We start from the raw sequence: 461,373 nt of genomic DNA, 5'->3' as shown, positions 1-461,373 counted from the left end.
ATTTAATCCCTAATTTTTCCTCTGCCATAGTAAGTCCTCTGTAAGCTGAATCATTGAATGACTTATCTCCTAATCCACCTGTAGATAAAACGATTCCAACATTAAGAGATTTTTCTGCCTTAACGTCTTTTGTTTCCTCTGTTTTCCCTCCACATGCAGTTAAAAGTATAGTAAAAACTACCGTAAGTAATATAAATATTTTTTTCATTTTTCCTCCTGTTAAATATTATTCTGAGATTTATAGTATCATATTTTTTTAGCCTCTTCAATAATTAAAATAAAACATATTCACAAATTTTAATATTAAAAGTCTTTCAATCTATAATAAAACAATTTAACAGACCCTATCTAAATAATCAGGTTATTTTTTTAAATTATTTTTAACAATGAAACTATCCATTATTTATTCGATATATTTTTGAGGATTTAACTATAAAATTTAAACAAAAAAAAACCTAGGAAAGCTCCTAGGTTTTAAAAAATTATTTTAATTTGATTGAACCATCAATTATACCTTGCTTAATTTCTTCTAATTTTTGTATATTTTTCTCACCGATAATATCTTTAGTATACTCAAGTTTAGATATTCCTACACCATTGTTAGCTACACCAAATCTATTTACTCCAGTTTTAAAAGTTCCTTCTTTAACATCTTTTACTGTTGCAAAAACTGCTTGGTCTACATTTTTAATCATAGAAGTAAGTACTGTTCCTGGTGCTACGTAGTCTTGATCTGAGTCTACACCGATTGCATAGATTCCCATTGCTTTAGCTCCTTCAATTACTCCAGTTCCTGTTCCACCAGCTGCATGGAAAATTACGTCTGCACCTTGGTTATATTCTGCAATTGCATTTTCTTTTCCTCTAACTGGATCGTTAAAAGGATTTGGTCCAGATGTATATAAAGTAGTTACTTTGATATCAGGATTTATATATTTTGCCCCTTGAACATATCCACTTTCAAATTTTTGAATTAAAGGTACTTCCATTCCACCAACAAATCCAACTGTATCTGTCTTTGTCATCATAGCTGCTAAAGCTCCTACTAAGAATGATCCTTCATCTTCTGCAAATACTAATGAAGTTACATTAGGTGCGTCAATTACTTCGTCTATAATAGCAAACTTAACATTTGGATGTTCTTTTGCTACCGTTTCTACTGAATCTTTCATTAAGAATCCTACACCTACTACTAAATCGTAGTTATTTTCAGCAAATTCTCTTAAAAATTGCATATCTTCCGATGGAGAAGCTGGTTCTACATATTTAAATTTAATCCCTAATTCTTCCTCTGCCATAGTAAGTCCTCTGTAAGCCGAGTCATTGAATGACTTGTCTCCTAATCCACCTGTAGATAAAACGATTCCAACATTAAGAGGTGTTTCAGCCTTAACTTCTTTTGTTTCCTCTGTTTTCCCTCCACATGCAGTTAAAAGCATAGCAAAAACCACTGTGAGTAATATAAATATTTTTTTCATCTCTTCCTCCCGTTAAATATGATTCTAATTTATAATAACACATTTTTTTGCCGTATTCAACAATAAAATGAAAAAACGTGTTCATAAATTTCACTATTCAAACTCTTTCGATTCACAATAGAATGATTACAATTTTATAGTTTTAATATTAATGTTGTCACCTTATCCCCTTTTTAAATGACCTTCAGACAATATAGGAGATCTAATCTAAATAATTTTTCCCCCTTTTAAAGGTTATATAATATTTTATACTCTAGAAATTTATAGTTTTGATTTTTTCTCCATATGGATGTATAATAACACCCCTGCTCTACTTAAAAAACAGTTTTTTCGAAAAAAAAAGGAGTTAATTTATAAAATTAACTCCTAAAAATATTTATTTTAATTTAGACATCTCTGCTGCTACATCAATTTTACCTGATATGATATCTGCTTTTATCTCTTCTATTCTTTTTAATTTATCTTCACTAATTTGATCTTTAGTGTATTGAAGATCTGTTATTCCTACACCATCATTAGCTAGATTAAAGTCCTTTTGACCTGCTGTAAATCCTTTTTCCTTTGTCTCTTTGATTATAGCGAATACTGCTTTATCAACTTTTTTAAGCATAGAAGTAAGTACAGTTCCTGGTACTACTCCATCTTGATTAGAGTCTACACCTACTCCGTATACACCTCTTTCTTTAGCTGCTTCAAATACTCCCATTCCTGATCCTGCTGCTGCATGGTATACAACATCTGCTTTACTATCGATCATAGATAAAGCCATTTCTTTTCCACGAGCTGGGTCGTTAAATGGACTGTTTCCACCAACATATGCTTCAAATGTAGTTATTTCAGGATTGATGTATTTTGCTCCTGCCATAAATCCATCTCCAAATCTTTTGATAAGTGGTACTTCCATTCCACCTATAAATCCTATTGTATCTGTTTTTGTCATCATTCCTGCTAATGCTCCTGCAACAAATGATCCTTCTGGTTCGTTAAATGTAGCTGATATTACATTAGGCATATCGATAGGTTCATCTACCATTAAGAAATGTACTGCTGGATATTCCTCTGCTACTTTAACTATAGAATCTCTCATTTGGAATCCTATACCAACTATTAAATCGTAATCTGCTTCTGCAAACTGTCTTAAAAACGTATCAAATTCAGATACATTTGCTGGTTCTACATATTTTATTTTTACTCCTAATTTTTCTTCTGCTTCTTTAAGACCTGCATAAGCTGAGTCATTAAATGATTTATCTCCTAATCCACCTGTAGATAATACTAATCCTACTTTTAAAGCCCCGTTATCCTCTACTTTTTCTTCCTTTGGTCCGCCACATGCTGTTAACAATAATGCCATAATAACCATTATAAGTGTTATCATTTTTTTCATCTCTTCACCACTCCTTTTATAAACTTTCAGTATTATACACTAATATCAAACCAATAAACAGGACCTATGTCCCTATATCACTTTTTATTAAATGATAAAAAAAAAGGATTAGCTATATACTAATCCTTAACTCTCGCCTATCTAACTTTATCTACTATGATAATCTCTTTTCCCATAGCATTTAATAGATTTTGCACAAATTTTAATCTAGGATCAATAGCTCCTATTTCAAATCTACCTACTGCTGAAGTATGTTTTCCTAACTTTTCTCCTAACTCTCTTTGTGTAACTCCATTTTCCCTACGGTATGTTCTACATTCTTCAATCAATCTATCTCTTAAGTTCATTATATTCCTCCCAATCATTTCACTAAGATCTTTTAAAGTGATTATAATCTCCCTTTTAATTAAAAATTTCATTAATTTTGGAGGTCACTAAAAAAATGCATTAGCTTCACTCATAATAACATATAAGTCAAGAAAAATCAATGGTTTTCCTATTTTTTTCATAAAAAAATTAAGTAGCACTTAATTTTTAATTCATTTCTCCATCTTCCTCCACCTGTTTTTCTGGATAAAGATAATAAAAAACAAAGGAAATTCCAAAGGAAATTGCTGAAAATATAGTGGTTGCATACACTCCACTTCTCTCTACTCCCTGTGGTTTTGAGGTCATAGCATCTATTAAACTTCCAGATCCAGCCACTAATAAGATTGGCAGGGTAGCTATAGATACTAAAAATGCCATCTTAAGGAAAAAACCTTGAATACCAAAACATATCCCTTCGACCTGGGTTCCGCTCTCCTTGGTTATACGTGTTCCTATCTCACTGAGCATTGCCGGCGGATAGATAAACGCTGCACCTGCAACTGGTATTCCAATCAATCCAAATAATGCAAACCCATATTTAACTGGTACTCCCCGACCAAGATAGTTCAATAATAGTGATGTAATTATCAGAATAAGTAATGAGATCAGCATAGGTTTTTTATATCCTATTTTTTTGCACAGCCTGTTTGTCGGGTAGAAAAATAATGCTGACATTCCAAATAATACAGCTGAAGCCACAGTTATAGCTTCCTTTCCTAATCCCATAACATCCTCTACAAAGTAGTTCATAGTTCCACGAAGTGTATTAAATCCTACAAAGAAAAATAGCAGTCCAAGCAGATAGTAGATAAAAGATCTATCCTCAAATATTATCTTAATTGAATTTTTTAAAGATTCTGTAGATTTTCTTCCATGGGATAATTTCTTCTCTGGCACACCAAATATAGTTATGAGAGCCGGCAGGACAGAAAATAAAGCTAACACAATAACCATTCCTCTGACACCTTTCTGGGTATCTCCTCCACCGATTACTTTTATCAAAACTCCCGGTAAGATCATTGCCAGTGCAGTATATAAAAGTCTGAATACAGATTGCCAGGTAGATAAATTAAGTCTCTCTTCCTTGGTGTTTCCGATCTCTGGAATCATGGCGTTATATGGAGCTCCTACTATGGTATAGAATACAAAGAACACAGACCCTGTGCACATCAAATATATAAACGTTATCCAATCATTCCCCAATATTGGATAGAAAAACGCTATGGTAGATAGTGCCAAGGGTACTGCCCCTGCTGCTATAAACGGTATCCTTCTACCCCATTTGGTATCTACTCTGTCTGACCAAAATCCCACCAAGGGATCTGAGATCATATCTACAGATCTCGATACAATTAATGCTAAAGATATCAAGATTGGTGCCATTATCGGTGTCAACCCTGAATTTTCAGGGGGCAGATAATAATACAGCACCCACTGGGCAAATATCTGGTCAACTATGGCATAGCTGACTCCGATCCCATAAAATATCTGGTATTTTAAACTTAATTTTGTCTGTTCCAATTTTTTCCTCCTCATCATGTTTCTAAGAAACCTTACAGGCAATTAATGATCACCCGTGCATAATAAATCTTTTAAATTTCATCCCTTAATCATTTTTAATAATTATAGGAAACTTCCTCTCCTCATAGGGATTGATTATTCCATATATCCTGTCACATTTTATCTCAAAATTCAGGAGTTCCCTCTCCCTTTCATCTAAGATCAGACTGACATTTTTTAATCCCGATAGGGGCTTTATCCTCAATGTCTCTTTTTTTTCCTTGAGATATCTGCTCCCTTTTTCTGAAAATCCCAATATTTTCACATATGTAATTCCAGCCTTGGTTTCATCTATTAATTTTTTATCTATCTTCAGAAGAATATGAGTCAGTACCCTCTGGATCCTTCCATTGGTATATCTTTTGGTCATCAGGTTTTTATAAAAATCATGAAAATCTGCATATTTTACTGCCATTTCAAAAATCCGATTATCTAAACCTATCTCCATATCTGCAATAAACTTAAGCTCATCGTAGTTATTTAAAATTTCATACCTCAACAGGGGATAAAAATTCTCTAAATACGTAGGATCGCCTAAAAGCTCGAAACTTTCTGCCGGCATCACTCTTTTTATCTCGCTTGCCCTGCCCTCCTTCACCATCTCCCTTATGGAAGTAGCACTGGTAATCTCATCTATTATTTCTTTGTCATGATATCCTACAGCCTTTCTCTCTATGAGTCTGGCTTCCATGGATGAATCTAATTTTCTAATGGCTTTGATATATTCCACTCCCAATATATCATTGGGTTTCAAGATCCCTTTTTCTCCTAGAAGTTCCTCTATAACAGAGTTTATAGCATTGGGATAGGATATTCCCTCCTCCATCTTTCCCTTTATCTTTTCATCTACAAGTTCTTTTTCATCTATCTGCAGATAAGCAATTTTTTTTAATTTTTCTAGATCTGAAGATTCAGAGCCAAAAACTAAATTTTCTACCCCTAATTTATCCAAAATATCTACAGCTCCATGGGAAAATATCTCCGCTGCCTGATTAGAATAAAATATAGGTAGTTCTACTACCAAATCTACCCCATTTTTAAGAGCCATATGAGCTCTAGTCCATTTATCATATATGGCAGGTTCCCCCCTCTGTAAAAAATTCCCACTCATAACTGCTATAACCAGATCGCCATTTTTTTTAGCTTCCATTAAATGGAGTTTATGTCCATTATGAAATGGATTATACTCCACTACTATTCCTGTTGCTCTCATCCTTCTCTCCTTTTTTGCCTAGATAACCGCAAAACTATCCTTATATAAATCCAATTTATATTATTTAAACTTTTACTTTATAATCTCAATTTTTTTGACTTTAATTTCTTATCCATTACCACTATTATACATAATTTTTTTATATTCTTATATATATTTTAAAAGTATTGAAGATATTTGTTATCTATATTATAATAACTTGGTTACCTAATAATATTTTTTAGGTGCAAAATAAATTTTATTTTAAGAGGGGTTGAGTTGTATGGACGATTGTATACGCAGGATGGATGTGATGAAAAAAATGTAAATCAAAAGGAGGAGTATATGTGAAAAATGTACTATTAGAGTTAATAAGAGAAAAAAAGTTTAACAAACTTAAGGAAGAATTGATCAAATTAAACCCAGTTACCATTAGTGAGATCATTAGTGAGGTACCTACTAGAGAACAAATCATAATCTATAGGCTGCTACCAAAGGAACTGGCAGTAAGATCGTTTTCCTATTTAGAATCCGAGGAGCAGTTAACACTGATAACTTCATTTTCTAAAGGAGAAACAACAGAATTAATAGATGAATTATTCTTTGATGACTTGATAGACTTAATCGAAGAGATGCCAGCCAATATTGTAACCAAGATATTACAGGTATCTACCGTTGAAGACAGAAAAAAGATAAACCAGTTTTTAAGTTACCCAGAAGAATCAGCTGGTAGCCTCATGACCACTGAATACCTTTCTTTAAAAGAAGATATGAGTATCAGTGAAGCACTAAAACATATTAGAAGTGTCGGAAAAAATTCAGAGAGTATCTATACTGCTTATATTACCGATAAATCTAAAAAACTCTTAGGAGTTTTATCCCTGAGATCGATTATCTTATCTGATCCAGATCAAAAAATATCAGATATATATAAATCCGATGATATAGTTACTGTAAATACTCTAGATGACCAAGAGATCATCGCGGATAAATTTAAAAAATACGATCTTATCTCCATTCCAGTTGTAGACTTAGAGGGAAGTTTAACCGGTATAATCACCATAGATGATATTGTGGAAGTTATCGAGGAAGAAAATACCGAAGATATGCAGAAAATGGCTGCTATCAACCCCCTTACAGATAAATATATGGATGTAAATTCCCTTGATATGGCAAAGAAAAGGATCCCATGGCTCCTTATCCTTATGATTTCCGCATCTTTTACCTCTGGAGTAATCGGGAAATATGAGCATACTTTAGCTCTCCTCCCTATACTAAATGGATTCATCCCTTTATTGATGGATACAGCAGGGAATTCCGGTGCTCAGACATCTACCCTTGTGATCAGAGAACTCTCTCTAGGGAACATCAGTTTAGGAGACTGGTTTAAGATAATGGTAAAAGAATTTAAAGTCAGTTTTATTGTAGCTTTTATTCTATCTATTATTAATTTTTTAAGATTATATTATTTAGAGATTACTCTTTTTGGAAGGGCAAATAAGTTAGAGATTGCATTTGTAGTTTCAGCAACTCTATTTTTTACCGTTGTCTTAGCAAAATTAGTAGGAGCTATTCTTCCCCTTGGGGCACAAAAATTAAAATTCGACCCTGCTCTTATGGCCGGGCCATTAATTACAACAATTGTAGACGTACTAGCATTGGTTGTTTATTTTCACCTAATTACCACTTTTATGCCTGTATAAGAAGGAGGATATAATGTTAATAGCATTTGATATCGGAAACACACACATTGTCACTGGAGTCCTAGATGACAAAGGAAATTTAATCACTAGTTTTAGGATTGCTACAAAGGATAATATCACAGAAGATGAACTTTTTTCATACTTAAAAAACATTACTGATTTCAACGAGATCAAATTAACTAATGTATGTGGAGTTATCGTGTCTTCTGTAGTCCCTGGACTTATCAGAATCTGTGATTATCTGGCAAAAAAATATTTTAACCTGTCTCCATTAATTATAAATTTAGATCTTCAACTGCCTTTTAGTTTCGCAGAAGGATTAAACAACTCCGGATTCGGAGCTGACAGAATAATAGATATAGTACAGGGATTAAAGTTACATCCAAACAAAGATCTTGTTGTCTTTGATTTTGGAACTGCTACTACCTATGAGATCCTCATAGATAATGTTTATGTAGGAGGAGGAATCCTACCGGGAATAAATATGTCTATAAATTCCCTCTTTGGAAACACAGCTCAGCTGCCCAAGGTAAAATTTGAGAATCCCCATACTATAGCTGGAAAAAATACAGTTGAACAGATTCAAGCTGGAATTTTTTATGGATATACAGGACAGATCAAAGAGATTATCAGAAAGATAAAGGAGATCTACCCAGATACCTATGTTATTGCCACTGGTGGTTTAGGACAGATCATCAGTAAGGAAGTTGACTCCATAGATGAGTATCTTCCAAATCTAAGCATTGAAGGAATGTATTCCATCTGGCTGGAAAATAAATAGAAAACTTAAAACTCCCTCTCCTAAATTAGGAGAGGGAGTTTTTTTTACAAACTAATATTACTTTTTTTCTCTCCTAATTTAGGAGAGAAAAATAAGAAAAAAGTGAGGTTATTAAATTTCAAAAACTTTTCCTGTATTAAATTCCTCGATCTGGCTTCCCAATATTTCTTTTAATACACTAAATCCTTTTTTCCCTGTACAATGTCCTGTATAAATATGAGGTATTTTTCTCAACTTTTCTCCTATATTTATAACTCTTTCTCTCGGTTCAGCCAATTTTTTGGTTATATTATTCTGGAGATGAAACCCTCCTACCAATCCCTCTATCTTCTTATATGGATATCTCTCTTCCACACTCTTTACCATATTTAATATTCCACCATGGGAACATCCTGTAAATACTATCAATTTATCTTTTTTTTCCTCTACCCTCATGATCAACTCATGGGAAAAATCATCTAAAGTATAGCTTCCTCCACTCTTTTTATAGAGGTGGGTGTTCCCTTTGAGAGGAGCTCCCTCATGATGGGTATTCATCATAAAACTTATATTTTCATCTAATTTAAATTCTTTCTCTATAAAAATAAACCTGTCTATATTTTCTTGTAAAAGTTCTTTTTTTATCCCTATATACTTATAAAATCCCAACCTTTTTGAATAGACCTCTCCTTTGGCTCCCCTGCTGACTATTATCTTAGCAGTTTTATTAATTTCTAAAAAAATTTCTAATCCCCCTATATGATCGTAATGGGCATGGGACAACACCAAATAATCAACCTCACTTATGTCTACCCCTATGATCTCGGCATTTCTATAAAATAAATCATCCTTTCCAGTATCAAACAGTATCTTTTTATCCAACACCTCTATATAGAGACTTAATCCATGTTGTGATTCCAAATTCTTATATAGTTCTTTTTGACCACTGCATATATTATTTTCAACCAATGTAGTTATTTTCATATCTGCCTCCTTTTTTTATATAATTTTAACAAGGAAATATTATTTTTTAAAGGTATAATATTAAAAAGATGGATCCAATTAAAAAAATTCAATATAATTATACATTCAACAAGAGGTTCCGAGGAGGGGAGATTTTATGTCCGATAAAAGAATTATAGATAGCGAGGAGTTACTTCGATTAATTAAGAATAACTCTAGAAAAAATGAAAATGAGGAAGGCGACTTAGATTACGATATATTTGTCGGCTTTGACGACGGCACCTACGAAGGAATCGAAGTTGATACCAGTTATCATATTCTCGTTAGGAATGAATTTTTATTTGTTTCTCAGGTAAAAGAATTTTTAGAAATATGGGATGGAGGAAATCTAGAAAAAGAGGGAGAAAATGCTACTTGGTTTATCTCTGATTATTTCTCTGATGGAAATATATATGAATTAGAAGATATCGAGAGGGTCTTTAAAGAATATATTGTAGAAGGAGATCAATTTATTGTGGTGAAAAATCACTATGAGCTTTTCAAAAACATGATTAAAAATCCAGGAAAAAGTCTTGTGGTAGAATGGAGCAGATAACTTAAATTATTTATCCCAAATAGAACCGTAATGCTGTATCCAATTAATCACAATTAAAAAATTTATATCTTTTAATTTTTAAATTAATTTATAACTAAAAAAAGTAGTCCTAGGACTACTTTTTTCTTATAAATTAATTATCCTGCTGCGATAGCTTCTACTGGACATGATCCTGCACATGCTGAACAATCGATACAAGCATCTGAGATTTCATATTTTCCATCTGTGTCAGCTGAAATTGCTGCTACTGGACAAGTTCCTTCACATGCTCCACATCCGATACAAGCGTCTTTATCAATAATATACATAAGTGTTACCTCCTAAAAATTTAATCTAACTTACCCATAATATACTCTATATGTTTCTATATGTCAATAATTTTTTTCTTCTCTAACCCTTGTTTTTACTACGTTTATTTGGTTATCAAACTATATATAAACCTTTTGTTTCCCTATTGAAATTTAATTTGCGGATAACATATTTTTTTTATTTGTCAATTCAAAAAAATAAGGACAGCTTAAGTATAAAATTATACTCAAGCTGTCCTTGTTTTTAGACATATTTTTATTTTATTTTACACTTAGTTTTACAAGTTTTAGCACTAGCACATCCACCACATTTGGATTCGCCTTTAAACGATTTAAGTAAACTTCTCAAAGAGTAATATGAGATACCTATTAATATTAAACTTAAAAATATAGTTTTCATAAGTTCACGCTCCTTTCTAACTCTCTCTGATTCTCTCTCTTTCTATAAAGAGAGAGACAATTTTATTAACCCTCGCTTTAATCACATTTTAAATTAGATTTAATTTATATCTAGTTTAAATATTCGTGAATCGAGAGGAAAGGGAGAGTTCTAAATAAATAATCTTCCTATTTGATAGATCAATGTAGAGGCAACATATGGTACTAATACCAAGAATCCTGTTACGAACCACATAAATTTATTCCCAAATTCTTGCTTTATAGCTGCTAATGTTACTACACAAGGTACTACCAATAAGATAAATACCATAAATGAGTATGCTTTTAATGGTCCTTCTTTGTCTCCGGCCCATAAATTTGCTACTGCTCCTACAACTCCGACTCCTTCTTCCTCTACAGTCTCTGCATCTGGTGCTTCAAATAATCCACCTACAGCACTTATATTTACTACTCCTAAGAATGAGTCCTTTAATGCAAATCCTAAACCTTTTACCTGTTCTACTACATCTTCTGTAAAAGTAGTAACTTCTTCAGTTTCTTCTTCAGTTTCTTTTAGAGGTAACACTTGAGCCATAAATCCTACTACAACTTCCTTAGCTGCTATACTTGGTACAACTGCTGCTACCGCTTCCCATCTGTCTCCAAAACCTGTCGGCTTCATAATCGGTGCCACTGTCTTTCCAAACTTTGCCATATATGAGTTTTCTGTATCTCCATGATTTGGGAAATAAGTTAATGCCCATAAGATTATTAACACACCCATAATTACTGTTGTAGCTTTCTTTAAATACGATCCGGTTCTTGTGAACGCTGATCTAGTTATCATCTTAATACTCGGTACTCTGTATGGTGGCAATTCTATCAATAATGCTCTGTCATCTGTTTTAAAATATTCATGTTTTCTAAAAGTTAATCCCACTATCATAGCTACAAAAATCCCTAAGAAATATAAACTCATTACTATCATCCCAGCAGTCTTACCAAAGAAAGCTGCAGTAAATAATCCATATACCGGTAATCTTGCTCCACAAGACATAAATGGTGCCATTAGAGCAGTTAACCTTCTGGATTTTTCATCTTCTAAAGTTCTAGTAGCGTAGATGGCAGGTACTGTACACCCAAACCCTAATACCATTGGTACAAATGCTTTTCCATTTAATCCCATAGTTCTCATGATCTTATCCATTAAAAATGCTACTCTAGACATATATCCACTTTCCTCTAATATAGCCAGGAAGAAATATAAAAATAACATCAATGGAACAAATACTAATACTCCTCCAACTCCTGCAATTAATCCATCCAATACAAATGAATTTAACCAATCAGGTGTTCCCTCTACTAAAATTCCTGCATATTTCCCAATAAATCCATTTATAAACCCATCTAACCAGTCCTGTAATGGAGCTGCACCGTTAAATACCACTCCCATAAGACCTGCAATTAATATTAAAAATATAGGCAATCCCAAAATTTTATTAAGTAAGATCTTGTCTACTTTATCTGTAAAATCTAATCTTGATTTTAATGATGTCTTCAATGTATGGAGAAGAATCCCCTTTACAGCTCCATATCTACTCTCTGCAAATATAGTTTCTACGTCTTCATCAAATTTATCTTCTATCCTTTTTTTAGATTCCTCTACTAGATCTAGTCTATTTATTCCATATCCTTTTAACTTTCCTAAGAAATGGTTGTCACCTTCTAATAATTTTATAGTTATAAAATCCATAGAATATTTTTTCATTACAGGGATAAATTCATCACTAGTTCTGACAAACTCTTCTACTTTTTTCATCTCTGTTTCTAAAAATTTATCAATTCTTAATTCATATTTAGAATGTGCCTGCTCCTTATGTTCCTCTGCTACTTTTAGAGATTTTTCTAATAATTCTTTTATTCCTCTATTTTTTAATGCACTTGTTGGAACAGCTTCCATTCCTATGTGTTCTTCAAAATGCTTTAAATCTAATTTATAGTTTAGTTTCTCAAATTCATCTATAAAGTTCAATGCCATGATCATAGGTTTCCCTAATTCTTTTAACAGCATAGTCAGATATAAATTTCTGTCTAAATTTGTTGAATCTACTACGTTTATTACTACATCTGGATTCTCGTCTATGATATAATCACGAGTAATTTTTTCCTCCAAAGTATAAGGACTAAGAGAATAAACTCCCGGCAGATCTACTAATTTAATAGTTTGCCCCTTATATTCAAACTGTGCTTCTTTTTTTTCTACTGTAACTCCCGGCCAGTTCCCTACCTTTAAAGACGAACCTGCTATTTCATTTATTAATGCTGATTTTCCTACATTTGGATTTCCTGCAAACGCAATTTTTATCATTTCTTATCTCCCCTATTATGGCCTTTAGCCGAATTGTAATTTATTTAATTTCTACAACATTTTTTATTTCTATATGATCTGCATCTTCTTTTCTGATCGCTATTCCTGTACCTTTTATTAAAAACTGCTGTGGGTCTCCTAATGGAGCATTTCTTTCTAACTTAATAACTTCACCAGATGTTATTCCCATATCTGTTAACCTTTTTTTTAATTCTCCTAATTTTCCTATCTTTACAATTATGGCTTTTTCCCCTCTGTTCAATTCTGTTAACTTCATCATGCCCTCCAGTTATATTACTTATTTAAACCTATTGTCTTATATTATATTTTGATTATCAAACCAATTTGTCAAAAAAATACGCAGACTATATCTCGTCTACGATAATTTTACTCGCTAACCCGAATCCTACTGCATATTTTGAAGTTTTTGTTTTAAGGATTATATTCCCTCTACAACTTCCTTCAGAGACACAAAGACACTCTCCTATACAAAGTCCTCTGTCTAATAGTTTTCCCTTTGCCCTATCTCCACCTAATATTTCAACAATTTTTAATGTTCTATCTGATGCAGCAAATGTTATTGGACAAGCCATGAGATCCCTCCTAGTAGTCATTCTAAAATTAATGATTTACTTCTATAATAGAGTCTACCAACTTATCAAACATTTGTCAAGAATAAACTTTGACAATAAAAGTATTTTTATTTCTATATAATTTTTTTAAATTTTTTGATTTTTTATCATAGATATATGATAGGATAACCTTGAGGTTATACTAAAAAATTATAACTAATCAAAAGTTATACAAATTTACACAAACAAAATAATATAGTCATTATAAATAATATTTTTGTTGAAAAACCGGTGTTGATTTGTAAAAAAAGTAGGAGGGGCATTATGTTTAGTAAAGAAACTTATATTGAAAGAAGAAAAAAATTAAAGAAAGAGATGAAATCAGGTCTTATTCTAATTGCTGGAAATAGTGAAGCTAGTATGGACTATTTGGATAATACATACGAGTTCAAACAAGACAGTAGTTTTAGGTATTATTTTGGCATCGATCGGGCTGATATGTTTGGTATTATAGATTTAGATAGCGATAAAGATTATATCTTCGGATATGACTATACCATTTCTGACATAATCTGGATGGGATCTCAAGATTCTTTAAAAAATGAAGCTCTTAATTTTGGAGTAGAAAATACAGGATCATATGAAGACCTAAAGGTATTTTTAGAAAATAACAGAAATCTAAAAGTACATTATCACCCTCAATACAGAGGTGAAAATCTTATAACTTTAGGAGGCCTTTTAAATAAAACTCCAGAAGAGATCAAAAATGAAAGTTCTGAAGAACTCTGTTATGCTATAGCTAACCAGAGAAATTATAAATCTCCCGAGGAGATTGAAAAGATAGAAGCAGCAGTTAATGTTACCCGTGCTATGCACTTGAAGGCTATGCAGACTGCAAAGGCTGGGATGAAGGAATACGAAGTTACAGCTAATATTCAAGAAATAATGTTAGGCAATCACTGCACCAATAGTTTTCCTACTATATGCTCAACTAACGGACAAACTCTCCATAACCACTATCATGGAAACACCCTAGAGAATGGAAGGATGCTCCTCATCGACTGCGGAGCAAAATCAGCTTCAGGTTATTGCGGAGATATGACTACTACTTTTCCTGTAGACGAAAAGTTTACTCCTAAACAAGCTGTAATCTACAACATATTGATAGATGCATATGATCATGCCGAATCTATATTAAAAGCAGGAATTACATATAAGGAAGTTCATTTAGCTACTTGTTTTAAAATTGCAGAAGGACTAAAATCTCTAGGACTTATTACAGGAGATCTGAATGAAGTAGTTAAAAATGGTGTCCATGCACTGTTTATGCCTCATGGATTGGGTCATATGATGGGAATGGATGTACATGATATGGAAAATTTTGGAGAAGTTATTGTAGGATATAATGGAGAAGCAAAATCAACTCAATTTGGATTGTCTTCACTTAGAATGGGAAGAGTCTTAGAAGATGGATTTGTTTTCACAGTAGAACCAGGAATATACTTTATCCCTGAACTTATCAAAAAATGGAAAGATGAAGGTATTAATTCTGAATTTTTAAATTTTGATAAAATTGATGAGTATTTAAACTTTGGTGGTATGAGATATGAAGGTGACTATGTTATTGAAAATGGTAAATCTCGTAGATTAGGATTAAAGATGCCTAAAACTATTGAGGAAGTAGAAGCCGAAAGAGCAAAAGCTTATTCAAATAAATAAATCAAAAAAAATCAACCCCGACTATAGTTGGGGTTGAACTTTTTTTAATTAATCATTGATAGTTAATTAAAAATTCTTTTATTTGAATCAAATATCTCTACAGCCACTGTTCTTCCTAAGCTATCATATTTTATTAATTTTTCTTTTTTATTATTTTTATCGTGGTAAAAATCACGCCATCTTCTGACAGAACCATCTGATTTATAGTCGGTTCTTCTTAGAATTTTTACGCCACCCTTACTCTCATCGGTGTATTTACTTTCACTTTTTAATTTACCATCTAAATCTACCTCTATTCTAGATACCAAATTCCCCGAAGAGTTATAGATATATCTCCCCTCTCCTACTATCTTATCACCTTTATAAACCAATTCCTTTAAAGGCTTATCATCTTGATTATATTCCACTACTTTTGTTCCCTTTGACACCTTATCTTCCCCGCTAAAGTGAGGTATTCCTTTTTTAACATTTTCAGAGTATTCAAACTTAGAGATCATCTTCCCCTTATCGTGAGTTATTATATAGTATTTATTCACACGATCATCTGAGGTAAACCACTTTTTATCGGCCCCAATTCCATTTACTCTCATTATAATATATTTATTTTCATCTACAATATGTTTAGCATCATACCCTATGAATTTATTTACACCATTTATTGTTAAAAAATACCTAGATGAAACTTCTGAATCTTTTATATAAATCTTGTTTGTCAAGGGCAGTGCAGAAGCTCCTGCCACGATATCCATACTATCTTCAGGCCCTTTAAAAGCAAAAGACAATGCAACTACTGCTATTGCTACAACTCCTATAATTTTCTTATTCATATTGCCTCCTTTATTTACTAAGTTAATCATTAATGCATACAGTTTAGTCGTTTGTTATTATTTTGTCAACATCATCTCTAAAGTTTAAGCAAAGCTTATCTAACGAACAATTATCTTAATTATTTTCTAATAAACCCATTCAACTAATAATAAAAAATAAAACCAAAAGCGAACCAGATTTATTCTGATCCGCTGGGATTTCTGCTATTTTATTTTTTAAAATAAGATTATTTTTATTTTAATACAGATAAATTATTTATTTTCAATTTAATTTTATCTACCTCTTTTACTTCCATCTTACCATAGGTTACATACCTTGATTTAGATGGATAATATCTCTCCCTGCCTCTGCCAAGTTTATCTCGATCAACTATGAGATCTGTGGTATAGGAGGTTAGTCTCTTACCTAAAGTATCTATAAATATAATCTCTACATTGAGTTTCTCGATCACTCCTCCACTGCTATTATATACCCTGTATCTGATATCCAAAGTATTTTCCCTTTCTTTATAGGATACTACCTCTACCTTGATACCTTTTTTTATAGCTCTAGGTTTAAAGTTTTTTTCATTTTTAAGAGGTACAGCAAATATTATGGCAGCCATCAATAAAAAAATTAATTTTTTCATAAATCCCTCCCTAAAATATAATCTGATCTAATTCTTCCGAACCTATAAAATCATATGGAAAGACCATAAATCCCCCATCACTGTCTAAGTCCAAATCATACCCAAGTTCTTTAGCAGTGATATAATATATATACCACACATACTTAGAGCAATAAAAACTATTGGTATTTTTTCTTCCGCTTATAAAGTATCCTTTATCGGTATGTTTTTTCAAATTTTCCTCAAACAACTCTTTGAACTTTTCATCAAAATGTTTATACCTGAGTACCATAACCTCCCTTTCTTCATATAACCATGAATATGTATCGATCTCATAATATCCCACTCCTAATTTTGGGTAATCACCTATGGTATCTTTTTTCACCACCATAGCCGCATGTCCATACCACCCAAGAGGGTCCTTTGCCATCTTACTCTTTACTATAATATCTCCTACCTGTAATTTTTCCGTTCTATACCTTACCCTTTTTATATCCTGCCATTCCCTTTCCACAGGTATACTGGCACAAGATGTAAAAACAAGTAAAAAACAAAATAAAATAAAGGTTTTAATAAATTTATTTTTTCTTAAAGTATATGAATGCTCCATTTCTGCCACTTAGATCCCCGTCCCTTCTGTAAGAATGAAATTCATCCCTATAAGTACAACTATTAGAAATTATTATATTTTCTTCTCTTATTCCCAGTCTCAACAATATCTGTTTATTAAATTCTATATTATCGTAATAGTATCTATCTGATTTTATGGCAAATACCAACCTTGTCATCTCCTTGCCATATCGCCTGTAATAAGCCTCAAAGAACTCATCACCCACTGGGTAGCTATCAACAGATATTCCTATTCCCAGTCCGATTATAATATCTTCTGCCAAAGATCCATATTCAGAGTTCATCTTTTCTATCATATTTTTTTGTATCCCGTCAAAGGCTCCCTTCCATCCTGCATGGCAGAGTCCTATCACCTGATTTTTCTTGTCATAGGCATATATGGGCAGACAGTCTGCATACTGGGTAAATAAAACCAACTCTTTATTTTTAGTTATAAATCCATCAGTATCCAGATAGATATCTTTTGCCTTATCTCCTACTACTGCTATATTTACAGAGTGGGTCTGCCCTGCAAAAACTATAGTTTTATCCTCTATATCCAAAAGTTTTTTTATCCTATTTTTAGATACCGGATCCTGCTTTATTATCCTGCTATCCATTAAATCTTTAGTGGTATAGATTGCTCCTATTCCTAAATTGTCAAATTCCTCTATCTCATAGTATTTATCTTTTTTTATAAACATAAGTCTCTCCTCTGACCTCACCGGTCCTGTCGGACACCCTCCCCTAAATTATGGGAGGGAAATCTTTATTTACTAAGAAAGAGATCCCATAGGAATCTCTTTCTTTTAATTTTTTATTAAAGTATTCTTCTCCACTTCTCCTCTCCTAGTCTAGGAGAGGAGTCAGAGGTGAGGTCTACATTCTATCTACTGTTTTCATTCCTAATAATCCTAATCCCTCTTTTAGAGTTTTAGCTGTTCTATCTGCAATCAATAATCTAGAGTATAAAATCTTATCCTCTTGATTTAATATTGGACAAGCATTATAGAACGTATTAAATTTCTTAGCTAGATCAAATAAATAATCTGTGATTAAGTTTGGCTTATATGTTGTAGAAGCTTTTAATACCGCTGCTGGGAATTGATTCATATGCAGTGTCAATGCTTTTTCTGCTTTTTCTATGAATTTAACTTCAGCATTTTCATCTAAGTTTTTAGAAGCTTCTGCTCCTTTTCTAAGGATAGACTGAATTCTTGCATATGTATATTGTAAATAAGGTCCTGTGTTTCCTTCAAAACTTAAGATTTTATCCCATTCAAATATTATTGCACTCTGTCTATTTTGAGAAAGGTCAGCATATTTAACTGCTCCAGTTCCAACTACTTCTGCAATTATTTCTTTTTCTTCTGTAGACAGTGTAGGATTTTTTTCCTCTACAACTTCTAATGCTCTTCTTTTAGCTTCATCTAAAAGTTCTTCTAATTTGATTACATTTCCCTTTCTAGAAGAGAATATACCGTCAGCAAATCTCATTATTCCAAACCAGATATGCTTCTTTTCAATATCCCAATCCATCATCTCAGTTATTGCGAAGAATTGCTTAAAGTGATCCTGTTGTCTTTCATCAGTTACATAAACCAATTTATTTACATCATAGTTTTCTTTTCTGAATTTAACTGTAGCTATATCTGAAGTTGCATATAAGTATGCCCCGTCTCCTTTTTGTACTAAACATGGATTTAATTTTGTTTCCTCAGGGAAAAATACAACTTGGGCTCCTTCAGATTCCACAGCTATCTTCTTTTCCTTTAATTCCTCTATAACTCCTGGCATTATGTCATGGTAGTGAGATTCTCCGAAATATGTATCAAATTCAATATCCAACCTCTTGTATACCTTATTGTATTCATCTAACGATACCTTTATAAACTCCTTCCAAAGTTTATAATTTTCTTCGTCACCTTCATGTAATTTTTTTAACTCCAATCTTGCCTGATCATCTAATTCCTTGTTATGCTCTGACTCCACAGCAAACTTTACATATACCCTCTCTAATTCATCAATAGGAGCTGCCTTATACGCATCCTGATCCAGCCAGTTTCTATATCCAATGATTAATTTTCCAAACTGAGTTCCCCAGTCACCGATATGGTTATCTGCTACTGTGTTATATCCTAAGTGGTTATATATTCTCTTGATAGAATCACCTATGATAGTAGATCTAAGATGACCTATGTGCATTCTTTTGGCAATATTAGGAGAAGAGTAATCTATAATTACATCTCCATGGGTATCTAAAAATGAAAAATCATATTTTTCAGTAGTCATACTATTTATTCTTTTTCCTAAATATTCTTCCTTTAAATATATGTTAATGAATCCAGGTCCTGCGATCTCTAACTTTTCAATGATCTCATTTTCAAAGAATCCCTCTAATAATTTAGTAGCTATGGCTCTTGGATTATTTCCTATTATTTTAGAATTCGTCATAGCAAAATTTGTTTGGAAATCTCCAAATTTATCATTTGTAGCTGGCTGGATATCAACTTCCCTTAGCCCTTCTACCCCTTCAAATGAATTTTCTACCATCTGATTAAATATACCTGCTATCTCTTTTTCAATAAGTAACATATTTTCAACTCCTATTTCTTCCAATTTTATAATTTATTTACTTTATATTTTAACATATTTAATTAGAATTTTGGATTTTTTTTAGTCATATATTTTTTGCCATGGATTTTTAAAATTTATTATCCTATCTACTTTTTATAAAAAAAATTAACTGCTAAAACATAGAACGCAGATTAAATCTAATTAAGAGCTATAATTTTCGCAGATCAAAAATTTCCTTTTTTCTTTTTTGCCACCAATCTACACAAATTAAATCGTTTTACTGTTAAAGCACAGAAGTTTTAAAGACCTTATTTTTGACACAGGGGTTCACTGAGGGGTTATACGAGCATTAAAAACATTTATAACTAGGAAAAATTTAAAATTTATTATTAGAGATTTACCGAGATTTCTCAGTATACTCCATTTTTCTCTGAATATCTCTGGGTCCAAGTTTTTTTATATTCTTTTTCTAGATGTTACCCTACTTCGCAGTAGATATTCTACTAAGTCGTACAACAGAATAAGTTTTCTCAAGATTCTTAGATTATGTAATAATCTCTAGAAGTCTTGGGGATGCCCCTTGCGAGTACGCAGTGTAACGAGGACTGTAGCTATAAAAAGACGTACATTACCTCTGACTTACTAATATAACATCATTTAGAAAAAGTCTGCTTTTCTTTCCTCTATTTCGATTCACGAATATTAAATTTGTTTATACTCAATAAAAAAATTTAAATGTGACACATAAAAAGCAAATAGAGCCGTATCAAAGACGGAAACTTTGGAACCTTGTTTACCCTCTCTCGCCTTCGGCACTCTCCCCCTCCATAGTGGGAAAGAAATAAAATATATTCATAATATATAACTTTTAACCGTAGCTTATAGTCGTTCCAATCCCACTGTAATAATCAAAAAAGAATATAGAGGATAGATTTTAATCTATCCTCTATATTCTTTTTTCTATCCTTTACGCCATCTCTTCTGAAACCTTAAACTCTTCCACTGCATGCACTCTGTTATATTTCTTATAGAAAACTACTATAAGCATAAGTGAAGCAATTATATATATCGTTCCTGTAACATAATAAGCCATTGCATATCCTCCTGGTCTAGAGAATAAAAATTTCATTCCCAATCCACCAGCTATAAATTGAGCCGACCCTTGAATTATAAATATTATTGAACTATAAGCTGGTCTCATCTCTTTAGATACAAACTCCATAGGTAAACTTTGTTGTACCGGTTGAGAAGCATTCATAAATCCTGATCTTAAAAATAATGCCATTCCAATAGCTATTACCTTATAGGCTCCAAACATAGCACCATTTGCTATTACCAGCATAAATGGTATTGATACAAGGGCTAAACCTCCTAAAGCTCCTACCCTTCCAATTCTCTTTACTATCCAAGGTGATACTGCTACAAATATTACCATTGCAAAGTACTGGTATGAAATAAGTGAAGAAGTTGTAGCTCTATCTATTCCCATTCTACTTAAATAAATTGGGAAATATGGTGTTACTAGAGCCGCTCCTAATCTGATCAAGAATCCAAAGGCCAAGAAGAAGATAACATATTTATTAGCAAAATCTTTCCAGTTTGTTTTTACTTTTGTTTTCCCTACATCTGCTGTTACTTTTGTATAATCCTTTTTTTCTTCCTTTAAGATAAAGATAGGAATCATACTAATCAGTGCTACTCCTATAAAGATTAGGAGTACATCACTATGAGCTCCTATATATTGAGTCAATTGCTCAGGACTAAAATTCTTAATATCCTCTGTAAGTTTACTCCCCTCTTCATATGAAAGACCTAATCTAGAAGAAAATCTAGTTGCAATTAATCTTCCACCAACCCAGGTTCCTATTACCATACCTAAAATGTTTGTCCAGATTGTTGTAGAAAAAACCTTTTGTCTCTCTTCATCTGTAGTATAGCAACTTAAAAATGGAGGAAGTATAGCGTCAAACATACATACTCCTATCATCACAAGTCCTGCACATATAAATACAATAGAAACATTATGTATCTTAGTTATCATAAGTATTCCTGCACTTATAATAATTGGTCCTGTAAGAAGGATTTTTTTATATCCAACTTTAGGTATAAAAAATAACAATCCTGCTCCTCCAACAAACCCAATACCCATTATTATAGACATACTAGCCGCTACAGCTTTAGTGCTTTCCGACGCATCTAAAAAAGTTACCATAGTATCCAGTGCTACTCCTGCTAAGATCCCCATAAAAGCGTAAATAACAATAAATAACCACGTGTTCAGTTTTTTTCTCTTTCTCTCCTCCATTTTCTTCCCCCTTGTTAAATTTATTAAAAGTAATTACTTTTTTCACTTATTGACCTAAAAAAAACAAACTTGTACTCTTTCGAATTACTTTATCCGTCTTTATAACAGTATTATATAACATTTTGATAAAATGTCAACAACAAATTAAGTTTTTTTTAAGATTTTTAAGAAAAATACTATATTACCTTTCTCAACGTCAATAGTACCAATAAAAACTATGATAACAATAAATACCAAAAAAAAGTACAAAAATAGATTTTCTCTATTTTTTGTACTTTTTTTAAAATATTTTTGTCACATATTCCTTAGAGTCTTTAAAGTTAACAGGTATAAGGATTATATCTGATAAGAACTCTGATTTCCACTGATAATATACAAATATTAATTTTTATCATACTTAAAGATAAAAATTAAATGTATAACCCTAACCCTTACACGAAGCTCACTAAGAATTCTTTTTTTGAGCCTGACTTTAATCTGACTAAGCCATGACTTCTTTTGCCACTGATCTACACTACTCTTTAAACATCTTACTGTCATAGCACAGAAGTTTTCTTATTTTTGTCACAGGTTACACAGAGGTTATATGATGGGTATATGTGTGTACCAAGATTTAGATCTGTGATTACTAGAGTTTCTTTCGTGTATGTAGATATTCGCGTTCCTATTTGACCCTCTCTCGTCTATCGCCACTCTCTCCCTCATAGGGAGAAAGAAGAAAATCTCTAATTTTCATAAATTTTATTCCCTCTTGGTTTTAACTAAAAATAAATATCCGTGGTTATCAAAGTTTACTCTGTGTATGTGATAACATCAGTGTTCCAATTCTTTAAAATTAGCATTCATTGGCGTCATTCGTGGTTAATTTCTTTTTTACACAGAGATTTTTCTTCGTGTAATTCGTGACTGGCTCTTCAAAAAAAAAGAGTATAGATAATCTATACTCTTTTACTTTATTTATTATACATCTCCTCATAGTATTTGGCATAGTCACCACTGACTACATCATTTACCCATTCTTGATTATCTAAATACCACTTGATAGTTTTTTCTATTCCTACAACAAATGGAGTCTCTGGATAAAAACCTAATTCCTTTACAGTCTTAGTGGGATCGATAGCGTATCTGGCATCATGCCCCAATCTGTCCTGTACATAAGTTATCAGATCATAATTAATATTACTAATATCCGTTTTTACTATATTTTTATATTCATCTTTAATTTTTCTGCTGTCACCTGTCACTTCATCACTAGTCACTAGTCTTTTTATCGTATCAATGGTCATCTTCACAATATTAATATTAGTTTCTTCATTGAATCCACCGATGTTATATGCCTCACCAAGTTTCCCGCCATCTATTACCATATCTATGCCCTTACAGTGGTCCTCTACGTAGAGCCAGTCTCTGACCTGTTTCCCATCTCCATATACCGGAAGTTTTTTCCCTTCCAATATATTTTTAATTATAAGTGGAATTAATTTTTCAGGGAAATGGTAAGGGCCGTAGTTGTTAGAACACCTTGTTACATTTACTGGAAAGTGATAAGTTTCATCATAAGCTCTTACCAGCATATCGGCACCTGTTTTAGAAGTAGCATAGGGTGATCTAGGATCTAGAGGAGTACTTTCAGTAAAGAACTTACTCCCAAAAACTTTAGGCATAGCTTCTCTGCCTTTAAGAACTTCTTTTATCCCATCACTGGTTACATCTAATTGTTGACCTTCCGGGAATTCTCTTTCCAAACTTCCATAAACTTCATCAGTACTTACCTGCAAGAATTTTTTTCCATCCTTATAGATCGGATATCCAAATTCATCCTTTCCGACAGTCCAGTGTTGTTTGGCTATATCCATCAAAGTCTGGGTTCCCAGGATATTCGTTTTTAAAAATATCCCAGGATCTTCGATAGACCTGTCTACATGAGATTCTGCTGCAAAATTTACTACAAAGTCAATATCATTATTCATGAAAATATTTTCAACTAACTCTTTGTTGCAGATATCTCCTTTAACAAAGGTTACCCTTTTATCCTTTATCTCTTCACTGATAGTTCCTAGGTTTCCTGCATAGGTTAAAGCATCTAAAACTATATATTTATTACTATCATTTTGCTTTAATTTGTATTTTAAAAAATTGGCACCTATAAATCCAGCGGCACCTGTTATTAAATATGTTTTCATGGTTAAGTTCTCCTTTTTATAAAAATATGTTTATAATTTCTATCTCTATATTATACCATAAAAAAAAAAGGTGAATACCTTCCTTAAATAAAACTTATCGCACATGGATAAAACTTGATAACAACTAGGATTATCACTAACATTATAGGAATATTAATTTTTTCTATACCTAATAAAAAAATTAAATGTATAAAACCTAAACCTTTACACTAAGCTCACTAAGATTTTTTTCTTTTGCTACTAATTAAACTTTTTTTGTCGCATAACTGAAACTTAGAATTATGAATATAACTCTGTAGTTGAAGCATGAGGGTGCTATGAAATTACAGTGTGTATTCCTGTAGGGAGTATCCAAAAAAGTTTCTAAATAAAATATTGGTTAGAGATTCTTAATGAGCTTAAAAATCCAGGGGTTAAGGATATCCTGATAATGTGCGCAGATAGACTATCTAGAATAAAAGAAAGCATCTCAGTGACATTTTCAGAAATAGAGTATCAAAGATGTATTGTTCATCAAGTTTAAATATGTATCGTATAAAGATAGAAAAGAATATGCGAAAGATCTCAAAGCAATATATACCACTCCTTCTAAAGAAAGAGTTATAAATTAATGGTTGCAATTACAGATAAATGAAATAAATCTTACACTAATTCTATGAAAAGCTGGAATAGAGAACTTAAACACTACTTATAAGCGCCTAAATCATCAAAGAAGTATTTTCTCTTCAGATACTACTCTACTTAAAGCATTGCGCCTGGTAACTCAAATAGCTACTAAAAAATGGGCTTCTCCTCTTAGAAATTGGGGAAAGTTTGTGGTCAATTATTAATAATATATGCTGATACAACCCCAGAATAAAGTAAAAAATATGCCAAGAAACCATTTTTTAAAGGCTTGCTTGACATACTAAAATTTTAAACTTGTACTTGAATTAATGAAAACTCATAAATTTTTATGGTATTAAGAAATTATCATAGGAAGTATTTCTCTATTTGCAGACTTTTCTGGACCTCCTCCACAAAACAGTAATTTTCACTTTAATTTTCCTAATATTTCTATTTTTTTTCGCCTATTATTGTGACACGGTTGCCAATTACTATTCGGTATCATATAATTTTTACCATAACACTCTTTTAGATGTTCATCTGAATTTCTAGGGATTAAAACGTCTAAACCTTTAAATTTAATTTTTTCTAAAGAAAATTTTGTTAGTTTAAGTTCATTCGTTATTAATCCTCCTTTTTGCTTTATTGTTTCATTAAAACTCATATTTTTTTCTGCTTCAAATACATACCCTATAAAGTTTTCTTCTGATTCTAAGAAATAAAATATATCTAAAAAAACTCCATTTAAACTGTATGTTTCTTCCATTACCTTATCCTTTAAAGCTATCCTCCTAACTCTTTTAAACCCATTCGCTAATAATTTTTCACCAATTTTTTCTATCTTATTAGCTTCATATTTCATTCCAAAATCCAAATCATAATCATGCTTTATGAAGTCATTTTCTCTTACTGCCCCTAATAATGTCCCATACTCAAACCAAAGTTGAAAGTTACTTTCTTTCATAATTTCATATATTTTTTTTAAGACATCTTCAGAATTTTTATGAAATCTTGCTGATTTATATTTTAATAAAGGCTTTCTAAATATTTTTTTTATTAAATTAAATAACCCCAATTTACTTATAATATCCTTTATATACTCCATATTATTCTCCTCTTATCCCTTATAATTCATATTGAGAATTTTTAGGGAAAATTTTATCTAGCTCTTCTGTAATGTTCTTTTTTATTAAGTCATATTCTTTAAGGTTAGGATCATCATTTATACATACAAATCTATATTTTTTCAACCCCTCTATGCATTGATCCGCTACTTCTTTTGAAGATACATTATAAGTTTTAAAATCCTTTTCATAATGTGGATTAAATTCTCCCTTTACAAGGTGCCAATATCTATAAATATATTGTGTCAAATCTGTTTTACTTCTAAACTTTTGAGAACTTGTTAGCAATATCTCACCTTTGTATTCTTTAAAAACTTCCTCCAATGTTCTTTTTAAATATGGCTGAGGATGGTGATAGTGTTCAAAGTGATAATATTTTGAAACTATATTAGAGATTTTGTTTTTTAGTATATTTTTAAAGCCATACTCTTTAAAAACATACTTTTCTTTGTTCTGTTCCACTTGTTCTTTCTTATTAAAAAACTTATTGATTAGATCTATATTATTATTAATTGCATCAACCCATAAAGAATTTGAAATAAATTTTTTATAGAGCTTCCCTCTTCTAGGAACCCCTTGGAGTAGAAAGTCTACTGGTAAATTATTTTTAAAAAACCTTTCTTGAGAAGTTTTCTTTAAAATTAACATATCATCATTAAAATATATAAACTTGTCAGCAAGATCTTTAATTCCTAGAAAGTTTAATTCAATAGCACTTGAATTAAACACTGGTAGGTGTTTCTTCTCATAAAACATTTCTTTATGTGTTACAAAATTAATTTGGGGATGATTTACATTTAACCACTCTGGTTTATGACCTGAAGTAACAAAATGTATCTTCCTTACCCATGGAATACATTTATCGATCCCTCTAAAAACATACTTCAAGGTTCCAAAATCTCTAAATCTTGATTTACTATTTGAGGTATCTATTTTTTGAGGGCTATATTTTAAAAATTCTCTATACCACTTAGGGTCATTCCCATCAACCCATATTATTATCACATCAATTTCTTCATTCATTTGTTCCCTCCAAACTTTTACTTTATTATAAATTCATTTATTTTAATATTATTATTAAATACCATTATTATATTGTAATAACATTTTTTTATCCAACTCTCTAAAATACTTTCCCGCATCATGTATAATGTCAATGAAAATAAAATTATTGATACTAATAAATAAAAAATCATATATTCATATTTACATTTAGTTTTTTTATTCTCTATTAAATACTCATCAACCATGACTAAAACAGTTAATATTCTTGGTAGAAACGAAAATCTAAAAAATAAATTATTAACCACGTGAAATATACTTCCAAATACCCATAACCCCTTTGCATATGGTCTTAGTTTAGATTTTCCTTTAAATAAAAATAAATATAATAAATTAAAATATCCTACTAAATTATATGTATAACTATAAATCTTTGCATTTATTGCCTTCTCATATCCTATTCCATAGCTACCTAATGTATACGTATAGATCGATCGATCAAATTTTGAAGGAATAGGTAAAAATTGTAGTAAAGTATATAATAGTTTAGGAGTTAATAAATAAAATAAAGGTGAGATACAGAATAACACATCGATCATTTTTTTTATTTTTTTATTTCCTAAAAATGAGCATAAAAAAACATATACTATTGATGAATAATGAGTCGTAAAAGCAAAAATAGAAATTATTATAGCTTTATTTTTTTTATTTTCATACACTCTTATATAGATAGAATATAAAATAATTCCTAACGACAATGGCATTCGAACTTTTGTTATTATATCTCTTGGTATCAAATTCGTAAAGAGTAATAAAAATAAAAACAGAAACTCAATTATTTTAATTTTAGATTTAGATTTAACTTCAACTAATTTATTAAATATTTTAAAACTACTTCCATAAATTACTATTAATGCTAAAAACGGCATTAATTCTTTACTAAACCAAAATCGATTTTTTAAATAGATTGTTAGAGGTAGAAAAAAATCTTTTCTATTAAAAATGTCTACCCATTGATCTATTATTAGAGTTTCATACTCAATATAAATTCTACTTAAATCGTCAAATGTTGTAGGAATATACAGATATGCTAAAATTCCTAATGAAAATATGAATTTTTTTTTTATTTCTTTATTCACTAAGCTTTCTAAAAATATTAATGGGAAAAATAACAGTGGACATAAAATAGTCCCTAGGATTAAAATAACTTCTTCTATTTTTATTCTCATTTATACACCTTCATTTTATATTTAATTTAATTTTTCCTATTTTTTTATTTAATGTCTTTCTATTTTGTTTTTTAGCTTCATAATTATCATCAGGTTTTATATATCCTGAACCATAATGTTCCTCTAAGTGTTGCTCTGCATTTGAGGGAATATAACATTGGACCCCTTTAAAGTTAATTTTTTCCAATTCGAACAAGGAAAATGTTAACTCTCTGACAATTAATCCTCCTAATTTTTTTTCTGTCTCGTCCCAAGTTAAATTATCTTTTCTTGTAAAACCGTGTGTCAAATATTTACCTTCATGCTCTCTATAAAAAAATATATCAAAATCGACACCTTTATATCTATATGTTTCTTCTGCCCCATACTTTCCATTGTCTATTTCTAGATCAGCAACTTTTTTAAATCCTTGATTTTCTAAAGCTATTTGTAACTCTTCCCCTTTATTAGATAATAAAGTAGAAACATCGATATCTAAATCATGGGAAATAAAGTCTTTTTCTCTTACATAACCCAGTAACGTTCCATAATCTAACCAACATTTTAATCCCACTTCATCAAATGCATTGTATAATTTTCTAAGGATTTCTTCACCATTTTTTTTGAAATTTTTATTTAAATTATTTTCAAAACATTTAGAAAATAATACTAAATATATTTTTTTCCCTAAATTTGATATTCCTAATTTAAAACATATTTTTTTAAATTTACTTTTTAATTCAATTAGCATATTATCTCCTTTTAAATTTTCTATTAATTATCTTTATTATTTCTAAAAACGATTTATCTTTTGCCATTAATAATCCTATAGTATATATCACTATACAAACTATAATCGAAAAAATTATTGTTAATATATATTGAAATGAAAATTGTTTTATAAAGTAAATAGTTGGTATAAAAGCAAAACTTATAACTACATATGTTCTTATTGCTTTATATCTATTTAAACTTATTTTTAGCTTTTTAATTATATAAGAATAATATAAAGATATACAAAATATTTCAGCTATTATTGTTGTTAAAATAGCCGTTGAAGAATTTAAATTTTCAAACCTTATTAAACTGAATTTTAAAATTACATTTAATATCCCTGAGATTACCAAAAACTTAAATATTATTTTTTCTTTTTTATGCAAAAATAATATTTGACCATTTAGTATTCCTGCCGCTCCTGCAACTACAAGCCTAAATCCAAAATATTTAATTGACAAATCCGCTTCCAAATATTGAGTTCCTCCAAAGAATAATATTATTTCCTTGCTCAATCCTATTATACCTATAGACATCGGTATTACTAATAATGATAAAAATTCAATTAATTTATTTAGTAACTTATAATATTTTTCTTTTTCATTTGCTAAATAATATGAAAGCCTAGGCACACTTACTGATACCATTGTCATTACTATTGTATAGCTTATCCCCATAACTTTTTGTCCTATTGAATAATATGCAACTTCATTTTTAGTAGAATAAAACCCTAACATTATTTTATCAAATTGTGTATACAATACATTTGCATTAATCATTAAAACTATTACTAGCAATAATTTAAAGTGATACTTTAAATTAGAGATTTTCACATCTTTAACTCTATAAGAAATATTATTTTTAAATATATATATATAACTAACTATATAATTTAACATTTCATTGATAACTATTAAACTTAAATATAATTGCTTAGAATTTTTATCTTTTATTAATAAAACTATAAGAATTATGTAGATTAATCTTATTATGATAGTTTTTATAGCTATAAATTTAAAGTTTTCATATGCTCTATTCACCCATTCTATATTGAATAAATTAGAAATTATTAATCCACCTAAAATTAAAAATAACCCATAGGTTTCTTTCTCTCTAAATTGTATATATACATATACATAATAGGTTGCTGTGCATAATAATGTCATTAGTATTTTAATAGAATAAATCTCTGAAAATACTAAATTACTTTGTTTTTTATTATCTTTCACTTTACTTAATTCTCTTAACCCATAAGTTAATGTTCCAAATGTTGCTATTATTAAAAAATATTTTGCTAATGAATAAGTAAATTCTACTTCTCCTATACTTTCAGGACCTAATTTTTTAAAAATAAATGGAGTTATTAAAATAGGAACTACCAAGTTCATTATATTTAACAACATGCTATATATAAAATTTTTTGTAATACTCTTTTTCATAATTTGTCCTTTTGCTTATTTTTTATGATTTTAATTATTAAAAATTCATCTCTATTTTGACAGCTTTAAAATCTTTTAATAAAATTTTCTTTTTTATAAAATGATACTTTTTTATAAAAAACACCCCTATAGTCAGAGCCATATAAATATATTAAAATTTTGTCTGTAGTCGGACCTAATACTTCTACATTGTAAAATTTATATTTTTTCAGAGGAAAAATATTAGTTTATTTAAAGATATGCTTTTCTTGATATCTTTCAAAGTATCTTATGTCATCTTCTTCACACCATGTTTCTAAATGTAAAGTTTTTTTAACCTAATTATATTTCTAATATTTCATACAAATTTGTAGCACAGTAAACGAGAGTATTTTCTCTCAAAAATGAATATTTGTAATTTGAACTTTTTGGATCAGAAGAGTACTTCTTCTGATCCTTATTACATTTTGAATTCTTATAATTTTATAAATAGATATCTCAAAATACTATAGATTTTTAAAATCTCTGCCATTAAACCAAGTTTTCTAAATAATTTTATTACAATTTTCTCCATATTTTTCATTTAGATACTTAATTAACTCTTCTTTTGTTTTAATACCTGAATTTTGTGGATACAATCCCTCTTTATTATTGGGATTTATCTTATTGTTAATTAAATATTCTTTTCCCATATTATCTTGTGCCCAATTAACAACATTATTTATGTTTAGACTATCTACACACCTTAAAATTCTACTATAATTCTAAACATAATATTCTTCATTATAATCTGCGATATCTATATATACTCCTTTTTTCTCTATTAAAGCTTTCTTATATATCAGTTTAGCTACAGCTATATCATCTATTGCCATTCCTATATTATAAGCAATTATTTTTTCTGCATCGCTTTCTCTCCCTTTTTTATATCCTGCTACTACTTCTCCTAGTTCTGCAGTCAAGTTTGGAATAAAATGTTTTGTATGTCCATAATCGTCTGTATAAACTTTATCAAAATAAGGATCACATTCTTGCCATCCTCTTGCATGAATAGGAATAGCTAACACTCCATCTTGTAGCCATTCCTTTTTCACAAAGGGTTTACCTGCATAAGTAACACTAGTTATTACTACCTTACTAGCTTTTATAACAGACTCTAAATCTTCGTAAACATTAAATTCAAAATCATAGCCTTCAAATCTCTTCATAAATCTATTGTGAGCATCTTTATATGCTAGGATATTAATTTTCTTTAAATCAGGAAAAATTTCTTTTATACAAATTAAAGAAGCCATAGCTGTATTTCCTAATCCAATTATAGATATAGAATCAAAGCCTTTTTGGGCTAATTTCTCCATAGTTATAGCTGCTATAGCACCTGTTCTTATTGAAGTCAACCATGTCGCATCCATAATTGAAAGTAGCTTCCCTGTCTTCTCATCATTTAGTAATAGTGTACCAAATATTCCTGGAGTATTTTCACTTTTATCAAATCTTTCTATTAACTTTAACCCTAAATATTCATCTTTTATTCCACCTGGCATAGCTGTATAAAATTGTCCTTCTCGAGGTCTTAAAGTGATTTTAGGCTCTAAATAAACCTCATTATTTGCATGCTTTACTACTGTGCTTTTAATCTCATCTATTATATTTTTTATAGACAATTTCATTTCTTTTATATCACTATAACTTAAAACTAAAGATTTATTTTTATCTTTCACTTTTAAATTCAACCCCTTTTAGTTTTTCTAAAAGATAATCATTATCACTTTTATCCCTTACAGCTAACCTGATATATTTTTCCCCTTCAATTCCTATCTTTCCCGTTAAATCTTTTATATATAGATCGTCATCATTCAATAATTTAGTTGCAAGTTGCGTTGCTGTAAAATCATTAGTTAATTCACACAAGAAATAATTAGCTTTTGATGGAACTACATTTAAAAAACTTATATTTTGTAATTCGCCATAAAATCTATCTCTCTCATTCGCAATTTGGTGACAAGCCTTTAAATATACTTTTGAATACTTCCCAAATATTTGCAAAAAATACTCTCCAAATGAGTTAATATTCCAAATAGATACTTCTTTTTTTACCTTATCCATTATATTTTTATTAGCTGTTGCCAGTATTCCCAGCCTTGATCCAGGTACTCCATAGCTTTTACTGATACTTTTAATAACTATTAAATTTTTATACCTATTCATTAATTCATTATCAATAGCTGAGTACATCTCCTCTTTCCCTGCAAAATCTACAAATGATTCATCTAGAATTAAGTATTGACCTGTTTCTTCAAAAGAGTCTAAGATTTTAATGATATCTTCTTTTCTTAAAAAGTGTCCACTTGGATTATCTGGATTTATAAGGATTAATGCTTTTATTGTTTTAGAAAACTCGATTAATTCATCAGAAGAATATTTAAATTCATTATTTTTAGGTATAAACTGTTCCACTCTATCGTAGCCTATCCTTTCAGGATATTCATTAAATGTAGGGAATATAACTCCAAATTTCCCTTCGATCTCATTAGTTATTATTTTTATCAATTCTGCGGCTCCATTTCCTACAATTATATTTTTAGGATTACAAGCAAACATCTTTCCTGCTAATAAATTTTGAACCCCTTGACCAGAAGGATACTCAGATAATAATGTATCAAAGTTATATTTAAATTCATCTAACATCTCTTTGTTAGGAAAATAAGGATTTACTAAATAACAAAAATCTTTTACTCTTGGAAATCTCCAGTAACCTCCATATCTTTTTTGAAATTTCTCTAATTTTTCTTCTCCCTTGGCAAATATAGCACCAGCTATATCTAAATCTTGAGCATCATCAATCTCGTACCATTTTTCTTCAGTTAATATGTGTGCTTTAAAATCTACTTCTGTCAACTGGGATATTACTCTTAAAACTTGCTCATAATATTCATTATTTCCTAAGGTTTTTATATATGCTTCCAAAAATGGAACATACGTATTTTCAGAAAACTCTTTGGAAAACTTATAAATATTTACAGTTTTATAATACTCTTTTGTTGCTGCCCAATCAAAGTTTACTCCTGGAATAAAACTTACAATTTCTCGCTTTTTATTTAACACTGTTACAGTTCCGTCCATCCATCTTTCAAATTTTGATACAACAGCACTATTTTTGTCGTTACTTTCAATTAAATCCCTTAATATTTTCTCGTCGAATATTAAATCACTTTCAATTAATATTGTGTCATCTTCAATTAGCTTATCTTTTGCAAGCCACAATGAATAGATATTATTTGTTTTATTATAGACATCATTTTCAACATATTCTATTTCCATTTCTTTATAGTTTGACCCCAGGTACTTCTTTACATTCTCACCTTTATATCCTATAACCATAATTGTTTTTCTAACGCCGCAGTTATATAATTTTTCTAAAGCTAGATCTATTAATCTATTTCCATTAACTTCTACCATACACTTAGTGTTATCGTTAGTATATTCACCCAGTCTATTTCCCATTCCTGCTGCTAATATCAGTCCTTGCATTATTCTTCACCCTCTTTGTATTTATGAATTATTATTCCTGATGCTATTTTAGGTTCAAACCATGTAGATTTTGGAGGCATTATCTTATTTTGGTCAGCTATTTGAAAAAACTCTTCTTTTCCTGTAGGGTAAAGAAAAAATGCAACTCCATTTTCTTTATCTGCTTCTTTCACTAATTTCTCTTTGTGCCCTAAACCACCAAAAAACTTTATTCTTTTATCTCTTGTTGGATTTTTTATATCAAATATTGGATCTAATACATAATTTTGAAGTATTGATACATCTAATTTCTCTTCTACTTCTTTTAAGCTTTCTCTTATACCTTTTCTTAAGTTAAATAAATTCCAAGTTTTATTCACATATATTACAAAATCATTCTTAGATCTACATAAAATTTCTGATTTTGATGTTTTTATCAACTCAAAATCCTTTTCAATCTCTTCAAAAATATCGTCTAAGTTTCTCCCATTAAAATCGACTACTAATCTATTATAATCCAATACTTCTATTTGATCTTCTGAAAAAACTACTGCCAGAAAATTACTATCTACACTATATTTGCTTTTCGAATAAGATCTATGATGTCCGTCAGCTATATAAAATGTCTCTATTTTTTTAAATTCTTTTTGAATTTGCTCTATTTCCTCTTTTTTAGAGATTTTCCATATTTTTTTCTCTATATTCCCCATTATCACTGTATGAATTAAGTTAGAATCCTTTGAATATCTGAATAATAGTTCATCTATTTTACCTTGTTTCTTAAATGTTAAAAATACAGGTGCTGTTTCACTATTAAAGTTTTTCAAATTTTTTACCATATCTGTAATTTTTTCATCTCTTGTTAATTCATGGGTTTTTATATTACCATTTAAATAGTCTCTGACAAGAACCTTCCCAAGAATCCCTCTATATTCTTTTTTAGTTATTAAATCTCCATACGAATATATATAGTAACTATCTTCAAGATCTTTGACTAAAAAATCATTATAATAAATATCTTTTTCTCTATCTAAAAGTTCTATATGATCTGACATTTTTCCATTTACAGTTCCTAATCTAACTAATTTCTCTTTTTCTAATATTTTCAGTTTATTCAAAGAACTATGATTTAAATGAACTAACTTATTAAGATTCTCATTTTTTAATCTATACCCCTTAAATGGTTTAAGCTTTGGCATACTCCACCTCAATTTTTTATTTGATTTTAATATATTATTATTTACTTTTCGTTATATCCTAATACATTTACCTCAATAACTCTAAATAAATTATTTTCCTTATTCTATTTGGAACTATTTTCCCTAAATTCCTTATTATTATATTTCTAATATACTCACTTAGATTAATTAAATTTATTTTAAAAAATTCTTTTTGTAAACTACACTCAGCTCTTACATATTTCCAACCACCACGTCTTTCATACGTTTCTATTGATGATCTAAAATATAATAACACATCTCCTAAATTTTCTATTTTACTATTATTCATATACATTCTAGCCCATAAATAATAGTCTTCAAATAAATTTATTTCTTTATAACTCCCTACAGCTAAAACTTCTGATTTTCTAAATACTACAGTTGGATGATTTATCGGATTCCTAAATTTTATATATTTATCTATATTTTTAATTGGTGCTTTTTTTTCTGCCAATATATTATCTTTAGTTCCTTCAAATTCCAATAAAGAGCTTCCGAGCACTCCCAATTCTTTATTTTTGCTTATATAAGGGATTTGCTTTTCAAACCTTTCAGGAAAAGCTATATCATCAGTATCCATTCTAGCCACTATCTCATATGAGCATTTTTTTAAACCTATATTTAATGCATTTCCTAACCCCATATTTTTTTTTAAAGATACAATTTTTAAAATCCCTTTATATTTTTCTTTATATTTATTTATTAATTCGTAAAGTTCCTTTGTAAGAGGGCCGTCTTGAACTAATACTATCTCATTTGGTTTTAATATTTGTTCTGTATAGATGCTTTCCAAAGCTAACTTCATATATTCAGCTTTTTCATTTTTATATACCGACATCAAAACTGAAAATTTTTCCATATTTCCTCCATTCTTTTATACATTTTTTGTACGTCTTGTGAAGGCAGACTACCTTCCTCTTCCAAACAACACCGTCTTCACCGTTTTAAAAAATATCCCTAAATCTAGAACAAAGTTTTGATATTTTATATAGTAAAGATCAAACTCCAGCTTTCTCAGCGAATCTTCTACAGTAGCCCCATAGGGATACATTACCTGTGCCCATCCTGTTAATCCAGGTTGTACACTATGTCTCAAATTATAAAACGGGATTGTTTTTTCCAGCTCCTCCACATAAACTACACTTTCTGGTCTTGGTCCTACAAAAGACATATCTCCTCGAAATACATTTAACAACTGTGGTAACTCATCTAATCTAGTTTTCCTTAAAAAATTACCTAATTTCGTAACCCTAGGATCTCCTATAGTTGTCCAACTTTCCTTTTCCGGATCAAAACCTACCGCTGCCCAGTGTTCCTTAGTTATCATACTTCGAAGCTTATACATCTTAAAAGGTTCGTTCCCTAATCCTACCCTCATCTGACAAAATAATAGGGGCCCAGACTCTTTTTTATCTATTAGCCCTATTATCTTTAACAAGATAGCAGTTATCACCATTATTGGAAAAGCTGGGATAGCTATTAAAGTTGCTACTACTATATCAAATAATCTTTTAACCCTTCTTTGAAGACTGTTATGAAGGATGTTAAAACCAACACTATAAATCAACCATTTTTCATCGATCTTAGTAACATCAATTTTCCCCTCGGTTTCTTCATTAAACTGCCAGTAGGTCTGTATCTTTATCCCTTTTAATTTAAGATCCAACAGTAAATTTTGGTAATCTCTTAGAATAGATTTTTCTGTTATTATTATCATATCTATTTTTTTTTCAAAGACAATTTCTTTTAAATTCTCTATATTTTCACTACAGCACTTTCCTACATAAACATACCTATCAGATTTAACAATACTTTTTTTTATTTTATTAGTTAGTTTATTTTCTCCCGTCAAAAGAACATTTATTCTACTTTTATTTAAACTCGCCAATAAACATTTAACTAAATTCGCTACTATTATCATCACAATAAATACAGTGAATTCTTTTTTACTTCCTGTAAAAACATAGTTTATTCCACCTAAAATAAAATTTATTGCTACTGAATATACTATATCTTTTTTTGTGATCTTCCCATTACTAAAATCTAAGTAACCTACAAGATAATAGGATAACCCCATAATTAAAAACATAATATAAAAAGCTAAATTATCTGATCTATGAAATACTCTGAATAACTTATAATAAGTTAGATATATAATTGTAAAAAATATAATTCTTGTAAGTGTGTTTTTATTATGTCTCATTTCTCTCCTTTTTACTATCTTTTCTAATCTACCCAAGTAGATCTTTATCTCAACACTTCATTAAAAAGTGAAATATTTCCTATATATTTTACCATATTTTTACCACATTTAATAGCAAACAGGAATCTTCGCTCCTCACAGACATCCGTGATTATTGTAGTTCTTTCCGTGTATGCGGAGTATCCGTGTTCTATTCCCTTTGAATTCAAAGATACATTGATAAAACCTGATTAATAGCTAGGACCTTTACTGATTAAAACTTAAAATCCAAACTTTCGTCACAAATTACACGAATAATATACAAGTAGTAAATTATCCTATCGCTATTCCACAGAAGTCTTTTTCTTTTTGACACAGAGTTTCTCTGAGATAACACGAGAGGTTCACAGAGATTTTTTTCGTATTAATTTGTGTCATTCGTGACTATTTCTTTCTCTGTGTTCTCTTTTTTTCCCTCACTGTATCTCCGTGTCCAAGATTTATTTTTTCTTGGTTATAATCCGCATTTCTCTGCGTAATCTGCGACAAAAAAGTATCTCTCTTTAGTTCTTCAAATCTATATTTGCAAAGAACTCCTTCATAAAGGCTAAAAAGATCCCTAAGAACAACCCCAATATAAGCCCTATAGCTACTATCATCTTAGCTTTACTTTTCTCTTCTATTTTATAGATAGATGATATTTTCTCAACCTGTTGATCTAAGTTCTTATTTTCTTTTACCCCTTTTATTCCTATAGCTTGCTCATAATACTTACTATATAATTCCTTATTACTATTCATTTCTTGGATCAAGGTCGGATTGGTAATTGTCAAAATAGACATCACATTCTGGTTTTCCAATATTGAAACCGATTGATTCTTTATTATCTCTGCTATCTTCTTTTCATCACCTTTAACTCTTTCACCATATAGATCTCTTTTCTGTAAAACTAAAGACTCTTCCTCTGCTATTGCATCTTTTATAAGTGTTACTTTTTTTAGATTTATAATACTTAGGTACAACCCGACCATTTTTTTACTGAGCACCTCATCTTTTATTGTTGTATTCAATGTATAGTATTTAATTTTTTTATTTTCTGTTATTCCCTTCAATTCAATGGAATCATTTAAAAATTTTCTTCTCTCATCTGAAGTAGTTTTTTCATTTTTCATTTTCTCCAAATAATATTCATTAAAATCCTCATTAGCATAAAATTTATCTACCATACCATCATCTAACAACATCTCTTCCACATTAAAACTTTTTATTTTTAACTGTGCTTTCTTTCCATAGTAACTATCAGCTAAAGTTTTCAATATAAAATTCTGTCCAAATCTATTTATCTTATTAGATCTAATATACAGAGCACCTCCTATACTAAAAGCTGTAATTATTATAGTCGTTAATAATATTAATCCCTTATTTTTTATCAATATCTTCAGCAGATCTACTAAGTTTATCTCATCCTCATAACCTCTTCCTTCCTGCTTTAAAATTTCTTTACTCATCTCTCTCCTCCAATCAATCTTTTCCTTCCATTATATCATAATTTCAATAGATTCTATCTTATATTTTACCTTTTATAAACAAAAAATCAAAGTTTAATATTATACGGTTTAATCGTATAACCATACTATCATAAAACACTGCTTTTTTTAAGTTATTTTTAAGTTATATGTGTTTTATCCCCTCCAATAGATCTATAGGTGCACAGATTACAAACCCAATCTCATCACTAAGATCACAAAGGGTAGGTCAGAAAGCACACTAAGAAATCTTTTTTTCTTGGTTTTAACCAAAAACAATAAAATCCTGTTTATTCATAGCTTCTATCCGTGTATGTAATAACATCCGCGTGCTATCTTTTTCTCTTTTTTTAGGAACACAGAGTTTCTCTGAGATAAGATGAGAGTTTCACAGAGATTTTTTTCGTATCAATTTGTGTCATTCGCGACCATTTCTTTTTCCGTGCTCTCTTTTCCCTCTGTATATCTCCGTGTCCAAGGTTAGGTCTTTGATCACTGTGTATGAATTTATAGATTTTACCCTTTGAACGCCTAATCTCTATCGAGATACACTAAAAATTTCTAATTTACACAGGTCTTAAAGCTTCTATTTCTTGGTTAGAACCTGCTGCCTTTACCACTGACTAGGTTCTGACTTTGAAATCTTGAGTACATTCCTTTTTCTAGATGTGATCCTACTTCTCAAAATATCTCTTGCGAGTTTCGTCGAACCCTCCATGCCCGTCAGGCACCCCACTAAGAAATGGGTATCCATGGTCTCACTTATTAACATTATTTAGAAAAAGTGAGCTTTTTCTCAAAATTCTTAGATTATGTAATAATCTCTAGATATTTTGGTGATGACCCTTGCGGTTACTTTCTCGTTTCAATTCATGAGTATTAAATTTGTTTATACTCAATAAAGAAATAAATTTAAATGTGACTCACGAAAAGAAACATAGCCGTATCAAAGGCGGAAACTTTGGATTTTTCTTTTTATCGTAGATTACAGAGATTATATTTTTTCTGTTTAATTCCCAACTAAAACATATCTATAATTATTTTTCTAAAAAAAAGAACCCTTTCGGGTTCTTTTTAAATTTTATAAAATAAAATTAGTTTTTCTTTGATTCTTCAAACTTAGCCCAGATTCCAGCTTTAGTTAATAAAGATTTAACAGTTCTCGTAGGTTGAGCTCCGTTTCCTAATAATCTTAAGATTTCTTCCTCTTTTAATACTACTTTAGAATCTTCTAATGGATAGTAGTTACCTAAGTAAGCTATTGCCTTTCCATCTCTTTTTTGTAATGCTTCCATTGCTACTACTCTGTAAACAGGTCTCTTCTTGCTTCCTAATCTAGTTAATCTAATCTTTAACATAATTATTTCTCCTTTTCTCATTTTAATTTATTTAATAATTTATTATAATTTGTGTTTTAAAACGGTAATTTGAACCCTTTACCCATCTTAGGCATTCCAGGCATCCCTTTACCACCGCTGAACATCTTCATCATACCCTTCATTTGTTCAAATTGCTTTAACATCTTATTTATGTCATGAACTTGGGTAGCAGATCCTCTAGCTATTCTTTTCTTTCTACTGGCATTTATAACTTTTGGTTTTCTTCTTTCTTCTACAGTCATAGACTGAATAATTGCTTCTGTTTTTTTCATCTCTTTTTCAGCTGGTGCTAGATCTCCTAGATCTCCTACTCCTGGTAACATCTTCAAGATATTTCCAATAGGTCCCATTTTCTTTATATTTTGTAATTGCTTTAGAAAATCTTCTAAATCAAATTCTTGCTTTCTTAATTTTTCTTCTAGTAACTTAGCTTCATCTTCATCTATGGCACCTTGAGCTCTTTCAACCAAGGAAACCACATCTCCCATTCCTAGGATTCTAGATACTAATCTTTCAGGATGAAATAATTCGATATCCTCTAGCTTTTCTCCTACACCAATAAATTTAATCGGCTTTCCAACTACTGCTTTGATTGATAGCGCAGATCCACCTCTGGTGTCTCCATCTAACTTTGTTAATACTACACCATCTATACTTAAAGTTTCGTTGAAACTGCTTGCTAAATTAACTGCATCTTGACCAATCATTGCATCTACTACTAATAGTATTTCTTGAGGTCTGACTTTTTTTCTTATCTGATTTAACTCTTCCATAAGACCTTCATCTATATGGAGTCTTCCTGCTGTATCCAGGATTATATAAGTTGCTTCTTCGGCTCTGGCTTTTTTTACACCAGCTTGACAAATACCTACAGCGTCTTTACTTCCTTCTTCGTAATATACAGGTACACCAATCTGGTCTCCTAAAACTTGAAGTTGTTTCATAGCTGCCGGTCTATATACGTCTGCCCCTACTAAAAACGGTTTCTCTCCATTTTTTTTCAAATATTTTGCTAACTTAGCTGCAAAGGTAGTTTTACCTGCTCCCTGCAATCCAGCTAACATGATTATTGTCGGACCTCTGTGAGCCTTAGTTAATCTCGCATTTGTCCCACCTAATAGTTCTGTTAATTCATCATTTACGATTTTTATAAATTGCTGTCCAGGATTGATACCACTAAGTGTATTTTCTCCTACAGCTTTTTCCTTTATTTTATTTACAAAGTCCTTTACTACACGGTAGTTAACATCAGCTTCTAATAATGACAACCTTACTTCTTTTAAGGCAGCCTTTATATTATCCTCTGTTAATTTTCCATGTCCCCTTACCTTTTTAAATATTCCTTGGAATTTATTTCCTAAATTATCTAACATAGAACACCTCTTATATATCAAAACTTGCTATTAAGCTGTCTAACTTTGCTTCACTATAATTTGCCTTTAGTTCTTTCAAACTCTGTCTTATTTCTTTTTCTCTCTTTAGGAACCCTATTTTTTCTTCATACCCTTTCAGAATTTTAATTCCCCTCTTGATGTTATCATAGACTGCTTGTCTGCTGATACCGTGAGATTTTGCAATCTCAGAAAGAGAATAATCATCTTCAAAGTGCTCTTCCATATAGGTTCTCTGTTTATCACTTAAAAGGTTCCCGTAGTAACCTAAAAGTATCGAAATTTCTAAAAATTCATTTAATTCCATAATTTACCCCTGTATTATAATATATCTCCACCATTATGTCAAGTGTTTTTTCTTTACATTAAAAGTATTATATCAAATTTTCACTTCCATCTCAACTTTTAATTTTTTGATAAAACTAGATTATCACTTTTTTGCCACCAATTTACACAAATCTATAGAACTTTACTGCCACAACATAGGAGCCTTGGTAAATAATATCTTTGACACAGACTAAAATCTGACTTTGAATTTGACTCCTAATCCATAGAACGCGAATCTCTATCGAAATACACAGAAAACTCTCTAATTTTCACAGATTGAGAAAGCCCCTCAACACAGAGACGCAGAGAACACTGAGATTCCCAGAGTTTTTTGTCGCAGATTTGAAAAATTTTACTGCCATAACAAAGAAGTTTTATTTTTTGACACAGATTTCTATGGATTAAAAACCTAAGATATACGACTATAAAAATTAAATGTATCACAGATAAAAGCTTTTTTGGGGTTAGAACCAGAGGTTATTGCTTCGTCTTTCATGTTTAGTCAACATTTATAAATTAATATTCAATAAGTTTAATTTTAATACTCGTTGAAAACACACTAACGAGGAAGCTTAAGAATCTTTTGACTTTAAATCGAAGTTTATAGTCGTTGCGCTTCAGCCCGCTGTTTCTACAATGACGATCGTGTCTTACAATGCAAAGACCATTATAAACCTTCTTGAACTTTTTCGTTAATTTTTCTTTCAAGAGAAAAAGTAACTCGTATCAAAGACGGAAACTTTGGAACTTTTTTTGTCACAGATTTTATTTTTTTAAGTTTATCTGTGACCAAAAGTTTTTTCTTAGCTTTAACCAAAACTAAAAGAGGATTTGAAAAAATTTCAAATCCTCTTTTAATCTATTTCAATTTATGCTTCCTTCAATACCGATTCTTTTGCCGATTCCTCTATTATCATCTTTTCCACGATTATAGCACAAGAAGCATCTCCTAATACATTTGTAGAAGTTCTCATCATATCAAACAATCTATCTACCCCAAAGATAAGTGGTAGTGCTGTTACTGGAATTCCTGCTGCTACCAATACTGCTACTACCAATAATGCAGGTCCTGGAACCCCTGCTGTTCCAATTGCTCCCAATACAGAAGTTAAAATTATTGCCGTATACTGAGCCATTCCCAATTCTACCCCAAACATTTGAGCAAAGAATACCGCTGTCAACGCATATAACATAGCATTTCCATTCATATTAATTGTAGCTCCTAACGGTAATACAAATGACGTCACCTCTTGCTTTACACCCAATTCTTCGCATTCCTGTTTATTTATAGGCAACGTAGCCATTGAAGAAGCTGAAGCAAATGCTAATATCTGAGTTTCCTTCATTCCTTTTAAGAAAGTCAGTGGGTTCATCCCGCCTAACACTTTTACCAACATAGGGATCACGATAAAATGAATTATTCCCAATGTTCCACTGAAAACAGCTAATAATTTAAGAACTAATACCATTATATCCATACCGAATAACGCAATTGAATTAGTCATCAATCCAAAAACTCCTAATGGTGCAATGACCAATACTTTTTTTATCATCCATATCATCCCATCATTTACAGTATCCAAAATATCCGTTACTGGTTTTTGCTTTTTCTCATCCATTGTAGATAGCGCTATTCCGAAGAATAGTGCAAAGAATAATATCTGCAAGATATTTCCACTCACCAATGATTCAAATGGGTTTCCAGGGATAATTCCTTGGATTGTATCCCAAAACCCGGCTACATTGGAATTTTCTGCATATGTAGTAGCATCTGTCATCAGTGAAGCCGGAACCTTTACACCTAAACCTGGCTTAAAGATATTCCCTGCCAATAACCCTAATACAACAGATATTGCTGATGTACCTAAATAATAAACTATTGTAAATACTCCAACTTTCCCTGCTGATTTAGTTTTCCCCAATGCCGCTGCCCCAGAAATAATACTAAAAAATACCAAAGGTATAACCAGCATCTTGATCAAGCTAATAAAAATATTTCCTAATGGTGCAAAGATCACACCTTTTTCTCCTAAAAATGCTCCTGCTAGGATACCTAGAACCATCGCTATCAATATCATTGTACTGTTACTTATTTTTTTCATCTTTTCATCCCCTTTAATCAATAAAACATTTATTCTTATGCGATATACTTTAATCCAGTTAAAAATTATAATATGATTATACTAATTTTTCACAATTATTTAAAATATCTAAATAATATTGTATTTATATGAAAAACAAATAAATGAATTGAAGAGAGTTAGTGAGAAATTATTTTTTGCCACCAATTTACACTAATTTCAAAAACTCTCACTACTACAGCACATAAGCCTTCTTTACCATTAATTAAATAGAACACGAACCTCTACGAGGTACACAGAAAATCGATAATCTCCACAGATCACCCTATTTTTTCTTAATTTTAACTAAAAATTAAAATCCTGCTTTTTCATAGCTTCTATCCGTGGACGCAAAGTTCTATGTTTTCGCTAGAAAACTAATAGCTACTTTGGTGATGCCCATATCGGGTAGTGTATTTATACATTCGCGTTCTATGCTTTTTCGTGTTAATTCGTGACTAAGTCTTTCTCCGTGTTCTCTTTTTTTCCTCAGTGTATCTCCGTGTCAAATTTTTTAAATGTTTATTTGTATCCTTGGCATTATTCGCGGTTAGATTCTTGTTTATTTTTTTCTTTTCCTCTTGGTGAACTCTGTGTCAAATTCTTTTATTTTCCTCTATATTCAAAAGGTCTCAATATGATATAATAAAAAGGCAATATGACGTTACATTTAAATTAAATTCAACTATAAAAAACATGTTAAATTGGGGGGTCAAAATGACATTAAATAAAATACTTAAAATAGCTTCCTATGCAGGAAAAATGATCTTAGAAAACGGAGGGGAGACTTATAGAGCCGAGGATGCAGTAACTCGAATCTCTGAACTCCATAATGCTACAGCCGATTGTTTTGCTACCTTGAGTGGTATTATAGTATCGGTTACAAAAGATGATGTAACTCTCTCAAATGTTATCCGTATAAGATCCAGAACAGTTAACTTGGAGAAGGTGCATCAAATAAACGATCTTGCTAGAGATGCAGATAGCTACAACTGTAATGAATTCATGGAAAAATTAAAGGCAGTAGATAAGATTCCCAGATATTCTATGCTCCTTAATTTTATCTTTTACTGCACAACCGCTGCTTCTTTCGCTTTAATTTTTGGAGGGAATGCTCAAGATTTTCTGGGAACACTTCCTATCGGAGGAGCTATATACCTACTTTCTTACTCTTTTAGTAAGTATGAATTAAATGGAATATTTGTAAACACATTAGGAGGAGCCCTCAGCGCTTTTATGGCTCACTACCTCCATATAATCCATATAATTGATAACACTGACAAAGCCGTCATAGGTTCCCTGATGCTATTAGTTCCAGGACTTGCATTGACCAACGGGATCAGAGATATTATCGCAGGAGATTATATGACAGGAATGGCTCGTGGAGCAGAAGCTCTCCTCGTAGCCACTTCTTTAGCTGTAGGAACAGGTGTTGCTATAAGTTATCTTATGACAGGAGGTACTTTTTAGATGTTTATACAAAGTTTAGTAGCTATTTTAGCAACTTTGGGATTCGGTATTATCTTTAATATTCGGGGGAAAAATTTATTTTTTTCTGCCCTAGTAGGAGGTGTAAGTTGGTTCACTTACTTACTTTGTGTTAAACACAACACCTCTTTGATGTTTTCTTACTTTGCACCATCTGTTGTTTTAACTCTATGCTCGGAAATCCTAGCCAGATTTTTAAAAACTCCGGTTACATCGATTCTAATCAGTGGATTGATACCGTTAGTTCCTGGAAGTGGTATATATTACACTATGTTTTACATGCTAGAAAAAGATATGGAAAAGGCTGTTTTTAAAGGTGTCGAAACTATGTTTGCAGCAGGAGCTCTTTCTTTTGGGATAGTAGTTGTTTCATCCCTTGTAAGAATTCTTAAGACCGGACAAAAAAATAGACATTCAAGAAACATGTCTTAAATTAAAGTTAAGAGGAGCTTTTTTATGAAGCTCCTTTTTTCAAATATGCAAAGTTAGAAACTATTTTGCCACTAACTATCAATTGTTTTTATCATTCGTTTAATTAGCGTCATTCGCGGTTAAATTCTTATTTAGATTTTACCTCTTTTTAAGTTCATAGGTACACAGATCAAGTCTGATAACAACTAGGATCTTCACTGATTTAAAAGCTTCTTTTTGCCACCGATCAGCACTAATCTACAGAATATACTGCCACAGCACAGGAGTCTTTCTTTTCTTTTCTTGGTTTTTAAATCTAAAGTGAAGTTTATAGTCGTTCCGCTTCAACCCACTGTTCCTACAATGACGATCGTGACTTACTTAACCAAGACAATTAGAAACTTCTTGAACTTTTACGTCTCATTTTCTTTCACAGAGAAAAGAGACCCGTATTAAAGATGGAATCTTTAGATCCTTCTTTTTTTGACACTGATTTTTAAAACCTAATTCCTTACACGAAGCTCACCAAGGATAAGCCAGAGAGCTCACTAAGAAATCATTTTTTTCTTCGTGTAACTTTCTTTTCATTCGGGTTAATTAGTGTAATTCGTGACTAGATTTTTATCTTTTCATTTTCAATTTTCAATTGTACATTTTTTATCATCAATTGTTTTTCTCATTCGTCTAATTAGCGTCATTCGCGGTTAATTTCTTTTTGACACAGATTTCTATGGATTAAAAATCAAAGATATACGATTATCAAAATTAAATGTACTCTAAAATTTAATTTTAAATGTATCACAGATTAAATTCTTGCAACGCAGAGTCACGGAGCGCACTGAGGTTCACAGAGTTTTCTCAGTGTAACTCCGTGATCTCTTTTCTTAGTGATAAAATTTATTTTCTTAATTTTTTTCACTTAGCTTTTTTACTGGATTTATTATATACTAGAATTCAAGACAACAATCTAATTTTAAACAACATGACGTTGCGTCCAGACATAAAAATTAGAAATAATATAACAACAAATCAAAGTTTAGAAGGAGATATAGATGTTACAAGTTACTATGGATAAAATAACTAAGTACTATGGTTCGAATTTAATATTAGACGATATATCACTTAGAATAATAGAAGGTGAAAAAATTGGTTTGATCGGCAAAAATGGAAGCGGTAAATCAACTATCTTTAAAATAATCTCTAAAATAGAAGATTACAGCAGTGGGAACCTGACCTTACAAAAAAATCTTAAAATCGGGTATTTAGTACAAGATTTCACCAGTTTTTTAAATAGTGATGTCAATGAAGTTCTATACAGTGGATTCGACAACCTTTTGACTTTAGAAAGAAAAATTAACAATTCTTTAAAACTGATCGAAGACCACACTTCTCCTACCTATAATGAGGATCTCATAAATTATGGTAAATTACAGGAGGAATTTGAATCTCAAGGCGGTTACGAGATAGATGAAAAAATTAAAAAAATTAAATTAGGGTTAAAAATTCCTGACAAATTTTTGAAAAAAAAGATTAGTGAACTTAGTGGTGGGGAAAAAAATAGAGTTTTTCTTGCTAAAGCTTTGGTAGATGAACCAGATCTATTGCTATTGGACGAACCCACAAACCATCTGGACCTCAGTTCTATAAAATGGTTGGAAGAATTTGTTAAAGGATATAAAAAAAGTATTTTCTTAATCTCCCATGACAGGTATTTTTTAGATAATACTATCGATAAAATTTACGAATTAAATCATAAAGGTGCTGAGATATTCAACGGGAACTATAGTTACTACGTTGTAGAAAAAGAAAGGAGATATCTCAAAGAATTAGAAATATTCTTAGCTCAGGAGAAAAAAATCAAACAGATGGAAGATGCTATTAGAAGATTTAGACACTGGGGTAGTAATGGTGATAACGAATCTATGTTTATCAAAGCTGAAAACATGAGAAAACGTATAGAAAAAATGGAAAAAATAGATAAACCAAAAATAGAAAAAAACATTTCATTTGATTTTGACAGCCAGGGGAGAAGTGGTAAAAGAGTTATTAAAATAGAAAAAATTTCTAAGAGAATAAATGACAAATTACTATTTAAAAATATCTCTTTAGATTTGTATCTAGGTGAAAAATTGGGTATCATAGGTTCTAACGGCAGCGGTAAATCTACACTTTTAAAGATGATCCTAGATGAAGCCGATGGTATTACTCTCGGAACCAACCTAAAGGTTGCTTATCTCGACCAAAACCTCACATTTACAGACTACCAAGCTACTCTAATCGATGTTTTTAGAAATGAAAGTATTGTCAAAGAATCTGAACTTCATAGATGTTTAGCAAAATTCCACTTCTATAATGAAGATTTAAATAAAAAAATAGAATCCCTCAGTGGAGGAGAAAAAGCCAGGTTAAAATTAGCTATCATGATAAACAATGGATTCAATCTTCTTATCCTAGACGAACCCACTAATCATTTGGATCTGCATTTTAAAGAAATTTTAGAAGAAACACTGGCTTCATTTAACGGAACTCTTCTATTTATTTCCCACGATAGATACTTTTTAAATAAAATCGCAAATAGGATTGTGGAATTAAAGGATCAAACTTTGTATGATTATCCTGGTAATTTTAATTATTACTTAGATCAGACTTCAGAAGCAATCGTAGAAGTTATAAAAAAAGTTAAAGTAGATACCAGAGTCAGGGATAATCAAAAACAAAAAAATGATGAGCGTAGACTGAAAAAATTAAAAGACCTTGAAACAAAACTTTTAAAAACCCTGGATAATTTAGAGACCGATATCTCTTTAAATCAAGATGATTATACAAAATTAGGTAATTTAATCGAAGAAAAAGAAAAAAATGAGATAGATTATGAAAATTTACTGGAAGAAATGTTTGAATTAGAAGAGCTTTTATCTTAAAAGCTCTTCTTTTTTTAATATCTAAAGTCAAAAACTTTTTTTGTATTTCATAGGTACACGGATCAGGTCTGATAATAGCTAGGATTTTCACTGATTTATAACCTTTTCTTTTTTGTCACGAATTACAACATCCTACTGCTACAACACAGGAGCTATTTTTTGTCACGAATTACACAGATAAAAAACCTAAACCCTTACACGAAGTTCACAAGGAAAGGCTAAATAATTCACTAAGAAATCTTTTTCTTGGTTTTAAGCTATTTTTTTTGACTTTATTCCTTTTTCTGGATGTTACCATACTTCTCAGCAGATATCTTGCGAGTTTCGTCGTGCCCATTATGCCCATCAGGCACCTCACTAAGAAACGGGGATCCATGGTCTCACTTTATAACATTATTTAGAAAAAGTCTGCTTTTCTTTCCTCTATTTCTTTTTCAGATAAAAAGAACATAGAGCCGTATCAAAGGCGGAAACTTTGGACCTTTCCTTTTTGTCACGAAGGTATACGATGGATATATGAGTATTAATTTTGTTCATACTAATGAAAAAAATTAAATATATAAGTTTCTTTATCAGTCAATAAAGAAATTTAAATGTATCACGAATTTTTTTAACCTAATTCCTTACTCGAAGCTCACAAAGAATAACTGGAGAGGTCACTAAGAAATCTTTTTCTCTTGGTTAAATAATCCTCCACTTTCTGCGTAATCTGCGACTAAATTTTTTTCGTATCCATATGTGCAATTCGTGACTAGTTTTTTTATATAAAAAAAAGCGATAGAATAAATCTATCGCTTAACTTTCAAATAAAGAAATTATACAGTTTCGATGTTTGAAGCTTGAGGACCTTTAGCACCTTCAGTGATTTCGAAAGTTACTTCTTCCCCTTCTTTTAAAGTTTTGAATCCTTCTTTGTTGATTTGAGAGAAATGTGCGAAGTAGTCGTTTCCATCTTCAGCTTGGATAAATCCAAATCCTTTATCGTCATTAAACCATTTAACTGTTCCTTTTAACATGTGTGTTACCTCCGTAAAATTTTAATACAGTAAAGCTTTCTCAAAATCCATTTAACTTCAATCCCAGAAGGGCTTCTTACTCAATGAAACTTTTGTTAACTTCCTGTTACTTCTTATATAATACTACGACCTTTAGATTTTGTCAAGTATTTTTACTTTTTATACTAAAAATAAATTATATTTATTGATATCGTGTCCGTTTAAATAGGCCCTTACATGGAGTCCATCATCTAAATATTTATGCTCTACAACCTTGGTATTCTCCAATATATAGTTGGCCATAGATCCTCTTTCAAATGGAATAATCAAGTTTACAACTCTATAATCCTTCATGATTTTTTCCTCAATTCCAGAGATCAACTGATCTAGTCCATCACCATTTAAAGCAGATATCGGTATTGTTGTTTCTAGGGGATCAATAATTTCTAAAAGTTTTTCCGGATCTAATCGATCTTTTTTATTTTGAACTATTATATATGGAATTTCTTGTGCTCCTAACTCCTTTACTACGTTTTTAGTAACTTTTAATTGGTGTTCATACTCCTCATTGGATACATCTACCACATATAAAAGTAGATCTGCATCTTTTACCTCTTCTAATGTTGACATAAAAGCATCCACCAGAGTATGGGGTAATTTACTCACAAACCCAACTGTATCCGTCAATATAAACTCTAGATTATCTTTTAATTTTACTTTTCTGTGAAATGGATCCAATGTAGCAAATAACATGTCTGCAACTGGTGATTCATGTTTACTCTTGAGTGGGTTATTCACCCTTAAGAAAGTATTCATCAAAGTTGATTTCCCTGCATTTGTATATCCAATTAGAGCAACTGTCTGGAGATGACTCTTTCTTCTTTTATTTTTTTGTACTTCCCTTTGTTTTTTTAAACCCTCTATCGATCTTTCTACATCCCTTATCCTCTTATCGATAGTTCTCCTATCTAACTCTAACTTCTTTTCTCCCAGTCCTCTAGATCCTATTCCTCCGGCTTGTTTTGATAGCTGGCTACTCCCTCCTACAATCCTAGGTTTTTCATATCTCAATCTGGCTAATTCAACCTGTAGTTTACCTTCCTTACTCTTAGCTCTGTTAGCGAATATATCCAGGATCAAACTGGTTCTATCTATTATCTCCATATCCAATATGCTCTCTAGATTTCTTATCTGTATCCCCGAAAGTTCATCGTCTACAAGGAGGATATCAGCACCATACCTAGCCGCCAAAGCCCTTATTTCCTCTATTTTTCCACTTCCTAAATAAGTCCCAGACTCTATTCTATTCTTTCTCTGGCTTATTGTATAAACAGTTTCTATTCCTGCAGCATGAGATAATTCCTTTAACTCTGATAATGAATCCTCTAAAGATACATTACTTTTTCTAGCAAAAACCTCTATTCCTACAACTATAGCCTTTCCAATCACACTATCTATAAAACCTTTTACTTTTCCTGGTCTTCCCATAAATCTCTCCTTTATCTAATCTTCTATTATTTTTTTTAATTCTTCGTACTCTTCCTTGGTTATCTCTCCTTTAACTAATCTCATCTTCAATCTTTCTAAAGGTGTTTCTGATTTTTCAAGAAATTCTCCTTTTTTTCCCTTCATAAACCTATAGACTAAGTATAACAATATTAGAGGGAAAATAAAACCCGCAACTCCTCGAAATAACATAAAGACCCAATAAATCCCCCCCGATAATCCATTCATCGTCTCATGATTCATCATATGACTCCCCACGTTTATACCTCCTTGGATACTTTTTTCAGTGTAAACCAAAATTTTACACCATTTTTTATATTTTCTACACCAAATTCTGATCCATGCCTTTCTAAGATCCCATTAACTATAGTGAGCCCAAGACCTGTCCCGCCATACTTTTTATTCCTAGATTTCTCCACTCTGTAGAACGCCTTCCAAATATTTTCTAACTTATCTTCCGGGATAGAAGATCCTGTATTTATTACCTCTACCCTTGCTTTATCTTCTATAGTTTCTAAATTAACTCTGAGTTCACCGCCATTTTCTACATAGGACACTCCATTACTCAAAAGATTATTTACAACCTGTCTTATCTTAAAATTGTCCCCCAAAGCTATCATATCTTCCTCTAAATTTAATATTAAACTTACATTTTTCTCTACGAGATCTATCTTATATTTAGAACTCTCTTCCCTTAACAGGTCGAATAAATCTAGTTTATCTATCTCTATATCCACTATTTTTTCCTCTAACTTTATAAGTTTTATTAATTCATTCAAAAGGGTGCTTATATTGTCTCCCTCAGACATAATAGTCTTCAGATATTCCTTTCCTTCCTCCTTATTTTCAACCAAATCATAGAGAAGCATCTCAGCATGGGTATTTATTACCGTTACAGGAGTCTTTATCTCATGGGTTACACTGGCAATAAACTCCTTTCTGAGTTCATCTATCTTCCTTCTCTTTTCTACTTCATCTTTAAGTTTCATGTTGGATAGTTTTAGCTGCCCTATATTTTTTTCCAGTTCAGAGGAGAGAAAGTTTATATTATCTCCTAATTCTTCCAGTTCATCCCCGCTTTTTATATTGGCCCTATAGGAAAAATCCATATTCACCATCCTTCTTATGATAGAATTTAAAGCTATTATAGGCCGTGTAATATGAAGGGAAAATATATATACAAAAAAAAGTGACCCTATCAATATGGCTATTCCTTCATAGATATAAAATTCATTTACTATTCCTACTGTACTCTGTATAGAATCCATGGATATCCTTAGAATTATAAACTGTCCTGTCGGAAGTAATTTATAATATTCTAAATGATCCATTCCCCTGTGTTTGCTTAGCCTGTTCCCCTCATTGTTTTCATCTAATTGATATCTCGCTATACGCCTGGGGCTTACCCTATCCATCATATTTATTGTAATATTATATTTTTGTGCATAGGTGTCGAGCTCTTCCTCTGTAGGGACTCCCTCAGAGATCAGTTCACGTACTTTTTTTATCTGAGCTATCCTCCTATTAGAGTAAAAATCTTCCAAATAGTTATTATTTATGTAGATCCCACCAACTATCACTAAAGATACAAGGGCTAAAGAAAATATAAACACCTTATGAGTCAGTTTTAATTTCATCTTTTATCCACCTCAAATTTATAACCTACCCCTCTTACAGTAGTTATATGTTCAGCACCAATTTTTTTTCTCAAGGTTTTTATATGGGTATCTACAGTTCTATAATCTCCATCGTAAGCAAAATCCCATACATCAGATAATATTTTTTCCCTATTCAAGGCTATTCCACTATTTAATATTAAATAATTCAAGAGCTCAAATTCCTTAGGAGATATATTCGTGTTCTTCCCTTTTATATACACCTTATGATTGTTTAAGTCGATATCTAAGACACCATACCTTTTCCTTCCACCTATTAAGTTAAGTAGTTTTTTTACCCTTGTGATTAATATTTTCAAACTAAACGGTTTCTTTAGATAATCGTTTGCTCCTACTTCTAGCCCTTCTACTTCATCGTCCTCTTGAGATTTTGCTGTAAGCATTAGGATTGGAAGACTAGATTCTTCCCTGATCATCTTCAGTACTTCAATACCGCTTATTTTCGGCAGCATCCAGTCCAATACAATTAAATCTACTTTCTCTCTGTAGAATATATCCATAGCTTCTGCTCCATCGCTAGCTTCTAAAACCTCAAATTCATTTATTTCCAAGATTTTCTTTATTACTTTTCTTATATTCTCCTCATCCTCTACAACAAGTATTTTCATAATTTCCTCCTAAAAATCCATTTGTTTTTATTATCCTCTATTATTATGAAATTAATGTGAAGACTATCTTTACACCTGCCTCCCCTGCCGTCCAAAGAGATTCTATATTCTTTATCAAAAATCTATAAAAATGAGGATCTGTATAGGAAGCAACCCCTAAAAATAAAAATAAAAAAGATCCTGTAGGTCTTATTAATTTGCCTTCTTTTCTCCGATTTAATCCAAGTAATAAAAGTCCTAAAATTAAAAATAAGATCGTTTCTTCTATGGAGCTGCTAAGTCTTATTCCTACCATAAGTGAGATCAAAGTAAATAAAACAAAGAGGACTATACTCCCCCATTTTTTTATCTTTCTATTTAAGATTGGAACGTGCAAAAGTGCACTCCCTTTCCACCCTTTAGGAAATAGGTCATAGAGAAAATGTATTCCCATTCCTATGGAAAACCCCATTATAAAATACCTAAATCCAATCTCTTGCTCTCCTCCAAAACCTAAAAATCCACCCTGTTTTTTCATATATATATATACAAAAAAAGCTATAATTAATGGGCTGTGAGTCAATATGGATCTGTGTTTTAATTTTAATTTAAAATCCCAGTCAGGATATTTTATTCCTATGAATACGGAGAATAACCCCAATACTAAACCTATTGTATCTATCGTTGTAAAATCTAAATTCTGCATCTTTCCTACCTTTTATTCTTTTATTTTTGACACAGTGCTTTACAGAGATCAAAGAAAAACATCCAGAGAAAAGCTCTCTATGAAGTTCCTATTCTAATTCTATTCAACTCTATGCCTAAGTTTTAATTTTTCGTTATTCATTTCAAATTATAATTTATTAGCTACTAATTGTATTCTATAATTTTTTCATAGACTCTGTATCTTTCCTCCCCTAATATCTCCATCATCTCAATATTAGAATAGATCACATCATTTTTTTCTATATAAGTTTCTATTTTTTTTATTTCTTTTTTAGTAAACCCATAATATTTTAATACCTTAGTAGAAGCTGAATTTATCTTTAATTTATTTAAAGTTCCCCCATCTCTTACCTCTATATTTTTAGATAACTTTTCTACAGTTTTATCCCCTATACCGGCTATCCTTGAGAGATCTTTTAATTTATCTACCCTTCCTATTATTTCTTTATATTCAAATATTTTTTTAGCAATACTAAGACTTATTCCTACTTTTAAATAATCTTCTAATTCAGCATGATTTATATTTAATTTTCCCATTTCATCACTACTGCTAAAAATCATCTCTTTTTTTAATTTTATACTCTTTTTTTCAGGTCTTGTCTTGTTGTAAATAAAACTCGTCATCAATATTACTGTAATTATAATGATTAACTTAATATTCTGATTCATCCTACCCACCTCTCACATATAAAATAAAACCTTTTCTTCTACTATGAATTACACTATTTTTTTAGACACCAATTTTATCTTCCTAATGGCATTATAAAAATATTGTTAAAGTTAGTATGAATAAAAGATTTTAAAAAATACTCGACTGTCTGAGTATCACGAGTTTCGATTTTTTCAATCTTTTAAAATACAAAATAAATATTTTTATTAGCCACTGATTTTCTTTGGATCTTTTTCTTGGATCAAGCCAAGAAATGATCTCGTATCAAAGACGAAAACTTTGGATCTTTTTTACTTCGTCTGAACCCATAAAGTAATCAAAATCTTCTATTTAAATAACTCCAATTTTTTAGGTAACCTTTCCTTCATTTGCCTCACATAGGCGATAGGCTCTTTGGGACTTACGATTCTTTTTATCTTATCTACTGTAAGGCTTTCAGCTACTACAGATTTAGTAATTGCTCCTCCTCCTAATCCAAGGGTCGATTGATTCTCCTCTATCATCTCAATATTAAATATCGATTCTGTTCCCTCTATAGCAAACCCCATATTTTCTCCCCACTCAAGGCTATTTTTCTGCCTGTACATATAGTAAGGTTTCATATTTTTACTTTCTGTAACCTCATATAATTTTTTCTCTATTTTCTCATAGTCAAGAGGTATAGACGTCTGAACATCTTTAAACAAAACAGAAGCTTTTTTTAATGCAAGCACATGAGTTGTCAAATTTTCAGCAGGGTATTTTTTCAATTCCTCCAGAGTATATAAAATATCCTCTGTAGTCTCTCCTGGAAGTCCCAATATCAAATCCATATTAATTATAAGACCTATTTTTTTAGCATAATTAAACATCTCATCAAATTTGTCCCTATCCAAAGGACGATTTAACTTTTCTAAAGTTCCCAGATTAAACGTCTGAGGATTCAAACTAATTCTCTCCACTCCGTAAGATTTCATTATATCTAATTTTTTAAAGGTAAGTGTATCGACCCTTCCAGCTTCTAGGGTGAATTCCTTTAAATCAGTTAAGTTTATATTACCTTTTATCGCTTTCAATACCCTTTCCATATCAATCTCTGTTAATATACTAGGTGTTCCTCCTCCAATATAGAGAGATTCAATTTTATTAGAAGTTCCCTTTAAAAATTCCCCTGTAAGACTTATTTCCTCTAAAAGAGTATCTACAAATTCATCATAGTATTTACCTATTTTTCCCTTCATTTCATAGGAAGCAAAGGAGCAGTATCTGCACTTTGTGGGACAATAAGGAATTCCGATATACATATTTATATGATCTCTATTGAGAAACTCCATCTCTTTTTTAACTACATCTATGAGTAATTTTACTTTTTTAGGAGTCACTAGATATAGCTCGCACAAGAGTTTTTCAATCTCCTCATAGGTGTATGAAAGGTTGAAAAATCTTCTCACTAATTTTGTAGGTCTTACACCGATAAGACCACCCCATGGATATTTTTTATCCATCAATTTTAAAAGCCCTACCTTAGACATGACTATCCTCTGGTCCTCAAACCTATCTAGATGATTTTCATACGAAAATACAACTTTCTTGCCTGCTGCCTCTAATTCTAATTCTAAGAATTCATCACATTTTTTTTCCATAATAGTTATTTTTTCATCTACCAATTCTGGTATAAGAACACGAATAAATTCCTTCAAATTATTTTTTTTTATCTCAAAATTTAATTTAATATTTTCCATTTTTTTACTTTCCTCTCCTAAATATCATACTCTTTTATAATATTCTATTATTATATTCTTCTCTGGTTATGATCCCTTTATCGAATAGTTCTTCCAAAGATTTTTCCATTGTTACCATCCCAAATCTAGCTCCTGTTTGTAGGGCAGACGGTATCTGATGAATTTTTCCTTCCCTTATAAGGTTTCCTACAGCTGGTGTCCCAACCAATATCTCTAAAGCTACTCTTCGACCAGTTCCATCTTTTAGTGGAACCAACTGCTGAGCTATTACTCCCCTTAAAGAAGTGGAAAGCTGAGATCTGATCTGTCCCTGTCTCTCTTTCGGGAACACATCTATTATTCTATCTATTGTTTTAGCCGCACTATTTGTATGAAGAGTTCCAAAAACTAGATGACCTGTCTCAGCTGCCGTTATTGCAGCCTCTACAGTTTCTAAATCTCTCATCTCTCCTACAAGAATTACATCTGGATCTTGTCTGAGGATATATTTTAATGCTGTTTTAAATGAAGCCGTATCCGACCTGATCTCCCTCTGTTCTACCACACTTTTCTTGTGGGGATGCAGGTATTCTATAGGATCTTCTATCGTAATTATGTGATGTGCTTTTTCACCATTAATCTTATCTATCATAGCTGCCAAAGTAGTTGATTTACCACTACCTGTAGGTCCTGTTACCAACACTAATCCATTTTTATACTCTGTAAATTGTTTTAGGGTTCCTGGTAATTTTAACTGTTCGAAGGAAGGAATTTCCGTATTCAAAACTCTGACAGTTATCCCGATTGTTCCCCTCTGCATATGGATATTTACTCTGTACCTTCCAAGACCTGATACTCCAAAAGCAAAATCATATTCATGGTGTTCTTTAAACTCTATATATTGATCTTCTGACAGAATCGTTTTAGCTAGATCCTCTAAATTTCGAGGAACCATCTTATCAAAATCACCTGTGTCTAACAGTTCTCCGTTTATTCTTATCATAGGTGGTCTACCTACTACAAAATGAACATCTGACCCTCCAACTTCTTTAGCTTTCTCTAAAACTTTTCTTAATTCCATAAAATCTCCCCTGTTTTATTTGATTATATATTGTTCGTAAAATTCAGCGTTATCCTCTGCCAAGCCTATAAAAACAGCATTATTTTTTAAAATTATTTTTCTTGATCCCTCATTGTCAGAAGCACAGGAAACTCTTATCTCTCTTAGCCCTAGTTCTTTAGCTTTTTCTATTCCCAGGTATAATATATTAGTTCCATATCCTAAAAATCTTTTTTTAGGAGGTATATCATAACCTACATTTCCATGAACAGGTATAATCTCATGCCTTATCTTTATCATCCCTCTAATTTCTTTCTCTTTTTCATCTACAAGCCAATATTCAGTCGTAGCAACATCGCCTTCAGGCAGATTTCTTCCGTTTCTTATTTCCTCTAACCTTTTTAAATAACCGTCAAAATTATTCATTGCATCCATATATGAATAATACAGAAGTTCATCTTCTTTCTGATAATCAAGTATTATCTCTTTAAATTGTTTTTCAAGTTTTTTTACAGGTAATATTAATTTTATACCTATCACCCCCTAAATTTTATTTTAATCCTTTTAAAACCACTAATATTATAAATCAAACAACTTAGCCACCAATCAACACTAATACTCACTAATTAGAGAAAATCCTCTATACTCTAAGTAGTGCATTCATCTGCGTAATTTGCGGTTCAATTTTTTAAATTGATGAATATTGGTATCTAAATAAATATCTATTATTAACTGTAATTAAAAACAAGGAACAAAATTCCTTGTTTTCATCATTAAAACACTATTCTTTTTATTCTATAGTTCTTCAAAATATCCTTTAAATTTATAGGTATGGATTTTCTTTAGCCAAATGATTTTGAACGTAATCCTTTACTCCCTCTTCTAAAGTATGGAATTTTTCTGTATAACCAACTGACTTTAATTTTTTCATCTCTGCACAAGTATAATATTGGTATCTTCCTCTAAGGTCTTCCGGCATAGGTACATAGTCTATAACTTTAGATTCCTCCAATGAATAGTCATCTGCACCTGCTCTTATTGCATTTAACGCAAGATCTTTAAAGCTTCTGGCGATTCCAGTTCCTATATTATAGATTCCTGATTTATCCTCACTCTCTATAAAGAACTTTAATACCTTTACTACATCTTTTATATAAACGAAGTCCCTTAACTGACCTCCATCTTCATATTCAGCCTTATGAGATTTAAATAATTTTACAAGTCCATCTTTTTTATATTGGTTGAATGCGTGAAATACCATAGATGCCATTCTGTCTTTATGGTATTCCTGAGGTCCATATACATTAAAAAACTTTATTCCAACCCATTGTTTAGGAGTTTCCTCCTGCTTAAATGCCCAGTCATCAAAGAATTTTTTAGAGTATCCATATTTATTCAATGGTTTTAATTTTTTTAATTCCTCTGGAGTTACATCATCATCATAACCTAACTCTCCTAACCCATAAGTAGCAGCAGAAGAAGCATAGATATAATTAATATCTCTTTTTGTACAAAATTTCCATAATTTTTTTGTATATTCATAGTTATTATCCATCAAAAAATCCATATCTGCTTCAGTAGTTGCAGAACATGCACCCATATGGACTACCGCTGTTATTTTTGCTGCATTTTCCTGAACAGCCAGCCAGTCAAATAGATCGTTTTTGTGGACCCAGTCATAATAATCTCTATCCCTTATATTTAACCACTTATCTTCTTTTTCTAATTCTCCAGATAAGATAATATCATTTCTCCCGCCTTCATTTAATTCCCAAGTTAGTGCACTGGCAATAAACCCGCATGCTCCTGTTATTAATATCATATTCCTAAACCTCCAATTATTTTAGTTTTAGATTTTTTTATAACCTAATTTTAACATAATTATATGTGGATGAGCAAGAAAACTCCTTTATTTTCAACCTAATTTTAAAAAATATAATTTTTTAAAAAAGCACCATTTAATCTTTCTTTATCCTCTGTACAATTGTAGAAAAAGTGATCATTAATAGAAAAGACATTAGAAGTATTGAATGTTTGACACAGTATATTTAATATGCTAGTATTACTTAAAGATGTTTATAATCAACATAATTTAGGAGGGGTTTTAATGAGTAAAGTTATATATACCGATGAAACTAGTTTCGATACAGTTATCCAAGATGGGATTGTTTTAGTTGATTTTTATGCTGACTGGTGTGGTCCTTGCAAGATGTTAGCTCCAATTTTAGATGAATTATCTGAAGAAGTTAGTGCTAAGATCGTTAAAGTGAATGTAGATGATAACCCAGGATTATCTCAAAAATATGGTGTTAGAAGTATACCTACTATGATAGCTTTTAAAAATGGAGAAGCTGTCGATCAAATAATCGGATTAGTTCAAAAAAGTGCTTTAAGTGAAAAATTAAATTCATATTAAGAGTGAGGGTCTTCGGACCCTTTTTTTTATCCTAAAAAATCAGTCCAAGCTAATTTTATTAAGGATTTAAAAGATTATAGACTTTTAAATTGAAATTTAGTTTCTTACATTTGAAATTGTAAAAAACTATGCTATAATTTAATAATTATAATAGGAAAATTTTGCTTGAAACTAGGGGAGACATGATGATATGAAAAATTCAAACTCAAAAACCCTTGCTATCCTCCTATTTTGTGTTGTTCAAATATCCTTTGGTGCAAAAGAACCGGGATTTGGAAATGACCTAAATAAGGCGGCCTCAGCAGGGCTTTTTTCAACTGTAAACGATATAAGTAAAGTTAATTCCTCCAGTGATGGAGCTGCGATCTCTAGCGAAAGCTTAGTTATCGATACAAAGAACGATACCTTAACAGCTGATGGTGGGGTAAAATTTAAGTACCAAGGCTTAAAACTACAAGCCTTTGGTTTCAAAAGAGATAAGGACTCAAATATAGTTACGGCTACTGGAGATGTCAGAATAGAGATGGGAGATGGTTCTAATCAGGCCAGAATTGATTCCCAAAAAACTCTCCTTTCATTGGACAGTAGTACCTTAAAATACTATGACAGCATTTCCTATATGGAAGTAGGTGCTGTAACAGGTGCCGAAGCTCCTAACGATAGGATATACTTTGGTGGAGAAGTAGGAGAATATAATGAAGAAGCATTCACCCTGAAAAATGCCTGGTTTACTACTGATTTTAGCATCTTAGAAACTGGGGATTATAAAAAGGGCGGATATTATCTTGAGACTAAAAAATTAAAGATAGTCCCAGATAATAAGGCTGAATTTCAAGATATAGACCTATATATAAGTGGTCATAAGGTAGGCTGGTTCCCTTGGTATGCAGTCAATATAAGACAAGGTTCCAAAGTACCTCTTTTCCCTGTCTGGGGAGATAAAACCGATTATGGATTTCACATATCCAGTGGTGTAAACTACGGAGATAATAACAGTAAATACTTTAAAGGTGGTATAGCTCCTAAGTTCGCTGATCAATTAGGGTTACTAGTTGGAAGATTTGAAAACTGGTATGATCTAGGAGATTATGGAAAAGGTCTAGTTACTGCTGATGACCTATTGGTAGTAAAAAAAGACAGTTCTGTCGATGACAGGTGGGATCTAGCTGCCAATCATGAATATAAAAATGATAACGGTTATTTAAAATTAGGACTTCAAAGTACAACTGTAAATAAGATAAGTGCTTTAGAAGATTATAGAGACGATTTAGAAAGAGATGGTTACTATGATGACAAAGAAAGAAACGATGGGGAATCCATTAATTTTATCACCTTGGATTCTGAATTTAAAAATATAGGTGAAAGAAATGATATTACCCTTCACTCTAAAGTTAAGATGTTAGCTGGAGGAGAAGATGCATACAGACAATTAGTTGATGACCGAATGGATGACGCCTCTTTTGGTTCTCAGCTAGACCATAAACTATATACTGATCTTGGTTTTACTAAAGATAACGACGATTATATGATTTCTGCCTACTATGACTACCTAAAAGATTTGGATCCTGGTTCTACATCTAAGGAAGACGATAATCAGTCTAGACGTGAAAATTTTGGATTTGCATTCAACCTAAAGGAAGCTAAGATAGATTTTGCCTACGACCATGAAAGCGGGGATAAACTGAGAAAACTCAGATCCTGGGAGCGTAGTCCTGACTTAGAGGACATCACAAAACTTCAGGGTGGAAGTATAAACTATGTTCCTTGGTCTGTATATGAATACGATAAAGATGACAGCGATAAGATCAAATTACACCTTGGAGAATACGATCTCGGCAGCAGCGGAGCAACCTATAAGGTGAAGTTTGACAGTCTCAGGTCTGAAAAGGAATTAAATTTAGACAATGATCCCTTCAGAGAAGCAAGTGGTTCAAATAATCCTGATTTCAACAAAAGAGATCAGCAATATAACAAGGAAGAGAATATTATCTACAGTAAAAGTAGTGAAGATAAGGTTGCTACTGAATTTTTCTATGAACAATATAGGTTAGAACTTACCTTCGGAAAGACCAAAGACGAGTTTTGGGACAGAGAAGGAATATATAATTATAATGAGGTAGCAGAAAATGATGCCTATAATATCTATATCAATGAATCGGATTTTGCTCAAATCGAGCTGGAAGACAAAAGACTTAACTTAGGTTACCTAGGTGAAGTGGGATTGAAGTATAATCTAAGATATGATAGTTATACCAAAGGGTATGATTCCTATACTGGTGATAACAGCGGGGGAGACTCATCTCTACGGCATCAGATGGATTTCAATCATAAAGTTACCATCTTAGATAATACCAACAACCATTTTAGAGATATAGACCTCAAATTAAACAACGAATTCCATTATTTTGGTCAGCTTTACTCCTACGATAATGGAAGCCGTAATGGTGACTCTACATATAATGGACAAGTTAGGTTGAAAAATAAGGATAGCGTAAATGAATTCAAAGATAAGGTTACATTAGATCTTGGAAATACTACAACTATCTATACTGCTGGTTATAAACAGAGTAATGACGGCTTTGACAGAGGTGTAAAAAGAGGAGACCTCTTTACCAACAACATAGACTTTTTAGTCAATGATGAGAAAAAGTTAAATTTATACTATGATTTGGACAAAAGATACACCCGTGGAGAACTTACGCCTAGTGGCTATGCCTTTGATGATGAATATAATGACCTTACCAGCAATAAATTTGGTGGTAGTTACTATATAAATGAAAATTATAGGTTCTATTATGGTCATGAAAAAATTGATTATACCCTAATGGAATCTCAAAATATTCCTAGTACCGATCCAAATTATAATTATGACGCAAATGAAAAGGTATCGGAAAGTACATATGGAATTGAGATCAAAGATGACCTGGATGTGTACAACCTTACCTATACCCATGCCTCCGATGAAAGAATAGACAATAACTCAGAAACTTTTAATGTTAAAAACGACATCATCGGTGCCAGTTATCTAAATGGAGGAGAGGTGGAACACTTCTATCGTGCTACCTATGGTATCTATAAGTATGGGCCGTCAAAAGATTTAAAGAATTTTTCTTCAGATCAGGTTTCATTCAGATATGAATACAGGGATAAAAGGTTTACCGATGAGGAGCTTAGAAGTTATGCTGCAGCTGAGTATAACAAAGAAAAATTAGAGATCACTCCTGCCGAGATAAGTCGGGTAAAACAAATTTTAAATGAGAGAAATGATAACCAATTGGACTTTAGCCTTAATTCTATAATGTTTGAGGAGATGAATCGTCCAGAATATAAAAAATACTTCACCCTTTCCCTTATGGCAAAGGTACACCGTGAAGCCTACAGCCAAAGTAATGACTTCTTCGGAAGTTTAAAGGAATTAGAGGGAGATGTTTACGGTTCCTATAAAAGATTTGGTCTGGGATATACATATCGTGAAGAAGCTAATTTTAACAACAACTACGATAGAAACCTTACCAAACAGGAACACGAATTCAGAATGCGAGCCGGTATAGGAAAACCCAGCCAGGGATGGAACATAAAATTATCCTATAAAACTGAACTTAACGATGAAGATGAATATGGTGTTTATCTTGGGAAAGAAATGGGATACTATGAATGGTCTGTGGGATACACCAAAGATTACGACAGAAATACAGGATCATATGATGATCGTTTAGCTGTTCAATTTACTCTCCTTACATTCCCAACAAATCCTCTCTTCGGAATCGGATACAAGGATAAAGATGGAAGTATGACTCCTAACTTATGGCTTGGTAGTGGAGTAGAAGTAGATGAACCAAAGAAATAATACACCTTTTGACATATTGAACAAAATATGTTAGAATTTCCAGATAATAATAATATTTCAGTAGGAGCTTAGACTATGAGATTACTTACCACCACAACGGATACTTTTATTTAGGATTTGTAAATATACAGATCTTATTTCCTTTGTAAAAATATAAGTTTTGTATCTGTCTGGAATGAAAAAATATTTAACCCATCTAGATATGATCTAGGTGGGTTCTTTTTTTAGAAAAAAATTAAATTATATAAAAAAATTGAGGAGTGATGTAAAGATGATTAAGATAACTTTACCAAGCGGGGATATCAAAGAATTTGATGCTCCAGTAAACATGTTTCAAATTGCCAAAAGTATAAGTAACTCACTAGCTAAAAATGCTGTAGCAGCAAAGGTCGATGGAAAATTAGTAGATATGACTACAATGGCTTCAGAAGACGCTGCTGTAGAACTTATCATGCCTAACAGTGAAGAGGGAATAGAGATAATTAGACATTCCACTGCACATCTTATGGCTCAAGCTGTAATCAGACTTTTCCCTGAAACTAAAGTAGCTATAGGGCCGTCTATAGAATACGGATTCTACTACGACTTCGACCCTAAAGAACAATTTACAGAGGAAGACTTAGCTAAAATTGAAGCTGAGATGAAAAAACTAGTTAAGGAAGACATTAAGATAACTAAAGAAAATATCTCTAAAGAAGATGCAATAGCAAAGTTTAAAGAAGCAGGAGAGGACTACAAAGTAGAGATCATTACTGATATTGCAGTAGGAGCTCTTACTCTATATTCTCAAGGTGAATTTACAGACCTATGTCTTGGACCTCATGTACCTTCTACTAGATATTTAAAATCATTTAAACTTATGTCAGTAGCTGGAGCTTACTGGAGAGGAGATTCTTCTAACAAGATGTTACAAAGAATCTATGGTATAGCTTTTGATTCAGATAAAGCATTAAAACTACACCTAAAATTCTTAGAAGAAGCTGAAAAAAGAGATCATAGAAAATTAGGTAAAGAGTTAGACCTATTCTTCATGAGTGAATATGGTCCAGGATTCCCATTCTGGTTACCAAAAGGAATGGAATTAAGAAATGTATTAGAAGACCTTTGGAAATCAGAGCATAGAAATGCCGGATATCAAGAAGTTAGAACTCCTATCATGCTTAATAAAGAGTTATGGGAAACTTCTGGCCACTGGTTTAACTATAAAGAAAACATGTATCTTTCTGAGATAGATAAACATGAATTTGCTATAAAACCTATGAACTGTCCTGGAAGTGTTTTAGTATACAAACACGGATTACATTCTTATAAGGATTTCCCTATTAGAATGGGTGAATTAGGTATCGTACATAGACATGAATTCTCTGGTGCATTACACGGATTATTCAGAGTTAGAAACTTCACACAGGACGACGCTCATATCTTTATGACTCCAGACCAAATTGAAGAAGAGATCATAGGAGTTATCAACTTGATCGACAAATTCTACAATAAATTATTTGGATTCGAATACCATATCGAACTATCTACTAAACCTGAAAAGGCTATTGGATCCGACGATATATGGGATAAAGCTGAATCAGCACTAGAAGGAGCTATGAAAAAAATTGGATTAGATTATAAATTAAATCCAGGAGATGGAGCATTTTATGGTCCTAAGTTAGACTTCAAAATCAAAGATTGTTTAGGTAGAGAATGGCAATGTGGAACTATCCAACTTGACTTTAATCTTCCAGAAAGATTTGATATGAACTATATTGGAGAAGATGGAGAAAAGCATAGACCAGTTATGGTCCATAGAGTAGTTTATGGTTCAGTTGAAAGATTTATCGGAATCTTAATCGAACATTTTGCAGGTGCATTCCCATTATGGTTAGCTCCTACACAAATAAAATTACTTACTCTAAATGATGAAGTAGTTCCATATGCTAAGGAAGTTATGGCTGAATTAGCTAAAGTTGGGATCAGATGTGAGTTAGATGACAGAGCAGAAAAAATAGGATATAAGATCAGAGAAGCTAATGGTAAATTCAAGATTCCTGTTCAATTAATCTTAGGAAAATCTGAAGCTGAAGCTAATGAAGTAAATGTAAGAAGATTTGGTTCAAAAGATCAAGAAACTATGAAATTAAACGACTTTATTTCTATGATCGTAGAGGAAGCTAAAGTAAAATTTGATAACTAATATATAATATAAAAGCTAGAAAATCTATGATTTTCTAGCTTTTTTTATTATCTAAATTTCATAAAACTTTTTTTATCTAACTCATAAACTTTTATTTTCTGTAAACTTTTCAAAGTTTTTATTGATATTTCTTCAATTTTTGTATGTTTCATATTGTTATTTATCATTACTCTTCCTGAATTTGGATTTTCAACTATGTGCCTGGCACTTAGTTTTTCAAACCCTACCTCATTAAAAAGGTAATCCATCATTAGATTTAAAGCATTTGTCATTATTTTTTTATCCCAAAATTTTGATCCTAAACAATACCCTATTTCTCCTACTTTCTCATCTAAATCCTGCTTTACTAAATCAATACTTCCCACTACTTCATCGTCTATCTCTATTGCCCATCTGTATCCTGTATCACTATATTCAGTTATCCACGATGTCAGAAGTTCTTTTGTTAATTTAATATCTTTATGGGGATCCCATGTTATATATTCTGTTACTTTTTCATCATTACAATAATTTTTAAACATACCATATTCATCACCTAACTTAAATTTCCTTAAAATAAAATTTTCATGTATTAAAGTTTTAGTTCCTAAATTTTTCATTTCCCCTCCCCCTTTTCTTTTTCAAGAGTATATAACATTTTATAAAAAAAAGCTAATTCCTATTATAGAAATTAGCTTTTTTTTATTATCTATTTTTCCCATTCAGCTGTCATTTTTAATCTTTTTATCCCTTTTTTTATGGATCTGGCTTTAAACATACTGATTCCTCTTATCTCCATCAATTCCTCTTCTGTCAATTCCAATATTTTAGATAAGATTTCATATTTACCAATTATTTTCTCAGTATCTTTTTTTGTGATTCTTGTTATCTTATTTAAGATTCTGTACCCTTTGGTATCTAATTCCATATCAAAGGTAGCCGCTGACCTACCGTATCCTAGTGCCCCTGCTATATTTTCTGATTCTAGAAGTTCCAGATCTCCTAGCCCAAGCAGTCTTTCCTTTACTTCTGCTGCTCCAAATTCATCATCCCCTGGATTTATATAATCTCTGATGAAGTTTTCTTCCTCTTTTAGAACTCCCTTAAATAGTTCCTCCAATTGAATCTCTAAAAATTTTCCCTCTGACCCTAATTCTATTATCGAATGTTCCACTTCTACCCTTATTCTTACCAGCATCTCAAACCTTTGAAGAACGGTCACAACCTCTGAAAGTGTTACCATCCCGTCAAATTCTAAAAGAGTTATATTTTGCAATGCTCTATCAAGCACATGTTTATACCTCTCAAAAGTTTTCATTGCCTGACTGGCCTCAATCATTATATCAGCCAGGTTTTTTACCTTATATCTAAAATCTCCCTTATAGAGGGTAATCCGATTTCTTCTTTCTGAGATGGCTATAACTAAATTATCTGTCTGCCTGGCTACCCTTTGAGCAGTTCTATGTCTAGTCCCACTCTCATTGGTTTTAAATGATTTATCCGGCTGTAAATGTACGTTGGCATATTTAATCTTCCCAGCACTACCGTCTAAAATAATGGCTCCATCCATCTTGGATAACTCATGAAGTCTTTGAGGGGTAAATCTGCAGTTTAATTCAAATCCACCATCTATCAGATCGCCTAAAGTATCATTGGCATCCAAAACTACTAAAGCACCGGTTCCGGCATCTAAAATATTGTCTAACCCTTCTCTAAATACTGTTCCAGGGGTTACCTGAGAAAATACTTTCTTTAAATTCTGCTCCATAATCACCTCATCCTCTCTGCAAGTTCTGCTAAATTTTTTAAATATATCATCTTTAAATTATAACTATTATGTTCAATTTCTTTCTTATTAGAATGAGGCAGATACACACCTGAAAAACCAAGTTTTTCCAACTCTTTCAGCCTCTTATCTACAAAGGATACCTTTCTTATTTCTCCACGCAAACCAAGTTCTCCCAGAGCTGCTATTTTTTGACTAACCTCTATCCCTTTAGTTATAGAGATCATTGCCATTACTACTCCTAAATCTGCTGCCCCATCATAGATCTTTATTCCCCCTGGAATATTTACAAAAACATCCTTGGAGGATAAGTTTAACCCTATTTTTTTTTCCATAACAGCGTTGAGTATTTGTATTCTATTTCTGTCAAACCCCTGTACTACCCTCTTTGGAATTCCAAAGGGTGATTCATTCACTAAAGTCTGAACCTCCAATAAAAATATCTTAGTCCCTTCTAATACTGGCACCACTATACTTCCAACATTTTTTTCATCTCGTTCACTGAGAAAAAATTCCGAAGGATTTTTTACTTCTACCATTCCTTTTTCTTCCATATTAAATATTCCAAGTTCATTGGTCGATCCAAATCTATTTTTTAGACTTCGTAAAATCCTATAAAATAGTCCCTCTTCTCCCTCAAACTGCAATACTGAATCTACCATATGCTCCAATAGTTTAGGTCCTGCTACCTTTCCATCTTTGGTGATATGTCCTACTAAAAAGAAAGATATATCATGGGTTTTTGCCAGTTCCACTATCTTTAAGGTACATTCTCTTATCTGAGTTGTAGTTCCTGGGATAGAATCAAAGTTTGAGCTGTATAAAGTCTGAATGGAATCTACCACTACCACCTTAGGTTTCTTCCTAATAACATAATCATAGATAGATTCCATCTCTGTCTCCGACATGATAGATATATTGTTTCCAGATAAACCCAACCTGTCTCCCCTATGTTTTACCTGAGATGGTGATTCCTCACCAGATATATATAGTACCTCTCCATACTGTGAATACTGATCTACCGCTTGCAGAAGCAGGGTCGATTTTCCTATTCCTGGGTTACCTGTCAAAAGAACTACAGCTCCCTTTACAAGACCTCCCCCCAGTACCCTGTCAAACTCATTAAATTTTGTAGTATATCTATAGTTTTTTTCCACTTCTACATCTTTAAAATTAACAACCTTGGTATTTTTAATTTTCTTTTTTACACTGCTTTTAGTAGAAGCACTACTCACTTCTTCCTCTAATGTTCCCCAACTATCACATTCTGGGCATTTCCCCAGCCATTTAGAAGATTCATAGCCACAGTCTGAGCAGATATATATAGTTTTTAATTTAGCCATGAACCCACCCCCTTTATTCTTAATATTTTATAATTATCAAAATCAAGTATAAACCTCTAAAAAATCACTCTACTGAGATCCATCTTTTATCTTTTTTGCTCTTTCTTTTACATCAGCTACTATCTCCGGCGAAATAAATTCATCTATCTTTCCGCCATGGAGTGCTACTTCCCTTACCAGGCTGGCACTGAGGTATAAACTTTCCCTTGATCCAGGTAAGAATATTGTTTCCACCTGATTATCTGAAAGAGATTTATTTGTAAGAGCCAGTTGGAGTTCATATTCATAATCCGAAACTGCCCGTAACCCTCTCACTACAATATTAGCCTTATTTTGTAAAACAAAATCTACCAACAATCCATCAAAAGTCTTTACTTCTATATTATCAAATTCCGATAAACATTTTTCAACCAATGCTTTTCTTTCCTCTAAATTGAACCAATATTTTTTATTGTGGCTGTTCAAAATTCCCACTATCAATTTATTTGAAAACTTACTGGCACGCTTTATAATATCCAAATGTCCCTTAGTTATAGGGTCAAAACTTCCTGCACATACTGCTACTATTTTTTTCATCTTACATCTCCATTACTATCTCATAGTCATTATTGTTTTTTTCTTCATTTTTCTTATTTTTTTTCAGGATAAATTCCTTTTTACGTAATTTTAAATAGCCTTTTATAAATTCAATATAAGCCTCACAAATGAAGTTGTATAACTCCACACTTGTTGTCAGTTTTATCAATTTAATATCGCTATCTTCTGCTATTTCCCTTATCTCTCTCATTATATCTAGGATTATACTCTCTTTCGATTTCACTGTTCCTGTTCCGTCACAGCATGGACAAGGTTTTTGGTAGTACTTAGCCAGGGGGCTCCCCTGTCTTTTTCTTGTCATCTCTACTAAACCAAGGTCTGTAAAATGAATGATATTATTTTTTATCCTATCCTTTTTCAAACTTTCTTCCAGTACTTCCACTACTTTCAGCTTGTCCTTCTCAACCTTCATATCTATAAAATCTATGATAATAATACCACTCAAATTTCTCAGTCTCAGCTGTATTGCAATCTCTCTTGCCGCTTCGATATTAGTTTCCACTACAGTATCTTCTAGGTTCATTACCCCTGTATTTCTACCTGTATTTACATCTATACTTATGAGAGCTTCTGTCTTTTGGATGATCAAGTATCCCCCGCAATCCAGCCATACCTTTTCATTTAAAGCAGTCTCCAATCCCCTAGTTACATTGTAGTGATCAAATATATGAAGGGAACTTTGAAATAATTTTACCTTGGTTTTAAATGTATTGTCCGAAAAGGCCTTAACATAGTCTACTATCTCCCAGTACTTCTCCTCATCATCTATTATTAATTCGTCTATCTGATTGGAAAAGACATCCCTTACAGTTCTTGTGACCATATCATTATCCTGGTATAGAACCTCTCCTACCTTACTTTTTTTAAACCTATTTTCTATATTTTTCCATTTTTTTACTAAATATTCAACCTCTTTTTCAAAATGAAGATTATTTTTATCTTTAGCTGCAGTCCTTATAATAACACCCATCTCTTTGGGTTTTATATTATCTATAAGGGTTTCTAACCTCTCTCTCTCTTGGGTATCCTTTATCTTTTGAGAGATAGCAATATGACTATCATTTGGCATCAATACTAGATATTTCCCCGGTATAGTGTAATGAGTAGTTACACGGGCACCCTTGTCACCTCTAGGTTCCTTCACTATCTGAACTATTATTTCATCTCCTACACTCAAGATGTCTTCTATAGGTCTATTGCTGTTTTCTACACCATTCAGGTATTTTTCCTCAAATTCACGCAGATCCCGGACATGCAAAAAAGCATTTTTTTCTAAGCCAATATCCAAAAATGCTGATTCCATTCCAGGTAATACATTAGCTACTCTAGCCTTATATATATTCCCATTTATTCGATTTTGTTCGTTCCTTTGTATAAAAAATTCTGTAAGTTTTTCCCCTTCTACAAGAGCTGCTCTCTCCTCAAAATCACTTATACTTATTATTATTTGATTCATAATATACCACTCTCTAAAATTTTATTTAAGATTTCTTCCCTAGTATATTCTATCCTATTTACTACTACTTTTTCCAGCGATAAACTATTATCAATCTTTATAGTCATCTTCTTTCCAAAAAACAACTTATTCTTTTTTTTCATCCCCACTATTTTAGAGATATTTTTTTCATGGGTAACTATATCCAAAGTTTCTGTATTTAAAGACCTTAAAAATCTCCCATAGATCTCTGTTTCAATAGTTTCTTTAAAAGCTGGGTGAAAAGGTCCTGCTTTAATTACTCCCTCTTCACATAGATCATCAGAAGGTTGTAATCCCACTCTGATTATATTTATATTATTCAGTTCAAATAAAATCATGATCGGTAACACTCTGACAATAGATTCTTCTAGCTCCATAGGGCTATATTCCTTATCATAATACATTTTTTCCAACTTCGTATTATTTATAACCAATGTCGGATATATCCTAACCATATCTGGTTTTATCTTCACTACCTTTTTTGCTGTATCGAGATCTATCTCATTAGTAGATCCAGGCAATCCAGGCATTACTTGTATTCCTAATTTAAAACCATAATTTTTTATTAAAGTAGATGCCGCTTCTACTATATCAGATTTATAACCTCTTTCTGACTTAGCCAAGACCTCATCATCTAGAGACTGGACTCCTAATTCTATAGTTGTAACACCATATTTCAAAAGGAGGTCCAATATCTTTTCATTAATATAATCAGGTCTTGTAGATAATCTAATCCCATCTACAAGGCCTCTATCGATATATGGTTTAACTGTAGCTAAATAGCCTTCCTGTATCCTCTTGTCAATTCCTGTAAAGGTTCCACCAAAAAAAGCTACTTCTTTTTCTGAATCTTTTGGTAGAATCTCTAAATATTCTTCTATTATTTCCTCAATATCAGAACATGTGACATCAGTTTCCCTGCCATTTATTTTTACTTGATTACAAAATACACAGGTATGGGGACATCCAAAATGACTAATAAATATCGGAATATTATAATGTTTCAATGTATTTTATTCCCAAACTGTCACAGGCATGTTTCGCGGCTTTCTGCTCTGCTGTTTTTTTATTTCTTCCCTCTCCTGAACCCACTAATTTTTTATTCATAAATACACCTATCTTAAAAAATTTAGCATGATCTGGCCCATCTTCACCTATAAGTTCATAGGTAGGTACTTCCTTATATTTTCTTTGGCTGTATTCTTGTAGTGCTGTTTTAAAATCTATCAACTCATCATTTTCATAGATATGCTCTATCTCATAAACTAGGTGAGATAACCCGTATTTTCTAGCTGTCTCTAAATCTGAATCTAGATAGATAGCTCCTAATACCGACTCAAATACATCTCCTAAAATTGAAGATCTATCTCTTCCACCAGTAACTTCCTCTCCCTTGCTTAGGAATAGGTATTTACCTAATTTTAATTTTCTTGATATTTTTGCCAATACCGGTTCACTTACTACCATTGATTTTAATTTAGCTAAGTCACCCTCTGAGGATTCTTTAAAATTTTTATATAAATATTCAGTAACGACAAGATCTAGAACTGCGTCTCCTAACAGTTCTAGTCTCTCGTTGCTTATTTTTTTATATTCCTTATTTTCATTTCCATAAGATCTATGAAGTAAGGCATGTTTTAAAAGTTTTTCATCCTTAAAAGTGTGACCTAGAATTTTTTCTAATTCCAAGTATTTTTTCATTTTCCCACCCTTAGTATATTATTTTTAGTTCTCGTATTTTTTCATAACTATTACTGCGTTATGTCCACCAAATCCTAATGATGTAGACATTCCTACTCTTATTTCCTTGTTTCTAGCTTCGTTTGGAACGTAATCTAAATCACATTCTTCATCTGGATTCTCATAGTTGATAGTTGGAGGCATTATTCCTTCATCTATTCCTAATGCTAATATTACACCTTCAATTCCACCTGCTGCTCCAAGTGCATGACCTGTAGACCCCTTAGTAGATGATACTGCTAATTCTTTAGCATGATCTCCAAAAACAGTCTTTATAGCTGCTGTTTCCAATCTGTCATTAGCTGGTGTAGAAGTTCCATGTGCGTTGATGTAGTCAACTGTATTCTTATCTATATTTCCTTGCTTTAAAGCCATCTCAATAGCTCTTGCTGCTCCCTCTCCACCTGGTCCAGGGGAAGTGATATGATGTGCGTCACAAGTTTCTCCATATCCTACCATCTCGGCATATATCTTTGCTCCACGGGCTTTAGCCTGCTCTAATTCTTCTAAGATTAAGATTCCTGACCCCTCTCCCATTACAAATCCATCTCTATCCACGTTAAATGGTCTAGATGCTTTTAAAGGTTCATCGTTTCTAGTAGATAATGCTTTCATGTTAGCAAAACCTGTGATTGCAAATTCTGTGATACAAGCTTCAGTTCCACCAGCTATCATAGTATCCACTTTTCCATATTTTATCATCTCAAAAGCGTCTCCGATTGAGTGAGTTCCAGCAGCACATGCTGTTACTATAGTTTTATTCGGTCCCTTAGCACCAGTATATATCCCTACATTTCCAGAAGCCATATTAGCTATCATTGCAGGTATTGTAAATGGTGATACTCTTCTAGCACCTTTGTTTAATAAAGTTTTATGTTGGTTTTCAAAAACTTCCATTCCACCAATTCCAGAACTAACAATAGTTCCTACAGAAGTTGCATTTTCTTCAGTTATCTCAAACTTCGCATCTTCTAAAGCCATCTTAGCTGCTGCTATGGCAAATTGTGTATTTCTAGCTAATTTCTTAACTTCTTTTTTTTCGATCCCAAAATCTGTAGGATTGAAGTCAGTTACTTCTCCTGCTATCTTTACCGATGTATTTTCAGTATCAAAACTCTCTATTCTCTTTATTCCGCACTCTCCAGCTTTTATTTTAGCCCAAGATTTTTCTACCCCTGTTCCTAGTGCAGTTATCATTCCTACCCCAGTAATTACAACTCTTCTCATTTCTTCACCTCATAATATTTAAGTTTTTTAAATAACTACCTCTAAATTGTAGCTTCCTACCAATTGTTGATTTTCTATTATCACATCTAATCTACAGACAGTTTTTTAAATAAAGAGCAACATAATGCTGCCTCTAGTTAACTATAAATTTTAATTTTATAACTTCTTAAAAATAAAAAATAATAGGGGATATAACTCCCCTATCTATAATCTTTTATTTAGTCGCTTCTACGAAGTTAACTACGTCTTGAACAGTTTTGATCTTTTCAGCATCTGCATCAGGAATTTCGATATCGAATTCTTCTTCGAATGCCATGATTAATTCAACTGTATCTAATGAATCTGCTCCTAAATCGTCGATGAAGTTCGCCTCTAAAGTTACTTGATCCGCGTCTACACCTAATTGATCTACTATTACTTCTTTAATTTTATCTAACATAATTTTTCCTCCTTGAATTTTAAGTTTACTATATATAATAATAACAAATTTTATACATTTTTTCAACCTTTAAAAGGTTTTATTGCATTATCATTCCACCGTTTACACTTAGGGTTTGACCTGTTATGTATGATGATAAATCCGATGCTAAAAATAACACTGCGTTAGCTACATCTGCTGGAGTTCCCATTGTTTCTAAAGGAACATTTCTCATCATCATTTCTTTAGCTTCCGGGCTTAAAACATCAGTCATTTCTGATTGAATATATCCTGGAGCTATAGCGTTTACTCTTACACTTCTTTTCGCAGCTTCTCTCGCTAAAGATTTAGTCATTCCAATTAATCCTGCTTTTGAAGCCGAGTAGTTCACTTGACCTGCGTTACCCATAAGTCCTACTACTGAAGCCATGTTGATTATGCTTCCTGTTCTTTGTTTAGTCATTGTTCTATAAAATGCTTGAGTCGTGTTGAAAGCACCCTTTAAGTTGATATCAATAACTAGATCAAAATCAATTTCCTTCATTCTCATGAATAATCCATCTCTTGTGATTCCGGCATTGTTTACCAATACATCCACTCTTCCAAATTTTTCCATTGTAGCTTTAGCTAATGCTACACAACTTTCAGAATTTGTAACATTACTTTCAACAAATAATGTTTCTACATTGTATTTTTCAGCTATTTCTTTAGCTGTAGCTTCTCCTGCTTCCACTAATATATCTGTAATTACGATATTGGCTCCTGCTTCTGCTAATTTTTCAGCAACAGATTTACCTATCCCTCTACTTGATCCAGTAATTACCGCAACTTTACCTTTTAAATTAATCATTCTACAAATACCTCCTCAATTGTTTTTCTAACTAATCTTTTCAATACTTTCTAGAAACAACTCTAGTACCCCTTAATTATAAAGGTTTTATATTGATTCGACATTCACCACTTCTAAAGTTTTATCTATCTTTCTAACTAATCCTTTCAATACTTTTCCAGGACCAATCTCGTAGAATTTAGTTACTCCAGTGTCTCTTAATTTTTCAATTATTTCAACCCATCTTACAGGACCAAAAGTTTGGTGGTATAATTCTTCCTTTATTTTTTCAGCATCTTTTAAAAACTCTACTCCTGTATTAGATAATACTTCAATATTTCCTTCTTTAAAGTTAAATTTATCAAAGTCAGCTTTTAATTTATCTCCTGCAGGTTTCATGAGTGATGAATGGAATGGTCCAGATACAGCTAATACCATAGCTCTTCTAGCACCTGCTTCCTTTAATTCTTCACACGCTGTATCAATAGCATCTTTTGATCCTGCTATTACAGTCTGCTTAGGCTCATTGTAGTTTACAGCTTCTACTATTCCATCTATATTTTTACAGATTTCCTCAATCTTAGCTGATTCCAGTCCTATGATAGCTGCCATAGTTCCATCTACTTCTCCTGAAACTTCATTCATAATCTCCCCTCTAAGGGCAGTTAATCTTACTGTATCAAAAGTAGATAATACGTTAGCAGCTCCTAAGGCTGAATATTCACCCAATGAATGTCCTGCCACGTAGTCTGCTTCTATTCCACTGTCCTTTAATAACTTAGTCAATACCAATGACATAGTTACTATGGCAGGTTGTGTATATTTTGTTTGTTTTAATTTCTCCTCAGGTCCATTAAACATAGTTTCTTTTAGATCTAATTCTAAGCTCTCAAAAATTTCATCGAAATATTTTTTAGCCATCTCATTTGTTTCGTATAATTCTTTACCCATTCCAACATATTGTGTTCCTTGTCCTGGATATATAAACGCTATTTTCGACATAATCCCTCCTCTATTCATAACACCTGTAATTTATATCATATAACACCTGTTATGTCAAATTTTGTATGATTAATAAGCCCATTTCATAACACATGATGCATACGTTAATCCAGCTCCAAAGCCTACTAATGCTATATTATCACCTTTTTTAATCATTCCTTTTTCCACTGCTTCTCCCAATGCTAAACCAACAGAAGCCGCTGAAGTATTTCCGTATTTATCTAAATTAATCACAAACTTTTCCGCTGGAAACCCTAACCTTTTTGCTGCTGAATTTATAATTCTCATATTAGCTTGATGAGGTACAATCAATTCTAATTCATCTATATTTATACCTGTGTTTGCCAATACTTTTTCCACTGCCCCAGGCATTGCTTTTACAGCAAATTTAAAAACTTCCGGCCCTTTCATCTTAAGGTAGTGAGATCTATTATCTACTGTTTCATGAGTTGAAGGAGTTCTAGATCCACCTGCTGGGATAACCAATACATCATCCAAGTCTCCGTCAGCACCTAGGTGAGAACCTATGATCCCATAGTCTTCTTCTACCTCTCCTAACACTGCTGCTGCTGCTCCATCGCCAAACAACACACAGGTATTTCTGTCTTCCCAATCTAAAATCCTAGAGAATACTTCTGCACCTATTACCAACACTTTTTTATACATACCAGTAGCTATAAAGTTTCCTCCAGCTTCTAATCCATATACAAAACCACTACAAGCCGCACCTAAATCAAAAGCTGCTGCATGGTGTGCACCTAATCTTTTTTGTAATATAGCCGATACAGACGGAGTAAAATAGTCCGGTGTCATCGTAGCCACCACTATTAGATCTAAGTCTTCCGCTTTTGTATTAGATGACTCCAAAGCCTTTACCGCTGCATTATAGGCAAGATCTGAGGTAGCTTCATTTTCCGCAGCTATCCTTCTCTCTTTTATACCTGTCATTTTTTGTATCCACGCATCTGAAGTATCTACTATTTTTTCCAAATCAAAATTTGTCATTATCTTTTCAGGGACATAGGTTCCTATTCCCAATATTCCAAAACTTTTAATAGTTTTCATTTTTTCCTCCAATTACCTTTTTTAAACTTTCTATAAAGTTGTTTTCTGCAAATTTATTCCCAACTAAGATAGCATTTTTTATAGCTTTTGAATCTGAGTTCCCATGCGCCTTTATAGATATCCCATTAAGTCCCATGAATAATGCTCCTCCATATTCCGATGAATCAGATTGTTTCTTCATCTCTTTGAATACAGAACTCATAAGTAATGCTCCTATTTTTGCCAAAAGACTTTTATGCACACCGTCTTTTATGATATTTTTCATAAAATGAACCGTTCCCTCTGCTGTCTTTAGAACTATATTTCCTGTAAATCCATCTGTTACCACTACATCTACAGTTCCGTTGGTCATCTCACGAGTTTCTATATTCCCGCAAAAATTTATATTTTTGTTTTCTTTCAATAGGTAGAATGCAGATTTAGTAAGTTCATTTCCCTTACCATCTTCCTCTCCTATATTAAGTAATCCAACTCTAGGACTTTCTATATTCAATAATACCTTAGCATATTCGTTTGCCATAGTGGCAAATTGATCCAGGTACTCCGGCTTACAATCAGCGTTTGCTCCTGCATCAAGCAGTACTATATGTTTATTATCGTTTGCCGGGAATACCGTTGTTATAGCAGGTCTCAGAACCCCTTTAATCCTCTTTAACTTCAATTGACTTGCAGTCATAAGAGCCCCTGTGTTTCCAGCTGATATACAAGCTGTTGCTTCCCCATTTTTTACCATCTCTAAAGCCACATTCATAGATGCATCTTTTTTAGCTCTTACAGCTACTGTAGGAGATGTCTTTTCATCCATTTCTATTACTTCTGTCGCGTTCTTTATCTTTATTCTATCCTCATCATAACTATACTTTAATAGTTCCTGTTTTATAAGTTCTTCCTTCCCTACAAGGATCACACGGATATTTTTATTTTCACCGATAGCTTCCACTGCACCCTTTACTGTTTCTAAGGGAGCATAGTCACCACCCATAGCGTCTAATGCTATTTTCAATATTCTCACCCCTTTTCTTACTTCTAACTCTATCCTACCATATTTTTTCATTTTTTTTCCCTTGTTTTTTCGCTTTATCATTTATTTTTATATAAAAAAAAGGTAAGAATACTCTTACCTTTTTTCTCAAAGATTATTCAGCTTCGTTAGTTAAAACTTGCTTACCTTTGTAACTTCCACATTCTAAACATACTCTGTGAGGTCTCTTTGGAGCTCCACAGTTAGAACACGTAGCTAAGTTAGTTCCTTTTAAAGCGTGGTGCGATCTTCTCATGTTTTTCTTAGCTTTTGATGTTTTCTTCTTAGGTACTGCCATTATATTCCCCTCCTAACTTTTATTTTAATTATAATAAATTATTAATTCTTTAAGTCCAGTAGCTTTTGCCATCTGGAGTCTATACCACTGTCACGATATTTTTCTAGTTCTTCTAACCCACCACATTCTGGTTCACAGGCTGGAAATTGAGGCATATCCAAAATAATATAATCTCTTACTAAAGAACTTATATCCACCTCGCCATCAACTAACTCTTCTACCATGTCATCTAATACTTGTGCTTCCTTACCTAGAGATTCGATATACTCATCATAATCTTTAGTTTCTTTGTAATCTCCGAAAAATTCTCCAGAAACTTTTACTTCAATCTCATCTAAACACCTAACACAATTAGTCTTTACAAAAGCTGTATATTCACCTCTAATGATGACCTCACCTTCAACTAATTCTAATAAGTAATCTACATCTACTTTGGGAACTACTGCTCCTTCTATTAGAATATCTTCTAACGTCTCTGTAAATTGAAATTTAGTTTCTCTTTTCATTTTTAACTGATCAATATTTTTTTTCAAGTCACTTCACCTCTATAATGTTACCTATGCATTATATTAAACTTTCCAATCTTTGTCAAGTAAATTTTCTTAACAAAGGTTTTTATTTTGTCTCATTTTTTAACCCAATAGTTATTCCTGCCAACCTTTTCGGTCTAAACTTAGTTTACTAAAAATAATTTGCAACTAAATTTATTTTAATAAGGTAATTTATTCTATTATAAATGTCCAATCCACCTACTATTATATAACGTATGTTATTTTATTTCAATCAAAATATTTACATTATAGGTCAATTAACGATATAATATATTAAATACCCGTAAAGGGCATCACCAAAGTAGCTATTAGTTTTTTAAATTAAAACATAGAACTTTGCGTTACCCGTAAAGGGCATCACAAATATCCCTAAAATTTATATCCATAAATTAAGAATATTGTGATCAAAATATATTTAAGAGGTGATTTCAATGTCAAATTTAAATAAAACTCCAAGTTCAAACAGACTACATATCTCTATTTTCGGAAAAAGAAATATGGGGAAATCCACACTGATCAATGCAATTACAGGACAAAACCTGGCTATCGTCTCTGATTTTGCAGGAACAACAACTGACCCCATCTATAAAGCTATGGAGATCCTCCCTATCGGACCATGTGTTCTTATAGATACAGCCGGAATAGATGATGTCGGTGCATTAGGAGATCTGCGTATAAAGAAAACTATGGAAGTTGTAAGAAAAACCGATATAGCCCTTATCACAGTTGACTACAATGGGTTTTTAGAATTTGATTACAACATCATCGATATATTAAAGAAAAATAATACTCCATTTATAGTAGTTATAAATAAAGCAGATATAAAAAAACCAAATTCTGATTTTTTAACCGAATTAGAAACTTTAGAATATCCATATATAAATTTATCCGCCGAACAAAAAGACAGGATGGAAGATATGAAGGGACTGATCATACAGCACTCTCCTCAAGAATTCGAAAGTCCTAGTATCTTAGGAGATCTTATAGAGAGTGGTGATCATATTGTTTTAGTTATTCCTATCGATACCGGTATGCCCAAAGGTCGTATAATTCTACCCCAAGTGCAGACCATGAGAGACATCCTAGATAACAGCGGAATCATCCATACTTGTAAAGATACTGAATTACAGGCTACTTTAGACGGGTTAAAGAACCCTCCTAAACTGGTTATTACAGATTCCCAGGCTTTCGAAAGAGTTTCAGCTATAGTTCCAGACAACGTTCTTTTGACTTCATTTTCTATCCTTTTCGCCAGATATAAAGGTGACTTAAGTAAGATGATAGATGGAGCTAAAACGCTTATGTCACTTGAAAATGGAGACAAGTTTTTGGTTTCAGAAGCCTGTACCCATCATGTTCAAAAAGATGATATAGGCAGATATAAGATTCCTAAATGGATAGGTGAGAAGATCAATACCGGAATAGATTTTGATATTGTAGCAGGAAGGGAATACCCTGAAAATTTAAAAGATTATAAATTAGTTATCCATTGCGGAGGATGCACACTAAACAGAAAAGAGATGTTAGGGAGAATAGATATAAGCTATCGTGAAGGAGTTCCAATCTTAAACTATGGTCTGTGTATAGCTGCTCTCTATGGCATCCTAGATAGAGCTCTAAAGCCCTTTCCAGAAGTAAATGAAATATGGAAGTCGAAATAAAAAATCAACCATGGTCATAGTATAGTCTATAGATAAAATTAGGAGAGTATTTCAAAATGAAAAAATTAATATTAGTTATAATTATCGCCGCCACTTTAGTAGGCTGCAGCAGCACCCCAAAGAAAACCGTGTCATATTCTCAATCCCATGTGAAAAACTCCAGATTTAAAACAGGTAACACCATCAAAGGGAAGGCTTCTTGGTACGGAGATTACTTCCACGGGAAGAAAACAGCCAGTGGGGAAAAATATAATATGTATAATTTAACTGCTGCCAATAAAACATTGCCCTTTGGCACTATTGTCAGAGTAAAAAACTTAGACAATGGAAAATCTGTAAAAGTTAAAATAAATGACAGAGGTCCCTATGTAAAGGGTCGAATGATCGATCTGAGCAGAGCTGCCTTCAAAAAAATAGCTCCCTTAGGAGCCGGAGTTTTAAATGTCGAAGTTACTATTTTAGATACTTCAAATACTTTTAGATATAAACACTAAATTTTAGCAACATGACGTTGTATCCAGAAAAACACAATCTAGATTCATATAATATTTTATTTATTATATAAATTTTTCGATCATAAAAAAATGAGCAAATTATTTTGCTCATTTTTTTTATTTATTTAATTGTTTTTCTTTTTCTACACCTAGGTGAAAATAGATAATTGATGCAGGTCCACTGATCAGTCTTCTTCTTATAAAGTTATCTGATGGCGTCTTAAAATATCCCGTCGCAATAAGAGTAGAGAGACCATGAGCATATGTCCAGCAATCAATAGTCAGTGTTTCTTTAACATCAGCAGGAAGACTATCAAATCTTTCATCTTTTTTCATCTCCTCAAAAATAATCTTATGAAATTCAGATATCAATGTACTGTATGAACTGTTTCTTAAAAATATAGATTTAAACAATGGTTTTTCTTCCCTTGCAAATTTACAGATACCCATTCCTATATTAAGAAATGGTACCTCCTCTTTTTCCTTACTTACATATGTCAAAAATAGATTTTTGGCTCTATTTATCAATTCTTTTTTCAATTCATCCATAGACATAAATAAACCATAGATGGGAGCAGGAGAACAGTTCAATTCCTTGGCTAAACTTCTAGCTGTTATATTTTCCAAACTACCCCTCTCTAACATACCAAAAGCTTTGTCTATTATTTGTTCTCTTGTGAATATAGGTTTTTTAGGCATTCTTCCCCCTCCATTTTTATTTTTTTGTATTATAACACTTGTTTTTTATTTTTTCAACTACTATTCTATATAAGATTGCAAATCACAACTAAATTTTAGCTGTAATTTTATATAAAAGGGAACCCCACGAGGGGTCCCCTAAATAATTAAAATTTATATGCTGCACTTATTCCAGTAGCAATTATATTTTTTTTGTAATTTACTCCGTCAACTTCATGATCGATATAATCTACATACATTGTTGAGAATGTCCACTCTAAGTTAGGAGTCTGTTGGAACTTAGCTCCTGCAGTAAATATGTGTGAATCTAATGCAAATTCAGTATCATTAAACGTTTCATCAGTTGCACCTGTCTCTGCATAGTTATATCCAGTAGTCAGAGTCCATCTTTCAGACACTTGATATTCTGTACCTACATTAACTTCCCATCCATTTTTAAATCCATCTTTACCATCTGTATCAGCCTCTGAAACGAAATAGTAGTTTCCTCCACCCATTACAGTCCACTTATCAGTCATCTTATAAGCTACCCCGTACTTTAATTCAGCAGGTAGGTCTCTCCATCTTTTGTCCCCATCAATGATTGGAGCTAACGCTGCCCCTGCCGGATTTGATGCTATCGTAGGTAACATTGCTCCTAAATTTCCAGTTCCTTTTGAATCTGCTTCAAATTCCAGCTTAACTTTTGTATTATAAGTCATTGCCATATTCAATCTGTCGTTAGGCCTGTAGTTTATACCAAATGTCCCACCGAATCCTTGAGCTGTTCTCTCGGCGTCATAAGTACCATCTACAGCATATTTAGGTATTGGAAGTGGTGTTAAATTTGCATCCTTAGATGTTTCTATCTCAATATTTCTTTGAGCATAGATATATTTTACCCCTGCCGCTACCGACCATTCATTGTTTAATCTGTATGCTGCACCAAGGTTCGCCATGGCATAAGCATTTTTCCCCTCAACAGTTCCTGTCCCCGTACCTAATAAATTGTCTAATAAAGGCACTCCATCCTCATAGTCTAAAGTAGGTCCTCCTGCGGCTCCTCCAGTGTTACCATAAAATGCCCAGTCTCCACTTTTATGGATATAACTTAAGTTAGGTATAAGTCCTAATGGGTCGTTAGCCTTGTAGTTTTCTCCACCTTTTTCCATCTCATAAGTGATGTTAGATAGTTGTCCACCTACAGATATATAGTTACCATCCTCTAAGTGAACTAAACCTGCCGGATTATAATAAGCCGCTTCTGTTGTTAATGTAGCATTTTGAGCTGGATTCCCCATATATGCCGGTGTTGAATTAGCAAGTGCATCTACACTGGCTCCATATGATGCCGTGCTTAATAAAGCTATGCATCCAAATAATATTTTCTTCATTTATTTCTCCTTCTTCCCCTTTTTTTATAGGTCAAAAATTTGACCTTTCTAATTAATTACTAGTGTAATATAACATCTATTATTTTAAAAGTCAAGGTTTAGGATAACACTCGTTTTTCATTACCTTTTTAATCACCAATCTCTTTAGGCTAAACAACTATATCTTAGTTTATTCTTAATAAGGATATTCCAAAACTATTAATTATACCTATCCACCAATTCTCCATGAGATAGAATTACAAGGGAACCTAACTATCACAACTAATCGAAACAGATACAAATGAATAAGATAAAAAAGTTTTAAATCACTCCTACCTGAGGTATAATTATTATATAGAAAAAACTAAAGGAGTTAAGATGTATATAGAATTAGCTAAAGAGATAAAAAAAATAAATGGGTGCCTGTATATCGTAGGAGGAGCTGTGAGAGATTTTTTTCTCTACAACAAACCCATGGATGAAAATTCAAATATAGACATAGAGATTTTAGGAGTTTCTCCTGAACAGATAGAAAAAATATTAAATAATTTTGGCAGGTGGAAATTAGTTGGTACCCTCTATAAGGTTTACCTTATAAATAATTTAGAAATTACTTTACCTAGAGATGAAAATGGATTTAATCCCTCTTTGAAGATCGAAACTTCCATTCTAAACAGGGATTTGACCATCAATTCCCTCTATTATAACCCTCTGACAGATCAGACTATAGATCTTTATAGAGGGAAGTTAGATCTGGAAAATAAAGTTTTATACTATGTAGACCGGGAAACATTTTTAGAAGATCCCCTCAGGTTATTTAGAACCATTGAGCTGGCAGGTAGACTGGACTTTGAACTTTCAGAGGATTTAAAAAAGCTGATCTCAACAAATTTTCACCTCATTCAAAGCATTCCAAAGGAAAGGATCATGGGAGAATTAGAAAAAATCCTTTTAAACCACAAAAAACCTTCTAAAACTTTCAGACTGTTAGATGACACTGGAGGAGTAGAGATCCTCTTCCCTAACCTCTACCGTTCAAAAAAAGTGATCCAAGATAAAATTTTCCATCCTGAGGGAGATGTTTTTACCCACACCCTTATGACCCTTGATGTCTTAAAACCATCTGAAAGAACAATAGAACTTATGATAGCTCTTTTATTTCACGATATTGGAAAAAACATCACACAAGACACTCATTTTAAAGGTCATACCAAGGCATCCAGAGATATGTTTTTAGATCTGATAGATAAATTTACAAACAACAAAAAACTTATATCTTCTGCAGCTGATTTAATTTTTTATCACGTTTCTCCATTGATACTTATGCTAAACAACAAGGTCAATAAGGTCACTATAAGGAAGTTAGCTGTCAAAGTCAGCATACCCAAACTCCTAAAAGTCTATGAAGCTGATGTTTTAGGAAGGGGACGATTAGACAACTCCGAGGAACTGGAAAACATCAAAAAGATAGATTCTATCTATCACGAGATAAAGGATGACCTAACACCTTTAGTCAATGGAAGACACCTCCTTTCATGGGGTTACAAAAGTGGAAAAGAATTTAAAAAGATCTTAAACTACCTGTATAGATTACAGTTGGAGGAGAAATTTGTCAGTGTTGAAGAAGCAAGAGAAATAATCAGATGCAGAGAACCTAAGATTAAAAATTAAGAGTCAAAATATCAGCTTTAACCTGTTAAAATACAAACTTTAACAGAATGACAAAGAAAAGGCTTGAATATTTACAAAAATATCTAATTATGATATTCTTGTACTAGAATGATTAGGAGGATTTATGAAAATTTTAAAAAAAATATTACTTTTAACCATCTTACTTTCCTTTATAGGTTGTTCTAAAAACACCTATGTCAGAAATATTGAAAAAGGATATAGTAAGAGTAAGGAAGACTCCACTATTTATGTTAAAGATAGTGAACAATGGAAATATACCAAGAAAAAGGCAAAATATTCAGTTTATGAGAATCAGCACTTTTTAGTATTGAAAGAAGATAAAAAGACCCAAGAAAAGACTCTATATTTAGCTTTAAAATATAGAGGCGATGAGTGGTTATATATGAACGGACTTGATCTAATTTCCGGTGAAACTTATCATATGGATTTTATGGCTAGAAAATTAAATACAGCTTTTTGGAGAGATAAATCAAACCTTGTGGATTCCATCGAGGAATATATTGCATTTGCTTTAAAACCTCAAGAGATCGAAGCCCTGAAAAAAATGATTGCTAATAATCATGGGAAGATAAAGTATTATAGTGAGGTCGATGACAGGTCTGCAACAACAACAGTAACAGCTGAAGAAATTCAAAATATGAGTAAGATCTTAGATCTATACTCTAAATAAAAAGCAACGTGACGTTGCATCTAGACAAGCACAATTCAGGTTTTTATAATTTTTATTTACTTCATAAATTTTATGATTCCCTAAATAATAAAATATAGGGGTAATTCCCCTGTCAAAAGGAGAGATATTATGTCAATTAAATTAAAGCATTGCTTAACATCACATGTAACAAAATTCAATCCTCAAAGTCGTGGGTTTGATATAGCGGGACAATTCGATACTTTGGTTCAGCCTATTTTTCCAATTGGAATGCCTAAACTATCTATATACTTAGCATTTGAAGGATTAAATAGAGATACCAACTTTGAGATGAGGATCAACAGTCCTAGTGACGAATTGTTATCTAGTGGTGAATTACCAGTTCCTAGAGATATGTTTGGTCAAGGTAGAAAAGTTATTAACATTGAAAAATTTGTTATTTCTGAAAGAGGAGCATATACATTAGATATCTTAGAAAAAACTCCTAGCGGATTAAAATTCTTACTGACTGAGACTCTATTTACTACATCTTATCCACCTAAGAGACAATTTGGAGATGGAGAAGTAGAAGCAATCTTATCTTCTAAAGAAAAGATCATCAAAACTATCAAAAGTGACTTCAAACCGGTAGACCTAGAAACTAGTGTAAAATTACAACTAAGTTTAGATGTCAATGAAAAGCTGGAAGAAGATCATATCTTATTCCCTGAAAACAATACACTTACTCTTGAAGGGAATGAATATGACCTTACTGGATTAAGAAGGGAAATGGAATGGATGTTTGGAAGACCTATTCCTGAGCAGCAACCTCAAAACGAAGAAGGATCTGTAGAAGAAACTAAATAATATATACCCAATAAAAAATACACCTTGAATTTCAAGGTGTATTTTTTTATCTATTTAGCTACATTTCCACTTACATTGAGTACATCCCAAGTTCTCGCAAATGGAGGAGCGTAGCAAAAATCCATCATTCCTAATTCCGAAGTTTTCATCTTTGTAGCAACTGCCATGGCAATTACATCTACCCTCAGCACAGCTCCATTTTTTCCTATGATCTGCCCTCCTAAAATAACCTTAGTTTCGGCATCATATATTAATTTTACGAAAATATTCTCCTGTCCCGGATAATAATTAGTTTGATTTTTGTCCTTTACTAAGATAGTTTTATAGTTTATCCCATCTAACTTAGCATCTGTTTCTGTTATTCCTGTTCTTCCAGCTTCTAAATCCATTACCTTGATACAGGCAGATCCCAGAGTACCACTAAATTTATTTTTAGCTCCAGCTAAATTTTCTCCTACAACTCTTCCAATTTTATTAGCTGTAGTAGCCAGTGGAATATACACATTTTTCTTTCTGACTTTATGATATACCATTGCACAGTCTCCAGCGGAATAGATACCATCTACAGATGTTTTTCCCTCTTCATCTATTATGATAGCTCCCCTATCCATCTCAATCCCTGTATCCTTCAGGAATCCTGTTGCAGGTCTTACTCCAGTTGCTATTACTACTATATCAGCCCTATATTCACCCTTGTCGGTAATAACTCTTTCTACCCTGACATTACCTTCTATTTTTTTTACAACCTCTTCTAAATGAAGATCTACACCATGTGATCTGATCTCTTCTTCCATAAGATCTGTTATCTCACTATCAAAAGAAGCTGACATTACCCTTTTCCCACGTTGGATAACTCTGACATTTTTTCCTAATTGTTTTGCTGCTTCTACAACCTCTATCCCTATATACCCAGCACCAATTACCAAAATCTCTTTATTTTCCTCTTTCATCATGGCTTTCTTTAAATCTATTCCATCATCTATAGATTTTAATGTGAAAATGTTTTTTAACATTTTTATCCCTTCAACTGGTGGTAAAACAGCATTAGCACCTGTAGCTACCATCAATTTATCGTATGAACTTTCAAAAATTTCATCTGTTTCTAAATTTTTAACTATTACTATTTTTTTCTCTGGGTCTACCTTTAAAACCTCATGATTTATATTTACTTCTACACCAGATTCCCTAAACTGCTCTGGAGTCCTGGCAATCATCCCTTGGGGGTTATCAAAGAAATCTCCTACATAGTAGGGCAACCCACAGGCTCCAAAAGATACGATGCTTCCCTTTTCATATACTATAACCTCTGAATTTTTAGCCATCCTTTTAGCCTTTGCTGCTGCACTCATTCCTGCTGCTACTCCACCTATAATAACTATCCTCATAAATCCTCCTTTATTGCCTATGAAACTAATAATTTATAATTAGAATTACACCCTCTCTCGGCCTTTGGCCACTCTCTCCCTAACTAGGGAGAAACCTAAGAGGATGAGGGTCAAAAATTTATTTTTTCTTTTCTCTGGCTTCTTTTTCCCTCTCTGCCTGAGTTTTTGAGATATAATATGGCTCCAATGTATACAGATTATCTGCATCTTTTTCTACTGCCATCTCAGCCATTATTCCTGCTCTTACCATTGAGTTAGATTTTAAATTATATATGGCATTTTCTCCCATAACTTCATCTATTATTTCCTTATAAACGATACTTCCATCACCTGTAAAGGTTATTTTTTCATCTTTATAACCTTCTAATATTAATTTTAATTCCTCAGCTCCATAGTGAGATACATTTTCTATTTTATCCCCATTATATTCATAGACAGAATAGTATACCCTTCCCTTTCTAGCATCTATAAGGGACATAATTTTATTAGAAGTTTGTGATATTGTACGTGCAAGGATATCCAATTCATTTACTCCTACAATATCGCAGCCGATACTATAAGCTAATCCTTTGGCTGTTCCTACTCCTACTCTTATCCCTGTAAATGACCCAGGCCCTATACTGACAGCCACTCTGTCTATATCCTTTGGCTTAAGTTTTGCCAGATCAAATACCATGTCTACTATTGACATCAACGAATCTGAATGATTCAATCTTATATTTGCATTTATTTCTGATAAAATGCCTATCTCACTATCATATAATGCTACACTACCTGTTTTAGTAGAAGCATCGATTCCTAATACTACCATAATTTATTTAACTCCTTCTCTCTCTTTTCATTTCCAACAAATTTCATCTCAACTTCACGAGAATTTTCATCTCTGTGATACATTTTTATCTCTATATATTCCTTGGGTAACTCCGTATCTATTATGTTAGCCCATTCTATTATTGTCAGTCCATCATTATGTAGATAATCTTCATATCCAATTTCATATACTTCCTCAGGATCACACAGTCTGTAAACATCAAAATGATATAAGGGCATCTTTCCCCCTAGATGTTCTAATACATAGTTAAATGTAGGACTTTTTATATTCCCAGTGATTCCTAATTCTTTAGCCATTGTTTTAGTCAGAGTCGTTTTCCCTGTTCCTAAGTCTCCTACCAGTGCTATTACGTCATTTGGAATTACAAATTCTGCTAATTTAACTGCTAATTCTGTTAACTCCTCAAATGATAATATTTTTTTCATTTTTTCATTCTCCTTTTTTACTCTTTCCTTGTTGTTGTTTTCCCGTGAATTGAGAAACCATAAGAAGGAAGAGTTAGTTATTTCCCGCTATCTTTTTCACTACATTACTTGTAGATTTCCCATCTACCAAAGTAAGGATCCTTACTTCTCCTCCGTTTCTCTCTACGACAACAGTTTCAGGAAGATCTTCTTTCTTATAATCTCCTCCCTTTACATGGATAGACGGCTTCAATGCCTCTATTATTTCTACAGGAGTATCCTCTGGAAATATTACAGAATAATCTACAGCTTTTAACCCGCATAATAATTCTGCTCTATCCATCTCACCATTTATAGGTCTTGTAGGTCCTTTTAACCTTCTTACAGAATCATCAGAGTTAACTCCTACGATCAATATATCCCCACATTCACGGGCTTCATTTAAGTATCTTAGATGTCCCACATGCAAGATATCAAAACATCCATTTGTAAAGACCACTTTTTTTCCACTTTCTTTTAGTTTTTCAACTAATTTACCGGCCTCTTCTCTTGTTAATATACTCATTAGTTCCTCCTAATTTTTTTCTTTTTATTTCTATAAATTATACCTTAATTTCAATTCTTTTAAAAGTCCTCACTCTCAAATGTGTCTATAGTTTTCTCTATTGTCATATTTAAAAAATTATTTTTTAATATAAGAATTTTTTAATATTCCTGACCACGTGAAAACGCCAAAGAGGAAAGAGTAAGTATCTACCTATGCCTCATCTCATCCAATTCAAAAATCAATCTATCGTATGAAGACTGCATCCTTTTCATCTTTTCCTCATACTCCCTTGTTTTTTCTTCCACCTTTACTTTCAGTCTTCCGTCAACATCACCTAATTTTGCCTTTAGTTCCCTTAATTCTTCGTTTCTAACTTTTAATTTCTGTTTTAAGGTTGTGTTTTCTTCCTCTATTTTTTTAGTTTCATTCTGAATCTCTAATTTATCCCTGCCTAATTTTTCCAGTCTCCCTCTCAATTTATCTATTTTACCTAATAACTCTATTTTTTCCCTTCTATACCTGCTCTTCAATACAAAAAACATCTTCTATTCTCCTTTTCCTAATATATTTTATACAATAATTTTAACACGATTCTATTAGTTAATAAATCATTATAACTATACTTATGTAAAATTCTAGCTTAATCACTAAAATAGAGAGGGATAACCCTAGGATTATCCCCCTCTACATTAATTACTACACTTTCAACCTCGTAAAACTATTGTACTCAAGGTCAATATATAAGACCTCGTTGTTTAATAGTTCTCCTTTATTCAATAAAAACTTAATTACTTCTCCTACCTGTATTGAAGCTGCCAATGCAGGGGTGAAGCTGGGATTTCCCATCTTATTTTCCAGATCATCCTCACTATAAATTTTATCCAAAATAAAATCCCCCGGCATGATCACTGCTACCTGTGCTATCCATCCTCCTATAGCTCCATGAACCATGGGAATCTTATTTCTCGCACAAGATTTCTCCACAACCTTTTTTAACGTAGATGAGTCTAGTGCATCCACTACTATATCTGCACCTTTTATGACTGCATCGATATTATGATCAGATATCTTTTTATTGATTGCCACAACTTCTATCTCCGGGTTTATAGCTTCCACCCTCTTCCTGGCTTCCTCTACTTTTAATAAACCTAAATTACCCTCTGTAGAAATTATCTGCCTGTTTAAATTAGACACCTCAAATTTATCAAAATCTACAAGGAGAAGTTTTCCCACTCCTACCCTTGCAAGCATCTCAAGTGCATATCCACCTAAGCCTCCTACACCTAAGATCACTACTGTAGATTCAGATAATTTCTTTTGTTCATCGGTCGATATCATTTTTTTATTTCTGGAATATCTATCCATCTTATCCTCCTCCTACAGGGGGGAAGATGGATACTCGATCTCCTTCTTTCAAAGATTCATTATAATCTAATTTCCTTACCCCATTGATCATAACTATCATAATTTCCTTTTCTACGATTCCAATCTCATCCATCAAGTTATCTATTGTCAGACATTCCTTTACTTCTACCTTTTTTACTCCCCTGCTTTCCGGAGGGAATAATTCCCTCAAATAAGCAAAGAGTCTCACCTCTATCTGGATATTTCCCATCTAAATACTCCTAAAATTCCAATGTTTCGTCTAATTCTTCATCTGTAAAATCAAAGGTTACATTATGAGGACCAACAGCTTCCTCTTTAAAAAATTCAGGTAGTCTATCTTGAGCCTTTGTTATTCCTGCTCTTTGATTAAATGCTTTTTCCAGCTTTAATACTTCCTGTCCACTTGCAAGGATCTCATTAATATCAAAATTAGTATTATATTTTGAATTTATCATATTAGCTACTTCAGGGAACGCTGTTTCATCATCTAAGATAGGGAAAGCTACAAATATACAGAAACCTAAACTATCTAAAACTGCCGTTGCTATCTGAAGGTTTCTAGATAATTCCACTTGTCCATCTTTCTTTAATGGATCGACAACTCCTCCTACACCTAGGATATTCGATGTAACTGCGTATCCTGCCGTATGGTCTGCCCCCATTGGAGTCGTTGCATAGGTTACTCCCTGCCCCTTTACCGATCTTGGGTCATAAGCTGGAAGTGCCTGCCTTTTTACTACTGGCACCCTCTCTGTTCCAAATGCCTGCCCTGTAAATGCAGCTCCATTACCTATGATTCTTCCAATAGGTGATCCTTTACCGATCTCTTCCAATAGTTTTATCGCACCTTTATCATCACCAAACTCTAAATATCCACCTTCCATTGCTACTCCTACTGCAACTCCGGTATCTATAGTGTCTACTCCAAAATCATCACACATCTTATCCATTTGAGCTATTGAATCCAGATCTTTTATGTGACAATGAGCTCCAAATGCCCATATAGTCTCATACTCAAATCCACCTGTAAGATAGTCTCCTTTTTTATCATTGTATACTTGAGAACATCTCATGATACATCCAGGATGACAGGCATGAGTTGTCTGACCCTTTCTTTTTTCAATAGTTTCAAACATCGTTTCTCCACTAATATTTTCTGCAAATTCAAATCTGCCGTCTCTAAAGTTATCTGTAGGTAATCCTCCAGCTTCATTTAAAACATTTACAAGAACTGCCGTTCCATAGGCTGGCAGACCTTGTCCAGATACAGGATGAGCTAAGACTGATTTTGAGAAGCTTCTAGCCGCTGTTCTAAAATTATCTATATTATGGTACTCAACTTTATTTTCTTTTCCGGGATCAATAACTATCGCTTTTATTCCTTTAGATCCTAAAACTGCCCCAGTTCCACCTCTTCCACAATGTCTTGTAGGTCTTCCCTCAGGGTCTGTAACTGCAATTGATGCTGCAGTTAATCTCATTTCTCCTGCCTGTCCAAGGGACATCACAGTTACTTTTTCTCCATGTTTTTCCCTCAAGATATTTCCTACCTCGTAGTTACCTTTCATCTTTAAGTAACCGGCATCCTCTATTGTAATTCCTTCAGGAGTTATTTTTATAAGGTTTAATTCCTGGTTTTTAGGTTTATTCTCTATAATAACTGCCTTATACCCTAATTTTGCCAAACTCTGAGCTGCTGTTCCCCCTGCATTTGATTCCTTTATTCCACCAGTCAATGGACTCTTAGTTCCTACACTAAGTCTTCCCGAACTTGGTGCTAAAGTTCCTGCAAAAAGACCTGGAGCTATTACTAACTTATTGTTCTTTCCTAATGGATGTGATGTTGCATCAACTTCATCAGATATAATCCGAGATGTCAGTCCTCTTCCACCTAATCCTACATATTCCTCTTTTACCTCTTCAAAACTAATGGTCTTGGTACTCATGTCAATTCTACAAATTTTCATAATGTGTTCCTCCTTATTTTGGTCTACTCCTTTCCAAATGCGGGAGGAAATTCAGTTTCCTAAAAGACCCATTGGTGTCATTTCATAGATATCAAAGATCCTTAGAAATTTCCACTCGGAGATAACATTAATATAATAACCTTACATTAAAGTATACAATATATATTTTTTATTTCAAATTTCTTTCACTATAGCTTTAACCCTCTAAAATTTCTCTGCATTAATATATATCTTCTCTATCTCCTCTTTAGGAATTATCCTGCTGATTATCCCTGAAATAATGATTATTCCGAAGATATCTATTATTAGACGGCTTAGAGCAAACTTCGTCCCAAGTGATGCCATCTCAAAGAGAAACATGGGGATCTTAGTTGTGGACCAAGCCCCTAAAAATATAATGATGTTGCTGAACTTAACTCCCTTTTTCATAAATACAGCGGCCACCGGAAAAGCTCCATAGAGAGGCCCTGCAGCTGCCGAACCAATAAATATCGACAGTAAAATTCCCTTTATCCCTGATCTTTCTCCCATATATTTCACCATGGTTTCCTTAGGTACCCACACATCGAGGAGCCCCAGTAATACAAATACAGGAGGGATTACAAAAACCATCTCTTTTAGAGAATAAACAGTAATATCCACGGCTTTTATTCCTAATTCATAATTTACTACAAATAGAATAGTCAAAATTATAAGTGTTGTCATTAAAAATTTATATCTTTTTATAAATCTCATCTTATACCACCAAAATCCCTATTATATAAGCTACAACAAAAGAAAACACAAATGCTATTGAATTTCTTACAATAGCAAAACGCTTCCCAAAATATTTCATTTCGATAGGAAGTGTTATAACTCCTACCATCATCAGAGTAGATATAAAAGCTGCAATCTGCATATATCCTGCACCATTTTCCAACAGCATTGCCGCTGTGGGAAAAGCCACAAAACCCGGTATTAAAGTTATTGCTCCTATAATTCCCGAAATTAAGACTCCTAACCATCCAGATCTGTTCCCTATAATCCCAGATATTATCTCCGGATTAAAAACAGCTAAAAGTATTCCAACAAGAACAATTACTCCCAGAAATTGGGGCAGTATATTTTCAAATGCTTTCAAAGCTTTTTTCAGTGCCTTCATGGTCTTCTTTTTGTCTTTAAAGTAAGATAATATTAAAAGAAATATGGTAATAATATATAAAGTAAAATTCATTCTCTCTCCTTGTAAGTTCTTAGTTAAATATTCCTCTCTATCAAATTAGTAAAAATCTCATACCATTTTCAGTTTTTCGCTGATACGATAGCCATCTATTAGTCTTTTTTAACTTTAAAAAATTCATCATTTCTAACGACCATTTATCCGTACTATCGATCTCTAAATACAATATTCTTTTCTTACTCTCCTTTGTATACTCAATCTGTAAATTGGTTAAAATTTCTATACTCTCATGTCTTATAGAATCGTATTTTTCGGCTACACCTCTCCACCCTAAATCCATTCCTAATTCGTCATTTTCATGCATTAAAGCGAAAGCAATTACTTTTTTTTCTTTCTTTAAAATAAATGAACCTTGTGCAATAAAATCTTCTTTAATTATATCTCCCCATACCCCTATATCAGCTTCTTTAACTGGATTATCAAGATGTGACTGAGTATAGCTATCTTTTGCTAATTCAAAAACTTCTTTCAACTCATTGTCAGATTTTATATCTGATAGTGCTAAAACTTCTAAATCATGTTTATCTATATAGTCTCTCATCCTCTGTTTATCAATTTCAATTTTAGAAATATCTATTTGAGGTTCATGAGTAGATCTGTACAGCTTGAAACCTAGAGATTCTAAGAAGTATGAACTAGTTAAAGATGTTTCACAAAATGAACTCTGTAAATATGAAAAACCACTGCTCAAACTTTTAATATATTTATACATATTGGTTCCAATTTTATTTCTTCTATATTCTTTATCCACAATCATATTAAAATAAAGACTGCTTGGATGAAAATTGTTTATCGAAATACTGAAAAAACCAACAGGTTTTTCATCAAGTAAAGCTATATACACTGAATCAATATATCTACCTTTCACATAGATTTCTTTATTCTTGAAGGGAATTTTCCTTTCTTCTAAGATAGTCCTATCAATAAGATTTTTGATGAATTCTTCGTATATTTCCGATGAAGATATTATTTTTATCATAATTTTATTCACTCTCCATGCATATAAAAATTAATTATATATATAACAGTTAACCATAAATTCATCTATAGGTTTATGCTATACTACATCTATCAATTAAAAACGGAGGTTCAAAATGATATTTCATATAGTAGATAAAGATTATTGGCTAAACCAAGTTCCTAGTGGCGAGTACCTTACAAGAGATCTAGATTCAGAAGGCTTTATTCACTGCTCCGATATTCAAAAAGTTACCCAAGTCGCAAACCAAATATATAAAGGTATCCACAATCTAATTATCCTTTATATTGATGAAAATAAGGTTTGTGCTAACATTAAATGGGAAGATCTTTATAATTTAAATTATGACTATCCACATATTTATGGTCCTCTAAATATAGACGCAGTAGTTTCGATTCATGAATTTGAACCTAACGAAGAAGGCTACTTTCGTATTCCAAATGATCTAATATAATTGATTGCTCAATATATGTAAATCATGTAAGCCATTATACAGGTGTTGTATTAACCGACATTACTTACCTTAAAGTATTTCTGTACATAAGGTTTCAAATCATTGTATTTCAAATTCAGTATCTCATTAACTGTGTATACCGTCATTAATTCTTTTGTAATTTCATAACCATAATAATATGCAACTCTACCTTCCCAACGATTCATAGAATTTGATATACTAAATAATTCTATTTGTGATTTCCTTTCCCAATTTTGAATTTTTAATATATTTTCTAAAGCTACTCCATTTTCATGCCTTCTTTTATCAGAATAATCTATCCATTTGTCTACGCCTTGTTCATCCAAATAACCTAACCAAAATATGTCTGTATCACTTTCATCGGTATAATATTTTGTCAGATATGTAGCTAACCCTTCAATAAAAATCCTTTTAACCGTTGTATCCATTCTGCCTTTATAATTCCTAAAATACATCTCTGGATTTAATTTATAATGAATTGGATGAACAATTTCATGAATTACAAAAGATTTGGGATTATATTTCTCTTTTGCATTGTCATAAGCTAACAAATCTACGATCATATATGATTTATCTTTAAGTATTATCCCTTGTGAATCTACTGTCGTATCACCCAACAAAAATATAACACCATCTATGTTATACTTCGAAAATAAAGGATGATTTGATTTCTCATAATCTTCAATAGTCGATTTCAATAGTGATACACTATCCTCTATACTTTCTATCCTGGGTTTTTCAATGCCATCGACGTACATTTCAATACTCTCTTTAATTTCTTTATTGCTTCTATTAATATCATTTAGGAAACAATTTAAGCCACAGTATTCTGTAAATATTGCTGATGAGTAGTATTTCTCTTTTTCAATTTTATCTGATCCTAACTGTATTTTATATAACTCCAAGTAATTCATTATCCCACCTATTTTTCAGTAATAAATAATTTTAGCTGACGTTGCCAAACTTTATTAAAGATCTAATCTTCTAAAACTTCTATTAAATCTCCTGGTTTTATCTCTCCCTCTTTTAAGATCTTCGTAAATATACCCTCTCTAGGCATAACGCAGTCTCCTACTAATTTTTTTATCTCACAGCCTACATGACATTTTTTTCCTATTTGAGTTACTTCTTGAAGAGTTTCACCAATTTTTAACTTTGTTCCAACTGGTAATTCATATAAAACCATTCCTTCTGTTGTTAGGTTCTCAGCAAATTTACCTGTACAAAATCCTACTCCGTCTAAATCCTTTAATTTCTTGATACTAGTATTATCTAATAAACTAACCTGTCTATGCCAGTTACCAGCATGAGCATCTCCTACTAAACCATGATCCACCTTAAACATCCCGCTTTTTATAGGCTGTTTAACTACACCCTTTGTTTCACTTATATTTACTGCAAGTATTTTTCCTTTTATATTACTCATGATTTTCTCCTTATTTTATAATTATTTAATTTATGTTTAATTTTATTTTTTTTACTCTTAAAAACCCTTGAACACAGAGATTCACTGAGTTTGAAGTTAGAGTTTCACTGAGATTTTTCTCTAGATAATTTTTCTTTTAAATTCCTTTTTCTAGATGTTACCCCACTTCCCAGTATAACTCTTACAAGTTTCGTCGTACCCACTATGCCCGTCAGGCATCCCACTAAGAAACGGGGATCCGTGGTCTTTACCCCTAACATCAAATGGTTATTGCTTCAACTTCTCTATTTGAGAGAAGTCATAATGAGGAAGTATAAGATTTTTGCTTTTCTTTGGTTCATTTCTTTTGCTGCATTTTTATTTTTTTCTAATGTTATTGGAGAAAAATGAAATATTCGCATATCTGAAATGAACCCGTATCAAAGGCGGAACCTTTGGAACTTAATCTTTTATCACAATTTATTTAGAATAAAAAAACGTGAGGTCTACCTAAAATTCTATTATCTCCCCTGGATTTTCTAACTTATATCCCGGTATATTTTCCACTTCTTTAAAAAACTCTTCCGATTTTATATATTCAATAAATTTTAAAACTCTTTCATCTTCCAAACTGTCCTTTAAAACTGCAAAATCATAATCCTCATAGTCTACAGATATGAAATCCAGATCCAATATATCTGCTGCGGATTTAACTCCTAAAGCCAGGTCACAGGTTGAAGATTTCACCGACATTGCTGCTGCCAGATGAGTTGTAGCTTCCCTCTCATATCCCTTTATATCATTATTATCCATACCTAATTTTTCCAGGTTATAATCCAAGAGAATACGAGTCCCTGCTCCCCTCTGTCTGTTCATAAATACCAGATCATTTCGAGTCAGATCTTCTATCCCTTTTATGTTTTTTGGATTTCCTTTAGGAATCATCAGCCCCTGTTCCCTCTTTATTCCTTTTATCAATGCTGCATCTCTTGATGGGAAATATTTATTTAAAACATCTATATTATAATCCCCGCTTTTACTATCCAACATATGGATAGGAGCTATGGTAGTCTCCTTTTTCTTTAGTGCTAACACCCCTCCAAAACTTCCTACGTGGGATAGTGATAGTCTCACCTTATCAGAAATCCTATCCATTATAGGATCGTTACTTCCAATCACTACTATGGATTTTTTTATAGTCGAAAGCGGTTTTAGGAGTTTTATTTCTACCTCTTCCCCTAGATCATGTCCCTCATTGTTTCTAGCTATCACAAGGATTCCATCGGCTTTTACCAAACTCATACTGACTCCTGCTCCCCTGTCTAATGGAGTGGCAACTAATTTTCCTCCTACATAACCTAAAGTCATACGGACAAACTCCTTATGTTTTAACGATGAGTGGATTCTCTTAGATAAGCTGGCTTTTACTATGATTTCCTTTTCATCATCCCTACATAACATCTTCTCAAGGAGTGATTTTACAAACTGCTGGTAAACAAAATACGCTGATACCGGGTATCCTGGTATTCCTATTACAGGTTTACCCTTAATAAACCCAAGGATAGTCGGTTTTCCTGGTTTTATAGCTATACCATGGATTATTACCTCTCCTAATTCTTCTATGAGAGATTTAGTATAATCATGGGTTCCTGCTGATGATCCTGCATTGATAATTACCACATCATTTTTTTCCACTGCATCTAATATATTTTTCTTTAGGAGTTCCTTTTCATCCCTAACAGGTGAATACCTATATGGCTCTCCTCCTGATACGGTAATCATAGCCTCAAACATCCTAGAGTTAGAATCTATGATATCTCCTACCTTTAAATTTCTATAATCTTCTACTATCTCACTTCCAGTTGGAATGATCGCAACTTCTGGCTTTTTAATTACCTCTATCTCAAATATTCCTCCAGCAAATAAAGCTCCTATATCCTCTGGTCTGATCTCATGAAATGAAGGTAAGATCATATCGTTTTTTATAATATCTTCCCCGACATTTCTAATATGCTGATATGGGTGTGCTGATTTTATTATTCTGACATCTCCATTTTCTAACTCCACCACTTCTTCTATCATGATAACAGCGTCAAATTTATTCTTAATAGGATTCCCTGTATTCACATAGAGAAAATCACTTTCTTTTTTTAGTATTACAGGATTGGTTTCACTGGCCATCTCTGTATCTTTAGATCTTACTAATATTCCATCCATAGCTGATGCATTAAAATTAGGAGATGACACATTGGCAAAAACAGGTGACGATGTCACTCTTCCCAAAGATTTCTCAGTAGAGATGATCTCCTTTTTACTATATTTTTCTATCCTGTTAAAAAACAGTGGTTTAGTTTCTTCTAAGCTGATATTATTTATAAATGTATTTCTCATTCTGCCTCCTAAAATCTATATACCTTTACCCTGCTTCCTTTTTCTAGTCCCTCTATATTACTTTCCAATATTATATATCCATTGGATTTAGTCATAAGAGTGGTCATCCCTGATTTTCCGAAAATAGGATTAATAACTATATCATCATTTTCAATAGTTTTGTTGATCATCTGATATGTTGTCCGTCCAGGAGTCGAGTGAAGATTGTGAGATAAAGTTCCATAGTAATAATCATCTTTATCCTCACAAAAATATAGGTTTTCAATAAGTTTTTTTACAACAATATTAAAAACAACCATGGAAGAAATCGGATGCCCAGGTAATCCAAATATCAGTTTATCGTTAGATTTCCCAATAATGGTAGGTTTTCCAGGTTTTATCGAGATCCCATGAATGAAAACCTCTCCTTCATCCAGTAGAGATATAACCTTACTTGTGTAGTCATAGTTTCCGGCAGAACTTCCCCCTGATATGAGAACTATATCTGATTTTTCAGTGGATTTTTTTACCTCTTCTAGTATAGTATCAAAATTATCTTTTACTATTTTTTTCTCTACCACAACTCCGAATTTCTGGATAGCTAAAGAAAGGGTGTAGGAGTTCACATCCCTAATTTTCCCCATCTTGTACTCTTCATCTTCCCCTATGATCTCATCTCCTGTGGAAATTATAGAAAATTTAAACTTTTTAAATACAGGCAGGTCATATATCCCAAGAGACGCTAAGGCTCCTATATTTTCAGGAGTTATAGTTGATCCTTTTTTTAGAATAACATCATCTTCCTTTACATCTTCTCCCATGAGCATTATATTTTCAAAACTACTCACCGGTTTATGCACTAGTAAAGTATCCTCTAATATCTCACAATACTCTATCATTATCATAGAATCTGCACCTGTCGGGATCATAGCACCTGTGGGAACATATATTGCCTCTCCGCTTTCTAATTTTTTAGAGGTATTTTCCCCCATTAAAACTTCACCTTTTATGGTGAAAAATGCAGGTATACCTTGGGAAGCTCCCAATGATTCTTTGGACTTTATAGCATACCCATCCACTGTAGACCTATTAAATTCAGGAACATTGACACTAGCTACAATGTTTTCACATAGTACTCTGCCCAATGATTCTTCCAGTTTACATGTCTCTTTCTTTCCTTTAAGTGAGGGTATTTTTTTTAAAATTAATTCCTCTATCTCATCTATATCCGTTACCTTCAAAAAATTCATATTTTAACTCCTCTTCTGTTCTATTCCTAATTTCTCCAAAACTATTTTTTCTCCCTCTAAATTCTCAAAAAAACTATGATCATGAGTTACAACAATTATAGTATTCCCTTGCTGATTATATTTCCCTAAAATATCTATAAGCTCAAGTTTTGCTGATTTATCCAGGTTTGCTGTAGGTTCATCTAGCATGAGTAGTTTAGGAGAAAATGAAAGTGCCCTTACTATTGCAACTTTCTGAGTTTCTCCACTAGATAGTTTAGAAGCTTCCTTATTTTTCAATGTCTTTAAATTAAATATATCCAAAAGAGCTGTCATACTCTTATCTATATTCTCTCTTTTTCTAATTTTCAATGGGTATGCAATATTTTTATATACATTTCCTTTGAGCATATATGGATTGGCATCTACCAATGAGATCTCATCTTCTCTAAAAGAGTCATCTATCCTGCCTTGATACTCCTTATCTACCTTAGCCAAAATATTTAACAGGGTCGATTTCCCTGCTCCATTTTCTCCAAGTAGATAACTGATCCCGCCTTTTCTAAAAGTGAGTTCCGGAATATTTAAAATACCTTTTCTATTAAATTCTTTTTTTAAATCTCTAATTTTTATATCCTTTTTCATAATTAGTCATTCACCTCGATCTTATGAACATATATAAAATTATTAATTAAAAATGTGATTCCCAATAATATTATCCCTAGAGCTATCCCTGTAGAATAGTCTCCCATCGAGTTTAACATAGAGATAGACGTTGTCATTACCCTGGTAGAGCCCTTTAGGTTACCACCTACGATCATCACTGCCCCTACCTCTGTTATAGCTCGAGAAAAACAAGTTATAACTATGATCAGCAGTTCATCTTTTAATTCAAACAGGATTAAAAACAATCTGTCTTTTCTCTTTCCACCCAGTATCTTCCCTACTCTATTTATTTTTCGTGCCTTAGACCGGCTCAGTGTATAGGTCAAGCTCAGGCATAGAGGTAAGATCAATAGTGATTGAGCTATAATAATGGCTGTAGGTGTATAAAGTAACTCTAAAAAGCCAAATACTGAGTTTCTAGATAAAACTAAAGCTACTACCAGCCCTACTACTACTGATGGAACACCCATCAAAGAGAATATTGTTCTGGCAAAAAAAACTTCTCCCTTAAATTTTTTCAGCCCCAACTTTAATCCTATAGGTATGAATACAACTGAAATTATCGTTGTTGAAATAAAGGCAACCCCTATTGAAAGGAAAATAACTTCATATAACTCCTTATTCAAAGAAATTATTAGTTGAAATGCCCTTATAAATCCATTTAATATATAATCCATATTTTTTCCTTTTTAAGTTTATTCCGCAATAAATAAGCAACGTGACGTTGCATCCAATTTGTCAGATTATCCACCTATGCTTACCATGTTTTTCTTTATATATTTTTTTTCATCCAACTTATGTTCTTTGGGTTTTTCTCCCATAATTTCTTTTAGGGTTCCCAATGGATCTTTCTCCGCCAAGACTTCTAATAGGTCATACTCTGTATCAGAGTGTAAACACAGCTTTAATTTCCCTTCAGAAGTTATCCTTATTCTATTGCAGGAAGCACAAAATTTATTTGAATTAGGAGATATAAATCCAACCTCTCCCTCTGAATTTGGCACTTTATAAATTTTAGCTATATTTTCTTCCCTATAAAATTTCAACTCTCTATGCTTTTTTAAGACCTCTACTGCTGAATAGTGTTTTCCTTTACCCCATTCTACATTATCTCCCATTGCCATTAATTCAATAAACCTTACCTGTACTTTTCGATCTTTAGTAAATTTTATAAACTCTCCTATTTCATCATTGTTAAAGTCATTTATTAAAACACAATTTATCTTTATAGGGATCATATTTAATTCTTCTAATTTATCTATAGATAACAAAATTTTAGCTAAACCATCTACCCCTGTTATACCTTTAAACTTTTCCCTTTTAAAGGTATCAAGGCTCAGATTTACCCTGTCTAACCCGGCTTCTTTTAGTTCTTCTAATTTATCCGATAGCAACAGTCCATTGGTGGTCATGGCAATCTCTTCTATCCCGTCTATATCCTTTATTCCCCTTACTATTTCCACCAAATCTTTTCTTAATAGAGGTTCCCCTCCTGTTAACCTTATTTTTTTTATCCCCATTTTTGAAAATAATTTTACCAAATCAACGATCTGATGCTGAGACATGTTTTTTTCAAAACGATGTATATTCTCATAGGGACTACAATATTTACACTTAAAATTACAACTATCTGTCAATGAAATTCTTAAGTAGTCTATATCTCTACTATATGAATCTAACATATTTCACCCCTCTATTTTCTGGCACAATCTCCTGTTTTTTTTAATAAAATTTCTAGACCGTGATCTATCGGTTCTAACATATATTCTAATATCTCCCTTACAGCTTTCGGACTTCCGGGAAGATTAATTATCAACGTATTCTTTCTAATTCCTGCAACACCTCTAGAGAGCATCCCACGATTAGTTATCTTCATACTGAAAGCTCTCATAGCTTCTGGTATCCCAGGTGTGAGCCTCTCTATCACCCTCAGAGTTGCTTCTGGTGTCACATCCCTTGGAGAAAACCCTGTCCCTCCTGTGGTTAAAATTAAATCTATATCTCCTCTTTCTACGACCTCTAAAAGTTTATTCTCTATAATTTGTTCTTCATCTGGAATGAGATCTGTTGCAATAACTTCATATCCAAAATTTTCTACACACTCTATAATCACTTTTGTACTTAGATCTTCCCTCTCACCTTTAGATCCCTTGTCACTCATACAAATTATTCCAACCCTCATAATTTCACCTCTTATTCTTAAATAAATAGTACATTGATCTACTTTGTTATACAAAGAATAATATACCTCATTTTTATATAAATCAAGTTTTTTTCTAAAACATACAATAAAATACTACAACAAAAAGACCCATAGATATCCCCTCGGTATAGTGTAATACCACTAGACATTAAAAGAAATATCTATGAATCCCAATTTTTAAAAATAACAAAATTTAGGCATAAAGATATTATTGTTATTATTTCTCTCCTTTCCATTCAGAATGAAAATTTTCCAAAAATTCTTCCATGACTCTATGTCTGTTTTGAGCTTTTTCATATCCTGCTTTAGTATTCATCTTGTCCTTTAAGAGCAACAGTTTCTCATAGAAATGACTTATTGTATCTTCCTTATCTTTTATATCGAGCTCACAATCTGGATCATACATAACTCTTTTTTTATATCCTCCATATGCAAAAGTTCTCCCTATCCCTATGGCTCCTATAGCATCCAACCTGTCTGCATCTTGGACTATCTCACCCTCGATAGTTTCCATCTTGTGTTTATTTTCCCCACCTTTAAATGAAATATTATTCACTATATAAACTACATGATCTATTATTTCATTTTGTACTCCTAATTCTAATAGAAAATCAGTTATGATGTTTTTTCTGTCCTCATCGGTGTATCCAAACTTATGATCTGCTATATCGTGTAGGAGAGCTCCTAGTTCAACCACAAATATATCTATATTCCCCTCATGAATGAGCTTTTCCTTCTTGGTTATATCCATTGCATTATTGAAAACTCTTACAATATGCCACCAATCATGTCCTGTTCCTTCTCCTTCTAATTTCATCTTAACAAATTCTTTGGTTTTCTCTATAATTAGTTTTCTATTCATCTCCAACACTCCCACAAATAATTTTTTTTATATTTCATTTTAACATATTTATTTGATCTCTATATTGAAAGATATTATAATCCAAAAAAGAATACTGTAAACAGTATTCTTTTTTGGATTTATCCTTATATATTCACTATATAACTAAAATAGTTTAGTATTCTCCTTCTTTTGCTTTCCCTGTACTTACTAAACTCACACCAGAAGATGTTCCTAATCTAGTTACTCCCATCTCGATATATCTCATAGCAGTTTCTATGTCTCTTACTCCTCCAGCGGCCTTTATCTGTGCTTTATCCCCTACTACTTCTTTCATAAGAGCTACATCTTCAAATGTAGATCCTCCTGTTCCAAATCCTGTAGAAGTTTTTACGAAGTCTGCCCCTGCACTTACAGAAAGCTCACAAGCTTTTCTTTTTTCTGCATCTGTTAAATAACAGTTTTCATGGATAACTTTCAATACATGAGTTCCCATAGCTTCCTTTATTCCTCTGATTTCAGATTCTACCTCATCAAATTTACCGTCTTTTAAGAATCCAACATTTAATACCATGTCGATCTCATCTGCTCCATCTTCGATACATTTTTTAGTTTCAAATATTTTTGCATCTTTAGACATAGCTCCTAAAGGGAATCCTATTACTGCTGCAATTTTTACATCTGATCCCTCTAACTCTTTCTTAGCTAAAGGTACATAAGATCCGTTTACACATACTGAAAAGAAGTTATATTCACGAGCTTCCTTACATAATTTAATTATATCTGCCTCTGTAGTCGTTGCCTTTAATACTGTATGATCTATATACTTGTTTATTTCCATATTTTTTTATCTCCTTTTAAAATTTATTTCATCTACTTTATGTTCTTTCTGTCCAAAATTTTACCCTTTTTCGTTTTTCTTTTCAACCTTTTTATTTATATCTAATGCTTATCCGATCATGTCTAATATTGTAGGAATTTTTTCTACTTTTTCTTTAGAGAATACAAAAGCTCCTCTTAAAGTTTCTATGATCTCATCTCTCATATTGTTTTGATGATATAGAGTTAAAATAGCTTCTCCTGACTCAAACTGATCTCCTACTTTTTTATGCATTATCAACCCAACTGAATGATCGATTATATCTTCCTTTGTAGCTCTTCCTGCTCCTAACATCATTGCAGCCTTACCTATTTTTTCAGCATCAATATGTTTTATATATCCACTTTCATCCACATTAAATTCAAAAGTTTCAGTAGCTATATTAAGTAACGAGTAGTCATCACAGATATCTGGATTTCCACCGCTTCCTTTTACGAATTTTTTCAGCATCTCAAGAGCTTTTCCATTCTTTATAACTTCTTTTACCTTTTCAATCCCTTCTTCCAATGTTTTTACATCACCTTTTAAGATAAGTGCCTGAGCTCCTAATACTTCTACTAGGTGAGTAAAGTCCTCTGGACCATTTCCTTTTAGAGTTTCCACAGCTTCTACTATTTCTAGTGAGTTACCTACAGCATTCCCTAATGGTTCATCCATATTAGTCAGCATGCATACGATATTTCTATCAAACGCCTTCCCCAAATCGTACATTGTTTGAGCTAATTTACGTGCCTCTGTTAGGTCCTTCATAAATGCTCCAGATCCTACCTTTACATCTAAAATTATTGCATCTGCATGAACTGCCAATTTTTTACTCATTATAGAGCTGGCAATAAGCGGAATACTCGATACAGTAGCTGTAACATCTCTAAGTGCATAAAGCTTTTTATCCAAAGGAACTATTGTGTCTGCCTGTCCCATCAGTCCTGTTCCAGTTTCGTTTACTATCTTTATCAACTCTTCCTTTGAATTGCTGAATTTAAACCCTTTGATCGATTCAAATTTATCTATAGTTCCACCAGTATGTCCTAGCCCCTTACCAGATAATTTTGCCGTTCCCATTCCTAAAGCACCAAATATAGGAGCTAAAGCGATAGTTGTTTTATCTCCTACCCCTCCTGTAGAATGTTTATCTATCAAGAATTTCTCTACACCAGGAAAATCTATTGTATCTCCTGAATCTATCATAGTTTCTGTAAATACTTTTAATTCCTCTGTAGTCATTCCATTAAAATAAACAGCCATTAAAAAAGATGCAATTTGATAATCAGGAACTTCTCCTGCCTGATAATTTTCTAATAAAAATCTTATCTCCTCATCGGTTAAAATTTCTTTTTCCCTTTTCTTTTGGATAATGTCAACTATTCTCATTTTTAGCCTCCCCATATAATACAACTATACCTATATATTATAACTTATATTTTATTATTTCCTCTTAAACTATTATTATTATTTTGATTTTCTTCTAAAAATATGATATAAAATTTTATAAGTTAATTATAGGACAGGTGGCAGAAATGGAGGGAAATAGATGAAAAGCAATCTAATTATAGAAAATTTTATTGATACATATAAATTGAACAACTTGTTTTCTAAAGAAAATACTAATTTATTCAAATTGAAAAAATATTCCAAAGGGGAAAATATAATCAATGCCAAAGATGAAGTAAAACACATATATTTTATCGTATCTGGAGGAGTTGATATCCACTCTTTTTTAGCCAGTGGCAGGAGTATCTTCATCAACAAATTATCTCCCCCAGAAATATTTGGAGATGTCGAGTATTTAGGAGAAACTACCATGTTATTTGATGTAGCAGCCAACTCTAACAATACCATTATTATGAGTATCTCATTTAAAGCCATTGAGGCTAATTTGAGTAATAATTCCCAACTCTGGAGGTTTTTAGGAGTAGCTTCTACCCGGAAATTATTAAAAACAAACAGAGCTATCCTTCTAAAAGAAGGATTTAACCTAAAAAATATCTTAGCCCTTCACTTGGTTAAAAATGATCACCTTATAAATTTCAAATCTTTAAACGAACTATCCAAAGAATTAAATGTCAGTTATCGTAATTTAACTAGGATCATAAAGTTTTTTACAGATTCAGGGATAATAAAAAAAGATCGAAAAAGTATCATTAGCTTGGATAAGGATGCTATAAAAAGATATTCTAAAGAGATATAGAAGTAAGATCACCTTAGATCCAAATGTTACTAATTCTAGTATAGGGTTTTTAACGTATTAAATTCCCTAACTTCTAAAAAATAAAAAAACTAGGATTTTTTTATTCCTAGTTTTTTTATATCTTAATCTCTTAATTTTTGTTTTATTTCCTGATATTCTTCCCTTGTAATCTCACCATTGACATATCTTTTCTTTAGTATTTCCAGATAATTCTTATCCTTATTTCCTCTAAAGCTGCCTACTCTTCCAAAAGAAAAACTCCTAAATACCGATACTATTGACATAGCAACCAATATCCAGAATATAAACATGAATATTCCATGGCCAAAAAACATCGAATTTCCAAAACTGAAACCTAATCCACAACTATTTATCATTACTCTCTCCTCCTACTTTTCACCCTAAAATTGTATTATAGTTATGTGAAAATTGAGTGAAGTTCTCATTTAAAATTTTTATTTTTTTATTTCTTTTAATTTATACATCTCTTTTTGCAGGTGGTTATTTGACCTTTCCAAAAACTTTAAGATGGTATTTTTCTCCTCTCCAGTAAAGGTTGAATAAAAACTCATCTCCCTGTTTTTTGCTATTTCATGACTCTTTTCATGGTCCAAATAAACTTCCATTCCTATCGAAGTTAATCTAAAGTATACCTCTTTTTTATTTCCCTCTTCCTTAAAGCTGGTTATAAACTCTTTCTTTATTAATTTTCTTGTAATCTTAGTAATCCCACCTCTAGTCATTCTCATGGTATTTGCCAATAAAGTGACATTTGGAGATTCTAGCTTTTCAATATTATCTATACAGTGGATCTCAGATAGTGAAAGATCCCAGTTCTTATTTTTGTTGGATAGATCGTTGTATACCTCTGCTTTTTCCAGAAATTCAGATATTTTTTCAAATATACGTTCCTCTTTATTTTTTTCCATATTTATTCCTCCTGTCTCTATCAGAGCTTATAAAAGTTATCCTCTTCACTATCCTAGTAACTTATTTTTTTTATTGAAATAGCTGCAAAACCTTCTTTTGACCCCATTCTAATTTCCATTAAATTATATCAAATGTTCTATCTAAAAAGAAATAGTAACTTATTTTTTATTTCTTTTTCATTATTATATTTGTATCTAATAAAAAATCCTCCAATTTTGGAGGATTTTAAACGTATCTAATTTCAATCTTCCTGAAATCACCTCTTTCACTACCCTAAAACTTCTATTTCTACCGGAATAGCTGTAGCACCTTCTTTTTGATCCCATTCTAATTTCAATTGGATTATCTCAGATATTTTATCTAAGTTGGTCATATTTTCAATTACATAGGTTCCTTTAGATTCTGTATACTCGTCTATCTTTCTATGATCTCTTCCATGTTGTATTCCGTGAAGATCTATTCCTATAAATTTTACACCTCTATCTATGAGAGAATTTACTGCTTCATCTGTCAAAAATGGAGCCCCTTCTAAATTCAAATATTCCTTAGTCCCATAACCAAATTTTTCCATAAAGCCAGTTCTAAAAATAATAAAATCTCCTTTTCTAACTTCAATTTTTTCTACTCTTTCACAATCTATGATATCTATACCTCTAACATCTACTACTACTCCTCTGCATAGCTTTAAAGAAAGATCCAAATCAGAATAGTTGTACACGTCTATATGCGTTCCTATATGTCTGGCTTGATGTTCATCCTGCTTTTCAGCCCACTCTCTAAGTTTTTCCGGCATCTCAATAGTTTTTACATTTAATTTCATAACTCTACCTCCTTTTTGTTTACAAGGAAATAATAACTTATTTTTGTTTCTTCGTCAACAAAAAGTTTTTGTAATAAAAAACCCTCCAAAATTGAAGGGTTTAAAATTTATTTTATTTCAATCTTTCCTGAAATTAAGTCTTTCTTTATTTGTTCTAATTTAGCTAAATTTTCTTCTCCGATAAGCTCTTTAGAAAATTCAAAGTTAGTAGTTCCCATTCCATTTTCTTTTAATCCTAAGACAACTGTTCCACCTTTAAAGTTTCCAGCTAAGCCCTCTGAAGCTGCATTAAATACAGATATGTCTACTCTTTTTAAGATTGAAGTTAAGATTTTCCCTTCTACTTCTCCGTCTTGGTTTGAATCTACACCAATTCCATATAGATCTTCTCTTCCCTTTATAGCTTCCATAACTCCTCTACCAGATCCACCTGCTACTGTAAATATAACATCTACATCGTTTTCTGCCATTGAGATAGCTAATTCCTTTGCTCTAGCAGGGTCATTGAATGGATTGCTTCCACCAACATATATATCTTTTACTTCAGTATTTGAATTCATATAGTGAGCTCCTTGCTCATACCCTTCATAAAAACTCTTTATTACTGGGGCTTCTACTGCTCCTACAAATCCAATTGAATTAGTTTTACTTACCATTTGTCCTAAAGCTCCCGCTAAGAAAGAACCTTCTTTTTGATTAAACATTATAGATTTTACATTTGGAAGGTCTACAATTGAATCTATAAGTACAAAATTACTTCCTGGATACTCTTTAGCTACCTTTTCAATACCTTTTTCAGCATCAAAACTTACACCAATTATAAGGTCATAATTTGCTTCTGCAAATTCAGTAAAAAATTGATCGAATTCTGAAAGTGTTGTAGGTTCCACATATTTAACTTTTACTCCTAATTCTTTTTCTGCTTTTAAAAGTCCTTCATAAGCTGAATCACTAAAAGATTTATCTCCTAATCCACCTAAACCAAGTACTATTCCTACTTTATAGTCAACTTTTTTTACACCTTCATTTCCTGCGCTCTTAGAATCCTCTCCCTTTCCACAAGCAGTCAATAAGATCAAGCTTAAACCCATTAAAAATAATATTACTCTTTTCATCTTTTCATTCCTCCTAATTTTTAAACAACATCAACAGTATCTTATTTGTATATATAAAACTAAAAACAGCTTACCAAAAAGTAAACTGCTCGCAATTTACTCATAGTGGCTAATTTAGGTTAGCCGTAGAAACTTTTGTCCATATCACAAATTTATATGAGTTGATTTATTTTTTTATGGTAATATGATAGTATAATACCATAAATAAAAATAGGTCCTATGTCCTTTTTTACCCATGAAATTAATTTAAAAGAGAGGTGTAGTCGATGAAAATCATTAATAGTCCCAATTTATTAAAAAAATATATTGAATTATATAATATCAACTCTATTTTTTCAAATAACCTTGAAAAATATATGACCCTCTACCAATTTAAAAAGAATGAACACCTATTTACCTCCTCTGAAAGGGTGAATTATTTCTATCTATTGGTTACCGGAGGAACAAAAATAGTTTTAAATTTAGAAAATGGAAAGTCACTTCTAATTGATTACAGTAAACCTTTGGAGATGTTAGGAGAGATGGAAATCATTAATAATCCATATTCAAAATATGATATTATTGCTACTGAAGATACTACCGTAATCGGTATTGGTATGAGCGTCTTCTCAAAGTTAATTGCCAATGATCCCATATTTTGGAAATACCTGTATAGTTCTACCCTGAATAAATTACAGACTACCGTTAATTCAAATATTATCTCCTCCTCCTATAGTTTTGAGCATGTTTTAGCTAACTACCTCATCAACCATGCTGTGGAAAAAGGAGATGAAATTTTGATAGAATCTACAAGTTTTAACGACCTGTCTCAGCTTTTAGGAACCAGTTATAGGCACCTCAATAGAGTTTTGAAAAAATTCATTGAACAGGGACTAATAAAGAAAGATAAAAGAAGGATAATCATTACAGATTATGAAAAACTAAGTGAGTATTATATAGAACTATATTAAAAAAAGAGCTTTCGCTCTTTTTTTTAATTTTATTTCTTTTTCTAGATGTTACCTTGCTACTCAGTAAAAATCTTGCGAGTTTCGTCGTACCAGCTATGCCCGTCAGGCATCCCTATAAGAAACGGGGATCCATGGATTAACTCTATAACATCAAATGGTTATTGTTTCGACTTCTCTATTTGAGAGAAGCCATAACGAGAAAGTATAAGATTTTTCTTTCTTTTCTTTTACTGCATTTTTATTTTTTTCTAATGTTATTAGAAGAAAATAAAATATTCGCATATCTGAAATGGAGTCAGTTAAGGGTGACACCCTTAGAACCTATTTTTATCTCAAATTAAAAAATAAACTACATATTTTTTAAATCATGCTTCATATTTATAATGTCTGCTTTAATAGTAGGAACTATCTCTTTCCAGATGATTTTCTTTTCTTCTGCAAGTTCTTTTTTCATTCTATTAATTTTTTCAAACAATGATAAATAGATCTCTCTAACTTTTTTATTTCTAAGATCTGTCATGTATACCTTATCAAATCCTATTAAGATATTATCTACACATCCTTCATTTACAAATTTTTCCCCATCATAGCTAGTCTTAAATAACATCAGCATAAATTTATATCCAAATTTTGCTTTATCTAATTTACAATATTTTAGAGTATATATATATTCTCCCTCTATAACATTTGAAATAAATCTTCCATCTATATGATCAGCTACTTTTTCCTTTATCTTTAATACGTGATTTTCGTTTTCCATTATCTTTCAACTCCTAAATATTTTTTATATTACATTCTACCATATGATTCACTAAAATTTTATCAATATACAAAAAGAAAGGAGAATCTACGATTCTCCTTTCTTCTGAACTATATATTTCTTCTTTAAAACTATAACTCTTTTGCCTTGGTTTCTCCCTATATAAGAGAAACCGTTAAGAAGGGAAGAGGGTCTATAACCCCTTTGTAAATTCTCCGAATTCCACCATAGTCTCTTCTAGTTTTCTTTCTACTTTTACTTTACTATCTGATTTTACAGCAAAATAATACTTTATTTTCGGCTCAGTTCCAGATGGTCTAGCTGTTATATATGTCCCATCAGCTAAAACAAATTGAAGTACATTAGATTTTGGCAGATCTAATTTGATCTCTGTACAAGATGTCTTATCACATTCTGTCTGTAACTCGAAATCTCTTACTATTACTACATCTTGACCCAATAGTTGTTTAGGAGTATTTTCTCTTAGAGTTTCCATGATGTTAGTAATTTGTTCTGCTCCATCTTTCCCACCCATAGTTATTGCTGTTATTCCTTCTCTATACCATCCATATTTATCATACATCTTATCTAATTCTGCTGGGATATCTGTCCCGATAGACTCATAATAAGCTGCCATCTCAGATAAGATCATAGTAGTTACGATGGCATCTTTATCTCTAGCATGGGTACCTATCAGATATCCGTAAGATTCTTCAAACCCGAATACATAAGTTCCATCTAAAACTCCATCTTCAAATTGCTTAATTTTTTCCCCTATAAATTTAAATCCAGTCAATGTTCTATACATCTTTACCCCGTGAGCTTTTGCTACTTCATCCAGCATAGGTGTAGATACTACAGTAGAAATCACTGCACCATTAGAAGGGATATCCTTTTTAAACTTCAATATATATTCCATCAGTAATAATCCTACCTGATTTCCATTTGGATATGACCAGTTGCCTTTTTTATCTTTCACTGCTATTCCCAATCTATCTGCATCAGGGTCATTTGCCATTACAATCGATGAACCTTTTTCCTCAGCTAATTCAATTCCCAATTTAAATACTGCTGGGTCTTCAGGGTTTGCATATCCCACTGTAGGGAATGTTCCATCAGGCATCTCCTGACTCGGTACTGTATATACCGATTTAAATCCACATTCATCCAATATTCTTTGTACAGGAACTCTTCCTGTTCCGTGTAACGGAGTATATACAATCTTATAATCTGCTTTGTTTGGGATATCAGTTATAATCTGCTCTGTTTTTACAACTTCCATATATTTATCATCTAAATCTTTCCCTACCATAGTCAATAATCCCTTAGATTTGGCTTCCTCTTCAGAGATAAGTTTAATATCTCCTAAATCTTTAACATTGGTAACACCATTTACTATTCCGCTGGCATGAGGTTCTACACATTGAGCCCCGTCATTCCAATAAACTTTATATCCATTGTATTCTACCGGATTATGTGATGCAGTTACTACTATTCCTGCCTGAGTTCCTAACTCCCTTACTGCAAATGATAGTTCTGGGGTAGATCTAAGAGATTCAAATAGATATGCAGGAATTCCATTAGCAGCTAAAACCAAAGCTGTATTCAATGAATATTCTACAGATCCTATCCTACAGTCATAAGCTATCACTACACCTTTTTTTCTTACAGCTTCTGCATCTACTTCTAATAGGTAGTTTGCAAACCCTTGAGTCGCTTTTCTAATCATATATTTGTTCATTCTGTTTATTCCGTTTCCTCTAACTCCTCTTAATCCTCCTGTACCAAATGCCAATTCAGTATAGAATCTTTCCTCTATCTCCTTTTCATCTCCCTTTATAGAAGCTAATTCTTCCCTGTCCTCTTTATCTATATGTGGTGAATTTAACCATATTTCATATTGTTTCATATAATCTTTCATAGTTCCCCTCCAATTTTAATTTCTACCTCTAATAGATAATACTTTTTTTCCATATTTTTTTCAAGTAAGATTTTCGATCCAAATCTACCCACCACCTGTTTTACCCTCCACTCCCCTTAAGCCATATTTTAAAATTTTACTACTAAACCACAAGAATTTTTTGACACAGATTACACAGATCAATATAGATTTTTAAACCCTAGACCTTTCATCACAAAGAAAATCTTTTTTAGGTTAAAACCTTGTTTTTTCTTAATTTTAATTCCTTTTTCTAGATGTTACCCTACTCCTCAGTAGATGTCTTACGAGTTTCGTCGGACCTACCTATGCCCGTCAGGCATCCCACTAAGAAACGGGAATCCATGGTCTCACTCTATAACATGATTTAGAAAAAGTGAGTTTTTCTTTGGTTCGTTTCTTTTGATCATGAAAAGAAATGAACCCAGTTAAGGGCGGAACCCTTAGAACTTGACTTTGACACGAAGTTTATAATAATAAAAAAAGGCTGATAATTCAGCCTTAATTTTCTATCAATATAATCCCTCTTATTTCCTTTAACTTTAAGAGAACCTCTTCTGAAACTCTTCCCCTATAGAGAATTTGTTCCCCATATTCCTTGGAAAACTCCTCTTCCCCTTCCAATAACTTATCTATCTGAGTAGATCTGTCATAAGAAAATTCTATTACTACATTTATTTTAGGATTCCATTCTACTATTCCTGCTTCTTCCACAGCTAATTTTGCAGTTTTAGCATAATTTCGAATAAGCCCTCCGGCTCCTAATTTTATACCACCAAAATATCTGGTAGCTACTACTACTAAATTATCGACTCCCAGTATATTTAAGATCTCTCCCATCGGTTTCCCTGCTGTTCCACTAGGCTCCCCGTCATCATCTACCTTGTAGTATTCCTGACCATTTTCTAAAACCTTGTATGCACTACAATTATGCCTTGCATCTGAATGTTTTGATTTTATCTTTTTTATAAAATCTTCAGCTTCATTTTTAGTAAAAATTGGTTTTATATATCCTATAAATTTGGATTTTTTTATCTCAAACTGTATCACACATTCTCTTTCTATTGTTTTCATTTTATCTCACCTTATAGTATTTTTTTAGATAAATGAATATTATATTTAATCGTAACTACTCTTATGGTAAATATAGTTATGACAGCTATGTTTTTTAATAATATCCTATCTATATTTGTATAAAGAACTAAGATACCATAGGTTGCCCCAGATACCATGCAAAGAGACGCATACACATCTTCTTTAAATATATAAGGAACTTCTCTTACGAATATATCCCTTAATAACCCTCCTACAGCTCCTGTGAGAGTAGCCATTATAGCTATTCCCAATATACCTAATCCACTGTCTATTCCTTTATCTGCACCTATTACTACAAAGACTGCAAGACCTGCTGCATCCAATGTTTTTACTACCTTATAGTAATATATTACCTTGTCTGAAAAATAAAATGCTAAAACGGATACTCCCAATGAAACATATACAATCCATTCATTTTTTACTGCAAAGGGAACCTGATTCATAATCACGTCTCTTAACACTCCTCCACCTAGTCCTGTGGTCAAACCTATTACTGCTACTCCGAATACATCTAAATTGTGTTTCCCACCCTTTAATGCTCCTGAGATTGATGATGCCATTACACCTAAAATATAAATAACTTGAAACATTTTTCCTCCTAATAAAATATAATAATTTAAGATGTAGATTGTTAAATTATAAAAAAGAGGAATTGCCCCGTTTATTCCATATTTTCCCTATAAATCTTTTCTTTTTTTCATCTTATCCGTATAAAATATCATATTTGTCCCATTTTTTCAATATATTATTAGTATGTTTTTAGAAAATTTTTTTTATTAATCTTAACAGTATTTTTTGATATTTCTTTCACTTAAATGTTTCCTCTATCTTCTTTCATTTTTTAGCTTTTTCAGTCATTATGTCTTTTACGGTTCCTCAGTTTTTGATTCCTTGTGAAGAACCTCTTCTTAACTAACTTTTACTGTATATACATATTTAAGACATTCACTAAAAATCCAAATATTGGATCGATTATCTTCCATAATATTCCTAGGTAACTTAGTACAATTATTATAAAAAATCCATATCTGTCTAAATTCTCAACCATATCTTTTATCCAGTCCCCTCCTAGACTCCATAGGATTTTTGAACCATCTAAAGGCGGAATAGGCAGGAGATTAAATATTCCTAAAACTAAATTTATCCTGATTAAATAAACTGTAGCCGTATGAACTATATCATTCGTCATATATATTTCTGGAAAAATTTTAATTATAGTAGCACCTAAAAAAGCCAAGGTGAAATTCACCACTACTCCAGCTATAGATACCATGAAAACACTAAATTCTCCCTTTTTTAAATTTCGATAGTTTACTGGAACTGGTTTCGCCCACCCTATAACAAAGGAGGAACCCATCAAGATAAGTCCAATAGGAAGTAACATCCCCAAAGGATCTATATGTTTTATGGGATTTAATGTCAAACGTCCCATCACCTTAGCTGTCGAATCTCCATTTAAATATGCTGTCACTCCATGAGCTAACTCGTGCAATATTATAGATACCATGAGGATTCCAATCATAATAAGGATTGTTGGTGTTTTTATCAAACGCCCTGTCATAAACACCAATAATAAACCTGCCAAACCTCCATAGATAATCTTAGTAGATCTGGGCATATCTCTATTTACATATTTAAAATTTTCAAAAAACTCTTTCATACTTTAACTCCTTTTTTTCACTTTACACCACTTAAAAAAGCAACGTGACGCTGCATCCAGAGAGGCACACTCTAGTTTATATATTCTTTTATTCTTTCCATAAATTTTATCTTTTGCTCTCTTTTATCTTTATCTTTCCTTTTTCATTTGTAAAATATTCATCTTCTACCCTTAGTCCCTCACCCTTATTTAGTATTGTATTCTCTGCACCAGGGTAAGCTTTCCTTAACTCATCATTTTTCATCTCATAGGAGGTTACTATATAGTCCAACCTATTTATTCCACTATCTTTCAGCAAAATAAGATCTCTTCTTTCTGGTTTCTTATTCAAAAATAATATCTTATTGGGAACACTCCTATAGTTCATCCATTTCAAATCTAATTTTTCTATCCTCTGTGATGGCACTAGAAATATTAATGGGATTATCCCTAAAGATATATACCAGTATCTTCTTATTTTTTCCCTTTTAAAGAGGATGAATAACAGTATTATAACATATAAGAAGATATATAATAATAAGGAGATTTTACCATAAAATGTCAAAGTTAAAAATGGAATTTCAGAAAATATTCCTATTATAATAATCAAAGCTTTATAAGACATATATCCAATTGGAATCAATACTTTTTCCAATCCTATAAAGGATAGAAGGAGAGATATAAACAATATCAGTACCGTGACCGAACCCAGTGGAATAACTATTAAATTTGGTATAAAGGAAAATAAAGGCAAAACTCTAAAGTAATATAAAAATATAGGTATCAAAATAATTTGGATGGAAAAACTTAATATAAGAAAATTAACAACCTTATATTTCATTAGTTTTTTAGGTAAGATCTCTCCTAAACACTCCTTAACTTTAGGATCTAAAAACAATATTCCTGTAAGAGCCAGATAGGACATTTGGTAGGAGATACTCCTAATAGCATAGGGATTAATAAAATTAGAGACTATAAAAGCTACCATCAATGCTTTTATCATCTCCCTCTCCTCATAAAAAAATTTAGCAGCCAGATATAGGATTCCCATAATGAAGGCCCGTTGAACAGAGGGAGTAAATCCTACCCCATAACAATAAGCTGTCAGAATTACCCCTGCCAGCCCATATCTTATCTGGTATGGCAGCCGTTTTAACAAAAATAGTATGGAAACTATTATTATTCCTATATGAAGACCTGATATTACAAGAATATGTGAAGTTCCTGTATAGTTAAATTTCTCTCTGATCTCTTCAGATATTCCCTCTTTCCTTCCCAATAAAACTGCCTTTATAAAATTTTGAAATTCATAGGAAAAATCAGATCCAACTTTATCTACTTTATTGTTTAAAAAGTCTCTGATTTTAGTCTCTATCTTTTCCTCTTTTAAAATAACCATCTCTACCCTATTGTTTTCTATTTTACCTATCCTTCCCAGGACATTATAGGAGCCCTCTTCTAAAAATTTATCTAAAATAGGGTAATAGTTAATTTTCAAATACTTTTCATCCGCTTTTATTATCTTAGCTCTGTCTGATATTGTTTCCATCTGAAATTCATAGGTTTTTCCTACACTTAATTTTTCCATAGTTCTTAGACTGTAATTCCCATATAGAAATATTGTCATTCCCATCAAAACTAATACTAAGATCTTGTCTTTTCTCTTAAAATAAATTCCTATGATAAACAAAAGGGAAAAAAGCAATGCTTCCCTCCCTCCTAAAATATTGACTACAGATACAAATATTGCGTTTAAGAAAAATATCATACTTATATCCATAAGATCTCCTCCCTATTTTAATATTTAATAGCTGTAATAGCCTGATATAGATCTAGAGCATAACTGTCTGTCATCCCACAGACAAAATCCGTTACCAGGTGCAGCTCATTATATAATTTATTCTCACTATCTGGATATTTTTTCATTAAAAATCTATAATTACTAGATATTAATCGAAATAGTTTTTGTTCCTTAGTCCCCACTATTTCCCTATTAGGAGAAGCCACAGCATCTGTAAACTCCTTCAATAAAACCCTAATTATTGCATCCCCTGCAACCTCTAACTTTATTACTTCCTTTTCACTGATCAGGATTTCTAAAAGTTCACGAAAAGCATGTTCTACCCAGCATGCCTTTGAATTTTTTAAAAGTTCACCCTTATAGTTCCCCTCCATAATCTCATCATAATACTCTATAAAAGTCTCTACAACTGAATCCATCATAAAGTTTTGCAATTTCTTTCTCGCCACTTGGATCGCTATCTCAAAGGGTTTGGGATAATCTAGATCGACCTCTATAACCTCTAAACTCTCCAATATCTCTTTTTCTTTTTCCCTCGTTATGTCACAATATTTAAATAATTTCTCCTTGATAATCCCCAATCCTAAAACACCTTTTTTACATCCATCCTCAATATCAGCTATTGTATATGCAATGTCATCTGCCGCTTCCAATAGATAAACCAGCGGATATCGTACTATCTCGTTCTCCTTATTTCTTATCTCCAGAGCATCAAATATTTTTTCAAAGGATTCCTTTTCACTGGAAAAATATCCAAACTTTTTATAGCTGGGATCTTCATTTTTTATACATCCCTCTGTAGAAGATCTGGGATATTTTATTATTGTAGCTAAAGTCTGAAATGAAAGATTGAGTCCATTTTCATCTCTTAGATATTGTAGCTTTTTTAGGAGCCTAAAAGCCTGGGCATTTCCTTCGAATTTTTCAAAATCATACCGTTCCTCTAGCGACCAGGGGTACCCATAAAAATCAACATTATTTTCAAATTTTTCTTCAAAATATTTAGTATAGAAATCATGGATGATAAATTCTCCATAATGACCAAAGGGAGGATTCCCTATGTCGTGTATTAGGGATGCTGCCTTTAAAATACTTTCAATCATCCCTTTCTTCTCTTTTGGTAGCTCCTCCATCTCTATCAGCTTTTTCTCCACTTTATTTCCTATTATTTGCGCTATCGTAGATACTTCTATGGAGTGTGTCAGCCTTGTTCTGACAAAATCATTACTCTCCAATGGGTATATCTGAGTCTTATTTTGCAGCCTTCTAAAAGCCGAACTGAAGATGATCTTAGAAGAATCTTTTTTTAATTCCTCCAATTGGTTTTCTATATTTTTATCTCTAAAATATTCTACATCCAGTAATTTATCCCATTTCATAGTATCACCCTTTTATAATTTCTATTTTATTAAAACCTTGTTTCCCTTACGCTCTCTCCATATTGATTTCTACTGTCCTCTCCCTCTTTAGCCATTAAAATTAAGAACCAGATCCACCCCACTAATGGGATCAGTATAACCAACTGCATCCACCCACTCTTTCCTATGTCATGCAATCTTCTTATAGTCACTGCAATTCCCGGGATAAATATAAACAATGCATATATTCCCGAAAGAATTCCACTTTCAGGAGTTATCACCTGTTCCACTGTAGCCAACGCTATATTTATTGCAAAATTGACCAATACGAACATCCAGTATTCCCTCCTGTCAGCTCTGCCATAAAAATCTTTATACTGTCTCAATACCTTTAAATAATAGTTCATTTTTAACCTCCCTTAATCTTCATATTCCCCTACTACAAACCCAGGTCTTGCCAATTGTATCAAAACCCATATAGGCCCCACTATAGGTATCAATCCTATAGCTTGCCACCAACCGCTTTTACCGACATCATGTAACCTTCTACAATGAAGTGCTATTACAGGAGTCCAAATAAACAATATATATAGACTCTTTAAAAAGTGTTGATCACCATACAGGAAATTATCCACAACGGATATTGCTAAAAATATAATACAACTAATCAAGGTAAACATCCAATATCCTTTCCTCGTTGTAAACCCTTCGTAATCTCTCCAACGTTTAAAAACATCAAAATAATAGTTCATACTTTCCTCCCTTTATTTAATTGAGGTATGATGCTGAAACTTCTTTAATAACTTAAAAGCTTCTAATTGATTTATTACCAAAATCACCTGATTTTTCCTTTTTTTTATCGCTATACTCCTAATTTATAAAATAGACTTTTTATAACTTATAAGCTAAACTCTTATTATAAATTAATTTTATAGGGGGAAGATATGTATCAAGGTAAGTTAGTACGATTGAGGGAATATCGAAAGGAAGACATAGAAAAAGCTAAGGAATTTTTAAATGACTTTGAGGTAAGGAAAAATTTGCAGCCTGCAATACCTTATCCATATACATTGGAAGATGAGGAGAAATGGTACAGCGGTATCAGCGCTGTAAAAGACACTTATACATTTGCTTTAGAGACTTTGGAGGGGAAGTATATTGGTGGATGCGGGGTAAACAGTATCGACTGGAAAAATAGTAAAGTAGAGATTGGAATATTTATAGGAGATAAGGAATATTGGAGTAAGGGGTACGGAAGTGACGCAATAAATACCTTGGTTAAATTTGTCTTTGAGGAGATGAATGTCAATAAGATAGCTCTCTGTGTCTACTCTTTCAACGAAAGAGCCATTAAATGTTATGAAAAATGTGGTTTTACCCAGGAAGGTGTTCTAAGGGAGGAACTTTTCAGAGAGGGGAAGTATCACGATGAAATATTGATGAGTATGTTGAAAAAGGAGTACTATAAATAAAAACCTAACTAATAATTAGAGGTCTTACCTCTAATTATTAGCCAGGTTTAATTTTAATTTTTTTCTTCATCCTTTGCTTCTCTAAAAAAATAATCTAGCTCTTTTTTAGACTTTAAAACTTTACATCTATTGCAAAAAAACTGTTGTGCCCCGCAAGAAGACAATTTTTCTAACTCCTCTCCACACACTTCACAAAGTGCTCTTTTTACAAACCTTTTTTTACAGTCTCCACAATAACGTTCCCCTGTTCCATTATTTTTAATTATATCTCCACCACAATTTGGGCATTTTGTTAATTCATTCATAAGCTAACACTCCTTTTTATTTATTTTACTACAAAATAAATAAAACTTCTAATTACAAATATGCAATTAGAAGTTTTTTTAACCTATCTTCTGCTTTTTCCTTTTACTATTACATCTGTTAATTCTAGTTTTTCATCTAAAATAACTAAATCAGCTGTATAACCCTCAGCTATTCTTCCATACCTGTCATCTATCTTCACTGCTTTAGCAGGATAGAGAGATGCCATCCTCAGAGCTTCCTCTAAAGATACTCCTACATGTTCTACTAAATTCCTTACACCCTGATCCATAGTCAGTACCGAACCAGCCAGATTTCCCTCTTCATTTCTCAGCTGACCATCTTTATGAAAACATCTCTTCCCCTCAAACATAAATTCAGGCATATCAGTCCCAGCAGGAGACGCTGCATCCGTAACAAGATATAATCTCTCTCCCAGTAATTTTTTAGCTATTCTTATACTTGCATAGTGACAGTGAAATCCATCTACTATTATCCCTGTTCGAATATCTTCAGAATCCAACACAGCTCCTATAGCTCCTGGTTCCCTGTGAGTAAATGAACTCATAGCGTTATATAGATGAGTTGCCAAAGTTATTCCATAAGGTTTCTTCTCTATTACCTCCTCATAGGTACCATTGGTATGTCCTAAAGCCACATTTATCCCCCCATTTACAAGAGTTTTTATATGTTCTGCCTTAGCATTTTCAGGTGCCAGAGTAAGAATAGTTGTTTTTGATTTAGAGATCTTTTTTATGATTTTATCTGATAAGACTCTAATCAAATCTTCCCTGTGAGTTCCTTTTTTATCTGCAGATATATAGGGCCCCTCTATATGAAGCCCTAAAACTCCTAAACTTTCAATATCTTCAATATCTTCCATAACCTGAAGAGCACTCTCTATCTTTTCATCCTCACAGGTAATAAGGGTAGGAGTATATAATGTACACCCGTATTTTATATTGGTTTCATTCATTATTTTAAATGTTTCAGCCGATAAATTATCATTTACAAGAACTCCTCCACAGCCATTAAGCTGTAAATCTATAAATGCTGGTGCTATAAGATTCCCACCTATATCTTTTTTTTCTATATTTGGATATAAAGTATCTAGATCCTCTGTTTTAACTATCTCTTTTATCTTTTTCTCGTCTATAATAATTGCCCTGTTAAAGACAGTTTTTTCTCCAGTAAATACTCTGCCTCCTACCAATGCGTACATATATTTCATCTCCTTTTTAAACTAATGTTATTTTACTCTATTGTATAAATCTTCAATTAATTTCTCCGAATCTAAATTTGCACTTTCGATATCTTTAAAATATCTATAAGTCCCTACTTTTAATTCTACTGTAGCCTCTTCATCTGATACTATGATACCTTTTTCATGCATCTGAAGAGCTGAAATTGTCCACATATGATTGATTCCTTCTTCTACAGCCTGACGCAGTGCACGAGCTTTATGATGACCATTTACCATGATCAAAACTTCTTTAGCATCTAGTATAGTTCCTACTCCTACAGTCAATGACAGCTTCGGCACCTTATTTATATCTCCATCAAAGAATCTTGAGTTAGCTATGATGGTATCTGCTGTCAATTCCTTATCCCTCGTCCTAGAAGTAAGTGATGATCCTGGTTCATTAAATGCAATATGACCATCTGGACCAATTCCTCCTAAAAATAGATCCACTCCTCCTATAGCTTTCATCTTCTCTTCAAATCTTGCACACTCAGCTTTATAATCTAAAGCCATCCCATCTAAAATATTGATATTTTCTTCCTTTATATCTATATGGTTAAAAAAGTTCTCATACATAAAGTAGTGATAACTCTGTGGATGTTCCTTGTCTAAACCTACATATTCATCCATATTAAATGTCACTATATTTTCAAAACTGATTATTCCGTCTTTATTAAACTGAATAAGCCTTTTATACATTCCTAAAGGTGTAGACCCTGTGGGTAATCCCAATACAAATGGTTTGTCTGCACTAGGTTTTGCCTCCAATATTTTATTCGCTACATAACATGCTGCCCAGTCACCAATATTTTTTTCAGTAATTATAACTCTCATAATCTTCCCTCCGAATTTATATTTTATTTATCAAATTATAGTTTTATTTTTTCCCGTTGTCAATTTTTTTGAATAAAAAACACATTTTTTTAAAAAAAATGAATTTTTTTTACAAAAAGCTTGATTTTTGATATAATCATACTGTATTATGTTATTAAAGAGTGTTGCTTAATAATATATACTGTATTATATCGCATCAATTTATTTCCTTTTAAAAAGGTATAAATTTAAGAAAATCTTTAGTAGGAGATTAAGGAGTTAGTGAGTATCTTAATCTAATGTAAGAAATTTTAAACCGTATAAAAGTTTTATAATTATTTAATTTTAAGGAGGAGTAATATGTTTAAATTTTTACAAAAAATTGGTAAAGCCATTATGGTTCCTGTAGCAGTTCTGCCTGCAGCTGCAATATTAATGGGTATCGGGTATTGGATTGACCCTTCTGGATGGGGAGCTAACAGTGCTACTGCTGCAATATTAATCAAAGCTGGTGCTTCGATTATCGATAATATCCCTATTTTATTTGCTGTTGGTATTGCTTATGGTATGTCTAAGGACAAAAATGGTGCTGCAGCACTAGCTGGTTTAGTAGGTTTTAAAGTTATTACAACCCTATTATCTCCAGGAGCAGTTGCTCAAATTCAACATATCAAGCCTGAAGATATCTCTGTTGCATTTGGAAAGATCAATAATCCATTTATTGGTATCTTAGTAGGGGTTATCTCATCTTCACTATATAATAAGTTTAGTAAAGTTGAGTTACATAAAGCATTTTCATTCTTCTCAGGTAGAAGATTAGTACCTATCTTGACAGCTGCTATTATGATCCCGGTTGCATTTGTATTGATGTTTGTTTGGCCGGTAGTCTTTGGGGGATTAGTTTCTTTTGGAACTGCTATTTCTGCTATGGGACCTATTGGAGCCGGAATTTATGGTTTCTTAAATAGATTATTAATCCCAGTTGGACTACACCATGCATTAAATGCAGTTTTCTGGTTTGACATCGCTGGAATTAATGACCTTGGAAACTTCTGGGCTGGAACAGGGACTAAAGGTGTTACAGGAATGTATATGGCTGGATTCTTCCCTATCATGATGTTTGGATTAGTAGGAGCCGCTGCTGCATTTGTTAAAACTGCAAAACCTGAAAACAAAAACAAAGTTGCTTCTATAATGATGGCTGCTGGATTCACTACTTTCTTTACTGGTGTTACTGAACCTCTAGAGTTTGCATTTATGTTCTTAGCTCCTGGTTTATACTTGATACATGCTGTTCTTACTGGAATATCAGTATTTATTGCAGCTAGTATGCACTGGATTGCTGGATTTGCATTTTCAGGAGGATTAGTTGACTTCATCCTATCATCTGGTACTAAGTTAGCAAATAAACCTTATATGCTTATCGTTCAAGGTTTAATCTTTATGTCTATTTACTACTTCGTATTTGTTGCGGTAATTACTAAGTTTGACTTAAAAACTCCAGGTAGAGAAGACGTTGATGAAGACGAAGAAACTTCTTCTCCTACAACTCACACAGCCACTGCTGAGGCATTATTAGAATACCTTGGTGGTATCAACAATTTAGTCGATATAGACAACTGTGCTACTAGACTTAGATTAGAGGTTAAAGACCAAAACTTAGTTCAAAAAGAAAAAATTAAAAAGATAACTTCTGGAGTATTAACACCAGGAAAAACATCTGTACAAGTGATCGTCGGACCACATGTAGAATTTGTTTGTGATGAATTAAAAAGATTAGCTAAATAAAATATTTAAATAGGGTTGACCATTTGGTTGACCTTATTTTTTTATTACCATTATTTTAACAATGAATAAAGCAAAAAGGGAACTAATCATATGATTAGTTCCCTTTTTATATTTAGTATATCTTATATTGTTCGTTCATATTTTTGATTCTAGCTAAAGTTCTTGCTTTCCCTATGATAGAGATAACATTGTATAATTCAGCACCCTTTCCTTGACCAGTAATTACTGCTCTAAGCGGCATAAATACTTTACCAGGTCCTGTTCCCATAGCTTCTAAAGTATCATTTAACATAGCTTTTACTTCTTCTACAGTTAACACTTCATTTGCACCTTCTAATTTCTCTACGAAATACTTTATTGCCTTTATCTCGTCTTCACCCTTTATAGCGTTATGTAATCTCTGAATAGGTTTTTTCTGCTTATTGCTCATCTCTTCAGTTGTTTCAGGCAACTTAAATTCATCTATATAGTAGATGTCAGCTAATGCTGCTAATCCCTTCATAGTAGTTGCAGGTTCTCTTAATATATCGATTACTCTCTCTAAAGTTTTCATTTCTTTTTCATCTGCATTTTCAGATACAAATCCTCTTTCAACGAAGAATCTCTTAGACATCTCAGTTAATTCTGTTAAGTCTTTCATTCTCATATGTTGGTTATTTACCCATCCTAATTTTTCTAAATCAAAGATTGGTCCTCCTAATGATACTCTTGTGATATCAAAAGTTTCTATGAATTCATCTAAAGTAAAGATCTCTTTATTTTCTCCTACAGAATATCCCATAAGACCTAAGAAGTTTATCATTCCCTCTTTTAAATAACCCTCTTCAAGATAGTAATTTAATGATACAGGATTTTTTCTCTTAGATATCTTTGTTCTATCTGCATTTCTAAGTAATGGCATATGAACGAATTCAGGCATATCCCATCCGAAAGCTTTGTACATTTGGATATGTTTAGGAGTAGAAGCAATCCATTCTTCCGCTCTTATAACATGAGTTATCCCCATTAAATGATCATCTACTACGTTAGCTAAATGATAAGTCGGGAATCCATCACCTTTTAACAAAATTTGATCGTCAATCTTATTATTCTCAAATCTAACTTCCCCTCTTAAAACGTCCTTTATCACAGTTTCACCGTCATATGGCATCTTAAGTCTGATTACATATTCCTCTCCAGCTTCTAATTTAGCTGCAACCTCTTCCTTAGATAGTGATCTGCAATGTCCATCATATCCAGGAGCCTTTTTCATGGCTTTTTGTCTCTCTCTTAATTTATCTAATCTATCTCTCGTACAGAAACAGTAGTAAGCTTCTCCTTTTTCCACTAATTCAGCAGCATATTTCCCATATAAGTCAAATCTCTCAGATTGTCTGTATGGACCATAATTTCCACCTACGTCTGGACCTTCATCCCAACCTAGATCTAACCAATTTAAAGTATCAAATATTTGCTTTTCTGAATCAGCAGTTGTTCTAGTCTGATCTGTATCCTCTATTCTAAGTAAAAATGAACCTCCATTTTTCTTAGCCATAGCTAAATTAAATAAAGCTATATAAGCTGTTCCCACATGGGGATCTCCTGTTGGAGAAGGTGCTATTCTCGTTCTAATTTCTTTACACATATCTATATTCCTCCTAAATTTATTTTTTTATCCATCTCAGATATCCAGTTATAAAGTTGTCTATCTCTCCATCCATAACTGCTTTTACATTACCACTTTCTGTACTAGTTCTGTGATCCTTTACCATGGTATATGGCTGAAATACATAGGATCTTATTTGGTTTCCCCAACTGTTATCAGACTGTTCTCCATGGAGTTTTTTTAATTCATCTTCCCTTTTTTTCATCTCTATCTCTAACAATTTAGATTTCAACATCTTTAGAGCCGTTTCTCTGTTTTGAAGCTGTGACCTACCATTCTGACACCCAACAACTACTCCCGTTGGGAGATGAGTAATCCTTACCGCTGAATCGGTAGTATTTACATGCTGCCCTCCTGCTCCTCCTGCTCTGAATGTATCAACCTTTAGATCACTAGAAACAATCTCAATATTAATAGTATCATCAATTTCTGGAGATACATCTATGGAGGCAAAAGATGTGTGTCTTTTTTTAGCGGCATCAAAGGGAGATATTCTAACTAATCTATGAACCCCTTTTTCGCCTTTTAAATATCCATAAGCTCTCGAGCCACTTACTAAAAGGGTGATGGATTTTATCCCTACCTGGTCACCTGCCTGATAATCCAGTTCCTCTACCTTATATCCCTTAGAATTAAACCACCTGCTGTACATCCTATATAGCATCTCTGCCCAGTCACAAGATTCTGTTCCTCCTGCTCCTGCATGGATAGTAAAGATAGCACCATTTTCATCATATTCGCCATCTAAAAGCAGACTGGTATCAAAATCTTCTATCTCCTTTAAGAGTTTAGAAAATTTAGTTTGAAGTTCCTCTGCAAATTCTTCTTCACCAGCTTCTACAAATTCAATGAGCACATCCAATTCATCTATCCCATCAGATATATCATTGTATTCTCCTACAACGGCTTTTAAAGAGTTTAAATTTTTAATTATTTTAGAACTTTGTTTCTTGTCGTTCCAAAATCCATCTTTTAGGGTTTGACCTTCTAGTTCTTTTATCTCATCACTTTTTTTTTCTAAGTCAAAGATGCCCCCTAATTCCAGTTAATTTCTCTTTAACTTCTATCATTTCCCTTCTTATCTCTAAAATATCCATATTTACCGCCTATACTCTCTATTTTATTCAACCATAATGGCCTTATATTTTTCCCTTTAAATTACAATTTTATTTTATTTTTATTCAGAAAATTATAGCATGAAATTCCTTTATTTTCAATGCTGCCACCATATCTCCAAATTATAATTTTTAATATAAAATTTTGTTTTTTCCCGATCTTTTAGCCTTATATAAGGACTTGTCGACTATCTCTATCAACTCTTCGATACTTAATCCTTCTTCATACTCCATTATTCCGCCGCTCATAGTTACCTTTATTTTCTTCTTGTTATCCAAAAATTCACGATTTTCTATTTCCTTCCTTAACCTTTCTCCTACTTTAAAAGCATTTTTTCTATTTGTACTAGGAAGTATAATTAAAAATTCTTCCCCTCCATACCTGCACACCTTATCCATCCTACTGGTTTCTTCCATAAAAACTTTACATACTTCCTTTAATACAAAATCTCCAAAAACATGGCCGTAGAGATCATTTATATTTTTGAAATTATCTAAATCAAGCATAATTATGGAAAATCCTGACTGAAACATCTTATTTTTAACTATTTCATCCTCTAAAAAAGTCGTGAGACTCTGCCTATTATATACACCGGTAAGAGGATCTCGCTTGGCGATTTCCCTTAACTCAGTCTCTCTATTTTTGACATTCTTTTGAATATTTTTTACTTCTTTTGTTATTACATTTAATTCAGAGTCATCGGATATATACATCAGTATTTCTTCTATATTTTTACTGTAATTCCCATTGGAAATTCCCTCTATTAAAACACTTAAATTTTTTAGATGAACCTTTAACCTTTTAGAAAATGAATTTATTATCAACAGAGATATTATAGTTCCTATTAAACTAATGATAATCCCAGCCTTTATTATACTAAAAGGCAGTTCTTTCAACTCATTTTTATATGTTCCACCTACCATGATTAATCCTAATTCTAAAATAGGCTCTAATCTAAAATATTTTTCACCATCATGAGTATCTATATCAAATCTTATAGGTTTTTTTAGTCTCACAATTTCATCTAAATAAGACTTTTCACTATCAAAGTTTGATTCCATATATTTTTTTATCAAAGTTATATTTTTATCACTTACACCTTTTACTCCGGTATCTACAACAAGTAACCCCTTCTTATCCATAATAAACATCTTTCCTGTTTTCCCAAAGGACAAGTCAGACATCTTTAATTGATAATCTGAAAAATTCAGATCCACTCCTACAACACCTAAAACTTTATCTTGAGCATATACGGTCTTCGCTATTGTTATTCCACTCTCTCCATTTGGAAACCTATAGATATCTGTAGTGTAATAATCTTGACTTCCCTCTATTGCTCCTTCGTACCACGGCCGGCTCCTTGGGTCATATCTTTCTGGTATAAACCCTGACCCCTCTAGGAAGAATTTCCCATTCTCATCCCCATAAAATATATTTTCAACCTCTTTATTATCAATCACTATACGGCCCATCATTCCCTCTATCAGCTCTTCAAATTTATCTTTGTGAGAATCTTCTTCTATGCTGTGAATTACGAAAAATTCTAAAAGATCTAATACGGCCTCCATCTTATCATTGATTAATTTTAACTGTTTTTTTTCCGAGGCAAAGATAAATTCAATTTTTTCCTGCTCCCTCCTTTTAGTTTCATTTTGCGTCAAAATAAAACTGTATATCCCAAGAAAAAAGATGGGTATTAAACAACTAATCACTGAAATTTTTATTACACTTTTTTGTATATTCATAATAACCCACCTCCTTTTTTTATCTCAGGTCAAGCAGCCTTTCAGCTACCGATTCAAAAGAATATTTTTTACTTTCCAGTATAAATTTTTTATTTATATCTGGTATTTTCTCTAACTTCTCTAAATTTAAATTTATTACCTTTTCTAGGTTATTTACAACTTTATCATCTAAATTTACTAAACTATCATTGAAAGGAATAACTTCTTTTAATCCTGAATGATTAAAAACTATAGGAATTAACCCCTGAGACATTCCCTCTATACTTACCATTCCAAAAGATTCTGGAAAAACTGATGGAACTACAATTACACTATGTTTTTTTATAACATGAGGAAGGATATCATGGTCTAATTTACCTAAAAATACTACCCTGTCCAAATCTATTTTTTTAGCCAATTCCAGATAACTTTCCAGTTTATTCTCCCTTTTCAATCCATCCCAAAATTTTGATAGGTATTCCAGCTGCCCATGTTTTTCCCCTTCTAAATAAAATCCTTTTTCTATAATAACTTCTATTAAATTTTTATTCCCCTCTATTAATCCCCTCAACAAGATCTCTAAAACTGGTCTAAACTTTCCATAACCCACAATAGTTATATTTGTCGTCGGATTTTTTTGAAATATATACGGTAAACTCATTAACATAATATGAACACCTTTGGAAATTATTAATTTTCCTATATATAGAATATTATCTTTTCCTCTCAATCCTGAGGATAACTTAGATATCAGATCTCTATCAATATCCCTATATTCTATATCTTCTTCTGTCTCATTTATAATTTTTTTTATCTCCTCTATATCTTCTAACTTTTTAATTTTCTCATAATTTTCATCATATATTCTTTTTAACGGTCCATTTGAAAAATGAACTTTATCCTCTATAATATTTTTAATTTCTTTATCTTTTAGTAATCTATTAAATTTATCAAAATTAACTCCTGAAGGAATTATTTGAAACCTGGAATCTCTGAAAAATTCTGTTTTCTCATAGATTTCACAAGACCTCCCTCTGATATATTCACTCTGAACAACTACATTTTTAGAATCCAAAAACCCTTCATAGGAGAGGTCCATATATCTTTTATCTTTACTTATAATGTAATTTAATGAACTTCCATGACCTATAACTACATATGGAACCCCTGTTTTTTCCTTTACTTTTTTCATGATATAGGGGGATATAGCAAAATGATTGCAATAGATTATATCTATCTTGGTTGTTTCTAAAAATTTTATAATGGCCTTTACATTTAAATCTATATATTTTTCTAATTCCTCGTCTATTAATTTATCAAATGTTTTAACTCTAAATCCGTCATAATCATCATAGACAAACACCGGAAGAAGATCTCCTATATAGGGGGTTACCCCTATAAATCCATCCTCTTTAAATTTTGTCTTTAGAGATATACTTTGATCAGCATCCATAATCCAATGAGAACCAATTCCTTCTATACCGTCCCAGTTTCTTTCTTGGGAAAATAAATACACATTATTTTTTTTCAAAAATTCTTCCACTATATTCAATGCAAAAATATTACTGCCGCTGCCGTGTAGAAGATAACCGTGCCAAAATAAAATTTCCAAATTCATCAACTCCCTTTTAGTTTAACATAATATACATTTAATTTTAAATATTCCCTATGCAAAAATAATTAGGAATTCATAATAATAATTTAAATCACTATTTGTAATATTTACAAATTGAGGTTATAATTAACTATAACAATATATAGGGAGTTGATATCTATCATGACTTTTAATAAATTTATAAAAAATAAAAGAATAGAATTAAATCTAAGTCAAAATAAATTTGCTAAATCCATTGGAATAACTCAATCTTATTTTAATAATATAGAGAGAGGGGAATTAAAGAATCCACCTAGTGTGGAAGTTTTAGAAAAAATATCTATGGGTCTGATGTTAAATGAGGAGGAGATTGAATACCTAAAATTTTTAGCAGCTTTCGAAAGAACTCCTCAGCTAATAAAGGACGAATTGGATAGGAAAGATAAAGAGATCAGCTATCTTAGAGGAAACTCATCTATCTCTGAAAATAATTCTATCTCCATCGATGACCAGATTCCAGTCTTTGAAAGAATCAGTGCTGGTATCGGGGTTTTAGGAGATCAAGAGGTTACAGAATATATTACCCTTCCTGGGATCAGAAATCACGGTAATATCTTTGCTGTCAATGTATGGGGTGATTCCATGGAGCCTACCATTAAAGATGGTTCTATAATTATTGCTAAAAAAGAAGTTGAAGTAAGAAATGGAGATATTGGAGCTTTTTTTATAAATGATGAAGCCTTTGTAAAAAGACTAAAGGTTACAGATTCATATGTAGCCCTTATCAGTGATAACCCCAACTATCCGCCAATTTTTATAGGTCCTGGAGAAGATCTCAAAGTTGTAGGAAAGGTAGTAAAAGTTTTAAGCGACATATAGCAACGTGATGTTGCATCCAAATAAGTGTAACCTATGGTTTTATAATTTTTTATAATTTCTTGGATAATAGAAAAAGGAAGCAGATATAAACTGTAACCATGAAACTGGACACTTGAAAAAGAGTGTTAGTTTCATGGTTTTTTTGATACAATTTTTTAATAAGAGTTTAAAGGGGTGAATTAAATGTCTAAAAAAATATTTTCAGATATAGAAGTTACTAAATTATCTAAAAATAAAAATATTTCTAAAGTTTCAAATAAAGCTATTACATATACTTTTGAATTTAAAAAGAAATTTATTGAGGAATATAAAATGGGAAAGCCTCCGCGTATAATTTTTGAGGAAGCTGGCTTTGATGTGGATATTTTAGGTATGAAAAGAGTTGAAACTTCCTCTAAACGTTGGAGGAGAGCTTTTAAAGATAATGGTGAACTGGGTTTAATGGATTCCAGGAAAACATCTTCTGGAAGACCTCTGAAAAGAGAGTTAACAGATTTAGAAAAAATTAAACGTTTAGAAGCACAGATTGAATATTTAAAAATAGAGAATGAATTTTTAAAAAAGTTAGACGAGATCGAAAGGGGGGATGCTTAAATAAAACTGAGATTTTTGAAGCTATTAAATTAATAGTTAAAAGATATAAGTTGAAATCAAAAATTAAATTTCTATGTTTTCAAGCGGGGGTTTCCAGGTCTGGTTTTTACAACTATATTAATTCAGAAAAAAATAGAAATAATAAAGAAGCTAAAGATTTAAACTCCAAAAGATTAATTCTAAAAGCTTTTAATAGAAGAGGTTTTAAGAAGGGCGCCCGAAGTATCAGGATGATTTTAGAGAATGAATTTGATACTATTTTTAATTTGAAAAAAATAAGAAGAATTATGAAAAAATACGAAATAATATGTCCTCACAGAAAACCGAACCCCTATAAAAACATAGCTAAAGCAACTAAGGAACATTCGACTGTCCCTAATATATTGAAAAGAGAATTTAAACAAGAAGTTCCTAAAAAAGTTCTCCTAACTGATATCAGCTATCTAACTTATGGAATTGGAAAAAGAGCTTATCTTTCAACAATAAAAGATGGTAGTACTAATGAAGTATTAGCTCATGAGGTGTCTCATAGTCTTAGTATTGATATTGCTTTAAACACGGTTAAGCGCTTAGTTAAAAGAAAGTTTAAACTCCATCCAGAGTGCATTATTCATTCGGATCAAGGCTTTCACTATACTAATCCTAAGTTTCAAAGATTAGTGAAATCAAAGAAAATTATCCAATCAATGTCGCGAAAAGGTAACTGTTGGGATAATGCTCCTATGGAGTCATTCTTTGGACATATGAAAGATGAAATAAATTTAAAGCCCTTAAAAACATTAGATGATGTAAAGAAAGAAGTATCTAAATATATGAATTATTACAATAACCATAGGTATCAATGGAACTTAAAAAAGATGACTCCTGTGCAATACAGAAATCATCTTTTAACAGTATCTTAACCATACCTTTTTTTAAAGTGTCCTTGACAAAGGGTACAGTTTAATATTCTGCTTCCTTTTTTTAATTTATCCTCTATTTAATACGGCCTTACCTTCACCGTCATTATATATTTCTTTATCTAAAGATCCTAATAGTTTTGCTGTTACAACACCAGTAGCCATAGCTCCTGATACATTTAAAGCAGTTCTACCTTGATCTAAGATAGGCTCAATAGCTATTAATAATCCAACCAATTCAATAGGTAATCCCATGATAGGTAGTACAATTAAGGCTGCTATTGTAGCTCCTCCACCGATTCCAGCTCCTCCAAGTGAAGCTATCACTACAACTATAACTAATTTTACAAAGAATGCTGGCTCTAATACATTTATACCAGTAGCAGTCGCTATCATTACAGCTAACATGGCTGGATACACTCCACCACAACCGTTTTGTCCAACAGTAGCTCCAATTCCAGCTGACATACTTGCAATAGAATTAGGTACTCCTAATTTTTTTGTTTGGCAGTCAATATTCATCGGGATACTTCCAGCAGATGTTCTAGATGTAAATGCAAACGTCAATACTGTCCATGCTTTCTTCAAGAAAATTATTGGTGATACACCACATAACATGATCATCAATAAGTGAACTCCAAACATAAGTGCTAAAGCAACATAAGTCGCTACAACAAAGTTACCTAATCTTGATATTTCTACAAAGTTAGAACTAGCACAGACCTTAGTCATTAGAGCTAATACACCATATGGAGTAAGTCCTAATACCATTTGTACTAATTTTAATACTACAGATTGAGCTGCGTTTACACCATTTTGAATTAATTCAAAAGTCTTCTTATCGTTCTTTTTGATCTTTCTTGTAGCCATACCAACTAAAGCTGAGAAGATAACTACACCAATTGTTGAGTTATTTCCTGCACCAGTCATAGCTTTAAATGGATTATCTGGAATAATTCCAACAATTTGATTGATCAATGAAGAAGCATTACTAACATCTCCAACTTTCCCTTCTAAATAACTCATTCTAGCAGCTTCTTTAGCTCCTGAGATTAATCCCTCTGCACTTAGATTAAATACTAAAGATGTAAATATAGATATAAGAGCAGCTATACCACAAGTTACCAATAATAACCCAATGATAGTCGTACTCATCTTAGCTATAGAACTATTTTCAGATTCCTCTGCATTGATAACAGATGAAGCTATAGATACCATTATTAGAGGAATAACAATCATCTTTAATAATGAAACATACCCACTACCTATTATGTTAGTCCATTGTAATGTATTTGAGATTATCTCCGATCCCTGTCCGTAAAAAACCTGCATAGATACACCAAACAGTATCCCTAATCCCAATCCAGTAAATACTCTATTTGTAAATGACTTATATGATTTCTGCATCCAAGCCAGCACATATACTAATATTGCCATAATAAGTATATTTAAAATTTGCATATATATAACCCTCCCTAAAATTTCTCATATGATTAAAATCTTTTTAATTTATTATTTTTTTCACTTACTTTTATTATTTTAAGTCTAACCTAGACTTTTTATTTTTATCATGTACCGCATCCATCATCGTTTGCATGCCATGCATTAGTACCATATTTCATATTAAACGATTTTTCAAATCCATATTTTCTAAGTACCTTTACAGCTTTTAGACCTTTAGCTCCTGTTGTACAGAAGACTACATACGAATCATCTTTAGCTATCTCTTTTTTTTCTAAAAGATCCTTTATCTTTGTTTCAAATTCATTGAATTCAACGTTGATAGTTTCATCAAAGATAGCCTCAACCTTATTTCTTTTTCTTTCATCCCTTACATCGATTACTATTGCATCATCTCCTATAAGATCTAATGCCCCATCTTTATCTACTTCCAGGTGTTTGTCCCAACCAAATAGATCACTAATAATTCCTGCCATTTTCTCCCTCCTATTTTTTAAATAATTATTATCGTCATAATAATTTATTATTATTTACCCGCATTATAAATAATTATGCATTTTTTGTCAACCTAAATGTTTCTTAAATATCTCTTTAATTCTAAAATAAAACACTTTTAAAGTTAAAATTAATATTGTTTGTATTTAAATTAACATTTTTAATAAAAAAAGGCCTGGAGATCTATATCTTCCAGGCCTTTTTGCTATTCTATTTCGTTAAAATAACCATATTTTGACAGGATAGTTTTTACCTTACATACATTTTCTTCCTTTATAAGTATATAAAAACCTTCTGCTTTTAAAATATATTCTTTTAACTTACTTTCTGTTGCCAGGATTTTAAAAAATTCTTTGTCCTGTTTAACTTTAAATACTTTTATATCAGATTCATGAGTCAGACAGTTTACTTTAGATCTCAATTCATCAAAGAATGTCTCCCATACTTGAGGTAAGTCTTTATAAAATTTATTTTTAAATTCCTTTATCCTTTCCTCTAACTCTTTTGTTGTTGTGATTCCTTTTAAGAACCTTCCCTTATCCATTCTATATTTATTTTCACCAATCTTGATAGATACCTTTTCTAAAAACATAGACATTATAGGAGCAGATCCAATGATAGTTATTAAAAGAAGATCTTCATCATAAACTATCTCTGCGTCTTCATTCTCTTCTGTAAATGCATAATCATCTGCCCGCCCTAGGACATATTCTCCTAATTTGGTCAATTCTATATACTTCAATCCATCATACTTCGACAGGTAATTATTCTTTAAATACAGTCCATTATTACCACTTGGCAGATCATAATAAAGAGTAAATAACCCTAAACTTCCTAAAAGAAAGAATATCGATTTTACAAATGGCTCAATAATATACCTATGATATTCATCATATTGAGATATTCTGGTTCTTCCATAGTTTGATTCATTTATATATACATAATCATATACATCTTTTAATTCGATGATATCTAAAAATTCATCTCTATAAACCAGATAATTTATAATATTCGAGATACTTATGGTCTTTTCTGAAGGCAGTTCCATAATTAATTTCACTATAGTCTGAAGTGATCTAGTCAAATTCTCTGTTTTCTTTATATTTTTTACACCTTTTAGATAGTTCAAATATTTAGTTGTATATTCATATCCATCGTTTTTTGTAAGTTTCCCATTCAGGAATTCATTTACAATATATTTAAATTTATCCAGCTTAAAGTTTTCCGGGACAAGATATTCATCTTTTATTAAATAAAATAATAGCCCCATAGTTTCAGTTTTTAAATAATCTAAATCTTTATTTTCACTATAAAACTCTGAAATATCACAGTATTTCTGCATATCTCTTTTGCTCTCTTTGAGGAGTTTCAAACTAGTAGAAAGTTTTATATTCCCCTGGCTGTAAAAGTTATAGTACAAACTATATTTTTTGCATATCTCCTCTTCAGAGTTATGTTTATAGGTATATATCGGATTCTCTATTGGATGGATAAAATAGTCTCTAACTTTATTAGGACAATGAGGTCTTATTTTTCTGATGATATCATTGTCTAAATATAGATATCCAGGCCCTTCTTTAGCTATTTTATTTTTTTTATAGTGAAAAAATTTATATTTATCCTTTAAATTTTCACTGGTTTCATAGGTATGTTCTTTTTCAAATAACTCCTCTATCTGTGATTCTTCTAAGATATATTTTCCGCTCCATATAATACTCCTAAAGATATCTTTAACTTCCTCTTCTAGGCTGTTAAATATCTCTACAAAGGTTTCTTTTTTATAAAAAGCTTCCTCTAGTAAATCTACAAATACTGATTTATTTGACGTCTCCGATAATAGTGATACTTCAAATATATCCAGATGGAGACCGATGTGTCCATCTGCTATCCAGTCTATAAAATACTCCTTATATAAACTATAAATTCCATCCTTTGTATAAAAATTTGTAATTGAACCTTTAAATTTATCTCTGCTTATTCCCATTTTAGCTACACTCCTAACATATATTCAATATCAGATTCACTTAGACTTTTAACTGCAACAGTATCTGTAGTTATAAGACTGTTAAATAATTTATTTTTTTCCATCTGTAAACTAAGCATTTTTTCTTCTATCGTTCCTTTTGTAATAAGTTTATAAGCAAATACTGTCCTGTCCTGTCCCATACGGTAACTTCTGTCTACAGCTTGATCCTCTGCCGTCTTATTCCACCAAGGGTCATAGATAAATATCTTATCAGCAGCAGTCAGATTCAGTCCGACTCCTCCTGTTTTTAATGTCATGATAAATACCTTACATTCCTTTGAAGTCTGGAATTTTTCTACTAATTCCTGTCTATTTTTTGTAGCTCCAGTCATCGATATATGATTAATTCCATGGTTTTCCAGTTCTTCACGTATATTATCTATAGAGTTAATATAGTTTGTAAAAACTAATACCTTATGTCCATTCTTTACAGCTTCCAGGATATTATTTACTAATATCTCTAACTTAGCTGATCTTACTAACCCATCACTTTTAGATTCTGGGCAGCTGGCTATTTGACGTAATTCATTCAATGCCTGTAAAATAAATATTTGACTCTTTCCTATCCCATGTTCTGTTAATTTTTGATTGATAAGGGTATAGTAGAAGTTTCTTCTCTCTTCATATAATTTTCTTTGAGGTTCATTCATCTCCACATAAAGAGTTTTTTCAATCTTATCTGGTAGATCTTTTAACACCTGTTTTTTTATTCTTCTTAAGATAAATGGATATATTTTTTTCTTTAACTCCTCTATTATCTCTAAATCATTGTCTTTTTGAATCGGATTAGCATAATAATTATTGAAATCTTCAATTCCGCCAAACATCTGTGGATTTAAAAATCTAAACAATGAATAAAGTTCTCCCAGATTATTTTCTACCGGTGTACCACTAAGAGCTAATCTTTTTTCAGAATTTAATAACATCACAGCTTTTGTTATTTGGGATGTAATATTTTTTATATTCTGGGATTCATCTAAGATGATCATCTCAAATTTTTCCTTAGTCAATAACTTAACATCATTTCTCACTGTTCCATAGGTCGTAAGAATAATGTTCTTGCTTTTCACTTCATTAAAATCTCTATTGTTTCCATAATATATACCTACAGTAAGGTCTTTACAGAATTTTTTTATTTCATTTTCCCAGTTAAAAACTAAACTTTTAGGCATAATAATCAGAGATGGTTTCGTCAAGTTTTTATGCAAATATGTATAAGCTAGGATACTTATAGTTTGAATAGTTTTCCCCAGACCCATATCATCAGCTAGACATCCACCTAATTTATTTTCAGTTATATAATACAGCCATTTATACCCGTATTCTTGATAATTTCTTAATGTTGCATCGACCATTGCACCAGGTATATCCAGGTTCTCTATCTCATTTAAACCTTCAAATATCTTCCTTCCATAGGTCAATCCATCTCCAGATATTTTTTCTCCAATAAGTTCTTCTATTATGGGCAGATCAAAGAAAGATACCTTAACATCTTTAGATGATTTACTATTTTTAAATAGTCTTTCTAATTTTTCTATATATTTTTTGTTGATCAGTGCATTAGTTCCATCACTTAAAACAACATATGAGTCTTTTTTATATTTTGAAATTATATCTAAGATAGAAAATTTTTCTCCTTCTATCTCTAGGTGTGCATCTCCTTCTAAAAAATCAATTGAATGAGATAATTTAGCTATCAACTTTGGCTGAACTGTTTTTATCTTATATGTTTTTAATTTTTCAGTTCCTATGAATTTATATTTAGATACCAGATTAAGGAGTTCCTTGCTTATAAATTCTTTAGCTAATTTTTCATGAAGAATAATCAGATTCTCCTCCACATAGTAACTTTCTTTTAATTTTAATTTCCTTTGATATTTCACCAATATTTTTATCACGTCTTCCATACTCTCAGACATGGTAGATATATCTATATCACAGATTGATATTACTTTTTCCAAAGAATTTAATAACACTACAGTTTTAATGTCATCTTGCTTTAACATATTATAGGTCATAGTAGATATCTCAAAACCAAATTTAAGATACAGACTTCTGTCTTTTGAAATCTTTTCTATTATAATTCGAGGTACAAATGATTTCTTGTTTAGTTTTTCAATTCTGTAATCCTCGTATTCTACATTTAAATTATCAAAATAAGAATTAGTTATAGTCAAAAATCTTTCCATCTCTTTTAGATCGATCTGAGTATTCAATTCCAATGCACTCAGATAATTTTCCCCTATATCCTCAATATGATAGATCTTATGTTTTCTTATAACATAATTTTCAGTCAAAAATTCAAAAGCTTCATATTTAGCATCTAATACTAATTTGACTTCTATTTTTTCCTTAGATTTCTCCAGTTTTAGAGTTATTTGTCTTTTATTTTCCCTAATACTAATCCCTTTAAAATCATCTGTAACAAAATACTTACTCTTTCTTAAGAGTTCAAATAGATGTGGGTTTTCTTCTAAATAAATTAGATTATCTTCATTTTCCCACGATATATTAAAATAGTTATGCTCGTTTATAAGCTCTAAATTAGAGATTATTTCTAAAGTATTTTTATCTGTCTGGATAGGTGTCATTGGAAGACTTATTTCATCTCCTTTTTTATCCACTACCTCTACATAAGATTTCTTCTCAAAAAACCTTAATTTAAAATAAACTTCTACCCGTTCTTCACTTTTACTAATAAATTTATCGTACATCATTCTCTCCACTTTTAAAAAATTCTAATTTAAATATCCATTAAAGCCTATTATATCAAAAAATCTAAGCTTTTTCAATATTTAGATAACTTCAGTTCTAAATTTAAAATTTAAAAGGTAATTTAATCGATAATAAAAAAAGAGGGGCGTCAACCCCTCTAAAGAACTACCTTGCATATTTTACAGGATGCTTGGCTCCTGGAGCTTTTATAACTATAAGCTCTAAAACTTCATCATCTTCGTTTCTAACATGCATCTTTACGTCATATGGAATTCTCAAAAGATTCCCTTTTTCATATATTTTAGTTTTTTCATCTCCTAAAGTTATAGATAATTTTCCCCTAATAACAGTCATATGTACAACTGCATTTGAATAGTGCAAAGGCAACCCCTTTCCTTTTTCAAATACCATATGAATATAGTTTAAATCATCCTCTAGGATTAATTTTTCTACTACTGTTTTATCTCCAGTTGACATTTTAAATACTTCTTCTACCATGAAATATCCCCCTATTTTGTATACATACTATCTATAAAATCAATTATACTTTTTATTTTTCCTTAAAGTTCCCATCGGAATCCCTGTTTAAGATCAGTTCATCCAACTCTTCTTTGGTATAATGCACCACCTTGAGATCATAAAATTTATAAAATGACAGACCTATAATTCCCCAAACTATTACTATAATTGCTGATGGCATGGACAAAGAACTGTTCAATCCCGGCATCAATAATAAGATTAAGAAAATTATCCCGGCTATAGCACCAAATATAGATGGCAGATAAACCTTGTTATACTCTTCCTTGTATAACTTATAAGAAGATAGACTGGTATAGAGATACCCGATGGATGCTCCTACACTGGAAGTCCCTACTATCCATCCCAATACATTTCTACCGAACCATGGTGCAATCAATGATATTCCTAGAATAAACAAAATAGCATTTTTAGGAGTATGATGTTTGGGATCTAATACACCAAAAAATTCCGGCAGTATCTTTCCCCTAGACATGGCAAACAATAATCTACTGGCAGCCATATAAAATCCATTTATCCCCGCTACAATAGCCGAAAGTAAAGCTATCCCCAGAGACCATAGTCCGATCTTACCAAAATAATATTCAACAGTATGTCCTGTTGCCCATGTTATATCCCCACTAGCAACCTCTTCCAGAGTTATCCCGAAACTTGTAAAAAATAAGATCGAACAATAGATTAAAGCTCCGATTATAATAGAAAATACAGCTAATCTAGAAGCTTCTTTAGCTTCAAAATTTAGTTCCTCTGCTACTTGCGGAATACAGTCAAATCCTACAAATAACATTGGAGCAATAGATAACACTTTCAATATATTAGATAGAGTGATCTTTTGACCGGTAAGAAAAGTCATTGTATATGAATTGTCTATACCTGCTCTTGCTATGGCTAAACTTAGAAATAAAAATACTATTCCTACCAATAAAAGCACCATTATATTTTGAAAGTTTGAGGCTAATTTCACCCCTTTAATATTTAAATAAGCGAAAAAACACAGGGCAAATATTGCTATCCCAATTTCTCCCAAATATATACTCGATCCTGCTATGGTATATAGATATCCTACCTTCAACACTCCCGGCATTATAAATTTTGCAACAAAAGCCAGTCCTGTAGCATTAAAGGGTACTAAACTTGAATATGCCAACGTTAGAAACCATCCGCATGTCAATGCATGCTTCCATCCAAACGCATCGTAAGTAAACGCATACTCTCCCCCTGCTACTGGAAACTTATGGAGTAGATAACCATAATTTTTTTCTATTCCTACCATTATAAGCCCACCCATAAGGATAGCTATAATAGAATTTATCATCCCTGCTTTTAAAAACATAGTTCCTGGAAGGATAAAAGCTCCAGTTCCTATAATTGCTCCAATTGCCAAAGATAATATATCCATCTTTTTAATTTCTTTTTTTAACATCAAATCAGTCCTTTTCTCTCAAGATTGTCACCCGTTAATACATCTCAAAACATCATATTAACATATGACAGCGACATAATTATATCACATGTTTTATAAAGAAAAAGAAAATCCTCCAAATATTAATTTATTTCTCTATATCTATTTCAACTCTTCTATTAGCGTCGTGATCTTCTCCTAATGGCGTCGTTTCACCCTTGCCGATAACTTCTACCTCTGTTTCTTCTGAAATTTCCAAATAATCCACCACTGCCTGAGCTCTCTCCTCTGATAATACTTGGTTATATTCAGCAGACCCACGAGTATCTGTATGCCCTGTCACAGTTATTTTTTTAGCTCCTTCCACCTCTGGTTTTAACTTATCCAAATCAGCTTTAGCCTCATCATTTAATTCACCATCATTAAATTGAAAATTAACTAAGGTATATTTCATTACAGGCTCTACCTCTACTACTGGAAACATTTCATTTTCTTCTACAACAGACACCTCTTCTGCCATCATTGAACTATTATTTTCTTCTATAACAGCTAAAGTTTCTTCACTAGGAGTCGTATCCTGCATCATCATGTCGTAAAATTCTCCTAATTTCATTCCAAATTTTATCCCTACACTGTCATGATATCCCTTTTGATCCTCTCTTTTAAATTCATAACCCATATTTTCATATAAAACTTCCAAGTTAAAAAGCCCGATATCCCTTCCTATACCGAACCCTACATAATGTCCCCCTCTAGTATTTCCCCCAGTCACATTAGAAGCTGCGTTATATCCCCCTCTTCCAACCAGATAGAACATCTCGTCCAACATATCGTATTTACCCACTAAATAAAAAGGCATAGACTCATTATATTCATTATTGTCATCTTCTATTCTTGATCTAAATTCAGTTCCCAGCCCATAGGAATAATTCCCTCCGGATCCCCATAGGTATTCTGCTCCCAGGGTCCACCCTTGGTCCATCGATCCCCCACTGTCACCCATATAATCTTTAGATATATTTCTCCAAACATCATACCCGGCTTTGATCTCTAATCCCTCTGCATAGGTTGTAGTCACCAACGCCAATGCTGCCATACCAAATAAAAGTTTTTTCATCTCTTACCCCCTTAAAAACACATACTATTATAATAATATTTACCTACCAAATTTATCCATGATTTCCTTTTTTTACTTTTTATTCTGCAATTTAACAAGATAAAACTTCCATCTATAATATCAACTTTTTCCGACAAAAACTTACACATTATATTATGATATATGATAAAATATAGCTTGATAGTTTTAACCTTAACCTAACATAATATAAGGAGAGCACAATGAGAAAAATAAATTTAGTCCTACTTTTTTTTATCCTAACTACTATAGGATTTTCTAACCAAATTTTATTGAAAAACCTAAGGTTTAATGGTAATCCTCCACAGATGGTTATCGATGTAGAAGGAAATGTTAAGCCTAAGTATAATATTAGTTATGATGAACACAATAGATACCTCTTTGTTGAATTTTTAAATACAAGGGCTTCCTCAAATTTAAAAAATAGAATAATCAACGGAAGTTATGTGAAAAGCGTAAAAGTGAGAAAGTATAATAACTCTACTGGTGTTTTTATATTTTTTAAAAATAATATAAATTATAGTGCTCGTTATTGGTCTAACCCTACAAGGTTTGTATTGAATTTTGATAAAAATAAAGCTAAAAAGGAATATACCATCATCGTCGATGCAGGTCATGGAGGAAAAGATCCTGGTTCTACTGGTTTTAATAGATATCATGAAAAAGATCTTGCACTAAAGATCGCCAAATATCTTAAAACTAGTCTTCAAAAAGATTTTAATGTGATTATGACTAGAAACAACGATTCCTTTGTTAGTTTATCCGGCCGGCCAAATATAGGAAATAAAGCTAAGGCTGATTTCTTTGTAAGTGTCCATCTAAATGCTAATAACAGCTCCCAGGCCAGTGGAGCAGATATATTTTATTTCTCCAGAACGGAATCTGATTATGCTAAAAAAGTAGCCGCCTTTGAAAATAGTGTAGGAAATAAATTTGGTGAAAACGCCGACGATATAACCCTTATTATGGGGCAGCTATTTTATAAAAAAAATAAAGAAGTCTCTGCCAAGATAGCACAGAATCTGGTGAATTCTTATTCTAAAAGACTAAGAATGAAAAACAGGGGAGCTCATGGAGCTAACTTTGCAGTTCTTAGAGGGTTTGACGGTCCTGGAATATTGGTAGAAGCTGGATTTATCACAAACAGCTCAGACATAAGTAAATTAAAGCAAAGTAAATATCAAAAAATAGCTGCTGATGAGATTGCTAAGGCTATAAAACAACATTTCTATTAAAATATTAAGGAGATCAACTATGAAAGATAAAAAAAGTTTAATTGTCTTAGGAGGATCCATTGCCTTCCTTTTGATAAGTAGTATTTTTTTCTATAAATACGTCACTATGGGAGACCAAATCCCTATAAAAAAGATTACTAACCACAAAAATACACAAGCGATTACCAATATTAAGATAGTGAAAATTTATACTCCCAATGATTCTTTAAACACCTTAGTTTCATCGGATATTGAGATTGTTAAGGAAGATTTTGCTTCTGAAGTAAAATCTATCTTCAATGCAGTCCATGAACAGAGTAACTATCAGATAAAGGATGAAGAGGGAAACTACTATCCATTTATGGATCCTAGTATAAATCTATTAAACTCCTACCTTGTAGGCGATAAACTGTATCTTAACATAAGCTCTAATGTCAGCGATAATATCCAAACCAAGGAACAAGAACTACTAATCATCTACTCTTTGGTAAACACCTATACTAGTTTAGAGGGAATCAACAGGGTAAAAATCCTTATTGATGATGTAGAAGTAAAAAAATTAAAATGGTATAACCTCAGAACTTTTTACACTCAAAATTTAGATATTTAGAAAAACAGGGTTACGTTAGATCCGATTAATTTAGAATCTGAAATTTTTATATACTTTAGTAGATTAAATAATTTTTCAGATAATTAAAAGTATAACGGAGGTTTTTATGTTAAATAAATTATATGACCACATTGAGAAGTCTCTTCCCCCTAAAAGATATCAACATACCTTGGGAGTCATAGAGGTGGCTGTCTCTCTGGCAAAACAATATGATATCAATGAACACCGCGCTGAGATTGCAGCTCTTCTGCACGATGTTTCTAAATGTATGACTTTGGAGGAACTGCATTCCTATGTAGAATGTGATGAGACTTTGAAATATTATGGAACTATGGGAGAACTGCTCCATGGTTTTGCAGGAAGTGTTTATGCAAAGCAGGAGTTAGGAATCCTTGATGAAGATATCCTAAGTGCCATCAAATACCACACTATCGGCAGGAGAGGTATGACAACTCTCGAAAAAATAATTTATATAGCCGACGCTATAGAGCCTAATAGAGATTATCCTAATGTTGATTTCATCAGGGAAAAGGCAAAAACTTGTATCAATGATGCTATCCTATTTGAAGTGGATAGAAAATTAAAGTATCTCCTAAAGGTCGACGCTCCTATCCATCCAAACACTGTGGATATGAGAAACTGTATCCTAGGAGAATTGAAAAAATAAAGGGAGAAAAAGTTATGAATAAAAACGATGAAAAAAAAGTTTTAGAACTTTTCAAAAAAGGAAAAGGCAAAACTTTAAGCGAGATCACATCTTATATGGATTGGTCTCCAAAATTAAAAAAACAAAATAGAGATTTTTTAGATAAATTAGTTGAATCAGGAGATCTTATCTTAAGCAAAAGGGGAAAGTATAACACTCCTAAAAATTTAGGATATATTACAGGAAATCTCGATGTAGTAAAAGACAGGTTTGCATTTGTTGATACAGAAGATTTTGGTGTATTTATACCTAAATCTAAATTTAATGGTGCATTCAACGGTGACCTCGTTATGGTACAGCTTTCTAGCGAAACTACCGGGGCTAAAAAAGATGGAGAAGTAGTAAAGATTTTAAAGAGGGAAAAAAATACAATCATCGGTATCTACCAGGCAAATGAAAGATTTGGTTTTGTAGTTCCTACCCATTCATTTGGAAATGATATATTTGTCCCAAAAAGATTTAATGGTGGAGCTCACAATGGTGAACTAGTAGTCTGCGAGATCATATCTTGGGGAGAGAAAGATAAAAAACCCGAGGGTAAAATCATAGAAAGAATTGGAGATCCCTATGATACCAATAATATGATTGAAGCTCTTATCATCAGAGAGGGACTGTCTATGGACTTTTCGCCTAGACTGATAAAGAAAGCAAAGGAATTAAGTGATCAGCTTTCAGAAGAGGAGATCGCAAAGAGGCGTGACCTTAGAGATCTTCCAATCATTACCATCGATGGAGATGACGCTAAGGATCTAGATGACGCTGTCTATGTGGAAAAATTAGATAATGGGAATTTTAAACTTATAGTTTGTATCGCTGACGTTTCTTACTATGTTCCATTCGGAAGTGCTCTAGATATGGAAGCCCGTAAAAGAGGTAACTCAGTGTACTTAGTAGACAGAGTTATACCTATGTTTCCTAGAGAGATCTCAAATGGACTGTGTTCATTAAATCCCCATGAAAATAAATTTGTATTTACATGTGAGATGGAGATCGACAACAAGGGACAGGTAATAAGCCACGAAACTTATAAGGCTGTAATTTCTACCGCTCATAGAATGACCTATGGGGGAGTTAACAAGATCTTAGCTGGAGATAAAGATTATACAGAGGAATATAAAGATATAAATAAGATGGTCTTTGAGATGTTAGAACTATCCCATATCCTCAGAGAGTTAAAATACTCTAGAGGAAGTATTGATTTTGATATCCCAGAGGTAAGAGCTGTCTTGGGAGAAGATAAAAAAGTAGAATACCTTAAAGTAATTGAAAGAGGAGAATCTGAAAGAATTATAGAGGATTTCATGATCGCAGCCAACGAAACTGTTGCTGAAAAGATATTCTGGATGGAACTGCCATTCCTATATAGAACCCATGAAAAACCTGATCCAGACAGAATCACAGCACTAAACGATTCTATTAAAAAGTTTGGATATAATCTCCATGGACATGAGGAGTTACATCCTGGAAAGTTCCAAAAAATAATAGAGCAGTCTAAAGAGGATGGCAACAGCCAGATTATCCATAAACTTATCTTGATGAGTTTAAAACAAGCCAGATATACAGTAGATAATATCGGACATTTCGGATTATCTTCAAATTATTATGCACATTTCACTTCTCCAATCAGAAGATATGCTGACCTTATGGTTCATAGAGTTATCAACGAAACTCTGACAGGTTATCCAAGTAAAAAAACTATAAAAATGTTTAAAGATGAGATGTCTGCCATTGGGTCGCATATCTCAAAAACAGAGAGAACAGCTATGAAGTTAGAGTCTGAAAGTGTAAAGATAAAGATTGTAGAATATATGCTAGATAAAATAGGTGAGGAATATAAGAGTAGAATTATTGGATTTAATAAAACCAAGATATTCTTTGAAACAGAGGAACATGTAGAGTGTTTCTTTGATGGAGTTAATTCCCCTAACTACTTCGTCTTTGATGAAGTCAACTATACTATGACAAATGAAGATACAGGAGAGATCTTTAAATTAGGAGATAGTGTAGAAGTATCTATCGTTCGGGCTGACCTCAGTGAATTAGAGGTAGAAGTAGTTCCGGCACAGTATTTAGATCAATATAGAGGACCTAGACAATTCAGAAAAAAATATTAAAGCAATGCGACATTGCATCCAAATAATCACAATCTAAAAAATAAAAAAAGGATTCCATTAGGAATCCTCTTTTTTTAACCCATTATTTTTTCCATTAACTCATCCGAGATATCAAAGTTAGCGTAAACATCATTTACATCTTCATTATCTTCCAATGCTTCAAATAATTTAACAACTTTTTCAGCCATCTCTTCATCTTCTACTTTTACCATATTTTCAGGAAGCATTACTATCTCTGCTTCTTCATACTTATATCCAGCTTCTGTCAAAGCTTCTACTACAGTTTGTAATTCAGTATGGTCAGTTAATATTTCAAAAGTATCTCCTTCTACTACTAAATCTTCTGCACCCATTTCTAGTGCTTCCATCATAAATTCATCAGCGTCTAATCCTTCAGAATTCATAATTATTTGTCCTACTTTATTAAACATCCATGCTACTGCACCATCAGACCCCATATTTCCACCATTTTTAGCAAAATTTGATCTTACAGATGATGCCGATCTATTCTTATTCTCAGTAACTACTTCTACGATAAATGCAGTTCCACCTGGACCATACCCTTCATATCTGATCTCTATATATTCAACACCAGCTAGTTCTCCAGTACCTTTTTTTATTGCTCTATCTATATTATCTTTTGGCATACTCTGCTTTTTTGCCTTCTCTAATGCTAATCTTAATCTAGGGTTAAAGTTTATATCTTTCCCACCCTCTTTTGCTGCTATTGTTACCTCTTTTGCTAACTTTGTAAACAATTGAGCTCTCTTTTTATCTTGAGCTCCCTTTCTATGCTTAATATTAGACCATTTACTATGCCCTGCCATCTCAATTACCTCCGCTTATTATTTTCTTTTATATAACCTAACAATTTTATCATATTTGGAATAAGTTATCAAATACACTCTATATTTTATTGGTTTAGAAGGATGAAATTAACCTGCTGATACCTTCCATTAAATAACTAAAAATAATAATAATTTTAAACAATATTCATGATATTATTTATTTAATATTTTTTTCCCCTAGAAGGACGACAATGAAAAAATATTTAATTGGAGAGGAAGCCAGACTACATAATATAACAGTTGAAACTCTTAGATATTATGATAAGGAAAATCTAGAGTAATTCAATACCTTTTTATCTAACTTCATTAAAACCTATAAGCTAATCTCATATTAACACCATTAAAATCACTAGCTAAAAATGCTTCACATATAATTTCAAAATGCTCGACAGGCTCATATCTAAATCCTATAGTAGGAGAAGTTTCAGGCCCTTCTAAATTCAAAGAATATGAAAAAGCAGGAAGAGATCCAACAGTGCCTGCAGGCATATCACCCTGTAATTCACTGTTTTTATTCATATACATAAGTCCTGCCCAAAGCTGAAATGTATTGCTTTCATTTTTTATCCCTATCCTCGGAGTAATAATAAAGGTTTGTTTTAAAGCTCCTGTTTTATTCATTTTAGAGAATGATAAAGACCCATTTAACCCTGTAAAGAAATTTTTATAACCCCCTGCAAGGTTCATCCCTAGTCCATAGGCCTGTCCATCGTCTCCAAAATTTACACTGGTCATTTTGGTGTTTTCAAATCCTATTTTTAAGTCACCACTAGTCCTAATATAGGCGGCATAACCAAAAACATTTAAAAATGGTAAGGGATAAAAATCTAACATCAATCCACTAACTTGAGCGGTTAAATCTCCATCAACTTTAAGCCCTATATCTGTAAATTCCTTTCCTCCTCCAAAGTCTATATCTAACCCTTGACCACCAGTTTCAACATTTGCAACATTCCCCATAACAGAAACTCCAAATGGAAGGGGTAACTGTATATTCTGAGCTTCTATGTTTTCCCTAAATAGAGGGAAAAGTCTCTCTCTTTCTTCTTTGTTTTCAATATATTTATTATCTATATTCGTATCAAAAGCTTTATCTATAGGAGCTTCTATATCAAGCGATCCGTTATTTACTTCTGTGGATAAATCCATCCCAACCAAAGTCGTCGTAAACAAAATAAATAAACTTAAAACTAATTTTTTCATGTTTTTTGTCTCCTCATTTTTATCAATTACTTTCATTAAAAAATATAATTGATTCCTAAATTCCCCAAAATAATTTTTTCATTTTCTCCAAAATTATAATTAATACCTCCATAAAACGAAAAATTATCATTCATTTCATAATAGCCTCTAATGGAAGTAGCAACAGTAATATAATCTGACTCATATCCTTCAATGGTATTGTTCTTTCCTATAGGTTCTCCTTTTTTAGGCGGAAATCCACTAATGGGAGCTCTGTCATTAAAATTACTTTTATTTGTTACCTCAGAATATGGGTTCCCAAATTCTACGAGAAGATCTACTCCAAATTCAATATTAAATTTTTTATTATCTTTTAAAAGAAAATCCTTTCCTATGGCAATCCCTACAGAAGAATTTAATGAATAAGAATCTTCACTTTCAATAGATAGGCCATTAAAATCAGATGAGGTCGTAGATTCCTCAATATTATCTTGCATTAAATAAGCAGCATTAAATTGAAATCGTGGTGCATAATAAAATGAAGTTTTAAATTTATCTATATCATATCTTTTGCTTATATTATTATTTATTCCAAAATAATAATTTTCCATATCACTAGTCGCATTTTCATTTACAGAAATCCCCGGTTTATTTCCATTATAAAGTGTTGCGTTATAATATCGCTTTAAATCAGAGTTAGTTTTCCCAAAATAAATCATAGAGATAAACCTTAGATTTTCTTCATTCTTATGGTCTAAATAAAAACTTCCTTGAAAAAATGTATCTTCCCTAGAACTACTGCTATCCTCATAATTATATTCAGACTGCCCTATATTAAAGATTCCTCCTAAACGAAGTTGTTCATGGATTTTATAGTCCATCCCAAAATAGGCACTGGTAATATCACTCCCATACCCCAAAACATTATCATAGGGATCATCAGAAAAAATAGATCCATCTACTCCAACATAATAAGAATGTTCTCCCTTTTCTAGGAACTTAGCATTTTTAATAATATTGTTATAAATAACTCCATTATTATGATTTATTAAATCATAGGTTTGTTTTGAAAGGGTTGGTATAAAATCTAATCCATAGATAGCATCTCCTCCATCTGTAAATAAAGGATCATATTTTTGCCCTATCAATGGTCTTTTAGGCTCTGATAACCAGTTTATAGATGTCCCTTGACCGCTATTTTGGGTATTGGATAATTCAGTATTACTAAAAAATAAAATTTTACTTCTCGACTCACCTTCTAAATTAGAGTTACTTATTTCTTCCCCCATTGCGATAACACTACTTACTAATATTCCTACAATAACTATAACTGTATTAAATACCTCTTTAAATTTCATTTTTTCACCTTTCCTTAATTTTTTTCACCTTGAAACTCTATAGATGGATTAAATTTACATTTAATTCCAATGGTAGGTATAAAGGTATTATCTAAAACATCGATCAAAACCCCTTGATTTTTTTTAGTATCGTTTATATACCCTATAGGAGAAGTGATACTATTAATACCATAATTCTTTCTTTTTTCCGTTTTATCATAAGAATAATAGAGTTCTAATCCATAGCTATCTATAGTTTGATTTGAAAAACTATTATTTATAATTCTGCTTTTTTCATCTCCATTTATAATTTCTATATTTTGCTCTTTTTTTATTTTTATAATCTCATCATTTACATCTCCACTATCAAAAATAGACATACAAGATAATAATGCATATATTACAATTAGCATAATTTTTTCTCCTTTTTACAAACCATAGATTATCAAATAAATATAATACTAAATTTTTTCAATATATTTATAAATTAAAAATTCTCCTCAGAAAGTCTAGCACATAACCTCAAACAAAAAAGACGTTTAACGGAATTATGAGCAATCTTTTAAAGAGACCTAAAAAATCACAATTCCAGTATCTAATATATTTATTTTTCTGAAAAAGAGTACGAAATAGTTTTTTATAAAAGAACGAAAGAAAAATAATCCTTGACCATAAACTACCTTTAGGGTTTATAATATGTTATAAGTCAAGCTTTTATTAATAACATAAAACTTCTATTATAGGTATGAACATCAAAAGGAGAGAAATACATGAAAAAAGATATAAGACGATTATTTTTTAAATATACAATTCCAGGTGTTGTTGGAATGATGGTAACTTCATTATATGTCGTTGTAGATGGTATATTTATAGGTAAGGCTGTGGGAAGTGATGGTTTAGCTGCTGTTAATATGGTTGAAGCAGTTATAGCGTTCTCATTTGCATTGAATATAATGATTGCCACAGGAAGTGCTACTATAGTAGCTATAAAAATGGGAGAGAAAAAACTCCATGAAGCCAGTAAAATTTTTAGTTTCTTTGTACTTACCCTTATTTTGGTTGCTGGTGGAGTAAGCTTTTTTATTCTAACTTTTCCAGAGCAGACTGCTATTTTTTTAGGAGCTACTGGAACTTTAAAAAACATGGTTATAGAATACATGACTATGATTATGTACTTCAATATTTTTTTTATGGGAACTTATTTTTTAGAGATCTTTGTTCGAACAAATGGTAGACCTACCTACTCTATGAGTGCATTGATCATAGGTGGAGTCTTAAATATAATTTTAGATTACATTTTTATTATCCAGTTTGACTATGGTCTAAAAGGAGCTGCTCTTGCAACAGGAATATCTCAAACGGTAGCAACGCTAATACTTATTGTTGATTTTTTTAGAAGTGACAGTCAGTTAAAATTTGTAAAACCTGATTTTTCCTTTAGCCTCCTTCTCAGAGGTATTTTTAATGGTTCTTCAGAATTTGTAAGTGAGCTCTCTTTAGGGTTTATAATATTTATATTTAACCTCATCATCATGAGAGAAATAGGGAAAATAGGCGTTTCTGCGTTTAGTATTATAAACTATGTCAACACCGTTGTTTTCGCCCTTCTTTTAGGAGTTTCCCAAGGTATACAGCCAATTATAAGCTATAGTTTAGGTGCTAATGAAAGATATGTAATTAGAGGTATTCTCGCTTTGGCTATGAAAACAGTTTTCATCATTGGAAGTATTGCTTTTACATCTATGTTTATATTTAGCGAAGATATCATAAGAACTTTTTCTACTAATGACGAACTCTTAGTATTCACAAGTAAAGCTGCTAAAATTTATTGTTTTGCTTATTTTTTAAATGGCATAAATATGGTAATGGCAGCATACTTTACCGCTATTGAAAATGCTAAACTTTCTGCTTTTATCTCAGCTCTTAGAGGAATAATATTTGTTTTCATAGGAGTCACAGTATTCCCTATGATATGGGGAGTAGAAGGCATATGGTTTACCATGCCTGTAGCAGAAGTTTTAACAACCATTATCGGATATAGATTCATAAAAAAATGTAAAATCTTAAAGCTTTATAGTTTATAGAAAAAAGGAGGAGAATTTTATTAATTCTCCTCCTTTTTTCTATAGTGTCGTAAATTCTACCCATTTAGATGCAATACCATGCTGATTATTTACTTACCTGTTTTATATATCTATACATTGTTGCTTCTGAGGTTTTTAATTTTTCAGCTACCTTGGCAACCGACCCCTTTATCAAAAATACCCCTTTTAAATTTAATTTTTTAGTTATCTCTGTTTTTTCTAGGTGATCCATTCTATCTACAGAGATCCTAGAATCTGTAATAACTTCATTTATTATAGAATCCATGATATCTTCAATGGAACTTTCAAACCGTTCCTCTTCCCTGTCCTCTACAATATTATTTCCACCATAGTTGATAAAGTTTTCCATCCTTTTCTTGAGTTCTACAAAATTTGAAATATCGGTATTTATTCCAAATAAACCTACGATATCTTCTTTTTCATTTCTAATGAAATATGTAGAAGTTTTAAGCTGTCTTCCATCCTTTGTTTTCCCGTATAGGAGCAGATATTTTTTATCACTATTCCTATTTTCTTTTATATGCTTAAAGGAAAGATCCGCTAATGGTCCCCCTACCTTTCTTCCAGAAATATGCCCATTTTTTATAGCTATTATTGAATTATTTATATTTCTCACATCATGAAGTACAACTTCATAATTAGGTCCTAAAAAATCAGCTATGAAATTAACCAAATGTATATAAGATTTTAATTTAGAATCTACCATAATCATTTCCCCCCTTAAATATTATAATTTATTTTACCATAAAAGATTTTTTTGCCATAGAAATTAATTTATACAAAAGATTTCCCCGTGCAATAACAGTGCATATATGATATAATATATAGTATTTTAGAATGATTATTTTAGTGTAATGTAATAGAGGGAGATAAATATGTTTTTACCAACTACCAGAGAAGAAATGGATAGATTAGGCTGGGATTCTTTGGACATAATCCTGGTTTCTGGTGATTCCTATGTAGACAGTTCATATAACGGAAGTGCCGTTATAGGGAAATATCTGTCGAAATACGGATTCAAGGTGGGAATAATTGCCCAACCAGATATAGATAGTAATGAGGATATCAAAAGGTTAGGAGCTCCGAACTTATATTGGGGGATCTCTGCTGGATGTGTTGATTCCATGGTGGCAAACTATACTGCTACTAGAAAAAGAAGGCAGAAAGATGACTTTACTCCAGGTGGGTTAAATAACAGACGTCCTGATAGAGCCACTATTTCATATACAAACCTTATAAAGAGAAATTTTAAGCAAACACCTAAACCAATTGTTATTGGTGGGATAGAAGCTAGTTTACGTAGAACCGTTCACTATGATTTCTGGACAAATAAATTACGTAAATCAATATTATTCAATTCAAAAGCCGACATCCTTTCTTACGGAATGGGTGAAAAATCTATGTTAGAACTGGCTCACACCATTCAAAATGGAGATGATTATAGTAATATTCGTGGAATTTGCTATATTGCAAAGGAAGCCAAAGCTGGATATTTAGAGCTGCCTAGTTTCGATGAATGCAAGGCTGACAAACACAAATTTATAGAAGCTTTTGAAAAGTTTTATGTAAACAATGATCATATTACAGCTGTAGGGTTATCACAAAAACAAGACACTAGATATCTGATTCAAAATCCTCCATCAATTATTCCTTCAACTGAAGAGATGGATGAGATCTATGGATTAGAATATGAGAGAGCACTCCACCCATACTATAAAAAGATGGGAGAAGTAAAAGCTCTCGATACTATCAAACATTCAGTTACTACCCATAGAGGTTGTTATGGTGAGTGTAACTTCTGTGCAATTGCAGTTCATCAAGGCAGAACCATCACTGAAAGAAGTGTTGATTCTATCGTAAAGGAAGTAGAAGATATCTCCACAATGAAATCATTTAAAGGGTATATCTCTGACCTTGGCGGTCCTACAGCTAATATGTATGGAATTGAGTGCCTGAAAAAACAAAAATTAGGTGCCTGTAAAGATATCAGGTGTATGTATCCGAAAACTTGCAAGGTCTTAAATGTAAACCATAACAAACAATTGGAATTACTGGACAAAGTAAAAAAAGTAGAAGGGGTCAAAAAAGTGTTTATAGCTTCTGGAATAAGATACGATCTTATTATGGATGACAATAAATGTGGATCTTTATACTTAGAAAACTTAGTTAAAGACCATGTATCAGGACAATTGAAGATAGCTCCTGAACATACTGAAGATGAGATCTTAGGTCTTATGGGAAAACAAGGAAAAGATGTACTAAAAAGATTTAAGGATGAATTCTATAAGATAAATGACAGATTAGGTAAGAAACAATTTTTAACTTACTATCTGATTGCTGCTCATCCTGGGTGCAATGAGAGACATATGAAAGATCTAAAGAATTTTGCCAGTCATGAATTAAAGGTTAATCCTGAACAAGTTCAAATTTTTACTCCTACCCCATCGACATACTCTACTCTTATGTATTATACTGAGATAGATCCATTTACAGGAAAATCTATGAAGGTAGAAAAAGATACAGCTAGAAAGTATAAACAAAAAGATATTTTAATCGATAAAGATGCCAAAAATGGATATATGGGAAATTCTTATAATAAAAACCATAAAAGCTCTAAAGACGATACAGTCCATAGTGATGGAAAAAATAAAAAAACTAATAAACCCAAGAATAATAAGTTCAAGGGTACAAATAAATTTAAGAAGAAAAAATAATTCTTCTTTCCCCTCTCCTTCTAGAGAATCTATGATTATTGAGATTTAATATATTTAAAACTTAATTTAAAATCTAGATTTTTCAAAGAACGAAATAAAGTAAAATTAGACAGATCACTCTTCCTAAAAGGAAAAAAGTACTGTCAGATAAAAGAGGGTCAAGGAGTTAATAGGAGGAAATAAATTATGAAACCAATAGTTGCCATAGTTGGTAGACCAAATGTTGGAAAATCTACTCTATTTAATAAATTAGTAGGAGATAGAGTAGCTATCGTTGATAACCAACCAGGTGTTACAAGAGACAGACTTTATAGAGAAACTGAGTGGTGTGGAACAGAATTCATCTTAGTAGATACAGGTGGATTAGAGCCTAGAAATAATGACTTTATGATGGCTAACATCAAAAAACAAGCTGAAGTTGCTATGAACGAAGCTGACGTTATTCTATTTGTTGTAGATGGAAAAGCTGGAGTTACTGCTTTAGATGAAGAAGTAGCTTATCTGCTTAGAAAGAAAAATAAGCATGTAATCTTATGTGTAAATAAGATCGATAACTTCCAAGCTCAATTAGAAGACACATATGATTTCTGGGGATTAGGTTTTGAAGACTTAGCTCCTGTATCAGCAGAACATAAAGTAAACTTAGGAGATATGTTAGATACAGTTGTAGAACATATCAATCAGTTAGATTTACCTGAAGAGGAAGAGGGAATTAAAATTGCCCTTATCGGTAGACCAAATGCCGGTAAATCATCTTTAACTAATAGATTATTAGGAGAAGAAAGAAGTATCGTCAGTGATATCGCTGGTACTACTCGTGATTCTATTGACTCATCTTTTGAGCACAATGATGAAAAATATGTACTTATAGATACTGCTGGTATCAGAAGAAAATCAAAAATAGAAGAAGATTTAGAATATTACTCTGTACTTAGAGCAATTAAGAGTATCAAAAGAGCCGATGTTTGCTTTATGTTACTAGATGGTAAGGAAGGTCTTACTGAACAAGATAAAAGAATCGCAGGTATTGCCCATGAGGAACAAAAGCCGATCGTTATTGTTATAAATAAATGGGATATTGTAGAAAAAGAAACTAAAACTATGCATAAGATGAGAGAATATTTAAGGGTTGAACTACCATTCTTAAGTTATGCTCCTATCGAATTTGTATCAGCTTTAACTGGTCAAAGAACATTAAAATTAATCGATCATGTAGACTTAATTCATGCAGAATATCATAAGAGAATCAGTACTGGATTATTAAATACTGTATTGAAAGAAGCTATGGTTCTTAATGCTCCTCCTACTAGAAAAGGTAGAGCTATCAAAGTTAACTACTGCTCACAAGTTTCATCTGCACCTCCTAAATTTGTTATATTCTGTAACCATCCAGAATTATTACATTTCTCATATGTTAGATATATTGAGAATAAGTTTAGAGAAGCCTTTGGATTCGAAGGTTGTCCACTAAACTTCGTAGTAAACAAAAAAGGTGACTAAAAACCAAAGAGATTCGAAGCCTAGGCTTCGAATCTCTTTTTATAAAAAATTTATTTTTTTAATATATCTTTTACAGGAACATTTACTATTAGTGCTCCCTTATTTCTATTTTCAGTCTCTACATCAAATTGAATGTTGATTTCTCCCTGTTCTATCTTTATATACTTTGAGATAACTCCAATTAGTTCATCTTTCATCTCATTTAAAACTGTATTAGAGATCAATCTTCTATCATGGATTAAAACTAATTTTAATCTGTCTTTAGCTACTGCACTAGATTTTTTTCTTCCAAATAATTTTTCAAACATATTTATCCCCCTGCCTATCTAGAAAAGAAGTTTTTTAATTTACTGGCAAAACTTCTTTTTTCATCTATATTTAAAAATGGGATATCCTCTCCTTGTATCCTACCTGCAATATTCATATATGCTTTTCCAGAAGGTGCTAAGGCTTTCACAGTAACAGGCTCTCCTCTATTAGTAGAGATCACTATCTCCTCATCATCCGGTACTACACCAACTATATCAAGTCCTAATATGTCTACAATATCATCCATATGCAGCATATTTCCTTCATTGACAAGCTTCATCTTTACTCTATTAACGATAAGTTTAATCTCTCCCATCTCACTGGCTGCAAGGAGTCCTATAACCCTGTCTGCATCCCTTATAGAAGATATTTCTGGAGTTGTTATTATTATTGCCTCATCTGCTCCTACTATGGCATTTTTAAATCCCTGCTCTATTCCAGCTGGACAGTCAATCAATACATAGTCAAACTTTTCTTTTAACTCAGCTACTAATTTTTGCATCATATCTGTTGAAACATCCATCTTGTCATTTGTTTGAGAAGCTGGCAGTAAAAATAATTTATCATATCTCTTATCTTTTATCAGTGCCTGCTTTAATCTGCAAGTCCCCTCCATAACATCCATAGAATTATAAACTATTCTATTTTCTAACCCCAATATTACATCTAAATTTCTAAGACCTATATCAGCATCCATAAGTACTACACTATTACCATTTTTGGCCAAGCCAACTCCTAGATTGGCTGTGGTCGTTGTTTTTCCTACTCCACCTTTTCCAGATGTAACTACATATACTTTTCCCATATCTGAGTTCCTCCTAAGTTGCGACAATATTTTTCAATGATTTTCTTGTTAATTTATCTATTATTAATATATTATTCCTCAAATAAGCTATATTATTTTTATTCCTTATAATCTGTTTACTACGAAATAATATATTACTGCTATAATTTTTAAATAAAACCTCATCGATCTTCAATTGAAATGGATTCATATTAGAAGCTACGATGAATGCTTCATCATTTCCCTTTACTCCAGCATGAGCTACACCATTTAAAGTTCCTATAACTACTATGTTCCCCTCAGCTTTAACTATGGATCCTGGATTAACATCTCCTAATACCACTACATTCCCTGAATATTCTAGGATTTCTCCAGACCGAAGTGTTCCTACATGAAATTTAGTTACCCCTTCATTTACTATATTCACTGCCTTTTCTATTTCTTTTGAAGCTAACTCTTCTCCATCACTTACAAATAAAATATTAATATCAACTGCTTTATCTACGATATTTAGCAATTCTAACTCTTCCTCTTCATTTAGCTCTCTGCCTTTAAACTCGATAACTGCTTCGTAACCCATCAATAGTTGCTTAGATTTTTTGAGTTTTTCCACTAAATGATCCTTTAGTTCCTCAAAGGAAATTTCAGGATTTAATATTATTACCAGCTTACCGTTAGATCCCTTAAATATCACATTATTTCCCATATTTTCCTGCCTTCTAGTAACAATTTATATGCTTTTTACTTTTAATCGCAATTTTCTTCCATTTTTTTCAACGTTTTTTCAATATTTCTTACTTTTTTATTCATCTCATTTACTCTAAATTCCAAAGAATTTAAGATCCAAAATTGGAAATGACTAACTTTTTGTGCCTCGTGGATCATCCAAGCTATCTTTAATACAACCAGTAATATCGCCGCTGCAATCTCAATTTCCAAGGAGATTTTTTTTAATACTCCTCCAAAAATAACAAGTGCAAACAATATCCCGAAAAAAGCTATATTTATTAAACTATTATTTGAATTCCCTTTACTACCACCAATCTGTCCAACTATACTACTTATCCTATCTTTTTCTTTTTTAAAGTCATTCAGTTCTTGCTTTAATTGATCTTCACCTTTCATAATTCCCCCTCATTTCAATCCTTAATTAATTTTACAGAATCCGCCACCTTTAATGCTCTCACTGTTTCCTTAACTTCATGAACTCTGATTATAGAAGCTCCATTATAAGCCGATATTACCGCTATTGCTAGATTACCTTCTACCCTATCCAAGGGAGGTGTTCCTAATATATTTCCAATAAATCCTTTTCGAGAAGCACCTATTAGTATAGGATACTCCAGTTTTTTAAATTCACATAATTTTTTTATGATTTCCAGATTGCCATGGAAGGTCTTACCAAATCCAATTCCCGGGTCTAATATTATATTTTTAGGAGATATTCCCGCTTTAACAGCAATATCTAAACTTTCTTTCAAACTTTCCTTAATGTCTTCTATTATATTATCATATTCAGGGTTTTCCTGCATATTTTTGGGATCTCCCTTGGTATGCATAATTATAACAGAAACCCCATATTTCGCTACTATTTCAGCCATATTGGGGTCCCCTTTCAATCCTTTTATATCATTTATAATGTGTGCTCCTACTTTGATACATTCCTCAGCTACACGAGATTTATATGTATCGATAGATATAGGGACATCCACCTCAGTAACCAGTCTCTTTATTACAGGAAGTATTCTCTTTAACTCTTCCTCTTCCTCTATATAAGTAGCTCCAGGTCTAGTAGATTCAGCTCCTACATCGATTATGTCTACTCCCTCTTCCACCATCTTCTTGGCTCTTTTTATGGCCACTTCTACATCTGTATATGAGCCGCCATCTGAAAATGAATCAGGAGTGAGGTTTAATATACCCATGGTATAGGTTTTATTTTTAAAATCAAATTTTTTATTATTAATTAACATCCACCTTCACCCTTCCTTTAATGGTATTTCTTGTCTCCAGATTAACTTCCTAACTTAAAACTAATCACAAAGTGTGACTTGTAAGATACCATAATATAACACAAGAGATAGATTAATTAAAACCTATCTCTATATTCTTTTATAAAAGATCTACTTTTAAATATTATATATATCAGAAAAATCTAACTATATTCCCCAGTCTCTAGGATATCTAAATTCTCTTTCCATAGTTCTATTAGAGATCTTAGCTATAAGAGGTAATTTTCTCTTATATTGATTGGTTTTTATCCTCCAAAGGATAGAATCTATAGTTTTTTCAGAGTAACCTTTTTCTAATATTTCTTCCTTTGTATACCTTTCATCCACTAATAAATTAATGATCTCATCAGCTAAGAAATATGAAAAACCTAATTCATCCTCATCGGATTGTCCTTCCCAAAGATCGGCACTTGGTTTTTTCTCGATGACTTCCTTTGGAACACCCATATATTCAGATAGTTCCCAAACCTGGGTTTTTAAAAGGTCACCTATAGGATTGATTGCCGAAGCTGAATCTCCCCATTGAGTACTGTAACCGAGTAAAATCTCCGTCTTATTAGAAGTCCCTAATACCAGTGATTTTTCCTTGGCTGAATAATCATATAAGATCGTCATTCTTTCACGGGCCATCTTATTTCCCTTTCTCAGATCTGAGATGTCAGGTTCTTTAGCAAAATATGCATCTAGCATATCTGTAATCTCTATCTTTTTTACTCTCATTCCAGTAGCTTCTACTACTCTTTGAGCATCTTCTAAACTCTCACGGCTAGAAGATTTATAAGGCATCATTATTCCCAATACATTTTCAGGTCCCAGTGCTTTTACAGCTAAGAAAGCTACTATGGCTGAATCTATTCCTCCAGATAATCCTAAAACTACCTTTTCAAATCCAGCACTTCTAACCTCTTCTCTAATAAAGTTTACCAGTATTTTTTCAGTCAATTCCATATTTAATTTTATTTTTGATTTAATATCATTCATATAAAAATCTCCTATTCAGACATATCCTTGTCTAATCCAAATTTACCTAATTTTTTAGCTCTATAATCACGTAGTAATGTCAAGGCTGCTTGTTTTGTATTTACCCTGTCACCACTTAAGATCATCCTCATTCTAAGGGCAATCCTATCTAAAATAATCTCAGGGATCTCTTGCATATCTTCATCTGTTAACTTATATTTATCTTGAAGAACTTTTGATTTTTTATATCTAATCATTTTTTTTATTAATAGACTAGCTACCTCTTCAATTGGTAAGATCTCATCTTTTATAGCTCCTGCTATTGCTAAGTTATATCCAATTCTCTGATCTTCAAATTTAGGCCATAAAATTCCAGGAGTATCCAGTAATTCTAAACCTTCCTTTATTCTAACCCATTGTTTACCTCTGGTAAATCCTGGTTTATTTCCTACACCAGTTATTTTTTTACCAACAATTCTATTGATTAATTTAGATTTTCCAACATTTGGAATACCAGCAATCATAAGTCTTGTTTGAACCTTTCTCAGACCTTTTTTCTTCATTTTTTCTAGTTTTTCTTTAGCTACTTCATCTATTATTGCAAACAAAGTTTTCATATTGTATCCAGTTTCAGCTGAGATCTCCAATACATGGTCAGCTAGGTTATTTTCTTCAAAATAATTTTTCCAATATGCTAACTCATATTTTTCTACTAAGTCAGCCTTATTTAAAAGAACTATTCTTTTTTTCCCTTTAGCAAATTTTGCTATCTCTGGATTTCTACTTGAAAGTGGAATTCTAGCATCTACGATATCTAACACGATATCTATTATCTTCATATTCTCAACTATCATTTCCTTGGTTTTTTTCATATGACCAGGATACCAGTTTATTTTTGTCATCGACATAATTGTTTATCCTTTCTAAATTTATTTTTGGCTACGATTTAATCTCTTGCATATTTATTTACTTTTTCTCTTTTTTTAGTTATTTCTTCTTCCTTTATCAAAAGAACAATTTCACCTTTTATAGGATTAGCTTCTAATCTTTCGATTATTTCTGAAGTTTTCCCTCTGATTATCTCTTCATACATCTTTGTAATTTCTCTAATTATTATTACATATCTGTCTCCAAAATATTCATTGACTTCCTTTACAGTTTTTAAGATTCTATGGGGAGATTCATATAACACAACTACCCTTTCCTCTTTAGCCAGCTCTTTTAACAGAGTTTGTCTTCCTTTTTTCTTAGGTAAAAACCCTTCAAAAGCAATCCTTTTCATAGATATTCCAGCTACTGAAGCGGCGGCCGTAAGTGCACTTACACCTGCTACAGGAACTACTTTTATATCCTTATTAAGGGCAGCATCCACCACTTCATACCCAGGGTCTGAAATACAAGGTGTTCCTGCATCTGTAACTAAGGCTATATCTTTTCCTTCTAAAAGCAAGTTTATTATATTATCAACTTGATGTCCCTTAGTATGTTCATCGTACCTGTATACTATATTTTCAATTTCGAAATGATTTAATAGTTTTTTAGTTACCCTAGTGTCTTCAGCAAATATATAATCTGCTTCTTTTAGAATTCTTACTCCTCTATAAGTCATGTCCTCTAGGTTACCTATTGGAGTTGCTACAATATATAACATTTTTTTATCTCCTCTTATTCCCCTCTTCCTAATTTATGATTTCTAAATTGATCAGTACAAATTTTTCTTACAATTATAAAAAAATTATAATGTCAAAAAGAAACCAAAGCTAAAAGATTTAGCGATAGTTTTCTCTTAAATTAAGAGAAAACGACAACAAGGAAAGAGTTTATTTTATCTTAACTTTTTACTCTCTTCTACAACTTTATCTATATCTATAGTGTTTTTAGTCTCTGCCAATGAAAATAATGAGATATATTCTATATTTCCTTTCCCGCCTGTTATAGGAGAAAAGTCTAATTGATGTAATTTCATTCCATGTTCAGCTGCACTTTCTACTACCATATCTATGGCCATCTTGTGCTTCTTAGGATCTTTTACTATCCCACCTTTTTCAATGTTTTCACGTCCTACCTCAAATTGTGGCTTAATTAAAGCCATTAATTTAGTATCTTCATTCATAAATTTAATCAGATGGGGAATTACCTTAGTTATAGAGATAAAAGACACATCCATAACAATAAAATCTATTTCACTATTATCAATTTCTTCTAAAGTAAGATCTTTTATATGTGTACCTTCGATAGATTTTACCTGTTCATGTTTACGAAGTTTCCAGTCTAATTGATTGGTTCCTACATCCATAGAATAGGCAAAAGCTGCACCATGTTGCAGTGCACAATCTGTGAATCCACCTGTAGAAGCTCCTACATCTAGTATTTTTTTCCCTGAAAAATCAAGGTTCCATATCTTTATAGCTTTTTCTAACTTAAGCCCTCCACGACTGGCATATTTCAAAACTTCCCCTTTGATCCTAATCTCAGGGAATTCATCGGTCCATTTTATCGCGGTACCTGCTTTTTCTATTTTTTTATTATCCACTATTACAACTCCTGCCATAATAGCTCTTTTAGCTCTTTCCCTTGTTTCAAAAAAACCTTGTTGTACCAAAAGTACATCTAATCTTTCTTTCATCTACAACCCCTTTTACAGATCTCTATCAAATATTTTATTATCGTTAAAATGATTGAATAATTCACACTGTTTTACCAATGTTTCAAATCCAAATTTATCTACTCTTCTAATTAAGTCCTTTGTCTCAGTGATTCTTTTTATGAAGAATTCATCCCCGATAACAATCTTTTTGTTGGCATTATAATAATTTAGTAGTTGCTTATTTGTTTTTAATTTCAACTCTACCTTTGCTCTTTTAAGCCTATCTTTTATAATGCCACTAGTACAATCCAGTTTATCTTTAATTTCGTCCAAACTATGACCTTTCGCCATTAATTCTACTATTTTATCCGCACCAATAGGATTTATCCTATGATATTTTGCCGAGTATTCATCAGCTTTATGAACCATAAGAGCTTCCTTAGTACTTGGAGTAACTCTTCCCCATCTACCATGGTGAGACAGCACAATATGAACTATCTTTCTCTCAGTATTAGGATCCAAGATCAATCCAGTTTCCTCTTCCATCTTCTTTAATATTCCTGTAGCTTCTTTTCTTATCCTATCAGGCTTTTTCAACATTACCTGACTATGAGATAAGATAGAATCTCCTCCTACCCTTAAACTTGCTTTTGAAGTATCATGAATTATGATTCCCACAAGCATAGCAAATAGGTCTAACTCTTCTCCTGCTCTTTTTAGGTTACGATAAGATTTCTTTAGATCTCTTATGGCAATCTCCAAAACATCATAGGTATGAGTTGTTACAGAAACCCCTAAATCTTCCATCTCTTTCAATTGATCTATTACCGGAAATTCCAACAATATCTCTATATATCTTTTTGCTTTTCTATTAATATTTTGCATTTACACACCTTTCAATATCATTAACAAGAGGTCTCCCCCTAAGTCCAAATTCTTCTAAAAGTTCCCCTCTTTTACCGTGAGGTATAAAATCACACTCTATTCCCAATCTAAAGATTTTCTTATAGATATCCATAGAATTTGTCATCTCCAAGAGAAAACTTCCAAAGCCACTTTTTGTCCGACCTTCTTCCAACGTTATTATATTTTTATATTTTTTAAAATGTTCTTTTATATATTTTTCATCTAAAGGTCTGATACTAGAAACTCCTACTATAGTTGGAGATATACCTCTAGTTTTTAACTCTTCTTTGACATTAACCACTTCTTTTACCATACTTCCAACAGCTAATATCAAGGTATCGTCACCTTTTTCAATCTCTTTCCATTTCCCAATTTCAAATGCAGGGGTGTTATAATCCCAAGCACTATCTCTAGGAATCCTGATACTCAGTGGTCCACCTTTATAGGTAGATGAAAATTCCAAAACTTCTTCTAGTTCTTTTTTAGTTGTAGGAGCCAATATATTTATATTTGGAATTGTCAGCAGGTATGGTATATCGTATAATCCCTGATGAGTTTTCCCATCCTCTCCTACTATTCCTGCTCTATCTAAGATAAAATTCACAGATAGATTTTGAATAGATATATCATGAATAAGCTGACCATAGGCACGCTGTAAAAAAGTCGAGTAGATAGCTACATATGGTGTTTTCCCTTGGGTAGCTAGTCCTCCTGCAAAGGTTACTGTATGTCCTTCAGCTATCCCCATATCGTAGGATCGTTCTTTAAATTTAGCAAAGTAATCAGATAAACCGGTTCCTTTTACCATCCCACAGCATAGAGCATAGATGTCATCATTTGTTGTTGCCATCTCAGTCAGCTTATCCCCAAATATCTTAGAGTAAGATATTCCACCCTTAGGTGTTTCTCCTGTTTCTACATTAAAAGGAGATATCCCGTGGAATTTTTCTGGATTTTCTTCTGCAGGAAGATAACCCTTTCCCTTATGGGTTTTTATGTGCAAGAATATAGGTCCCTGTAAATTTTTAGCTTTTTCCAGTGCCGGCAATAGCTCCTCAAAGCTATGTCCATCTACCGGTCCTACATATTTAAACCCTAAAGATTCTGAGATACTAACAGGAGCAACCATGGTTTTTACTCCATGTTCGACTCTGCCTATTACATCAGCTATCTTATTCCCAATTTTTCCACGCCTAACTATTCCTTCAACTTCATTTTTAAACTCTAAATAAAATTTACTGCCCATCAAACGGCTAAAAAATTTCGAAAGTGCTCCTACATTGTTTCCAATAGACATCTCGTTGTCATTTAAAATAACTATAAGATTTTCACACCTTCCATCCATATTATTTAAGGCTTCCAAAGAGTGCCCATTAGCTATAGATGCATCACCTATAACTACTACGACCTTATCCTCCTTATCAGCTGTTGCTATCCCAAACCCTGCTGAGAGAGCTGATCCTGCATGACCAGATATAAAATGATCATGGGGAGATTCAGCCCTGTCTGTAAATGGTCCTATCCCGTGTCTTTGACGAAGGGTAGAAAACCTATCTTTTCTTCCAGTCAGTAATTTATGTACATAGGATTGATGCCCAACATCAAATAATATTTTATCTTTAGGTGAGTTAAAAACACTATGGATTGCCAAGGTTAACTCCACAATTCCTAAATTAGGGCCAATATGCCCTCCATTTTTACTCACTGTTTCAATTATTATTTTTCTAATTTCATTAGATTTAATTGTTAACCCCTCTATCAGCTTTTTTTTATCCATGTTAAACCCCTAATTAAACTTTTTAGTTATATTCTTCTAAGATCTTCAGATACTACTGGATGATCTTTATTTTCTTTGTATAAAGTGATAATTCTTCCTGTTATTCCTACTACTTCACAACCACTTTTTTCAGCTAATTCAGCAGCTAATTCTTTCTTATCTACTTCTGAATTTTGTAATATTTTTACTTTGATTAACTCTCTCTTTTCGATTGCATCTAGTATACTTTTTACTATATTTTCACTAAATCCATCTTTTCCTACTCTTACTAATGGTGACATGTCATGTGCTGCTTTTCTTAAATATGCTCTTTTTTTACTTGTTAATTTCATTTTTTACCGTCCTCTTCTTTAATTAATGGGCAGTCATATATGCTGCCCTTATATTTTTTATTTTAAAAATCCTATTTTTACTAAACTTCCATTACTATTGGTAAGATGATCGGTGATCTCTTGATCTTTTCATAGAAGAATTTATTAGCTGTATCTTTTGTTATAGTTTTTAAAGTTGACCAATTTTTAGCATCCTCTTCTTTTAAAGCTACTATTTTTTCTCTGATAATTACCTTAGCTTCATTGATCATGATATCTGCATCTTTAGAATAAACAAAACCTCTAGTAACTATATCCGGTCCTGCTAATAATTTACCAGTCGTTTTATCGATAGTAAGCACTATTATTACTACACCATCTTCAGCTAACTGCTGCCTGTCTCTAAGAACTATCTTACCGATATCTCCTACTCCTAATCCATCTACTAATGTAATTCCAGAAGTTACCTTCCCTGCTAATTTAGCATAAGATTTAGTTACCTCTACTCTGCTTCCGTTTGTAGCTATAATTATTCTTTCCTCAGGTATTCCAGTCTCCATCCCTGTTTTTTTATGAGCTATAAGCATCTTATAGTCTCCATGTACAGGCATAAAGTTTTTAGGTCTAACTAAGTTAAGCATTAATTTTTGCTCATCCTGACTTCCATGTCCAGATACATGGATACCAGCTATTTTTTTGAAAACAACATCTGCATCATTTTTTAATAAATTATTTATATTATTATAAACTGCTCTCTCATTTCCAGGAATTGGAGTTGCAGATATTATTACTGTATCGCCTTTTCTGATCTTAATATGCTTATGCATGTTTTTAGCTATTCTTGATAGAGCTGCTAGTGGCTCACCTTGAGTTCCAGTACATAACAGCACTGCTTTCTCATCCGGTAATTTTTCGATCTGCTTTAAACTTACCATTATTCCTTCTGGTAACTTTAAATATCCTAATTTAGAAGCAATATCGAAGACCTTTACCATACTTCTTCCCTCTACAGCAATCTTTCTATTAACTCTATGAGCTTCATTTACAATTTGCTGAAGTCTATATATATGAGATGCAAAAGAAGCTATTATTACCCTTCCAGTAGCTTTTTCAAATTCCTTTCTTATAGATTCTCCTACACTTCTTTCAGATGGAGTGTATCCCTCTAATTCCGAGTTTGTACTATCTGAAAGTAAAAGATCTACTCCTTCATCTCCTAATCTAGCTAATCTACTGAAGTCTACTCCGTCACCATCAACTGGAGTTAAGTCTATTTTAAAGTCTCCTGTATGAAGTACTTTTCCAGCTGGTGTCTTTATACAGATAGCGTATGCATCTGCGATACTATGAGTCACACTTATGAATTCTACTTCAAAATATTTTCCAATCTTAAATTTACTTCTTCCACGAGCTTCCTTCATCTTAGGTGTAAATTTACCAAAAGATGACTTTTCAAATTTAGATTTTGCTAAAGCCAGTGCTAATTTACCACCATACATAGGTACATTATGGTCAATAGTTTGATAAAGATACGGCGTTCCACCGATATGATCCTCATGACCATGAGTGATTAAAAGTGCCTTGATCTTATCTTTGTTACTTGCTATATAACTATAGTCTGGAATTACTACATCTATTCCAGGTAGTGCTTCATCTGGAAATGCTATTCCTGCATCTATTATTACGATCTCATCTCTATATTGAAATAAAGTCATATTTTTCCCAATCTCATCTAAACCACCTAGAGGTATAACGAATAATTTTTCCTCTTTTTTCTTAGGTTTAGGAGTATCTTTCTCATTTGTAACTATTTTTTTAGGTCCTTTATGAACCTTTTTTCTATGTTTTATATCCTTTATAGAATCTTTAGCTACTGTCTCTTTTTTTACTTCTACAATTTTTGATTTTTCTAATTTTTCTAGATTTTTTAATTTTTCTGATTTTTCCACAGTCTCAACATCAGTTTTTTTTGGTCTTTTAAAAAAACTTTTGACTCTTTTTACAGGATTATCAGATAAAGATTTATTCATCTCTACCTTTTCCGTTGTATTCATTTTTCTCCTCCTTAACTTTTGAGAAAAAGCTTCTTTACTTTCTCTCAAAAATTTAACAATAACATAACTCTTTTAATTTAAGAGTAACCTTTATCTTGCCTTATTTTTTATTCTTTTTTTCCTTTTCTAAATAAGCATCTACAAAGATTTTGGCTACTTCGGCTGCATCTTTACCTCCGGACCCGCCACCTTCTATAAAAGCTGTAAATGCTATTTCTGGCTTATCAGCTGGAAAATAGCCTGAAACCCAAGAGTGAGGCTTCTTATATTTTGAGTTTTGAGCTGACCCAGTTTTAGCGGCCACCCTTACTCCCTCTGTCCTCAATCTTTTTGCAGTTCCATCTTTAGCTTCTACAGTTTGTACCAAGGCTTCTTTAATCTCTTCCATATACCTCTTATTGTACTTTACTTCCTCCCTCTCTCCTTTTATTTCCTTTATTTTTCCTTCTTCAGTTACTATTTTTTCAACTAAGTGTGGAGTATAAGTATACCCCTTATTAGCTAATATCGAATAAGCTTTTGCCATTTGAAGGGGGGTTACTAATAAGTATCCCTGTCCTATCGACAAATTTATAGAGTCCCCTGTATACCAAGGTTCCTTTAATTTACTTTTTTTCCAATCGTTATCTGGCAAAAGTCCTGGTTTTTCTCCCGGGATATCTACTCCTGTTTTTCTACCTATTCCAAAAGCATCCGCCACTTCTAGCATCTTCTTTCTTCCATATTTGTCTGCTGCTCTATAGTAGTAATAGTTTACAGATTCTATCAGAGATTTGGATAGGTTTGTATATCCATGTCCTCCTCTTTTCCAACTTCTCCACTTCCACTTACCTATTTGGTAGTATCCAGGATCAAAGAATTCCTTGTTAGGATTCATTCCTTCCTCTAAAAAAGCAAGGGCCGATAAAACTTTAAATATTGAACCTGGCGGATATCTACCCGTTATAGCTCTGTTTTCTAAAGGTCTATCTTTATTGAACATGATATCGTCCCATTCCTTAGTTGTCATTCTAGAAATTATAGTATTTAGCGGATATTCAGGATTACTTACCATAGTTATTATTCTACCTGTTTTTGGTTCTATAGCGACGAAAGCACCCTTCATCTTTCTTTTGTTCATGTAATCAGTTATTTTTTGTTGAAGATCAAAATCTACAGTAAGATAGATATCATCTCCTATTTTAGGACTTTTCTCTTCTAAAGTTTTAACAAACCTGTTATGTGCGTTTACCTCAATATATCTATATCCATTTTCTCCTCTGAGATATGGTTCATATTCTTTTTCAATTCCTTGTTTCCCTATTATATCATCTTTTTTATACCCGCTGTCCTTCATTTTTTCATATTCAGCCGAAGAAACGTTTCTTACATACCCCAAAATATGAGATCCCAAGGAATCATGAAGATATTTTCTTTTAGAATAAATTTGAACTTCTAAATATGGGTAATCTGAATTTTTCTCTATTATCTTATGAGCTTTTTCTTTGGAAATATCATCAAAAATAACATTTTCTCGAGTATAATTATAGATTTCTCCATACTTTATCTTCTTCTCTATCACTTCTTTGTCATATCCCAAAAGTTTTGACATCTCATCTAATTTTTTTTCATCATATTTTCTTTCATTTAGATAAACTAATCTATATCCAGCTTCATTATTTACTAAGAGTTTTCCCTCTGAATCGTATATTTTACCACGATAACCGTTTATTCTCTTTACTTTAATACTGTTTTTATTAGACATCTTTTTATATTTTTCTACTTTTACTATCTGCATAAAAAAAAGTCGTGCAAAGATCAAACTATATATTATTGCAACTATTATTAGGAAGTTTTCTCCCCTTCCTTTTTCCGATCTTTTTAATTTTACCGATAGCATTTTTCTTTTTAATTTCATATATTTTTCCTTAATTTTTTTATAAAACTATAGTTAAATAGCAGATATCCGCCAAACATAATTACCCCTTGATAGGGATAAAAATACGGCAATTTTATATATAAATATGTTCCATAAATAATAAATTGTATCAAACTATAATAAACTATATTTATCTTTTCATATCCTAATACCTTAGACAAGAAATAACTTATCATAAATATAATAACAAAAATAATCCATAGTTCTATCAAAACATTTTTATCCTTAGATATTATCAGGCAGATTAATATAACCTCAAATATCCCATTTTTACCTCTTTTATAAGCTAAATATGTTAAATACGGTAGAGCTATTATATTATAAGGAAAAGTTACCACCAAAGAATTCTCTAGAAAGATTAAAACCAGAATAAGAAAATTAAGCATCTAATCTAGGGAAAACTACATTAGCATATCCCCATAACTCCTCTAATCTATAAAGATCTCTTGTCTCTTGATCTAGAACATGTACCATTACATCATCCCCATCAATCAATACCCAATGAGCTTCATCCTGTCCTTCTATATGCAGTCTTCTTTCATCCAATTCCATTAATTTAACTTCTACTTCCTCTGAGATAGCCCTTATATTTCTATTAGATGATCCTGTACATATTACAGCATAATCACATAGTGAGTTTTTTCCTTGAAAATCAAGGATTATTAACTCTTGTCCCTTCTTGCTTTCAATAGCTTCGACTATCTTTTCTAATTTCTCTAACATAGCTCCCCCTATTCTTTTATGTAGACATTAATTATGTTATTTTTTCCACTGTTGCTTTCTACCATATTTTGTATTCCTAATTTCTTAGCTACTTTATAGGCTATATAGTAGTCTTCTGATCTATATTCTACTACAGTTAGATTACCATTTTCAGTTCCTGTAGAAACATTTTTATATCCGTCTTTTACCAAAATATTTTTAGCAGATCCAGTTACCTTGTCTGTACCATGGATATTAATTTTAGTTTGTATATTTTCTTCTTTTCCTAAAATTATCACAGCATTAGCCAGAGTCGGGAGGTCTAATTCTGATTTTATCTTGATATACTTTTCATCTAAACTCATGATTAAATCTTCTATTTGATGAGTTTGTAAGTCTTTGTTGATTATATAACTATATTCACTGTCCCTTTCATAGTTAGCAGCATTATATTTGTACGAAAGTGCAGCCTCTATCTTTTTTCCTGTTCTGCCTGCATATCCAGATTTTCCATTACCATTCAATACGTCCACTATTACATTTTCCGCAGTTTCACCATTAGATTTATAATATTTTTTCATGAATAATGAATTTAAATTAGAAGTTAATACATATCTTTTGTCTTCTATCACAACTTCTGGAACATTATATTTATAGGCTACGTTTAATCTAACTTCACCATTTTTTACCACTTCAAAACTATCTACCTTTTCTGGAAGAAGTTCATTTATCCCATCCATTATCCCACGATAGTTACCTACCTTATTCAAATCTGCTATAGTTTTCTCTCCGTTTAACTGGATATCAAAGGGTATACTGAGCGATAATTTATCTTCGTACACAACAAATACATTTTCTTTTCCTATCACCATATATCTCGGAAGATCTATTATCCTTTTGTTATTATTGTTAATATTCATATACAATAAACCTATTAGAGTTATCACAAGAAATATTATAATGCTTAATAATTTAGATTTTTTCTGTCTCTTTGCCATAAAGTTTCCCCTCTTCTAAATATATTTCTACTTCTACTATCTCACTCACTTTATATCCAGAATCTATCATTTTTATCCTGTGATAGTTCTCTGTATACCCGTAAGCATAACCGTCTTTTATAGTTTCTACCAATACTTTCGTTTTCTTACCAATATTTTTTTCCTTGGATAAGTCTTCCATCTCTTTTCTCAAACTCTCTAGTTTTTTAGTTCTAGTTTTTTTATCATTTCCATCTACCTTACCAGATAATCTACTGGCTACAGTATTTTCCCTGTCAGAATATGGGAAGATATGAAGATTTGAAAATCCAATTTCCCCTATCAAGTTATAGGTATTTTGAAAATTTTCATCTTTTTCTTGTGGAAATCCTACGATTACATCTGCTGTAAATTCTAGGTCTTTCACCTTTTCTTTCAATCCTAATAACCTGTCTTTTACAAGCTCCGTTCCATATTTTCTCTTCATTAATTTTAAAACTTCATCATCACAAGACTGGAGAGATATATGCAGGTGTGGCATCATTTTAGAATTATTTGCCATAATATCTATAAATCTGTCATTAATCTTGTCTGGATAGATAGATCCAAGCCTTACTCTTTCTACACCTTCTATTACAGTAACTGCTTCTAATAGGTCTTCAAAGTTTTTTCCCTCTTCTAAGTCTTCGCCATAGACACCCATATTTATACCTATTAAGATAATTTCCTTATACCCTTCTCCGGTTAATATTTCAACTTCTGTCAAGATGCTGTCTAGTTTCCTACTTCTACTTCTTCCTCTAGCAAACGGGATCTTACAATAAGAACAAAATTCATTACACCCATCTTGAATTTTTACATAGGCTCTACTCATCTCTCTCATTGTAGCAAATTCTAATTCACAATATTCATGATCATCAAATATATTGTGAGAAACCACTTTTTCTGTTTCCTTTTGTTCGTCTATCGATCTTGCTAATTTCAAAATATCAGTTTTATTAGTATTTCCAACAACGTAATCTATATAATCTTTTTCTAGAAGAGTCTCACCGTCAGTCTGAGCATAACACCCTGTTACTATAACTACAGAGTTTTCATTCAGTTTTTTTGCACGACTTAATATATTTCTAGTTTTTTTATCAGCTATACTCGTTACAGTACATGAATTTACTATATAATAATCTGATTTTTCTTGAAAACTTACCTCTTCATACCCTTCTTCTAAAAACTGTTTTTTTATACTCTCAGTCTCATATTGATTTACTTTACATCCTAGAGTATAAAAAGCTACTTTCTTACCAAATTTCATTTAAAATTACTCCTCCTGCTACTATAGCTGCTGTTTCCGCTCTCAGTATTCTTCTACCTAGAGAAATTATTTTCACACCTTTATTTTGTAAAAATTCTACCTCTGAATCATCAAATCCGCCCTCTGGTCCTATAAGATACAAGATTTTTTTCAATTTATCCAATCCATCATAGTTAGTTATCTTATTTCCATTAGCACCTTCATAAGGTAAGAATACTAGATCATAGTCATCATAATTAATATCCTTTAGATTAGTAGGTTCAGTTATTTCCACTTTCCTTACTCCTTGGCATTGTTTTAATGCTTCTGTAGATACTACAACCCACTTATCTTTTTTTTCCTTTACTTTTACAACTGTTCTTTTTGTTTTCATAGGAATAATTTTATTTATCCCTATCTCTGTCAATTTTTGTATAGAGAGATCCATCTTATCATTTTTTAATAATCCCAAGGCAATATCCACCTTTACAGAAGTTGAATAATTATCTTCTAAAACTTCCTTTATTTCACCTAAGATCTCTTTCTTTTCAAGTGAAAGTATCTCACATCTATACTCTTTTTCACCGTCAACTACCCTGATTTCATCTCCTACACTCATACGAAATGAATTTTTTAGGTGATTGATGTCTTTTTTATCTTTTATCTCAACTATATTTCCCTTTATTCTTTCTTTTTCTACAAATACACTTATCATTGACTATATCATATCCTTATTTTTCATAAGATCTGCCAAAGTAGTTTTTCCTAAAATCTCCTTCAATGCATTGTCTAATTGCGACCACAAACAGCTGGTTCTACAATCATCTTTGATACACCTTTGATTATTTCCTTCATTACAATCAACTACCCTTACCTCTTCATCTAATATTTCATAGAGTTCAAGTACTGTAATATCCTCAGGTGCCCTAGTAATTTTATATCCCCCATTAGGCCCTCTTTTACCCTTAATTATATCTTTTTTCTTCAATTTGAAAAGGATCTGCTCTAAATACTGAACAGATATATTCTGGTCTTGAGATATTTCCTTTATTCTTACCAGTCTATTTTCACTTAAATTTCCTTCTGCTATATTTATAACGGCTCTTAGCCCATATCTTATTCTTGTGCTTATTTTCATAGGTTTTCCTCCGTTTTCTGTTTTTTATTAAAATGTTTATATGCTTTTGGGGTTACAACCCTTCCCCTATGGGTTCTTTTTACAAATCCAATTTTTACTAAGTAAGGTTCATAGATCTCCTCTAGAGTTCTCCTGTCTTCCCCTAATAAAAGAGCTAACGTCTCAATTCCTACTGGTCCACCACCATAGTTATCTATGATAGCTAAGATTATTTCACGATCTAATTCATCCAATCCATAATCATCAACTCCTAATAAACTCAAAGCTTCTTTAGCTATCTTTAAAGTTATTATTCCATCGCCTCGGATCTCAGCATAGTCTCGCACTCTTTTTAAGAATCTATTGGCTATTCTAGGCGTCCCTCTACTTCTAAGTGCTATTTCCAAAGCGCCTTCAGTCTCTATTCCGACTTCTAATATATTAGCTCCCCTCATAATGATCTTCAAAAGGTCATCGGTAGAATAGTAATCCATCCTATGAACTAAACCAAATCTGTCTCTCAAAGGTGCACTGAGCAGTCCCGCTCTAGTTGTAGCTCCTATCAAAGTGAAGTTCGGTAATTCTATCCTGATAGATCTCGCTGTAGGTCCTTTACCGATTATAATATCAATCTCACGGTCTTCCATAGCCGGGTAAAGAATCTCCTCCACCGATGTATTTAGTCTATGGATTTCATCTATGAATAGTATATCCTGTTCCTCTAAAGATGTTAAAATTGCTGCCAAGTCTCCTGCTTTGTCCAAAACAGGTCCAGATGTTACCTTTAGATTAGTTCCCATCTCTGTAGCTATGACCCCTGCCAAGGTAGTTTTTCCTAGTCCTGGAGGTCCGTATAAAAGAGTGTGATCCATAGATTCATTCCTATTCTTAGAAGCAGTCATAAATATTTCCATCTTTTCTTTTAACCTATCTTGACCTATATATTCATTCAAAGTTTTAGGCCTTAAATTTTTTTGTACTTCTATTTCACCACCAAATTCAGCTGCCGACAACAGTCTTTCATCCATAAAATACCCCTATTCGTCTATATATACATACTGATCGCAAATTGTATTCCACCTATTATAGCTCCTAAGATCGCTCCTATAACTTCTATATGCTTCAATTCATTATTCGCTATTCTATATACCATCTTTTCCAATTCATCCAACTCAAAGTTTTCAATTTTTTCGATAATTATGTTTTTCATATCTACACTATCTTCCATCTTTTTTATTATCACTGTAAAAAATTCATCTTTATTTTCATCGATAGCATCTTTTATATGACCTTTGATCTTCAATATCATGCTGTCTGTTATAAATAAACTAGCCATTGGTATTTTTGCCAATACTTCTTTTTCTAATTTATCTTCTACAATTCTGTCTACGATCAGATCAATCTCTTCACCTAACTCTATATCCCCAATATTCGCAGTTATATCCTTCATAGATATCAATTCTTCTTGAATTGTATCTGCTATACTTTCCGCCATTTCCATCTTTCTTTTAGGAATAAGTCCTTGAACTTTAAATCCTAATACATTTATCTCTTTCAACGGTCTAAATAACATCTTAATTGCAAAATAATTTGTTATCCATCCAATTAACGCACCTATCACTATCATCAAACTTGCTTTTAATAACATCTCTTCCTCCTACTTTTTTTCAATATAAAGTAACCGTAAAGATCATCACCAAAGTATCTAAAAACTTACTCCATAATTTATAAATTAAAAATAAAAACCATTAAGATTTTATTTAAAAACTTTTCTACTTCTCTTCTTTGCGACTAATTCTTGAATATTTATTACTTATATTTTTGGTATTTTTTCAATATTTTTTTCTATTTATAACCATTTTTTTCGATACTTAAAACAATATAACATTTTATCATATTTGGCCCTTTTTTTCAATTCCCTTATTGATTTAGTAAAGAAAATAAAACTAATAAAAATTTCTCCTTTAATTTTTTTCAAAAACTAAAAAAAGTGGTAGAAAATCTACCACTTTTAAACATTTCAAATATATATAATTATACAGTTTCGATGTTTGAAGCTTGAGGACCTTTAGCACCTTCAGTGATTTCGAAAGTTACTTCTTCGCCTTCTTTTAAAGTTTTGAATCCTTCTTTGTTGATTTGAGAGAAATGTGCAAAGTAGTCATTTCCATCTTCAGCAGAAATAAATCCAAATCCTTTATCATCGTTAAACCATTTAACTGTTCCTTTTAACATGTGTGTTACCTCCGTAAATTTTGATACAGCGAATCTAACTAATTTCCAATTGAAATCTGTCAGCCCCCTGTTACTATATATATAGTATCTTAAAAGTTATATAAAGTCAACCTTTTTTCTATATTATTTAATCTAATTTTAAAAATTCACTCTTTATACTATATTCCACTCCTACCTTTTCCCTAATTATCTCTTCATATTCATCTAATTGACTCTGCTTCATAGTTTCTCCAGATTTATAATCGTAGATAATTATCTCTTTCGTTTTTTCATCTACATTTAATCTATCTATTATTTTCTTTTTTCCATTATATAGTACATCTAACTCCTTAAATATCTTCCATCTCTTGTCAAAAACTCTGGGATTTTTAGGTATAAATTTTTCAACTCTCTCTATTATTTTTTGAGTTCTTTCTATCCCCAGCATATTACTATATTTATTTAGAGTCAATTGTTTAGCTATTTTTTCCTCTTCTTTTCCACCATACTCTATATTTTCTAAATAATAATGGATAGCCAGACCAGATTTTCTTTTCAGCTCTTTTTCTACACTATGCTCTATAGAACCCTTATTTTTTTTAGTTTTTCCATCCTCTTCTTCTTTTTTTTCCACTCTCTTTTCCTTAGTTTTTAGAGCTACAGCATCTATATATAAGTTAGGATCTATACAAAAAATCTCATCCCTGCTACTACTCTCTGTTTTCTCCTCATAGGGGATAAACTTACCCATCATCTGGGTCCCGCCTTCTAACAACTCCTTCCTAGACACATTAAAATATTTTTCAATAGGAGTTACTATAAGATCGTTGTTAAGTACAAATATTTCCTCTTTCTTCTTAGTGGTTTTTGTTGGCTCGATACATAAAAATAAATTTGCTCGTGGTCTAGTCATCCCTACATAGAGGGTGTTTATCTCCTCATCCAAAAATATTTGTTCACTATGCTCATATATATCTGTTTTTTTTATGGCACTATTATAGATTGAATTGGTAAATAGATAGTCTTCTATATATTCATAATTTTCATCTAGTTTAGCTAACAACTGAACTTTGTGTTGCATCCCTTTATCTGAATACCCAGTTAATTTATAGCTTGATCCCTTATCTGACAAAAACATATATTCTGTATGAAAGTCCAGCCCCTTAGATCCGTGAATTGTCATCAAAATTACAGAATTTAACTCAGATATCCCTACTTGTTTCAGCCCATTAGAATCACTATTCATCTTTAAAAAACTCATAAAATCAGATAGATAGTCATATTCCTCCATAAGTTCCAGGAAAAAGTTGATATTTTTTATATCCCTTGTTGCACTATAAATTCTTGCAAAATTAAATTCCTCGACTATCCCCCTTCCCATCTTTTCGTAGGAAAGTTTTTTTATTTTTTTAATCCTATCTAGTTCTATTCTTAAATTTTCTTTTATAATAACTTCTTCTACATCTTCACCCACTGTTTTTTCACTTTCAATCAACAGGTACCCCAGTATATCTCCCCTATTATTTAGCAGGTATTTAAGATCTTCCTCTCCTACTTCAATTGTTTTCCTAAAAAACTCCAGCAGCGACATAAAATCATTATGAATAAAAAAGTTAAATAACCGCAGTATCTCCTCCACACAGGGGTGTTGCACAATAGAAAGACTGTTCTCCATTATATAAGGAACTCCCAGCTCTTTCAGTTTGTCCCCTATCTTACCTAGGTCCTTCTTTTTCCTCCCGACTATTCCTATTCCTCTATAGTCTGGTACTCCACCTTCCCCCCTCACTGCAAATCGCTCTTTAATATCTATTGCAATCTCAGAATGAATTTCAGAATCTACCATGACTGCCATAAATCCTTTGTCATCTTTTTTACAACACTTAACTTCCTTGTATTCCCATCTGTCATCTTCATCTTTAGTATGATGATTTTTAGAAACATGATCAAAAAATAAGTTAACAAAATCAATTATCTTCTTTTCACTTCTATAGTTTGTCGGCAAAGATTCTATCCCCGCTCCTAGTATTCTGTCAAAACTAAGAAATAACCCCTTATCTCCTCCACGCCATGAATAGATACTTTGTTTTTCATCTCCTACAATAATTATATTATCGCATCCCTTAGCTATAGGTTCAATTATCCTCCACTGAGATACACTGGTATCCTGTGCTTCATCCAAAAATAAAGTTGAAATTTTACCTCCGATTATCTCATAAAAATTATCTGTAATTATCCCATCCTTTACAAGGTCTAAATCTTCCTCTATCATATATTCACTGGTATAGTTGGTTATATCGGAAAAAGTAAATTTCTTTTCCCTAAATTTTATATCATCATAGATAGATCTTGTTATCTTCTCTATATCCAATATATCTTTTTCATAGGGCACTACTTCTTCAATAAAAATTATCCTTTCAAGTAACCTGTGGATCTCATTTTGAACTTCCAAAACCTGGGCTTTTATATGTTCCCTGGCTTTCCCTCCCATTTGAGTCCCATTGATAATTTTATTTTCTAAAAATTCTTTTCTTTTCTCCAATATAAGGGTAACTAATTTTTCCTTATCATCTATAACACCGTGAAATTCTTCCTCTATGATCTTTCCCGCTTTGGCCAAAACCTTTTCATAGACCTTCCCATGATCCGTCACCAGTTCATCAACCAATTCAAAAGTTCTCACTATATTTCTATACAATTCCGCTTTTATGCTCTCTGTATCATCACTTATTTCTTTTTCACCTATCAGAGCAAACTTCCATCTCTCCTCAGATATTTTTTTTATGAGGTCGATATATTTTTCCACCTCTCTATCTGCCGTTTTTTCTAAAAATTTCTTAACCTTATAAAACTCTTCTCCTTTTATAATACGACTAAATACCTCACCATATATCTCCTCAGCTTCAACAGTATTACTCATAGAATAAGTATAGATATTGAGTGACGGTCCAATAGCTTTTTTAAAGATCTGAGCAATAAAAGAATCTATTGTGTAGATCCTTATCTTATCTTTATTTAACAAAAGTTCGGTTTTCACTTTTTTTATCCTACCTGTATCTATCTCAATTTCCGGATATAATGTTTTAATATTTTCTTCTAATTCTTTATTTCCCTTGCTTAAATCATCTAAAAACTCAAAAATTCTAACTTTTAGTTCTGCTGTAGCTGCACGAGTAAAAGTCATAAATAATATCTCATTGTAATCCTCACCTAATAATATTCTAGATATATATTCTATAGCAAGTCTGTAAGTTTTCCCTGTTCCTGCACTGGCTTTCACCACTTTTTTATTTTTATTATCCCTTGATTTCATCTAATTCACCAACCTTACAGATATCTAGATACTCACATCTGTCACACTTACTTGTTTTATTTCTTTCAAAAACTCCTGAGTTCAAAAGTTCTTTCAATTCTATTTCCAAAACACCCAGTTTCCTTTCCTTTCCCTCAGGATCTATCTTATTTCTACCAGACTCATCCTTTACTAATTTTATTTTTTTACTTTTTTCCAAATTCCCCTTATCTACATTAAATATATATTTTTCTGTCAGGTCTGCCTCTCCTGCATATAAAATACTATAAAAATCAAGCTGCCTTTCATTTAGGTTTCCAGTTTTAAAGTCAACAATATAATCTTTTCTCTCAGTTTTAATTATGAGATCTGCCTTTGCTCTACCTTTGATATCAATAGTTTTATTATTTATATCATGCTTTAAAAGTTCCTCTATTAGAAGCCTTTTTATCTTTTCTCCACGTAATTCCTTTGATATCTTTCTAAAAAATTCTCCCACACTGTCAGCTAAATTTTTATAGATAATCTCCTTGTAGTACCTTTCATTTAACCTCGGTAATTTCAATCTTCTACTGCCTACTAACTCTTCTAAAACTCCCATAACTATCCCTATTTCTATCCCGCCTTCCTCTAGTAAGGAATAATCTCTGGTCAATTCTATTTTTTTCAATACTGCCTCAAATAGTTCATGTGCAAGGTTTCCATATTCCCGACGTGTAAGATCCCTTTCCACCTCAAGTTCCTCTCTGGTCAACTTCACTAAATATCTGAGGTACATTTTATATTTACAATTGAATAACTCATCGCACATATATGCCGTTACCCCAAAAGGATCTTTCAACTCTTCTATCTCAAATTTCATCTCGCTTGGTTTTCTTCCCTCAAACATTCCTTTACCATCTTCTATATTTTTCATTTTAGAATTAGGTTTTATTAATTCTAAGTAGTTTTCTAGAGGTTGCTTCAGGTGTTTAGACTTCACTTTAAATTGTCCTAGAAGTTCCTCTACAAATGGTGAAAGAGAACTATCAGACCCCATATTTTTTATAGCTAATATAGTCGTGCTTTCACTAGTCATCACAGCTCTAAACAGATTATACTTTTCCTCTAATCTAATCTCATCTATACCTTTTATACCTAAGTTTTTTTTCTGCTGTTCTGTAAATAAAAATGTATTCTGCTTATTTTTTGGTATAAAACTATCTGAAATATTCATCAATAAAAGGTTTTTATTCTTTGTGGTCTTTATCTCTTCAAGGCCTTCTTTTCTTGATATTGGATCAAACTCACCTGATATTTCCTTAAATTCTAAATACTTTAATATCAATTTTAACAATCCCTCTGCCGTTTTTCCATATCCAAAAAAGTTTTTCCAACCATCTACTACATCCAGGTCTTCTATAACCTCTATCTCACTGAGAGCCTCAAAATATTTCCCGACATTTTCACTTCCATCCAATATTTTCTCTAACTGCTCAGTAGAAAAAGTAAGTTTTTCAGTCCATTTTTTTAAGTTTTCATAAGTTCTCATCTGCTCTATATCTTCAAATATCCTGTAGATAAAGTTTTCTTCTCCCAACCTTTCTGCTATGACATATTTTGTTAAATATTTATAACCTTCATTTACCAATACCTTGAAGTTATCGAAATCTTCAGATTCGATCTTATAGTATTTAAAGATCTCATCGCCTTTGATTATGTCTACAACAGTGTGCAGTTCCAATGCCAATTCACCATCTATCTCCTCTAGAGTAGATAACAATTTATGCAGTCCCTCCAAAAGGGAAAAGATCGGAAGGTCCGATATATACCTAGTTTCATTAAAAAAACTATTATATTTATAGTTATCATTGTTTGCATCAAAAATTTTGACACCTCTGTTTTTATCATCAGTATCTCTAATTTTCTTTTGTACATCCAATACTTTTAATAGTTCTGTAAATTCATCATCTACAGTATAAACCTCTATTTTTTTAGTTATTTTAGATACTTCCTCGCCTATATTTACATCCTTTATCGACAAAGTTTCCTCACAGAAATCCTCTTTATTCATCTGTAATTTCAGAGTTATTGTAAACCCATCTGCCTCTAATTTTTTAACTATCCACTCCTCTAACGGAGTAAAATGTATCTTATTGTAGATAATTATATCCCTATATCCATCTAGACTTTTAGGATTATAATTTTCATCCTTTATTATAAAAGTAGGATCAGTATAATTTTTATCCGACAAAAATTTTATATAATTTTTTTCAATATCCAAGAATGTATCATATATTTTCCTCTGCCATTTTCTGAGATCTTTAATTTCTGTTAACCTATACTCCTTTAGCAGTTTAAAAAAATTCAAAAAATTAGCAGCAATATCGATTACATCGTAATAACTCTCTACCCCTAATTCTTTTCTGTTTTTTTCACTCAATGATCTATAAAAGGCTATCACCTGTTTCTCTTCCCTTAATACCATTTCATCACTTAAAAATAAGTTAGTTTTAAACTCCCCTAACCCCATAAATTTTGGCTGTTTCAAAAATATATTAGGACCTTTACCATTTTTATTTTTTTCGAGATTTTCCATGTATCTTTCCTTCGCTAAACTTTTATCTACCGACTTAGGAAAAATATGGACCTTCCCTGATTCTATATTTTCTATTATCTCCTCGGTGTAGGAGCAGTATTCTATATTCATCTTTTCATTCTCCTTTTGAGATTTTATTTTTGTCATAAATTACACTTATTTTAAAATCCATTGTTAAAATTTTCAAAGAAAGAACAGAGATAAAAAATGGATTTTCCTTTGTATTAATTTGTGTCATTCGTGACTAAGGTTTTTCATCTAAAAAATCTGTATCATTTGTTTTGTTATACTCTAAAATTATACACCAATCTCCCCATATAAAAAAGAAGTATAGAAAATATTATACATACTCCTACTCACATTAATTATCGATTATCAGCTCCCCATTCTTTTTCTTAATACTAAAAAATTCTGACAATATTTCTTATTTAGCATAAATTTATAGTCCAATAAAAACACACTATTGGTGTTTAATTCGGTCGAAATTAGAGATAATTTTGATTTTATACATATAATGTGTTAAAATAGGAAAAAGAATACAATGTGAAGTAAATTAAATGATTACTTAATTGGCGAGATTTACAATGTTTTATAATAGTGTAGATACGAACTAATTGAACAAAAGGAAAATTTAATTTGAAAAATATTTGTAGAACTGGGGTTTACTTAGGGTCTCGATTGAGGCAATGAGTTATGCTACTTATGTGGCATATTGTGAGTCTATATGACGAAACTTAAACACTCTAACTCTGCTACCTTTATGGTGGTGTAGTTGGGGTGTTTTTTTATTTTTTAAGGAGTGATTATGTTAAAAAAAGAAATTAACAAATTGGATATATTATCGTTAGCCATAGGGGCTATCATTGGATGGGGAGCTTTTGTTCTTCCAGGAGATTTATTCTTAAAAGCAGGAATTTTAAACTCAACTATCGCAATAATTACAGGGGCATTAATAATGATCGGAATTGAAAAAAATTACGGTTATCTGCTCCATAAATTTCCAGTAGCAGGTGGAGAATATGCCTTCACCTACGACGCTTTTGGATGGAAGCATGCCTTAGCATGTGGTTGGTTTTTAGCCCTGGCATATATAAGTATTGTTCCATTAAATGCTACAGCATTAGCTCTCGTTGCAAAGTTCACCATGCCGGGAATTTTAGAAGTAGGACATCTTTATAGTATTGCAGGATCTGAGATTTACTTAGGAGAAGTAGGAGTAGCTCTATCTGCCCTTTGCTTATTTGCTTATTTAAATATTAAAGGAATAAAATTAGCTTCTCAATTACAAAAGGTAATGGTAATTTTACTGGTAGGAATAGTCTTTTTATTTTTAAGTCTAGTTATCGCCAGAGCGGGAATAACTAATCCAAATACCATGTCATTTATAGATTCAGAAACAGTGAGTTTATCTAAAATATTAAAGATACTATCTATTGCTCCAATGTTATTTGTAGGATTTGATTGTATTCCGCAAGTTGCGGAGGAATTAGATTTTGAAGCTAAAGAGGCATCTCAGTTGGCTATAATTTCTATCTTAGTAGGAGGACTTGTTTACGTACTAATCATTCTTTTTACTTCTTTTGGAGTTACAAGTGAGCAAATAATGAATGGTCAAATCTCTTGGGCAACAGGATATACTACAGAATATTATTTTGGAAAGATAGGAATAATACTTTTAATAGTAGCACTTACATCAGCTATAGTAGCTGGAATAAATGGATTTTATATGGCAGCCAGTAGATTGTTATTTGCCATGTCTAGAGGAAAGATATTACCAGAATTCTTCGGAGTATTGGATAAAAAATATCATACTCCTAAAAATGCAATTTTATTTACCTTAGGTATATCTTTGATAGCTCCTTGGTTTGGTAGAAATGTATTGTTATGGATAGTTGGGACTTCCAGTGTAGGAGCGTCTATTGGATATCTATATACAAGTCTTTCATCTTATAAACTATATAAGGAAGAATATGGAAAAACATTTATACCAAGTATTTTTGGTTCTATCTCAGGGATAATATTTTTAATCCTTTTATTAGTACCAGGACTAGACAGTTCCCTTAGTTTACCATCTATAGTAGTTTTAGTAGTTTGGGGTATAATAGGATTATCATTCTATAAATTTTATGATCTTAAGGTTGTACATTATACCAAAGAAGAGTTGGACGAATTGATTCTAAACAGGGATGCAGATGGAAATTTCAAAGAAAAATAAAAAGTAACTTCACGTTGCTTTCAGATATGCACAATTTAGATTTTTATAGTGGTTATCCCCCTTTCGGGTATAATTTTCTAGATAATAAAAAAAAGGTAATATACAGTCTATTGTATATTACCTTTTTTTCTATCTCTTATTCATATTTTCTAATTCCTTTTCCCTTTTTTTCATCCTCTCTTCAGCTGAAAGTGGACTATTAGATTTAGGCATAATATCTCTAAAACTATTTAAATCTAGATTTTTTTTATTCTTTTTTTCTTCTTGTTTTCCTTGCATTCTGCTCCCTCTCTGTCTTTCAGTTCCTCTAGGAGTAGAACTTCTTTTATTACCAGGTCTCATATTTTTCTTTTTATTTACCTTGCTCATAATTATCCGAACTATTATCATATAAACAATAATTTTTATTATAACATCCAATTCCATAGCTATCACCCCTTACAAGTTTCTAAAACTTCCTCTACATGTCCCTTTACCTTTACTTTTCTCCACTCTTTTAGAATCTCATTGTTTTCATCCAATAAAAACGTAGATCTTACTATTCCCATAGATGTTTTACCCATGAATTTTTTCTCCTGCCAAACACCAAATTTTTCACAGACTATACCATCAATATCATTGAGTAAGCTAAATGGTGTTTCTAATTTTTTAGCAAAGTTCGATTGTTTTTTTACAGTATCTTTGCTTATTCCAAAAATTTCTATCTCTAAACCTTTAAACTCTCCATAGGATTCACCGAACCCTTTTGTTTCTGTTGTTCACCCAGGTGTATTTGCTCTAGGATAAAAAAACAAGATCTTTTTTCCTTTATGAGCTGATAAATCAATCATATCTCCATTCTGATTTTCTAAAATAATCTCCATTAAAAACCTCCATAAATTTGATAAAAAACAACGTGACGTTGCATCCACTCGGAAAATCCCCTAACTATTAAAGAAGGTAATATACAAAACATGTATATTACCTTTTATAATTAATTCTTTATTTTCCTTTATTTTCTCCTACTGCTGTAAAAGCTGTAGCTAAGTTAGCTACATTTTGTAATTCCGATGGAATTATAATCTTAGTTGCTTTTCCATCTGCTACCTTAACAAATGCTTCCATTGCTTTAAGTGAAAGAACTTCTTTCGATGGATGAGATTCATTTAATAATTTCAATGATTCTGCACGAGCTTTTGTAACTTCTAGAAGTGCTTCCGCTTCCCCTTCTGCTACTCTTACCGCAGCTTCTTTGTTGGCTTCCGCTCTTAAGATTGCTGATTGTTTTTCTCCCTCTGCTACTAATATTGCCGAAGTTTTTTCCCCTTCTGCAATCAATATCTTTTGTCTTCTCTCTCTTTCTGCTTTCATTTGCTTTTCCATAGCATCCTGAATTTCTGCAGGTGGCATAATATTTTTCAATTCTACCCTGTTTACTTTGATTCCCCATGGATCTGTAGCTTCATCCAATATAGATCTCATCTTAGTATTCACAACATCTCTAGATGTTAGTGTAGAATCTAATTCTAAATCACCTATTATATTTCTAAGCGTTGTAGCTGATAAATTTTCGATAGCGCTTAGAGGATATTCTACTCCATATGTATATAACTTAGGATCTGTAATTTGAAAATATATTACTGTATCTATCTGCATAGTTACATTATCCTTTGTGATAACTGGTTGAGGTGGAAAATCTATTACTTGTTCTTTCAACGATACCTTTCTAGCTATCCTATCAATAAATGGAATTTTTAATCTAAGACCAACTTCCCAAGTACTCATATAGGCTCCTAACCTCTCTATAACATACGCTTGTGATTGTGGTACAATTCTGATATTAGTTACGATTAATAATATAATTACTAATATCAATGGAAAAAATAATAACATGTTTGCCTCCTTTTATATCTTCTTTTTAAGTATTAGTTTATTACCTTCTACTCTTTCTACTACTCCTGCATCTCCTACTTCTAACTTTTCGTCACAAGTAGCTCTCCAATATTTCCCATCCAGTTTTACCTCATAGAGGTCTGCCTCTATTTTTTTAGAAATTTCAACATCTTGACCGAATATTCTACTTTCAATAGGTTTTCTTTTCTCTAAAAGTTTTTTAGCTATTGGCCTGGTCAATATCAGAAAAAATCCACTGAGTCCTACAAAGATATAAAATTCGTTTATAGGATTTTTTACCATTCCTGATATCAGCGTCAATATTATAGCTGCAAAGGCAAACCATATACTCACCAATGCCGGTGCTGCTAACTCTACACCTATAAATACGATGGTTAATAAAAACCACCAAATCATTCCGCTATCCCATATCATCCTATCACCCCATATTTTTCTTGATCCACTCTTTTACTTCTACATCCTCTATAGTCAGCTTATCTGTTCCGTTAATTTCGTCTGGCTCTACCATAAAGAAGTTTATATATAAGGTATTACCTTTTTTATAGAATAAATCAAGGTGTAGTGGTAAGAATATAACTTGTCCTTCTCCTAAATCTTCTACACTTAATCTTTTTAATGGATTTATTATCTTATTCATATAATCCATCTTCTCTATCATCCACATGTTATTAGTCCAGAATTTTCCTTCATTTAGTGTGTCACCTATAAATGGTTCTACGTTTGAAATAGCACTAAGTACTTTTCTTACTGATTCAGCATCAAAATTCTCATCATATGTAGCTTTCATCCCTCTATCTTGAGCTAGAAAATCTATAAACTGCTCACTTACCTTTTCTTTCTCTGCTACAGTATTCCAGTAATATATCATTGATTCCAATACGTCTAAACTTTTTCTCATTTTTTTGCCCCCTTATTAATTATCTATTTCTCAAATTCAGTATACCAAATAAACCGCTTCTACCCAATCTTTTTTTGTAAAAATTTAGGATTTTTAATGAAAACATACAATTTAATTCCTAAATTTATATAAAAATAAAGTAAATTTATAAACATGAAAATGGTTTTCACCTTAAAATTTACTCTGTATATAATAAAAAACTCAGCATATCTGCTGAGTCTCTATATTTTATTTTATTTTATTTTTGGATATATAGCCATTCCATATAGTGGTCCTGAATGAGAACCAATAGTCGATCCGACTTCACATCTCGATTGATAGTCTACATTATCAAATTTTTCTACTGATTTTCTAAGTTCATCTGCATTTTCAGACTGATGTTTAGTTCCACCCCAGCCAGTATACAATACTATCGATCCATTCTTAGCTTCCTGCTTAAGTAATTTCTCCATATATTTCATAGCACCCTTATCTCCGATAGCTTTTTTCTCATTGTGAACTTCACCATCTTCGACTTTTAATATAGGTTTTATATTCAGTACTCCACCAATTTTAGCAGATGCTTTTCCTATTCTTCCACCTCTTTCAAGGTATTTTAATTCATCTACTACAAAGTATATTTTCCCTTTATTTCTCATCTCTTCTACATTTTCTATGATGGTCTCAAAAGATTCCCCTGCTTTAGCCATCTTAGCTGCTTCTAAAACTAAGTGTCCAGACCCTAGCCACACATTCTTTGAATCAATTATGGCTATATCTTTCTCCTCTGGTAACATCCCACGAGCTACTTTAGCAGCCTGCTGTGTCCCACTTAATTTACTAGAGATCAATATTGTTATTATCTTTTTGTATCCTCTTTTCAACAATCTTTGATATAAATTTTTAAATTCTGCTGGAGAAGGCTGAGAAGTTTTAGGTACAACTCCTTCAGTTATAATCTTATGCCAAAAATCTGTTTTAGATATATCTACTCCATCTTTATAATATTTATTCCCATCAAATTTTATCTTTAGGGGAATGATATTAACCGACAGATCCCCGATAAGTGCAGGTGATAAATCTGAAGTAGAGTCTGTAATTATTGCTATTTCAGGCTGATTTGGATCTTTATTTTCAATATATAGATAGTAGTGATAATTATCCTGTTTTCCTATATATTCCTCATGTTTTATACCTTTAGTGTTTAATATAGCACGATTTCCTTCATCTGTACTTTCGTTCCCTAATACTGCAAATATATTTAGAGTGTTATCATCTATATTTTCTTCATACAGATCAGATATTAAATCGGTTAAATTTTTATTCTCATACATGATCTTTCCATTTACTAAAGCTATGTAGTTTCCTTCGTTGATAATTAGATCTCCGACCTTTGTATCTCTTACAGCTTTTGTAATCTCAATGGATTTATTTCTTCTGGCATCTTTCACTACCTGTTCCAAATTTTCAGACTTATTTTTTACATAGAAATTACCTTCTAACATAGTTTTAGTTTCGTAAACTTCTACATTTTTAGAGGCTCTTTCAGCTACTATTTTGGCAGCTGAGATAATATTTTTATTGTTTGGCAATAATACTATATCCTCTGCATCTATCTTAGCTATTGCCATTTCCATATCTGCTACACTTGGATTCTGTCCCTGTCCACCAATAAGTACACAAGTTGCTCCAGATTTAATAAACAGTTCTCCCATCTCATATGTATCAGCTATTACAAAATAAGCTTTCTTTTCTGTATTCTCATTTTGAACCATTACATGAGCAGAATTTTGATCCATTAGATCTCCCTCTGCCAGATGTAAACTTCTATGTTGTAACTCCATATTGTCTATCTTAATGTTATCTAATCCACCATACTTCATAGCTATTTCTAGTACTGCTCCTGGATTATTTGTATGGATATGAGTTTTAGTCTTAGTCGAACTCTGGGCTACTACCATTGAGTCTCCCATTCCTTTTATCTCTTCCTTTAGTTCTTCTATATTAAATTTACCTGCCTGAACAATAAATTCAGTACAATATTTAAACTCGATATCAACCTCAATATTGGTAGCTTCCAGTCTTTCTTTCCTATGAGCTTGGCTCTTCACTATTCTTTCCAAGTCTTTTAGCATCTCAGGATCAGTTATTGATTTTTCAAACCCTTCAATAAGATAGAAAACACCCATTCCTCCTGCATCTACAACTCCCGCTTCCTTCAACTTCAATAATTGATTAGGAGTTTCTTCTACAGCTTGGTGAGCTGCTTCCTTCACGTATGAAAGGTATGGAATAAAGTTATCTTTTGGCCCATCATATTCTTTTGCTTTTTCAGCTATAACTCTGATTACAGTAAGCATAGTTCCTTCTACGGGATTACTCACAGCTTTATAAGCTAATTTAGAAGCTTCCTCAAAAGATCTTGTGATATCATCTATGTTCAACTCTTCCTTATCTTCAAATCCATTTAAAAAACCTTGAACAATTTGAGATAAGATAGTCCCGGAGTTTCCTCTGGCCCCTAATAGTATTGCTTCTGATAATAATTCGCAAAATTCATGCATTGTAGGCTCATGGTTTAATTTTACCAATTCATTCTCTACAGCCTGCATGGTCATGGACATATTTGTCCCTGTATCTCCATCTGGTACAGGATATACATTTAAGTCATTTAATATATCGGCGTATTTAGACATCCATCTACTACCTGCGATAAATAACTTAATTAACCTCGTAACATTTAAGTGTTCTATCTTCATAATTCTACTCCTTCTTTTTTACTTTTTACTCTTGTATTCCTCTATAATCTTGCTCCAGATTCCATTGGCTTTCAATATCGTCTCTATAAATTCCCTTACAGCACCATATCCGCCATCATATCTGCTTTTAAAATGTGCAAATTCTTCTATATCTGATACAGCATCTGCTGTTATTCCCACATAATCTGCTCTCATCATAGCAGGGATATCATTGATATCATCCCCCATATAGGCTACATTTTTATAGTTATAATCATATTTTTCAAGTAATTCATCCAGGGTTGCAATTTTATTCCCTACCCCTTGGTATATATCTGAAATCCCTAATTCTGTAGCTCTATGTTCCACTACTTTAGAGGTTCTTCCAGTTATTATAGCTACTTTTATCCCATATTTTATGGCCTGAGCTATTGCCATACCATCTTTTACATTAAATGACTTTGTCTCTGTCCCATTATTATCATATGTGATCTTTCCATCGGTCATGGTACCGTCTACATCTAAAATTATTATCTTTATTTCCTTTAAATTTGGTTTCATTTTTCACCACCTTAAAATGTTGGAGGAGTTACTACCCATATTGCTCTCGCTAATCTATCCCCAACGTTTCTAAATTTATGCTTTTGAGTAGATTTAAAATATAAACTATCTCCCTCTTCTAATTCATAGTTCTTACTTTCAATCTGCACTTCTAACTGTCCTTCCAAGACAAATATAAACTCTTCCCCATTATGAGTATAGTAATCTCTGCCACTCTCTCCTCCAGGCTCAATTTCATACAATATTGGCTCCATATGTTTTTCTATATTAGAAGTAGTCAATAGAGAGATCATTGTTTTAGAATCTATACTTTCTACCTTATTTCTTTCGTCTTTTCTTACTACATCAGTATCTTTTTTCTCATCCTCTTCCTCTATCAACGAGCTTACCCTTACATCCAATTCATTAGCAATTTTCTTTAAGTTTTCGATAGACGGAGATGCTTTACTTTGCTCTATTTGAGATAAAAAACTAGCTGATAAGTCTACTTTAGAAGCCAGCAGTCTCAGAGAATACCCCTTATCCTTTCTACATTTTTTTATCTTTTCTCCTAATGCCATCTTACTTCACCCCTTTAAAATTTTAAGTACTTCAAACATTGCTCTCATCATGGTATTTCTTCGTATTTTTTCTCTATTCCCATTAAAGAGATATTTTTTTATGTATTTTCTATCTCCTACAACTACCCCGATATATACAGTTCCTACTGGTTTTTCTTCAGTCCCGCCATTTGGTCCCGCTATCCCTGTTACAGCTATCTTTACATCTGTAGTTAATCCATCTAGCATCTCCTCACAAGTTTCATAAGAAACAGCTCCATAAAGATCTAAAGTTTCTTTCTTTACTCTTAACCTAGCCTGCTTAGATTCATTGCTATAGCATACTATTCCTTCTTTAAATACACTGGATATCCCATCCACTTCAATAAATTTAGAAGCTATCATCCCCCCTGTACACGATTCTGCAAGGGATATATGATACTTTTTATCCTTTAAGTAGTTATAGATCGAAGTTTCTAACCTCTCATGATCTTCACCTATTATATTTCCACCTATCACCTCATACAGACACAATGTTATTTTATCTACAATGGGTCTATTGGTGCTTATTGTCTGTAGTCTTATTATTATACCATAATCTTTCACCAAGAACTCATAATGAATTCCCTTTACCCCAAATAAATGAATGACTTTTGTTTCTAACACCGATTCAGGTATCCCCCATACTAAGATATCTTTTATATAGATATTTTTCTCTAACTTTTCTTGGGATATCAGTAATTTTAAAAACTTAGGAAACAAATTATAGAGTTCCCTGGGTACTCCAGGAAATGCTGCTATTTTGTCGATATATATCCCCTTACACATTCCCACATCATTAGGAATCGTTTGGCTTCCATATGGTTTTTCAGCTTCCCTCAGATTTTTATCTTCCAATACAAGTTTATGAGAATCGTACTTTCCTTTTAAATCTACATAATCTTCTCTATCTACTACTAAATCTACATTTAAAAATTCAGAGATAGCTGATTTTGTCAGATCATCCATAGTCGGGCCCAATCCACCACTCAATATGACTAAATCTGATTTTGAGTTCCCATATTCAATAGCTTCTATAATATCTCTTATATTGTCACCGACCACCAATTTATGTCTTATCTCTATCCCGTATTTATTGAGTTCCTCTGCTATGTATATACTGTTGGTATCCACAGTCATTCCGTTTAGGAGTTCTGTTCCGACCAATATAATCGTTGCATCCATATTACCTCTCCTAGAAAATTATTGTCATCAACATTATCAATAAGAAATTTGCCACAACTCCTGCTAAGAAATCATCTAATACTACTCCTAATCCATAACCATAATGCTGTGACTTATCTATGGGACCTAACTTAGTTATATCAAAAAATCTAAACAGTAAAAATCCTAAAATTACAGCTACTATAGTTTCTTTATATCCCACTGGATTAACTAAAAACATAGTTACCATAAATCCAAGTACCTCATCTATTACTACTTTTTGCGGGTCTTTTTCTTTAAAAATCTCCCTTTCACATCTATCCGATACATATATTGACAGGGCAAAAAATCCTGTTAAAAATATAAAATAAAATGAGTTATATAATCTAGCATCAGCTATTACTAATCTAAATGAGTTTAACATAAAAAATAATGGTATTGCACCTAGTGTTCCCATCGTTCCCGGAGCTTTAGGTAGATCTCCTAGTCCAAACCACGTAGCTAAGCCTCTTACAACCTCTTTTTTCATAATTTTCTCCTCCATTTTTTCATATAGAAACTAACCCCCGTAAGGGTGTTTCAACTAGTTATTATAACATATTTTAACTTTGAACTCAAAGCAGAGAGCCTTTTATTTAAAAGCCCCCTTGCCCTTAACAGGAGTTCACTTTATTATTTCACTATATATTAGTTCCACTTTTTTTAATAATTCCTCTAAATTTCCATTATTTTCAATATGGATCTCTGCTTTTTCTCTTTTTTCCATCAACGGCATCTGCGCCTCAATTATCTTCTTAGCTAATTCTTCCTCTATCCCATCTCTGACTTTTATCCTTTCTACCTGGATACTCTCATCTGTACACACCACCAAAACCTTATCACAGAGGTACTCCAGCCCTGTTTCGTACAGAAGGGGAATATCTAATATTATTAGATTCTCTTTCCTATTATTTTCTATTTTTTCTATAATTTTTGCCACTATAATAGGATGCATTATATTGTTTAAAAGTTCCCTTTTTTCATCGTTCTCAAATATTATCTCCCTTAATTTTTGCCGATCTAGGTGCCCCTGATCTATTATCTCAGAACCAAATTTCCCCTCTAATATCTTTAGTACCTCCAAAGAATCTGAAACTTCCCTTGAAATTTTATCTGCATCTATTATATAACTACCTAATTCTTTTAATTTTTTACTCACTGTGCTTTTACCACTGGCTATTCCGCCTGTCAGCCCTAATATCATAAGTTTTCTCCCTTTTTCATCACATCTTTGACGCAAAGTATAATCTAAATTTTTCGTCATCCCTGTAGATTACCATCTATCCTATTATACCTCAATTTAACAAATATATTTTGTTATCTTCTGTCAATATAAAAGCCCTCAGTAATCTCTGAGGGCTTTTATATTTTATAATTTGTCATGCAGGTTGTTGCTAGTGCTGCATTTGCATCCTAAAGCTACCTCTATAGCTTGTTTTTCATCTATATATCTTACTTCCCATCCTATACATTCAGGATCTCCATCATCAAATTTTATAACTTCTTTCTTCTCTATCTTTAATTTTTCCTCTGTTGTTCCTATTGATTTTAAAAATTCGTCTTTTGTCATTTTAAGCCTCCTAATTTTATATCTCTATCTAGACTCCAACATCTTATTGCTTTTCTAAATTTCAATATTTTTTCTTGTTCTAAAGTTATTTTAAATATATCTTTTTTATTTTTAACGTTTATATCGGTAAATTTAAAAACTAATTCTTTAGAGCATTCTACATTTCCGTGAGATATAGCATTTCTCATACGCCTGATAAAATCACCAAATTTAAGATTTGGATTAATTTCTGTTAACCCCCATTCAGGATCAAGATTTTTTATTAGCTCATTTTTTTCTATTTCAGACATTGATAATTTTTCTTTAGGCAACACTAAATAAGTATATAATGCTGATATTATACTATGTTGATTACAAAATACATGCTCATTTCTAAAATTTCTATTATGAATTTCAAATTTTTTATAAACACTATCTAGAATTTCATTCAATGTTATCTCTTTATTTTCTCTATTACAATCAACAGTATATAATAACTCATCAATTATTGCTTGAAATGAAATTTTTGTATTTAATTCTTGTTTTTTCATAATTATACTCCATTTTATTTTTATTATACCATAACTTTATAGAGATCATCATCATTTGAAAACAAAAGAGAAAATAGCCTAAGCTATCTCCTCTTTATTATTTTCCTTCTAGTATTCCTATCTTAGTCAAAGCTAATTTAAAAACTTTTTTCATCATATTGAATTTGAACTTATTATATCATATTTTTATAAATTATTTGACACCCCTTCAAAACTAGCGTACTATCTAACTAGAACACTAGAACGATAAAGAGGAGGAGATATGGAATTTAAAAAAAATATCCCTATTTATTTACAGATAATGGATAAATTAAAACAAGATATATCCCTGAAGATACTAAAACCTGGAGAAAAGATGATGTCTACACGGGAACTGGCAGTAGAACTCAAAGTTAACCCTAATACAGTCTCTAGGGTGTATAAGGAGTTAGAATCAGAAAATATTGTTTTTACAAAAAGAGGGATGGGAACATTTGTTGTAGAAGACGAAACTATCCTAGAAAATATAAAAAAGAAGATGGCTAATGATATCATAGTTAAATTTGTTTGTGACATGAGAGATCTCAATATCTCATCGACGGAAGCAATAAAAATGTTAAAAGAGATGGAGGAGGAATAATGGAAAATTTAATTATAAACAACTTAACTAAGGGTTATTTCAAAAAAAAGGCCTTGAATAACTTTTCATACTCATTTAAAAGAGGGATGGTCTACGGATTGATCGGTCCCAATGGGAGCGGAAAAACAACTTTGATGAAAACAATCTATGGATTAGTTAAACCAACCAAAGGGGACTTATCTATAAACAGCAGCAAAATTTCATTCAAAACCAGAAAAAATATTGCTTTTATGCCTACAGAAGATGTTTTTATGTCAAATCTTATGGTTTCAGATGTTTTAAATTTTTATAATAATACCTTTGAAGATTTTTCTCTGGAAAAAGCACACCAGATCCTCGAAAATATGAAATTACCTCTAGATGAAAAGGTAGAAACATTTTCAACAGGGATGAAAATGAGATTAAAGGTTACTTTATGTCTTGCTAGAAATGTAGAATTTTATATGTTTGACGAACCATTAAATGGAATAGATGTTATTTCAAAGGACCTTATTAAAAATACAATCATCAGCATGACCACAGAGAATAGCACCATCGTGATCTCTTCCCACGCTTTAAATGAAATGGAGTTTATTTTAGAACAGGTTTTATTTTTAAATGAAGGTTCACTTATCAGAGATATTAATTTAGAGGAATTCAGAGATAGTGAAAATAAATCTTTAGAATCACTTTACTGGGAGGTATATAATGTTTAATTTAATCAAATTTGAGATGTTAAAACGTAAAAAAATGTTTTCAATTCTAGGAACCTTATTTCTATTGATGCAGGTATTCATTATCTATAAAACTTCCATCTTGACTACAACAGACAACGACCTTATTGACAAAGGAGGTTTATTGGTTTTTATTACTTATATTGTATTTATATTTTCATCATTACTTACTTTTTCAAAGGATATTAATTCTGTCGATAGAAGTCTTGTATTTATGACTCCCTACAGTGGATTCACAATAGTTTCCTCTAAATTTTTAACTACAATCATCTCAGGAACAGCATTAGTTTTGACAACTATTATATGGCTCATTGCAAATGCTTATTATATTGCTCCTCAAAGTTCATTCCAGATCGATGGTTTTTTTCAAGATGGCGCTATTATAAGTGGATTTAAGATTCTAGCCTTAACCTATGTTTCAATAGGGAGTTTCTTCTCATTAGTATTTTTAAGCATCATTATTACTAAGACTTTTCTTTCTAAGTTAAAGTTTAAAACACTTATAGTTATTATTGTTATGTCTGTTTTATCTAAGATTTTCAACCTTGTTTTCTTGGATAACCTTAATGAAGTTGGCACAATAAATTTTAGTATGTCTACTATTATTATAGTTCTCATTACCACTTTGATGCTATGGATCAGTGGATGGTTGATAGACAATAAAACAGATTTTTAAGATTTTTACGGAGGTTCTATAATGAAAAAAATTATTTTAATATTGATGCTGACTGTATTTGGATTTTCTTATTCTAACGATAAAACTTATAAATTGACAAGAGCTTATAATATAGAGGATATCAATTCATTCTCATTAAATAGTAAAAATGCAAATATTAAAGTTTTGCCTGGTGATTCGAAAGAACTAACTTTATCTGTCACCAGTAATGTAAAGTTAGAAATAGAAAAACAAATCCATTCACAGGAATTAGAGGTTGCGGTATTAGCACCACGTCATATTTTTTCCTTCTTTTCCAAGAGTGAAGATATATCTATTGTAGTTAAAGTCCCAAAAAACTTTAACAAGAAATTATCCATTAAATCCAGCAATGGTTCTATAAATGCCTCTGATCTAGCTTTAGACTTTAAAGTAATAACAAGCAACGGTAATATTGATATTATCGATATCACAGGAAACTCTAACCTCCGTTCTTCTAACGGTGATATTACAATTATTAATAACACGGGGAATGTAGAAGGGAAAACTAGTAACGGTAGCATCAATATTGATAATAATAAGGGTGATATAAGATTTAAAACTAGTAATGGTAATATTACAGCTTTTAAAATTGATGGATCTGTTAATTTAAAGACTAGTAACAGCTCTATTCTCCTCACAAATGCTTCATTCATCGCTAATCTTGAAACCAGTAATGGTAATATAACTGTTAATTCTGATACCCTTTCCAAGGATGGAAATATAAAAACTTCCAACGGAGATATTGAACTTAGCATCGATAAATTAGAAGGAAACAACAAAATCTCTACTTCCAACGGTCTTATAACTCTAACAACTAAAAAGGGAGAATTTAATTCAAATTCTTATTCCAAAGAAAAAGTTCAAGATATCTCTAAGAACATAATTCTTGAAGGTAGAAAGATAAATATCATTAATAAGAATTAATAGAAATTATAAAAAACTAAACGTAAAAAGGTTTTCTAATAAAAATAGAAAACCTTTTTTAATCTATAACTTGATTACCCATATAATAGTCCGAATAAAAAATAATTTAATTGATTATATTAAAAAAAGGAAAGATGCCATGGCACCTTTCCTTTTAGCTTCAGGTATTTATTTACCTTCTACCATTCCTACTTTAGTTAAAGCTGATTCTAGAGCTTTTTGCGTTACTGCAATATCTCTATCCTCTTTTAACTTAGCTAATTTTTGTTTAGCTAATTCTGCTTCTTTTCTAGCTACTTCTACATCAATATCGTTGACATTGACAGCTTCATCAGCTAATACTAAAGTTCTATCTTTAGAGATTTCTAAAAAACCACCAGCTACGAAGAATCTCTCCTCGCCACTTTCAGTTTTTATCTTCATCTCTCCTACAGCTAATTCTGCAACTAAAGGAGCATGTTTTGCTAATATACCCATGTCACCTTCAGAAGTTCTAAGAATTACCCTTTCAACTTCACTTTCTAATACTTTTTTCAGAGGAGTTATAACTTCTAATTTAAAAGTCGCCATACATTATTCCCCCTTCATTAAGTCTCTTCCCTTTGCGATAGCTTCTTCGATACTACCTACATATAAGAAAGCTTGCTCAGGTAAGTCATCATGTACTCCATCTAAGACTTCTTTAAATCCTTTGATAGTATCTTTTACAGGTACATATTTACCAGACATTCCAGTAAATTGCTCTGCAACAGCAAATGGTTGAGAGAAGAATCTTTCGATCTTTCTAGCTCTACTAACTGCTAATTTATCTTCATCAGATAATTCATCCATTCCTAAGATTGCGATGATATCTTGAAGTTCTTTATATCTTTGTAATACTTCTTGTACATCTCTAGCTACTTTATAGTGTTCATGACCTACAACTTGCGGGTCAAGTACTCTAGATGTAGAATCTAGTGGGTCTACCGCTGGGTAGATTCCTAATGATGCGATTCTTCTAGATAAAACTGTTGTTGCATCTAGATGGGCAAATGTTGTTGCTGGAGCCGGGTCAGTAAGGTCATCGGCAGGTACGTATACCGCTTGAACCGAAGTGATAGATCCAGTTTTTGTAGATGTGATTCTCTCTTGAAGAGTTCCCATCTCACTTGCTAAGTTTGGTTGGTATCCAACGGCAGAAGGCATTCTTCCTAATAACGCTGATACCTCTGATCCTGCTTGAGTAAATCTAAAGATATTGTCGATAAAGAATAATACATCTTGACCTTCCTTATCTCTAAAATGCTCAGCTACTGTAAGACCAGTTAAGGCAACCCTTTGTCTTGCACCAGGTGGTTCGTTCATTTGACCATAAACTAATGAAGTTTTATCTAAAACTCCTGATTCAGTCATTTCATCAAATAAGTCTCTACCTTCTCTTGTTCTTTCTCCTACTCCTGCGAATACAGAAAGTCCTCCATGTCCCTTAGCAATGTTATTGATAAGTTCCATGATAAGTACAGTTTTTCCTACTCCTGCTCCTCCAAATAGACCGATCTTTCCACCTTTTAAGTATGGTGCTAATAAGTCTACTACTTTGATTCCAGTCTCAAGAATTTCTACTCCTGTTCCTTGGTCCTCAAAGTTCGGTGCATCTCTATGTATAGGAGCTGTCTCTTCAGCAACAATTTCTCCTGCTTCATCGATAGGTTCACCTAATACGTTTAAGATTCTACCCAATACTGCTTTTCCTACTGGAATAGTTATAGCTGCTCCAGTATCTGTTACCTTCATGCCCCTTTGTAAACCATCTGTTCCATCCATTGCAACGGCTCTTACAACATTGTTTCCTAAATGCTGTTGAACTTCTGCAACTAGGATTCCACCATTTTCTAACTCTATCTTGATAGCGTTATAAATTTTTGGTAAATCTCCTGGGAACTTTACGTCTACTACAGGTCCAATTATCTGTATAAGAGTTCCTTTATTTTCCAAAGTTCTCCTCCTCTTTTATTATTATTGCTGTGCCAACGATCCACTTACGATTTCCGCAATTTCTTGTGTTATGGCAGCTTGTCTAGCTCTGTTAAATTGCAGAGTTAAACTTCCTACTAATTCATCGGCATTGTCAGTTGCATTTTTCATGGCAGTTTTTCTAGCTGCATGCTCACTGGCCGTATTATCCAATATAGATTGATATAATACTATATTTAGATATTTAGGTAACAATGTCGATAATATATATTCTGCTGAAGGTTCAAAGATATACGGCTCATTAGATTCACTCTCTACCTTTTCAATAGGAATAAGTCTTTTAGTCGTAAGATCTGAGCTTACAGCTGAAACAAATTTTGAATATATGATGTAAACTTCATCAAATATATCTTCTAAATAAAAATCAACAATATTCTCACTGATCTCTTTAGCTTTATCAAACATACTTTCTGGAATTAACTGGATATATTCACCTTTTAAATCATAATCTCTTTTTTTACAATAATCTCTACCTTTTTTACCCACGGCAATTATTGAAACTTTCTTATCTGGATTTTCTGCCTTTAGTCTTTCAAGAGCTTTGTTTGCTTGAGAATTAAATCCTCCACAAAGTCCTCTGTCAGAAGTCATAAGTACAACTCCTATCTTCTTAACTTCAGCTTTTCCATCAAACAAAGAATTTTTCTCATTCTTTATACCGGTTGCAATATTACGTAATATTCCGTCCATGGCTTCTGAATAAGGTCTTGATTCTCCTACTAATTTAGAGTATCTCTTAAATTTTGTAGAAGAAACAACTTCCATTGCCTTAGTTATTTTATGGGTAGATTGTACTCCTTTGATCCTGCTCTTTATTTCTTTAATATTCGCAGCCACAATCTCACCTCACTTAACTAAAATTTGCTTTAAATTCTGATATAGCCTTGTCTATCTTAGCTTCTAAATCTTTGTCTAAAGCTTGCTTTTCTGCTATTTCATTTAAAACAGTAGAATTATTTCTTAAATCAGCTATTAAATCACTTTCAAATCTACCGATATCTTCTAATGCAACTGAATCTAAATGACCCTTAGTTACAGCGTAGAATGAGATTACTTGCTCCTCTACTTTATATGGTCTATATTGAGCCTGCTTTAACATTGCCATGATTCTATGTCCTCTTTCTAACTGAGCTTTAGTTGCCTTATCCAGGTCAGAACCAAATTGTGAGAAAGATAATACTTCATTATATTGAGATAACTCTAATTTAACTTTAGAAGCTACTTGCTTCATCGCTTTGATTTGAGCTGATCCCCCAACTCTTGATACAGATATTCCTGCGTCAACTGCTGGTCTTTGTCCTGCATTAAATAGGTCAGTAGTTAAGAATATTTGCCCATCTGTAATCGAGATTACGTTTGTTGGGATATATGCTGCTACGTCTCCTGCTTGAGTTTCGATGATTGGTAATGCTGTGATTGATCCAGCTCCCATCTCATCTGATAACTTAGCCGCTCTCTCTAATAATCTACTATGTAGATAGAAAACGTCTCCAGGATATGCTTCTCTGCCTGGTGGTCTCTTTAATAGTAATGACATTTCTCTGTAAGCGATGGCATGTTTAGTAAGATCATCATATATGATTAAAACGTGCTCTCCCTTTTCTGAGAAATATTCTGCCATTGCTACACCAGCATATGGTGCAATGTATTGTAATGAAGCTGCCTCAGATGCTGTTGCTGCTACTACGATAGTGTTATCCATAGCTCCTGCATCTTCTAACTTTTTAACTATATTTACTACAGTCGATCTTTTTTGACCTATTGCTACGTAAACACACTTAACTCCAGTACCTTTTTGATTTATAATTGTGTCGATAGCTACTGCTGTTTTACCAGTTTGTCTATCTCCGATTATAAGTTCTCTTTGTCCTCTACCGATTGGAACCATTCCGTCTATTGACTTGATCCCAGTTTGCATTGGCTCATGTACAGGTTTTCTTTGAATGATACCTGTAGCTTTTTTTTCTATGTTCATTCTAGTTTCGGCTTTTATTTCACCTTTACCATCTATTGGATCTCCTAGTGCATTTACTACTCTTCCTAATAACGCCTCTCCTGCTGGAACAGATGCTATTTCTCCTGTAGCTCTTACTTCATCCCCTTCTTTAACTGCCGTTGCGTCTCCTAAAAGTACCGCACCTACGTTATTTTCCTCAAGGTTTTGAACCAATCCTCTTACACCATTTGGAAATTCTAATAATTCTCCGGCTTTTGCATTGCTTAAACCGTATATTCTAGCAATTCCGTCTCCAACTTCTACTACAGATCCTGAAGTTTTTATATCTAAAGATTTTTTATAATTTTCGATCTCAGTTCTTATAATAGAACTGATCTCTTCCGGTCTAATTTTCAACTAGTACACCTCCTACCACTATTTTTTCCATAAAGTTTCTAGTTGTCTCTTGATACTACCGTCTGTGATTTCGTCCCCAATTTTAAGGATTCCACCTGCGATAATAGAGCTGTCTATCTTTACAGTTAAGTTTATTTTTTTACCTGTTTTTGCCTCTAATTTTTTAATTAGATTTTCTTTTTGTGCTTCATTAGGTTCTAGTGCAAAGGTAGCTTCTACATCTACTATTTGATTTTTCTCATAATAGATCTTTAAAAACTCTGCTACAATAGATCTAATGTCTAATAGTCTATCTTTATCAATTAAGTAATTTACTATATCCATCTCAACTTCATCAAAGTTAGGAAATACTTTTTTTACAAAGTTCTTCTTATCCTCTTTTGAAATCAGCGGATGAGCTACTAAATTTTTAAACTCTAAGTTTTCTAAATATGTTTCCATAATAGAATTAAGAGTATCATAGACTTCAGTTACTTTATTTTCTCCTGCAGCAATATCATAAATTGCTACAGCATATCTTTTTCCTACTTTAGCTCCTATCATTTAGTATCCCCTACCTCATCAATGAATTGGTCTAGTAAGTTTCCTCCTAGTTCTTTATTCATCTTTTCATTGATCATCTTTTCAGCTAATGTCGCTGCTAACTTAGTAGCTTCAACTTGTAATTCTTTTCTAGCTTGAGATTTCATCTTAGCGATATCAGCTTCTGCTGTTGCTATCATTTTTTCTCTAGTAGCATTTGTTTCCTTAAGAATAAGTTCTTTTCTTTCTTCAGCCTTTTTTTCTGCCACAGTTATTATCTTGTTAGCTTCTAATTTTGCTGTTTTTCTTGTCATAGCTGCTTCTTCATTTAAGCTAGCTGCTAATTCCCTATCCTTTTTAGCATGAGTTAATTCTCCTGCTATTTTTTCTCTTCTTGTTTCTAAGAAATCATTCAATGGTTTATGAAAATATTTCTTGAAAACAAAAATAAGTATAACAAAGTTTATTATTTGCCAAAATAGATTAATATCTATACCTACTGCTGGCATGATTGTCTCGTTCAAACTAACTACCTCCTCTCTTAGAAATTTAATCTAAAACCTATCTATTAGATTCAGGTTAGTTTATCCTAATAATCCGATGAATGGATTTGCGTATAATAATATTAAAGCGATTACTAATGAGTAGATACCAGTTGATTCTGATATTGCTTGTCCCATTACCATTGTAGAGATGATATCTCCTTTAGCTTCTGGTTGTCTTGCTACAGATTCTACTGCTTTACCTGCTGCGTAACCTTCTCCTATTCCTGGCCCTAATCCTGCGATCATTGCTAACCCAGCACCTAAAGCTGAAGCTGCTAATATTATTGTTTTTGCTGTCATCATATCCATAATTTTTTACCTCCTGAAATTTTTTATAAATAATTTTTGTTATTGCTTAATCTTCTGTTGCCATTGACCCTTGAATATATACCATTGTTAACATGGTAAATACGAAACTTTGTACCAGACCTTGGAATAGGTCAAAGTATAGATGTAATGGTGCTGGTAATACTGCTGGTGCTGCCATATATAACAGTCCCATGATAACCATTCCTGCAAATGCATTTCCAAACAAACGCATAGATATATTAGTTGGTTTAGCTAATTCTCCGATTATATTCATCGGTAACATAACTGGTGTTGGATCACATAATCCTCCTACATATCCTTTTATACCATTTTCTTTAATAGCAACATATATAAACATAAATGTTGTAATAAGTGCTAGTCCTAACGTAGTGTTGATGTCTGCCGATGGAGATCTAAGTAATGGTGAAATTACAAATTGTCCATTTACTGTACTGAATCCTGGAATTGGAAAAAATGATGTAATATTAGATATAGCTATAAAACTTATTAAAGCTGATATATAAACTACAAATTCCTTTCCTCTTTTACCAAACATTTGTGTTACTAAACTATCATATACATCATACAATGTTTCGAAAAATGCTTGTTTTTTCCCTGGTACCATCTCAAGATTCTTTAATCCCCAATTGAAAAATAGGAAAAATAAAGCTATCAATGCCCATGTTGTTACAACCGTAATTGTTACTGGAATCCCATATCCCCCATTTGCCATTTCCATAGCGAACGAAAAATTATGAGGAGTCGGTATAAAAAATACTACCTTCGGTCCTTCAACTAGTGGCGGCGTAATCACGCTTACAGCTCCAGCTTTCACAGCAACTTTTAATACAAAGTTTATAACTACTGCTACGACTATTGCTACCCCTGCAAAGACTTTAAAACTCATTGGTTTCTTACTCATAGTAAAACTACCCTCCTTTCATGAAGTTAATTTTTTAGTCTGTGTTTCAATTTATTTATAAATCCATTAACACCAAATAATAATATGTTGAACTTAACATTTAAAAGTCCCATTCCTCCCATTACAATACCACTAAACCCGATGAATTTAGCCATTAAAAATAAAAATATTCCATATATAAAATACCTTTTGGTATATCCTAATATTGTTAATTTGTTAGCATTTGAACTATGTACCGAAACTTCTGCGTCCCTTATGGTCATGTACAAAGTCAAAAGCGAAACTAAAGAGCCGCCAAACACAGCCAGTAGCACTAATTTATCCCAAGTTACTATCCCATATATAAGTATCAGTGCAGATGTTATCACACTGTTTCTTATGAGTATCTTCAATTCTTTTCCCATAATCATACCTCGTTTTTCATTTATTTTCCCTTTTATAAATTTACTCTATTTTCTACTATAAAGTCAATCTTTTACACACTCAAATTAAACTTAAAACAAAGTCATTTCTTTTTCATTATCAGTTTATAAGCGTTATAAAATCCCCCTACAACACCTAATATTATAAAAAAAACAAATAAAAATATATTTTCACCTATAAATTTTGCAATTACTTTATAGATAAAAATACATATCAAAATACTAAATATTATAGTGAACCCCAATTGAGTCAATAAAGATAAGTAATAAAATATGTCATTTTTGCTGCCCATATCCATATCCTCCCACTGAGATTTTCATATAAATACTTTACTACCTGCTGGTCGGTTGTGTCAAGGGGTATATATTTAAACCATCCTTGATATAATAATACATTAGTATTGTTTTTTCATTTGTATTCTTAATTTATCCTTAAGTTTATACTTTTTTTTGCTTTTCCATACGTTTTTATTACATTCGATACACATATAAATTTTCAAAGTTATTAATTTCACTAAAAATCTTATCATATAATGTGTAAAATGTAAACATTTTTACTCTTTGCACTCATTTTTTTAGACCTATTGTCCTTAATTTTCAGTAGTTATTTTTTCTTGATTTTTAAAAAAAGTGATATAGATAGCATCAATATAGTCGTTATTATTCCTATTCCCATAGTTAACATTACATTAAAGTTACTACTTACCCATCCAGAGATCGGAGAATATATTATCCCTCCTACAGACCCCGATGTCATTATAAAGGTCATCAAACTAGGGCTTATACTTTTCCTTCCCTCAGTTCCTAAAGCGATGATAGACGGATATAAACTTGAAAATCCAAATCCCAAAAGACCTACAAATATATAGGTTACCCAAATTCCTTGAACCAGCATCAGAGTAAAATAAGATATCAAGGCTATAGATAATAGAGTTATTACCATATTAATCACTGTAAATTTATGACCTAATTTCCCTGCTATTAGTCTTCCACCTGCTATAAATAACCAGAATATAGAAAGTGAGATCTTAGCTTCTCCTCCATATGCTCCTTTATTTACCATGTATTCAACTATCCAATATGAAAATATCATCTCTGTAAAAACATATAAAAAAAGCATCGCTGCCGATAAATACACCTTAAAATCCCATTTAGCTGGCTGAGATTCATTTTTTTCATCTTTTTCATGGGTAACGCTACTAAAATCTGTTCTTAGAGCCAAGAAAATAATTACAGCTACCAAAGTAAGAAGAGTCATGTATACCATATTCCAGCTCAGACTGATTCCAATGAGTGTCGCTGCTATAATAGGAGTCAATACTGCACTTATAGAATATGAAAAATGCAAAAAATTAAGTTTCCCATTTCTATCTTCAGTAAACGTATTTATAATCAGATAACTAGCCAAAGATATGTATACTCCTATTCCTAAACCTGATAGTATTAAACCCATCATAAATATATTTACATTTTTTGTTAAAATCATAAAAAATGTTCCAACCAATATAAATAAACTAGATAAAATAACCTCTAATTTCAATGGGACTATATCTAAAAACACCTTATTGGCAATCACTGTAATCATACTTGCCGTTGAAAATACCGTGAATAAGTATTGTAATTTTGAGGTAGTTATCCCAAAACTTTCTGCCATCTCTAACTTTAAAGACCCTTGAGATAAAAAAGCTATCCCCATATACGCAAACATGATATATGATATCACCATGATATTTTTTCTATTCTTTTCCATTTTTTCTCCCTTTTTGATGCAGACTAAAACCTAACAATATAATGCAGATAATAGCCAAAATCTTTACCAATTTTTAATAATTTTATTTTTTAAGAGTAAAGAATATTCTTTCTCCTGCTAATTCAGAGTTCTCTTCTACTTCTACCACTTGGAACCCTACTTCTTTAGCTGTATTTATAATCTCATCTACAGTAAATATCTTCTTCACATATTCCTCTGTTATCTTTTTAAACATCCCATTTTTTTGTTTCACGAAGAAAGTTGTATCTACGTAATCTATCCCTTCCTCTATATCTTCTTCATGTTCCCAGATGATCATTATATCTCCCCTATCATCTATAAAGTTCCCTCCTGGAAACATCTCTTCCATCAGTTCTCTAGTAACTACATCAAATATATATAGTCCATCTTCACTTAGGTTTTCCCATACACTAGAAAAAGTTTTTTTCAGCCCTTCCAAAGATATTAGATGGTTTACGGTATCAAAAAGAGAGATAACCACATCATGTTTTTTATCCAATTTTAATTCCCTCATATCCTGCACATAAAATGATGCTGAATCTATCTTCCTGTTGGCTATTTCCACCATCTCTTTAGATAGATCTACTCCTGTCATCTCATAATCAGGAAGCAATCTAAGAAGCACTTCTCCAGTTCCACACCCTAAATCTAAGATAGTTTTAGGAGAATCTCCATACCGTTCTATTTTTTCTTCGATGATATTCTTCCATCCATCATAATCTGCGTATTCCATCATTATATCGTATACTTTGGAAAAATTTTTATACATACTCATCATCCTCTGTTTTTATAATTTTTAGGTGATTTTAGATAAAAAGAGACCCTTATAAAGAACCTCTTTTTATTTAATTATCCTAATTCTTTTTTTACTACATCTGCTATCTCAGCTGCCACTGAATCTACTTGAGTTTTATCTTTTCCTTCTACCATTACCCTTACTAACGGTTCTGTTCCAGAAGTTCTAACTAATACTCTTCCTAACCCGTCCATCTCTTTTTCCTTTATCCTTATAATCTCTTTTATTGCATTATTTTCATTCCAAGTATTTTTCTTAGAATTTTCTACCCTTACATTGATTAAAATTTGCGGCCAGTCAACTATACCAGATACCAATTCATCTATAGATTTTCCACAGTCACGTAGTGCTTCTACTAATTTTAGAGATACTAAAATTCCATCTCCTGTAGTATTGTAGTCTGACATTATTATATGACCTGATTGTTCTCCTCCAAGATTTAATCCCTGTTCTTTCATCTTAGCTATCACATATCTGTCTCCTACATTAGCTCTCACTAAAGTAATCCCTTTGTTTTCAAGATATTTTTCAAACCCCATATTACTCATAACAGTAGTCACTACTTTATTATTGTTTAACTCATCTTTTTCTTTTAAATTTAAAGCTAATATAGATATGATCTTGTCTCCATCTATTATATTTCCAAATTTATCTACTGCCATCAATCTATCAGCATCTCCATCATAGGCTAGTCCTAGATCTGCACTGTACCCAACTACAACTTTAGCTAAAATTTCTGGATGAGTAGATCCGCACTTCACGTTTATATTCGTTCCATTAGGCAGGTCATTTATAGATACTATCTCTGCTCCTAATCTAGAAAATATCGATCTGGCTAATTTAAATGCTGCTCCATTAGCTGAATCTAAGATTATCTTCATCCCTGAAAAATCTCCCTTTATAGTAGACAATAAAAAATCTCTATATAAAAAATAATCGTCATCTTCCATTAGAACTTTACCAACTTTATCCCCTGCTACACATTCCTTTGAAATTTCCTCATAACTGTCCATTAAATCTTCTAATTCTAACTCTATCTCATCTGGTAATTTCGTACCATTGCTTCTAAATATCTTTATCCCGTTATCTTTAGCCGGATTATGAGAAGCTGAGATCATTATTCCTGCGTCAGCTGATTTTGCCTGGGTAAGATATGCTACACCTGGAGTTGGTAACACTCCTACATATGTAATATGAACACCCATTGAAGATAACCCTGCCATCAGAGCTGATCTTAACATGTATCCAGATATTCTAGTATCACTTCCGATAACTACATCTATCTTTTTTTTATCAGGATTTTTTTTCTTTAAATAATAAGCCAGGGCATAACCCAATCTCATGGCTATATCCACCGTTAGTTCCCTATTGGCTTCTCCCCTTATCCCATCTGTTCCAAAATATTTTCTCTTTTGCATCTCGTATCCCCCTATATTTTACCCTTATTTTCCTATATGAGTAATTTATGAATATCCCTCTATAAATTAGAAGGTCTCAATTTCAATCTACTGGCTATAACTCCTATAACTCCTCCAGATACCACTCCTATCCCCAAAAATATCATCACAAATATCAATATGGACCTTCCCATAATATCGGTATTTCGAAATAGAAGGAAATATACCACTATCAATTGTACTATATTATGGGTGAGGGCTGAAAAAATACTTATTGCCACAAGACTTATATGTTTTTTTAGACTATATAGAAAACACATGGCTCCTGTACTTATTACCCCTGATGTCAAACTTATAAAAAATCCTGGGGTAAAAAGGGTCCCTATCATCATCCCTTGGATGAGTATCCTTAAAAACAAAACCTCAAAGGCCATCTTTTTTCCAAATTTTACTAAAACTATTATCGTAGCTAAATTAGCTAACCCCAATTTCATCCATGGAAAGGGTTTTGGAATTATAGTTTCGAATAACGAAAAATAGAGAGCTAGCAGCACAAAGGCTACTAAATAAAGCTCTCTTTTTTTATTTTCGTTTTTTTTATTTCTTTTCACAACTATACTCTTAAGCCAGCTTCCATTCCAAGTAAGTGCTCATATTTTTTTATGATTGGATTGATCTCTTCCTCTATAAATTCCACTGTTTGTTGAGGAGCAAATCCTACAAATCTCTTTGGATCTAAGATTTTCACTAATTCTTCTTTATCTATATTGAAGTATTCATCAGCTAAGATTCTATCAATAAGGTCATTCTCCTTACCTTCTATCTTAACTTGCTTTCCTGCTTCCATAGAGTGTTCTCTTATTCTTTCATGTAATTCCTGTCTATCTCCACCATTTTTTACACCTTCCATGATAACGTATTCAGTTGCCATGAACGGTAATTCAGACATGATTCTTTTTTCTATCATCTTTGGATATACTACCATTCCATCAAAGATATTTTGTAAAATTACTAACATTGAATCCACTGCTAAAAACGCCTGTGGTACAGATAATCTCTTGTTTGCTGAGTCATCTAATGTTCTTTCAAACCATTGAGTCGCAGATGTCATAGCGGTACTTTGTTGCATAGCTATTACGAATTTTGCTAGTGATGATACTCTCTCACTTCTCATTGGGTTTCTCTTATATGCCATAGCTGAAGATCCGATTTGTTTCTTTCCAAATGGTTCCTCTATCTCTTTTAAGTGTTGTAATAATCTGATATCGTTAGTTAATTTATGAGCCGTTTGAGCTATATTAGACAATAAATTCAATGTTTCTGAATCTATCTTTCTATCGTAAGTTTGACCTGTTACCATAAATCTTCTATCGAAACCTAATTTTTTAGAAACCATGATATCAAGCTGTTTTACCTTGTCATAATCTCCGTTGAATAATTCTTCGAAACTAGCCTGAGTTCCAGTTGTTCCCTTCACTCCTCTAAATCTCATATTTTCCATTCTGAATTCTAACTCTTCGAAATCTAACATTAAACTTTGTAACCATAATGTAGTTCTCTTTCCTACTGTAGTAAGTTGTGCAGCTTGGAAATGTGTAAATCCAAGGGTAGGAAGATCTTTGTATTCCATTGCGAAATCAGACATATTTTTAAATACATTTACAAATTTCTTCTTTAAGATCTCGTATCCATCTTTTATTTGAATTAAATCTGTGTTGTCTCCAACGTAAGCAGAAGTCGCTCCTAAATGGATAATTGGTGCTGCTGAAGGTGCTTGTACACCAAATGCATGCACATGAGCCATTACATCATGTCTTACCTCTAATTCTCTCTTAGCTGCAACATCATAGTTGATATCGTTCACATATTTTTTCATCTCTGCTATTTGTTCATCGGTTATGTTCAATCCTAATTCTTTTTCTGATTCTGCCAAGGCAATCCAAAGCCTTCTCCAGCTTGAAAATTTCTTATTCGGTGAAAAGTTTTCTAACATCTCTTTAGATCCATATCTCTCTACTAACGGGTTTGAATATACATTCATCATTATTCTCTTCATCTCCTAATATATTTTATCCACCACATTTTATGGTAGTTATTAAACTCTTTATATCTTCCTTCTTTTTTTCCAAATGAGATACTATTTTTTCCACATCTTCTGCAGATTTTATTGTCCAAGTTAAAGTCAGTGTATCTCCCTCTAAATTTTTAGGAACACCCACTACCAATCCCTTATTTTTTATTGAATTTGATAATCCCTTAACTTTGTTCATAGCTTTAGTCATGACAGGATTTCTATACTCCCTTATGATTTTTAAAAATTTCATCGTGTCGTGTTTTCTGTTATTGTTTAATTCTATCTCCATTTTTTCTATAAATTCTAAAAAATTTATACCCTTTATATTTTTTAATTCCTTAAAAAATTCTCCTACCTCTTTTTCGGCAGAATATGAAAGATGCAGATGTTTTTCTGCAAATTCTATTATGCCTTTGTCTTCAATAAATTTATATTCCATAAACCCCTCTTTTGCCACCTTTCCTACATCAGGAAAAAATTCTAAAACACACTACATTTTCTCTTCCTTAATTGCAAGAAAAAGAAGTTTCAAACAGATAAACTATACCGTCTTCCCCTGTATCTCCATAATATCCCTTTCGGATATTGATCTTTTTAAACCCCAGACCTTCATACAGGTTGATCGCCGTTTCATTGGATACTCTTACCTCTAACATCAGGTTCTTATCCAAATTTTCCAAGACAGACGTGAGGAGTTTTTTTCCCAGTCCTCTCCCTCTATAAATAGGAGAAATAGCTATCTTTACCACCTCATATATATCTATACTATCAAGTAATATAATATAACCTGCCAGCCTGTTTCTATTGAATATCCCGAGAAATTTATAAGATGGTTTTCCATACATATCAGCCAAAGTTGAGATCCTATAACTATTTTTAAAGGAAATTTGCTCTATATCAAAAAGGTCCATCAATTCGTTCTCTTCTATCTCTCTTATATCTGTCATTTTTTATCATGCTCCTATTAATTTTCTACTATGCTTGGGCAAAATTCTTTTTATGAGAGAAGCTATAAAACACGACCCCATGGTTATCACAAAAGCAATTATTAATAGACCTAATATCCCGCTCTGAAAATTTAATCCCAGAATTTTCTTTAACTCCATACCATTCATAAGGAGGTACCCATGGATAAAAAACACTGCAAAACTATACTTAGCCATAAAGTCCAATATCCATATTTTTTTATTTTCTAATCTATGAAGTAAGATCATCAAGAAATAGATCATAAATACCTTTTGATAGATCGTTAGATCTATTCCATTATATTCAAAAATTGTTTTTTGATAATTATATGGATGATCGAGCACTACCCCCTGGAAATAACCTAGAGCTAAAAATCCCATAGCCAGCCATATCTCCTTACCCTTTAGTTTTTCATAAATAATCCCCTTATTTATAGATGACCAAATCCCCATTACATAGATCGGTGAAAAATAAATAAGTGACTGTAAGGTATTAAAATTGTTAGTCGGCCTGTGGATAAAACTTGATAAAATTATCCCTGCCACTACCAATATAATTTGTGTTTTATTACTTAATTTTATATATCTCAGATAGATTGGAGAAGCTACAAATAATAAGATTGCAAAAGGTATATACCAGTAGGCTATCATATGGTAACCTGTTCCATAATAAAATAAAATTGCAGTAATTTTATTATTTATCTCTATTCCTATATTTTTTAAATTCAAATAACTTCCTTTAATAAATACAGCTTTGTAAATTACATAACTAGACATGATTAAATAAGGTAGTACTACATTTTTTCCCTTGTTCATCAGGAATTTTTTGTAGTCAAATGTTCTCTTATAAAAAACATGATGGAACATAAATCCAGATACAAAGACAAATAATGCTGTCCCCCCAGTAGCTATAGCTTCAAAGGTTTTTTCTGCCCCTGTAGTCGCTTCAAATCCTGCCAGCCAATAACTATGTCCTAAAACAATTATAAATATAGCTATTCCTCTAAAATAATTTATAGAGTTTAAAAACACTCTCTCACCTCTTTTTTACTTTAACAATCCGATTCTATTCAATGGCCAAAATCTTACAAAAGCTTTCCCCTCAATCCTGTGCTGGGCTACAAATCCCCAAAATCTAGAATCAGAACTTCCGTCGGTATTATCTCCTAGTGCTAAGAAATAATCCTCAGGTATTATAGTTTCTACAGTTTCTCCAGATAACAATTTGTTTAATACCTCTTCATCATGGATATAATCCAATATCATCCCTGTTTTTTTTCCATTTATATAAAAATCTACATTTGGTAATACCTGAGCCAGTGCCCCAGGTTTATCCAACAGATATTTTTGAACTTCAGCTATTTTCACATTATTTTGTTTAAATTCTTCACTATAATTCTCCATAGGAATTATAGTCAATTCATCCCCTTTTTTAGGAACTATCCACTGGTTATAATCCAACTGTCCTAAATTAGAGTATCTTCTGTCAGACACCTGTTTCCCGTCTATTACCAGTTTTTCTCCATAGATCTCTACAGTCTCCCCTGGGAGCCCCATTAGTCTCTTTGTGTATAAAACCTTATTTTCTACAGGTTCTTTGAATACGATTATGTCTTCCCTTGAAGGCTCGGTGAATTTATATATCACCATGTTTCCAAACAATCTATCTTTTGGAACGATAGTCGGGATCATAGACCCTGTTGGCACTAAAAAATTTCCTAAATAAAATTTTTGAATTATAAGTACCAAGATTAACGCTGATCCTATTGCCTCAGTAAAGTTAACAGTTTTTTTTATCCCTATTTTTCCATATTTAGACTTTATATTTAATTTTTTAATTATAGATTCTGAAAACCTATCCCTGTAAACTCTTATCTGTGCCACTACTTTTTTTTCTTTTAACCATAAGAAAATAAAAAAAGTCGTAAGTATCACATAAAATATCCCGTTTATTATCAATTTATTAGTTTCCATATAAGCCCCTAATCCTCCTCTAAATTCCTTATAATATCTGCATATTCTACCATATTTATCATTTTTTTTCCACGAATAAAAACCTCGAAAACTAACGATGCTGACCATAATTGAATTCAACACCTAATTTCCATAGATTATTTTTTAGTTCCAATTACAAACATGCCCATTAATGAGAACATCTTATATAATTTATTTTATTTACCACCATCTTTTACCTTCTATTAACTATACTTTTTATTGAGTGCTTTTAAAATTGCAAAGGTCTCTAAATCCATCTCTCCCGTCACTCTAGCCGGTCTGAAATGAGCTTGAAAAGCTCCTATAACCTTTATAGTTTCTCCATCATTTTCTCCGCTTATTTTAATTCCATAACCATACCTTCTAAGTTCCATCTGAATATCTGCTTCACTATATTTCCCGTACAATTTTTCATCATAAAATTTATGAAAATCTTCCATCTCATACCAAGCTCCTACACCATACTTTCTATACAACTCCTCCCATGGAAACATTGGTCCCGGATCTTGTTTTCTTGTAGGTGCTATATCTGAATGTCCCAATATATTTTTAGGAGATATCTTATATTCCTTTACCAAATCTTGGAGAAGTCTTCCTATTTTTTTTATTTGGTAATCCTCGTAGGGATAAAATTCTCTGTTAGCTATATTTTTAACTTCACTTTCCGTATCTAAATCTACAACTGTTTTCTTGTACCCTTTATTAACTATCTCTATCCCTATAGAACTGTCATTTAAGTTGGTTCTACCTCCAAATTCACTTATACCTGCATGCCATGCTCTTTTTTCAAGGGGTACTAATTGATATATGGAGTCCCATCTTTTATCTGTTACCAAATAATGGGAACTTACTTTTCCCTGAGTCAGCGCTCTAATGGATCTGTCTGTATCTATGGCAGTATAATGAAGTATTATAAACCTCACCCTCTCATTGTACCCTGTTGCCTTATAACTCTTGTTATCTATATTGTAACAAGAAGTAAACATAAGTGCTCCTGCTATCAGTAATATTATTCTCATCATTAATTTACCTCCTTATAACTATTTTTTATTTATCTTAACTTCATTATACTCTATTTTCTAATATCATCTCTAAATATTTGTTATTACATTCAATATAGTGTAAACTTCTAGTGATTCTAAAAAACATATATATATGGAGGCACTATGAAATTAATCATGATACTTATGACCCTTTCTTTCCTTATCTCTTGCGGTAAGAAAGAAGTCGAAAAAGAAAAAGAGATATTTAAAATTATTGAAACGAGAGAAATCAAAAATTTAGGAGCTACAAGTTATACCTATGAACATATAAAAACAGGTGCTCACGTTATTTATTTAGACGACCAATCTCCTGAAAAAGTTTTTGGTATTGCATTTAAAACTCCCGTAGTGGATGACAGTGGAGTAAATCACGTATTTGAACACGCTGTTTTGCAGGGTTCAAAAAAATACCCGGATAAAAATTTATTCTATGAACTGGATACGAAAAATATCCCGTCATTTTTAAATGCCATGACCGGTCAGGACTATACAGTTTATCCGTTCTCCGCAGTGGAACCAAAATCTTTTGATAATTTGATGGATATCTATTTAGATGCAGTTTTCAATCCATTGGTATTAGAAGATGAAAACACCTTAAAAAGAGAGGGATGGAGATATGATAGAAATCCAAATAACGGTGAACTAATCATAAATGGGATAGTTTACAACGAGATGAAGGGAGCTTTTTCCAATCCATATAGAAACCTATCTTTTAGAATGAATAGATTGATGTATCCAGATGAGATGGCAAACTACAGGTTTTCTTCTGGAGGGTTACCTAATAGTATTCCAAATCTAGACCTAGATCACCTAAGAAAAACTCATGAAAAATACTATACTCCTTCTAATTCAGTTGTGGTTTTAGCAGGAAAACAGGATATAAAGAAAACATTGGCTAAATTAGATGAATACTACAGCCAATATGACAAAACAGAGGTAGCTGAAATTGAAACTCAAAATACAAAATTAAAGGATGAATTTCATAACGAGAGTTATCCTGCTCCTAAAGGATCCCCAAACATCTATATCTATGGAACCCTTATGAAACCTAAGACTTCTCTACCAGAACTTATGTTTATAACATCTCTTTTGGCCGACTATGAGATCTCACCACTAAAAAAACTATTTGTAGATGAAAAGTTCAGCGGTAGTTTTGGCCTGTATAATGATAATACTATCCAACCAAGAGGATATTACCTTATCCAAGGTGCAAAAAAAGAAGAGGTTGCTAAATTTAGGAAATTGATGGACGCTAAGATGAAGGAGATCGCTAAAACAGGAATAGACCCTGAGATAGTTGAACTAGCTCTAAGAGACTATAAAAAACAACTGGCTAAGTCTCAATATTCTAAAGAAAGAGCCTCGGATCTCACAACCAGTATAGCTACAAGTTATTTTTATTATGACAAACCATATCTATTCATCTCTGATGATAAGATAAAAATATTGGAAGATTTGGCTAATAATCCTGAAAAAATTAAACAATTAATAGGGGAATACTTCATAAATAATACCAATAAATTGGAGATTTTCTTCACTCCAAACGAAGATCTTTTAGCTGAAAATGAAACCATAGAAAAAGAAAAATTGAGTGAATTTGAAAAAAGTCTAAACAATAAAGAATTAGAAGATTTAAATAGTGAGATTAAAAAATTCAATGCCTGGTCAAAGGAACCTGTGGATAAAAAAATTATCGATTCTATCCCTAGTGTGAAATTAAATGACCTTTCTGACTCTGAAATTCCTACTGTAAAAAGAAGTGAAGAATCTGTAGATGGAGTCACATTTGTAGACAACGATATCAATACCTATGATATTAACTTAGTTTCTTTAAAGTTCGATGCCAGCGGTTTAGATCAATCTGAAAAACTAGACTCGGAGTTATTTTCATATCTGATGACAACCAGTAGTACCAAAGACTTTTCCTTTGAGGAGATCTCAAATAATTTAACTAAATATTTTTTCAAACTTGGTTTAAACAACAGGACTTCTCTTTTGGATAACGACAATATCTCTAGAAGATTTGTAATTAATTTTGAATATCTTCAGGACGACAATACAGAAGTATACAATACACTGGAAAATATATTCTTAGAAGGAAATTTTGATAATAAATTAGAGATCAAAAAAAGATTAGAGGGTCTCCGTGACTCAATCTTAACCAGCTCTTCAGATGCCAATGTCATCAACAGGATGTCGGTAATAAAAGCTATGTCTATGATCAATCCAAACTATAACTATTATTTAGATGAGGAAGTTAATTTTGGTGGAAGAGGTTATTATGTCTACCCTCCTATGCTGACTAAATTAAATAAAATTTTAGAAAATTATGATGAAAATTTCCTACAACTACAGAAAGATATGAAAAATATCAGAGAAAAAATATTCAATAAACATAACTTACTTATCTTTTATGCTAATAGGGGCAACTATCAAAACTTTAAAAAAGACATTACACCTCTTTTAAGTAAGATGAAAGATATACCTATTGAAAAAGAAAGTTATGGAAAGTTAGAAAATTCTAATCTAGCCATTACAGTCCCAGCTCAGAATGGATCTACCTCTTGGGGTAATAACCTGGTAGACATGGGTTATGAGTACAACGGAAAATATAAGATCATGTCTAATATGATCAATGAATATTTAAACAACAAAATCAGAGTGCAAAATGGTGCCTATGGTGCCTGGTTCTATATCACATTAAACAGGGATATCGTAGCTTCGTCTTACAGAGATGGTGAAGTGGATAAAACTATCGATACTTACAAAGAAATACCTAATTATTTAAAAGGTGAGCTGAATATAAAACAAGAAAAGTTTGACGGGTTTATCTTGAAAAGTATGGCGAAATACTATCAGGCCTATACTCCTGATACCCTTATGAACCTTTCATACACCCACTATCTTTATGATATAAGTTTAGAAGATATGGAGAGGGAAAAAGCAGAAGTTTTATCTACTTCTAAGAAAGATATTCCAGAATTTATCGAGATAATGACTAAGTTTAGTGAGCAAAAACATTATTCTACTGTAAACAATGAAAATATCATAAAAGAAAAAGGAAGTAATTCTCATTTCGATAAAATCATCGAATTTGAGGAGATAAAATAAGGTAAGTTAAGAATCAAAACTAAAAAAGCTGTGGAAAATTCCGCAGCTTTTTTTAATTTTGATTTTTCAATCTTTTTAAAGCATAATTAATTAGGTGCTGTTATACTTTTTATTTGAGGAGGTTGTCATCATGAAAGAATTTATCGATAGTCATTGCCATATATTTAATATCGTTGATATTCCATTATACGAAACGATCCAAGGAAAGGTAAATTTCAATACTTTTTCAAAGCTTTTTTTAGGAACTGCTGTACCTTTAGCCGGTGCATTGTACGGAACCAGCAAAATCAAGGAGATAGAGAAAAAGAAAGATTTCATTAAATTTTTTGAAAGAAGTTTAAAAGACAGTATATTTAAATTTGAAACCCATCTATTAGATCTAACCGGCGGTGATACCGATATATTGATAACCCCTTTAATCATAGATTTTGATTCTGTAAAAGAGGATGAAGATAATTTTTCTAATTTAGAAGCCCAGACTAAAAGATTGATAGATGCAATTGATAAATCATCATCCAAATTAAAAATTAAAATCTGCCCGTTTATAGGATTTGACCTCAGAAAATTAATCTTAGCAGATGGATTGCAGCAAATACAAAATTTATGGAAAAATTATGGCTTTGCTCCCCAAAAAAATACTACTATAAAAGAAATTAAAAACGGAAGTATCTTGGGGATTAAATTATATCCTCCAATGGGGTTCAACCCTTATCCAGCAGAAAATAGAGAAAGATATTTAAAATTTTATAGATGGTGTGTTGAAAAAGATATCCCCATTACCGTCCACTGCCAAGAAGGAAGTTATGGAGGCAACAGTACAAAAAAAGAGATTAAAAATTATACGAACCCTTTAAATTGGCTGAAACTTTTCAACGATAATCCGGAACTCAAAAATTTGAAGGTAAACTTTGCTCATTTTGGTGGGGAAGATGGAGTAGAAGACATGCTTGATCCTTTAAAAATATGGGTTGGAGGTATAGATAAAAATTCATGGACCTATACCATAATTAAATTACTTCAAAAATACCCAAACACATATTCTGATATATCAGCATATAGTTATGGAAAAAATAAATTAAATGATTTTTCCAGTAATTTGAAAAAAGTTATTGAATTTGATTATAAAGGTAAATTTATTGAGGGAGAATTTAGACTCAGTGATAAACTCCTGTGGGGTTCCGACGTTCCCATGGTTTTATCCGATGTTTGTTATGAGGCACATTATAAAAATTACTTCAATAAATTTGAAAAGGTAGTTAAGTCAGCAAATATAAGTGACCTCCATAAAAAAGAGTTTTTAGAAAATCTTGTTATGAATAACCCTAAAGAGTTTTTAAATTTAAAATAGCTATAGCTTCCTTCTATAAGATAAAAAAAAGCTGTGGAATTTTCCACAGCTTTTTACATGATTACATATTTTCTTTTACTTTAGCTACTATATCTTTTGCCCTTAATCCGTATTCGTCTAATAATTGGTTACCTGTTCCAGATTGACCAAATTGATCATAGATTCCTAATTTCTTGATAAGAGTAGGGTGAGTTTCTCCTAAGAATTCAGAGATAGCTCCTCCTAATCCTCCTATTACTGAATGCTCTTCACAAGTTACAATAAACTTTGTCTCTTGTGCTGCTTTTAAGATAGTAGGACCGTCTAATGGCTTAATTGTAGAAACATTGATTACTCTAACTGAGATCCCTTCTGCTTCTAATGTCTTTGCTGCTTCCATAGCTTCATGAACTAACATTCCTGTAGCTGCAATTGTAACATCTGTTCCTTCTTTTAAAGTATCAGCTATTCCAATCTCAAATTTATAATCAGTGTCTTTATAGATATCTTCAGTATCTAATCTTCCAGATCTAAGGTATACAGGACCATCGTATTCTGCTGCTGCGAATACCATTTGTCTTGTTTCTTCTGCATCTGCAGGACATAATACTACCATTCCTGGGATAGATCTCATAAGAGACATATCTTCTACAGATTGGTGTGATCCTCCGTCTTCTCCTACAGAGATTCCTGCATGAGTTGGAGCTATTTTAACATTTAATTTTGGATATGCTATAGTATTTCTAATTTGTTCGAATCCTCTTCCTGCTGCGAACATTGCAAATGTAGAAGCAAATGCTACCTTTCCAGTAGTTGCGAATCCTGCTGCTGTAGCCATTAAATCTGCTTCTGCAATTCCTACATTGAAATGTCTTTCAGGGAATTCAGATTGAAATATTGCAGTCTTTGTAGATTTAGATAAGTCTGCCTCTAAAACCACTACATCTTTATTTATTCTTCCTAATTCAGCTAACGCTTCTCCGTAAGCTTGTCTTGTAGCTTTTTTACTCATTTTTTTGGCCTCCTATTAGTTATTACAACATTCTACGTGACTTAATTCTTCTAATGCTTTGTCTGTTTCTTCAGATGTAGGAGCTACTCCATGGAATCCACATACGTTTTCCATAAACGAGATACCCTTACCCTTAGTAGTTTTAGCTATAACCATTGTAGGTTGACCTTTATGAGCCTTAGCAGCTTCTAAAGCTCCTAATATCTCCTCGAAGTTATGACCATCTATTACGATTACATTCCATCCAAATGCTCTCCATTTTTCATCTAATGGTTCAACACCCATTACTTTATCTACATTTCCATCTATTTGTAAGTTATTAGAGTCTAAGAATGCACATACATTGTCAAGGTTATAGTGAGCTGCAGTCATAGCTGCTTCCCATACTTGACCTTCTTGTACTTCTCCATCTCCTAATAACGCATATACTCTATATGATTTATCATCTAATTTTGCTGATAATGCCATACCATTTGCTACTGATAACCCTTGTCCTAATGAACCTGTTGAGATATCTACTCCTGGTAATTTTTTCATATCCGGATGCCCTTGTAAAGGTGATCCAAATTTTCTAAGTGTTCCTAATAACTCTCTATCAAAATATCCCTTCTCTGCTAATGCTGCATATAATACTGGTGCTGCATGTCCCTTTGATAAAACGAATCTATCTCTGTCTGCCATCTTTGGATTTTTTGGATCAACGTTCATTTCATTGAAGTATAGTGCACTCACTATATCCGCTGCCGATAAAGATCCCCCTGGATGTCCTGATTTTGATTTACAAATCATAGTCACAATATCTTTTCTTATCTGTGTAGCTTTTTCCGTTAACATCTTGATATCTGCCATTTTAACTCCTTTTTAAATAAAAATTAGTGTACATTATTTGTTTTTTCTAACAACATTATATGTAATATACTAGTTATTGTCAAGTTATAAAAAATAGTATAGAGTTCAGAATCTTGAATTTTAAACTTAAAATCCAGCGCTAACTCTGCCATCCATACTATAATTCAATTTATTTATTTTACCCCTTCCCAGTCAGCTAAGAATTTAGCTATTCCTGCATCTGTTAATGGATGTTGAGTCATTTTTTCAATTACACCAAGTGGCATAGTTCCAATATGTGCTCCTGCTTTAGCTGCTTCCTTTGCATGCAATGGATTTCTGATACTTGCAGCAATTATTTCTGATTTTATATTGTGCACACTAAATATTTGTACAATCTCTCTGATTAATTCGATTCCATCTACACCAATGTCATCTAATCTTCCTAAGAATGGTGATACAAATGTTGCTCCTGCTCTAGCTGCTAATAGTGCCTGGTTAGGAGTAAAAATTAGAGTTACATTAGTTTTTATTCCCTTTTTAGATAGTGCAGAACAAGCTTTTAATCCCTCTATAGTCATAGGTAACTTGATTGTAATATTTGGATGAATTTTGATTAGCTCTTTAGCTTCTTCTAACATCTTAGGAGCTTCTAGTGAGATTACTTCTGCACTTATAGGCCCATCTACAATAGATGTTATCTCTGTTACAACCTCTTTAAATACTCTTCCTTCTTTTGCAATAAGTGATGGATTTGTAGTTACCCCACAAATAACACCCATATCATTAGCTTTTTTTATGTCTGCCACATTTGCCGTGTCGATAAATATTTTCAATTTTATTCCCCCTTGGATGTTTGCTTTTACAAACATATTTTAATAGCTGATAATTAAGTTTAAAATCATAAGTATCCTAACCCTAAATTATACATAAGGAAATATACTTATTTTTTCATTAATTTCCTACAATTTATGCCCAAATAAAACCTTTGATCTTATAAGTTATTTTACTACAATCTATAAGTTATAAATATGCCTTTTGTCCTAAAAATAGGTGTGAATTTATTTTTCTAGCGTATTATTATTTTATTAGTATATAGAAAAATTTCTTTATGGTTACCTCTAATAACATAAAATACACCTCTTTTAATAGAGTAAATGGGAAGAAATTTCTTCCTCCCCATCCTATCTAATCTTATTATTTTGTGATTAACTTTAACTCTACTGGGATAAACTTAGGAGTTTTTTCTCCATTTATTATCTTATTTGCTGTTTCTACCCCTTGAGATCCGATTAATTTAGGCTGTTGAGCTACAGTTGCTGCCATCTCACCTTTTTTTACTGATTTTACAGCGTCATCAGTAGCATCAAATCCTACTACTAATATATTTTTATTGTTTCCAATAGCTCTTAGTGCTCCTAAAGCCATCTCATCATTATGAGCAAATACACCGTCTATTTTTGGCTGAGCTTGAATCATGTTTTCCATTACATTAAGTCCCTTAGTTCTATCAAAGTCAGCAGCTTGTCTACCTACTACATCTAAGTTTCCTTTAGCAACATCATTAAATCCTTTTCCTCTGTCTCTTGCTGCAGTTGTTCCTGGAATTCCTTCTAATTCAACTATTTTAGCATTTTTACCTAACTTTTCTAAGATAAATTCACCAGCCATTTTTCCTCCAGCTGCATTATCTGATGCAATATGTGTAACTACGTTTCCTCTGTTTGCACCTCTGTCTAAAGTTACTACAGGTACTTTTGATCTATTAGCATTTCTTACTGCTCTATACACTGCATCTGAATCTGTAGGATTGATTAATATTACATCTACTCCCCTTACAATAAGATCTTCTACATTTGATAATTCTTTAGCTGGGTCATTTTGAGAATCTAAAACTATAAGTTCCATATCTAGTTTTTTCGCTTCATCCTGTGCTCCCTCTTTTAGATCTACAAAGAAAGGATTATTTAAAGTAGATACCACTAGTCCTACCTTTCCCTTAGCAAAAGCTACAGTTGACATCATTCCAATACAAAGTCCTACAACCAATAATTTTAATGTTTTTTTCATTTTTTAGCCCCCTTTTTATTTATGTGTTTTTCTATCAATTAAAACTGCTGCTAATATAACTATCGCTTTTATCATCATCTGATAATACGAAGATACATCCAATAAATTTAATGCATTTCCTAAGACTCCTATGATCAGTGCCCCTGTTATAGTTCCTGATATACTTCCTATTCCTCCAGAAAGCGAAGTCCCTCCTAATACTACTGCTGCAATGGCATCTAGTTCATACCCTGTTCCTGCTGTAGGCTGAGCTGATCCCAACCTAGATGTAATTATGATTCCTGCTAGGGCAGCTAATCCACCACTTATAGCATACACTTTAACTTTTAATTTTTCTACGTTTATTCCAGATAATTTAGTAGCTTCTTCATTTCCACCTACGGCAAAAACATACCTACCAAATTTTGTATTTTTTAAAACATAATTACACACTGCAAATACTGCTATCATAATATATATAGGTACTGGAATCCCAAAGAAATATCCTCCACCTATGGTATCAAACAAGAGTGCGTTATCTCCAAATCCCATAGAAATTGGTTTTCCATCTGTAAATACTAAAGTTGCACCTCTAAGTAATGTCATAGCTACCAAGGTTGTTATAAAAGCCTGTAATTTCCCATAACTTATAAAACTTCCACTGATTGCTCCTAATATAGTTCCTAATATTATAGTTATTATTAAAACTATATAACCGTTGACTCCCCCAGCTAACATACTGGCAGATACTGCCCCACAGATAGCCAAAATAGATCCTACTGAAAGATCTATTCCCCCTGTTAATATTACAAAGGTCATCCCCGCTGCTATTATTGCATTTATAGATGTCTGTCGGAGTATATTCAGTAAGTTCGCCGTCGATAAGAATCTAGGATTTAATATCGAAACTATCACTCCAAATATAATCAGACCTACCAAAGGTTTATTTTTTAACAATTTATTTTCTTTTTTAATTATTGCACCATCTAATACTGTACTAGTTTTCATCTATCTCCTCCTTCATAACACCTATAGCACACTTCATTATCTTTTCCTGTGTGGCTTCTTCTCTGCTGAATGTCCCTGTAATAGTTTTGTCATACATCACCATTATTCTGTCACTGAGGCCTAATATTTCCGGCATTTCAGAGGAAATTATAATTATACTCATCCCTTGATGTTTAAACTCATTTATGAGATCATATATCTCTTTCTTAGCTCCTACATCCACTCCCCTTGTGGGTTCATCCAAAATTAATATTTTCGGGTTAGTCATAAGTGCCTTAGCTATGGCTACTTTCTGCTGATTCCCCCCACTTAGATTTTTTATAAGTTGATCCATTGTAGGAGTCTTTATATTAAATTTCGATATAAATTCTTTTACTTCTATCTTTTCTTTTTTTTCATCTATTTTTTTATATGCATTTTCAAACTTTAACAGGGAAGACAAACTCATATTTTCTTTTACAGAAAGTCCCAGTAACAATCCGTCTCCTTTTCTATCTTCTGAGACATAGGCTATCCTGTTTTTTAGTGCTTCCTGAGCTGAATTAATCTCTACTTTTTCTCCATCTATATAGATTTGACCACTTGTTTTTTTGAAACATCCATAGATGGTCTTTGCTAACTCTGTTCTACCAGCTCCCATAAGACCTGCTATCCCTAATATTTCTCCTCTTTGAAGGGAAAAATTAATTTTTTTTGTCTCTTCACCATTCAAGTCTTCTACTTTTAAAGATACATCTCCTAATTCAGTTTCTATCCTAGGAAATTGATCTTTTAATTTTCTTCCTACCATCTTTTCGATTATGTGATCTTCAGTTATATCCGCTACTACAGCTTCATCTATAAACTTTCCATCTCTCATAATCGTAGCATAGTCACATATTTCAAATATCTCTTTTAACCTGTGAGAGATATATACTATACTTTTATTTTCAGCTACTAACTCCTTAATTACATTGAACAAACTCTCTGTTTCGGTGTCTGTAAGAGCATCTGTAGGCTCGTCCATAACTATTATTTTAGCATTCTGAGAGAGAGCTTTTGCTATCTCTATCATCTGTTTCTCTCCAATACTTAGTTTTCCTACCAATTCTCTAGATGAATATCCTAGATTTAATTTCTTCAAGATTATATCTGCCTCGTCGAACATCATATCCCAGTCTATTCTGAAATTTTTAGTCAATTCCCTTCCTAAAAAAATATTTTCTGCTATGGAAAGATGATCTATTAAGTTTAATTCCTGATGAATTATGGATATCCCTGCATCTTGAGATTCTTTGGGCCCATTAAATTCTACTTCTTTACCATTGTGTTTAATGATTCCTGCATCCCTTTTGTATATCCCTGTCATTATTTTCATCATAGTTGATTTTCCTGCACCATTTTCACCAAGTAAGGCCATTACCTTTCCTTGATATACGTTTAGTTTGGCTCCATCCAATGCTCTTACCCCTGGAAAATCTTTAATTATTCCTGAAATTTCTAATATTTTTTCCATATATTTTTCTCCTTAGAACGTTACTCCTGATTTCAAAATAATATTAGCATATGGTGTACACTCTCCAGTTCTTACTACAGCTTTACTCTCCTTAGTTATCCCTTTAAATTCTTCGTGGGATACTTCTATAATGTTTATCTCTCCACATTTTTTTTCCAATAATTTCAATAACTGGGTATGGAATTCTCCACTTATATCTTTCATCTCCTTGGCAATTACCACTTCTTCTACCTTTAATTCATCCAAGATTACTTCTAAAGTTCCTAAAAAAGTAGGTACGCCTTTTTCTACTGCTAAATCTATTCTCTTTACCTCGTTTGGAATTGGTAACCCTGCATCTCCTACAGTTATATGATCTGTGTGTCCCATCCTAGATATTACAGAATTGATCTCACTATTTAATAATCTTCCTTTTTTCATAAAAATCCCCCTACTTCTTTTTGACACAGAGAGCCACTGAGTTGGAAAAGAAAGATTCACTGAGCTTTTTTCCTATATGACTTTTCCTCTCCGTATAGATCTGTGATTATCTTTATTTTAATTCGTGTATGCGTAGCATCAGCGTTCTATTCTTTATGATTCATAGTTAACTTTTCTTTAAAATTTATAATTTACAACTTCATCCCATGTAGGCAGAGAGCTCTGAGCCCCTTCTTTGGTTACTGTTATTGCTCCTACTCGAGCCCCAAATTCCATAGCTTCCTCTATTTTTTTTCCTTCCGCCAGCATTCTGATAACTCCGCCAATAAACGAATCTCCTGCTGCTGTTGGATCTACTGCTTTTACTTTGTGGATCCCTACTTTCACCACTTTATCCTCTCCTACAAAGATTGAACCATTTTTTCCCATGGTAACTATGAGGTTTTTTACTCCCATATCCATAAGTTTTTTAGAAGCCACTAATACCTCTTCCTCAGAACCTGTAGGCATCCCGCTGAGTAATTCTAATTCAGTTTCATTGGGTACCAGATAGTCTACATTCTTTATTATATCTACCGACAGGTTCTCAGCCGGAGCCGGATTAAGTATCGTAATTTTATTATATTCCTTTGATTTTTTCAGGATATATTCCACTACATCTATAGGAATTTCCAGCTGGAGGAGAACTATATCTGCATCTTTTATCAATTCTATATTTTTATCTATATCATCTATAGTTATCTCAAAATTAGCTCCTGGGACCACTATTATTGTGTTGTCTGCATTTTCATCTACAACTATTGTAGCTATCCCTGTATTTTTTTCGACCTTTTTTACACAATCTATATTTACATCATTCTTTTTTAATTCCTCTATTAATATATCTCCATAGGAATCTTTTCCTACACAGCCAAACATAGTTACATCTCCACCTAATTTAGATATGGCAACTGCCTGATTTCCTCCCTTTCCTCCTGGAATCTGAAAGAAGCTTTTTCCTATAATTGTTTCTCCTAATTTAGGATGTCTATCACTCATGGTAACTAAATCCATATTAAGACTTCCAATTACTAATATTTTCTTCATTTTTCCTCCCTGTAACCGCTTACATACTATATTAAAAATTTTATTTTTTTATTATCTAGAAAATTATACCTTCTAGGAGGTTCACCAAAACAAATTCTAAAACTTTAGTTTATGCCTCTCTGGATGCAGCGTCACGTTGCTTTTTTATTTTCCCTGGAATTTTTACGATCTTCCTGGACCTGTCTCCATTTAATTTATCTTTCAAAATGTCTACTGCCTTTTCTCCCACAGACTTTACATCAAATTCTAAATAATCTATCTTTACTCCAAAAATTTCAGCCATTTCCACCTCATCAAAACTAAATATTAAGATATTTTCTGAGATTTTAATATTATTTTCTATAAGCCCCTTTATAACTCCCAAGGTCATCATATTGTTGGCTACAAATAGTGCTTTAGGGAGCTTTTTTTCTCTAATTATTTGAGTTATTATCTTATATCCCGATTCTATTCTATAATCTCCATAGTAAATTTTTTCCTCTAAGTTTTCCTCTCCCATGGCTAAACTATAACCTTCTAATCTTTTAGTGGCTGTAGTAGTTCTTATGGGGCCAGAGATCATAGCTATATCATCTACCTTGGTCAGCAGATATTTAGTTGCTTTATAAGCACCATTTCTATTTTCTAAATATACCTTAGAAAAGTTATCTCCTTCGATCTCCCTGTCTATAAGTACATAGGGAATTTTAAATTCATCTAACCTGTTAAAATGTTTATAACTTGAAAACCTGTCTTTTGCTACAGGAACTATTATAACTCCTTTTACCCTTTGTTCTATCAAAGTCTCTATAACTCTTTTTTCTTTTTTTAGACTACCATAGCTGTTTAAAAGGATTATATTTAAATTTTCTTCCTCTATTTTTTCATAGATCCCCTTTATTATCTTTCCGAAAAAAGGATTATCTAAATCTGGTATTACTACCCCTATCGTATTGGTCTCTTTTTTAGCTAAGTTTTGAGCAGTTATATTGGGTCTATAATTTTTAGCCTTTATTACTTCTAAGACCATTTTTCTTGTCTCTTCCCTCACTGAAGAAGAGTTATTTATCACTCTCGACACTGTGGCGGTGGAGACTCCTGCTAGTTCTGCTATATCTTTTATCTTCATCCTGCTCTCCTCACTCATGTTGTAACCGCTTACATAATTTATACACCATTATAACATGTTTGTCAAATGGTTTTATAGTTTTATTTTGGAACACCTGAAAAATAAGTTGTTAAATAAATATTTTTAATCTCAATTTTACAGTTCTTTCATCCCTTTTATTAATAGATCTGCTGTAGCCGTATTTGTAGCTACTGGTATCTTATGAACATCACATAATCTTATGAGAGCCTGTACATCTGGTTCATGGGGCTGAGATGTAAGGGGGTCTCTAAAGAAAAATATTGCCTCTACCTCATCGGTTGCAATAAGTGCTCCTACCTGCTGGTCTCCTCCAATTGGTCCCGATTGAAACCTGATAACCTCTAAATCTGTAGCTTGTATAATTCTTCCTCCAGTAGTACCTGTACTGACCAAACTATGTTTAGAAAAAAACTCCCTGTGTTCCTTCACAAAATCAACCAATTCATCTTTTTTTCTGTCATGAGCTATAAGTGCTATTTTTTTCATCTTATCCCTCCTAAAAAAATTTCATCTTTCTTAAGATAGAGTTTAACATTTTTTTATCTTTATAGTAAAATATAATAATTATATTAATACGAGGAGTCAGCCTATGATACAAATATTTGGAGTTAAAAACTGTAATGATACAAAAAAAGCCATAAGATTTTTTAAGGATAGAAAAATTAATGTTCAATTTATCAACCTCAAGGAAAAAGAGATCTCAAAAGGAGAGCTGAGGAGTATAACAAAAACTTTTGATATTGAGGAGTTGTTGGACAGAGAGGGAAAGGAGTTTAAAAAACGTAATTTAGAATACTATGTATTTGATACTTTAGAATTATTGATGGAATCCCCTACTCTATTCAAAACACCAATTCTAAGAGAAAAAGATAAAATAACCCTGGGATATCAGCCTGAAATATGGAAGGAATGGATAAAGTAATAAAAAAAGCATCGAGTTTCCTCGATGCTTTCAAAGTTATAATTACTTTCTAAGTTCAGTGATTCTAGCTTTCTTACCAGATAATCCTCTAAGGTAGAATAATCTTGCTCTTCTAACTTTTCCGATTCTCTTAACTTCAATACTGTCGATCATTGGTGAGTTAACAGGTAATATTCTCTCTACTCCAAATCCAGCAGTTACTTTTCTGATTGTGAAAGTCTTAGCAACTCCTCCACCATTTACTCTGATTACTACACCTTCGAAATGTTGGATTCTTTCTTTTTCCCCTTCTTTAACTTTTAAAGAAACGTTTAAAGTATCTCCAGCTTTAAATTCAGGTAAATCAGTTCTGATGTAATCTTTTTCTACTAACGCGATTAATTTTTCTTTCATTTGTATTGCCTCCTAAGTTCTAAGACATTCTTAATAACGCATATAGGTTACAGAGGAATATCCGATTTTTAACTTAATCATTTTACCATATCTGTTATTATCTGTCAATCAGATTATAATTACTTTTTGTACCCCATTTTCTTTTGCAACTTTAGATAACTTCTCCATTATTTCATCTGCAGGGCTTGTTAAGTCTAGGAGTTTCCCTTCTAGATTTTCTTTTTTCACACCTATCTGCCTATATTTTATAAGTTTATAGATAATCCTTTCATCTAATTGATTTTTAGAGTTTATACTACCTATCAGTTTAGATACTTCAGTAACAGTTTCTAGGTTATCTAAAAATTCAGGTACAACTACCGTCCTTACCTCATACAGCTTCCCTAATTCCCCTAAAAATTCTATATTTTTTTTCACACTAAGGTTATCTACGCCTGTGAGATCTTTATGTTTTTTTTCACTCCATACCTTCATATCTACCATAAAATTATCTGTTACCTTGATAAACTCACTGTAGATATCTTCCCTCAGATCTAGGGAACCATTAGTATCTACAAAGGTCGTCAGTCCTAATTTTTTCACTTCTTTAAATAACTCAGTTATAAATTCATAGTTTAAGGTAGCTTCTCCACCACTTACAGTTATTCCACGAATAAAACCGCTGACTTTTTTTATCTCTTTCAAAAGTTCTTCAACGCTGTAATCCATAGTTTTAGGAGATGAGTCTATCAGACAAATATTTGTACATCTATCACATTCTACACATAGTTTTTTATCCCAGCAAACCTTTGAATCTACTATACTAAGCGCTCCTACAGGACAACTACCTACACAAGTTCCACATGAATTACACATATTTATAGTCTCAGGGTTGTGACAATACAAACAGTTATAGTTACACCCCTGAAAAAATATACTCATCCGATTTCCTGGACCATCCACGTTGGAAAATTTTATTATCTTATTTATTTTTGCCCTTCTCATAAACTCACTCTTCCCTTACTAAATTCTAAATCTAAATCTTTTTTGCCATCAAAGTTATACGAGTATTAAATTTCTTTATCATTTCATAAAGAAATTCAAATGTATCACTAATTACCTCTAATTATATTTTATTTTATTTTATTTTATTTTTTCGACACAGAATTTTTATTTTTTCTCTGTGTGGCTTTATTTCTCCTCTGTGTATCTCTGTGACTAAGTTTTTTTCCTAATATGATTTTATTCCTCTCCTACAATTAGGAGAGGATGTCCAGTAGGACAGGTGAGGTCTAAAAATCATTATTTTTTTCGTAATTTTCTATCTAATACCCTTCCATTATCTCTGGCACCTTTTCCCAGAATAGTTGTATCTCTCAAGACTACTTTTCCCTGGTCTAATTTTTCCATCTCAGATTTTTTTACCAAATATCCTGTAACTCTGACTACGTCACAATCACTACCATACATAGAAAAAAATCTAAGCCCCATATTAAATCCACCATTTATTATATCTAAGATCGCCTGAGGATTCTTTTTATAGGTTTCGTCAAATGAATATATATCTCCTATTCCACTGGCAAAATATTTATGAAATGGAGAAGCCTGTACTATATGTTCAAATATTTCTGGTTCCTCACCAATTGGTATTCTACACCCTGGGCTCTCTCCTGCATCGGTTTCAATCCCTACTTGGGAGTGTAAAAGATGTTTTTTCTCTTCACTCTCAAAATATTTACACTTGTGATCTTTTATTATTTTCGTAAGAGTTTTTACTATATTTTCACCTAATTCATTGGCTAGATCATCACTTCCGAACCTTCCATTCTTTCCTTCTAGTTCCATCAGATGATTTACACACTCAGCTAATCCAACCATTCCAAAGAGTCCTGTAAATTTCTCTTTTTTTATAAATCCTTCTGCAACTAAGAAATTCACCTGAAAAAATACCGATTCCTCCAATATAAATCTAATTCTTTCATCTATGTACCCAAGCATCTCATGGGCTACTTTCGGTAAAACATTTTCCATAAAATCAGATTTATTAGTAGCTTTTTTAGCTAATCTTCCCAACCTTACCCTAACTAAGGTATGAGCTCCTCCGCTTACTTCTAAACCATTATAGCAGCTCACTATCCCATATTCATTTCCACCAAAATCTTCCCTGTACATACTGTCTTTGGCAAAACTAGGTTTTGCTGTAACCAAAGCTGTATTTATAGATTCAATAGCTAACTTATTTGTAGTTTCTTCACTATATTTTAATGTCAGATTAGGAGTAGGTAATTCTAATTCTCTCATAGCTTTTAATATCAACATTCCAGCCTTTGTTTCACGGGGTCCTATGTTAGCATGGCAAAATGAGTCTGTTATAGTTGTATCTATATGCTTTAAAAATAATTTTATAGCTCTATAACACTCATCCTCATTTTCATCTGTCACGAATTTTTCCAAAAGGTAGTCTATATTTCCTATATATACAGGCATAGTCGTTATGGATGGTACATGTTTATAAAACATCAATAAATTATTTGTCGCTTCCCAAATATCTGTAGGAGGTGTAATATTTAAAAATTCACATCCACCCTTAATAAATTTATCGTAATCAGGCAAGATATATCTCGGTCTATATGGTGCATTTCCCTCAAATAAATCACATATAATTCCCGCTTCCCTATATTCTTTTACATAATCTGTCATCTCTAATACATCTATGCTATTTTCTGCAGCACGGGCTAACCCCAATACCCTTTGCTCAAAAGTAATATTTGTGTCTTTAATTATATCCAATATACTCATAATTTCTCTCCTTTTTTCATTTTCTTCGTGATCAAAGTTCTATCTAATTATATCATACAAATCCATGAAACTCAGAGTTATACAGTTTTTCATATTTTCCCTTTTTCTCTATGAGTTCTTCATGGGTTCCCTCTTCCTGGATTCCGTCTTTATCCAAATAAATTATATTATCTGAATTTTTTATAGTTGTCAGTCTGTGGGCTATCGTAAGAGTTGTTCTACCCTCTGATAATTTAGCCAATGAATCTTGGATATATTTTTCAGTTTGGTTGTCTAGAGCACTGGTAGCTTCATCTAATATTAAAATTTTTGGATTTTTCAAAAATATTCTGGCAATAGATATCCTTTGTTTTTGTCCCCCTGATAATTTAACTCCCCGTTCTCCTACTAAAGTATTCATACCATTAGGTAGTTCATTTATAAATTCCAGTGCATTAGCCATTGACGCTGCTCTCTCTATCTCATCTTCACTAGCATCAATCTTTCCTAAACCTATATTATCTCCTATAGTTCCATGGAATAAATATACATCCTGCTGAACAATACCTATATTTTTTCTCAACGAATTCTGAGTTATCATCTTAACATCGACACCATCTATAATGATTTCCCCACGGCTTACATCATAAAATCTCGGCAACAAACTGCATATTGTAGATTTTCCGGCTCCACTAGGACCAACTAAAGCTACCTTTTCTCCAGCTTTTATATCTAAATTAAAGTCTTTCAAGATTACTTCTCCGTCATTATATGAAAAATCTACAGATTTAAACTCTAAATTTCCTGAAATGTCTTCTAAATTTTTAGCTCCTTCACTATCTTTTATATCGGGATCGATATCCATAACCTCACAAAATCTTTCATAACCCACAGTTCCTTGTTGGTACATCTCTAAAAATGAAATAATTCTCTTTATTGGGTCTAAAAACCTGTTTACAAAGAGTAAAAAAGCAATCAATATACCTATTGTCAATTGCCCTTTCATCACCATAGTTCCACCTAGGACCAAGATTATAATTTGGATTCCACCAGAAAATAACCCAGTTGCACTAGTCAATATACTTATTGGCTCAAACGCCTTCATCAAACTGTCTGCTACTTTTTTATTATATCCGTCAAAGTTTTTCGAACTTGTTTTTTCATTTCCAAATGCTTTTACAACTCTAACCCCTGCTATACTATCTTCTAAATGGGAATTAACTTCTGCCGACACTACCCTATAATCTTTAAAAGCTCTCTTCATCTTTTTGTTTTCTTTAATCACAAAATAGATATAAAAAGGTAGGATTGCAAACACTACTAAAGTCAAAGTAACATTTAGATTTATCATCAAGATAAATGAACCTATGAAGGTAACTATTATTATAAATAGATCTTCAGGACCGTGGTGAGCAAGCTCAGACAATATCTCAAGATCTCCCATAACTCTGGACATTATCGTTCCTGTTTTAGCATTATCATAGTAAGACAGGGATAATTTCTGCAAGTGACGAAATAGTTTATTTCTCATATCGTATCTTATATTTACCCCCATCTTGTGCCCGTAATAGGTCACTATATAGGCCAAAATAGCTCTTATTCCCTGTAGGATTACCAAAATTACGATCAAAATTATAAAAAATTTATAATTTTTATTTGGCAGCTCTACGTCTATTATCCTCTGGGTAAACACCGGGAACGCCAAATCTATCATTGCCATAAAAAATGCACTTGTAAAATCCAAGATAAACAATTTTTTATGGGGTTTAAAATGTTCAAAAATATCTGTTAATTTCATCTTTCCTCCTAATTATAATAAAACATTCTCTTATTTTTAAAGGTTAATTTCAATTAGAAAATTTATACCCTCTCACGATATTAATTATATCTCTATAAATTGAAGCCGCTGCAGGAAGTGTTCCTGAGGCACCTCCTATAACTGTTAAATCCCCTAATGTATCAGAAGTATATTTAACAGCTTTATTTTTTCCTTCTACACCATATAGAGGATGATCACTCTTTATTCTTTCGGGTTTGACAGTCATTATATATTTTCCATCTGTAATTTGAGTTTTCCCTATTAGTTTATATTTTTCCCTGTTTTCCATTGCAGTTTCAATATCTTTAATATTTAAATTAGTTATTCCCTCTACTGCAATATCTTCCATTTTTTTCTCCTGACCCATAAGAACATTGGTTAAAATAAGTAGTTTTGAAGCAGTATCCCATCCATCTACATCTAAACTTGGATCAGTTTCTGCTATCCCCAATTTTTGAGCTTTTTCCAGTGCTGTTGAATATTCGACTTTAGATTCTGCCATCTCTCTTAATATAAAATTAGTACTTCCATTTAAAACCCCTTCAATTGATAATATTTTAGCTCCTGCCATATCTATAAGCCCAGCATTTATTGACGGTAATGCTCCTCCTGTAGTACACCCTATACCTAGTTGTACACTATTTTGGGATGCTAAAGTATTTAATTCGTTATAAGCTAATAATATCGGCCCTTTATTCCCCGTAACCACATGAATTCCTTTTTTTAATACTCTCCTCATATAAGTTATTGCAGGTTCTCCCGTATCTTTATTTGTAGGAGTTAATTCAACAAGGATATCTATATCCAGTTTTCCCATGAGGAATTCAAAATCAATATCTTCTCTTCCACCATGTGGATATTCATATATTTTATTGTTTAATTCTAAAAAATTTAAAACCTCTAAACAATTAATTCCTTTATCATTATAAATCCCACCCTTGGAACCTAATATATAATTTATTGTTAATTCTTTTTTTATGGAATATTTATTGTTTTCTCCCATTAATTTTAAAAATGATTTCCCAACTCCTCCGCATCCTATAAGTGCTATCCTCATGTCTCACCTCAAAAATTTGTCATATCACATAATACATAGTATATAACAAGTACACTCCTATGTTAACCTTATTTTGTATAATTTTAAGTTCTAAAATCTGCGATACTAAAAACAAATACTTTATCCTCTTTTCATATGAAAAAAATAACACTAAAGTATTTTTTTTTAGTTTTTTCTTTACATCTCCAAAAAACCATGTTATTATCTAAAAAAAATTATTAAGCGAGGAAGATTGTTATGAGAAATTTTGAATTCAGACAATTAAATATGATGATGATGCTTTGGAAGGGTTTGTAACTTAAATTATTTAATTTAAGGGCAGACTCATTTTGTAATTAATTACATGAGTCTGCCAAACATCTTTCAAGCAATTACGAAAGCCTGTGGTAGACGCCACAGGCTTTTTTTATTAGCTAGGAAATTACAGATTATTATATAACCTAAATTTTATAAAATCTTTAATTGACGCTTATTATGGATGCAACGTCACGTTGCTTTTTATTAAAAATTTTAAAAGGAGATAAGATTATGATTCAGATTAAAAACATCAAAAAAACTTACACTAGCAATAGTATCAGTGTCGACGCACTAAAAAATATCAATTTACACATAAAAAAAGGGGACTTCTACGGGATTATCGGCCTCAGTGGGGCTGGAAAATCAACTCTTATAAGACTCCTAAATAGATTAGAAGAACCAACCAGCGGAGAGATCATAGTAGATAAAAAAGATATCCTAGGTTTTAATAATTCTGAGTTGCAGGAATACAGGAAAAAAACAGGGATGATCTTCCAACACTTCAACCTGATGAATTCAAGGAGTGTAGGAGGTAACATAGCTTTTGCTTTAGAAGTTGCTAATTATCCCAAGGAAAAGATAAAACCCAGGATTATAGAACTCCTAAAATTAGTAGAATTAGAAGATAAGATTGATAGCTATCCAGCCCAGTTATCCGGGGGACAAAAACAAAGAGTCGCTATCGCTAGAGCTTTAGCTAATCATCCAAAAGTCCTTCTTTCAGATGAAGCTACCAGTGCACTAGATCCAAAAACTACCAAGAACATCCTAAATTTATTAAAGGATATACAGAAAAAATTAAATTTAACTATCATTTTAATAACCCATCAAATGGAAGTTATCAGAGATTCATGCAATAAAGTAGCTGTTTTAGGTGGAGGAAATGTCGTAGAAGAAGGGGAGGTTACAAAGATATTTTCCAATCCTCAGACTATCATTACCCAGGAATTTATAAAACATCTGATTCCAGAGGAGGAGACCGAGGTTGAATTCATTCAGAAGAAAGGCAGAAAGATAATAAAAATCTCCTATATAGGTGCGACTATCGATAAACCAATTATCTCTCAATTAATTAGAAAGTTTGATATAGATATCAGTATCCTGGCTGGGAGTATCAATAAATTAGTAACTAAAAGTGTCGGTTACCTCATATTGGAACTCAGCGGTGAGATGGAAAAGCAATTAAAAAGTATCGAATGGCTAAAACAAAATAAATTAGGAATTGAGGTGTTATACAATGGATAAAATTATAAGTTTACTCCTACCAGCATTTAATGAAACTATATACATGGTGTTCTTTTCAGTGATATTTTCCCTGATCATAGGGATCCCCACAGGAATATTATTATATGTCACAAAACCTGGTAATATACTGTCAATGAACAAATTGAATAAAGTTTTAGATCTTATTATAAACATAGGAAGATCCTTTCCATTTATTATATTGATGATCTTGGTTTTACCTATATCACGATTTATCATCGGAACGACTATAGGGTCTACAGCCAGTATTGTACCTCTTTCTATCTCAGCAGCACCATTTGTTGCCAGGATTATCGAGGGAGCAGTTAGTGAAGTGGATAGAGGGATTATAGAAGCTTCTATCTCATTGGGAGCATCTAAATTTGAAATTATCACCAAAGTGTTGATACCAGAGGCACTTCCAAGCCTTATTCACGGTATCACCCTGACTATAATTAATTTAATCGGATACTCTGCCATGGCAGGAGCCATCGGAGGAGGTGGTTTAGGAGATGTAGCAATCAGATATGGATACCAGAGGTTCCAGGTAGATATAATGATCATATCGGTTATCAGTATAATAATACTGGTTCAAATAGTTCAATTTACAGGAAATAGTATTGTCAGTAAGATCACGGCCAGAAGAAAGTAAAAGTATTTTTGACATAGCCACCAATGAACACTAATATTCACGAAAGAAAGTTAATACGAAGAAATGAAAATACAAAGAGACACAAAAATTAAATATTTTAATTCGAATTAATTGGTGTAAATTAGTGGCAAAAAGAAAAATATTTTAAACTTATTTTTTTAAGTTATTAGCTTCGCCATAGGCGACAGGGAGGAATTTATTATGAAAAAAATTATATTATTATTAACACTTATTGCTGTATTTATTGGGTGTGGGAAGAAAGAAGTTACAGAAAACAACGTTCTTAGAGTAGGAGCATCACCATCTCCCCATGCTGAAATTTTAACCCTGATAAAAGATGATCTGGCCAAGGAAGGAATCCAGCTTGAAATTATTGAGTTTACCGATTATGTTACCCCTAATCAAGCTCTAAATGATGGAGAGATAGATGCTAACTTTTTTCAGCATCTGCCATATTTAGATTCATTCTCAAAGGATAGAGGATTAGATCTAAGTTCTGTTGGAGGAGTGTTTGTATCTCCCCTAAGCCTTTTTTCAGATAAGATAAAAGATATCAGTGATCTGCAAGATGGTGCTACTATTGCTATTCCTAATGATCCTTCTAATGGTGGAAGAGCGCTAATCATATTAGAAAAAACCGGTCTTATCAAATTAGATCCTAATGCCGGATTAAGAGCTACAGTACTGGATATCACAGAAAACCCTAAAAAATTAAACTTTAAAGAGCTTGATGCAGCTCAACTCCCTAGATCTTTACAGGATGTAGATTGTGCATTTATCAACGGTAATTACGCTTTAGATGCTGGTATCGATCCTGTAAATGACGCTATATTGAGAGAAGGAAAAGACTCACCTTATGCAAATATTGTAGCGGTTAAAACAGAAAATAAAGAGAATGAAAAAGTAGGAGCATTAATGAAGGCTCTTCACAGTGATAAAGTAAAAAACTTCATCATCGATAAATATAAAGGAATTATAGCACCGACATTTTAACCTCAAAATATATCAATAATTTATTAAAGAAGGTGTAATCCTTCTTTTTTATTGCTTAAAATAAAAAAGAAGCTGAAATTTCAGCTCCTTTCCATATATTTATATAATTTTTATTATTTAATAGTTATTACTTTTAAAGTATTTGTAGTTCCCGGCTTATATAACTCTTCTCCACAAGATAATACTACTACATCTCCTGCTACTGCCTCTACATATCTCTTTGATATGATTTGTGCAAATCCTGCAAATGCTTCGATAGTTTTTACATCATCGTCGATTGCTGAATCTGTATTCATCACTGGGTAAACCCCCTTAGTAAGCATAAGTTGGTTAGCTGTAGTTTCATTATTTGTAAGTGCTACAATATATGCTGATGGGAAGTATTTTCTTAAGTTTCTAGCTGCTCTACCAGTTTCAGTTGCTACGAAAATTAATTTAGCCTTTAACGTCTCTGCTACCTCTACAGTTCCTTTAGAAACCGCTTCAGTTATACTCATATCTCCTCTGAAATCATGGTGAACATATCCCATTACTGAATCTGTCTTTCTACAGATTTGTGCCATTGTAGACACAGCTTCTACTGGATATTTACCCTTAGCTGTTTCTCCAGAAAGCATTACTGCATCTGTACCATCTAAGATTGCATTGGCTACGTCTCCTGCTTCTGCTCTAGTTGGTCTTGGATTTTGGATCATTGAATCTAACATTTGCGTAGCTGTAATTACCATCTTTCCAGCTTCGTTACATTTGTCGATCATCATTTTTTGTGCGAATGGAACCTCTTCTACAGGTATCTCTACCCCTAAATCTCCTCTAGCTACCATGATTGCGTTAGATAATTCTAAGATCTCATCAAAGTTATCAACACCCTCTTGGTTTTCTATTTTAGATATAATTTGGATCTTAGTTCCTCCATTATCATCTAAAACTTTTCTTACTGCTCTTACATCATCAGCTTTTCTGATAAATGAAGCTGCTACAAAGTCTACTCCTTGTTCGCAACCAAATTTAAGGTCATTGATGTCTTTTTCTGATAATGCTGGTAAGTTTACAGATACACCTGGTAAGTTTACACCTTTATTTTCTCCTAAAGCTCCAGTATTATTTACAGTACAGATTACCTTGTTTCCAGTAACTTCTTTAACTGTAAGTCCTACTAAACCGTCATCTAATAAGATTGTGTTTCCAGCTTTTAAGTCTTCTGTTAATCCTTTATATGTAACTGCTACTATATCCTTGTTTCCAACGATAGTTTCATCAGTTGTAATTGTAAATTCTTGACCTGCTTCTAAGATTACGTCATCTCCACCTTCTAATTTGATAGTTCTGATCTCAGGTCCTTTTGTATCTAAAAGGATAGCTGCTTTAATTCCAGTTTCCTTTATTACTTCTCTCATTGTATCTATTCTGCCACCATGTTCAACATAGTTTCCATGGGAAAAATTTAATCTCATTACATTCATTCCAGCTTTTAATAAGCTAGTTAACATTTCCTTTGATTCTGATTTTGGACCAATGGTACATACGATTTTCGTTTTTTTCATTCTTCTCCTCCTGAATTTGTAAAAATTATTATAAATGAGCTTCTGCTCAGCATTATATTATTTAGTTAAGATATGAGCTAATTCAATATCTTTTCTTTTTTGAGTGTCATCTACGATTCCATTCCATGCATAATCAATGAATTTTGTAGTTATCTTATTACTCTCAGAACAAATCATCATTCCACTTTCTCCTGCCATAAGTTCTTTTATAGCTTTAGCACCCATTTTTGTTGCTAATACTCTATCGAATGCAGATGGTGATCCCCCTCTTTGAATATGTCCCAAGACAGTTATTCTAAGCTCTGTCTCTACAATTTTCTTTAATTCTTTTCCGATTTCATAGGCTGAACCCACTCCTTCAGAAACTAAGATAATGTCATGTAATTTACCCATAGCTCTTCTCTCTTTTATAACATCAGCTATATCTTGCACTGTATCGTTGGCTTCTGGTATGAAGAATCCATCTCCTCCTGCAGCTAATGATGCATATAGTGCTAAATCTCCTGCATCTCTTCCCATTACTTCTACTAAGTAAGTTCTTTCGTGAGAAGTAGCAGTATCTCTCAACCTAACCATAGCTTCTATGATTATATTTAAAGTTGTATCATATCCAATAGTAAAATCTGTTCCGATGATATCATTGTCTATTGTCCCTGGAATTCCAATAACCTTAATTCCGTGTTCCTTGTATAAAAGATCCGCTCCATGAAACGACCCGTCTCCACCGATAACTACAAGACCCTCTATTTCGTGAGCCTTTAAATTATCCGCAGCAATTTTCCTTACTTCTGGATCTTTAAATTCAGGCAATCTAGCACTTAAAAGCACCGTTCCTCCCCTGTCTATAATTCCACTTACATCAGAACTAGTCATTTTAAAGATATCATTATCTAACATCCCCTTATAACCTCTTCTTATTCCAAACACTTCTATTTCATGGTGAAATGCAAGCTTTGCTGCTGATCTAATGGCAGCATTCATTCCTGGTGCATCTCCTCCACTTGTTAATATGGCTATTCTTTTCATAATCCAAACACCCCTTCAAATATAACTTCTACGGTTATTTCCTAATAATTTTATAATTATTCAAGAGGTTTTTTATCTATACCCCTTGATTTACTTCACCCATTTTTCTAAATTTTTCATATCTATTATCTTTTAATTCCACAATAGAAAGATCTTTTATTTCTGCATAAGCTTCTAATACTTTTATTTTTATGTTTTTAGCCATGGCCTCATGATCTCTATGAGCTCCCCCTAAAGGTTCCTCTATAATATCATCTACTACCCCTAATTTTATTAATTGGTTAGCTGATATTTTAAGATTATTTGCCGCCTGTGATGCTTTAGATGCATCTTTATATAAAATTGCTGCACATCCTTCCGGTGATATTACAGAATATACACTATTTTCAAGCATAAATACTCTATCTGCAACTCCTAGAGCTAATGCTCCTCCAGACCCACCTTCTCCAATAACAATTGCTATAATTTGAGTTGATAAACCGGCCATTTCCATAAGGTTTCTAGCTATCGCTTCTCCCTGCCCGTGTTTTTCTGCATCTATTCCTGGATATGCTCCAGCTGTATCTATCAGTGTTAAAACTGGTAGTTTAAATCTTTCTGCTAACTTCATAAGACGAAGAGCTTTTCTATATCCCTCTGGATTTGCCATCCCAAAGTTTCTATATATATTAGACTCCATATCTCTTCCTTTTTGATGTCCAATTATTACAAATCTCTTTCCATCTATCTTTCCAATTCCTCCTACAATAGCCGGATCGTCTTTAAACAATCTGTCTCCATGGAGTTCTTCGAAATCTTCTACAATATGACCTATATAATCTAAAGTATATGGTCTCTTTGGATGTCTAGCTACCGATACTTTCTCCCATGAACTCAGATTTTTATAAGTTTCCGATAGTATCATTTCTTTTTCTGCCTCTAATTTCTCTATCTCAGCAGATAGGTCTATCTCTTTTTCTTTAGAAAATTCTTTTAATTCATCTATTTTTATCTCTATATCTTTTAATTTTTTTTCAAATTCCATATTATTAACCCCCAAATTATAGTCCAAATAAATTATCTAATACCCTGTGTACAGTTTTCTTTAAGTCTTCTCTCTTAGCAATGATATCAACCATTCCACATTCTTGTACGAATTCACTTAATTGAAATCCTTCAGGTAATTTTTGTTTTATTGTCTGTTCTATAACTCTAGCTCCTGCAAATCCTATAAGAGCTTTTGGTTCACTAATAATTACATCTCCTAACATTGCAAATGATGCAGTTACTCCTCCAGTAGTTGGATCTACCGGGATAGATATAAATGGAATTCCATTTTCACGAAGTCTGTCTAAGGCAGCTGAGGTTTTTGCCATTTGCATAAGTGATAAGATCCCCTCGTGCATTCTAGCTCCTCCAGAAGTAGCTACTACTATTACAGGTATCTTTCTTTCAATACCTCTTTCAATTGCACGGGTTATTTTTTCCCCTACAACTGTTCCCATACTTCCACCTAAGAAAGAAAAGTCCATGGCAGCTATACTAACTTCCATCCCAAACATCTTTCCTACACCAGAGATAACTCCTTCTTTTAACTTAGTCTTTATTTTTGTATTTTCTATTTTTTCTGCATAATCAGGAAATTTAAGGGGATCTTTTGTAAATAAATCTACGTCGAATTCCTCAAAAGTATCCTTATCAATCAGTAATTCTATCCTTTGTTTTCCACTCATCTTAAAGTAGTTGTCACAATTTGGACATCTCATCTCATTTTTTTTGATGTCTTTTTTGTAAATTATTTCATTACACCCTGGGCACTTAACCCATAATCCTGACCCTGTTATATTTGGCTCCACCTTTTTAGGTTCAACCTTTTTATCTTCCTTTTTTTTCTCAATTTTCAATGTAGCGTATTTTTTTTTATTAATAGAGAAAATACCCATTAACTTCACTCCTCCTAGTTAGTAAAACTAAACATAAGACTTTTACGCCTAATATAAATTTTACTAGATTTTATATATTATTGCAATCTTCCCATTGCGTCATTATTGTTATTTTACCATATAATCTTGTTTAATTTTTACTCAAAACAAAAAAAGTATCTTTTTTGCAGAATAAGTCATTTTTTTTAGCTTTTTTCTTTCACCCCACAAGAAAAAATATAGATATATAATATAATTACAACTGTTATTATACACTATTTTTCACTTTTTTTGTATCTCTATCTTTTCCCCTTTATATCATTAGAGAGATTGACATTTAAAGATTAGAATTATATACTTTATTGATAATAAATTTTTAGGAGGCTTTTATGAAAAATAAATTAAAGATGATTTTTCTCTCTGGATTAATCCTATCTTTAGGAGCGTGTACAAATATTCAAGATACATTTACGAGCACTCCTACATATACCGAGGTAGAAAGATCTAATTTTAATGTTCAGGAAGAAACACAATTATTCGCCATGGGCAGTTATAAGATTAATGAAAGCGGGACTGCCGTAGCTAAGATGAAAGCAAAAGAACAGGCAGAAACATATTTAAAGAAACAAATTTTTAACGAAACTACAAATGTATTAAATTCATTTTTTAATGAGGTTCATACTAAAAACATCGTAATCTCTAAAAATACCATTGAAGATCTAGCCAATCTTGTTTCATCAAAATTGATAAAAGAGGCTGTTACGGCAAACTCTTGGAATAACGAAGGGAAGGAATTTATTGTTTTAGCTATAGATAAAAACAGAGTTCCTGAAAAAGTAAAGGAGATCTTTGTTATCCACCTTCAGGCTATTATCGATGACTTAGACGGAGCTATCAATAAAGTCTCTAACGAATACTTAGACATCGCTAAACCTCCTGTTACTGTAGTCGAAGAGACACCTAAAGTTGAAAAAACTGAAGTTGAAGTTAAACCTGTAGATGAAGTGGCAAAAACAGAAGATATAGAACCTAAAGATTCTATGGGAAATTCAAATTCAGAAAAAAATTCTGAACCAGAAGTATTTTTAGATGATTTTTAAATAATATTATAATAATAAAAAATGGAAGTTTAAACTTCCATTTTTTTATTATATCTTTCTATCCTGTTTCTTCCGTTTACCTTGGCTTTATATAAAGCCAGGTCAGCTTCTACTATCATATCCTCTGATTCTTTCATCTGATTTGCAGATCTTGCGACTCCTAAACTTATAGTCACCTTAATCTCTTTTTCATCGATCTTTAAAATTAGATTAAATATATCACTACGGATTTTTTCCAATATTTTATCCACTTCAGAATCTTTCTTCTCTAAAAAGATCAAGAAAAATTCATCTCCTCCATATCGTCCAAAGAGATCATCAAAACTTATATTTTCTATAACTATCTTGGTTATTTTTTTTAACACAATATCCCCAATCAGATGACCATAGGTATCATTTATAGTTTTAAACCTATCCACATCAAATATGGCACATGTCATTTTTTTCTCTGATTTATAGAGTTTAAACTCCTTCTCAAATAATTTCATTATGTATCTTCTATTATATATTCCCGTCAGACCATCTCTAGAAGAAAGATGAAAGAGTTCGTCATTTTTTATCTTTAACTCTAAGTTTTTCTTCTCTATTATATTTATTTTTTCCAGCTCTGAACATTTTCTATCTGCAGAAACCAGAGAAACCAAAGTTAGTATAGTCAGTATTATTATGCCGCTAAATATAAATGTCAGTATTTTTTCATCTTTAATGGCTTCTATATGTTCCTTTGAAACATAAGAAACCAATATCCAGTAATAATCTTTTTTAGACTCCAACATTGTATCGATACTTTCCAGTGGTCTTATTTTTGTATATGTAAACAGTTGAGAACCGTTCATATATTGACCACTTTCATTCTTCTCTATCTCACTCCAAATATCTGGAAATTCATTTTTAAAATTAATATCTTTTTTATCTCCATACATAAACCCCCATTCTTTTCCTTTCTCTCCCAATAAATAATAAGATTCTTTATTCAACAAGAATGGGATTGAGTATGGTTTTTTTATGTATATAGCTGATATTTTATCCAAAAGTTTTTCCCCTAAATAATTTAATACCACCACACCTTTAACCTCTTTAGAACTATTGAATACAGGTGTTGCAAACCTAATCATAGGTTTTAAAGGTATCTCTATCTCTTTATTCTCTTTATTTAGATCCAAGGGAGAAACATAGATTTGATTTAATTTTAAATCTATGGAATTTTTAAAATAATATCTATCTTTTTTGTTTTGAAGTCCTGATTTTTTTATAATAAGAGGTGTATTAGGATCGATCCTATTACTATTAATCCTAACTAGCTCAAATCCTTTTTCATCAATATATCTTATCTGGTCATACATTCTTTTATTCTTAGAATATACATATAACTCTTTCGACCATCTTCTCAGAGAATTACTTTCTCTGTTGATATAGTTATTTAAATAAGTAGTTTGAGACAGATATAAAAGATCTGTTTTTACCTCCAACATATCTTCCATTATTACTTCCTTGGAGATTTCTAAATTGACATTTTCTTCTATCTTAATCTTACTGACCGTTGTATTTAGTTGTACTTTTCCCATTACAGAAAAAGCTATTAATCCGATCAGACTAAAGGGGATGAAAGTTTTCAAGAAAAATTTGAGTTTACCTACCTTCCTATCTTCCATTCCTTCGCCTCCCTAGATTAATATTAATATTAATATTTATCACTATGAACTTTTACACTCTGAACTATCCCCAACATCATAAAGGTAAAGATATATGAACTACCACCATAACTCATGAGAAGAAGCGGCAATCCTGTTACCGGCATAATTCCTATTATCATCCCCAAGTTTACTGTGGTGTGAAAAAATATTATGGCAGCTACCCCATAACAAATCAATCTTCCGTATTCATCGTTGGAGTTATTTCCTATTCGAACTATGTTATAGATAAGGGAATAATATAAAACTAATAATATCAACCCTCCTACAAATCCTGTTTCTTCTAAAAAGACAGCACCTATAAAGTCTGTATGGGATTCTGGTAAAAATTTCAGTTTACTCTGAGTTCCCTGGAATAAACCCTTCCCAAACAATCCCCCTGAACCCACTGCTATCATGGACTGCGTTACATTCCATCCACTTCCTAAAAGGTCCTTTTCTGGATTTAAAAATGTTAAAATCCTTGTCTGCTGATATTCTTTCAAAAGAAAAAAATATGCAAATGGGACAAAAGCTACCAAACTTCCAAGCATTATAGTTATTGTTTTGCTATCTATCCCATGAACAAATATTAATACTCCGAATACTGCAATCAATGTGAGGGAAGTCCCCAGATCTGGTTGTTTTAATATAAGTATGAACACAGGTAGAATATGAATTCCAGACTTGACCACATCTTTTAGACCTGAAAAACTACTTTTATAATTGTTTACCAAGAGGGCTGAAAAAGTTAATACCATAAATATCTTGGCAAATTCTGAAGGCTGCAAATTCATAAACCCTAAGTCTATCCACCTTTTAGCTCCTAATTTAGTTACTCCAAATGCAAAAACAGCCAGCAGAGATATCAGACTTGCTCCATAGATCAGCCTGGAATAGCGTCTATATAACTTGAAATCTATCATAGAAAATACAAAATACACCACTATCCCCAAAAGAAGCCAAATCAAATCTTTCTTTAAAAAAGAAGTAGTTTTAGTGTAAGTTGCACTGTATATTGAAAATGCACTGATTACAGCTATTAATACTGCATTCAATAAAATTCTATAACTCATTTTTTTTACTTTTTTGATCAAAACTCTTACATCTCTATTATTTTTCATTTTTTCCACCTATCTGTCATCATTACTATTTCCCAGTATGGCCAAAACCACCTGTAGATCTTTTACTTTCTTCTACACTATCCGTTTCAACGAATTCCATCTTATAAACCTTTTGAAGGACAAGCTGCCCAATTCTTTCCATTGGATTTATAGTATATTCCTCTGAACTCAGATTAATCAAAATTATTCCGACTTCTCCCCTATAATCTGAATCTATAGTCCCTGGAGAATTTACTAGGGTAATCCCGTGCTTCATTGCTAATCCACTTCTAGGCCTTACCTGAACCTCATAGCCAAATGGTATCTCCATAACTATTCCTGTAGGAATCAGTCGTCTTTCTAAACTTTTTAAAGTTACAGGTTTTTCAATATGAGCGCATACATCCATTCCAGCTGCACCATCTGTCATATACTTTGGAAGAGCTACCCCATCCGCTTTTATTATCTTGACTTCTACTTTTTTCATATTAAAATTCTCCTTTTTTATTCTATATCTCCTAAGATAGTGTATGAATAATATTCCTCTGAAAAAACTTTATTTGCCACTTTTTTTATATCTTCACAAGTTATTTTCTCTATTTCTTCTATAGTTTCTTCGATTGTTTTGATCCTTCCATAAGTCAGATATGAACTAGCTAATCTACTCATTCTAGCCCTGCTGTTTTCCAGACCAAAAGTCAATGAACTTAAAAATTGATTCTTTGATCTTTCCAGTTCTTTTTCCGTTACACTATTTTTCTTTATCTCTTCAAACTCTTCTAAAACTATCTGAATCACTTCATTATAATCTTTAGGTGTTGTCCCGGCGTAGATAGTAAATAATCCGCCTTCTTTAAAGTTTGACATATAGCTATAGATTGAATAAGCCAGCCCACGATCTTCTCTGATTTTTTGAAATAGTCTAGAACTCATATTCCCAGCTAATATATTAGAGATTATAGAGTATTTATATCTATCCTCATCTAAGTAAGAGATTCCTTTTGTGTTTATACACAGGTGAACCTGACTCATCTCTTTCTTAGAGATCTGTTTTCCAGGGTTTATCTTCATAGAAAATTCTTCAGAAGTTTGAACTTCTTTTTTTTCCATAGTTCCCATAGTATCTTCTAGCATCTCCATGACTTTATCTATATCCATATTTCCAGCTAAAGATATAACCATATTTTCTGGTGTATATCTCCTATTGAAATAATTAACTAAGATATCTCTGCTAATCCCATTTACGCTTTCAATACTTCCTAAAACTATATTAGACTGATCTCCAGAAATAGCAAATGTGGAATTCATATCATGTACTTTTTCCTCTGGGATATCCTCGTACATATTTATCTCTTCAATTACAACCTTTTTTTCCTTTTCTAAATTTTCATCTGAAAAAGTAGAGTTTAAAAACATATCTGACAAGATATCCACTCCTACTTCCAATCTAGAAGATAATAGTTGTATATAATAAGCTGTAGTTTCCTTTCCAGTATACGCATTTATATTCCCGCCTACATTGTCTATCTCTTCAGATAGTTCTTTAGCCGATCTTTTTTTAGTCCCTTTAAACATCATGTGTTCCAAAAGGTGAGATACACCGTATTCATCGACCTTTTCATGTTTAGATCCTGTTCCTACAAAAATTCCTATAGTTACCGATTGTATTCCATCTATCTTATCAAAAAAAACAGGCATTCCATTTTTTAATTTTTTTTCTATTATCATAATCTTCTCTCCTCTTTTACTCTTTTCTTTCCTCTTTATGGCAATTTTTTTAATTTAAGAGTACGGATAATTCATGAATTACCCCTCCCTCATTAATATTCTGCCTTATTCATCGCTACCAGTCCTATACCTATAAAGATAAGGTTAGGCATCCATGCTCCAATAAGGGGAGATAAAATCCCTCCCATGGCTACCGCTTCAAAACTAGCCTGAACAATATAGTACCCATAACCAAAAGCAATACTAAGAGCTATATTTATAGCCGACGAACCTCTTACATACCTACTTCCGAGAGCCAGACCCAAGATTCCTATAACAACACAGGCAAATGGATAAGCTATCCTCTTATGAAATTCTACATCAAATTCCTTAGCTTCTCCTCCGGTTTTACGAAGAAGCAGTGCTATCCTTTTTAATTCCGTTAAACTTAATTCCTCTTTTCTGTATTTAGGAGTCAGGAATAATTTAGGTTCATCCTTTAACTGTAAATTTGTATAGGTTTTATGAAAAACTACTTTTTTTTCATCTATCTTATTTTCATTGGCCCTATCTAATTCCCATCTGCCGCCGTCAGTATATCTGGCTGACTTAGCTGTGATTATAGATTTTATGGCATCAAAGTTTTTATTTAAAATTACAACTTCCACCCCTTTGGCTATATTTTCTTCTCTATTTATATAGTCAAAATGGTAGATATAATCTCCATTCCCTCTGAGATATACATTGCTTTTTTCAACAGGGATCTGATCTTCATCTATTTGATTCTTTCTCTTTAACTCTCTGGCTACCTTTAAGCCTTCCGGCTGCAAAGAATTACTGATATAAAAAACTCCTCCTGCCATAATAAATGTAGCAATTATAGGCAGAAGAACTATCCTTCTAAAACTGATTCCAGAAGTTTTTAAGGCTATAACCTCTAAACTGCTGGCCATCTTATTTATTGTTATCAATCCCCCTAATAATGCTGCTAGAGGCGATACCTGCACCAATATACCAGGAACTAATGCTGCCATATATTTGGCACCTTCAATACTTGTCATCCTTCCGGAAGTAACATAGTTTATCACTTTAAAAATCTGGGATAGTACGAAAATCCCTATGAAAGCAAAGAGGGACAATAGAACTGATTTTATAAATTTAACTATTATATATCTATCTATTTTTTTCATCTATCCCCTCCTTACCTTTCTAAGATACATAGTTCCTGTAAGAGTTGCCAGAAGTAAATTCGGTAACCATATGGCTACTACTGGATTAACCGTTCCCTTACTAGATAACACTATTCCTACATTGAACAGAGTTATATATAGAAAAATAACTCCCATACTCAGTCCATAGCTGACACTTTTCCCGCTTCTGTGATGCCCCAAAGAAAATAATACCCCTAGGATTCCTAAAAATACTGCTGAGAATGGTGATGCTAATTTTTTCTGCAGCTCTACCCTATAAGGTAAGATCTCTTCCACTGTACTTTTATTTTTCTTCATTTTTTTTATATTTTTTAGGAGCATCGCGACAGACATGGTATCTATCTCTTTTATATCAACATCAAAATCAGAGAGAAACGAAGTCAACGGATGAACCTGACTCTCAAAACTTCCCCTTAACTTTTCCTTTCCCTCTTCGTCTAATTGATAGAAAGTGGCATCTTTTAAAGTCATAGCCCCATCTTTCCAAATCGTTCTATCTGCCAGCATGACATTGGGATAGACATCCTTTTCACTCTTTTGAAAAATAACAACATCCTTTGCCTGATTTGTTTTGGGATCCAGGGTATCTATATAGATACTATATTCTCCTACATTTTCTAAAAATGTCTTCTCTGTCAATTGAAATGACGGTGTTTCAGTAGCAATCTTTATTCCTAATGTCTCAGCTCTTACAAAAGATTCAGGTATTATTTTTTCCTGTAAAAAAATAGTAAGAAAAAATATTCCTACCGACATAAAAAATGGTACCTTTAATATTTTATTCAGGCTCATCCCTATAGATACCATAGCCACACTTTCACTGGTTGAAGTCAGCTTATTATAGGTTATCATTACCCCAAGGAAAAATCCCATGGGGATCGTCTGAGATAATATTGGAGGTATGTAGTAGGTAAGCAGGTGCAGCATATCTAATGCCGGCACCCTTTTAACCAAGATACTTTCCATCATCTTTACCATCATCTCTATTAAAAATATAAAGGTAAATAGACTTATCCCAAACAAAACAGGCATCTTTAATTGATTAAACAAATATTTATCTATTATTTTCATAAAATACCCCTTATTTTGACATATATTCTTTGATTTGTTTTTCTACACTTTTCCTCAATTCAAGCTCTTCTAACTTCTCTTTTACAGCATCAGGATAATATCCCTCTAACTTAGTGACATTCTTTAGGAAAAACTTATTTATCCTACTATCTTTTGAATACCCTTCTATTTCTGAAACCATACTGGATAGTAAGTTGAAAAATATCAGGAGTACAAATATTATAAAAGATCCTTTTAACCCTCCTAAAATACCACCTAAAACACTGTCTGTTAATCCCATAAACATCTTAGGAAGAACTTTTCTTAAGATAGACAAGATAGCAGAAGTTACTATGTAAAGCCCTACTAAAAGAGCCAGATAAGTTAAAAAATATACAACATTATGCTCTTTCATTTTGATGCTGTCACTAATATAGTTATAGACATAGGGGGTCCACTTTTTAGCTAGAACTACATTTAATATCAAGATAAAAAATGATAGAACCTCAAAGAAAAAACCCTTTTTAAAACCTATTAGTACTCCTAAAATCAGTATAACTCCAGCTATAATATCTATATACATTAACTCCTCCTATCTTTCAATAACTCTTACCCAAAGAGCTTTTAAATATAGTGTTTCCGGCACATGTAATACCCATGGATGATCTGCAGGCTGATAATTTATTCCTATTACCTCTAAACATAGTCCATTTTTAGAAGCTGCCATCCTTGTCACTTCCATTATATCCTCTAAACTCATATGGTAAGCACAAGTTATAACTCCTAAAATTCCCCCTGTTTCCATCATCTTAAAACTGTCTACACATAGTTTGTAGAAGAAATCTCTTCCTCTCTGTATATCTATTTTTTTCTTGATAAGTGAAGGAGGATCCAAAGTTATTACATCATATTTTTCCCCTCTATTTGATAGAGTTTTTAAGATAGAAAAAGCATCTCCTTCTACCACTTCAAATTTATTTTCAAAACCATTTAATTCATAGTTTTCTAAGCATAGTTCTAAAGCATGGGGATTTTTATCCACAGCTACAACTTTTTCACACCCCTCAGCAAGAGCAGCTACAGAAAATCCACCACTAGATGAAAATACATCTAAAAATCTAGTATTCGAATTTAAAAATGGTCTTATGAATTTTCTAGAATCTCTTTGATCCAAGAAAAAACCAGTTTTTTGTCCGTCAACTATATCTACTGTATACTTTAAACCGTTATCTTCCATGGTAACTCTATCTGGAATATCACCATATATTACTCCTGTCTTTTGTTCTACTCCCTCATGAGTTCTATTTTCCACATCACTTCTCTCATAGATTCCCTTTGTTTTTGTCACTTTTTTTAACGCATTTATGATCTCTTGACGAAATGCTTCTACACCTGAATTTCTAAATTGTACCGACAAATATTTGTCAAATTTATCTACAATTAATCCTGGTATTCCATCAGCTTCTGAGAAAAATACTCTGACACAATTAGTTTCTTCATTTAAATATTTTCTTTTATCATATGCAACCTTTATCTTATTTAATATAAACTTCTTATCTATAGTTTCTTCCTTAGTTGTTAAAACTCTTACCAAAGCATTGGTATTTTCTACAACATATCCACGACCAATAAATGTAAGGTCTTCACTGCATATATCTACTATATCTCCAGTTTTAACTGTTCCCATTATTTGCTTTATCTCATCTTTAAATACATTTGGATAAAAATTCTGAATCTTCTTTTCTTTACCTTTTTTCAACATAACTCTTGCCATTTTATATCTCCTCAAAACCTTTTTTAATTTTTTTTATACTCTTAATTATAACACAAACCGTTATTTTAATTCTTATAAAATTTCAGTTAAAATATCAAAAGGCTGATTCAATATATATTGAATCAGCCTTTCTTATAACTAAGACTATCCCTAACTCTCTCTTTTATTTTTTCCCATCAACATAAGTATTAGAAATTTAACTTCTTAATTATGTCCAATGTCGCTTAACTTTTCATCCTTATCTAATAGATAGATAACTGGACTGGCCAAGAAGATAGATGAGTATGTTCCTATTAATACTCCTATCAATAGAGTTGTGATAAACACCTTTAAACTAGCTCCTCCAAATATTAAGATAGCCAGAACTGCTAAGAATGTTGTAAACGAAGTATTGATCGATCTAGTCAAAGTCTGGTTAACACTTAGATCTACTGCTTCACCTAACGTACTTACCTTCTTCTTTTTAAGTACTTCTCTGATTCTATCAAAGACTACAATTGTATCATTTATAGAATATCCTAAGATAGTTAAAACTGCAGCTATAAATGGTGTATTTACTTCATACCCTAATAATGCAATTCCTCCTACAGCGATTATCACATCATGGAAAAGAGCTAATACTGCTGCTAGTGCAAATTTAAATTCAAATCTAATAGTAATATATCCAACTATTAAGATTAACCCAACAAGTAACGCTATTATTGCTGTACTCTTTAATTCTTCTCCTACAGAAGCTCCAACCTTGTCAGATCTCAAGAGATCATATTTTCCGGCTTTTTCTTCCAAAGTCTTCATAAAGTTATTTTTTACATCCTCGCTCATCTCTGGTGTTCTTACGATAACTACGTTATCATCAGAGACCTGCACTTTCCTGCTGTTATTGTCTAACTGTGGAATTTCCTTAGAAATTTCATTCAATATTGGATTCAATTCCTTCAGTTCCATAGTTTTTTCAAACTTAACCTGGATAAGGTTACCACCAGTAAAATCAAGACCATAGTTTACACCTTTAAATACCAATGCAGATAAAGCTAATACCACTAATATAGTTGAGAATGTAAAGAATTTTTTTCTATTTTCAATTATTTTTATTTTCACTATTATTTCCCCCTAACACCAAACAAGCTTGGCTTATCTATTTTAAATAACATTGTAAATCCTCTAAGTAATACCTTAGTTATTGTGATAGCTGTAAACATCGACGCAAGTACACCGATAGTCAGCGTTACTGCAAATCCTTTTACAGGTCCCGTTCCTAAAGTAAATAAGATCGTTGTTATTATAAGGGTTGTGATATTTGAATCCATTATTGTACTGAATGCCTTTTTGAATCCTGCCTCTATAGAAGCCATTACTGTATTTCCAAATCTTAACTCTTCCTTTATTCTTTCGAATATAATTACATTGGCGTCTACTGCCATTCCTACTGAAAGGATGATACCTGCAATCCCTGGTAATGTAAGGGTAGCATCAAAGAAGTTAAGTGTTGCAAAGGTAATTAGACCGAAACAAACCAATGCCAAGTTGGCTACTAATCCTGGTAATCTATAGAATACCACCATAAAGACAGCGATAAGTCCTATAGCTATAATTCCAGCTGTTTCTGATTGGGCTATCGATTCATCTCCCAATGTAGCTCCTACCGATCTAGTTTCCAAGATCTCAGCTTTCACCGGTAAAGCTCCTGCATTTAATAGTGATGCAGTATTTTTAGCTTCTTCAGCTGTATAGTTTCCTGTGATAACTCCTTGTCCACCAGCTATTTCACTGTTGATTCTAGGAGCAGTCTGAATTACTCCATCCATTGTAATAGCAAGTTGTTTTCCTATGTTATTTCTAGTTATTTCAGCAAATTTAGTTGCTCCATCTAAAGTCATTTCAAATGAAATTTGAGGTCTTCCTAAATTATCATAAGATACTGCTGCTGATTTTAACGCTCCACCAGTCAATAAAGTTTCTCCCAATGTCCCGTCTGCATTTTGTATCTTAAATTCCATAAGTGCCGTTTTACCGATCATGTCTATGGCTTGTTCTGTATCAGTTATTCCAGGTAATTCAACCATTACCCTTTTATCTCCTACTTTTTGTACAGAAGATTCAGATACTCCTAAACCATTTACCCTTCTATTCAATACTTCAATAAGTCTTCCCATCGCTTCATTGTCTAATCTTTGTCCCTCTTCTGGTTTTGCCTCAAGCAATACATATACTCCACCCTTTAGATCTAATCCTAATTTTACTGGTTTAGTAACTGTAAACCATGCAGCACTCAGTACAACTATTGCTACAAATATTATTCTGTACATATATCCTTTTCTCATTCTAGCCACTTTTCCTGCCTCCCCTAACGGCTTTTAGCCGAATTATTTCAAAGTCCTTAATTTACACAGTAAATTTTATCTCAAAATCCTATGTTTACGCAGTAAACTAATAGTATTTTGGTGGTGCCACTCACTGGTAGATACTTTGATTATACCCTTTATGGATAATAGCTGATAATCAAAAATTTAATTTTCAACTTTTTATCTTGATTTCTTTTCCTATCTTTTCATATCTAGATAAGTTTGTAAAATAATCGCTGCGGCTACTTGGTCAACTGTTTTTCTTTTATTTATAGCACCCTTTACACCATTATTTTGTAACATTTTATCGGCCGATACTGTCGATAATCTCTCATCTATCTCAATAAATTCCAATCCATCTATCTTTTTGTTCAGCTTTTCCATAAATTCTCTTACTTTTTCAGCCTGACGTTTTTCTGTTCCATCTAGGCTTTTCGGAATACCAATAACTATACTCTTAGTGTTGTGCTCTTCACAGAGTTCTTTTATTCTCATTACAGCCTTGGTTTTTCTCCTGTCTATCACTTCTAAAGGAGTTGCTATCATACCCATTATATCGGATTTAGCCACTCCTATCCTTACATCTCCTACATCTAGAGATAGATATTTTTTAAACATAAATTTACTCCTACTTTCACTTCTTTTTTCCCACTAATCCTTATGGATTAAAATCAAAAACTTTTGCCACCAATTTACATTAATTTTCTTCAAAAAACATTTTGGAGCACAGAGATCCACTGAGAGGTTATATGAGTATTAATTTTTTTCATACTTAATGAAAAAATTAAATGTATAATTAGAGTTTCACAGAGGTTTTCTCCGTGTAACTTTTTTATCCTCTGTGTAGCTCCGTGACCATTTTTTTTAGAAAATTATAGTTTCTCTTGTAACATAGTTCTTGCTACCTCTAAAGCTTCAGGAACTTTATCTCCATTTTTTCCCCCTGCTTGGGCGAAATCTGGTCTTCCTCCACCATTTCCATCAGCGACTTTAGCAATTTCACGAACTAGGTCTCCGGCTTTTACCTTCCCCATTAGATCTTTAGTTACTCCTACAGCAAATACAGCTTTCCCATTATCCGTTCCTAAGATTACTACACAGCTTCCTAATTTATCTTTAGCTTTGTCTACGATCTCACGCAGTCCTCCAGCTTCTTTACCTTTGAATCCGGCAATTAAAACTTTTACTCCGTTGATCTCCTCTACATTGTCAAATAACGAGTTAGCTTCATATCCAGCTAATTTAGATTTAAGTGCTTCAACTTCTTTATTGGCTGCCTTTAAGTCTTCTACCACCTTATTTGCTTTAGCAATTAGATGCCCGTGATAAGGATCTGACTTTAATATCTTCGCCAGTTCAACTATACCATCTTCCATTTCATTTACTACCTTATATGAAGTAAATCCTGTAGTTGCCTCTATTCTTCTTACTCCGGCAGCAATTCCAGTTTCAGTTAATATATTAAATAATCCAATCTCTCCAGTTCTTTCTACATGAGTTCCCCCACATAATTCCATAGAGAATCCTGGTATTTCTACAACTCTTACTTTACTTCCATATTTGTCTCCAAATAACATTGTTGCACCTTTTTCTTTAGCCTCATCCATTGTAAGTTCTTCAACACTCAAAGGAACATTTCTAAATATTTGTTCATTCACAATTTTTTCTACTTCTTTTATTTGATCTCTTGTTGCAGCCTCATAGTGAGTAAAATCAAATCTTAATCTATCTTGCGATACCAATGATCCCGCTTGTTGTACGTGATCTCCAAGAACTTCTTTTAAAGCTTTGTGTAATATATGTGTTGCAGTATGGTTTCTCTTAATCTCTATTCTTCTATGTTTATTGATAGATAACTCTAACTCTAAACCTTTTTTCAATTTATTTCCACCCTCTGCCATCTTTACAGTATGGATAAATATATCTTTTTGCTTTCTTACACTTGTAACTGCTCCAAAGATATCTTCTCCGATTATTTTACCAGTATCGGTAGATTGTCCACCTGACTCAGCATAAAATGGAGTCTTATCGAAAATTATTGTATAGTTTCCTTCATTGTTATCTTTTACGTTTAATATTTTAGCTTTTGTTTTAAACACTTCATAACCAACAAAATTAGTTTTACCATATTTATCAAAAAACTCTTCTATAAACGAATCTTGTCCCGCTTCTTTTACTACTTCTCTAGATGATCTAGCTCTTTCTCTTTGCTCCTCCATCTTTGCAAGGTAATCATCATGAGAAACAGTTACTCCTTCTTCTTCACAAATTTCCTCTGTAAGTTCATATGGGAATCCAAAAGTATCATATAATTTAAATACTACACCAGCATCTAATTCTGTCTTATTTTCCGATCTAGCTTTTTTTATCTCATCCAATGCGATAACCATCCCCTGATCTAGGGTAGTTGAGAATTTTTCCTCCTCAATTCTTACCATTTTAACGATGTGATCTTTATTTTTAACTATATCTTTATAAGCTTCTCCCATTAATTCTATTACTGTATCCACTAATTTATATAGGAAGTTTTCTTTATTTCCTAATAATCTTCCGTGCCTTACTGCACGTCTCAAGATCCTTCTAAGAACATATCCTCTTCCCTCATTAGAAGGTAAGATCCCGTCACTTATCATAAATGTAATGGCTCTAACATGGTCAGATATTACCTTTAATGAAAAATCAATCTTGTCATCTTTTCCAAATGTATATTTAGAATTTGTCAATTCTCCTGCTCTTTCAATGATAGGAAAAATTAGATCTGTCTCAAAGTTATTAGCTTTTTTCTGAACCATTGCAGCTACTCTCTCAAGACCTGCTCCTGTATCAATATTTTTCTTTGGTAACGGCTCTAACGACCCATCTTCCATTCTATTGTACTCAGTAAATACTAAGTTCCATATCTCGATAAATCTATCGTCTGTCCCTTCATCTCCTAATTTCGAGTTTTCGTCTCCTCCGTACTCTACTCCTAGGTCTACATGAATTTCACTACAAGGTCCACAAGAACCTACTGGTCCTGCTGACCACCAGTTATCATCTTCACCTAATCTTACTAATCTTTCCATTGGTACACCAATTTTTTTGTTCCAGATCTCTTCAGTTTCATCGTCTGTTGTAAATACAGATATCCACAATTTTTCTGCATCTAATTTTAATACCTCTGTGATAAATTCCCAAGACCAAGCTATAGCTTCTTCCTTGAAATAATCTCCAAATGAGAAGTTTCCTAACATCTCAAAAAAAGTATGATGTCTGGCAGTTCTTCCTACATTTTCAAGGTCATTAGTTCTGATACACTTTTGGTGAGTAACCACTCTCGGTGTAGGAGCTTCTTTTTGTCCTAAAAAATAAGGTTTAAAAGGTACCATTCCTGCTACTGTCAATAACAGCGTGGGATCATCTGGTATCAGTGACGCACTCTCATAGTGCTTATGCTGTTTTCCTTCAAAAAATTCTATAAATTTTCTTCTGATTTCATTACCTGTTAAATTATTCATCCTATCCTCCAAAATTTAAATCTTAAAATTACCCTGAGCCCCTCAATATTTTGACAGATAATCCTGTCTTTTATCTTAACTCTTTTTTTCTTTTCATAAAATTACAAACGCGTAAATTCTTGTAGTTAAAAAGAATTCCTCAAATGTAAAACTACGAAACCTTAATAAAAGGAGTTCATATTTATTTTGCTTAATTTTTATTATATCACATCTAGTTACTGAAAAATCAGATAATCTAATCTAATTTAAATCCTTCTCCTAAATAGATCTTTTTCGCTCTTTCATCGTTAGCTATTTCTTCTGGTGATCCACTTATTAGGAGTTCTCCCTGAGCCATTACATAAGCTCTGTCGGTAATTCCCAGTGTTTCCCTTACACTATGGTCTGTGATTAGGATACCCAATCCTCTTTTTTTCAAATATCTTATGATCTCCTGAATATCCTCTACTGCTATGGGGTCTACCCCTGCAAAAGGTTCATCCAATAGAATAAAGTCTGGATTGTTGGCTATTGTCCTGGCTATCTCAACCCTTCTTCTTTCTCCTCCCGAGAGGGAATAACCCATAGATTTTTCCACATGGGTCAGTTTGAATTCCTCTAATAAGTCATCCTTTATCTTAATTCTTTCTTCTTTTTTTATCTTTCTCATCTCTAAGATAGCTAAGATATTGTCTTCTACACTTAGGTCTCTAAATATAGATGGCTCCTGAGCCAGGTACCCGATTCCCATATTAGCTCTTTTATGCATGGGATAATCAGTTATATCCTGCTCATTGAAAAAAACTTTTCCAGATTCAGGTTTTACAATCCCTGTGATCATATAAAAAGTAGTGGTTTTTCCTGCTCCATTAGGTCCTAAAAGTCCAACTATCTCACCCTTATGTACTTCTAAACTTATTTTATTTACAACTCTTCTTTTTTTATAGCTTTTACACAGATCATGAGCAATTATACTCTTCAAATTTTACCTCCTACTTTTTATAATCTATCCTTACATTTCCTTCGGCATTTAATATCCCTGTTTCCATAAAATATTTTGCATAGTCAGCTTCAATATGATTTTCTACTGTATCTGCTACTACATTTTCTCGCAAAATAGCAATCTTAGTTTTATTAAATATCTTTCCCTTATCAGATGACGCAGTCATGACCTTTCCATCTTGATCTACATTTTTAAATTCCACATCATTTATAAGGATTGCTATCTCTGTATTCATATCAATATCAGTTATTTCAGACTTAACATCGGTTGTCCCGCCTATATTTAGATGGTTTCCACGACGTCCCAGAGCTAGTTTTTTTATTAGATCTACTTCCATATAGTCTGAATATAGGGTCATATCCTGATATTCATAGACTCCATTTTTCTTTATCTCAGATCTTGAAATAGATAGTTCTCCATTTACGTCTTCATATAAAAATATCTTAGCCGTGTCTCCCCGTATCTTAACAGGTTCTTTTTTCTGTGTTTTCTTATCTACATTAAAGGCAAGGGCACGTACATTTCCATCCAGGTCGATCTGTCTGTTCTTTAGGTCCCCAAACATAAAGTCACCATAAAGTTTTTCCCCTGTAGATGATGTCAGATTCACTTTAGTTCCATCTAAGATCTCACTTTTCATATTTCCCTTCATGGTTTCACCATCTATTATATAGTTTTCATAATAGATCTTATATTTTTCCGAAGTATATACATCATCTGTAATAAATGAATATTCTGCCTGACTTCCTGTAAATTTCATTCCTGGGTTTTGTACTACTACATTTTTGTTCAGCTGAGCAACCTGCCTTGCGATATAGTAGCTAACCTCATCACCAGATGCTTTTTTATCCCCGCTTATTCCATTAAAGTTTTTAGCTTTAACCCTTTCTTCAGAAACAAAATAAACTCCATCATTCATAGTTGCGTTTCCATCTTTAGAGATTATCTTGATATTCCCAGGTATATTTACTCTTTCCTCGGCAAAGATATATTTTCCACGGTTAGCATAGAGAGTGGCATCCTTTGTTTTTATTTTTAAATTCCCGATGATCTCTGCAGAGTTATTGGTATCAAACTCTCCTCGATCTCCTGTCATCCTAGACCCATCTTCATCTATAATAACTATATTTTTTTCTATCTTCCCTAACCCTGTATTTGAATTATAGGTTAAGTTTTCACCGGTCATAGTTTTTTTATCCTGGATCACTTTTACTCTATTTCTAGAGATCAAATCTCCTGTATCCATATTATATTCTGCATTTTCACCGTAAAAAGTTATCTTATCCTCAGGATTATAAACAGTATATTTCCCATAGATATAAGCTTTTTTGTTGAGATCATCTACATCTATCCTTTGACTCTCTAAGATAGAACCGCTATAGGCAACCTTAGCATTTCCTATAAATACATATGATTTTTTTTCTAAATTAAAATCAACCTTATCAGCTCGGCCATCTATCTGATTCCCTTTAAAGCTGCCGTCTATAACTTTTCCAATCTTCGTTCCATCATTATAATAAAGTTCTTTCCCTATACTTTCATAGGTATTATCCTTATAATCATAACTGTTTAATAATTTTAATTCCTTAGTTTTACTATTATAAGTAAGGTCTTTAGTCAATATTTTTCTATCTAAATCCTCATAGCTAACTAACTTTTTAGAAGTCATGTAGAGATCCCCTGTTTTCGTATCATAGGTTCCACTATCAGCTAAAAGTTTACTTGTCTTATTATCAATTTTAATACTGCCATCTATTTTTAATATCCCACTAAGAGTATCATACACACCACTATCAGCAGCTAGATTAAAGTCACCGTTTTTACCTCTGAGAGGTCCTGTGAAATACATCTTATTTTCACCGGCCACATAATTTATCTTTTCTACAACCAAGTTTCCACTTTCAAATTCTATCACTATATCTTTAGAGATAGTAAAGTCACCTGTAACTTCATCATATTTAAAGTCTTTAGCTCTAAGATTTGCCCCTTTATAATATACAACAAAATCTCCCTGGGCATGGATTGTTTTCTTTATCCCATCATACCTGGCTTCCTTAAAATGCCCGGACACTTCATCTGTTTGCAAGTTCCCTAATTTCCTACCTCTTATTCTGATATTTTCCTTCACATCCAAAATCTTAGTGGTATCATTATAGTGTACAAAATTTGCACTGAGCTGCATCTTATCTGTGACCACTCTTATATCATCTTTTAAGTTTAAATCCTCTAATTTTGTATCTGTAATCAATGAATCTCCATAAAGGGTAATTCCTTCCTCTTCATTGTATGCTTTTACCTGATTACTGGCATAGACCTTATCTGCTTTTTGGTCATAATTAGCTTTTTCAGCCTCTATCTTCCAACCATTTTTGGATATTCCCTCTATATTATTTTCTAAAAATATATTATTCGTGCTGTCTACCAGGGCATCATCACCAGATAACTTCATTCCATCAAATATGGCTATAGCTTTTTCAAAAGTTCTTTTATTATTTACAGTATCATCGATCTGCTTCTCCGCTTCTACATGGTAATTTTCCACATCGTAAGAAACATTTGAAGTTACCAAAGATTCCTCCCCTTTTTTTTCTAGTTGCTCCGGTTCCTTTATATAGTTAAAGTAGACAAATACCACTAAAAGTATTGCACTTATATAGTATGATATTTTTTTGAGCATATTTACCCCCTTTTAATCGGTAATTAGTAATTACTAATTACTAATTGTTCAGCAGTTGTTTAAGTTCGTTTAATTTCATCATAGCATCTAGTGGTGTAAGGTTGTTTACATCTAATTTTGCTACCTCAGATAGAATTTCCTTTTCACCTTTACTTATTTGAGGTTCTATAACTTTTGGTTTCTCAATTTTTATAGGTGCTCCCCCAAATAATGAAAGTTGTTCCGATCCTATTTTTTCCTCAATTATAGCTTTTTTCGTCTCCAAAACCTGTAGAAGTTGTTTAGCTTTAAGAAGTATCTCTCCTGGTAATCCAGCTAGTCTAGCGACCTCTATTCCATAGGATTTGTCGGCTCCTCCCTTTACTATTTCACGAAGAAATACCACTTCATCGTTGGCTTCGCTGACCTCTATTCTATAGTTAGAAAGATATTTTAATTTATATTCCAATTCTGTAAGTTCATGATAGTGGGTAGCAAATATAGTTTTAGCTCCTAAATTATCATGGACATACTCTGTGATTGCACTTGCTAGAGATAATCCGTCAAATGTAGAAGTTCCACGACCTACTTCATCTAAAATAACAAAAGATTTATCTGTAGCATTATTTACTATATTAGCTACTTCACTCATCTCTACCATAAATGTAGATTGTCCACTTACCAGATCATCACTGGCTCCAACCCTCGTAAATATCTTATCTACAATACCTATTGTAGCACTAGAAGCCGGTACATAAGAACCCATTTGGGCCATCAATATAATAAGAGCAGCCTGTTTCATATAGGTAGATTTACCTGCCATATTTGGTCCTGTCAGGACAATTACCTTAGTCTCTTCATCTAGAATAATATCGTTACTTATATAGTCCTCTCCTACTACGAGTTTTTCAACAATCGGATGACGACCACTTCTTATCTCAAGATCGTATCCCTCTACTATTTTTGGACACACATAGTTATTTTTAGTGGCTATATCAGCTAGCGATGCGATTACATCTACATAGGCTAATCCAAAGGCCAGTTTTTGCAGTAATTTTATCTCTCCTACCAGCTTCCCTGATATCTCTTTTAACAGATCATATTCAAGGCCTTCAATTTTTCCCTTGGCATTCAATATAGTTGATTCGTATTCCTTTAATTCCGGTGTTATATATCTTTCTGCATTGGTCAGAGTCTGTTTTCTTATATATTCCTCCGGTACCAGATGAGAGTTAGCCCGACTTACTTCCAAGAAATAACCGAATACTTTATTATATTTTATCTTCAGAGTTTTTATTCCTGTCTTTTCCTTCTCTGTTTTTTCTATTTCCAATATATAGTTTTTCCCTGATTTAGAGATAGTATGAAGCTCATCTAAAGTTTCATTGTGACCAGTTTTGATCATCCCACCTTCCCTTACAGAAAACGGCGGCTCCTCCACTATAGATGTCTCTATCAGATTATAGATCTCAACTAATTTTTTTATATCAGTCGTAAACATCTGATTTGTTCCCAATATTTTTATAACTTCCAATGATGATTTTATAGATTTTTTAATAGCTATAAGGTCTCTTGCATTTTCAGTTCCCAATATTATCTTACCTATAAGTCTTTCCAAATCATAGATGCTCTTCAATCCTTCCCTTACATCTTCACGGATTAAAACCTCATCTATAAAATAACCTATATCTTTCTGTCTTTTTTCTATCTCATCGATATTTAAAAGAGGGTTCTTTATCATCTTTTTCAACATTCTGGTTCCCATAGACGTTTTACACCTGTCCAGAACCCACAAGAGAGTACCCATATTAGTTTTTTCCCTTGTATTTTCTACTAACTCCAAGTTTTTCTGGGTAGCCAGATTTAATTCCAGGTAGTTTTTCCTGTTGTCGTAGGAGATCGTCTGAATAGGGAGTTCATTGTATTTATGTAACTCCAATACATATTCCAAAACAAATCCACCAGCTTCTACAGCTAGTTCTTTTCTCTCTATCCCATAACTTTCCAGTGAGATCACATTGAAATATTTCTTTAATATCTCACCTGCATTTTTTATTTTATTTATCGGATTTATAACGATCTCATTTAGTTTTTTATAGTCACTAAATTCTTCGTTAAACCTCTCTAAAGTTCTGCTCTCTACTAGGATTTCTGTAGGAGACAATTTATAGATTTCATTTATAGCCGCCGATATTATATCTTTCCCTTCCACTTGAGTTACCTTAAACTCTCCTGTAGTTATATCGAGATAAGATATCCCGGCTTTATTTTCTCTGATTATTATCCCTAAAAGGTAGTTGTTACTCTTATCATCGAGATAATCTGTGTCTATTACAGTCCCAGGAGTAATAACTTTTACTACTTCTCTCTTTACAAGACCCTTGGCTTCACTGGCAGCTTCTACCTGTTCACATATGGCTACCTTATAACCTTTAGCCACTAATTTGGATATATATCCTGCTGCTGAATGATAAGGAATTCCTGCTAGTGGTACATTTTGACCCTTTTCCTTATTTCTACTTGTTAAGGTTATACCTAATTCTTTTGAGCAAATTACAGCATCCTCAAAAAACATCTCATAAAAATCTCCTAACCTAAAAAATAGGATATTTTCCTGATTTTGTTCTTTTATCTCTTTATATTGTTTCATGAGTGGTGTCTCTTTACTCATTATCTAAACCTCACTTTTAATTTTATTTTCTTACGTTTTATTGTGAATTGTATTCTATTAATTTTTCTTTTAACCTCATCAATACTTCACTTATCTCATCATAGTTATCTATCTTGTTCAGTAAATTTTTTATCTTACTTCCACCGGTTACACCTTTTAAATACCAACATAGATGTTTTCTTACCTCAAAATTAAACTGTTTTTCTGGATAATCTTCCCTCATGTATTCTATATGTTTTAACGCCATATCTATCTTATCGATATAAGTTACTTTTGTTGTCACTTCTCCAGTTTCAAATTTTTCCCTTATCTGCTGAATCAGCCATGGATTTCCATATATTCCACGAGCCAGCATTATCCCATCTACTCCTGATTCAGTGGCTTTTTCATATGCATCTTCAGCTGAAAATATATCCCCATTCCCAATAACTGGTATGGATACAGCTTCTTTTATCTGTTTTATAGTTTCCCAATTAGCTGTTCCGCTATACATCTGCTCCCTAGTTCTGCCATGGACCGTAATATGATGAAGACCTAATTCATCTGCTATTTTGGCTATCTCTATTGGGTTTTTGTGTTCCTTATAACCTATTCTTATCTTCATAGATAATTTTGTTTCAGGTTTTAATGCCTCTTTTATAGCTGTCATCAATTTTTTTATGTGTTCTGGATCCTCTAACAGAGCTGATCCATAGCCGTTCTTTGTAATCTTAGGCATAGGGCATCCCATATTTACATCTATATAAGTTACTCCTAAACTCTCCACATATTTGGCACATTCCACCATAACATCTATGTCCCGTCCAAAAATCTGTACCCCATCATTGGGCAGTAATCTAAGCATTTGTTTTATTGTTTTTTCATTGGCCATCTTTACTGCGTTTACACTTACCATCTCGGTAAACATTAAATCTGGATTGAATTTATTCATAATTCTTCTATATGTATAATCTGTTACTCCCGCCATGGGAGCTATATATATTTTTATCATCTATTTTCACCTCTTATTACTATTTTTCATAACTTAACCTAGTTATCGTTCAGTGCATAACTATCCATTTAATCATAAAATTATACCATAGATAGAGATGTTTTTCCACTTGGCAGATTCCACTAATCCTTGATTTTTAAAGATCAAAATTAAAAATACTTATACAAAAAAAATCCCTGAATAATCAGGGATTAATGTCTTTTTATTTTTGAATTAGTTTTTTCAGGTAATTTACTTAGATGAACATATCTGCTATTTGCCGAATGAGCAAATCTATCTATAATAGCTCCTAAATCTGAACTCTCAAAGGCAGTTTTAAAATTTTCTTTTTTCAATAATTTTTCTGTAAACCTATAGTAACACTCTTCTTTAGGATGAAAAAGAATATCCTCTGAATAAATTTTTTCTCCAAGAACCTCACTTAAAAGATCTGCTATCATCATAGTAAATACCCCTTCAACTTCAACGGTATTTCTAGAATGATTTATTTCTTCACGATATTTAGGCCATAATTTTTTTTCAACATCTGAATAAGAATTCATAAATCCCTCCTTTTTATTTTTTTTACCTTGTTTTAATTTACATATCTTTTAAGATAATTCCTTTAAAAATAAAAAGAAAAAAAGTCTACCCCATCAAAAGAGTAGACTTTTTTAATTAATCTAATTTTATTTTTTTTTAAATTTATCGAAAAATGATTTTTTATTTGCTTTTTCAGCTTCTTTCATTCGATTTTCTTCTTTTTTTACATTGGACCAATTAGGGTCTGCCTTCATATTTTTTTTGACTTGTTTCATATATTTAGCAGTGTTTTTAGCCATAGTATATTTGGTTTTTGCACCTATAACTATGTCTCTTCCCGTTTGAAATATTCCAGCTACAACTTTTCCAGGATATCCAGCCACTTTTTTTAACGCAGTATACTTATAGATCTCTCCACAACTAGGACATCTGTATTTAGCAGGTTTATCCATAATTTTCATTTTTTTCTTACACTTCGGACATCTAATAACTATTTTTTTTACCATCTTACAATGTTCCTTCTATTTCAAATGCCAATTCCTTTACGATATTTTTATACCCTAATATTTCTCTTATTCTAATATGATTACCATATAACTTTATTGCTATATCCCCGATATGAGTTTTGTAATTTTCCTTAGTAAAAGTTAATTTTGGATAGAAAGGCTTTCTTTTTTCTATCTTTCCATCTATTTCTACCAAGATATAACCTTTTTTATATCCTACCAATGTTAATTGTTTAGCAGCATCTATCTTAGCTTGTTTTTCGTCCTTTTCTTTTCTAGCTTCTGAATTTAATCTTTTCTTATCGGTTCTTCTAGCAGCTTCTTTTACCTCTGCAAATCTCTTTGTTTTTTTTATAGCCTTCAATATATTGTATTCTGTTCCTTTTGGTTTATCTTTGTTTACACCTTTTTTCATTTTTTACCACCTAATTCCTTTATTGTTTTATATTGTATTATATAACATTTAATGAATTTTAGCAATAAAAATAGGTTTCCTCCAACTCTTATTTCAAGGGTTAAAAGTGTGGATTTATAAAACTTTTTTAATAATTTTAGTTTGATTTTGCCTGTTATATCGGGTAAAATTAAAGAACAATTCAAAAACTAATTTAATATAGGCATGATTTTTAATTTATTTAGGCAAAAGGAGAGTTCAAATGAAAAAAATAAACAAACCCTTATTTACAGGGATAATTTTAATTTTAATCTACACAAGACTTAATAACTCAGGAGCAATAACCCTAACTATCAATAAATTTTTCTCCTTTTTTTCAGTATTTATCTATGGGGGAATCATTGCTTTTCTATTAAATCCCATCCTTAAATTCTTAGAAAAAAATAAAAAAATAAAAAGAAAGTATAGTATCTCAATATTATATTTTTCCCTTATTCTCCTCTTAGGATTATTCTTTTCATTTATAATTCCTAGATTAACGAGAAATATATCCGACCTAATAGAAAATTATCCAAAATATATCTCAGTCTTTGAAAATTCTGTAGATAAATATAGACATCTCTTTCCATTTTTAAAGGATGTCAACATCTTAAATGAACTTTTACTTTTACAGCAAAAAACCCTTATTTTCCTACAACAGGAATTTTCTTTCTTGATTGGACAGTTTTTAGGAGTTACAGCAAAAATTATAAGTTTGATTTTTTCCCTTATATTTTCTATATTCTTTTTGGGAAATAAGGAATATTTCCATAAGTTGGCCAAGGAGATTTTAGATACGTTTTTATCCAAAACTTTATCTAGAGGAATAAAAATTCTTTCTAAAAAAATAGAAAGGGTATTCTTAGGATACCTTTCTGGAAAAACTTTAGATTCCATGATAATTGGAGGAATCGCCATGGTTGGGTTGACAATCCTCCACATCCCCTATGTTATTTTACTGGGAATATTTATCACTATATTTAATTTTGTCCCATATGTGGGACCCTTTATAGGAATTGTTTTAGGAGCAACTATAGCATTGTTCGCCAATCCCAGCAACACCCTTATAGTTATAATTTTCCTGGCACTGTTACAGCAATTTGATGCCTGGGTTTTAGAACCTAAGATCTTAGGAAACAGCCTGAATCTCAGTATGTTTTGGACCATTGCAGCCGTTACCCTTGGTGGAAGTATTTGGGGAGCTCTAGGAATCATAATAGCCATTCCTACTTTTGCTCTAATAAAAGAACTATATCTCATAAAGAGTACAACCAAAAAATCTCATGATATAGTCGAATAATTCACTCAATAAAAAAGGCTTAGATCCTAAAATTATAGGATTTAAGCCTTTCTTTTTTATAAGTTTATAGCATCATCCATGAACTTTTAAACGATGGTATCTACTTTTAATTCTTCCGAGTTTTCAATAGATTTCTCCATCCATCCTTTCCCTTCAACTCTTCTTGCTACCATCATAGATGCCACGCAATCTCCAGTTGCATTTATCATTGTAGCCATAGCATCTGTAAGAATACCTATTGTTACAATAATAGGTATAACTTCTGGGTTAAATCCGTAGAAAGCAACAATGATAAGTGAACCCATCATTCCTCCTCCTGGAATCCCACTTATTACAACTCCAGACATTACCGATATGGCAATAGCAGTTGCCCATGTCCCTATTCCTGTGAATTCCATATTAAAGATTCCAAATAAGAAAGCTATTTTCATCAATGTAGTCAAAGCTGTTCCATCCATATGAATAGTTGCTCCAAGTGGAAGAGTTATACTACTTATGTCTTCAGGCACTCCTATTTTTTTTCCACTTTCAAAGTTAGTCGGCAGGGTAGCCACTGAACTTTGAGTAGCCAGTGATGTTAATACTACAGGAAATATATTTTTATAAAATAATTTCACTCCTTTTTTCCCGCCAGCATAATATGCATACCCTGTAAATGCTGTTAAAAAATAGATGATACAAATAGGATAAAACATCAAGATAGCTCTGGCATAAGCTCCTAATAAGTCAGCACCAAACTGACCTATCAATGCTGCAAAGTAAGCTCCCAATCCAATTGGTGCATATAACATAATAATACTTATCATCTTCATAAATACTTCACTACACATATCCAATACATCTACCAAGGCACTTGTAGTAACACCCTTTGCCTTATTGACTGCACTGACACAATAACCAAATGTCATGGCAAATATTATCAATGGAAGCATGGCATTTTTAGATAGAATTAAATTAAAGTCTCCAACTGTAAGAGCTTTTACTAACTGGTCCAATAAGTTAGCTTTTTCAGGCTGAACATATTCTCCGAAGTCCATTACCACACCCTGTGCCGGTGGATAAATTCTAACTATGATAATAATAATGATTGCAGCAAACATCCCTGTTATGCAAAAGATCCCTAAAATATTTCTAAGTATTTTTCCTAAACGCTTCATATTTGACATCTTAGCTATTGAACTTGCCAAACTAAAGAATACCAGTGGTACTACCGCTGTGAACATTAAATTAAGAAAAATTTGACCAAATGGTTTCAAAACTATTGCTCTTTCCCCATAAATCAAACCAATAATACTCCCAGCTACGATTCCTATTAACAAAAGAATCATAGGTTTATACGATTCCCAAATCCCATTTTTTTTCAGCTGCCCAGACATAAATAACCCCCCTAAATAATTTTATTTATATTTTTTCCAATCCCTGCTTTAAATCATCTATAATATCGTTTACACCCTCTAAACCTACAGATATTCTAACTAATCCATCTGTAATTCCTGATGCCACTCTCTCTTCTCTAGTATATGGAGAATGAGTCATAGATGCCGGGTGCTGGATCAATGTTTCTGTATCTCCCAAACTCACCGCTAGAGTACATAACTCTAAGCTATTCAATAATTTTTTCCCTGCTTCTATTCCACCCTTCACCTCAAATGCCATTATTCCACCGAATCCATTCATTTGTTCCTTTGCAATTTCATGTCCCTCATGAGATTCAAGTCCTGGGTAATATACCTTCTCCACCATAGGATGAGCATCTAAAAACCTAGCTACCTCATATGCATTACTGCAGTGTCTTTCCATTCTAAGCTCTAAAGTTTTCATTCCTCTTATCATAAGGAAAGCATCTTGCGGACTAAGAACTGAACCAGTCATATCTTTTACACCTATTAGCCTTATTTGAGTTACCGTTTCTAAATCTCCTGCTACAAATCCTGCTACTACATCTCCATGACCATTTAAATATTTAGTTGCTGAATGAACTACTAAGTCAGCTCCTAATTTTATAGGATTTTGAAGGTATGGTGTTGCAAATGTATTATCTACTACTACCTTAGTTCCTTCATTTTTATGGGCTATCTCGCAAACAGCTGTTACATCCACAACTTTTAAGTTAGGGTTTGCCGGTGTTTCTAAATAAACTATTCTAGTATTAGGTTTCATAGCTTTTTTCACTGCTTCTAAATCAGAAGTATCAACAAATTCCACATCGATTCCAAATTTAGTTAACCCATGACTTAATAAAGCATATGTACAACCGTATAAAGTTTTGTCAGCTAACAAATGGTCTCCAGCTTTAAGTAATGTCCACATTGTAGATGAGATAGCTCCCATTCCTGAACTAGTAGCTAACGCCGCTTCTGCTCCCTCTAATAACGCTAATTTCCCCTCTACAACACTTGATGTAGGGTTTCCTAATCTTGAATAAATATATCCTGCTTCTTCTAAAGCAAATCTTTTACCACCTTGTTCTGCAGTGTCAAATACAAATGTAGAACTTTGATATATTGGTGTAGTTAATGTTCCAAATGGATTTTTTTCTGCTCCCCCATGTATCGCCTTTGTTCCAAACCCTTTTTCTTGAATCCCCTTCATTTTTCCTCCTTTAAATTCCCTAATAAATTTAACCTTTTATATCTCAACCATTGTTTATAGATGACTCAATGCTTTTTTTATTCTCTTTACTCCCTCTTCTAACATATATCTTGGGCACGCTACATTTATCCTTTCATAACCTTCCCCTTCTACTCCAAACCAATAACCATCATCTAGTGCTATCTTTCCTTTTTCCTGCATTAGTCTCGAAAGTTCATCTTTATTTAGGCCATAGTCTGAAAAATCAAGCCAAACAAGATAAGTCGCCTCTGGTTTTCTTACCTTTACTCTTGGTAGATTTTTAGAAACATAATCTACCAAATAATCCATATTTCCATCTATATGCTCTACCAGTTGATCTGCCCACGAATGGCACCTTGTAAAAGCTGCTTCCACTGCAACAATTGCAAATGGATTATTTCTTTTTATATCTAATATCCCAAGCTCTGTATCCATTATTTCTCTCTCATCCAGTCTTGGAAAGTGTAAAAATGCTGCCTGAAGTCCTGCTAAATTAAAAGTTTTGGCTGCAGAAAAACAAGTAATTGTAATGTCCTCTATTTCCTTTGAGATAGAAGACATTGGAGTATGTACATTCCCAGGCATTACAAGGTCTCTCCATATCTCATCTGAAATTATTCTTACATTATTTTCTAAACAGATCTTTCCTATCTTTTCAAGCTCATCTCTCTTCCAAGATCTTCCCACTGGATTATGGGGGTTACAAAGAATAAAAAACTTTAAATCTGGATCCTTTGCTTTCTCCTCAAAATCTGTATAATCCATAGTATAATATCCACTCTCATCTTTGATTAATGAGTTTACCACAAGGTTTCTGTTATTCTTCTTTACTACATTTGTAAATGGATAGTATACAGGATTTTGTATCATTATTTTATCCGAGGGGTTCGTTAATAGTCTTATCATAAGAGATATCCCCGGTACTACTCCTGGAGTATGGATGAGGTTTTTTGTCTCTATCTCCCAGGAAAATCTATCTTTACACCATCTCACAGCACTCCTATAGTAGGCATCCGGCCTATAAACATAACCAAAAATACCCTCTGGAGCTTTTTCTGCCATGGCCTTAGTTACCTCTGGGGCTGTTTTCAGGTCCATGTCCGCTATCCACATAGGCCAAAGGTCATTTGAAACAAAATTTTTATCCATTTCTGACCATTTAGCAGAATGATTATTTTTTCTATCAATTTTTTCATTAAAGTTATACTTCATATTAACTCCTCCGGAACAACTGTTATACACCACTTAATACTGTTATTGATTTTTTTGTATTATTGTCGTATATTTATAACAAGTATAGTATTCAAATTACACTTTGTCAATAAGATCTAGACAAAAGTGGTGTATAACACTTTTAAACCAAAGGAGAATAAATGAACATAAAAATAACTCTAAATAAAGACACAGATATCTACAAACAAATCTATTTATATTTCAAGGAAGAAATACTGGTTGAAAGATTCAAAGTAAATGATAAATTACCCTCCATACGACAGATTGCAAACAAACTTAAAATAAATAATATAACTGTTTTAAAGGCATACTCACTGTTAGAAACAGACGGTTACATCTACAAAGTAAAAGGAAGCGGATCCTTTGTTAAAAATATAAATTTAAACAATACCTGTACCCTGCAAAAACCAATCTTGGAAAATTTTAAAGGAGGGCAGATCAAAATAAATTCCAATATTAACTTTGCCAGCGCTACCCCCAATAAAGAAATATTTCCAACCAAGATATTTCAAAATATTATTTCCGATCTTTTTTTAGGAGATGCTCCAGATCTATTTATTTACGAAGATTCACAGGGAAATTTCGATTTGAGAAAAAATATCGCTAACCTATTAAAAAAAGAGATAAAAAATATCTCTCACAGGGAAATTCAGATTATTAATGGTGCACAACAGGGTTTAGATCTGTTAAAAAAAGGGATAATAAAAAATAGCTCTACCATTGTTTTGGGAAGCCCCACTTATTCCAGTGCAATCACTACTTTTTCCAATTTTTGTAAAATTAAAACTGTCCCTGTACAAGCAGATGGCTTTGATATGGCAGCATTAGAAGATCTCCTTAGATCTTCTAAAATAGATTATATCTATGTCATGACTAACTTTCAGAGCCCAACGGGATATAAATGGTCCAAGGATAAAAAAACTAAACTATTAAACTTAGCTGAAGAATATAATTTTTATATCCTTGAAGATGATTGCTTATCTGAATTGTATTACCATGATATTTCTACTTCTTCTATAAAGTCTATAGATTTTAACGATAAAGTTTTTTACATCAATACTTTTTCTAAAGTTATTATGCCTGGTCTCAGATTAGGATATTTGATCCCACCTAAAAAATTTATTTCCAGCGTTATTAACTCTAAATTTATCTCTGATATCTCGTCTTGTAATCTATCTCAAAAATCATTAAATGTATTTTTAGAAAATCATTATGAGGAACATCTATCAAAAATAAGAAGTTTTTATAAAAAGAAATATGAACTGGTAAAATCTCTTATTTTTAAATCAAAATTTTTAAAATTAGATTATCTTCCTGAAGGTGGCTTTTATTTCTGGGTTTCAATTGTAAATAACTTAAATTGTGATTTATTATATATGAAATTTAAAGAACGAGGGGTCAATGTTCTACCTGGGAATGTATTTTTTTATAAAAAAACTAGTTCCAATAAAATAAGGATTAGTTTTGCTGCTGTGAGTGAAGATGAAATAATATTAGGATTTAAAATTATAGAAGAAACTATCTACGAAATAATACATGAGGGTGAAAACACCTATACTCCTTTAATTTAAAATAATATTAAACAGATAAAAATTATGAATTCCCCCCTACCCTGTATTATAATTAAAGTAGTAATAATATAGGAGGTAACCATGAAAATCATATTTTCACCTGCAAAGTCTATGGATTTTTCAAATTCCATAAAAGATCCCCTTAAAATAAATTTCACCGATAAAACAAATTTTCTTCTAGAGAACTTAAAAACTCTGTCTCTAGATGAAATAACTAAGATAATGAAAATCAAGGGAAATACCTTAAATCATGTAAAAGAGATCTATAAAAATTTCGAAAATGCCAATACTAAAAAAGCGATAACTGCTTACAATGGAGTCTCATTTAAACAACTAGATTTAACTAACTATAACCAGGAGGAGTTTGTATTTTTAGATACTCACCTCATCATTCTTTCGGCTCTATACGGGGTAATAGAACCTTCTAATCTTATAAAAGAATATAGATTAGATATGAATATGAAACTCCTAGAGGATCAGAATTTATATAAGTTCTGGAGAAAGGAAATAAATGAATATTTCAAAGATGATGAGTTCATTATAAACTTGGCTTCTAAAGAATTTTCTAAACTCATAGAAAAACCCATGCTGACTATAGATTTCAAAGAAAGAAAAGGAGAACTCTACAAATCAGTGAGTGCTTATTCTAAAAAAGGAAGAGGTATGATGCTGAACTATATAATAAAAAATAATGTTACCTCTATCGATGAGATCAAAAAATTTAATTTAGATGGGTATTCTTTAAATGATAAATTGTCCGATAAATTTAATTTGATTTTTACAAGATGATATAAATTTCATGATATAATAGATAATAGATTATAAATACAATATAAAATTAAAAAATCAGGAGGAATATATGTTTAAAGTAGAAGTTGGAAAGGGACCGCTTATGTTTATGTCCTACTCTAGAATAATGAAAGAGGTTACGGGAGAGGTCCAAATTGAAGAGGTTAAAGATTCATACTATGCTATCTTATACGACTTTGGAATGCCTATTGGATGCGGTAGAATGAAAATCGAAGATACTCTTTACATCATAGATAATATTAAAATATTTAAGGATTTCAGTACTCAGGGACTTATCGAAGATATTTCGAATCAGCTCCTAAAGAAGGCAAAATCCATTGGTCTTGAGGAGAAAAACTAATGAAAAAAATTATAACACTATTTTTTTTAACAACCTGCTTAACCTTCGCTATCCCAAATTTTGAAAGTTTAGGATGGGGATTCACTATAGATGCTATCAAAGGTTTCTATCCTGAGGTGGAAAGCGAATTCACAACCAGCAACGAAGTCACAAAATATAACTACTATCCCAAAGATACAAATATAGGTAAGGTAGTTTTTTATCTAGTGGAGAACCAGCTTTATAAGATAGTAACTGTCTTTGATACAACTAAGGTCAGATCAGCTGATGTAGAAGGACTATTCAAAGATTATTCAGAAAAATGGGGAGAACCAAACTCTACGACCTTCGAAGAAAATTACGACAATTTTTCTATCAGAGGAAATGAGCATACCTGGATTGTGGGTTCTACATATGTTTCATTTATTGGACAGGATTATTTTGACAACAACAAAAACTTAACCGATTCAAAATTAATGGTTGAATACGGCCTGATCGACCCATCTAAAAGGAAAAAAGAATCATCTTTAAATAATTTGATTTTAGATAAAAAATAAATAGATCATGGGGGGAGAAAATGAAATATCAAGAAGCATTGGACTATGTAACCAATAAGTTGGAGGAACTCAGTAATTATGACTATGCATCATCGATTATTTACTGGGATTTAGAAACTGGAGCACCCAAGGAAGGGATTAGAAAGGCTTCTAAAGTTTTAGGTTTTTACAGTGGTGAATCTCATAAAATTTTAACGGATCACAAATTCAATAAAAATTTAGATCTTTTACTTGAGAATTTAGATCTTTTAGATACCATCCATAAAAAAATCATCATTGAAACTAAAAAAGACATCGAAAATATAAAAAAAATACCACTAAACGAGTATAAAGAATATAGTGAACTTCTGTCTCAAGCTCAGCCTATATGGGCAGAAGCCAGAGAAAAAAATGATTTTTCATTATTTCTACCCTACTTAAAAAAGATCATCCAATATAAACAAAAATATGTAAACTATAAAGGATATAAAGAACATCCCTATGATGCTGTTCTCGATGACTATGAGCCTGGAATAACTGTTAAACAGCTGGATGTATTCTTTGAAAATTTAAAGGATAAACTTGTTCCCCTTATCTTAAAAATCAACCAAAAGAAAGATTTTATATCCAATGATCTTTTAAAACTTGACTATTCTATCGAGAAACAAAAAGAATTTTCTATCTTCATAGCAAAATATCTTGGATTTGATTTCGAAAGAGGTCTATTGAAAGAAAGTGCACACCCATTTTCTATGGGACTCAACAAATATGATGTGAGAATGACTACCAGATATTTCTTAAATGATTTACAACCATCTCTTTTCGGAACTATCCATGAATCAGGTCACTCCCTCTATGAACAAAATATAGGAGAGGACATATGGGAAACTAGATTAGGCGGTGGAAATTCCATGGGTATCCACGAGTCTCAATCCAGATTATATGAAAATCTAATTGCCAGAAGTTTGGAATTCTGGATTCCGATCTATCCGCAATTACAGGAGGCTTTCCCCGAGAACCTAAAAGATGTTACTTTGGAAGAATTTTATAAAGCTATCAACAAAAGCCAATCAGACTTGATTAGAGTGGAAGCCGACGAGCTGACTTATTCATTACACATTATCCTCAGATATGAGATTGAAAAGGAACTTATTGAAGGTAAAATTACACCTGAAGAGTTACCAAAAATTTGGAATGAGAGAATGGAAAAGTATTTGGGAGTAACTCCTCCTAACGATTCTGACGGTGTTCTACAGGACGTCCATTGGGCTGCCGGGTTATTTGGATATTTCCCATCTTACGCTTTAGGAAGTGCTAATGCTTCTCAGATAATGAATACAATGAGAAATAAATTAGATGTAGATAAACTTCTAAAAGAGGGAAAATTAGATAAAATAAAAGGATATTTAGGAGAAAATATCCATAAATACGGAAAACTTAAAGATCCCAATGAAATTATGGAAATTGCCACTGGAGAGACTCCTAATTCAAAATATTATGTAGACTATTTAATTGAGAAATACAGCAATTTATACGAGGTATAAACATAAAAAAAAGAGCGATTTTATCGCTCTTTTTTATTGTTATTTTTTACTCACCCATAAATAAATTAATATCATCCTCTACAGATCCGATTCCTGCTATTCCAAAGTTTTCAACTAATACATTTACTACTGTTGGAGATAAGAATCCTGGTAATGTTGGTCCTAGATGGATATTCTTTACACCTAATGATAATAGAGCTAATAATACTATTACTGCTTTTTGCTCATACCATGCAATATTATATGCAATCGGCAATTCATTTACATCCTCTAACTCAAATACTTCTTTTAATTTAAGGGCTATTAAAGCTAAAGAGTAAGAGTCATTACATTGTCCTGCATCTAATACTCTAGGTATTCCACCGATATCTCCCAAATTCAATTTATTATATCTAAACTTAGCGCAACCTGCTGTCAAGATCACTGTATCTTTTGGTAATTTTTCAGCAAATTCTGTATAATAATTTCTTGATTTCATCCTTCCGTCACAACCTGCCATTACGAAGAACTTCTTGATTGCTCCACTCTTAACTGCATCTACTACTTTATCAGCTAGTGCAAATACCTGCTCATGGGCAAATCCACCTATGATTGCTCCCTCTTCAATCTGAGTAGGAGCTTTACAAGTTTTAGCCATCTCTATAACTTTAGAGAAGTTTTTTGTCCCATCTGCATTTACTGCAATTCTCTCCCATCCTGGATATCCTGCAGCATTTGTAGTAAATACTTTTCCGTCATAGGATGCTCCTACCTTAGGAGGTACTATACAGTTAGTCGTAAATATGATCGGTCCGTTAAAAGTTTCAAACTCTTCCTTTTGTTTCCACCATGAATTTCCATAGTTCCCTACCAGATGCTTAAATTTCTTCAATTTTGGATAATAGTGAGTCGGCAGCATCTCTGAATGAGTATAGATATCTATACCTGTCCCTTCTGTCTGCTCCAATAATTGAACCATATCGTTAAGATCATGCCCAGATACTAATATTCCCGGGTTAGTTCCTACACCTATATTAACCTCTGTCATTTCAGGGTTTCCAAATGTTCCAGAGTTCGCTTTATCCAGTAGTGCCATTGCTTCTACACCATATTTACCAGTTTCTAATACCAATGCCACTAAGTCATCTACTGAAAGACTGTCATCCAATGTAGATGCCAATGCTTTTTCCATAAACATTACTATCTCTTTATTTTTATATCCTAAATTATTGGCATGTTCATAGTAAGCAGCCATTCCTTTTAGCCCGTATATTGAAAGTTCTCTCAGAGATCTTACATCTTCATTTTCAGTTGATAACACCCCTACACTTAGAGCTTTTTCCTGCATTTCTTCCATGGTATCTACTGTAAACGTAAGTACATCATGATCAGCTAATCTCTTAGGTACACAACCTCCTTCTTTTAACCCCTCTCTGATTTCAAGTCCTTTTTTGATCTCTACTGCAATAGCATCATCATCAAAATTAGCATTAGTAATCGTAGTAAACAATGAATTAGCAATAAAATAATCTACTCCCTTGCATATATCACAATCATCTCTATGCTCTAATGGATGCCCCTCCCTCAAGATTGATATCCCTTTTAAGGTATAGATGAGTAAATCTTGTAAATTAGACGTTTCAGCTTGTTTACCACAGACTCCCGCTACTGTACAGCCTGTTCCCTTTGCTGTTTCTTGACATTGATAGCAAAACATCGGCACTTTTTCATCTTTTACAAGAATGTGTTTTACTTCCTCTTCTACTTCCTTTGCTAACTCCTTTTCCTTTGCAAAAAATCTTTTTAATCTATCCCATGCCATCTCATATCCCCTCCACTAAAATTAATATATCGTTACAATATATACGGGACATAACTTAGAATTCCTTTTTATTTTTTTAATCTCTTAGCTTTTCCTTCATATCTTCATACTCATTCTCTGTTATCTCTCCTGCAGCATATCTTTTTTTCAATATTTCCATGGGAGTTTCCTTTGTATCAGCATCTGATTTAAATCCATTTCCTTTGAATCTACTACTAAACATCGAAATTATCACCACTGCAATTAATATCCAAAATATAAACATAAAAATTCCTCCTCCCATAAACATAGAACTCCCAAAACCATATCCATGCATCATCTGAATCCCCTCCCTTGTTTTATATCAATATTCTAATCTGCCCATGTGAAGATTTAGTGAAAAATTAAAGAGGAACCCTTTCTCTACCTTCACATTACCTTCACAATAATGTCATAAAATATGTCTATAAAGAATTATTAATTTAATCGGGAGGAAAATTATGGAGATCAATATCAAAAGAAATATGATTATAGCAGGGGTTCTTTTTGTAGTCTTAATGTTTGCATATACCCAGCAAAATAAGGCTAATTCTGCTATTAAAGTAAATAAAAAAAATGGAGTGTATTATAAATTGAGTAACAACACTCCATTTACAGGAAAAGTTTTGGTAAGATATGAATCAAGTCCTGTAAATAATGAAGGAAACTCTAGGATAGGAAAGGTTCATTTTGAGAATGAATACTCAAATGGTATCCTAGTGTCTAAGGTTCACTACGATAAAGTTAATGATTCAAAGGCTGACTGTTAAATAAAAGTAACAAAAAAAGACCCAGATAAAAATCTAGGTCTTTTTATTATTCTATAACTATTAAATTACTCACCCATGAATAATTTGATATCGTCATCTACAGATCCGATTCCTGCTATTCCAAAGTTTTCAACTAATACGTTTACTACTGCTGGAGATAAGAATCCTGGTAATGTCGGTCCTAAGTGGATATTCTTTACACCTAGGTGTAATAAAGCTAATAATACGATTACCGCTTTTTGCTCGTACCATGCAATGTTATATGCAATTGGTAATTCATTTATATCATTTAATTCAAATACTTCTTTTAATTTAAGAGCTATAAGAGCTAAAGAGTAAGAGTCGTTACATTGTCCTGCATCTAATACTCTAGGAATCCCGCCGATATCTCCTAATTCTAATTTGTTGTATCTATATTTTGCACAACCTGCTGTTAAGATTACTGTATCTTTTGGTAACTTATCAGCAAATTCAGTATAATAATCTCTTGATTTCATTCTTCCATCGCAACCTGCCATTACGAAGAACTTCTTGATTGCTCCAGTTTTAACTGCATCTACTACTTTATCAGCTAATGCGAATACCTGCTCATGAGCGAATCCGCCTACGATAGTCCCTTCTTCGATTTGAGTAGGAGCTTCACAAGTTTTAGCCATTTCTATGATTTCAGAGAAATCTTTATTTCCATTTTCGTCTTCCTTGATGCTAACCCATCCCGGGTATCCAGCTGCATTTGTAGTGAACACTTTACCTTCATATGATGCTCCAGCCTTTGGAGGAACTATACAGTTTGTTGTGAATAAGATAGGTCCGTTAAATGATTCGAACTCCTCTTTTTGCTTCCACCATGCATTTCCGTAGTTACCTACTAAGTGATCATATTTCTTTAACTCAGGGTAGTAATGAGCCGGTAACATCTCTGAATGAGTATATATGTCTACTCCAGTTCCCTTTGTCTGCTCTAATAATTGAACTATATCATTTAAGTCATGTCCGGAAATTAATATTCCAGGGTTTGATTTTGTCCCGATATTTACTTCAGTTAATTCAGGGTTTCCGAATCTACCAGTGTTTGCACTGTCTAATAATGCCATTACGTCTACACCGAATTTTCCTGTTTCCAATACTAATGCTACTAACTCGTCTAATCCTAAAGTATCATCTAATGTAGATACTAAAGCTTTTTCCATGAACATTACGATCTCTTGATTCTTATATCCTAAGTTTACTGAATGCTCATAGTATGCAGCCATTCCTTTTAATCCGTATATAGTAAGTTCTCTAAGTGATCTGATATTTTCATCTTCAGTTGCTAATACTCCTACTGATAATGATTTAGCCTGCATCTCTTCCATAGTTTCTACGGTAAATGTTAATGCATCATGATTTTCTAATCTTTTAGGAGTTCTTCCTTTTTTAATAAAATTAGCTTTTAATTTTTCTCTTAATGCTAAACCTTCTGTAATTTGAGCTGCGATAGCCTCGTCATCAAAGTTAGCATTTGTTATAGTAGTAAATAATGCATTTGTTATATAGTAATCAATTCCTTCACAACAACCACAAGATTTTCTTGTCTCTAAATCAATTCCTTCTCTTAAAATAGCTATTGATTTAGCTGTATATATTAATAAGTCTTGTAAATTAGAAGTTTCTGGCTTCTTCCCACAGACACCTGCTATTGTACATCCAGTTCCTTTTGCTGTTTCTTGACATTGGTAACAAAACATTGACATATTATTTCCTCCATTTTCATTTTTTTTACTAAATAATTTTTTTAGTTTATTAAACATTTTTTCTCCTTCTTTCTTCTTTTCTATAATTGATTATATCAGTAAAAAAAGAAAAAAATCGGTAACATAGGTTACCGATTTTAAAATTAAATTAAATTTTCATCTAAAGAGATAGATATCTCCATTTTTCTTGGGATTAATTTAGTATATTTTACCCCTGCACTGTTTAAAAGCATCTTAGATGCCTTGTTAGAATCTGTCCCATCATATTTATCAGAAAGATAGACCACATTAGTTATTCCACTTTGAATTATTGACTTAGCACACTCATGGCATGGAAATAACCCTACATATATAGTACAATTTTTTAAGTTTTTTATACTATTTAAGATCGCATTTTGTTCTGCATGCATTACAAATGGATATTTAGTCTCTAAAAATCCTCCATCTCTTCCCCACGGAAACTCCTCATCGGAACACCCCTTGGGAAATCCATTATATCCTGCTCCAACAATTTTTTTATCCTCATTTATTATACAAGCTCCTACTTGAGTACTAGGATCTTTACTTCTCTGTCCCGACAAAACTGCTATCCCCATGAAATATTCATCCCAGCTGAGATAATCCTCTCTTTTTTTCATAATACACCCTCCTGTACCATTATTTTATAGTTTAAATTATACTATATCTTACTCAAACCATAAAGTTATTATCTTGTTCTATACAGGATTTTTTTTATAATTTCAGTATATAATCTTAGAATAAAAAAATTAGGAGGAGTATCTATGATTTATTTCGTTGCCTTTACTTTGGGCATTTCAGGATTTTTTCACCCATGTTTTATCGGGACTATCACTACATTCTATGCTGCTTTGGTTTTAGTCAGAGACAGGAAAAAATTTATCTTAGGCAGTATCTTGGGAATAATTATTATTAATTTTTCATTCCTTTTTTTTACTGATCTTTTAACTCACATCTTTCATCAAAAGATATTCAATTATATTATTGGAATAATGTTTATTCTCTTTGGACTTATGTTCTTGGGTATTATAAAGCATAAACATTCCCATCTTCTACTCACTGTGGAGAGGATAAAAAATACAAATCCTGTTTTAGTAGGAGTTTTCATTGTTTTTTCATGGATCCAATCCTTTGCTCACATATTTATCCCAATGGTTCCTTTAATCTCAAAAACAAACTCCTATTTAAATTTTTTTATAATCTTACCCTATATAACAGGATTGATTATACCGGTTACTTTATTTAATTTTCTGCCTTTGCAGTTCAAGGAAAAACACAGGGAAAAATATACCAAGGTCATTGGAATAGTTCTAATTATCTTAGGTATCTTCATCAGCTTCAACCTGTTCGAAGAGATCGAACACCTGATTTAAATAAAAAAAATTTTTAAACCGAGGGTTTTACCTGTCAAAGGCAGGTAAAACCCCTTTTTAATTTATTTTAAAAAAGTATATAACATAAAAGTGTCTATTTTTCAAAAATTGTAAGACAACTATTGACATTTTCTACAAATATAGTATAATAAATCATAAAGTGTAAGACAATTAGTGAAAAATTCCTTTTTATGAACATTTTTCACACTAGTAGAATGGGAGGTAAAATGAAAGTTTTAATTGCTATAGATTCCTTTAAGGGAAGTTTGTCATCTAATGAGCTGGCTGACAGAATAGAGGATGGTATAAAAAAAGTATATAAAGATGCAGATATAATAAAAGTTCCTGTAGCCGATGGAGGAGAGGGAACTATCGAAGCTTTAGTTGATGGAACTGGGGGACGTTATGTGGAAATCATAGCTGCAAGTCCTATACTTCTTCCTATAAAAGCTAGATATGGAATATTAGGAGATCAAAAAACTGCCGTGATAGAGATGGCTACAGCATCTGGCCTGCCCTTAGTCCCTTCTGATCAAAGAAATCCTATGGAAACTACAACCTATGGTACTGGTGAGATGATAAAAGATGCCATAACCAAGGGGTGTCGTGAATTTCTTGTAGGGATAGGTGGAAGTGCTACCAACGATGGCGGGATAGGGATGATGAAAGCCCTTGGAGTTAAATTTTATGATGAAAATAATATAGAATTAGGCCATGGAGGTAAACAGCTGTCTAAAGTAAAAAAAATAGACCTGTCTGGATTGCTGCCTGAGGTTAAAGAGTGTAAATTTTTAATCGCCTGTGATGTGGATAATCCATTTTACGGATTAAATGGAGCTGCTCATGTATATGGAAGGCAAAAAGGTGCCGACGATGAGATGGTTTTAGAACTTGATAAAGGATTAAAAGCCTTTTCTCAAACTATAAAAAAACTCTTAGATAGAGATATTGCTGACGTGCCTGGAGCTGGAGCTGCTGGTGGTCTGGGAGGAGGATTCCTTGCCTTTTTAGATGGTGAATTAAAACCCGGTATCGATATAGTTTTAGAGGAAGTAAAACTGAAGGAAAAATTAGAAGGTGTTGATTTTGTCATAACAGGAGAGGGCCGAATGGATTTTCAATCTGTTATGGGAAAAGCTCCTGTAGGAGTAGCAAAGTTAGCTAAAAAATATGACATCCCAGTTATAGCAATAGCTGGAGGCGTAGCAGATGATGCAGGAGAGGTACATAATCATGGCATTGATTCAGTTTTTTCTATTATGAACTACCCTATGACACTGGAGGAAGCTATGAATCCAGAAAGAGCAGGTAGTTTAGTAGAAAAAAATATAGAGGAAATTTTTAGACTTATAAAAGTAATAAACAAATAAAAAAGGGAGGAAAGAATATGCAAGTATCAGCATTTGGAGCAGTCTTAGGATTAGTTATCGCAATCGTTTTAATTATCAAAAAAAATCAACCGGCATACTCACTTATTATCGGAGCATTGATTGGTGGTCTAGCAGGTGGAGCTACCCTGCCGGAAACAGTATCACTTATGGTCGATGGAGCCAAAGGAATTACACCAGCAGTACTCAGGATCTTAACGGCTGGAGTTTTAGCCGGTGTATTAATCGAATCAGGAGCTGCCGGAAAAATTGCAGAAACTATTATCAAAAAATTAGGTGAAAAGAGAGCTCTTCTAGCCCTTGCTTTGGCAACACTTATCCTTACTTCTGTAGGAGTATTTGTAGATGTGGCAGTTATCACTGTTTCCCCTATAGCACTTGCCATTGCAAAGAGATTAAATTTATCTAAGATGGCTATCTTGCTGGCTATGATCGGTGGAGGAAAATCAGGAAATATTATCTCTCCTAATCCAAATACCATCGCAGCAGCAGAAAACTTCCATGTAGAGTTATCATCACTTATGGGAGCCAATATTATTCCGGCTCTTTTCGGACTTGTCGCTACAGTATTAATAGCTAAAACTTTGATCAACAAGGGTGGAATGGTTACTGAATCCGATGAACACGAGATTGAAAAAGAGCTGCCTGGATTTTTGCCTGCTATCTTAGGACCAATAATCACAATTGGATTACTAGCTCTAAGACCTATTGCCGGAATCTCTGTAGATCCACTTATAGCTCTTCCTGTAGGAGGAATAATTGGTTGTGCTGCTATGGGTAAATTACCACATTTAAAAACTTATATGTCGTATGGCTTATCTAAGATGACTGGAGTTGCTATCATATTAATGGGAACAGGTACAATTGCAGGTATTATCTCTAACTCTACACTAAAAGATGTAGTTTTAAATGCCCTAAATAGTATGGGGTTACCTGAATTTTTATTAGCTCCTATAGCAGGAAGTTTAATGTCGGCCGCTACAGCTTCAACTACCGCTGGTACAGCCGTTGCTTCTGCTACATTTGCTACTACTATAATGGCAGCTGGAATCAATGGTCTTTATGGAGCAGCTATGCTTCATGCCGGTGCAACAGTATTAGATCATCTTCCTCATGGATCTTTCTTCCATGCCACAGCAGGTTGTACTTCTACTGGATTTAACGACAGACTAAAATTAATTCCATATGAATCAGCAGTTGGATTTGTATTAGCTGCAACTTCCACAATTATCTATGGAATTATCTTATAATTTATAGGAATATTTTTTAAAATAAAAAAAGTAGTTTAGCCATTTTTAATGGAAAAACTACTTTTTTCTACTTTTTTTATTTTTTCTAAGAAAATTCTAAACTAAAAATGTTATGATTGTAAATAGATATTAAATTTTAAAAATATAACTAGGAGATACTCTATGAACAAAAAAATAACCTTTATTTTCATGCTTTTTACTCTAATTTGTTCTACATCCTATGGATCTTTGGAAAAAATTTCTTTTACTGATGGTTTAAATACTCTAAATTTAGAGTATACTATTAATATAGGTCCATCTGAGGCTATCATAGAATTTTATATTCCGACTATTTTAGATTACTATCATTGGAATAGATATAATAAGTTTAGGTTTGATAAACATGTATTTAACCTTATCCTTAAGTACGCCCTTTATAATACCGATAAAAATATTGATATTATAGTTAGGTCTAAATTTTTTCCATTAAATAATAAAATCTTATATTCAAAAAAATATAATTTCGAACATCAAAAAAACATTCCATAAGGGAGTACTATCCATGAAAAAATTTAATTTTTTTAATAAGATCTCCACTAAGATAGCTATGTCTTTTTCCCTTACATTTGTTTTGACTCTATTGGTATTAAACCTTATTATCTACGTCTCTATTTCAACACACATCAATACCTTAGAGCAATCTCTTGTTATTGCTAGAAAAGAAGTTATCTTAGAAGAAGTCAGTAATATAATCTCTGACTCTACCGTCTTGGGAGAGGAAGAAATTTCAAACATTATAGATAAAGTGAGTTCCCATAGAGACCAAATATATGTTAATTTTAAATTCCCAAAAAAAACTTATCAAACCTTTGAGAAAATAAGCCTTCCCTACACTATCGATCTCGATCAGGTAGGAGAGTATCACTTTATTAAATTGAAAAAAAATAGATTTTTCTATTTGAATACTATGATAAAAGCCCCTTCTGGGGAACCGATATACATACAGCTAATCAGTGATCTAAAAGCTTCTGATTCACTCATCGATGCTCTAACATCTACAATGCTTCTCATCGATTTGGTTGGTTTTATTTTTTCCATTGTTACCGGAGTTATTTTTGCAAAGAAAACTTTAAAACCAATAAATTCAATATCAGATACTGCTGAATTAATAAACCTTCATAATTTGAATAAGAGAATTGAAGCTTCTAACCATGATGATGAAATTGGAAGACTGATAAAAGTTATAAATGATATGATGGAAAGATTAGAACGCTCTTTTGAAAATCAAACAAAATTTATTTCCGATGCTTCCCACGAACTGAGAACTCCTCTTTCCATTATAAATGGATATGTGGATCTGCTCAATCAATGGGGAATTGACAATAAGGATCTAACTGAGGAGGCTCTTTCTTCTATTAAGGGAGAAGTTTTCAATATGACCGACCTCATGGAAAAACTTTTATTCATTGCCCGGGAAGAAAATACCAGGTATAAACTAAATTTAACAGATGTAGATATTTCTAGCTTACTTAAAAGAATTCATAAAGAATTTAAAATGATAGATAAAAAACATTCTTACTCAATACAGAATTTCCCTGAATTTCATGGGTTTATAGACGAAAAATTAGTTTTACAGGCAGTTCGAGCTATCATGGAAAATTCTATAAAATATACACCAAAAAATAAAAAAATAACTATTTCCTGTGAAATAGGGAAAAGTTATTTTAAAATTAAAATTTCAGATGAAGGGATTGGAATCCCTGAGAAACATATTCCAAAGTTATTTAACAGATTTTACAGAGTGGATGAAGCAAGAACAAAAAATACCGGTGGAAATGGCTTGGGACTTTCTATCGTGAAAAGTATCGTAGATATGCATAATGGTCATATTTTTATAGATAGTGAAGTCAATAGGGGGACTACCGTAACTCTTAAACTTCCTATATAAATAAGATTGCAGACAATAATAAGGGGGAATTTATGTATAATATTTTAATCGTAGAAGACGAGACTAAGATAGCTCGTTTAATGGAATTACACTTAACATATGAAGGGTATAAGGTAGACGTAGCCTATGATGGATTTGAAGCTTTAAACAAGATCAGAGAAAAAACATATGATGTAGTTATTCTAGACTGGATGCTTCCTAAGGTCGAAGGACCTAAGGTATGCCAAGAGATCAAAAAATTCTACCCTGAGACTATCGTTATCATGGTTACAGCTAAAGACGATATTACCGATAAAATTACCGGTTTTGAATTCGGAGCTGATGATTACCTGACTAAACCATTTGAATCTTTAGAACTATCCGCTAGAATCAAAGCACATCTTAGAAAGATTCACCGTCAGGATACTACTAACCAAATGACTGTTAAAGACCTTACTTTAGATCTTTCCAGATTCGTAGCTATCAGAGGGGAAAGGGATATTAAATTATCTAAAACAGAATTTGAGCTCCTAAAATTTTTAATTGAAAATAAAGGTATAGTTTTAACTAGAAATAAGATCTTAGTAAATGTATGGGGTTACGATGGAAGTGATAGTATCTTAGATGTATACATCAAATATTTAAGAGATAAGATAGACAAGGAGTTCCCTGTAAAGTTGATAAAAACTATCAGAGGAATAGGGTTTACTATAGAAAAATAAAACTTGAAGTTATAAAAAAAGACCATTCAATCGAATGGTCTTTTACTTTCCCTAAAAATATCCTTTTCCCCTCTCTCTAATTTAGGAGAGGGGCTAGGGGTGAGGTCTTATACAGTTGTGATCTCTTTTTCTTTCTTTTTAAATAATTCATCTACTGTTTTGATATAGTCATCTGTAAGTTTTTGAACATCAGTTTCAAAAGCTTTTAACTCATCTTGAGTGATATCTCCATCTTTTTCAGCAGCTCTTAACTTATTGTTGATATCTTTTCTTATCCCTCTAACAGCTATTTTTCCAGCTTCTGCTTCAGTTTTAGCCATCTTAGCATATTCTTTTCTTCTTTCAGCTGTTAATTCAGGTATAGATAATCTTACTACTTTACCATCATTATTAGGAGTTAGTCCTAAGTTAGCTAAGTTGATTGCTTTTTCAATTGCAGGAATTACAGTTTTATCCCAAGGATCTATAACTAATAATCTTGCTTCTGGAGCAGATACGTTTCCTACTTGGTTTAAAGGCATTTCACTTCCGTATTGAGTTACTTTTACGTCAGCTAACATAGCTACATTGGCTCTACCTGCTCTTATTGTAGAAAATCTATGTTTTGTTGAATCGATAGCTTTTTCCATTCTTTCTTTAGTTTCTGTTATTAATATTTTTGACATTTTATTCCCTCCATTGATTAATTAACTTTTCCCTATTACGTTTTTTCGTTGACCAATACAAGATTTTCTAGTTATAAATACTTGTATATTAAAAAGAAAACTATAGCATAATTATACTGCTTTAGTTTCTTTTATGACATTGTAATTTTTTTATAACTAGAAAAAATTACAGCTTGTCAGTGAAAACTATAATAAGAAACAATATTATTTTACTACTGTTGTTCCTATAACTTCTCCAAATACTGCTTTTTTAATATTCCCATCCACCAATGAATCGAATACTAAAATCGGAAGATCATTATCCATACATAATGAAATTGCTGCTGTGTCCATTACTTTTAGACCTTGAGCTATAACGTCTGAATATGTAATTGTATCATATTTTTTTGCATCTGCATATTTAGCTGGGTCCTTGTCGAATATTCCATCTACTTTCGTTCCCTTCATTACGATATCAGCATCTATTTCCATCGCTCTCAAAGCAGCTGCTGTATCTGTTGTAAAGTATGGATTTCCTGTTCCAGCACCAAATATTACTACTCTTCCTTTTTCTAAGTGTCTTTGAGCTTTTCTTTTGATAAATGGTTCTGCTACTTTAGGAATTTCTAATCCTGTTTGAACTCTTGTTTGAACCCCTAACTTTTCAATTGTATTTTGTAATGCAAGTGCATTGATTACTGTAGCTAACATTCCCATATGGTCACCGGTTACTCTATCGATTCCTTGTTCTTCACCAGACAGGCCTCTAAAGATATTTCCTCCACCAATAACAACTCCTACTTCTATTCCCAAATTAGCCAACTCAACAATTTGTTTAGAAAACATATTTATCATATGAGATGAAATCCCGTATTCCTGCTCTCCCATCAAAGCTTCTCCACTTAATTTTAAAAGAACTCTTTTATATTTTGGTGTCATATTTCCTCCTGGATTTTTTTAGTATTTTTTAGTCTCTATGTCGAAAAAAAGGGGCATAACAAAAGTTATACCCCTAAAAGAATTATGCGTTAAGTTGAGCTGCAACTTCTGCTGCGAAATCTTCTTCTTTCTTTTCAATTCCTTCTCCAACTTTAAATCTAGAGAATCCTTTTACTGTTATATCTCCTGCAAATTTCTCTACAGTTTCTTTATTTTCTGCTCTTACGTAAACTTGCTTAACTAAACAAGACTCTTCGTAGAACTTTCTTTCTTTACCTTTTAAGATGTTATCAATTATTTTTTCAGGCTTTCCTTCTTCTAATAATTGAACTCTTGCTATTTCCATCTCTTTCTTTAAGTCTTCAGTAGTTACTTGCTCTGGACATAAGTATCCAGGGTCCATAGCTGCTACATGCATAGCGATTCCTTTTGCTTTTTCTACGTTTACTTCAGTAGCTTCACCAGTCATTTCGATGATAACTCCTAATTTTCCACCCATATGGTTATAAGTAGTTACGAAACCTTCAGTAGTAACAGTCTCTAATCTTCTTAAGTTCATGTTTTCACCGATCTTAGCGATTAAGTTAGTTAATAAAGTTTCGATTGTTTCTCCGTTTATTTCTAATGCTTTTAACTCTTCAACAGTTTTAACACCATTTTCTAAAGCTAATTTTACAGCATTTTTTCCGAATTGAATAAATTCATCATTTTTAGTTACGAAGTCAGTTTCAGAGTTGAATTCTAAAACTATTGCAGTTTTTGCATCTTCAGAAATACCATCAAAGATCATTCCTTCTGCTGCTACTCTTCCTGCTTTTTTAGCTGCTTTAGCCATTCCTTTTTCTCTTAGGTAATCAATTGCTGCTTCCATATTACCTTCTTTTTCAGTTAATGCTTTCTTACAGTCCATCATTCCTGCTGCTGTAATCTCTCTTAATTCTTTTACCATTTTAGCTGTGATTTTCATTTGAATCCTCCTAAAATTTATAGTTACAGTCTCAAATCGACTTTTTTATTATTGTATATATACATATTAATACAAGAAGAATTGAGTACAAAAGTACTCAATTCCATTTTTGTATTTAATTACTTAGTTTCAGCTGGTGCTGCTTCCATACCTTTTCTACCTTCGATGATTGCGTTAGCCATGATAGTAGACATTAATGTTACTGATCTGATAGCGTCATCATTTGCAGGGATTGGGAATGTGATAGGATCTGGATCAACGTTTGAGTCAACCATTGCGATTACAGGTATTCCTAATTTGTTAGCTTCTTCAACAGCTAAGAATTCTTTCTTAACGTCTACTACGAAGATTGCTTTAGGAGCTGCTTTCATGTTCTTGATTCCACCTAAGTTCTTATCTAATTTTACTAATTCTTTTCTTAACATAGAAGCTTCTTTCTTTGTGTAAGCTGCATCTAAAGTTCCATCTGCATCTAATGCTTCTAATTCTTTTAATCTAGCGATTCTAGTTTTGATTGTTTGGTAGTTAGTCATCATTCCACCTAACCATCTGTTGTTTACATAGTACATTCCTGCTCTTTCAGCTTGTACTTTTACAGCTTCTTGAGCTTGCTTTTTAGTTCCAACGAATAATACGTCTCCACCGTCAGCTGCTACGTCTCTGATTACGTTATATGCAACTTCGATCATCTTTAAAGATTTGTGTAAATCTAATACGTGGATTCCGTTTCTTTCTGTGAAGATATATTTCCCCATTTTTGGATTCCATCTCTTAGCTTGATGCCCGAAATGCGCTCCTGCTTCTAATAATTGTTTCATAGTTACTACTGCCATTTTTGTGTTCCTCCTTGAATATTTGTATTTGGTTTTTAAACTTCCGTTAAGCTCGAAACTAGGAGACCAATATAGATTGGCACCTTCCCTAGAAATACCTAACGTGTTAAATAGCTACTAATAATATCATTTTTGTAAGAAAAAGTCAATCTTTTTCAGCCAACGAAAGTGAGTAAATTATTACAGCACGTCCATTTTTAATTTTATAATGCTTATGATATAATTATATCAGTATAAAAAATAAAGGAGTTAATTTATGACAACTAATATCAACAGTTTAGAACAAAAGAAAAATATCTTCAAATCAGGAATAACCTATCTTACCAAGGTATTAAATGGTATGGCTTTGGGACTTTTTTCATCCCTTATAATAGGTCTTATCTTAAAACAAATCGGAGTTTATACAGGACTTAATTTCCTGTCTCACTATGGGCAGATAGCTCAATGGATGATGGGTCCTGCTATTGGTGCAGGAGTAGCATATAGTTTAAAAGTCCATCCTTTAGCTATATTCTCAGCAATTATTTGCGGTGCTTTAGGAGCCGGTACCATTACTGCTGGTGGCGGAATAACTATAGGGGAACCTGTAGGAGCATTTATAGCTTCCCTTGTAGGAGCCGAAGTTGGTCGATTGATAAGCGGTCGAACAAAGTTTGATATCTTATTAATCCCTTCTTTAACAATTATTTGCGGTGGGCTTGCAGCTAGCTTAGTCTCACCTTTTATGGTGGATTTTATGAAAGAAGTCGGGATATTTATAAATACACTTACTACTCTTCATCCTATTCCTATGGGAATTACTCTCTCAGTGGTAATGGGAATCATCTTAACACTGCCAATTTCTAGTGCTGCTATCTCAATTTCTTTAGGATTATCAGGAATTGCAGCTGGTGCTGCTACAGTTGGATGTGCCACTCATATGATCGGGTTTGCAGTCTCCAGCTATAGGGAAAATAAGGTTGGAGGATTGGTCTCCCAAGGATTAGGAACCTCTATGCTTCAAGTTCCCAATGTTATAAAAAAACCTATTGTTGCTCTACCTGTTATCCTTACTTCTGCAATTTTAGGACCCTTAGCAACTACCGTGTTCCACATGAAAAATAATTCAATTGGTGCTGGTATGGGAACTTCTGGATTAGTTGGACAGATAGGTACCTTTAAAACCATGGGTACTGATGGGCTTTTAGGAATTTTACTCCTCCACTTTATTCTTCCGGGAATTTTCACTTATTTTATAAGTGAATTCATGAGAAAAAAGAATTGGATTAAATATGGAGATCTACAATTGTAAATAAAAAAAAGACTTATTCATCGGTGATGAATAAGTCTTTTTTTCTATATTATATAATACCTTCTGGCTATTAATTTATTTTCATCCTCACTCACAAAAATTAGATTCACTTCATAGTCGTTAGCTTTCACCTGATCTTTTACCAACGCCACTATTCTCTTGAAGTATTCATCAAAAAATCCACCTTCAGATTTTGCAATCAACTCATTTATCCCTACAACATTTTTACCTATAAGTCTTACTATGCCACTTTTCTCAAATAAATTCACTTCAACTTCACAAGTTATTGGTTTCCCTCCATTAGGTATTTGAGAATGGTCAGCAATAAAAATTTTTTCAATCTCTTTTTCCATAATATTTATCTTAAGTAGAGTAGAGATGTCCATAGAATAAACCGATACTCCTACCATTACCATTAAAATCACCAAATTTATTTTTTTCATCTCTTCCCTCCCTATGTTCATTTTTTCTAATTATATGCCCCTTTATTTTACCCCTTAATTATCAAATATCTTAAATTTATTCTAATACTTTTCTTGTTTTTTTTCCACTAAAAATAATAACACTTTAATCTTAATTCTCTCTTAAAATATATTCATCTTTTATACAAAAATGTAGTATAATAGATATATATAATACCGTTATCTTTTTAAAATCGATACCCTGAGTTTCTGTTTTTATTAATTTTAAGGGCATTCATAATATTATTTAAATACAAGGAGATGATATACCATGGAAAAAATTCTTATCGTTGAAGATGATAACAGCCTTTCACAACTATTGGAATTCCAACTGAAATATGCTCATTACGATACCGTTATTACCCCTAGGGGAGAAGAAGCAATTAAATTAATAAAAGAATACGATTACAACTTAATTATTTTAGATATTATGCTCTTAGACGGAAGTGGAATTGATGTCTGCAAGGAGATCAGAACTTTTTCTGAAGTTCCTGTAATTATGCTGACAGCTAAAGACAGTATCAATGATAAGATCTCTGCCTTTGATGCTGGAGCCGATGATTATTTGACAAAGCCATTTGAATTCGCTGAACTTTTAGCTAGGATAAAGGCTAACACTAAAAAATCTAAAAATTCTAAACCTAAAATTCTTACTCATAAAGGAATAACTATATTCTTAGATACATATAGAGCTGAAAGAGACGGAGTAGAATTAAATTTAACAAAAAAAGAATTAAAAATATTACAACTTTTATTGGAAAATAAAGGAAAAGTAATCAGTAAGGAAGAGATTATCAACAAATTATGGCAAGGTTTCTATGAAGAAAATAATAACATTGTATCAGTATACATCAACTATCTTAGAAATAAAGTAGATAAGGATTTTTCTGAAAAACTAATTGAAAATGTTAGAGGTATCGGATATATAATAAGGTAATTTATGGATAAACATATATCTATTAAACGTACCGTAATTACCTCCTACCTATCATCTATGCTTATTATTTTAATCTCTATTCATGTAGTGATTATTGTAGTATTTTTAAATTGGGAAAATAGGAGAATTAAATCTGAAATAAATAAAACCTCTCTTATCGTTCACAAAGAATTACAAATGGTTAAACATTTGGATAAAAATTCAGCTATTAAATTAATCAATAAAAAAATAGCTGAATTTGCTATAACCCAAGGAAGCCAACCTTCCTTGCATATCAATTTAATATATGAAAACATTTTTTTTTCCACTGAATCAAATGACTCTATTCACGATTACAACAAAGAATTAGGGAAATTTCAGTATGTATTAAATAATAAAAATGCCTTAATTATAAAGAATTTATTGCTAAAATTCGGAGATCAGAAGGTCTATCTTCAAATCTATTCCGATTCAGATGAAGTAAAGAACGATACTATAGCTCTTATGAACTCTCTTTTCTTTTCTAGTATTTTTATCATAATGATCTCCCTTGGCGTAGTGAGAAAGATCGACAAGATCATCCAATCGCCCATCCACGAGATCACTAAGACTGTAAAAAAAATTAATAGACACGATTTGAGCGAAAGAATCACCATTATAAACCAAAATAATGAACTGGGGAAACTTTCAATAGTCATAAATGAGATGATAGATCGATTGGACATATCATTTAAATCTCAAAATAAATTTATTTCCAATGCATCCCATGAACTTAGAACGCCCCTAGCAGTGATCAAAGGTTATGCAGATCTTTTAAATGCCGGGGCAAAATCTGATCCCGTTATGGTTGATCGGGGTATTGCGGAAATTTTAACAGAAGTAAGTAATATGGAAAACCTGCTAAAAAAACTTCTTTTTTTAGCTCGCAAAGAGAATAAAATGTTAAAAAATAATATTGTTCCCTTTGAAATTTCCTCTTTGATAAAAGAGCTTATGGAAAAACAACAACTTATAGATAAAGATCACAATTATAAAATTATACGAAATAAAATATCTATTTTAAATATCGATAAAGATTTGATCCTTCAAGCATTAAGGGAACTATTAAAAAATAGTTCTAAATATACACTTGAAAATCGCGAAATCTCCATCGATTCATTTCACAGGAAAAAATATCACTATATAGTAATCAAAGACCAAGGGAAAGGAATCCCAAAAGAAAATCTAAAACATGTTTTTGAAAGGTTCTATATCCAAGATGAAAGTCGAAACAGGCAAAAAAATAGCTTTGGCTTAGGTCTTTCCACTGTAAAGGATATCGTCGAACTACATGGCGGAAACATCTATATTGAAAGTGAATTCAACAAAGGAACTACTATAACCATAGAACTTACAAAACCTAGTTAATATAAGAGGAGAGATGAATTATCATCTCTCCTCTTTTTAATATATTCTAATATTTAAAATTTTATTTTCCTATCTTTTCTCTCAAAAATTCTATTTTTTCTTTAACAGCTTCGTCTCTTGGGTCAATTTCATAGGCAGCTATATATTCCTTCACCGCTCTTTTTAAACGCCCCATTCTCTCGTATTTTATAGCAAACTCTACATGAGCATCATAGATATCAAAATCTAAGAATATCGCCAAATCATAGGCTCTTATAGCATCTACTATCCTTCCTATCCTTGAATAAGCATTTCCCAATAAAAAATACACAAATGGAGCTTCTGGGTCTATATCTAAAGCTTTATTAAAAAGCTCTATAGCCTCTAAAAAATCGTCCTTTTCATAGTAGAGATACCCCATATACGCCATATACTCTGCATTTTCCGGATCTGATTCTAACACTTTCTTGTAAACCCTTATGGCATCATCTGTTTTTTTTTGGAAACAAAGTATTGCTCCTAATTCTTTCAAAGCCACACGATCATCTGGATTAAAAATCAGTTCTGATCTAAGATCTACTCTTCTCTCATCCAGGTTTTCCATCTCATTAATTTCCATAAATATTGCTGTTCTTAACATCTCTCTCTCCCCCCTGATTCTAAAAAAAAGTATCACAACTCCTTATTCTACTGTTACAGATTTAGCTAGATTTCTAGGTTTATCTACATCTACACCTCTATTTACAGCTGCATAATACGATAATATCTGCAATGGTATAACATTTATTACTGGTGAAAACAATTCATCTATTTCTGGTATATAGATAACTTCATCTGATATCCCTGATATTTCTGTATCTCCTACAGTTGCTACCGTTAATACTTTTCCACCTCTAGCTCTTACTTCCTCAATGTTCGATTTAACCTTATCATATGTATCACTTTTAGTAGCTATCGCTATCAATGGACATTCTTCATTTATAAGTGCTATAGGACCATGCTTTAATTCTCCCGATTGGTAACCTTCTGCATGGATATATGAGATCTCCTTCAATTTCAAAGCACCCTCATAGGCTATTGCTGTATTTATATTTCTACCTATGAATATACTAGATGCTACATCATCTAATATTGCTGCTTTTCCCTTAATATCATCTTCTATTTCTAATATTTTTTCTACAATATTTGGTAATTTTCTTAAATTTTCAATTATATATCTTCTTCTCTCTACACCTAATATATTTTTCTTTTCGCCTAGATATAAAGTCAGAATATAAAGTGCTACTAGTTGTGATACAAATGCTTTAGTAGAAGCTACACCTATCTCTAAACCTGCATTGGTATATACTGTTCCATCTGCTTCTCTAGATATAGTACTTCCCATTACATTGATTATTCCAATCGCCTTCGCTCCACTTTTTTTAGCCTCTCTCAGTCCCGCCAATGTATCTGCTGTTTCTCCAGATTGAGATATCAATATCACCAAGTCTGTTGCGGCAATTATTGGATTTTTATATCTAAATTCAGAAGCTACCTCTACTTCAACCGGTATCCTTAGCTCCTGCTCTATCATATATTTCCCTACTAAAGCAGCATGATAAGATGTTCCACATGCTACCATATGAATCTTAGTTATATTTTTTAATTCTTCTTCTGATAGTGTTATCTCATCTATGATAGCACTGTCACCATTTATCTTTCCATTTAAGGTCTCCGTGATAACCTTTGGCTGTTCATGGATTTCCTTTAGGGTAAAGTGATCGTACCCACCTTTTTCAGCAGCTTCTAACGACCATTCTATCTTTGTTTCCTCTGTACTTTTTTCATTTTTATCTAAATCCCATATCTTTATCTCATCTTTTTTTAATGAAGCTACATCTCCATCTTCTAAAAATATTACTTTATCAGTATATTCTAGGATTGCTGGTACGTCTGATGCTATATATTTTTCCTCTGCTCCTAATCCTATAACTAATGGTGACCCCTTTCTAGCTGCTACCAATAGATCAGGCTGATCCGATGAAATTACTCCTATTGCATAGGCACCATCTAAGATCGGCAATATTTTAAATACAGATTCTAACAGATCTCCAGTATAGTTATCCTCTAATAAATGAACTATAACTTCTGTATCTGTGTCGGATAAAAATTTATACCCTTTATTTTTAAGCTCTTCCCTCAATTCTGCATAATTTTCTATTATCCCATTATGTACAATAGATAGTTTATTATCCTGTGAATTATGAGGATGGGAGTTTCTAGTACTAGGTACTCCATGAGTAGCCCATCTAGTATGTCCTATGCCTACATGACCTAAAATCTCTTTGTCTTTTATTATTTCGCCTAAATTTGCTAATTTTCCTACCGATTTAAATGTTTTCATAAGTCCGTCATCGCTCAAAATTGAGATACCAGCTGAATCATATCCTCTATATTCCAATTTTGATAACCCGCTATATAAGACTTCCTTTGGTTTTTTGTTTCCTATGTACCCTACAATTCCACACATTTTTACTTCCTCCTAAAATATTTGATTTCAAATGTTCGTTTAGATCTATCGATCTAAAGGGTTATATTTTAAAAGAAAATAGCCACTAGAAGATTTTTGTAATAATCGTCACCGATTATTTTTGTTTCTTCTTTAGGTTGTGACAACCTCTAGGGTACCCGCCGATTTTCGATTTTCCCTAGCCCTCGTCAACTCCTGGTTTTACACCTTATTAAAGGTGAGAACTCATTCAGAAGTTCAGGCGCTTTTATATTTTTTTACTTTCTTTTAATTTCCCCATAACCTATTGTATAAAAAAAATAGAAACTATGTCAACTAACAATCCATTGATTTACATTTCAGAAAAAACATAAATTCTCTTTAAACTATTTTTTTCACAATTTAATGGTATTATATCACCATTCTGTACTATTTAAAAGTTAATTATTAATTAATTTTAATCTTTCAATAATTCTAATTTTATAAAAAAAAAGCTACTCAAATGAGTAGCTTTTAGATCTTTTTTATAATGCTGCTTTTGCAGTTTCTGCTAATTTAGCAAATTCTGCTGCATTGTTTACAGCTAAGTCAGCTAAAACTTTTCTATCTAAAACGATTCCAGCTTTCTTTAATCCGTTCATGAATTTAGAATACGTTACTTCGTTTAATCTCGCAGCAGCGTTTATTCTTATGATCCATAATTGTCTCATTTTTCTCTTTCTAACTTTTCTATCTCTTGTAGAGAAAGCTTCTGCTCTCATTACAGCTTGGTTAGCTTGCTTGAATACGTCACCAGACGCACCTCTAAATCCTTTAGCTCTCTTTAATATTTTCTTATGTCTTTTTCTTCTAATAACACCAGTTTTTACTCTTGACATTGCTTGTTCCTCCTATCTCAAAAATTTGCTTAACATCTATTTAAAGATTATAATTATCTTCCAACTTTACCTGTAGGTAATAATCTTACCATCATTCTAGCAGCACCTTTAGGTAATACCATATCTTTGTTTAAAGATCTCTTTCTTTTTGTCTTTTTCTTAGTTAAGATATGACTCATTCCTGATTTCTTAGTGATATATTTCCCTGTTCCAGTTACTTTTACTCTCTTAGCAGTTCCCTTGTGAGTTTTCATTTTAGGCATAATAAATATCCTCCTTTCAATTTTATGATTATTTTTTTAATGGTGATAACATGATAAACTTTTGCGGTCCACCATATTTTTTATCAACAATAGCTTCATCTTTAAAAATTTCAGCTACTTCATCAAGTTTTTTTATTCCTAGTGCAGCATGCATTCTCTCTCTACCAAATAACATAAGACTAGCTTTTACTTTGTGTTCTTTTTCAATGAACTTTCTAATCTTTCCTATTTTAGTTTCAAAATCATGTACATCTATTCTAGCTTTAAACTTAATTTCTTTAACTACAACTTGCTTTTGATTTTTCTTCGCTTCCTTAGCTTTCCTAGCCTGCTCATACTTATACTTTCCGTAGTCCATAATCTTACATACAGGTGGTTTAGCTGTAGGCGAAACTTCTACTAAATCAAGTTTTCTTTCTCCTGCAATGCTTAATGCTTCTCTTGAAGTCATTACTCCTAATTGCTCTCCATCATCCGATATTACCCTTACTTCTCTAGCTCTAATTCTTTCATTGATTCTAGTTTTGTTAGAAATAATAGTCACCTCCAAAATTATATAAAAAAAACAGGGCATGATAACACGCCCTGTAAAAGTTATTCCTAAAATTAAATTTTCATTTAATTTGTAACTCATTCACATTTTTAATTCGTAACCTAATGCATCTAACTTGATCCTAAGACCTAAACTCTTGTTTAGTGATGATAAGGTGAGAAACGGGCGTCTCTTCTTTTCATATATTTAATTTTTTATTTTACAAGACATGATATCACAAAAAAGATATAATGTCAACTATTTTTATGGCGTACCTAAGAGGAGTCGAACCCCTAACCTTCTGGTCCGTAGCCAGACGCTCTATCCAATTGAGCTATAGGTACGCATATTGAGTAAAAAAAAAGCGGTTACAACCGACTTAGTTTTTATATGGCGGAGAATGAGGGATTTGAACCCTCGGTACCCGGTAAAGGGTACACTCCCTTAGCAGGGGAGCGGATTCGACCACTCTCCCAATTCTCCGTATATGGCGATGAGACTGGGACTCGAACCCAGACCCCTTGCGGGTTCACCGGTTTTCAAGACCGGCTCCTTAGCCAGTTCGGACATCTCACCACTCGACAAGGACTATACTATCATATATATATATGATGGTCAACACTTTTTTCATTTTTTTTATAAATTTTACATTTTTTTCTGCATTTAAAACTAAAACGATATCAAATGTAACGATTATGTAGAAAAAACCTAGCTAATATGCATTTTTTTCAAATTAATAAATTTAATTTTTTTAGTTTTAAAAAGTAGGATAATCACAATACAATCTAAAAAAATTTGTAAAATCAAAATTCTAAAGTTAAGCTATATATATATGTAACTTTTTAAATATTGTTCTTTCACATCATAGAGACCTCTAAAGAGGTTATATTCTTAGTGATAAATCAAAGGAGGAAGTTTTATGAAAAAAATTAAGCTATTTACGACAATTATAATATCGATACAACTATTCATATTCATTGTATTATGGTTTCTATCATATGATAACGTATACAAACTAGCACATACAATTAATTCTATTTTTGTTCTTATCACGGGAGTTCTAATGATAAAGTATATCATCAAAACAAATAAAAAAGTAATTTCAGAAGAAAGTATTTCCAAGACTTTATTAAATCTATCCCTTGATGGTATATATATAGAAAATGAACGTGGAGAAATCCTTGAATGTAATCAAAGCGGCCATGAAATATTTGGATATACAAAAAAAGAGATGCTGAACCTTACTATAAGGGATCTTGTACCTAAAGAATTTGCTGAAGAAATTCCTAAAGTGATCCCCGATAATATGGCCACAGGAGATCTGTATTTAGAAAGAATTAATATGAAAAAAAATGGAGAGCTCTTTCCTACAGAAATAAACTCAAAATATATCTATATAAATGGTAAAAAAAGACTTATTGTGTTCGTAAGAGATATAAGTGTTAGAAAACAGATGGAAGATGACCTTAGAGAGATGTCTATAAAAGACGAACTTACAAAAACCTATAACAGAAGATACATCATGAAAAAACTAAAAGATGAGTTTTTCTTCTCCAAGATAAATAAATCTACTTTTTCTATTGCCCTGCTAGATATCGATAATTTTAAAGGAGTAAATGATAATTTTGGACATCTTTTTGGTGACGAGGTTCTCATAAAATTTTCAAATACTATCCAAAAAAATCTAAGAAAAAATGATTATTTAGGAAGGATCGGAGGGGAAGAATTTATAATTATTTTCTGTAATACATTTCTAATCGAAAGTTACGAAGTTCTTTTCAGGATAAAGGAAAAATTAAGTTTAATATCATGGGGAGAAAATGACTTTTCCATAACTTTCAGTGCTGGTTTATTTGAAGTCCCTCATAAAAATATAGATGAACACAGCAGTGAAAAAACTATAAAATTAATTGATGACCTTATGTATAAAGCTAAGGAATGTGGCAAAGATTGCATAATTACCCCAAGTAGTGAAAATTTATAACAAACTTTTTTAATTAAGTACTTCATTCTAATCCTTAAATATATTCATTGCTTTTTTCAACTTCCCCAAAATTAAAAATCATAAAATAACCCTCCATTCTTGGCTTCAAGACCTTCTAATCTTACCAAAAATAAGTTTATTTAGTATTTTATAGAATATATGGTATAATAATGGGTAACATTTGGCAAATATAGTGGCGTATTTTGAATTTAATGAGGAGATAATAATGAATGAAGTAACAAAGAACAATGAAATAATGGAAGAAGAAGCACCTAAACAATCAATAATCAAGATGGGTAAAAGACAAAAGTTAACTGTAAACAACATCTCAACTATCGGAGCTTACCTTGATGCTGAAACTGGAAATACAGACGACAATGTCTTACTGCCAAATAATCAGATTGAAGGAAAAAACATCCAAGAGGGAGACGTTTTAGATGTATTCATATATAGAGATTCTGAAGATAGATTAATAGCTACATTTGAAGCTAGTTTCGCTGTAGCTGGAACAATGGCAAAATTAAAAGTTGTAGATATCGCTCCATTCGGTGCATTTTTAGACTGGGGATTATCTAAAGACCTTCTTTTACCAAAGGGTCAGGAAGAGTGTAGAGTAGAGATCGGAAAAACTTATTTAGTAGGATTATTCGAGGATAAAAAAGGCAGGGTTTCTGCTACCATGAACGTATATAAGTTCTTATTACCTAACTTTGACTTAGAAAAAAATGAATTGGTAATAGGTACAGTATATAGAGTAGTTCCTGAGATCGGTATATTCGTAGCTATAGAAGATAGATACTACGGACTTATTCCTAACAACGAATTTTTTGGTAATTATAAAGTAGGAGACGAAATAGAAGCCCGTGTAATCAGAACTAGAGAAGATGGAAAGGTTGACCTTAGTCCTAGACTACTAGCTCATGTACAGATGGATAAGGACGCTTCTATGATCTTAGAGAGTATTCAAACTAACTACCATAAAAAATTGACTATCAGTGATAAGAGTTCTCCTGAAGATATTAAAAGAGAATTTGGACTTAGTAAAAAAGCTTTTAAAAGAGCTATCGGTGGACTATTAAAAAATAGACTTATTGAAAAAACAGAAGCTGGTTTCAAACTTACTGAAGCTGGAAAAAATCATAAATAAGATAAAAAGGGAAAACTGAAATTCAGTTTTCCCTTTTTTTATCTTACTTTTTCTTAACCTTTATTCTCCCCTTAACATACCTTCAATTTTATCTAAAATTTCAAAAGGATGTTTAAGTTTTTCTAATTTTTCCTCATTGGTGTGTCCAAACAAATCATGATAGCCAAGAGAATCACTTAATTTTACTACTCTAGCATCTAGACTAGCCCTTAAATCTGAAAGTTCTATCTTTTCTAAATCTTTTCCCTTGTTAGTAGCATATAAAAATATCCTGTCATCCTGATCTAAAAACGCTCTTTTTATATACTGTACAGATTCATCCATGAACTTTTTTTCTACTATAAGTTCTTTTTTTATTAGATGCATTTTCTCCCCCTATAATTCTATTTTTTATCTCTATGTGTAATAACTTTATTTTTGCTCTTAATATAATTGATTATTAAAATGATATAAATTATACCATCTGAACTACCATAAGACAACCGAAAAAGAATGACTTCAAACATTAGTATTATCTAGAATAGATCTATTTTTTCCTAACTGGCTCCTGTCTCTCTTTATCTTTTAAAAGTGAAAAATTTATATGACAATATCCACTTGGATTTTTTTCTAAATACTCCTGATGGAACTCCTCGGCGTCATAAAACTTATCCAATTTTTCTACTTCTACAACTATAGGATTTGAGTAACTATTTCTCTGATCTTCTATATATTGTTCGATAGCTTCCCTATCTTCTAAATCCATATAATATATTCCTGTTCTATACTGGGTACCACTATCCCCCCCTTGTTTATTCAATAAAGTTGGATCTATTATTCTAAACAGATGATTTAAAACCATTCTTAATGGTAATATTTTTTCGTCATACTCCAAAAAACAGGCCTCTACGTGCCCTGTTTTACCAGTACATACTTCCTTATAAGTAACCTCTTCAGTTATTCCATTGGCGTAGCCTGATTTGGTAGCCAAGATCCCCCTTACTCTTTTAAAATAAGCTTCTACACCCCAAAAGCATCCGCCTGCCAACACTATTTTCTTCATCAGAATCACCTCCTAATATAAGATATACCACAAATTCCATATAATAAAAACCTCCCTTCTATATAGTAATATAGTTAGGAGGTAATAATTTTTATATATTTGATATTTTTTTACAAGTTCTAACTAATTGAGCAGTGTAAGACATCTCATTGTCATACCAAGCCAAAACTTTTATTATTTGATGTCCATCTACCGTCATAACCGTTGTACATTGTGCATCAAATAAAGATCCATAGTGCATCCCTATACAATCCGAAGAAACAATAGGATCCTCTGTATAACCCAATGTCTCGTTGGCTGCTTCTTTCATCGCTCTATTAATATCTTCTGCTTCAACGTTCTTTTTTAATCTAACCATAAGATCTACACAAGAACCAGTTACAGCAGGAACCCTTATAGCTGCCCCTCCTAATTTCCCGTCCAGATGTGGTATTACCTTACCTAAAGCCGTTGCCGCTCCTGTTGTCGTAGGAACCATGTTCCCTGCAGCTGTTCTACCTCTTCTTGAATGAATTCCTTTTTTATGAGATCCATCCAGGGTATTTTGATCATTTGTAAAGGCATGAACAGTTGTCATGTATCCTCTGATTACTCCAAATTTATCATCTAAAACTTTTACAATCGGAGCTAAACAATTTGTTGTACAAGATGCTCCTGATATTATAGTTTCACTTCCATCTAAGATATGATCATTTACATTATATACAACTGTTTTCATATCTCCAGAAGCTGGTGCTGATATAACTACTTTTTTTGCTCCTGCATCTATATGAGCCTGTGATTTTTCCTTTGAAGTATAAAATCCACTGCACTCTAAAACTACATCTACATTTAATTTACCCCATGGTAAATTTACCGCTTCCCTTTCTGTGAATACAGCGACCTCTCTTCCATCTATCATTATATTATTTTCTGTATGCTTTATTAAATCCTCTTTAAATCTTCCTTGGGCTGTATCATATTTTAATAGGTACGCCGCTGTCTCCGCCCCACTCATACTATTTATTGCCACTACTTCAAATTCGGGATTATCTTCCATCATTCTTAATGCTAATCTTCCAATTCTTCCAAAACCATTTATCGCTACTTTTACTGACATGCTTCCCCCTTGAGAATATATTAAAATTTTTCACATCTCAATATAACCCGTTTCCACCCTAAAAGTCAACAAAAAGATGAAAAAAAGAGCATTTTTTCATCTTTTTGTGAGCAATTATTGTACACTTATATCGAAAAAATGATTTTTTGTTAAAAAAATTTGAAATTGTAGATTCCAAATAAAACAAAAGCCCTCCTAACTGTAATAGTCATACAGTTAGGAGGGCTTTTGTTTTATATTCTTTTAGGAAAGAAAGAAACGAAAAAAAATTTATTATTTTCATTTACTTATACTTATCAGATGTAAGTTCCCTTTAAAAAGTTTATTTTTTCCTTACAGATCTTAATTTTTGATCGATTTATATACTTAATTCTTCCATAAAATTTTCATATAATAAGTATAGTATAAAATATATTTATATGTTATAATGGTTAATATGGATGTTATATAATACAAAAATATGTTTTAATGAGTAGAGTAAATGGATTTTTAGATAATAAAAAAACCTTCCTCAATTAATAGATTGTACCTCTAATAACTGGGAAGGTTTAATTAAATTGAAATATATCCAATCAACTTGTAGATTAAATTAAGCTGCTACTGAAACAGGCTTTCTAGAATCTTTTATTAATTTAATAGCTGTATATAATACTACTGCTATAACTATCTTAGTCAATATTGCTATAGGTAACCCTGTAACTAAATAAGCAGCAATAACTACTCCTACAACACCAAATATAGCATTCATTAAAGTTGCTTTTCTATTGTAAGCTCCTGCCTTAATAAACTTTACACTTGCTGCCGGCATAAGGTATGCACAAGATCCCATCATAACTGGAAATGCTACTAAAGGACTTAAACCTAGAGCATATACTAAAGCCATACAAGGTGCATATAGACCTATTCCTAAAGTCATAAGAGCTCCTAAGATGAAGTTTCCAACTACAGCTATAACTAATTTAATTCCAGATAGTCCTACTGCTTCTCCTCCACCTTGGATTAATCCTAACTGTTGTGCAACCATTATCAATACTACTATTACTAAAGCCGATCCCATGTATAGTTGTACTTTTTTCTCATCTAATTTAGCTACATATCCTGCTCCTAATATAGCTCCAAGAGTTGCCGCTACTAACATAGAAATTAATGTCATTGGTTCAACTTCAACTTTTTTTATAAATATAAAAGCTTCAGCCATTACAGGTATAGTCATTGCTGTATTTAAAGTTCCCGGTAAAATTCTGTCATGAACCAAGTTAAACTGCTTAAAAAGTGCCGTCATCGGTGCGAATCCTCCGATACCTAATGTATCAAAGAAATTTACTCCTAAACCTATTCCTGCATGTGCTGCTGTACTGCCTTCATCTACCCCAGCGTTATTCATTTTAAACTCTTTGTAATCTTTAGCAAAAACAACTAAATACCAAATACCCATAATTGCTAAAATCCCCAGTAATACTTGTACCATAATTTTTTCCTCCTCTTTGATTTTATTTTATTTTGTTCGTTACTCCTACTTCAGTGAGAACCCATATTTCAATGGATCTGTTGGATCTACATATAAATGGTTTACTCCAGTAATGTATGCACTTGCTGTAATTTGCGGAGTTACATATTTTACTCCATCTTTTTCAGATGTTTCTAATATTTCACCGATAAATTTAGTTTCAATTATACTTTCATAAACAAATCTTTCACCTTTTGCTAACTTTCCTTTAGTAAATAAAGTAGCCATCTTAGCACATGTTCCTGTTCCACAAGGTGATCTATCTACTTGACCTTCTCCAAATACCACTACATTTTGTAATGTCGCATCTTCACTCTTAGCCGGTCCATACATCTCTACTAAATCAATCGTCTTGATATGATCTAATTCAGGATGCTTTACTATAATTTGCTCATTAGCAGCTTTTAATATTTTAACACCTAATTCGCATAATTTATTTGTATTAGCCGGGCATATATCTAACCCTAATTGAGACGCTTCTAATATAGCGAAGAAACTTCCCCCAAATGAAACATCTAAAGTAAGTGTTCCTATTCCATCTACATCTATTTTAACGCCTTCTTTATGTAAAAATGCTGGTACATTAGTAAATGATACTTCTAAAGCTTTCCCATCTTCTACTCTAACTCTACCTTTTATTAATCCTGCAGGAGATTCCATTGTGATGTTTGTATATGGTTCTGTAACTTCTACCATTCCCATCTCAACTGCAACTGTCATTGCACCAATAGTTCCATGACCACACATGTTTAAGTAACCTCCTCCGTCCATGAAGATTATTCCTAAATCTGCTTCATCTATTGTAGGTGTTACTATGATTGATCCAAACATATCAGCGTGACCTCTAGGTTCATGCATAGCTAATGTTCTTACATCATCCAAGTTTGATTCTAAATAACTCTTCTTTTCTGCCATTGTTTTTCCAGGGATTTTTGGTACACCACTGATGATTATTCTAGTTGGTTCTCCCATTGTGTGTGAATCTACAGCTATTATCTGTTTGTTGATTTTCATTCTTTGTTCCCCCTTCTTATTTTAAGCTTTAACATTGCCAAAGCTTTTTTTGCGTCTAAGTAAGTCATGTTGTTTTCTCCAACAACTTCTGTTTCAATACCATTTTCGTTTTTATTTATATCGACTATAGTATCCATATATTTATTTTTAACTACAAATTCTGCCTGTGTTCCCACAAAACTCATTCCAACTACTGGTATTTCTCTTTCACCTATCTCTCTCATGGTATTTTCATAGTCAACATGACTATTTCCCCATCCATCCAGTGAAAAAATAACACCATCAGCTCTCATGGCTTCAATTAAATTTGCAGCTCTTTTACCTACAAAATTTTTCTCTTCATTTAACTGTGGAGTGCCTACTAATATTATTCCCAATAGATCTATATCCGAATCTTTAGAAACAACATCTAATAACGGATCTCTAAAATGATGCAGTGTTGTTTCCTTAGTTGAAGGTCCAATTCCCATAATAATTCCTCCTAATGCATAGCCTTAATAGCTCCATCCCTATATTCGTTTGGAGTTAATAGTACAGGCATATTGTATAATTCAATTATAGATTTTCCTCCTGAAAATCCAGATGGTTCTCTAGAAAAAAGTCTTGTATCATACATAGCTCCCTGTCCTGCAACTTGCTTTAGTATAACCACTTTTTTAGCTCCTGGTTTTATCTCGTCAAAAAATTCACATACTTCTGTGCAGCTTCTTCCATTCAAGTTTTTTAATTTTTTTCTTATTCCTTGAACAAGATCATCACAAATTTCATGGCACTGATCTATTCCTTCTCTTGTTTTGGCTCCACCTGATACTAGAGTTAAATCTAGATGAATAATTATATCTGTATCTCGAGGAGTTCCTGCCCTTCCAAATACCACTTGTTCCGATAATATTCCTTCTGAAGATCCGAATTCTGCAACCTGGACTCCATCTTCATCTACACCTGTTATCATAACGCTTACACCTGTTAATGTATGAGTTATTCCTTCACCTATATTCCCTAATACCTTTGTTGAGATAGGAATAAAATCCATAATAGAATTAACAAACTTATCTTTTTCATTTGGTTTTATTATTTCGATCTTCAATTCTTTCACATATTCTAATCCACATTTTATCTCTGGAGTTTTAAATTCATCCCCTAGAGATAAAACATGATTATAGATCGAAGTGGCTTCCGAAAAAACCACTTCTTCTATGTGAAAAGCTTTTATTTGCAATTTACGCCTCTTTAAGCTCTTCATATCTTACTCCTTTAAAAACCCTACTTATACCTTTGCGATATACTCGAATGGTAATGGTACAATTTTACCTGGTGTTTGTATTTCCATTAAGTTTTCTAAAGTTGCCTTTAAAATCTCTAGTTGCATCTTGTGATCATTTGGTGCTCCTGCATTTGCTCCCATTGGTACGTTTGGTGCTACTGCTCTTGGTGTTCCAGATTGTCTTACAACTGGAGGTAATGCTGCTACAATTATTGTAGGAATCCCCGATTCCTCAATCGCTCTCTGTACTAATACAGCAGAACGGTGACAAGTCCCTCAGCCAGCAGTTAATACTACAGCGTCTACTCCGTCTTCTTTAAATTTTGCAGCGATGGCAGGACCAGTTTCATTTTTAAATTTCTCTTGGTTTCCACCTCCACCCATGAATCCAGCGTGAACATTAGCCACACCTTTAATATATCCTTCTTTTGCTAATTCATTTAATGGATCTACTGGGAACATACAGTTAACGTCTTTGTTTACGTCTCCGTTGTCATACCCACCATGAGATACCATCATATCAGATGTAGGTGCATCTCCTGGAATAAATCTATATGTGAAATCTCCAGCAAAGTTAAATCTTTCTTGTGATTTTAAATGTACTCCTGCAGCAGTTGCTAAACCTATCTTCATTTCGTTTAAAGGTTTAGTTACTGGCGTCCAAACAGACTTAGGAGTGATCGGTACAAATATTTCAGATTGCATACCTTTTATTGCCATTCTATTTTCCTCCTCTATTATTTTTCTCTATATTACTTACATATTTTTCATTTACTTCTCCAGATATTACTTCTGGAAAACTCAGATTAAATTCAACCTCTTGACCTACTTTTAATTCGTAATCAGTTATCAGCATTCTCATAGGTACAGTTAGATGACCTAACCTTCCTTTTAAATCCATAGATACGCCACCTTCAGATAGCTTTACTATGATTCCCTGCATCTTTATTAATCTATCTCCATATTTCATATCATAAACCTACTTTGTTTTTAATTTTTCTGTTCTTTTTTCACTCATAGGAATAGAAGTTTCATTTAAAACTCTGTCTATTTTTGTCCCTAAGTGAGCTTCTACAGATTCTAAGTTTAACTCTTTAACATTTGGATTCCACTTTCTTTCAGGTCCTTTAACTTTTGAACCATCCATAGCAGACTTTAACATTCCAAGAGCTCTTAAAGCATCTTCTTTACATAAAGTATTACAAGCAAGTACTTCATTTTCGATTCCTTCTTCAGACTTGTTGTTATCTACCATGTATTCCATATATTTGTTTCCTACAACTAATGCACCTTGAACTGCTGAGAATGACATTCCTACTACTTTCATTCCTCTCATTCCTACTTGCTCAATATGACTTGCGAAGTCGATATGGTTATTTCCAAATCCTTCAGTTGTTACGATAGCTCCTTCTACGTCTAAAGCTTCAACTGTCATACCTAATCTCTCTGATACATAGAATTTTTCAGCGTTTACTTGTGGACTTCCAACAAATATTACACCACATAAATCTATTTCAGGGTCGTTCATAGCTTCGATTACTAATGGCTCTCTATAGTAATGTCTAGAACATTCTTTTGATGCAGGTCCGATACAAGTTAATGCATGAACTCCTCCATCTAATACTTCTAATGGAGATAAAACGATTGGTAAGTTTCCTAAGTCAACGTTTGGTCTTCCACCCATGATTCCTGCTGGTTCAGTTGGTAAAATGATGTTGTCATGCATTGCACCTTGTCCCATGATTTCTTTTATTACTACTACTTTTTTCTTTCCAGGTCTTCTGAATTGAACTAATTCTTCAGTTTCTGTTACTAAAGTTTCGTCAGCTTTCTTTAATACATTTCTGATCTCTTGAGTGATGAAATCACTTGCAGCATGAGCAGCTAATGGACCAGGTCTTTCCATGTTTGTTCCAGCTTTGATTGTAACTGTAGTTTTGATGAAGATATCCCCTTTATCAGGTGATCCAGGTCTATTCCACATGATGTTTTCAGATAAGATTCCTTCAGATGATCCGAATTCTCCTATTTGTACTCCATCTTCATCTACACCAGTTACCATTACGATAACACCGTCGATTACTCTTGTAGTTCCTGTTCCTAAGAAGCAGTCTTCTTCTTTTGTAGCTATTGGTTGTACGTCCATGATAGTTTCACTGTAAGTGTCATACTCTGCAGGAGTGATGATATCTACAGTCATAGATGTTACTAACTCTTGAGATTCTACGGCTTCTAACTCTACACCTTTTCTTACAGTAAGAGTAGTTCCTTCTATTTTAGTTTCTTCTCCAAATACTACATTTTCAATTTTGAAATGTTTCTTAGTTAAAGATCTTAATTTTCTTTCAGGTAATACTGCTGCAGTTTCAGTAGTTGCTGCAGTTTCTTTTATTTCTACAACTTGTGCAACTGGTGCAGTTGTTGCTGCTGAAGTAGACGCTGCTTGAGTTCCAAACATTGGAATTTCTAAGTTGATGTCTTTTCCTTCACCTATGTGGATTTTTAACATTCCACCATTTAATGATGTTGTCATTGAAGCAGGTGCTACAGCTTCAGTAGCTGCTGTTGGTGTTCCAACTATTTCTTCCTTAACTTCTTCTTTTACTTCTTCAGTTTGTACATTAATTCCCTCTAACATATCAGCTGTTAATGGTGTTAACGCTTCTGCGGTTTTAATTAATTTTGCTCCTAAAACCTCACCGATTTTTAATGTATTTTCATCAAATTTTAATAACCCTGACTCTTCTAAGTCGAAGAATATTGCGGGGTCCTCTAAGTTTGAAGGCTCGATTATTGTTCCGGCCTCAAATCTACAACAACTTACAGCGTTGTCCATTGCATGCTCTTTTGCAGTTTCTACAGTGATTGACATTTTTCCCTCCTGATTTTCTTTTAAGATTGAATTAACATAAAAGTTAACTCTTATATATATAATTTATTTTTTCTTACTTCTATAAATTTTGTGTCTTGCACCACGAAGTATGTGGTCCGTGCTATGGTATACAGGTACTCCCAACCTAGGAGCTACAGTCATTACTGTATTCGTTCAGTCTTCGCAAGTTCCTGTTATTATTACTTCTGCACCTTGACTCTTTAAAAATAATACTTTTTCTGCTTGTCCTGGACAAATTCCCGGCTTATCGCATCTGTATCTTCCATTAACTTCTACCATCCTCTTACACTTGGCTTCCGCGACTACTTCTCCACCCATACCGTGAGCTATTTCAGTTAATCTTTCTTCTCCAGCTCCACATTCACAAGCGATTATTCCGACTTTTCTCGTATCTTTTGGATACGGCATTGCCACTAATATTCCACCTGTAGTTTTAGTTATTGATGCATCTTCAGTTATAGCACTTCCAGTAAATGGACCTCCAGCAACTATCTCTCCATAAGGAAGTATATAGCCACCACTTTTTTCAATATATTCTTTTACAGTTGCTCCAATTGGAACATCTGAGAAAACTTTACCTTTTTCAGCATTTACAACTCTTCCACCTACTGTAATATCTTTGTCGATTACAGGTTTTCTATCTTCTACAGCCAATACTAAGTTCTTTAAAGTTTCTACATTAAATACTACAGCATTTGCTTTAGATGGTAATTCACCTGGTTGTAATTCAATTCCCAGAACTTCTCTGACAATTACTCTTTCATCTCCAGCAGGATACATATTTGGTAACCATTTTATTTCTATATTTTCATAGTTTTTCAAAACTTTACCAATAGCCATGGCAGCATTAAGATACTTAGGCTTCATAGCAATATAACCCATCTCAGATCCTGTAGATTCCATGGCATATTTAACACCTTTTACTACAATTTCTGGATTTTTCTCCATTAACTCTACATTATGTGATAATACAGGTTCGCACTCAGCAGCATTGGCTAATACATAACCTCCATTTAATTTTGTAGATAATTTAATGTGACTTGGGAAACCTGCCCCACCTGATCCTACTATTCCTGCTTCAAATGCATATTCAGAAATACTTTCACATTCTTTTATTTTTAAATAATCATTTGAATTTTCTTCGGTTTGTTGAATCTCTATATAAGAATCGGTTATTTTTTTCACTACACCGTTCACACTTGAGTGTATTTTACATCCTAATGAAATTGGTTCAGCTATACACTGACCTCTTTTCACTTCCTCATCTATCTCTACAATTGATTTAGAAGGAGCTCCTACAGCCATTTTTAGAACAAACTTGAATTTTTTCATACTCATTAAATTTTCACCCCCTTAAATTTAAACATCCTATGTTTATACATCCATTTTTTCATCTAAGTGAATCTTTGCACAGTTATATATTCACATATTTTTTATATTACGTCAAGAATTAATTGGAATATTTCAAAAAAAAAAATACACCTCTTCTAGAGTCCAATAACCACAATAAGTGTTCTGTAACAGATTAAAAGATTTTAATTCTTGATGATTTAGATATAGTTTTCACACCAAACCTTTTGTCAAAAAAACAAGGGATCACAGCTTGTGATCCCTTGCACTATTTTCTTCTATTCCCTATATAATCAGCCAATTCCATATGCCATTTTGCCTCTTCCCCGAAGACATCAAACATTATTTGCTTAGCCTCTTCTATTTTCTCTGACAAAATTTCCTTGGTTTTTTCCATCCCAAAAATCGAAGGATAGGTAGACTTCAATAGCTCCTTGTCGCTTCCTACTGGTTTCCCAATCTCCTCAAAAGTTCCCTCGATATCCAAAATATCATCCTTTATCTGGAAAGCTAACCCTATTAATTCTGCATATTTTTTCAAAACTTCCCTTTTCTCAGCCTCTGCACCTGCAATTATACAAGCACACTCTATTGGCAGCATCAATAGTTTTCCAGTTTTATGAGTATGAATATATTGTAGTGTCGGGAGATCTATCTCTTTCTCCTCAGATTCTATATCCACCATCTGTCCGCCGATCATCCCATTTACCCCTGCATAATTAGAGGTCAATTTAACCATCTCCACTATTTTAGATGGTTCAAGATCTTCTCTAGTTATCAAATTAAAGGCGTGAGTTAGGAGTGCATCTCCTATTAATATAGCTTCTGCCTCTCCAAATTTTTTATGGGTTGAAAATTTTCCTCTCCGATAATCATCGTTATCTAAAGCCGGTAGATCATCGTGAACCAATGAATAAGAATGAATCATCTCTATAGCTACACTCATAGGCAGTCCATTTTTTTCCTGGACTCCCAATAGATCTAATGTCATCAAAAGTAAAATAGGTCTCAGTCTCTTCCCACCATTCAATACAGAGTATTTCATCCCTTCGGCTATAACTTTTGGATATTTTATCTCATTTAGATATTCTTCAATAACTAGATCTACCAGTGTCCTTCTTTCCTTTAAGTATTCCTTCATAATTCCCCTCCTACTCAAAATCTTCTATTATTATTTCGCCATTTTTCTCCATTACTTTCTTTACCTTTCCCTCTGCTTTTTCCAATATAACACCGGATTTAGCCAATAACTTCATCGCTTTTTCATATTCTTTCATAGATTCATCCAAATCCATCCCACTCTCTAATTTCGATATTATCTCATCTATCTCACTTATATTTTCTTCAAAAGTATTTGCTTTTGCCATTTCCTATGCCTCCTCTTCTACTACTTCTCTGTATTTTTTAAAACCATACCTTTTCTCTATTTTTTTCAATAGATCCACCTTTTTTTCTATATCCCGCCTATTTTTTATACGAGTTATATCTTTTTCTATTTTTTCAATATAATTATATCCTAAATTATATATTAAAACTAGTTTTGATAATTCAATACTACCTTTCGTAGATAAAATTTCAAGATCTTCATCTTTCAATATATAGCCTCTTTCTAAAAATAATTTCATCCCTTCCAAATAATCATTTTGTATTATTTTTATCATTGGACTAAATTCTCCTCCAGTATAATCTAGATCGGCACCTTTTTCTATTAACATCTTCATTATTTCCAAATCTTTCGATAATATACTTAAGAACATAGGTGTCAAACCTTGGACTGTAATATCTAGCTTTACATTTTTATCTAATAAAACCTTAACCATGGGTTTATTTCCATGAGCTACTACGTGATAGATAGGACTTTGCAGCTCGACATCTGTACCTTTTTCTATTAAATATTTAAAAATATCAAATTCATTCTCTATAATAGAGTAAATTAGAGGAGTAATTCTTACTCTATTTTTTTTATCTACACTTTCTCCTAATTTAGCACCGCTACTTACCAATAATTTCACCATCTCTAGATCTTTATTTTTTATAGCTGTCATCAATGGTGTTATTTCATCTTCCGCTTCTGTCTCTACATTCCCTCCTAATTGCAGAATTTTTTTCACATTTTTTACCTTCTTATGTTCACAGGCAAGGAGTAACAACTCATCTAATTTAGGTTTTTTCTTACTCTTGGATATATATTTTTCAATAATATCTCCGTCATCCAAAAGAGATACAATAGTTTTTATATTCAATTGGCTGGAATAATTTTCCATCAGATAGTTGATTCCATTCTTTCCGCCATCTATATGGTAGAGTTTGATCAATAGTTTAGTAGGAGATTTTATACTATATCTTTTAGAAATTTTACTTTTAGACTTAAATCTATCGTTTAATATTACCAGGATATCGCCTATATTTTTTTCCTGTTTACCCATTATATATTTTTTATCTAGATTTTCAAATTCTATCAAAGAAAGTTTCTTAGAGTTAATTTTTTTATCCGATAAGACTCTCACTTCATTGGCTATGTCCAAGGCTGCATCATTCTTTTCTAGTTCTTCCTTCAATCTTTTTATTAGTGGCATTACCTCTGTTTTCATGGCATATTCAAAACTTTTTTCTAATTCCCCCTCCATCTCAAATAATTGTGAAAGTTTTTCATAATTTTCACTTTTTTCATAATATTCTTTTGCTTTTTCATAATATTTTTTTTCAAATGCATAATCTCCTATCCTGTCTGTTACTACATATTTTTCTAAACAACGAGATAACGAATCATCATTATTTACAATATACTCTATGGTCTTTTCCTGATTATACTCATTAAAGAAATCATCCGCTGCCAATTCATCTTCAGCTTTCTTTATATATTTTTTAGCTCCTGCTTTTTTAAATGCAGCAATGGCTTCTGAAAATAATTTTTGATTCAAAAATTCTTTTCCCTCTTTCAAAAAATCTAATTCCCCACTTTTTAGAGTAAAATCTCTTTTCCCCTCGACTGTCATGGGAACCAAATAGTCTTTCAACTCCTTCAATAGAGAACTCCCTTCATCTTCCTCCATGAGAAGGAGTCTTTTTCTAGCACGAGTTAACCCCACATAGAGCAGATTAAAATAATATCTATACAGTTGATTTGTTTTGGCTCTTCCAGAAAAAATAATCTTCCAATATTTTTTCAGTTCTGTTGCAAAGTTATAGAGTACAACCGAATCAAATTCCAACCCTTTTATATCCTGCACTGTCAATATTTTATTAGCTATTTTAGGCAACTCCATCCTCAGAGCTTCTTTAGTTTGATTAGTTGGAACTAAGATTATAGCTGTATTTTCTTCTAGTTTTTTTAAGAAGTCATTATCTTTTTTATAGATATATACGTCTTCCCCTTCTAATATTGAGGCTTCCTTATAGTCCTCTCCTAATTTTCCAATATATTCTCCTCTGAGATCACTTAGTTTATTGGCTAAATCTACTATTTTCTTTTGGCTTCTGTAATTTTTCCCCAGCTGCTTCTCAATATATTTATCCTTATAAAACAGTGATTTCACCCTGGAAAAACTAAAGTAAGTTGGATTTATTATTTGGTGAATATCTCCAGACAGCAATAAATTCTCCCCATTTTTTACCAAGTTTTTTAACATATATATCTCGATCTCTGTTAAGTCCTGTACCTCATCACAGATTATACAATCAAATATTTCTTTACCATTTAATATCACTCTTCGAGCTAGGTCATTTTCATCCATATAACCTCTTTCAGCAAGCCAATCTTGATAACTAATAGCAACTTTGTATATCTCTTTCCTTATTTCTTCACTATAGACTGTATATTTCTTATTCAATACCAAATAATCTTCTCGGGGTATAAGTTCTTGTTTTAAATCTCTATTCCAATTTCCTGCCCCTTTAGCCCCCATACTCCCTTTTATTGTTCCTCTAATTTCTTGATATAATTCCAAATGTTCAACACCTTTAGGAATCTTTGGATTATATTCATAGATAAATTTTTCAAATATTTTTAAGCCCATGGGTTTTTCCTTTAATTGTTTTTCATACAACTCCTCCAAAGAGTAAAATTCAACCATCTTTTCACAACTAGGATCTCTAAACTTTTCATACATTTCATAGGCTTTTTCCTTCAAAGGCTGTGTAAATGTTATATAGCCCACCTTTAAATCTTGCCTTTCCTCTAATTCCAGAGTTTTTCTAATAGCTACTGTAGTTTTCCCACTTCCAGCACTTCCTTTTAAAAATAATGGAAATTCACTGTTTAAAATTTCATACTGCTCATCATTCAGATAATAATATGTATATTCATCCTCGTTTTGAATAAACTGCAAAAGGTTTTCATCGGAAGTGATCTCGTATACAATCTTTGAATTTATCTTATTGTATATAATATCTAAATCTTCTTCTAACCTTTCATCTATAGGTTCATAGCTCTTCTCTATCTCTAATTTTTCGACCTTAGAATTTTCAATTTTATTTTGACGCATCCCGCTTTTTACTGCCAGATCATGGGTTGAAAACAATAATAGTACCAATACTTTTTCTCCATACCCTGCCCGTTTAATATCTTTAAATTCAAACAACACTCTGTCGCCGCTATTTACCCTGAATTCATATAGATTTTCCTTCAGTTTTTTCACCCAAAACCCCTTGGGTATCTCAAATATCTTTTTTTTATTTTCCGATATTTCCCTATAAAAATACTGTATTCTTTCTTTAACCTGCTTTATCTTTTCCTTAGGTACATTTTTAAAAAAGTCCCCAGTTATTAAAAATCTCATATGTAAATACTCCTAATTTTATGTCCTTATTCTTATTATACAATACTAAACTATAATATATATTTTAATTTTTTTATTCTAATTTTATGATAAACTATATTACAATAAGCTTTTAGATTTTAGCTCAGTTATTCTAATACCTTTAGCTAAATCAAACATCCGATTAAGCTATAGATATCTCAATAACTTAATCGGATGTTTTTAATTCAGTCCTAATTTTATTAGGCAAACTATAAATATATAATGGGAGTTGTAAATATGAAAAAATTTGATTTGATTACTTTAATATTTTTTATCTCTATAAGAAGTTTTTCTATATCTTTTTTAGACCCTGCCGTTAATCGTGTCATGGTGTATATAGATAAAGATGGGGCCAATAACTATGCATTCATTAGAGGAATGTCAGAGGAAAAAGACAAAAAAAGAGAAAAATTTATTTCCCTTGGTTTTGCCGCATCAGCTATTGAGCCACGGTTAGAGGATAAATCTTCCTATTCCACTGTAGTCCCGCTAATAAATGCTAAATACAATAATTTTTATACCTTTGGAGGTATCTATAATGGTTATACCTTCTATGAAGGTGATAAATTAAATTTAAACTTTACTGCTGAGTATAGATTTGCCGGTCATACAGATGAAGATTTTAATTCCTATCTAAAAGATCTTTCCGACGAAAATAATCCCATTATGCTGGGAGTAGGTGGAAGTTATGAATTGGGCTATGTTTTTTTAACTGGTGGAATCAATCATAATATTCGTGGAAACAGTGATGAAAATACAGCATCTATAGGAATTCTAGGAGGTATTCCCTTTAAAAAAATTATTGTCCTTGGTTTTTTAAGTTATGAAATTATGAGTAATTCCTACACCAATCGATATTTTGGTACCTCTATATCCACTGATTCTAAAATCCCATCTCATAATATAGATGGATTTGGTAGTGCAATAAGATTCACCACTGTAATAGCCTATAGTTTGAGTCGAAATATCGATTTATTTTCATATTATTATATAGAGACTCTTTCAGACAACATAAAAAAAAGCCCCCTTGTAAAAGGGAGCAATTCTAGTATGGTAGGTTTAGGAGCTACCTATACTTTCTAATTTTTCTAGTTCTTTTTACCTGAGTTCCATGCAGGTATTAGAAGTAGCATAGCTATTATCGCTGAAGCTATCAACATTATAAAATATACGTTCCATGAATAGTTATCTAAAACATAACCTACACCTAATTCAGATCCTGTTGCTCCTATAAAGTAACCAAATAGTCCTGTCCATCCTGCTGACATTCCCGCACTGTCATCTTTGGCAATATCCACCGCTGCTATACCTATAGCTGCTACTGGGAAATAGATTAAAGCTCCTATTAATGAAATTGCGATATTTATTATTATCATATTGTCGGTCATCCAATAAGTTGTTACTAATACTGCTGACAGTAATAAACATAACATAATTAAAGGAGTTCTTCTACCTTTGAAAACTTTATCTGATACCCATCCCAATAAGATAGTTCCTGGTATTGCTGCAAATTCAAACATGAAAAATGAGAATCCTGCATCTTTCATATTAATTCCCTTGTATTGAACTAAGTATACAGAGATCCAATCCAATGTTCCATATCTAAGAAAATAGATAAATGCATTTGATAGTGCTAAAGACCAAAGAACTTTATTTTTTAAAATATCTTCTACAAATATTTGTTTAGAACTTCTCTTGCTTTTAATCTTTACTTCTTCCTTTACAACTTCTCCATGATACTCTCTCACAGATGGTAACCCCAATGATTCAGGTTTATCTCTCAAGAATACCATTGTCAAAATACCTGCTATTATAGATATGATTCCTGGTAGGAAAAATAGTCCTCTCCAGCTTCCTGAAAACATACTTACTCCTATTATTACTACAAATGGAATCAGCATAGCTCCTACATTATGAGCAGTATTCCAAACAGACATCCATGTTCCTCTCTCCTTATCAGAAAACCAAACTTTCATTGTTTTTCCACATGGAGGCCATCCCATAGATTGAACCCATCCATTTATAGTCCAAAGAACGGTAAAAGCTACAATACTATGAACACTTCCAAACATAATATTCACTATTCCTGCCAAAATAAGTCCGAATCCCATAAAATATCTAGGATTCATTTTATCTGATACTCCCCCCATAATAAATTTTCCGAATCCGTAGGCTAAAGGCATCCCAGCTGCTATAGCACCAACTTGCAATTTAGTATATCCCAGTTGTTCAATCAAGTATGGTTTTGCAAATGAAAGGTTTTTTCTTGTTATATAAAAAATTGCATAACCTACAAATATTGTAATAAATACCTGCCACTTATATCTGGTGTATTCCTTATCTACATTTTTAGTATCAACACCAATTGCTCCTCCTACCGATTTAAAAAAATTACTCATCTTTCTTTCCCCCTATATTTTTTTCCCTTCTTACTTTGTTAAGCTATTCTCAAAGCAATATTTCAAAAAAAAAATAAAAGAGAGGACTAGCTAATCAGCTAGTCATCTCCTCCTCTCTTTTTCTCTTCAGGATATTTAATTTACACATATTTATACCGCATACAGAACATTTTGTCAACAAATAATATTGTGATTTAATTATTTTGATACTAAAAATGCAGATTAAATAACAAATAAATAACACTTTCGACTAAACATTTCTTAAGTAAGATAAAAAATACAGTTGTTTTCTTAAAAAACATAATTTTATGTAAATAAGAAACACTCTACCAAAAAATCAAAAAAGAGGAAAGTTTTTATAAAACTTTCTCTCTTTTTTTCAGATATCTATAGATATTTATCTAGTATAAAAACTCAATTCTTTTTTTCCGTATCTTCTTTCATCAGCTTTTTTAAATTCAGCTACTGTTTCTTCCATATCTTCTAATATATGGTGCTCCGCTATTATTAATCCATTTTCAGCTAATATCCCAGTTTCCGATATCTTTTCAATCACCTTAGCACATACATTATCTTTATATGGGGGATCTAAAAATATAATATCAAATTTTTCTCTTTTTTTCCCTAAAATTGTAATAGCTCTTAAAGTTTCGTTCTTATACGCTCTACACTGATCTTCAAATCCTAGATTATTTACATTCTCTATGATCACTCTAAGTGCATCTTTTTCCTTCTCTATCATTACAGCTCTTGAAGCTCCACGGCTTATTGCCTCCAAAGCTATATTCCCAGTTCCACTGAATAAATCCAATACTTTAGCCCCATCTATATAGGGAGCAATCATTGAAAATAATGATTCCTTTACCCTATCTGTAGTTGGTCTGGTATCAAATCCATCTCTACATTTTATGTTTTTACCCTTAGCACTTCCTGCTATTATTCTCATATTTTTATTACCTCTTTCTATATTTTTATTTTGATAATTTTAAATCTAATCATAAAACGAGTTATCGCTATAATTAGTATATAAACATGGCATCTCCAAAACTAAAGAATTCATATTTTTCTTTTACAGCTTCCTCATAGACACTGAACATAAAATCTTTTTCAGATAGTGCCGAAACCAACATAAGCAGTGTTGATTTAGGTAGATGAAAGTTTGTAATTAATGCATCTACTATTTTAAACTCATATCCTGGATATATAAAGATCTCTGTATCTCCAGAAGTTGCTATTAGTTTCCCAGAACTATCCGTAGCTGATTCCAATGTTCTTACAGAAGTTGTTCCTACTGCAACTACTCTTCTACCTTCTTTCTTTGCTCTATTAACAACTTCTGCTGTTTTTTCTGGCACTTCAAAAGTTTCAGAATGCATTTTATGTTCCAATACATTTTCAGTTTGAACAGGTCTGAATGTTCCCAGTCCAACTTCTAAATATACATCTACTATCTCTACACCTTTTTGGGCTATTTTTTCAAATAATTCCTCGGTAAAATGAAGTCCAGCAGTAGGAGCTGCTACAGATTCACCTTTTTCAGCATAAACAGTCTGATACCTATCTCCATCTTCTAATTTTTCTGTAATATATGGCGGTAATGGCATCTGCCCTAATTCATGGATAATCTCTTCAAAAACTCCATCAAAAGTAAATTCCAAGATCCTATTTCCATCATCCTTTACCTCTTTTAAAGTAGCCTTTAATTGACCGTCACCAAATATTATAGTTTGATCTAATTTTAATTTCTTAGCACGTCTTACCAAGCATTCCCACCTATTTAATTCCAGCCTTTTCAGTAAAAATACTTCCATCACTGCTCCACTTTCTTTTTTACCTATAAGTCTTGCAGGAATTACCTTAGTAGAGTTTCGAACAAGCACATCTCCCTCATTTAGATAGTCTAAAATATTATAAAATCTTTTGTGCTCTATCTCTTTTTTAGTTTTATCTACAACCAACAATCTAGAGTGATCCCTGGGCATTGTAGGAGTCTGCCCTATCAATTCCTCCGGTAGATGATAGTCATAATCTGACAGTAATATTTCCTCTTTAATCTCTTCTTTTTTCTTATCCAATTTCTATACCTCTTTTTTGACTCTTCCTTTTTATAGTTTCTCTTCGCAAAAGAAACTAAAGCTAAAATATCTAGCGTTAGTTTTCCCTTACGAAGGGAAAACGCCAACGAGGAAAGAGTTATTTTGTTTGTAACATCTTCCATAATTCTGAATCTGTAGATAATATCACCTTAGTTTTATTATCCATAATCTTCTCATAGGATTCCAATGTTTTCATAAATTTATAAAATTCAGGATCTCTGTTATATGCATCTGCATATATTTCCAGGGCTTTTGCATCTCCCTCACCCTTTAATTCCTCAGATTTTCTATAAGCTTCTGCTAATATTATAGTTTTTTCCTGATCAGCTTGAGAGGTGATTTCCAGGGCTTTTTCCCTTCCTTCAGCTCTATATTTCTTAGCCTGCTGATTTCTTTCAGCCTCCATCCTTTTATAGATATTTTGTTCATTTTCTTTAGGTAATTCAACCCTTTTTATCCTTACATCTATTATATCAATTCCTGAAGATTTAGCTATTTTTTTACTCTCTTCAGTTACGTTTTCCATGATAATATCTCTCTTTGAAGATATTATTTCAGATAAAGTATATTTCCCCATCTCTCTTCTAAGTTCAGAATATACAATATCATCTAATCTGGCCTGAGCTCCTGCTATATTTTGTACACTCTGTAAAAATAATAGGGGATCAGCAATCTTCCATCTGGCATAGTTATCTATTACTATACTTTTCTTTTCTTTAATTATAATTCCCTTAGGTGCCGCATCATAGTTTAATAACCTTTTATCAAAATATCTGACATCATCAATAAACGGAACTTTTCCATATAACCCAGGTTCCGTTACCACTCTTTTAGGTTTTCCCAACCTGATTACAACGGCATTTTCAACCTCTGAAACTTGAAATAAAGATGTAGATGATACTATCACAACTATTGCTAAGATACTAATTATTAGTTTTTTCATTAGTTCCCACACCTCCTCCAATTAAGTTTAAAACACTTCCTTTTAATTCAGGATCGACTATTATTTTTTCAATACCAGGCATTGTTTTTTCCATAGTTTCTAGATACATTCTTGTTTTAGTAACCTCTTTACCCAATGAATATTTTTCACTTAATTTTATAAATTTTGCTACATCCCCTTGAGATTCTTTAATTCTTTTTTCCTTATAAGCTTCCGCTCTATTTATCATTTGAGATGCCTGTCCACGGGCATTTGGAATAATATCGTTCCTATATCCATTAGCTTCATTTATAAATCTAGCTCTATCTTCACGAGCATTAGCTACTTCTTTAAAAGCTTGCATAACCTCTTCTGGTGGTCCTACATCTTGTAGTTGCAATCCTATTATCATTATTCCAGTTCCGTAACTATCTAATATTTCCTTTAGTTTTTCACGGGTCTCTTCTTGAATTCTCTCTTTTCCAACTGTAAGAGTTTCTTCTATCCCCTTACTTCCAACAACCTGTCTAAGAGCAGATTCAGATGCACTCTTTATCGTTTCATATTGGTCTCTTACATTGAATATATAATCTTTTAAGTTACTGATCTTGTACTGAACACTAAAATCAACATCAATCATATTTTCGTCCCCTGTAAACATCAACGATTCCTCTGGAATATTTTGATACCTTGCAGGTGGTCCAGCCTCAACAGTTTCAAATCCTATCTCCACTCTATAAACTTTTGTTGTTTTTACAACATACCTTTTCCCAATTGGGCTAGGAAAATACCAATGCATCCCAGGTCCTACAGTTTTAGAATATTTTCCAAATCTAAGAAGTACCGCTTCTTCATCTGGTCCCACTTGGTATACACCGGTTCCCAGAAAAATAAGAGATAATATTATTATTATTCCCCCTAATCCACCCTTTATATGGTTTCTAGATGATTTTCTTGGTCTTCTTCCCCTGGGATCTTCTCCCTTTGGAGGTTCATTTTGGTCATTTCTTTCCTCATCCTTACCGTAAAATATTTCCCTTATAAATCGCTTAACATCCTCTAAATCGTCAAACCTTATCTCTCCCATAATATTCCCCCTTGACGGCTATAAGCCGACTAATAATGGATAATTAAATTCCAAAGCCTTTGAGACCCAAAATAATAATTAGAATAAACCAAATTTAGTTTATCCACAACAAAATAATCTTGTGTTACCTGTTAAGTTTTCCAATTACCATTCTTTCGTGTTCTGCATAATCATAATATACTTCTACATTCAAAAAATCATTTTTTTCCATTATTTTTTTTACAGCTTCTCCTTGATTATACCCAATTTCAAAAGCCAAATATCCACCTTTAACTAGGTGATCAGGGGCATTTTTAGTGATTTTCTCATAAAAATATAAACCATTATTAGGAGCAGTCAAAGCTAATTTAGGTTCATATTTTAAAACCTTTTCCTCTAAGACTTCATATTCATAGTCAGGTATATATGGCGGATTAGAAACTATCAAATTAAATTTATTATATTCTACATCCCTTAATACATCAGATTTAATAAATTTTACATTAGCAGCATTATTTTCTAACTTATTTTTCTTGGCTACAGCCAAAGCTTTCTCACTAATATCTACTCCTAAAACCATGGATTTAGGAAGTTCCTTTCCTAAAGTTATCGATATAGCGCCACTACCACTGCCTATATCTAATATCTTGGGTTCCTCTATTCCATCCATTAATTTTATACATCTTTCTACCAATAATTCAGTTTCAGATCGTGGAATTAGTACAGATTCATCTACATAAAATTTATAACCATAAAACTCCTCAAACCCCAAAACATATTGGAGAGGCCTCTTATTTTTCCCTATCTCTACCAGCATCTCTCGAATTTCTTTTTTTTCTGCCTCTGTTATAACTCTTTCAAATTTTAAGGTCATCTCCATCCTAGAAACCTTTAAAATATAACTAAATACATGTTCTGCATCTAATTTTGCTTCCTTAGATCCATGTTTTTTTAGATATACTATACTTTTAGTCAGAAGGTCTAAAAATTCTTTTCTGTAAGTTTTTTCAATCTTATCCCTATCTAAATCTGTGACTGTTTTATCACTTTCACTTTTTTTACACTCTATTTTTTCTTCTTTTAGGAGTTCATCAAACCCTATTTTTTTCTTTATCATCTGTAATATGTATTTTTTAATCCTAACCCTCTCATCATCTATAAGAGGTCTGTCATATTCTGCATAGAGTAATATCCTATCGATGGATAATACATGGGATATTACCTTCTCTGCTTCTAATCTAGGTTTAGAAAAGGAGTATTTTTTAAAATACTCCTCACTCCATCTCAATATATCGAGTAGATTTTTCATTAATCTACCATACTTTGTAATTGATCTGCTTGATCAAATGTGATTAATCCATCGATTATCTCATCTATGTCTCCATCTAAGATATAGTCTAACCTATGAAGAGTAAGTTTGATTCTATGATCTGTTACTCTTCCTTGTGGGAAGTTATATGTTCTAATTTTTTCAGATCTAGCACCAGTTCCTACTTGTAACTTTCTGTTTCCTTCTACTTCTGATCTTTGCTTTTCAACTTCAGATTCAAATAATTTAGCTGCTAATAATTTCATAGCTTGTTCTCTATTTTTTAATTGTGATCTACCATCTTGACATTGAACAACAGTTCCAGTAGGCATATGAGTGATTCTTACTGCTGAGTCAGTAGTGTTAACGTGCTGACCTCCTGATCCTCCTGATCTATATGTATCTATCTTAAGGTCAGATGTTTTGATATCAACTTGTGTAACGTCATCTATTTCAGGTAAGATTGCAACTGTGATTGTAGAAGTATGGATTCTTCCTGATCCCTCTGTAGCAGGTACTCTTTGTACTCTATGTACTCCTGATTCAAATTTTAATCTAGAGTAAGCTCCTTGACCCTTTATTAAGAAGATTACCTCTTTTAATCCACCTACACCAATTTCATTTTTTTCCATTATCTCTATCTTCCATTTTCTTCTCTCTGCATATCTACTATACATTCTGAAAATGTCTCCAGCGAATAAAGCAGCCTCATCTCCACCTGCTCCACCTCTGATCTCTACGATTACGTTTTTATCATCGTTAGGGTCCTTTGGAAGTAATAATATTTTCATATCCTCTTCCATTTCAGGTAATTTTTCTTCGATCTCTGATTTTTCCTCTAACATCATCTCTTTCATCTCGTCATCTTTTTCATCTTTTAAATTTACTTTGATGAATTCTAACTCTTCTAAGTACCCTCTGTATTCCTTGTATTTCAATACAATCTCTTCCATATCATTGATAGCTTTATTGTATTCGATCATTCTCTTGTGATCTGTCGCTACTTCTGGAGTTGCTAATAATGCATTTAATTCGTCATATTTTTTTGCTACTTCATCTAATTTTTTAAACATCTATTCATCCCTTCCTACAACTTTATTTTTTTACAATATCTATTGTTCATTTTTTTATATTTTCTTGATTTTATAGTAGTATATCCCTTTAAAATTCAAGACTTTAACTTATAAAGTATACCACAATATGTTATTAAAAACAATTATCCCTTATACTAGAGGTTGTTTTAGAAACTAAATTTTAATAAAGTACCATTTTTTCAGCACCACAATATTTATTATTGACATAATATAAAAAATAGTTTATACTTCTTACAAATAGATTATAAGGAGCAAGATTATGTTTAAATTAACTGTAATTTCTAAAAATAATAATAATAATATGAGGGGATTTGTATATTAGATAGCATTTAGTTATCTTTAGGCAAATCCATTTTGTGATAAAACAAGATGCAAATGCCTAGAACCCCTCAATGAAACTATAAGGGAAACCATCAAGGCAATTATGCTTTGATGGTTTTTTTAATTTATTTAACCTTTATATTCTAATAATCTCAAACAAATAAACTCAGGAGGACAACTATGAAAAAAACAACAGACAAGTACGAAAGTAAATTATCACTATTAGAAACAGAGGTAGCAATCAAAAAACTTAAAGATTTTTTTGAAAGCTCATTAGCTTATGAACTTAACCTAACTAGAGTTTCAGCACCCCTATTTGTTAAAGCTACATCTGGATTAAACGATGATCTAAACGGAATTGAAAAAGCAGTTGCTTTCTCAACTGAACATGAAGAAAGGTTAGAGATAGTTCATTCACTTGCAAAATGGAAAAGAATGGCTTTATACAGATACGGATTTGAACCTCATACAGGTTTATATGCCGATATGAATGCCATCAGAAAACATGAAGATCTTTCTGAAATCCATTCTCTATATGTAGATCAATGGGATTGGGAAAAGATAATTTTAGAAGAGGAAAGAGGTATCCCAAAACTTAAAGATATCGTTGATAGAATCTATAAAGCATTTAAAAAAACAGAAAGCTATATAAAGAGAGAATATCCAGTTCTTACTCTTGGCTTACCTGAAAAAATACACTATATCACAGCTGTTGAATTAGAAGAAAAATATCCTGAACTTACTCCTAAAGAAAGGGAGCATGCCATAACTAAAGAATATGGTGCTGTATTTATCATTGGAATTGGAGATATCCTTCCTTCTGGAGATCGTCACGATGGCCGTGCTCCGGACTACGATGATTGGTCATTGAATGGAGATATATTATTCTGGAACTCTATTTTGGATAGATCTTTAGAGCTATCTTCTATGGGTATCAGAGTAGATAAAAAAGCTCTTCTTGAGCAATTAGAAAAGACAGATACTATGTGGAAGAAAGAGATGGATTTCCACAAATCTCTTCTTGAAGAAAAACTACCTTTTACAGTCGGTGGGGGAATTGGACAATCTAGAATCTGTATGTTTTTCTTAGAAAAAGCCCATATTGGAGAAGTTCAATCATCTTCATGGCCTGCTCATATCATTGAGGAGTGCAGAGAAAAAGGAATAGAGCTACTATAAAAGATCATAAAAAAAGATACCACTCCTAAAATTAGGAGTAGTATCTTTTTTTACCTCATATTCTTTTTTGAAAAATTTAATCTCAATCTAAAGATCTATCCCCTCTTCTTCTGACTTTTTAAATTTAGGATAGATTCTTTTCAATTTTCCTGTCGTTGCTGGATTTTCTTTGAATATGTTTAAATCTATTTCCTTATTTTGGTTATCTTTATCAACTATCTCAGCAGTTATTTGAATATATACCTGTCTGACATTATTTGTAGTTGCAGTATTTCTAAATAAAGTTCCTAGCATAGGAATATCCCCTAAGATAGGTACCTTATTTATAGTTTCTTTTACCGTTGTTTTCTTTAATCCACCTATAAAGATTACATCTCCATCCTGTACTTGTACCTTTGTTGAGATATTACTCTGTATCTTTGAACCACCTTTATCATTATAAGTACCTGATTTAGTTAATTTAAAATCACTGACCTCAGAACTAATTTCAAGAATTATTGTATCGGGTTCGTCTAACCCTTCTCTTATTGTAGGAGTTACAGTAAAGATTGTTCCTGCTTCCTCAAATATAGGTTCCTTTACCCTATTATTATCATCATCAGATTCCTCTTTTTCTCCTACTATTACCTCTTCTGTGACTTTAAATTCAGCTAATTCACCATTTACAATAACTACAGAAGGTACAGAAGAGATCGATAAATCCTCAGTGTTTTGCAAAAGACTTATTGAAAGGTTCAATAGATTCTTTCCGTCATTAAATATATCTACAAAACTTATAGCACTAGACCCACTGACAACTCCAAGTGCGTTAGCTGGAAGTAACCCTATACTCCCTCCTTCCGTACCTTGAGCTTTATTTATATCGCTATCTTTACTAGAAAATAACCAGTTAAATCCAAGGTCTTCAAATAAATTATCGGTTGTATCCAATACCTGGGCAGTTATCCTTACTTGTTTTACAGGACGGTCCATATCGTCTATCAACTTTTTAGCTGTATCGATATTATCTTTATCACCCTTTAATACCAACATATGCAATTTTGGAAATGCAGTTACTCCCAGAGTTTCTCCTAAGATAGAATCAACCACCCCCTTTATATCCTCAGCAAAGCCATGTTTAAGCTGGATCCTTTCTGTAATAACTTCTACTCCATCGAGTGTTTTAGTACTTCCTAACTCTTTTTCTCTAATACCTTCTTCTTTTTTAGCTACAACTAACCCTTCTTTATTTTTCTTATCTAACATTATATCTATATTGGTGATCTTGTTTTGCTTAATATCTACTACCTCACTAGATGTAGCATACCCATTTTTTTCCAATTTTAATATATAAACACCAGGTCTTATATTATCATAGATAAATACTCCTCCGGCCTCTGTTCTTATAGGTTTATATCCGCTGTCTACCAAGGTTACTCTCACTCCAGTCAAACCTTGATTACTGCCCCCTTCTATTTTTCCCATCAATGTGGTGGCACCCTTACCTGTCTTAGTCAGCATAATAATTTTTCCTATATATACCTCTTCTAACCCATTAGTTACCTTTATTATATCCAATACTTCCCTTAGTGGCTGACCCTTATTTATATATAAATCTATTACCACATCTTTAACCTCTGAATCTGCTACCATGGTTACTTTCGTTACCTTCGACATCAATGCTAAAGCATCGGATAATTTAGTCCCGTTAAAGTCCATATCCTCCTCAAATTTTGATTGTGGTAATTTTTTTATAGTAGCCCCAAAAGTTGTGGCTCCTATGGTAAAAATTGTAAGCAGTATAAAAATATATTTTTTCATATCATCACCTTTCCCTTAAATATAGGGGAACGGCTCTTCCATTCTTCCCCTGTTTTATTTCTATCCTATCCTTAAATACTCTTATATAGTATGTTATATCTTCTATTTCAATCATTTCAAGCCCGCTTATCATAGCTCTATTTTTAGAGCCCTCTTCTAAATAATAGACCACTGCTGAATTTACCCCGTTTTGCGTTATCAACATGGTTGGTTTAAATCTTGCTTCAACATATGCCTTGAATTCCTCATAACTTCCAGAAAATTCATCTGTATCTTCCATAAACATACTCTCTTCATCATCGTAAAAAATTTTAACCCCTTCATTATAAACTTCATCGGAAACATATTTAGATAATGGATTTACTTCCTCTGGTACCTCTATTACAGGAGGTGTCGTTACTTTAACTACTTCTATCACCTCTTTTTTTACCGGTATATCTAGAACTTTTTTCTCCTCCTTCTTCCCACAGGAGATAAAGATGAATCCTGCAAACATTATAAATAATATATTAGTTTTCATCATTACCTCCTTTATTTCCATTGGTAATATCATAGTATCCAAGCTTAAACTTTACTTCTATCAGGCCAGTGTTGTCATCTCCCTTATTAAATGGTTTGCTCACTACCTCTAACCTGCTTTTTTTCAAAGTGAGGAGAGTTTTAGAGTTCTCCAGATAATAAAAAAACAATGCTATATCTCTACCTTTTCCAGTTATTTTATATGGTATTAAATTCCTTTTATATTCTTTATTTCCTTCGATTTCAACAATTTCTGTCTTTCCAATCTCTAATAATTCTATATTTAAATGATCTAATATATCCTGTATCATCTGCTTTAATCTAGCCTCGTCTTTAAAGCTATACTGCCTAAATTCTTCTAACAGCTCTTCTAACCTATATTTTTGATTAGCCCTCTCTATCTTTATCCTTTCATACTTCTTTTCAAATAATTTTAAATTTTGTTCAGTCGATATTTTCTCCTGCTTAGTTCTCAATAACTCCTCTTTTTTATCAAAGACTCTTCCTATAGGTGATATCACCAAGGAAAAAATAAGAAAAATTATACCTATGATTGTTCCTATGATCAAGAGTAATTTAGTTTGTTTTTTATCAATATTAATATTTATCTCTTTCCCAAATAAATCCATACCACTCAACCCCTAATTATATAAAAGTATCTATTCTAATACCAATACATATTCAAATTCATTTATTTTTTCCCCGTATTTATTTGATTTTTTCAAATAATTTAAAGTTACACTCCTGTACAGTTTACTATCTAACATCCTTTCTTCAAAGAAGTAAGCGTTGTCCTCTGAACTTTTAGATTTATTATCTTTAAAAGAAAAACCTTTTATTCTTACCTCTTTCCCCTCATAAACCAAACTTTGAATCCATACATTTTTAGGAACATTCCCTTCCAATGAACGAAAGATCTCCGACACCCTTAAGTTTTTTTGAGAAAAAATATCCTCTATAATTTCTATTTTCACTCCTACATTAGTTTCTTTTTTAGAGTCTAAGGTCAATTGTTTTATCCTTTTATTATTTTGTGCTATCTCTGCAGCTTCAATATTTATTTTCTTTTGAACAGAATGCTCTACCCTTCCAATACCAAAGGATACTACATAAAGAAGTAAAAATACTCCTATAAAAACACCTAAACATTTTCTGAAATGCTCCTCTATCTCTAATCTATTTTTATACTCTTTAGTTAAAAAATTCATTTGATTCATCTATCCCACCTCTTTTATTAAGGCTCCCATAAGGGTAGTTATTTTAAAAGTCGATAATAGTTCCCTGTCCTCTAAATTTTTATAGTTTAAATTCAATAAATTTAAATCTAGCTCCTGACAAGGGAGATCAAAGGCATCATCAAAATAAGTTTTAAATCCCTTTATAAGGGCTCCCCCTCCAGTTAAGAAAATTTTACTTATCCTTCCTTCAGTCAAATTAGAATTGAAATATTCCAGAGAATTATGTATCTGAGTAGTTAATTCATTCACCACCGATGTCAAATCCTTAAACATCGACACCTCACCCTGAGTTTTATATTTTCTATTCTCATCATCACCTAATTCCAACTGCTGTTTCTCTAGCTCTGCACCTTCATAATCTAACATCTCATGATCTTTTATTATTTCAGTAAAATCATTTCCGCCTATCCCTACGATCCTCAGCATATTTAAGGTTCCCAGTGTACTCATAAATATTTTGCTGGTTTCTCCTCCTATATCAACGATCATTATGTTTTCGTTTGTCTCTTCCTCTGATTTTTGATCCAAGATATCCACCAAGTTATTAAGAGCAATAAAATCTGGAATTATTTTTAAGACTCTTATTTTAAAATGACTTAAAATCCCCAGAATTTTTTCAACTTCTTCTATGGGAATTGTAATTACCAATAATTTTTTATAGATATCTGTTTCATAAACAGTCTCTACCTGGGTAATAAACTCATCCTTTGTATAGCCTGAGATTATATCCTCAAGATCCTCTTCTATTTTAGTCTCTAGATCAGCCTCTGCACCGTCTTCTTTATTATTATTATATTCCAATGTTTTCACATAAAATTTAGAAGCAGGAATAGTTACTATTAAATTTTTTCCCTTTAGATTTATTTTTTTAGCTAGTATTTCTAATGATTCTTGTAGAGCTACTATTTTTTCTTCAGCCATATCTAAATAATCAACATAACTAATCTTATCTATCCTCTTATTCTTGTAGAGTGCCGCCTTTATTCCACTGTTTCCTATATCTAAAGCTCCATCAACCTTAAACTCAAACATAGATCCTCCCCCCTTTTTTATTTTAACTTCTCTACCGTCATATTTTTTAATTCATCCTTATCTATTATTATACTGCTGCCACTAGGAGTGACTTCCACCCCTTCTATATAGGTTATTCTATAGTTTTCTTCCCCTATTCCAGAGACAGAGACAGCCACTATTTTCTCATAAGTCAGATCTATAGAAGTTGATGTAGTAGAATCTAATGTACTTGACTCTAACGGTGCCACTACCGAACTTCCGTCTTTATCCGTCCCACTTATATCTATCAGCCTATACCCTCCTACACTTATTGCACTTCCTGTTGTTTCTGTCCATAATCTCACTATTTTTTCCCCAGTATTATTCAGCCAAGCACGGCTTAGAAGTATTCCAGCTGGAGAAACACTTATTTTATCCTCTGCTATCCAGGGCTGAACTGATTGTTCTGGTGTTATAGTTGCTCCTGATGTTACTTCCATAGCGGACCCTGTTGACACATCCCAACGTGCTCCAAAATATTCATTGTAATTATTTAAGACAACACCTGTATAATGCTCTCCCGTTATAGGTATTACTATTATTTCACTTCCAGAGGTAACTTCTTGAGTATATTGTTTTGTCCCAGAAGGTAATCCAGTGTAATTATCTACTTTATATGCTCCGTAGGAAGTTGTTGTTACTATGCCATATGGATGTCCCTTACTCACATATTCATCAGCCAAATAGAGCTCATAGTGAGCTATAGCTGATCCACTATCTAAACCACTGCTAATCCTCATTCCTTTTATCTTATATATTGACCGCTTATTTCTATTTCTTGCTATATAATACATGGTCAGGGTAATTGTCATAAAAAATGAGAGCATCAATATAGACAGGATTAAAGCTGAACCTTTCTTTTTCATATCCCCCGCTCCTTTTTTTTAATTTTTTAAAGAAAAACGTTATTGTAAATTTATCCTTGTAATTCCAACATCTCTAACTTCATTCCTTATTTTGCCATCCAATCTATCAGGCAGGTCTATCTTAAAATAAAAAAGCAATACCTTATCTTGGTATTTAAATTCCCCCATTTCTATATTACTTAACACAACACTACTTCCTATTGTTTTTGTAAAAGAATCTGTTGAATTTAATTTCAAAGTACTTCCATCTACAGCGTATTGAATGAATTTAGGATTCCCACTTAGATCTGTAGTTTTTATAATTACTTTTTTCCCTTTAGAACCGTCAGTTATCAAAATATCATCGCTATCAAAAACTCCCACTGGTTCCCCACCTAAATTACTGTCGCTTCTTGCATTCCTTACATCTCTTTTTATAAACTCCACTACCTCATTCAAACGACTGTCTACCTTGGACTGATTATAAAGTCTATCTTGAGCACCTATAAAGGCATCTATCATAGGAGAAAATATTAACATAACTATCCCCATTATGGCTGTTACTACTATTATCTCTACTAAACTAAATCCACTTTTTTTCATATTATCACTTCCAATTTTCTATAGGAGTTATTATAAATGTCGTTTCCATCTCTTTTTCCCTGCCAGTATCCGTTGATTGACCATCTTTTCCAAATCCAAAAATAAATTTTCCATAGACAATGTCATCTTTATACATGTCTTTTGGACTGGCTGGAGTTTCACCTGTAAGAGGATCTGTATAAGTATCATTATTTCCATCACTCTTTTTTAATTTTACTATGTCTTTATCCTTATCCATAACCACATAAAAATTAACCTGATTCAGATTTACCCCTTTAGAGTTTAACAAAACTAAATCTTGAGAGATAGAAAAATCTCCGATGCTTCCTCCTTTATTCCCAAAACCATCTACAGTAAAAGCTCCTCCACTTACAGAACTCAAAGAATATTTTCTCCCTGGTAATACATCTAAATTATTGTATCCTCTGGATTTTATATAGTCTATCATAGTCTGGCTGATTCTCGCTGCCTCCTCTGTTTCAGAGGCTTTATGATGAAATAATATAGCTTGTGTTGCTACAGTTACTACTGGTACTATCCCTAAAAGCAATACTCCCAAAGCTACTAAAGCTTCTATCAAACTATATCCTATTTTTTTTTTATTCCTTTTATTTTCTATTTTTTCTCGGATCATCATTTCACCTCCTATGGGCTAACTCAAATATCCTATCACTAAACCTGCTATTGCTATATAAGGTCCAAAAGGCATTATGTCCTTTCTTGTTTTTTTCTTCAAAAGAATCAATCCCACACCAATTACTGCTCCTGAGATAAATGCAATATTTAAAAATATAAAAACTTGATACAGACTGAAATATCCTATCATTGCTCCTATACCCATGGCTAACTTTACATCTCCAAACCCCATTATTTCATAGCCAAAACTCTCTCCAAAGCCGTATAAAACTATGTAGAACAGTGCAAAACTTCCTGCCCCTAAAATACTTCTTTCAAATCCAATAGTGAAGAAAGAAGTCATGATTCCTATTATAAAAATAGATAGACTAATTCTATCCGGGATATAATAATGGGTAAAGTCCACCCAGATACCTATAACCAGAAGGCATATAAACATTAAATATTTTATTCCTAATATCCCTAACCCAAACCTCAAAAAAAAGATGTAGAATAAAATACCTGTTATAAATTCTACAATAGGATATTGAATAGATATCTTTTCTTTGCATTCACTGCATTTTCCTCTCAAAATAAAGATATAGGAGAATACTGGGATGTTCTCATACCACCTAATTTTATGACCGCACGCCGGACAATGAGAAGGGGGAAATGCTACGCTTTCCCCCTTCGGTATCCTGTAAATGCAAACATTTAAAAAGCTTCCTATAATTAATCCTACTAACAAAACTAACCACTGCATCTCTTACCTCACTTTTGCTCTTAATTCATATTTAATCCATTAATCACTTTCATAGTATCTTAATATATACATAATACGTGTATATTTTATTTTTTCCTATAACTAAACTAAATTAAAAAAAATTAATTTAAATTTGTAATCATAATAATACTCCTATTATACGATTTTTTCCCCTCTTCTGCAAATTGCCCAAGAAAAAAAGGTGCCCTAAGGCACCTTTAAAAAATTATTTATTTAAGTTGTAGAATACTCCCATACCTTGGTATACAGCAGATTCTCCTAATTGCTCTTCAATTCTTAATAATTGATTGTATTTAGCCATTCTATCTGATCTTGATGCAGAACCAGTTTTGATTTGACCTGCGTTAGTTGCTACTGCAACGTCAGCGATTGTATCATCAGCAGTTTCTCCAGATCTATGAGATACTACAGCAGTCCATCCTGCTTTCTTAGCCATCTCGATAGCTTCTAAAGTTTCAGTTAATGTACCGATTTGATTTAATTTGATTAAGATAGAGTTTGCAGATTTTAACTCTATTCCTTTTTCTAAATATTCAGTGTTAGTTACTAATAAATCGTCTCCAACTATTTGAACTTTATCTCCCATCTTTTCTCTCATAGATGCGAAACCTTTCCAGTCATTTTCGTCTAATCCATCTTCGATAGATGTTATAGGATACTTTTCTACTAATTCTGCATACCATGCTACCATTTCAGTAGTTGTTCTCTTAACTCCGCCTTCTCTTTTGAAGTTGTATAACTTTTCTCCATCTTCTCCACCTTCACAGAATTCAGATGCAGCAGCATCTAATGCTAAAGTGATGTCTTTTCCAGGCTCATATCCAGCAGCTTTGATAGCTTCTATGATGATGTCTAAAGCTCCTTCAGTTCCTTCTATTTTAGATGGTGCATATCCACCTTCGTTTCCTACGTTTGTAGAATCTCCGTTAGCTTTTAAGATTTTCCCTAAGTGATGGAATACTTCTGTTCCCATTCTTAATCCTTCTCTAAATGATGTAGCTCCTACTGGTTGTACCATGAATTCTTGTACATCTACAGCTGAGTCAGCATGTGATCCACCATTTAAGATGTTCATCATTGGTAATGGTAAGTCTTTTGCGTTTGCTCCACCTAAGTATTTATATAAAGGTTGTCCTAAAGCATTTGCTGCAGCTTTTGCAGTTGCTAAAGATACACCTAATATTGCGTTTGCTCCTAATCTTGCTTTTGTTTTAGTTCCGTCTAAAGCAATCATCTTTTTATCTACAGCTACTTGATCAGTTGCGTCCATTCCTAAAACAGCCTCTCTGATTTCAGTGTTTACATTTTCTACAGCTTTTAAACATCCTTTTCCAAGGTATCTAGCTTTATCTCCATCTCTTAATTCAACCGCTTCTCTTTCTCCTGTTGATGCTCCTGAAGGCACTGCTGCTCTTCCCATTGATCCACATTCTAAGATTACGTCAACCTCTACTGTTGGGTTTCCTCTTGAGTCTAATATTTCTCTTCCTAAAATTTCTACTATTCTAGTCATGTTCTCCTCCTGAATTTTTTATTATTTAATATGTATTAATAATAGTACATTTTTTTAGCTATGTAAAGATTAATTTTGTATCATTTTCAAACAAAATTAGAGCAAAAAATGCCTGGATGTTATTTTACTAACTTTTATAGTTTACACTTAAAATTTTCTTTTTTCAAATAAAAAAAAGATATAGAAAGTATCTATATCTTTTTCATTAACTATAATTTTTTCATCTCTTCCATTAATTTTTGATTTTTGTAATCATAGACTACTCTATCTTTTACTTTGTCAAAATTAGCTTCTTCAAATTTTATTTCCTTTGTCTTTTGAAATACATAGATCCCTTTTTCAGTCTTTATTATATTGACTTCATCTAAATTTGATTCAAATATTTTTTTAGCTAATAGGTCATCATATCCTAAAAGTTTGATGTATCCATCTTTCTTTATATCTAAATACTCTGAAACTTTATGCTTTGAATATGACTTTTTAGTAGCGTCTTCAAAATTTAATGTGTTAGTTTTTAACTCTTCAGCTACTGTTTCAGCAGTTCCCATCACTTTTTTAAAAGTTTCTTCCCCTGAAGTTACCTTTATTAGGATATGAGATGCTTTAACCTGCCCTTTTTCCTCATTTTTGTTTTCTACAAAGATAATGTGATATCCAAACTTTGATTTAACAACTTCTGGATACACTTTTCCAACTTCACATTTAAAAGCTGCTGTTTCAAATTCAGGAATCATTTGACCCTTTCCAAACCATCCTAAATCTCCACCATTTGGTGCACTTGGTCCCTCTGAGTATTTTTTAGCCATCTCAGAAAAATTAGCTGCATCTACTTCTTTCAAAATTTTATTGGCTCTTTCTTTAGCTTCTTCCATGTCTAAATCTGTTGGATTTACAACAAAATTAATTATATTTGCATCGGCACTAGCCTCTACATTATAGACCTCTTTATTTTTATTAAAAAACTTTTTGATAGTTGCATCATCGGCTACAATGTTTCCTTTGATGTTGTCTACAAGCTGTAATTTAAGATCCATTATTTGATTCATAGTTGGTAGAGTTTCATCTTTTTTAGCCCCTCTATCCATTGCTATTTTCGCTAACTTAATCTCATTTTTTATATCAGCTATAGATTTAACTTTTGCTTCATTATAGTCTTTAACTCCATAAAAAGATTGGTACAATGCACCTTTTATGATATCTATATTAGTTATCTTAAATCCATTTTCTTCAAACTCTACAGTAGGTGTGACATTACCATAATTTTCCCTGATATCATCTATTTCAGCTGTTTTTTTAGCTGCTTCTATAAGCCTAATTAACTCTTTATTTCCATTTGTTTCCTTTAATTTTTTTTCAATAAGAGGTTTTGCTTCCTCATAAGTTTTTCCTAAATATTCACTATATCTGTCTTTTTCATATTGAGCTGCTTTCTCGTCTTCTAGAATTTTAGTCTTTTCAACTATTTTATCTCTAGTTTTTTCTACTAAGATTGAATCTTTAATAGATTGTTCAAAGCTTTTCTTAGTATAGCCTTGTGCACTTAACATCCTTTTAAATTGCTCTTTATCTGGAATTTGCGTCTCTATAGCACCAACCTTTACCTTTACTTCTGAACCACTTACTTTAACTTTAAGGTCATCCCCGATTTCTTTCAAAATTTCATTAGTTAAGATGTTATCTACTGCCAATATCTTAGCTTCTTCCCTGTCCAGAGGAGTTGTAAAATATTGACTATATTGATTACTGATATTATTGATTCCTCTTTCTAATTCAGTAATTGCTACTTTAGTTCCATTTACTTTAAAAGCATATCTTTTGTTTTTTAATCCCATGCTGATATTACTAACTATTACAGTTAACATTGAGATGAAAAATCCTATTGTAATCATCCAAATTACAGGTCTCATCTTTTTTCTCAAACTTCTAATTGCCATTATATTCCCCCATTTCTATTTTAGTACTATCCTTTTTGATCTAATTTGTATCTTCTGATCTTTTCATATAATGTAGTTCTACCTATTCCTAATAACTTAGCTGTTTCTTGTTTATTCCATCTAGTCTTTTGTAAAGCTGTAGCTATTACTACTTTCTCAACATCTGCTAAATTATAAAGCTCTTTTTCTAATATTTCTTTTAATGGACCTAATCCAATTATTGTTTTATTTTCAAGTGTATCTGATTTCATCTTGATCTCTAATGGAAGATCTTCTACTCCGATTACTCTATCAGTTGATAATATAATCATTCTTTCAATTATATTCTTTAACTCTCTGATATTTCCAGGATATGAGTATTCCATAAGATATTTCATTGTATCACTTGAAATTATAGGCATCTCTCTATGAATATCTACAACTATCTTATTTAAGAAATAGTTAGCTAATAAAGGGATATCGTCTTTCCTCTCTCTTAATGGTGCCATCTCGATAGGGAAAGCTGTCAATCTATGGTATAGATCACTTCTAAATTTCCCACTCTCAACTTCTGTTTTAAGGTTCTTATTTGTAGAAACAATAAATCTAATATCTACTTTCTTAGTTTTATTTCCTCCTACTCTTCTGAACTCACCATACTCTATTACTCTAAGTAATTTTGCTTGAGCCTTGATATCTAAACCTGTAATTTCATCTAAGAATACCGTTCCTCCGTCAGCTTCCTCTAAGATTCCTACTTTACCTGAACCAGATCCTGGGAAAACATCTCTTTCATATCCAAATAACTCTGACTCTATTATATCAGAAGACATCGAAGCACAACTAATTACCATGAAATTTTTCTTTCTTCTGTCAGATTTTTTATAGATTTCTGCCGCTATAAGTTCTTTCCCTACACCATTTTCTCCACTTACAAGAACAGTAAGATCACTTTCTGCTATCTTATCTATTAAGTTTTTAATTTCTTTTATCTTAGTACTTTGTCCTACAATCTCTTGTATTTCTTCTGTATCAGATAATTTTTTTTCTAATTTTCTTTTTTCCTTTAATATAGACAAGCTTTGTAAAGCCGGGAAAATTAACTTATTAAATTCCTTTATACATAAAGGTTTTAATAGGTAGTTGTAGATATCAGCACCTCTTAAGTCTTTTAATACTTCTTCAGTCTCTTCCTCTATTAGTCCTACTACTACAAAATCTTTTCCTATACCATTTAATTTTCTTCTTACCTCAGTAAAGGTAAACCATGTCATATTTTGATCTAATAAAATAATATCAAAATCACTTTCCCTCAACATATCTAACCCATCTAAAAAATTATTAAAAGTAATTACTTCATATTCACCTAACAATTCTTTTCTTACCTGTTTTAAAATTTCCTTTCTCTCAGAAATCGCTAAAATCGATTTTTTCACAACATCCCTCCTACATATTCTTGATTTTTTTCATCACTGTATTATAACCAACCAAGTGTCAAATTTCAAGATTTTTTTGTTTTATTTTGTTTTTTTTGAAACATATTTCCATTTTCATTACACAAAGGTTAAAATAATTAAGAATTTTAATTTAAATATTGCTAATTTCATTTCCATATCTGTATAACCATTAAATCTTAGAGCTCTAAAAAATTTAAAGTGAGGGCAATAAATACCCTCACTTTATCTAAACATTAATATATTCTAGTGCCCTTACTGAGATGTCAAAAGTTATATTATAATCTAAACGTTCTTTTAAGTTCGAAAATTTTTCCACCAGTTCATAACATCTCTCTCTTTCTGCTATAACCAATAAAACTTCATCCTCTCCAGGCCAAACATGGGTATTGAGATGTTTTATACCTTTCTGCCATGACACCTTCAGCTTTGGAATAATAGCATATTTTATAACATCACTATTTTTCAATTCTTCCAATATCACTTCTTCTAAAGATCCATCAAACAATACTCTGAGCTCTTTATATTCTCCCTTTAATTCCATAGAATCTCCCCCTTGTCGTTTGCGACAGCTCTTTGTGGGTAATTCATGAATTACCCACTTACAAATTCATTTTTTTCTAGAACACAAATTATACTGAGTAAATAATCAGACCCACAGAGGTTTATCTATATATATCTTCTGTTTTTTAGTAATAACTACTATAATTTAATATTTTCCCCTTTTAACTTTTCTTTTTGAATCTATTTTTTAATCTATCTACCCCATTCTCTACTAATTCATAGAGTACTGGTATTATTATCAGTGTTAACAATGTTGAAACCATCAATCCAAAGATTACAGCTATAGCCATACTTTGATACATCTCAGACCCTTGACCTATTCCTAAGGCTAACGGCAGCATACCTAACATAGTTGTTAAAGTCGTCATAAGAATTGGTCTCAATCTTGTTCTACCAGCTTCTAAGACCGCTGTTCTTCTTTCACTACCTCTTGCAATCAATAACTTTATATAGTCAATCAATACTAAGGCATTATTAACTACTATACCAGCTAACATGATAATTCCTACCATTACCATTACATTAAATTCTTTTCCTGTAATTATAAGTCCTGCATATACACCCATTATAGATAGCGGTACAGACCCCATGATTATAAACGGTAATACCAATGATTCAAATTGAGAAGCCAATATTACAAAGATTAAGAATATTGCTATGAGCATTGAGTTAGCTAGTTGTTCCATCATCTCAGCAGTTCTTTGGTTATCTCCACCAAATCTATAACTTACACTAGTTGGTACACCTAATTCCTCTATCTTCTCTGTAATCAGTCTTTCAACCGTCTTACTGTTGTTTCCACCTCTTAAGTTTGCACTCAAGGTTACCTTTCTGATTCTATTTAATTTCTCTTTTTCCGCCGGTCCTTCTACTACCTTTATATGAGCCACATCAGAAACCTGGATAATATCTCCTGAATCTAATTTTAATTTACTTGTCATCAATTTAGATAGTGATTTTCTATATTCATCAGGCATCATTACATTTACTTCGATTTCCTCTAAATCAGTTTTAAGATCTATAGGATTAGATCCTAATACTTGATAGAAAATAACCTTATTAATATCTGCCGGTCTTATACCGTAATATCTTGCCTTTTCTCTATCTATTACTATTCTAGCCTCAGGACTTCCTCCAGTCAAACTACTCTTAAAGTCCCCTATTTCCGGCATATTTTTCATCTCTGCAAAGACTAATTCAGCAAAACTGTCCAATTGACCTGCATTATCTGATGTAAGATCTAATTCTATATCCCTTCCACCACTACTAGGTCCCTTAGCATATCCATCAGCTACATTTAAATCTACATCGGGAATGTCTTTTAATTTTTCCCTTATGACATCTGTTATCTCAAATACCGATTTATCTCTATCTTTTCTTAGATCCAACTTTACATTGATAGAAAATCCATCGTTCTCTACTGAGGTTTCTATATTTTTTGTATATTTATCAGCTTCTAATATTTTTTCAACTCTTCTAGTAATAGAATCGACTTTGTCTAGTGTAACTCCTGGTGGTGTTTCCCCAGTTACTACATATACATTGTCATCTGTTGCAGGTATAAATCCTCCTCCAACTATCTTAATCCCTGGTATTACTATAGCAAAGAACATTATTATTACTACCAATAAAGTCTTAAACTTATGCTTTAATGTCAATGATAATAATTTTACATATCTTTTTTTTATAAAAGTAAGGAATTTTCCATCCTGAACTTCCACTACCTTTTCCTTTAAGATTTTATTAGCTATCATAGGTACAAAAGTCATAGCTACTAATAAAGAAGCTAACAGTGAAAAAGTAACTGCCCATGACATTCCCCAAAATACTTCCTTAGCCAGTCCTTCAGTCATTACTATTGGTAAAAATACCGCAACTGTCGTAGCTGTAGAAGCTATGATCGGTACTAACATCTCCGAAGCTCCATCTCTGGCAGATTCAAACTTAGGTTTTTTCAATTCTGTCATATGTCGATAGATATTATCTAGAACTACTACTCCGTTATCTACCAGCATACCTACTCCTAGAGATAATCCCATGAGAGATATTATATTCAGCCCTACTCCTATACTATTCAATAGAAAAAATGCTCCTACAATAGATAATGGTATTGCCATAGCTATGATAACAGTAGCTCTAACATCTTTTAAAAATATAAATAATACTATTGAAGCAAGGATCAGCCCTGCTATGGCACTATTTTTTACATTGTTTATAGAGTTAGATATATCTACAGATGTATCATAGGATACACTTAATTTAACATCTGCTGGTAATGTCTGCGATAAAGATTCCATCGCTTCTTTTACTCCATCTGAAATCGATACAGAGTTTCCATCTGTAGATTTTTCTACTGATATCGAGATTGAAGGAGTTCCATTCATCCTATTGTAACTTTCTACATCTTTATTTCCTAGCTTTACATCAGCTACATCTTTCAGATATAAAACTTTACCATTTTCATTACTAATTACTATATTTTGTACCTCTTCTACAGTTTTTAATTCTGTCATTACTTTAATAAGGTACCTTTTTCCACCCTCTTCTACAGTTCCAGCTGGAATATTTGTACTCGATTTAGCAAGGATATCGTAAAGATCATCGATATTCATTCCGTAAGATTCTATCTTAGTCGGATCTACCTCTACCTTTACTTCTTTTTCGTATCCACCATAAACCTCTACATTTCCAACACCTAAAATCTGTTGAAATCTAGGCTTAATTCTATTTTCTGCCAAACTTTTAGCTGAGATTAAATCTTCAGCCGACACTGTAACGGCGATTACCGTTTCTCCCCCTGGTTGGACTTTTTTTACTATGGGAGTATCTATATCCGATGGCAGATCATTCCTAATATTATTTAATTCTGTCTGTACATCGGTTACTTTCTTATCTGTGTCTGTTCCATAATCAAATTCTAATACAACGAAGGATACATTTTCTGACGAAGTTGAATTCATCTCCTTTATTCCTTCTATATTGGGCATAACTTCTTCTATTTTTCTGGTAACCAAACTATCCATATCCTCTGGAGTAGCTCCTATCCAAGTAGTCTGAATCATCACTACAGGAACATTCATATTTGGCATCAAGTCTACTGGCATATTTTTTAATCCTAACAAACCCATCCCTACCATGGTTATCATAAGCATGATAACCGAAACAGGCCTTCTTATTGCAACTGATGATATAGCCATTTTCGTCCTCCTAATTCTCTTCCTTTATAAAATCTCCATCATTTAGAGAATACTGTCCTACTACTACTACCTTATTTGACTCCTTTAAATCTGAGCTTATTACCTCTTGATTTTCCCCGTCGGAGATACCTAAGTTTACCCTTATCTTTCTGGCTACTAATCTTTCATTCGTCTCTTTCACTATATAGTTTTCTGATTCAATATTTTCCTTATTTACCACAAATATATATGAATACAACTCTTCAATAATTACAGCTTTTTTAGGAACCAGTATTCCTTCTTTTTCCCCGGTATATAACTCTACCCTTGCAAACATTCCTTGCTTATATTTAGAATCTTTATTTTCCATCTTGATCTTTACTTCAAATTTTCTAGTAGATGGATTAGCTATTGGGTTGATCTCATATAACGACCCTTGCACAGATTCCAAAGAATTTTCAACATAGATATTAGCTCTTGCTCCTGTCTTTAACCCAACTACATCCTGAGAGGATACCCCGCTCAAGATTCTTAAATTGTCATTGTCCACTACCTTAAATAGAGGTTGTTCTTTCTCTATTTTTTGATATAATTTAAGGTCTAAATTTGCTATTGTTCCATTTATTTTTGCTTTGACAGTCAGATCATTGTAATCTTTTTCATTTGTTAAAAGTGACGCCTTAGCAGACCTGTATGTTCCTTCACTGGAAGCCAATTTATTTTTGACATCCAAAAATTCCTCCTCTGAAATTAATTTTTCATTGTAAAGAACTTCATATTTATTATAGGTAGTTTTCTGCGTTTCGTAATCTGCCTTTGTTGAGATTACTCTAGCTTTAGAATCTAAATATGCAGATTTTACATCTTGATTTTCAAGAACTAATACTACATCTCCTACCTTTACTTTATCTCCGTTTTTATAATTTATTTTTATAATATCTACTCTGCTCTTAGTGATTTCTTCCATCTCATTTATAGAATCTAAAGATCCAGATGATACCGCGACTTTATTTATCTCGCTTAAATCAGCATCTACAACCTTTACGTTTTTATAATTAATCTCTTCTTTTTCTTTAATATTCTCCTCTTTTTTCCCACAGGCTACTACACTCAATGCTACAAGTAATACAGCCATTTGCTTCATTATTTTATTCATTCTATCCTCCCGTTCGCCTATAGGCGAAACAATAATTAATAATTAAATTTTTACTTTAAATCTTCTAAATATTTTTCGTATGCATAGTAATAATCCAACTTGGTTTTAATCAGAGATAATTTCGTATCATTTAACTGGGTTTCATAGATTAAATAATCTGTTATAGATATAATACCTTCATTATACTTTCTTTTTTGCAGATCATAGTTTTCTTGTGAAGCATCTAACTCAGCTTCCTTAGTCTCTGTAGTTCCACTCAATTTAACTACATCAATATAGTTAGTTCTGATATTCACCTCTAAATCATCTAAAGTTTTTCTCTCTGTGTTCTCAGCTTTCCTTGTATCATTCTTACTTCTTGTATAGGCATCCCAAGATTTTCCAAAATCAAATAATCTCCAATTTACCTCTACACCGGCAGTCCAATACCAATTATCCATAGAGTCACTCAAATGACGATCTTCAGCATTATAAGCCAATCTTGCATTTATTTGCGGCAATAGATCTGATCTGGATATTTTTTCCTGTTCCTCGACTATATTAGTATTTAACTGAGATATTCTGCTGTCTTTATTGTTTAAAAGAGCGTAATTTACATCTTCATTCACATCTATCAGATCTAAATCATATTTTTGAAACTCTAATTCCTGTAGTTTTATATCCCGATCTATCGGTAACCCGATAATATTTTTAAACTCAATCATATATATCGCACCTTGATTCTGGGCTTCTACCAAGTCAGTTCCTGTAGATATAACTTGTGTTTTAAGGGGCAGATAGTCAGATTTAGATATTAAGTCTAATTGATATTTTCTCTCTGCTTGGTCAAAGGCAACTTTAACTTCCTCTAAGGACGTTTCGTATACCTTAATAACTTCTTCTTGAGCCAACACTTTTAGATATGCATCTATAACTCCTAACTTTAACTGACTCTTACTTTTAGCCAATTTATATGTCATCAATTCTTGAGATATCTTAGCAATTTCAATCCCTGCAATTACCGTTCCACCATTATAGATAGGCTGAGTAATTCCAAGTTCATGATTAAGCCTTTGATCACTCTTTGGCCCATCACCCATCAAACTCATTTTATTTTCATCTCCTGTAGCAGTATATCCTCCTCTATAATCCAACCTAGGAGCAGCTGATTTATATCCTTCTCTTACCTGTAAATCAGTATTGTCTCTGTCGATTTTCACATTTTGGTATTCATAGTTATTTTCATAGGCCATATCTAAGGACTCGTTTAAAGTCATCTTTTCTGAACCCCATAGGGAAGATGCTATTAGTATTAACATCAAACTCATTATCTTCTTCATTTTTTCCTCTCCTCTTCATTAAAATAATTAATCTTCATCACCTAGTTCGATACTCTTGCAAAACCTTTCAAAGGGTTCATCAGATAATTTCTCATCATAATTCTCATTAGTTATATGAAAGTATTTTGCTGTAAATATACAAGCTCCCATAAAATTAAGTATCAGCATCAGTTCATTTATATTTTTCATATCTTTTTTCTCTATAATTTCTCTAAAGATATCCAATAAAAATTTATAATTTTTATGAATTTCTGTTTTAGTATTGTCGCTTATAAAGTTAGAATTACTAAAATAATTTATAAATTTTCTTTCTTCTGAATTTTCTATTCCCCATACAATTAAATTATTCCAAATTTTCCTTAATTTCATTTTACAAGTTTTTGCTCCATCTAAATCCTTTAAAATACTCTCTTTTTGTTCTAATTTTATCTCTATGAAAATCTCATTTATTAAAATATCCTTGGTCTTAAAATAATTAAATAAGGTTCCTGTAGCTATCCCAGCTTCCTTAGCTATCAAACTAGTAGGAGTTCCGTGAAATCCCCTTTCTACAAAAAGCTTTATAGCTACTTCTATTATTTTTTTTCTTTTTTTGCTTTTATTGTCCATTTTCTCCTCCTCCCTAAAAAATGACTGACTAGTCACTTTCTAGAAAAGTATATACTTTTCTAGTTATAAAGTCAACTTTTATTTCTACATTAATATTATAAAAAATCCTTTATATATAATCAAAAAAAGGCTTAAATCAACTTTTATTGTGATTTAAACCTTTTTTTATTTTATTTAATAATTATTGATATAGTCGACTCAATATTTCAACTAATCTATCAAAATTTTATTACATATTCAATGTTTTACCAATTATAAATTTTTCAATCACTGTTTTTAAAGCATGATTATTATGAGATGTTGAGATAAACTTCGCCATATTCTTCACTTCTACTTTCGCATTTTCTACAGCCACTGGCATCCCTACTACTTCTAGCATAGTCATATCGTTATAAGAATCTCCTACACTTATAATCTCTTCAGGTTTTATATCTAATTTATGAGCTAATTTTAATAGACTAGCTCCCTTGTCAATCCCTTTTTTCATTACCTCCAAGAAAAATGGTTTGGATATAGCTAAGCTGTACTCTCCCTTTAGGAGTTCGTTTAATTTTTTCTCTACCTCTTTTAAATACTCTGGTTTTTCCAGCATAATACACTTTACTACTGGTTCAGTTACTGTTGATTTAAAACAATCTACCTTTCTATACGGCATCCCTGTAAGGTCTACTTCTACGTCTATATATTCACTTGTAGTTTCAGCAGTAATTTCCTCATCTACATAGGTAAGAAGATGAACATCATGTTCCTTTGATAAATCATATATCTTATGGGCATCTTCTACAGTTAATTTTTCCTCTAACCATATTTTATCTGTAGCACACTCAGTGATTATAGCTCCGTTATAACTCAGCATATAGCTTCCATATCTATCTAACTCTAACTCTTTGGCAAACTCCTTCATAGCAAAGGTAGGTCTCCCTGAAGCTAAAACAAATTTTATACCCATCTCTTGAGCTTTCATTATAGCCTTTTTATCTTCTCTCGATATCTTTCCCTCACTGTTTAACAGAGTATCATCCATATCAGTTACTATCATCTTATATTTCATCTTATGTCCTCCTAAGTTTTCTTTTATTATATCATAAAAATATTCTCACCGAATAAATGGGCAGATCTTATGATTAAATTCAATATATGTAAAAAACCCTCCTAAATCAGCTGAGCTGATTTAGGAGGGTTTAATTTTATGATAAATAGGTGTTAGGATACGCCGGGTTTTGTCGTTGGTCAATCATTTATCTAGACCTATAATTGCTTACAGGTTCAAGCGACACACCTAAAGATCGAGACGGGCAGTCTCATAATGACCTTTCTTCGGTCTTGCTCCAGAAGGGGTTTACCAAGCTACAAACGTTTCCGAATGCACTGGTGGGCTCTTACCCCACCTTTTCACCCTTACCTATAAAACAAGTTCATAGGCGGTCTATTTTCTGTGGCACTTTCCTTAAGGTTTCCCTCAGCAGCCGTTAGCTACCTTCATTGCCCTGTGGAGCCCGGACGTTCCTCCCCTGGATTTCTCCAGCAGCGACTGACTCTAACACCTAATTATTAACTATTAGTTAATTTTATTTTTTTCTAATTCCACCCATCTTTATAAACCTTAAAGTTACAAAAATAGCTATAGCCATAAATATTAAGATCAGTAATCCTGCAAATTTATTTTCAATGAATGTTTTTTTTACCTCTTGTTTTTGGATCTCTTGTTTATCGTCTTCTATATCATCCACAATCTTTTCCGATACATCCAAAACACTTAGTATAAATTTTTCATACTCTTTTTTTACTATTGCCTCTTCCCCTTCAATCAATAAGTTATCGATCTCTTCCTCGTAAGCACTGGTATCTATGTCCTGGGTAAATTTTAACTTTACATTAATATCATTTTTCCCGTCTGGAATTATGTCCAAAATTATCGCCTTCTCAACAATATCTTTTTCGTCCATTTTTCTACCAAGATTTATATGATACACTATATCTCCATTTTTTTCAATCTCTGATAATTTTTTTTCAATCTCCTGCTTCTCTTCTGTAGTCAAGTAGTTACCGCTGTCATTCACTTGTCCAAAAGAAAATGTAAATACTACAAGGATTAGAAATACTATTCTTTTCACCATAGGATCCTCCTAATTTTATAAACTCTTAAATACAGGCTGATCATTATAGATCTCTACCTCTAAGTCATCACAATATCTTTCTATTATATCGGTAAAAAAATACTCACTTTCATAGTGTCCAATATCAAAGATAGATATCCCCATCTCCCTAGCATCCAAGGCTTCATGATATTTTATATCACCTGTTATAAAAAGGTCAACACCTATTTTTTCTAATTTACCTAAAAAACTAGCTCCTCCACCATTTACTACAGCTATTTTTTTTATTTTTTTATCCAATTCTCCTACTACTCTTACATTATTTAGAGATAATCTATCTTTAACTTCCTCTAGATAGCTACCTAATTCAATTTTTTCAGGGAGACTATATATCCTCCCTAGTCCACCTAAAGAGATCTTATTTTCTGTTTTTATCATCTCATAAGGGACCTCATCATAGGGATGGATTTTTTTTATTTCATTCAATAAATTAGACAGTTTTCCTTTTTCACCTAAGATACTTATTTTTTTATTTTGATTTTTAAATTTTTCTTGTTCTCCTGCCTTTTCAAAACTTTCCATAGAATCAGAGGTATAATATACATTTTTATACCCATTATACTCCAGTCCAAATTCCTCTACCTTAGATTTTAACCTCTCTTCAAACTCTACCTTTATATAGACTGATAATAAATACATATCCATATTTTTTTCATCTAAAATTTTAGAGGTTTTTATCCCTAATTTTTCACATATATATTGATTTAAACCACTTTCTGCAGAATCCAGATTAGTATGCATAGAGTATACAGCAATCTTATTTTCAATTAATTTTAAGAGCTTTCTACCCATCAAGTTTTTTGAAGTAACATTTTTTATCCCACTAAATATAATTGGATGATGGGTTATAATTAAGTTTGCTCCCACCTCTATGGCATGATCTATAACCTCTTCTGTGGCGTCCAATGAAACTTGCACCTTGGTTATCTCTCTACCTTCATCTCCAACTAAAAGACCAACATTATCCCAAGATTCAGCTATGTTTTTAGGGAAGTTTTTTTCCAATGTTTTTATTAAAGTTTTAATTTTCATCGATCCATTCCTTCTTTCCATTATACTTTAATTTTATCATAAGTTTCTCTACTTCTGTCTTTACCTTTGATGATTCCATACCTAATATTTCACCAATCTCCTCAAAGTATTTTCTCTTTCCACTGAGTCCATAGTATAGATCCAAGATCTTTATCTCCCTCACTGTAAATTTGTTAGCCAAATTAGATACTGACATCAATTTTTCCACCTTTGCTAACTCCATATCCACCTCGGCAATACTCTTATATACTTCGGCTTCCTCTCTATCTTCTTTTTTTATCAAGAATCCATAATCACTGATCTTCTGTAAATTTTCAAACTCTTCTATCTCCATATTTAAAACTCTCTTTATCTCTTCTGCATTTACCTCTTTTATCTCTGAATCGCCAGTTTTATTCTCTGACTGATATACCTCTACCTTCATATTTTTAAAATAAGCGACTACTGGTGATTTCAATTCTTCTACAACTAATTTATTACTTTGGATCATTTCATATTTTATCCAGAACTCCATATATTCTGAAAATTCCATAGGACATTCTAGGTCATAGTTCTCTATAGCATCAACTACCCCCATAAGACCATCTTGAACTAACTCTATATAACTTGTTCCTACTTTGGAATAATAAAGAGCTGTCTTAGCCACTAATTTTAATGATCCTTCCATTAGGATCTCTCTAGAAGAGGTGTCTCCTGCTTTAATATTTTTTATCAGTTCTGACATTTTTTCCTTTTTTATAGATTTTACAGATGACAGTTCTCTCAAATAATTTTCCACAGTATTCTCATAAAAACTTCCTATATTTTTCATGTCAAATTTTTCAATTCTTCCATCTATTTCATCTATTTTTTTCCCCTCTAAATTTAAGATTAAACTCTTAAATTCATCGGTCGTAGAAGTTTCAGCCATTAATTCGAAACTTCTCATATCTATTGTGTTACCCGCATTTTTAAAATCTATTCTCATCTTCTCAACCCCAAACATATTTTTTTAGTATTATATATAATACCAAAGATTTTAAACTCTTTCAATGAATTTAATATTAAAATAAGAGGCAGTCCAATAGGAGCTACCTCTTAGTCAATTAAGTATACAAAATATTCTCTTAATATCCTTAATTTTTATTTTTTTAATTAGCAGTTTGCATTAAAATCAAATTTAGCTAATCCACCTAATGATGTTTCTTTATATTCACTCTTCATGTCTAGACCAGTTTGTTTCATTGTAAGTACTACTTTATCGAAACTAACTGTATGCTGACCATCTGTAAATAATGCATAGTTAGCTGCATCTAAGGCTCTAACTGAAGCTGCTGCATTTCTTTCGATACAAGGAATTTGTACATATCCTCCAACTGGGTCACATGTAAGACCTAAGTGATGCTCTAATGCCATCTCTGCTGCATATTCTATTTGATCTAAAGATCCACCTAAGATAAATGCTGCCATTCCTGCTGCCATTGCACATCCAGCTCCAACTTCAGCTTGACATCCACCTTCTGCTCCAGATATAGTTGCATTTTCTTTGATTAAGTTTCCAATTAATCCTGCAATTGCAAGACCTCTTAAAGTTTCTTCCTTAGATAAGTTATGCTCTTCTTTTAGTGCATATAATAATCCTGGAATGATACCAGCGGCACCACATGTAGGAGCAGTAACTACTCTTCCTCCTCCACCGTTTTCCTCTGATACTGCCAATGTATAAGCAAATATTTTTCCTAAGTAACTAGTTCTTGAATCGTCTCTTCTGGCTTTTCTATAGAACATTTGAGCTTTTCTTGGATATTTAATAGTTCCTGGTAATACTCCAGTCTTTGAAAGTCCTGTCTTTACTGAATCTTCCATAGCTTCCCAAGTTCTTTCTAAGAATGCCCAGATAGAAGAATCTTCCATCTCTGCTACATATTCCCATAATTCTTTTTGATTTTCTTTACACCACTTTATTACTTCATCCATAGTTGTTAATGGATAAATTCTATTTGATCCACCTCTAGATTCACCATCTTCTACGATAGTTCCTCCTCCAACAGAGAATACTAACCATTCTTTAGTATCATTTCCATCTTTATCTACAGCTATAAATTTCATTCCATTTGTATGAAATTCATGAACAAAATCTGCCATCCAAACTATTTCTGTAGCCTTAGGCTTTAAAGTTTCTTCGATAACCCAGTCAGTTAAATGACCTTTACCAGTAGCTGCCAATGATCCGTATAATTCTACCTTAAAACTAGCTGCATCAGGGTTCTCCATTTTAAATCTCTTTGCTGCTCTTTCTGGTCCCATAGTATGCGAACTAGATGGTCCATTTCCTATCTTAAATAATTCTTTTAACGAATCCATAACTGCTTCCTCCTAAGTTTTTTCTGAATTTCAAATAATTCAATAAAATAATATTTTTTATACTATATTATAACATAATTTTTATATTTTACAAACTTTCTTCCATATAAAGTTCGTATTATTGTGCTTTTATAGTCTTTTAAGGTCTATAATAGTTCAAACTGTACTTCATAAATTATAAATAGGTTTAGGAAGAATTCCCTAAACCTATCATTATTCTATACTTTTTTAATTTTATTTTGTTCCTCTAACAACATCAGCTGGTATTATTTTATAATTTTTAAAGATAACTGATCCTAAAAATCCACTGAATGCTCCTGCTGCTGCACATAATAAAGCTGCTTTGATTACTGTTATTGCTGGATTAAATCCAAACATTACTGCTAAACCTGCGATAGGTGTTGCTGTTCCTACTGCATTGTTAATTAAACCAAAGTGAACTACTACTAATCCTGCTAAAGCTCCTCCAATAAAGTTCGTAACAAATACTGGAATTGGGTTTACAGATATAACGTCAGCTTGTGTTAACGGTTCAATAGCTACTGCTATTACAGTCTCTTTGTTTCCTAATTTTAATCTGTGGAATAAAACAGGGTTTAAGAAAGATGATCCCATTACTGCTAAAGCTCCTATTGCCATTGGTAATCCAGTTAATCCTAACATTGCTGTAAGTGCCATTGAACTAAGTGGTGCTGTTGCTACTACTGTAATTACTCCACCTAAAACAATTCCCATTACCATTGGACTCTTAGTAGTCGCTGCTGTGATTACAGAACCAATGTTTAATAATGTTTGGTTAACTACTGGATCAGCTAATAACGCTATCCCTCTTGCTGCTGGTGCTACTAATACTAAACAGATTATTAAATCTAATCCTGCTGGTGCTTTTTTCTCTATTTTAGGTACTATAAACGCCAATACATATCCTGCTACAAATCCAGGTATTATTCCGTAACCTAATACTGCTGCACCTATTAACATTGCATAAACTGGTGATACACCTAAAGCTAATGCAACTAAGGTAGCTGCTGCTACTCCACCCATCGATCCCGATGAATCTCCGACTTTACCTAAAAATTCTATTCCTATTAAATCTCCACCAACATATCTTTGAAAAGCTTCGACTAAAAAAGTTGCTACTGCTGCATTTGCTAATGCTCCCATTGCTTTCATCCCTTTTGGCATCTTTAAACTGAATAAAGAGAATATTGAAAGCACTAATAATAATAATGCAATACCTTTTAACATTTCCATAATTTTTTTTCCTCCTAAATATTTTAATTGTTTCAACGAACAATTTTCCCTAACGTGCTTATTTAGTATAACATAAAATTCACTATATTCAAATAAAAATTTCACTTTTCTGAATAAAAGTGTGCTTTTTCCAAAAAAAAAACAATTTAATCAAACATAGTTGACAAAATTTAATTATAACTTAACACTTAGTGTTGTTTGCTGTTTAAAAAAATTCATTTTTTTGAACCTATTGTACGAAACTTCAGTTTTTAATATATTAGTTTTTATGATATAATGAAGTGTTAAATAAAATACAATGTTTCAAAATATTACGTTTTGCCTTAAAATATGATTTTTTTTAGATTTACATAGATCGTTTTAAAATTGGAAAATTAAGATAAACGTAAAATATACATTAACATTTAGATTTAGGAGGAATATACCTTGAATTTAGGAGAAAAAATTAAGTTTTTTAGAAAAGAACAAAAAATGACTATAAAGGATCTTTCAGGTAAAACCAGCCTGTCAGTTGGATTTATCAGTAATATAGAAAGAGGACAAAATAGTCCATCTATCAGTAATCTTCAACAAATTTGTGAAGCTTTAGAAGTTAACCTTATGGAAGTTTTACAAGATGTCAACGAACAATCTCCAATTACTAGAAGAAACGAAAGAAAATCTATCTTTGAATCGGAGCAAGGAGATATCACTATACAAACCCTAACCAATGCTAACCATGCGTTAAATGGTATATCTATCACTATTTCAGATGATAATCAACACAGTGACTTTTCTTGGGGACACAACTATGATGAAGTAGGAGTTGTTATTGAGGGTAATTTAGAAATAGAGTTAAATAACAAGCTTTACACTTTAGGTGAAGGAGATTCTATCTATATTGAGAAATTCCAAGCTCATAAATATAGAAATCCTGCTAAAAAGAAAAATATCACTCACTGGTTTTCTTTAAGAAACTAAAAAAAAGTTTATCTGCATAGCAGATAAACTTTTTTTATTATGATTAATTCTTATACTGTTTTAAAGTCTTCTAATTTCTTTCTTCTACTAGGGTGTCTTAGTTTTCTCAAAGCTTTTACTTCGATCTGTCTAATTCTTTCCCTAGTTACTTTAAAGATCTTTCCAACTTCTTCTAAGGTTCTTGGACATCCATCATCTAAACCATACCTAAATCTTAGAACTTTTTCCTCTCTATCACTCAGGCTGCATAAAACTTCATTTAATTGTTCCTTTAATAAAGTTTTATGAGTTTCTTCGTATGGACTCAGCATATTGTTATCCTCTACGAAATCTCCTAATTCACTGTCTTCTTCACTTCCTACTGGAGTTTCCAATGAAATTGGATCCTGGTTCATTTCTAAAATAGTTTTTACTTTTTCAGTTTCCATTCCTAATCTATTACCTAAAATTTCAGGTGTAGCTTCCTTACCTGTCTCTTGCAGATAGATTCTAGCTTCTTTCTTTATCTTATTTATTGTTTCAATCATATGTACCGGTATCCTTATAGTTCTACCTTGGTCAGCTATCGCTCTTGTTATAGCTTGACGAATCCACCATGTAGCATATGTAGAAAATTTATATCCTTTGGCATGTTCAAATTTTCCAACAGCTTTCATCAGACCAATATTTCCCTCTTGAATTAAATCTAATAATTTAAGTCCTCTATTAGTATGTTTCTTCGCTATACTTACAACCAGTCTTAAGTTAGCTTCTACAAGTTGATTTTTAGCCCATTCATCTCCATCATCAGATAATTTAGCTAATTCTATCTCTTGAGCATGTTTTAATAATGGAACCTGACCAATTTCACGCAGATACATCTTTATAGGTTCATCTACAGATACTCCACCTACAAGTAAGTTCTTAGTATCCAATTCCTCTTTAGTTACTTCCTTTACTTTTTTAGGATCAAATTCAGAGTCATCTTCTGGCAGACCAGATTTTACTATCATTGATTTTGTTTTTGTTGTTTTAGCAGTTTTTTCCTTAGCTTCAGTCTTTTTCTTTAACTCTTTTTCACTTACTACTTTTATCCCCTGGTTGATCATCCCATTGATCAGGGTTTCTATTTTTTCTGGAGCAAAATCATCTTGAAGTTTACTGTTTATCTCTTCAAAAGACATAATCTTGTCTTCTAAAGCCTTCTTTATAATTTCACGGACTTTCCCATTTTTAATAAAATTTTTCATCTTGCCTCCTCAACACTTACAAATCAAATTTTCATAGAAATAAATTCTTTATAATTTTCCTCTAAATCATCTATCTTTATATCACCAATTATTTTTTCCTTTATTTTTTTACAACTTAAAAATGATTTTATATCATTTGTTTTAAAAAACCCCATCTTTTCATCGATCTCTTTTACGAACCACCTCTTATAAACCTCAATATAAGTATTCATAATGTCATCTTCATTTTTAGCAGAAAGTTCTGTAGATATATTGAGTATTATCTCTTCCTCTTCCTCCTCTAACTTAAAAAAATTCCCACGTAGTAGTTCTGTTATATAGTTCTTTTCTCCATTTTGCTCAATTGTATCAAATATATTTTGAACAAAGGGAGACGTTATAGTCTTATTTTTAAATTTTTTAAAATATTTTTTATCCTTTAAACAAAGTTTTAATGTTTCTAATTCCAATTCATCTATTTTTAATGATCTTGTTTTTGAAATAGGTTTCTCTATTCTTTTAGGTATCCTAGCACCTTCATTGTTTTGGATTAAGATTTTTTTTAATATTTCAACCTCTTTTTCCATCCCTAAAGATACTGATAATTTATTCAAATACAAGCTTTTTTCCAAATCAGTTTCTACAGATAGAAAAAATTCCTTAAATCTACCTATAAAATTTTGTTTTGCCATAAAATTACTTAGATCATATTCCTTAACATAATAATCATATAAAAAATCAAAGATCTCCTTTGAGTTTTTTACTGATTTCAAAAATTCAGTCTTACCATATTTTTTTAAAAATTCATCGGGATCTTTAGCATTTTTAAGTTCTAAAACCCTTATATTAAATCCATATCTTTTTAAGACTAGACTAGCTTTTTCACTGGCAACCCTTCCGGCATTATCCATATCAAAAGCGATTATTACATTGGATGTATATCTTTTTAAAAGTTCAGCCTGTTCATTAGAAAAAGCCGTTCCCAGAGGAGCCAATGCCACATCAAACCCATAGGCATGAGCTGCCAATACATCCATATAACCTTCCATTAGGAGGGCATAATTTTTTCTTCTAATACTATTCCCCTTATTTTTTATTCCATAGAGGTTTCGGCCCTTATGAAATACAGGGGTTTCTGGTGAATTTAAATATTTTGCAATATCCTTTCTATCACTCATTGTTCTACCACCGAAAGCGATTACATTTCCACCTGGTGAGTAAATTGGATAGATTATCCTGTCACGAAAGGTATCATAATACCCCTTATCCCCACTCTTTATTAAACCTAACTTAGATAGGATCGGAGGATCATACCCTTTTTTTATCAAATGATCATACAGAGAATCCCAGCCATTCAGTGCATAACCTAAATTATTTTCCCTTATAAAATCAGGCTGCATTCCCCTATTGTTTAGGTAAGAAAGCGCTTCCCTTCCAGAATTAGAAAAAATATTTTCCTTAAAAAATGAAAGTGCTTCATCTAATATCTTATAATATTTCTTATTTCTATCCTCTGAATTATTTCCACTTATAGGAGTTATATCCAAATTATATTTTTTACTAAGTTCATAAACTGCTTCCCCATAGGTTAACTTATTATATTCCATATAGAATTTAATAACATTTCCACCTGCACCACAAACAAAACACTTATATATGTTTTTTGAGGTACTTACCATAAAGGAAGGATTAGTATCTTTATGAAATGGGCAAAGACCTTTATAGTTAGAACCTGTCTTCTTTAAATCGACATATTCGCCTATAACTTCTACAATATTCAATTGTGTTATAACCTTATCCAAATCTTCATTTCTAAATCTCATAAAAACACCATCTTAATTTATTTTGATACTACATTCAGTATATCTCATAATATTCATTATTTCAAGTATTTTTAATACTATTTTGAATATTTTTGTTTTTATTTTAAAATTACTGATTAGAAGTCAATATGAGCCAGAGAAAATTCTCTGGCTCTAAATTTATAATTTTATTATCACATTATATAAATAATGGAACTAATACCAATGAAACTATAGACATAAGTTTAACCAAGATATTTAATGATGGTCCAGAAGTATCTTTAAATGGATCTCCTACTGTATCTCCTACTACTGCTGCTTTATGTCTGTCAGATCCTTTTCCATCTCCACCATAACCTGCTTCTATCTGCTTTTTAGCATTATCCCAAGCTCCACCTGCATTTGCCATCATGATAGCCATTAATATTCCTGTCACAAGTGCTCCTGCTAATAATCCTCCCAAAGCTTCTGGAGACCATAACCCAACAATTACTGGAGCTAATACTGCCAATAATCCTGGTATTACCATTTCCTTAAGTGATGATTTTGTAGAGATATCTATACATTTTTTATGATCAGGTTTAACTGTATAATCCATAATCCCTGGATTTTCTCTAAATTGTCTTCTAACCTCTTCTACCATCTCCATAGCTGCTTTCCCTACCGCTGTCATCGTTAGAGCTGAGAATAAGAATGTAAGCATCCCACCAATGAATAATCCTGCTATTACTTTAGGATTAGTTATATCAATTACCAATGACCTTCCTGACAGAGCCTCTATCGACTGCTTATAGGCTGCAAATAGTGATAATGCCGTAAGTGCTGCTGATCCAATGGCAAAACCTTTTCCTACTGCTGCTGTAGAGTTTCCTACTGCATCTAATCTATCTGTACAAGCTCTTACCTCTTCTGGTAAGTTACACATTTCAGCTATTCCACCTGCATTGTCTGCTACTGGTCCATATGCATCTACTGCTACTACCATTCCTGTTGTTGATAGCATACCTACTGCTGCAATGGCTATTCCATAGAGTCCTGCAAAGTTAAAGGCCGCTAAAATAGCTATTACTATCACTATTATAGGTGCTACAGTTGATTCCATCCCTACAGCTAATCCCTCGATTATTGCAGTTGCTGGTCCAGTTTTAGCTGCATCTGATATTCTATTTACTGATTTTTTACCTGTATCAGTATATAATCCTGTAAAATAAGCTATAACTAATCCTGCTACTAACCCTGAAACGATTGCATAAAATACACCCATTGGAATTCCTAAGTATTTTATAACTCCAAATGCTCCTAATAATGCTAATGCACCAGATATTCTAGTTGCATTTTCTAATTTATGATAAACCTCATCTGGGTTATCTGTTTTTACAGTAAATGTTCCGATTATAGATGCTATAATCCCTACGAACGCTATTAAAATTGGTGCCATAATCAGCGCCATTCTTTGTCCTGGCATAAGTCCTGAAAGAGTAGCTCCTAATGCCATAGTAGCTATCATTGAACCTACATATGATTCAAATAAATCGGCTCCCATTCCTGCTACGTCTCCTACATTATCTCCTACATTATCTGCAATAGTTGCCGGATTTCTCGGATCATCTTCAGGTATTCCTGCTTCGACCTTTCCTACTAAGTCTGCACCTACATCGGCTGCTTTAGTATAGATTCCTCCACCTACTCTAGCAAATAAGGCAATAGACGATGCTCCCATTCCAAATCCTGTTATAATTTCCATGTTTCCGCCAAATATTATAGTCAATGCTGAAACACCTATAAGTCCTAAACCTACTACTGCTAACCCCATAACAGCTCCACCTGCAAAGGCTACATCAAGTGCTTTTGAAAGACCTCCATCTCTTGCCGCTATAGCGGTTCTTCCATTAGCTTTAGTAGCTATCCTCATCCCTACATTTCCAGCAACTGCTGATGTAATTGCTCCCAATATAAAGGTAAGTGCCACATACGGACTTAAAAATACTCCTAATAAAACCGAAACTCCTAAAACAAACCATACCAATACCTTGTATTCAGCACATAAAAATGCCATGGCACCCTCTCTGATTGCTTCAGTTATCTCTTCGACCTTAACATCATTAATTTCATATTTATTAACTTTTGTAGCGTAAAAATATGAAGCTACCAATGCTAACAGCCCACCAACTATTCCCAATAACAATAAATTAACCATAATCATTTTCCCCCTATAAATTTTTGTTTCACCTAAGGTGTCGAACTTAATTTAAGTAAGTGATATATAAGTATAATTTCATTCAGTTTAAGTATAGTTTATATTTTGCCTTTTTCAAAATTAATTTTTTTATATTTTAAGGTTATTTTTATTATAGAAAATTAAAAGAAGCCAAACAATTATTTGGCTCCTAGGTTAATATTTTTAATATTCACCCCATTTTTTCCCTTCCATGCTATATACTTCTACTCCTGTATATGGCTCTAGAAATAAATCCAAAGAATCTTCTTTTATTTCTATATTCCCAGGTCCTGAAGCATTATAATGAACAAACCCTCCATATTTAATAGTTTCACTATTCTCATCCTTACTTCCACCTATTTTTAAATAATTTGGATTCCCTCTATCATGTATTTCCTGAGCTTTTGAATCTAATTTATCATATATTTCTTGCGTAGTTATATAAATAGTTCCTCCGCTTGTTGAATCTAAAATCATTTTTTCAACTAATATTATATCCCCAACTGTTCTTGCAGACCCCAACACCGCTATCGCTTTAGAATCCTTTGCCTTAGCTAATTGTTCCCTTAATTTAGGAGCTAACGTAGTGGCTAATATCCCTATTATTGCTATAACTACTAACAGTTCTATCAATGTAAATCCTTTTTTTCTCTCTTCCATCTCTCTCCCCCTTACTAGTTTTAATTCCACAACAATTATACTATATTTATCCAGCAATTGTTATATTTTTGATATAAAAATAGGTGTAATTATAAATTACACCTACTGTATATATTATTTAACCATGTACTTTTTAAATCCATCACTAAATACTTCAGACATATCAGCTTTTACTATCATTACCTCTAAGTCATCTGTATTATTGACATAATCCATTACATCTTCTATCGGCATAGAGAAAAAAGCAGTAGAATACATGTCAGCAAAAAAACCATCTTCTCCGATAACTACTACCATCTTTCTATCTCTCACTGGATATCCAGTTTTTCTATCTATCAGATGATGATATTTTTTACCATCTATCTCTACATAGATCTGATAATCTCCAGATACACCCATAGATTTATCATCTACTCCGATTATATGATACACCTTAGAAGGATCTTCTGGATTTTGTAACCCCACCTTCCAAAATTCCCCTTCTGGTTTTGTATTCAATGTTTCAATACTGGATATAGCACTTATAAAGGCATGTTCCACTCCATTTTCAGCTAATACAATCTTCGCTCTATGGATAGCATATCCCTTTAGAAATGATCCTGTATCTATCTCATTTTTAGAAGTTTTCAGTCTTATTTTATTCCCTGTAACTTCTAAATTATTGTAATCTACCATTCTAATAGCTTTTTCCAATTCATCCTTTTCAGGGATCTTCACCCTATCAGATTCATCGAAAAAACCCCAAACTTTCATCAGCGGTGTTATAGTGATATCATACTTAGTTTTACTCAAATTATAAGTTTGTTTCACACCTGAAAACAAGTATAAACCCTCACTATCCAACTCAAAAAATTTCCCTGGGTTATGATTCATCTTATAGATAACACTATCCTCTTTATGAGTATTAAATTTGTCATCTATCCTTTCAATCTCCTCAAAAGCAAGCTCTATAGCTTTTTTAGCTTGTGTAGAATTTTCAGAATAAACTACCATATCTATCATAGTCCCGAAGGCAAATTTTCTCTCTACTATTTTTTTCTTTTCTTTTTTTCCACATCCAATTAGGAGTAACAAGATAAAAATCAATAGAATTTTTTTCATACTATCCCTCTATATTTCCTCTCACTAACTCTACTTTACCTTCTATAACTTCTTTACTTGCAATCTCTGCTACAGTATCTTTTTTTCTTACTTTTACTAAAGGAGCTTCTCCAGCTACTATTTGACCATATCTTTTACCTAGTGTCATTGCTAATTTATATTTGTTAGGTACTTTTTCTAATAATTCATCATAAGTTACTTTCTTTTTCATTTTTATTCCTCCAGTATTAATTACTTTCTTTTTTTATTATTTCTATCAATTCCAACACAGATTTATCTACAGTTTCATTTACTATCACATGATCATATTCATCTTCAAAAGCCATCTCTTTCAATGAATTTTTTAATCTTAACTGGACAGTTTCTTCAGGTTCAGTTCCTCTTCCACGAAGTCTTTGCTCTAATATTTTTTCATTAGGTGCTTTAAAGAAAACTAAACATGCATCATCAAACCTTTTCTTTATTTGAATTCCACCCTGCACATCTATCTCTAAGACTACATTTTCTCCACGTCCTAATCTAAATTCTGCTTCAGATTTTAATGTCCCGTAATAATTTCCGTGTACATTAGCATACTCTAAAAATTCATCATTTTCTATTCTTTTTTCAAATTCTTCCAAAGTTAAAAAATAATATTCCCTACCATTTTCTTCCCCTTCTCTAGGAGATCTGGTAGTTGCTGAGGTAGCCAAATTAATATTTAGGTCTCTGCGAACTTGTTTGCATACTGTTGATTTCCCTGCTCCACTTGGACCAGATACAACAAATAATCTTCCTCTTCCCATATTTATTCTCCTTTAATAACTCTTATCCCTTTCTTTACAACTGAAAAAAATACTTAATTATTTGTATTTCATTTTTTCTATAAGAATTATAAGTTAAAATGAATTTCAATAATCATAAAATTTCATAAAATCGTTGAGGGGATCTAGTATATTTATAGTAAAATAGGCGACTACGTCGCCTATCTTTTAATTTTCTTCTACAGTCTTTATATGTAAATCTTCGTATTCATGGAATCCTGTACCTGCTGGTATTCTCTTACCTATGATTACGTTTTCCTTTAATCCTTCTAAGTAGTCTTCCTTTCCTGCAATTGCTGCATTTGAAAGAACCTTAGTAGTTTCTTGGAATGATGCTGCTGAGATGAAACTATCAGTATTTACTGCTGCCTTGGTAATACCTTGGATTACAGATTTATACTCTATTTCTTTCTTACCAGCTTCTCTAAGTGCCTTATTCTCAAGGTCTGCAGTTCTCTTTTCGATAACTTCTTCCTCTAGGAATAATGATCCACCTGCATTTAGGATTATTACTTTCTTAAACATTTGCTTAACAATGATCTCGATATGTTTATCATTTACCGAAACTCCCTGGTCTCTATATACTTGTTGTACAGATTCTAGGATAAATTGCTCTGCTTCTACTAAACCTTTGATCTCAAGGACGTCATGTGGTGAAATAACACCTTCAATCAACTTGTCTCCGGCTTTAATTATCATTCCATCGGTAACAATTAAATGTTCTCCCATTGGAACTAAGTATTCTTTAACTATTTCAGAATCTTCTGTCGATCTTACTAAGATTATTCTTTGACCTTTCTTCTTCTTACCAGTAACTTCTACCTTACCATCAATTTGAGTTAAGATAGCCTTACCTTTAGGGTTTCTAGCCTCGAATAATTCTTGTACTCTTGGAAGACCTCCAGTGATGTCTTTTGTTCCTGATGTTTCTGGGATGATCTTAGCTACGATGTCTCCTTCGTATACTTTATCTCCCTCTTTCATCAATAAGTATGCTCCATATGGAATTACATATTCTGCAACTTTTTCATCCTTAGAGTTAAATATAATAACTCTTGGGTTAACGTCTCCAGTTTCTACTGGTTTGATTGCAAGATATTCCGTAACATCATATTTTTCATCGTATATCTCTTTGATGAATAGTTCTCTATATTCAATTCTACCATCTTTTTCAGCAATAATAGGGATATTGTATGGGTCAAATTCTGTTAGTGTATCTCCAGCTTTTACTGTTTGTCCTTCTTCAACCCTTAAGATTGAACCAGTTGTTACTGTATATTCGTATGTTCCAACGATTATTTTTGAACCTTGAGAAACTACTTGTAATTCATTAGTTTCCTTATTTAATAAAGTTCTAATCTCTTGGAATTCTACAACACCATCATTTTCTGTTTTAATAGTATTTTGAGCGATCGATGTCGATGCAACTCCTCCTGTATGGAAAGTTCTCATTGTAAGCTGTGTACCAGGTTCTCCGATGGATTGGGCTGCGATTACTCCTACAGCTTCTCCTAATAGGATATCTCTATGGTTAGATAAATCTCTACCATAACACATTCTACAAACTCCCTTTTCAAGAGCACATGTCAACGGAGATCTGATCTTAACTGATCTAACACCTTTATCTACGATAATTTGTGCTATCTCTTCGTTCATCATTGTATCTCTAGGGTATAATAATTCATCATTATGATAAAGATCTTCTGCGATTACTCTACCTAAGATTCTTTCATGTAAGAATTCAATGATGTTACCTTCTGAAATCAGGTTGGCAACTTCGATGTTTTCATGAGTTCCACAATTGTCTTCATTTACAATAACTTCATGTGATATATCTACTAGTCTTCTTGTTAAGTAACCCGAGTCAGCTGTTCTTAGAGCCGTATCTGCTAGTCCTTTTCTTGCTCCATGTGATGACATGAAGAATTCCATTACTGTCAGTCCTTCTCTAAAGTTGGCTTTGATAGGTACTTCAATGATCTTACCAGTTGTATCAGCCATTAGTCCTCTCATGGCAGCTAGTTGTCTCATCTGTGCGATGGAACCTCTGGCACCTGAGTTGGCCATCATGTTTACTGGGTTAAAGTCGTCTAGACCTTTCATCATGTCTGTAGTTACATCTTCGGTAGCTTGTGACCAGATTGCAACTGTTCTTCTATATCTTTCTTCATTGATGATCTCACCATTTTTATAAGCATTGTTGATATCAGCTACGTCTTGGTCAGCTTTTGCTAAGATATCTTTTTTAGTTTCAGGAATTGTCATATCTTCTATTCCTACAGTTATTCCTGCGAAACATGCATAATGGAAACCAAAGTCTTTGATGTCATTGATTAACTTAGCTGTGATAGTAAATCCTTGAGTTTTAAATAAATCTGTAATTAATTCTTTTAACTGCTTCTTACCAAATGTTACATCATATCTCTTAGCTTCAGTTGGTAATAATGCGTTGAATAAAAGTCTTCCTACAGTTGTAGTTACCATGTTTCTATCTTCGTTTTCACCCATTCTTACGTTAATAATCGCGTGTGTTTCGATGATATCATTTTGGTAAGCTGTTATCGCCTGGTTTTTATTTGAGAAGTTCATTCCTTCTCCTTTAGCTCCTGGCTTTTCCTTTGTCATATAGAAACAACCCATTACCATATCTTGAGATGGTACAATTATAGGTTCACCATTTGATAGTGCGATAATATTATTTGATGCCATCATAAGAGTTTTCGCTTCCATGATAGATTCTGGTGATAATACTAAATGTACTGCCATTTGGTCTCCATCGAAGTCGGCATTAAATGCTGAACATGCTAATGGATGTAATCTGATTGCTTTACCTTCAATTAATACTGGTTGGAAAGCTTGGATAGATAATCTATGTAGTGTTGGGGCTCTATTTAATAATACTGGATGATCAGCGATTACGTCTTCGATTACTTCCCATACACAGTCATCTGCATCTTCTACTAATTTCTTAGCAGTTTTGATAGTTCCTGCGATCTCTCTCTTTACTAATTCTCTCATGATAAATGGCTTATATAATTCTAATGCCATCTTCTTAGGAATTCCACATTCGTGTAATTTTAACGTTGGTCCTACTACGATTACCGATCTTGCTGAGTAGTCCACACGTTTTCCTAGTAAGTTTTGTCTAAATCTTCCTTGCTTACCTTTAAGCATATCTGATAATGACTTTAACTCTCTATTATTTTGAGCCACTACTGGTTTACCCCTTCTACCGTTGTCGATAAGGGCATCTACAGCTTCTTGTAACATTCTTTTTTCATTTTTTACTACGATCTCAGGTGCACCAATATCTAATAACTTCTTTAATCTATTATTTCTATTGATTACTCTTCTATATAGATCGTTTAAGTCTGAAGTCGCAAATCTTCCACCATCTAATTGTACCATTGGTCTAAGATCAGCAGGAATGATAGGAACACTCTTAAGTATCATCCAAGCAGGACTATTTTCAGAAGATAATAAGTCTCTTACAACTTTTAATCTCTTAACTAATTTTTTTCTTTTTTGAGCAGAAGTAACCTCTTCAAAATCCTTCTCTAATTCTTTAGATAATTTTTTAAGATCTATTCTTTCCAATAATTTTAAGATACCTTCAGCACCCATCTTAGCTTCAAAAGCTTTTCCATGCTGCTGTCTATATAACTTATATTCTCTTTCAGTTAATATTTTTCCAACTTCTAAACCAGTATCAGCAGGACTTAATACTAAGTATCTAGCAAAGTAAAGTACCGATTCTAATTCTTTTGGAGATATACCGATTAAAAGAGCCATCTTATTAGGAGTTCCTTTAGAGTACCAGATATGTGCTACTGGTGCTGCTAATTGGATGTGTCCCATTCTTTCTCTTCTTACTTTTGATTTAGTTACTTCAACCCCACACTTTTCACATACAAGGCCTTTGTATCTCATTCTCTTATATTTTCCACAAGCACATTCCCAGTCCTTTGTTGGTCCGAATATTCTTTCACAGAATAAACCATCAAATTCAGGATTTAATGTTCTATAGTTTATTGTTTCTGGTTTTGTTACCTCTCCAAATGACCACTCCTGGATCTTATCTGGGGATGCAAGTTTAATTCTAATTTTTTCGAAGTTTTTTATTCCCATACTATTAAATAGCCTCCTTAATTAAATCTTTTCAAAAATAAGCTTTTTAAGGGCAGGTTTTAGCAGGGAAAGTACACCTTTCCCTGCTATATTCTGTCTTTTATAACCCTATCTATAATTTCAAACTGCTCGTTTGATTAATCTTCTTCTTTTAAGTCTGCCAATGAGAATTCAGTGATGATTTCCTCTTTTGCTAAGTCACTTGAAACATCTATTACGTCACCTTCGGTATCGAATAATTCGATATCCAATGCTAATGCTTGGAATTCCTTTAATAATACTTTAAATGATTCTGGTAAACTTGCTTCTGGCATCTCTTCACCTTTAACGATGGCTTCATAAGTCTTAGTTCTACCCATAACGTCATCTGATTTCACTGTTAACATCTCTTGTAAGATGCTAGAAGCTCCATATGCTTCAAGTGCCCAAACTTCCATCTCTCCTAATCTTTGCCCACCAAATTGTGCTTTTCCACCTAATGGCTGCTGAGTTACTAATGAGTATGGTCCGATTGCTCTAGCATGCATCTTATCTTCAACTAAATGATGAAGTTTAAGGATATACATACGTCCTACAGTTACAGGATTATCAAATGGTTGTCCTGTTCTACCATCTATTAAGTTTACCTTACCAGATCTATCAAATCCAGCTTCTTCTAAGTAGTTCTTGATAGTTGCCTCATGGCCACCAGACTCTTTATCTCCACTATCAAATACTGGAGTTTCGATGTAAACACCGTCGTCTCCGTCTTCATCTTTCATAAATCCAAGAGCTAGTCCTAAATGTACCTCTAGTACTTGCCCGATATTCATTCTTGATGGTACCCCTAGTGGGTTAAGTACGATATCAACATGTGTTCCATCTTCTAAGAATGGCATATCTTCTGCAGGTAATACTCTTGAGATTACCCCTTTATTTCCATGACGTCCAGAGATTTTATCTCCTACGTTTATCTTTCTCTTTTCAGCGATGAATATTCTGATAGATCTATTGATCCCAGCTTTTAATTCATCTCCATTTTCTCTAGCTAATTCTAAGATCTCTACTACTGTACCTTTAGAACCGTGAGGCATCTTAAGAGATGTATCTCTTACGTCTCTGGCTTTTTCACCAAAGATAGCTCTCAATAATTTTTCTTCTGCAGGTGGTTCAGTCTCTCCTTTTGGAGTAGTCTTTCCTACCAAGATATCTCCTGGTCCTACTTTTGCTCCGACTCTTATGATTCCTCTTTCATCTAAGTTTCTAAGAGCTTCTTCTCCTACATTAGGGATCTCTCTAGTTATCTCTTCATCTCCTAACTTAGTAGATCTAGAATCTACTTCATACTCTTCTATATGAAGTGAAGTAAACACATCTTCCTTTCTAAGTCTGTCAGATATCAAGATTCCATCCTCGAAGTTATATCCTTCCCAAGGCATGAATGCCATCAAGATATTTCTTCCAAGTGCTAAGTCTCCACCTTTTGTAGATGGTCCATCAGCTAATATAGTTCCTACTTCTACTTTTTGACCCATGTTCACTAATGGTGTTTGGTGTAAACACATAGCTTGGTTAGATCTTTCAAAGTTTAACATTTTATATACATGGTCTCTACTACCATTTTTTGTTTTTTCAGTTATTATTATTTGGCTGGCATCTAAACTAGTTACCTCACCAGTAGTTTTAGAAACAACAACGGCTCCTGAATCTACTGCTACCTTTCTCTCAAGACCAGTTCCAACGAATGGAGCTTCTCCTCTAAGTAAAGGTACTGCTTGTCTTTGCATGTTTGATCCCATTAATGCTCTATTGGCGTCATCATGCTCTAAGAAAGGAATTAACCCAGCTGATACAGATACTACTTGTTTAGGAGATACATCTAAGTAATCTATCTTCTTACCGTCTACCCATACAACTTCATGTCCAAATCTACATAATCCATCACCAGTGATTTCATGTGTTTCTTCATCCATTACAGTATCGGCTTGGGCAATAAATAATCCCTCTTCCTCATCTGCTGCTAAGTATCTAATATCTTCGAAATTAGCTACTCCATCAGTTACTTTTACATATGGAGTTTCCATGAATCCATATTTATTAACTCTAGCATAAGTTGCTAAAGATCCTATAAGTCCGATGTTTGGTCCCTCTGGAGTTTCTATTGGACAAACTCTTCCATAATGTGAATCATGTACGTCTCTAACCTCGAATCCAGCTCTTTCTCTTGAAAGTCCTCCAGGTCCTAATGCAGATATTCTTCTCTTATGAGTTAACTCTGCTAATGGATTAGATTGGTCCATGAATTGTGATAATTGACCTGATCCGAAGAAATCTAAGATAAGTGCATTAAGTGGTCTAGTGTTTAATAATGATTGTGGTGTAAGTGCAGATGCATCTTGTACAGTCATTTTTTCCTTTACCATCTTATTCATCTTAGCTAATCCTGATCTGATTTGCATATGAAGTAGTTCTCCTACTCCTCTTACCCTTCTGTTAGAAAGGTTGTCTATATCATCTGTATGTCCGTCTCCACCATATAATGCTATTGCATATTTGATAGTAGCCATTACATCTTCTTTAGTTAATACAACTATGTCTTCTGCAACATCTAATTTTAATCTTTTATTCATCTTGTATCTACCAACTGAGGCAAAGTCATATCTTTGCGGGTTGAAGAACATTTGTCTGATAAGAGATCTAGCTGAATCTACAGTTACCATATCTCCTGGTCTTAGTTTTTTGAATACTTCCATTACAGCGTCATCTGAATTTTCAGTTGTATCGTCTAATAGTGAATTAGCTAATACCTTATCTTCAGGTTTAACTTCCCAGTAAGTAAGAGTTTCTAATTTTTCATCTATGATCTTTTCTACTGTCATTTCATCTATAACACTCTCTGCTTCTAAGATGATCTCTCCAGTTTCTTCATCATAAACGTCTTCCTTTATGAAACTTCCTTCTATTCTAGTTCTAAGAACAGATAATAATTCGTCTCTGTTAGAGTATTTTTCATAGTATTCTGTAAGATCTTTCACTTTAGTTTCTAATAGATCTTCCATTATCTCTGTATTAGTTTCGTAGAAATCTACGGCTTTTAAGAATACAGGTGCTAATACTTTTTTCTTTCTGTCTATTTTTACATTTAAGTAATCATTTTTGTCAGTTTCAAACTCTAACCAAGTTCCCTTGTATGGGATTATCTTACCAGTAAACATATCTTTAGCTGTCTGGATATTTACTTCCTTAGTAAAAGATACACCTGGTGATCTATGTAGTTGCGAAACAACTACTCTTTCTGCACCATTTATTATGAATGTAGCATGTTCAGTCATTCTAGGGATCTCTCCGAAGTAAACTAAGCTCTCTTGTATTTCGTTACCTGCTTTTTTATTTTCTAATCTAAGTCTAACTTTTAAAGAAGATGAAAAAGTCTTTCCTCTTTTTTTACATTCTAATTCGTCATTTAATGGAGGTTCATTTTCATGTAACTCATACCCTACATAATCTAATTTAATGTCACCATTAGAAGATTCTATTGGAAATATCTCCTTAAAGGCCGACTCTAATCCCTTGTTCTCTCTTGAAGTAGGATCTTTTTTAGCCTGTAAAAAGTCCTCATACGAGTTTAATTGGAATTCTAAGAAATGAGGCATTGTACCTCTCTCTTTTATCCTTCCAAAACTAGTTCTTTTAATAAGCTTTGTCATCAATTCACGCTCCTTATCTTTATATCATTGAAAATTAATAGTTAATATCTTAGGCTGATTTTCATCATTACCCAACATATGAACTATTAATCTTTGATAAATTTATTTTATATTTTGTTTACTTTTTTCAATGATTAAATAGGGCACTCTAAGCTAAAAGAGTGCCCTATTTTATTCAATTAGTCAATTTTGAACTTAGAGAGTTAATTACTTAACTTCTACTTCTGCTCCAGCTGCTTCTAATTTAGCTGCAACTTCAGTTGCTTCGTCTTTAGAAACTCCTTCTTTAACTTTTGCTCCAGCTTCTTCAGCCATTGCTTTTGCTTCTTTAAGACCTAATCCAGTGATAGCTCTTAATTCTTTGATTACAGCTATTTTCTTAGCTCCTGCTGATTTGATGATTACGTCAAATTCAGTTTTTTCTTCTGCTGCTTCTGCCCCTGCTCCTGCTACTGCTACTGGTGCTGCTGCTGTTACTCCAAAGTGATTTTCTAATGCTTCAACTACTTCTTTTAATTCTAATACAGTCATTGCTTCTAAATCAGCGATGAAAGTTTCTTGGTTAAATGCCATTTTTATGTTCCTCCTAATTTTTATTTGGTAAGCTCATAGCTATACCTTGATATTTTTAATTTATTTTGATCTAACGATCATATTTTAAAGCAGAGAATTACGCCTCTTCTTTTTGATCAGCGATAGCTACGACACCGTATGCTAACTTTCTGATTGGTCCTAACATTCCATTTAATACCATAGATAATAATGCTTCTCTTGATGGTAAAGTTGCTAATGCTTCTATTTCAGAAATCTCAACTCTTTTCCCTTCAGAGTAACCACCTTTGATGTTAAATAAATCTTTTTTCCCTTTACCAAATTCGTAAACCACTTTAGCTGGTGCTACTGCATCTTCATATCCAAACGCAAATGCTGTAGTTCCTTCTAAAAGATCGTCAAATGAGTCTGCTACACCTGCTTCAGTTAAAGCTATTCTGAATAATCTATTCTTAGCTACTAAGTATTCAGATCCAGTTTCTCTTAATTGCTTCTTGATCTCAGTATCATCTTTTGCGTTGATACCTTGATAATCTACAAGTACGATTGTTTTAGCGTCTTTGATTTTTTGAGCTAATTCTGCTACTACTAATTTTTTCGCTTCAGTTGCCATTCTTCTAGTCACCTCCTCTTTAAATTAAAATGATCTCTGACTAAAGGTTTAGTTAAAGACAGAGATCATTTCTGATAGGTGAGGTTATAAGCTTTGTATTCAAAACTGTATAAACCTCGGTAGGATTTACGGTTTACACCACCTACTGTCTTTAGTTCAATTTATAGTTTAAAAAAAGTTAAACTTTAATTAATTAAGCTTCTAAGTACTTAGAAACTAGGATAGGATCAATTTTGATTCCAGGTCCCATAGTTAATGATAAAGCTACAGTTCTAAGGTATTGACCTTTCGCTGCTGATGGCTTTAATCTGTTGATTTCTGCCATGAACGCTCTGAAGTTATCTTCAATTTGCTCATCTGTGAAATCTACTTTTCCAATTCCTACATGAATAGATCCTAATTTGTCTACTCTGAATGCAAGTTTTCCTCTTTTGAATTCAGATACTGCTTGCTCTACGTTAGTAGTTACAGTTCCTGATTTAGGATTAGGCATTAAACCTTTAGTTCCTAAAGTTCTACCTAATTTTCCTAACTTAGGCATCATGTCTGGTGTAGCGATTACTACATCAAAATCAAACCAACCTTTTTGGATTTGCTCGATATATTCTTCTGCTCCTGCATAGTCTGCTCCTGCATCTAATGCTTTTTGCATGTTTTCACCTTGAGTGATTACTAATACTTTAGTTACTTTACCAGAACCATGAGGTAATACTACAGTTCCTCTTACTTGTTGGTCAGCATGTCTAGGATCTACTCCTAATCTTAATGCAACTTCAACAGTTTCTACGAAGTTTGCAGTTTTAGTTTTTGCAACTAATTCTAATGCATCTTTAACTTCATATAATTTACCAGTCTCTACTAATTTAGCAGCTTCTACGTATTTCTTAGCTTTCTTATTTGCCATTATTACTTTTCCTCCTTATGTGGCTTAAGCGAACTCTCGTCCTACCACTTAATTATCAACAATGTGATATATATTGAAATTTAAAATATCGAATTAAAATTAACCTTCTATTTTGATTCCCATTGATCTTGCAGATCCTGCAATGATACTCATAGCTGCTTCTAATGATCCAGCGTTTAAGTCTGCCATTTTAGTTTCAGCAATCTCTTGAACTTGTGCACTAGTTACTGTTCCAGCAACTTCAGTCTTTGAATTTCCAGCTGCTGATTTGATTCCAGCTGCTTTCTTTAATAAGTCTGATGCAGGTGGAGTTTTTAATACGAATGTGAAAGATCTATCAGAATAAACTTTGATCTCCACTGGTATTATGAATCCAGCCTTATCTTGAGTTTTTGAGTTGAATGCTTTACAGAATTCCATAATGTTTACACCATGTTGACCTAATGCCGGTCCAACTGGTGGTGCTGGGTTTGCTTTCCCTGCTTGTAATTGTAATTTAATTAATCCGATTACGTCTTTTGCCATTTTTTGCTACCTCCATAATTTCCTTGTGGTTTTAATGATTTACTCTCCCACCTTTGAAAAGATCTAGTTATTCTATTAAGACATTACTTTCTTAACTTCATTAACCCCAATCTCTACAGGAGTCATTCTACCAAACATATCTATCATTATTTTTACTTTTCCGTGTTCCAAGTCAATACTATTAACTTCTCCAACACTTCCAACAAAACCGCCCTCAAGCAGTTCTACCATATCCCCAATTTCGAAATCCAATATGATCTCTTCCTTTGGTTCAGGTTTTTCTTCTCCTTCTTCTCCTAAGAATCTAAGGATAGTTACTACTTCCTCGTCTTCCATAGGGATAGGATCAGATCCAATACCAACAAATCCTGTAACACCGTTAGTGTTTCTGATTACATACCATGCATCAGAGTCAACACTATACCAGATACCGTCATTTGTCTCTTCTCTAACTGCTTCCATTTCTATCATTACGTAACCTGGAAATAATTTTCTAAAAACGATTTTTTCTTTACCGTTCTTAACTTCTTTTATTTCTTCTTCAGGTACTACAATTCTAAAAACTTTATCTGTTAATTCAAGTGTTTGAATTCTTTTTTCTAAGTCAGCTTTCACTTTTTTTTCATAACTGGAATATGTATGAATCATATACCACTTTTTTTCTATTGTTCTTTCCATAAATTACCCTCCAAAAAAGGTACCTATCATCCTAAGTATCCTCGAAGCTATCACGTCAAAAGCACCTACATAGATACTCACCGCGACACTCATAGCTGCAACAAGTAATGTTGACTTAACAGTTTCATCTTTGTTAGGCCATACAACTTTCTTATATTCAGTCTTAACGTTCTGTAACAAAGTATTCATATTAACCACCTTAAAGTATAAAATGGCAGTCCAGTAGGGACTCGAACCCTAAACCCACGGTTTTGGAGACCGTTACTCTACCAATTGAGCCACTGAACTGCATGTTGTTAAGCTATGTCTTTTCCAAGAATTACTTCTTAGTTTCTTTATGCATAGTTACTTTTTTGTCCCACTTACAGTATTTTTTTAATTCAATTCTACCATCCGTGTTTTTTTTGTTTTTAGAAGTACTGTAGTTTCTTCTCTTACATTCTGTACATTCCATTAAAATGTTTACTCTCATTTCTTTACACCTCCACTCATCATATCGGAATTGCTATCCTCCCACAACTTAATTGTGGTGCATGAGCCAAAAATTCGCTCACAAACATAGATAATGATATCATACATAATACAAAAAGTCAATAATTTTCAAAGTTTTTTTATATCTTTTTTGTATTATTTTTATGACCTTGAACTCCCCCTTTAAAACCCACGTTTCCTCGTGGTTTCTTGTATAATTTTTAGTCAAAAAAATTAAAAGAACCCTTGAAAATATCAAGGGTTCGGAGAGAGTTATGAAAAAGTTACTACTTTTCATGTACACATATTACCACTGTTATCTTAGAACGACCTTAGAAAAAAATTAGTTTATTGTTAATTTTTTTCTTACCAGAAATTATACCCTAAAGTCAACGATACCATCTCTACATTATCTTTTCCACTGGGATTATTTTTCACTTCAGAGATCGAGTAAAGAAGTTCTCCTTGGAAAGAATCCAAGAACTCTATTCCTACTCCTACAGCTCCATAGGCGCCTCCATCAGCTTCAGACTTTCCATGGTAATCTGTACTGTCATTTACCACAAAGTTCTTTCCCAGTCTAGCCACTACATAAGGTTTCACAGCTACTGGTATGATATTAAATTTTGCAAAAACATATACAGGAGCCAAGTCATATCCAATGTTTTCCTGCACTGAGGCATTCTCATATTTTAAGTTCCCATTATAAGCCACACCTGCTCCCAGGTCTACAAAACCTAAGAACCCTTGACTAAGTTCCAACCCAGCATTATATCCCGGGTCTTCCATCTGTTTACTTCCTGTACCTTGAATAACCCCACCTTTTACCCATATGTCTAAAGCCAAAGCATTTAATGACATTACGGTAAATATCAACACAACTAAAATTCTCTTCATAACTGTTTCCTCCTTTTTTATTTTACTACTATATTTACTATTCTTCCTGGAACAACTATCTTCTTGACTATAGTTTTTCCTTCTGTAAACTTAATCACGTTAGGAGCCGCTAAAGCTAAAGCTTCTAACTCTTCCTTTGTAATAGTTCTAGAAACATCTAAAGTTGCTCTTAACTTACCATTTACCTGCACACCGATCTGCACATCATCAGAAATAGTCAACTCTTCTATATGAGTAGGCCAAGCCATCTCGAATAAGTGACCTGTTTCTCCCAATTCTACCCATAATTCATCGGTAATATGAGGAGCAAATGGCGACAACATTATTATCATAGTTCTTACAGTTTCTGTAAATACCTTTTTAGATTCACTAGTTGTTTCTCCATTATCTAATATATTTGCTTTAAAATCTTGTAACTCATTTATAAGTTCCATGTTAGCTGCAATAGAGGTATTGAAGTGATAGTTATCCTCGATAGATGCAGTTATTTTTTTGATTGTCTGGTGTAACTTCATAATCACATTTTTATCCGCTTTAGAAACCTTCTCTAAATCTATACTTCCCGTTTCAAAATATCCTTTATTTTCAACAACCATTCTCCAAACTCTGTTTAAGAATCTAGATGATCCAGCTAATCCATTTTCATTCCATTCTAATTCTTTTTCCGGTGGTGCAGCAAACATTGTAAATAATCTGGCAGCATCTGCGCCATATTCAGTAATTATATGTAATGGATCTACCCCATTATTTTTAGATTTAGACATCTTTTCTACCTTGACAACTAACTCTTCACCTGTAGCTTTCGAATATGTTTTTTCATCCTTTATCTCAGTTTCATTTGGGAATAGATATGTTCCTGTACTCTTCTCATAATATGACGGTCCCAATACCATTCCTTGAGTTAACAACCTCTTAAAAGGCTCATCTGTAGATAGTAATCCCATATCTCTAAGAACTTTATGGAAGAACCTAGAGTATAATAGATGCATTACAGCATGTTCTACTCCTCCAATATATTGATCTACAGGAGACCAGCTGTCAGCTATATTTTTATCGATTGGTAGATCTGTATTTTTTGGATCACAGTATCTCAAGTAATACCAAGATGAATCTACAAAGGTATCCATTGTGTCTGTCTCTCTCTTAGCAGCTCCTCCACACGTTGGACAAGTTGCATTTTTAAATTCTTCTGACGTTTCCAATGGATTTCCATTTCCTGAGAATTCAATATCCATAGGCAATTTAACAGGCAAATTCTCATCTGATTCCATTACTATTCCACATTTATCGCAGTATATAGCTGGAATAGGAGTTCCCCAATATCTTTGTCTAGACACTCCCCAATCTTTTAATCTATATTTTACTGTTCTTTCTCCAAATCCTAGCTCTTCTACATGTTCTGCTACTTTAGTTAGTGCTTCTTTAGAAGACATACCATCAAACTTATCAGAATTTGTCATTATCCCTTTTCCAATAAATGCATCTTTCATCTCTTTTACATCTATTTTTATCTCTTCTTTAGTTTTCTTTTCTATAGGATTTATAACTACTTTCATAGGAAGGTCATATTTCTTTGCAAAAGCGAAATCCCTCTCATCATGAGCCGGTACAGCCATAACAGCTCCTGTTCCATAGTTCATAAGTACATAATCAGCTATCCAAAGTTCTACTTTCTCACCATTTATTGGGTTGATCAAGTATCTTCCTGTAAACACTCCATTTTTTTCCTTACCCTCGGCAGTTCTAGCTATCATATCTTCATTTTTCATAGCTTCTACTGCATCTTTGATCTCAGGTTTTTCAGCCAATATCTCTGCTACCATTGGATGTTCTGGAGCTATTACACAATATGTTACACCATATAAAGTATCTATCCTAGTAGTAAACATCGGTAATTTTTCCTCAGTTCCTTCTAAATCAAAAGATATTTCAGTACCAAAAGATTTACCTATCCAGTTTTTCTGCATAGTAATTACTTTTTCCGGCCATCCTTCTTTTATCTCTTGGTGTCCCTTTAATAATTCATCTGCATATTTAGTTATCTTAAAGAACCACTGTGTTAAATCTTTTTGAATTACATCTGTATCTCCATGTCTCCAGCACTTACCATCTTCTACTTGTTCATTGGCTAATACTGTATCACATTTTGGACACCAGTTAACTGTAGATTTTTTTCTATATACTAAATCATTTTCATACATCTTTTTAAAGATCCATTGATTCCATTTATAATAATCCGGCTTATAAGAAGCTATCTCCCTATCCCAGTCATATGAAAGTCCTAACATTTTTAACTGGTCCTTCATATATTCTATATTTTTTACTGTCCATTCAGCTGGATGTGCACCATTTTGAATAGCTGCATTTTCTGCAGGCAACCCAAATGAATCCCATCCCATTGGGTGAAGGACATTATAACCTTTCATTGTTTTATATCTAGCGATTACATCACCTATAGTATAATTTCTTACATGTCCCATATGCAGTTTCCCTGATGGGAACGGCAACATCTCTAACACATAATAATTTTCTTTTCCTTCAACTTTATTCTTTGTTTCAAATATTTTTTTCCCGTCCCATGTTTTTTGCAAGTTCTTTTCAATCTCATTAAACATATATTCTCTCATCTACTACGCTCCTACTCTATATTTTTTATATTTTTTTATTTATATCACAAAGGATTAAGGTAGGTATAAACCTAACTTAATCCTTTATATGTATCCAGCCATAACTCACTTTTTCTTTTTATCCTTTGGATGGCATTATCAACTGCCTTTACCTTTTCACCCATTTTTTCCGCAATCTCTTTATACGGATATCCTTTTACCATATATCTAAAAACAGATGTTTCTAACGGACTCAATTTTCTTTCTAAATAAGTTTTCAACCCATTCATCTGCTCTTTAGATAGAGCCAACTCTTCTGGATTATACGATTGATAAGATTTTAATCCCCTAAAATATTCTATCTCTCTATTGGTTTCTTTATTTTCATTTTCTATACCAATAGATGTATTCAATGCTTTATTTTTGTTGGAGTTAGCTTTTTTTATAGCCGTAATTATCTGCCTTTTTACACAAATCGTGGCAAAAGTTTTAAATGACGCAGCCTTCTCCGTATCATACGCTCTAATAGCTTTTAATAGTCCAATCATTCCTTCTTGAATAAGATCGTCTCTTTCAGCACCCAGTAAAAAATAGTTCTTGGCATTCATCATAACAAAACCTTTATAGTTTTCCACTACCATCCCTACAGCTTCCTCATTTCCACTTTTTGCTTCCTCTAATATTTCTTCAGTAACTTCAAATCTCGCTCTCTCTCCCAAAATTTTTACCCCCGTTAAAATCCTATTAAAGACAATCTTCTATTAATATTATGATCGATTTTTCTTATCGATTTTTTGATATCTCCGATAGTAGAATTCCACCTGCAACCGACACATTCAATGAGTTTATCTTACCTTTCATAGGTATTTTTATTAAAATATCGCAATGCTCTCTTACTTTCTTCCTTATACCAAATCCTTCACTACCTAAAACTAAGGCTGTTTTAGCAGGATAGTTTTCCTCATGATAATATTTTTTTGCACTTCCTTCTGCACCATAGATCCAGAAATCATATTTTTTTAACTGATCGATTGTTTCAGCTATATTTTTCACCTTAATGATGCTAACGTGCTCAATAGCTCCTGTAGATGTTTTTACTACAGTCTCATTTATCTTTACCGAATTTCTTTCTGGGATTATTATTCCCTTTACACCAAAAATCTCTGCACTCCTAATAAGGGCACCAAAATTTCTAGGATCCTGTACTCCATCTAAGATAAGCACAGTTGATTTTTCTTCCTTCACAGCACTTTCTAAAAACTCTTTAAAAGTTATATAGTAATCATAGTCACTTATATAAGCTACTACTCCCTGAGAATTTTCAATCTTTTTCTTACTTGCTTTGACGATTATATTTTTCTTGCTGGCTTTGGTTTTCAGCTTAGCTACCTGCTCAGGTCTAACTCCTGTAAATATTTCTATATATTCAATATTTACATTAGATTCTATCGCTTCATTTACAGCGTTGATCCCTATTATCTTTTCCATTATTACATCTCCACCTTAATCCTTTCTATATCTGCACCTATCTTTTTTAATTTTTTCTCTATCTCTTCATACCCTCTATCTACATGGTATATTCTTGTTACTATAGTTTCACCTTTAGCTTTTAATGCTGCCATTATAAGTGCTGCTCCTGCTCTCAAGTCACTAGCCATTACTTCCGCACTACTGAATTCCTCTACGCCTTTTATTATAGAAACATTACTATCTATATGGATATCTGCTCCCATCCTGTTTAATTCCGGAACCTGCATAAATCTATTTTCAAATATAGTTTCCTTTATCTCACTAGATCCTGAAATTAATGCTAACAACGTCATAAATTGAGCCTGTAGATCGGTAGCAAACCCTGGATGAGGAGCTGTTTTTATAATTACAGGTTTTAAATCCTTCATCTTGGCATCTATCGTAACCAGGTCGCCGTCAAAGATAACCTTTACTCCCATCTCTTCAAGTTTCGCAACAAAACTTCCTAAATGTTCCTTAATAGCTCCTTTAACTTTGATTTTTCCATCAAATAAAACTGAAAGAACCATATAAGTTCCAGCCTCTATCCTATCTGGCATGATAGAGTATTCTACTGGAGTTAATTTTTCTACACCAACTATTATAAGTTTTCCTGTACCAATTCCTTCGATCTTTGCTCCCATAGCAACCAAGTAGTTGCATAGGTCATCTATCTCAGGTTCTCTGGCTACATTCTCTAAAGTGGTTGTACCCTCTGCTTTTACAGCAGCCATTATAATATTTTCAGTAGCTCCTACACTTGGGAAATCTAAAACAATGTGTCCACCAACTAATTTTTCAGTTTTAGCTTCTACATATCCATGGGTAATTTCAATTTCAGCACCCAAACCTTCAAATCCTTTTAGATGTAAATCTACAGGTCTAGAACCAATTGCACATCCTCCTGGAAGAGATACTTTAGCATTATTTGCATGGGCTAACATAGGTCCCATAACTAAAAATGATGCCCTCATCTTTTTTACTAGATCATATTCAGCCTCTAAATTAGTTAATCCATTATTTACAATTTTATAACTATTACTTCCAATCTTTTCAGTTTCTAATCCTAGACTCTCTAATAATTTCATCAAAGTCCCAATATCTCTTAAGTTTGGTACATTATGTAAGATGTGAGTCCCTTTTTCTATTATCGTCGCTGTTATTATCGGCAGTGCTGCATTTTTTGCTCCGCTTACTTCTAGTGTTCCACTGAGTGGGTTTCCACCCTTTATTTTAAAAGCTCCTATCATTTTTTTTCATTTCCTCCTAATTTCTTCCGATCTCTACACACCGGACAGTTAGTTCCTAATAATTTATCTATAATATTAAGCCTTTTAAATTTTTCTAAATAACTAGGTAATTTATCCTCAATCTTAAGATAACATTCATTACAAATACTCTTATTTTGATTTTTAGAGAATTCATACCCTAGTCCTACATCTAAAAAATCCTGATCCATATCCCTTACAACTAATTCCTCATCTTCATTATCTAAAGATTTATCCGAAACCACTATAAGTCCTATGTCTCCTAAGTAGCTGAGACCATCTACAAGTTCATATCTAAAGTCTAGCTTTTCCGCTTCCTTTATATACGGCTTTAGATATTTCAGCCCCACATCTCTCCTTAATTTCAAAAGTTTAGCATGATCGCTTTTCATAGCTTCTATTATTTCTAAATAGACCTCGTCTTCTACCAATTGATCTATTTTTAAAGCTATTATTATTCGCTCCCTATATTCATCTAAATAATACTTTTTTTCATGCTGAATACTATATAATTGATTCATTTTTTTTTCTTTTTCATCCAATAAATCCAAATGATTCATTTCTTTCATAGTTATCATCCTTTTTTTTTAAGTTCAATTATAATTATACCACATTAAGGTCTTTTTTCAATCCTTCCCAACAAATTAGTTATTTTTGATGACTATTAATTATTTTTCTAGATATCCTCTAACAAAAACCATCAAGATTTTAAAAAATTATTACTCAATAGTGTATATATAATGTATAATTTAATAAAACAACCTAATGTGGAGGCACCTATGAAAAAATTAATATTTTTATTTATAGTACTATTCAACATCACTTGTTATTCTATCACCTTAACAATAATAGGGGAAGACAAATCACCCCTAAAAGAAGTTATCGCAAATATCAATAATCAAGTTAAAATAAGTGATTCAAAGGGCTACGTTGCCTTCAATACCTCGGAAGATATCCTAAACATTTCCATCTCCAAAGAGGGTTATAAAGAAGAAGTGCTGACCCTGAAAAATTCCAAAGATGAGGTTCAAAACCTTACCCTTGTCATGAAAAAAATAAACACTTCTTATGTTACGTTCGAATTCCCTGTAAGCAGTGGATTGATTGAATATCGTGAAGTTGGAACCAGCAGATATACCAAGGTTCCTTTTTTAGGTAGCACAAAATCCATTGAATTTTTAGCGGGTACCTATGAATTTATATTTTCTGCAAAGGACTCTAAAAAAAATAAACAAATATTAAATTTTAGAGACAATTCCGAACATCTCATGATAGATATTGATATCCCTAAAAACATTTTTTTTATCCTAGGAAATATCTCTAAAAACAAAGGGATAAATTTCTATAAAAATAATATTGGAAGAGTCACTCCTCCTAAAGACCTTACCCTTGTAATCTTTAAAAATGGTGAATTCAAAACAAAATTCAAACTTAAAGACACCTTTGTTCCTATTGAATTAGAGGATGGCGTTTATGATTTTATGATTGAAGGCAGGTTTTATTCCAATCTCTATTTTAGAGGTCTTAAAATTGACTCCTCTGTAAATAGAAATATAGTGATTTCCATTCCATCTGTACAAACTACTATCCGTGGTGTTATAAAAAATAACGACCAATTCATTGGTGGAGCCAAAATTTTATTTACAGATGTCGACAACAATTCCTACGAAACAATGAGTAACTTTGCAGGGGAATTTTCTATAAATTTACCCCCTCAAAAATATAAAGTAACTCTAAACAAACCTGGGTTTGTCTTGAAAAAAAATCAAAATTTAATCTATGACTTCAGTGCACCTAATGAAATTTACAACCTTACTCTCAATACAAAAGAACTTCTCAGTAATATTGAAGGTATGGTCACAGATGACAAAGGTATCCCTATTTCAAATGCCGACATTATGGTAAAAAATGGAGATAAAATAATCCATTTAAAAAGTGATGACTTTGGAAACTTTTCCACATCTACACTTCCGGGTCTGCTATTTATAAAGGTAGAAAAAGATGGATATAAAGCCTTTGGTGTTGTAACAAAGTTAGAACGTTTTTCTACCCTTTCTGGCTTGAAAATTTCTTTGACACCGTATTTATCTAATATCTCTGGTGTAATAAGTAATAGTTTTACTCCCCTAGGGAATCTCCACCTGTCCCTTAGAGATAATCAAGGTGAAGTTGTAGCTAACACTATTTCAAACCAAAATGGATATTATGAATTTTCTGACATCAAGATAAATAACAGCTATTTTATAAGTGTTGGGGTACAGTCCTATAGATATTATTATTCCGATGTTTTTACGCTGACAAAAGATGACATAATAAATAAAAATATTATCCTACAAGGTCGAAAGATCCGAGTTCACTTAGAACTTTTAAGCAGCTCTAAGACACCACTGAGTAATCAAGAAGTCATTGTAGAAGGTACAGTTTATAAGACCGATACTAACGGTTTCTTATTATTAGAGCTACCTGAAAATAAAAAAAACATAGACATACAAGTAAAATCCTATGGCTATCAAAAACAGATCGATCTAAGTAGCATGTCTACAAATCCAAACCAATTGACTTTAATCATCAAATAATAATTAGAGAGGTGACCTAATAGGTCACCTCTCTTTTAATTTTTAATCTTCTTCTATTCCCATATTTGCTACCCCATTTAATTTTAAATCAGCAAATATTTTATCTGAATCTCCATAGGTTAACTTATAATATCCTGCTGCTGCAATCATCCCGGCATTATCAGTACATAACTTCATCGATGGATAAAAAACTTCTATTCCCTCTAATTTTGACCTCTCCAACAATTCCTTTCTGAGTAATGAATTAGCTGCTACTCCCCCTGCTATAAGGATATTTTTAACTCCTTTTTCCTTAGCTGCTGCAATCGTTTTCTTGCACAATATGTCCACTACTCTATTTTGAAAACTAGCAGCTATATCGGCAGGATTATATTCCTCTTTTTTCATATTCATCTTGTTTACATAGTTTATCACAGATGTTTTTACACCTGAGAAACTAAACTCATAACCTCCAACCTTAGGTTCCGGCATAGGTATCTTATCTTTATCTCCCTCATATGCCAATTTGTCTATCACTGGCCCTCCAGGATATCCTAATCCCATTACTCTCGACACCTTATCATAAGATTCTCCTACTGCGTCATCCAGAGTTCCTCCTAAATTAAAGAATTTATGATTTTCGTCGATGTATATTATGTTTGTATGACCTCCAGATACTACCAATGCAATTGCAGGAAGTTCTACTTTATGTTCTAAAAAATTAGCATAAATATGTCCCTTTATATGATGGACCGGTATTATTGGTATATCTCTTCCATAAGAGATCCCTTTGGCAAATGAAATCCCCACTAAAAGTGCTCCTATAAGACCAGGTGCATAAGTTACTGCTATATAATCTACATCATCTAGAGTTATTCCGGCTTCTTTTAAACTAACTTCCATTATTGTCGCTATATTTTTAATATGGTGTCTCGAAGCTATCTCAGGAACAACTCCTCCATACTCCTTATGTATATCTATCTGTGATGAGATATGGTTAGACAGCATCTCCTTCCCATCTTTCAATACTGATATAGACGTTTCATCACACGATGTTTCTATTCCTAATATAATCATTTTTTCTCCCTTGTATCATCTCTATTTTATTTTTCCCTCAAATTTATATCAAATCGAAACCTATTTTTTTCAGCAGATATTTTATCTGATTTTTATCTACTTTTTTTATAGCTATCTTTCCCATTTTTTTTTCAAACATAATATTTTTATCCACTTCTTTATCATCGTACATCAGCTGTGCCTCTCCTATCCTTACCTTGGGAAATTCAGCTTCTTCTATATATACAAAACTAGTTTGATGTTTGTTAAAATCACATCCAGCATGTAGAGTCCCATGAGCTTTTCCATAAACAAATATATTTTTTCTGCTCTGGACATATGATCCGGGGTTTAGGTTTCCTAATATCACTACATTGGTCTCTGAATTAATTTTTTCCCCCGATCTTAAATTTCCATAATGTAATGTATAATCAATTTTTTTCTCCGCCATTTTATTTGATTTATCAGCTTTTTCCAGCGATTTTAAACTCACAGTAGACTCTATTATTTTTTCTAACTGCAATATTTGAATTTCGCTAAAATTTGAATTTATTATTTTATAAAATTTTAGTGTTTTCAGTAATTTATAGTTTTTTATAACTATACTTTTTAAATCTACCTCTATTACCTCAAAAACTGTAGTTGAAGGTATTTTTATTCCTACTAAATTTCCTGATATATTTAATTTTATCTTTTCCATACCTCCTCCTATTTTATTTAAAGATATATTTTTTCACTTTATATTTTATAACTCCATTTAACTCTTTGTCAACACAATTTTTTAGAGTTCCATTCTATATGTTTGAATAAGCACCATATATTATTTTTTTAAAGGATTTAATATTTTAAACAGTATACTAGAACAATCAAATTTATTTTTAGGAGGTAAAGTTATGAATTACGTAGATTATTTTTCTACACTTTTTATCACTTATGGAATTAAACTTCTTTATGCCATATTAATATGGGTTGTTGGAAAGTTTATCATCAGTAAATTAATGCTGCTGGTAGACAAGAAAATGGAACTTGCTCGTACCGAGATTACGCTGAAGAAATTTGTACATTCTATAGTTAACACACTTTTTTATACTTTTTTATTTATCATCATCGTCTCTACACTTGGGATTCAAACGGCATCCTTTGTAGCAGTACTAGGTGCGATGTCTTTAGCTATTGGGTTTGCACTCCAAGGCAGTTTAGCTAATTTTGCTGGTGGGGTACTAATTATTCTCTTCAAACCATATAAAATCGGGGATTATATCGAAGCCTCTGGAGTTGCTGGAACAGTAATTGAGATACAAATTTTTGCTACCCTTTTAAATACTGTTGATAATAAAAGAGTTGTTATTCCAAATGGAAAATTATCCAACGATACCCTTATAAATTACTCTAAAAACCCAGTTAGAAGAGTTGATATTGTATTTGGGGTGGGTTACAACGACGACATCGAAAAAGCTAAATCAGTTCTTGTTGAAATCGCTAATTCCCAGGAAAAAATATTAAAAAACCAAGAAGCTTTTGTTGAAATTATTGAATATGGAGATTCCTCTGTTAACTTAGTGTATCGAGTTTGGTGTAATACTGCTGATTATTGGGATGTTTATTTCTGTTCTATGAAGATGGCAAAAACTGAATTTGATAAAGCCAAGATCTCTATACCATACCCACAAATGGATGTACATGTAGAAAAATAAAATTATTCTTTCCATAAAAATCAGGGGATTTTCCCTGATTTTTTTATTCCTTTATCTATGTTATAATTTAGTTACATTAAATTACAACAAAGGAGAGAGAGATGTCAAAAATAAAAACAATAATTTTTTCGACCATACTTATTATGGCGCTTTTTTTTATCTTTAAAAATAAAGATAATTTTTTTTCAAAAAAAGAAACAAAAAAAGAGGTATCTTTACCATCTACTATGTATATTTCAGAATTGACTACTTTAAGGGAACATATCGATGGAAAACCTCAAAGATCATTGACAATCGGTACTTCAGTAAAAATTTTAAAAGTCGAAAAAAATTGGGTATATATATCTACTGACAAACTTGAGCACAAGGGATGGATTGAACAAAAGTATCTAACTAAAACCAGATTAGAGGATCAAGATATATTTCAGACTATCAAAGTTCTAACCGATATACCGGTGGATAAAGATGGGAAAGAAATGAAAGATACAGATCAAAATAATAGTGGCCAAAGATTTATAAAAAAGATGGTAGATACAGATTTCAATATCAAAGAACTCCACCAATTAGGAGATGTACAATTTAAATCTATTCATAAACAACTCTATAAAAATAACCCTAAAGAAGATATTAAAGCTATATATATCTCTCTCAATGGGATGTATCATGTAGATGATTATATTGAATTAGCTAAAAAAACAAATGTTAACGCCTTTGTTTTAGATATAAAAAATGATCACGGAAGAATCTTGTTTGAATCCCCTACAGCACGTAAAGCCTTAGGAGATTCCTATATTCGTCCCAGGATAAAAGATATAAAACTGTTCATAGAAAAACTAAAAAAAAATAATATCTATCTTATCGGAAGGATCTCTACCTTTAAAGATGAAGCATATGCTGTTTCCAATAAAAGTGATATCATATTAGATAAAAGATATAACCGTGCATATCAAAGTTCAGACAAGATCCCATGGTTATCAGCTTACAATCGAAGTGCCTGGTATTACAATGTAGAATTGGCAAAGGAAGCTGCTAATTTGGGATTCAATGAAATTTTATTTGATTATGTCAGGTTTCCTGATAGAGTTCAGAACCTAGAAAAAAACTCAAAATTAGTCTATAACAATATCTATTCAGAAACAAAATCAGAAGTTATCCAAAGATTTTTAAAATATGCTCATGATGAGCTCTCTAAAAAGGAAGTTTATACAGCTGCATCTGTTTTTGGACAAATCGGCATCTCAAAAAATGATGAAAATATTGGTCAGCATTGGGAATCAGTTTCCAATGTAGTTGATTTTATTAATCCCATGGCTTACCCTTCTCACTATGCAAGGGGAACGTATGGACTAAAAAATCCAGATAACAACCCATTTATACTATTAAATAATTATACAAAAGACGTAATTTTAAGAAATAACAATTTGGAAAATCCAGCTATTATAGAAACATGGATTCAAGGCTTTAGTGCTCCTTGGATTAAAAATCATAGAAGTTATAAAAAAGAGGAATTGAAAGAGCAGATAAAAGCTCTTGAGGTAGAAGGTTTAAACAGTTACCTTGTTTGGAACGCATCCAGCCGTTATTATTGGGATGGTTTAAAATAAACACTCCTCTAAATTAAAGACCATCTGATAGATGGTCTTTTTTATTTACCACTAATAAAAAGGCTCTAACCTCCTTTTATTTTTGATAGTATACATAAAAAAAAGATCTGTCAATTATATTGACAGATCTTTTATATAAATCAGAATAATGTCTGATTAAATTTTATTTGGTGGAGATAAGCGGGGTCGAACCGCTGACCTCCGCAGTGCAAGTGCGGCGCTCTCCCAACTGAGCTATATCCCCTTAATAAAAAAGACTTGGCAAGTTCCTATCCTCCCAAGGGGCTGCCCCCTAAGTACTTTCGGCGTTTACGGACTTAACTTCTGGGTTCGGAATGTGACCAGGTGTACCCCCGTAGCTTTTCTTACCAAGCTTACTTTCTTATTGAATATTGTTATCGCAAAACCCTTGATTTATTAAATAAATCTTAGTGTTTTGGTGATGACCTTTACGGTTAAACATTCAAAACTATATAATAATGTTTTTCTAAATTAACTCTTTTCTTCTAAATCAATTTTACTTTAGGTAAAGTGTTCGTCATATTAGTATTGGTCAGCTAAAGACTTCACAGCCCTTACACCCCCAACCTATCAACCTCCTAGTCTCGAAGGTGACTTATCAATGATAGAATACTTATCTCTGAGTTGGCTTCCCGCTTAGATGCTTTCAGCGGTTATCCATTCCAAACGTGACTACCCAGCTATGCCATTGGCATGACAACTGGTACATTAGAGGTTTGTCCATCCCGGTCCTCTCGTACTAAGGACAGATCTCATCAATATTCTTACGCCTACAGTGGATAGGGACCGAACTGTCTCACGACGTTCTGAACCCAGCTCACGTACCGCTTTAATGGGCGAACAGCCCAACCCTTGGGACCTTCTCCAGCCCCAGGATGCGATGAGCCGACATCGAGGTGCCAAACTTTGCCGTCGATATGGACTCTCGGGCAAAATCAGCCTGTTATCCCCGGGGTAGCTTTTATCCGTTGAGCGATGGCCCTTCCATTCGGAACCACCGGATCACTATGTCCTGCTTTCGCACCTGCTCGATGTGTCTATCTCACAGTCAAGCTCCCTTATGCCATTGCACTCTTCGGTTGATTTCCATCCAACCTGAGGGAACCTTTGAACGCCTCCGTTACTCTTTCGGAGGCGACCGCCCCAGTCAAACTACCCACCTAGCACTGTCTCCATGATTACACATCACAGATTAGAATCAAAATGTTATATGGTTGGTATTCCACCAGCGACTCATATGCAGCTAGCGCCACACATTCACAGTCTCCCAACTATCCTATACACATAACATCTCAACCCAATACCAAGCTATAGTAAAGCTCCACGGGGTCTTTCCGTCCTACTGTAGGTAACCGGTATCTTCACCGGTAGTACAATTTCACCAGGCCTCCCGCCAAGACAGCATTCGAGTCATTACACCATTCGTGCAGGTCGGAACTTACCCGACAAGGAATTTCGCTACCTTAGGACCGTTATAGTTACGGCCGCCGTTCACCGGGGCTTCAATTTGAGTCGCTAAACCCTCCTCTTAACCTTCCGGCACTGGGCAGGTGTCAGCCCATATACATCGCCTTTCAGCTTAGCATAGACCTGTGTTTTTGCTAAACAGTTGCTCGAATCTCTTCACTGCGGCCATCAAAAGCTCAAGAACGCGTGTTTCTATCACCTTTAATGGCACCCCTTCTCCCGAAGTTACGGGGCCATTTTGCAGAGTTCCTTAGCGAGAGTTAGCCTGTACGCCTTAGATTTCTCATCCTAACCACCTGTGTCGGTTTACGGTACGGGCACTATAATTCTCAATAGAAGCTTTTCTCGGCAGCGTGGGATTTGTACCTTCGTGTTCATTACAAACACTCCGCATCACACCTCAGATCTAAAACCGTGGATTTTCCTGCGGTTCCATCCTACATGCTTACACAGACATATCCAACAGTCTGCGCACATACCCTTCTGCGTCCCTCCATCTCTCAAACAAATTATAGTGGCGCAGTAATATTAAACTGCTTTCCATTCGCCTACGCAATCTAGCCTCGGCTTAGGTCCCGGCTTACCCAGAGAAGACAAGCTTTACTCTGGAAACCTTGGTTTTCCGGCGAGAGGGATTCTCACCCTCTTTCTCGCTACTCATTCCTGCATTCTCACTTCCGATACCTCCAGATTGGGTTACCCCTTATCCTTCAACGGCCTACGGAACGCTCTCCTACCAGTCTACACATAGTGTATACTCCACAACTTCGGTTTATATCTTAGCCCCGTTACATTGTCGGCGCAGAGACTCTCGACCAGTGAGCTATTACGCACTCTTTAAATGTATGGCTGCTTCTAAGCCAACATCCTGGTTGTTTCAGAATCTCCACCTCCTTTCCCACTTAGATATAATTTGGGACCTTAGTTGGTGGTCTGGGCTGTTTCCCTTTTGACCATGGATCTTAGTACCCATAGTCTCACTCCTGATCTCTTGAAATATGGTATTCGGAGTTTGATTGATTTCGCTAAGCAATATGCCCGCTAGACCATTCAGTGCTCTACCCCCATATTTAAACAATCAAGGCTGCACCTAAATGCATTTCGGAGAGAACGAGCTATCTCCTGGTTCGATTGGCTTTTCACCCCTATACCTACCTCATCCCCCGGCTTTTCAACGACGGTGGGTTCAGACCTCCACTGTGTCTTACCACAGCTTCATCTTGGACAGGCATAGATCACCAGGTTTCGCGTCTACAACCAACGACTAATTCGCCCTATTCAGACTCGGTTTCCCTTCGGCTCCGTTATACTTAACCTCGCCATTGATCGTAACTCGCAGGATCATTCTCCAAAAGGCACGCCATCACACGCCCGAAGGCTCTGCTCTGACCGCTTGTAAGCACACGGTTTCAGGTTCTATTTCACTCCCCTCCCGGGGTTCTTTTCACCTTTCCCTCACGGTACTATTCACTATCGGTTAGTAAGAGTATTTAGCCTTACGAGATATGGTCCTCGCTGATTCACACAGGGTTTCTCGTGTCCCGTGCTACTTGGGATTACAATGACTCTCTAATCTAAGTTCCCTATACAGGACTATCACCTTCTACGGTTGAACTTTCCAGTTCATTCTAGTACCTTGATTAGTCAAGCGCAGACTTTGCAGATCTGCTACTTTGTATCCCACTACCCCCAACAAGCAACGCCTGCATGCTATCACACTTGTTCGGTTTGGGCTCTTCCCCGTTCGCTCGCCGCTACTTAGGGAATCGTTTTTACTTTCTCTTCCTCGGATTACTTAGATGTTTCAGTTCATCCGGTTCCCGTTTCCACACTAGTTCTTCAAACTAGTAGGTTTACCCATTCGGAAATCTAAGACTATTACGCTCAATTGCAGCTTGTCTTAGCTTATCGCAGCTTATCACGTCCTTCATCGGCTCTTACTACCAAGGCATTCTCCGTGCGCCCTTAATTTCTTAACCTATTATTAAAATAGAATTTTAATATTTTTTGCTTAATTTGTTTTTAGAATTTTTGAAATCTAATTTACGTTCAGTTATTTCTAACTCTTCGTTAATTATCGTTATGCTCTCACATAACTTGAAGATCTAATAAAATTGTTAATTTATTATTTCATTACTATATAGTTTTTAATGTCCAACTGGTATTTTCTCTCAAAAAAAGAGAACATTACCAAATAAATAGAGAAAGAGACGTGTAAATATTCTTTATATAGATCAGTAAACTGATCTCATAAAGTGCTCCTTAGAAAGGAGGTGATCCATCCGCACCTTCCGGTACGGATACCTTGTTACGACTTCACCCCAATCGCTAATCACACCTTAGGAACATCCCTCCATAAATGGTTAGGCCTGCTACTTTAGGTGCAACCAACTCTCGTGGTGTGACGGGCGGTGTGTACAAGACCCGAGAACGTATTCACCGCGACATTGCTGATTCGCGATTACTAGCGATTCCAACTTCACGCAGTCGAGTTGCAGACTGCGATCCGAACTAAGATTGGCTTTCTGAGATTTGCTCCACCTCGCGGTATTGCTGCTCTCTGTACCAACCATTGTAGCACGTGTGTAGCCCAGCACATAAGGGGCATGATGACTTGACGTCATCCCCACCTTCCTCCTGCTCGTCGCAGGCAGTCTCGCATGAGTCCCCAACTTAATGATGGTAACATACGATAGGGGTTGCGCTCGTTGCGGGACTTAACCCAACATCTCACGACACGAGCTGACGACAGCCATGCACCACCTGTATCAACGTTCCACCGAAGCGGCACCAAGTCATCTCTGACGAGTTCGTTGTATGTCAAGTGCTGGTAAGGTTCCTCGCGTTGCGTCGAATTAAACCACATGCTCCACCGCTTGTGCGGGTCCCCGTCAATTCCTTTGAGTTTCACACTTGCGTGCGTACTCCCCAGGCGGTTCACTTATCGCGTTAGCTTCGGCACAGAGGTTCGACCCCCTACACCCAGTGAACATCGTTTACGGCGTGGACTACCAGGGTATCTAATCCTGTTCGCTCCCCACGCTTTCGAGCTTTAGCGTCAGTATCTGTCCAGTGAGCTGTCTTCACTATCGGCATTCCTACAAATATCTACGAATTTCACCTCTACACTTGTAGTTCCGCCCACCTCTCCAGTACTCTAGCCTGCCAGTTTCAAACGCAATACGGAGTTGAGCCCCGCATTTTCACATCTGACTTAACAAGCCGCCTAGACTCGCTTTACGCCCAATAATTCCGGATAACGCTTGCGACATACGTATTACCGCGGCTGCTGGCACGTATTTAGCCGTCGCTTCTTCTGGTGGTACCGTCACTTTCTTCTTCCCACCTGAAAGCACTTTACAATCCGAAGACCTTCATCGTGCACACAGAATTGCTGGATCAGACTTTTGGTCCATTGTCCAATATTCCCCACTGCTGCCTCCCGTAGGAGTAAGGGCCGTGTCTCAGTCCCCTTGTGGCCGTTCACCCTCTCAGGCCGGCTATCCATCGTCGGCTTGGTAGGCCATTACCCTACCAACTACCTAATGGAACGCAAAGTTCTCCTTCAGCGCATATAGCTTTCATAAGTCCTTGATGCCAAGGTCTCATAATATCCGGTATTAGCTAACCTTTCGATTAGTTGTCCCAGTCTGAAGGGCAAATTCTTTACGCGTTACTCACCCGTCCGCCACCGTACTATCTTCCGAAGAAGAATTCCAGTCGACTTGCATGTGTTAAGCATTCTGTCAGCGTTCATCCTGAGCCAGGATCAAACTCTACATTCAAATTTATATCCTAACTTCATAAATGAAGTTTAGCTATCTATTAAAAGATAATTATTTTTATAGTGGTTCATTCCACTGTACACCTTAATCGATTGTTTGAAAACAAAGTTTCAAACGACAATTGAGTTTTTAATTTACACTTTCTTTCTCTATTTAATTGCTAATGTCCTATTAAATGTCTCGCTTCAAGTCGCTTTCGCTTTCCCTTGCGGACAAGAAGAAGTATACCGCGTTTACAAGTTTTCGTCAAGGATTTTTTTGTTTTTTTATTGTATTTTTGTAAAACATTTTCTAAAACAGGACCAAAAAACCACCCATACCTTCTACAATAACTTAATTTATTGATATACAGCCGATAAAACGCATGTGTTATCACCCATAAAAAATATTAAAAAACTTTTTTTCTCTATCCTTGCCCTGATAATCTTGGTGTTATTCAAATAAAGGGCTTTATTATTTATACAAACAAAATAATAACAAAAGATAATAAAATTATATATATAATTACAAATAAAAAACCTCCTAATTATACTATTAATACAATTAGGAGATTTTGATTTTATATTATACTTCTTTCAACACTGCTTCTTTTTTATTATTTCTAACCACATACACACTTAACATTCCTACTAAAACCGTCGGAAGCACCCACGCAAACCCAGCTGATGATAATGGAATATTGTTATATATAGTATCTACAATTTGAATATCTGTTTCTTCTGATATAACCTGTAATACAGAAACTAAACCTGAAACTATTATTGTATTTCTCCTAATAGGTCCATCTAGTATCCCGGCTATCCCAACAAAAATTAATACAATCGTTATTGGATAAAGGATAGCCAATATCGGTTCTGCTACTCCTACTATTCTATCTACTCCAAAGTTAGCCATAAATGCCGATATAGCACAAGATATATAAGCTACCTTCTTATAACTAAATCCATACGTATCTAAGAAAAATTGTGAAACTACCATAGTTAAAGCTGTTGCAGTAGATAGACAAGCTACCGTTACACAGACTCCAAAAATTAAGTTTCCATATTGTCCAAGGAACATATTAACAAAATTTGATACTAACGCTGATCTGCTTATATCTGCCGGGAAATATTGATTTCCTGTAGCTCCTAAATAAAATAGCCCTATATAGATAACCAGTAAACCTGTTCCAGTTACAATACTCGCTTTTTTTATTATTTCTGCTTTCTCACTCTTTTTATTATATCCTCTAGCACCTAAATTAGATAAAATAACCATACTGAATAATCCTGCCATTATTCCATCCATTGTTTGATATCCCTGTGAAAATCCAAACCCAAATGCATTTGTATCCAGATGAGGAGTTCCAGGAGCTCCAATTTTATTTGTAACCCCCATATAGATGATTGAAAGCGTTATAACAACTATTGTAGGAGTTAATATCTTCCCTATACGATCTATCGCTTTAGACGGATTAAGAGCAATGTGAAGAGTTAATCCAAAGAATATCAACGACACAACTATAGGGCTTAAATTAAATCCTCCTAAATTTGGAACTATACCTAATTCATAAGCAGTAGCCGCTGTTCTAGGTGTATTTGTAAAAACTACTGATGTCATCAATAATAAAGAATACAACGTAAAGAATAATTTTGATACTCCTCCTGAAAAAGCCTTGAAGCTCCCCACTTTATTCATTGTTAAAACACCTAATACCGGCAGACCTATTCCTGTTAATGCAAATCCAAATGCCGATGGTAACCAACTTTCTCCCATTGAGAGTCCTACACTAGGTGGAAAGATCAAATTCCCCGCTCCAAAAAACATTGAAAACAATGCCATTCCTACTATTAACCAATCATAATTTTTTTTCATTTTTCCCCCTAATAATTTTATGTTTTATTAATTTATTTTTTCGTTAAGCTTGATGACAATTTATCAAACATATTGACCCGATGATAATTTTTTATCCCCAACAGTCAACACATTTTCAAAAATAAAAATTAATTATCACTATAATACATTATTTTCTACATATTGTCAACAATTATGTACTTTTTTATTGTTTTGTATTCGTTTTTGGTCCATTAAATCCCTGTTTTTGATAATAATTTATTATTACTAAATAGAACGAAAGAATAAAAAAAAGGAGATAACCAAACGGTTATCTCCTCTCTATATAAAAGTTGTTGAACTCTTACATCTGTGAATAAGATACACTAATTACTTAGTGATGTTTCCTACTACACCTGATGCTACTGTTCTTCCACCTTCTCTTATTGCGAATCTTAATCCTTCGTCCATTGCGATTGGATGGATTAATTCAACAGTCATTTCGATGTTGTCTCCAGGCATTACCATTTCTACTCCTTCAGGTAAATGTACTGCACCAGTGATGTCAGTTGTTCTGAAGTAGAATTGTGGTCTGTATCCTGTGAAGAATGGAGTATGTCTTCCACCTTCTTCTTTAGTTAATACATATACTTCTCCTGTGAAGTTTGTATGTGGATTGATTGTTCCAGGATGACATAAAACTTGTCCTCTTTCTACGTCTTCTTTCTTGATTCCTCTTAATAATGCTCCGATGTTATCTCCAGCTTGACCTTGGTCTAATAACTTTCTGAACATCTCTACACCTGTACAAGTAGATTTGATTGTATCTTTGATTCCTACGATTTCAATCTCTTCTCCTACTTTTACTACTCCTCTTTCTACTCTTCCAGTTACTACTGTTCCTCTACCTGTGATAGTGAAAACGTCCTCTACTGGCATTAAGAATGGTTGGTCAATTGCTCTTTCTGGAGTTGGTATGTATGAATCTACCGCTGCCATTAATTCAATTATTTTGTCTACCCATTGTTGCTCTCCATTTAATGCTCCTAATGCAGAACCTATTACTACTGGAGAGTCATCTCCGTCGAATCCGTATTCAGTTAGTAATTCTCTTACTTCCATCTCTACTAATTCTAATAATTCTTCGTCGTCTACCATGTCAGCTTTGTTTAAGTATACGATGATGTAAGGTACTCCTACTTGCTTAGAAAGTAAGATATGCTCTCTTGTTTGAGGCATTGGACCGTCTGCTGCTGAAACTACTAAGATAGCTCCATCCATTTGTGCTGCTCCTGTGATCATGTTCTTAACATAGTCAGCATGGCCAGGACAATCTACATGTGCGTAATGTCTGTTTGCAGTTTCATATTCGATATGAGCTGTGTTTATAGTGATTCCTCTTTCTCTTTCTTCTGGTGCTTGGTCGATGTTTGCGAAGTCTACTGCTTTAGCTAATCCTAAATCAGATAATACTTTTGAGATCGCTGCTGTCGTTGTTGTCTTTCCATGGTCTACATGACCTATTGTTCCGATATTTACATGTGGTTTACTTCTGTCAAATTGCTCTTTTGCCATTGTTAAAGCCTCCTAAAAATTTTAATTTATTTATTTTAAATTACCCTGAAATGTCTGGAAACCCAGACACTCAGCTGTTATAGTCGTCAATAATAATATTATTAATTCAAGTGCATTACTCTATTTTATTGAAGAAGAAATATTAGTTTCTCTCTTCCATTATTGTTTTTTGGATAGCTGCTGGAACTGGTAAGTACTTCTTGAATTCCATTGCATAGTTTGCTCTTCCTTGAGATTTAGATCTTAAGTCAGTAGAGTATCCGAACATTTCAGATAAAGGTGCTTCAGCTTCAATGATTCTAGCTCCAGCTCTTTCAGTCATTCCAAGAACAACTCCTCTTCTTGAAGAAACGTCACCGATTAAGTCTCCCATGTACTCTTCAGGAGTAGTGATCTCAACTTTGAAGATAGGTTCAAGTATAACTGGGTTACACTCTCTAGCTGCTTTCTTCATTGCCATTGATCCTGCAATTTTAAATGCCATCTCGTTCGAGTCTACATCATGGTAAGATCCATCATATAACTCAACTTTAACATCTTCCATTGCATATCCAGCGATAACTCCGCCTTCAAGTGCTTCTCTACAACCTTTTTCAACTGCAGGAACATATTCTCTAGGGATTGCTCCACCAGTAACTTTGTTAACGAATACGAAACCTTCACCTGGGTTAGGAGATACTCTGATCTTAACGTGTCCGTATTGTCCTCTTCCACCTGATTGCTTAGCATATTTCATGTCAGTATCAGTTTCAGTTGTTATAGTTTCTCTGTAAGCAACTTGTGGTTTACCTACGTTTGATTCTACATTAAATTCTCTCTTCATTCTATCAACTAGGATATCTAAGTGAAGTTCACCCATTCCAGAGATGATAGTTTGTCCAGTTTCTTCGTCTGTTTTAACTTGGAAAGTAGGATCTTCTTCAGCAAGTTTGCTTAAAGCGATACCCATTTTTTCTTGGTCAGCCTTTGTTTTAGGCTCAACAGCTACTGAGATAACTGGCTCAGGGAATTCCATTCTTTCTAAGATGATAGGGTTAGCCATATCACATAGAGTATCACCAGTTGTAGTATCTTTAAGACCTACTGCTGCTGCGATATCTCCACAGTATACCATTTCTATCTCTTCTCTTTTATTTGCATGCATTTGAAGGATTCTTCCTACTCTTTCTTTTTTACCTTTTACAGAGTTTAATACATATGAACCTTTTGCTAAAGTTCCAGAGTATACTCTGAAGAAAGATAATCTTCCTACGAATGGGTCAGTCATTATTTTAAATGCTAACGCAGCGAAAGGCTCGTCGTCTCCAGGCTTTCTTTCCATTGCAATAGTTTCATCTTTAACGTCAGTACCTGCGATTGCACCGATATCTACTGGTGAAGGCATTATGTCAATGATTAAGTCTAATAATGGTTGAACTCCTTTATTTTTAAATGCAGTTCCACATGTTACAGGAACGATTTCATTTGCAATCGTAGCTTTTCTTAATCCAGCTGTTAATTCAGCAACTGTGATGTCATCTCCACCAAAGAATTTTTCCATTAATACGTCATCTGTCTCAACGATAGATTCGATCATGAATTCTCTAGCAGCTTCAGCTTCCTCTAATAATTCAGCTCTGATGTCAACAATTTCCATGTCTTGACCATCTTTAGTATCTAAAGGCCATTTCATTTCTTTCATTGTGATTAAGTTGATGATTCCTTCGAATTCATCTTCTGCACCAATTGGTAATTGTACAGGAACTGGGTTAGATCCTAATTTTTCTTTGATGTCACTTACACACATCTTGAAGTCTGCACCTGTTCTGTCCATCTTGTTAAAGAAAGCCATTCTTGGTACGTTATATTTATCAGCTTGTCTCCAAACTGTTTCAGATTGTGGTTGTACTCCATCAACTGCAGAGAAAACTGCAACTGTTCCATCTAATACTCTTAATGATCTTTCTACTTCTACAGTAAAGTCCACATGTCCAGGTGTATCGATGATGTTTACTCTATGATTTCTCCAGAAACAAGTTGTTGCTGCTGAAGTGATTGTGATTCCTCTTTCTTGCTCTTGTTCCATCCAGTCCATAGTAGCTGCACCGTCATGTACCTCTCCAATTTGATGAGTTACACCAGTGTAAAGTAAGATTCTCTCTGTTGTAGTTGTCTTACCAGCGTCGATATGAGCCATGATTCCAATATTTCTAGTTTGATCTAAAGAAATTTCTCTAGCCATTTTGGTATTCCTCCTCGAACGTTTATACGTATATATATGAAAAACTAAGTTAAAATCAACTTAGTTCTTACCACTTGTAATGTGCGAAAGCTCTGTTTGCTTCTGCCATCTTATAAGTATCTTCTTTTTTCTTGATAGTTGCACCTTCGCTGTTAGACGCTGCGATTAATTCGTTAGCTAATCTTTCAACCATAGTGTACTCTTTTCTGTTTCTAGTATAAGTAGTTAACCATCTTAAAGCTAATGCTTGTTGTCTAACTGGTCTTACTTCTACTGGTACTTGATAAGTAGCTCCACCAATTCTTCTTGATTTAACTTCTAATGCAGGTTTGATGTTCTCGATAGCTTTCTTGAAAGTTTCGTATCCCTCTTCACCTGATTTTTCCTTTATTAAATCCATAGCTCCATAAAAAATAGACTCTGCTAAAGATTTCTTTCCATCTAACATGATAGAATTTATAAATTTAGTTACAACTTTATCTCCATATCTTGAATCAGCTAAAACGTCTCTTTTAACTGCTGCTCTTCTTCTTGACATATTTTTTGCACCTCCTAATAGTTTAAATTATTATCCTTTTTTTACTCCGTACTTAGATCTTGATTGCTTTCTATCTGCTACTCCTGCAGTATCTAAAGCTCCTCTAATTACTTTATATCTTACCCCTGGTAAGTCTTTTGTTCTTCCACCTTTTAAAAGAACAATTGAATGCTCTTGTAAGTTATGTCCGATTCCTGGAATGTAAGCAGTAACTTCGATTCCGTTAGTTAATCTTACTCTGGCTACCTTTCTTAAAGCTGAGTTTGGTTTCTTTGGTGTAGAAGTATAAACTCTTACACAAACTCCTCTTTTTTGTGGGTTTCCTTTTAATGCTGGTGATGTTTTAGAAGACTCTAAAGTCTTTCTTCCTTTTCTTATTAATTGGTTAATAGTAGGCATCTTTACCCTCCTTTTCTTTTTTTTCTCATTATCTAAATAATTTGAAAATTAATTTATTTCACAACTAGATAAGTATATCAGAGTTTTAAAACTACGTCAATACTTTTTTTGATATAATTCCAATGAAAACAAGGCTAGAATTACGAACCACCAGGTAGTGTGGTCTTTATTAAATAAGAGCTAGGATAAATATCCCAGCTCTTAAATGTTTTTATATTTTTTTAAATATTTTTTACCATAATTAAACAAGGGTTATTTTCTCCCCATATTTCTTTAATTTCTTCTAATGGAAGAAACCCTACTGAACTATAAAACTTTCTAGTTTTTGAATAAGCTTCATTAACTAATGACTCTCCTACTGTTTTCACCATAAGGAATTTATACCCCTCTTCTTTCAAGTCTTCTACTATTTTTTTCATCACCATTTTTCCATATCCTCTATTGTGATATTCCTCTAATATTCCATTTACATAAAGCTCTGCTGTATATTTATTGTTTCTTTTAATTGAAAAAAAACCTATATTTTCTTTTTCTAGATTTAATAAATAAAATTTCTTCCCCTCTAAATTATCTACATAATTCAACAAAGATTCTTCTTTCCCAAACCATTCATAAAGATTTTTCAAGATCTTTAAAGCAACCTTCCTTTTAATTTCTAAATTTTCTATAACCTCTATAGTCATAAAACCCCTCCTCTTTTATATATAGCCTGAATTATATAATTAAATTAGAAAAAATAGCTTGCATAATATACTCATTCGAATTTTTTTTAGTTTAAAATACTTTCCTCAAAAACTCCACTATTTCATCTCTGAATCCCCAACTAAGAAAGATTGTCATCTTATTCATAGCCAAAAGTGTTCCCATTACAATAAGTATTACCCCACTTACCTTATCTGAGAATAAAAAATTCTTCTTTATAAAGTCCAATTTATTAGTTTTATCCATAAATAGTGCAAAAATCATAAAAGGTACTCCCAGCCCAAAAGTATAGGTCCATATATATAGTGTTCCCATCCATACAGTATCAGCACCTGCCAAATATGACATAACTGTAAATAGAACAGGTCCCATACAAGGCGTCCATCCAAATCCAAATGCAAACCCAAAGAGGTATGATGTCCCTATATTTCTCCGAATAAAGCTAAAATTCATCCTCTTTTCAGAGTACAGCTTAGTTATCTTAAAAATACCTATCATATGCATACCCATAATTACAATAATTCCACCAAAAATCATATTTAATATATTGTTTCCAATAAGTCTACTAGCAAGATTGGTAAAATTAAATAATAATATCTGCAAAGCTGAAAAGGCAGTTCCAAATCCCAGTATAAAAAATAATGTATGAAGGATAACTTTAAATTTCTGCTTACCGCCATGCTTTTTTCCTAATACTATCCCACTTATGTATGAAAGGTAACTGGGCACCAAGGGGATTATACAGGGAGCTAGGAAAGTTCCCATTCCAGCAAGGAACACTATCAATATATTTATTTCCATTATTTTTCTCCTTTTTTTACTAATTCACACCTGCTGTACTACCAACTGGCCAAATCAATTCCTCCAAATCTTCTGCCTTTAACTGGCTCCAATCTAAAGCCCCATGGATTCTCTCTAAAATTATTCCATTTTTATCAATTACATAGGTTGTAGGCACAACTCTTATTAAAAAATTTTTCGATAAGGTCTGTCCTTTGTCAAAATAATGAGGAAAATCCATAGGGTTTTCCATAAAAAATTTATCTACTGCTTCTCCACTGTCATCTATCATTATAGATACTACATTTATCTTATCTTTATTTTCGTTATAAAATTTATTTAACAGAGGTTTTTCCACCTTACAGGGAGGACACCAACTTGCACCAAAATTATATATAGTAATCTTACCTAGATATTTTTCCGAAGTCCCCTCCAATTCTCCCTTTGTATTGTATAAGTTCATAACAGGAAGTTTATCTCCTGTCTCCAAACCTTCTTTAGATAAATTTGAAGTTGACGTAATTTCTGTGGGAGAAATACTTGTCAACCCTTCTTTAGATAAATTCGAAGTTGACGTAATTTCTGTGGGAAAAATACTTATCAACTCATCTTTGATAAAGAATAAAGTACTGACCAACAATAACAATATAAATATTAATTTCTTCATAAATTCTCTCCTTTTGTCACGAATTACACAGATTATCCCAATCTTTTTGAACAAAGAGATTCACCGAGGTTTTAAATAGAATTTCACAGAGAAAATCTCTTATAATTTACATAGTCCACTACCAAAAGATCTTCTGACCTTAATCATTAATTATATATTTTTAATTACTTTTCACATCATTCGCGGTAAAAAGCTCTTAAACTTCTTTCAGAGTCTCTAACTCCTCATTGATCTCTTCCCACTCATCCATCTTTAACATTATTTTTTCGTCCATCTCATCCAATTCCACCTGGAGATCCATCAACTTATCTATCTCATTTTTTATTCCAGCTTCATTGTGTAATTCCTCTATTTCAGCCTTTTTTTCCTCTAATTTTTCTATTTCTTGTTCAACCACTACAAATTTTTTCTCCAAATTAGATGTCCTGTTTTTCCTTCTTTTTTGTTCCTCATAATCTGTATTGACTTCCTTTTCCTTTTTAGGCTCGGTAGATTTTTTCATATACTCTTCGTAGTTTCCATCGAACACATTACTGCCTGTAGGAGTTATCTCGTATATTTTATTTACCACACTCTCTAAAAAGTGTCTGTCATGGGATACAACGACTAAAGTACCGTCATAATCTTCTAATGATTCTTCCAATACTTCCCTTGCATAGATATCTAAATGGTTTGTAGGTTCGTCCATTATCAATAGATTAGGCTTGTTCAAGATCAACTTCATCAATGCTATCCTAGATTTTTCTCCACCACTGAGATCATCTATACTCTTAAAGATCTCATCCTCTGAGAATAAAAATCCCCCTGCAAATGTTCTAGCCTGCTCCTCCGATAACGGATAGTTATACATCAGTTCTTCCAAGATATTCTGTTTCCCTTCTAAACCTGTATGATTTTGATCATAGTATCCAATGTCTAACTTTTCACCTAACTCCACTTTACCGCTGCTCTGTTTTTCCAAGTCATTTATTATCCTGAGTATAGTAGATTTTCCTACTCCATTAGGTCCCATTATCCCTATCTTATCTCCACGATATATATCCAGATTGATATTCCTAAAGATCTCTTTCTCTCCAAAAGCCTTGGATAAATTAGTAATTTTTACTACCTTATCAGTAGTAACTCTTTCTATTTCAAACTTTAATTTCATCTTTCTCATATTTACAATGGGATCTCCCATCTTTTCCATACGGTTTAGGAGCTTTCTTCTACCCAATGCCTGTTTAGTCTTTATACCACCCATATATTTAGTGATATAATCCTCCATTTTTTTTATCTTATCCTGTTCCTTTTCAAACCTTTTTACTGCCCCTGTAAGGTATGCTTCTTTTTGAATAGTATATTCAGTAAAGTTACCCTTATATAGATTTATAGTTTTATTCTCAATTTCAAATACTCTGTTGATTACATTATCTAAAAAATATCTATCATGAGATATCAAGATAAAGGCTTTATTATATGAATTTAAATATCTTTCCAGCCATTCAATAGCGTTTAAATCCAAATGGTTTGTAGGTTCGTCTAATATCAATAATTCCGGTTCATCTAATAATATTTTTCCCAAAGCTACCCTCGACTGCTGACCTCCACTAAGATCATCGACTTTTTGTTTCCATAGATGTTCTGGAAAATTCAGACCATTTAAAATCTGCTTCACCTTATATTCTATTACATAACCATCCTCTTGCTCATATCTGGTGTTTAGTTTTGCCAATTCCTCCATGATACTGTCAAAATTATCCATATCGGTAGCTAGTCTTTCATTTAATATTTGAATTTTTTTATAGTCCTCTTTCAGATGTGAATATACACTCATCAACTCGTCAAATACTGTGTTTTCCAAATTCAAATCAAAATTTTGAGATAGGTAGCCGATCCTTAAGTTCCCCTTTTTTCCAATTTTACCCATTTGTTTAGTTTCAAAACTTTCATCGTGGGTTTCCATTCCCATAAGGATTTTTATCAGTGTAGTTTTCCCAGCTCCATTGGCTCCTACCAACCCTATCTTATCCTTTTCATCTATTGCAAAGTTTATTTTTTTTAATAAAGCTTCCCCTGTAAATTGTTTCCATAAATCCGTAACACTAAGTATCATAATTCTTCTTCTCCCTTACTTTCTTTAAGTTTTTATATTTTTATTTCATTATATCATATAAATTTAGGTTTCTATTATTTTTACATCTATGTTATACTTTCCTTATGTTTTAAATAAAGAATAGGAGATAATATTATGAATATAAGAGATTTTATTAATAGAGAAATTACATATGAAGAAGCTATGGAACTTACTAATATAAGTGGCAGTAAGATGATGGAATTATTTGCTGTAGCCAATGAAATAAGGGAAAAATATTGCGGAAATAAGATCCATACCTGTACGATTTCCAATGCAAAATCAGGAAGATGTGAGGAGGACTGTAAATTTTGTGCTCAGTCAGCTCACTACAACACCAATATCACCAGTTATGAACTAAAGGACAAAGAAACTCTTTTAGATGAATATAATAGAGCCAAAGAATTAGGCAGCTCAAAATTTGGAGTAGTTACCTCTGGTAGAAGCATCAATAAGGGAACTACTGAATATAATGACATAAAAGAATTTTTAAAAACTGCTAAAGTTGCTGACAATGATGTAGAACTATGTTGTTCTATCGGGTTGTTATCTAAAGAAGAGTTGATGGAGTTAAAGGAAGCTGGAATAACTAGATTCCACAGCAACTTACAGACATCTATTAAGTCATATAATGAAATAGTAGCCACAACTCATGGAATAGAAAACAGGTTAAAAACTATAAAAGCTGCCAAAGAAATAGGATTAGATGTGTGTAGTGGCGGAATAATCGGTATGGGTGAATCTTGGGAAGACAGAATTGACATGGCATATACCTTGAAAGAGCTAGGAGTAAATGGAATTCCTGTTAACATCTTAAATCCTATTCCTGGTACTCCTCATGGAGATCGTGAGCATTTAGCTATGGATGAGATTTTAAAAACTATCGCTATATATAGAATAATATTTAGAGATAAAGTTATCAAAATTGGTGCCGGTAGGGAAGGTATTCTAAAGGACTTTATGGGGATGGCATTTATGTCTGGTGCTAATGGAATGTTAGTAGGTGGATATCTTACTGTAAGAGGTAGGAGCGCCCAGGAGGATTTTAAATTTATTGAAAATATTAAAAAGATGTGGAAATAATAAAAAAAGGAAATTCATTGCGAATTTCCTTTTTTTACTTTACCACCTTCAATTTTATTATTTTCATAAGTTAAAAAATAAAAATAGTATGATCAACCATAACTCCAAAACATAATTTGCACTTTTAAAAATCATTTTATTCTGATTCAAAACACTCCTTTACAATCTATAGAAAATATAGTAAAATTTTTAGTGAGCATTAAGAATATTTAATGGATCATTAACGTTTTATTATTTTTTTAGGAGGAAATGATATGAGAAAAGTATTATTAGGGTTAACTTTATTGACAACCGGTATGGTTGCCAGTGCTGAGCATTATTCTCAAGATGTAAATAAGAACGACAACTTATTTTTCAACTTTAAAGTTATGCAAGGTTTAGATCAAAAAAATCCAGGTGGACAAAAAAATGACACTTATTTAGAATTAGAATTTGGTGGAAGAAAAGGAGTTATGGACCTTTATGGTTATGTAGATTTAAAGAATATATTTGGTTCTACAAATAATGACTCTTATGGCGGAGATAACTTTTTTGCAGAGATCAAACCTAGATTCTCCATCGACGGGATGACTGGAAAAGACCTGTCTATCGGGCCGTTTAAAGAGTGGTATATCTCTACTTGGATCAAAGCTGGAGATAGTGGTAAATTCGGTGGTTTATGGCATAATGGTATTGGTCTAGGTACCGATGTGGAAGTACCTTGGTTCGGAACTACTGGATTAAGTTTATTATCTACATATAAAAGAGAAGATTTTGGTTCAAATGCAGAAGGTCACTGGGACGGATATTCATTACAATGGAACTGGTTTAAGCCATTACACTTCTTTGAAAATGGATCATTTGTATCTTACCAAGGATATGTAACATATGACTTCGGTGCTGATAAAATTGCTGAAAATGAAGGAAGAACTAAAGATTCATTACAATGGTACAATGGAATCTACTGGCACAACAATGACTGGGCAATCGGTTATGGGTTAAAAGTATTCAATAACATGGCTAACTTCGACGATGGTGTAATTACAAATGGTGCAACACAAGACACTAGCGGAGTTGGACACTACTTCGATATAGGATATAAATTCTAAAGATTTTTCATTAATCTATACAGATATAGCAGAAAGGGTGATTCATGGAATCACCCTTTCTGCTATTTTATCTAAATATTATATCCATTACCATTACTTGGATCAGATAGACCATATGCTTTATCTTATATGTTATCCCTTGTCTATCTCCTCCGATTTCAATAGATTTTTCTCTAATAGCTTCGGTAGATTCCGCTTCTCTTAACAACTGAAAATTATCTACGTCTACTTTATAGACATTCCCCTGTTCTGTCGTCAACACCAAGTTTTTTTCATCCTTTGTAAAAGCTACAGCCTCATATTGATTTATCCTAAAATCCCATTTTAATGGGTGGTAATATACTTCACCGTCAAAAAAATTAATATTTTTCTTATCTCTTTTAAACATATAGATCCCTTTATAGGTATTGAAGACCATAGTCATTTCATCCTTTGAGATATCAGCACCAGTTGCCGCATCCATGTAGTTTGACAAACTAGAGCCGCCTAAAAATTCAAATTCCCCTATATAGTCTGCAATATTGACTCTTCTTGTATCGATATTTTTATCCATCAAACGATACATCACAGTTTTTCCATATTCTTTATTTAAGATATAGATACTCTTATCCCCATAGAATACAGCTTCATTGTTTAGTTCTTCCCCACCTGGGAATCTAAACGTTATCTTCTTTATATCATTTTTTTCTACTTTTTTCTGACCTAACTTAGGCTCTTTAAATCTGTATAAAACAAAGTTTTTCCGTACAAGGTTATCTCCAGTATCTGCCACTATTAAGTTTCCTCTTTTATCCTTGGCAATATCTCCCCAGTCTAGGTTAGTTACTCCATCTAAAATTACCTCTTGATGATCCCTTGTTCCTGTACTATCAAACCTGAATCCATGAATACTGGTTCTAGGAGTTTCACCATAATCTACCGAATCTCCATGGGTCCAATAATAATCTTTTTTATCTACTGATAGAATTATCCCTGAAGATTCCTCTATCCCCATATCCAATATATTAGCTATAGCTTTAGGTCCATTTTCCCTATTATATAAGACCTCTCTTCTTACCTGCATGTATTGATAAATTGCAAATAATAACACTATCCCAAGAAACGTTAAAATGATTTTTCTAAATATATGTCTGTTCTTTTTTCTTAACATATCGGCCCCCTTCGGCAGTAATTTTTATTCATTATAACTTAAATGCCAGACTTGTGCAAAAGTTCTTTAATAAAAAAATTATATAATAAAAAAGCGACAAGGCCGAGACCTTATCGCTTAATTTCAATCAATTATAAAACTTCAATGTTTGAAGCTTGAGGACCTTTTGCACCTTCAGTTACGTCGAAAGTTACTTCTTCCCCTTCTTTTAAAGTTTTGAATCCTTCTTTGTTGATTTGAGAGAAATGTGCGAAATAATCGTTTCCATCCTCACCTTGAATAAATCCAAATCCTTTTTCTTCGTTGAACCATTTAACTGTACCTTTTAACATGTTGTACCTCCGTGTATTTTTTTCAGATAGAATCCTAGAATCCCATTAAATACAAACACACTTTGGTGGTATTAATGAAAGTTCTGCTTTTAAGCCATCTGTTTCTTCAATCAAGTATATTCTATTTATAACCTTTTGTCAACATTATCTATGTCAATATTTCCCTATGATTTCTATTTTTTTTCGTATAAATTCACCTTATTTTTTTCGTATAAATTAAATGCTCAATTCCATTATAGTTTTTCTTCTCACTGAATAAAAAACCAAAGTTAAGAAACATCTTTTTAGATATATCATTCTCTTCTAAAATATAGGCTACAATCAATTCCACATCTTCTTTTTCAGCTTTTAACTCTTCAATAGATCTTTCTACAAATGTTTTTCCCAGCCCTTTACCTCTATTTGCTTTATCCAAATATATACTAATTATAGATATTTCTCCATCTATCTCATACCTTATCTGACCTACGACTTTCCCCTTTGAATCTTTTATAACATAGATAAGATAATATGGCGATTTTATCCAAAATTTATACCATTTTTTATGTTTTTCCAACTCTTCTTTTTCTGAATTAGGAGAATATTTTTTTACAAATTCCCTATGAAGTAGATTATATATTCCGACAATATCGTCTTCTATTGCTTTACTAATTATATAATTTTCTTCCAAATCTCTACCCTCCAAATTTGTTTTCTTATTCTCGCTTACAGATGATTATACCACATTTTTTTTAGGAATATAATTCTAAAATATTTCATAAAATAATTATAAAATGTTAAACTAGTTGTAAACCATAACTATTAAATCTAAATGTGAGGAAAATTTTCGAAAAAATAATCCTTCTAAAATAAATAAAAAGGTTAGAAAAATATAAATCTTCCTAACCTTTTTAGTCTTCTAATTATTTAATAACTATCAATTCCTTAGTTGTATTGTTTAAGATCTCATAACCACCTTTTTTTACTACTACATCGTCTTCTATCCTTACTCCTCCAAACCCATCTATATAAACTCCAGGTTCAATAGTAATAACCATGTTTTCTTCCAAAATAAAGTCTTCAGATTTTCCAGATACATTTGGCAGTTCATGAATTTCTAATCCTACTCCATGACCCAATCCATGACCAAAGTTTTCACCATACCCCTTAGATGTTATATGATCTCTTGCTATCTTATCCAATTCTCTAGTACTCATCCCTACTTTTACTGCGTTTATAGCTTTTAACTGTGCTTCTAAAACTGTATTGTAGATGTCTAAATGTTTCTCACTAGGCTGATCTCCAAAATAAACTGTTCTCGTCATATCTGAAGCATATCCCTTATAAAAACATCCAAAATCAAATTTTACAAATCCATCTCTGTCTATTTTTTTCTCACTGGCTACTCCATGTGGCATTGCAGATCTATAATTAGAAGCAATTATAGTATCAAACGAGGGACCCTCTGCTCCTAATTTTTTCATCTCATATTCCAATTCTGTTTTTATATCATTTTCTACTGCCCCTTCTTTTATTAAAGGAAGTATCTTTGCAAACGCTTTATCAGCTATATCCGCAGCTATTTTTATATTTTCAATCTCTGCCTCTGTCTTCACCATTCTAATTCTTGTAAAATTATCACCTAGAGAGATAAATTCTACACCTTTAAATTTTTCTACATATCCATTATATGCAGATAACGTTACATTGCCGTCTTCTATCCCTAATTTTACTATATTTTCATCTTTTAAAATTTCACATATTTTATTTTCTGCTGGTCTTTCGATTACAACAACTTCGAATCCATTAGGAATTACTTCCTCATTAGCTTGAGCTACATATCTAAAATCAACAAAAAAATATTTCCCTTTTTTAGTTGCTAGGGCTATCCCTGTTGTTCCTGTAAACCCTGTAAAATATCTCAAATTTACTAGATCTGTTATCAATATACCATCTAAATTCTTCTTTTCCATCAATTCTCTCAACTTCATCATTTTCCCCCTATTTATTTTTGTTCTCGATTATAAGAATACTCTAAAAGTAGATTTATTTCAAGGTTTATATCAGATAGCTATTCTCTGTTAATCCTAAAAAAATATATCTAATCCCCCGCCATTTCATAACAACAAAATTAATACGAAAGAAAGAAACCCCAATAAAATTTGGAGTTTCTTTCTATATTAAATAAATAATAAAATTATTTTTTTAATGAAGTAAATATATTTTCTATTGCTAATGCCCCTGGATCTTTTACACCATCTAAGTTTTCTTCATTAACATATGAAGAACGTCCTGCTTTCGCTTTTAACATTTTCGACGTTGAATCAGCTCCATTCTTAGCCTCTTCTATAGCTTTATCTATCCCATATTTTTCTAATGCTAATAATGCAGGCTCTAAAGCATCAATCATTGTGCAGTCTCCTATATTAGCTCCACCAAAAAATTTCATTTGTTCTAATCCTTTAAGTAATGACTTATAGATATTCTTTGTGATTTCATATTCAGCTCCTGAAGCAGTAAAGAATATAGATAATAATACGCCACTAGATCCTCCCATAACAACAGCTAATTTTTCCCCTATTACTTCAAACAATATTCCCATATCATTTAATGGAAGATCATTATTTCTAGAAAAATTTAAAATTTCATTTGCTCCACTTTTAAATGTGGATCCAGTATCACCATCTCCGACCAAACTATCTAACCTATTAAGTTCTGTTTCTGAATTAATAATGGCATGACATATCGCTTCTAATATTTCTTTTACGTTTTCATTTCTAGTAGCCCTATATTCTATATTCGTTGTGAAATTTTGTGATTCTTCATTTGTAATTACTCTTTTAGGTGTAATTCCTGTCCATGATTCTACTTCTACTTTACTTTGTAACGCTACTAATATGTCCTCAGTCAATTGTATTGAAGATATAGAAAACCCTTTCATATCAATAGATGTCATATAAGCATTAGGTCCCATAAAATAATCACACGAATTAAAGAATTTTTCTTTAAAAATATCATTTGTAATTAAATTCATCTCTAAAGGAGATATTCCACCTAAATTGTTAATTAGTATTGCATATTTTTCATCTTTAGAGTTATGTTTTTCTAATTTCTCCATAAGCTCTCTACTCAATTCTTGGGCTTGTGTATGTTTTAGTAAATTTATTCCTGGTTCACCATGAATACCTAATCCTAATTCAGCTTCCCCTTGTTTCATTCTATCCGTATAATCTACCCCTGGAATTCTACAATTAGTGATAGCTACACCTATTGTTGCGATTCGTTCATTGCATTCTTCTGCCATTTTTTTAACTTTTTCTAGTGAAGCTCCTTGTTCTGCATAATATCCTGCTACTTTATGAATAAAAAGAGTCCCTGCTAGTCCACGAGGTTGATCTGCTTTTTCTATTGCAATATCTTCTTTTACTATTACTACTTCTACTGGTATTCCCATTTTTTTAGCTCTTTCAGCAGCTAAACCAAAATTTAAACGATCTCCAGTATAATTTTTTACTATTAGTAAACAACCTGCTTTTCCAGAGACAGATAATATTGCATTTAAAACTGCATCTATACTAGGAGAAGCAAATATATCTCCACAAACAGCAGCACTTAACATTCCTTTTCCTACAAAACCTGCATGTGCAGGTTCATGACCTGATCCTCCTCCAGAAATAATAGATACTTTATTTTTTTCTATATTTTTTCTAGAGATTACTCTTATATTTTCTCCAAGATTTAATTTCATTAAATTATTATGTTTATTAGTTAATAATAAACCATTAATTGCATCATCTACAATAGTCTCTTTTTTATTAAAAAATATTTTATTCATAAAATATATCCCCCATTTTTTTAAAAAAGATGATTCCTGTAGAATACAGAAACCACCTTTTAATTGTTAAATAAATTATTGTTTCTCTCTTTTCTTACTAAAGAAAAGTCAGCTTAAACAATTCTATTTTTTTAGTCATTTTCCCAATCTTGTGATCTAGTCACTGCTTTTTTCCAACCTTTATACAATGTTTCTTTTGTCTCTTCATCTAACTTAGGCTCATACAATCTATCTAAGTTCCATTTTTCCATTATTTCATCTTTATCATTCCAGAATCCAACAGCAAGACCAGCTAGATAAGCAGCTCCTAAAGCTGTAGTCTCAGTCACTTCAGGTCTTAACACTTCTGCTCCTAAGATATCTGATTGAAATTGCATCAAGAAATTATTTGCAACTGCTCCACCATCAACTTTTAAACTAGATAATTTTATTCCTGAATCATCTTGCATAGCTTCTATAAGATCTTTACTTTGGTATGCTATTGCTTCTAAAGTCGCTCTTATAATATGATTTCTATTAGCGCCACGAGTAAGACCTACAATACATCCTCTTGCATACATATCCCAATACGGAGATCCTAGTCCTACAAATGCAGGTACTACATATACACCGTTACTATCCTTTACTTTATTAGCAAAATACTCAGTATCTGCTGCATCTTTGATAAGTCCCATCTCATCACGAAGCCATTGTACCGATGCTCCACCTACAAATACACTTCCTTCTAAAGCATATTCTACCTTTCCATCAATTCCAATAGCAATAGTAGTTAACAATCCATTTTTAGATTCCACCATCTCTGTTCCTGTATTCATAAGTAAGAAACATCCTGTACCATAGGTATTCTTTGCATCTCCTGGTTTAAAACCAGCTTGTCCAAATAATGCAGCCTGCTGATCTCCTGCTATCCCAGCGATAGGAATTCTAAATCCACCTTTACCACCTAAGTTAGTTTCTCCATAAATTTCACTTGAATTTTTCACTTCTGGTAACATAGATTTTGGTACATCTAATATTTCTAATAGTTTTTCATCCCATTTTAACTCTTTTATATTAAATAACATAGTTCTAGATGCATTTGTATAGTCAGTCACATGAGTTTTTCCATTAGTTAATTTCCAAATCAACCAAGTATCGATAGTCCCGAAAAGTAACTCTCCATTTTCTGCTTTTTCACGGGCTCCTTCTACGTTATCTAAGATCCACTTAACCTTAGTACCACTAAAATAAGCATCCACTACTAATCCTGTATTTTTTCTTATATATCCCTCATGCCCTTGCTCTTTGATATCATCGCAGATAGAAGCAGTTCTTCTACATTGCCATACTATAGCATTGTATACAGGTTTTCCTGTACTTTTTTCCCATACTACTGCTGTTTCTCTTTGGTTTGTGATTCCGATACTTGCTACTTCTTCAGGCTTAATTCCTGTTTTAGCTAAAACTTCTGTTAACATTGAACTTTGAGTAGCCCATATTTCCATTGGATCGTGCTCTACCCATCCTGCTTTAGGATATATTTGAGTAAATTCTCTTTGTGAAGAACCTACAATATGCCCACTTTTATCAAAAATAATTGCTCTTGAGCTTGTAGTTCCTTGGTCTAATGCTATAACATATTTCTTTGCCATCTTTTAAGCCTCCTATTTTTTAGTTGTTAAATACTCCGATTTCTTCCTCACATTCTTCTTTATTTTCTAAATCACAAACACCCTTTGGTAGGTTTGTTGCAATCACTTTATCGTATACTAACCCTCCAAGCTGTGCCCCAACTATCGGTCCTAAGATTGGTACCCAGAAATATGGATTTGCCAAGCCACCTGTAAAGGCTACCTTTCCCCATCCTGCGAAAAATGCAAATAATTTCGGTCCAAAATCTCTAGCTGGATTCATAGCAAATCCTGTAAGTGGTCCCATAGATGCTCCAATTACTGCAATTACTATACCAACTAAGATCGCTGATGTATGTCCTTTAGGAGCACCATTTTGGTCATCTCCAACTGCAAAAATTGTCATCATAAGTACTGCTGTTATTACAACTTCCACTACAAATGCTTGAAAGTTATCGATATGTGGATTTGGGTACGTAGAAAAAATTCCTGCTGTAGATAAACTTTCTACACTTCCTCTGATTATTCCATGAGCTTTGTCGTAAGCTACAAATAGATGTCTATAAAGAAAGTAAACTAACCCTGCTGATGAGAAAGCTCCTAAAATTTGAGATACAATATACGGTAAAACCTTAGATTTTTCAAATCCTCTACGAGTCATTAGTGCCAAAGTTACTGCTGGATTTAAATGTGCTCCTGATACTCCAGCTGTTACATATATTGCCATAGTTACACCTAATCCCCAAACGATACTAATTTCCCATTGTCCCATGTCAACACCTGCTACTACTAGTGCTGCTACACAACCTACTCCAAAAAATATTAAAATTCCTGTCCCTAGAAATTCAGCTAAACATTCACCTATAATTCCTTTACTTTTCATCTACAAACCCCCTTTATTTATAATGATACCGCGGCCAAAACTTCGTCCAAATTATAAACCCAATAAAAAAGAAGATTAAAAAATGTATCCCTTTAACAGGATAGTAATTAATCTTCTCTCGGTCTCTAAGATTTATATTTCTTTCTACTAAGAGAATACCTTTATTTTTTTGTTTTGTCAAATTTATGTGTTTTTTTTATACGTATAGTCTGTCTATGAAACATTTCACAAAGTCCATATGTCTGATTTAGTTGTAGATATACCTATAGCTCCGGCTTTTAGAGCTAATATAACATCCTCTTTATCCATTATTATTCCACTTGCTATAAGAGGACATTTATAATTATATAAAAATCTTTTTATTATTTTTGGCATAGCTCCTGGTAAGATTTCTACAATATCTGGCTTAGTTGCCCTAGCATATTTCAAACTATTTTTATATGAGATAGAATCCAAGATAAAAAATCTTTGTATTGTCAGTAATTTTCGTTTTTTAGCCTCCTTTATCAAGGCTGATTTAGTACTAATAATTCCATCCAATTCTGTCTTTTCATTTAAATATTCAAGTGCATCTACTGTAGGGGACATACCATCTATCAAATCTATATGTACAAAAACAATCTTACCCGTTTTTTTTATTTTCTCCACCATTGTCTCAATGGTTAATATAGTTGATTTTAAAAGAAAGATTACCTCTATATCACTATTTAAGGCTTCTCTCAATGTTTTTTCATCTTTTACTGCCGCTATTATTGGATTCAACTCCAATTTCTCAATTAATCCCATCTTTTCCTCCTACATATTTTCCACTAAATTTGTAATCCATTTTTTTGAAATAACTCTCCTAACACTAAAAATAAACTTTATAACTTCCTCACTTCCGGCCAGTCCATAAACTATATAGATAGGCAACCCCAAGGTCAATCCTCCATAGATCACAAGAGGTATTCCCACAAGCCAAAGTGCTGTTATATCTAAGACCAAACAATATTTCACATCTCCTCCAGCCCTTAATATTCCTACCACTGTAGTTGCTGTAAAACTTTTAAACGGTGTCAGAACTGCCAGCATATAAGTTGTTTTTACCACTAAGTCATAAACTTCCACCTCTAAATTATAAAAACTTAGTAACGGTTTTATGATTATAACCATGATTACTCCTGTTACTATCCCTATATATACAGATATTTTCCCCAATAGGTATGCATATTTAATAGCTTCTTCCTCTTCTTTTTCTCCAATTTTATGTCCTATCATTACTGCTGTTGCACTGGCAATACCAAAGAACCCTGTAAATAATATTTTAGCAATACTATCCACAATGTTTATTACTGCTACTGATTCAGTACTCATCCTAGCATATACCATAGCATAAGCAGTCATTCCAAGAGCCCAAAGCATCTCATTTGCTATAACCGGTGCAGTAGTCAGAGTGAATTTTTTCAGAAACTTTCTATCAATTTTTACCATTTCTTTTATCTTACAAGCCAATGGGTATTTATTTTTATATACTAAACTTACTATTATTGTCATCTCTATAATTCTGGCAATTAAAGTAGCTATTGCAGCTCCCTCTATCCCTAATTTCGGAAACCCTAAATTTCCAAATATTAATACATAATTAAAAAAGACATTAACTACCAAACTGACTACACTGGTAGAGACACCCAATTTCAAGATACCTACACTCCTAAGCTGAATTCCATACACCATGGATATTGCTGTTATTATATATGACCAACTTACTATCTTTAAATACGAGGCTCCTAAGTTTATTACTTCTATGTCCGGAGAATATATCTTTATCAAAAACTCTGGAGCAAATTGCCCACCTGCAAAAAAAATTATACCTACAAATATACTAGCTATAAGAGCTATTCCCAACACCTTATATAAACTTTCTTTATCTTTTTTTCCCCAAAATTGCGACATAAAAACTGCCGATCCACTATTTACCCCATATAATAGGAGTGCCATTAAAAACATTATTTGATTGGCTAACCCCAAGGCAGCCAACTTAGTTGCGCCTAGTTTCCCAATCATAAATACATCTGCCATATTTACCGAGGAGGAGATCATACTTTGCATAGCTATAGGTACTGCTATAGTTATCAATTGTTTATAAAACCTTTTTTTACTTTCCATTCTCTCTTCTCCCTTGGATTTATAAGTATTTAAAACTCATAAATTGTTATTAAAATCTAGCTATTATTTATTATATCACATAAAATATTATTACCTTTGTCTTTTTATTTTCTTGGTTGAAACTCATTTTTGACACTGATTTATATGAATTAAAATTCTCTGATCTTCATGGATTAAAATATCTTTTTTAGAGTTAGAAGTTATCTCTCTTTTCCTCTCCCTCCTAAGAAAAAAGGGACACTAACTTTTAAATTTTCTATTTTTGTAGTAGATTACACAGATAAAAAATCTTTTCTTTGTTTTTAACCTAAAAAATAAACCTGTAATCATTAGAGTTCCTTCTGTGTATGCGACAGTATTTGCGTTCTTTTTCTTTTAAACTTTCTGAGACTACCAAATATGGACATGCTCTACGGGAGGAGTTAAAGTTTTATTTTTGATAGTATACATAAAAAAGGAGCCATCAATATTAGTTGATGACTCCTTCAGCTTTTTGAATTTCTTCAAAAAATAAAAAAGACTTGGCAAGTTCCTATCCTCCCAAGGGGCTGCCCCCTAAGTACTTTCGGCGTTTACGGACTTAACTTCTGGGTTCGGAATGTGACCAGGTGTACCCCCGTAGCTTTTCTTACCAAGCTTACTTTCTTATTGAATATTGTTATCACAAAACCCTTGATTTATTAAATAAATCTTAGTGTTTTGGTGATGACCTTTACGGTTAAACATTCAAAACTATATAATAATGTTTTTTCTAAATTAACTCTTTTCTTCTAAATCAATTTTACTTTAGGTAAAGTGTTCGTCATATTAGTATTGGTCAGCTAAAGACTTCACAGCCCTTACACCCCCAACCTATCAACCTCCTAGTCTCGAAGGTGACTTATCAATGATAGAATACTTATCTCTGAGTTGGCTTCCCGCTTAGATGCTTTCAGCGGTTATCCATTCCAAACGTGACTACCCAGCTATGCCATTGGCATGACAACTGGTACATTAGAGGTTTGTCCATCCCGGTCCTCTCGTACTAAGGACAGATCTCATCAATATTCTTACGCCTACAGTGGATAGGGACCGAACTGTCTCACGACGTTCTGAACCCAGCTCACGTACCGCTTTAATGGGCGAACAGCCCAACCCTTGGGACCTTCTCCAGCCCCAGGATGCGATGAGCCGACATCGAGGTGCCAAACTTTGCCGTCGATATGGACTCTCGGGCAAAATCAGCCTGTTATCCCCGGGGTAGCTTTTATCCGTTGAGCGATGGCCCTTCCATTCGGAACCACCGGATCACTATGTCCTGCTTTCGCACCTGCTCGATGTGTCTATCTCACAGTCAAGCTCCCTTATGCCATTGCACTCTTCGGTTGATTTCCATCCAACCTGAGGGAACCTTTGAACGCCTCCGTTACTCTTTCGGAGGCGACCGCCCCAGTCAAACTACCCACCTAGCACTGTCTCCATGATTACACATCACAGATTAGAATCAAAATGTTATATGGTTGGTATTCCACCAGCGACTCATATGCAGCTAGCGCCACACATTCACAGTCTCCCAACTATCCTATACACATAACATCTCAACCCAATACCAAGCTATAGTAAAGCTCCACGGGGTCTTTCCGTCCTACTGTAGGTAACCGGTATCTTCACCGGTAGTACAATTTCACCAGGCCTCCCGCCAAGACAGCATTCGAGTCATTACACCATTCGTGCAGGTCGGAACTTACCCGACAAGGAATTTCGCTACCTTAGGACCGTTATAGTTACGGCCGCCGTTCACCGGGGCTTCAATTTGAGTCGCTAAACCCTCCTCTTAACCTTCCGGCACTGGGCAGGTGTCAGCCCATATACATCGCCTTTCAGCTTAGCATAGACCTGTGTTTTTGCTAAACAGTTGCTCGAATCTCTTCACTGCGGCCATCAAAAGCTCAAGAACGCGTGTTTCTATCACCTTTAATGGCACCCCTTCTCCCGAAGTTACGGGGCCATTTTGCAGAGTTCCTTAGCGAGAGTTAGCCTGTACGCCTTAGATTTCTCATCCTAACCACCTGTGTCGGTTTACGGTACGGGCACTATAATTCTCAATAGAAGCTTTTCTCGGCAGCGTGGGATTTGTACCTTCGTGTTCATTACAAACACTCCGCATCACACCTCAGATCTAAAACCGTGGATTTTCCTGCGGTTCCATCCTACATGCTTACACAGACATATCCAACAGTCTGCGCACATACCCTTCTGCGTCCCTCCATCTCTCAAACAAATTATAGTGGCGCAGTAATATTAAACTGCTTTCCATTCGCCTACGCAATCTAGCCTCGGCTTAGGTCCCGGCTTACCCAGAGAAGACAAGCTTTACTCTGGAAACCTTGGTTTTCCGGCGAGAGGGATTCTCACCCTCTTTCTCGCTACTCATTCCTGCATTCTCACTTCCGATACCTCCAGATTGGGTTACCCCTTATCCTTCAACGGCCTACGGAACGCTCTCCTACCAGTCTACACATAGTGTATACTCCACAACTTCGGTTTATATCTTAGCCCCGTTACATTGTCGGCGCAGAGACTCTCGACCAGTGAGCTATTACGCACTCTTTAAATGTATGGCTGCTTCTAAGCCAACATCCTGGTTGTTTCAGAATCTCCACCTCCTTTCCCACTTAGATATAATTTGGGACCTTAGTTGGTGGTCTGGGCTGTTTCCCTTTTGACCATGGATCTTAGTACCCATAGTCTCACTCCTGATCTCTTGAAATATGGTATTCGGAGTTTGATTGATTTCGCTAAGCAATATGCCCGCTAGACCATTCAGTGCTCTACCCCCATATTTAAACAATCAAGGCTGCACCTAAATGCATTTCGGAGAGAACGAGCTATCTCCTGGTTCGATTGGCTTTTCACCCCTATACCTACCTCATCCCCCGGCTTTTCAACGACGGTGGGTTCAGACCTCCACTGTGTCTTACCACAGCTTCATCTTGGACAGGCATAGATCACCAGGTTTCGCGTCTACAACCAACGACTAATTCGCCCTATTCAGACTCGGTTTCCCTTCGGCTCCGTTATACTTAACCTCGCCATTGATCGTAACTCGCAGGATCATTCTCCAAAAGGCACGCCATCACACGCCCGAAGGCTCTGCTCTGACCGCTTGTAAGCACACGGTTTCAGGTTCTATTTCACTCCCCTCCCGGGGTTCTTTTCACCTTTCCCTCACGGTACTATTCACTATCGGTTAGTAAGAGTATTTAGCCTTACGAGATATGGTCCTCGCTGATTCACACAGGGTTTCTCGTGTCCCGTGCTACTTGGGATTACAGTGACTTGCTAACATAAGTTCCCTATACAGGACTATCACCTTCTACGGTTGAACTTTCCAGTTCATTCTAGTACCTCTGTTAGTCAAGCGCAGACTTTGCAGATCTGCTACTCTGTATCCCACTACCCCCAACAAGCAACGCCTGCATGCTATCACACTTGTTCGGTTTGGGCTCTTCCCCGTTCGCTCGCCGCTACTTAGGGAATCGTTTTTACTTTCTCTTCCTCGGATTACTTAGATGTTTCAGTTCATCCGGTTCCCGTTTCCACACTAGTTCTTCAAACTAGTAGGTTTACCCATTCGGAAATCTAAGACTATTACGCTCAATTGCAGCTTGTCTTAGCTTATCGCAGCTTATCACGTCCTTCATCGGCTCTTACTACCAAGGCATTCTCCGTGCGCCCTTAATTTCTTAACCTATTATTAAAATAGAATTTTAATATTTTTTGCTTAATTTGTTTTTAGAATTTTTGAAATCTAATTTACGTTCAGTTATTTCTAACTCTTCGTTAATTATCGTTATGCTCTCACATAACTTGAAGATCTAATAAAATTGTTAATTTATTATTTCATTACTATATAGTTTTCAATGTCCAACTGGTATTTTCTCTCAAAAAAAGAGAACATTACCAAATAAATAGAGAAAGAGACGTGTAAATATTCTTTATATAGATCAGTAAACTGATCTCATAAAGTGCTCCTTAGAAAGGAGGTGATCCATCCGCACCTTCCGGTACGGATACCTTGTTACGACTTCACCCCAATCGCTAATCACACCTTAGGAACATCCCTCCATAAATGGTTAGGCCTGCTACTTTAGGTGCAACCAACTCTCGTGGTGTGACGGGCGGTGTGTACAAGACCCGAGAACGTATTCACCGCGACATTGCTGATTCGCGATTACTAGCGATTCCAACTTCACGCAGTCGAGTTGCAGACTGCGATCCGAACTAAGATTGGCTTTCTGAGATTTGCTCCACCTCGCGGTATTGCTGCTCTCTGTACCAACCATTGTAGCACGTGTGTAGCCCAGCACATAAGGGGCATGATGACTTGACGTCATCCCCACCTTCCTCCTGCTCGTCGCAGGCAGTCTCGCATGAGTCCCCAACTTAATGATGGTAACATACGATAGGGGTTGCGCTCGTTGCGGGACTTAACCCAACATCTCACGACACGAGCTGACGACAGCCATGCACCACCTGTATCAACGTTCCACCGAAGCGGCACCAAGTCATCTCTGACGAGTTCGTTGTATGTCAAGTGCTGGTAAGGTTCCTCGCGTTGCGTCGAATTAAACCACATGCTCCACCGCTTGTGCGGGTCCCCGTCAATTCCTTTGAGTTTCACACTTGCGTGCGTACTCCCCAGGCGGTTCACTTATCGCGTTAGCTTCGGCACAGAGGTTCGACCCCCTACACCCAGTGAACATCGTTTACGGCGTGGACTACCAGGGTATCTAATCCTGTTCGCTCCCCACGCTTTCGAGCTTTAGCGTCAGTATCTGTCCAGTGAGCTGTCTTCACTATCGGCATTCCTACAAATATCTACGAATTTCACCTCTACACTTGTAGTTCCGCCCACCTCTCCAGTACTCTAGCCTGCCAGTTTCAAACGCAATACGGAGTTGAGCCCCGCATTTTCACATCTGACTTAACAAGCCGCCTAGACTCGCTTTACGCCCAATAATTCCGGATAACGCTTGCGACATACGTATTACCGCGGCTGCTGGCACGTATTTAGCCGTCGCTTCTTCTGGTGGTACCGTCACTTTCTTCTTCCCACCTGAAAGCACTTTACAATCCGAAGACCTTCATCGTGCACACAGAATTGCTGGATCAGACTTTTGGTCCATTGTCCAATATTCCCCACTGCTGCCTCCCGTAGGAGTAAGGGCCGTGTCTCAGTCCCCTTGTGGCCGTTCACCCTCTCAGGCCGGCTATCCATCGTCGGCTTGGTAGGCCATTACCCTACCAACTACCTAATGGAACGCAAAGTTCTCCTTCAGCGCATATAGCTTTCATAAGTCCTTGATGCCAAGGTCTCATAATATCCGGTATTAGCTAACCTTTCGATTAGTTGTCCCAGTCTGAAGGGCAAATTCTTTACGCGTTACTCACCCGTCCGCCACCGTACTATCTTCCGAAGAAGAATTCCAGTCGACTTGCATGTGTTAAGCATTCTGTCAGCGTTCATCCTGAGCCAGGATCAAACTCTACATTCAAATTTATATCCTAACTTCATAAATGAAGTTTAGCTATCTATTAAAAGATAATTATTTTTATAGTGGTTCATTCCACTGTACACCTTAATCGATTGTTTAAAACAAAGTTTTAAACGACAATTGAGTTTTTAATTTACACTTTCTTTCTCTATTTAATTGCTAATGTCCTTTTGTTTGTCTCGCTTCAAGTCGCTTTCGCTTTCCCTCGCGGACAAGAAGAAGTATACCGCGTTTACAAGTTTTCGTCAACACTTATTTTGTTTTTTTATTATATTTTTCCAAAACATTTAGCAAAACAGTATCAGAAAACTAAACAGCCTCTATCTACAATTGTTTTTATTGACTCACAGTCTATAGAACAGATATGTTATCCGATGAAAAAACATTTCTAATTTTTCTGATTCTCTCTCTTAACTCGATAACTTAAACGTTATTTTATTAAATGTATTTTATAAAATTTCACAAAGGAGCAACAATAATAGGTAAAAAATTTAAAATATACAAAATTCAGTCTCTTTAAATTCTAGGAAAATCAAAGAAATTCCAAATAAAAACCTCCTACCTGTAATAGTCACACAGTTAGGAGGTTTTTATTTTTCTATATTTATTTTAAGGAAAGAAAGAAATGAAAAAAATATTACTATTTTCATTTGCTTATACCTATCAGACGCAGTAAGTTTTAAAAAAGTCTAAATTTTTTATTTTATATTGTAACTTTAGTTTTATCTGCCTTTTGCTTCTTCAAAAAAACCCCTTCATAATTATCTAGACAACTTTTCACTTCCTTAGATAACAATACTATACCTATAAGGTTAATTACTGTCATCAATCCTATTCCAAAATCTGCCAAAGACCAGATAAATAGATTTTGTTGAATACCACCTTGAAATAACATAACTAATACCAACACTTTAAACATATTTTGAAAGATCTCTCTCTCAGATAAAAAAATTATATTGTTTTTAGCATAGAACATGATCCCCAATACTGTACTAAAGGAAAATAAAAATAATATAAGTGCTATAAATATAACTCCCCAATCTCCTACATGGTATCTAAAAGATTCCTGTAAAAACTTCATCCCCTTTAAATTTGTTTTATCTATATCTGCTAACAACATTACAAAAGCTGTAGCACTACATATTAATATAGTATCTACAAACACTCCTAGAGCTTGCAACAGCCCTTGTTTCGCCGGATGATCAACATCCGCTGATGCTGCCGCACTAGGGGCACTACCACTACCTGCTTCATTAGAAAATAACCCTCTCTTTATCCCAATCATTATAACTGCTCCTAAACTCCCCCCTACTGCCTGCCTAATTCCTAAAGCCTGGGAAACTATCTCTGTTATAAGTCCTGGTATTAAATCAATATTTTTTACCACTATAAACAACACTACTAATAAGTATAGTGCAGACATAATAGGAACTAATTTTGATAAAAGCATAGATATTTTATCCTTTTTTCCAAATATAACTACCCCTGTCAATATTATTAAAATTATAGTCACTATAAGTTCATCAATTCCAAAAGCCACCTTAAAAGATTCTGTTACAGAGTTCGAAACAACCTGCATTACTCCTGCCCAACATATCAATGCAGATATTACAAACAACACTCCTAACCATTTTTTCCCCACTCCTTTATGTAGGAAAAATGCCGGCCCTCCTACAAATTTCCCGTCTTTAGTTTTTTCTCTATAGATAACAGCCAAAACAGTTTCCGCAAACGCTGAAGCGGCTCCTATTACAGCCATTATCCACATCCAAAAAATAGATCCTGCTCCACCTATAGATACTGCCGCTACAACTCCTACCAAGTTCCCAGCTCCTACCCTGGAAGCTGTACTAATACAGAAAGCTTGGAAAGATGTAATCCCTTCACTTTTTTCTTCATTATTTGACTTTACCAAAGATATCATATGCTTAAACAATCTCAATTGAACAAACTTTGTTTTTATACTAAAAAACAGCCCTGCCCCTATCAACATCCAAACCAATACATTTTTTCCCCATAAAACTCCGTTTACAAAGTTTATAATATTTTCCATTACAACCATCTCCTCACAATAAAACACAATATAAAAAAGCCCAAGGACTACACCTTGAGCTTCACTTAAAAAAGTTTAACTACTAAAGATGCAGGCCATCAAAATCAACCTGCATCTATCGCTTATACGCGATGACCCAGATTTAATAAATAATAGTAGTAATAGTAGTTAAATTTAAATTTCATATCAGTCTCCTTATTTTAATTTAATAATTCTTAATGATGCCCTTTGCGAATATGATTTCCCAGATAATAAAAAAAGTCTATAGGTAAGTACCCATAGACTAAAATAACATCTCTTGATACAAATCCATCTCACTAAACTTATAGTAATACAAAATGGATTCGCATATAATTCTAATTTAAAGAATTAATTCAAATCCTGTTTCCTATAATAATAGTAATATAGAGTTGTAATAAAGTTTGATTTTTTCACTTTTTATTCCTCCGAACAATTTATTATTTATAAAATAATATCATTATTTTTATTTTTATTCAAGGTATTTTATATCATAATTTTATTCTTAATTTAAAAAAATTCTCCTAATTATCAGAGTGTTTATATCCCTGATAATTAGGAGATTAGTTTCATCTATTCAACTTCTGGCTTCTCTTCCCTTTTACTATCTAAAATTTTCTTCTTTTCTTTAGTCAATACACCTTTTATCTTCTCTTTAGCCTTATCTATCTCAGTGTATAATTCTCCACCTTTAGTTTTAGCAATATATTTATTCCCCTTAGTACTTACAATAACTTCTACACCATATACTTTTTTATCTTCATATTTTAAAACAACTTCAGTTTCATCTATATGATTAAAGTACGTCTCTAATTTACCAAATCTCTTCTCTGCATAATTTTTGATTCCCTCTGTTACCTCTAAGTGTCTTCCTCTTATTGTCGTTCTCATAAAAATCACATCCTTATTAGTTTGTCCTCATGCTAGTAATACAAATATACGACATAATTCCAACAAAATCAATAGTTAGAGCAAAGAAAGACTCACCAGGAAGAGTGGTCTAAGTATAAAACTGAATATAAAAAGAGGAGGATTTCTCCCCCTCCTGATCTTTCTATTTAATTATTTACCGCAGTTACAGTTACCACAGTGACTAGCTATAGAATCTATTCCTGGTAAAACTTTACCTTCTAAATACTCAAGTGAAGCTCCTCCACCAGTAGAGATATGTGTAAACTTGTCAGCAAATCCTAAATCGATTGCTGCTGTTGCAGAGTCTCCTCCACCGATAATAGTGATAGCACCGTCTAAATTGGCGATAGCTTCACAAACTCCGATAGTTCCTTTAGCAAAGTTAGACATTTCGAATACACCCATCGGTCCATTCCATACTACAGTCTTAGCTCCTGCTAATGCAGATTTAAATAATTCTACTGATTTAGGTCCGATATCTAATCCCATTTCTCCATCAGGAATTTCATTTACAGAAACAATTTTATGTCCTGCATCATTTGAGAATTCTTTTGAAGTAATAGTATCTACAGGTAATACTAATTTATCTCCTGCTAACTCCATTAATTCTTTAGCAAGGTCTAATCTATCTTCTTCACATAATGAAGATCCGATATTTAATCCTTTTGCTTTTAAGAAAGTGAACATCATTCCTCCACCAATAATTATCTTATCAGCTTTTGGTATTAAATTTTTGATTACAGAGATCTTATCAGAAACTTTTGCTCCTCCTAAGATCGCTACTAATGGTTTTTGCGGCGCATCTACTACTCCACCAATAAATTTAATTTCTTTTTCCATTAAGAATCCTGCTGCTGATTCTGTTACGTTTGAAGCGATTCCTACATTTGAAGCATGCGCTCTATGAGCAGTTCCAAATGCATCGTTTACGAAAACGTCTCCTAAAGAAGCCCAGTATTTTCCTAATTCAGGGTCATTTTTAGATTCTTTCTTACCATCGATGTCTTCAAATCTAGTATTTTCAAACATCATGATCTCTCCAGCTTTTAATTCCGCTACTGCAGCTTCTAATTCTGCTCCTCTAGTTTCAGCAACAAACTTAACTTCTTTACCTAATAATTCAGATAATCTTACAGCTATTGGTGCCATTGATTTTCCTGCTTTATCTTCCTCTGTTTTTACTCTTCCTAAATGAGAGAAAGCTATAACTTTTCCACCTTGCTCTAATACATATTTAATTGTGTCAGTAGCTGCAACTATCCTATTATCATTTGTGATCTTTCCATCCTTCATAGGAACGTTAAAATCCACTCTCATTAATACTTTTTTACCGTTTAACTCTAATTCATTTACTATTTTTTTCGCCATTCTCTTAACCCCTCCATAAATATAATTACTGCCTTTAAACGCCTAAGATATATAATACTTCTCTCTAAAAAAAATAGCGGAAACCAATGCTCCCGCTATTCTATTTATTCTATTATATAATTACTTTGCTAATTGAGCAAATTTCTTACAAGTTCTGATTAATTGAGCTGTATAAGACATCTCGTTATCATACCAAGTTAAGATTTTTACTAATTGCTTTCCATCTACAGTCATTACTTTTGTAGATTGAGCATCAAACCATGATCCGAATTCGATTCCGATACAGTCAGAAGATACGATTGGCTCTTCAGTGTATCCTAAAGTTTCATTTGATGCTGCTTTCATAGCTGCATTGATTTCTTCTACAGTTACGTTCTTATCTAACTCTACTACTAAGTCAACACAAGATCCTGTAACAGTTGGAACTCTTACTGCTCCACCATCTAATTTTCCTAATAATTCAGGTAATACTTTTCCTACTGCTACTGCTGCTCCTGTAGATGTAGGTACCATGTTAGCTGCTCCTGCTCTTCCTCTTCTTGCATTGATATCCTTTGGATGAGGTGCATCTAAGATGTTTTGGTCATTTGTATATGCATGGATAGTTGTCATGAATCCTTTAACTAATCCAAATTCTTTGTTTAACACGTTTACAACTGGTGCTAAACAGTTAGTTGTACAAGAAGCTCCAGATATGATAGTTTCTTCTCCAGTTAATACGTCATCGTTTACGTTGAATACAACTGTTTTAAGATCTCCTGCTGCTGGTGCAGAGATAACTACTTTCTTAGCTCCTGCATCTATATGTGCTTGAGACTTTTCTTTAGATACATAGAATCCAGTACATTCTAATACTACATCTACATCTAATGCTTTCCAAGGTAAGTCTGCTGCATTTCTTTCAGAGTATATTTTAATTTCTTTCCCATCTACTACTATTCCGTTTTCTGTAGCTTCAATTGAATCCATTTTGAATCTTCCTTGAGCTGTATCAAACTTTAATAAGTAAGCTAAAGTTCTAGGGTCCGTTAAGTCGTTTATTGCTACTACTTCAAATTCAGGGTTATCTGCCATTAATCTGAATGCTAATCTTCCAATTCTACCAAATCCATTTATCGCTATCTTTACTGCTGCCATAGTTTTATTCCTCCTGAGATTTTTTTATTTTACACTATAAATATATCTTAAATTTCTAGAGTTTGTCAACGGAACGTGAGTATTAATTTTGCAACAATTCTTGGTCTATTTTTACCCTATCACCTCCCCTTTTATAATTCTATCCATGTCATCAGGTAAAGTTGTAGTTACAGTTTCCTCTTTTCCAGTGTCTGGGTTAGTAAAGATTAATTTATAAGCATGCAGAAGCTGTCTTTTAATACTATCAACCATTCCCCCATAGAGTTCATCTCCTAATATTGGATGTCCTATAGATGATAGATGTACTCTGATTTGATGGGTTCTTCCTGTAAATAACTCCACCTCTAGAAGGGTTAAGTTTTGATCATCCATTCTCTTTAAAACCTTTACTCCTGTTTTTGCAGTTTGACCTCCATCTTCTACTGAAAGTAATTCTCTTTTCAGCGAATCTCCTACACGACCAATCGATTCCTCTATAACAAACTCTTCTTCTTTAACTATTCCCTTAACTATTGTTTGATAATACTTCTTCACAGTGGCTTTCTCTTTATTTTGTAAAAATGCCTGGGCAAACCCATTTTTAGCTACCACTATAATTCCAGACGTGTTCATATCCAATCTATTATAGAATCTCGGAACTGTAATTTCCCCTGTCTGTTCCTTCATATAATGCACTATTCCATGAGCCAGAGTTTTATCTACCTTCTTTTTAGTGGGATGCACTATCAAATATGGTTCCTTATTTAATATAATCAGGTTCTTATCCTCATATACTATATCCAAATCCATTTGGATAGGCTCGATGTTTGTTCCTTTATTGTGCTCCTTCACCAATAACCTATTCAATTTCCTTACTTTTTTATTGGGCTTCACTTTTTTCCCATTCAAAAAGATATCGATCTTCCTCATACTTCTACTAGAATAACCCAAAACTTCCTTTAAATAATCCCCAACTTTATATCCATGATATTCTGGCTCTATTATATATTTTTTCATTATTTCTCCTTCTCTCTAACTTTAATTTTTACTTATACTTCTATCTATTATAACATAATAATAGAAAAAGGAACCCAAAGATTCCTTTTCTACAAATTTCACTATAAAGTTTCTGTATTATTTTAGATTTATTTTATTTTCTCTTATAATTCCCTTTTCCACCATATTCATCTCCTATCTCTTTCCTGTATTTGATGTCCTCTCAACTTTCAATCTTGCATATTTATTTTTTTAGAAAAAAAAGAGTCTTTAAAGACTCTTTTAGTTAAATATTCTTTGAAAAAATCCCATTCTTTCAATTGAATGATCAATTCTTAGTTCACTTTTTAAATAAGTTTTACCATCTATTAAAAGCCTATACTCCCCAACTACAGTTCCAGCTGCAACAGGAGCTTTTATATCTTTTTTCATTGTCACTTGTTTTTCTATCTTTCTATTTTTAGCCATCAACTTAGTATAGTTGTTTTCAGCATAAAAATTAACTTCTGATTCCACACCATCTTCAACCTTTAGTGTCCCTATTTTTTCCCCCTGAACCAAAAGATCTATATACCCATAATCAATGTAGAATTTATCTAAATCTTCTAGCACAACTGTATCACGGGTCTTTTCATCTGGCGAACCAAACACAATCTCTATCATATTTAAATCATTCTTTTTAGAAACAATGGAGATATTATACCCTGCCAAACTATGATGTCCAGTTTTTATCCCATAGATCCCATCTATTCCCAATAATTTATTTCTGCTTTTAAACCTCTGCTGACCATTTCTTATACCAGCTTCCTTCATCGAAGCAATTTTCATATAGTCATCATTTTTCAACAATTCCATAGATAATTTATAGATATCATTTACTGTAGATACATCCATCTCTGTTCCCGTCATATGAGGAGGTAACCCTGCCGGAGTATAATAATTAGTATTTACCATCCCTAAAGATTCTGCTTTTTCATTCATTTTCTCTACAAATTTGTCTAAATCTCCACCTCCCACATAATAAGCCAGGGAATATGCTGCATTGTTGGCAGAATAAATAGCCGTTGCTTTGACCAGATCTCTCACACTGAGGCTGTCTTCCACAGTCATCCATATTCTGCTCCCACCAATTTTTCTCATCTCTTCTGGAATATCTACCATATCATCCATCGATATCTCGCCCTTAGATATAGCATCATAGGTAACCAATATAGTCATCATCTTAGTCACAGAAGCCAACGGGTAAATCTTTTCTCCATTGATACTATTTATTATTTTACCATCCGCTGTTCCCAATAGTTTTGCTGCAAATCTATCCCCTTGCCCAAAACTCAATATACCTACAATTAAATATATTCCTATAATAATTCTTTTCATCTTAGTCACTTCATCCTTTTTCTCTTATATTTTATTAATTAATACGCTTTTTAGATTAGAATATTATAGCATATATCAAATAAAAAAGGGATAGTTTCCTACCCCAAAATAAAATCATTATTTTTTAGACATATAGTCTTCTATTGCTGCTTTTATAGCTTCTTCAGCTAACACAGAACAATGTACTTTTGCTGCCGGTAAACCATCTAAAGCTTCTACAACAGCCTTGTTAGTTACTTGTAACGCTTCTTCTACAGTTTTATTTAAGATCATCTCTGTAGTTACTGATGATGATGCAATAGCTGATGCACATCCAAATGTTCTAAATTTTACATCTCTGATGATTCCATCTTCTATCTTTAAGAAGATCTCCATCATATCTCCACAAGAAGGACTTCCAATCTTTCCATATCCATCAGGATTTTCAATTACTCCAACGTTTCTAGGATTCATAAAATGATCCATTACTTTTTTTGTATATTCCATCTATCGTCACTCCCCATTTTTTAATTTATTTTTCAAGTTGAAATTCATTCCAAAGCGGTGAAATCATTCTTAATTTCTCTATCACTTTAGGAGCTTCCTCTATTACATATTCCATATCTTCACGAGTATTAAATTTCCCCAAAGAGAATCTAATAGTCCCATGAGCATCCACAACCTCTATCCCCATTGCTAACAATACATGGGAAGCCTGCAGATCATCCGAAGAACATGCAGATCCTGAACTAACGGCTATCCCTTTATAATCAAGTCCTAATAAGATTGACTCTCCTTCTAAATGTCTAAAACTAATACTTGAAGTTCCTGGAAGCCTAACTGCTTCTTTACCATTTATTTTAATTTCTGGAATTTTTGCGACCATCTCTGTTTCAAAGAATGCTCTCAATTCTTCCTCTTCCTTTATCTTTTCATCCATATTTGTAGTAGCTAATTCCAATGCTTTAGCCATTCCTACTACACCTGCCAGGTTAGTTGTTCCAGGTCTGATCTTTCTTTCCTGTCCTCCACCTGTAATAACTTTTCCTAATCTGATTCCATTTTTAACAAATAATCCAGCTGTTCCCTTAGGACCATTAAATTTATGCCCTGAAAAACTCATTAGGTCCACTCCTAATTCCTTAGGATAGACAGGTATCTTTCCAACCGTTTGAACAGCATCAGTATGAAATACAATCTTGTTCTCACGAGTTATCTTAGATATCTCCTCTATTGGCTGCACTACTCCAGTTTCGTTGTTTGCATGCATAAGAGTAACTAAGATCGTTTCCTTTCTGATAGCTTTTTTTAACTCCTCTACAATTACTACACCGTTTTTATCAACAGGTATATAAGATACTTCAAATCCCTCTCTCTCTAGATCTTGACATGTATTCTTAGCACCCGGATGTTCAATAGCACTTGTAATTATGTGATTCCCTCTTCTTCTATAAGCTCTTGCTATACCTCTTATGGCTAAATTATTACTTTCTACCCCTGTTCCAGTAAAAATTAACTCTGATTTTTCTATCTTTAATATATTTGAAATAGTTTCTCTAGCTGAATTTAAAGCTTTTCCAGCCTCTTGTCCAAAACTGTGCATACTGTGAGCATTTCCATATACCTCACAAAAATAAGGCAACATCGCTTCCAATACTTTTTCATCCGTTTTTGTTGTAGCGTTGTTGTCTAAATAAACTCTTCTCATAGCTTCACCCCTTATTCTATATACCTTATATTACCATTGTTTAGTTTTTATGTCAACATATTCCTTGGTATTCCAAAGGTTTGATCATCGAAACTTTTAAGACCTTAGTATCTCTATCCTATCCGTGGTCAGCTGTTATTTTTCTCCTCTTTTTTTAATTTTTTTCTTCCAAAATTACAAAAAATATTTATTTCACATCTACCACATTGAGGTCTTCTAGCCACACATACATCTCTTCCTTGTAAAATCAAATAATGAGATATATCTATCCAATATTCTTTAGGGACCAACTCCATTAATTCCCTTTCGATAATTATAGGGTTATCTCCCTTAACAAGCCCTATTAAATTTGTCAGTCTCTTTACATGGGTATCCACAGTTACTCCTTCCGCTAACCTCCACACCTCTCCTCTGACAACATTCGCTGTTTTCCTACCGACTCCTGCCAAGGCAACTAATTTATCCATCTCTTGCGGGACCTCTCCCCCATATTTTTCTAGTAGTATCTCACTGGTTTTCTTTATATTTTTGGCTTTATTTTTATAAAATCCTGTACTTTTGACTAAGGTTTCTATCTCTTCTAACTCCATCTCTGCAAATTGTTTCGGAGTATTTATACCCTTTTTTCGAAACATCTCCTCAGTCACTATATTTACCCTCTTATCAGTACACTGAGCTGACAGACTCACGGCTACCAACAACTCAAAAGGGGTCTCATGTTTCAGTGCACACTCTGGATTTCCAAATTTTTCATGGAGTACAGCTATTATCTTTTTTACTTTTTGTTTTTTCGTCATAATTTTCCTTCCTTTTAGTGGCTCTTGGCCAATTTTCATTCTTATAATATTTTCAATACTTTGTAAGTATTCTAGACTAATTCCCATCTTTTCTCTGGCTGTAAATATTCCAAATCTATATTTTCATATATTTCTTTTTCTATTGTATTTTCCATATCTATCTCCATCGCCTTCTCCTCATACTTTTTCTTTATCAGTTTTACATGAGGTTTTGGTCCTGTAGAGTGCCAAAGGGTATAGTTAAAGTGTTTTGAGGTTTCAGGGATTATATGAATAGATATTCCACTCTTTAATAAAAACTCATAATGATTTATACGTCTTTCCACTTCACTATACTTAGAAATTATTTCCAGCACCTTTATTTCTATCTCTTTTAAATTTTCTATTTCTATTTTTTTATCTTCGTTTTTTTCTATGACTATATCTATATCCCCTATATCTTCTTTCTTTCTTCTCAGACTCCCAGTGACTTCACACCTATAATCATATTTTTTTAGGTATTTTTTCACCTTTTCATACTCTTCCATAGCAAACTGGTAATCAAACCTCATCTTATTTCTCCTTCTGTCTTTTTTTTAGTTTATCACAAAAAAGCCCCACCTCAAAATTTGAGATAGGGCTACAGATAAATTAAAAATAAAAAAAGCTTACCAAATGCAAGCTTTTTTTCATCAATAATTCAATTGACACATATAGTCTTAAAAAGGGGGGCTTAAGCTCTACATGGATGTTCAAAGTCTCCCTTGAACTAATATAAGTATACTAAAGATTTTAAAAAAAGTCAACCTTTTTTCGAACGTTTTGCGAAAAAAATTCTGTTTCTACACACAATTCTACTTCAAAATGTACTGTTTGCAAACAAAACATTATTTTCGCATTTAAAACGTTATAAAACTTTATTTAATGACTAAACTTTACTTCTTTTACTTTAAAATAAAAAAATACCTGCAATTTGCAGGCATTTTTTTATTCTGACTTTTCAAATTCCAGTTTTTCAAACTGGTCTTTTCCTACTGCACATGGCGGACAAATCCAGTCTTCTGGTACGTCTTCCCACTTTGTTCCCGGTGCTACCCCTGAATCAGGATCCCCTAATTCTTCATCGTATACATAGCCGCATACCAAACATACCCATCTGTCCATATTCCCTCCAACGTTCTATTAATAGTTATAGAACTACATTTTTTCGAATTGATCTTTTCCTACTGCACATAGAGGACAAATCCAATCTTCTGGGACATCTTCCCACTTTGTTCCTGGTGCTATCCCTGAATCAGGATCTCCAACCTCTGGATCATACACATAACCGCATACTATACATAACCATTTATCCATATATATTCCTCCTAGTTTTAAGTTGTAAGTTACTTATTATCATATTACTCTATAATTTAAGTTTTTCCTAATAATTATTTTCTTTGATCTCAAAATGGCTTTTTGGGTGAAGACATGCAGGACATAACTCTAAAGCTTCCTCCCCTTCATGTACAAATCCACAATTTCTACACTTCCATCTAACTACACTTTTCTTTTTAAACACACTGCTATCTTCTAAATTTGCCAGTAATTTTAAATATCTAGCCTCATGTTCCTTCTCTACAGCCGATATACTTCTATATGCTGCTGCAACTTCAGGAAATCCTTCTTTTTCTGCAACTTCTCCAAAATGAGGGTATAATTCTGTCCATTCTTCATTTTCTCCACCTGCTGCATTTTTTAAATTTTCTTCAGTAGTCCCCACTTGATTAGTTGGGTAGGCAGCTGTAATCTCTAAGTCTCCCCCTTCTAAGAATCTAAAAAATCTTTTAGCATGCTGAACTTCATTATCTGCAGTTTCTAAAAAAATTGCCGAAATTTGTTCATACCCCTCTTTTTTAGCTTGCTTAGCATACATCTTGTATCTGTTTGTAGCTTGTGATTCACCAGCGAAAGACTTCAATAAATTCTTTTCTGTTTCAGTACCTTTAATTGTCATAAATACCTCCCATTACAGCTTATAGCTGTATATAAATTGATAATATATAAAAATAAAATTAACCTAATTTAAGCTTTTTCCTGTGTAGAGTCTATAAATACCCTGTTTTGCATCTCTCTATCTAGCATAAATAAGCCTGTTCCTTTGCCCTCTACCATCTTTAACTGCTCCAATACAGATGACACGTGAGCTTCCTCTTCTACCTGCTCATTTATATACCATTGAAGCATATTTATAGTCGCATAGTCCTTCACTTCATGGGCTACTCCTAAAACTTCATTTATAGATTCAGTTATAAACTTTTCATGTTTGTAGGTATCTTCAAATACATCTATAGGGTCTTTCCACTCCACTTTTACAGCTGCTATCTCAGCTAATACAGCCCTTTCTCCCCTTTCCAATAGATAATCAAACAGTTTTAATGCATGGGACATTTCCTCTTGATATTGTACCCTCATATAGTTAGCAAAACCTGGTAAATTTTTAGAAACGAGATAAGCATTCATCGATAGATATAGATGTGCAGAATACATCTCCTTATTAATTTGCTCATTTAAAATTTCCAACATCCTTTTATTCATTGCCATTTTTATTTCCTCCCAAAATTTAAACTAAATATAACTTTAATAAAATTTCCGCTCTTAAAATTAATCTAATTTTTTATAAAGCACCTCTCTGTATACCAACTTACACATTTTTTTCCTTCTTTTATCTTTTATAAAAAATAAAAAAAATTCCCCATTAAAAATGAAGAATTATCTTTTATTGTTCTACGAACATTATTTTTTTTTCTTTAAACACTCACCGCATACACCTTTAAAATAAAGATGGTGCTCATTTATTTGAAAATTATCAAGTTCAGGAATATTTACCTTCTCCATCCCTATATTAAGATCACTGACCTCTCCACATTCATCACATTTAAAATGTCCATGTATGCTTGTATCAGCATCATATCTAGTTTCATTTTCCTCTACTAAAATTACTATAGCAATCTTCTTTTCTACGAATAAATTTAATGTATTATATACTGTAGTTTTAGATAAAGTTGGTATTTCTGGAGCAAGACTCTTATACATCATATCTATTGTAGGGTGATTTTTATTTACTATTAAGTACTCAAAAATTTTCATCCTCTGATAAGATGGTCTTATATCATGACTTTTTAAATATGAACTTATTTTTTCTATATTTAACTTCATTTCTACCTCCTTTTAGATTGATATTTTGTAATCATTTCATATATAATTCTATTATATTTTTATTGTTTTGTCAACAAAATGATTTTTTTACTATATTTTCCTGCTGAAGTAAAGTCTGTCTATACCTTTTCCATATTCATCCTTTAACATCTCTTCCATCTTAAATCCTAATTTTTTATATAGTTCTATAGCGCCTTCATTTTCCAAAGAAACCGTCAGCCCTATTTTTTTTATCTTATTTTCTCTAAATATTTTTACAGATTCTTCCAAGAGTTTTTTTCCATATCCACATTTTCTATAATCTTTCTTTATAGAAAATCCGTATAAAAACATCTCATCACCATCGAAATTTCTAATATATTCAGCTATCCCTATAACTTCATCCTCTATAACTAAGACAAATACCTTCCCATACCGGATAATAGGCTTCAAGATCCATTCATCTACTCCACCACTTACTCCAAAAGCTTCTTTTTCAACCTCTATAATCTGCTCTATATATTTTTTATCTTTTGCTTTTATCTCTAAAAATTTCATTTTTTATCCCCCTAAAATAACTAACAACTAATAGTTTATCTCATACAGGTATAACCCCGATCCATCTATAACTATCTTTTCACCTTTAGGGTCAGGATTTTCTAATTTTTTTAACAAATAATCACAGGGTCTTTCATTGAAATAAATCGCCAAAGAACTTCCTACCATTATCCTTATCTGTGTCTTTAAAAAAGCATTTCCTTTTATATAAATTCCTATCTTATGGTCAGCTTTTTCATAACATCTTATTTCAAAAATTTCTCTTACAGGATTCTTCCCACCACAATCAGTCATTCTAAATCCATCAAAATTATGGCTGCCTAAAAACACCTTCATTATATCGTATAGTTTATCTACGTGAATTTTCCCTTTGACTTCAGTTAAATATCTAGTTTCAAACACACTTCTTTCAGGAGTCAATATAAATTCATAGGCTCTTGTCTTTGCCGAAAATCTGGAATGAAATTCCATTTCTACATCTTCTACCTTTAATATCTTAATGTCCTTAGGAGTGATGTTATCAAGAGCGTAAACCAGCCTCTCTGCTGGAATTTTAGAGTCAGTAACAAAATTAGAAACTTGTTCAACTGCATGGACCCCCCTATCAGTTCTTCCTGAACTTATTAAGTTTACCCTTTCTCTTATTATCTTGTACAAACCTGATTCAAGTTCCCCTTGTACAGTTCGTCTATCTGGTTGTCTTTGAAATCCAAAAAAATCACTTCCATCATATTGATAGACAAGTTTTATATTTCTCATTTTTTCATCTCCTAGATAAGGCTTTAATTTTATAACAAAAGGTATCTCTACTCTAAAAAAAAAACTCTAGAATAAATTCTAGAGTTTAAAACTTTAATATGGTGCGGAGGGGGGGACTTGAACCCCCACGTCGAAGACACTAGATCCTAAGTCTAGCGCGTCTGCCAATTCCGCCACCCCCGCGTATGGATGGTGCGCCACACAGGGTTTGAACCTGTGACAACTCGATTAAAAGTCGAGTGCTCTACCAGCTGAGCTAGTGGCGCATAATATAAAGTTTTTAAATGTTGGGGTGGCTGACGGGACTTGAACCCGCGACAACCAGTACCACAAACTGGCGCTCTACCAACTGAACTACAACCACCACATTTTGGAGCGGGAAACCAGGTTCGAACTGGCGACATTCAGCTTGGAAGGCTGACGCTCTACCAACTGAGCTATTCCCGCGTATCTTGGTATATTTTATTTAAATGGTCGGAACAATAGGATTCGAACCTATGACCCCCTGCTCCCAAGGCAGGTGCGCTACCGGGCTGCGCTATGCTCCGTTATTATCGTTCTCTCACGACAAGAATAATAATATCACAATAAAGTTAAAGCGTCAACACTTTTTCATACTTTTTTTATTTTTTTGAAAAATATATTTGATTTTAAAAAAAAAGAAGCCACAAAGTGGCTTCTTTTAAAGGATTAGTTAGCCTTTGGTAAAGCTATTTTTTCTCCTATAAAAATTATATCTGGGTTTGTAATCTTTTTATTTTCTTTTAAGATTGTATCCATATCTATTCCTGTTTTTTCAGAAATTGCTCTCAATGTATCTCCTGATTCTACTGTATATACTGAATCATTCGATTTTTTATCCATATTTGCAGTAATTTCTTCCTTCCCTGCGAATACTCTTCCATCTACAGTAGTATGAGTGATTCCATTAGTTTTAATATATTCTCCTAATATCTCTTCAATACTCTCATATTCGTTCACTGTCTTCTTCCCTTTTAAAGAAGCATACTTATCTCCACCTACAGCCATAAAGTCGTTTGTAGCTATCTTATAAGTTCTAGTTAGGTCTAATTTTTCTCCATTGTTAAATGTAACATCATAAACTTTGTTTCCTACTTCTTTCATAGGATCAAATTTAAATGTAAATCCTGCTACATGTGGGAACGCTCCTCTAGCATCTGGATAAGATTGCACACCATTTTCAATAGCATCTTTTAGATCTTGACCAGTTATCTCTTTTACCACCACATAGTTTCCAAATGGTAATACTGAGATAACATCTCCTCTAGTAATTGTTCCTTTTTGGATAGAAGCTCTTATTCCACCACCATTAGTTATAACACCTTCAGCTCCTGTTTTTGTTAACATAGCTTCTGTAATCATATCTCCTAAATTAGTTTCACCAGCTCTTACATCATTTCTTTCACCGTCTAAAAGTACAGGAGTTTCTCCTACAACTACAGATGTAATCTTTTCATTCTCTGTATTTACTTCATCAATAATTGCTCTTACAGCAGGATCTTCCTCAACGTTTTCCATTGCGTATTCTTTAGTAAATAATTTCGCTGTCTCAACTTTTGATCCATCTTTACCTAATTTAATAGTTACTTCTCCTAAGTTCTTATCATAGAATCCTGATTGAACAATAAGAGTATCTTTTACCCACATACCTTCTTCTAGAGTAGTATGACTATGTCCATCAACAACTAGATCTATTCCATCTACTTCTTGAGCTAATTTAATACTTGTATAAACTGAATCTTCATCTACACCTAAATGTGAAAGCGCAACGATGTAGTTCACTCCTTCAGCTTTTAAAGCCGTTACAGACTCTTTAGCTGATGCGATAGGGTCATCAAAGGTAACCGCCTCTACATTGGTAGGGTTAGTCTTATACGCTGTCTCAGGAGTTGCTAAACCAAAGATTCCTACTCTCACACCATTCGGTAATGTTTTGATTGTATATGGTTTAAATGCTTTTTCTCCTGTATCTTTATAAGTAAGGTTTGATACTAACACTGGAAAGTTCATAGTATTTTGTAATTTTTCAATTCTATCCAATCCATAGTTATAGTCATGATTTCCTGTTGTCATAGCATCATAACCCATTTCATTCATAACTCTTACAACTGATGCTCCCTTAGTTAAAGCTGCAAATACAGTTCCATGAATTGTATCTCCTGCATCTAAAAATAATACATTGGGGTCTTCTGCTCTAGTTTGTTTAACCATAGTACTTACTCTGGCTAATCCCATTCCGTCGTATTTACCTGCATCTACCCTTCCATGAATATCATTTACATGCATTACTTTAAATTCTACATCTTCATTTACAACTAATTTCTCAGTTGCCACTACATCTACTTTGTCCCCCGCTACTTTACTAGGTTCATCTGTTTTTGTAGTTTTTCCACATGCCACCACTAAAAGTAACATCATTGCCGATAAGATCTTAACAAATTTCTTCATCATCATTTTTCCTCCCTATTTATATATGTATATATTTAAAAGGTACAGATAAATTCTGTACCTTTTTAAATTTAATTTGCAGGAATTATTAATTCTTCCCCAACTCTTATTATATTTGCATCTTTTATATTTTTATTCTCTTTTAAAATTTCAGGAACTTTAAGATCAAATTTGTTTGCTATTGCTCCTAAAGTATCTCCAGTTTTTACTGTATACGATGCAACTTCTTCTGCAACAACATAATCCTTTAAATTAATAGATTTAACATTAACTGTTCTTCCATCAGCTGATCTAGGAATAACTATCTTCCCCTCTCTGATCATCTCATAGATAGCATCTCTTTCTGGATAATCTAATTTAACACCAATTATTTCCCAGTTATTATGTACAATAGGATCTAATTTTCCATTTTTTTCTTCCTTTGTATATTTGATGATTAAATCTCTTATTCTTCCTGCATCCTGCATAGTTTCATAAGAATCATAATATTTATCTTCAGGTTTTACCCATCCGTTCTTAGTTAATGTACCAAATCTATAGTTGTTTACTGCTACCTTATAGATCTTAGCTGGATCGATAGCTTCACCATTGATCGTTGGATCGACTACTCTATTCCCTGCGTCTTTAGATAAGTCAACTTTATAGTTTACCCCTGCAAACATATCATAGTTATATCCTCTTACATCTTCATTAAATGAGATAGTTACATCTCCTTCATTCCAAGTATTGTAATATGACATAGACCATTCCATAAATTTAAGTAAATTTTCACCAGTCATATTTACTCCAACTAAAGTATTTGCATATTTATAGATATTAGCCACATCTTTATTATGGAAATTTCCTGCTTTTAAGTTAGCTTCTGCCTTAAAGAATGCCGCTGATGATACATCTGCTCCTGCATATTTTAACTGCACATCATTTATTAGATCTATTACAGCATTTGGCTGTAATTGAGCTGTAGGCATAGTAGTTACCTTGTCTTCACCAGTTATGAAATCTGGTCTAGTTATAAACGTTTCACTAACCTCTCCAATTACTGTATTTGCTACAGATTTTGCTTGATCATCTACATATTTAAATTCGTCTAATATTTTTTGATCTGCTTCAATTGTCTTAGTTTGAATGTTTTCTACATCTATCCCTTTAACAACCCATTTACCCTCTTCTTTCTTTACATGGATATCAGCTTTAGAAACTGCCCAACCTGCAAATCCAGGTTCTACAATTGGAGTATTATTTATATTTTCAACATATTTAGCATGCTCATGTCCACCAAATATAACATCAAATTCAGGTACTTTATTAGCTAGATCATAGATTCCAGCTCCACCATATTCATCTTCTCTTCCCATATGGAAAGATCCAACTAAGATATCATATTGACCATCTAATTCTTTTACAGTTTCTTGGACAGATTCCAATATTTCATTGAACTCCAACCCTTTAAAATGACTAGGAGAAGATGATTCCCACATAGGTACATATGGAGGGATAACTCCTATTACAGCCACTCTAGCTCCATTTACATTAAAAATTTGATATGGATTTACATAGTTCGATCCATCTTTTTTATTTTTAATGTTAGCTGAAAGAACAGTTCCATTAAAATTAGATATATTTCTTTCTATAAATTCCTTTTCAAAGTTAAACTCATGATTTCCTAAAGTCCAAATGTCATAACCTATGCTATTCATAGCTTCTACCATAGGATGTACCTCAAGGTCATTAAATAATTCAGATGAGTTATCTTGAACCGTATCTCCATCATCCATCAATATCATATTTGGGTTTTCTGCTCTTAAAGAGTTAACAACAGTCGATACTTTTGCTAAACCTGCATCGTCATCCTTACCATCTATTGCATAATCATAAGGATAAATTCTACCGTGTACATCTGAAGTTGCTGCTACTCTAATAGTTTGTTCAGCTACCTCTTCCTCACCCTTAACTATAACTTCATGGGTTACTACCCTCTCAGTTATTTCCATTTTTACCGGTTCTTTCTTTTCTACCGATACATCATTTGAATTACAAGCCATAAAAATACTTGTTATCAGTGTTGCCATTAAAAACTTTTTCATCTTTCCCTCCTTGTTTTTCTATATTAAAATTTTATTCCATAATTAATTCTTTTCTCTTTTAAAAAATAATCCACCTTTTTTCCTTATTAGGTAGACAGAAATACTGGCTGTTATAGGAACTGTCAAAACTATTCCTATACTTCCAGATAAAGCCTGGATAAGTTCTATTGCTATCACTGGCATATTTATAAATTGTTTAGTATTCATCTGAAATCCCCATATCATAAGCATGAGATTCAGTGAACTTCCAGTAAATGCCAAAATTAATGTATTGGTCATAGTCCCCATTATATCTTTTCCTATATCCATAAGTGACATAAAGAGATCATCTAGGTGAATATCCGGGTTTCTTTTACATAGCTCATTACATGATGATGCAATTGACATAGCCACATCATTGATAGCCCCTAAAGATGCTATCAATATAGAGGTAAACATAAGACCGTTTATCTTCACATGATAATCTGCAGCCAGATATAAAATTTGTTCACCTTTTTCCATATGGATTCCTGTCAATTTAGCTAAATTTCCAAAAATGTAGGAGATTATTCCAGAGATCATCACCCCTGCAATAGTTCCAAGTATAGCCGAATAAGTTTTTCTATTAAAATCACCTATCAACAAAAATGTTACTACTGTTATTATTGAACATAATAATATTGCCCAGGGGATGGGATTACCACCTCGAAATATTATAGGTATGAGAATGAATATTATAACTACTCCTGTAAACACAAGGGACAATATTGATTTGATTCCGCTTAAACGTCCAAAAACAATTAAACTCAAGCAAAATAAGCCAATCAACACATAAATATACCGATCCATCTTATAGTTATAGAACCATACATGTTCCTTTCCGTCTTTCTCTCTAACTGTGAATATAGCTTTCATTCCTGGTTTAGCAAATATATTATGTCTGTTACTCAATACATTTATCACACTATATACCTGATCTTTATGGAGTCCTTCTAATATTTTAACCTCTATCTTTTGTTTCCCAACATATCTTCCAGGGATCAATGGATCTGGATTTATAGTTTCTTCCTTTATGGATAAAACTTCCCCATCTACAAATTCGTAGTTAAAATATTTCTGCACTCCGAAATTCTTATTTACTGCCAGCGATGTATAAATTATCCCTATAATAGATATAATTACCATAACTATCAATATTTTTTTATGCTTCGTCATCCTAAAATCATCCTTTTTTTGTCATTTAAAAACATTTTTTTATTTTTTCACATTGTATTTAAGTATAAACTAAGCTACTACTTTTTTCAAGTTTTATAAAAAATAAAATAACAAAAAAAGCCATCAAAATTAATTGATGGCTCCGATATTTATATAAATTATGGTGCGCCACACAGGGTTTGAACCTGTGACAACTCGATTAAAAGTCGAGTGCTGTACCAGCTGAGCTAGTGGCGCATGTTTTTACAAAAAATAAAAAAGACTTGGCAAGTTCCTATCCTCCCAAGGGGCTGCCCCCTAAGTACTTTCGGCGTTTACGGACTTAACTTCTGGGTTCGGAATGTGACCAGGTGTACCCCCGTAGCTTTTCTTACCAAGCTTACTTTCTTATTGAATATTGTTAAACATTCAAAACTATATAATAATGTTTTTTAAATTAACTCTTTTCTTCTAAATCAATTTTACTTTAGGTAAAGTGTTCGTCATATTAGTATTGGTCAGCTAAAGACTTCACAGCCCTTACACCCCCAACCTATCAACCTCCTAGTCTCGAAGGTGACTTATCAATGATAGAATACTTATCTCTGAGTTGGCTTCCCGCTTAGATGCTTTCAGCGGTTATCCATTCCAAACGTGACTACCCAGCTATGCCATTGGCATGACAACTGGTACATTAGAGGTTTGTCCATCCCGGTCCTCTCGTACTAAGGACAGATCTCATCAATATTCTTACGCCTACAGTGGATAGGGACCGAACTGTCTCACGACGTTCTGAACCCAGCTCACGTACCGCTTTAATGGGCGAACAGCCCAACCCTTGGGACCTTCTCCAGCCCCAGGATGCGATGAGCCGACATCGAGGTGCCAAACTTTGCCGTCGATATGGACTCTCGGGCAAAATCAGCCTGTTATCCCCGGGGTAGCTTTTATCCGTTGAGCGATGGCCCTTCCATTCGGAACCACCGGATCACTATGTCCTGCTTTCGCACCTGCTCGATGTGTCTATCTCACAGTCAAGCTCCCTTATGCCATTGCACTCTTCGGTTGATTTCCATCCAACCTGAGGGAACCTTTGAACGCCTCCGTTACTCTTTCGGAGGCGACCGCCCCAGTCAAACTACCCACCTAGCACTGTCTCCATGATTACACATCACAGATTAGAATCAAAATGTTATATGGTTGGTATTCCACCAGCGACTCATATGCAGCTAGCGCCACACATTCACAGTCTCCCAACTATCCTATACACATAACATCTCAACCCAATACCAAGCTATAGTAAAGCTCCACGGGGTCTTTCCGTCCTACTGTAGGTAACCGGTATCTTCACCGGTAGTACAATTTCACCAGGCCTCCCGCCAAGACAGCATTCGAGTCATTACACCATTCGTGCAGGTCGGAACTTACCCGACAAGGAATTTCGCTACCTTAGGACCGTTATAGTTACGGCCGCCGTTCACCGGGGCTTCAATTTGAGTCGCTAAACCCTCCTCTTAACCTTCCGGCACTGGGCAGGTGTCAGCCCATATACATCGCCTTTCAGCTTAGCATAGACCTGTGTTTTTGCTAAACAGTTGCTCGAATCTCTTCACTGCGGCCATCAAAAGCTCAAGAACGCGTGTTTCTATCACCTTTAATGGCACCCCTTCTCCCGAAGTTACGGGGCCATTTTGCAGAGTTCCTTAGCGAGAGTTAGCCTGTACGCCTTAGATTTCTCATCCTAACCACCTGTGTCGGTTTACGGTACGGGCACTATAATTCTCAATAGAAGCTTTTCTCGGCAGCGTGGGATTTGTACCTTCGTGTTCATTACAAACACTCCGCATCACACCTCAGATCTAAAACCGTGGATTTTCCTGCGGTTCCATCCTACATGCTTACACAGACATATCCAACAGTCTGCGCACATACCCTTCTGCGTCCCTCCATCTCTCAAACAAATTATAGTGGCGCAGTAATATTAAACTGCTTTCCATTCGCCTACGCAATCTAGCCTCGGCTTAGGTCCCGGCTTACCCAGAGAAGACAAGCTTTACTCTGGAAACCTTGGTTTTCCGGCGAGAGGGATTCTCACCCTCTTTCTCGCTACTCATTCCTGCATTCTCACTTCCGATACCTCCAGATTGGGTTACCCCTTATCCTTCAACGGCCTACGGAACGCTCTCCTACCAGTCTACACATAGTGTATACTCCACAACTTCGGTTTATATCTTAGCCCCGTTACATTGTCGGCGCAGAGACTCTCGACCAGTGAGCTATTACGCACTCTTTAAATGTATGGCTGCTTCTAAGCCAACATCCTGGTTGTTTCAGAATCTCCACCTCCTTTCCCACTTAGATATAATTTGGGACCTTAGTTGGTGGTCTGGGCTGTTTCCCTTTTGACCATGGATCTTAGTACCCATAGTCTCACTCCTGATCTCTTGAAATATGGTATTCGGAGTTTGATTGATTTCGCTAAGCAATATGCCCGCTAGACCATTCAGTGCTCTACCCCCATATTTAAACAATCAAGGCTGCACCTAAATGCATTTCGGAGAGAACGAGCTATCTCCTGGTTCGATTGGCTTTTCACCCCTATACCTACCTCATCCCCCGGCTTTTCAACGACGGTGGGTTCAGACCTCCACTGTGTCTTACCACAGCTTCATCTTGGACAGGCATAGATCACCAGGTTTCGCGTCTACAACCAACGACTAATTCGCCCTATTCAGACTCGGTTTCCCTTCGGCTCCGTTATACTTAACCTCGCCATTGATCGTAACTCGCAGGATCATTCTCCAAAAGGCACGCCATCACACGCCCGAAGGCTCTGCTCTGACCGCTTGTAAGCACACGGTTTCAGGTTCTATTTCACTCCCCTCCCGGGGTTCTTTTCACCTTTCCCTCACGGTACTATTCACTATCGGTTAGTAAGAGTATTTAGCCTTACGAGATATGGTCCTCGCTGATTCACACAGGGTTTCTCGTGTCCCGTGCTACTTGGGATTACAGTGACTTGCTAACATAAGTTCCCTATACAGGACTATCACCTTCTACGGTTGAACTTTCCAGTTCATTCTAGTACCTCTGTTAGTCAAGCGCAGACTTTGCAGATCTGCTACTCTGTATCCCACTACCCCCAACAAGCAACGCCTGCATGCTATCACACTTGTTCGGTTTGGGCTCTTCCCCGTTCGCTCGCCGCTACTTAGGGAATCGTTTTTACTTTCTCTTCCTCGGATTACTTAGATGTTTCAGTTCATCCGGTTCCCGTTTCCACACTAGTTCTTCAAACTAGTAGGTTTACCCATTCGGAAATCTAAGACTATTACGCTCAATTGCAGCTTGTCTTAGCTTATCGCAGCTTATCACGTCCTTCATCGGCTCTTACTACCAAGGCATTCTCCGTGCGCCCTTAATTTCTTAACCTATTATTAAAATAGAATTTTAATATTTTTTGCTTAATTTGTTTTTAGAATTTTTGAAATCTAATTTACGTTCAGTTATTTCTAACTCTTCGTTAATTATCGTTATGCTCTCACATAACTTGAAGATCTAATAAAATTGTTAATTTATTATTTCATTACTATATAGTTTTCAATGTCCAACTGGTATTTTCTCTCAAAAAAGAGAACATTACCAAATAAATAGAGAAAGAGACGCGTAAATATTCTTTATATAGATCAGTAAACTGATCTCATAAAGTGCTCCTTAGAAAGGAGGTGATCCATCCGCACCTTCCGGTACGGATACCTTGTTACGACTTCACCCCAATCGCTAATCACACCTTAGGAACATCCCTCCATAAATGGTTAGGCCTGCTACTTTAGGTGCAACCAACTCTCGTGGTGTGACGGGCGGTGTGTACAAGACCCGAGAACGTATTCACCGCGACATTGCTGATTCGCGATTACTAGCGATTCCAACTTCACGCAGTCGAGTTGCAGACTGCGATCCGAACTAAGATTGGCTTTCTGAGATTTGCTCCACCTCGCGGTATTGCTGCTCTCTGTACCAACCATTGTAGCACGTGTGTAGCCCAGCACATAAGGGGCATGATGACTTGACGTCATCCCCACCTTCCTCCTGCTCGTCGCAGGCAGTCTCGCATGAGTCCCCAACTTAATGATGGTAACATACGATAGGGGTTGCGCTCGTTGCGGGACTTAACCCAACATCTCACGACACGAGCTGACGACAGCCATGCACCACCTGTATCAACGTTCCACCGAAGCGGCACCAAGTCATCTCTGACGAGTTCGTTGTATGTCAAGTGCTGGTAAGGTTCCTCGCGTTGCGTCGAATTAAACCACATGCTCCACCGCTTGTGCGGGTCCCCGTCAATTCCTTTGAGTTTCACACTTGCGTGCGTACTCCCCAGGCGGTTCACTTATCGCGTTAGCTTCGGCACAGAGGTTCGACCCCCTACACCCAGTGAACATCGTTTACGGCGTGGACTACCAGGGTATCTAATCCTGTTCGCTCCCCACGCTTTCGAGCTTTAGCGTCAGTATCTGTCCAGTGAGCTGTCTTCACTATCGGCATTCCTACAAATATCTACGAATTTCACCTCTACACTTGTAGTTCCGCCCACCTCTCCAGTACTCTAGCCTGCCAGTTTCAAACGCAATACGGAGTTGAGCCCCGCATTTTCACATCTGACTTAACAAGCCGCCTAGACTCGCTTTACGCCCAATAATTCCGGATAACGCTTGCGACATACGTATTACCGCGGCTGCTGGCACGTATTTAGCCGTCGCTTCTTCTGGTGGTACCGTCACTTTCTTCTTCCCACCTGAAAGCACTTTACAATCCGAAGACCTTCATCGTGCACACAGAATTGCTGGATCAGACTTTTGGTCCATTGTCCAATATTCCCCACTGCTGCCTCCCGTAGGAGTAAGGGCCGTGTCTCAGTCCCCTTGTGGCCGTTCACCCTCTCAGGCCGGCTATCCATCGTCGGCTTGGTAGGCCATTACCCTACCAACTACCTAATGGAACGCAAAGTTCTCCTTCAGCGCATATAGCTTTCATAAGTCCTTGATGCCAAGGTCTCATAATATCCGGTATTAGCTAACCTTTCGATTAGTTGTCCCAGTCTGAAGGGCAAATTCTTTACGCGTTACTCACCCGTCCGCCACCGTACTATCTTCCGAAGAAGAATTCCAGTCGACTTGCATGTGTTAAGCATTCTGTCAGCGTTCATCCTGAGCCAGGATCAAACTCTACATTCAAATTTATATCCTAACTTCATAAATGAAGTTTAGCTATCTATTAAAAGATAATTATTTTTATAGTGGTTCATTCCACTGTACACCTTAATCGATTGTTTAAAACAAAGTTTTAAACGACAATTGAGTTTTTAATTTACACTTTCTTTCTCTATTTAATTGCTAATGTCCTTTAGTCGGCTTCAAAGATGTTTCTCTGATGCACAAGAAGAAGTATACCGCGTTTACAGCTTTTCGTCAAGGATTATTTTGTTTTTTTATTGTATTTTTCCAAAACAATTACTAAAACGTGGATAAAACACCAACCACACCTCTACAACAACCTATTTTATTGATCTACAACCGATAAAACGCATGTGTTATCAACTTTGAAAATTATTAAAAAATTTTTAAGACCATTTCCATTCTAAATATAGTCCTACACTATTTTAGTAGTAACAAAAGGTTTTAATACTTTTTTTCTTAATAGTGAAGATTTAAAAGATAATTAAATTGATTTTAAATATCAATTTTAAAATCTAGAAAAACGTAACTCTAATCCCCCCCTAAACAAAGAAATTATTAAGTCATAACGATATATCTATAAAAAGTATTATTATATATACAATACTTAATTTAAACTTTTAGAAAATTGTGCCAAGACTTTTAATTAAAGATCAACTCCAAACCTTTTTCTCTATAATTATAATAAAAGGATTTAAGGAGAATACAAAATAATATTAAAACTGGATAAAACACCATGACTCGAATCATTAAAACAACCCCCCCCTCATCTTTCACCTTCATATCAACACTATCTTGTTTTCCAATTTTATAAATATCTTTCACAAATGATCTCTATAATAATTCAGATTATAATATTGTTAATTGATCGTTGATTAATTTCATAATATAGTTTTTCTAAACAGTGACGGATTATAAATATGCTACTTCAGCTTCTATAACTAAATCAAAACCGATTAATAATCTTAAATATATATATAATAATACACTTCTCGTAATCCACTCTTTTTATTTATACACTACCAAACAAAACACTTTATTTAATTCTAACAAACCTTAACATATTTCTATTCTAATATTTATTTAATACATTATTAACATCATAAGTAATTTTTTTCGAGTTTCATAAAAGTTTAAAGTTGTATATTTTTTTAAAATTCTAAATATTCTTCCTATAATAGATCTACAAAATCAACGTGAATCAACAAAAAATTAATTTATATCTGAGATTAAACTAATATTAAAAATTAAGCGACCTTCCTTTGTTTAAAATAAATTTATAAAATTGTTATCAAAAGTAAAATCTAAAATTGTGTCTCCACGCCATGTTAATTGCGGTTGCATATATATAGTAAATAAAACTAATCGCGATTAGTATGTTTTTTGTAAAATTTACTAATCGCGATTAATAAAAAATGAAAAAATAAAATAAAATGTTGACAAAACACGATAAATGTAATAAATTAGTACTAGATAAAACAATTGAATACAAAATCGGACGAAGGTATGTGGAGAGACTCTAGAAAATTAGAGCACCGAAGAAGTAAAACTTTCAGGTTTTCACTCATGAGTGAATAAGTACACCTACTGGACGAACCTCTGGAGAGACTTTTAAATAAGTCACCGAAGGAGCAAACCTAATTTAGGCGAATCTCTCAGGTAAAAGGACAGTGGAAATATAAAAAAACATGAAAAGTTTATTTTTTTATTTTAACCAATTCTTAATTCAGAGGTCATACAATAGTATGACCTTTTTTGATGTTTCACTCTTTTTCAAACAAAACTTAAATATTATAAATTCTATAAAATTATGATCCCTCAGTTGACTCTAGAAGGCTTTCATTTTTTCAATCTAGCTTTTATAAATTTGTAAAAAACTAAATAATAAAAACTACTAATGTAATGGTCTATCAAAAAAAAATAACCTATCAAACTTAAACATTATCTCTAATGTAAAAGTTCAATAGATTATGATTAACTATGCCTGTATCATACTTTTTGATTCTTTCTTGTCTTTAATTGCAAGGAAGAGTGTCGACATTATAAATCCACCAGCTATACCACCGATCATCGCAAAGAACATAGCTAACGCAACAGTTCCAGCTGGATTAAATGCAAATGGAGTGAGTAAACCAGGAATAGGAGATGCAGTTCCAGGAGCATCAGCAATAATATTAAAATATGCAGCAGATAAACCTGCAAGAGCTCCACCAACAAAACTGGAACTGAATATAGGAACTGGGTTAGCTGTAACTATATCCGCTTGTGTGAGAGGTTCTAACATCATTGAGATAGCTTTACTTTTACTTCCTAATTTAAGTCTGTAGAATGTTATACCGTTTGCAAAACAACCACCGAAACAAGCCACACACGCTATTCCCATAGGTAGTCCTGTTAAACCTAAGATAGCTGTAAGAGCCATGGAACTTAGAGGAGCTGTACAAATAACCTTAATAAGCCCTCCTAAAAGAAGTCCCATAAGTATTGGAGATTGATTTGAAGCGTTTAATATCATTTCTCCTAATTGATTAAGAGTAATAGTAACAACAGGTGAAACTGCTTCTGCGATAAATCTTCCTAGAGGAGCTAAAACAAGTACGCCGACAATAACGTCTACTCCTTCAGGTAAGTGTTTTTCTATAAGTGGAACTAAGAACGAAAGGGCATATCCTACGATAAATCCTTCTAAAATTCCCATTCCAGAAAGTGCGAGACCAGTAGCAAGAGCAAACACAGGATTAATACCAAGAGCTAACATAACCAAACTTCCTGATGCTACACCTCCTAGACCACCTACGATGTTACCTACATTACCTAAAAAAGCAATACCAAGCATATTTCCTGAAATAAATTTGTGTAAAGCTTCGACTAAAAAAGTAGCGACTGCAGCATTTGCTAAACCACTCATGGCTTTTTGACCATTTGGTGCTTTAAGACTGAACGCTGAAAAACATGATAGTGCCAATAATAGTAGTGCCATTCCTTTTAACATTTCCATTGTATAAATTCCCCCTAAAAAACATTGAACGATATTTGTGAAAAAAATCACTATAATCCGAATAATTCACACATAAATAAAATAATTCTTATTAAACCTTGGTTTTGAGCCATTTGATTATTTAAATAATTGTGAATCTTATAATTTATAACCTTTTAATGGACGTTTGTCAATTAAATTCTAATCTTTTTTCCAAAACAATGTATTTAAAGCAACTGTTTTGTTTCGTTTCAAAACTCATTTTCAAAAAAAATCTCAAAAAATAAAAAAAATTAATTTCTAACAACATTTTAGTTATTAACCATCTCGAATCTCTTGTTAAATAAGGGAATGAAAAAAATTAGAATAACATAATATGTGTTTATATACAAAACAAAAAGTAAAAATATTAACTTTAGTGGTTGACTTTTTTTTATAAAAGGAGTATAACTAAATTGGAAATAGACAAGACGCTGGTGTGCTTACCGATATTAAAATCGAGTTTCAATATTAAGTTATTGTAGGTGGGTTCGATTCCCTCATAATTCCATCAAATAAGTATCAATATAATCAAAATAAATAAAAATTAAAAAGTATCTATATCTATTGAATACTTTTTATTTTTTTGGAAAAAAATGTGAAAAAGAGAACAACTACTCTTGTTTAGGAGGGAAAAATGAAATTTAGAATAATAACTAACAATCCTTCGGTTAACTTAAAATATAAGGATCTTTACCCTATGGATTACCATGAAGATGCTACCTTTTTAGAAATAATGGAATTCACAAGATCAAAAGTTCATATTGGTCACGAAATTTTAACCCATCCATTGACAGGGAGTATCAAACCTGGGGAAACACCTTTTAAATCAATAATAATATCTGAAGAAGCTACTAAGTTAAACTTTGATTCTTTGAAACTTATCGAAGATGCTATAATAACTACTAAAAAATTTGTCTTAAGAAGAGGATGGACAGACAAAATTATAGGTGACTTCAAATTAATCGATTGCGATATCATTACTAGTGGTGTCGAAAGTATAACTCAAAATAATTAAATAAAATATATATATATTAGGAGGGTACAATGTCAAAAATATACGACCTTATAGTAATAGGTGCAGGACCAGCAGGATTATCTGCAGCTCTATATGCAGGAAGATCAAAATTATCTACATTAGTATTGGAAAAAAGTAAAACTGGAGGACAGATTGTTATAACTCATGAAGTAGCAAACTATCCTGGATCTGTAAGAGAAGCTACAGGACCATCTCTAATCGCTAGAATGGTAGAGCAAGTTACAGAATTCGGTGCAGAGATCAAAGCTGACGATGTAATAGATGTAGATTTTTCTGGAGACATCAAAATAGTTAAAGGTGACAAAGAAGAGTATAAAGCTAAGTCAGTTATTATAGCAACTGGAGCTACACCTAGAAAGATGGGTTGTCCTGGAGAAGCTGAATTTACTGGTAAGGGAGTTTCATATTGTGCTACATGTGACGCTGACTTCTTTGAAGATTTCGAAGTATTCGTAATCGGTGGAGGAGACACAGCTGTTGAAGAAGCAATGTATCTAACTAAATTTGCTAGAAAAGTAACTATAGTACATAGAAGAGATGAATTAAGAGCAGCTAAATCTATTCAAGAAAAGGCGTTTAAAAATGACAAGTTAGCATTTATGTGGGATTCAACAGTTGAAGAATTAAAAGGTGACGGAATATTAGAAACAGCAGTATTCAGAAACTTAAAAACTGGAGAATTAACAGAGTACAAAGCAGATGAAGAAGATGGAACATTTGGATTATTCGCATTTGTTGGTTATGTACCACATTCAGATACATTCAAAGGTCATATAGAAATGGATGACTGGGGATATATCAAAACTGACGATGAAATGAGAACAAATGTAGAAGGAGTATTTGCAGCAGGAGATATTAGACCTAAAGCACTTAGACAAGTAGTAACAGCTACTGCTGATGGAGCAATCGCAGCAACGTTAGCTGAAAAATATATGGAAGAAAAATTTTAAGGAGGATCAATTTATGTTAATCGTAGATAAGGGAACATTCGAAGAAGAAGTACTAAATGCAGAAGGTTATGTATTAGTAGACTATTATAGTGATGGGTGTGTACCATGCCAAGCATTATTACCTGAATTAGAAGTAATAGCTGAAAAAAATGCTGATAAAGCTAAATTCGTAAAATTAAACACAAGTAAAGCAAGAAGAATGGCAATAAAGCAAAAAGTATTAGGATTACCTACAATCACTTTATATAAAGGTGGAGAAAAAGTAGCAGAATTAACAAAAGACGATGCAACAGCAAAAAACATTGAAAATATGTTAGCTGAAAACATCAAGTAGATATTTTGGCAATAATCAAAGTTTATTTTATAATAATTTAAGGGGGTGTGATATTTGCGTTTAGAATTAGGAGAAATTAATATTTCAGATATAAAATTTGCAGATGTCTCAAAAGTAGAAAACGGTGTTTTACATGTAAATGCGGAAGAAATTAAGGCAATTGTTTTAGAGGATGACAGAATCATTGACGTTAAACTTGAATTAGCAAAGCCTGGAGAAAGTGTTAGAATTACACCTGTTAAAGATGTAATTGAGCCTAGAGTAAAAGTTGGAGGAAAAGCTGGTATTTTCCCTGGAATTATCTCAAATGTAAAAACTGTTGGAGAAGGTAGAACTCATGTACTAAAAGGGTCTGCAGTAGTAACTTGTGGTAAAATTGTTGGATTCCAAGAAGGAATCATCGACATGACTGGTGTTGCAGCAGATTACAGTCCTTTCTCAAAGTTAAATAACTTATGTATGGTTATTGAAGCTAAAGAAGGAATCGAGTCACATGCTTATGAAGCAGCTGCTAGAATGGCTGGATTAAAAATCGCTGCACACTTAGGTAAATTAGGAGAAAACGTTACTCCTGATAATATCGAAGTATTCGAAACTAAACCTTTATTAGAGCAAGCTAACGAGTACCCTGAGTTACCAAAAGTAGCTTATGTATACATGTTACAAACTCAAGGTCTTTTACATGATACTTATGTATATGGTGTAGATGCTAAGAAAATAGTACCAACTATCTTATATCCAACTGAAGTTATGGACGGAGCTATCTTAAGTGGAAACTGTGTATCAGCTTGTGACAAAAATACAAGTTACCATCACTTAAATAACCCAATCATCAAAAACTTATACAAGCAGCATGGAAAAGAAATCAACTTCATGGGAATCATCATAACTAACGAAAACGTATACTTAGCAGATAAAGAAAGATCATCTGACTGGACAGCTAAATTTACTAAATACTTAGGATTAGATGGTGTAGTAATCTCTCAAGAAGGATTCGGAAACCCTGATACTGACTTAATCATGAACTGTAAGAAAGTAGAAGCTCAAGGTGTTAAAACAGTTATCGTTACTGACGAGTATGCTGGTAGAGATGGATCATCTCAATCATTAGCAGATGCAGACGTAGCAGCTAACGCAGTAATAACTGGTGGAAACGCTAACCAAATGATAACTTTAGCTCCAATGGACAAAGTTATCGGAATGTTAGACTACACTGATACATTATCAGGTGGATTTGACGGTTCATTAAAAGCTGACGGAACTATCGAAGCTGAGATCCAAATAATCACTGGTGCAACAAACGAATTAGGATTCAACAAATTAACAGCTAAAATGTACTAGTTTTAATTAATAAAACTTCTATAAGAATAGCGTTTAAAAAATAAATAAAACAATTAGGAGGCATCACATGTTTAATTATGAAAATAAAAAATTGATCATCGTCGGAGATAGAGACGGTGTACCTGGAGAAGCTATAAAGGAGTGCGCTGAGACAATGGCAAACGTAGAAGTAATATTTGCTTCTACAGAATGCTTTGTCTGAACGGCTGCTGGAGCAATGGATTTAGAGAATCAAAAAAGAATTAAAGATTTCGCAACTGAATATGGACCAGAAAACTTAGTAGTTATATTAGGAGCAGCAGAGGCAGAGGCATCTGGCTTAGCTGCAGAAACAGTAACAATGGGAGACCCTACATTCTCAGGAGTACTAGCTAACGAAGCGTTAGGATTAACAGTATTCCACGTATTAGAAGATCAATTCAAAGGTGCTGTAGATGCAGACAAATTTGAAGAGCAAGTAGGAATGATGGAAATGGTATTAGAAGTAGAAGAAATCGTAGAAGAAATGAACGAAATCAGAGGAGAAGGTTGTAAATACCTTTAATTTCTCGCAAAACTTGTAATAACTGAACCAACAATAGCAATAAAAAAATAACTAAAAAACTAAGAGATCATATTCAGAAACCGTGTCCTTATGCAAGGCACACACCAAATCTTTAATCAAAATAATTCTCAGAAAAAATCCATTGAACATATGGCTCAGGTGAGCCTATATAATAGAAACAAATTTAATAAAATCAATTATCAAAAATTTATAATATAAACTAGGGATTTAATAATCCCTAGTAATACAATATCGATGCAAGATAGTCTTAATTACGGGGGATTTGAATGAATAAAATAAAAGTAGTTCACTATATAAATCAATTCTTCGCCGGAATTGGTGGAGAAGAAAAAGCTGATATCAAACCTGAATTCAGAAATGAAATTGTAGGTCCTGGTTCAGCTCTTATGCAACAATTTGGTGAAGAAGCAGAAATCGTAGGAACAGTAATTTGTGGAGATTCTTATTTAAATGAGAATGTAGAAGAAGCTACAAAAGAAATATTAGAAATGGTAAAAGCTGCAAAGCCTGACTTATTTATCGCAGGACCTGCTTTCAACGCAGGAAGATACGGAGTAGCTTGTGGAACTATCGCAAAAGCTGTAAAAGAGGAATTAGGAATTCCTGTAGTTACTGCTATGTACATTGAGAACCCTGGTGTAGATATGTACAGAAAAGATCTTCATATTGTTTCTACAACTAACTCAGCAGCAGGAATGAGAAAGGCTATAAAGCCATTAGCAGCTCTTGCTTTAAAGTTAGGTAAGAAAGAAGTTATTGGATCTCCAGCTGAAGAAGGATACCATGTAAGAGGAGTAAGACAGAATTACTTCGCTGAAAAGGTCGGTGCTGAAAGAGCAGTAGATATGTTAGTAAATAAATTAAAAGGTGAGGAATTTGTAACTGAATATCCAATGCCATTATTTGATAATGTTGAACCTGGAAAGGCAATCAAAGACTTATCAACTGCTAAAATAGCATTAGTTACTTCTGGTGGAATGGTTCCTTCTGGAAACCCTGATAGAATTGAAGCTTCATCAGCTCAAAAATATGGTAGATATGAATTAGAAAACATGGGAGAAACTGCTCATGGAGGATTCGACCCTACATATGCTAACGACGATCCAAACGTAGTAGTTCCTACAGATGCTTTAAGACAATTTGAAGCTGAAGGAGTAATCGGATCTATCCATCCTTACTACTATTCTACAACAGGAAACGGAACTTCAGTAAAGAACTCTAAAGCGTTCGCAGCTGAATTCACAAAAGAACTAGTTGCTGCAGGAGTAGACGGAGTAATCCTAACTTCTACATGAGGAACTTGTACTCGTTGCGGTGCAACGATGGTAAAAGAAATAGAAAAAAGTGGAATACCTGTAGTACATATTTGTACTGTAGTTCCTATCTCTCTAACAGTAGGAGCTAACAGAATAGTTCCTGCAATAGCAATTCCACATCCATTTGGAGACCCTGCATTATGTGCGGAAGACCAATTGAAAATAAGAAAAGACATAGTTAAAACAGCTTTAGCTTCTTTAACTACTGAAGTTACTGAACAAACAGTATTCCAAGTTAAATAATTAAACTTAAATAAGGGGAAGAGTTATTGTCTCTTTCCCTTATTTTTTAATAGCAATATAAATATATAATAAAAATCGGAGGAATAAAAGATGAATTTTGCAGTTTTAAAAGGAGCAGCATATTGTTTAGTGCATACTCCAGACATGATCTTACACAATGGAACTACACAAACAGTTGAAAAACATACTAACCCGGATTCTGAATATTTAAAAAATATCAGAAACAGTTATAGAACTTATGAAGAAGTAGTAAACTACGGACCTAACCAAACTTACATTGGAAATATGACTCCTGAAAAATTAAAAGAAGTTGGAATGCCATTCGTAGGTAAAAATATTGAAGGTTCTTCAAACAAAGGTAAATTCGGAGAGATCTTAGCTCAAAAAGAATTTATCGTAATGGTTAAATTAGCTGACGTTTTCGACTTAGTATTATTAGAAACAGCATTCTTAGCTGACGCAGTAGAAGCATATAGAAACTATGAGTTCTATTCTGAAGCTGACGAAGCTCAATTAAGCAAAGGTCATGATTTCTCTGTAATCGAAGCTTTAGTAAATGAAGAGGGAGCAGAAGGATTATACCATGAAGATAAATTAGTTGGATGTGTTAAGAGAGCTCATGATGTAGACTCTAACTTAAGTTCACATGTAATATTTGAAAACTTAGTTGTAAAAGCATCTGGAATCTTAGCATTTAAAAACTTAATTGCAAGAAACAACATCGATCCTACAACTATCGACTATGTAATCGAATGTTCAGAAGAAGCTTGTGGAGATATGAACCAAAGAGGTGGAGGAAACTTCGCTAAAGCTATCGCAGAAGCATCTGGAGCAGTAAATGCAACTGGATCAGACCTTAGAGGATTCTGTGCAGCACCTACTCATTCATTAATAAACGCAGCATCATTAGTAAAAGCTGGAACGTACAAGAACGTTGTAGTAGTTGCAGGTGGAGCTACAGCAAAATTAGGAATGAACGGTAAAGACCATGTTAAAAAAGACTTACCTATCTTAGAGGATACATTAGGAGCATTTGCTATCTTAATCTCTGAAAATGACGGAGTTAGTCCAGTAATCAATACTGATTTCGTAGGTAGACATACTGTAGGAACAGGATCTTCACCTCAAGCAGTTATCTCATCATTAGTAATCGAGCCATTAGAAAGAGCTGGATTAAAAATCACAGATGTAGATAAGTACTCAGTAGAGATGCAAAACCCAGATGTTACAAAACCAGCAGGAGCAGGAGATGTACCTGAAGGAAACTACAAGATGATCGGAGCTTGTGGAGTTAAGAAAGGACATATCGAAAAGAAAGCTATGAAAGATTTCGTTGTAAATAACGGAATGGTTGGATGGGCACCTACACAAGGTCATATCCCTTCAGGAGTACCTTACTTAGGATTTGCTATGGATGAATTAACTACAGGTGAGTTAAACAGAGTAATGGTAGTAGGAAAAGGATCATTATTCTTAGGAAGAATGACTAACTTATTCGATGGTGTATCTATCATGGTAGAGAGAAACACAGGTGTTACAGAGGAAGCAGGAAAAGTTTCTAAAGATGAAATCAATACAATGATTGCAGAAGCTATGAAAAACTTTGCCTCTCAATTCTTAGGTTAAGGGGGTTAGTTATATGTCTTTAGATATTAAAAAAATGATAGGTGAAAGCTTTTTAGATATAGCCAATGCCATGGAAACAGGGTCATTTGGAAAGAAAATCTGTGTAGGAATAACTACAATTGGTAGTGAGCACGGAGTAGAAAACATCGTTAAAGGTGCTGAAAAAGCAGCTTTAAGTGGTGACTTTGATGTAGTTTTAATCGGACCTAAAGTAGAGACAGCTTTAAGAGTTGTAGAAGCTAATACAGAAGCAGAAGCGCATAAAAGAATGGAAGAATTAATCGACGCAAAAGAGATCAATTCAGCTGTAACTATGCACTACAGTTTCCCAATAGGAACTTCTACAATAGGTAGAGTAGTAACACCTGCTTTTGGAAACGATATGTTAATAGGAACTACAACAGGAACATCAGCTACTAACAGAACAGAAGCTATGTTTAAGAACTCACTTTATGGAATAGCAACAGCTAAAGCAATTGGAATAGCTAATCCTACTGTTGGAATCTTAAATGTAGACAGCTCAAGAGCTGTAGAAAGATCTCTTAGAAAATTAGCTGACAATGGTTACGCAATTAACTTTGGTGAATCTAGAAGAGCAGATGGTGGAACAATCATGAGAGGAAATGACCTTTTAATGGGATCATCAGATGTAATGGTAACTGATAGTTTAACAGGAAATATTCTTATGAAGATGTTTTCTTCTTACTCAACAGGTGGATCTTATGAAGCAAACGGATATGGATATGGTCCAGGAGTATCATTTGATATGAAGAGAACTATATTAATCTTATCTAGAGCATCAGGAGTACCTGTAGTAGAAGGAGCAATAAAATATGCTGCACTATTAGGAAAAAATGATCTTGCTGCAATCGTAAGCAAAGAATATGAGATGATAAAAAAAGCAGGATATGAAGATATCTTAGCTAGTTTTGTTGAAGCACCTAAAAAACCAGTAGAAGAATTTGTAAAACCAGAAAAAGAAGTAGTAACAGCGCAAGTATCAGGAATAGATATTATGGACTTAGATGATGCAGCATTAGAACTTATGAGAAATGGGATCTATGCAGAAGCAGGAATGGGTTGTACAGGACCAATCATCTTAGTTAATGATGCTAACAAAGAGAAAGCAATTGTTATCTTAGGAGAAAATGAATATATCGCAGTAGAAAAAACTAGCTGCTAATATTTAATCTCAGTGAAATGAACTGCAACTATTAGACCAGTGTTTAACCTAAAAAGGAGTCATCAATTTATTGATGGCTTCTTTTTAAGTTATAAATCCGTAATCATCAAAGTTCCTTCAGTGTATGCAACAGTGTTCGCGTTCTATTTCTTTCTTTTAAATCCTTTGAACACGGATCTCTATCGAGATACACTAAAAAGCTCTAGTTTTCACAGATAAAATATTTTATTTTTTGTTAAAATCTCAACCTGAATTTATAGCAGCTATACTATTCCTACAATAACGATTGTGGCTTACTCTACTAAAACAACATATAAACTTCTAGCACTTTTTGGATACTTTTTTTTACTCGCATTTTCATTTTTTGGTTTCTCTTAAAAAAAGAAACAGAAGTAGTAATAATCAGATTTTTCTTTTTATTGCAGATTACACATATTTCCTAAGATTCTAATCGAAATTTATAATCCTCCTACTTAAAATACTAAGGGTTGAAACTTTATTTTTGATAGTATACATAAAAAAAGAGCCATCAATATTAGTTGATGACTCCTTCAGCTTTTTGAATTTCTTCAAAAAATAAAAAAGACTTGGCAAGTTCCTATCCTCCCAAGGGGCTGCCCCCTAAGTACTTTCGGCGTTTACGGACTTAACTTCTGGGTTCGGAATGTGACCAGGTGTACCCCCGTAGCTTTTCTTACCAAGCTTACTTTCTTATTGAATATTGTTATCGCAAAACCCTTGATTTATTAAATAAATCTTAGTGTTTTGGTGATGACCTTTACGGTTAAACATTCAAAACTATATAATAATGTTTTT

Annotated in this window: 414 protein-coding genes, 12 tRNA genes, 10 rRNA genes, 1 other RNA gene, 2 pseudogenes, 3 riboswitches and 1 other annotated feature (1 of these 443 only partly in view); of the genes and pseudogenes, 78 read left to right on the top strand and 361 right to left on the bottom strand. The window is 32.9% G+C overall.

Annotation, left to right across the window (positions count from 1 at the left end):
- From K337_RS0103470 to K337_RS0103445, 6 genes are all read right to left on the bottom strand, one after another.
- A protein-coding gene (locus K337_RS0103470; RefSeq protein WP_028855363.1) for a BMP family lipoprotein crosses the window boundary here: on the bottom strand, positions 1–208 show its start. 788 nt of this gene lie to the left of the window's left edge; the window shows 208 of its 996 coding nt (coding positions 1–208); the start codon lies at positions 206–208; its stop codon lies beyond the left edge, outside the window.
- 274 nt (positions 209–482) lie between these two features.
- Positions 483–1,478 carry a BMP family lipoprotein gene (locus K337_RS0103465; RefSeq protein ID WP_028855362.1) on the bottom strand — a complete coding sequence of 332 codons (996 nt, stop codon included), beginning with the start codon at positions 1,476–1,478 and terminating at the stop codon, positions 483–485.
- 376 nt (positions 1,479–1,854) lie between these two features.
- Complete coding sequence (locus tag K337_RS0103460; RefSeq protein WP_028855361.1) at positions 1,855–2,865, bottom strand: BMP family lipoprotein; 1,011 nt, start codon at positions 2,863–2,865, stop codon at positions 1,855–1,857.
- Between the two features lie 137 nt (positions 2,866–3,002).
- Positions 3,003–3,212, bottom strand: coding sequence for a helix-turn-helix domain-containing protein (locus K337_RS0103455; RefSeq protein ID WP_037029146.1), 210 nt, complete (start codon positions 3,210–3,212; stop codon positions 3,003–3,005).
- A gap of 187 nt (positions 3,213–3,399) precedes the next feature.
- Positions 3,400–4,770: an MFS transporter gene (locus K337_RS0103450; protein WP_037029429.1), complete on the bottom strand. Its 1,371-nt coding sequence runs from the start codon at positions 4,768–4,770 to the stop codon at positions 3,400–3,402.
- Positions 4,771–4,840: 70 nt separating this feature from the next.
- The gene (locus K337_RS0103445) at positions 4,841–6,007 is read right to left on the bottom strand and encodes a nucleotidyltransferase (RefSeq protein WP_028855358.1); all 1,167 of its coding nucleotides are present in this window, start codon (positions 6,005–6,007) and stop codon (positions 4,841–4,843) included.
- 326 nt (positions 6,008–6,333) lie between these two features.
- Between K337_RS0103445 and mgtE the strand changes: the two genes are divergently transcribed.
- Both mgtE and K337_RS0103435 read left to right on the top strand, forming a co-directional pair.
- Positions 6,334–7,689: a magnesium transporter gene (gene mgtE / locus K337_RS0103440; RefSeq protein WP_028855357.1), complete on the top strand. Its 1,356-nt coding sequence runs from the start codon at positions 6,334–6,336 to the stop codon at positions 7,687–7,689.
- 13 nt (positions 7,690–7,702) lie between these two features.
- A complete protein-coding gene (locus tag K337_RS0103435; RefSeq protein ID WP_028855356.1) occupies positions 7,703–8,470 on the top strand; it encodes a type III pantothenate kinase in 768 nt (255 codons plus the stop codon).
- Positions 8,471–8,581: 111 nt separating this feature from the next.
- Here K337_RS0103435 and K337_RS0103430 read toward each other — a convergent pair whose 3' ends face one another.
- Positions 8,582–9,433: an MBL fold metallo-hydrolase gene (locus tag K337_RS0103430; RefSeq protein ID WP_028855355.1), complete on the bottom strand. Its 852-nt coding sequence runs from the start codon at positions 9,431–9,433 to the stop codon at positions 8,582–8,584.
- A 136-nt stretch (positions 9,434–9,569) separates the two neighbouring features.
- Between K337_RS0103430 and K337_RS0103425 the strand changes: the two genes are divergently transcribed.
- Positions 9,570–10,007 (top strand): hypothetical protein, encoded by a 438-nt coding sequence (locus K337_RS0103425; RefSeq protein WP_028855354.1) that lies wholly within the window; start codon positions 9,570–9,572, stop codon positions 10,005–10,007.
- Between the two features lie 137 nt (positions 10,008–10,144).
- Here K337_RS0103425 and K337_RS0103420 read toward each other — a convergent pair whose 3' ends face one another.
- The 5 genes from K337_RS0103420 to K337_RS0103405 form a co-directional block, all read right to left on the bottom strand.
- Complete coding sequence (locus K337_RS0103420; RefSeq protein WP_028855353.1) at positions 10,145–10,315, bottom strand: 4Fe-4S binding protein; 171 nt, start codon at positions 10,313–10,315, stop codon at positions 10,145–10,147.
- Positions 10,316–10,571: 256 nt separating this feature from the next.
- On the bottom strand, positions 10,572–10,715 hold the full coding sequence (locus K337_RS19725) for a FeoB-associated Cys-rich membrane protein (protein WP_156877302.1): 144 nt from the start codon (positions 10,713–10,715) through the stop codon (positions 10,572–10,574).
- A 150-nt stretch (positions 10,716–10,865) separates the two neighbouring features.
- Positions 10,866–13,061, bottom strand: coding sequence for a ferrous iron transport protein B (feoB, locus tag K337_RS0103415; RefSeq protein WP_028855352.1), 2,196 nt, complete (start codon positions 13,059–13,061; stop codon positions 10,866–10,868).
- 40 nt (positions 13,062–13,101) lie between these two features.
- The gene (locus K337_RS0103410) at positions 13,102–13,338 is read right to left on the bottom strand and encodes a FeoA family protein (RefSeq protein ID WP_028855351.1); all 237 of its coding nucleotides are present in this window, start codon (positions 13,336–13,338) and stop codon (positions 13,102–13,104) included.
- Positions 13,339–13,426: 88 nt separating this feature from the next.
- Positions 13,427–13,654: a FeoA family protein gene (locus K337_RS0103405; RefSeq protein WP_037029144.1), complete on the bottom strand. Its 228-nt coding sequence runs from the start codon at positions 13,652–13,654 to the stop codon at positions 13,427–13,429.
- Positions 13,655–13,957: 303 nt separating this feature from the next.
- On the opposite strand from K337_RS0103405, the gene K337_RS0103400 reads away from it, so the two are divergent.
- Positions 13,958–15,352 carry an aminopeptidase P family protein gene (locus K337_RS0103400; RefSeq protein WP_028855349.1) on the top strand — a complete coding sequence of 465 codons (1,395 nt, stop codon included), beginning with the start codon at positions 13,958–13,960 and terminating at the stop codon, positions 15,350–15,352.
- A gap of 62 nt (positions 15,353–15,414) precedes the next feature.
- On the opposite strand, the gene K337_RS0103395 is transcribed toward K337_RS0103400, so the two are convergent.
- The 7 genes from K337_RS0103395 to K337_RS0103360 all read right to left on the bottom strand — a co-directional run bounded on the left by K337_RS0103395 (position 15,415) and on the right by K337_RS0103360 (position 24,461).
- Complete coding sequence (locus K337_RS0103395) at positions 15,415–16,179, bottom strand: hypothetical protein (protein ID WP_028855348.1); 765 nt, start codon at positions 16,177–16,179, stop codon at positions 15,415–15,417.
- A gap of 233 nt (positions 16,180–16,412) precedes the next feature.
- On the bottom strand, positions 16,413–16,808 hold the full coding sequence (locus K337_RS0103390; protein ID WP_028855347.1) for a hypothetical protein: 396 nt from the start codon (positions 16,806–16,808) through the stop codon (positions 16,413–16,415).
- 10 nt (positions 16,809–16,818) lie between these two features.
- Positions 16,819–17,406: a hypothetical protein gene (locus K337_RS0103385; protein ID WP_156877301.1), complete on the bottom strand. Its 588-nt coding sequence runs from the start codon at positions 17,404–17,406 to the stop codon at positions 16,819–16,821.
- Complete coding sequence (locus K337_RS0103380) at positions 17,366–18,100, bottom strand: purine nucleoside phosphorylase YfiH/LACC1 family protein (RefSeq protein WP_028855345.1); 735 nt, start codon at positions 18,098–18,100, stop codon at positions 17,366–17,368. Before K337_RS0103380 ends, K337_RS0103385 begins: the two co-directional genes overlap by 41 nt.
- Before the next feature lie 175 nt (positions 18,101–18,275).
- Complete coding sequence (gene argS, locus K337_RS0103375; protein WP_028855344.1) at positions 18,276–19,991, bottom strand: arginine--tRNA ligase; 1,716 nt, start codon at positions 19,989–19,991, stop codon at positions 18,276–18,278.
- A gap of 949 nt (positions 19,992–20,940) precedes the next feature.
- Positions 20,941–22,278: an MFS transporter gene (locus K337_RS0103365; protein ID WP_028855343.1), complete on the bottom strand. Its 1,338-nt coding sequence runs from the start codon at positions 22,276–22,278 to the stop codon at positions 20,941–20,943.
- 953 nt (positions 22,279–23,231) lie between these two features.
- Positions 23,232–24,461 (bottom strand): dTDP-glucose 4,6-dehydratase, encoded by a 1,230-nt coding sequence (locus K337_RS0103360; protein WP_028855342.1) that lies wholly within the window; start codon positions 24,459–24,461, stop codon positions 23,232–23,234.
- A 370-nt stretch (positions 24,462–24,831) separates the two neighbouring features.
- On the opposite strand from K337_RS0103360, the pseudogene K337_RS20465 reads away from it, so the two are divergent.
- Positions 24,832–25,291 (top strand): annotated as a pseudogene (locus tag K337_RS20465) (transposase); the annotation flags it as partial.
- Between the two features lie 203 nt (positions 25,292–25,494).
- Here K337_RS20465 and K337_RS0103355 read toward each other — a convergent pair.
- The 16 genes from K337_RS0103355 to K337_RS0103275 form a co-directional block, all read right to left on the bottom strand.
- Positions 25,495–26,172, bottom strand: a complete 678-nt coding sequence (locus K337_RS0103355) for a LicD family protein (RefSeq protein ID WP_028855341.1) — start codon at positions 26,170–26,172, stop codon at positions 25,495–25,497.
- A gap of 19 nt (positions 26,173–26,191) precedes the next feature.
- Entirely contained in the window at positions 26,192–27,214 is a 1,023-nt protein-coding gene (locus tag K337_RS0103350) for a stealth conserved region 3 domain-containing protein (RefSeq protein ID WP_028855340.1), read from the bottom strand.
- Positions 27,215–27,231: 17 nt separating this feature from the next.
- Complete coding sequence (locus K337_RS0103345; RefSeq protein WP_028855339.1) at positions 27,232–28,422, bottom strand: EpsG family protein; 1,191 nt, start codon at positions 28,420–28,422, stop codon at positions 27,232–27,234.
- A 10-nt stretch (positions 28,423–28,432) separates the two neighbouring features.
- Positions 28,433–29,152 (bottom strand): LicD family protein, encoded by a 720-nt coding sequence (locus K337_RS17565; protein WP_051251586.1) that lies wholly within the window; start codon positions 29,150–29,152, stop codon positions 28,433–28,435.
- Between the two features lies 1 nt (position 29,153).
- Complete coding sequence (locus K337_RS0103335) at positions 29,154–30,614, bottom strand: oligosaccharide flippase family protein (protein ID WP_028855338.1); 1,461 nt, start codon at positions 30,612–30,614, stop codon at positions 29,154–29,156.
- A gap of 524 nt (positions 30,615–31,138) precedes the next feature.
- Entirely contained in the window at positions 31,139–31,285 is a 147-nt protein-coding gene (locus K337_RS19720) for a hypothetical protein (RefSeq protein WP_156877300.1), read from the bottom strand.
- A gap of 72 nt (positions 31,286–31,357) precedes the next feature.
- Positions 31,358–32,314, bottom strand: coding sequence for an ornithine cyclodeaminase family protein (locus tag K337_RS0103325; RefSeq protein ID WP_028855337.1), 957 nt, complete (start codon positions 32,312–32,314; stop codon positions 31,358–31,360).
- Positions 32,304–34,124 (bottom strand): aminotransferase class I/II-fold pyridoxal phosphate-dependent enzyme, encoded by a 1,821-nt coding sequence (locus K337_RS0103320; RefSeq protein WP_028855336.1) that lies wholly within the window; start codon positions 34,122–34,124, stop codon positions 32,304–32,306. Before K337_RS0103320 ends, K337_RS0103325 begins: the two co-directional genes overlap by 11 nt.
- The gene (locus K337_RS17560; protein WP_051251585.1) at positions 34,124–35,302 is read right to left on the bottom strand and encodes a DUF1015 family protein; all 1,179 of its coding nucleotides are present in this window, start codon (positions 35,300–35,302) and stop codon (positions 34,124–34,126) included. Before K337_RS17560 ends, K337_RS0103320 begins: the two co-directional genes overlap by 1 nt.
- Before the next feature lie 67 nt (positions 35,303–35,369).
- Positions 35,370–36,182 carry a glycosyltransferase gene (locus tag K337_RS0103310; RefSeq protein WP_028855335.1) on the bottom strand — a complete coding sequence of 271 codons (813 nt, stop codon included), beginning with the start codon at positions 36,180–36,182 and terminating at the stop codon, positions 35,370–35,372.
- A 48-nt stretch (positions 36,183–36,230) separates the two neighbouring features.
- Positions 36,231–37,526: a sugar transferase gene (locus K337_RS0103305; RefSeq protein WP_028855334.1), complete on the bottom strand. Its 1,296-nt coding sequence runs from the start codon at positions 37,524–37,526 to the stop codon at positions 36,231–36,233.
- 542 nt (positions 37,527–38,068) lie between these two features.
- A complete protein-coding gene (locus K337_RS0103300; protein ID WP_028855333.1) occupies positions 38,069–39,013 on the bottom strand; it encodes a hypothetical protein in 945 nt (314 codons plus the stop codon).
- A 1,112-nt stretch (positions 39,014–40,125) separates the two neighbouring features.
- Entirely contained in the window at positions 40,126–40,389 is a 264-nt protein-coding gene (gene rpsP, locus K337_RS0103295) for a 30S ribosomal protein S16 (RefSeq protein WP_028855332.1), read from the bottom strand.
- Between the two features lie 56 nt (positions 40,390–40,445).
- A complete protein-coding gene (gene ffh / locus K337_RS0103290) occupies positions 40,446–41,783 on the bottom strand; it encodes a signal recognition particle protein (protein ID WP_028855331.1) in 1,338 nt (445 codons plus the stop codon).
- A gap of 10 nt (positions 41,784–41,793) precedes the next feature.
- Positions 41,794–42,108, bottom strand: a complete 315-nt coding sequence (gene ylxM / locus K337_RS0103285) for a YlxM family DNA-binding protein (RefSeq protein WP_028855330.1) — start codon at positions 42,106–42,108, stop codon at positions 41,794–41,796.
- A gap of 889 nt (positions 42,109–42,997) precedes the next feature.
- Complete coding sequence (locus K337_RS0103275) at positions 42,998–44,230, bottom strand: dicarboxylate/amino acid:cation symporter (protein WP_037029139.1); 1,233 nt, start codon at positions 44,228–44,230, stop codon at positions 42,998–43,000.
- Between the two features lie 735 nt (positions 44,231–44,965).
- Here K337_RS0103275 and K337_RS0103270 point away from each other — a divergent pair.
- From K337_RS0103270 to abc-f, 3 genes are all read left to right on the top strand, one after another.
- The gene (locus K337_RS0103270; RefSeq protein ID WP_028855328.1) at positions 44,966–45,718 is read left to right on the top strand and encodes a threonine/serine exporter family protein; all 753 of its coding nucleotides are present in this window, start codon (positions 44,966–44,968) and stop codon (positions 45,716–45,718) included.
- The gene (locus K337_RS0103265; protein ID WP_028855327.1) at positions 45,719–46,168 is read left to right on the top strand and encodes a threonine/serine exporter family protein; all 450 of its coding nucleotides are present in this window, start codon (positions 45,719–45,721) and stop codon (positions 46,166–46,168) included.
- Positions 46,169–47,199: 1,031 nt separating this feature from the next.
- Positions 47,200–49,068, top strand: coding sequence for a ribosomal protection-like ABC-F family protein (gene abc-f / locus K337_RS0103260; RefSeq protein ID WP_028855326.1), 1,869 nt, complete (start codon positions 47,200–47,202; stop codon positions 49,066–49,068).
- A gap of 815 nt (positions 49,069–49,883) precedes the next feature.
- On the opposite strand, the gene K337_RS0103255 is transcribed toward abc-f, so the two are convergent.
- The 11 genes from K337_RS0103255 to rfaD all read right to left on the bottom strand — a co-directional run bounded on the left by K337_RS0103255 (position 49,884) and on the right by rfaD (position 59,810).
- Positions 49,884–50,084, bottom strand: coding sequence for a cold-shock protein (locus tag K337_RS0103255; protein WP_028855325.1), 201 nt, complete (start codon positions 50,082–50,084; stop codon positions 49,884–49,886).
- Positions 50,085–50,243: 159 nt separating this feature from the next.
- A complete protein-coding gene (hflX, locus tag K337_RS0103250; protein ID WP_037029136.1) occupies positions 50,244–51,551 on the bottom strand; it encodes a GTPase HflX in 1,308 nt (435 codons plus the stop codon).
- A 15-nt stretch (positions 51,552–51,566) separates the two neighbouring features.
- On the bottom strand, positions 51,567–51,695 hold the full coding sequence (locus K337_RS0103245; RefSeq protein ID WP_211226079.1) for an SHOCT domain-containing protein: 129 nt from the start codon (positions 51,693–51,695) through the stop codon (positions 51,567–51,569).
- Positions 51,696–51,829: 134 nt separating this feature from the next.
- Positions 51,830–53,206, bottom strand: a complete 1,377-nt coding sequence (locus tag K337_RS17555) for a sensor histidine kinase (RefSeq protein ID WP_051251584.1) — start codon at positions 53,204–53,206, stop codon at positions 51,830–51,832.
- Positions 53,203–53,853 (bottom strand): response regulator transcription factor, encoded by a 651-nt coding sequence (locus tag K337_RS0103235; RefSeq protein ID WP_028855322.1) that lies wholly within the window; start codon positions 53,851–53,853, stop codon positions 53,203–53,205. Before K337_RS0103235 ends, K337_RS17555 begins: the two co-directional genes overlap by 4 nt.
- A gap of 43 nt (positions 53,854–53,896) precedes the next feature.
- Positions 53,897–54,538, bottom strand: coding sequence for a hypothetical protein (locus tag K337_RS17550; RefSeq protein WP_051251583.1), 642 nt, complete (start codon positions 54,536–54,538; stop codon positions 53,897–53,899).
- 164 nt (positions 54,539–54,702) lie between these two features.
- Complete coding sequence (locus K337_RS0103225; protein ID WP_051251582.1) at positions 54,703–55,227, bottom strand: ComEA family DNA-binding protein; 525 nt, start codon at positions 55,225–55,227, stop codon at positions 54,703–54,705.
- A 327-nt stretch (positions 55,228–55,554) separates the two neighbouring features.
- On the bottom strand, positions 55,555–56,949 hold the full coding sequence (locus tag K337_RS0103220; protein WP_037029131.1) for a coproporphyrinogen III oxidase: 1,395 nt from the start codon (positions 56,947–56,949) through the stop codon (positions 55,555–55,557).
- 34 nt (positions 56,950–56,983) lie between these two features.
- Positions 56,984–58,009, bottom strand: coding sequence for a type IV pilus twitching motility protein PilT (locus K337_RS0103215; protein WP_028855319.1), 1,026 nt, complete (start codon positions 58,007–58,009; stop codon positions 56,984–56,986).
- Between the two features lie 15 nt (positions 58,010–58,024).
- Entirely contained in the window at positions 58,025–58,528 is a 504-nt protein-coding gene (locus tag K337_RS17545; protein ID WP_051251581.1) for a GNAT family N-acetyltransferase, read from the bottom strand.
- A 283-nt stretch (positions 58,529–58,811) separates the two neighbouring features.
- Positions 58,812–59,810, bottom strand: a complete 999-nt coding sequence (rfaD, locus tag K337_RS0103205) for an ADP-glyceromanno-heptose 6-epimerase (RefSeq protein ID WP_028855318.1) — start codon at positions 59,808–59,810, stop codon at positions 58,812–58,814.
- Positions 59,811–60,095: 285 nt separating this feature from the next.
- Here rfaD and trxA (K337_RS0103200) point away from each other — a divergent pair, with 285 nt between their 5' ends.
- From trxA (K337_RS0103200) to thrS, 3 genes are all read left to right on the top strand, one after another.
- Positions 60,096–60,404 carry a thioredoxin gene (trxA, locus tag K337_RS0103200; RefSeq protein ID WP_028855317.1) on the top strand — a complete coding sequence of 103 codons (309 nt, stop codon included), beginning with the start codon at positions 60,096–60,098 and terminating at the stop codon, positions 60,402–60,404.
- Between the two features lie 190 nt (positions 60,405–60,594).
- Positions 60,595–64,251 carry an LPS-assembly protein LptD gene (locus tag K337_RS0103195; protein ID WP_028855316.1) on the top strand — a complete coding sequence of 1,219 codons (3,657 nt, stop codon included), beginning with the start codon at positions 60,595–60,597 and terminating at the stop codon, positions 64,249–64,251.
- Positions 64,252–64,522: 271 nt separating this feature from the next.
- Positions 64,523–66,436, top strand: coding sequence for a threonine--tRNA ligase (gene thrS, locus K337_RS0103190; protein ID WP_037029129.1), 1,914 nt, complete (start codon positions 64,523–64,525; stop codon positions 66,434–66,436).
- Between the two features lie 47 nt (positions 66,437–66,483).
- On the opposite strand, the gene K337_RS17540 is transcribed toward thrS, so the two are convergent.
- The 15 genes from K337_RS17540 to K337_RS17535 form a co-directional block, all read right to left on the bottom strand.
- A complete protein-coding gene (locus tag K337_RS17540) occupies positions 66,484–67,035 on the bottom strand; it encodes a GNAT family N-acetyltransferase (protein WP_051251580.1) in 552 nt (183 codons plus the stop codon).
- Between the two features lie 89 nt (positions 67,036–67,124).
- Positions 67,125–68,183: a DNA integrity scanning diadenylate cyclase DisA gene (gene disA, locus K337_RS0103180; RefSeq protein WP_051251579.1), complete on the bottom strand. Its 1,059-nt coding sequence runs from the start codon at positions 68,181–68,183 to the stop codon at positions 67,125–67,127.
- Between the two features lie 2 nt (positions 68,184–68,185).
- Positions 68,186–69,544 carry a DNA repair protein RadA gene (radA, locus tag K337_RS0103175; RefSeq protein WP_028855313.1) on the bottom strand — a complete coding sequence of 453 codons (1,359 nt, stop codon included), beginning with the start codon at positions 69,542–69,544 and terminating at the stop codon, positions 68,186–68,188.
- A 69-nt stretch (positions 69,545–69,613) separates the two neighbouring features.
- On the bottom strand, positions 69,614–70,120 hold the full coding sequence (coaD, locus tag K337_RS0103170) for a pantetheine-phosphate adenylyltransferase (RefSeq protein WP_028855312.1): 507 nt from the start codon (positions 70,118–70,120) through the stop codon (positions 69,614–69,616).
- A 1-nt stretch (position 70,121) separates the two neighbouring features.
- On the bottom strand, positions 70,122–71,597 hold the full coding sequence (locus K337_RS0103165; RefSeq protein WP_028855311.1) for an Rne/Rng family ribonuclease: 1,476 nt from the start codon (positions 71,595–71,597) through the stop codon (positions 70,122–70,124).
- Positions 71,594–72,625, bottom strand: coding sequence for an elongator complex protein 3 (locus K337_RS0103160; protein WP_028855310.1), 1,032 nt, complete (start codon positions 72,623–72,625; stop codon positions 71,594–71,596). Before K337_RS0103160 ends, K337_RS0103165 begins: the two co-directional genes overlap by 4 nt.
- Positions 72,612–73,319, bottom strand: a complete 708-nt coding sequence (gene rnc / locus K337_RS0103155) for a ribonuclease III (protein WP_028855309.1) — start codon at positions 73,317–73,319, stop codon at positions 72,612–72,614. The genes K337_RS0103160 and rnc overlap by 14 nt, the downstream gene beginning before the upstream one ends.
- A 24-nt stretch (positions 73,320–73,343) precedes the next feature.
- Positions 73,344–74,585, bottom strand: coding sequence for a beta-ketoacyl-ACP synthase II (gene fabF / locus K337_RS0103150; protein ID WP_028855308.1), 1,242 nt, complete (start codon positions 74,583–74,585; stop codon positions 73,344–73,346).
- Positions 74,586–74,799: 214 nt separating this feature from the next.
- Positions 74,800–75,024, bottom strand: a complete 225-nt coding sequence (locus K337_RS0103145) for an acyl carrier protein (protein ID WP_028855307.1) — start codon at positions 75,022–75,024, stop codon at positions 74,800–74,802.
- A gap of 79 nt (positions 75,025–75,103) precedes the next feature.
- A complete protein-coding gene (fabG, locus tag K337_RS0103140) occupies positions 75,104–75,853 on the bottom strand; it encodes a 3-oxoacyl-[acyl-carrier-protein] reductase (RefSeq protein WP_156877298.1) in 750 nt (249 codons plus the stop codon).
- 87 nt (positions 75,854–75,940) lie between these two features.
- Positions 75,941–76,834 (bottom strand): ACP S-malonyltransferase, encoded by an 894-nt coding sequence (fabD, locus tag K337_RS0103135; protein ID WP_028855305.1) that lies wholly within the window; start codon positions 76,832–76,834, stop codon positions 75,941–75,943.
- A gap of 69 nt (positions 76,835–76,903) precedes the next feature.
- Complete coding sequence (locus K337_RS0103130) at positions 76,904–77,890, bottom strand: beta-ketoacyl-ACP synthase III (protein WP_028855304.1); 987 nt, start codon at positions 77,888–77,890, stop codon at positions 76,904–76,906.
- Positions 77,886–78,902, bottom strand: coding sequence for a phosphate acyltransferase PlsX (plsX, locus tag K337_RS0103125; protein WP_028855303.1), 1,017 nt, complete (start codon positions 78,900–78,902; stop codon positions 77,886–77,888). Before plsX ends, K337_RS0103130 begins: the two co-directional genes overlap by 5 nt.
- Before the next feature lie 133 nt (positions 78,903–79,035).
- Positions 79,036–79,218, bottom strand: a complete 183-nt coding sequence (gene rpmF, locus K337_RS0103120; protein WP_028855302.1) for a 50S ribosomal protein L32 — start codon at positions 79,216–79,218, stop codon at positions 79,036–79,038.
- 41 nt (positions 79,219–79,259) lie between these two features.
- A complete protein-coding gene (locus K337_RS17535) occupies positions 79,260–79,751 on the bottom strand; it encodes a YceD family protein (RefSeq protein WP_051251578.1) in 492 nt (163 codons plus the stop codon).
- A 449-nt stretch (positions 79,752–80,200) separates the two neighbouring features.
- Here K337_RS17535 and hydF point away from each other — a divergent pair, with 449 nt between their 5' ends.
- Both hydF and K337_RS20350 read left to right on the top strand, forming a co-directional pair.
- Positions 80,201–81,430 (top strand): [FeFe] hydrogenase H-cluster maturation GTPase HydF, encoded by a 1,230-nt coding sequence (hydF, locus tag K337_RS0103110; RefSeq protein WP_028855301.1) that lies wholly within the window; start codon positions 80,201–80,203, stop codon positions 81,428–81,430.
- 56 nt (positions 81,431–81,486) lie between these two features.
- A complete protein-coding gene (locus tag K337_RS20350; RefSeq protein ID WP_028855300.1) occupies positions 81,487–81,924 on the top strand; it encodes a septal ring lytic transglycosylase RlpA family protein in 438 nt (145 codons plus the stop codon).
- Positions 81,925–82,041: 117 nt separating this feature from the next.
- Here K337_RS20350 and K337_RS0103100 read toward each other — a convergent pair whose 3' ends face one another.
- Together K337_RS0103100 and K337_RS0103095 are read right to left on the bottom strand one after the other, a co-directional pair.
- Positions 82,042–82,623 (bottom strand): TetR/AcrR family transcriptional regulator, encoded by a 582-nt coding sequence (locus K337_RS0103100; protein WP_028855299.1) that lies wholly within the window; start codon positions 82,621–82,623, stop codon positions 82,042–82,044.
- A 146-nt stretch (positions 82,624–82,769) separates the two neighbouring features.
- Positions 82,770–83,996, bottom strand: a complete 1,227-nt coding sequence (locus tag K337_RS0103095; protein WP_028855298.1) for an OmpP1/FadL family transporter — start codon at positions 83,994–83,996, stop codon at positions 82,770–82,772.
- 357 nt (positions 83,997–84,353) lie between these two features.
- Here K337_RS0103095 and K337_RS0103090 point away from each other — a divergent pair, with 357 nt between their 5' ends.
- From K337_RS0103090 to K337_RS0103080, 3 genes are all read left to right on the top strand, one after another.
- On the top strand, positions 84,354–85,646 hold the full coding sequence (locus K337_RS0103090) for a tRNA nucleotidyltransferase/poly(A) polymerase-related protein (RefSeq protein ID WP_028855297.1): 1,293 nt from the start codon (positions 84,354–84,356) through the stop codon (positions 85,644–85,646).
- A gap of 124 nt (positions 85,647–85,770) precedes the next feature.
- Entirely contained in the window at positions 85,771–86,337 is a 567-nt protein-coding gene (locus K337_RS0103085; protein WP_028855296.1) for a hypothetical protein, read from the top strand.
- A 129-nt stretch (positions 86,338–86,466) separates the two neighbouring features.
- Complete coding sequence (locus tag K337_RS0103080; protein ID WP_028855295.1) at positions 86,467–87,162, top strand: hypothetical protein; 696 nt, start codon at positions 86,467–86,469, stop codon at positions 87,160–87,162.
- A 50-nt stretch (positions 87,163–87,212) separates the two neighbouring features.
- Here the strand turns inward: K337_RS0103080 and K337_RS0103075 are convergent, their stop codons facing one another.
- From K337_RS0103075 to K337_RS0103025, 11 genes are all read right to left on the bottom strand, one after another.
- Entirely contained in the window at positions 87,213–88,547 is a 1,335-nt protein-coding gene (locus K337_RS0103075; protein ID WP_028855294.1) for a CoA-disulfide reductase, read from the bottom strand.
- Between the two features lie 118 nt (positions 88,548–88,665).
- The gene (tsaB, locus tag K337_RS0103070) at positions 88,666–89,358 is read right to left on the bottom strand and encodes a tRNA (adenosine(37)-N6)-threonylcarbamoyltransferase complex dimerization subunit type 1 TsaB (protein ID WP_028855293.1); all 693 of its coding nucleotides are present in this window, start codon (positions 89,356–89,358) and stop codon (positions 88,666–88,668) included.
- Complete coding sequence (tsaE, locus tag K337_RS0103065) at positions 89,352–89,804, bottom strand: tRNA (adenosine(37)-N6)-threonylcarbamoyltransferase complex ATPase subunit type 1 TsaE (RefSeq protein ID WP_028855292.1); 453 nt, start codon at positions 89,802–89,804, stop codon at positions 89,352–89,354. The genes tsaB and tsaE overlap by 7 nt, the downstream gene beginning before the upstream one ends.
- A gap of 73 nt (positions 89,805–89,877) precedes the next feature.
- Complete coding sequence (rfaE2, locus tag K337_RS0103060; RefSeq protein WP_028855291.1) at positions 89,878–90,348, bottom strand: D-glycero-beta-D-manno-heptose 1-phosphate adenylyltransferase; 471 nt, start codon at positions 90,346–90,348, stop codon at positions 89,878–89,880.
- A 188-nt stretch (positions 90,349–90,536) separates the two neighbouring features.
- A complete protein-coding gene (locus K337_RS0103055) occupies positions 90,537–90,872 on the bottom strand; it encodes a hypothetical protein (RefSeq protein WP_028855290.1) in 336 nt (111 codons plus the stop codon).
- Positions 90,873–91,026: 154 nt separating this feature from the next.
- On the bottom strand, positions 91,027–91,695 hold the full coding sequence (locus tag K337_RS0103050; RefSeq protein ID WP_028855289.1) for a HesA/MoeB/ThiF family protein: 669 nt from the start codon (positions 91,693–91,695) through the stop codon (positions 91,027–91,029).
- 1 nt (position 91,696) lies between these two features.
- A complete protein-coding gene (locus K337_RS0103045; RefSeq protein ID WP_051251577.1) occupies positions 91,697–91,945 on the bottom strand; it encodes a MoaD/ThiS family protein in 249 nt (82 codons plus the stop codon).
- A gap of 10 nt (positions 91,946–91,955) precedes the next feature.
- Positions 91,956–93,683 carry an aldehyde ferredoxin oxidoreductase family protein gene (locus K337_RS0103040; RefSeq protein WP_028855287.1) on the bottom strand — a complete coding sequence of 576 codons (1,728 nt, stop codon included), beginning with the start codon at positions 93,681–93,683 and terminating at the stop codon, positions 91,956–91,958.
- Between the two features lie 10 nt (positions 93,684–93,693).
- A riboswitch (molybdenum cofactor riboswitch) is annotated at positions 93,694–93,816 on the bottom strand.
- Between the two features lie 71 nt (positions 93,817–93,887).
- Positions 93,888–94,418 carry a permease gene (locus K337_RS0103035; RefSeq protein ID WP_028855286.1) on the bottom strand — a complete coding sequence of 177 codons (531 nt, stop codon included), beginning with the start codon at positions 94,416–94,418 and terminating at the stop codon, positions 93,888–93,890.
- Between the two features lies 1 nt (position 94,419).
- A complete protein-coding gene (locus K337_RS0103030; RefSeq protein ID WP_028855285.1) occupies positions 94,420–94,896 on the bottom strand; it encodes a hypothetical protein in 477 nt (158 codons plus the stop codon).
- A gap of 40 nt (positions 94,897–94,936) precedes the next feature.
- Positions 94,937–95,881 (bottom strand): GNAT family N-acetyltransferase, encoded by a 945-nt coding sequence (locus K337_RS0103025; RefSeq protein ID WP_028855284.1) that lies wholly within the window; start codon positions 95,879–95,881, stop codon positions 94,937–94,939.
- 115 nt (positions 95,882–95,996) lie between these two features.
- Between K337_RS0103025 and K337_RS0103020 the strand changes: the two genes are divergently transcribed.
- Complete coding sequence (locus K337_RS0103020) at positions 95,997–96,335, top strand: DUF952 domain-containing protein (protein ID WP_028855283.1); 339 nt, start codon at positions 95,997–95,999, stop codon at positions 96,333–96,335.
- Between the two features lie 50 nt (positions 96,336–96,385).
- On the opposite strand, the gene K337_RS0103015 is transcribed toward K337_RS0103020, so the two are convergent.
- The 11 genes from K337_RS0103015 to K337_RS0102965 all read right to left on the bottom strand — a co-directional run bounded on the left by K337_RS0103015 (position 96,386) and on the right by K337_RS0102965 (position 107,321).
- Positions 96,386–97,114: a hypothetical protein gene (locus tag K337_RS0103015; RefSeq protein ID WP_156877297.1), complete on the bottom strand. Its 729-nt coding sequence runs from the start codon at positions 97,112–97,114 to the stop codon at positions 96,386–96,388.
- 218 nt (positions 97,115–97,332) lie between these two features.
- Positions 97,333–97,782, bottom strand: coding sequence for an MOSC domain-containing protein (locus tag K337_RS0103010; protein WP_037029124.1), 450 nt, complete (start codon positions 97,780–97,782; stop codon positions 97,333–97,335).
- 489 nt (positions 97,783–98,271) lie between these two features.
- The gene (locus tag K337_RS0103005; RefSeq protein WP_037029122.1) at positions 98,272–100,152 is read right to left on the bottom strand and encodes a molybdopterin biosynthesis protein; all 1,881 of its coding nucleotides are present in this window, start codon (positions 100,150–100,152) and stop codon (positions 98,272–98,274) included.
- Between the two features lie 8 nt (positions 100,153–100,160).
- Complete coding sequence (locus K337_RS0103000; RefSeq protein ID WP_028855279.1) at positions 100,161–101,381, bottom strand: molybdopterin molybdotransferase MoeA; 1,221 nt, start codon at positions 101,379–101,381, stop codon at positions 100,161–100,163.
- A gap of 3 nt (positions 101,382–101,384) precedes the next feature.
- A complete protein-coding gene (locus K337_RS0102995) occupies positions 101,385–102,005 on the bottom strand; it encodes an ATP-binding cassette domain-containing protein (RefSeq protein WP_037029120.1) in 621 nt (206 codons plus the stop codon).
- A 2-nt stretch (positions 102,006–102,007) separates the two neighbouring features.
- Positions 102,008–102,703: an ABC transporter permease gene (locus K337_RS0102990; RefSeq protein WP_028855277.1), complete on the bottom strand. Its 696-nt coding sequence runs from the start codon at positions 102,701–102,703 to the stop codon at positions 102,008–102,010.
- 66 nt (positions 102,704–102,769) lie between these two features.
- The gene (moaA, locus tag K337_RS0102985; protein WP_028855276.1) at positions 102,770–103,708 is read right to left on the bottom strand and encodes a GTP 3',8-cyclase MoaA; all 939 of its coding nucleotides are present in this window, start codon (positions 103,706–103,708) and stop codon (positions 102,770–102,772) included.
- A gap of 11 nt (positions 103,709–103,719) precedes the next feature.
- Positions 103,720–104,208: a MogA/MoaB family molybdenum cofactor biosynthesis protein gene (locus K337_RS0102980; protein ID WP_245584864.1), complete on the bottom strand. Its 489-nt coding sequence runs from the start codon at positions 104,206–104,208 to the stop codon at positions 103,720–103,722.
- A 238-nt stretch (positions 104,209–104,446) separates the two neighbouring features.
- Positions 104,447–105,091: an HD domain-containing protein gene (locus K337_RS0102975; RefSeq protein ID WP_028855274.1), complete on the bottom strand. Its 645-nt coding sequence runs from the start codon at positions 105,089–105,091 to the stop codon at positions 104,447–104,449.
- Between the two features lie 154 nt (positions 105,092–105,245).
- Positions 105,246–105,911 (bottom strand): deoxyribose-phosphate aldolase, encoded by a 666-nt coding sequence (gene deoC, locus K337_RS0102970; protein ID WP_028855273.1) that lies wholly within the window; start codon positions 105,909–105,911, stop codon positions 105,246–105,248.
- Between the two features lie 108 nt (positions 105,912–106,019).
- Positions 106,020–107,321, bottom strand: coding sequence for a thymidine phosphorylase (locus K337_RS0102965; protein WP_028855272.1), 1,302 nt, complete (start codon positions 107,319–107,321; stop codon positions 106,020–106,022).
- Positions 107,322–107,481: 160 nt separating this feature from the next.
- Here K337_RS0102965 and K337_RS0102960 point away from each other — a divergent pair, with 160 nt between their 5' ends.
- Complete coding sequence (locus tag K337_RS0102960) at positions 107,482–108,138, top strand: Crp/Fnr family transcriptional regulator (RefSeq protein WP_028855271.1); 657 nt, start codon at positions 107,482–107,484, stop codon at positions 108,136–108,138.
- A 122-nt stretch (positions 108,139–108,260) separates the two neighbouring features.
- Here K337_RS0102960 and K337_RS0102955 read toward each other — a convergent pair whose 3' ends face one another.
- The 4 genes from K337_RS0102955 to K337_RS0102940 all read right to left on the bottom strand — a co-directional run bounded on the left by K337_RS0102955 (position 108,261) and on the right by K337_RS0102940 (position 111,003).
- Entirely contained in the window at positions 108,261–108,515 is a 255-nt protein-coding gene (locus K337_RS0102955) for an SHOCT domain-containing protein (protein ID WP_037029117.1), read from the bottom strand.
- Between the two features lie 78 nt (positions 108,516–108,593).
- Positions 108,594–109,067, bottom strand: coding sequence for a MarR family transcriptional regulator (locus K337_RS0102950; protein WP_051251576.1), 474 nt, complete (start codon positions 109,065–109,067; stop codon positions 108,594–108,596).
- Positions 109,068–109,336: 269 nt separating this feature from the next.
- Positions 109,337–109,888, bottom strand: coding sequence for a cyclase family protein (locus K337_RS0102945; protein ID WP_028855268.1), 552 nt, complete (start codon positions 109,886–109,888; stop codon positions 109,337–109,339).
- A 107-nt stretch (positions 109,889–109,995) separates the two neighbouring features.
- Positions 109,996–111,003, bottom strand: coding sequence for a BMP family lipoprotein (locus tag K337_RS0102940; RefSeq protein ID WP_028855267.1), 1,008 nt, complete (start codon positions 111,001–111,003; stop codon positions 109,996–109,998).
- An 83-nt stretch (positions 111,004–111,086) separates the two neighbouring features.
- A riboswitch (purine riboswitch) is annotated at positions 111,087–111,183 on the bottom strand.
- Positions 111,184–111,269: 86 nt separating this feature from the next.
- Here K337_RS0102940 and K337_RS0102935 point away from each other — a divergent pair.
- A complete protein-coding gene (locus K337_RS0102935; protein WP_028855266.1) occupies positions 111,270–111,953 on the top strand; it encodes a Crp/Fnr family transcriptional regulator in 684 nt (227 codons plus the stop codon).
- A 349-nt stretch (positions 111,954–112,302) separates the two neighbouring features.
- On the opposite strand, the gene K337_RS0102930 is transcribed toward K337_RS0102935, so the two are convergent.
- From K337_RS0102930 to K337_RS0102885, 9 genes are all read right to left on the bottom strand, one after another.
- The gene (locus K337_RS0102930) at positions 112,303–112,713 is read right to left on the bottom strand and encodes a hypothetical protein (protein ID WP_028855265.1); all 411 of its coding nucleotides are present in this window, start codon (positions 112,711–112,713) and stop codon (positions 112,303–112,305) included.
- Between the two features lie 193 nt (positions 112,714–112,906).
- Positions 112,907–114,634, bottom strand: coding sequence for a phospho-sugar mutase (locus tag K337_RS0102925; protein ID WP_028855264.1), 1,728 nt, complete (start codon positions 114,632–114,634; stop codon positions 112,907–112,909).
- 519 nt (positions 114,635–115,153) lie between these two features.
- Complete coding sequence (locus K337_RS0102915) at positions 115,154–115,726, bottom strand: IMPACT family protein (RefSeq protein ID WP_028855263.1); 573 nt, start codon at positions 115,724–115,726, stop codon at positions 115,154–115,156.
- A gap of 11 nt (positions 115,727–115,737) precedes the next feature.
- On the bottom strand, positions 115,738–116,337 hold the full coding sequence (locus tag K337_RS0102910) for a trimeric intracellular cation channel family protein (RefSeq protein WP_028855262.1): 600 nt from the start codon (positions 116,335–116,337) through the stop codon (positions 115,738–115,740).
- 329 nt (positions 116,338–116,666) lie between these two features.
- Positions 116,667–117,407, bottom strand: coding sequence for a site-2 protease family protein (locus tag K337_RS0102905; protein ID WP_028855261.1), 741 nt, complete (start codon positions 117,405–117,407; stop codon positions 116,667–116,669).
- A 106-nt stretch (positions 117,408–117,513) separates the two neighbouring features.
- Positions 117,514–119,166 carry a ComEC/Rec2 family competence protein gene (locus tag K337_RS0102900; protein ID WP_028855260.1) on the bottom strand — a complete coding sequence of 551 codons (1,653 nt, stop codon included), beginning with the start codon at positions 119,164–119,166 and terminating at the stop codon, positions 117,514–117,516.
- A 17-nt stretch (positions 119,167–119,183) separates the two neighbouring features.
- Positions 119,184–120,566 carry a dGTP triphosphohydrolase gene (gene dgt / locus K337_RS0102895; protein ID WP_028855259.1) on the bottom strand — a complete coding sequence of 461 codons (1,383 nt, stop codon included), beginning with the start codon at positions 120,564–120,566 and terminating at the stop codon, positions 119,184–119,186.
- 29 nt (positions 120,567–120,595) lie between these two features.
- A complete protein-coding gene (locus K337_RS0102890; protein WP_028855258.1) occupies positions 120,596–120,952 on the bottom strand; it encodes a DUF805 domain-containing protein in 357 nt (118 codons plus the stop codon).
- A gap of 12 nt (positions 120,953–120,964) precedes the next feature.
- Positions 120,965–121,297 (bottom strand): DUF805 domain-containing protein, encoded by a 333-nt coding sequence (locus K337_RS0102885; RefSeq protein ID WP_028855257.1) that lies wholly within the window; start codon positions 121,295–121,297, stop codon positions 120,965–120,967.
- 192 nt (positions 121,298–121,489) lie between these two features.
- Here K337_RS0102885 and K337_RS0102880 point away from each other — a divergent pair, with 192 nt between their 5' ends.
- Positions 121,490–122,017, top strand: coding sequence for a GNAT family N-acetyltransferase (locus K337_RS0102880; RefSeq protein WP_028855256.1), 528 nt, complete (start codon positions 121,490–121,492; stop codon positions 122,015–122,017).
- A gap of 53 nt (positions 122,018–122,070) precedes the next feature.
- Here the strand turns inward: K337_RS0102880 and K337_RS0102875 are convergent, their stop codons facing one another.
- The 3 genes from K337_RS0102875 to nagB form a co-directional block, all read right to left on the bottom strand.
- Complete coding sequence (locus K337_RS0102875) at positions 122,071–122,322, bottom strand: YfgJ family double zinc ribbon protein (RefSeq protein WP_037029113.1); 252 nt, start codon at positions 122,320–122,322, stop codon at positions 122,071–122,073.
- A gap of 83 nt (positions 122,323–122,405) precedes the next feature.
- Positions 122,406–123,542: an N-acetylglucosamine-6-phosphate deacetylase gene (nagA, locus tag K337_RS0102870; protein ID WP_028855254.1), complete on the bottom strand. Its 1,137-nt coding sequence runs from the start codon at positions 123,540–123,542 to the stop codon at positions 122,406–122,408.
- A 27-nt stretch (positions 123,543–123,569) separates the two neighbouring features.
- A complete protein-coding gene (gene nagB, locus K337_RS0102865; protein ID WP_028855253.1) occupies positions 123,570–124,397 on the bottom strand; it encodes a glucosamine-6-phosphate deaminase in 828 nt (275 codons plus the stop codon).
- Between the two features lie 339 nt (positions 124,398–124,736).
- On the opposite strand from nagB, the gene nagE reads away from it, so the two are divergent.
- On the top strand, positions 124,737–126,164 hold the full coding sequence (nagE, locus tag K337_RS0102860; RefSeq protein WP_028855252.1) for an N-acetylglucosamine-specific PTS transporter subunit IIBC: 1,428 nt from the start codon (positions 124,737–124,739) through the stop codon (positions 126,162–126,164).
- 112 nt (positions 126,165–126,276) lie between these two features.
- On the opposite strand, the gene gltX is transcribed toward nagE, so the two are convergent.
- From gltX to K337_RS0102840, 4 genes are all read right to left on the bottom strand, one after another.
- On the bottom strand, positions 126,277–127,788 hold the full coding sequence (gltX, locus tag K337_RS0102855) for a glutamate--tRNA ligase (protein WP_028855251.1): 1,512 nt from the start codon (positions 127,786–127,788) through the stop codon (positions 126,277–126,279).
- A 19-nt stretch (positions 127,789–127,807) separates the two neighbouring features.
- A protein-coding gene (gene prfB, locus K337_RS0102850; protein WP_156877296.1) for a peptide chain release factor 2 occupies positions 127,808–128,906 on the bottom strand; the annotation gives its coding sequence in 2 pieces (ribosomal slippage) (positions 127,808–128,833 and positions 128,835–128,906; 1,098 coding nt in all).
- 150 nt (positions 128,907–129,056) lie between these two features.
- Complete coding sequence (locus K337_RS19045; RefSeq protein ID WP_051251574.1) at positions 129,057–130,670, bottom strand: sensor domain-containing diguanylate cyclase; 1,614 nt, start codon at positions 130,668–130,670, stop codon at positions 129,057–129,059.
- 19 nt (positions 130,671–130,689) lie between these two features.
- Complete coding sequence (locus K337_RS0102840; RefSeq protein ID WP_028855249.1) at positions 130,690–132,261, bottom strand: glycosyltransferase; 1,572 nt, start codon at positions 132,259–132,261, stop codon at positions 130,690–130,692.
- A gap of 165 nt (positions 132,262–132,426) precedes the next feature.
- Between K337_RS0102840 and K337_RS0102835 the strand changes: the two genes are divergently transcribed.
- Together K337_RS0102835 and K337_RS19525 are read left to right on the top strand one after the other, a co-directional pair.
- Positions 132,427–133,122, top strand: coding sequence for a helix-turn-helix domain-containing protein (locus K337_RS0102835; protein WP_028855248.1), 696 nt, complete (start codon positions 132,427–132,429; stop codon positions 133,120–133,122).
- Between the two features lie 183 nt (positions 133,123–133,305).
- Positions 133,306–134,618 (top strand): IS3 family transposase gene (locus K337_RS19525; protein WP_425414008.1). Its coding sequence is split into 2 segments (ribosomal slippage): positions 133,306–133,696 and positions 133,696–134,618, totalling 1,314 coding nucleotides; the frame shifts between segments, so codons are not numbered across the junction.
- 66 nt (positions 134,619–134,684) lie between these two features.
- Here the strand turns inward: K337_RS19525 and K337_RS0102820 are convergent.
- The 7 genes from K337_RS0102820 to K337_RS20345 form a co-directional block, all read right to left on the bottom strand.
- Positions 134,685–136,076: an L-cystine transporter gene (locus K337_RS0102820; protein ID WP_028855245.1), complete on the bottom strand. Its 1,392-nt coding sequence runs from the start codon at positions 136,074–136,076 to the stop codon at positions 134,685–134,687.
- A 107-nt stretch (positions 136,077–136,183) separates the two neighbouring features.
- A complete protein-coding gene (locus tag K337_RS17525) occupies positions 136,184–136,552 on the bottom strand; it encodes a rhodanese-like domain-containing protein (protein WP_037029111.1) in 369 nt (122 codons plus the stop codon).
- 224 nt (positions 136,553–136,776) lie between these two features.
- The gene (locus K337_RS0102810; protein ID WP_028855244.1) at positions 136,777–138,555 is read right to left on the bottom strand and encodes a hypothetical protein; all 1,779 of its coding nucleotides are present in this window, start codon (positions 138,553–138,555) and stop codon (positions 136,777–136,779) included.
- 5 nt (positions 138,556–138,560) lie between these two features.
- On the bottom strand, positions 138,561–141,311 hold the full coding sequence (locus K337_RS0102805) for a DEAD/DEAH box helicase (RefSeq protein WP_245584863.1): 2,751 nt from the start codon (positions 141,309–141,311) through the stop codon (positions 138,561–138,563).
- A 166-nt stretch (positions 141,312–141,477) separates the two neighbouring features.
- A complete protein-coding gene (locus K337_RS0102800; RefSeq protein ID WP_028855242.1) occupies positions 141,478–141,810 on the bottom strand; it encodes a cupin domain-containing protein in 333 nt (110 codons plus the stop codon).
- Between the two features lie 52 nt (positions 141,811–141,862).
- Positions 141,863–143,272, bottom strand: coding sequence for an APC family permease (locus tag K337_RS17520; RefSeq protein ID WP_051251573.1), 1,410 nt, complete (start codon positions 143,270–143,272; stop codon positions 141,863–141,865).
- A gap of 127 nt (positions 143,273–143,399) precedes the next feature.
- A complete protein-coding gene (locus K337_RS20345) occupies positions 143,400–144,368 on the bottom strand; it encodes an OmpA family protein (RefSeq protein ID WP_051251572.1) in 969 nt (322 codons plus the stop codon).
- A gap of 221 nt (positions 144,369–144,589) precedes the next feature.
- Here K337_RS20345 and K337_RS0102785 point away from each other — a divergent pair, with 221 nt between their 5' ends.
- The 4 genes from K337_RS0102785 (at position 144,590) to rnr (ending at position 149,030) form a co-directional block, all read left to right on the top strand.
- Complete coding sequence (locus K337_RS0102785) at positions 144,590–145,621, top strand: N-acetylmuramoyl-L-alanine amidase family protein (protein WP_028855241.1); 1,032 nt, start codon at positions 144,590–144,592, stop codon at positions 145,619–145,621.
- A gap of 19 nt (positions 145,622–145,640) precedes the next feature.
- A complete protein-coding gene (locus K337_RS0102780) occupies positions 145,641–146,210 on the top strand; it encodes a GerMN domain-containing protein (protein ID WP_028855240.1) in 570 nt (189 codons plus the stop codon).
- A gap of 106 nt (positions 146,211–146,316) precedes the next feature.
- Positions 146,317–146,877: a bis(5'-nucleosyl)-tetraphosphatase (symmetrical) YqeK gene (gene yqeK, locus K337_RS0102775; protein ID WP_028855239.1), complete on the top strand. Its 561-nt coding sequence runs from the start codon at positions 146,317–146,319 to the stop codon at positions 146,875–146,877.
- 14 nt (positions 146,878–146,891) lie between these two features.
- Positions 146,892–149,030 (top strand): ribonuclease R, encoded by a 2,139-nt coding sequence (gene rnr, locus K337_RS0102770; RefSeq protein ID WP_028855238.1) that lies wholly within the window; start codon positions 146,892–146,894, stop codon positions 149,028–149,030.
- 74 nt (positions 149,031–149,104) lie between these two features.
- Here rnr and K337_RS0102765 read toward each other — a convergent pair whose 3' ends face one another.
- Positions 149,105–149,857: a YebC/PmpR family DNA-binding transcriptional regulator gene (locus K337_RS0102765; RefSeq protein WP_028855237.1), complete on the bottom strand. Its 753-nt coding sequence runs from the start codon at positions 149,855–149,857 to the stop codon at positions 149,105–149,107.
- Between the two features lie 212 nt (positions 149,858–150,069).
- On the opposite strand from K337_RS0102765, the gene K337_RS20450 reads away from it, so the two are divergent.
- Positions 150,070–150,159: a MerR family transcriptional regulator gene (locus tag K337_RS20450; RefSeq protein WP_342663212.1), complete on the top strand. Its 90-nt coding sequence runs from the start codon at positions 150,070–150,072 to the stop codon at positions 150,157–150,159.
- A 25-nt stretch (positions 150,160–150,184) separates the two neighbouring features.
- Here the strand turns inward: K337_RS20450 and K337_RS0102755 are convergent, their stop codons facing one another.
- The 3 genes from K337_RS0102755 to K337_RS0102745 are packed head-to-tail and all read right to left on the bottom strand — an operon-like array spanning position 150,185 to position 152,810.
- Complete coding sequence (locus tag K337_RS0102755; RefSeq protein ID WP_028855236.1) at positions 150,185–151,081, bottom strand: hypothetical protein; 897 nt, start codon at positions 151,079–151,081, stop codon at positions 150,185–150,187.
- A 35-nt stretch (positions 151,082–151,116) separates the two neighbouring features.
- The gene (locus tag K337_RS0102750) at positions 151,117–152,418 is read right to left on the bottom strand and encodes an autotransporter outer membrane beta-barrel domain-containing protein (RefSeq protein WP_028855235.1); all 1,302 of its coding nucleotides are present in this window, start codon (positions 152,416–152,418) and stop codon (positions 151,117–151,119) included.
- A gap of 14 nt (positions 152,419–152,432) precedes the next feature.
- A complete protein-coding gene (locus K337_RS0102745) occupies positions 152,433–152,810 on the bottom strand; it encodes a hypothetical protein (RefSeq protein ID WP_028855234.1) in 378 nt (125 codons plus the stop codon).
- A 357-nt stretch (positions 152,811–153,167) separates the two neighbouring features.
- Here K337_RS0102745 and K337_RS0102740 point away from each other — a divergent pair, with 357 nt between their 5' ends.
- The gene (locus tag K337_RS0102740; protein ID WP_028855233.1) at positions 153,168–154,481 is read left to right on the top strand and encodes an MATE family efflux transporter; all 1,314 of its coding nucleotides are present in this window, start codon (positions 153,168–153,170) and stop codon (positions 154,479–154,481) included.
- Between the two features lie 85 nt (positions 154,482–154,566).
- On the opposite strand, the gene K337_RS0102735 is transcribed toward K337_RS0102740, so the two are convergent.
- Positions 154,567–155,208: a helix-turn-helix transcriptional regulator gene (locus K337_RS0102735; protein WP_051251571.1), complete on the bottom strand. Its 642-nt coding sequence runs from the start codon at positions 155,206–155,208 to the stop codon at positions 154,567–154,569.
- A 169-nt stretch (positions 155,209–155,377) separates the two neighbouring features.
- On the opposite strand from K337_RS0102735, the gene K337_RS0102730 reads away from it, so the two are divergent.
- Both K337_RS0102730 and der read left to right on the top strand, forming a co-directional pair.
- A complete protein-coding gene (locus K337_RS0102730) occupies positions 155,378–157,216 on the top strand; it encodes a YgiQ family radical SAM protein (RefSeq protein WP_028855231.1) in 1,839 nt (612 codons plus the stop codon).
- Between the two features lie 186 nt (positions 157,217–157,402).
- Complete coding sequence (gene der / locus K337_RS0102725) at positions 157,403–158,716, top strand: ribosome biogenesis GTPase Der (protein WP_028855230.1); 1,314 nt, start codon at positions 157,403–157,405, stop codon at positions 158,714–158,716.
- Positions 158,717–158,766: 50 nt separating this feature from the next.
- Here der and minE read toward each other — a convergent pair whose 3' ends face one another.
- The 25 genes from minE to K337_RS0102600 form a co-directional block, all read right to left on the bottom strand.
- Entirely contained in the window at positions 158,767–159,024 is a 258-nt protein-coding gene (minE, locus tag K337_RS0102720) for a cell division topological specificity factor MinE (RefSeq protein WP_037029107.1), read from the bottom strand.
- Between the two features lie 14 nt (positions 159,025–159,038).
- Entirely contained in the window at positions 159,039–159,830 is a 792-nt protein-coding gene (gene minD, locus K337_RS0102715) for a septum site-determining protein MinD (RefSeq protein ID WP_028855228.1), read from the bottom strand.
- A 13-nt stretch (positions 159,831–159,843) separates the two neighbouring features.
- On the bottom strand, positions 159,844–160,515 hold the full coding sequence (locus K337_RS0102710; protein ID WP_028855227.1) for a septum site-determining protein MinC: 672 nt from the start codon (positions 160,513–160,515) through the stop codon (positions 159,844–159,846).
- A 41-nt stretch (positions 160,516–160,556) separates the two neighbouring features.
- Positions 160,557–160,934: a hypothetical protein gene (locus tag K337_RS0102705; protein ID WP_028855226.1), complete on the bottom strand. Its 378-nt coding sequence runs from the start codon at positions 160,932–160,934 to the stop codon at positions 160,557–160,559.
- 14 nt (positions 160,935–160,948) lie between these two features.
- Positions 160,949–161,782, bottom strand: coding sequence for a dihydropteroate synthase (gene folP / locus K337_RS0102700; RefSeq protein WP_037029105.1), 834 nt, complete (start codon positions 161,780–161,782; stop codon positions 160,949–160,951).
- Positions 161,783–161,968: 186 nt separating this feature from the next.
- On the bottom strand, positions 161,969–162,802 hold the full coding sequence (locus K337_RS0102695; RefSeq protein WP_037029103.1) for an NAD+ synthase: 834 nt from the start codon (positions 162,800–162,802) through the stop codon (positions 161,969–161,971).
- Between the two features lie 11 nt (positions 162,803–162,813).
- Positions 162,814–163,689 carry a ribosome biogenesis GTPase YlqF gene (ylqF, locus tag K337_RS0102690; protein WP_028855223.1) on the bottom strand — a complete coding sequence of 292 codons (876 nt, stop codon included), beginning with the start codon at positions 163,687–163,689 and terminating at the stop codon, positions 162,814–162,816.
- Positions 163,690–163,727: 38 nt separating this feature from the next.
- Positions 163,728–164,432, bottom strand: coding sequence for a 16S rRNA (cytidine(1402)-2'-O)-methyltransferase (gene rsmI / locus K337_RS17510; protein ID WP_037029101.1), 705 nt, complete (start codon positions 164,430–164,432; stop codon positions 163,728–163,730).
- A 174-nt stretch (positions 164,433–164,606) separates the two neighbouring features.
- Complete coding sequence (locus K337_RS0102680) at positions 164,607–165,407, bottom strand: TlyA family RNA methyltransferase (protein ID WP_028855222.1); 801 nt, start codon at positions 165,405–165,407, stop codon at positions 164,607–164,609.
- A gap of 12 nt (positions 165,408–165,419) precedes the next feature.
- Entirely contained in the window at positions 165,420–166,253 is an 834-nt protein-coding gene (locus tag K337_RS0102675; protein WP_028855221.1) for an HD domain-containing protein, read from the bottom strand.
- Positions 166,240–168,051, bottom strand: coding sequence for a 1-deoxy-D-xylulose-5-phosphate synthase (dxs, locus tag K337_RS0102670; protein ID WP_037029099.1), 1,812 nt, complete (start codon positions 168,049–168,051; stop codon positions 166,240–166,242). Before dxs ends, K337_RS0102675 begins: the two co-directional genes overlap by 14 nt.
- 26 nt (positions 168,052–168,077) lie before the next feature.
- The gene (gene yhbY / locus K337_RS0102665; protein ID WP_028855219.1) at positions 168,078–168,383 is read right to left on the bottom strand and encodes a ribosome assembly RNA-binding protein YhbY; all 306 of its coding nucleotides are present in this window, start codon (positions 168,381–168,383) and stop codon (positions 168,078–168,080) included.
- An 80-nt stretch (positions 168,384–168,463) separates the two neighbouring features.
- Positions 168,464–170,392: a ribonuclease J gene (locus tag K337_RS0102660; protein WP_084140869.1), complete on the bottom strand. Its 1,929-nt coding sequence runs from the start codon at positions 170,390–170,392 to the stop codon at positions 168,464–168,466.
- A gap of 124 nt (positions 170,393–170,516) precedes the next feature.
- Entirely contained in the window at positions 170,517–172,313 is a 1,797-nt protein-coding gene (gene mrdA, locus K337_RS17505) for a penicillin-binding protein 2 (protein ID WP_037029096.1), read from the bottom strand.
- The gene (locus K337_RS0102650; RefSeq protein ID WP_028855217.1) at positions 172,310–172,720 is read right to left on the bottom strand and encodes a hypothetical protein; all 411 of its coding nucleotides are present in this window, start codon (positions 172,718–172,720) and stop codon (positions 172,310–172,312) included. Before K337_RS0102650 ends, mrdA begins: the two co-directional genes overlap by 4 nt.
- Complete coding sequence (gene rsfS, locus K337_RS17500) at positions 172,713–173,057, bottom strand: ribosome silencing factor (RefSeq protein ID WP_037029093.1); 345 nt, start codon at positions 173,055–173,057, stop codon at positions 172,713–172,715. The genes K337_RS0102650 and rsfS overlap by 8 nt, the downstream gene beginning before the upstream one ends.
- Positions 173,058–173,065: 8 nt before the next feature.
- Positions 173,066–174,034: a LytR C-terminal domain-containing protein gene (locus tag K337_RS0102640; RefSeq protein WP_028855216.1), complete on the bottom strand. Its 969-nt coding sequence runs from the start codon at positions 174,032–174,034 to the stop codon at positions 173,066–173,068.
- Positions 174,009–175,322, bottom strand: coding sequence for a tRNA (N(6)-L-threonylcarbamoyladenosine(37)-C(2))-methylthiotransferase MtaB (mtaB, locus tag K337_RS0102635; RefSeq protein ID WP_028855215.1), 1,314 nt, complete (start codon positions 175,320–175,322; stop codon positions 174,009–174,011). The genes K337_RS0102640 and mtaB overlap by 26 nt, the downstream gene beginning before the upstream one ends.
- Positions 175,309–176,016 carry an RsmE family RNA methyltransferase gene (locus tag K337_RS0102630; RefSeq protein WP_028855214.1) on the bottom strand — a complete coding sequence of 236 codons (708 nt, stop codon included), beginning with the start codon at positions 176,014–176,016 and terminating at the stop codon, positions 175,309–175,311. Before K337_RS0102630 ends, mtaB begins: the two co-directional genes overlap by 14 nt.
- A 3-nt stretch (positions 176,017–176,019) precedes the next feature.
- Positions 176,020–176,439, bottom strand: coding sequence for an RrF2 family transcriptional regulator (locus tag K337_RS0102625; RefSeq protein ID WP_028855213.1), 420 nt, complete (start codon positions 176,437–176,439; stop codon positions 176,020–176,022).
- Positions 176,436–177,446, bottom strand: a complete 1,011-nt coding sequence (gene ruvB, locus K337_RS0102620) for a Holliday junction branch migration DNA helicase RuvB (protein WP_028855212.1) — start codon at positions 177,444–177,446, stop codon at positions 176,436–176,438. The genes K337_RS0102625 and ruvB overlap by 4 nt, the downstream gene beginning before the upstream one ends.
- 17 nt (positions 177,447–177,463) lie before the next feature.
- Positions 177,464–178,066, bottom strand: a complete 603-nt coding sequence (locus tag K337_RS0102615; protein ID WP_028855211.1) for a DUF445 domain-containing protein — start codon at positions 178,064–178,066, stop codon at positions 177,464–177,466.
- Between the two features lie 386 nt (positions 178,067–178,452).
- On the bottom strand, positions 178,453–178,653 hold the full coding sequence (locus K337_RS0102610) for a cold-shock protein (protein WP_028855210.1): 201 nt from the start codon (positions 178,651–178,653) through the stop codon (positions 178,453–178,455).
- Between the two features lie 127 nt (positions 178,654–178,780).
- A complete protein-coding gene (locus K337_RS0102605) occupies positions 178,781–181,945 on the bottom strand; it encodes a UvrD-helicase domain-containing protein (protein ID WP_028855209.1) in 3,165 nt (1,054 codons plus the stop codon).
- Positions 181,929–184,613: a PD-(D/E)XK nuclease family protein gene (locus K337_RS0102600; protein WP_028855208.1), complete on the bottom strand. Its 2,685-nt coding sequence runs from the start codon at positions 184,611–184,613 to the stop codon at positions 181,929–181,931. Before K337_RS0102600 ends, K337_RS0102605 begins: the two co-directional genes overlap by 17 nt.
- A 694-nt stretch (positions 184,614–185,307) precedes the next feature.
- Between K337_RS0102600 and K337_RS0102595 the strand changes: the two genes are divergently transcribed.
- Entirely contained in the window at positions 185,308–186,717 is a 1,410-nt protein-coding gene (locus tag K337_RS0102595) for an APC family permease (protein WP_037029090.1), read from the top strand.
- Positions 186,718–186,846: 129 nt separating this feature from the next.
- Here K337_RS0102595 and K337_RS0102590 read toward each other — a convergent pair whose 3' ends face one another.
- From K337_RS0102590 to K337_RS0102525, 13 genes and pseudogenes are all read right to left on the bottom strand, one after another.
- Positions 186,847–187,143 (bottom strand): hypothetical protein, encoded by a 297-nt coding sequence (locus tag K337_RS0102590; protein WP_028855206.1) that lies wholly within the window; start codon positions 187,141–187,143, stop codon positions 186,847–186,849.
- A gap of 5 nt (positions 187,144–187,148) precedes the next feature.
- Positions 187,149–187,463, bottom strand: a pseudogene (locus K337_RS20235) (peroxiredoxin); the annotation flags it as partial.
- A 235-nt stretch (positions 187,464–187,698) separates the two neighbouring features.
- Positions 187,699–188,589: an SPFH domain-containing protein gene (locus tag K337_RS0102575; RefSeq protein WP_028855205.1), complete on the bottom strand. Its 891-nt coding sequence runs from the start codon at positions 188,587–188,589 to the stop codon at positions 187,699–187,701.
- Positions 188,590–188,601: 12 nt separating this feature from the next.
- Positions 188,602–189,024, bottom strand: a complete 423-nt coding sequence (locus tag K337_RS0102570) for an NfeD family protein (RefSeq protein WP_028855204.1) — start codon at positions 189,022–189,024, stop codon at positions 188,602–188,604.
- A gap of 4 nt (positions 189,025–189,028) precedes the next feature.
- Positions 189,029–189,508, bottom strand: coding sequence for a TDE2712 family protein (locus tag K337_RS0102565; protein ID WP_028855203.1), 480 nt, complete (start codon positions 189,506–189,508; stop codon positions 189,029–189,031).
- 233 nt (positions 189,509–189,741) lie between these two features.
- Positions 189,742–192,246 carry a DegV family EDD domain-containing protein gene (locus K337_RS0102560; RefSeq protein ID WP_028855202.1) on the bottom strand — a complete coding sequence of 835 codons (2,505 nt, stop codon included), beginning with the start codon at positions 192,244–192,246 and terminating at the stop codon, positions 189,742–189,744.
- 18 nt (positions 192,247–192,264) lie between these two features.
- Positions 192,265–192,786, bottom strand: a complete 522-nt coding sequence (locus tag K337_RS0102555) for a KdsC family phosphatase (protein WP_028855201.1) — start codon at positions 192,784–192,786, stop codon at positions 192,265–192,267.
- A gap of 11 nt (positions 192,787–192,797) precedes the next feature.
- Positions 192,798–193,346 carry a cupin domain-containing protein gene (locus K337_RS0102550; RefSeq protein ID WP_028855200.1) on the bottom strand — a complete coding sequence of 183 codons (549 nt, stop codon included), beginning with the start codon at positions 193,344–193,346 and terminating at the stop codon, positions 192,798–192,800.
- Between the two features lie 6 nt (positions 193,347–193,352).
- Complete coding sequence (locus tag K337_RS0102545; RefSeq protein WP_028855199.1) at positions 193,353–194,549, bottom strand: CinA family nicotinamide mononucleotide deamidase-related protein; 1,197 nt, start codon at positions 194,547–194,549, stop codon at positions 193,353–193,355.
- A gap of 10 nt (positions 194,550–194,559) precedes the next feature.
- The gene (locus K337_RS0102540; protein ID WP_425414007.1) at positions 194,560–195,057 is read right to left on the bottom strand and encodes a phosphatidylglycerophosphatase A family protein; all 498 of its coding nucleotides are present in this window, start codon (positions 195,055–195,057) and stop codon (positions 194,560–194,562) included.
- Between the two features lie 135 nt (positions 195,058–195,192).
- On the bottom strand, positions 195,193–195,831 hold the full coding sequence (gene coaE / locus K337_RS0102535; RefSeq protein WP_342663211.1) for a dephospho-CoA kinase: 639 nt from the start codon (positions 195,829–195,831) through the stop codon (positions 195,193–195,195).
- 105 nt (positions 195,832–195,936) lie between these two features.
- On the bottom strand, positions 195,937–196,137 hold the full coding sequence (locus K337_RS0102530; RefSeq protein ID WP_028855196.1) for a hypothetical protein: 201 nt from the start codon (positions 196,135–196,137) through the stop codon (positions 195,937–195,939).
- Positions 196,134–196,667: a HEPN family nuclease gene (locus K337_RS0102525; protein WP_028855195.1), complete on the bottom strand. Its 534-nt coding sequence runs from the start codon at positions 196,665–196,667 to the stop codon at positions 196,134–196,136. The genes K337_RS0102530 and K337_RS0102525 overlap by 4 nt, the downstream gene beginning before the upstream one ends.
- A gap of 262 nt (positions 196,668–196,929) precedes the next feature.
- On the opposite strand from K337_RS0102525, the gene K337_RS0102520 reads away from it, so the two are divergent.
- The 4 genes from K337_RS0102520 to K337_RS0102505 are packed head-to-tail and all read left to right on the top strand — an operon-like array spanning position 196,930 to position 199,620.
- Positions 196,930–197,286, top strand: coding sequence for a GntR family transcriptional regulator (locus tag K337_RS0102520; RefSeq protein WP_028855194.1), 357 nt, complete (start codon positions 196,930–196,932; stop codon positions 197,284–197,286).
- Positions 197,286–197,981 (top strand): ABC transporter ATP-binding protein, encoded by a 696-nt coding sequence (locus tag K337_RS0102515; protein ID WP_037029086.1) that lies wholly within the window; start codon positions 197,286–197,288, stop codon positions 197,979–197,981. Before K337_RS0102520 ends, K337_RS0102515 begins: the two co-directional genes overlap by 1 nt.
- Positions 197,974–198,675 (top strand): hypothetical protein, encoded by a 702-nt coding sequence (locus K337_RS0102510; protein WP_028855192.1) that lies wholly within the window; start codon positions 197,974–197,976, stop codon positions 198,673–198,675. The genes K337_RS0102515 and K337_RS0102510 overlap by 8 nt, the downstream gene beginning before the upstream one ends.
- A gap of 21 nt (positions 198,676–198,696) precedes the next feature.
- Complete coding sequence (locus K337_RS0102505) at positions 198,697–199,620, top strand: DUF4097 family beta strand repeat-containing protein (RefSeq protein ID WP_028855191.1); 924 nt, start codon at positions 198,697–198,699, stop codon at positions 199,618–199,620.
- Between the two features lie 168 nt (positions 199,621–199,788).
- Here K337_RS0102505 and atpC read toward each other — a convergent pair whose 3' ends face one another.
- From atpC to K337_RS0102405, 20 genes are all read right to left on the bottom strand, one after another.
- Positions 199,789–200,190, bottom strand: a complete 402-nt coding sequence (gene atpC, locus K337_RS0102500; protein ID WP_028855190.1) for an ATP synthase F1 subunit epsilon — start codon at positions 200,188–200,190, stop codon at positions 199,789–199,791.
- 3 nt (positions 200,191–200,193) lie between these two features.
- The gene (atpD, locus tag K337_RS0102495; RefSeq protein ID WP_028855189.1) at positions 200,194–201,594 is read right to left on the bottom strand and encodes a F0F1 ATP synthase subunit beta; all 1,401 of its coding nucleotides are present in this window, start codon (positions 201,592–201,594) and stop codon (positions 200,194–200,196) included.
- 21 nt (positions 201,595–201,615) lie between these two features.
- On the bottom strand, positions 201,616–202,470 hold the full coding sequence (gene atpG / locus K337_RS0102490; RefSeq protein ID WP_028855188.1) for an ATP synthase F1 subunit gamma: 855 nt from the start codon (positions 202,468–202,470) through the stop codon (positions 201,616–201,618).
- A 13-nt stretch (positions 202,471–202,483) separates the two neighbouring features.
- Positions 202,484–203,986, bottom strand: coding sequence for a F0F1 ATP synthase subunit alpha (gene atpA, locus K337_RS0102485; protein WP_028855187.1), 1,503 nt, complete (start codon positions 203,984–203,986; stop codon positions 202,484–202,486).
- Positions 203,987–204,004: 18 nt separating this feature from the next.
- Complete coding sequence (gene atpH / locus K337_RS0102480; RefSeq protein ID WP_028855186.1) at positions 204,005–204,529, bottom strand: ATP synthase F1 subunit delta; 525 nt, start codon at positions 204,527–204,529, stop codon at positions 204,005–204,007.
- Complete coding sequence (atpF, locus tag K337_RS0102475; RefSeq protein WP_156877295.1) at positions 204,526–205,032, bottom strand: F0F1 ATP synthase subunit B; 507 nt, start codon at positions 205,030–205,032, stop codon at positions 204,526–204,528. The genes atpH and atpF overlap by 4 nt, the downstream gene beginning before the upstream one ends.
- A 60-nt stretch (positions 205,033–205,092) precedes the next feature.
- Positions 205,093–205,362, bottom strand: a complete 270-nt coding sequence (atpE, locus tag K337_RS0102470; protein WP_028855184.1) for an ATP synthase F0 subunit C — start codon at positions 205,360–205,362, stop codon at positions 205,093–205,095.
- Between the two features lie 46 nt (positions 205,363–205,408).
- Positions 205,409–206,197, bottom strand: coding sequence for a F0F1 ATP synthase subunit A (gene atpB, locus K337_RS0102465; RefSeq protein ID WP_028855183.1), 789 nt, complete (start codon positions 206,195–206,197; stop codon positions 205,409–205,411).
- A gap of 113 nt (positions 206,198–206,310) precedes the next feature.
- On the bottom strand, positions 206,311–206,688 hold the full coding sequence (locus K337_RS0102460; protein ID WP_028855182.1) for an ATP synthase subunit I: 378 nt from the start codon (positions 206,686–206,688) through the stop codon (positions 206,311–206,313).
- A 101-nt stretch (positions 206,689–206,789) separates the two neighbouring features.
- Positions 206,790–206,999: an AtpZ/AtpI family protein gene (locus tag K337_RS0102455; protein ID WP_051251570.1), complete on the bottom strand. Its 210-nt coding sequence runs from the start codon at positions 206,997–206,999 to the stop codon at positions 206,790–206,792.
- Between the two features lie 311 nt (positions 207,000–207,310).
- Positions 207,311–208,456, bottom strand: coding sequence for an MFS transporter (locus tag K337_RS0102450; RefSeq protein WP_028855180.1), 1,146 nt, complete (start codon positions 208,454–208,456; stop codon positions 207,311–207,313).
- A gap of 82 nt (positions 208,457–208,538) precedes the next feature.
- On the bottom strand, positions 208,539–209,246 hold the full coding sequence (locus K337_RS0102445) for a class I SAM-dependent DNA methyltransferase (RefSeq protein ID WP_028855179.1): 708 nt from the start codon (positions 209,244–209,246) through the stop codon (positions 208,539–208,541).
- Positions 209,247–209,326: 80 nt separating this feature from the next.
- The gene (gene glmM, locus K337_RS0102440) at positions 209,327–210,691 is read right to left on the bottom strand and encodes a phosphoglucosamine mutase (protein WP_037029084.1); all 1,365 of its coding nucleotides are present in this window, start codon (positions 210,689–210,691) and stop codon (positions 209,327–209,329) included.
- A 59-nt stretch (positions 210,692–210,750) separates the two neighbouring features.
- Positions 210,751–211,281: a Gx transporter family protein gene (locus tag K337_RS0102435; protein ID WP_028855177.1), complete on the bottom strand. Its 531-nt coding sequence runs from the start codon at positions 211,279–211,281 to the stop codon at positions 210,751–210,753.
- 2 nt (positions 211,282–211,283) lie between these two features.
- The gene (purB, locus tag K337_RS0102430; RefSeq protein ID WP_425414006.1) at positions 211,284–212,726 is read right to left on the bottom strand and encodes an adenylosuccinate lyase; all 1,443 of its coding nucleotides are present in this window, start codon (positions 212,724–212,726) and stop codon (positions 211,284–211,286) included.
- A 13-nt stretch (positions 212,727–212,739) separates the two neighbouring features.
- Complete coding sequence (locus K337_RS0102425) at positions 212,740–213,183, bottom strand: hypothetical protein (protein WP_028855175.1); 444 nt, start codon at positions 213,181–213,183, stop codon at positions 212,740–212,742.
- 67 nt (positions 213,184–213,250) lie between these two features.
- The gene (gene rimI, locus K337_RS0102420) at positions 213,251–213,691 is read right to left on the bottom strand and encodes a ribosomal protein S18-alanine N-acetyltransferase (RefSeq protein ID WP_028855174.1); all 441 of its coding nucleotides are present in this window, start codon (positions 213,689–213,691) and stop codon (positions 213,251–213,253) included.
- A 6-nt stretch (positions 213,692–213,697) separates the two neighbouring features.
- Positions 213,698–214,741 (bottom strand): acyltransferase family protein, encoded by a 1,044-nt coding sequence (locus K337_RS0102415; RefSeq protein WP_028855173.1) that lies wholly within the window; start codon positions 214,739–214,741, stop codon positions 213,698–213,700.
- Between the two features lie 15 nt (positions 214,742–214,756).
- Positions 214,757–215,806, bottom strand: coding sequence for a signal peptidase I (lepB, locus tag K337_RS0102410; protein WP_342663210.1), 1,050 nt, complete (start codon positions 215,804–215,806; stop codon positions 214,757–214,759).
- A 101-nt stretch (positions 215,807–215,907) separates the two neighbouring features.
- Positions 215,908–216,726, bottom strand: coding sequence for an N-acetylmuramoyl-L-alanine amidase (locus K337_RS0102405; RefSeq protein ID WP_245584861.1), 819 nt, complete (start codon positions 216,724–216,726; stop codon positions 215,908–215,910).
- A gap of 144 nt (positions 216,727–216,870) precedes the next feature.
- Between K337_RS0102405 and K337_RS0102400 the strand changes: the two genes are divergently transcribed.
- Together K337_RS0102400 and K337_RS0102395 are read left to right on the top strand one after the other, a co-directional pair.
- A complete protein-coding gene (locus K337_RS0102400) occupies positions 216,871–219,858 on the top strand; it encodes an insulinase family protein (RefSeq protein WP_028855170.1) in 2,988 nt (995 codons plus the stop codon).
- A gap of 130 nt (positions 219,859–219,988) precedes the next feature.
- On the top strand, positions 219,989–221,206 hold the full coding sequence (locus K337_RS0102395) for an amidohydrolase family protein (RefSeq protein WP_028855169.1): 1,218 nt from the start codon (positions 219,989–219,991) through the stop codon (positions 221,204–221,206).
- Positions 221,207–221,267: 61 nt separating this feature from the next.
- Here K337_RS0102395 and K337_RS0102390 read toward each other — a convergent pair whose 3' ends face one another.
- The 11 genes from K337_RS0102390 to mgsA form a co-directional block, all read right to left on the bottom strand.
- Positions 221,268–222,197 (bottom strand): transketolase family protein, encoded by a 930-nt coding sequence (locus K337_RS0102390; protein ID WP_028855168.1) that lies wholly within the window; start codon positions 222,195–222,197, stop codon positions 221,268–221,270.
- A gap of 15 nt (positions 222,198–222,212) precedes the next feature.
- Positions 222,213–223,046, bottom strand: coding sequence for a transketolase (locus K337_RS0102385; RefSeq protein WP_028855167.1), 834 nt, complete (start codon positions 223,044–223,046; stop codon positions 222,213–222,215).
- Positions 223,047–223,069: 23 nt separating this feature from the next.
- Positions 223,070–223,198: a hypothetical protein gene (locus tag K337_RS20340; RefSeq protein ID WP_281168322.1), complete on the bottom strand. Its 129-nt coding sequence runs from the start codon at positions 223,196–223,198 to the stop codon at positions 223,070–223,072.
- A gap of 21 nt (positions 223,199–223,219) precedes the next feature.
- Complete coding sequence (gene fsa / locus K337_RS0102380; protein WP_028855166.1) at positions 223,220–223,861, bottom strand: fructose-6-phosphate aldolase; 642 nt, start codon at positions 223,859–223,861, stop codon at positions 223,220–223,222.
- Positions 223,862–224,222: 361 nt separating this feature from the next.
- Entirely contained in the window at positions 224,223–225,095 is an 873-nt protein-coding gene (gene rbsB / locus K337_RS0102375) for a ribose ABC transporter substrate-binding protein RbsB (RefSeq protein WP_028855165.1), read from the bottom strand.
- 15 nt (positions 225,096–225,110) lie between these two features.
- Positions 225,111–226,082 (bottom strand): ribose ABC transporter permease, encoded by a 972-nt coding sequence (gene rbsC, locus K337_RS0102370; protein ID WP_051251569.1) that lies wholly within the window; start codon positions 226,080–226,082, stop codon positions 225,111–225,113.
- On the bottom strand, positions 226,072–227,577 hold the full coding sequence (gene rbsA, locus K337_RS0102365) for a ribose ABC transporter ATP-binding protein RbsA (RefSeq protein WP_028855163.1): 1,506 nt from the start codon (positions 227,575–227,577) through the stop codon (positions 226,072–226,074). Before rbsA ends, rbsC begins: the two co-directional genes overlap by 11 nt.
- A gap of 12 nt (positions 227,578–227,589) precedes the next feature.
- Positions 227,590–227,997: a D-ribose pyranase gene (gene rbsD, locus K337_RS0102360; RefSeq protein ID WP_028855162.1), complete on the bottom strand. Its 408-nt coding sequence runs from the start codon at positions 227,995–227,997 to the stop codon at positions 227,590–227,592.
- Between the two features lie 177 nt (positions 227,998–228,174).
- Positions 228,175–229,083 (bottom strand): ribokinase, encoded by a 909-nt coding sequence (gene rbsK / locus K337_RS0102355; RefSeq protein ID WP_028855161.1) that lies wholly within the window; start codon positions 229,081–229,083, stop codon positions 228,175–228,177.
- Positions 229,084–229,192: 109 nt separating this feature from the next.
- On the bottom strand, positions 229,193–230,191 hold the full coding sequence (locus K337_RS17490; protein ID WP_051251568.1) for a LacI family DNA-binding transcriptional regulator: 999 nt from the start codon (positions 230,189–230,191) through the stop codon (positions 229,193–229,195).
- A 135-nt stretch (positions 230,192–230,326) separates the two neighbouring features.
- Positions 230,327–230,698, bottom strand: coding sequence for a methylglyoxal synthase (gene mgsA / locus K337_RS0102345; protein WP_028855160.1), 372 nt, complete (start codon positions 230,696–230,698; stop codon positions 230,327–230,329).
- Positions 230,699–230,801: 103 nt separating this feature from the next.
- Here mgsA and K337_RS0102340 point away from each other — a divergent pair, with 103 nt between their 5' ends.
- Positions 230,802–231,134: an arsenate reductase family protein gene (locus K337_RS0102340; RefSeq protein ID WP_037029079.1), complete on the top strand. Its 333-nt coding sequence runs from the start codon at positions 230,802–230,804 to the stop codon at positions 231,132–231,134.
- 42 nt (positions 231,135–231,176) lie between these two features.
- Here K337_RS0102340 and rplS read toward each other — a convergent pair whose 3' ends face one another.
- The 5 genes from rplS to K337_RS0102315 form a co-directional block, all read right to left on the bottom strand.
- On the bottom strand, positions 231,177–231,527 hold the full coding sequence (gene rplS / locus K337_RS0102335; RefSeq protein WP_028855158.1) for a 50S ribosomal protein L19: 351 nt from the start codon (positions 231,525–231,527) through the stop codon (positions 231,177–231,179).
- 108 nt (positions 231,528–231,635) lie between these two features.
- Positions 231,636–232,511: a YjjW family glycine radical enzyme activase gene (locus K337_RS0102330; protein ID WP_028855157.1), complete on the bottom strand. Its 876-nt coding sequence runs from the start codon at positions 232,509–232,511 to the stop codon at positions 231,636–231,638.
- Positions 232,512–232,808: 297 nt separating this feature from the next.
- On the bottom strand, positions 232,809–234,305 hold the full coding sequence (locus K337_RS0102325) for a YjjI family glycine radical enzyme (RefSeq protein WP_037029076.1): 1,497 nt from the start codon (positions 234,303–234,305) through the stop codon (positions 232,809–232,811).
- A gap of 52 nt (positions 234,306–234,357) precedes the next feature.
- Positions 234,358–236,082: an ABC transporter ATP-binding protein gene (locus tag K337_RS0102320; RefSeq protein ID WP_028855155.1), complete on the bottom strand. Its 1,725-nt coding sequence runs from the start codon at positions 236,080–236,082 to the stop codon at positions 234,358–234,360.
- A 49-nt stretch (positions 236,083–236,131) separates the two neighbouring features.
- Positions 236,132–237,160, bottom strand: a complete 1,029-nt coding sequence (locus tag K337_RS0102315) for a homoserine dehydrogenase (RefSeq protein ID WP_028855154.1) — start codon at positions 237,158–237,160, stop codon at positions 236,132–236,134.
- A gap of 528 nt (positions 237,161–237,688) precedes the next feature.
- On the opposite strand from K337_RS0102315, the gene K337_RS0102310 reads away from it, so the two are divergent.
- From K337_RS0102310 to K337_RS0102300, 3 genes are all read left to right on the top strand, one after another.
- On the top strand, positions 237,689–238,702 hold the full coding sequence (locus K337_RS0102310; RefSeq protein WP_028855153.1) for a methionine ABC transporter ATP-binding protein: 1,014 nt from the start codon (positions 237,689–237,691) through the stop codon (positions 238,700–238,702).
- A complete protein-coding gene (locus tag K337_RS0102305; protein ID WP_037029074.1) occupies positions 238,695–239,351 on the top strand; it encodes a methionine ABC transporter permease in 657 nt (218 codons plus the stop codon). Before K337_RS0102310 ends, K337_RS0102305 begins: the two co-directional genes overlap by 8 nt.
- Positions 239,352–239,552: 201 nt before the next feature.
- Positions 239,553–240,344, top strand: a complete 792-nt coding sequence (locus tag K337_RS0102300; RefSeq protein ID WP_028855151.1) for a MetQ/NlpA family ABC transporter substrate-binding protein — start codon at positions 239,553–239,555, stop codon at positions 240,342–240,344.
- A 113-nt stretch (positions 240,345–240,457) separates the two neighbouring features.
- Here K337_RS0102300 and pykF read toward each other — a convergent pair whose 3' ends face one another.
- The 4 genes from pykF to accD form a co-directional block, all read right to left on the bottom strand.
- Positions 240,458–241,888 (bottom strand): pyruvate kinase PykF, encoded by a 1,431-nt coding sequence (pykF, locus tag K337_RS0102295; RefSeq protein WP_028855150.1) that lies wholly within the window; start codon positions 241,886–241,888, stop codon positions 240,458–240,460.
- Positions 241,889–241,945: 57 nt separating this feature from the next.
- Entirely contained in the window at positions 241,946–242,914 is a 969-nt protein-coding gene (gene pfkA, locus K337_RS0102290; RefSeq protein WP_028855149.1) for a 6-phosphofructokinase, read from the bottom strand.
- A 76-nt stretch (positions 242,915–242,990) separates the two neighbouring features.
- Positions 242,991–243,938 (bottom strand): acetyl-CoA carboxylase carboxyltransferase subunit alpha, encoded by a 948-nt coding sequence (locus K337_RS0102285; RefSeq protein ID WP_028855148.1) that lies wholly within the window; start codon positions 243,936–243,938, stop codon positions 242,991–242,993.
- Positions 243,939–243,954: 16 nt separating this feature from the next.
- Complete coding sequence (gene accD, locus K337_RS0102280) at positions 243,955–244,836, bottom strand: acetyl-CoA carboxylase, carboxyltransferase subunit beta (RefSeq protein ID WP_028855147.1); 882 nt, start codon at positions 244,834–244,836, stop codon at positions 243,955–243,957.
- A 368-nt stretch (positions 244,837–245,204) separates the two neighbouring features.
- On the opposite strand from accD, the gene K337_RS0102275 reads away from it, so the two are divergent.
- Positions 245,205–245,915: a hypothetical protein gene (locus K337_RS0102275; protein ID WP_028855146.1), complete on the top strand. Its 711-nt coding sequence runs from the start codon at positions 245,205–245,207 to the stop codon at positions 245,913–245,915.
- 29 nt (positions 245,916–245,944) lie between these two features.
- Here K337_RS0102275 and K337_RS0102270 read toward each other — a convergent pair whose 3' ends face one another.
- From K337_RS0102270 to K337_RS0102180, 19 genes are all read right to left on the bottom strand, one after another.
- A complete protein-coding gene (locus tag K337_RS0102270) occupies positions 245,945–247,567 on the bottom strand; it encodes a GGDEF domain-containing protein (protein WP_028855145.1) in 1,623 nt (540 codons plus the stop codon).
- Positions 247,568–247,596: 29 nt separating this feature from the next.
- Positions 247,597–248,709, bottom strand: coding sequence for a rod shape-determining protein RodA (rodA, locus tag K337_RS0102265; RefSeq protein ID WP_028855144.1), 1,113 nt, complete (start codon positions 248,707–248,709; stop codon positions 247,597–247,599).
- Positions 248,710–248,734: 25 nt separating this feature from the next.
- The gene (gene dut, locus K337_RS0102260; RefSeq protein WP_028855143.1) at positions 248,735–249,175 is read right to left on the bottom strand and encodes a dUTP diphosphatase; all 441 of its coding nucleotides are present in this window, start codon (positions 249,173–249,175) and stop codon (positions 248,735–248,737) included.
- 17 nt (positions 249,176–249,192) lie between these two features.
- Positions 249,193–250,416: a M16 family metallopeptidase gene (locus K337_RS0102255; protein WP_028855142.1), complete on the bottom strand. Its 1,224-nt coding sequence runs from the start codon at positions 250,414–250,416 to the stop codon at positions 249,193–249,195.
- 92 nt (positions 250,417–250,508) lie between these two features.
- Positions 250,509–251,585 carry an LptF/LptG family permease gene (locus K337_RS0102250; RefSeq protein ID WP_028855141.1) on the bottom strand — a complete coding sequence of 359 codons (1,077 nt, stop codon included), beginning with the start codon at positions 251,583–251,585 and terminating at the stop codon, positions 250,509–250,511.
- Positions 251,586–252,677 carry an LptF/LptG family permease gene (locus K337_RS0102245; protein WP_028855140.1) on the bottom strand — a complete coding sequence of 364 codons (1,092 nt, stop codon included), beginning with the start codon at positions 252,675–252,677 and terminating at the stop codon, positions 251,586–251,588.
- A gap of 10 nt (positions 252,678–252,687) precedes the next feature.
- A complete protein-coding gene (locus K337_RS0102240; RefSeq protein ID WP_028855139.1) occupies positions 252,688–253,239 on the bottom strand; it encodes a CvpA family protein in 552 nt (183 codons plus the stop codon).
- Between the two features lie 9 nt (positions 253,240–253,248).
- On the bottom strand, positions 253,249–254,430 hold the full coding sequence (locus K337_RS0102235) for a class I SAM-dependent rRNA methyltransferase (protein ID WP_028855138.1): 1,182 nt from the start codon (positions 254,428–254,430) through the stop codon (positions 253,249–253,251).
- Positions 254,431–254,634: 204 nt separating this feature from the next.
- Positions 254,635–255,528 (bottom strand): protein translocase subunit SecF, encoded by an 894-nt coding sequence (gene secF, locus K337_RS17485; RefSeq protein ID WP_037029071.1) that lies wholly within the window; start codon positions 255,526–255,528, stop codon positions 254,635–254,637.
- A gap of 2 nt (positions 255,529–255,530) precedes the next feature.
- A complete protein-coding gene (secD, locus tag K337_RS0102225; protein ID WP_028855137.1) occupies positions 255,531–256,751 on the bottom strand; it encodes a protein translocase subunit SecD in 1,221 nt (406 codons plus the stop codon).
- A 219-nt stretch (positions 256,752–256,970) separates the two neighbouring features.
- The gene (gene ruvX, locus K337_RS0102220) at positions 256,971–257,390 is read right to left on the bottom strand and encodes a Holliday junction resolvase RuvX (RefSeq protein WP_028855136.1); all 420 of its coding nucleotides are present in this window, start codon (positions 257,388–257,390) and stop codon (positions 256,971–256,973) included.
- A gap of 254 nt (positions 257,391–257,644) precedes the next feature.
- Entirely contained in the window at positions 257,645–260,269 is a 2,625-nt protein-coding gene (gene alaS, locus K337_RS0102215) for an alanine--tRNA ligase (protein ID WP_037029069.1), read from the bottom strand.
- 235 nt (positions 260,270–260,504) lie between these two features.
- A complete protein-coding gene (gene lptB / locus K337_RS0102210) occupies positions 260,505–261,230 on the bottom strand; it encodes an LPS export ABC transporter ATP-binding protein (protein ID WP_028855134.1) in 726 nt (241 codons plus the stop codon).
- A gap of 10 nt (positions 261,231–261,240) precedes the next feature.
- Positions 261,241–263,928 (bottom strand): LPS export ABC transporter periplasmic protein LptC, encoded by a 2,688-nt coding sequence (gene lptC / locus K337_RS0102205; RefSeq protein WP_028855133.1) that lies wholly within the window; start codon positions 263,926–263,928, stop codon positions 261,241–261,243.
- A 40-nt stretch (positions 263,929–263,968) separates the two neighbouring features.
- Positions 263,969–266,578 (bottom strand): DNA mismatch repair protein MutS, encoded by a 2,610-nt coding sequence (gene mutS, locus K337_RS0102200; RefSeq protein WP_028855132.1) that lies wholly within the window; start codon positions 266,576–266,578, stop codon positions 263,969–263,971.
- A 37-nt stretch (positions 266,579–266,615) separates the two neighbouring features.
- Positions 266,616–267,569: a tRNA dihydrouridine synthase DusB gene (gene dusB, locus K337_RS0102195; protein ID WP_028855131.1), complete on the bottom strand. Its 954-nt coding sequence runs from the start codon at positions 267,567–267,569 to the stop codon at positions 266,616–266,618.
- A gap of 191 nt (positions 267,570–267,760) precedes the next feature.
- Positions 267,761–268,111, bottom strand: coding sequence for a hypothetical protein (locus K337_RS0102190; protein ID WP_028855130.1), 351 nt, complete (start codon positions 268,109–268,111; stop codon positions 267,761–267,763).
- Positions 268,112–268,237: 126 nt separating this feature from the next.
- Complete coding sequence (locus K337_RS0102185; protein WP_028855129.1) at positions 268,238–268,597, bottom strand: hypothetical protein; 360 nt, start codon at positions 268,595–268,597, stop codon at positions 268,238–268,240.
- Position 268,598: 1 nt separating this feature from the next.
- Complete coding sequence (locus K337_RS0102180; protein ID WP_028855128.1) at positions 268,599–269,012, bottom strand: hypothetical protein; 414 nt, start codon at positions 269,010–269,012, stop codon at positions 268,599–268,601.
- Between the two features lie 241 nt (positions 269,013–269,253).
- Between K337_RS0102180 and K337_RS0102175 the strand changes: the two genes are divergently transcribed.
- A complete protein-coding gene (locus K337_RS0102175) occupies positions 269,254–270,330 on the top strand; it encodes an AI-2E family transporter (RefSeq protein WP_028855127.1) in 1,077 nt (358 codons plus the stop codon).
- Between the two features lie 86 nt (positions 270,331–270,416).
- On the opposite strand, the gene K337_RS0102170 is transcribed toward K337_RS0102175, so the two are convergent.
- The 3 genes from K337_RS0102170 to K337_RS0102160 are packed head-to-tail and all read right to left on the bottom strand — an operon-like array spanning position 270,417 to position 274,155.
- Positions 270,417–271,706 carry a dicarboxylate/amino acid:cation symporter gene (locus K337_RS0102170; protein WP_028855126.1) on the bottom strand — a complete coding sequence of 430 codons (1,290 nt, stop codon included), beginning with the start codon at positions 271,704–271,706 and terminating at the stop codon, positions 270,417–270,419.
- Between the two features lie 25 nt (positions 271,707–271,731).
- Entirely contained in the window at positions 271,732–272,922 is a 1,191-nt protein-coding gene (gene megL, locus K337_RS0102165; protein ID WP_028855125.1) for a methionine gamma-lyase, read from the bottom strand.
- A gap of 54 nt (positions 272,923–272,976) precedes the next feature.
- Positions 272,977–274,155: a MalY/PatB family protein gene (locus tag K337_RS0102160; protein WP_028855124.1), complete on the bottom strand. Its 1,179-nt coding sequence runs from the start codon at positions 274,153–274,155 to the stop codon at positions 272,977–272,979.
- Between the two features lie 161 nt (positions 274,156–274,316).
- Between K337_RS0102160 and K337_RS0102155 the strand changes: the two genes are divergently transcribed.
- The 5 genes from K337_RS0102155 (at position 274,317) to K337_RS0102135 (ending at position 278,956) form a co-directional block, all read left to right on the top strand.
- Complete coding sequence (locus K337_RS0102155) at positions 274,317–275,747, top strand: aminotransferase-like domain-containing protein (RefSeq protein WP_028855123.1); 1,431 nt, start codon at positions 274,317–274,319, stop codon at positions 275,745–275,747.
- An 81-nt stretch (positions 275,748–275,828) separates the two neighbouring features.
- On the top strand, positions 275,829–276,536 hold the full coding sequence (locus tag K337_RS0102150; RefSeq protein WP_028855122.1) for a YaaA family protein: 708 nt from the start codon (positions 275,829–275,831) through the stop codon (positions 276,534–276,536).
- Between the two features lie 70 nt (positions 276,537–276,606).
- Positions 276,607–276,897, top strand: coding sequence for a hypothetical protein (locus tag K337_RS0102145; RefSeq protein WP_028855121.1), 291 nt, complete (start codon positions 276,607–276,609; stop codon positions 276,895–276,897).
- The gene (locus tag K337_RS0102140) at positions 276,897–277,433 is read left to right on the top strand and encodes a hypothetical protein (RefSeq protein WP_028855120.1); all 537 of its coding nucleotides are present in this window, start codon (positions 276,897–276,899) and stop codon (positions 277,431–277,433) included. Before K337_RS0102145 ends, K337_RS0102140 begins: the two co-directional genes overlap by 1 nt.
- A gap of 20 nt (positions 277,434–277,453) precedes the next feature.
- Positions 277,454–278,956, top strand: a complete 1,503-nt coding sequence (locus K337_RS0102135; protein ID WP_037029065.1) for a carboxypeptidase M32 — start codon at positions 277,454–277,456, stop codon at positions 278,954–278,956.
- A gap of 46 nt (positions 278,957–279,002) precedes the next feature.
- Here the strand turns inward: K337_RS0102135 and hcp (K337_RS0102130) are convergent, their stop codons facing one another.
- Together hcp (K337_RS0102130) and K337_RS0102125 are read right to left on the bottom strand one after the other, a co-directional pair.
- Positions 279,003–280,652 carry a hydroxylamine reductase gene (gene hcp / locus K337_RS0102130; protein WP_245584887.1) on the bottom strand — a complete coding sequence of 550 codons (1,650 nt, stop codon included), beginning with the start codon at positions 280,650–280,652 and terminating at the stop codon, positions 279,003–279,005.
- Positions 280,653–280,833: 181 nt separating this feature from the next.
- Entirely contained in the window at positions 280,834–281,076 is a 243-nt protein-coding gene (locus K337_RS0102125) for an SHOCT domain-containing protein (RefSeq protein WP_028855117.1), read from the bottom strand.
- Positions 281,077–281,236: 160 nt separating this feature from the next.
- On the opposite strand from K337_RS0102125, the gene K337_RS0102120 reads away from it, so the two are divergent.
- Positions 281,237–281,545 (top strand): hypothetical protein, encoded by a 309-nt coding sequence (locus K337_RS0102120; protein WP_028855116.1) that lies wholly within the window; start codon positions 281,237–281,239, stop codon positions 281,543–281,545.
- A gap of 65 nt (positions 281,546–281,610) precedes the next feature.
- On the opposite strand, the gene hcp (K337_RS0102115) is transcribed toward K337_RS0102120, so the two are convergent.
- Both hcp (K337_RS0102115) and K337_RS0102110 read right to left on the bottom strand, forming a co-directional pair.
- A complete protein-coding gene (gene hcp / locus K337_RS0102115; protein ID WP_028855115.1) occupies positions 281,611–283,278 on the bottom strand; it encodes a hydroxylamine reductase in 1,668 nt (555 codons plus the stop codon).
- Positions 283,279–283,421: 143 nt separating this feature from the next.
- Positions 283,422–283,916 (bottom strand): deoxycytidylate deaminase, encoded by a 495-nt coding sequence (locus K337_RS0102110; protein WP_037029061.1) that lies wholly within the window; start codon positions 283,914–283,916, stop codon positions 283,422–283,424.
- A gap of 144 nt (positions 283,917–284,060) precedes the next feature.
- Here K337_RS0102110 and K337_RS0102105 point away from each other — a divergent pair, with 144 nt between their 5' ends.
- The 6 genes from K337_RS0102105 to K337_RS0102080 all read left to right on the top strand — a co-directional run bounded on the left by K337_RS0102105 (position 284,061) and on the right by K337_RS0102080 (position 289,935).
- Positions 284,061–284,669 (top strand): hypothetical protein, encoded by a 609-nt coding sequence (locus K337_RS0102105; RefSeq protein WP_028855113.1) that lies wholly within the window; start codon positions 284,061–284,063, stop codon positions 284,667–284,669.
- 227 nt (positions 284,670–284,896) lie between these two features.
- Positions 284,897–286,039, top strand: coding sequence for a glycerate kinase family protein (locus K337_RS0102100; protein ID WP_028855112.1), 1,143 nt, complete (start codon positions 284,897–284,899; stop codon positions 286,037–286,039).
- A 17-nt stretch (positions 286,040–286,056) separates the two neighbouring features.
- Positions 286,057–287,307, top strand: a complete 1,251-nt coding sequence (locus K337_RS0102095) for a GntP family permease (protein WP_028855111.1) — start codon at positions 286,057–286,059, stop codon at positions 287,305–287,307.
- Between the two features lie 162 nt (positions 287,308–287,469).
- Positions 287,470–287,835, top strand: coding sequence for a hypothetical protein (locus tag K337_RS0102090; protein ID WP_028855110.1), 366 nt, complete (start codon positions 287,470–287,472; stop codon positions 287,833–287,835).
- Positions 287,836–287,848: 13 nt separating this feature from the next.
- A complete protein-coding gene (locus K337_RS17480; RefSeq protein WP_051251567.1) occupies positions 287,849–289,234 on the top strand; it encodes a sensor histidine kinase in 1,386 nt (461 codons plus the stop codon).
- Positions 289,235–289,266: 32 nt separating this feature from the next.
- Entirely contained in the window at positions 289,267–289,935 is a 669-nt protein-coding gene (locus tag K337_RS0102080) for a response regulator transcription factor (protein WP_028855109.1), read from the top strand.
- A gap of 107 nt (positions 289,936–290,042) precedes the next feature.
- Here the strand turns inward: K337_RS0102080 and frr are convergent, their stop codons facing one another.
- The 4 genes from frr to rpsB form a co-directional block, all read right to left on the bottom strand.
- A complete protein-coding gene (frr, locus tag K337_RS0102075) occupies positions 290,043–290,600 on the bottom strand; it encodes a ribosome recycling factor (protein ID WP_028855108.1) in 558 nt (185 codons plus the stop codon).
- Between the two features lie 204 nt (positions 290,601–290,804).
- Positions 290,805–291,518: a UMP kinase gene (pyrH, locus tag K337_RS0102070; RefSeq protein WP_028855107.1), complete on the bottom strand. Its 714-nt coding sequence runs from the start codon at positions 291,516–291,518 to the stop codon at positions 290,805–290,807.
- 82 nt (positions 291,519–291,600) lie between these two features.
- Positions 291,601–292,485 (bottom strand): translation elongation factor Ts, encoded by an 885-nt coding sequence (tsf, locus tag K337_RS0102065; RefSeq protein WP_028855106.1) that lies wholly within the window; start codon positions 292,483–292,485, stop codon positions 291,601–291,603.
- 119 nt (positions 292,486–292,604) lie between these two features.
- The gene (gene rpsB, locus K337_RS0102060; protein WP_028855105.1) at positions 292,605–293,318 is read right to left on the bottom strand and encodes a 30S ribosomal protein S2; all 714 of its coding nucleotides are present in this window, start codon (positions 293,316–293,318) and stop codon (positions 292,605–292,607) included.
- Positions 293,319–293,574: 256 nt separating this feature from the next.
- Between rpsB and K337_RS0102055 the strand changes: the two genes are divergently transcribed.
- Positions 293,575–294,609, top strand: a complete 1,035-nt coding sequence (locus tag K337_RS0102055; RefSeq protein ID WP_051251566.1) for a PTS sugar transporter subunit IIC — start codon at positions 293,575–293,577, stop codon at positions 294,607–294,609.
- A gap of 44 nt (positions 294,610–294,653) precedes the next feature.
- Here the strand turns inward: K337_RS0102055 and K337_RS0102050 are convergent, their stop codons facing one another.
- Positions 294,654–295,052, bottom strand: coding sequence for a hypothetical protein (locus K337_RS0102050; protein WP_028855103.1), 399 nt, complete (start codon positions 295,050–295,052; stop codon positions 294,654–294,656).
- 289 nt (positions 295,053–295,341) lie between these two features.
- On the opposite strand from K337_RS0102050, the gene K337_RS0102045 reads away from it, so the two are divergent.
- Complete coding sequence (locus K337_RS0102045) at positions 295,342–296,007, top strand: response regulator transcription factor (protein ID WP_028855102.1); 666 nt, start codon at positions 295,342–295,344, stop codon at positions 296,005–296,007.
- A gap of 3 nt (positions 296,008–296,010) precedes the next feature.
- A complete protein-coding gene (locus K337_RS17475) occupies positions 296,011–297,393 on the top strand; it encodes a sensor histidine kinase (RefSeq protein ID WP_051251565.1) in 1,383 nt (460 codons plus the stop codon).
- A gap of 61 nt (positions 297,394–297,454) precedes the next feature.
- Here K337_RS17475 and K337_RS0102035 read toward each other — a convergent pair whose 3' ends face one another.
- The 8 genes from K337_RS0102035 to K337_RS0102000 form a co-directional block, all read right to left on the bottom strand.
- Positions 297,455–298,012: a tetratricopeptide repeat protein gene (locus tag K337_RS0102035; protein ID WP_028855101.1), complete on the bottom strand. Its 558-nt coding sequence runs from the start codon at positions 298,010–298,012 to the stop codon at positions 297,455–297,457.
- A gap of 42 nt (positions 298,013–298,054) precedes the next feature.
- Complete coding sequence (gene glmS / locus K337_RS0102030; protein WP_028855100.1) at positions 298,055–299,881, bottom strand: glutamine--fructose-6-phosphate transaminase (isomerizing); 1,827 nt, start codon at positions 299,879–299,881, stop codon at positions 298,055–298,057.
- 503 nt (positions 299,882–300,384) lie between these two features.
- Complete coding sequence (gene rplT, locus K337_RS0102025) at positions 300,385–300,738, bottom strand: 50S ribosomal protein L20 (protein ID WP_028855099.1); 354 nt, start codon at positions 300,736–300,738, stop codon at positions 300,385–300,387.
- 53 nt (positions 300,739–300,791) lie between these two features.
- The gene (rpmI, locus tag K337_RS0102020; RefSeq protein WP_028855098.1) at positions 300,792–301,001 is read right to left on the bottom strand and encodes a 50S ribosomal protein L35; all 210 of its coding nucleotides are present in this window, start codon (positions 300,999–301,001) and stop codon (positions 300,792–300,794) included.
- A 28-nt stretch (positions 301,002–301,029) separates the two neighbouring features.
- Positions 301,030–301,575, bottom strand: a complete 546-nt coding sequence (gene infC / locus K337_RS0102015; RefSeq protein ID WP_051251564.1) for a translation initiation factor IF-3 — start codon at positions 301,573–301,575, stop codon at positions 301,030–301,032.
- Between the two features lie 225 nt (positions 301,576–301,800).
- Positions 301,801–301,877, bottom strand: a tRNA-Arg gene (locus tag K337_RS0102010).
- A gap of 47 nt (positions 301,878–301,924) precedes the next feature.
- Positions 301,925–302,016: transfer RNA gene (locus K337_RS0102005), tRNA-Ser, on the bottom strand.
- A gap of 5 nt (positions 302,017–302,021) precedes the next feature.
- Positions 302,022–302,109: transfer RNA gene (locus K337_RS0102000), tRNA-Ser, on the bottom strand.
- A 343-nt stretch (positions 302,110–302,452) separates the two neighbouring features.
- On the opposite strand from K337_RS0102000, the gene K337_RS0101995 reads away from it, so the two are divergent.
- Positions 302,453–303,517 (top strand): sensor domain-containing diguanylate cyclase, encoded by a 1,065-nt coding sequence (locus tag K337_RS0101995; RefSeq protein WP_084140764.1) that lies wholly within the window; start codon positions 302,453–302,455, stop codon positions 303,515–303,517.
- A 283-nt stretch (positions 303,518–303,800) separates the two neighbouring features.
- Positions 303,801–304,664, top strand: coding sequence for a CvfB family protein (locus K337_RS0101990; RefSeq protein WP_028855095.1), 864 nt, complete (start codon positions 303,801–303,803; stop codon positions 304,662–304,664).
- 60 nt (positions 304,665–304,724) lie between these two features.
- On the opposite strand, the gene K337_RS0101985 is transcribed toward K337_RS0101990, so the two are convergent.
- The 15 genes from K337_RS0101985 to K337_RS0101915 all read right to left on the bottom strand — a co-directional run bounded on the left by K337_RS0101985 (position 304,725) and on the right by K337_RS0101915 (position 319,611).
- Positions 304,725–305,030 (bottom strand): hypothetical protein, encoded by a 306-nt coding sequence (locus tag K337_RS0101985; RefSeq protein ID WP_028855094.1) that lies wholly within the window; start codon positions 305,028–305,030, stop codon positions 304,725–304,727.
- 160 nt (positions 305,031–305,190) lie between these two features.
- Positions 305,191–305,706 (bottom strand): peptide-methionine (S)-S-oxide reductase MsrA, encoded by a 516-nt coding sequence (msrA, locus tag K337_RS0101980; protein ID WP_028855093.1) that lies wholly within the window; start codon positions 305,704–305,706, stop codon positions 305,191–305,193.
- Positions 305,707–305,797: 91 nt separating this feature from the next.
- The gene (gap, locus tag K337_RS0101975) at positions 305,798–306,805 is read right to left on the bottom strand and encodes a type I glyceraldehyde-3-phosphate dehydrogenase (protein ID WP_028855092.1); all 1,008 of its coding nucleotides are present in this window, start codon (positions 306,803–306,805) and stop codon (positions 305,798–305,800) included.
- A gap of 589 nt (positions 306,806–307,394) precedes the next feature.
- Positions 307,395–308,273, bottom strand: coding sequence for a sulfite exporter TauE/SafE family protein (locus tag K337_RS0101970; RefSeq protein ID WP_028855091.1), 879 nt, complete (start codon positions 308,271–308,273; stop codon positions 307,395–307,397).
- A gap of 45 nt (positions 308,274–308,318) precedes the next feature.
- Positions 308,319–309,326, bottom strand: coding sequence for a proline racemase family protein (locus K337_RS0101965; RefSeq protein ID WP_028855090.1), 1,008 nt, complete (start codon positions 309,324–309,326; stop codon positions 308,319–308,321).
- On the bottom strand, positions 309,323–309,796 hold the full coding sequence (locus K337_RS0101960) for a glycine/sarcosine/betaine reductase component B subunit (RefSeq protein WP_028855089.1): 474 nt from the start codon (positions 309,794–309,796) through the stop codon (positions 309,323–309,325). Before K337_RS0101960 ends, K337_RS0101965 begins: the two co-directional genes overlap by 4 nt.
- Positions 309,797–309,807: 11 nt before the next feature.
- A complete protein-coding gene (gene prdD, locus K337_RS0101955; RefSeq protein ID WP_028855088.1) occupies positions 309,808–310,569 on the bottom strand; it encodes a proline reductase cluster protein PrdD in 762 nt (253 codons plus the stop codon).
- Positions 310,570–310,593: 24 nt separating this feature from the next.
- Positions 310,594–310,731 carry a hypothetical protein gene (locus K337_RS20500; RefSeq protein ID WP_211226076.1) on the bottom strand — a complete coding sequence of 46 codons (138 nt, stop codon included), beginning with the start codon at positions 310,729–310,731 and terminating at the stop codon, positions 310,594–310,596.
- A 135-nt stretch (positions 310,732–310,866) separates the two neighbouring features.
- The gene (locus tag K337_RS20495) at positions 310,867–311,310 is read right to left on the bottom strand and encodes a glycine/sarcosine/betaine reductase selenoprotein B family protein (RefSeq protein ID WP_037029056.1); all 444 of its coding nucleotides are present in this window, start codon (positions 311,308–311,310) and stop codon (positions 310,867–310,869) included.
- Position 311,311: 1 nt separating this feature from the next.
- The gene (locus K337_RS0101940; protein ID WP_028855085.1) at positions 311,312–311,560 is read right to left on the bottom strand and encodes a CBO2463/CBO2479 domain-containing protein; all 249 of its coding nucleotides are present in this window, start codon (positions 311,558–311,560) and stop codon (positions 311,312–311,314) included.
- 9 nt (positions 311,561–311,569) lie between these two features.
- Positions 311,570–313,462 carry a D-proline reductase (dithiol) proprotein PrdA gene (prdA, locus tag K337_RS0101935; RefSeq protein ID WP_028855084.1) on the bottom strand — a complete coding sequence of 631 codons (1,893 nt, stop codon included), beginning with the start codon at positions 313,460–313,462 and terminating at the stop codon, positions 311,570–311,572.
- Between the two features lie 174 nt (positions 313,463–313,636).
- On the bottom strand, positions 313,637–314,821 hold the full coding sequence (gene prdC / locus K337_RS0101930; RefSeq protein ID WP_037029055.1) for a proline reductase-associated electron transfer protein PrdC: 1,185 nt from the start codon (positions 314,819–314,821) through the stop codon (positions 313,637–313,639).
- Positions 314,822–315,101: 280 nt separating this feature from the next.
- Complete coding sequence (locus K337_RS0101925; RefSeq protein WP_028855082.1) at positions 315,102–315,974, bottom strand: polyprenyl synthetase family protein; 873 nt, start codon at positions 315,972–315,974, stop codon at positions 315,102–315,104.
- A 10-nt stretch (positions 315,975–315,984) separates the two neighbouring features.
- Positions 315,985–316,200: an exodeoxyribonuclease VII small subunit gene (gene xseB / locus K337_RS0101920; RefSeq protein ID WP_028855081.1), complete on the bottom strand. Its 216-nt coding sequence runs from the start codon at positions 316,198–316,200 to the stop codon at positions 315,985–315,987.
- 3 nt (positions 316,201–316,203) lie between these two features.
- Positions 316,204–319,611 (bottom strand): ankyrin repeat domain-containing protein, encoded by a 3,408-nt coding sequence (locus K337_RS0101915; protein ID WP_028855080.1) that lies wholly within the window; start codon positions 319,609–319,611, stop codon positions 316,204–316,206.
- 258 nt (positions 319,612–319,869) lie between these two features.
- On the opposite strand from K337_RS0101915, the gene K337_RS0101910 reads away from it, so the two are divergent.
- Positions 319,870–320,715 carry a MipA/OmpV family protein gene (locus K337_RS0101910; protein WP_028855079.1) on the top strand — a complete coding sequence of 282 codons (846 nt, stop codon included), beginning with the start codon at positions 319,870–319,872 and terminating at the stop codon, positions 320,713–320,715.
- A gap of 5 nt (positions 320,716–320,720) precedes the next feature.
- Here the strand turns inward: K337_RS0101910 and K337_RS17470 are convergent, their stop codons facing one another.
- The 7 genes from K337_RS17470 to prfA form a co-directional block, all read right to left on the bottom strand.
- On the bottom strand, positions 320,721–322,031 hold the full coding sequence (locus tag K337_RS17470) for an MFS transporter (RefSeq protein WP_051251563.1): 1,311 nt from the start codon (positions 322,029–322,031) through the stop codon (positions 320,721–320,723).
- Positions 322,032–322,428: 397 nt separating this feature from the next.
- Complete coding sequence (gene rsmD, locus K337_RS0101900; RefSeq protein WP_281168334.1) at positions 322,429–322,998, bottom strand: 16S rRNA (guanine(966)-N(2))-methyltransferase RsmD; 570 nt, start codon at positions 322,996–322,998, stop codon at positions 322,429–322,431.
- A 52-nt stretch (positions 322,999–323,050) separates the two neighbouring features.
- Complete coding sequence (gene queA, locus K337_RS0101895; RefSeq protein WP_028855077.1) at positions 323,051–324,073, bottom strand: tRNA preQ1(34) S-adenosylmethionine ribosyltransferase-isomerase QueA; 1,023 nt, start codon at positions 324,071–324,073, stop codon at positions 323,051–323,053.
- A 151-nt stretch (positions 324,074–324,224) separates the two neighbouring features.
- Positions 324,225–325,070, bottom strand: a complete 846-nt coding sequence (gene hflC / locus K337_RS0101890) for a protease modulator HflC (RefSeq protein WP_028855076.1) — start codon at positions 325,068–325,070, stop codon at positions 324,225–324,227.
- Positions 325,051–326,136 carry an FtsH protease activity modulator HflK gene (gene hflK, locus K337_RS17465; RefSeq protein ID WP_084140761.1) on the bottom strand — a complete coding sequence of 362 codons (1,086 nt, stop codon included), beginning with the start codon at positions 326,134–326,136 and terminating at the stop codon, positions 325,051–325,053. The genes hflC and hflK overlap by 20 nt, the downstream gene beginning before the upstream one ends.
- A 124-nt stretch (positions 326,137–326,260) precedes the next feature.
- A complete protein-coding gene (gene prmC, locus K337_RS0101880) occupies positions 326,261–327,424 on the bottom strand; it encodes a peptide chain release factor N(5)-glutamine methyltransferase (protein WP_037029052.1) in 1,164 nt (387 codons plus the stop codon).
- On the bottom strand, positions 327,424–328,497 hold the full coding sequence (gene prfA, locus K337_RS0101875) for a peptide chain release factor 1 (protein ID WP_028855074.1): 1,074 nt from the start codon (positions 328,495–328,497) through the stop codon (positions 327,424–327,426). The genes prmC and prfA overlap by 1 nt, the downstream gene beginning before the upstream one ends.
- 522 nt (positions 328,498–329,019) lie before the next feature.
- Here prfA and asnA point away from each other — a divergent pair.
- On the top strand, positions 329,020–330,018 hold the full coding sequence (gene asnA / locus K337_RS0101870; protein WP_028855073.1) for an aspartate--ammonia ligase: 999 nt from the start codon (positions 329,020–329,022) through the stop codon (positions 330,016–330,018).
- An 87-nt stretch (positions 330,019–330,105) separates the two neighbouring features.
- Here asnA and K337_RS0101865 read toward each other — a convergent pair whose 3' ends face one another.
- The 24 genes from K337_RS0101865 to K337_RS0101755 all read right to left on the bottom strand — a co-directional run bounded on the left by K337_RS0101865 (position 330,106) and on the right by K337_RS0101755 (position 355,964).
- Entirely contained in the window at positions 330,106–331,818 is a 1,713-nt protein-coding gene (locus K337_RS0101865; protein ID WP_028855072.1) for a secretin N-terminal domain-containing protein, read from the bottom strand.
- Between the two features lie 4 nt (positions 331,819–331,822).
- Positions 331,823–332,338 (bottom strand): hypothetical protein, encoded by a 516-nt coding sequence (locus K337_RS0101860; RefSeq protein ID WP_028855071.1) that lies wholly within the window; start codon positions 332,336–332,338, stop codon positions 331,823–331,825.
- Complete coding sequence (locus K337_RS0101855; RefSeq protein WP_028855070.1) at positions 332,328–332,966, bottom strand: hypothetical protein; 639 nt, start codon at positions 332,964–332,966, stop codon at positions 332,328–332,330. Before K337_RS0101855 ends, K337_RS0101860 begins: the two co-directional genes overlap by 11 nt.
- Positions 332,967–332,996: 30 nt before the next feature.
- Positions 332,997–333,554: a PilN domain-containing protein gene (locus K337_RS0101850; RefSeq protein WP_028855069.1), complete on the bottom strand. Its 558-nt coding sequence runs from the start codon at positions 333,552–333,554 to the stop codon at positions 332,997–332,999.
- Complete coding sequence (gene pilM, locus K337_RS0101845) at positions 333,555–334,607, bottom strand: pilus assembly protein PilM (protein ID WP_028855068.1); 1,053 nt, start codon at positions 334,605–334,607, stop codon at positions 333,555–333,557.
- 17 nt (positions 334,608–334,624) lie between these two features.
- Complete coding sequence (locus K337_RS0101840) at positions 334,625–335,494, bottom strand: hypothetical protein (RefSeq protein WP_028855067.1); 870 nt, start codon at positions 335,492–335,494, stop codon at positions 334,625–334,627.
- 39 nt (positions 335,495–335,533) lie between these two features.
- Positions 335,534–336,076, bottom strand: a complete 543-nt coding sequence (locus K337_RS0101835; RefSeq protein ID WP_028855066.1) for a PulJ/GspJ family protein — start codon at positions 336,074–336,076, stop codon at positions 335,534–335,536.
- 4 nt (positions 336,077–336,080) lie between these two features.
- The gene (locus tag K337_RS0101830) at positions 336,081–336,713 is read right to left on the bottom strand and encodes a hypothetical protein (RefSeq protein WP_156877294.1); all 633 of its coding nucleotides are present in this window, start codon (positions 336,711–336,713) and stop codon (positions 336,081–336,083) included.
- A 15-nt stretch (positions 336,714–336,728) separates the two neighbouring features.
- A complete protein-coding gene (locus K337_RS0101825) occupies positions 336,729–337,454 on the bottom strand; it encodes a prepilin peptidase (RefSeq protein ID WP_028855064.1) in 726 nt (241 codons plus the stop codon).
- A gap of 226 nt (positions 337,455–337,680) precedes the next feature.
- Positions 337,681–338,988, bottom strand: a complete 1,308-nt coding sequence (eno, locus tag K337_RS0101820; RefSeq protein ID WP_028855063.1) for a phosphopyruvate hydratase — start codon at positions 338,986–338,988, stop codon at positions 337,681–337,683.
- 209 nt (positions 338,989–339,197) lie between these two features.
- The gene (locus K337_RS0101815) at positions 339,198–340,922 is read right to left on the bottom strand and encodes a peptidylprolyl isomerase (protein WP_028855062.1); all 1,725 of its coding nucleotides are present in this window, start codon (positions 340,920–340,922) and stop codon (positions 339,198–339,200) included.
- 26 nt (positions 340,923–340,948) lie between these two features.
- Entirely contained in the window at positions 340,949–342,337 is a 1,389-nt protein-coding gene (locus tag K337_RS0101810) for a sigma-54 dependent transcriptional regulator (RefSeq protein WP_028855061.1), read from the bottom strand.
- A 247-nt stretch (positions 342,338–342,584) separates the two neighbouring features.
- Positions 342,585–342,899, bottom strand: coding sequence for a PG0541 family transporter-associated protein (locus K337_RS17460; RefSeq protein WP_051251562.1), 315 nt, complete (start codon positions 342,897–342,899; stop codon positions 342,585–342,587).
- A gap of 181 nt (positions 342,900–343,080) precedes the next feature.
- Positions 343,081–346,116 (bottom strand): efflux RND transporter permease subunit, encoded by a 3,036-nt coding sequence (locus tag K337_RS0101800; RefSeq protein WP_028855060.1) that lies wholly within the window; start codon positions 346,114–346,116, stop codon positions 343,081–343,083.
- Between the two features lie 10 nt (positions 346,117–346,126).
- Positions 346,127–347,251, bottom strand: a complete 1,125-nt coding sequence (locus tag K337_RS0101795) for an efflux RND transporter periplasmic adaptor subunit (protein WP_028855059.1) — start codon at positions 347,249–347,251, stop codon at positions 346,127–346,129.
- 50 nt (positions 347,252–347,301) lie between these two features.
- Entirely contained in the window at positions 347,302–348,570 is a 1,269-nt protein-coding gene (locus K337_RS0101790) for a TolC family protein (RefSeq protein WP_028855058.1), read from the bottom strand.
- Between the two features lie 27 nt (positions 348,571–348,597).
- Complete coding sequence (locus K337_RS17455; RefSeq protein WP_051251561.1) at positions 348,598–349,179, bottom strand: TetR/AcrR family transcriptional regulator; 582 nt, start codon at positions 349,177–349,179, stop codon at positions 348,598–348,600.
- A gap of 229 nt (positions 349,180–349,408) precedes the next feature.
- Complete coding sequence (locus K337_RS0101780) at positions 349,409–350,230, bottom strand: Cof-type HAD-IIB family hydrolase (protein ID WP_028855057.1); 822 nt, start codon at positions 350,228–350,230, stop codon at positions 349,409–349,411.
- Positions 350,231–350,372: 142 nt separating this feature from the next.
- An RNA gene (gene rnpB / locus K337_RS19255) (RNase P RNA component class A) lies at positions 350,373–350,726 on the bottom strand.
- 21 nt (positions 350,727–350,747) lie between these two features.
- Positions 350,748–351,296 (bottom strand): hypothetical protein, encoded by a 549-nt coding sequence (locus K337_RS0101775; protein WP_028855056.1) that lies wholly within the window; start codon positions 351,294–351,296, stop codon positions 350,748–350,750.
- A 15-nt stretch (positions 351,297–351,311) separates the two neighbouring features.
- Positions 351,312–352,367, bottom strand: coding sequence for a Nif3-like dinuclear metal center hexameric protein (locus K337_RS0101770; protein ID WP_028855055.1), 1,056 nt, complete (start codon positions 352,365–352,367; stop codon positions 351,312–351,314).
- The gene (locus K337_RS0101765; RefSeq protein WP_028855054.1) at positions 352,357–353,334 is read right to left on the bottom strand and encodes a sigma-70 family RNA polymerase sigma factor; all 978 of its coding nucleotides are present in this window, start codon (positions 353,332–353,334) and stop codon (positions 352,357–352,359) included. Before K337_RS0101765 ends, K337_RS0101770 begins: the two co-directional genes overlap by 11 nt.
- Before the next feature lie 167 nt (positions 353,335–353,501).
- On the bottom strand, positions 353,502–354,710 hold the full coding sequence (locus K337_RS0101760) for an L-serine ammonia-lyase, iron-sulfur-dependent, subunit alpha (protein WP_028855053.1): 1,209 nt from the start codon (positions 354,708–354,710) through the stop codon (positions 353,502–353,504).
- 234 nt (positions 354,711–354,944) lie between these two features.
- Positions 354,945–355,964, bottom strand: coding sequence for a PTS sugar transporter subunit IIC (locus K337_RS0101755; protein WP_028855052.1), 1,020 nt, complete (start codon positions 355,962–355,964; stop codon positions 354,945–354,947).
- A 426-nt stretch (positions 355,965–356,390) separates the two neighbouring features.
- Between K337_RS0101755 and K337_RS0101750 the strand changes: the two genes are divergently transcribed.
- Entirely contained in the window at positions 356,391–356,924 is a 534-nt protein-coding gene (locus K337_RS0101750) for a helix-turn-helix domain-containing protein (RefSeq protein WP_028855051.1), read from the top strand.
- A 50-nt stretch (positions 356,925–356,974) separates the two neighbouring features.
- Here K337_RS0101750 and rpoD read toward each other — a convergent pair whose 3' ends face one another.
- From rpoD to K337_RS0101635, 23 genes are all read right to left on the bottom strand, one after another.
- Entirely contained in the window at positions 356,975–358,153 is a 1,179-nt protein-coding gene (gene rpoD, locus K337_RS0101745) for an RNA polymerase sigma factor RpoD (RefSeq protein WP_028855050.1), read from the bottom strand.
- A gap of 23 nt (positions 358,154–358,176) precedes the next feature.
- A complete protein-coding gene (gene dnaG / locus K337_RS0101740) occupies positions 358,177–359,955 on the bottom strand; it encodes a DNA primase (protein WP_028855049.1) in 1,779 nt (592 codons plus the stop codon).
- A 178-nt stretch (positions 359,956–360,133) separates the two neighbouring features.
- Positions 360,134–362,137: a sodium-translocating pyrophosphatase gene (locus tag K337_RS0101735; RefSeq protein WP_051251560.1), complete on the bottom strand. Its 2,004-nt coding sequence runs from the start codon at positions 362,135–362,137 to the stop codon at positions 360,134–360,136.
- A 198-nt stretch (positions 362,138–362,335) separates the two neighbouring features.
- Positions 362,336–362,812: a type II secretion system protein gene (locus K337_RS0101730; protein ID WP_028855047.1), complete on the bottom strand. Its 477-nt coding sequence runs from the start codon at positions 362,810–362,812 to the stop codon at positions 362,336–362,338.
- Positions 362,813–362,926: 114 nt separating this feature from the next.
- Entirely contained in the window at positions 362,927–363,913 is a 987-nt protein-coding gene (locus tag K337_RS0101725; protein WP_028855046.1) for an FAD:protein FMN transferase, read from the bottom strand.
- Between the two features lies 1 nt (position 363,914).
- A complete protein-coding gene (gene rpoZ / locus K337_RS0101720; RefSeq protein ID WP_028855045.1) occupies positions 363,915–364,124 on the bottom strand; it encodes a DNA-directed RNA polymerase subunit omega in 210 nt (69 codons plus the stop codon).
- A gap of 16 nt (positions 364,125–364,140) precedes the next feature.
- Positions 364,141–364,698, bottom strand: coding sequence for a guanylate kinase (gene gmk / locus K337_RS0101715; protein WP_028855044.1), 558 nt, complete (start codon positions 364,696–364,698; stop codon positions 364,141–364,143).
- Between the two features lie 186 nt (positions 364,699–364,884).
- Entirely contained in the window at positions 364,885–368,844 is a 3,960-nt protein-coding gene (gene rpoC, locus K337_RS0101710; protein ID WP_028855043.1) for a DNA-directed RNA polymerase subunit beta', read from the bottom strand.
- 137 nt (positions 368,845–368,981) lie between these two features.
- Positions 368,982–372,530: a DNA-directed RNA polymerase subunit beta gene (gene rpoB, locus K337_RS0101705; RefSeq protein ID WP_028855042.1), complete on the bottom strand. Its 3,549-nt coding sequence runs from the start codon at positions 372,528–372,530 to the stop codon at positions 368,982–368,984.
- A 207-nt stretch (positions 372,531–372,737) separates the two neighbouring features.
- Positions 372,738–373,103: a 50S ribosomal protein L7/L12 gene (gene rplL / locus K337_RS0101700; protein ID WP_028855041.1), complete on the bottom strand. Its 366-nt coding sequence runs from the start codon at positions 373,101–373,103 to the stop codon at positions 372,738–372,740.
- Between the two features lie 97 nt (positions 373,104–373,200).
- Entirely contained in the window at positions 373,201–373,695 is a 495-nt protein-coding gene (gene rplJ, locus K337_RS0101695) for a 50S ribosomal protein L10 (protein WP_028855040.1), read from the bottom strand.
- Between the two features lie 16 nt (positions 373,696–373,711).
- Positions 373,712–373,868: a sequence feature (ribosomal protein L10 leader region), on the bottom strand.
- A gap of 20 nt (positions 373,869–373,888) precedes the next feature.
- Complete coding sequence (gene rplA / locus K337_RS0101690) at positions 373,889–374,599, bottom strand: 50S ribosomal protein L1 (RefSeq protein ID WP_028855039.1); 711 nt, start codon at positions 374,597–374,599, stop codon at positions 373,889–373,891.
- Between the two features lie 99 nt (positions 374,600–374,698).
- Positions 374,699–375,124, bottom strand: a complete 426-nt coding sequence (gene rplK / locus K337_RS0101685) for a 50S ribosomal protein L11 (protein WP_028855038.1) — start codon at positions 375,122–375,124, stop codon at positions 374,699–374,701.
- 75 nt (positions 375,125–375,199) lie between these two features.
- Positions 375,200–375,802 carry a transcription termination/antitermination protein NusG gene (nusG, locus tag K337_RS0101680; protein ID WP_028855037.1) on the bottom strand — a complete coding sequence of 201 codons (603 nt, stop codon included), beginning with the start codon at positions 375,800–375,802 and terminating at the stop codon, positions 375,200–375,202.
- Positions 375,803–375,805: 3 nt separating this feature from the next.
- A complete protein-coding gene (gene secE, locus K337_RS0101675; RefSeq protein WP_245584860.1) occupies positions 375,806–375,982 on the bottom strand; it encodes a preprotein translocase subunit SecE in 177 nt (58 codons plus the stop codon).
- Between the two features lie 32 nt (positions 375,983–376,014).
- A tRNA-Trp gene (locus K337_RS0101670) sits at positions 376,015–376,090 on the bottom strand.
- Between the two features lie 31 nt (positions 376,091–376,121).
- Positions 376,122–376,274, bottom strand: a complete 153-nt coding sequence (gene rpmG, locus K337_RS0101665; protein WP_028855035.1) for a 50S ribosomal protein L33 — start codon at positions 376,272–376,274, stop codon at positions 376,122–376,124.
- 365 nt (positions 376,275–376,639) lie between these two features.
- The gene (locus tag K337_RS0101660) at positions 376,640–377,170 is read right to left on the bottom strand and encodes an outer membrane beta-barrel protein (protein ID WP_028855034.1); all 531 of its coding nucleotides are present in this window, start codon (positions 377,168–377,170) and stop codon (positions 376,640–376,642) included.
- A 17-nt stretch (positions 377,171–377,187) separates the two neighbouring features.
- Positions 377,188–379,797 carry a leucine--tRNA ligase gene (leuS, locus tag K337_RS0101655; RefSeq protein ID WP_028855033.1) on the bottom strand — a complete coding sequence of 870 codons (2,610 nt, stop codon included), beginning with the start codon at positions 379,795–379,797 and terminating at the stop codon, positions 377,188–377,190.
- A gap of 71 nt (positions 379,798–379,868) precedes the next feature.
- A complete protein-coding gene (locus tag K337_RS0101650) occupies positions 379,869–380,495 on the bottom strand; it encodes a sigma-70 family RNA polymerase sigma factor (protein ID WP_051251559.1) in 627 nt (208 codons plus the stop codon).
- 64 nt (positions 380,496–380,559) lie between these two features.
- Positions 380,560–381,264, bottom strand: coding sequence for a 23S rRNA (guanosine(2251)-2'-O)-methyltransferase RlmB (gene rlmB / locus K337_RS0101645; RefSeq protein ID WP_028855031.1), 705 nt, complete (start codon positions 381,262–381,264; stop codon positions 380,560–380,562).
- Between the two features lie 2 nt (positions 381,265–381,266).
- On the bottom strand, positions 381,267–382,535 hold the full coding sequence (murA, locus tag K337_RS0101640) for a UDP-N-acetylglucosamine 1-carboxyvinyltransferase (protein ID WP_028855030.1): 1,269 nt from the start codon (positions 382,533–382,535) through the stop codon (positions 381,267–381,269).
- Positions 382,532–383,122, bottom strand: coding sequence for a DUF1694 domain-containing protein (locus tag K337_RS0101635; RefSeq protein WP_028855029.1), 591 nt, complete (start codon positions 383,120–383,122; stop codon positions 382,532–382,534). The genes murA and K337_RS0101635 overlap by 4 nt, the downstream gene beginning before the upstream one ends.
- Positions 383,123–383,332: 210 nt before the next feature.
- Here K337_RS0101635 and K337_RS0101630 point away from each other — a divergent pair, with 210 nt between their 5' ends.
- On the top strand, positions 383,333–385,129 hold the full coding sequence (locus K337_RS0101630; RefSeq protein ID WP_028855028.1) for a carboxypeptidase-like regulatory domain-containing protein: 1,797 nt from the start codon (positions 383,333–383,335) through the stop codon (positions 385,127–385,129).
- 42 nt (positions 385,130–385,171) lie between these two features.
- On the opposite strand, the gene tsaD is transcribed toward K337_RS0101630, so the two are convergent.
- Together tsaD and K337_RS19035 are read right to left on the bottom strand one after the other, a co-directional pair.
- Positions 385,172–386,185, bottom strand: coding sequence for a tRNA (adenosine(37)-N6)-threonylcarbamoyltransferase complex transferase subunit TsaD (gene tsaD / locus K337_RS0101625; protein ID WP_028855027.1), 1,014 nt, complete (start codon positions 386,183–386,185; stop codon positions 385,172–385,174).
- Between the two features lie 43 nt (positions 386,186–386,228).
- Positions 386,229–386,864, bottom strand: a complete 636-nt coding sequence (locus K337_RS19035; RefSeq protein ID WP_028855026.1) for a septum site-determining protein MinC — start codon at positions 386,862–386,864, stop codon at positions 386,229–386,231.
- Positions 386,865–387,057: 193 nt separating this feature from the next.
- Between K337_RS19035 and K337_RS0101615 the strand changes: the two genes are divergently transcribed.
- Both K337_RS0101615 and K337_RS17445 read left to right on the top strand, forming a co-directional pair.
- Positions 387,058–387,858 carry a mechanosensitive ion channel family protein gene (locus K337_RS0101615; RefSeq protein ID WP_028855025.1) on the top strand — a complete coding sequence of 267 codons (801 nt, stop codon included), beginning with the start codon at positions 387,058–387,060 and terminating at the stop codon, positions 387,856–387,858.
- Between the two features lie 101 nt (positions 387,859–387,959).
- The gene (locus K337_RS17445; RefSeq protein ID WP_051251558.1) at positions 387,960–389,462 is read left to right on the top strand and encodes a putative glycoside hydrolase; all 1,503 of its coding nucleotides are present in this window, start codon (positions 387,960–387,962) and stop codon (positions 389,460–389,462) included.
- 168 nt (positions 389,463–389,630) lie between these two features.
- Here the strand turns inward: K337_RS17445 and K337_RS0101605 are convergent.
- From K337_RS0101605 to K337_RS0101545, 13 genes are all read right to left on the bottom strand, one after another.
- Positions 389,631–389,706: transfer RNA gene (locus tag K337_RS0101605), tRNA-Ala, on the bottom strand.
- A 12-nt stretch (positions 389,707–389,718) separates the two neighbouring features.
- Positions 389,719–389,835, bottom strand: a 5S ribosomal RNA gene (rrf, locus tag K337_RS0101600).
- Positions 389,836–389,985: 150 nt separating this feature from the next.
- Positions 389,986–392,929 (bottom strand): 23S ribosomal RNA (locus tag K337_RS0101595).
- Positions 392,930–393,216: 287 nt separating this feature from the next.
- A 16S ribosomal RNA gene (locus K337_RS0101590) occupies positions 393,217–394,735 on the bottom strand.
- The 16S, 23S and 5S rRNA genes sit together here with 1 tRNA gene alongside, the layout of an rRNA operon.
- Before the next feature lie 564 nt (positions 394,736–395,299).
- Positions 395,300–396,589 carry a branched-chain amino acid transport system II carrier protein gene (brnQ, locus tag K337_RS17440; RefSeq protein WP_051251557.1) on the bottom strand — a complete coding sequence of 430 codons (1,290 nt, stop codon included), beginning with the start codon at positions 396,587–396,589 and terminating at the stop codon, positions 395,300–395,302.
- Positions 396,590–396,937: 348 nt separating this feature from the next.
- A complete protein-coding gene (tuf, locus tag K337_RS0101580) occupies positions 396,938–398,122 on the bottom strand; it encodes an elongation factor Tu (protein WP_028855024.1) in 1,185 nt (394 codons plus the stop codon).
- Between the two features lie 142 nt (positions 398,123–398,264).
- The gene (fusA, locus tag K337_RS0101575; protein WP_028855023.1) at positions 398,265–400,343 is read right to left on the bottom strand and encodes an elongation factor G; all 2,079 of its coding nucleotides are present in this window, start codon (positions 400,341–400,343) and stop codon (positions 398,265–398,267) included.
- A 67-nt stretch (positions 400,344–400,410) separates the two neighbouring features.
- Positions 400,411–400,881: a 30S ribosomal protein S7 gene (gene rpsG / locus K337_RS0101570; RefSeq protein WP_028855022.1), complete on the bottom strand. Its 471-nt coding sequence runs from the start codon at positions 400,879–400,881 to the stop codon at positions 400,411–400,413.
- Positions 400,882–400,911: 30 nt separating this feature from the next.
- Positions 400,912–401,280 (bottom strand): 30S ribosomal protein S12, encoded by a 369-nt coding sequence (gene rpsL, locus K337_RS0101565; protein WP_028855021.1) that lies wholly within the window; start codon positions 401,278–401,280, stop codon positions 400,912–400,914.
- Positions 401,281–401,501: 221 nt separating this feature from the next.
- Positions 401,502–401,963 carry a GNAT family N-acetyltransferase gene (locus tag K337_RS0101560; protein ID WP_037029046.1) on the bottom strand — a complete coding sequence of 154 codons (462 nt, stop codon included), beginning with the start codon at positions 401,961–401,963 and terminating at the stop codon, positions 401,502–401,504.
- A 91-nt stretch (positions 401,964–402,054) separates the two neighbouring features.
- The gene (locus K337_RS17435; RefSeq protein WP_051251556.1) at positions 402,055–402,783 is read right to left on the bottom strand and encodes a cytochrome c biogenesis CcdA family protein; all 729 of its coding nucleotides are present in this window, start codon (positions 402,781–402,783) and stop codon (positions 402,055–402,057) included.
- A gap of 19 nt (positions 402,784–402,802) precedes the next feature.
- Positions 402,803–403,429, bottom strand: a complete 627-nt coding sequence (locus tag K337_RS0101550; RefSeq protein WP_028855019.1) for a TlpA family protein disulfide reductase — start codon at positions 403,427–403,429, stop codon at positions 402,803–402,805.
- Between the two features lie 196 nt (positions 403,430–403,625).
- A complete protein-coding gene (locus tag K337_RS0101545; RefSeq protein ID WP_425414005.1) occupies positions 403,626–405,524 on the bottom strand; it encodes an ABC-F family ATP-binding cassette domain-containing protein in 1,899 nt (632 codons plus the stop codon).
- 135 nt (positions 405,525–405,659) lie between these two features.
- Here K337_RS0101545 and bioB point away from each other — a divergent pair, with 135 nt between their 5' ends.
- A complete protein-coding gene (bioB, locus tag K337_RS0101540) occupies positions 405,660–406,625 on the top strand; it encodes a biotin synthase BioB (protein ID WP_051251555.1) in 966 nt (321 codons plus the stop codon).
- Positions 406,626–406,879: 254 nt separating this feature from the next.
- On the top strand, positions 406,880–407,713 hold the full coding sequence (locus K337_RS0101535) for a nucleoside-specific channel-forming Tsx family protein (protein WP_028855016.1): 834 nt from the start codon (positions 406,880–406,882) through the stop codon (positions 407,711–407,713).
- A gap of 67 nt (positions 407,714–407,780) precedes the next feature.
- On the opposite strand, the gene K337_RS0101530 is transcribed toward K337_RS0101535, so the two are convergent.
- From K337_RS0101530 to K337_RS0101320, 42 genes are all read right to left on the bottom strand, one after another.
- Positions 407,781–408,863, bottom strand: a complete 1,083-nt coding sequence (locus K337_RS0101530) for a hypothetical protein (RefSeq protein WP_028855015.1) — start codon at positions 408,861–408,863, stop codon at positions 407,781–407,783.
- 131 nt (positions 408,864–408,994) lie between these two features.
- A complete protein-coding gene (locus K337_RS0101525) occupies positions 408,995–409,195 on the bottom strand; it encodes a cold-shock protein (protein ID WP_028855014.1) in 201 nt (66 codons plus the stop codon).
- Between the two features lie 193 nt (positions 409,196–409,388).
- Entirely contained in the window at positions 409,389–409,865 is a 477-nt protein-coding gene (locus tag K337_RS0101520; protein ID WP_028855013.1) for a GNAT family N-acetyltransferase, read from the bottom strand.
- A gap of 232 nt (positions 409,866–410,097) precedes the next feature.
- Positions 410,098–411,165, bottom strand: coding sequence for a M24 family metallopeptidase (locus K337_RS0101515; RefSeq protein ID WP_028855012.1), 1,068 nt, complete (start codon positions 411,163–411,165; stop codon positions 410,098–410,100).
- Between the two features lie 206 nt (positions 411,166–411,371).
- A complete protein-coding gene (locus K337_RS0101510) occupies positions 411,372–413,009 on the bottom strand; it encodes a dihydroxyacetone kinase subunit DhaK (protein WP_028855011.1) in 1,638 nt (545 codons plus the stop codon).
- A 131-nt stretch (positions 413,010–413,140) separates the two neighbouring features.
- The gene (gene glpK / locus K337_RS0101505) at positions 413,141–414,640 is read right to left on the bottom strand and encodes a glycerol kinase GlpK (RefSeq protein ID WP_028855010.1); all 1,500 of its coding nucleotides are present in this window, start codon (positions 414,638–414,640) and stop codon (positions 413,141–413,143) included.
- A 19-nt stretch (positions 414,641–414,659) separates the two neighbouring features.
- On the bottom strand, positions 414,660–415,502 hold the full coding sequence (locus tag K337_RS0101500) for an MIP/aquaporin family protein (RefSeq protein ID WP_028855009.1): 843 nt from the start codon (positions 415,500–415,502) through the stop codon (positions 414,660–414,662).
- Positions 415,503–415,727: 225 nt separating this feature from the next.
- The gene (locus K337_RS0101495) at positions 415,728–416,288 is read right to left on the bottom strand and encodes a glycerol-3-phosphate responsive antiterminator (RefSeq protein WP_028855008.1); all 561 of its coding nucleotides are present in this window, start codon (positions 416,286–416,288) and stop codon (positions 415,728–415,730) included.
- A gap of 9 nt (positions 416,289–416,297) precedes the next feature.
- A complete protein-coding gene (locus K337_RS0101490) occupies positions 416,298–417,647 on the bottom strand; it encodes an MATE family efflux transporter (protein ID WP_028855007.1) in 1,350 nt (449 codons plus the stop codon).
- Between the two features lie 519 nt (positions 417,648–418,166).
- Positions 418,167–418,283, bottom strand: a 5S ribosomal RNA gene (gene rrf, locus K337_RS0101485).
- 151 nt (positions 418,284–418,434) lie between these two features.
- A 23S ribosomal RNA gene (locus K337_RS0101480) occupies positions 418,435–421,378 on the bottom strand.
- Between the two features lie 287 nt (positions 421,379–421,665).
- Positions 421,666–423,184 (bottom strand): 16S ribosomal RNA (locus K337_RS0101475).
- 703 nt (positions 423,185–423,887) lie between these two features.
- On the bottom strand, positions 423,888–425,237 hold the full coding sequence (locus K337_RS0101470; RefSeq protein WP_342663209.1) for an alanine/glycine:cation symporter family protein: 1,350 nt from the start codon (positions 425,235–425,237) through the stop codon (positions 423,888–423,890).
- A 591-nt stretch (positions 425,238–425,828) separates the two neighbouring features.
- On the bottom strand, positions 425,829–426,146 hold the full coding sequence (gene hpf, locus K337_RS17430; protein ID WP_051251554.1) for a ribosome hibernation-promoting factor, HPF/YfiA family: 318 nt from the start codon (positions 426,144–426,146) through the stop codon (positions 425,829–425,831).
- A 171-nt stretch (positions 426,147–426,317) separates the two neighbouring features.
- A complete protein-coding gene (locus tag K337_RS0101460; RefSeq protein ID WP_028855005.1) occupies positions 426,318–427,535 on the bottom strand; it encodes a phosphoglycerate kinase in 1,218 nt (405 codons plus the stop codon).
- A gap of 120 nt (positions 427,536–427,655) precedes the next feature.
- Positions 427,656–428,672, bottom strand: a complete 1,017-nt coding sequence (gap, locus tag K337_RS0101455) for a type I glyceraldehyde-3-phosphate dehydrogenase (RefSeq protein WP_028855004.1) — start codon at positions 428,670–428,672, stop codon at positions 427,656–427,658.
- Between the two features lie 111 nt (positions 428,673–428,783).
- Entirely contained in the window at positions 428,784–429,668 is an 885-nt protein-coding gene (locus K337_RS0101450) for an RluA family pseudouridine synthase (protein WP_028855003.1), read from the bottom strand.
- A gap of 261 nt (positions 429,669–429,929) precedes the next feature.
- On the bottom strand, positions 429,930–431,024 hold the full coding sequence (locus K337_RS17425; protein ID WP_051251553.1) for a D-alanyl-D-alanine carboxypeptidase family protein: 1,095 nt from the start codon (positions 431,022–431,024) through the stop codon (positions 429,930–429,932).
- Positions 431,025–431,141: 117 nt separating this feature from the next.
- A complete protein-coding gene (gene nifU, locus K337_RS0101440; RefSeq protein ID WP_028855002.1) occupies positions 431,142–431,510 on the bottom strand; it encodes a Fe-S cluster assembly scaffold protein NifU in 369 nt (122 codons plus the stop codon).
- Between the two features lie 25 nt (positions 431,511–431,535).
- Complete coding sequence (locus tag K337_RS0101435) at positions 431,536–432,711, bottom strand: cysteine desulfurase family protein (protein WP_028855001.1); 1,176 nt, start codon at positions 432,709–432,711, stop codon at positions 431,536–431,538.
- A gap of 128 nt (positions 432,712–432,839) precedes the next feature.
- Positions 432,840–433,508 carry an endonuclease III gene (gene nth / locus K337_RS0101430; RefSeq protein WP_028855000.1) on the bottom strand — a complete coding sequence of 223 codons (669 nt, stop codon included), beginning with the start codon at positions 433,506–433,508 and terminating at the stop codon, positions 432,840–432,842.
- Between the two features lie 71 nt (positions 433,509–433,579).
- Positions 433,580–434,059 (bottom strand): nucleotidyltransferase family protein, encoded by a 480-nt coding sequence (locus tag K337_RS0101425; RefSeq protein ID WP_028854999.1) that lies wholly within the window; start codon positions 434,057–434,059, stop codon positions 433,580–433,582.
- A 415-nt stretch (positions 434,060–434,474) separates the two neighbouring features.
- Positions 434,475–434,651, bottom strand: a complete 177-nt coding sequence (locus K337_RS19515) for a rubredoxin (protein ID WP_084140758.1) — start codon at positions 434,649–434,651, stop codon at positions 434,475–434,477.
- A gap of 33 nt (positions 434,652–434,684) precedes the next feature.
- On the bottom strand, positions 434,685–434,843 hold the full coding sequence (gene rd, locus K337_RS19510; RefSeq protein ID WP_084140757.1) for a rubredoxin: 159 nt from the start codon (positions 434,841–434,843) through the stop codon (positions 434,685–434,687).
- Between the two features lie 67 nt (positions 434,844–434,910).
- Positions 434,911–435,483, bottom strand: coding sequence for a rubrerythrin (gene rbr / locus K337_RS0101410; RefSeq protein ID WP_028854998.1), 573 nt, complete (start codon positions 435,481–435,483; stop codon positions 434,911–434,913).
- A 68-nt stretch (positions 435,484–435,551) separates the two neighbouring features.
- The gene (locus tag K337_RS0101405; protein ID WP_245584859.1) at positions 435,552–436,070 is read right to left on the bottom strand and encodes a ferritin; all 519 of its coding nucleotides are present in this window, start codon (positions 436,068–436,070) and stop codon (positions 435,552–435,554) included.
- Positions 436,071–436,262: 192 nt separating this feature from the next.
- Positions 436,263–436,685, bottom strand: a complete 423-nt coding sequence (locus K337_RS0101400; RefSeq protein ID WP_028854996.1) for a Fur family transcriptional regulator — start codon at positions 436,683–436,685, stop codon at positions 436,263–436,265.
- Positions 436,686–436,775: 90 nt separating this feature from the next.
- The gene (locus tag K337_RS0101395) at positions 436,776–437,222 is read right to left on the bottom strand and encodes a GNAT family N-acetyltransferase (RefSeq protein WP_028854995.1); all 447 of its coding nucleotides are present in this window, start codon (positions 437,220–437,222) and stop codon (positions 436,776–436,778) included.
- Positions 437,223–437,249: 27 nt separating this feature from the next.
- Positions 437,250–437,981, bottom strand: a complete 732-nt coding sequence (gene truA / locus K337_RS0101390) for a tRNA pseudouridine(38-40) synthase TruA (RefSeq protein WP_028854994.1) — start codon at positions 437,979–437,981, stop codon at positions 437,250–437,252.
- Positions 437,982–438,080: 99 nt separating this feature from the next.
- Positions 438,081–438,164, bottom strand: a tRNA-Leu gene (locus K337_RS0101385).
- Between the two features lie 7 nt (positions 438,165–438,171).
- Positions 438,172–438,247: transfer RNA gene (locus tag K337_RS0101380), tRNA-Lys, on the bottom strand.
- Between the two features lie 22 nt (positions 438,248–438,269).
- Positions 438,270–438,345: transfer RNA gene (locus K337_RS0101375), tRNA-His, on the bottom strand.
- A gap of 7 nt (positions 438,346–438,352) precedes the next feature.
- Positions 438,353–438,428: transfer RNA gene (locus tag K337_RS0101370), tRNA-Gly, on the bottom strand.
- 24 nt (positions 438,429–438,452) lie between these two features.
- Positions 438,453–438,529, bottom strand: a tRNA-Pro gene (locus K337_RS0101365).
- Positions 438,530–438,671: 142 nt separating this feature from the next.
- Positions 438,672–440,453, bottom strand: coding sequence for a 5'-nucleotidase C-terminal domain-containing protein (locus K337_RS0101360; RefSeq protein WP_028854993.1), 1,782 nt, complete (start codon positions 440,451–440,453; stop codon positions 438,672–438,674).
- A 68-nt stretch (positions 440,454–440,521) separates the two neighbouring features.
- The gene (locus K337_RS17420) at positions 440,522–442,534 is read right to left on the bottom strand and encodes a 5'-nucleotidase C-terminal domain-containing protein (protein ID WP_169712873.1); all 2,013 of its coding nucleotides are present in this window, start codon (positions 442,532–442,534) and stop codon (positions 440,522–440,524) included.
- Positions 442,535–442,576: 42 nt separating this feature from the next.
- Positions 442,577–443,728, bottom strand: a complete 1,152-nt coding sequence (locus tag K337_RS0101350) for a YibE/F family protein (RefSeq protein ID WP_028854992.1) — start codon at positions 443,726–443,728, stop codon at positions 442,577–442,579.
- Positions 443,729–443,889: 161 nt separating this feature from the next.
- Positions 443,890–443,965: transfer RNA gene (locus K337_RS0101345), tRNA-Lys, on the bottom strand.
- 24 nt (positions 443,966–443,989) lie between these two features.
- Positions 443,990–444,106 (bottom strand): 5S ribosomal RNA (gene rrf / locus K337_RS0101340).
- An 89-nt stretch (positions 444,107–444,195) separates the two neighbouring features.
- Positions 444,196–447,139: ribosomal RNA gene (locus K337_RS0101335) — 23S ribosomal RNA — on the bottom strand.
- A 286-nt stretch (positions 447,140–447,425) separates the two neighbouring features.
- Positions 447,426–448,944, bottom strand: a 16S ribosomal RNA gene (locus K337_RS0101330).
- A 1,589-nt stretch (positions 448,945–450,533) separates the two neighbouring features.
- Positions 450,534–450,625: riboswitch (glycine riboswitch) on the top strand.
- A gap of 297 nt (positions 450,626–450,922) precedes the next feature.
- Positions 450,923–451,942, bottom strand: a complete 1,020-nt coding sequence (locus K337_RS0101320; RefSeq protein ID WP_028854990.1) for a PTS sugar transporter subunit IIC — start codon at positions 451,940–451,942, stop codon at positions 450,923–450,925.
- Positions 451,943–452,378: 436 nt separating this feature from the next.
- On the opposite strand from K337_RS0101320, the gene K337_RS19715 reads away from it, so the two are divergent.
- The 9 genes from K337_RS19715 to grdD all read left to right on the top strand — a co-directional run bounded on the left by K337_RS19715 (position 452,379) and on the right by grdD (position 460,557).
- Positions 452,379–452,471 (top strand) — tRNA-OTHER (locus K337_RS19715).
- Positions 452,472–452,597: 126 nt separating this feature from the next.
- Positions 452,598–452,978, top strand: a complete 381-nt coding sequence (locus K337_RS0101315; protein ID WP_028854989.1) for a GrdX family protein — start codon at positions 452,598–452,600, stop codon at positions 452,976–452,978.
- Between the two features lie 29 nt (positions 452,979–453,007).
- Positions 453,008–453,949, top strand: coding sequence for a thioredoxin-disulfide reductase (gene trxB / locus K337_RS0101310; protein ID WP_028854988.1), 942 nt, complete (start codon positions 453,008–453,010; stop codon positions 453,947–453,949).
- 13 nt (positions 453,950–453,962) lie between these two features.
- Positions 453,963–454,283, top strand: a complete 321-nt coding sequence (gene trxA, locus K337_RS0101305; RefSeq protein WP_028854987.1) for a thioredoxin TrxA — start codon at positions 453,963–453,965, stop codon at positions 454,281–454,283.
- A gap of 54 nt (positions 454,284–454,337) precedes the next feature.
- Positions 454,338–455,624 carry a glycine/sarcosine/betaine reductase component B subunit gene (locus K337_RS0101300; protein WP_028854986.1) on the top strand — a complete coding sequence of 429 codons (1,287 nt, stop codon included), beginning with the start codon at positions 454,338–454,340 and terminating at the stop codon, positions 455,622–455,624.
- A gap of 67 nt (positions 455,625–455,691) precedes the next feature.
- On the top strand, positions 455,692–456,168 hold the full coding sequence (gene grdA / locus K337_RS0101290; RefSeq protein WP_084140756.1) for a glycine/sarcosine/betaine reductase complex selenoprotein A: 477 nt from the start codon (positions 455,692–455,694) through the stop codon (positions 456,166–456,168).
- Positions 456,169–456,455: 287 nt separating this feature from the next.
- A complete protein-coding gene (gene grdB, locus K337_RS0101285) occupies positions 456,456–457,748 on the top strand; it encodes a glycine reductase complex selenoprotein B (protein ID WP_084140755.1) in 1,293 nt (430 codons plus the stop codon).
- Between the two features lie 90 nt (positions 457,749–457,838).
- Positions 457,839–459,374 carry a glycine/sarcosine/betaine reductase complex component C subunit beta gene (gene grdC, locus K337_RS0101275; RefSeq protein WP_028854982.1) on the top strand — a complete coding sequence of 512 codons (1,536 nt, stop codon included), beginning with the start codon at positions 457,839–457,841 and terminating at the stop codon, positions 459,372–459,374.
- Between the two features lie 13 nt (positions 459,375–459,387).
- The gene (gene grdD, locus K337_RS0101270; protein ID WP_028854981.1) at positions 459,388–460,557 is read left to right on the top strand and encodes a glycine/sarcosine/betaine reductase complex component C subunit alpha; all 1,170 of its coding nucleotides are present in this window, start codon (positions 459,388–459,390) and stop codon (positions 460,555–460,557) included.
- Between the two features lie 585 nt (positions 460,558–461,142).
- Here the strand turns inward: grdD and rrf (K337_RS0101265) are convergent.
- A 5S ribosomal RNA gene (rrf, locus tag K337_RS0101265) occupies positions 461,143–461,259 on the bottom strand.
- Positions 461,260–461,373: the final 114 nt, after the last annotated feature.

This window comes from Psychrilyobacter atlanticus DSM 19335, assembly GCF_000426625.1.
In the GTDB taxonomy this organism is placed as follows: domain Bacteria; phylum Fusobacteriota; class Fusobacteriia; order Fusobacteriales; family Fusobacteriaceae; genus Psychrilyobacter; species Psychrilyobacter atlanticus.
The sequence above is the reverse complement of the archived record's forward strand: the minus strand, read 5'-3'. Positions and strand labels throughout refer to the sequence as shown.

Bases quoted from the DNA above. Each gene is read 5' to 3' on its own strand.
- K337_RS0103255 (WP_028855325.1), bottom strand. From the start codon at position 50,084: ATGTTAAAAGGAACAGTTAAATGGTTTAATGACGATAAAGGATTTGGA.
- K337_RS0101425 (WP_028854999.1), bottom strand. From the start codon at position 434,059: ATGAGGTTTGATTACCAGTTTGCTATGGAAGAGTATGAAAAGGTGAAA.
- K337_RS0103380 (WP_028855345.1), bottom strand. From the start codon at position 18,100: ATGTTTATAAAAAAAGATAAATACTATGAGATAGAGGAATTTGACAAT.
- rplL (WP_028855041.1), bottom strand. From the start codon at position 373,103: ATGGCATTTAACCAAGAAACTTTCATCGCTGATTTAGAAGCAATGACT.
- K337_RS0103225 (WP_051251582.1), bottom strand. From the start codon at position 55,227: ATGAATCAGAATATTAAGTTAATCATTATAATTACAGTAATATTGATG.
- hcp (WP_245584887.1), bottom strand. From the start codon at position 280,652: ATGTTTTGCTATCAATGTCAAGAAACAGCAAAGGGAACAGGCTGTACA.
- K337_RS0103100 (WP_028855299.1), bottom strand. From the start codon at position 82,623: ATGCCTAAAAAACCTATATTCACAAGAGAACAAATAATAGACAAAGCT.
- K337_RS0103345 (WP_028855339.1), bottom strand. From the start codon at position 28,422: ATGAGAATAAAAATAGAAGAAGTTATTTTAATCCTAGGGACTATTTTA.
- der (WP_028855230.1), top strand. From the start codon at position 157,403: ATGAAACCAATAGTTGCCATAGTTGGTAGACCAAATGTTGGAAAATCT.
- K337_RS0102820 (WP_028855245.1), bottom strand. From the start codon at position 136,076: ATGCAAATTTTAAATATACTTATTATGGCAATATTAGTATATGTGCTG.
- K337_RS0102695 (WP_037029103.1), bottom strand. From the start codon at position 162,802: ATGAATGATATTAAATCAAAAATAAAATTAAATATGGAATTGACTGAA.
- K337_RS0101730 (WP_028855047.1), bottom strand. From the start codon at position 362,812: ATGGAAGAGAGAAAAAAAGGATTTACATTGATAGAACTGTTAGTAGTT.
- K337_RS17460 (WP_051251562.1), bottom strand. From the start codon at position 342,899: ATGGAATTAAAGGGAGAATATAAAGAGCTCAGAGTATTGTTTGATGGA.
- prdA (WP_028855084.1), bottom strand. From the start codon at position 313,462: ATGTCAATCACTGTAGAAACTGCAAAAGAGCATGCAATGGACAACGCT.
- K337_RS0102930 (WP_028855265.1), bottom strand. From the start codon at position 112,713: ATGGAAAACGAAAATCACGTATTAAAGATAAAGGAAAAAGTAGCTGAT.
- coaD (WP_028855312.1), bottom strand. From the start codon at position 70,120: ATGAAAAAAATAGTAGCAGTATGTGCAGGAAGTTTTGACCCTATAACT.
- K337_RS0101490 (WP_028855007.1), bottom strand. From the start codon at position 417,647: ATGGAAAGTAAAAAAAGGTTTTATAAACAATTGATAACTATAGCAGTA.
- mrdA (WP_037029096.1), bottom strand. From the start codon at position 172,313: ATGAAATTAAAAAGAAAAATGCTATCGGTAAAATTAAAAAGATCGGAA.
- K337_RS0103425 (WP_028855354.1), top strand. From the start codon at position 9,570: ATGTCCGATAAAAGAATTATAGATAGCGAGGAGTTACTTCGATTAATT.
- trxA (WP_028854987.1), top strand. From the start codon at position 453,963: ATGTTAATCGTAGATAAGGGAACATTCGAAGAAGAAGTACTAAATGCA.
- rbsB (WP_028855165.1), bottom strand. From the start codon at position 225,095: ATGAAAAAAACATTAAAATTATTGGTTGTAGGACTTTGTATTGGAATG.
- rbsK (WP_028855161.1), bottom strand. From the start codon at position 229,083: ATGAAGAAAATATTAGTAATTGGAAGTCTTAATATGGATTTAGTTACC.
- K337_RS0103030 (WP_028855285.1), bottom strand. From the start codon at position 94,896: ATGAATTTTACTTTATATATTATTACCATATTTCTTTTAATATTATCT.
- K337_RS0103320 (WP_028855336.1), bottom strand. From the start codon at position 34,124: ATGCAAGGACTGATATTAGCAGCAGGAATGGGAAATAGACTGGGTGAA.
- rpmG (WP_028855035.1), bottom strand. From the start codon at position 376,274: ATGAGAGTAAACATTTTAATGGAATGTACAGAATGTAAGAGAAGAAAC.
- K337_RS0101865 (WP_028855072.1), bottom strand. From the start codon at position 331,818: ATGAAAAAATATATTTTTATACTGCTTACAATTTTTACCATAGGAGCC.
- K337_RS0103460 (WP_028855361.1), bottom strand. From the start codon at position 2,865: ATGAAAAAAATGATAACACTTATAATGGTTATTATGGCATTATTGTTA.
- rpmF (WP_028855302.1), bottom strand. From the start codon at position 79,218: ATGGCAGTACCTAAGAAGAAAACATCAAAAGCTAAGAAAAACATGAGA.
- K337_RS0102965 (WP_028855272.1), bottom strand. From the start codon at position 107,321: ATGAGAATAGTTGACATTATCCAAAAGAAAAGGGAAAAAGAAATTTTA.
- K337_RS0103015 (WP_156877297.1), bottom strand. From the start codon at position 97,114: ATGTACGTCGATGGCATTGAAAAACCCAGGATAGAAAGTATAGAGGAT.
- K337_RS0103365 (WP_028855343.1), bottom strand. From the start codon at position 22,278: ATGGAGGAGAGAAAGAGAAAAAAACTGAACACGTGGTTATTTATTGTT.
- K337_RS0102980 (WP_245584864.1), bottom strand. From the start codon at position 104,208: ATGAGGGTTGGAATAATTTGTATGAGTGACAAGGGATCTAAAGGTGAG.
- K337_RS17480 (WP_051251567.1), top strand. From the start codon at position 287,849: ATGAAAAAATTTAATTTTTTTAATAAGATCTCCACTAAGATAGCTATG.
- K337_RS0102650 (WP_028855217.1), bottom strand. From the start codon at position 172,720: ATGCTTAATTTTCTTATTCTGGTTTTAATCTTTCTAGAGAATTCTTTG.
- rpsB (WP_028855105.1), bottom strand. From the start codon at position 293,318: ATGGCAGTAGTAACTATGAAACAATTATTAGAAGCAGGAGCGCATTTC.
- trxB (WP_028854988.1), top strand. From the start codon at position 453,008: ATGTCAAAAATATACGACCTTATAGTAATAGGTGCAGGACCAGCAGGA.
- K337_RS0102780 (WP_028855240.1), top strand. From the start codon at position 145,641: ATGAAAGATAAAAAAAGTTTAATTGTCTTAGGAGGATCCATTGCCTTC.
- rpoZ (WP_028855045.1), bottom strand. From the start codon at position 364,124: ATGAAAAAGAAAGTAACTTATGATGAATTATTAGAAAAAGTACCTAAC.
- K337_RS0102270 (WP_028855145.1), bottom strand. From the start codon at position 247,567: ATGGAAGATAGGAAGGTAGGTAAACTCAAATTTTTCTTGAAAACTTTC.
- pyrH (WP_028855107.1), bottom strand. From the start codon at position 291,518: ATGACACCAAAATATAAAAGAGTTCTTTTAAAATTAAGTGGAGAAGCT.
- K337_RS17520 (WP_051251573.1), bottom strand. From the start codon at position 143,272: ATGTTAAAAAAAGAAATTAAAAAGATGGATATATTATCTTTGGCAATT.
- K337_RS0102805 (WP_245584863.1), bottom strand. From the start codon at position 141,311: ATGTACGATAAATTTATTAGTAAAAGTGAAGAACGGGTAGAAGTTTAT.
- K337_RS0102545 (WP_028855199.1), bottom strand. From the start codon at position 194,549: ATGGATGCAACGATTATATTGGTCGGAACAGAACTCCTAAACGGAATG.
- K337_RS0103430 (WP_028855355.1), bottom strand. From the start codon at position 9,433: ATGAAAATAACTACATTGGTTGAAAATAATATATGCAGTGGTCAAAAA.
- K337_RS0102975 (WP_028855274.1), bottom strand. From the start codon at position 105,091: ATGAATAGAAAACTAATTATAGAGAAAACCAAAGAATTTGTTAAGATG.
- yhbY (WP_028855219.1), bottom strand. From the start codon at position 168,383: ATGAAATTAACAAGTAAAAAAAGAGCATATTTAAGAAAAGCAGCACAT.
- K337_RS17470 (WP_051251563.1), bottom strand. From the start codon at position 322,031: ATGAGTAATTTTTTTAAATCGGTAGGAGGAGCAATTGGTGTTGATACT.
- tsaD (WP_028855027.1), bottom strand. From the start codon at position 386,185: ATGATTATATTAGGAATAGAAACATCGTGTGATGAAACGTCTATATCA.
- pilM (WP_028855068.1), bottom strand. From the start codon at position 334,607: ATGTTTGAGTTTAAGGTTGATGGAGCTTTAGATATAGGAAACAGTGGA.
- K337_RS0103310 (WP_028855335.1), bottom strand. From the start codon at position 36,182: ATGGAAAAATTTTCAGTTTTGATGTCGGTATATAAAAATGAAAAAGCT.
- gmk (WP_028855044.1), bottom strand. From the start codon at position 364,698: ATGGGAAGAGGAAGATTATTTGTTGTATCTGGTCCAAGTGGAGCAGGG.
- K337_RS0102150 (WP_028855122.1), top strand. From the start codon at position 275,829: ATGAAAATCATATTTTCACCTGCAAAGTCTATGGATTTTTCAAATTCC.
- rpsL (WP_028855021.1), bottom strand. From the start codon at position 401,280: ATGCCTACTATTAACCAATTAATAAGAAAAGGAAGAAAGACTTTAGAG.
- prfA (WP_028855074.1), bottom strand. From the start codon at position 328,497: ATGTTTAAAAAATTAGATGAAGTAGCAAAAAAATATGACGAATTAAAT.
- K337_RS0102995 (WP_037029120.1), bottom strand. From the start codon at position 102,005: ATGAAAAAGGATATAAAAATTAGAGATTTAAAAAAAGAATTTAATAGA.
- K337_RS0101315 (WP_028854989.1), top strand. From the start codon at position 452,598: ATGAAATTTAGAATAATAACTAACAATCCTTCGGTTAACTTAAAATAT.
- K337_RS0102880 (WP_028855256.1), top strand. From the start codon at position 121,490: ATGTATCAAGGTAAGTTAGTACGATTGAGGGAATATCGAAAGGAAGAC.
- K337_RS0102595 (WP_037029090.1), top strand. From the start codon at position 185,308: ATGTTAAAAAAAGAAATTAACAAATTGGATATATTATCGTTAGCCATA.
- K337_RS0102730 (WP_028855231.1), top strand. From the start codon at position 155,378: ATGTTTTTACCAACTACCAGAGAAGAAATGGATAGATTAGGCTGGGAT.
- K337_RS0103165 (WP_028855311.1), bottom strand. From the start codon at position 71,597: ATGAATCAAATAATAATAAGTATAAGTGATTTTGAGGAGAGAGCAGCT.
- msrA (WP_028855093.1), bottom strand. From the start codon at position 305,706: ATGAAGAAAATAGTGTTGGCAGGCGGATGCTTTTGGGGTGTAGAAGCT.
- K337_RS0103400 (WP_028855349.1), top strand. From the start codon at position 13,958: ATGTTTAGTAAAGAAACTTATATTGAAAGAAGAAAAAAATTAAAGAAA.
- K337_RS17425 (WP_051251553.1), bottom strand. From the start codon at position 431,024: ATGAAAAGAATTATTATAGGAATATATTTAATTGTAGGTATATTGAGT.
- K337_RS0103055 (WP_028855290.1), bottom strand. From the start codon at position 90,872: ATGTTTTTTGTATTGAAGAGCAGGTATAGAAGGGAAAAAATAGAGTTA.
- ruvX (WP_028855136.1), bottom strand. From the start codon at position 257,390: ATGTTTAAAAAATATCTATCTCTAGATGTAGGAGATGTAAGGATAGGA.
- K337_RS0101965 (WP_028855090.1), bottom strand. From the start codon at position 309,326: ATGAAAATCAACAAACAGATAATAGCTGTAGATTCACACACAATGGGA.
- K337_RS0102245 (WP_028855140.1), bottom strand. From the start codon at position 252,677: ATGAAAATAATAGATAAATATTTGTTTAATCAATTAAAGATGCCTGTT.
- rnr (WP_028855238.1), top strand. From the start codon at position 146,892: ATGAATAAAAACGATGAAAAAAAAGTTTTAGAACTTTTCAAAAAAGGA.
- K337_RS0102305 (WP_037029074.1), top strand. From the start codon at position 238,695: ATGGATAAAATTATAAGTTTACTCCTACCAGCATTTAATGAAACTATA.
- xseB (WP_028855081.1), bottom strand. From the start codon at position 316,200: ATGGCAAAAGCAAATACTTTTGAAGAAAATATAAGTGAGATAGATGAG.
- K337_RS0101545 (WP_425414005.1), bottom strand. From the start codon at position 405,524: ATGATACTTAGTGTTACGGATTTATGGAAACAATTTACAGGGGAAGCT.
- K337_RS0102510 (WP_028855192.1), top strand. From the start codon at position 197,974: ATGTTTAATTTAATCAAATTTGAGATGTTAAAACGTAAAAAAATGTTT.
- K337_RS0102675 (WP_028855221.1), bottom strand. From the start codon at position 166,253: ATGCAAAATATTAATAGAAAAGCAAAAAGATATATAGAGATATTGTTG.
- K337_RS0102160 (WP_028855124.1), bottom strand. From the start codon at position 274,155: ATGAAGTATAACTTTAATGAAAAAATTGATAGAAAAAATAATCATTCT.
- K337_RS0103195 (WP_028855316.1), top strand. From the start codon at position 60,595: ATGAAAAATTCAAACTCAAAAACCCTTGCTATCCTCCTATTTTGTGTT.
- K337_RS0102615 (WP_028855211.1), bottom strand. From the start codon at position 178,066: ATGTTATTAAAAGCAAGTTTGATGATAGTGATAGGTGCGTTAATTGGA.
- fabD (WP_028855305.1), bottom strand. From the start codon at position 76,834: ATGTCGAAAATAGCGTTTATATATCCAGGACAAGGAACACAATATGTT.
- K337_RS0102175 (WP_028855127.1), top strand. From the start codon at position 269,254: ATGAAAAAAATAAACAAACCCTTATTTACAGGGATAATTTTAATTTTA.
- K337_RS0102140 (WP_028855120.1), top strand. From the start codon at position 276,897: ATGAAAAAAATTATAACACTATTTTTTTTAACAACCTGCTTAACCTTC.
- tsaB (WP_028855293.1), bottom strand. From the start codon at position 89,358: ATGGTAGTATTAGGAATCGATGCTTCTACTAAAACAGGTAGTGTAGCA.
- gap (WP_028855092.1), bottom strand. From the start codon at position 306,805: ATGTCAGTAAAAGTAGCGATAAATGGTTTTGGAAGAATTGGAAGATTA.
- K337_RS20495 (WP_037029056.1), bottom strand. From the start codon at position 311,310: ATGGCAATAAAAGGTATGCAATCTGAAATATTTGTACCGATCACTCCT.
- K337_RS0102235 (WP_028855138.1), bottom strand. From the start codon at position 254,430: ATGGCAAGAGTTATGTTGAAAAAAGGTAAAGAAAAGAAGATTCAGAAT.
- K337_RS0102460 (WP_028855182.1), bottom strand. From the start codon at position 206,688: ATGGGAAAAGAATTGAAGATACTCATAAGAAACAGTGTGATAACATCT.
- K337_RS0101530 (WP_028855015.1), bottom strand. From the start codon at position 408,863: ATGTTAAGAAAAAAGAACAGACATATATTTAGAAAAATCATTTTAACG.
- dnaG (WP_028855049.1), bottom strand. From the start codon at position 359,955: ATGAGATTTAGAAATGAAGATTTGGATAAGGTTATAACACAATTGAAT.
- hflK (WP_084140761.1), bottom strand. From the start codon at position 326,136: ATGGGAGAGATAAGGTTTGACGATTTAGAGGATGTTAAGCGATTTATA.
- K337_RS0103005 (WP_037029122.1), bottom strand. From the start codon at position 100,152: ATGAGAAATACATTTATAAATAATATCAGCTTAGAAGAAACTAAACCA.
- K337_RS17540 (WP_051251580.1), bottom strand. From the start codon at position 67,035: ATGAAAAATTTAGGAACTAAAACTTTAATACATGAAAATTTTATTTTA.
- K337_RS0101835 (WP_028855066.1), bottom strand. From the start codon at position 336,076: ATGAAAAAAAGTGGATTTAGTTTAGTAGAGATAATAGTAGTAACAGCC.
- K337_RS0102325 (WP_037029076.1), bottom strand. From the start codon at position 234,305: ATGAGTATATTGGATATAATTAAAGACACAAATATTACTTTTGAGCAA.
- K337_RS0103145 (WP_028855307.1), bottom strand. From the start codon at position 75,024: ATGTTAGATAAAATTAAAGAAGTAATAGTAGATCAATTAGGTGTAGAC.
- fusA (WP_028855023.1), bottom strand. From the start codon at position 400,343: ATGGCTAGAGAAATTTCTTTAGATCAAACTAGAAATATTGGAATCATG.
- murA (WP_028855030.1), bottom strand. From the start codon at position 382,535: ATGATAGGAGCTTTTAAAATAAAGGGTGGAAACCCACTCAGTGGAACA.
- K337_RS19725 (WP_156877302.1), bottom strand. From the start codon at position 10,715: ATGAAAACTATATTTTTAAGTTTAATATTAATAGGTATCTCATATTAC.
- K337_RS0102185 (WP_028855129.1), bottom strand. From the start codon at position 268,597: ATGGTAAAAAAAATAGTTATTAGATGTCCGAAGTGTAAGAAAAAAATG.
- K337_RS0103050 (WP_028855289.1), bottom strand. From the start codon at position 91,695: ATGGATAGATATTCCAGAAATAAAAAAATGATATCGACCGATGAACAA.
- K337_RS0102900 (WP_028855260.1), bottom strand. From the start codon at position 119,166: ATGGATATAAGTATGATATTTTTCTTAAACGCAATATTTGTATCTGTA.
- K337_RS0103000 (WP_028855279.1), bottom strand. From the start codon at position 101,381: ATGAATTTTTTGAAGGTAACGGATATAGATGAGATAGAGGAATTAATT.
- K337_RS0102050 (WP_028855103.1), bottom strand. From the start codon at position 295,052: ATGAAAAAAATAAATTTGGTGATTTTAATGGTAATGGTAGGAGTATCG.
- K337_RS0102800 (WP_028855242.1), bottom strand. From the start codon at position 141,810: ATGGTAGAAGAAGTATTTAAAATGTCAACTGGAGATAAAACAGTAGTA.
- pfkA (WP_028855149.1), bottom strand. From the start codon at position 242,914: ATGAAAAGAATAGCCATATTAACAAGTGGAGGAGATGCACCAGGAATG.
- infC (WP_051251564.1), bottom strand. From the start codon at position 301,575: ATGCCCTGTTTTTTTTATATAATTTTGGAGGTGACTATTATTTCTAAC.
- K337_RS0102940 (WP_028855267.1), bottom strand. From the start codon at position 111,003: ATGAAAAGAGTAATATTATTTTTAATGGGTTTAAGCTTGATCTTATTG.
- K337_RS0102565 (WP_028855203.1), bottom strand. From the start codon at position 189,508: ATGAGAAAAAGTTTAGACGTATTGGAATCAATGATATATTACTGGAAT.
- fabG (WP_156877298.1), bottom strand. From the start codon at position 75,853: ATGATTAATTTAAAAGGTAAAGTTGCGGTAATTACTGGATCAAGTAGA.
- K337_RS0102505 (WP_028855191.1), top strand. From the start codon at position 198,697: ATGAAAAAAATTATTTTAATATTGATGCTGACTGTATTTGGATTTTCT.
- K337_RS17565 (WP_051251586.1), bottom strand. From the start codon at position 29,152: ATGCTAATTGAATTAAAAAGTAAATTTAAAAAAATATGTTTTAAATTA.
- K337_RS0101790 (WP_028855058.1), bottom strand. From the start codon at position 348,570: ATGAAGAAGATAATGAGTTTGATGTTAATACTAATAGCATCTTCCCTA.
- K337_RS0103455 (WP_037029146.1), bottom strand. From the start codon at position 3,212: ATGAACTTAAGAGATAGATTGATTGAAGAATGTAGAACATACCGTAGG.
- truA (WP_028854994.1), bottom strand. From the start codon at position 437,981: ATGAGAAATATAAAACTTGTCTATCAATATGATGGAAGTGATTTTTTT.
- dxs (WP_037029099.1), bottom strand. From the start codon at position 168,051: ATGGATAAAAAAAAGCTGATAGAGGGGTTAACAATTAAATCTAATGAA.
- K337_RS0102950 (WP_051251576.1), bottom strand. From the start codon at position 109,067: ATGGAAAAAAATAAAGAGGAACGTATATTTGAAAAAATATCTGAATTT.
- K337_RS20450 (WP_342663212.1), top strand. From the start codon at position 150,070: ATGAAAAAATATTTAATTGGAGAGGAAGCCAGACTACATAATATAACA.
- K337_RS0102190 (WP_028855130.1), bottom strand. From the start codon at position 268,111: ATGAATTCTTATTCAGATGTTGAAAAAAAATTATGGCCTAAATATCGT.
- rpoC (WP_028855043.1), bottom strand. From the start codon at position 368,844: ATGGGAATAAAAAACTTCGAAAAAATTAGAATTAAACTTGCATCCCCA.
- K337_RS0103410 (WP_028855351.1), bottom strand. From the start codon at position 13,338: ATGAAGTTAACAGAATTGAACAGAGGGGAAAAAGCCATAATTGTAAAG.
- K337_RS0102240 (WP_028855139.1), bottom strand. From the start codon at position 253,239: ATGTATATAGATATTATAGCTGGAGTTATACTGATTTTAGGAGTACTA.
- K337_RS0101925 (WP_028855082.1), bottom strand. From the start codon at position 315,974: ATGAAGGAATACTTAAAGGAAAGAAGGACACTGGTAGATCTAGTTATT.
- K337_RS0103405 (WP_037029144.1), bottom strand. From the start codon at position 13,654: ATGGCTTGTCCAATAACATTTGCTGCATCAGATAGAACATTAAAAATT.
- K337_RS0103420 (WP_028855353.1), bottom strand. From the start codon at position 10,315: ATGTATATTATTGATAAAGACGCTTGTATCGGATGTGGAGCATGTGAA.
- K337_RS0102320 (WP_028855155.1), bottom strand. From the start codon at position 236,082: ATGAAATTAACAGATATTTTTGAACATTTTAAACCCCATAAAAAATTG.
- K337_RS0102110 (WP_037029061.1), bottom strand. From the start codon at position 283,916: ATGAAAAAAAGAGAGGATTATCTCAGCTGGGATGAATATTTCATGGGG.
- K337_RS0102105 (WP_028855113.1), top strand. From the start codon at position 284,061: ATGATTTATTTCGTTGCCTTTACTTTGGGCATTTCAGGATTTTTTCAC.
- K337_RS0103075 (WP_028855294.1), bottom strand. From the start codon at position 88,547: ATGAGGATAGTTATTATAGGTGGAGTAGCAGCAGGAATGAGTGCAGCA.
- K337_RS0102450 (WP_028855180.1), bottom strand. From the start codon at position 208,456: ATGGAAAAGAATAGAAAAAATATCATGGTGATATCATATATCATGTTT.
- rpoD (WP_028855050.1), bottom strand. From the start codon at position 358,153: ATGAAAAATTTTATTAAAAATGGGAAAGTCCGTGAAATTATAAAGAAG.
- lptC (WP_028855133.1), bottom strand. From the start codon at position 263,928: ATGCTCAAAAAAATATCATACTATATAAGTGCAATACTTTTAGTGGTA.
- K337_RS0102550 (WP_028855200.1), bottom strand. From the start codon at position 193,346: ATGGCATTAGGAGAAAAGATAAAAAAATGTAGAAAGGATAAGGGGTAT.
- K337_RS0102330 (WP_028855157.1), bottom strand. From the start codon at position 232,511: ATGAGAAGGGCAAAAATAAATAAGATAATAAAATTTTCCAACGTGGAT.
- grdD (WP_028854981.1), top strand. From the start codon at position 459,388: ATGTCTTTAGATATTAAAAAAATGATAGGTGAAAGCTTTTTAGATATA.
- mutS (WP_028855132.1), bottom strand. From the start codon at position 266,578: ATGAGTAAAGAGACACCACTCATGAAACAATATAAAGAGATAAAAGAA.
- K337_RS0102640 (WP_028855216.1), bottom strand. From the start codon at position 174,034: ATGGCAAAGAGACAGAAAAAATCTAAATTATTAAGCATTATAATATTT.
- K337_RS0103300 (WP_028855333.1), bottom strand. From the start codon at position 39,013: ATGAGTAAAGAAATTTTAAAGCAGGAAGGAAGAGGTTATGAGGATGAG.
- K337_RS17435 (WP_051251556.1), bottom strand. From the start codon at position 402,783: ATGGAAATAAATATATTGATAGTGTTCCTTGCTGGAATGGGAACTTTC.
- K337_RS0102285 (WP_028855148.1), bottom strand. From the start codon at position 243,938: ATGGAATTTGAAAAAAAATTAAAAGATATAGAGATAAAAATAGATGAA.
- minD (WP_028855228.1), bottom strand. From the start codon at position 159,830: ATGGGAAAAGTATATGTAGTTACATCTGGAAAAGGTGGAGTAGGAAAA.
- K337_RS0102600 (WP_028855208.1), bottom strand. From the start codon at position 184,613: ATGAATATAGAATACTGCTCCTACACCGAGGAGATAATAGAAAATATA.
- K337_RS0103390 (WP_028855347.1), bottom strand. From the start codon at position 16,808: ATGAAAAAATTAATTTTTTTATTGATGGCTGCCATAATATTTGCTGTA.
- K337_RS0101360 (WP_028854993.1), bottom strand. From the start codon at position 440,453: ATGATGAAGAAATTTGTTAAGATCTTATCGGCAATGATGTTACTTTTA.
- atpE (WP_028855184.1), bottom strand. From the start codon at position 205,362: ATGGATATGATGACAGCAAAAACAATAATATTAGCAGCTTCAGCTTTA.
- K337_RS0101615 (WP_028855025.1), top strand. From the start codon at position 387,058: ATGAATTACGTAGATTATTTTTCTACACTTTTTATCACTTATGGAATT.
- K337_RS0103095 (WP_028855298.1), bottom strand. From the start codon at position 83,996: ATGAAGAAAATATTATTTGGATGCATAGCTTTATTAAGCACGGCATCA.
- K337_RS0102180 (WP_028855128.1), bottom strand. From the start codon at position 269,012: ATGAAAAAAGGTGTAAACAAAGATAAACCAAAAGGAACAGAATACAAT.
- K337_RS0102385 (WP_028855167.1), bottom strand. From the start codon at position 223,046: ATGGCAGATATCAAGATGTTAACGGAAAAAGCTACACAGATAAGAAAA.
- K337_RS0102400 (WP_028855170.1), top strand. From the start codon at position 216,871: ATGAAATTAATCATGATACTTATGACCCTTTCTTTCCTTATCTCTTGC.
- K337_RS0102155 (WP_028855123.1), top strand. From the start codon at position 274,317: ATGAACATAAAAATAACTCTAAATAAAGACACAGATATCTACAAACAA.
- K337_RS0103025 (WP_028855284.1), bottom strand. From the start codon at position 95,881: ATGATAAAAATAATATCTTCATCGGAAATATACGAAGAATTCATCAAA.
- trxA (WP_028855317.1), top strand. From the start codon at position 60,096: ATGAGTAAAGTTATATATACCGATGAAACTAGTTTCGATACAGTTATC.
- K337_RS0102395 (WP_028855169.1), top strand. From the start codon at position 219,989: ATGAAAGAATTTATCGATAGTCATTGCCATATATTTAATATCGTTGAT.
- K337_RS17555 (WP_051251584.1), bottom strand. From the start codon at position 53,206: ATGAAATTAAAACTGACTCATAAGGTGTTTATATTTTCTTTAGCCCTT.
- K337_RS0103360 (WP_028855342.1), bottom strand. From the start codon at position 24,461: ATGAAAACATATTTAATAACAGGTGCCGCTGGATTTATAGGTGCCAAT.
- K337_RS0101500 (WP_028855009.1), bottom strand. From the start codon at position 415,502: ATGAAAAGTAAAGGAATTATAGGTGAATGTTTAGCTGAATTTCTAGGG.
- K337_RS0103265 (WP_028855327.1), top strand. From the start codon at position 45,719: ATGTTTATACAAAGTTTAGTAGCTATTTTAGCAACTTTGGGATTCGGT.
- K337_RS0102340 (WP_037029079.1), top strand. From the start codon at position 230,802: ATGATACAAATATTTGGAGTTAAAAACTGTAATGATACAAAAAAAGCC.
- K337_RS0102315 (WP_028855154.1), bottom strand. From the start codon at position 237,160: ATGAGGATAGCACTTATAGGATGCGGAGGAGTTGGGAAATCATTTTTA.
- K337_RS0102120 (WP_028855116.1), top strand. From the start codon at position 281,237: ATGGAGATCAATATCAAAAGAAATATGATTATAGCAGGGGTTCTTTTT.
- K337_RS0101755 (WP_028855052.1), bottom strand. From the start codon at position 355,964: ATGGAAATGTTAAAAGGTATTGCATTATTATTATTAGTGCTTTCAATA.
- K337_RS0102705 (WP_028855226.1), bottom strand. From the start codon at position 160,934: ATGAAAGGTGAAGATCAATTAAAGCAAGAACTGAATGACTTTAAAAAA.
- K337_RS0101840 (WP_028855067.1), bottom strand. From the start codon at position 335,494: ATGAAAAAGAAAGGTTCAGCTTTAATCCTGTCTATATTGATGCTCTCA.
- ylqF (WP_028855223.1), bottom strand. From the start codon at position 163,689: ATGTCGATGACAAAAATAAACTGGTATCCTGGTCATATGAAAAAAACC.
- K337_RS0103010 (WP_037029124.1), bottom strand. From the start codon at position 97,782: ATGAGTAATATAAAAGGAAAAATACTTGCAGTAAATATAAGTGAAACA.
- prdD (WP_028855088.1), bottom strand. From the start codon at position 310,569: ATGAAGAGCTTAAAGAGGCGTAAATTGCAAATAAAAGCTTTTCACATA.
- K337_RS0103450 (WP_037029429.1), bottom strand. From the start codon at position 4,770: ATGAGGAGGAAAAAATTGGAACAGACAAAATTAAGTTTAAAATACCAG.
- thrS (WP_037029129.1), top strand. From the start codon at position 64,523: ATGATTAAGATAACTTTACCAAGCGGGGATATCAAAGAATTTGATGCT.
- K337_RS0102570 (WP_028855204.1), bottom strand. From the start codon at position 189,024: ATGATATGGGATAGCGGAATGATTTGGTGGTTTTTATTAACCATCGTA.
- nagB (WP_028855253.1), bottom strand. From the start codon at position 124,397: ATGAGAGTTATAATTACTGAAAAAAATATTGGTGACTGGGCAGCATGT.
- K337_RS0102735 (WP_051251571.1), bottom strand. From the start codon at position 155,208: ATGGTAGATTCTAAATTAAAATCTTATATACATTTGGTTAATTTCATA.
- K337_RS0101395 (WP_028854995.1), bottom strand. From the start codon at position 437,222: ATGAAATTTTTAGAGATAAAAGCAAAAGATAAAAAATATATAGAGCAG.
- rplA (WP_028855039.1), bottom strand. From the start codon at position 374,599: ATGGCAAATAAGAAAGCTAAGAAATACGTAGAAGCTGCTAAATTAGTA.
- K337_RS0101725 (WP_028855046.1), bottom strand. From the start codon at position 363,913: ATGAAAAAAATTCTATTGATTTTTATCTTGTTACTCCTAATTGGATGT.
- rpmI (WP_028855098.1), bottom strand. From the start codon at position 301,001: ATGCCTAAAATGAAAACTCACAAGGGAACTGCTAAGAGAGTAAAAGTA.
- K337_RS0101535 (WP_028855016.1), top strand. From the start codon at position 406,880: ATGAGAAAAGTATTATTAGGGTTAACTTTATTGACAACCGGTATGGTT.
- grdC (WP_028854982.1), top strand. From the start codon at position 457,839: ATGAATTTTGCAGTTTTAAAAGGAGCAGCATATTGTTTAGTGCATACT.
- K337_RS19515 (WP_084140758.1), bottom strand. From the start codon at position 434,651: ATGGACAGATGGGTATGTTTGGTATGCGGCTATGTATACGATGAAGAA.
- K337_RS0101460 (WP_028855005.1), bottom strand. From the start codon at position 427,535: ATGGCGAAAAAAATAGTAAATGAATTAGAGTTAAACGGTAAAAAAGTA.
- K337_RS0102740 (WP_028855233.1), top strand. From the start codon at position 153,168: ATGAAAAAAGATATAAGACGATTATTTTTTAAATATACAATTCCAGGT.
- K337_RS0101320 (WP_028854990.1), bottom strand. From the start codon at position 451,942: ATGGAAATGTTAAAAGGAATGGCACTACTATTATTGGCACTATCATGT.
- K337_RS17455 (WP_051251561.1), bottom strand. From the start codon at position 349,179: ATGGACAATAAAAGCAAAAAAAGAAAAAAAATAATAGAAGTAGCTATA.
- K337_RS0102910 (WP_028855262.1), bottom strand. From the start codon at position 116,337: ATGTTTCAAGTTATTTATATTTTAGGTGTAATGGCATCATCAATCTCA.
- K337_RS0103215 (WP_028855319.1), bottom strand. From the start codon at position 58,009: ATGGAATTAAGAAAAGTTTTAGAGAAAGCTAAAGAAGTTGGAGGGTCA.
- K337_RS17560 (WP_051251585.1), bottom strand. From the start codon at position 35,302: ATGCCAAAGCTTAAACCATTTAAGGGGTATAGATTAAAAAATGAGAAT.
- secD (WP_028855137.1), bottom strand. From the start codon at position 256,751: ATGAGAAAAGGATATATGTACAGAATAATATTTGTAGCAATAGTTGTA.
- K337_RS0102955 (WP_037029117.1), bottom strand. From the start codon at position 108,515: ATGATAAATAGTTGTGGATTAGGTTTCAGTTTTGGAAATTCGATGTTT.
- K337_RS0102540 (WP_425414007.1), bottom strand. From the start codon at position 195,057: ATGAAAAAAGAGGTTGTAAGAGGCTTAGCTACGTGGTTTGGACTAGGA.
- ylxM (WP_028855330.1), bottom strand. From the start codon at position 42,108: ATGGAATTAAATGAATTTTTAGAAATTTCGATACTTTTAGGTTACTAC.
- K337_RS20340 (WP_281168322.1), bottom strand. From the start codon at position 223,198: ATGGCAGAGTTAGCGCTGGATTTTAAGTTTAAAATTCAAGATTCTGAA.
- K337_RS0101940 (WP_028855085.1), bottom strand. From the start codon at position 311,560: ATGAAATATGGAGATAGATTAATAAAGATGCAGGGAATCATAGTAAAG.
- atpH (WP_028855186.1), bottom strand. From the start codon at position 204,529: ATGATAGGAGCTAAAGTAGGAAAAAGATATGCTGTAGCAATTTATGAT.
- K337_RS0101850 (WP_028855069.1), bottom strand. From the start codon at position 333,554: ATGAATCAAATGAATTTTTTAACTAAAGAGTATAAAAATAGATTAGAG.
- K337_RS0102390 (WP_028855168.1), bottom strand. From the start codon at position 222,197: ATGAGTAAAAAAGCTACAAGACAAGCTTACGGAGAAGCGTTAGCTGAA.
- mtaB (WP_028855215.1), bottom strand. From the start codon at position 175,322: ATGAAATTTGGTAAGAAAGTAGCTTTTTATACTCTAGGATGTAAAGTA.
- folP (WP_037029105.1), bottom strand. From the start codon at position 161,782: ATGTTAATTAATAATAAAAAATTTGATTTTAAAAATAAAACCTATACC.
- brnQ (WP_051251557.1), bottom strand. From the start codon at position 396,589: ATGAAAAAAAATTATGATTGGTTAATAGTAGGAATGGCATTGTTTTCA.
- rplJ (WP_028855040.1), bottom strand. From the start codon at position 373,695: ATGGCAACTGAAGCGAAAAAATTAGTAGTAGCAGAATTAGCTCAAAAA.
- K337_RS17445 (WP_051251558.1), top strand. From the start codon at position 387,960: ATGTCAAAAATAAAAACAATAATTTTTTCGACCATACTTATTATGGCG.
- K337_RS0101550 (WP_028855019.1), bottom strand. From the start codon at position 403,429: ATGAAGAAATTAATATTTATATTGTTATTGTTGGTCAGTACTTTATTC.
- K337_RS0101510 (WP_028855011.1), bottom strand. From the start codon at position 413,009: ATGAATAAAATATTTTTTAATAAAAAAGAGACTATTGTAGATGATGCA.
- rplK (WP_028855038.1), bottom strand. From the start codon at position 375,124: ATGGCAAAAGACGTAATCGGATTAATTAAATTACAATTACAAGCAGGG.
- K337_RS0101515 (WP_028855012.1), bottom strand. From the start codon at position 411,165: ATGAAGTTGAGAGAATTGATGGAAAAGAAGAATTTAGATGGTATATTG.
- K337_RS0103035 (WP_028855286.1), bottom strand. From the start codon at position 94,418: ATGAGATTTATAAAAAGATATAAATTTTTAATGACAACACTTATAATT.
- bioB (WP_051251555.1), top strand. From the start codon at position 405,660: ATGAATATAAGAGATTTTATTAATAGAGAAATTACATATGAAGAAGCT.
- rbr (WP_028854998.1), bottom strand. From the start codon at position 435,483: ATGACAATTAAAGGTACTGAAACAGAAAAGAATTTATTGAAGTCTTTC.
- rpsG (WP_028855022.1), bottom strand. From the start codon at position 400,881: ATGTCAAGAAGAAGAGCAGCAGTTAAAAGAGACGTTTTAGCTGATTCA.
- K337_RS0101560 (WP_037029046.1), bottom strand. From the start codon at position 401,963: ATGACTATAGAGGTTATAGAAAATTTAGAAATTAAAAGGAAGGTTGCT.
- K337_RS0101435 (WP_028855001.1), bottom strand. From the start codon at position 432,711: ATGAGAAGAGTTTATTTAGACAACAACGCTACAACAAAAACGGATGAA.
- K337_RS0102755 (WP_028855236.1), bottom strand. From the start codon at position 151,081: ATGAAAAAATTAGTTTTAAGTTTATTTATTTTGTTTACGACGACTTTG.
- K337_RS0103080 (WP_028855295.1), top strand. From the start codon at position 86,467: ATGTCAATTAAATTAAAGCATTGCTTAACATCACATGTAACAAAATTC.
- nusG (WP_028855037.1), bottom strand. From the start codon at position 375,802: ATGGAAAGAACAATAGAAAAAAAGTGGTATATGATTCATACATATTCC.
- K337_RS0101775 (WP_028855056.1), bottom strand. From the start codon at position 351,296: ATGGTGAAAAGAATAGTATTTCTAATCCTTGTAGTATTTACATTTTCT.
- K337_RS0102750 (WP_028855235.1), bottom strand. From the start codon at position 152,418: ATGAAATTTAAAGAGGTATTTAATACAGTTATAGTTATTGTAGGAATA.
- glmS (WP_028855100.1), bottom strand. From the start codon at position 299,881: ATGTGTGGAATTGTAGGGTACATAGGAAACAAAAAACCAAAGGAAGTC.
- hydF (WP_028855301.1), top strand. From the start codon at position 80,201: ATGTCAAATTTAAATAAAACTCCAAGTTCAAACAGACTACATATCTCT.
- K337_RS20500 (WP_211226076.1), bottom strand. From the start codon at position 310,731: ATGGGAGCAAATGCAGGAGCACCAAATGATCACAAGATGCAACTAGAG.
- rsfS (WP_037029093.1), bottom strand. From the start codon at position 173,057: ATGTTAGAGAAATTAGAAAAGATAGTCGAAGCTATTGAAAGCAAGAAG.
- megL (WP_028855125.1), bottom strand. From the start codon at position 272,922: ATGAAGGGGATTCAAGAAAAAGGGTTTGGAACAAAGGCGATACATGGG.
- rpsP (WP_028855332.1), bottom strand. From the start codon at position 40,389: ATGTTAAAGATTAGATTAACTAGATTAGGAAGCAAGAAGAGACCTGTT.
- dusB (WP_028855131.1), bottom strand. From the start codon at position 267,569: ATGATAAAAATATATATAGCTCCCATGGCGGGAGTAACAGATTATACA.
- K337_RS19045 (WP_051251574.1), bottom strand. From the start codon at position 130,670: ATGAATATACAAAAAAGTGTAATAAAAATTTCAGTGATTAGTTGTTTA.
- K337_RS0101825 (WP_028855064.1), bottom strand. From the start codon at position 337,454: ATGCAGTGGTTAGTTTTGTTAGTAGGATTAATTATAGGAAGCTTTTTA.
- K337_RS0102055 (WP_051251566.1), top strand. From the start codon at position 293,575: ATGACAACTAATATCAACAGTTTAGAACAAAAGAAAAATATCTTCAAA.
- K337_RS0102660 (WP_084140869.1), bottom strand. From the start codon at position 170,392: ATGAATAAATCTTTATCTGATAATCCTGTAAAAAGAGTCAAAAGTTTT.
- nagA (WP_028855254.1), bottom strand. From the start codon at position 123,542: ATGTACGCATTGGTAGGAGGCAGAGTATTTACTGGAGAAAAAACTGTC.
- K337_RS0103355 (WP_028855341.1), bottom strand. From the start codon at position 26,172: ATGGAGTATATAAAGGATATTATAAGTAAATTGGGGTTATTTAATTTA.
- K337_RS0102925 (WP_028855264.1), bottom strand. From the start codon at position 114,634: ATGAAAGATTATATGAAACAATATGAAATATGGTTAAATTCACCACAT.
- rbsD (WP_028855162.1), bottom strand. From the start codon at position 227,997: ATGAAAAAAGGAAGATTATTAAATAGTGAGATCAATTCTGTAATATCT.
- fabF (WP_028855308.1), bottom strand. From the start codon at position 74,585: ATGAGAAGAGTTGTAATTACTGGGGTAGGAATGATAACTGCACTAGGA.
- K337_RS0102560 (WP_028855202.1), bottom strand. From the start codon at position 192,246: ATGAAGATAGAACACTTAAATGTTACGAGGTTAATTAAGTTATTTATC.
- K337_RS19720 (WP_156877300.1), bottom strand. From the start codon at position 31,285: ATGGGAAAAGAATATTTAATTAACAATAAGATAAATCCCAATAATAAA.
- rpoB (WP_028855042.1), bottom strand. From the start codon at position 372,530: ATGACAAAGCTTATTAAAAGAACTAGTTTTGGAAGGATAAAAGAGAGA.
- K337_RS0101960 (WP_028855089.1), bottom strand. From the start codon at position 309,796: ATGGGAATTGGACCTTCAACTAAGGAAACAACACTGCATCATTTTAGA.
- K337_RS19035 (WP_028855026.1), bottom strand. From the start codon at position 386,864: ATGGAAAAGATAAAATTAAATATATCAGGAAATTTAGTAGGAATAAAA.
- argS (WP_028855344.1), bottom strand. From the start codon at position 19,991: ATGTTACTTATTGAAAAAGAGATAGCAGGTATATTTAATCAGATGGTA.
- rd (WP_084140757.1), bottom strand. From the start codon at position 434,843: ATGGATAAATGGTTATGTATAGTATGCGGTTATGTGTATGATCCAGAG.
- nifU (WP_028855002.1), bottom strand. From the start codon at position 431,510: ATGGAATATACAAAAAAAGTAATGGATCATTTTATGAATCCTAGAAAC.
- K337_RS0101405 (WP_245584859.1), bottom strand. From the start codon at position 436,070: ATGGCAATGAATAAAAGGATGTTGGAAATTTTAAATGAGCAAATTAAT.
- K337_RS0102905 (WP_028855261.1), bottom strand. From the start codon at position 117,407: ATGAAAGAGTTTTTTGAAAATTTTAAATATGTAAATAGAGATATGCCC.
- K337_RS0102135 (WP_037029065.1), top strand. From the start codon at position 277,454: ATGAAATATCAAGAAGCATTGGACTATGTAACCAATAAGTTGGAGGAA.
- abc-f (WP_028855326.1), top strand. From the start codon at position 47,200: ATGTTACAAGTTACTATGGATAAAATAACTAAGTACTATGGTTCGAAT.
- K337_RS0101860 (WP_028855071.1), bottom strand. From the start codon at position 332,338: ATGAAAACTAATATATTATTTATAATGTTTGCAGGATTCATCTTTATC.
- pykF (WP_028855150.1), bottom strand. From the start codon at position 241,888: ATGAAAAAAACGAAAATCGTATGTACCATTGGTCCAAAATCAGAATCA.
- K337_RS20350 (WP_028855300.1), top strand. From the start codon at position 81,487: ATGAAAAAATTAATATTAGTTATAATTATCGCCGCCACTTTAGTAGGC.
- deoC (WP_028855273.1), bottom strand. From the start codon at position 105,911: ATGGAAATAAACAAGTATATAGATCATACAGTATTAAAGGCAACGACT.
- K337_RS0102990 (WP_028855277.1), bottom strand. From the start codon at position 102,703: ATGGATTATATATTAAATGGATTTATAAGGGCATTTCAACTAATAATT.
- asnA (WP_028855073.1), top strand. From the start codon at position 329,020: ATGAAAAAAACAACAGACAAGTACGAAAGTAAATTATCACTATTAGAA.
- K337_RS0101660 (WP_028855034.1), bottom strand. From the start codon at position 377,170: ATGAAGAGAATTTTAGTTGTGTTGATATTTACCGTAATGTCATTAAAT.
- K337_RS0102455 (WP_051251570.1), bottom strand. From the start codon at position 206,999: ATGGGCAGCAAAAATGACATATTTTATTACTTATCTTTATTGACTCAA.
- K337_RS17420 (WP_169712873.1), bottom strand. From the start codon at position 442,534: ATGAAAAAGTTTTTAATGGCAACACTGATAACAAGTATTTTTATGGCT.
- prmC (WP_037029052.1), bottom strand. From the start codon at position 327,424: ATGAAAAATCTACTCGATATATTGAGATGGAGTGAGGAGTATTTTAAA.
- gltX (WP_028855251.1), bottom strand. From the start codon at position 127,788: ATGTGTAAAGAAATTAGAACGAGAATAGCACCTTCTCCAACAGGAGAT.
- eno (WP_028855063.1), bottom strand. From the start codon at position 338,988: ATGACTAGAATAGTAGAAATTTTAGGAAGAGAAATATTAGACTCAAGA.
- ffh (WP_028855331.1), bottom strand. From the start codon at position 41,783: ATGTTAGATAATTTAGGAAATAAATTCCAAGGAATATTTAAAAAGGTA.
- hflX (WP_037029136.1), bottom strand. From the start codon at position 51,551: ATGGGAAGACCAGGAAAAGTAAAAGGTTTTATAGATAGTGTGATTGGA.
- K337_RS0102605 (WP_028855209.1), bottom strand. From the start codon at position 181,945: ATGAAATCAAGGGATAATAAAAATAAAAAAGTGGTGAAAGCCAGTGCA.
- gap (WP_028855004.1), bottom strand. From the start codon at position 428,672: ATGGCAGCAGTAAAGATAGCGATAAATGGATTTGGTAGAATTGGAAGA.
- prdC (WP_037029055.1), bottom strand. From the start codon at position 314,821: ATGAGTATGAAAAAATTCAAGTTTGTTCTAAAAATGGCTGTAGGAGCT.
- K337_RS0101770 (WP_028855055.1), bottom strand. From the start codon at position 352,367: ATGAAAATTAAAACTTTAATAAAAACATTGGAAAAAAACTTCCCTAAA.
- K337_RS0101630 (WP_028855028.1), top strand. From the start codon at position 383,333: ATGAAAAAATTAATATTTTTATTTATAGTACTATTCAACATCACTTGT.
- rsmI (WP_037029101.1), bottom strand. From the start codon at position 164,432: ATGTTATATATTGTAGCAACTCCAATAGGTAACCTAGAGGACATGACT.
- K337_RS0102250 (WP_028855141.1), bottom strand. From the start codon at position 251,585: ATGAAAAAAATAGATAGATATATAATAGTTAAATTTATAAAATCAGTT.
- K337_RS0102045 (WP_028855102.1), top strand. From the start codon at position 295,342: ATGGAAAAAATTCTTATCGTTGAAGATGATAACAGCCTTTCACAACTA.
- K337_RS0102035 (WP_028855101.1), bottom strand. From the start codon at position 298,012: ATGTTAAGAACAGCAATATTTATGGAAATTAATGAGATGGAAAACCTG.
- alaS (WP_037029069.1), bottom strand. From the start codon at position 260,269: ATGAATAATTTAACAGGTAATGAAATCAGAAGAAAATTTATAGAATTT.
- accD (WP_028855147.1), bottom strand. From the start codon at position 244,836: ATGGGTATTTTCTCTATTAATAAAAAAAAATACGCTACATTGAAAATT.
- minE (WP_037029107.1), bottom strand. From the start codon at position 159,024: ATGTTTGAAAAATTATTTGGAAGAAAAAAATCTAGTGCAGTAGCTAAA.
- K337_RS0102515 (WP_037029086.1), top strand. From the start codon at position 197,286: ATGGAAAATTTAATTATAAACAACTTAACTAAGGGTTATTTCAAAAAA.
- rplS (WP_028855158.1), bottom strand. From the start codon at position 231,527: ATGAAAGAAAAATTAATCGCGTTAGTAGAAAAAGATTACATCAGAACT.
- K337_RS0102625 (WP_028855213.1), bottom strand. From the start codon at position 176,439: ATGAAAATAAGCACAAGAATAAGATATGGGCTAAGAGCCGTTATAAAT.
- K337_RS0102680 (WP_028855222.1), bottom strand. From the start codon at position 165,407: ATGAAAGAAAGATTAGATGTACTTTTGGTACAACAAGGTTTTTTTGAA.
- K337_RS17490 (WP_051251568.1), bottom strand. From the start codon at position 230,191: ATGAAGATAAAAGATATAGCAGAACTAGCAGGAGTCTCCACCGCCACA.
- K337_RS0103335 (WP_028855338.1), bottom strand. From the start codon at position 30,614: ATGAAAAAGAGTATTACAAAAAATTTTATATATAGCATGTTGTTAAAT.
- K337_RS0101765 (WP_028855054.1), bottom strand. From the start codon at position 353,334: ATGAGAATAGATTTTAAAAATGCGGGTAACACAATAGATATGAGAAGT.
- K337_RS0102915 (WP_028855263.1), bottom strand. From the start codon at position 115,726: ATGAAAACAATAGAAAGAGAATGTGTGATACAGTTTGAGATAAAAAAA.
- K337_RS0102405 (WP_245584861.1), bottom strand. From the start codon at position 216,726: ATGATGAGAATAATATTACTGATAGCAGGAGCACTTATGTTTACTTCT.
- feoB (WP_028855352.1), bottom strand. From the start codon at position 13,061: ATGATAAAAATTGCGTTTGCAGGAAATCCAAATGTAGGAAAATCAGCA.
- rplT (WP_028855099.1), bottom strand. From the start codon at position 300,738: ATGTCAAGAGTAAAAACTGGTGTTATTAGAAGAAAAAGACATAAGAAA.
- K337_RS0102145 (WP_028855121.1), top strand. From the start codon at position 276,607: ATGTTTAAAGTAGAAGTTGGAAAGGGACCGCTTATGTTTATGTCCTAC.
- tsf (WP_028855106.1), bottom strand. From the start codon at position 292,485: ATGAAAATCACAGCTAAAATGGTAAAAGAATTAAGAGAGATTACAGCA.
- K337_RS0102275 (WP_028855146.1), top strand. From the start codon at position 245,205: ATGAAAAATAAATTAAAGATGATTTTTCTCTCTGGATTAATCCTATCT.
- K337_RS0102255 (WP_028855142.1), bottom strand. From the start codon at position 250,416: ATGATAATAGAAAAAAAATTAAAAAATGGAATGCCTGTTTTTTTTGAT.
- K337_RS0102835 (WP_028855248.1), top strand. From the start codon at position 132,427: ATGACTTTTAATAAATTTATAAAAAATAAAAGAATAGAATTAAATCTA.
- hflC (WP_028855076.1), bottom strand. From the start codon at position 325,070: ATGAAAAAACTAATAATTAGTATCTTAGCAATAGTTGTGATAGTATCA.
- K337_RS0101400 (WP_028854996.1), bottom strand. From the start codon at position 436,685: ATGAAGTTAAATATAGAAAAAATAAGTTCATATTTAAAAAGTCATGAT.
- K337_RS0103270 (WP_028855328.1), top strand. From the start codon at position 44,966: ATGACATTAAATAAAATACTTAAAATAGCTTCCTATGCAGGAAAAATG.
- K337_RS0102935 (WP_028855266.1), top strand. From the start codon at position 111,270: ATGAAAATCATTAATAGTCCCAATTTATTAAAAAAATATATTGAATTA.
- K337_RS0103020 (WP_028855283.1), top strand. From the start codon at position 95,997: ATGATATTTCATATAGTAGATAAAGATTATTGGCTAAACCAAGTTCCT.
- K337_RS0101735 (WP_051251560.1), bottom strand. From the start codon at position 362,137: ATGATTATGGTTAATTTATTGTTATTGGGAATAGTTGGTGGGCTGTTA.
- atpC (WP_028855190.1), bottom strand. From the start codon at position 200,190: ATGGCGACTTTTAAATTAGAAGTTATAACTCCTCTGAAAAAAGTATTA.
- dgt (WP_028855259.1), bottom strand. From the start codon at position 120,566: ATGAAATGGGATAAATTACTGGATGTAGAATATTTTAGAGATAAAAAT.
- K337_RS0101635 (WP_028855029.1), bottom strand. From the start codon at position 383,122: ATGAAAGAAATGAATCATTTGGATTTATTGGATGAAAAAGAAAAAAAA.
- K337_RS0103275 (WP_037029139.1), bottom strand. From the start codon at position 44,230: ATGAAAAAAATAAGTAACAGTACAATGATATTGATAGCGATGGTTCTA.
- K337_RS0101780 (WP_028855057.1), bottom strand. From the start codon at position 350,230: ATGAAATATAAGATGATAGTAACTGATATGGATGATACTCTGTTAAAC.
- K337_RS0102885 (WP_028855257.1), bottom strand. From the start codon at position 121,297: ATGAACTATTATTTTGATGTTTTTAAACGTTGGAGAGATTACGAAGGG.
- K337_RS0102445 (WP_028855179.1), bottom strand. From the start codon at position 209,246: ATGTATAAAAATTTTTCCAAAGTATACGATATAATGATGGAATACGCA.
- K337_RS0101495 (WP_028855008.1), bottom strand. From the start codon at position 416,288: ATGGGATTAATTGAGAAATTGGAGTTGAATCCAATAATAGCGGCAGTA.
- K337_RS0101915 (WP_028855080.1), bottom strand. From the start codon at position 319,611: ATGAGATTTTTAATAACTGGGGACTTTTTTAAAAATGTACCTAAGGAA.
- K337_RS0102875 (WP_037029113.1), bottom strand. From the start codon at position 122,322: ATGAATGAATTAACAAAATGCCCAAATTGTGGTGGAGATATAATTAAA.
- K337_RS0103465 (WP_028855362.1), bottom strand. From the start codon at position 1,478: ATGAAAAAAATATTTATATTACTCACAGTGGTTTTTGCTATGCTTTTA.
- K337_RS0102525 (WP_028855195.1), bottom strand. From the start codon at position 196,667: ATGAAAAAACAAGAATTAAATACAAAAATTTCATTTCAAGCAATAATT.
- purB (WP_425414006.1), bottom strand. From the start codon at position 212,726: ATGAAGAGAATAATGATGAATGTATATTCAAACCCGTTAGTAGAGAGA.
- K337_RS0102575 (WP_028855205.1), bottom strand. From the start codon at position 188,589: ATGTTATTATTTTTTCCATTGATATTAGTAATTATATTATTAATCGTA.
- rnc (WP_028855309.1), bottom strand. From the start codon at position 73,319: ATGAAAAAATACTTGGAATTAGAAAAAATTCTAGGTCACACTTTTAAG.
- nth (WP_028855000.1), bottom strand. From the start codon at position 433,508: ATGACGAAAAAACAAAAAGTAAAAAAGATAATAGCTGTACTCCATGAA.
- K337_RS17475 (WP_051251565.1), top strand. From the start codon at position 296,011: ATGGATAAACATATATCTATTAAACGTACCGTAATTACCTCCTACCTA.
- rfaE2 (WP_028855291.1), bottom strand. From the start codon at position 90,348: ATGAGTATATTAACAAGAGAAGAGGCCGGTAAATTAGTTGAAAAACTA.
- rfaD (WP_028855318.1), bottom strand. From the start codon at position 59,810: ATGATATTAATAACAGGAGCATGCGGGTTTATTGCCAGTGCACTAACT.
- K337_RS0102745 (WP_028855234.1), bottom strand. From the start codon at position 152,810: ATGCTAATTGTAATATATGCATTATTATCTTGTATGTCTATTTTTGAT.
- disA (WP_051251579.1), bottom strand. From the start codon at position 68,183: ATGGAGCAGAATTTAAAGAAAGTATTTTCTCAGGTAACCCCTGGAACA.
- K337_RS0101350 (WP_028854992.1), bottom strand. From the start codon at position 443,728: ATGACGAAGCATAAAAAAATATTGATAGTTATGGTAATTATATCTATT.
- K337_RS0102630 (WP_028855214.1), bottom strand. From the start codon at position 176,016: ATGATAAGTGTATTTGTAGAAAAAGAAAGAATAAAGGGAAATATAGTT.
- K337_RS0101450 (WP_028855003.1), bottom strand. From the start codon at position 429,668: ATGAAAAAATATATAATAGAGCCAGAATATCATGGATATAAAGTTGGG.
- mgsA (WP_028855160.1), bottom strand. From the start codon at position 230,698: ATGAAAAAAATAGCACTTATAGCTCATGACAGAAAAAAAGATGAATTG.
- K337_RS0103040 (WP_028855287.1), bottom strand. From the start codon at position 93,683: ATGAAAATTTGTAGAATTGACATGAGTACCAAGACCATTAGTTTTGAA.
- K337_RS0102765 (WP_028855237.1), bottom strand. From the start codon at position 149,857: ATGGCAGGGCATAGTAAATGGTCTAATATTAAGCATAGAAAGGGAGCT.
- K337_RS0101985 (WP_028855094.1), bottom strand. From the start codon at position 305,030: ATGCATCTAATAAAAAAAGAACTTATAGTAGAAAAAAAGTTCATGGAT.
- hpf (WP_051251554.1), bottom strand. From the start codon at position 426,146: ATGAGAACGACAATAAGAGGAAGACACTTAGAGGTAACAGAGGGAATC.
- K337_RS0101830 (WP_156877294.1), bottom strand. From the start codon at position 336,713: ATGATGATCCGAGAAAAAATAGAAAATAAAAGGAATAAAAAAAAAATA.
- K337_RS17550 (WP_051251583.1), bottom strand. From the start codon at position 54,538: ATGCAGAATTTAGATTTTACAACGATAGATACAATAGGTTTAGTATTG.
- moaA (WP_028855276.1), bottom strand. From the start codon at position 103,708: ATGTTAGATTCATATAGTAGAGATATAGACTACTTAAGAATTTCATTG.
- K337_RS0101970 (WP_028855091.1), bottom strand. From the start codon at position 308,273: ATGGTACAAGTATTACTGGGGATTTTAGCAATTATGGGTATTTGGTAT.
- K337_RS0103435 (WP_028855356.1), top strand. From the start codon at position 7,703: ATGTTAATAGCATTTGATATCGGAAACACACACATTGTCACTGGAGTC.
- K337_RS0102945 (WP_028855268.1), bottom strand. From the start codon at position 109,888: ATGAAATTAAATGTAAAAACTATTGAGATGCCGGAAAAACTTAGAGAG.
- K337_RS0103245 (WP_211226079.1), bottom strand. From the start codon at position 51,695: ATGAAGGGAAAAAAAGGAGAATTTCTTGAAAAATCAGAAACACCTTTA.
- K337_RS0102090 (WP_028855110.1), top strand. From the start codon at position 287,470: ATGAACAAAAAAATAACCTTTATTTTCATGCTTTTTACTCTAATTTGT.
- K337_RS0103350 (WP_028855340.1), bottom strand. From the start codon at position 27,214: ATGAATGAAGAAATTGATGTGATAATAATATGGGTTGATGGGAATGAC.
- K337_RS0101815 (WP_028855062.1), bottom strand. From the start codon at position 340,922: ATGGCAATTAGAAGTTTGAGAAAAAAGATGAGACCTGTAATTTGGATG.
- tsaE (WP_028855292.1), bottom strand. From the start codon at position 89,804: ATGAAAAAAATATTATCATTTGAGGAGTTAACAGAATTAGCAGTTAAA.
- K337_RS0102960 (WP_028855271.1), top strand. From the start codon at position 107,482: ATGAAAAGCAATCTAATTATAGAAAATTTTATTGATACATATAAATTG.
- K337_RS0102610 (WP_028855210.1), bottom strand. From the start codon at position 178,653: ATGTTAAAAGGAACAGTTAAATGGTTTAACGATGATAAAGGATTTGGA.
- leuS (WP_028855033.1), bottom strand. From the start codon at position 379,797: ATGAGAGAATATATGTTTAATGAGATTGAAAAGAACTTGCAAAAAACA.
- K337_RS0102555 (WP_028855201.1), bottom strand. From the start codon at position 192,786: ATGAAACCAAATTTAAAGGAAATAAAGATAATAATTTTAGATGTAGAC.
- yqeK (WP_028855239.1), top strand. From the start codon at position 146,317: ATGTTAAATAAATTATATGACCACATTGAGAAGTCTCTTCCCCCTAAA.
- hcp (WP_028855115.1), bottom strand. From the start codon at position 283,278: ATGTCAATGTTTTGTTACCAATGTCAAGAAACAGCAAAAGGAACTGGA.
- K337_RS0103395 (WP_028855348.1), bottom strand. From the start codon at position 16,179: ATGAATAAGAAAATTATAGGAGTTGTAGCAATAGCAGTAGTTGCATTG.
- coaE (WP_342663211.1), bottom strand. From the start codon at position 195,831: ATGACGAAAAATTTAGATTATACTTTGCGTCAAAGATGTGATGAAAAA.
- K337_RS0102310 (WP_028855153.1), top strand. From the start codon at position 237,689: ATGATTCAGATTAAAAACATCAAAAAAACTTACACTAGCAATAGTATC.
- ruvB (WP_028855212.1), bottom strand. From the start codon at position 177,446: ATGGATGAAAGACTGTTGTCGGCAGCTGAATTTGGTGGTGAAATAGAA.
- K337_RS20345 (WP_051251572.1), bottom strand. From the start codon at position 144,368: ATGAAAAAACTTTTATTTGGTATGGCAGCATTGGCGTTGGTGACTACA.
- nagE (WP_028855252.1), top strand. From the start codon at position 124,737: ATGTTTAAATTTTTACAAAAAATTGGTAAAGCCATTATGGTTCCTGTA.
- K337_RS0103305 (WP_028855334.1), bottom strand. From the start codon at position 37,526: ATGAGACATAATAAAAACACACTTACAAGAATTATATTTTTTACAATT.
- dut (WP_028855143.1), bottom strand. From the start codon at position 249,175: ATGAAAAAAGTAGAAGTCAAGATAATAAAAGCGGATGGGGTAGCTCTT.
- glpK (WP_028855010.1), bottom strand. From the start codon at position 414,640: ATGGCAAAGAAATATGTTATAGCATTAGACCAAGGAACTACAAGCTCA.
- rodA (WP_028855144.1), bottom strand. From the start codon at position 248,709: ATGAAAAATAATAGAGATGTAAGAGTTTTGATCAAAAAAGTAAAAAAA.
- K337_RS17525 (WP_037029111.1), bottom strand. From the start codon at position 136,552: ATGGCAGGAATTATTAGTGATCTATTTGGTTGGGACAAACACCTGGAA.
- K337_RS0102890 (WP_028855258.1), bottom strand. From the start codon at position 120,952: ATGAACTATTATTTAAAGGTATTGAGACAGTATAAAGATTTTTATGGC.
- K337_RS0102520 (WP_028855194.1), top strand. From the start codon at position 196,930: ATGGAATTTAAAAAAAATATCCCTATTTATTTACAGATAATGGATAAA.
- K337_RS0102785 (WP_028855241.1), top strand. From the start codon at position 144,590: ATGAGAAAAATAAATTTAGTCCTACTTTTTTTTATCCTAACTACTATA.
- K337_RS0102300 (WP_028855151.1), top strand. From the start codon at position 239,553: ATGAAAAAAATTATATTATTATTAACACTTATTGCTGTATTTATTGGG.
- K337_RS0103220 (WP_037029131.1), bottom strand. From the start codon at position 56,949: ATGGAAAATATTAAATTAAATTTTGAGATAAAAAAAAATAATTTGAAG.
- K337_RS0102425 (WP_028855175.1), bottom strand. From the start codon at position 213,183: ATGGAATATAAATTTATTGAAGACAAAGGCATAATAGAATTTGCAGAA.
- K337_RS0102080 (WP_028855109.1), top strand. From the start codon at position 289,267: ATGTATAATATTTTAATCGTAGAAGACGAGACTAAGATAGCTCGTTTA.
- rbsA (WP_028855163.1), bottom strand. From the start codon at position 227,577: ATGGAAAAAATATTAGAAATTTCAGGAATAATTAAAGATTTTCCAGGG.
- K337_RS0101795 (WP_028855059.1), bottom strand. From the start codon at position 347,251: ATGAATAAAATAATGAAGCAAATGGCTGTATTACTTGTAGCATTGAGT.
- K337_RS0102710 (WP_028855227.1), bottom strand. From the start codon at position 160,515: ATGGGAAATAATGTGATATTTAAGGGATCTAACGGTAAGCTGGTAATA.
- K337_RS0101995 (WP_084140764.1), top strand. From the start codon at position 302,453: ATGAAAAAAATTAAGCTATTTACGACAATTATAATATCGATACAACTA.
- K337_RS0103045 (WP_051251577.1), bottom strand. From the start codon at position 91,945: ATGGGAAATATCCAGATAGAGGTGAGACTCTTTGCTTATTTGAGGGAA.
- K337_RS0103445 (WP_028855358.1), bottom strand. From the start codon at position 6,007: ATGAGAGCAACAGGAATAGTAGTGGAGTATAATCCATTTCATAATGGA.
- K337_RS0101910 (WP_028855079.1), top strand. From the start codon at position 319,870: ATGAAAAAATTTGATTTGATTACTTTAATATTTTTTATCTCTATAAGA.
- K337_RS0101800 (WP_028855060.1), bottom strand. From the start codon at position 346,116: ATGGCTATATCATCAGTTGCAATAAGAAGGCCTGTTTCGGTTATCATG.
- tuf (WP_028855024.1), bottom strand. From the start codon at position 398,122: ATGGCAAAAGAGCAATTTGACAGAAGTAAACCACATGTAAATATCGGA.
- K337_RS0101525 (WP_028855014.1), bottom strand. From the start codon at position 409,195: ATGTTAAAAGGTACAGTTAAATGGTTCAACGAAGAAAAAGGATTTGGA.
- K337_RS0102125 (WP_028855117.1), bottom strand. From the start codon at position 281,076: ATGATGCATGGATATGGTTTTGGGAGTTCTATGTTTATGGGAGGAGGA.
- K337_RS0102100 (WP_028855112.1), top strand. From the start codon at position 284,897: ATGAAAGTTTTAATTGCTATAGATTCCTTTAAGGGAAGTTTGTCATCT.
- K337_RS0102590 (WP_028855206.1), bottom strand. From the start codon at position 187,143: ATGGAATTGGATGTTATAATAAAAATTATTGTTTATATGATAATAGTT.
- rlmB (WP_028855031.1), bottom strand. From the start codon at position 381,264: ATGGAAAAGATAATAGGGATCAACGCTGTAAATGAAGCGATAGAATCT.
- frr (WP_028855108.1), bottom strand. From the start codon at position 290,600: ATGTCAAAAATATTAATAACAGAAACTAAAGAAAGAATGGAAAAAGCT.
- rimI (WP_028855174.1), bottom strand. From the start codon at position 213,691: ATGACAGATATAAGAGAGATAGAAGAGAACGAATTGATGGACCTTTTT.
- K337_RS0102810 (WP_028855244.1), bottom strand. From the start codon at position 138,555: ATGGGAATAAGCAGAGATAAATTTAAAGGTTCAATTACAAATTTTTAT.
- K337_RS0102095 (WP_028855111.1), top strand. From the start codon at position 286,057: ATGCAAGTATCAGCATTTGGAGCAGTCTTAGGATTAGTTATCGCAATC.
- K337_RS0103090 (WP_028855297.1), top strand. From the start codon at position 84,354: ATGTATATAGAATTAGCTAAAGAGATAAAAAAAATAAATGGGTGCCTG.
- K337_RS0103235 (WP_028855322.1), bottom strand. From the start codon at position 53,853: ATGAAAATACTTGTTGTAGAGGATGAGGAGAATATAAGAAAAGTAATA.
- K337_RS0102530 (WP_028855196.1), bottom strand. From the start codon at position 196,137: ATGACAAAAGACGAATTTTTAAAATCAATAGGAACAACAGAGGAAAAA.
- K337_RS0101470 (WP_342663209.1), bottom strand. From the start codon at position 425,237: ATGGAAAATATTATAAACTTTGTAAACGGAGTTTTATGGGGAAAAAAT.
- rbsC (WP_051251569.1), bottom strand. From the start codon at position 226,082: ATGAAAACTAGTACAGTATTAGATGGTGCAATAATTAAAAAAGAAAAT.
- K337_RS0101760 (WP_028855053.1), bottom strand. From the start codon at position 354,710: ATGGATTCGTTAAAAGAATTATTTAAGATAGGAAATGGACCATCTAGT.
- glmM (WP_037029084.1), bottom strand. From the start codon at position 210,691: ATGCAAAAGAGAAAATATTTTGGAACAGATGGGATAAGGGGAGAAGCC.
- K337_RS0101855 (WP_028855070.1), bottom strand. From the start codon at position 332,966: ATGGATTTATTTGGGAAAGAGATAAATATTAATATTGATAAAAAACAA.
- K337_RS0103085 (WP_028855296.1), top strand. From the start codon at position 85,771: ATGAAAATTTTAAAAAAAATATTACTTTTAACCATCTTACTTTCCTTT.
- K337_RS0102170 (WP_028855126.1), bottom strand. From the start codon at position 271,706: ATGTCTGGGCAGCTGAAAAAAAATGGGATTTGGGAATCGTATAAACCT.
- radA (WP_028855313.1), bottom strand. From the start codon at position 69,544: ATGGCTAAATTAAAAACTATATATATCTGCTCAGACTGTGGCTATGAA.